Origin of the sequence: Trinickia sp. LjRoot230 (assembly GCF_964253315.1) — a bacterium.
In the GTDB taxonomy this organism is placed as follows: Bacteria; Pseudomonadota; Gammaproteobacteria; order Burkholderiales; family Burkholderiaceae; genus Trinickia.
The window spans coordinates 1,090,784-1,552,156 of record NZ_CAXUQX020000002.1 but is presented as its reverse complement, the minus strand read 5'-3'; the positions used below and the strand labels follow the sequence as shown (position 1 = coordinate 1,552,156).

Sequence of the window (461,373 nt, the reverse complement as noted above, 5' to 3'; positions counted from 1 at the left end):
GACCGGCGCGAAGCAAGCGGATGTCAAGGCCATTGCATGAGCATAGGCATAGGCATAAACATGAGCATTCGCATCAGAACCACGCCGAAAGCAGGCGGCCCGCCCGCGCGATGTACTCGACGCGCTGACACGCCGGCACAGCAATGAATGGGCGTGCGCCTTCGCAGACGGCTCGACCGGGCGGATCGAATCAGGTCGGCATGCGGCAATTCAACGAGCGGATCGTGCTGCAGGCCATCCGGCTGCACGGGCCGCTTGCCAAAGCAGATGTTGCCCGCCTCACGCGCCTGTCGATGCAGACTGCCTCGATGATTGTCGATCGGCTAATCGACGACGGCCTGCTCGCCAAACAAGCGCGCGTGCGCGGACGCATCGGCCAGCCGTCCGTGCCGATCGCGCTGCGCCCCGAGGGGGCCTACACGATCGGCATCAAGGTCGGGCGGCGCAGCCTCGACGTACTGGCCATGGATTTCGTCGGCCAGGTACGCAACCGCGAGGTGCTCGAGTATGCGTACCCGGACCCACATGTGCTCTTTCCCGCACTCGAACGCAATCTTGCGCGCGTGCTTGCGGCGCTTGGCGATGATGCCGAGAAAGTCGTCGGCGTCGGGGTGGCTGCCCCGTTGTGGCTCGGCGGATGGCGCGATTTTCTCGGCGCGCCGCCAGGGGTGCTCGACGAATGGAATGCGATCGACATCCGCTCGCGTATTGCGGCGATGACGGGCTTGCCGGTCGAGTTCGCGAAGGACACAACCGCCGCGTGCGCCGCCGAACTCGTGATGGGACAAGGCCGCGGCATTCGCACGTTTCTATACCTGTTCGTCGGCACGTTCATCGGCGGCGGGCTCGTCGTCGATGGCCGTCTGCATAGCGGGCCGCACGGCAACGCAGGCGCCGTTGGTTCGATCCCGCTGCCCTCGGCAGATGGAAGTACGCCGCGCCAATTGCTGCACGCCGCATCAGGGTTCGTGCTGGAACAGCGTCTGCAAGCAGCCGGCGCTGCCGCCGCCTGTGCACACGATCATCGCGCCTTCGACGCGCAGGTCTGGCCGATCACAGACCGATGGCTCGACGAGGCCTGCGCGGCCATCGCCTCCGTGGTGGCAACCTCGAGTGCGCTTATCGATTTGGAAGCCACGGTGATCGATGGCGAGATCGATCGACAGTTGGTACGCGAAATCATTCGGCGCACACAACGCGAGCTCGATCGAATCGAATGGGAGGGCATGATGCGCCCGCAATTGTTGGAAGGAACGATCGGCGCCGATGCGCGCGCAATGGGCGGCGCGATTTTGCCGCTCTATGCGCACTTCGCACCGATCCACGAGTTGTTTTTGAAATCGGAAAACGTATAAGTGCGCGGTGTTTCGTTTGGCGAATTTCAGCTCGCCTTCGTTTCTATCTCGAACGCGCCTTTGTCATAGGCTGCGCAATATGCCCGCCAGTCGGCGAGAACTTGCGCCGCGGCTTGCGTCGCCAGGTCGATCATCGAAACCTGCCAGTCGCCGCGTGCACCGAAATCGATCAACTCGTCGGCAATCGCCGATCCTTGGCGGCCGCTGCTGCGTAACTGCGCCCACGCGCTCAGTTGCGCCATATTCGTGAGGACCGTCTCAAAGCGCGGCAATTTGCCGTTCCAATTGTGCAAATCGACGCGATCCTCAGACGGCTGCAAACTTCGGAGCACGTAAGGATGTCCATCGAACTCCACCGCGTGCAGCAGCGCTTGCGATACCACCTGCGAGCGCTGCTGCACTTCGACGACACGCTCGGCGTCACTCTGCCAGAGCGGCTGTGGTGCCTTCAGATGCGGGACTAAACACGACGGCAACGCCCGCTTTAGATCGATGACGTAGTTTCCGTCGGGCGAACCTTTTCCTTCGACAAGCACGACATACCGTTCGACGCCGAGGCTACCGGTGCCGGCGATGCGGCGCGCGACATCTAGTGGCCGATAGAAATTTGGGTCGTCTTGATCCGCTGCGAATGCGTGCATGAAAGCGAGGACACGGTCCCGAGTTTTCTTGTCGACCGCAAGTGCCCTTTTTCCGTCGATCTTCAACGCGCGTTTCTTGCCGGTGAGCACCGTGCGTCGATTCAGGTGATCGACACGCGAGCGTTTGCTCAACGCATCGAACAGATCGCGCACCATGCCCTCGGCCAATTCCGCTTCGATCCACCGCGCTTTGCCGGTGCGAAGCGCGCCAGCATACGAATCGGCTGACGTATGGCAGAGCGCCAACGCCTCGGCTCGACTGAGCCCAAGGTCTTCGGCTGCCACCAGCGTGCCTGTCAGAAAACGGACAAGCTCGAAAAGACAGGGTGCGAGACACGCTTCGTCGAAGTCGTTGATGTCGAAATAGACGAGACCGTTGTCGCCCTTGTAGGAACCGAAATTCTGCAGATGCAGATCACCGCTGACCCATACGACTGGACCTTCGCGCAACACGCTCTCTTGTGCAACCCTTGAATAAAACAGGTGGCACGTGCCGCGCACGAAGCTCCACGACGATCTGCGCATCAGCTCGTACTTCATTCGCAAACGCTCGCCGTCCCGGCCGGCGTTGTACTGGGCTATCGTCGATGCCACGTCGAGCATGATGTTCGTTACCGATTGCGGTGGGTATGGCGAACGATCATACGCTCCGACGCGGCCCTCACGCGAATGCGGTTCTAGGCCTCATCAACGAGCGAATACGGACTACCGCGTTGTCCAACGCCTCAAAGTTGCTTGTGGGGTCCGTCTTGCCAAGCGCCTTATCCGATTGCACGTCGGCCTCTTCAGGGCTGAGGCCACTATCAACGCCTTCCAAAAGAACGTCGAGCTTCTTGTCGACTGCCGCTTCGAGAGCCTTGCTGAATTCACTCCCATCGCCCGGCGTTGCCGGCGGCACGCCACGCACGCTATAGACCTGAATCGCACCGCGCAACGCGCCATGGGCACGATCCTTTAGTGGCGCCAAGCCCGCCAGAGCAGCCGATGGTGCGCGTGTAACGAGTCGGCGCAACCGCGTCGGCTCGACGCTGCCTGCACTGTCAATTCGATGATCCGCGCGCGTGGCGTCCAAACTTGTTGCTCTCAGCATCATCTCTGATCTGCCATTGTTGAGTTGACCAATCAGTCTTTTATCACGTGGCCATCGCATCACGTTCGCCGAATGCGAAGCGGGCCGCGCGCGGCCGAACAGCTTCTAAGAACGGAGCGAAACGCAAACCCAATTTGATTTGAAATGCTGAACTGTGTGCCGAAAGTTAAAGACGTTGAGTACTGCGAACCATCTCCGAATCAGAACGCAACCACCCAATAGAAAACGCCGCTCTGCCCGCAAAGGCAAGAGCGACGAATTCCAACACCAACGCTTTCGCTAAAAGCTGCGACTACCGCTTGGCCACCTGATCCGTGCCCGCCGGCTTCGCATCGCCCCATCCGCCGCCGAGCGCGCGAATGAGATTGACGGTAGCGACTGCCTGCGCACCGGAGAGTTGGCTCGCCTGACGCTGCGCGAGCAACACCGAACGCTCGCTGTCGAGCACGTCCAGATAGCTGACCTGGCCTTCGCGATACTGCGTTTGCGACAAGTGCGCCGCGCGCTGAGCCGAATTCACAGCATCGCCCTGCGCGCGAATCTGATCGTCGAGCAGCCTCAGATCGGCGAGGTTGTCCTCCACTTCCCGAAACGCCGACAGCACCTGCGATCGATACAGCGCAACGTCCTCGTCATACTGCGCACGCGCCTGTGCAAGCTGTGCCTTACGGCGGCCCCCGTCGAACAGCGGCATCGTCAGCGCCGTGCCGACGAACGGCCCGAGCAGGAACGTGCGGCTCGACCACATGAAAAGCTCGCCCAAACCAGCCGATTCGAATCCGAACGCGCCCGTAATGTCGAGCTTCGGAAAAAACGCCGACTTCGCGAGCCCGACCCGTGCATTCGCTGCCGCCATCGCGCGTTCGGCCGCCGCGATATCGGGGCGACGCTCGAGCAACGCGGAAGGCAAACCGGGCGGCACGCGCGTCGTCACCGGCGCAAGCGGCTGCTGAGCAAACGAGAACTCCGCGGGCGTCTTGCCCAGCAAGATCGCCAAGCTGTGCTCAGCCGCCGCGCGCTGCCGCTCGACACCCACCGCTTCGGCGCGCGCGGTAGCCAGCGAGTTGTTGGCTTGCGACAAATCGAGCTCGCTCACCTCGCCCTCGTCGAAGCGACGCTTGACGAGCTTCACGCCCTCCTCGCGCAACGCGACGGTCTGCTGATAAAGCGCGCGCTCGGCATCGAGCTCGCGCAACGAGAAGTAAGCCGCTGCCACGTCGGCTTGCAACGCGAGCTGCACCGAGCGAAACAGCGCCTCGCTTTGTTGCGAATCGGAACGCGCAGCCGATACGTTCGAGCTCACGCGACCGAACAGATCAGCCTCGTAAGACGCGCTCGCCTGTGCGCGCCACAGTGTGATCGGCGACACGTTCGCGTTTTGCGGCAACCCCCGCGAGGCCGGCGACGAACGCTCGCGTGTCGGTCCAAAACCGGCATTGAGCTCGGGGAACCATGCCGAACGCGCCGAATCGAGCGCCGCACGCGATTGCCGCACGCGTGCCGCAGCGGCCTGCAGGTCCTGATTCGCAGCAAGCGCTTCGGTCTCGAGCTTGTCGAGCGTGTCATCACCGAACACTTTCCACCATTCGCCACGCGACACCGCTTCCGACGGCTGTGCCTCTTTCCACGTCCCGGTCGTACTCGCCGCTTCGGGCTGCCCCGTTTCCTTGAATGCGGTCGGGATGTTCATATCGGGCCGCTTGTAAGTCGGCTCGAGCGAGCATGCCGCCACGAGCGCGATCAAAACGCTGCCTGCCAGCGCGCGCACGGCGATGCCCGTTGCACCATGGGTTTTTTCAAATCGTTTCATTTTTTCTCCCAAGCCTCATGCATCGGTGGAGGACAGTTCGCGCACGTTGGACTTGGAACCGTCCCTGCCCTCCGTGCCATCGTGGCTGTCCTTACCGGCCACATGCAATTTGCCGCCCGCCAACGTACGCAGCACGACATAGAACACGGGCGTCAACATCAGGCCGAACAACGTGACACCGAGCATTCCGAAGAACACGGCGATCCCCATCGCATGACGCATCTCCGAGCCCGCCCCCGACGACAACACCAGCGGCACCACACCCATGATGAACGCAATCGAAGTCATCAAAATCGGGCGCAGACGAAGACGGCTCGCCTCGATGGCCGCGGCCAGCGGTGTGCGTCCATCGTGCTCGAGCTCACGCGCGAACTCGACGATCAGAATCGCATTCTTCGATGCGAGCCCGACGAGCACCATCAGCCCGATCTGCGTGAAGATGTTGTTGTCGCCACGCAAGAGCCACACACCAGTCAAAGCGGAGAGCACGCTCATCGGCACAATCAGAATCACCGCGAGCGGCAACGTGAGGCTTTCATAAAGCGCCGCCAACACGAGGAACACCAACAGCACACTGATCGGGAATACCCAGATCGCCGAATTGCCGGCCAACACTTGCTGATAGGTCAGATCGGTCCATTCGAATTTCACGCCGCGCGGCAGCGTTTCCTTCGCGATACGCTCGATCGTGGCCTGCGCTTGCCCCGATGAATAGCCCGGTGCCGGACCGCCGTTGATGTCGGCCGCCGTATAGCCGTTGTAGCGAACCACCATTTCGGGGCCGTACGTCGGCGACACCGTCACGAGCGACGAGAGCGGCACCATGTCGCCCGATGCCGTGCGCGTCTTCAACTGCAAGATGTCGTCGGCGTGCGCACGGAACGGTGCATCCGCTTGCACGCGCACTTGATACACACGGCCGAAACGGTTGAAGTCGTTCACATAGAGCGAGCCCAGATAAATCTGCATCGTGTTGAAGACATCCGTCACAGGCACGCCGAGCTGCTTCGCCTTCACGCGATCGAGATCGACATTGAGCTGCGGCACGTTGATCTGATAGCTGGTGAAGAGCGGCCCGAGTTCAGGTGCCTGTTGCGCGCGTTTGATGAACGCCTGCGTTGCCTTGTCGAGTTGCGTATAGCCCAGCGCACCACGGTCCTCCAACTGCAGCTTGAACCCGCCGAGCGTACCGAGACCGAGCACCGGCGGTGGCGGGAACACCGCAACGAAAGCATCTTTGATACCGCCGAACTTCTGGTTGAGCGCACCGGCAATCGCCCCCGCGGACAAGCTGCGCGAGCCACGGTCCTTGAACGGCTTGAGCGTCACGAACACGATGCCTGCGCTCGAACTGTTCGTGAAGCCGTTTACCGATAGCCCCGGGAATGCCACCGCGCTCTGAACACCGGGCTGCTTCGCCACGATGTCGCCCATGTCGCGCATCACTTTCTCGGTGCGGTCCAGCGTCGCACCGTTGGGCAACTGCGCGAACGCGATCAGGTACTCCTTGTCCTGCGCCGGCACGAAGCCGCCTGGCACCGCGCGGGTGACGAGCACGGTCGCCACGACCAGCACGACATATATACCGAGCATCAACGACTTGCGCCCGAGCACGCTCTTGACCCCGCTGCTATACGCCGTCGAGCCGCGCTTGAAGACTTTGTTGAACCCCCGGAAGAATCCACCGAAAATGCGGTTCATCACACGGGTCGGCAAATCCGCCGGTGCGTCGTGGCTGCGCAACAAAATCGCGCACAGTGCCGGCGACAGCGTGAGCGAGTTGAACGCCGAGATCACCGTCGAGATCGCGATCGTCATCGCGAACTGCTTGTAGAACTGGCCCGTGAGGCCGCTCATGAACGCGAGCGGCACGAACACGGCCACCAGCGTCAACGCAATCGCGATGATCGGCCCGCTCACCTCTCGCATCGCACGTACCGTGGCGGCATGCGCACTGAGCCCCTCCGCGATATTCCGTTCGACGTTTTCGACGACGACGATCGCATCGTCGACGACGATACCGATCGCCAGCACCATACCGAACAGTGACAACGCGTTGATCGAGAAGCCGAACGCCAGCAACAGCGAGAACGTACCGACGATCGAAATCGGCACGGCGACGAGCGGGATGATCGACGCACGCCAGGTCTGCAAGAACACGATCACAACGATAACGACGAGCGCAATCGCCTCGAGCAAGGTATGAATGACTGCTTCAATACTCGAGCGCACGAACTGCGTCGGGTCGTAGACGATGCTGTAGTCCACGCCTGCCGGGAAGTCCTTCTTGAGATCTTCCATGTCGCGGCGGACCTGATCGGAGATCGCGAGCGAATTCGCACCCGGCTGCTGGTTGATACCAAGCGCGACAGCCGGCTTGTTATCGAGCAGCGAGCGCAGTCCATACTCGGACGCTGCCAGCTCCACACGTGCCACGTCGCGCAAATAAGTCACGCCGCCGTTAGGCGACGATTTCACGACGATCGCGCCGAACTGCTCTTCTGTTTGCAAGCGCCCGCGCGCATTGACGGAAAGCTGCAGCGGCACACCGGCTCCCGAAGGCGATCCGCCGATCACACCGGCCGCCACCTGCACGTTTTGTTCGCGAATGGCTGCCACGACATCATTTGCAGTCAGGTTGTGCTCGGCCACTTTTTGCGGATCGAGCCACACGCGCATGGCGTAATCGCCCGCGCCCCACAACTGCACCTGGCCGACACCGGCGATGCGTTCCAACCTGTCTTTGACGTTGAGCAGCGCATAGTTGCGCAGATACGTCATGTCATAGCGGTTATCCGGCGAGATCAAGTGCACGACCATCGTCAGCGTCGGGGAAGACTTGATCGTCGTTACACCGAGCCGCTGCACGTCGTCGGGCAGACGCGGCATGGCCTGCGAGACACGGTTTTGCACGAGCTGCTGCGCCTTGTCGGGATCGGTCCCAAGACGGAACGTGATCGTGAGTGTCATGTTGCCGTCGCTATTTGCCTGCGACTGCATGTACAGCATGTTCTCGACACCGTTGATCTGCTCTTCGAGAGGCGAGGCCACCGTCTCGGCGATCACTTTCGGATTCGCGCCCGGATACTGTGCGTGCACGATGACCGAAGGCGGCACGACTTCCGGGTACTCGGAAATCGGCAGTTGAAAGAGCGCAATCACACCTGCCAGCAAGATCAGGATCGATAGCACCCCTGCAAAGATCGGCCGATCAATAAAGAATTTTGAAATGTTCATATCGCGTTCTGTCTAATTGAGCGCTTCATTCGCATGCCCTGTTTCGGCAGCTCAGGAATTCGACGCATCGCTCTTGTTGGAAGCGTTGGCGTCCGTCTGGTTGTCGCCGCCCGCGCCCTCGTCGCCGCTGCCCATCGCCACCATGTGCGGGCGCACGGTTTCGCCCGGACGCACACGCTGCACGCCGCGCACGACGATTCGATCGCCATCGGCAAGCCCGGCCGTAATGACACGCAAGTTGCCGTGCAGCCCGCCGAGCGACACCGGCCGATATGCGACGCGGCCCTGAGCGTCGACGGCTAGCACGAACTTCTTGTCCTGATCCGTCCCGATTGCCGCTTCATCGATCAGCAACGCGCGATGCGGCGCGCCGCCGCCTACCTTGATTCGCGCATAGAGCCCCGGCACAAGCGTGCCTTCGGGGTTGTCGAACCGCGCGCGCACGCGAATGGTGCCCGACCCGGTATCGAGCCGGTTATCGATCGACGCAATGGCGCCCGTGCGTGAGTAGCCGCGCTCGTCGGCCAGCCCCAATTCGACCGGCACACGCGCGCCGTTGCGCGCGCGACCGATGTACTTGAGGTAGGTCTGCTCATCGACATCGAACGAAGCGTAAATCGGCGAGACCGACACGAGCGTCGTCAGCGGCTGAGCGCTCGAACCCGAGGAGACGACGTTGCCGAGCGTCACCTCGGCGCGCGAGACGCGGCCCGCAACAGGCGCTGTGATCTTCGTATAGCCGAGATTGATGCGCGCGGTTTCAAGCGCCGCTTGCGCCGCCTTCACGTTCGCCGTGGCTTCGACTGCGGCGTTCTTCTTTTCGTCGAAGTCGCGCTTGGCGATCGCGTTGTCCTCGATCAGGCGCTGCGCGCGCTGCCAGTCGCTTTGCGCATAGCCGCTGCGTGCTTGCGCCGCCGCCAGTTGCGCAGCCGCGCGGTCGACCTCAGCCTGATAGGGACGCGGATCGATGACGAACAGCACGTCGCCCTTTTTCACGAGCGAACCGTCCTTGAAATTGACGGAGACGATCGTGCCGGACACGAGCGGCCGCACGTCCACTTTGTCGACGGCCTCAAGACGCCCCGAGTATTCCTGCCAGTCGGTGACAGTCTTGTTGAGAACCGAGGCCACATCGACCTCCGGCGCCGTCGGCGCAGCTTGAGCCGGGGCATTGGCATTGACGCGTATCGCAGTAAACGCGCCGATACCAGCCAACGCCACGACGGCAACGGCCGCGCTGGCGATGCGGGTACGGGAAAAACGCTGCTTGGACATAATGAGGCTCCGGTGTGTAGATTGTTGTATGACGTTTTGACTTAGCGAATTGCGACAGCGGGCGGCGCGAGACGGCTTTGAAAAAAGTGCACCGTGTCTTGCAGCGCCTGCTGCTCATTGGCCACCTGTTCGTGTGTGGCGCTCGGATAACGGACGACCTGCGTCGGCACGCCGGCCCCGATCAGCCGCGCGGCATACCGTTCCGCCTCGACGTGCAGCACATCGTTTTGCGCCGTCGCGATAAACGTCGGCGGCAAACCGGCGAGCCGCGCCGATTCGAGCGGTGCCGCATACGGGTGCATGCGCTGCGCGGCTTGCGGCAAATAGGCCCGGTAACTTGCCGCGCAATCGCGCGCACTGATGTCGGATGCTACACGCCGCTCGTCAGCCAGACACGTCATGCTCGGATCGAGCATGGGGCTAAAGAGCGCTTGTGCTTCCACTTGCACGTCGCCGCGATCGCGCGCGACAAAGGCAAGGCCATTGGCGATATGACCACCCGCGCAATGCCCTACCACGAACAGTTTCTTGCCGCCCGCTCCATAGGTTCGCCCAACCGCATCAACCCAGCGCGCAGCTCGGTAGGCATCTTCAAGAGCCGCCGGAAATGGGTACTGCGGCGCAAGCGAATAATCCACCGATATCACCAATGCCGATAAATGCTCGGCGAAATGACGTGCGGCGACATCCGCGTCATCGAGCGAGCCGCGTACGAACGCTCCGCCGTGAAAATAAAGGATCACGGGCAATGAGCGAGAACCGGCACGGCGATAAAGCCGCAACCCGATATTGCGCTCGTAGCCGGCAATCTGGATATCGCTAATCTCGAGCGAAGGCTCGGCACACGGGCCACCGGCCGGAATGCTACGAGAGTACGTAGTGCGCATGGATCGAACGCGCAAAGCGCGGCAGTTTTCACAATGAGACGAATTGTGACTTCGGCAGGATTTCCGATAAATGCCTATAATCCGGCAACACAATTCACCGCTTCCGAACAATTGATTGCACTCGCACAGCAACGCAGGACGCGAGGGCGGCGATGTGTCTTTTCCCCCGGAGAACAACGATGGATCGGCTTCAAGCCATGCAGGTGTTCATACGCGTGGTCGACACGAACAGCTTTACTAAAGCCGCGGAAACGCTCGATCTGCCGCGTGCTTCGGTCACCACAATCATTCAAAACCTCGAAGGCTACCTCGGCGTGCGCTTGATGCACCGAACGACGCGCCGCCTGAGCCTGACCCCTGACGGCGCCGCTTATTACGAGCGGTGCGTGCGCATTCTAGCCGATGTCGACGAAACGGAAAGCAGCCTGCAAAATGGCAGCAAGAAGCCGCACGGCAAGTTGCGCGTCGACATGCCGGGCTCGATTGGACGCATGATCGTCATTCCCGCTCTTTGTGAATTCCGCGAGCGATATCCGGATATCGATCTGCAGCTCGGATTATCCGACCGGCCGGTCGATTTACTGCAAGAAGGCGTCGATTGCGTGATTCGCGTCGGCGCGTTACAGGATTCGTCGCTCGTCGCCCGCCGCATCGGGCTCTTCGAAGGCGTCACCTGCGCGTCGCCCGATTATCTGGCGCACACTGGCGTGCCGCATACGCTCGAGGAACTGAGCCAATACAGGGCAGTGAACTACTTTTCGAGCCGCACCGGTCGCATCATCAACTGGTCGTTTCTCGTGGACGGCAAGGAAGTCGAGATCAAAATGGAGGGCTCGATCTCCGTCAACGATGCTGACGCCTACGTCACCTGTGCGTTGGAAGGCTTCGGACTCGTTCAGGCGCCGCTATTCATGGTCCTGCCGCATCTGCGCTCGGGCGCGCTCAAGGAGGTGCTGCCCGAGTGGAAGCCGTTGCCGATGCCGATTTCTGCCGTCTATCCGCACAGCCGCCATTTGTCACCGAAAGTGCGCGTATTCGTCGACTGGATCGCGGAAGTGTTCGACCGCTGCCCGCTGTTGAGCGGCCGTCAAAGTTTGGACAAGGCGTGCAGCAAACGAACGTTCGAGCAACTCGAAAGTGCGCCACCGCTCGATACGCCAGTTCTGTCGGAGTGGGTTGCTTAAGGCCTGCACGCTTTCCATTCCTTTTTACCCTTCTCCCCGATTGCGGCGGCCCTTTAAAGGCCGCCGCACTGCCATGCGGCTTTTGCACAGGCCGATACGTAGTTCGTGTAGCGAATACCCGCCATTTTCTAGTAGTTCTAGCAGTTGCCCAATATTCTCCGCGCATTGTCTAATAAATCGAATCGTGCCACCTCAAAGAGACGTGCGCGCTTCGCCTCGGTTCGAAACCTAATTAGCCGATAAAGCCGGAAGCCGCATTCCCGCATCGGCCCCCATCAAATCTTCAATTATGAAGATTGGGGGAGGTATTTATGCATTCTTTGAAAAACACACAAATTTTTTTAGAAAACGGATTCAAAGCGTCGTCAATCGCGAAAACGATGGGGATGACGTTGAGCTATGACGATAAAAGCAATGCCCGCGTCTCGTGGCACCGCGATCCCGACTATGACCATGGAATGAACGACACGCATGGCGGCGTACTGGCGACGTTGCTCGACACCGCCGGATGGTTCACGGTGGCCGCCCAGTGCGCCAAAAACGTCGTCACGTCCGACTTGCACGTACGAATGCTGCAGCCCGCGGGTGCCCGCGATCTCGTTGCGACGGCGCGGGTAGTCCGCTGCGGCAGCAAGCTCGCCGTCGCAGAGATGACGCTCCATTCGGCCGATGGCGAACTGGTCGCGACCGGCACTGCCTCGTTTATCGTTCTGGGCGAACTGCCGATCTGAGACCCGAGATCCACGCTCCGCTGGCGCATCCAACCGCGTATCCCGCAGATACCTCCGCCGACCGAACCAGCGAGCCGCCACCCACGCGTTTTCGCAACCGACTTATTGCAAGCATGAACGACATTTCCTCGCTCCATACGCACCGGACCATCATCGACCGCTTGCGCCACTGGCGTGCGTTCAAGCCCGACGCGCAAGCCTATACGTTTTTGAAGGACCGCTGCAGTCTCGATGCGAGCCTCACGTATGCGCAACTGCACGATGCCGTGGCCGCGCGCGCGGCCGACCTTCTTGCACGGGACCTCGAAGGCCAGCGCGTCATGATCGTGTTGCCTTCCGGGCTCGAGTACGTCGTCAGCTTTCTCGCTTGCCTCGCAGCCGGCGTGGTCGCTGTCCCGATGTATTCGCCCTCGACGCGCCGCGATTGGGACAAGCTCGCCTCGGTCGCCGCGAATTGCAAACCGAAGGCGGTGCTCGCAAATAGTAAGGACACCGAACTAATCGGCCCTGCACTGGACGCGGCGCTCGGTTCGCAGCGTGTGTCGATCATCGTTGTCGATGCGCAAACAGCACAAACGGCGCACCCATCGGTAACGCGTCACCACGCGCCGGATCCGTTTCGCGAACTCGACTCGGCACGACTTGCGTTCTTGCAATACACGTCGGGCTCCACGGGCCAGCCGAAAGGCGTCATGGTCTCGCACGCCAATATTCTTCATAACGCCGCTCAACAAGCGAGCGCGATGCGCAGCGACGAACGCTCGATTCACATCAGTTGGCTGCCGCTTCATCACGACATGGGGCTGATCGGCATCGTCCTGCAGGCGCTCAGTCTCGGCTCGCACGCCGTGCTGATGTCGCCGTTCAGCTTCTTGCGCAGGCCGGACAACTGGCTGCGCGCGATCTCCGAGTATGCGGGCACCATCTCCGGCGCACCGAACTTTGCCTACGATCTATGCGTCGACAAGATCGCCGACGCCGAGATCGACACGCTCGATTTGAGCAGTTGGCGTACTGCATTCAATGGCTCGGAGCAGATCAGACCGGCAACGCTCGAACGTTTCACCAAGCGCTTTTCGCGCGCCGGTTTTCGCGCCGATGCGTTCTTTCCATGTTATGGCCTCGCCGAAGCGACGCTGTACGTTTCCGGCGCCCATCTGCAAGGCGGCACCGCTGCGCTCACGCTCGAGCGAGCCGCACTTGCAGCCGGGCAAGCAGTGCCGGTGAACGACCCGACCGATGCAGATGCCGGCGCTAACGCGCCGCGCATTGAGGTCGCAAGCGTCCATGTGCCGCCCGCCGACCTCGAAGCATGCGTCGTCGACGCTGCGACATGGAAAGCGCGTGCCGACGGCACCGTTGGCGAAATCTGGCTCAAAGGTTCGAGCATCGCGGGAGGATATTGGGAACGGCCGGCCGAGACGGCCGAGACATTTCGCGCGTACCTCGCCGATACCGGCAAGGGGCCGTTCCTGCGTACCGGCGATTTGGGCTTTCGCCGCGACGGCCGCCTCTATATCACGGGTCGCGTCAAAGAGCTCGTGATCATCAACGGCGTGAACCACTATCCTCAGGATATTGAAGCCACGGCCGAAGCGCTCGGCGATCCGCTACGCGCGCACAGCAGCGCCGCATTCGCGATGCAGGACGAACGCCTCGCGATCGTTCAAGGTCTCGACCGCACGAAGCTCCCGCCTGCGGAACTCGAAGCCACGATCGAGCAGATTCGCCGCGTGGTTTGGGATGTGCATGGCATTGCGCCCTCCTTCGTTGGCCTCGTGCAGCCCGGTGAAATCGCGAAGACGAGCAGCGGCAAGATACAGCGTTCGTTGATTGCACGCCGGTTCACCGACGGCGAATTGAATTTTGTCGCATCGTGGGCGGAGGGTGCGCGGGCCAATGAGGCGACCGCGGCAAAGACCGCACCGGAAGCGCTCGCCATCATCGATTGGATCAAAGACTACTTTCCGCGTCGCGTGAACTCACTGCTGATCGACGAGCGACGGACGATTCCGCCATACGTCGTGCTCGATCTCGGCAATCGCGGTCTGCTCGGTATGATCGCGCCGCGCACCGCGGGCGGCCTTGGCTTGCGAACCACAGACTTCTTGCGCGTACTCGAAACGCTCGGCGCGAAAGACATGACGATCGCGCTCTTCGTCGGACTCAACAACGCGCTGGGCATTCGCCCGATCGCGCTCCATGGCAGCACGCACACGCAAGCCCGCCATCTCGGGTCGCTCGCGCTCGGCCGCGAGCTTGGTGCATTCGCACTGACGGAACCCGGTGCCGGCTCCAACCCCGGCGCGATCAGCGCGACAGCGCAACGCATGGCCGACGGCAGCTACCGTTTGAACGGCACGAAGTATTGGAGCGGCTCGGCCGCCTGGGCCGGTGTCATCAACGTGTTCGCCAAAACGCTCGACGCGCAAGGACGCGTGACCGGCGTCACCGGCTTTGCCATCGCGCAGGACAGCCCCGGTCTGCGCCACGGGCCCGAAGCGCTCACGATGGGCATGCGCGGCATGATTCAGAACACTGTATGGCTGGAGAACGTGCCGGCATCCGCACAGCAAGTGCTCGGCGATGTCGATCACGGCATGCGCATTGCACAGGACACGCTCTGCTACGGCCGCCTTGCGATAGCCGCTGTCTGTATCGGCGCTGCCAAACGCTGTTACCGGATGATGCTTCGCTACGCCGAGCGTCGCGAGATCGCGACCGGGCGGCTCATTGCCAACCCGCATGCGCAAACGACGCTCACCGACGCGATGTACGGCATCGCCACGTTGGAGCGCCTCGTTGCCGACACGGCCGCGCGCGTCGATGCCGGCCTGGCCATCGCGCCGGAGGTGCTCGCCGCTTGCAAGTGCCTATCCACCGAGTGGCTTTGGAAAATCGTCGATGCCACGATGCAAATGATGGGCGGCCGCGGTTACATCGAGAGCAATCCGATTGCACAAGTCTTCCGCGATGCGCGCATCTTCCGCATCTTCGAAGGACCAACGGAGGCGTTGCATCATTTTCTAGGTACCTCGCTGCAGCGTATGCCCGACGTCATTCGCTCATATCTGAGCGGTCTCGCGACACCCGATGAATCAAGCGCATTGCTGCACCATTTCGATCAGGCATTCGAGCCACCGCAACATGACCGTGCGTCCGGCGATTCGGAAGTAATGAACTTGCGCGCCAGCGCCGCGGGTGCGCATGTGTGCGAGTTGATTTTTTATGCGGCCGGTTGCGCCGTGCCATCGGTATCGCGCACCTGGCTCGACGAACGGCTCGCCGCCTCGCGGCACACATTCGAGCGCACGACCAGGCTCGGCTCGTCAGCTGCGTCAATCGATACCCTCAGCGCGTTCGCGCACAGCGTCGACGCACAGGTAGGCCTCGATTATTGCGCGGCGCCCTACCCCGACCATGCCGTCGATGCATGGCTCGCGCCCGAGCCGCTTGCCATCGTGGTAAAGGAGCCTCCGCCCGAGCCCGCCGCAGTGGCTTCGCCCGGAACACCGCAGCGATCGAACGCAGTGCATAGCGCACAACCCGCTGACATCGCCGATTTCATCACCGACTGGATTACACGGCGCTGCGCGATCGCGCGTGAAGCAACCGGCCTCGACATCGAGTTCGCGATGCTCGGGCTCAGCTCGATCGATTCGAGCAGCTTGGCCGAAAGCTTGTCGGAACGCTTTAGCGTCGATCTCGACCCGACGGTCTTTTGGAACTACCCCAACACACGCGAGCTCGCGCACTTCGTCCACAGCCGGCTTGCTTGATCGCACGAATGACTGAATGAACACGATGAACACGAGGAACTCGACCATGCTGAGCAAGATATTTCGGAATCCCATCGATCTGCGGCCGGCCGCGCTCATCGCCGTGCTGTTTGCCGTATTGCTGGCCATCTATTTTGGCATCGACAACGTCTGGTTGATGATGGGCCTCTCCATTCTCCTATTGCCTGCGCGACTATCGGTGGTCGGCTATAACCACAATCACATCCATTGCCTGACATTCGTCGACGCCGCCCCGAACCGTCTGCTCGAAATCATGATGTTTTTCGAAACCGGCACGACGCCGTTTTCGAGCACGCTCAATCACATCGTCGGCCATCACGCACACTACTTCGAACCCGAACTCGACACGCTCAATTGGCGCCGCGCCGATGGCTCGATGATGGGACACCACGAGTTTTCGTTGAAAGCCGCGCTGTGGCACTACCCGTCGTGCATCCCACTCAGCCGCGGCCGCTTGGCGCTGCGCACGAAGTTCATTGTCTATGCCGTACTCTGCGTGTTGCTGCTCGCCGCACTGATCGCCTACAAGCCGGTTGCCGCGCTAATCGTCTTCGTCGTTCCGATGCTGTTGATGCTCTACATGCTCAAGTACGCTGCCTACGCGCATCACAGCGGCTTGCCGATCGGCGATGACTTCTCCGCGTCGCGTACGAACACCGGCAAGCTCTATAACTGGCTGACCTGGAATGCCGGTTACCACGCCGCGCATCACATCCGCCAGGCGCTGCATTGGAGCGAGCTACCCGCCTTTCATGCCGAACTCGCACATCGAATGCCCGCTCAATTGCAGGGCAACCGGTGGGGAAGCCAGTTCTCGGGCGCAGACAGGCGCGCCCGGCCCCAGCCTCGCTAAACGTACCGAATGTATCGAACGTTTTTCTCGCGAGCTTAATTTCTCTCTACACGCACACACGAGGACATCGACAAATGACAGCACGCGAAATCGACTCGCGCCAAGCCGCGCGTCAATTGGTCAAGGAAAGCATCGACCCGGCCCTTTGGGAAGACAACGAGGCATTCACACGCCGGCTCGTCAAAGAGACGGTCCTCACGCATCATCTGCACCGCCATCCGATTCTCGATGCTTGGCGCAATCATCAGTTCACGCTCGATGGCATCCGTCTCGTGCATATGGAAGTGCGCGCGGCATTTCTCGAAGTGTTCAGCGAATCGCTGTTGAGGCTGATGCAAACCGCTTCGCAACTGGAGCCGACGCTCGGATACAAAGCGAAGTTATCGGCGCGCTTTCTCGTTCAGCTGAACGTGCTCGACGAAATCGGCTTCGAGCTCGGCGGCTCCGACAATGGCCGATATGTCGGCCATCCATCATTCGCGCATTACTGGCTGCTGGCCGATGCGATGAACACGCTCGGCCTGACCGAGGCGCAATGGCGCGAGCATGTGCCGTCTCCCGAAGCGCGTGCCACGCGTGCGACGCTCGACAACAATCAGAACGACCATCTGCTGCTCGCCACACTGCTTGCCTGTATAGAAACGGTATTCATGCCGTACTACACGCCGTGGGCGCACAACAGCATCCATGTTTGCCCGGCGCTGAGCGCGCCACACGGTTATCACTCAGTGCATATCGAAGACGAGCACGGCCATTCAGTCGACGACGATCATTCCGAAGACAGCTGGTACATCGTGCGCCAAGCACTCACGTCCACACGCCGCGATGAACTCCAGCGCTTCACCGTCTCGTTGCTCGATACCTGGGCGACACTCTTCGATTCGCTGCTTGCACGCGGCACGGCGCAATAATGCGAAACGACGCTGCCGGGCCGCGGAACGAGTCGGCACGCGATCACGGGCATGCGCCGGCGGCCGCTATCATCGGCGCGGCCTGCCGCTTTCCCGGCGCGGACTCTATCGACGAATACTGGCAGTTGCTGCTGGCCGGCCGCGCCGTTGCGGCCGATCCCGATGCCGAGCGGGTCGATCTCTGGTCGGCGCTGAGCGATGCCCGCCTTGCCTCGCGCGTGAGCACGCTCAAAGGCGGCTACTTGCGCGACATCGCGGGGTTCGATGCCGATCATTTCGGCATCGCGCCGCGTGAAGCGGCCAAGCTCGATCCGCAGCAGCGCTTGTTGCTGAGCGTCACACACGATGCGCTCGAAGACGCGGGGCTCACGCGCGCTGCGCTGCGCGCGATGTCGGTGGGTGTGTTCATCGGCGCGGGCAGCAACGACCACATGATGCTGGCGAGCCGAAGCCGCGACACCATTGATGCCTATCATGGCATAGGTAATTCGCACAGCCTCCTTGCCAATCGCATTTCGTACTACTACAACCTCAAAGGGCCGAGCTTCACCGTCGATACCGCTTGCTCTTCATCGCTTTCTGCGCTGCATATGGCACAGCTTGCGCTCGCGCATGACGACATTGATCTGGCAATCGTCGGTGGGGTCAACATCATCGTCTCGCCCGACCTGACGCTTGCATTTTCGCAAGCGGGCATGCTTTCGCCCTCGGGCAGATGCAATACATTCAGCGCGCATGCTGATGGCTATGGCCGAGCCGAAGGCGTAGGCGTCATCGTGCTTGCCGCGGCCGGGAGCCCATTGCTCGCCGACGCGCAGCCGCGATGCCTGATCCTTTCAGCCGCCGTCAATCAGGATGGCCGCAGTAACGGCATCACCGCGCCGAACGGCGTTAGCCAGCGCGAGGTCATTTGCGCCGCGATGAAGCGCGCCGGCGTCGGCCCTACCGACATTGCCTATGTCGAAACGCACGGCACCGGCACGAAACTCGGCGATGCGATCGAATTCAATGCGCTGCGCGATGTCTTCGCGGCCGAGCCAAGCGCGCGGTGCCATGTGGGCTCGGCTAAAGCCAACGTCGGGCACATGGAAGCGGCGGCAGGCATGGGCGGGCTTATCAAGGCGATGCTGATGCTCGAGCACCGCACCATCGTGGCGCATGCCGTCGAGCCGCCGTATAACGAATTCATCGACCAGGCACGAGGCCGACTGCAGATCACGCAGTCGTCGTTGCCGCTTCGGGAAGGCGGCTGTATCGGCGTGAGTTCGTTCGGCTTCGGCGGCTCGAATGCGCACGCGATTCTCGCTCGCGCACCCGGGCGAAGGGTCGATGACGAAGTGCGTGAACAGCATCCCGCATTGCTGCTGTTATCGACGCATGATGCCCAGTTGGCACAGGCCGATGCGCGGCGCCTCGCCGATCAGATCGAGGCTGGCCGTGTGCCGCTTTCGGGAGTCGCCAGTGCGCTGGCGTATCGGCGCGACGCTTTGCGTCATCGCACGGCAATTGTCGCCGCCGATCGCGAGAGTGCCATTCGGCAACTGCGCGCGCTCGATGTCGCACACGTGCACGCATCGCGGCCACATGCACCCCGCGTCGCCTTCGTGTTCACGGGACAAGGCAGCCAGTATGCAGGCATGGGCGCGCAATTGTACGCCTGCAACGCAGTGTTTCGCGACGCATATGACGAGTGCGCCACGCACATCGAACGCCACTCCGGCTTCGGCATCAACGCGCTGCTTCATGGTGGCGAAGCCGGTGCCGAACGCATGCTTGCGGACACGCATCTGGCCCAGCTCGCGCTCTTTTGTCTCGAGCATGCGCTTGCGCGTTTGCTGATGTCCGCGGGAATCGAGCCCGTGGCGATGATCGGACACAGCCTCGGCGAGCTCGTCGCGCAGGCCGTGGCCGGCATGTTCGATCTGGGCGACGCTGTCGCGCTCGTGCACGAGCGCGCTCGTCTGATGCAGGCGCATGGCCCAGCGGGCGCAATGACGAGCGTATTCGCCACCGAGGCATCCGTGCGTTCGTTGATTGCACATTCGCGCTTGCCGGTGCATCTTTGCGCGGTCAACGGCGCGACGTCGGTCACTATCAGCGGTGAGCAGAGCGCGATCGAATCGTTCGAAGCGACGCTTGCCGCGCAAAGCATTCTTGCGCGGCGGCTGCCGTCGCGCCATGCGTTTCATACGCCTGGGCTCGGCACCGCAGCGCAAGCGCTCGGCGCATTCACGCGATCGATCGCTGCGCGGCCCGCCCGCGTGCCAGTGGTATCGAACCTCGATGGGACGCTGCTCGATACGCTGTCGCCGGGTTCCGACTACTGGAGCCGTCAACTGCTCGCGCCCGTCGCCTTCGCGCAGGGCATCGATACGCTCATTGCACAAAAGATCGATGTTTTCGTCGAACTCGGCCCCGATCGTTCGTTGTCCAAACTCATTTCGCGCGATCACCGTGCGGCCGGCGTCGACGCATTTTCGCTGCTGCAACGCGGCCACGATGATGTCACCGAATGCCTCACCGCGTTCGGGCGGCTCTTCGCATGTGGTTGCGATTTAAAACTTGATGCGATCGTACCGCGCACCGCATATGCGAGTTTGCCGGCCCGCACGTTGCGCTCGCAACGTTTCTGGGCATTCGCACAGGCAACGCAGGTCGATGCGGAAAAAGCGGCACACGTATCGACAAGTCGTCCAAGTCAAACCAATTCATCGCCGCTGCCATCGACGCAACGCAGCGTCGTGGCGCTTCAACTCGATGTGATGCAAAGCCAATTGGCCTTGCTCGCGTCGAAGCGCGCTCAGCCCGCGCAATCGAAAGAGGATAGTCATGCCTGACGTGCACCCCGAAACCACTATCGCACGCATCGTCGAGCACATCGTCGGCGAACTCGCGCACAGTCTTGGTCAGCAAGCGGCGCATATCGATCCGCACTGCCCGTTTGTCGATATGGGCGCCGATTCGCTGATCCTCGCCGAAACGTTGCAGGACATCAATCGCCGGTATCGGGTCATGCTTTCGGTCGGCGAAATGTATGAAAGCGTGAACACGATCGATAAGGTCGCCCGCTATCTGCATGCGAACGGGCAATACGAGGAGGCGCTGTCGACCTCCGTTCCGACTGACGTTGTGGTATCGACGCGCGCCGAAGCGCAAGCCGAAGCGGTGCCGATGGCAATGCAAACCGAATCCGGGACGCAAGCCGAAACCGAAACAGATCCGATCGAACAAATCGTCCGGCGCCAACTCGAACTGATGGAGCGCCAACTCGCGCTACTGAGCGGCACGGCAAAGGCACCGACCGTCATCGCGCGGGCGCCGGCTTCGACACGTGTCGCTGCACCACCTGCCGTATCGCCTGCTGCGCCAGCTTCGATGCCGGCTGATGCCTCACCGCCAGAGCCGACGGGACGCGATCGATTCAGTGCCTTCGCTGTGCGCCTGGAAGCCGATCAACGCAGCGAGGATGCGAAAAAAGTCGCGCATATCGCCGCGTTGGCTGAGCAGCACAACGCTCGCACTCCGACCTCGAAACGCGCTGCGCAAGACTACCGGCGCAGCCTGGCCGACAACCGTGTATCGGCAGGCTTTCGCCCGTTGCTCAAGGAGCTTGTCTATCCCGTGCTGGCCGAGGCGGCGCAAGGCGCGCATCTCGTCGATGTCGATGGCAACCGTTACCTCGACTTCACGATGGGCTTCGGCGTGCATTTATTTGGACACGCACCCTCGTTCGTCATGGAGCGCGTGCGCTCGCAACTCGATCGCGGTATGCCCATCGGTCCGCAGTCCCCTATGGCGGGCCGAGTAGCCGAACTCATCGCCGAGTTGACCGGTCACGAGCGGGTCGTGTTCTGCAACTCGGGCACCGAAGCGACGATGACCGCCGTGCGATTGGCACGGCTCGCGGCGGGTCGCGACAAGCTTGTCATCTTCAAGCACTCCTACCACGGCAGCTTCGATGCGTTCCTCGCGCGCAGCGCGGCGCACGGCATCACGCGGCCCGCGAGCCCGGGCACACCGGAATCGCTCGTGGCCGATACGATCGTCCTCGATTACTGCGAGCGCGCATCGCTCGATTACATCGCCGCGCATCATGAGCAAATCGGAGTCGTGATGGTCGAGCCGGTGCAAAGCCGCGCACCGTCCGTCGATCCAAAGGCGTTCCTTGCGCAGTTGCGTGAGATCACGCGCGCGCATGGCATTGCGCTGATTTTCGACGAGGTGATTAGCGGCTTTCGTTGTGCGCGCGGCGGCGCACAGGAATATTTCGGGGTGCGCGCCGATCTTTGCACCTACGGCAAGATCATCGGTGGCGGCATGCCGATTGGCGTCGTCGCTGGCACGGCTGCCTGCATGGACGGCATCGATGGAGGCTGGTGGCAATTCGGTGACAACAGTTATCCCGAGAAGCCAACGATCTTCTTCGCCGGCACGTTTTCGAAACATCCATTGACGATGGCAGCGTCGCTTGCAGTGCTCGAACATCTCGCGCAGATAGAGCAGACCGATCCGAACTTTTATCCGCGCTTGAACGAGGCCACACGCGTGTTGGCCGAGCGCTTGATCGCGGTGTTCGAAGAGCTCGGTGTCGATATCACCATCGAGCAGTTCAGTTCGCTCTTTCGCTTCGCGTCGAACGGCAACCTCGATCTGTTCTTCTACCACCTGCTTGCCAACGGCATCTATATCTGGGAAGGTCGCAACTGCTTCGTGTCGGCAGCGCATTCGGCGCAAGACATCGACCGACTCGTCGACACCGTGCGTGACATCTGCCGCACGCTGGCGCCGCTCGAACTGATTCCACTCGTCGAAACGAAGACCGCCGCCGTCGATGCGAAAGGCGCGCGCGACGTGTCCGCGGTGTCCGCGGTGCCGGAAAGCGAACCCATTGCGCTATCAGACGCGCAACAGCGGTTTTTCGCACTCGAGCGCTCGCGTCCGGAGGGGCGCATAGCGAACAACGTGTCGTTCGCGTTCCGCTTTGATGAACCCGTCGATGCCGAGCGACTCGTCGCCTGCACCGAAGATGCGATTCGGGCGCATGACGCGCTCGGCGCGCGCTTCGATCTCGACTCGCGCGTGCAAACCCTCGGTGTGGCGAACGCATTCGAAATCGAGCGCATCGGTCACACCCGGGCACCGGACGCAGCATTTGCCATCGACCTCGCGAACCGCGAACAAGTCCGTCCGCTACTGATGGAAAACGGGCAAAACGCGCGCGCGCAGTTGCATACGTTCGCACGTGGCGAAGCGTTGCTGACGCTGTCGCTGCATCATCTGGCCTGCGACGGCTGGAGCCTCGGCGTGCTGCTCGATGAAATCGCACGCCGTTACAACGGTGCGCAACCGAAGCCGGCCGCCTCTTACCACGCATGGATCACGCAGGAAGCGGCCTATCGCACCAGCGAGCGATACACGGCGGACCTGCACTATTGGACCGAGGCCGTCGAACGCGCGATTGCCTACCGTGCACAGGCCGCATCAAGCCCAGTTGGCCATAGCGATGCGATATCGGCGCGGCCGGGCGCACGCGCGAACGTCACGCTCGACGCCACGCTGAGTGAGAAGGTCTCGATGCAAGCGAAGCGCAGCGGCGTGACGACGTTCACCTGGCTGCTCGCTTGCGTTCAGTCATTGCTGAGCCGCGTCTATTCCGGCCGCGCGCCGATCATCGGCTTGCCGTTTGCCAACCGCACGGCGGCATCGCGCGAGCTGATCGGCAATTGCGTGAATCTCCCCTTCGTCGTACCGACGTCGGATGCAAGCGCGCCGTTCGACGACGTGCTCGCCACTGCCCGCAAAGTCATGAGCGAGCTGATGAGTCATTCGCGTTTTCCGTATCACATGCTCTGCGACCTTTATCGCACGCATTCGCCCGATCGCAGCGGGCAACCTGTCGAAGTCACGTTCAACGTCGAACCGCTTACGCAGATGCCATCGTTCGGCGGCAGTACCCCTGTTCTCGTTGCCCCTGTCAATCGGTGGATCGAATTCGATCTGATGTTCAACGTTTTTCTGCTGCCCGATGGCATCCGTATCGAACTCGACTACAACAGCGATCTGTTGAGCGCGGAGCTTGCCTATGGATGGCTCTATTTGCTTGCGAAACTCATCGAAAACGAAGCAAGCGTGGCGACGCAGCCTTCCGCTCTGCCCGCTTGACGTCATCAGACACCGGAGAAGATCGCCATGCCTGACTCGCCTCTCGCAAGCCGCTTTGCACAGACGCCCGCGCCGCTGCGCGTTCCGCTTTTGACGGACTACATCGTCGGGCAGCTCTGCGAAGCCTTGTTTATCGAAAACGACGCTGCCGTCGTGCACGCGCATTCGCGCTTTGCTGCCCTCGGCATCGATTCGAAACGTGCACTCGCTCTGAAGGAAGATCTGGAGGAAGCCCTCGGCCAGATGCTTTCCGTCACGCTTCTGTTCGATTACCCGACACCCGAGCGGCTGGCCACGCATCTCGTCGACACGATGTCGGCCACAACAGATGCTAAGGAGTCCGAACCAACGCGCGACGCACCCGACGACGGCTTCGAGTCACGTTTGCGAGACACCTTCAACAAGTACGGCGTGTAAGCCGGCGATTGATCCATGACATCTCATTCAAGCGATCTGGTCCGCGCATTCAAGGTCATCGAACAGCTCGAAGACAAACTCGATGCCATCAGCGAAGCGCACGCGCAACCCATCGCCATCGTCGGCATGGCCTGCCGCTTTCCCGGTGCGGAGAACCTCGATGCTTATTGGGACTTGCTTTGCGAAGGACGCGAAGCAGTGTCGGACGTGCCGCCAGAGCGCTGGGATATCGACGCGCTCTATCACGCCGACCCCGACGCACCCGGCAAGATGTCGACACGCCGAGGCGGTTTCATCGACGGCGTCGACCTGTTCGACGCAGCATTTTTTAATATTTCCCCTCGCGAAGCGGCATTGATGGACCCGCAGCAGCGCTTGCTGCTCGAACTGTCCTGGAGCGCGCTCGAGCACGCCGCCATTGCCCCCACCAGCCTCGAAGGCTCGGACGCAGGTGTGTTCGCCGGTGTCACCTGCTCCGACTATATGCGTATGGCCGCGCAGAACCCGGCGAATCTGAACGCCTACTGGGGCACTGGCAGTGTGTCGAGCGTTATCGCGGGGCGCATTGCCTACACGCTCGGGCTGCATGGACCGTGCGTTTCGATCGATACCGCCTGTTCGTCGGCGCTCGTTGCCATTCATCATGCGGTGCGAAGCTTGCGCACCGGCGAATGCGGCATCGCGCTTGCGGTCAGTGCGAACCTGGTGCTCGCGCCCGAAGCGACGATTGCATTCTCAAAAGCACGCATGATGTCGCCCGACGGCCGCTGCCAGACGTTCGACGAACGCGCCAACGGCTATGTTCGCTCGGAAGGCGCCGCGGCGCTCGTGCTCAAAACACTGCAACGTGCGCGCGCAGACGGTGACCGCATACACGCCATCATCCGCGGCAGCGCGATCAATCAGGATGGTGCAAGTTCGGGATTGACGGTGCCCAATGGTCTCGCCCAAGCCGCGTTGATTCGTCGCGCGCTCGAGGATGGCCGCGTCAAACCAGAGGAAGTCGGCTACATCGAGGCACACGGCACCGGCACGCCGCTTGGCGATCCAATCGAAGTACAGGCATTGGGTGACGTGTTCCGTGCGAGCCATAGCCCGCGTGACCCGGTGTACCTTGGCTCCGTGAAAAGCCTGATCGGCCACCTTGAACTCGCGGCCGGCATGGCCGGCGTCATCAAGCTTGTCTTGTCGCTCGAACACGACACGATTCCCGGTTACCCTCGGTTAGGACAACTCAATTCCCGCGTCGCGTGGGAGCAACTGCCGTTGTCGGTCGTGCGCGAACCTGTAGCCTGGCCGGTCGCGCGCCGCATCGGCGGAGTGAGCAGCTTTGGATTCAGCGGCACCAACGCCCATGTCGTGATCGAAGGCGCGCCGTATATGGCGCACGCTGACGGCGCGACTTCGACCGAAAGCGCCCAGCAACCCCTGCATTTGCTTTGCCTTTCCGCTCGCAGTGAAACGGCGCTGACCGCACTCGCACACCGGTACGCCGACTATCTCACCAAGGAGCCAACGCTCGATATCGATGCAGTCTGCTATACGGCGGCGAACGGCCGAGCGCATTTGCCACATCGCCTCGCGGTGACAGCGTCAAATGCTGCGGAGTTCGCAGCGCATCTTCGTCACATCGAAGCGGTCGCACCACCCGCGCTCGCCCGGAATATCGCCCCGGCAGTCGAGCCGTTCGTCGTTTTCGCGTTTTCGGGCCAAGGCGCGCAGTACAGCGGGATGGCACATAGCCTCTATGAATTCCATCCCGTTTTCCGCGATGCGATCGACCAATGCGCCGCGGCGCTTGTCAATGAACTCGACGTGCCGTTATGCGACGTGCTCTGGGGCGGCGCAACGCATCGGCTTTCGGAAACTCGCTATACGCAGCCAAGCCTTTTCGCAGTCGAGTATGCATTGGCACGGCTATGGCAAAGCTGGGGCGTGAAGCCCGCTTTCGTCGTCGGTCACAGCATCGGCGAATTCGCGGCCGCATGCATCGCCGATGTCTTTAGCGTCGAGGACGGCGCACGGTTGGTGGCCGCGCGTGGCCGGCTGATGCAGGCATTGCCCGCGGGCGGTGCGATGGCAGCGCTCGCGGCGCCGCGTGAAGCCGTCGCCGCAGCCATCATCGGCTTCGAGGGCGAGTTGTCAATTGCCGCGTGCAATGCGCCAATGCAAACGGTCCTCTCCGGCAAGCGCGAGGCGCTGCTCACCGCCTGCCAGCGCCTTCGGGACACGCTTGGCATCGACGAGCCACGGCTGCTCGATGTCTCGCACGCGTTTCATTCGCCGCTGATGCGCCCGATGCTGGAGGCGTTTCGCGAGGTAGCCAATTCCGTCTCGTATGCACCCGCAAACTGCGGCTTTGTGTCCACGGTAACCGGAGCGCTCGCAACCGATATCGTTAGTACACCGAACTATTGGGTCGATCACGTGCTCGCGCCAGTCGACTTCGCGCGCGCAATGGCCACACTCGCCGAACATCGGGCCGCTATCGTGCTCGAAATCGGCCCCGGTACGACGCTGGCCGCGCTGGCACGCGCTTGCACGATCGAGCAACCCGTTCACGCAATCGCGTCGCTGCGTCGCGGCAGCGGTGACTGGCAGACACTGCTCGCGGCACTCGGCCAACTGTTTGTCGCTGGCGTGCACGCCGATTGGCGGCGCGCGGGCCGACTCGAGCAGCCCGCGCCGCAGCGGCTGGTACTGCCCGGTTATCCGTTCGAACGGGTACGGCATTGGTTGCCCGAGACACCGGCAACGCACGCCGGCTCGGAGCTTGCGCTTACCGTCGCAAGTGCACGCGCCGCTCACCCCCTGCTGGGGAACCCTGTTCGAGCCGCTGTGATCGGGCCCGACGAGGCGCTCTTTCAATCACTGCTGTCAACGCGCGAGCGCGCGTTTTTACGCGATCACCGCGTCTACGGCAAGATCGTCGTGCCGGCGGCCGCGTATCTCGACATGGCACTTGCCGCAGCCGCAGCGCAGTATCCAGACCGCGAAACAACGCTGATCGACGTATCGATCCAGGCAGCGTTGGTGCTCGCACAAGAGCGGCCAACGCTCGTACAAACGGTGCTGACGCGCAGCGTCGATACGCGTCGCTTCGCGTGGCGCATCGTCAGCCTTCCGGGCGAGTCCATCGACGACGGCGATACCGATGCGTCGGCCTCCGCTGAGTGGCGGGTACACGTATCGGGCGAACTCGACCCGGCGCTATCGACAGCGCACAGCCAGACCCACCGCGCGCAAGCACAGATCGACTTGACGGCGTTATCGTCACGGTTTGCGCGTGCCGGCACGTCGATCGACGTCGATGCCTTTTACGAACGCTACGCTGCGCTCGGGCTCGACTACGGCCCCGCGTTTCGCAGCGTACGCAGCGTTTCGCGTATCGCGGCGGAGCGTGCAAGCCTCGCTTGCGTCGCGGTCGCTGCGGCGGACCTGAACCGGCATGTGATTCATCCGGCCCTACTCGACGGTTGCTTTCAGGCCGTTGGCGCGATCTTCCCCGATCTCGGCGCGGATATCGCTTACCTTCCGGTCGCTGTCGAACGCCTAAGCGTGCACGGCACCGTCGGCAGCGAACTATGGAGCCACGCCGTCGCGCGCGAGCGCACGCCAGGCGACACACGCGTCACGGCCGACCTCCGCTTGTACGACGGCGGTGGGCGCTTGATTGCGTCGATCGAAGGCCTTCAGGCCGTGCCGGTGGACCGCCGCGCACTGACGTTCGCCACGGCCGCATGGAAGCGGATGCTCTATAGCCGCAATTGGATGCCGCAGCCCCGTCCTGCTTCAATGAAGCGAGCCGACATTGGCGGCGGTTGGCTGTTACTCGCCGACCGCACGCCGCGTGCGCGGCAACTTGCCGATGCATTGACTCGTCGCGATCAGATCGTCGTGCTGATCGATCGTGAGGAGTCCGAACGAATGACACGCGGCGACATCACGCATACGATCGAAGCACGCTTCACGCAGCACAAAATACCGCTTGCGGGCGTGGTTCTCCTGTCTTCCACAGAGAGCGAGGCCGGGCGCGATATTCAGGACAACGAAGTAACCGACGCATTCGAGCGGGCGCAAGCCCAGACCTGTATGCGCGCGCTGGCCCTCACGCAAGCGCTCGGCACGCTCCAGCACGAAGCCACCGCCCCGCGTCTTTGGTTCGTAACCGCCGGCGCCCAGACGGTCGATGGCGAAGGTCCAGCCGATGCCGTACAAGCGATGCTATGGGGTCTCGCGCGCACGGCAGCACTCGAATATCCGTCGCTCCGCTGCACTTGCATCGATCTGCCGCCACACGAGAGCGCGTTGCCGTCCGATCTCGTGGACGAATTGCTGGCCCCCGCCGCCGAGCCGCAGATCGCATATCGACGTGCACGTCGCTATGTCGCGCGACTTGCGGCACTTAAGTCGCTGCCGCGCGCGCATCTGCTTACGAGGCCCAAGGACGCCTTCCGTCTGCGGGCAACCGAGTACGGCGCATTCGATCGGCTCGCGTTGATTCCATTCGAACGTATCACGCCGAGCGATCAGGAAGTCGAGATCGAAGTCTGTGCATCGGCGCTGAACTTCAAGGATGTCCTCTTTAGCCTCGGCATGCTGCGCGAATTCAGCGAACGTCATGGCATTATTGCCGCGCTCGATCAGCCGCTCGGATTCGAATGCGCCGGAAAGATCGTACGCATCGGCGCTGGCGTGCGGCATCTCCGCGTGGGCGACGACGTCGTCGCGATGGCGCCATCGGCAATGTCGAGCCATGTCGTCATCGACAGCCGACTCGTGCATCGCAAGCCCGCTGCCATCAGCTTCGAAGCGGCAGCGGCGTTGCCTACCGTATTCATGACGGCGATCCACAGCCTCGAGCGCCTCGCGCATATCCAACCGGGCGAGCGCGTATTGATTCACGCTTGCGCGGGCGGTGTCGGCCAAGCTGCGCTGCAAATCGCGCAGCGTGCCGGTGCGATCGTCTATGGCACCGCAAGCCCCGCGAAATGGGATGTCCTCAAACGCCAGGGCGTGGCGCACGTCATGCACTCGCGCAACGTTGAGTTCGCCGGCGAGATCATGCGCGTCACTCAAGGCCATGGCGTCGATATCGTCGTCAATAGCTTGAGTGGGCCGTTCATAGAGAAGAGCGCCGACGTGCTGGCACCGGGCGGACGTTTCATCGAGATCGGCAAAATCGGCATCTGGAGCGCCGAACAGATGGCAGCCTATCGCCCGGACATCGTCTATCGGTCGTTCGATCTCGGCGAACTCGACGACACGGCCGGCGGCTTGCAAGCCGACTTGCTCGGCGAAGTCATGCGTCGAATCGATGCCGGCGAACTGCACCCGCTACCCAGCAAAGCGTTCCCGATTGAGCGTGCTGACGCCGCCTTCCGATACCTGGCGCAGGCCAACCAAATCGGCAAGGTCGTACTGACTGTTAGCAGTCCTAACGAAATATCGGCGCCGTCGACAGATACGGTCCGTTCCGATCGCAGCTATCTCGTGACAGGCGGGCTCGGCACACTCGGTCGCGAAGTCGCCAAGTGGCTCGCGGCGCGCGGCGCACGCCAGATCGTGCTGGCGAGCCGGCACCCTGTTGAAAGCGCAGTTGAATCGCTCGCAACCGAACTGGGCGATGCTCAACTATTCGCATGGCCAGTGGACGTGGCGGATGCGGCAAGCGTGGCATCGCTGATCGATCGCATGAAACGCGAGTTGTTGCCGCTCGCAGGCATCGTTCACGCGGCAGGACTGCTTGAAGACGGCACGCTTGCGAATCAGGGCTGGCCGCAATTCGAGCGCGTACTGACCGCGAAGGCCGCCGGCGCGTGGCATTTGCATCGCGCCACGCAGCACTTGCGACTCGATTTATTCGTGATGTTTTCCTCGATCGCATCGGTGTTCGGTGCGCCGGGTCAAGCGAATTACGCCGCCGCCAACGCCAGCCTCGATGCGCTCGCGCACTATCGCCGCGCACAGGGGCTCCCGGCAACATCGATCAATTGGGGCCCGTGGGACGCGGGCGGCATGGCCGAGCGCACCCGCGTGGCCAATGAAGCGCGCTTTGCGGCAGTCGGCCTTAGACGGCTGTCGGTGACAGATGGCGTAGAGATTCTCGAGTACGCGGCGCTTAGCGATCTCGCGCAAGTCGTCGTCGCCGACGTCGCATGGGAGCGTTTCATGCGCACGGCCGTCCAGCCCGAGTCCGCGGCGTTTTATGCGCTCGTCGGCCAGCCTCCGGCACCGGGTCAGGCGAGTAGCGGCAACGTGATCGCGAAGCTGCATCAAGCCGAGCCCGATGCGCGCGCCGCACTGCTGACCGAAGCATTGCGCGGCTTCATCGCTTCCGTCGTCGGGCTGCCATCGCCACAAATGATCGACAGCGCGACCCCGTTGCGCACGCTTGGCATCGATTCTCTGATGGCCGTCGAACTCAAGCACAAGCTCGAACAGGCGCTGCATTGCACCCTTGAAGCGGCTGTGCTCGTCGAGCATCCGACGCTGGACGCGCTGTGCGCCTATCTGCTCGATGTCGCACTCGCTGGCGCGCAGCCACAGCCTGCTGCCCGTTCTGCGGCACCCGCTTACGCCGATGAATCGTTAGGTGTACTAAGCGATGAAGTCATCGACATCGCGCACCGACGAATTGGCATTTGCCGTTGGCAAGCAAGCGAATCGGCACCGCTGGCCGTATGCGTGCACGGCATCCTCGACCAGGCGGCGATCTGGAACAACGTTGCGGTCGAACTCGTTTCGCACGGCATCGGTGTACTCGCACCGGACTTGCGCGGCCACGGCAGGTCGAGCCATGCCCCGGCTGGTGCGAGCCTGACCGCGCTCGACTTCGTGACCGATCTGGCCGATGTGCTCGAGCGCGAAGCGCTGACGGAGCCATTCATACTGATCGGCCATTCAACAGGCGCAGCCGTCTGCGCACTGTATGCGGCATTGCATCCCGAACGCGTCGCGCATCTCGTGATGATCGAACCGATTGCACCGACGCTGCGCAGCACGCTCGATCCGCTCGAACGAATCGCCACTGATTTGCGCTACCTCCGTACCGCACCGGAGCACCCCGTCTACCCCGACCTTCCAAGCGCCGCGCGCATGCTGTCGATCAATCATCCAAAGCTCGACGAAGCGTCGGCGCTTGCATTGGCGCGCCGCATTGCTGTCGACGTACCGGGCGGTGTCAGCTGGGCGTGGGACGCCCGGTTGCGCAATCAATTCGGCGTCGATCTGTCGCTTGCGTTCGACGAATATCTCGCGGTGCTGCGCTCGCTGCGTATGCCATCAACCCGCATCTACGGAAAATCGAGCGCGTTCGCGGACACACCGGCTCTGCTCGCTCCGCTTGTCGCGTTGCCTGCTTCGAGCCATGTGTTCATCGAGGGCGGCCACAACCTTCACACCGATGCGGCAACGGCACTCGCCGGGCACATCGCCGCGTGCTTCGATGCACGTTTCGACAAACTTACGCAGGAATAACACCATGCATAACTATTACGATGCGATACAGACACTGGCCGACGTGCCCGATCTGCATGGCAACGCTCCCGCACTGATCTTTGGGGAATGCACGGCTACCTATGACGAACTTTCAGCAAACGCGAACCGTGTTGCCAACGCGCTCGTCGATCTAGGTCTTGCCCCTGGCGCGCGCATCGCGTTCGTCGGGCTCGATAGCGAAAAGAGCTACGAACTGCTGTTCGGATGCGCCCGCGCCGGGATGGTGTTTGTGCCGATCAACTGGAAACTGGGTGTGGACGAAATTGCATTCGTTCTCGACGATGCCGAAACACAAGCGCTATTCGTCACGCCCGAGCTGGTCGAAGCTGCGCGCACGTGGTGTTCGAAGCTTGGCCGCGTGCGCACGGCCATCGTCATGGACAGCAGCACATCGCAGGAAGGGTTCATCGATTACTCGACATGGCGCGATGCCGCGTCGACCGAACGCCCGACATTCAGCGCGACGCCCGACGCACCAGTCGTGCAGGTCTATACGAGTGGAACCAGCGGCCGGCCGAAGGGCGTCGTGCTTGCGCACCGCGGCTTCCTCGATCTGATACGCGAGATCGTGCGGGCCGGTGACGAATTCATTTCATGGCGCCCGGGCGACGTCGGTTTGTTAGCACTGCCAACCTTTCATGTCGGCGGGCTCTGGTGGACCGTTCACAATCTCGTCAACGCTTCGGCGGGCGTCGTGCTCAAGGCATTCGGCGGCGCCGCTGCACTCGCCGCGATAGAACGTCATCGCATCACCAAGCTCGCATTCGTGCCGGCCATGCTGCAATTCGTGCTTTCGGAGCCTGCCGTCGCATCGACGAATCTGTCATCGGTGGACCTCATCATCTACGGCGGGTCACCGATGCCCGCGCCGCTGCTTGCGAAAGCGCAGTCGGTGTTTCGCTGCGACTTTGCGCAAAACTATGGCTTATCGGAAACGACGAATATGGCCATTTTCATGCCGCCAAGCGAACATGCGGCAATGAGCGGCGAGCGCGCGAGTGCGGCGGGCCGACCGCTCAGAGGTGTGCAATTGCGCATCGTCGACCGCGAGCGGCGAGACGTCGCGCCCCAGCAGCGCGGCGAGATCGTGTTTAACACGCCGAGCCGCATGCTCGAATACTGGAAGCGCCCGAAGGAAACAGCCGAAACCCTGTCGGACGGATGGATATTTACCGGCGATGCTGGTTATCTCGACGCTGACGGCTATCTGCATATCACCGACCGCATCAAGGACCTGATCATTTCGGCCGGCGAAAACATTTCTCCGGCCGAACTCGAGCAGGCGCTGCATATGCATCCGCAGATCGAAGAGGCCGCAGTCATCGGCATTCCAGATCGGCGCTGGGGAGAAGTCCCTGTTGCGTATGTGGTTACCAAGCCGGACTCTGGGTTGACCAAGGGCGACGTCATGGCGCACGCGCGCGCGCATATCGCCTCGTTCAAGATGCTTTATGACGTATTTCTTGTCGAACGCCTGCCGCGCAACTCGACCGGCAAAGTCTTGAAGCGCGTGCTGCGCGAGCCGCATTGGGTCGGCCACGATCGGCTGGTGAACTGAATGTTACCGACGTGCTACCGGTGCCAGCAGCGTTGCCCGCCCCGATTTCGATTGTTTTGCACGGCCGACAAATCATTTCACAGAATCAGTATTTATCCTGATTGCCCCGGCGCATAAAGTTACTCCTGTCGCAGCACTGATCGTCAGCGCCGCAATCAATCGACAGGAGCATCACCATGAAACGCACGCTTACCGCCGCAGTTTTGATTTCCCTCGCCGCTGCCAGCACCGCCGCATTTGCAGACGGCAGCATTGGCCGCTCGGGCTCGTACAACGATCAAGCATGGATTGGCACGAGCGCAAAGACCCGCGCGGAAGTGCGCGCCGAGTTGGTTGCCGCACAACGCGACGGCACGTTGCCTTCGATGAACAAGCAAAGCTATCCGAACATCGGGCTCGAAGGGCAAACTCAAGCCGCTCGTATCGCTGCGCAAGAAGGCAACGCGGGCGTATCGCTCGCCAATAAGTAACCGGTATGCACGGCGAACCAAGAGGCGCCACGATGTTCGACTACAGTTCATCGCTGCTCGATCATTGGGCCACCGACACGCCGCTCTGGGTTCCGTTCTCGCCGCGGCTGCAATCCGCCGCGGCGAGCGGAACGCCTAGGACGTCTAACGACGCGGAACACCGTCGCGCCACCGCTCCCAATGCGTCACGATGTCCTGGACGAGCGGATTACCGGCCAGATACAAGTTCGCGACAGCCGGACCAAATCCGCCCTGGTCTTGATAGTTGAGCAGGTTGTCGGCGCTCGTCTGCCCCGCGTAGGGACGATCGAAGTCCGATCCGGAACGCAGCACCGCAACGCGGTTTAGATCGACACGCTGCGCGCTCGCCGCACGCTTGAGCGCTTCATAGGTTGCGTTGTCTTCCTGCTGCGTCGTGCAGTAGACGCCCTTGCGGTCGGTCATGATCTTCGTCCATTCGCGCGCGCGCTCGCCGAGCAGTGTGCCGGACCACCAGGTGTCGCCCGCGAGGGTATCGCACTGAATGACGGCCGGTGGCCAATTTGCCGGACCATAGTTGTACTTGGCCCGCGCCGCCTGCGCTTGCGCGCTATCCGACAGCACGACATTGCGCGATAACGCAAACGCGGCGTCGGCAAGATCGGTGTTCAGCTTGAATACTTCGGTGCGATAGTCGAGCGGCGGCTTTTGCGTCGGACTTTTCGTATTGATGCCGAGATAACCGGTTTTCCACCCGGCCGGGATTTCACGGCCGTCGAGTTCCCATTGAATGCCGAAATCAACGAGATATTTGGCCCATGCCGCGGAGCCAATCGTGCCTTGGGCCGGGTCGATGCCGGCAATACCTGCCACCAGGAAGTAGGTGTGCCGCAAATCGAAACGTTGCGAGAAAGCCAATGCCATGATCGACGCGGCCGCATTCGCGTGGCCCATACCCGTCGTCATCACGCAAACCGCCTGCGCATTGCAATGCACGTCGGGATAATCGGGCGACAGCCCTGCGATCTTCACCGCCTTCCACGGGCCGAGATGATCGAGCCATACCTGCCCTTCGGGCCCGAACATCGAAATAATCATTACCTTGACTGGGTGGCCATGGGAATCGGATTCGGAAAAACTATCGGCACTGTCTTGCGCGTTGGAGGCCGTCGCAGCACATGCTGCAAGTGCCAACGCGCCGATCGACAAAATGGAGCGAGTAAGCATAGACGTTCCTTCTGATTCGAAAATGTTGAGAAGAAAACCGCTAGCCACTGCGGGTACCACTGACGTTTGGAGACGTCAGCCGGCACAGAGTACTACTGAGTTGGACAACAAAGCACTATTCGCTTGAGTTCCAAGTTACGACGCTGGCCTACACGATGACGCTGGTCTGCGGCTCGAACACGGAAAATGCCCCGGCTTCGCCCAAGACCTCCTTCAGCTCGCGCTCCACGGTGCGACAAAGCATTGAAATCGGCACGTCATTGGCGCCGCCCTCGAACGGGTTCTCGGTGCTACAGCCGACCTGTTCCAGCGAGGTGTACATCCACGACACCATCACACTGAAAGGAACGACGAGCCAAATCATGTTGCCATGCATGAGCCCGGTGACGCCATCGTTAAGCTTGTTGAACTCTTGCAGCAAGCCAAACGGAAAAATGAGGCAAAAGAACCGCACGAACAATGTGTTCACCGTTGCGTACTGACGAGGATAAGGAAAATTTTTGAGTTGCTCGGCTTTGGCCTGCTGCGTAATCAAATCCCGAAGCGCCCGTTCCATTTCCATGTAGAAGTTGCTGCTGATCCGCCCGGATGCAAGTAATCGGCTGATCGCGGCACTCTGCAAGCTGATGACCGTGGCGGCCTTGTTCACACTTGATAGAACTTGCGTAAGCTCGGCTTTCGGCAAATACGCCGGCAACACGTCTTCAATTGCCACTTCCCGCTCGGGAATCCGATAGAAGCGTTGATATTCGATATTGAATGACCGGTTCATACTTTCCCAGACGCGCGGTTGCCTAAGTTCATAACGTAACGCCGTCAGCCACGCGAAATGCCGGTATATCAGCTCTTTCGAGCGTTCGAAATCGTCGGGAAAATCTCTTGCGATCATGCCCCAGACCCGACTCGCGCTCAAGATCGAAGTCCAAACAGCTTGCGCTTCCATCGCGCGATTGTAAGTCTGGACGTTCTTGAATCCGACCACGAACGAGGTGGCGGTGCCGAGCAACGCAACAACCGTCATCGGTATGGACAACCAGGCAAGACCAAAAAATTTATAGAGAATAACTGGCACGCTCGCCCAAAGAGCGAGCCCGTAAATCTGCCTCCTGGTCCAGATAAGGAACTCAGAAAACTTGTACGATTTTCCCAGATGCATGACGATTGGAGCGGCAAACCGCCCAGAATAGGAGTGGCTAATCCGTCAGGAATGCGGGCTCGTGCGCAGCGGTCTCGACATCAATCGACCGTTGCTCATCACTGAGCGCGGCGGCTTCTGTTTCGACCATCGACTCGACCCCGAACCCCGCCAGGCGCCACGCGTCGATACCGCCGGCAAGCGGCAGTGCAAGCTTGACGCCGGCTAGCCGCAAGCGCTTGGCCATCCGCGCCGCGGATACGTCATTTGGACATGAACAATAGATGACTAGCGTCCGATTTGTGCCGTAGCGCGCAACCAGCTTCCGCAGCTTCCGTTCATCGGCAAGCACCGCGCCGGGGATGACCACCGGATCGAGCGTGCGCCGTTCGCGGGAGCGGATATCGAAGACGACGGGACGCGGGTTGCCCGCGAGTAGTGCATGCAACTCGCCCGCGCTGATCCGCGCTTTTTCGAGCGCTTTTGCCAACAGGATGCGCCGGCAATATCGATATGCGATATACGACGCGAGCACGATGCCAAGCAAGCCGAATGCTGGCCGGCCAAGCCGGGGGACCAGCGCAAATATCATGTCGATTTGCGAAGCGAATATTCCGCCGACGGCCAATCCAACCGATGCCCAAAGCGCGACGCCCACACAATCGTGCGAAACGAAGGAGCGCAATCTGACCGCCATCGCACCGCATAGCGGCACTGCAACGAGTGAGAGGCCGGGTACGAATCGCGCGACGATCAGGACTCGGACACCCCAGCGCCCAAAGAATCGCTCCGTCTTCCTGACGCATTTTTCGCGTGACAGCGACAGTTTGCAAACGGCATGAAGCGTGCGTTCACCATATCGCCTACCCCCCTGAAACCAAATCAGATCCCCAACCACACCACCGATAACAGCGGCGCCCAGCATCATGGCGAAATGCGACAACGTCGACGATAAAACAGTTGTGGCTATCGTAACGCCGGCCCCAACCGTGATCAGTGTCGGCATGACAGGCAGCGGCAAACCTAGCGAAGCGCCAAGCACATTGAGGAAGACGACCAACACTCCGTACCGCGCGATCAGTTCATGCGACAACATGGTCACCCTCCTTCTGGCTCGAGAGGCGCGATCAGGCTTTCATCAACCTGACGCCTGACAGTTCTTCCTCGGGCGAACGCCTCGTTTCTGATACAGCTTCCTTGACGGGGCCAGCGGTGTCGTCGATTTCCGGTCGATAGCGGTGCACGTCCCGCGTGACAAAGCCTATTTCGCGGCTGGGAATATCGAGCCACTCGGGGTGCCCTAACGAACGGCGAATATCCTCTAGACCGCTCGCCCAATGTTCGCGCATCGTATCCTTGCTGAATTCATAGTCCTTGTAGTGCCCCTCGAACGACTTGTTCTTGTAGATCAGATGCACGACGTTCACCGCGCTGCCATCGGCCGTTTTCTGCGCCTCCCGAATCAACGGATGAGCAAGCCGCACCTTCTCGGGAATGTGCTCGAGCAACGCCTTGATCATCTGCGCATGCTTCTGGTTCTGCGACATGAATGCCGTGATCGCCCGCGTGCGGCTCGAGTACTGAATATCTTTGGTACGCTCGCTGACGTCCAGAAAGTCGCCTGGCAGTTTGCCTCGAGAGCTCCACAGATCAACCTGGAAAACGAGCGTGTCCTTGTGCTGGCTTTCTTTGATGATCTCTGTGAGCGGGGTATTGGAAACAAGCCCTCCGTCCCAGTAAAACTCTCCATCGATTTCAACGGCCGGAAAACCCGGTGGCAACGCACCCGATGCAATGAAATGTTCCGGTGCCAGCCGCATCGTCGAATTGTCGAAATAGACGAGATTGCCCGTTCGCACGTTGACCGCTCCAACAGACACGCGAATGTTGCCGTCATTGATGCGATCGAAGTTGGCATATTTCAAAAGCGTTTCGCGCAATGCCGAGGTGTCGTAATGACTGACCTGATCGGGACGCTTCCTGATCAGACCTGCAAAAGGCGCGGGCATGCGTGGAGAAAAGAACCCCTGCTGACCTTCCAGCAGGGTGCGCGTGGCAGCCCACGCGCCTGACCACTTGCGCCCGATGTCTTCAAACCCGAGCCATGCGGGAATAAACGCGCCAACGTGCGACAAGGCATCCGCTGGTTGGCTGATGGTGTTCCAAAAGCCGCGCAGTGCCTCCGCTCGGTCCTCGGGTGCATTGCCTGCGATGATCGCGGTGTTCAGTGCACCAATGGATACCCCCGAGATCCGGGTCGGTTCGATACCGACTTCGGCGAGGCCTTCATAGACGCCCGCCTGATATGAGCCCAGTGCCCCGCCCCCTTGGAGCACGAGCCCGATTTCATGGTAAGGAGGCAGCTTCAGATGGTGGGGCTGCCGTAGCTTGTTACGCCGACTCGCATACATGTTCGTCTCCTTACTGCATGAACCAGCCGTGGCTGACCACAATAGACTGTCCGGTGAGCGCGTTCGACTCAAAACCGGCGAGGAATGCAACCGTGTTGGCGACATCCGCGAGCGATGTGAATCCACCGTCGACCGTCTCCCTCAACATCACGTCCTTCACCACTTGCTGCTCGGAAATCCCCAGCGCCTTCGCCTGTTCGGGAATCTGCTTGTCGACGAGCGGCGTTCTGACGAACCCTGGACACACGACGTTCGCGCGCACACCACGCGGCCCCCCCTCCTTCGCGACAACACGAGCGAGACCGAGCAGCCCGTGTTTTGCAGTCACATAGGCGGACTTGAGCTGCGACGCCTCGTGCGAGTGAACCGAGCCCATGTAGATCACTGCGCCACATCTGTTGGACGCATACATATGCTTGAGCGCGGCTTTGGTCGTGAGAAACGCACCGTCGAGGTGAATGGCCAGCATCTTCTTCCAGTCGGAAAATGCGTAGTCTTCGATCCGGTTGACGATCTGGATACCGGCATTGGACACGAGCACATCGAGGCCGCCCAGCCGGCTGACCGTTTCGGCAACGCCCGCATTGACCGCTTCTTCGCTGGTCACGTCCATGGCGACGGCGATCGCTTTGCCGCCCTTTGCAACGATGTCGTCAGCAACTCTTTGGGCGTTCGAGAGATTTAAATCCGCGATCACGGCCGTCGCGCCGTCTGCCGCGAGTTTGCGCGCGCACTGCTCACCAATACCGCTTGCCGCACCCGTGACGAGCGCAACTTTATCGTTCAATGACATAGGTCCTCCGCGAGAGATTACTGGTTGACTGCGAGTTTCATCGGCTCGGCCGGCGCGAGATAGTCGTAGGCCACTTCGCCGATATCAAGTGTGAGATTTGCAATGACATGGCGTGCGCCGATTACCTTGCGAACGGGAAGATCAGCGACCGATGCGAGTGCGTGCGGATGCAGCTCGAGCGCCGCGGGCCCTTCCCACGCGCCGGTGACTTCGACATCGCGCAAGAAGAAGCGCACCAGTTCGCAAATGCGCGCCGTTCCATCGACGTGCGGAATCACTTTGAGCAAATAATTCGGTGTGTCGGCGAGCTTGCGACGCTCGGCGGCCGTATCGATTGCGCGATACTTGTAGCCCATCGTTCCGGTGGCGATGCGCTGCGTGCCGTAGTCGAGCGTACCGAGCAGCGTATCCTTGCCATCGACGCACAATTTCGGTGACGCGAGCTTCTTGGGAAATCCCCAGATTTCCCGTCCGCCCGCAATAGGACCTTCGTCGTCCAGATACATAGCGTGCGTGAAGTTGGCGCGGTTCCCATCCTCATCGAGGACCGAGATCACCTGCCCGCTTTCCGTGTAGTCGCCGAACCCCGACGAATCGGGCATGCGAATGAATTCATAATGCACCGTCGCATTGTCGGCAATCAGGGGTTCCGGAACGACGGCCTTGAGCGCATCCATATCCGTCTCATACGAGACGATGAAGTACTCGCGATTGATGAAGCGAAAAGGCGGGCGCGGATATGCGGGATTGTGCACGGGCATCGCAAAGGCATTCTCGCGGATATCTTCTTCGGTCACGGGTCGATCCTCGGTTGGTGAAGTGCTGCGAACACGCGTTGCAACTGCGCTGCTGCCGAGACGAATGACATGCGTTCGCCTGGAGCAGTGAAGTCCGCTGCGCGCTTTCGCGCGATGCTTACGGTTGGCGTTACGGTTTCAGGCTGCCTGTGAGCGGCGAAGCCATTCGTCGAGGCCAATATGCCCCAGGCGCGCTTCGCCCAATGGCACCAGCGAATGCTCCTCGACGCGGCCGCCGAAGTATCGGGCCTCAGGATCACACACGACCTCACGCGGGTCGCCGATAGCCGACAGATACCGAGCGATGATTTCGTTGAACGGCGCGCGTTGCGCACCCGCGATCTCGACGATGCCGTTTCGCGGCGCGGCAAGCGCAACGTCGGCAACGATGGCAGCGACGTCATCTGCCGCGATCGGTTGGAACAGGCCGGGCGAGACCCTGACCGTATTGCCCTGCACGCTCGACGCGGCGATGCCGCCCAGGAATTCCAGAAACTGCGTCGAGCGGATGATCGTATAGGGAATGCCGGCCTTCTCGACCAGTTTCTCCTGCGCGACCTTGGCGCGGAAATAGCCGTTGTCGGGCGTCCGGTCCGTACCGACGATGGATAGCGCGACATGATGCTTGACGCCGGCTACGGCCTCCGCTGCGTGAATATTGCGGCCGGAGGCCTCGAAGAACTCGATCACCGCGTTATCTTCAAACGATGGCGAATTGGCGAGATCGATCACCACGTGCGCGCCGTTCATGGCCTCTTGAAGTCCTTCGCCCGTGATGCTGTTGATGCCGCTTTTGGGTGAGGCGGCGACGACCTCATGGCCGCCCTGGCGCAAAATGGCAACCGTCTTCGAGCCGATCAGGCCAGTGCCGCCGATGACAACGATCTTCATGATTCTCACTCCAGATGTCGTGAGCGGCGATGTGCCGCATGAAGTCATCGTAGTTGGACGCGGCTTGTCGCGGTAGACATGTACACAGACGCACGGTGTTGCCTCTGTGGCACCAATCGGAAGTCGAGCACCCTCGAGCGCCGGTCACACGAAAAATGCGCCGGTCTCGTCAGTCAACGACGGTCACGATATTGACAGTCCCTTGTCTGGCCATCTTTGCATACGGGCACAGGCGCTCTGTGTTTCGAACCAGCTCTTCGGCCACGCGCCGCTCGACACCCGGCATTTTGACCCGCAGGTCGACGACAAGCTCATATCCGCCATCCATGGGGTCGCGACCAAACGAAACCTGCGCTTCGACGACGGTGTCGTTCGTCTCCAGTCTGGCGCGTTGGCAGAGCAGATTCAGCGCGCCGTGAAAGCAAGCAGCAAAGCCCGCCGCGAACAATTGCTCGGGATTGGTCCCGTTTCCGGGCCCTCCGAGCTCCGGGGGCAACCGCAGTTCCATATTAAGATTGCCGTCGTCCGAACGCGCGACGCCGGACGCGCGGCCATGTCCCGTTTCGCCGCCGGAAACGGTGACTGTCGTTGTGTATAGCGGATGAAAATCCCGGCCTCGATATCTGTCGAGGAGCGATGCCGGGGGAGCTTGCAGTTTTTCCTTGTCCATCACGCATTCTCTATTTCTATGACGCTTGTTCGGACCTGGACCGAACGAGCGTTCGGAAATGGCAAACTGCCCGAACGATTTCTTCCCGAAAGCGGTCACCAACAACCGCGATCGTCGTCGCGCGCCTCAATTCCTGGTTAGACTACGGGGCAACGCCGTGCCCATGGTAGATGAGCGCGGATTGTAACGGAAGCGTCATTCACGGACTCGCGGTGTTTCCAATTGGGCACCAATCCAATTAGGACCAGCAATGGATCAATCGGATATATCCCCGCACGGCTTCAACGTCGGCTTCCCAAATCGCGTTGACGATTTGTCTAACGTCTTCGCAACGAGTTACACAGGAATCATCGCGTTCATGGCAGTGGCCGCGGAGGGGAGCTTCGTCAAAGCCGGGGAGCGATTGGGAATCGGGCGCTCGGCTGTCTGCCGAAATGTTCAGAAGCTCGAAACGCAGTTGAGCACTCGCCTTTTCCTTAGAACCACCCGGTCAACCCAGCTGACGCTGGAGGGCAAGCGATTCTTCGAGAAATGCGATCAGGGCGTGAGCCGTATCATCGAGGCGATGAATGACATGCTCGAGCTTCGTGAAGGCCCGCCACGCGGCCTCGTTCGCATCAGCTCGACAGTGGGATTCGGCAGAAAGGTGGTGGAGCCGCTACTCGAAAAATTCATGAAGGCCTACCCCGAGATCGCGGTCGATCTGTTGCTCGACGATCGCCCGACCGACTTTGTCTCCGATCAGATCGACGTGGCTTTTCGCGATGGGCGCATCGAAGACTCCAGCATTATCGCCAAACAACTGGTGCCGATGCAGATGGCGCTTTGCGCCGCACCCTCCTACGTGCAAGCGTATGGCCTGCCGAATGCCCTCGAAGACCTGTCTCAACATGAATGCATCAACTTCCGCTTCTCCAATGGCCGCGTGTGCGAATGGGAGTTCAAGGTCGATGGTCAGGTGCGGAAGTACCTGCCCACGTCTCGCCGCACATTCAACGACGCCGACCTGGTCTTGAATGCGGTGCTCCAAGGCCGCGGCATTGCGCAGATGCCCGGCTATCAGGTGTGCGAACTCATCGCGCGCAATGAGCTCGTCATGGCTTTAACGCGGTATGTGCCGGATGATCGCGGCCACTATATCTGTTATCTAAGCCGGCAACATTTGCCATCGCGCATTCGGGTGTTCGTCGATTTCATGACGGACGAGATTCGCGCACTCAACCTGCTTTGTCTGCCGAATTTCTATACGGAAGAATCAAAAACCGATCTTCAGGCGTGAAGCGACTCACCTCCTGCTGACTTCGTGAGCACTAACCTCGGTGGCACCCATTGGTGCTGGCGAGGAAACAGTGAGTGTTCCGACGCGTATCTACCGCGGCTAAGACCGCGCGCCTACCATTCCGACATCACAACGCCGTCCGCTCCATCAAGTTGACGAATCGTTGAGCGCGTTGGAGGAGAACATCATGTTTCGTCTCGGACCGCTGCTGCTGTTCGTAGGCTGGATCATGCTATCCGCTGTCAATGTCGGGCTCGCCATTGCCGTCTCGTTCAGCGGCGTTCTCTGAGGCCTGACATCCGCCTCCCACATCGCGATCTTCCCGCGAGGCCTGTCGACGGACAGCAGTAATCAATATTCTCGAGCCGATTTTCGTCAGGTAGCCGATCACATTATTTAGTAATCCTAACGGAATTGACATGAGCCCACAGAACAACCCCAGCGCCCACACGCCATTGACTGGCGCCAGGTTCGCACTCGGCACGTTCGCCGTCGCGCTCGCCACGTTCATGAACGTGCTCGATTCGTCGATTGCCAACGTCGCGATTCCGACGCTCTCCGGCAACCTAGGCGTGTCGGTCGACGAGGGTACGTGGGTCATTACGCTGTTCGCCGCGGCCAATGCAGTGTCGATTCCGCTGACCGGCTGGCTCACGCAACGGGTCGGTCAGGTCAGGCTGTTTGTCTGGGCGATCTTGCTGTTCGTGCTGTCGTCCGCAGCATGCGGACTCGCTCCGAATTTGCCGCTGCTGCTCGCCGCCCGCATCGTGCAGGGTGCTGTGGCAGGACCGCTCGTGCCGCTGTCGCAGGCGTTGCTTCTCTCCTCCTTTCCCAAGGAGAAGAGTTCTGGCGCACTGTCGCTGTGGGCGATGACCGCGACAGTCGGGCCGATTGCAGGTCCCGCGCTGGGCGGCTGGATCACCGACAGCTATAGCTGGTCCTGGATCTTCTATATCAACGTCCCGGTTGGCCTCTTCGCTGCCGGGGTGATCTGGGCGATTTACCGGGACCGCGAAACCCCTGTGCGCAAGGTTCCGATCGACAAGATCGGGTTGCTCTCGCTAATCGTATGGGTCGCATCGCTACAGATCATGCTCGACAAGGGCAAGGATCTCGACTGGTTCAACTCTTCGGTGATCTGGGTGTTGACCATCGTCGCGGCAGTCAGCTTTCTGTTCTTTCTTATCTGGGAACTCACGGCGGAAAAGCCGGTTGTCGATTTGCGTCTCTTTGCGGGGCGCAATTTCCTCGGCGGCACGGTGGCGATTTCGGTTGCGTTCGCAATCTTCTTCGCGAATCTGGTCGTCCTGCCGCAGTGGATTCAGGGCTATCTCGGCTATCGCTCAGTAGATGCAGGGCTCGTGACCGCGCCGCTCGGCATCTTCTCGGTAATGCTGGCGCCCGTACTGGGAAAGATCATGCCGCGCTCCGACACGCGGGTGCTCGCCACGTTGGCCTTTATCGGATTTGCCGGGGTGTTCCTGATGCGCTCGCATTACACGACGAACGTCGACGCCTACACGCTGGTTCTGCCAACCCTGCTGCAAGGCATCCCCACCGCGCTCTTCTTCACGCCACTCACGGCCATCATCCTGTCGGGGCTGCCGCCCGAGAAGATTCCTGCCGCGGCCGGCCTGTCCAACTTCGCGCGCATTTTCGCGGGCGCGGTGGGGACGTCTCTGGTCACCACCAGCTGGAACGACCGGACGATCCTGCATCACGCAAGGCTTGTCGAAGTGACGAGCGTGAACAATCCAAACTTCGTCAGCACGATTGCCAACCTGCAAACCACGCTCAATACGAGCGCTGCCAAAGCCACCGCTTTCTTCGAATCGTCACTCAACGCGCAGGCATCAATGCTTGGGCTGAACGACATTTTCTGGATGTCGGCGGTGATCTTTGTCGCGATCATTCCGCTGATCTGGTTGACGAAGCCTGGCAAGGGTGCAGGCGCGGGCGCGGCGGCTGCAGGTGGCCACTGAGCGGTGCCTCGCACGCAGCGTCGGATTCATGCTGATCACGGCACGCCACTCCTCGGGTTTCGGCTTGGTGCGTATGCGGCTTCCATTACTCATTTGATCGGGCTCGTCGAAAATGAAATCGCAGACTTGCAGTTCGGGCATTGGCACTCGCGCCCTGAAACGGAGTGCGTCGGCAATCTGTGCCGCGGCGCTTTCGGCATGTGCAAACTACGCAGGCATCCATAGCGACAAACAGATCGCGCAGCCGCAACAACTCGAGACGTCTCGAAGCCTGCCCGCCGAGCACGGCCACTGGCCCGCTGCCGATTGGACCGAACAGTTCGGCGATGCGCAGCTAAGGAGGCTGATCGCCGAAGCGCTGAATGGCAGCCCGACGCTCGCGCAGGCACGCGCACGGGTGAGCGCGGCACAGGCCTTTAGCGAAACCGCAAAGGCCGCTACGATGCCGCGCGTCGACGCGAACTACGCGCTGACGCGCCAGCAGTTCAGCAGCACCGCGATGATTCCGCCGCCCTATGCGGGCTCATGGCAGACCGAAAACAAGGGGCTGCTGAGCGCATCGTACGACCTCGACCTCTGGGGCAAGAATCGCGAAGCGCTGAGGGCGGCCGTGTCGCAGATGCAAGCGAGCAAGGCCGACGAAGAATTGGTGAAGCTAACGCTGAGTACCGCGATCGCACGCACTTACAACGAGTTGGCCCGCCTTTATGTGCTGCGCGATGTTGCACTGCAGGAAGTGGCGCGCCGCGAACAGATCGATCGGATCACCGCAGGCCGCATCGCAACCGGCCTCGATACCGAAGTGGAGCGTAAGACGGCGCAGGCGAATCTGGCAACGAGCCGCGCCAGTGTCGCCGCGTTCGACGGCCGCATCCTGACGACGCGCTACCAGTTGGCCGTCTTGATCGGCGCCGGGCCTGATCGCGGTCTCTCGATCGAGCGTCCCGCACTCGGCACCGGCGACGACGTGCGGCTGCCGGACAACCTGCCGGCGGATTTGTTGGGCCGCCGCCCCGACATCGTCGCTGCCCGCTGGCGTGTCGATGCGATGACACACGAAGTGAAGGAAGCGAAGGCGGAGTTCTATCCCGACATCAACCTGAGCGCAGCGATCGGCCTCGACGCGCTCGGTTTCGGCCGCTTCCTCACCGCCGCGAGCCGCACGGCTTCGGTGGGCCCCGCGATCCACTTGCCGATTTTCGACGCAGGTGCACTGCGTGCGCAGCTCAAGGGCCGCTATGCCGAGTTCGATTATGCGGTGGCCGCCTACAACCAGACGCTCGTGACGGTACTTGCCAACGTTGCCACGCAGCTTGGCGAGATCCGCTCAAGCGATGCGCAGCTTGTCGACGCACAAACGGCGCAGCGGGCGGCACAGAGCGCAGACCAACTCGCGATCACGCAGTACAAGGCCGGTCTCGCCAACCAGCTGACCGTGCTCAATGCGGATGTCACAGCATTGAACGCCGATCTAGCCGTGGCCAACCTGAAGATGAACCGCCGCGATCAGCAGATTGCACTGGCATCAGCGCTCGGCGGCGGCTATGTCGACACCTCGGCACAGGCAATCCATCGCACAGATGCGGTTGCGCAAACCAACGCCACCGGCGCCGCGCATTGAACGGCAGTTCGCCTACCCCTCAGGAGATTTGAAATGAGCGATACCATTACTTCGGGCCGCGAGCGGGCGGAACAACGTGGCGAAACGACCAGTGGCGCGCAGACCACTACCACCGTCAATAGTGCGGGCGCAACGCCCCCCAATCGACGCAAGCCCCTGATTGCGCTCCTGGCAATCGCCGTGGTGGTAGCGGGTGCGGCCTATGGCGCCCACTACTACACGTACGGCCGCTATCACGAGTCCACCGACGACGCCTATGTGAGCGGCAATCTGGTGCAGTTGACACCGCAGGTCACAGGCACGGTAATCGCTGTCAACGCCGACGACACGCAGATCGTGAAGGCGGGCGAGGCGGTCGTGACGCTCGACCCCGCCGATGCGAAGATCGCACTGACCAACGCCGAGGCGGCCCTTGGTCAGACAGTGCGTCGCGTGAGCAGTCTGTATGTGAATAACGACTTCTATGCAGCGAACGTCGCGCAACGTAAATCCGAGCTTGCGCGCGTCGCGGACGACTTGCGTCGGCGCGAGGCCGTCGCGAATACGGGCGCCGTGTCGGCCGAAGACATTGCCCACGCCCGCGATGCGGTGAACGCGGCGCAGGCGGCCCTCGACGCTGCGCGCCAGCAGGATGAAGCAAACCATGCGCTGACTGACCGCACAACGGTCGACCGTCATCCCGACGTGCAGGCCGCCGCGTCGAAAGTGCGAGACGCGTATCTGGCCTACGCCCGCAACACGTTGCCTGCGCCGGTGACGGGCTATATCGCGAAGCGCTCGGTTCAGGTGGGCCAACGGGTGTCGCCCGGCACGCCGCTGATGGCAATCGTGCCACTCGACGGCGTGTGGGTCGATGCGAACTTCAAGGAAGTGCAACTGAAGCACATGCGCATCGGCCAGCCCGTTACGCTGACAGCGGACGTGTACGGTTCGAGCGTCGTCTATCACGGCCGGATCGAAGGCTTCTCAGCCGGCACGGGCGGCGCGTTTGCGACACTGCCGGCGCAAAACGCCACGGGTAACTGGATCAAGATCGTTCAGCGTCTACCGGTGCGCATCCTGTTGGATCAGCGCGAACTTGAAGCCCATCCGCTGCGTATCGGCCTGTCGATGCAGGTCGATGCCGACACGCATGATGTTTCGGGCGCCCAGCTCGGTGCGGCGAACAACACGAGTTATCGCACCGACGTCTTCGCACGGCACGGCGCCGAGGCCGATGCCGAGATCGCTCGCCTCATCGAGCAGAACAAGACGGCTTCGCGCGAGATTGCCTCCAAGGCAGTGGCAAACGCAGCGCCAAAAGCGGCCGCGAAGAAAGTTGCTTCGCGCGACCGCACGGGCAACGCAGGTTGATGCATTTCACCCGCTGCCGCGCCGTGAAGCCCGGCAGCCCCACTCACTCAAGAAACGAGGTAACAGCTATGAAACGCAGGATTCTGATTGTCGGCGGCGGCTTTGCCGGCCTGTGGACAGCGCTGGGCGCCGCGCGTGTCGTCGATCTGCAGGGCGACGCCCGCTCGACGGTCGAGATAACGCTGGTGTCCCCACGACCCGAGCTTCACATACGCCCGCGCTTGCATGAAGCTCACCCCGAGCAGATGGCGGTGCCGTTCCTGCCGTTGCTGAATGCCGTCGATGTGAACTTCGTCGAAGGCACGGTCGAGCGCATCCATCGTGCCGATCGCTGCGTGGATGTCACCACGGCGACCGGCGAGACGCAATCTGTCGGCTATGATCGCCTCGTGCTGACGAGCGGCAGCCGTCTGTTCCGTCCGCCGCTGCCTGGACTAGCCGACCACGCGTTCGCGGTGGACCAGCTCAACGAGGCCGTTGCGCTGCGCGAACACCTGGAGAGCCTGGCATCGAAGCCGGACACCGCGGCGCGCAATACCTTCGTGGTGGTAGGCGGTGGATTCACCGGGCTCGAAGTCGCAACAGAACTGCCGCAACGGCTTCGTGCCATCCTCGGCGAAACCGTGCGCCCGCGCATCGTTGTGGTGGAGCGCGCCGACGCCATCGGCCCCGATCTCGGGCCTGGTCCGCGTCCCGAGATCATCGAGGCACTGGACCACCTCGGCATCGAAACGCGTGTGGGCGCCGGCGTGGTCTCACTGGATGCCACCGGCGTCGTCACTGCGTCCGGCGAGCGTATCGATGCCGACACCGTCATCTGGACCGGCGGCATGGTGGCAAGCGGGTTGACTGCGCAGGTGTCGCCAAACGTGGATCGCCAAGGCCGCATGGAAGTAGCCGCCGACCTTCGTGTGACAGGCGCTAACGACATCTTCGGCGCAGGCGACGTGGTACGCGCACTCACCGACGATGAAGCGCACTACTCGCTGATGTCGTGCCAGCACGCACAATTCATGGGGCGATTCGCCGGTCATAACGTAGCCGCCGATCTGCTGGGCTTGCCGACCATCGAGTACCGTCAGCCGTTCTACGCGACGTGTCTGGACCTCGGCGTGTGGGGAGCTGTCTATACGGAAGGCTGGGACCGGCAGGTCAAGCTCACGCGTAAGGAAGGCAAGGAACGCAAGATGCTCATCAACACACAATGGATCTACCCACCCGCGGCCGATCGCGAGCAAGCGCTCGCCGCAGGCAATCCCTATCTCTCGTAGGCGTAACACGCTTGTCTTGTGCTGCGTGCGATTTGCCGACGTTCCCCGTGCTCGGGGGAACGTCGGCGTGGGACCCACCGCGGCGCAGTGCGGGATTCAGTCGACTATCGATAGCGTCGCGAGCCCCGCTGGGCATTGCACATCCATCGCTCTCGTCTGCTCGGTCATATAGTCGATGAACACGCGGATTCGCGCGGGAAGATGCTTACGACTGAGATAGCAGATGTAGTGGCCGCCATCGTCGGGAGCGTACTGCGCGAGACAACTGATCAACTGACCGCTGCCAAGCAGATCGCACACTTGATAGGCCGGCAACTGCGCGATGCCGAGGCCGTCGAGCACCGCCTGCACGATCAGCTCTGCATCGTTGAATGTGTGCTGCGCGACAGGCTGGCGCCGCACAGCACGGCCGTCGACCTTGAACTCCCAGTCGGTGACGCGGCCAGAGGCCGTGCGGAAATTAATGCAGCGATGCGCCACGAGTTCGTCGACGTTTTGCGGCAAACCGCTAATACGTGCATAAGCGGGCGACGCGCAGACGATCGTCTGCATCGCAATGAGTTGTCGCGCGACTATCCCGCTGTCTTCCATGCGTCCGTCGCAAAACGCAACGTCGACGCGATCCGCGGTGAAGTCGGCGGGGCGCTCGTTCAACAACAATTCCAGCGCGATGTCGGGATATTTCGAATGAAAGCCTTGCAGCAGCGGCGCGACGATCTTTCGGCCGAAGCCCGACGTCGACGAGATGCGCAGATGGCCGCGAGGCGGGCCGTTGCGCAGTTCGCGCATGTCCTCGAGCGCCTGGACGATACGCTCTATGCCAGGCTGACAGTTCTCGTAGAAAAGATCGCCCTCGCGCGTCAGCGAGGTACTGCGCGTCGTGCGCAGGAACAGACGCACCTCGAGCTGGGCCTCGAGTTTCTGCACGTTGCGGCTAACCGATGAACGGCCAATGCCGAGGCGGTCGCCCGCGCGGGCGAAGCTGCCTTCATTCGCGACAGCCAGAAAAGAAAGGACCCCGGCATAGCTGGCCGCAAAGCTGCTCGCGAACGGGTCGTTGTTGCCTGCGAAGGGGCGATGTGATCGGGAGTCTGACATACAGGCGCGAGTCGTAAAGTCCAAACTCGGCTAGACGTAACAGCACGGTCATTTGTGACATCGCTCGCCGGTTTTTTTTAGCGATGGGCACCGGTGGCGATTGCAGCTTCAACTTTTGGCGTATGCCGCGGCAATGCGCGCGAGCTTGTCGGGGTTGAGTTGCACGAAGATGCGCTCGATGCGTTCGCCGTCCGTTTCGAACAACTGGGCGGATTCGAGCTTTCCTCCGATGAAACGCAGCAGCGCCCACTGACCATTGAGTTCGGCGAGCTTGATGCTGAGCTCGCTGCCGTAACGCCGCGCCGACGCATAGAAAAGCTGGGCAATTCGCCGGCCGCCCACCATCGGTTTCGGGAAGCTCGGCACTTTTCCGCCACCATCGCCGATCAGCGTGGCGTCTTCGGCCAGCAATGCGTTGATCGCATGGAAGTCGCCGCGCTCCACCGCCTGCGCGAACATCTGCAACAGACGGTGGTACGTCTCGCGCGGTACCGCATAACGCGGGCGCTCGTCGCGTAGCTGGGCTTTTGCACGACTCACCAGTTGCCGACACGCCGCCTCCGTCTTACCGATAACCGCGGCGACTTCGCTGTAGTCAGCGTCGAAGATCTCTCGCAACAGGAAAGCTGCGCGAGCTTCGGGCGTCAGCCGCTCGAGCAGCATCAGAAATGCGACGGAAACGTCATCTGTACGCTCTGCTATCTCCTCGGGGGTAGCCGGAAAGCCAGTGATCTCCGGCTCGGGCAACCAGACGCCTCGGTAGTGTTCGCGCTGAATCTTCGCCGCGCGCAGACGGTCGATGGACAGCCGCGTTGTGACCGCGACGAGCCATGCTTCCGCGTTGTCGATGCTTTCGCGAGCCGCGGCATCCCAGCGCAGCCAGACGTCCTGCACGATATCTTCGGCTTCCGCCACGGAGCCCAGCATTCGATAGGCAATCTTCTGCAACCGCGGGCAGAGCACATTAAAGGTATGCGCGTCGTCGTCCATGAACAACCGTCCCCTTGCGTTCTGCACAAGCCTGATCGGAATAGCGTGCCTGAGGCCGCATATTGCCACGGACGGGACAGCGCTCCGCTCCCCCTGGATTGCCCTCGTTATTGATAAGTACTCCGAAATATTCAGATCACGATTGCGCCGACTGCCCATTCGGCGCGACCGCATCGCCCGGCGACACCACCACGGTGCGCAGCGGATTGGCGATCTCGATGCCGCGTTCACGGAATTGCTGGAAAATGCGCCGATTGAATTCGCGTTGCACGGGCCAGCGCGCCGTATCGCGGCATTGCATCTGCCCGATCAGCGCCACCATCGCGCCGTCCACCTGATCGACGCCCCAGAAGCTGAAATCGGACACGATGCCGTCCTTGAACTTCGGGTCTTCACGTAGCTCTTTCCCGATTTCCGACAAGGTCTGCACAGCAAGATCGATGTCTTGCCCGTACGCGATGTTGATCTTGACTGATGCATTGCCAAGGCCACGATTCGTATTGTTGACCGTCGTCACCGAGCTGAACGGAATCGTGTACAGCGAGCCATCGCCACCACGCAGGCGCACGGTACGAATCGACAGATATTCGACCACGCCCGACACGCCGGCCACCGTCACCCAGTCGCCCACCTGCATCGCATTCTCCATCAACAGGAACATGCCGGTAATGAAGTCTTGTACGAGCTTTTGCGATCCGAAACCGAGCGCTACGCCAAAGATGCTCGCGCCCGCGAGTAACGGGCCAATGTTGACGCCGATTTCGCTGAGGCCCGTCAGCCCGACGACGAGCGCGATGCCGATGAACAGTGCCGTGCGAAACATCGGCAGCAAGGTCCGCAACCGCGCCGCGCGCATCAGGTCTCCAGCCGTGGTCCATTTGATCAGCCGCCGCTCGATCGACACGTTGATCGCTTCCCATACGACGATCGCGGCGAATGCTGCCACCGCCACCGTGATACAGGCCGACAGGAACCGTCGCCCCAAGTCTTTTTCCACTAGCGCCTGCCACATATGGATGCCCCACACCGACAGGACAAAATTGGCGGCCACGAGCACGATCGCGAGGGAGATCACCCGACGCAGCAACGGATAGTAGCGATGCGCGTGCTGCAGGGCAATGGAGCCATCCGGGCCGTTCGCCGAACGGAACATGCGACCGAGTACACCGTATGTGACGATCGCGACCAACCGCGCCCCGATCAAGATAGCGAGCGAAATACCGCCATGACCGAGCAGCACGCGATAGCCGCTCCGTACGTCGAGCGCCCAAACGAACCACAAGGCCATCACGACAAAAACGGCGATGAACGCCCAGGCATCGGCAAGCCAATGGCCGATGAATGCAAACGCACGCGTCTTGCCGGTGGTCTCGCGAATCCATGCGGCAACAGGCGCGCGAATTTGCAGAATCAAAAAGGCAATCATCACGTGACCGATCAGCGTGACCGCTTTCACAATGCCAAGGTGCGCTTCGGTGGAAAGCCCAAGCGGCACAGGCGCTTCGGCAAGCGCGATGCCCAACGCAACCACCGCGATCAGCCGGACGAGCCATCGCTCGATGAACGTCGCGGACTCGTCCGACAACCGCACGAGCCTCAGCTTGGGCGCGTCCGTCGCGAGCAAGAGCCCACATGCAAGCGCGATGACACGAGCGATGGCGAAGATTTGTATCAGCGTATCGAGGACGCCTTCCTCAGCCGTTCCGTCATCGGTGAGCAGTGACATCGCAAGCACGGCGATGGCAACCGACACCACGAGCGGAATCGCTTTCAAAAGCGTATGCAACAACGCGAACGGCAACCGCTGCAGCAACGACCAGTGTTGACCTGCGCGCGCTGCATTGCGTTGAGTGCGCGCGGCACGTTCGGCATCGGCATCGATTGCATGCGCACCGGGCCGCTTGGCGATGGCTTGCGATGCGTCGATCGCATCGTTGGCTGCTTTATCTGCGGCTTTATCTGCGGCTTTATCTGCGGCTTCATCCGCGGCTTCATCCGCGGCATCGTTGGCGGCCGTCGTCGCTGTATCGCGATCGGCACCATTCGCGCCAAGCGCGGCGATGCGATTCTTCAACAACCGTGCGATAAGCACGCCAACCAGCCATGCCGGCAACAGCGCCGCCGATAGCGTGCCCGCGAGCTCGCGCAGCTGCGCTCGTCCATTCACGCTCGAGATCTCATAGCCCCACCACGCGCGTACCGAACCCACATCGAGCAGCGCCGCGGACGAACGCCGCACTGACAACGCCGCATTACGTAGCGTCTTGGCCGTCTGGCGCGCCACCTGCGAAACGAGCCCGTTTTCGGTGATAGCAGCCAGCACCGCCGATGCGCCGCTGGCCGGCGCCGCACTAGCCGCGGTGCTGCTCGCGGGCGGCGCACTCAATGCACCCGCAGCCGCAATGGCCCGCAACGTATCCGTGAGTTTGGCGCGCGTCCTCGGGTCGTTGATCGCGTCAAGCGCGCGCTTCGCTTGGTCCGGCGTCAGCGTGACAGGTGACGGATTCGAAGCCGCCGACGCTGAGGCCGCCTGTTGGCCATAGGCGGCGCCGGTCAAACATAAGAAGAACAACGCCACAACGATGAATTTGCGCATAGGACAAAACGGTGGGGAAACGAAGGACAAGAGCAGATAAGGCGCAAGCGGGGCGCCAGCCGTTGCCGGCTCGAAGCACGACACTCCCTACGACCTCGCTCTCACGCAAACGGTTCATAAAAGCGATGCGCGGGGTGCAGCAATAATCGCGCCTGCTTACATTTGCCTTTCGTATCTGGCCATGTCCGCCTGCGTCTCAAGCGCGTTCGAGCGCCGCCATTTCCCGCACGAGCACAAGCAGCATCGCGAGGCTCGCACCGCCCGTTGCCCGTTGTTCCGCGAGCAAGCGGCCGTAACGCGCAAGCGCCGCCGCCCGTTTCGTCTGCCATGCGTCGGCGATCGATTCGGGTGTGTCGTGCTCGGCATGGAGCGCGCTTGCGGTCAACGCACGCTTGAGCCGGGCGAGCTCCGCTAACGCGGCGGCCCGCGCAAGCACGTCCCAATGTGTCGGCGTTGGCAGTGCGCCGACGCGTTCGGCGATGAACGCATAGTTGAGCGCGGTGCCGAGCGCAAAATAAACGCCTGCGACGAGCTCAAGCGGTCGCGCCGTCGTCGAAGCGATATCGGCGATATCCAGCACCGATGCCGCAATCTCGCCACTGGCGACGCGCGTGGCCAGCTCCGCATCGACTCCAGCCGCTTCGAGCGACTGCCTGCGCTCGGCCAGCGACGCAAGGTCAGCCTCGGGCAGCAGTCGATCAAGCTGCGGCAAAAGCCGCTCGGCCGCTTCGCGGCATCGCTCGATCAACGCCGCCATCGCATCGCCGCCTTCACGCGTCATGTCGGTAGCCTGCATATGCCGCAAGAACCAGAGCGCGGAACGCTCGAGCATGCGCGCGACGTCGACGAACATGCGCGCCTGCACATCGTCGGCCACGTCGTTTCCGAGTGCGTCGATGCGCGTCCAGATGTCGTCGATATGAAACACGTCGCGGGCCACGATTGCGGCGCGCACGATCTCGCTCGCCTTCGCATCTGTTTCCTCCTGCAGCCCATGCACGAATGTGCAACCGACGCGATTGACGAGTGCATTCGCCAAATGGGTCGCGAGAATTTCGCGCTTGAGCGGATGATGCTCGCTTGCTGCGGCAAAGCGCACTTGCAGCGGCTTCGGGAAATAATCGCGAAAGAAATCGGCGACGAGCGGGTCCTCCGGCAAATCGGAGCCCAGCAGTTCATCGAACAACCACATCTTGCTGTAAGCGAGCAGCACCGCGCGCTCGGGCGACGTGAGCCCGAGCCCTGCGGCCTGACGCTCCGTTACTTCCTCATCGGTCGGCAAAAATTCGATCACACGATTGAGCCGGCCCGCGCGTTCGAGCGCGCGCATCAACCGAATCTCGGCGTCGAGCAATGCGGCCGAATAACGCCCCGCTATCGAAAGTGCCCGCGTTTGCTGATAGTTATCGCGCAGCACCAGTTCGCCAACCTCATCCGTCATCTCGGCGAGCAAAGCATTGCGCTGCTTCTCGGTCAGCTCGCCCTCGGTGACGACGAGCCCGAGCAGAATCTTGATGTTGACCTCATGGTCCGAACAATCCACGCCCGCGGAGTTGTCGATGGCATCCGTATTGACGCGTCCGCCTTTCAGCGCATATTCGATTCGCCCAAGCTGCGTGAGCCCAAGATTGCCGCCTTCGGCGACGACCTTCGCGCGCAGCTCCGCGCCATTCACGCGCACGCCGTCGTTGGTCCGGTCGCCCACTTGCGCGTGCGTTTCGCGCGTTGCCTTCACGTACGTGCCAATGCCGCCGTTATAAAGAAGATCGACGGGCGCGAGCAAAATTGCGCGAATAAGTTCGTTAGGCGCAAGCGCGGTTGCATCGACACCGAGCACTGCCCGCACCGCCGGCGACACGACAATCGTCTTCGCCGTACGCGGATAGATACCGCCGCCCGTCGAAATGAGCGTGGCATCGTAATCGGCCCAACTCGATCGCTCCAATGCGAAAAGCCTCGCCCTTTCGACAAAGCTCGCTTCGGTGTCCGGGTTTGGATCGAGAAAGATATGACGATGATCGAATGCCGCGATCAACCGAATATGACGCGATAAAAGCATGCCGTTGCCGAACACATCGCCCGACATGTCGCCCACGCCAACCACGGTGAAATCCGTCGTCTGCGTATCGATGCTCATCTCGCGGAAATGCCGCTTCACGGATTCCCACGCGCCGCGCGCGGTGATGCCCATTTTCTTGTGGTCGTAGCCGACCGAGCCACCAGACGCGAATGCATCGTCGAGCCAGAAACCATACTCGCGCGCGATCGCATTCGCGTAGTCGGAGAACGTGGCGGTGCCTTTGTCGGCTGCTACCACGAGGTAGGGGTCGTCGACATCGTGACGCACGACGTCTTGCGGCGGAAAGATCGCACCGGCGATGCGGTTGTCCGTTACATCGAGCAGCCCGCGCAAAAACGTCTGATAGCAGGCAATGCCTTCACGCAAGATGGTTTCGCGATCGCCCCCAAGCGGCGGATTCTTCACGACGAACCCACCTTTTGATCCGACGGGCACGATCACCGTATTCTTCACCATCTGCGCCTTCATCAAGCCTAATACTTCGGTGCGAAAATCCTCGCGACGATCAGACCAGCGCAAGCCGCCTCGCGCGACGCGTCCGCCCCGCAAATGCACGCCCTCGACGCGCGGTGAATAGACCCAGATCTCAAACATCGGCTTCGGCTCGGGCAATGCCGGCACGAGCGCGGGGTCGAGCTTGAAAGAGACGTACGGCAGCGGCCGTCCATGCGGGCCACGGCGAAAGTAATTGGTCCGCACCATCGCGTTGATGACGCCGAGGAATTGACGCAAGATGCGATCCTCGTCGAGGTTCGGCACTTGATCGAGCGCCGCGCCGATTTCACCGAGCAACTGCTCCGTGCGAGAGGCGCGTGCCGCATCGAGCGCAGGGTCGAAGCGCGTCATGAACAAATCCACGAGCTTGCGCGCAAGCGGCGGGTTACCTGTTACGGCCCGCTCAATATAGGCATCGCTGAACGTGGAGCCAACTTGCCGCAGATACTTCGCAAGTGCGCGCAGAATCGACACTTCGCGCGCCCCGAGTTGGGCACGCAAGACGAGCCGGTTGAAGTCGTCGTCCTCGATTTCGCCGGCCCAAACGCATGCGAACGCCTCTTCGAAAAGCTTCTTTACGCGCTCGATGTCGAATTCGACTTCATCAGTCAGTTCGAGTCCGAAGTCGTGCACCCATGCGGGCTCGGCATCTCGCGGCTCGATCAAATAAGGGCGCTCCTCGTCCACGCGCACGCCGAGATGTTCGAGCATCGGCAAGCTGCGCGACAGCGCGATCGATTGCCCGACGCGATAAACCTTGAATCGAAACGCGCGCGCCGCTGCCTCGATCGGTCGATAGAGGTTCATGGCGAGCGCATTGCCGTCGCGGGCCGTTTCAATCAACTCGATATCGCGCACCGCCGTGCGCGCAGCGTAGTCTTCCCGATAGCCGGCCGGAAACGATTCCCCATAACGCTGGAGTAGCCGGTTTCCCTCTTCTTCGCCGAAGCGCTCGAGCAACGCATCGGCCAGATCGTCCTGCCATCGGCGCGTCGCCTGCACGATGCGCGCTTCGAGTTCGGTCGTATCGACTTGCGGCAGTGCCTGTGCTGCGGTGCGCACGACGATGTGAATACGCGCAAGCGGCGATTCGGACAGCAGCGGCGTGAATTCGACACTCGTACCGTTGAACGCGTCTGCGAGCAACTTGGCCATCCGTTGCCGCAAATCGGTGTTGTACTTTTCGCGCGGCACGAACACGAGACACGACACGAAGCGCTCGAAACGATCGCGCCGTACGAAAAGACGCGTGCGTTGATGCTCCTGCAAACGCAAGATGCCGAGCGCGATATCGTAGAGTTCGTCCTCGTTGGCTTGGAAAAGTTCATCGCGTGGATATTGCTCGAGCACGGTCACCAACGATTTATGCAGATGTCCCTTCGCGAGGAAGCCGACGCGCTGCATGATATTCGCGCACTTGCGCCGGACGATAGGGATATCCGCACTCGCATCGGTGTAAGCCGTCGATGTGTAAAGCCCCAAAAAGCGCCGCTCGCCGACAAGCTTGCCAGCATCGTCGAAGCGTTTCACCCCCACGTAGTCCAGATAGCCGGGCCGATGCACGGTGGCACGAGAATTCGCCTTCGTCAAAAAGAGCGGCATCGGCTCGTCGATCACTCGCATGGCGGCAGCCGGCAATGGCGTGATCTCCGCACTAACGGTATCCGAATCCGCACGGGCACCGGCATCGCGCGCCCCATCTCGCAAAATACCCGCGCCGGTACCGGGCATCGCGCGCAGTCCGAGCCCATCGCCGAGCGGCACAAGCTCGTAGTCGCGGTGGCCGAGAAACGTGAAATGATCGGCCACCATCCATTCGAGAAACGCGCGGGCCTCGGCCGCATTCGGGCGCGAATTGGGCTGTGAATTGGGCTGCGATTCGAGTTGTGATTCGCGCGCCGCCATGCGCTTGATCGTCTGCCGCGCGACCTCGATCATGCGCGGCCAGTCTTCCACGGCTGCCCGCACGTCGCCCAATATGCGCGCAATGTTCGCGCGCAACTGTGTAAGCCGCGCCGCATCGCCGCAGCGATCGATTTCGAAGTGAATGAACGATTCGAGCCGCGACTGTTGCGCCGAAGCATCCTCGCGATGCTCTGCCACACCGGGTTCGATTCGCACGATCGCACCGCTCGCATCGCGCCAGACGCGAAACACCGGGTGAATGGCCGAATGCAGCGTCAAGCCGCAACGGTTGACTTCCATCGTCACCGAATCGACGAGAAACGGCATGTCGTCGTTGACGATTTCGATGACGGTGTGATCGGAATGCCAGCCGTGCTCGTCGACCACCGGGTTATAGACGCGCAACACGTGCGAGCCCGACACGAACTTCTGCGCGATTTGCCAATGTGCCATTGCCGCACCGTAGAGGTCGGCCAACGTGCGGCTATGGACGTCCTGCGTATCGACGAGCTCGTAATAAAAGCGCAGAAACGGTTCGATCGTTTCGAATGCCGCGGCGGGCCAGCGTCCGCGCGCATAGTCGAGCAGGTCAGCCAACAAGTGCGCAACTGCTTCTTCGTTTTTCGTTTGCATACGTCCTCCGCCTCATGGAGTAGCTGCGTCGCCGCACATCCGCCGACGATCAGAAAAATCGCGTTCGCGTTTATCCCGTGCCGCCATAGCATCGCCGCATGTATGTTTCGCATCGGCAGAACCAGGAGCACGTGCAATGCCCATCGTAAAGCTCGGCGATATTGATCAGTACTACGAAGTTCATGGCAGCGGCTCGCCCATCGTATTGATTGCAGGATACACGTGCGATCACACCTTCTGGAACCAAGTTCGCAAGCCGCTTGCCGACGAGGCGCAAGTCATCGTCTTCGATAATCGCGCGGTCGGCCGCTCGAAAGACAACGGCGCGCCGTTCTCGATCGAAACCATGGCGGCCGATACTGCAGCGCTGATCGCTCATCTGGGCCTCGCGCGCCCCACTATCGTGGGTCAGTCGATGGGTGGCGCCATCGCGCAGACGATGCTCGCGAAATATCCCGATATGTGCGGCCCATGCATGATCGTCAATTCGACCATGACCTTCAGCGCACGCGCCCAAATGGCGTTGCAATGTTCGTTAGCACTCCGAAAGAATAACGCCGACGCCGATTTGCTGGCCGATGCGGCGCTGCCATGGCTGTCGGGAAACGCATGGCTTTGCGCACCCGGGAACGTCGATAACTTCAAAACGGCATTGAAGACTTGCGCCGCGCCGCAGTCCATTGCCGATCAGGCACGTCAATTGAGTGCGATCAATGCGTTCGACTCCCGCACGTTCGTTCGTCCGCGGCTCTATCCGACGCTCGTCGTCTCGTCGGCCGACGACATTCTGACGACGCCTCAAGAAGGCCGCGCGCTGGCCGAGAAGCTTGCGGTCGAATACGTCGAGCTGCCAGGCGGTCATGCCAGCCCCGTCGAGCAGCCAGTGCGGTTGGCGGAAATCGTTCTGAGCTTCGAATCGCAACTGCTACGCGCCTGAACCGTCGCCAACGTCATCGATCAACGCCGTCGCGCCAACGGCCCACTTTACGATCGTCTCGGCCAGCCATAACGGATCGTCGTGCGGCAAATCGTGGCCTGCCCATGCGTGTTCGCAGTATGTCGCCCCCCACGCGCGAGCCAGCGTGCGCGAGCAGGCGGGGTGCACGAGCCGATCCTCGCGCGACGCCACGACGAGCACAGGACATCGCGGTGCTGCCGCGCCAGCTTTGAACCGGGCGGCCGCCAGCAATTGCCGTAGCGCATTCGCCCGATTCACCGGCGCGCTGCGATATATCGCGATCCAGATGGCCAGATCGGTATCGCGCTTCTCGTTACGACGGCAGGTGAGATCGTGAATCGCAGCTTCGGCCGCGCGCCGCCCGCGCCAGTACAGCGCCGCGCGCAGCAATGCGGGCCATGCCCCGGGACGCATGCGGCGCAACATCACGCTAAACGGCCGCATGCTCGTGTTGATCAGTACGAGCCGCGCGAGTTCGTCCGGCCGGCTTTGCGCCCAGGCCACCGCCACCATTGCGCCAAGCGAAAGCCCGATGATCCGAAAAGGCGGTGTATAGCCGCGCGACAGAAGATCGGCGCGAACGAACTCGGCCATCGCATTCACGCTTGCTGGCGTTTTCACGCGAAAGTGTTCGCCGCAGCCCGGCAAATCGGCGAATACGATCTCCTCTTCGATCCCGCTCGCGTGAAGTTGCGCGGGCAGTTCGGCCCAATGCCGCGCTTCGCGAGTCAAGCCGCGCAGCAAAACCCATGCGCTCACGCTCGCCGCCTCCTGTACCAAAGCTCGATTGCACGCGACATCATGTGTTGCCGGCTTGTGCCCTGCGGCAACCAGCGTGGCGCGCCGTAGGCCGCGCGAGCGAGAAAATCGAGCAGATCGGTATGCCTTCGCAACACGCGCTCGGTGCGGTGTGCCTTGATCGGATTGAACATGCCTTCGCGCTTGAGCAGCTGCATCGGATTCTTGCGAATCCAAAGCCAGGACCCCATTTCAAGCGTCAGCGGCAGAAAAACCGACGGCGCACGCACGCGATCGTACGCGTAGTCCCACAAATCGCCATGCGCGAGATACTGCACGCTTTGCGGTTCGAACACGTAGCGGTGATGCGGATACGCGCCATCGAGCATGGCTTTTAGCGCATACATCTCAGGCAAATGCGCGATATGCCGCGTCGACTTCGCGTAGGGAAACCAGATGCTGTCGCGAAACCCATAGCCTGAATGGCAATCGAGCGCGAAGCTCACCGGCCGCGCGATCAGTTCTTCTTCAACGACGCGCAGCAACAACGCAGCCTCCAGCTCCATCGGCGCGCCGACGCGGCCGCGATACCACGGCAGCCATGGGCCAATGCGCTGACCGCCGGCAAGAAACGGCACCTGCCCCTCGGCACTAAGCGGCGCATTGCGCATCAGATCGATGCCGTTCGGATTCGAACGCCGCATCGACCACATGCCACCCGGGTTGACGATTGGCATAAACACGAGCCGAATCGAGCGCAATTGCTCGACCAGCAATTCATCCCATTCGAGCCGGCACAGCAAAATGCGCATGTAATCGAGCAGTAACTGCGTGCCGATGCGCTCGAGCCCATGAATGCCGGCAAAAAAGCCGATCGCAGGCGCAAGCGGATCGGCTGTGCCAAGCGTCGCCACATGAACAGCGAAGGCGCGGCCTTGCGTGTTGACTTCGCCCACCACCGTAATCGCCATGCGCCGGCTGGCCGTGTCGAGCACCGCTTTGAGCGCTTCGTATTCGGCGAAGCTCGTCTCCGGCACGGCGTTCAAAACGGCAGTCATCTCGTCACCACGTCCGTGCATCGAAACGAAGGGTCACCGGCCATGCGGCGGCGATGTCACCAATATAGGTCGGATCAGCCATCGCACACGCCGCTTTGCAGCGATTTTTGTCGTTCGCCGATGGCTATCGCACGAAGTCAAATTGGCTCCGTTCTTTTCTGGAAAATGGCTCTGATTATTAGAGCCAAAGATAGCTATAGTCCCCGTATCCTGATCGATAACGCGAGGAGCAGACCGTGACAAATCTCGAACTGAAGGCCCGTAAGGATGCCGCCACGCCGCGCGGCGTCGGCGTGATGTGCGACTTTTACGCGGCACGCGCCGAAAACGCGGAGCTTTGGGACATCGAGGGCCGCCGGTTCATCGATTTCGCGGCCGGCATCGCCGTCGTCAACACCGGACATCGGCATCCGCGCGTGGTCGCCGCCATCCGCGAGCAGCTCGAGCGTTTTACGCATACGGCGTATCAGATCGTGCCTTACGCGTCCTATGTCGAGCTAGCGGAAAAAATCAACCGCCGCGCGCCAGGCAATCATCCGAAGAAAACCGCGTTTTTCACAACCGGCGCCGAGGCCGTCGAAAACGCGATCAAAATCGCGCGTGCCGCAACGGGACGCCCTGGCGTGGTCGCCTTCTCCGGCGGGTTTCACGGCCGCACGATGATGGGCATGGCGCTGACAGGCAAAGTCGCGCCGTATAAGCTCGGGTTCGGTCCCTTTCCGTCCGACGTCTTCCATGCGCCGTTTCCGAACGCGCTGCACGGCGTGTCGAGCGCCGACGCGCTGCACGCCGTGGAAGCGCTGTTCAAGGCCGATATCGATCCGGCCCGCGTCGCAGCGATCATTTTCGAACCTGTGCAGGGCGAAGGTGGCTTCTACCCTGCCCCCGCCGAATTCGTACGCGGGCTGCGCCGTATCTGCGACATGCACGGCATCTTGCTGATCGCCGACGAAGTGCAAACCGGTTTTGCGCGTACGGGCAAGCTCTTTGCGATGGAGCACTATGACGTTGCTCCCGATCTGACGACGATGGCCAAGAGCCTCGCTGGCGGCATGCCGCTTTCGGGCGTGGTCGGCCGCGCCGACGTGATGGATGCGGCCGCGCCGGGCGGGCTCGGCGGCACCTATGCGGGCAACCCGCTCGCACTTGCCGCCGCGCATGCTGTGCTCGACATCATCGACGAGGAGCGCCTGTGCGAACGGGCCACTGTTCTCGGCGACCGTTTGAAGGCACAGTTGGAAGCGCTAAAGGTCGACGTGCCTCAGCTCGCCGACGTGCGTGGACCGGGCGCGATGGTCGCGGCCGAATTTCTCGTACCGGGCACGCATGAACCCGATGCAGCGTTCGCCAAACGCGTACAGCAACGCGCGCTTGAGCGCGGCTTGCTGCTGCTCGTTTGCGGCAGTTATGCCAATGTGATCCGCTTCCTGTTTCCGCTCACCGTCGAGGAACCTATTTTCGAGGAAGCGCTCGGTCTGCTCGACGAGGTATTAAAGGAATGCGTCGGCGCGATTGCTTAGGACTGCTTCGCATCTTTCGCCGCTTGTTTTCGTTGGAGTGCATATGCAGAACATGGAATCGATTGATCTGAATGACGTTTCGCTGCTAAAAAGCAAGGCGTTTATCGCAGGCGAATGGCAAACCGCGGACAACAGCGCAACCTTCGAAGTGCGCAATCCCGCCACGGGCCAGGTGCTCGCCAACGTACCGAAGATGGGCGCCGCCGAAACGCGCCGCGCCATCGAGGCAGCGAACGCGGCATGGCCGGCTTGGCGCGCGCAGCCTGCCAAGGCACGCGCGGCCATCTTGCGCAAATGGTACGAGTTGATGATCGACAATGCGGACGATCTCGCCCGCATCATGACCGCCGAGCAGGGCAAGCCGCTCGCTGAATCGAAGGGCGAGATCCAATATGCCGCATCGTTTCTCGAATGGTTCGGCGAGGAAGCCAAGCGCGTGTATGGCGACACCATTCCAAGCCCGGCCGCCGATAAACGCATCGTCGTCGTGAAAGAGCCGGTCGGGGTCTGCGTGGCGATTACGCCGTGGAACTTCCCGGCTGCGATGATCACGAGAAAAGTCGGCCCCGCGCTGGCGGCTGGATGCCCGATCGTCGTCAAGCCCGCCGAGGCCACACCGCTTTCCGCGCTCGCGCTGGCGGTGCTGGCCGAGCGTGCCGGGCTGCCGGCCGGCGTGCTGAGCATCGTCACGGGCGAACCCAAGGAAATCGGCACGGAAATGACGGGCAACGCGCTGGTGCGTAAGCTCTCGTTCACGGGCTCGACGGCAGTCGGGCGCTTGTTGATGGCGCAATGCGCGGGAACCGTCAAGAAAGTGTCGCTCGAACTCGGCGGCAATGCCCCGTTCATCGTCTTCGATGACGCCGACCTCGATGCGGCCGTCGCCGGCGCCATTGCGTCGAAATACCGCAACAGCGGCCAGACTTGCGTGTGCGCCAATCGCTTTTACGTGCACGAGCGTGTCTACGACGCATTCGCCGACAAATTGCGCGCGGCCGTCGAGCAAATGAAGGTGGGGCGCGGCACCGAGGCGGGCGTGGTTCAAGGCCCGCTGATCAACGAAGCGGCCGTGCGCAAAGTCGAAGCGCATATCGAAGACGCGGTGAACAAAGGCGCGCAAATCGTCACGGGCGGCAAGCGTCACGCGCTCGGCCACAGCTTTTTCGAGCCCACCGTGCTCACGGGCGTGACCGCGGCCATGCAGGTCGCAAAAGAAGAAACGTTCGGCCCCGTTGCGCCGCTCTTCAAATTTAGTTCGGACAACGAAGTAATCCGCTTCGCCAACGATACCGAATTCGGATTGGCCGCCTATTTCTTCAGCCGGGACATCGCCCGCGTCTGGCGCGTGGCCGAAGCGCTCGAATACGGCATGGTGGGAATTAATACCGGCATCATTTCGAACGAAGTGGCGCCATTCGGCGGGGTGAAACAATCGGGAATCGGCCGCGAAGGTTCGCATTACGGCATCGACGAATACGTCGTCGTCAAGTATCTGTGTCTCGGCGTTTGACCGTGCCCGGGTAGCGCCAAAAATTGTGTCGGCGACCTAACTATTTGTTTTATGGATGTTTTGTCGTTCTCCGCGATGCATTTTATTCAGGCAACGCGGAGAACGATTCGAAAAAGGTCTCGAAGCGTTTTTCAAAACGTTGCATTCCCGAGCCATCCGGTGTTTTACTAGCGCGGCCATCATTTTTGGCTTGGTATGCTGTGCGCCGCGCTGTTCGGCGAACGCCGGCAGCCTTGATAAAACCATCGGCCCCCGCGCGGCAAAACCATGCGGGGGTTTGAACGAACCGCTTCGAGGAGTCAACGTGAAAAAACTAATAGCCGCCGTAGCCATTGCCGCGCTTGCCGTTTCCGCAGGTGTCGCGCAAGCGAAAGAGTGGACCACGATCCGTTTTGGCGTCGACGCGAGCTATCCCCCGTTCGAGTCAAAGGGCCAGGACGGCAAGCTCAAGGGCTTCGACATCGATCTCGGCAATGAAATCTGCGCGCGCGTGAAAGCGAAATGCGTCTGGGTCGAAAACGACTTCGACGGCATGATCCCCGCGTTAAAGGCGAAGAAGTTCGACGGCGTGCTTTCGTCGATGTCGATGACGCCGCAACGCGAAGAGCAGATCGCCTTCACGAAGAAGCTGTTCAATACGCCGACCGCACTGGTCGCCAAGACGGGTTCGGGCTTGCTGCCGACGGCTGAATCGCTCAAGGGCAAGACGGTCGGCGTCGAGCAGGGCACGATTCAGGAGACCTACGCAAAGACGCATTGGGCGTCGAAGGGCGTCACCGTCACCCCTTACCAAAATCAAGATCAGGTCTATCAAGATCTGATCTCGGGCCGTCTTGACGCGGCATTGCAAGACAAGGTCCAAGCCGAGATCGGCTTCCTCAAGACGCCGCGCGGCACCAGCTTTCAGATTGTAGGCAAAGACCTTGACGATCCGAAGATCCTTGGCGAAGGTGCCGGCATCGGCCTGCGCAAGGAAGACAAAGATCTGAAAGAAAAGCTCGATAAAGCTATCCACGAAATTCGCAAGGACGGCACCTACCAAAAGATCGCGAACAAGTATTTCGACTTCGACGTCTACGGTAAGTAATGTAATGTGCCCACGGCGCGGCTGGCCCGCGCCGGTGCAAGGCAAACCTCTGGGCCCCGTATCGCACGGGGCCTTTTTGCTTTTGTGCGCCGGGCCAGCCAGCCACGCGTACAATCGAAACCCGTTTCTCGTTCACGTCCCCCAAAACCGCGGCGCCAAGAAACATGCAAATACAGACCCATCCGTTGATCTCCCCAGCGCTCGGCACCGAGCGCCATCTGCAGAGCTTCCACTACGGCCCCTCCGGTGCGCAGAAGGTCTACATCCAATCGTCGCTGCATGCCGACGAACTGCCCGGCATGCTCGCCTCGTGGGCCTTGCGGCGCAAGCTCGCCGCACTTGAAGCAGCCAACAAGCTGCGCGGCGAAGTCGTCATCGTGCCGGTGCCCAATCCAATTGGGCTCAATCAGCATCTGCTCGGTCAGATGATTGGGCGTTTCGAAACGAATACCGCCAGCAATTTCAATCGTAATTTTCATGATCTTGCCGCGCTCGTCACGCCCCGCATCGAAGGACGGCTGACCGGCGACGCAGCACACAATGCGAGCACGATCCGCGCGGCCATGCGCGATGCACTTGCCGAGCAAACGCCGCGCACCGAACTCGAATCGCAGCGTCTTGCATTGCAGCGCTTGTCCTGCGATGCCGATATCGTGCTCGATCTGCATTGCGACTTCGAAGGCGCGATGCATATTTACACCAACCCCGACCTCTGGCCCGAGGTCGAGCCGCTGGCGCGCTACCTCGACGCGAAGGCCTCGCTGCTTGCGCTTAATTCGATCGGCAATCCGTTCGACGAAATCCACAGCTTTTGCTGGTCCGAATTGCGCGCACGCTACAGCGACCGCTACCCGATCCCGCATGGCTCCATTTCAGTCACGATCGAATTGCGCGGGCAGGCCGATGTGTCTTACGGCCACGCCGAGCACGACGCTCAGGCAATCGTCGAATACCTCACTTGCCGCGGCGTGATAGACGGCACGCCTGCGCATATGCCGCCGCTTGCGCATCCGGCGACGCCGCTTGCCGGCAGCGAGCCGCTGATCTCGCCGGTCTCGGGCGTGCTCGTGTTCCGCACGCCGGCCGGCACGTGGGTCGAGCCGGGCCAGGAGATTGCCGACATCGTCGACCCGTTGCTCGACCGCGTCGTCACGATCAAGAACAACACGGCGGGCGTGCTCTACGCACGGCATAAAACGCGCTTTGCGACGACCGGCATGGAAATCGCGCGGGTTGCGGGCGCAACGCCGTTTCGCACCGGCAGCCTGTTATCTCCGTGAGTGCGCACCGGTAGTGCACCGATAGTGCACCGGAATATTAATAGTTCGTAACAAGAAGGCCTGCTGATAGCGGGCCTTCTTGTTGTGCCCTTAAGTTTCGCTTAATTCTGGGCTGAGACGATGCCTCCATACCACCCCTGTTGAGCCGCCGGAACATTGGCGGCATCTTTTTGTCCTTTTCATGCGGCGTGCGGATGACCGATGCAGCGCCGATAACGGAAACGACGATGACCGAAGATTCGGTGTTCAAGCATATGCGCAGCATGCTCAAGCGCGAGCATGCATTGCCTGTCCAGAGTTGCCGCGTCTCCCTGCCCGTACAACGCCCCTGGGGTCGAACCTATCGGCTCGTCGAATGGACGATGGCGAAAGACGCCCCATCGCATCGCTGCGTCGTGCCGGCCGAACTCACCGCTACGGAAATCGCACGCCATGTCGCTTCGCATGTGCCAGGCCGAGTGTATTTCGACGAAGCACGCTGAACACCACGTTCTCTGCTACGCTTGCGGGCTATGGTTACCGCCACCGTTCAGCCCATTGCTGCCATTGCCCACCCGATGGAACCTCCGTTCAACGAACGCGGCGTCACGATCACGCGCGGCGGGCTGACCGCCGGCGGCCAGATATTCCCGCTACGCGATATCCACGACACGCGTGTCGTAACCGTGCAAAAAAACAAGGTAGTGCCACTTGCCATCTCGTTGACTGGGCTTGCCGGCGCGATCACCGGCGGTGCTCTCGGGTCTAGCGCCGGGCTCGTTGTCGGCGTCATGCTCGTGGTGGTCGGCGGCCTTGCCTGGACGACGCAGGACATCGTTCACCGGCTCTTCGTTATTACCGACACCGGTGAGCGAGAGGTGCTGACAAGCCCCGACCGCGAATTCGTCGAGCGCGTCGACCACGCCCTGCGCGCAGCAGGAGCATCGGCGCGCACCGTTCAATCCGTTTGAAGCGGCTTCACACGCCAGATATCACGCGCGTACTCCGCAATCGTCCGGTCCGACGAAAACTGCCCCATACCCGCCACATTTGCGATAGCGCTCGCGGTCCATGCGCGCGGGTTGCGAAAGCGCGCGTCGACTGCGGTTTGCGCCTCGGTAAAAGCCTCGAAATCCGCGAGCACCATGTAATGGTCGCCCCAATCGACGAGCGTATGGAAGATATCCGAGAAGCGATGCGAATCGCCGCCCGAGAAGTATCCGGTACGGATTTGATCGAGTGCGAGACGCAATACTTCGTTCTCCTCATAAATCTGTCGCGGCCGATAACCCGACGCGCGCATATCAGCCACTTCGCTCGCGTTCAAACCGAAAATAAACATGTTCTCGCGGCCAACGGCATCGCAAATCTCGATGTTCGCGCCATCCATCGTGCCGATGGTCAGTGCGCCGTTCAGCGCAAGCTTCATGTTGCCTGTACCCGATGCCTCGGTACCCGCCATCGAAATCTGCTCGGAGAGATCGGCCGCCGGAATCATCAGCTCGGCCACGCTCACACCGTAGTTCGGCACAAACACCACTTTGAGTCGATCGCCGACTACCGGGTCGTTGTTGACCTTCTCCGCGACATCGCCAATCAGGCGAATGATCGTCTTGGCGAGCTTGTAGGCCGACGCCGCTTTACCCGCAAAAATAACGACGCGGGGCACCCAGTCGCGTTCGGGATTCGCGCGAATGGCGTTGTAGCGAGCGATGACGTGCAGCACGTTCAGCAACTGCCGCTTGTATTCGTGAATGCGCTTGACCTGCATATCGAACAGCGCGTCCGGGTGAATCGCCAAGCCCGTTTCATGCAGGAGCCGATGCGCGAGCCGGATCTTGTTCGTGCGCTTCGCTGCACGAAACTCGGCGCAAAACCCCGGGTCCTCACTGAACGCCCGCAGCTTCGACAACTCGAACAGATCAGCACGCCAGCGCGAGCCGATCCGCGCATCGATAAGCGACGACAACGGGCGGCTCGCTTGAGCGAGCCAGCGGCGCGGCGTAATGCCGTTCGTTACATTCGTGAAGCGCTCAGGGAACATGCGCGCGAAATCGCTGAAGAACTCGCGCTCCATCAATTGCGAATGCAGCTTCGACACACCGTTGACCTTCTGGCTCGCCACAATGGCGAGATGCGCCATGCGCACGCGGCGTTGGCCATACTCGTCGACCAGCGAAATGCGTCGAATCAAATCGATGTCGTGCCCGAAGTGCCCGCTCGCCTCTTTGAGGAAGCCTGCATTGATCTCGAAGATGATTTCCAGATGCCGCGGCAACAGCTTTGCGAGCAGGTCCACATCCCATGTTTCGAGCGCCTCGGGCATCAGCGTGTGGTTAGTGTACGAGAACACTTGCTGAACGAGCTTCCAAGCATGACCCCACGGCACATGATGGATATCGACGAGCAGCCGCATCAGCTCGGGAATAGCGAGCACCGGATGCGTGTCGTTCAGATGGATCGCCACTTTGTCGGCGAAGCGGCCGAACGTACTGTGGGTACGTTGATAGCGGCGAATCAAGTCCTGCATCGTCGCGGAGATAAAGAAATATTCCTGACGCAACCGCAGTTCGCGGCCGGCCGGCGTCGAATCGTCCGGATACAGCAAGCGTGAAACATTTTCGGAGTGTTCTTTCGCCTCGACTGCGCGGCGGTAGTCGCCTTGATTGAACGCCGATAGGTCCAGTTCTTCTGTCGCACGCGCAGACCACAAGCGCAGCGTGTTGGTTGCGCTGGTACCGAAGCCCGGTATCACCGTGTCGAAAGCCATCGCGTTGACGTGATCGGTCTCGATCCACTCGACACCGTGCTCGTGTTGAATCGTTCGGCCTCCGAAATGAACGATGTATTGCACTTCGGGGCGTGGAAACTCCCACGGGTTACCGGCCCGTAGCCAGTAATCCGGGGTCTCGACTTGTTCGCCGGCTACGATCTGCTGACGGAACATGCCGTAGTGATAACGAATGCCGTAGCCGAAGCCCGGTATCGCAAGCGTTGCCATCGAATCGAGAAAACAAGCGGCAAGACGCCCCAACCCGCCGTTGCCCAGCGCCGCATCGGGCTCGAGTTCCGTGACCGCGGCCATGTCGACGCCGAGGCTAGCGAGCGCCTCGTTCATCTGATCGTAGATACCCAACGAGAGCAGCGCGTTCGTGAAGGTCCTGCCGATTAGAAATTCCATCGACAGGTAGTAGACGCGTTTGACATCTTGCTCGTACTGCTGCCGCGTCGTTTTCATCCAACGTGCGACGAGCCTGTCGCGCACAGCCAGCGCGGCGGCATGCAACCAGTCTTGCGGACGGGCCGCGACGGCGTCTTTACCGACACCGTAGATCAAGCGATTGGAGATAGATCGCCGTAGCGCATCGGGCGTGCTATTGAGATGGTCGAATTCCAGATCGACGGCCGTCATCGATTCCCTCCTGGTGGTGCGGCATAGGCTTTGCTACCGTCGACGCATGCTGCACACATGCCGCAAAAAAATTTAGGTTACGCCTTTTTGCCGGCGTGCGGGGCGCGTTGGCATGCTAAATAAACCGCAAAAAAATGCGCGAACAGAAAACGTATCGCTGAAAAGACAAGGCCGGGCGACGCTTCGTCTACTATGAATGAAAAAGTTAGGACTCCGAACGAACAGGAGATCGTCATGGCAACGCACATGAGTACCCCCGCAATCCTCGGCATGATTCGCGCGCAAGAGTTGCTCACGATATCGCTGATCCGCACGCTGCCATCCGACATGCGCGGCAAGGTCGTCGACGAGTTTGCCGCGCAGGTCGCGCGCGCAGAACTCGCCCACGTGAAAGCCGAGAGCGAGCAGGAAACACTCGATGCGTTTCGTACGCACATCAAGCAGCTCTCGTTGCTGCTGACGTCGATTCAGTAGCGCTGCGCTAACGCGGCAGATACCCAAGCGGGTCGATCGGCGAGCCGTCGCGGCGAATCTCGAACTGGACGGTGCTGCGCCCTGTCTTGTCGGCTCCGATCTGTGCGATCTGCTGGCCTTTCTTGACGGCATCGCCCTCCTTCACGCTGACGGGCCCGTTGACCGAGTAAGCCGTCACGAGCGCATCACCATGCTTGATGACCACGAGTGTCGCGTACTGCTCGATGGCGTTGCCGACGTAGATCACCGAGCCGTCGCTCGCTGCTCGCACCGGGTCATCCGCGCGGCCGGCGATGACGATACCCTTCGCATTGCCGCCCTGCGCCGATTTCAACACCTGACCATAGGCCGGCCATGCGAACCGAATGGCCGGCTCACCGGCAACGTTCGCGTTGGCGGCGACGGGCGGCGCCACCCGCAATACTTGGCCCGGCACGAGTTGGGCCGTGGCAGGCAGCCGGTTCCACTCCGCGATGTCCTGCGGCCGCTGGCCAAAGCCGGCTGCCACGCTTTGCAGCGTATCGCCCGCGCTCGCGCGGTAGTACCCTGGCTGAACTGAGGGATGGGCCGGGGCATTCCATTGCGAAGCAGCCGGCCGGCTACCGAACAACTGGTCCGTCGAACAACCCGTAACGAATAGCGCGAGCGCCGCGATGCCGCAGGTGCCGGCGACCATGGACGCGTGTCGCGCGCGCGCCGCTCCGAATGTTCCGCTGCGAAAGGTCTTCATCGAGCAAGCGTCTCCATTAGTCAACAAGAACTGCACATCTTACCGCCGACACGCAAAAACAAAACCGGCTCGCGCCCCGTTAGGGCAGCGAGCCGGCTTCAATTCAAACACTTGATCGAATTGTGTTACTTCCTTTCGCTTTTATTACGATCTCGTTACGCCGATTCCATCAGATCGGATTAAAGCTTGACGCGGATATTAACGGCCGAAGTAAAGCGGATGCACACCGTCGACATTCATCGGACGGCTATCGGACGGCGCACCCGACTGACTCGATTCATTCGCCGTACCGCCATAGCCGCTCGTATCGGCCCGTGCGGCAACCGATTGGCCTTGTTCGCCGGCCGCACGTTGTTCCGCGGCCTGGATGTCAGCCGGGTAGGACGGGTCGTCCGAACCTGGCCGATAGCCCGCTTGCTCCACGCGAAGCAGGTCTTGCTGGACTTGCGCGCGGGTCACGGGTTGGTTGGAATTCGACTCGGTTTGCGCCATCGAAACAAGCGGAGTAGCAAGGGCGGACGCGGCAACCACTGCATAAATAAGCGATTTCATGACTAGACCTCCGGGATTTATGTTTCGCTCCAGACACACCGTTTGAAGCGATTGAGTCCAGTTTAGCCATCGGCTTACCTAGGGAAAACCACTAATTTGACGAAATAGTGTTTCCGCAAAAGCAATAATGCCCATGCCACCGCTATTGGCCCGATTAACGTTGGCTATGACTGCGCTATCGGACCATGCTTCGTTTCATGACCAATCGGCGTGGAAGCTCCCTTCGCGATCGGTGCGCTCAAAGGTATGCGCACCGAAGAAGTCACGCTGTGCTTGTACGAGGTTAGCTGGCAAGCGCTCGGCGCGGTAGCCGTCAAAATAAGCAATGGCCGAAGCAAACGCAGGCACCGGCACACCCGCGCTCACCGCAGCGATCACCACCTCGCGCAGCGCCGATTGATAGTTGTCCGAAATATCGCGGAAGTAGGGATCAAGTAGCAAATTCGCCAACGCTTGATCTCGCTTGTAGGCCTCGGTGATTTTCTGCAGGAAACGCGCGCGAATAATGCAGCCGGCGCGGAAAATTTTCGCGATCGACCCGAACTCCAAGCTCCAGCCATACTCCTTCGAAGCGGCCGCCAATTGCGCGAACCCTTGCGCATACGAAATCACTTTGCTCAAGTAAAGCGCGCGCCGCACCGCTTCGATGAATGCCGAACGATCCCCGGCGAAGGGCTGCCTCTGCGGGCCGCCAAGCAACTTGCTCGCCGCGACGCGTTGCGTCTTCAACGAAGACAACACGCGTGCGAATACGGACTCCGTAATGAGCGGCAGCGGAACGCCAAGGTCAAGTGCGTTCTGGCTGGTCCATTTGCCGGTTCCTTTTTGCGCTGCGCGATCAAGGATGACGTCCACGAGGTCGCGTCCCGTCTCTGCGTCGCGCTTGCCAAAAATTTTGGCCGTGATGTCGATCAGATAGCTGTCGAGCTCGCCTTCGTTCCACTCCGTATAGACACGACCCAACTCGGCATTCGATAGTCCAACCACATGCTGGAGAACGGCATAACTCTCGGCGATCAACTGCATGTCGCCGTACTCGATGCCGTTGTGGACCATCTTGACGAAATGGCCTGCACCGTCCGGCCCCATGTAAGCCACGCAAGGTTCGCCGTCGGGCGCGCGTGCCGCGATCTGCGTGAGAATCGGTGCAACCAGATCGTAGGCCTCGCGTTGGCCGCCCGGCATGATCGAAGGACCCTTGAGTGCGCCCTCCTCACCACCCGACACGCCGGTGCCGATGAAATGCAAGCCGGACTTCGCAAGTTCCTGATTGCGCCGAACGGTATCGGTGAAATGCGTATTGCCGCCATCGATCAGGACATCGCCTGCATCAAGCAACGGCTTGAGCGCCGCGATGGTCGCATCGGTCGGCTCGCCTGCCTTGACCATCAGCAAGATGCGCCGCGGCTTTTCCAGCGACGCGACGAATTCCTCGAGCGAGTATGCCGGCACGAGCCGGCGCTCGGGAAACGCGGACAGCAGTTCTTCCGTTCTGGCGCGGCTGCGGTTGTACACCGCCACGGCATGCCCGCGGCTTTCGATGTTGAGCGCAAGGTTGCGGCCCATCACTGCCAGTCCGATGACGCCGATGGCTGGTTTATTCATGGTCGAATTCTCCTCGAACGCTGCCGCGCACGGCACATTGCCGCGCGGCATGACGGATTGTCCGTCAGCAATTGAAAAAAGGCCCGGTAATGCGCTCGGCCAACGCGGTCAATGAATCGCCGCAGGCTGCTTCGAGCTTGAGCGCAAACAGTGCATCGGCACGCGTACGGCCCAAGTTGATCGCGGCAATGGGTATGCCAGCACGCGACGCCCAAACGCAAAAGCGATACCCGGAATACACCATCAACGACGAGCCGATGACGAGCAACGCATCGGCGGACTCGAGCGCCGCGATGGCCGCATCGACGCGCATACGCGGCACGCTTTCGCCAAAGAATACGACTGATGGCTTTAGCATGCCGCCGCAATGCGCACACGTCGGCACCCGAAACGTGTCGAGCGCACTCCACTCGAGGTGGGCGTCGCCATCGGCGGACGGTTCGGCAACGGCTGCATCGAGCGAAGGATTGTCGCGCTCGAGCGCAGCCTGCACAGCCGCGCGTGCATGCACTGCGCCGCAAGCGAGGCAGGTCACGTCGTGAATGCTGCCGTGCAACTCGATAACCGCTTCACTGCCTGCGCGCTGATGCAGACCGTCTACGTTTTGCGTGACGAGCGCGGCGATACGGCCCGCGCTGCCAAGCTGAGCCAGCGCGCGATGTGCCGCGTTAGGCTGCGCGCGCGCGAGCATTGGCCAGCCCACCATGCTGCGTGCCCAATAGCGGCGACGCGCGGCATCCGAGCCGAGGAACGCCTGCAACTGAATTGGTTGTGCGCGCATCCATTCGCCGTTGGTATCTCGGTATCCCGGTATACCAGAAGCAGTGCTGATGCCGGCGCCAGTCAGCGCGAAAAGGCGCGAATGGCGACGCATGAATTCGCTCATTGCGTCGAGCGCGTCGAGCGCGTCGACATTTGCATGGTCGACTACCGCATCAATGAAATTCGTCATAACGCGACTACACGTTGTGGCAACGCAGCCATTTCGGTAGGCGACGCGCTGTGTCGTTGATCGGGCAATCGCGTCGTCATCCGTCTCGATGCGTCGCCTTCGTCGTCGAAACGTGCACGCAGAAAATCGAGGAACGCGCACACTTTCGGAGATGCATTCAAGCGCGAACCGTACACCGCGAAGAGCTCGACTGGCTCCGGCTCCCAGTCTGGCAGCAGACGTACGAGCCTGCCCGCCTCGACATCGGCGCGCGTGGCCTTCTGGTTGAGCAATGCAATGCCGCCGCCCGTCAGCGCAAGCTGATAACTGATGGTGGGATCCGCGACGATCACGCGCGGCGCAAGCTTGACCTCCTGCCACGCCGCGCCGCGCCGCAATCGCCAAAGCGTTGCGTCGGCAGGCAAGCCCGGCTCGCCACAGACCGCGGCAATCGTGTGATGCTCGCGCAGGTCTGCCGGCGTACGCGGCATGCAGCGCCCGGCGAGATAGGCGGGGCTGGCGTAGATGGCCAGCCTCACTTGCATCAATGCTCTCGCGAGCAGATCGGAATCTTCGAGCGGCCCTGGACGAATCACGATATCGGCGCGGCCAACGCGTGACCGGCTTTCGCCCTCAAGCGGCTGCAACTGCACGCGTATCTCGGGATAGGCCGCAAGGAAATCAGCGAGCATCGGGCCGAGCACAAAACGCGTGAAGGGGACGGAGGCTGCGACGCGCAGCATGCCGCGCGGCTTCGCGTGCATTGCGCCGATCAGCAGGTCGGCCTGCTCGAGTTCATCTAGCAGACGTTGGCAGCGTTCGAGGTAGAGCACACCGGCTTCGGTCAGCGTCATGCTGCGCGTCGTGCGTGTGACGAGCCGCACGCCGAGCCGGCTCTCGAGCCGCGAGAGCGCGCGGCTCACGCTCGACTTCGGCACACCGAGCGCTCTCGCGGCGACGGTAAAGCTCTGCGCCTCGCAAACGCTCACAAAGAACTGCAATTCGTTGAGATCGATCATCGTTGATGGTTTCCGGATTGTTCCACCGTCGCAACAGAGCGTTCGAATGCTTCCAATTGTTGCCCATGATAGTCAATTCTTCGTTTCGACGTTCAACGAAGCCTTGGAGGCAAAGTCATGTATCTGATTACTGGAGCAAACGGTCATGTGGGCGGTGAAATCATCGCTCAACTTGTGCAGGCAGGCGAGCGGGTGCGCGCATACGTGCGCGACCCGGCCAAGCTGGCAGCGTGGCGTGATCGGATCGATATCGTCGCTGGCGGCTACGACACGCCGGATATCTTCGCGCAAGCGCTCGATGGCGTCGACGGCGTGTTCATGATGAACATTGGAGACGCCGCCGCATTTCGACGGTTGGCCTCAGAAGCAGCCGCCAAGCGCACACCGCGCGTTGTCTTTCTTTCGACGTCGATAATCGATCTGCTGCCGGACAATGCGCTCGCTCGTATGCATCGTGAGAAAGAAGACATCATCCGTGACGCGGGTCTGACCGGGCGCTTCCTTCGTCCCGTCGGATTCATGTCGAACACGTATCTGTGGGCTGACTCGATCAAAGCGCAAGGCGTCGTCCATAACGCATTGGGTACTGCCAAGTTTGCGCCGATTGCGCCCGAGGATATTGCCGCAGTGGCAGTGCGTGCACTGACCGATGCAGCGCTTGATCGTGAAGTGTTGACGCTGACCGGAAGCGAAATGATCAGCGTGCCGGAGCAAGTCGCAGAACTTGCCGCGGCGCTCGACAAGCCACTGCGCTGCGTTGACATCTCGCTCGAAACAGCCAAGCAGAACCTCGTTCAAAACGGCATTCCAGAGGTCATCGCCGCATCGGTTGTGCAAGCGTACGGAGCTGTTCGCGAGGGCTTGAGCGCTGCACCGACCGATACCGTCGAACAGGTGACGGGACGCAGCCCGATGCGCTTTGGCGAGTGGGTGCGGGCACATGTTGGGCGGTTTGCTTAGGGCGTTTCCTAGCAGGCTTGATAGTCGCCGTCAGAGGAACTCATCGACGCTTTCGCCACTCGAACGCCGACGTTGCGCGTCGAGCAACCGTCTAAATGGAGACCTCTTAAAAAATGACATGCGAATCTCTGCCGGCGACATGGCAATGTTCGGATTCCGAACTTTTTATTCGATTCAGTGACGTATTCGTCCCCCGCCGTGAAGAACAAATCAGCGCGATGTGCGACCTGCTGAACGATCTGGCAGCGCCGCGCATTCTCGACCTATGTAGTGGTCATGGACAATTATCCGAAGCGTATTTGCGCCGAAAGCCCGACGCGCACGTGACGTTGCTTGATCGCTCACCTGAGATGCTGGCGAGCGCGGATCAACGCCTGAAAGCGTTTCGCGGCCGTTATGAACTGATGCTCGCAAGTATCGAAGAACGTGCTTGGCGCAAGCGAAGCAGCTACGACGCTGTGATGACGTCCCTCGCCGTGCATCACCTCGATGCCGAAGGCAAGCGGGCGCTCTACCGCGACATCCGCGAGATGCTGACGCCGGGTGGCGTCTTCGCGATGACCGACCTGGTGGAAGCTGCTGGGCCCGGTACCCGTCAACTTGCAGCGGACCATTGGGCGGAAGCGGTGCGACGTGCATCGCTTGAACAATTCGGCAGCGACGAGGCTGAAAAAATCTTTGAGCAAACGGAATGGAATTACTACCGCCTCCCGCATCCTGATCCAGTCGACAAGCCATCGTCGATTGCCGAACAACTCGACTGGCTGCGAGAGGCAGGTTTTGCAAACGCAGACGTTGTCTGGATGTATGCGGGTCACGCAATATTCACCGCTACGCGGGAAGCAATCGAATGATTAACCGATCTGACTGCAAAGCGCATTAACCTGGTTGATGTCTGCCATCATCTTGTCGATCTCCCGAATCCCAGCAAAAGACAGACGAGATAGTGGCACGTTCGAGAATAGTCTCGACCGTCTCACGCGGTTATCACCTTGGGCAAGCCCAAGCTCAAGAGATCTCTCAACCGATCTCCCAAGGCACAGCAATCCTGTTGCGGCTGATCGTCGGACGACTCGTCATTTTCCGTATCAGGCTCCTCGGTTTTCTTGGCCAGTCTGCGCGCCTGAGCTTTGCTCAGCGGCACGCCATGTTCCTTGGCAGCGCGCCGGACTTCGTTCAAGCGCCTGCGCTGCCCTCTTGAATTCATCACGTGCGCTTCTTGAGGCTTGGGTAGACCAGACAAACGGACTTGAAGTTTGCGAGGCGGCGTTGCAGCTTCGATGACGGACCGCAGATCGGCCAGCGGTAATGGCAGATTGGCCCGCACCGGACGAGCGTCGCTGCCTCGGCTCTCGACCGAGGCAGCGACTGACGAGTCGTTTCCGGTGTTGCGTAATGCTCGAAGTGCAGAAAACACAGCGGCCTCCTAGGACAAGCGATAGTTAGCGGGCATTACGTATCCCACACAATGTCCATTGCAGCCGGCGCGAAATGAAATGAGCTTTTCCGAACGAGCACTTGTAATGGGTCAAGGCGCCTTGACCTCGTCGATACCTCTCGCCATTTTGCCGATCTCCGCAATCAGCGAAGTCAGGTCAGAAGGATCGACGCGAGCCGCGTCTATCTGTCTCGCGCAGCTCGTAGCCTGCCTCAAGAAAGCGGCTTGGTGACGGACGATTGCCTGGCGGGTATCCGTGTCGCCAGCCCTCACGGCGTTGAGCAACTGAGTGAATATCTCGTCAGCGCTATCCCTCGCACGGGTGACGCATTCCTGTGCCTGGCTGAGAAGATCGGTTGCATCGTTTTCCCCGCTAAACCTCCAGCCGTCAGCCCGCTCGAGCAACTTCCTCGCCTCTGCCAGATCGGCTGCCGGGTCTGCGCCTGGCCCCGGCGTCGAAGCGCGGTCCGCCGTGGCTATCGAAGCGGCACCGCCACGATCGGGCGCCGCATCGGCCGTCTCAGCGGAGACTGGCGGCTCATCAGCGAATTGATTCGTCATCGCCTGCCATCCCCTTAGCGTCGCAACGTCTGCTTCGTGGGCAACGCCCAACTCATTGATTGCCTCGTCCACCGTCCAAAGACCCGCACCGATTTTCATACGTGCCTGTTGCATGTCCACGTCGGCGATTCGTGGAGGTTCGACGCGCGTCGTCATCGCCGGTGGTTGCGCTCGAACGGGCAAATGCGCGTTGAGCCGCGTACCGCCCGCTGCCGAAGTTTCAGTGCCTGATTCACCTGAAAGCGCATCGTGGTCGGATCGCTGCGGAATCCGCCCTAGCGCTCCATCCTCTTGAGGCTGCAGCCGACGCAATGGCCGCGTTGGTGGGTCGTCCGCTTCTTCGCGAGCGCCTACGTCAAGCCCGGCAAGCCTCTGGGAAATACTCGAATTACCGTCTGAAATATCGTTCATACCGGTCTGTACCATGCGTTCCAGCTGTAGATCATCGTTCCATAAACAACCAGGTGCGAACGCGGCCGCGAAGTGGCATGCAGGCGGACGAAGCAGTCGTTCATTGAACGACGTATGCCGATTCATGTCCACTGCGCTGACTACCACTCGCGACAGCGGAGTATCGACATGGCTAACCAGCTTGGCAGCATCAAACACATTGTTCAATTGATGCTCGAGAACCGTTCATTCGATCAAATGCTTGGATTTCTTTATGACGGCAAACGAACCATGCCTTCCGGTATTCCTTTTGAAGGACTAACGGGAGACGAACAAAACGCGGCCCCGGCGGGAAACAGTGTTCGTGTGAGCCGAATCACCTCCAATACGCCGAATGTCTATTTCAAGCCAGGGGCCGATCCGGGCGAAGGTTTTTACAATACGAATATGCAGTTGTATTCGACACTGCATCCTGCCGCCGACGCCAAGCCCAACAATAACGGCTTCATCGCGAACTTCAAATCCGCCATCGATTACGACCTGGCACATCATTACGGAGATTCACTGCCGGGCACCAAACCGCCGGACATCATGCAGATGTATACACCCGAGCTGCTGCCGGTCATGTCGACGCTCGCCAAAAGCTATGCCGTTTGCGATCAATGGTTCGCTTCGGTCCCAACGCAAACCATACCAAATCGCGCATTTGCCTCGGCGGCCACCGCGCAAGGCCGGCTTGATAACCACGTTAAATCGTTTAACTGCCCGAGCATTTTTGGCCGCCTGTCGGACCAGCAAATCGATTGGGCAATTTTTGGCTACAAACGCCCGCCGCTCACACGTACCGATTTCCCCGATACGTTGAATGCCGACCCGAAGCACTTCGGCCTCTTCGTCGATTTTAAAAATCGAGCAAAATCGGGCACGCTGCCGGCCTATACGTTTTTGGAACCCGATTTTGGCGCAAGCGGCAATAGCCAACACCCGAATTACGACGTCGCAAAAGGCGAGCAACTGATTTACGACGTCTACCGTGCGCTGCGGGACGGCCCCGGGTGGAACGACACATTGCTGATCATTACCTACGACGAGCACGGCGGAAATTACGATCACATTGCGCCGCCCAACACAGCCACGGCACCCGATGCCTCGATCGGCGAATTCGATAATTTCGACTTCAAGCGTTTGGGCCTACGCATCCCCGCATTGTTGGTCTCGCCTCGCATTGCCGCGGGTACCGTCTATCGAGCAAAAAATGGAACGATCGATCACACCAGCGTGCTGAAGACCATCGAAGAGCGCTGGGGCGTACCGTCGTTGACGCAACGCGACAAAGCAGCGCCAAGCCTCGGCGACGCGCTCACGCTGAGTAACCCGCGCAACGACGATCCGCTCGACCAAATCGTCGCGCCGCAATCAGGCGTGAGCCAGCCGAAACAGGACGTGCCGAGCGAGATCGAGCGCATTCATGCCTGGCGCGTTTCGACACTGCCGATACCCGACGAAACGGGGCGAGTCGCTCACGTCGAGCCGCAGTTGGCCACCAGTGCGCAAATCGGCGAATACATTCGCGAGCGTATGGCCGCGTGGGACGACCATCTGCGCAAGCTCAAGGCGCAATGACAGCTCGCTTGTTTGTATGAAGAACAGGCCATGCGACCGCGCTAGACTGGCGGCGAACGATGGGAGGACCAAATTGTTAGTAGTCCTACAGAAATCGCGGCGCCTCCGATTGCTGAGCCTCGTCGTATTGTCGGCCGCCGCCGTTGCGTCCAGTGTAGCCGACGCGCAAGCCACCGGCATGCCGGCGGACAACGATCTCTTTTCAGGAAGCACCGCAACGCGCATGGCTGCGACCATCGAGAAGATCGACGCCGCCACCAATACATTGACTGTTCGCAAGGATGACGGCGCGATCACCAATGTAGTGGTCGACAAATCGGTGGGCGACGTCGAAAAATTGCGTATAGGGGATCACATTGCGATCACTTATACGCGTGCGTTGATCCTCAGCGCGCAACGGGCCGATTCGAGCGCGGTCCGCGAACGCGTCGACACGCAGACGATCACCCCTGCGTCCGGCGGCACGACGAAGTCGGTCCATCGCGTGCAGGCAGTCGCAACCGTGCTCAGCATCGACCGCGAAAGGCGGCTCTTGACGCTGCGCGGCCCGACTGGGCCGATGACACTGCAAGCCGCGACCGATCGTTTTCTGATTGGGCTCGAGGTTGGTGAGAATATACGCGTGAACTATGTCGAGGGTACAGCGCTGCAGGTCACGCGGGATGGGCAGCCCGTACGGTAAGTGCAGCCCCGCGCGCGATGTGGCAACGGCGAACTGCCCGCCCCTCCCAAGCGCGATGCCATATCGTCTGTAGAAATGGCATCGCACCGACGCCGGTCACGCCGACCCGTCACGCGATCAAAACCGATCGACGCGAAACGGACGAGGATCGACGAACGGCGCAGCACCCGTGACCATGTCCGCGATCAGCCGGCCCGTCACGGGCCCGAGCGTCAGACCGTGGTGCGCATGGCCGAACGCAAACCAGAGATCCTGGTGTCGCGGCGCAGGGCCGATGATCGGCAACATGTCGGCCGTGCACGGGCGCTGCCCCATCCACGGTTCCGCGTCGACCCGTTCGCCCAGCGGAAATAGCTTGCGTGCGATCGGCTCCACTGCCGCGAGTTGGTCTGGCGTCTTCGGCTCGTCGAGTAGCGCCAACTCGACGCCCGTTGTCAGCCGGATACCGCGCGCCATCGGCGCGAGCAGATAGCCGCTCTCCACATCGAGTACCGGCTGGCCGAGCTTCGCATTCCGCTCGGGACGATAGTGCATGTGATAGCCGCGCTTGATGCCGAGCGGCAACCGGTAGCCGAGTGCCCCGCTGACGCGCTCCGACCACGGCCCCAACGCGATCACGACCGAGCGCGCTTCGAGTACGCCGTCATCGGTGGAGACACGCCATTGCGGCGCGAGTGTCAGCGCATCACCATGCACGAAGCGGCCGCCCAATTGCTCGAAATAGCGCGCGTAAGCCGTCACCAAAGCATTCGGATCGTTGACGGAATGCGATTGAGGAAAACGCACGCCGCCGACCAGCGTCGCAGCCAGGTCGGGCTCAAGCGCATGCAGCGCGGGAGCATCGAGCGCATCGAACGTCACGCCGAACTCGCGCTGCCATTGCTCAGCAGTCCTAACTTCTTGCGATAGCCGCTCCGGCGTGCGGAACACGCGGACCCATCCGGTCGGCCGCAATAATGCGGCGGCGCCGGCCGCCTGCGCAAGCGCCTGGTGCTCGCTCACCGAGCGCTCGATCAGCGTCGCATAGGACCGCGCAATCGCCGCATGGCGCGAAGGCTCGGAGTTGTACCAGTATCGGTAGAGGAACGGCGCAAGCTTCGGCATGGCCGCGGGATGATAGCGAACATCGAGCGAGCGATTGCTTGCATAGCCGAGCAGCTTGGAGAACTCGCGCGGAAACGCATACGGGTAGACTCCCTCGCGCTGAATCAGCCCGGCATTGCCGAACGAGGTCTCGTTACCAGGCGCTTTGCGATCGACCAGCGCGACGGAAAGCCCCCGCTGTTGCAAATGCGCCGCAATGGAAACGCCGACCATGCCGGCGCCGAGCACAAGAGTGTCAAATTTCATTAGATGGCAGGCGAGAGAATCAGAAAGAACACGCGCGGAAAGATGCGCGGCTATCATAAACGAGAATCGTTCACCGACACAGACGGACACACACGGATTCACTCTGTCGGGCGCCGGCGTGGCGAGATTAGTTTAGTTAGGACGCTTGACGATATCGCATAGCTGTCGTCGCAGCAGGCCGCGCCAAATTGTGCTTTACTTCCTCTGCATCCCCAAGAAAAACGAAGGACGGAAGGACGTATTGCCAGGTATTACCGAGCAAGCGGCACCGGTGCGCAAAGGTGCCGGGTCTCGATCCCCCGTAGGAGACAACCCATGGCGATCAGCATCAGTCTGACGGTCAACGGTTCGCCCGTGACTGCCGATGTGCAAGCTCATACCCTGCTCGTTCATTTCATTCGCGACACGCTGCGGCTCACCGGCACACACGTCGGATGTGACACCGCGCAATGCGGCGCTTGCACCGTTCATATGAACGGCCGGGCGGTGAAAGCCTGCAATGTGCTTGCCGTGCAGGCGGACGGCGCAAACATCACCACCATCGAAGGGCTTGCCGCCGCAAGCGATGGCGCGCTGCACCCGATGCAGGCCGCGTTTCGCGAATGTCACGGGCTGCAATGCGGCTTTTGCACGCCGGGCATGGTCATGAGCGCGGTGGCATTAGTCGCACAAACACCCGATGCCAGCGCCGACGATATCCGCCGCCAACTCGATGGCAACCTGTGCCGCTGCACCGGCTACCACAACATCGTCAAAGCCGTGCTCCAAGGCGCGGCTGCCATGAAGCAATCGGCGGAGCAGTCCGCCGCGCTCGAGCCGGCCGCACCCGCGGCTATTCGTTAGGAGAACGAAGCGATGAACGCACCCGACGAAAGCCGCTTGATCGGCGCCTCGATTAAGCGCAAGGAAGACTATCGCTTTCTGACCGGCAACGGACAATACACCGACGATGTCGTGCTGCCGCACCAATCGTATGGCGCATTTGTGCGTTCGCCGCATGCGCACGCGCGCCTCGGCAAGGTCCATATCGAGGCGGCGCGTGCGGCGCCAGGCGTCATCGCCGTCTTCACCGGTGCCGATCTCGCGGCGGAAAAGGTCGGCGGCCTGCCCTGCGGATGGCTGATTCACAGCATGGACGGTGCGCCGATGTGCGAGCCGCCTCATCCGGTACTGGCGCAGGGCAAGGTTCGGCATGTCGGCGACCCAGTTGCCCTCGTCATCGCGGAATCGGCGAAAGCCGCCAAAGACGCGGCCGAACTGATCGAAGTCGATTACGACCTGCTGCCTGCCGTGACCGACACAGCGCGCGCTGCCGACACCGGCCAGCCCACGGTGCACGACGATGTGCCGAACAATGTCTGCTACACCTGGGGCCACGGCGATAAAGCCGCCACCGATGCCGCCTTCGCAAAAGCAGCGCACGTCACGACGCTGGATATCGTCAATAACCGCCTGGTGCCGAACGCGATAGAGCCGCGCGCTGTCAATGCAAGCTATTCGCGTCAGGACGACAGCTATACCGTCTATGTTGCCAATCAAAATCCGCACGTCGAACGGCTGCTGATGGCCGCGTTCGTGCTGTCGCTGCCCGAATCGAAACTACGCATCATCGCGCCCGATGTGGGCGGCGGCTTCGGCTCAAAAATCTTCTTGTATGGCGAGGATGTGGCGCTGACGTGGGCGTCCAAGCGTATCGGGCGGCCCGTGAAATGGACTGCCGAGCGTGCCGAGTCGTTCGTCTCGGATGCACACGGACGCGATCATGTGACGAAAGCCGAACTGGCCCTCGATGCCGACGGCCACTTTCTCGCGCTGCGCGTGCACACCATCGCGAACATGGGCGCCTATCTGTCGACCTTCGCGTCGTCTGTGCCCACCATTCTTTATGCGACGCTGCTGGCCGGCCAATACACGACGCCTGCGATCTACGCCGAGGTCAAGGCCGTCTTCACCAACACCGTACCGGTCGACGCGTATCGCGGCGCCGGGCGTCCCGAGGCAACCTACGTGGTCGAACGAATCGTCGAGCAGGCAGCACGCGAACTCGGGCTCGATCCAGCGGAAATTCGCCGGCGCAATTTCATTCGGCAATTCCCGTATGCCACGCCGGTCGGACTCACCTACGATACCGGGGATTACGAAAGCTGCCTCGCGCGCGCGATGACGCTTGCAGATGTGCAAGGCTTCGCCGCCCGCCGCGACGCGTCGAAGCAAAACGGCAAGCTACGCGGGCTCGGCTACTCGTGTTACATCGAAGCCTGCGGTCTCGCGCCGTCGAAAATCGCTGGCGCGCTCGGTGCGCGCGCGGGCCTCTTCGAAGCGGGCGAAGTGCGCGTGCATCCCACCGGCACGATTACTGTCTTCACAGGGTCGCACAGCCATGGCCAGGGGCACGAAACCACCTTCGCACAAGTCGTGGCAGACCGGCTCGGTGTGCCGATCGACAACGTCGAGATCGTGCATGGCGATACCGGGCGCATCCCGTTCGGCATGGGCACTTACGGCTCGCGCTCGATTGCGGTCGGCGGCTCGGCGATCATGAAGGCGCTCGACAAGATCGAGGCCAAGGCGAAGAAAATCGCAGCGCATTTACTGGAAGCGTCGACGAGCGACATCGAGTTCGAAAACGGCGTGTTCCGCGTGAGCGGCACCGACCGCATGAAGACGTTTGCCGAAGTCTCGCTCGCGGCTTACGTGCCGCACAACTATCCGCTGGAAGAACTCGAACCAGGCCTCGATGAAAACGCCTTTTACGATCCGACCAATTTCACCTACCCATCCGGTGCTTATCTGTGCGAGGTCGAAGTCGATCCAGATACGGGCGAAACGCGTATCGAACGCTTCACCGCCGTCGATGATTTCGGCAACATCATCAATCCGATGATCGTCGAGGGCCAAGTGCACGGCGGGCTCGGCCAGGGCATCGGGCAAGCCCTGCTCGAACGATGCGTCTATGACCACGAAACAGGTCAGTTGCTCTCCGGCTCGTACATGGACTACGCGATGCCGCGCGCATCCGACTTTCCCGATTTCACCGTCGAGACCGCGAAGGGCACCCCGTGCACGCATAACCCGCTCGGCGTGAAAGGATGCGGCGAAGCCGGTGCGATCGGCTCGCCGCCCGCCGTGATCAACGCCATCATCGACGCGCTTGCGCCGCTCGGAGTCAAAGATCTCCAGATGCCGGCCACACCGCATCGTGTTTGGTCCGCCATTCAGGCCGCGCAGTCGTCTGCTCACTGAGCTAAGGAGTCCTAAATGTATTCGTATTCGTTCGAATATCAGCGCGCAGCCGATGCCCAAGCCGCCGTCGCCGCACTGCGCGCGGACGGCGACGCGAAATTCCTTGGCGGTGGTCAAAGCTTGCTGCCGACGATGCGCCTGCGGCTCGCTCAGCCAACCCGGCTCGTCGACGTCACGCGCATTGCCGCATTAAAGAATATCGACGTCACCGAAACAGTCGTTACGGTAGGCGCGGCGGTTTGCCATGCCGACGTGGCCGAACACAGCGGCGTGCGGCACACACTAGCCGGCCTTGCCGAACTCGCAGGCATGATCGGCGATCGGCAGGTGCGCGCGTGCGGCACACTGGGCGGCTCGCTCGCCAACGACGACCCGGCGGCCGATTATCCCGCCGCGGTGCTGGCGTTGAATGCAACCATCGTCACCGACCGCCGGCGCATCGCGGCGGACGACTTCTTCATTGACATGTACGAAACCGCACTCGAACCCGATGAGCTGATCGTATCGGTCGCTTTTCCGGTGCCCGAAAAAAGCGCCTACGAGAAATTCCGCAATCCCGCTTCGCAATTCGCACTCGTGGGCGTGTTCGTGGCGAAAGGCGCCGATGGCGTACGCGTGGCCGTGACAGGTGCGGCGTCTTCGGTGTTTCGCCCAACCGAGCTTGAAACGGCGCTGAACGCGAGCTTCACGGGCATGGCAGCACGCGGTGTAACGATCGCACCCGACGACATGAACGAAGATCTTCATGCGAGCGCCGCGTATCGCGCTCATTTAATCCCGATACTCGCGGCGCGCGCGGTCGACGGAGCTCGGTAGGCAATGCCGAGCGTTAAGCGCATTTGACGCGGCACAGGGTAATGCAACCGACGAATATCGACGAAACACTCGCTAAGCTGGTGCAAGCGGGCTACTTCGCCAGCCGCGAGTTGGCGACGGCACTCTTTCTCGCGTTGCGGTTGGAGCGGCCGCTCCTGGTTGAGGGCGAGCCCGGCGTCGGCAAGACCGAGCTTGCGAAAGCGGCAGCCGCGATGCTCGGCACCACCCTTTTGCGCTTGCAATGTTACGAAGGCCTGGACACGGCGAGTGCGCTCTACGAGTGGGACTACCCACGCCAAATCATGGCACTGCGCTTGGCCGAAGCCGGGGGACAGCAGCCGAGCAACGACACGCTTTACCGCAGCGAATTCCTGCTCAAACGTCCGTTGCTGCAAGCACTGATGCCTGACGAGCTGAACCCTGGCGCGCAACGCGTGTTGCTGATCGACGAGGTTGATCGTGCGGACGAGCCGTTCGAAGCGTTTTTGCTGGAGTTGTTGTCGGACTTTCAGGTATCGATTCCCGAGTACGGAACCGTGCGGGCGGCTCGCGTGCCGCTCATTATCGTGACGTCGAATCGAACGCGCGAAGTACATGATGCGCTCAAACGACGCTGCCTTTATCAATGGATCGGCTATCCCGAGCGCGATCGGGAACTTGCCATCGTCGCGACCCGTGCGTCCGAGGCCAGTACCGAACTACAACAGCGGGCCGTTGCATTCGTTCATCGGCTCAGAACGATGGATCTCTTCAAGGCACCAGGCATCGCCGAGACAATCGACTGGTGCCGCGCGCTTGCTGCGCTCTCGGTGTCGGAACTCGATCCGCAGTCGGTACACGATACGCTCGGTGTCTTGCTCAAGTACGAAGACGATTTGGCGCGGCTCGATCGCGAACGCATTGCGCAATGTCTGGCCGTATCGGAGTAGTCGATGACGCCATCGGAGCCCAGCACCGCTTTGCCTATGTTCGCCCGCAACGTAGCGCACTTCGTGCGCCTGCTGCGCGCCGCGGGCCTGCCAATGTCGGCGGCACATGCGGTGGATGCCTTGCATGCGTTGACGTTGATCGATATCGGCCAACGCGACGACGTGCGCGCGGCGCTGGCCGCGATCCTCGTTTCGAGTTCCAGCGAGCGGGCGTTTTTCGATAGCGCATTCGATCTGTTCTGGCGCGATCCCGATTGGGAGAATCAGTTGCGTGCGCTACTGCTGCCGAAAGTGAAAAGCGGCATGCCGCCTCCGGTGCGCAGCAATCGGCTCGCCGACGCGCTCGCGAGCCGCAACGCACTTGCGCAGACAGGTACGCCCGAGGACGCCACCCGCCACGAGATTCGTTCGCAAGCCACCTTCAGTGCCGAAGAGCAATTGCGTCATCGCGATTTCGACACGTTGACGGCCGACGAATGGCGCGCGCTGCGTCACTTGATACGTAGCCGCCGCACGACGCTCGCGAAAGAACCCACACGCCGTATGAAGGCGGCTTCCCACGGCACGCATGCCGATTTGCGCGCAAGTGCACGGCAAGCCGTGCACGAAGGCGGCGACTGGGTTGTATGGAAATACCGCACACGGCAAGAACGCAAGCCGCCACTCGTGCTGTTGCTCGACATCTCAGGCTCGATGAGCAATTATTCGCGCGCCGTGCTCTATTACTGTCATGCGCTGTTGCAATCGCGCGAACGGCTGCAAGTATTTCTGTTCGGCACGCGCCTGACGAACGCGACGCGCGCGTTGCGCGAACGCGATCCCGATGTGGCCATCGCAGCGCTGTCCGAGCGCGTCGCGGATTGGTCGGGCGGCACGCGCATCGGTGCTGCCCTTGCCGAATTCAACCGGCGTTGGGCAAAGCGCGCACTCGCGGGCCGCGCGACCGTGTTGCTGGTGACCGATGGGCTCGATCACGAATCGATCGATTTGCTCGATGCGGAAATGGCCCGCCTAGCTCGTTTCGCACACCTGATCATCTGGCTGAACCCACTGCTTCGCTATCAGCAATTCGAACCGCTCGCACGTGGCGTTCGCGCTATTCTCCCGCACGTCGACGCGCATCGTCCCGGTCACAATCTGGAAAGCCTCAGCGCATTCGCCCGCGACTTTGCAAGCTTGAGCCACGCGCCGTCCCGCGCTTGCGACGCGCGTAATCGCTTGCCCCCTTCATCATCTCAAGGAACGACGCCATGGAACTGACCGAACAGTATCTGCTGCCCATCTCGCAGCAGCGCGCCTGGGAGGCGTTGAACGATACAGCCGTGCTACGCGCCGTCATTCCCGGTTGCGAAACCATCGAAGCGGACGGTGAGCATGCTTACGCGCTTTCGATGCGCGCCGCGGTTGGCCCGGTCAAAGCACAGTTCAAGGGGCGCATGTTGCTGACCGATATCGATGCGCCCCATTCTTACACCGTTACCTTCGAAGGCCAGGGGGGCGCCGCCGGATTCGCGAAGGGCAGTGCACGCGTGACGCTCGAGGCGGACGGCGAATCATCGACGAAGCTCGGCTACACCGCCAACGCCCAGGTGGGCGGCAAGCTTGCACAGATCGGCTCGCGCCTCGTTGATGGCGCAGCCCGTAAAATTGCCGGCGAGTTTTTCAAACGCTTCACGGCCCACATGACGGATGCAACGCAGGCGAATGAAGCCGTCGATGAAGCCGTCGATGAAACCGTCGATGAAGCACCAACGGCCGAGCATGCACCCTCAGGCAAAGGACACAAATCATGGAAAGCGTGGATCTCGAAGTCCTGAGGTCGAGCGTTCGCTGGCTCGCGGAAGGGCGAGGCGTATTGCTGGTTACCGTCGTCAAAACGTGGGGCTCGTCGCCGCGCCCGCAAGGCGCGATGCTTGCCGTACGCGATGACGGCCTCGTCGTAGGTTCCGTCTCGGGCGGCTGCATCGAAGACGATCTGATCGAACGCGTGCGTAACACAGGTATCGCGCAGACGCGGCCCGAGGCTGTGAAATATGGCATCACCGCCGAGGAAGCTCACCGCTTCGGCCTGCCTTGCGGAGGCACAATCGAACTCGTACTGGAGCCGCTCGGCCGCGCAAGCCGCATCGACACGCTATGCAACGAAGTCGAGGCCGGGCGCCTCGTCGCACGCGAGCTCGATATGGCAACGGGCTCGGCAACGCTGTCGCCAGCGCAGGCGACAGACGGCGTTCGGTTCGACGGCAACACCCTTTTGACGATTCACGGTCCGCGTTATCGCATGCTGGTCATCGGCGCTGGACAATTGTCGCGTTACTTGTGCAGCATCGCCGTGGGCCTCGATTATCAAGTCACGGTGTGCGATCCGCGCGAGGAGTACACCGAGGAATGGCGCATACCGGGCACGACCGTCGTGCGCAGCATGCCCGACGATACGGTGCTCGATATGAAGCTCGACGAGCGCTGCGCCGTCGTAGCGCTGACGCACGACCCGAAGCTCGACGACCTCGCTTTGATGGAAGCACTGAAAACACCGGCCTTTTACGTCGGCGCGCTCGGATCGCGTCGCAATAATGCCGCCCGACGCGAACGGCTAAAGGAGTTCGACCTTAGCGATGCGCAGCTTGCGCGGCTGCACGGGCCTGTCGGCATCTACATTGGCAGCCGCACGCCGCCCGAGATCGCCATTTCGATCCTGGCCGAGATAACGGCCGCAAAAAATGGCGTGTCGCTGCCGACGATCCTTCAGGTAGAAGGCGCGAAGGCGGCAAGAGAACAGTCCCGCAGCGAAAACCGTATTGATAACGCTTGATCGGAAGCGCGGCAAACCCCGTCCTTCAGAGGCTGTCGCAAAACGTTTCTGCAGCGCGTCCAATTGAAGCCCTGGCGTGGATGTGATTGCTTTGGCGCGAACCAACAAATCGAGGAATCTGTTCAAAAAACGGTGCGCAACCTCATGGAAGCCGCGTAAAACCGCGTACAAGAGGGTAAGTAACGCCCTCGACAGGGCCACTGCTCTGGACAGGTTGTGCGCCAGGACATGCAAGGCGAATTCGCGTTTGACCGCCTGCAGCCCACGGCGCCGAAAACGGTTAAGCCCCTGCTGGGAACGCAAGCTGCCGAACACCGGTTCGACGATCGCCTTGCGATGGCTGAAAATGCGGCGCGCCTGAGGATGCTGCATCACGAGACGAAGCGCCTCACGCTGTTCATCCTCGGGGTAGCGTTTGATGCGTCGTCCTTGCGCCGCTTTCGTACAGTTCGCGCGCAGATGACAATCCCCACAGGTCGTGGCCCCATACACGCGATGCTCTCGTGTGCGCAGCGTTGCTGCGCTTCTGGCCAGCAGAATCAGGGTTTGACCGGCCGGGCAATGATAGGTGTCAGTTTGCGGGTGATAGTCAAAGGCGCTTTTATGAAACAGTCCTTCTTCCCGGGTCTTTGCAGGCCACTGTCCTTCCGGGCATAACAGGCTGACATCGCGCGCAAGCGTCGCTTCGATCACCTCATCGTCGAAGTATCCTGCATCGAGCAACACTTCTTCTGCGTGTGCCTCCGTCACTCGTGCGCTTTGATCCAGCATTGGCGCGATGACCTCTGTTTCACTCGACGCGTCCAGCGCGAGGGCCGTGATGATCCGATCTTCGTTGGCCAGAACCGACGGTTTGTACGATGCCGCAAACCCCCGTGCGCGCTTGAGGCGCTGTACCATTGCCTCCGGCTCGCTGCCGCTGATGCGCAAGGTTTCACTGCTCTTGCCATGGCTGTGGCGAGCGGCTTGACGCGCCTCGAAGATCGCCTGGCATTGCGTGCTGCGTTGCTGCTCCTGTTGCGCCGCCAGATCATCAGGCGTCCGCTCAACCGCCTTGATAGCAGCTTCTGCGCGCGCTTTGACGGCCTCTTCCTTGAGCAGATTGTAGTGCGAGCAAGCCGCTTCAATGACGGTGCCGTCACCGGCTAAACGCGTGCTGTTCGAACCACTGGCTTTCAATATCGTGCGCGTGAGCGATTCAAAAAAATCCTGGGTCAGCGAGTCCTCGTGCAATACGATGAAGCGGCCGATATTGGCATGATCCGGCGCAATGCCGCCTGTCACCCACATACACCCTAAATCGAGTCGCGCCAGCCGCTCCAGCTCACGTAGCGAATGAACACCCTGCATGACGCCATACAGGATCAGACCCATCATCAGGCGCGGCGCGTAAGGCGCGCGCCCGGTGGCAGCATAGCGCTGCTCGAAAGGTAGCCAGTCCTGCTGCGCGAGCAAATGCGCTATGACAAATGGTGCTTGTTGACCGGCCTGCTTCAGATAGTCCTCCAGGCGTGTCGTGCCCAGGACAATCTCGTGCGGGTTGCCTGTTACAAACCGGCGCCCCGTATCCGACGCCTTTGGCCTGGGTCTGGCATCTTGAGCCGGCACTCCACCAAACAGATCGTGTTGCTTACTGTCCGGTGACGGTACTTTGCGAGCCGTGCTCATCGCTCATCTCTTCATCAAGGGTTGCGTTACCGGATTTTATCGGCAATGGGCTTTCGCGACAGCCTCTTCATGGCGGGGAAGGATAGCGCGGACACCGTAGGCGTCCTTTCGGCGGTCAGTGGGGCGTCTGCTGCTGTTCGATGTACTGGCGGATGATCTCATAGGTGCACCGCCGCAGCTTCCGGCGAAGTAAGACGGCGACCACAGCGCGCCGCCCCACAGTTTTTTGCGGATGCTCGGGTAGTTCTTCTTGCGGATCATGCGACTGGAGACGCCCTTTAGGCTATTCACAAGTGCCGAAACCGCGACTTTGGGTGGGATAGTTCACCAACAGGTGTACGTGGTCATCGTCTCCATCGAACTCCACCAGTTCGGCCTCGAAGTCAGCGCACACGCCTGCGAATAAGGTGTGCAAATCGCCAAGAATCTCGCTTGTGAATACACCGTGCCTGCATTTTGTCATGAAGACCAAATGCACATGCATCCGGAAAACACAGTGGCTTCCTCGTCTAATCTCGTTGTCTTCGCTCATAGACCAAATTATACTATTGGCTATGGAACGTCTCCAAGCCTTCAAATTCGAGCTGATGCCCAATGGCGAACAAGAGCGCAAGATGCGCCAGTTTGCAGGCGCGTGCCGGTTCGTCTATAACAAGGCGTTGGCGTTGCAGAAAGAAACCCATGCGGCGGGTGGCAAGTTCATCAACTACGTCGCAATGGCGAAGCATCTGACCGTGTGGCGCGGCAGCAAAGACACGCCGTGGCTCAAAGATGCTCCGGTCCATACGTCGCAACAGACGCTGAAAGACTTGGAGCGCGCATTCGTCAATTTCTTTCAGAAGCGCGCGGACTTCCCGCGCTTTAAGCGTAAGGGTATGGGCGATTCGTTTCGCTACCCGGACGCCAAGCAGATCAAGGTCGACAGCGAGAACGGACGCATTTGCGTCCCGAAGCTCGGCTGGCTGCGCTACCGCAACAGTCGCGTGCCACTCGGCGAAGTGCGTAGCGCAACGATTTCGCTGCGCGCCGGGAAGTGGTTCGTCTCAGTTCTTGCCAAGCGCGACGTCGAACAGCCCATTGCGCAAGGTTCATCCGTCGGCATTGACGTAGGCATCGCCCGCTTCGCGACCCTGAGCGACGGCACATTCATCGCGCCGTTGGCAAGTTTCAAGAAACACGAACAGCGCCTTGCGAAGTATCAGCGCCGCATGTCGCGCAAAGTGAAGTTCAGCAACAACTGGAAAAAGGCGAAGGCTCGCGTGCAGCGTATCCACGCGCGCATCGCCGACGCCCGCCAAGACTTTCTGCACAAAGCCTCCCACACGATCAGCAAAAACCACGCAATGGTCGCCGTCGAGGATTTGAAAGTCAGCAACATGAGCAAGTCGGCTAGCGGCACGGTCGATGCGCCGGAGCGCAATGTTCGCCAGAAGTCAGGCTTGAACAAGGCCATCTTGGACCAAGGCTGGGGCGAGTTTCGCCGCCAGCTCGAGTACAAAACGGCGTGGAACGGCGGCTACTTTGTTGCCATCGCGCCGCGCAATACCAGCCGCACGTGCCCTTGCTGCGGGCACATATCGGCTGAGAACCGCAAAACGCAAGCGCAGTTCAAATGCGTCGCGTGTGGTCACGAAGCCAATGCCGATCACGTCGGCGCGATCAACGTTTTAGCGGCGGGGCACGCCGTGCTTGCCTGTGGAGGGATGGCGCAGCCAGGCCGCCTGACGAAGCAGGAACCCACCGAAGCGACTACGCAACTCATCGCGTAACGCCGTAGGAATCCCCACCCTTTCGGGAGGGGAGGATGTCAACAAAGGACAACTCGATGAGCGAAGATTCCCCGTTCCGCCCTGCCCTCGAACACGCGCTGCACCACGCGCTCTCGCATCTCGAGAACCTCGAGCACCGGCCGGTCACTGCATACGCTACGCTCGAAACGTTGCGGCGCCGGCTCGCCAAGCCGCTCAATCACGCGTCGATGGCAGCTGAACGCGTGATCGACGAACTGGTTGCCGACACGGAAGGGGGCATCGTCGGCAGCGCGGGGGGCCGTTTCTTCGGCTGGGTGATTGGTGGTGCGGTGCCAGCTTCGCTCGGCGCCGATTGGCTCACGAGCGCCTGGGATCAAAACGCAGCTTCATATGCATGCGCGCCCGCCGAGGCGGTTGTGGAAGAGGTCTGCGGGGAATGGCTGAAGGACCTGCTCTGTCTGCCGTCTCATGCGAGCTTCGCAATCACGAGCGGCTGCCAGAGCGCGCATGTCACGGCGCTGGCGGCCGCTCGCCATGCGCTACTCGAGCGCCGCGGCTGGCAAGTCGAACGCGACGGGCTCTTTGGCGCGCCGCGCATTCGCGTGCTCAGCAGCGATCAGTTTCACGGCAGCGTTACGCAGGCCGTGCGCTTGCTCGGTATGGGCACCGCCTGCGTGCAAGGCTTGCCCTCCAATGATGAAGGGCAGCTTGAAGCGGCGACGCTTGAAGCGGCACTGCGCGATACCCCCGATGTGCCGACCATCGTCCTGCTGCAGGCGGGCGACCTCAACATCGGTGCATATGATTCGTACTCCGAACTGATTCCATTGGCGCATCGGTACGACGCATGGGTACACGTCGATGGTGCGTTCGGCCTTTGGGCCAATGCAAGCGAGCATTATCGGCATCTGCTCGCAGGGGTCGAACAAGCCGACTCATGGGCTACCGACGGGCACAAGTGGCTCAATGTGCCCTATGACAGCGGCTTTGCATTCGTCGCGCACGCGAACGCGCATCGGGCAGCGATGTCGCATCAGGCAAGCTATGTTTCATACAACGAACTCGTTCGCGAGCAAAAAGATTGGACGCCGGTCTGGTCCAGACGCGGGCGCGGGTTCGCCACCTATGCGGCGTTACGCGAACTGGGTCGCGCCGGGGTAGCCGGGCTTGTCGAGCGCTGCTGCGAAGCGGCGCATGCGCTGGCGGTTGGCATCGCGGCTCAGCGCCGCGTCGAATTGGTCTGGACTCCGCGCATTAATCAGGGCTTGATTCGCTTTCTCGATCCGCGGCCCGAGGCGACCGAAAGCGATCATGACGCCTGGACTGATGCCGTCACCGAAGCGGTGCTTCAAACCGGCGAGGCGCTTTTTAGCAACACGACGTGGCGCGGCAAGCGATGCATGCGCATTTCGGTGTGCAACTGGCAGACCAATTCAAGCGATGTCGCTCGTGCTATCGCTGCGGTGGCGGAGGTGGTGCAAGCGAAGTGCGCCGAGCGCGTGTGTTGATGTAATGGCAGGTCGCATTATCTGGGGCTTCGGATGCTGCGATGAAACTTCGGGCGTGGCCGCGGGGGGCAGTGCTTGCGCTGGTAAAAAGCAACCTGCTTCTAACCTGGAGAGCCCAATGTGGCAGCTCATGCGAGCAATCCAACCGCGCGACGGTAGGACCCATGACACAGAAACACACAATGGGCCAGCCGATGCCGGCCGCGCTTCCCCGCGCTCCGAAGGAGATGCTTTCCTGCGTGGTCTCAAACCACTCGGTAGGCATCGGCATGATGAATCGGCCACAACGTTCCGGCATCAAACAACATCTTCCTCGCCCGATAGCAATTGCGCCGCCCCCTCTGACGACTGGCCAGACGCCGGGGGCCTCGACGCTTTACAAGCCCCCCCATTGCTAGACGATTCTTCGAGCCATGCCGTGAACATGTATATGGTCTCGGTCGTCCTCGGCGGCGCTAGGAGCAAGGCCGCGATAAGCATAGCAGACCGATCCGGAATACTGACTCGCAACATCGCCCAAGCTCTTGCAGATCTTGCCGAGAGGCCGGTGTATACACACTTGGATGACAAGCCGTTTCAACCTCGCAAGCCCCTTCTGGTCGGCGCCGACGATTTTCGCCGCACGTTTCCTGGAAGCAAGCCGCTCCGTGCGAGCAGATCGGAATTGCGCGATGCGGCGCAACTGCATAGCGACCGGCTCAAAGAAGGGCTTGATCCCCAAGCCGGCTTCGTTGTCCTGAGGGGCGAACTCCCGCGTGCGCAAGCTCGCTGGAAATCCGTCTTGCAGGAAATCGCGAATACGTTGAACGCACCTATTGCGGTAGCGCATGATGACCCCCGCGAGGATGACGTTTTCGTCGCGCTGCCGCCGCAGCGGAAGCAGCAATAGCCCAAGCAAAGTAATAGCAGCGCGTTGCGCTATTGGCAGCGTCTATACCCCGAGCATTCGTATTCAGCGCTGCCGTTTTCGCATAGCCCCGCTGGCCGCACTCGAGCAAATGCTATAAAACGCATAATCAATGCTTATCGAGAGCAACCAATGGCGCCATCGATCCGCGATTTCAATTTCAGAGATTTATGGCCTCGCTCTGCCACGCCGTCAAGCCGGAGCGGACAAGCATCGCCGAATGATGCATCGCCCACGCGCGGAGACGCGCGCTTCCCGGGCCTGCCGACGCTAATCGACATCAAACCGGGCGAAGGACCAGAAGTGGTTCAGGCGGCTGCCGACATGAGGCAAACGACCGTGAAGACCAGCGAGGACGGCCCCGAAACGGTTGCGCGCACCGAGGTCGACTTTCGCGCATGGCTCGACGTCGGCATGCCGCATATTGGCGCCATCCCTATTCATCGCGTTTATGCAAGCTTTAGCAAAGTGATCGAATCATTGCGAGCAAAACAGCTGCCGGCCGGCGGCATCGTCGTCCGCCCGCAAGGGCTGCCGGCTGTGCGCCGCCTGTGGCTACCGCAATTGCAACGCATGGCGAACGAGCTGGGTGTCGCAGTCGCACTATCGCACCACAATCCATTCAAAGGTGATCAATTAGTCGTGTATCCAAATGACGTAGACGAACAGCGAAATTCATAGTCGTTGCGTCGCCATTCATCGGAAGGTTTCGTGCGACCAATGGTGTCTTCGCAAGCGCACGGCACAGACGTCATCAGCGCACATAGAATGCGCACGTTCATTGCCACGTCTATTTGGAGAACCATGGTTAATCCCATCACAGGTACTAGCGGTGTACCCGACGATCGCGGCATGCATACGCCCGCACATGGCGGCGGGAAGGCGGCGCCCCCCGCCGCTACTCCCGCAGGCAGCAACCCGCGAATCGCCGCATTGGCGAGCGGGGAAGCACGCGCGACGGATATCACGTTTTCGACAGGCGGTAAGCCCGCGGCGTCAACACCACCGATTGAACCGGGCGAAGAGGTGACACCTCAGCTACGGGCCATTCTCTTGCCGCTTATCGGCAACGTGCGCGACATCGACGACCTGCGCGAACTTCTGAGGCTGCCGAGAACCCCTGGCTTGAGCCGCGTCGAATCGCAACTCGCGGGCGGACGCAAGCTGTGGCTCGCTGCGCAGCTTGCACTCCAGGTCGAGCATTGCCCCTCCGATCAGCATCTCCACGCGCTCGCATCTGTAGCGGACGACCTGAACGAGTGGGGCAAACGCGACGAAGCGGTCCATATGCCAACGGGCTGGACCTGGAAAGAGCACGCGGTAACGCAACAGGCCATGAGCGAAATGGCTGCCAAAGTCGAACACCTTTCTACGTTGCAAATGCTGCTCGGGCCAAGCGACCTCACGCACAAGACGGCGCTCATCGATCATTTGGACGAGCCTGTGCGTGCACAGATGATTCGCCATCTCACGCCCGTGTTATCCCGGCTGCCGAAGGACGAACAGCGCGCGGCTCATCAAACACTGTCGAGCGCCATCGGCTCATTGTCGGAAGAGTACCGAGCAGAACCTGAACGTGCACTTCGCGATTTCGAGAGCGAGATATTGCTGCCGCCCGATTCCCGTGCAGCCTACAAGCTAGGCGATGAATTGGTAGCCCAAGCGAAAGAGGCAGAGAATCTCGCGGATGTCAAGCGTCTGACCGCGCAAATAGAAATAGTCGGGCCGCCGCCGCTCAGGAACGATACGCTTGGCGCCATCAGATTGCCGGACGGTACGCTCGCGCTGCCCGCCCGCGAGCGCCCCGAGCCGCTTGCCGAGCTCGCACGTGCGATTGCGAAAAAGGAGTTTGCTGCCGGCGATCGGGATGCAGCCTTCACGCGTGTGCTGGAGACCGTGGGTCGAATCGACTTCGGACATGCATGTGTCGCGCCGCTTTCGGCATTGGCGGACGTTGCTCGCGTGACCGGCTCGCAAAGTATGGGCAACTACAGAAGGGTGCTGAGTACGGCTTGGCGCCTCCACCGCGATGGCCGCATCACCGAACGCCAACTACTCACCGTGATCCGCAGGGCAGGCGAGGTGCTGCAAACTTGGCGGCCCGACGGCGCGATTGGCCACTTCCGAGCGGCCGCTGCCGAACTCAGTCCGCGCGCGCGAGAAGTGATGAAGCCGCATCTGCCTCCGGTTGCCCGAATAGCGCTGACTGAAAGCAACTGATTATCGTTCAGAGAAGCGAGCCTCTTATCGATCAGGCAGAATATGTCGGCAATCCCGCGTTAACCACACGGAGAAAGCGACATGGGACCTGAAGTCGAACCCGTTGCAGCCGATATTGCATTGCCCAAGCGCGTGGATGTCGCCGTCATTGGCGGCGGCATCATCGGCATTTCCACCGCACTGTATTTGAACGCGAAAGGGCTTACCGTTGCGCTATGCGAGAAAGGCCATATCGCAGGCGAGCAATCGAGCCGTAACTGGGGTTGGGTGCGCGTCATGGGCCGCGACATGCGCGAGTTGCGGCTCATGATCGAGAGCATGAAGCTGTGGCGTTCGATCGATCGCACACTCGGGATCGAGACCGGCTTCAATCAGTGCGGCATCCTCTACATGACGAACGACGACAGGACACTCGAGCAGTATCACGAGTGGCTGGTGCGCGCACGCAGCGAAGCCGGCGAAGCGTTCGATACGCAAGAGGTCGATGCCAAACGAATCGCCGCGTTGCTGCCGGGCGCATCAATCAGATACAAAGGCGGCATCCATACACCCGGCGATGCGCGCGCAGAGCCGCAAAAAGCCGTGCCGGCCATCGCGAACGCGTTGCGCAAGCGTGGCGTGATGATATTGACGCCGTGTGCAGTGCGCGGCCTCGAAACCAGCGCGGGACGCGTGAGCGCAGTCGTCACCGAACATGGAACGATCAGTTGCTCCGCCGCAGTCGTGGCCGGCGGCGCGTGGACGCGCTACTTTTGTGGCAACCTCGGCGTCGATCTGCCTCAATTGCTCGTGCGCGGATCCGTGTTGCGTACCGAGCCGCTCGACGGCGGTCCGACTTGCAGCGCACTCGCTGACACGTTCGGGTATCGCAAACGCGCTGACGGCGGTTACACCATCGCCGACGGGTTCACCACGCAGATGGATCTCACACCCGACGCGTTTCGGTTGTTCTTCAAATATGTAGAAGCATTGAAGTCCCAGCTTGGCTCGCTGAAGATCGGCATCGGCAGGCGCTTTATCGAAGAGTTGAGGCGTCCTCGCCGTTGGCCGCTCGATCGCCCGACCGTGTTCGAAGCGGTACGCACGCTCGATCCAAAGCCAATCGACTCGTATGTCGATAGCGGCCTGCGCGAGTTCGTGCGCGCGTTTCCTCGACTGAGCGGCGCCCGCGTTGCGCAGCGCTGGGCCGGCTATATCGATGTGACGCCCGACGCCATTCCAGTGATATCGGGCGTCGAGCGCATACCTGGGCTCTATATCGGCACCGGGTTCTCCGGCCACGGCTTCGGCATCGGTCTCGGCGCGGGAAAACTGATGGCCGACCTCGTCGCCAATGACATGCCGCTCGTCGAACCGTACGCATTTCGCCTCAATCGGTTTAGCGATGGTTCGAAAGTGATTGTCGAGGCGGGGTTTTGACCTGTCGTTAGCGCTTACGGCGCTTATTGCGTCGCTTCGGCTGCGGCGCGAGCGTCGAGGCGTTCTTGCTCGAACCCAGCGGCCGCACGATCAGCGATGCTGTTGCGTATTGCCGGGTCGAAGTAGTCCAACTCTTCGTACGCCTTCCCATCCGGGTGGCTCAAGCCGAAGTCCTCGGCCACGATCTTCGCGATCAGCGCATCGCCTCGCGCCATGTCCCAGTCGGCCGGCGCTTTGCTCGGTTGGATGAGGCTCACTTCGTCAAACCGACGATGCAGCGCGTGCTTGTAATCGGCCGCGCTGGCAATAGTTTGTGCATTTACGCCGCGCTTGCCCGTGGCGGCCCAATCGGCGAAATAACTGTCGTAGCCCCGGCTTACCGCGAGAAGCTTGGCCTTGTCGAATTGCACATGCTCGGGGTTCTGGGGCCGATAGACGAAGTGAAGATGCCAATCGCCGCAATCGCCGTCAGGCGTAACGTCAGGCTGTGCATGCACCGGATGCAACTGCCCTTCTTGGTCGCGACCCATGACCACGAACGCACCAGCCCGATCGTAGATTGCATTGCGCACCGGCGTATAGAGACGATCTTTGGCGGAGTCGCCACGTCCTTTAGGATCGATCTCCCAAACGCTGCCCAGCAGCGTCTTGTTTGCCCCAGTCGTCTGATTTTCCTTTGCAACCGCAGCCATCGACGTGGCATTCACGAACCCCAGCATCACGTGCAACATGCCGTGCCCGCGGAACTCGTCGTTGACGGCCAAGTACTCGGCAAAGCTGACCACGCCCTCTGGGCCGGCGTCGAGCGTGCCGCCCTGCGCAAACGCAATCGGGCGGCGCTTGTCCTCGCTCTCTCCGGGCAACACGCCGCTATAGCACAGCGTGAACCGCTTTCCGTCGAGATGGGTGCCATCCTTTTGCCGCGCAGACATCGCCGCAGTGATCGTATCGACAGGCACCGCTTCTGTCGCGGGGAAGTTCTTGGTATAGATCTCGTCGAATACCGCCTGATCCATTGGGCTGAGATTGCCGTGCTCGTCGACAACGGCGATCGGCTTTTAACCGCAGTTCCTTAATGGCATGCAGCATCCTTTCGCGCTGGTGAACCGTGGTCGCCGCGTCGAGCGGATTGATCCCGCCAAGGCACGCCTTCAGCTGCTCGCCGAGTGCACGGTCGACCTCTGCTTTAAGCATGCGCTCGCCGGTAGTCCCGCGTTGCAGCGGTATTGATGACGGGCCTTGCGACAGCGGTTTAACAGTGGCGGTCAATCGCGGGCGTCCCGCCGATGAGCTCGTGGCCCCGAGCCCGGTTTCAGCATCCGGCCGCGGGCTCTGTGCTTCGAGCGGCCCGAGCTTACCCGCCGTGGCTCGCTTGCTCGGGGAGGGGCCCGATGGCACTGCCTCGTCGGCGGGCCCCGTCGACTCAAGTCGCGATGCAGGGATAGCGGAATGCGACGTGCGGGACAGTTCGACCATGTGGACTTCCTTCGGCGGACTATGCGATTGACTCAATGTCGTCGCATCCTGTCACGAACGCATGCCTCGATGATTCCGCTAGTTCGCTACCTCGCTGACCCTTTCGGAATACATTACAAATCGAAAGGATATTTCGCGCTGCCCCCTCCCAAACTCTGTCATCCGGTCCCTAAAAATTATATTGATCGATATTCGCCGCATCGAACGTGGTCGGCGGTCCGAGAATAATCTCGCCACTCTTGCCGATCGTCCGCTTGCCGAGCTTGCCCGCTTCGAACGACTCCCCCTCTTTGCCGCTAATCGTCCCGGTTGCGAGATTTGCCGCGGCGTAAGCCGCCAAATAGCCCAATTGGCCCGGGTTCCACAGCTGAAATGCCTTGACTGTGCCGTTTTTCACAAACGCGCGCATTTGATTGGGTGTGCCGAGCCCCGTCACGGCAACCTTGCCTTTGCTCGGCGACGTCGAGATATAGCGCGCTGCCGCAGCAATGCCGACCGACGTCGGCGCCACAATCGCCTTGAGGTTCGGATAAGCCTGCAAGAGCCCTTGCGTCTCGACGAACGATTTCTGATCGTCATCGTTGCCATACGCAATTTTGACGAGCTTCATCTTCGCGTATTCGGGCTTTTTCAATTCCTCCTGCATCCACTTGATCCACGTGTTTTGATTCGTCGCATTAGGCGTTGCGGAAAGAATCGCAAATTCGCCCTCGCCTCCGATCAGCTTCGACGCGAGTTGGATCTGCCCACGTCCAATGCCCTCCGCGTTCGCTTGATTCACGAACAGTTGTCGCCCGTCGGGTGCGGTGTCGGAATCGAATGTGACGACCTTGATACCTTGCGACATCGCACGTTTGAGGTAAGGCACGAGCGCGTTCGCATCGTTCGCGGCAATGACGATTGCGTTTTGCCGCTGCGTGGTCATCGTATTGATGTATTGAACCTGCGATGAAGCACCGGCGTCAGACGGGCCGACCACCTTGCCATCTCCTTTGAATTCCTTGATGGCGTCCATGCCGCCGTTATCGGCAATTACCTCGTAGGGGTTGTTGATCTGCTTCGGAATGAACGCGATCTTTAGCCCGGCCTTGATGTCCGCCGCATGCGCAGTTGTACCGATACAAACGACCGTCGCATAGAGCAATGCCGCGCCGGCACGGCCTAACGTTCTAAACATGAGCTGTCTCCTCTTTGAATAAGCGGACGTATGTCCGGTTCGGTTATTGCCAACTCAAATAGATTCAGATTCTGTGAAAGCCCTCACGAGACGCTTGTCACGCATCGCGTGCCAGCGGGCAACGAGGTTCGGAATCAGCACTGACGCAAGCAACAGCGCCCCCGTCACAATCGTCAGCGTTTCGCTCGATACGTCCACCAGCGTCAATGCGTTTTTGAGGACCCCGATCACGACGAGCGAAAGCAACACGCCATACATCGAACCCTTTCCGCCAAAAATGCTCACGCCGCCGAACAGCACGGCCGCGATGACCGAAAGCTCGAACCCCTCGCCGTTATCGCCGCGCGCACTCGTGAATCGCAGCGTATAGACGATGCCCGCGAGCGCGCTCATCGCGCCCGATAACACGAAAAGCCGCAGCTTCATCTTCGCGACTTCAATCCCTGAAAATGACGCTGCAAAGCCGTTGGCGCCGATCGCATAGAGACTGCGGCCAAACGCCGTGGCCTGCAGCAGCACCGTGAACACCACCGCGCCGATAACAACGAGTACAAACGGCAACGGAATAAACGTTGCGCCGAGCGTCTGCATGGTCCAAAGCGTGTATGACGGCGGAAAATCGGCCACGGCCTGATCGCCGAGCAGCACATAGGCCAGCCCGCGAAACAGAGCAAGCGTGCCAATCGTGACGGCAAGCGAGGGCAGCCCGAGCTTGACGATCGCGAGCCCGTTGGCTAAGCCAGCCAGCGCACCTGCGGCCAGCACGAGCGCTATGACCAGCGGCATCGGCAGCCCCGCATGCCAGAGCACACCCATCAAGGCGCTCGACATGCCGAGCACCGATGCCACCGACAAGTCGATCTCGGCTGCGACGATGATCAGCGTCATCGGCAACGCCATCAACGCGACTTCGCTCAAATCCGCAAGCAGGTTTCCAAGGTTGGCAGCACCGGCAAATACCGGCGAAATCAGGCAACCAAGCGCCAGCGAGCCGATCAAAATGATGATTAGGAGTCCTTCCCAATTGAGCCGCAGTGCGCGCTTGCGCTGGTGCGTTCGCCGGTGCAGTCCTGATTCAGCCATGGTCGCGCTTCCTCATCATCCGGTTGACCATCGAGCGGGCCAGCAACGTATCGGCCGCAATCGCGGCAACAATGAGCGCGCCTTCGATGGCCTGCTCCCAAAACGGCGAGACATGAAGCACTACGAGTGCAATGCTGATGACGCCAAGCACGAGCGCGCCGAGCGTTGCACCGAGGATGGTGCCCACGCCACCCGTGATGGCCACGCTGCCGACGACGGCCGCGGCCACCACTTGCAACTCGATACCCTTGGCGGTACTTGCATCGACAGTGCCGAACCGTGCAAGCCACAATGCGCCAGCAAAACCTGCGATGGCACCGGAGATCAGAAAGCCTGCAAAAAGACGCCGCTCGACCGCGATGCCGGCAAGCCTCGCCGCTTCGGGGTTCGATCCGATCGCATAATGCTCGCGGCCGGCGCGGAACTGCTTCAGGTAAATAGAGAGCACGCTCAGCAATGCGCCGGCGATGACCGCAAGCGTCGGTATGCCGAGCACCGTGCCCGTCGCCAGTCCGGAGAATGCATCGGGCAAACTCGTGGCATTGATCTGGCCGCCGCGCACCCATGCATAATCAGCACCCCTAAATATATAGAGCGTCGCCAGCGTCGCCACGAGCGAAGGCACCCGGCCCACCGCCACGAGCGCGCCGTTGATCGCTCCAGCCAGGAGACCGATCAGAACGCCGCCTGCCAGCGCGACCAGCACCGGCATATGCGGGAACATCACATACAAACTGCCTATCGCATAGGCGCTGATGCCGACCGTCGAGCCCATCGACAGATCGATATGACGCATCAAAATCACAATCGTCATGCCGGCCGTCAGCAAGCTCACGAGCGACACGTTGAGCAGCACATCGCGCAGATTCTGCAGGCTGAGAAACTGCGGCTGAGCCAGTGCCGTACCGCCGATCAACAGCAGCAACACCACGAACAGCGTGCTTTCCCGGCTATGCGCGAGTGCCTCGGCCACATGACGCAGGCGAGTACGGCTCGGCGGCATCTCGGCGCTTTCAGTGGTGTGAGTATGGCTGATCGATTGGCGCATCATGCGGCGCGTCCGAGATGAAAGCCGGGCTGACCGAGGGCCGCCGCCATGACTCGCTCTTCGCTCGCCTCCGCACGTGCGAGTTCGGCACTGATGCGGCCTTCATGCATGACCAGGATGCGATCCGCCATTCCCAACACCTCGGGCAATTCGCTCGAAATCATCAGCACGGCCATGCCCTCGCTCACGAGTTTCGAAAGCGTTCCGTATACTTCCGCTTTCGCGCCGACGTCGATACCACGTGTCGGCTCATCGACGATCAGCACCTTCGGCCCCGTTGCCAACCATTTTCCGAGCACCACCTTTTGCTGATTGCCGCCCGAAAGCGTACCAACCGGCGCGAGCATGTCACTCGCCTTTAATTGGAGCCTGGTTCCCCATGTGCTCGCCAACGCGACCTCGCGCGCCCTCGCCAACAGCCCGAAGCGCGTGAGACGGCTCAGCACCGTCATCGACGCATTGCGTGCGATGCTCAATTCGAGCGCGAGCCCCTGGTGCCGGCGATCCTCCGGCACGAGCGCGAGCCCGCTGCGCACCGCAGCCGCGGGCCGACCGGGCGGCAGGCGCTTGCCGGCCATGCATACCTCGCCGCTGTCGATCGGATCGATGCCGAAGATCGCGCGCGCCACTTCGCTTCGGCCTGCACCGACGAGGCCCGCCAACGCCACGATTTCTCCTGCGCGGACTTCGAACGAGATATCGCGGAACACGCCTGCGCGCGTCAGCTTGCGCACGGCGAGTCGAACGTCGCCGGGCCGCACATCAGCCTTCGGGTAGAACGTATCGAGATCGCGCCCCACCATCTTCGCGACGATCGAAGCAGTATCGAGTTCGGACGTCAGTGCATCGAAGACTTTCGCACCGTCGCGCATGATCGTCACGCGTTGCGTCAACGCGAACACCTCTTCGATACGATGCGTAATGAAAAGAATGGCCACCCCGCGCTCGCGCAACTTGCGCACGATCGCAAAGAGGCGCTCGACTTCGGGCAGCGAAAGCGCGGCCGTCGGCTCGTCCATGATCAGCAAGTTCGCATTGAGCGACAGCGCCTTCGCAATCTCAATGACTTGCTGATCGGCAATCGAAAGCCCGCGCACCAATCGGTCGGCGTCCAAATCAACGCCGAGCTCGGCCAGCAATGCGTCAACCTCCTTTTGCATCACCGCGTAATCGATGCGCCCGAAGCGCCCCACCGGCTGGCGGCCCATGTAGATGTTTTCGGCAATCGACAGGTCGAAAAAAAGCGTCGGCTCTTGATAGATCACGGCGATGCCGGCGTCACGCGCCTCGGCCGGTGTCGCGAACGATCGATCGATGCCGTCCACCATCAACTGCCCGGTGTCCGGTCGATGAACGCCGGCCAAAATTTTTACAAGCGTAGACTTGCCCGCGCCGTTCTCGCCGAGTAGCGCATGCACCTCGCCGGGCCACAGCGTGAGCTCGCCGTCGACGAGCGCGCGCACGCGTCCGAACGACTTCGTCGCATGTCGCAATTCGAGCCGCGGTGCATGCGCGACTTGCGCGATCGTCTCCAAATGTGTCTCCCGGTTTTATCGTGCTCAAATTCGGTAAATCCGCTCGGCGGTGCCACGAAACAGCGCGTGTCGCTCGCTCTCGCTCGCACCGGCGACGATCTGCGCATAGGCGTGCCAAAGCGCACCATATGCGCCGAAAAGCCGATCCACCGGAAAATTCGACGCGAACATCGCGCGCTCCATTCCGAATGTATCGATCACCTGCAATACGTACGGCCTAAAACTTTCGATCGTCCATGCATGATCGAACATCGCCAGCCCACTGATTTTGATGGCCACGTTAGGTGCGGCAGCGAGCGCGCGAAGACCGTCTCGCCACTGTCGAAATCCGTCTACGTTGTCTCTATCGACGAACATGCCCGCATGATTGACGATGATCTGAATGTACGGGTGCGCATGTGCCAAGGCCGCAGCCTGCATCATTTGCGACGGATAAAGCTGCAAATCGAACGACAATCCGAAACGCGCAAGCAGCGCGAAATTGTGGCGCCATGTCGGGTCATCGAGGTAATCGCGCGCCACATAGTTGTAAAGCACGTTCGCATGCCGGTTCAAGATTTGCCTGATGCCGCGCGTGTTTGCGAAAGCGGCATGCGCAGCGAGCGTTTGCGCGACATCGGCTGCACTCAGATCCGCCGCAGCGACAATGCCGTCGGGCAGCCTCCGAGCAATACCATGCACGCTCTGCCCCGTATCAGCCAGCGATTGCAGCCAACGCGTCTCTTCGACAGGATCGGCCGGATCGTGATTGGCCTCGACATGCACCGCTTTGATGACTTCGACGTCGGCCGCATCATGCAGCAAATCGTCGGGCAAATAGTTATGTTTCAGCGCGTTGGCATCGCCGACGAATGACCTGCCCGGCGTGGCAAGCCACGGGTAGTGATGCGTATCGAGATCCCAGAAATGAATATGCGGGTCGACGACTTGCATGGTGGCGCTGTCTCCGTCGTTATGGTCCGCACCGTCTTGGCGATGCAGTGGATGCGACTATAATCGCTCAATCGATAGCAAACCAATCCGTTGTTGGGATCGGGCGATCCAAAAACCGAATCACGGGCCACCCATGAACCGTCCGGCAGCAACTGTCGCGCTCGTCAACCGGCTCAAGTTCAAACACTTGGCGCTGCTTGTTGCGCTCGACGATGCCCGTAACGTCCATCAAGCGGCCGAAATCGTCAACGTCGCTCAGCCGAGTGCCAGCCGCATGCTGAGCGATATCGAAGAGGCATTCGGCTTTCGGCTCTTCGAGCGCAGCGCGCGCGGCATCGAACCCACTTCGCTCGGCATCGTGACACTGGCTTATGCGCGTCGCGCGCTGGCTGAACTCACGCGCTTCGCCGAAGACCTCGAGGTCAAACGCCGGGGCGGACATGGCCAATTGACGGTCGGCGCCATTATGGGCGCCGCGCCTGATCTGCTCGCCATGGCGGTCGCCACGCTCAAAACCGAGCGGCCGCTCTTGAATGTGCGCGTGCTTGGCGAAACGAGCGATCAGGTGGTGCAACTGCTGCATCGCCGCGAAGTCGACCTCGCACTCGGCCGTTTGACAACACCGCTGCAGCACAACGATTTTCACTTCGAGCCCCTTGCACGCGAAACGCTGATGCTCGTCGTACGCACGCGGCACCCGCTGGCCGGCTGCGCGTGCGTGACGCTCGGCGAGTTGATGGCCTGGCCGTGGGTCGCGCAACCCGTCACGAGTCCGGCGCGCGTGCTGTTCGAAGAAGAACTCGCGCGTGCAGGGTTGACGACGCCTGCGAACCTGACCGAATGCGCATCGATCTTCGCCACGCTGCAACTGCTCGAGAAATACGACGCGGTCGCCATGCTGCCCGAGTCGGTCGTGCGCGATCACGTGCGCGGCAATCTGCTCGTGCCGCTGCCGCTCGAAATCGGCAAAAGCCTGCCCGGCTTCGGCATCCTCACGCGCAAGGAGGAGCCGCTCGCCGAACCGGCCGAGCATTTCGTCGGGTTGCTGCGGCGATTTTCTCAACCGCTTGCAGCCGAACATTTCGCGCGTCACGATAGCGCCGCTTCAACGCTACCGCTTTACTGAAGGTTCACAAACAGCCCACCGTCGACGAGCAGCGCGGCCCCCGTCACATAGCGGGCGCGATCCGACGCCAGAAATACCACGCATTCCGCGACATCCTCGGGCGTGCCGAGCCGGCCAAGCGGAATGCGCTTTTCGAAGTAGGCGCGCTTCGATGCATCGGCCAAGTCTTGCGCGTTCAAATCGGTGGCGATCGTGCCTGGCATCACCGAATTGCAGCGAATGCCGTACGGTCCCAATGCAATCGCGCACGACTGCATCAACGAATGCACGCCGGCCTTCGTCGGCGTGTAGTGCGTTTGCAGCGCACCGCCCACGAGCGCACTGATCGAACTCGTCGCCACGATCGCACCGCCCGTTCCCTGCTCTTTCATTTGCCTTGCAGCGGCCTGCGTGACATAAAATGCGCCGTTCAAATTGACGCCAACCGTCCGTTCGAGCACCGCAGCCGGCATGTCGAGGAAAGCATGAAATGGACAAATGCCCGCATTGCTCGCGAGTACATCGACCTTTCCGAATGCTTCGACGGCTTGCCGCACGAGATCGATGCCCGTTTGCGGCGCCGCGACATTGCCCTCCACCGCAATCACGCGCCGACCGAGTTGCTCGATCGCTTCGGTCGTCTCTACGATGGCCGAGCGGCGTCCATACGAAGCATCGTTGTCGCTCCAATAGTTGATCGCCACATCAGCGCCCTCGCGCGCGCAGGCAATCGCAATCGCTCGCCCGATGCCACGCGAGCCTCCCGTTACGATGACGGCTTTATCCTGTAGCAGCAAGGATGTCTCCTTTGATTCGGACTGCTAATCAAATCAAATGCGCCGGGCTCAGTGCGCTCAGTGCGTATAGGGCCGACTGAGCGCACACTCTGGATTGAGCTGCACACCGAACCCGGGCCTGTCCGGCACCTTCATTCGGCCATTGACCGGCACAGGTTCGTCGAGCAGCAGCGGCGTGAACATCGGCACGACCTGATCTGCCTTCGGCGCCATCATCAGGAATTCGGCGAACGGCGAATTATGTCGTGTAATGACGAAGTGGTAGCTGTAGACAGAGGAGCCATGCGGGACAACCATCACATTGTGCGCATCCGCAAGCGCGGAAATTTTGATCAGCTCGGTCATCCCGCCGCACCAGCCAACGTCAGGCTGAATCAGATCGCAGCATTGCATGTCGAGCAGCATGCGAAAACCCCAGCGCGTCGCCTCGTGTTCGCCCGTCGAGACGAGCATGCCAGGCGGCACGTTGCGCCGCAGTTGCGCGTAGCCCCAATAATCATCGGGTGGCAAACACTCTTCGATCCACTTGAGGCCGTATTCGTGCGCCGCATGGGCCAAGCGCGTTGCATAGCTCAGATCAAGGCTCATCCAGCAATCGAACATCAGCCAGAAGTCGTCGCCCACACGCTCGCGCATCTGCGCGAGCAGTGCGATATTTTGCGCGAGCCCCTCCTCGCTTTCGGCGGGGCCGTGCTGCAATGCGAGCTTGCCGCCGATAAAACCCATCTCTTTCGCCAAGTCCGGACGCGCGCCCGTGGCGTAAAACGACAGCTCGTCGCGTACCGGTCCGCCGAGTAGTTGATACACGGGCTCCTGCCTGATTTTTCCGAGCAAGTCCCAGAGTGCGAGGTCGACACCCGAGATCGTGTTGAGTACGATCCCCTTGCGACCGTAATAGAGCGTCGCGTAGTACATCTGATCCCACATCTTCTCGATGTCGGTTACGCGTTGGCCCTCGAGAAAACGGGCGAGATGCTTTTCAACGATGAACGCACCGATCTCGCCCCCCGTCGTGACGGCGAAGCCCACCGAGCCGTCACTCGCTTCGATTTCCACGACCAGCGTGCCCAACACGTTGATGCCGAACGAGCGCCGGCTTTGCCGGTACTCTGGATAGCGCGCCATTGGCGTTGCGATATGGTCGTCGATCCAATGACCGTCCGATTGATCGTGATAGTCAGCACCGCCGCCCCGGACGATAAAGGCACGTACCGCTTTGATGGTGGGCATGGCCATGAAGGTCGCTCCGTTATTTTCGAAAGAGATCAGCGCGCTTGCTCGATGCGCTGGCCGTCTTCTGCGCTTAGCCGCGCGCTCGTGCGGGGCACTATCATCGCAATAAGCAACGCGGCAACGACGCTTGCCGATCCGAGCACAATGAGCCCGGCCGACTTCGATGCGAACGCGTGCTCGACCACGGTGCGCAGCGTCGGTGCCATAAAGCCGCCTAGATTGCCGAGTGAGTTGATCAGCGCGATGCCGCCCGCCGCTGCCAGACCACTCAGATGGCGAGTGGGGAACGTCCAAAAGAGCGGCTGCGCAGCCATAAAGCCGCTGGCGGCACAGCATAGCGCGGCCAACGCGATGATCGGGTTCGGCACGATGCCCGAGCACGCGATGCCGGCTCCCGCCAGTACGAGCAAACCCATCGCCCAAGTTCGGTGACGTCCGGACGCATCGGCACGCCGGGGTACGAACCAGGTGGTAGCCACCGCGCACAACCACGGCACCGCCGTCACGAGCCCTACTTTGAAGCCGATCTTCGCACCGATCAGCGACGCCACTTGTTGCGGCAGATAGAAAATGAGGCCGTAGACGCTGACTTGAATCGATGCATAGATGAGCGCATAGGAAAGCACGCGTCGATCAACAAGCGCAGCGAGCACCCCATGCGGGCCTTCGGCCGCCGCGTGTCTCGCATCGCGTTCGAGCACACTCGTCAGTGCATCGCGTTCGCCGGCGGTGAGCCAGCGCGCATCGGCGGGCGTATTGTCGAGAAACCAGAATGCCCAGATACCGACAATCGACGCCAGCGCGCCTTCGATCAGAAAAAGCCAGTGCCACCCTGCGAGACCCAACACACCATCGAGATCGAGCAGCGAACCCGAGAGCGGGCTTCCGAAGATGAATGCGAGTGGCGCACCGAAATAAAAAATACCGACCGCACGCGCGCGAGCCGATTGCGGAAACCATCGCGTGAGGTAGTAGATGACGCCGGGGAAAAAACCGGCCTCCGCGGCACCAAGCAAAAAACGCAGCGTATAGAAAAGCGCTGCAGTATTCGCAAACGCCATGGCAGCCGAAACGAGCCCCCACGTCACCATGATCCGGCACATCCAGATGCGCGCGCCCACGCGATGCAAGATCAGATTGCTCGGGACTTCGAACAATGCGTAGCCGACGAAGAACACACCCGCGCCGAATGCGAATGCCGCGTCCGAAAGGCCTGTGTCGTGCTGCAATGCCTTTTGCGCGAAGCCAATATTCGCGCGATCGAGAAACGCCAGCACGTACATCAACAGCAAGAACGGCAGCAACCGGCGCATCGTCTTGTCGACCGCTTGCTGCGCTAACAGGGGCAAGGGTGCGTTCATGTTAGTACGTCGCCCGTCCGCCCGACAGATCGAATACCGCACCGGTGCTGAACGCGCAATCCTCCGACGAGAGCCAAACGATCAGCGCGGCCGCTTCATCCGGCATCAAGAAGCGGTTCATCGGAATCTTCGAAAGCATGTATTCGATGTGCGCGGGCGCCATCGAATCGAAAATCTCCGTTTTGGCCGCAGCGGGCGTCACGGCGTTGACGAGTATGTTCTTCGTCGCGAGTTCCTTGCCGAGCGACTTCGTCAATCCGATCAATCCTGCCTTCGACGCGCTGTAATGTGAAGCGCTCGGGTTGCCCTCTTTGCCCGCCACCGATGCGATATTGACAATGCGTCCGTAGCCTTGCTCGATCATATGCGGCACGACGGCGCGACACGTCAGATACGGGCCAATCAAGTTCACATCGATCACGCGCCGCCATACGTCCGGCGGCAACTCCCAGGTCATCCCATTGCCGCCGGTAATGCCTGCGCAGTTGATCAGCACATGTATCGCACCGTGCGCCGCGAGCGTGTGCTGCACGGCGGCAGCGATCGAGCTCTCATCGGTCAACTCAACCGTCGCCGTCGAAACGGTGCCCAGTTCGGATAGCTCTTTTTGGCTGCGTTCGAGCCGCTCGGCATCGATGTCCCACAGGGCCACCGAGGCGCCCGAGCGCAACGCGCGCGCCGCGACGGCGTAGCCGATACCGCGTGCGCCGCCCGTGACGACCATCACGCGTTCGTTCAGATCGAGGTTGTTCATCGTGCCCTCGCCAATTCAACGTTGACAGTTCGTTGCGTCTGCTCACCGAGCCCGGCAATGCCGAGCCGCATCGTTTGCCCTGCGCGCAAAAACACAGGCGCCGGTTTGCATCCCATGCCGACGCCCGGTGGCGTGCCGGTGGAAATAACATCACCGGGCTGCAGGCTCATGAACTGGCTGATATAGGAAACAATCGTCGCGACATCGAAGATCATCGTTCGCGTGTTGCCGTTCTGGTAGCGCTTGCCGTCGACTTCGAGCCACATATCGAGCGATTGCGGGTTCGCAATTTCGTCGCGTGTGACAAGCCAGGGCCCAAGCGGGCCGAACGTATCACACCCCTTGCCCTTGTCCCACTGGCCACCGCGTTCGAGTTGATAAGCGCGCTCGGAAATATCGTTGACGATGCAATAGCCCGCCACATGGCTCAACGCATTTTCGCGGCATACATATTGAGCGCGCGTGCCGATCACGACGCCAAGCTCGACTTCCCAGTCGACCTTCTCGGCGCCGGGAGGAATGTGAACATCATCGTTCGGCCCGACGATCGCACTGGTCGCCTTCATGAAGAGCACTGGCTCGCTTGGCACCGGCATGTTCGATTCGGCCGCATGGTCGGAGTAGTTCAGACCGACGCAGATCATCTTGCCGACTGCTCCGACGCATGGCCCGAGACGAACATCGGCATCGACCAATGGTAAGGAGTCCGAATCAATTGAGGCGAGGCGGTCGAGCGATTGCGCGGACAGCGTGAGTCCGGCGATGTCGGGCACATGGGCCGATAGATCGCGGATACGGCCTTTGGTATCGACGAGCCCGGGCTTTTCAGCGCCGGGGCGGCCAAAGCGAACCAGCTTCATTCGGCGTCTCCTTCTTTTTCGAATGGGGTGCCCCTGCACTATATGGCGACGGGCGATACCCGGACAATTCGGAAGGAGTATGGGGTGATAGCGAAAGCGGATCGGCCGCTCAGATCGGCGTACGACCGGTCAGTCTGAATTCGTGACGCACGGCCGCCGCAATGCCGTCGACCACGTCCGCTACCAGCAAACGTCCCTTTTCGCTGCTGGATTCTTTCGCCGATGACAACACCCCGCTCGACGGAACCCATGCCGTACGGGTCGGATACATGTCATAAGCCGGGAATTCAGCGGGCCCGTGCGCGGGGATGCTGTCCAGCGAAACCAACTGCGGGTAATAATGAAGCATCATCGATGTTTCGATGACGGCGGCATGTTCGAGCGCAATGCCCGGAAACCCGCCCGGAAAGATCGCCTCGAGCGTTTCCTTGCGGCAGAGCTCCCAATGCTCGACACGCATCACTTCCATCCCGCCGCGCTCACCTAATTCCCGCATCGCGAGTTCGATACCCTCGGTGACGAACCACTGGTTTTCGAAATGGCCAACGACGATCACAAGGCGTCTGACGCCGTGACGATAAAATTCCCGCACCGCATCGCGGATCAATCCGATCAACGTCGCGCCATCCACACTGGTCGTGCCGCAAAAGTGCTGGCCGCCGCCGCTTCGGGGTTGTGACTTATAGCCGTATGAAATGGCCGGCGCCACGATGCCCCCAACCTCGCGGGCAACATCTTCGCTAATCGCGCTTGCCAGCAACGCATCCGTTCCGAGCGGAAGATGCGGCCCGTGTTGTTCCGTCGCGCCGCACGGCAGAAATACGACCGATCCGGCTTTTACGCGCTGCTCGTACTCGACCCAGCTGATGTTGTCCATGCGCACGCTGTTCACGTTGAGCTCCCGTTATTGGTAAGCGACGCCTGCACCGGTCGAGCATCGCGGCGGCCGATATGAAAGAGGTAGTAGCTCGCGCCGCCCACTCCGAGCCCAGCGAGCCACGAGAGGTCGATGCCGCCCAGCGCCATTGCGACGGGTCCTTGCATCGACTCGACACTGCCGACCTGAAAGAGCCACGCCGCGATCACGCCCAACGCCAGCGCCGCCAAACCGGACCAATTGATATCCCCACATTCGCTTACCGAGTGGTGTCGGTAAAGTTCGCCGACATCCATCCTGCCGCGCGAGATCATAAAGAAATCGACGAGCACAATCCCGGCCCATGGGGCGATCCATACGACAAAGAAGACCATCAGATCTTCGAAGGTGCTGGCGAACGCGCCTGAATGCAGGAACAGATAAAGAATTGCAAGCGCGATGATGCCGGATACGACAGAGACAACCCACCGCGGAACGCGCAGATCGAGCGACAGTGTGGCGAGTGCCGCCGAGTAGATGACAACGATATTGGTGGCGATTGGACCGTGGACGAGCACAAGCAGAACGGGCAACGCCATCGCGCCAAACACGGCAATGATGAGCTGAGCGGGGTCGGCGCCGCTTCCCGCCGACGCTATCGCGGCCCCGAGAAAAGCGAGCCAGACGGTCGGGATGAACATGCCGAGCGAAGTCGCTCGAAATACCTGCCGGCTGCTCAATCGTAATTTTGTGAAGCGCGTGTAATCCGACGCATAAACGAGCCATGAAACGCCCCAGCCAATGCCGATTGCGGTCATCAGCTTGCTCATTGCCGAAAGCTTGCCGATGCCGTGAACCGTTGAAACCTGCCAGCGGACGTCAACATGCGTGAAAGCCAATACGGTCATCACGGCCATGATAACGAGGACGAACGGCATCGTATAACGCTCGAAATAACGGATCGCATGAAAGCCCCACATGGCAATGCCAACTTGAATCAGCATCACCACGATGGCAATCACGTACTTGAGTTCGATACCGCCGCTCACACCCAAACGCTCAAGCGCCGCAACCGCAAGATCCAAAACAATCCACGTGTTGATCGCCACCCACCCCATCGGCATCAGCACCTGCATCAACGTAGGCAGCCACGCACCTCGCCGGCCGAAAGCCATCCGCGACAGAACCATTTGCGGCACACCGGTGCGATGTCCGATCACACACATGGCGCCGAACAACGCACACCCCAACACATTGCCGACGACGATGACGGCCAGCGTCTCGACAAGGCTCAACCCCAGTTGAATGCCGATCGCCCCAAGCACCCAGTTGATCGGTGCGACGTTCGCTCCGGCCCAGATCCAGAACTGGTCCAACTGTCCGGATGTCCGGCGTTCGCCCGGCACGGGCTCTATGCCGTGTATATCGAATGCGGCGCCAATGTCCGCGTTCACTTGCGCTATGTGATCGTTTGACACAACTGTCTCCTCCTGGATGGCGAATTCAATTCGCTGATTACCGATTTAAGCGGAGACAAATAAATGGCGAAATCGACGAATTCTCAACCGCTGTTGAGAAAAATTCGTTATCCGCCACGCGGCTATGGACTGTTGAGTTTTTCTCAATGCGCAAGAAAAAAATCATCAATCGCACTAGTGAACGCATCATGGCTAAATTGGCGTTCCGTTCTTTTTTGTCCGAGCAAGCAAAGGAATGCACACGCCATGACTACCCTTCTTCACATCAATGCTAGCGCACGTAATGATCGATCGCTCAGCCGCAAACTATCCGGCGCCTTCATCGATGCATGGACCCAACTCGAGCCCACGGCCGAGATCATTGCACGTGACGTCGGAGCCAATCCGCCGCCGATCATCACCGAAGAATGGATCGCCGCCGTCTTCACGCCGCAAGAAAGCGTCACGCCGGAGCAACGCGAAGCATTACGTCTGTCTGACGAATTGATCGACGAGGTCGACCGCGCCGATCTGATCGTGATCGGCACACCGATGTACAACTATGGCATGCCGGCAGCGCTCAAATCGTGGTTCGACAAGGTCATTCGCATCGGCAAGACATTCACTTTCGATCTGGCACGCGGGGACTTCCCGCTGGAGCCGATCATGCGTGGCAAAAAGCTCGTCATTCTGAGCTCGCACGGCGAGTTCGGCTTCGGACCCGGCGGCGTGCGCGAAAAGATGAACCACTTGGAAACCCATATCCTGACCTGCGCTCACTATCTGGGCATCGAAGAAAGTCATACGATCAGCATCAGCTATCAGGAATTCAACGACGCGCGACATCAAGCATCGGTGGCCGACGCGTTCGCTGCGGTGCCGGTGCTGGCCCGCCAATTAGCGAGCGCTTGCAAGCAGCCCGTTTTAGCTTGAACGTCCATGCACGCTGATATGACGATGAGCGCAACCGCGGCGACGCTGCACGACGGCAGCATCGATGCGGTCGAGTTGGTCGGCGCAGCGATTGCAAGATCGCACGCGGCGCACGGCGTCTTCATCTCTTTCATCGAGCGGGCGCACGACGACGCCATTCAATCCGCAAATCGACGCCGATGCGGCGCACCCCTTAGCAGGCTCGATGGCATTCCGTTCGCGGTGAAGGACATGATCGACGTAGCGGGAAACACAACGACGACTGGATCGCTCACACGAATCGATTCACCGCCCGCACCGACGGACGCCGCCGTGATCACCGCCATGCGGGCAATGGGCATGATCCCGGTTGGCAAGACGAACCTGAGCGAATTCGCATTCTCGGGGCTCGGGCTCAATCCGCACTTCGGCACGCCCACCGCCACCTTTCATGCAGCGGCGCCGCGTGCGCCCGGCGGTTCGTCGTCGGGCTCGGCAATCGCCGTGCAACGCGGCCTCGTGACAGCGGCAATCGGCACCGATACCGCTGGGTCAATCCGCATACCGGCGGCGTTCAATGGACTGGTCGGCTTTCGGGCATCGACCAGCCGCTACGACATGAGCGGCGTGCACCCGCTCGCCGTCACGCTTGATAGTCTCGGGCCGATCGCACGTACCGTCGAAGACTGTGTGCTCATCGATCGCGCGATGCGCGGGTGCGTGAATCTCGATGTGTACGCCGCGCCGCTTGCGCACGTTCGGTTTGTCGTCGATTCGTCGGTGCTCGCTGATCCATCGCTTCAGTTCGACGTTGCGCGAAATTTACGTAGTGTGCTGACGCTGTTGCGTCGATGCGGCGCACGCGTGGAAGAGCGCCCCGTCGACGCACTCGCGCGCACGCGCCAGATCATTGCGACGCATGGTTGGCTCGGTGCAATCGAGGCGTGGTCCGCGCTTCGTGAAACCGTCGAAGGCCAGCGCGGCGATCAAATCGATCACCGTGTTCGAAACAGACTGCTAGCCGCTAAAGGCATCGATCAGCACGCGCGAGAGCGCATCCGTACGCTGCGTGCGGAATTGATGCTGCGCCTGGCGCACGAACTTGGCGACGCGGTACTCGTCACGCCGACGGTCAAGCACGTCGCACCGCCGCTTGCCGCGCTCGAGGCCGATGATGTCCTGTTTGCGACAACCAATCTGGAAACGCTTTCGCTTACGATGCCAGGCAGTCTCCTCGATATGCCAGGTGTCGCGATGCCGTCCGGCGTCAATCGACAGCATCTGCCTACGTCGGTGCTCTTTTCCGTCCCGCAAGGGCAGGACGATCGACTGTTGCGCACTTGCCTCGCGGTCGAATCAGCGCTGCTGACTCGGCCGCTTCAATGAAATTTCCATCGAGAACGGGAGAACATCTGATGAACACGACATCCCCTCGCCCTGACGGCGAGCGCATCCGTATTCCCGCGCGCAGCGGCGTAGCGGTCAAGCTTGCTCAAGGCATGACGATCAAGGTCATCAATACGCACGGGCATCAGGTGGTCGATACATGGGCGTTCAATCAAAAGGACCTCGGCGAATCGATGTCAATGGAGCACAGCCGGGCTTCGATGTTGAAGCTCGTGCCGACAGTAGGCGACACGCTGCTTACGAACTATCGTCGAGCCATCTTGACGCTTGTCGAAGACACGACGCCGGGCGTGCACGACACGCTGATTGCGGCCTGCGACAAGCATCGTTATCAACAACTTGGGGTCGCTGGTCATCATGACAATTGCACCGACAACCTTGCTGACGCGCTTGGGCGTCTCGGTCTGAAGTCGAAAGAAACGCCTTGTCCGCTCAATCTATTCATGAACGTTCCCGTGCACGAGAAGGGCCGGCTCGAATTCGCGCCGCCGGTCAGTCAGGCCGGCCAATACGTCACGCTGCGTGCGGATATGGATCTGATCATTGTGATGTCGGCTTGCCCGCAAGATGTAACGGCAGTCAATGGCATGACGCCGACCGACGCCCACTATTCGATAAGCTGAACGCGCTTTGCGGGGCCACTGCTTTATTCGGTAAAATCCGTTTCTTGCAACCGATCGACTTCGGATCAAGGTGTTTCGCCATGCGTAAGTTGCCACCGCTCAATTCGATCCGCGCATTCGAGGCTGCAGCCAGACATCAAAGTTTTACTGCAGCCGCGGCTGAGCTGTCAGTGACAATTACAGCGGTCAGCCATCAGATTCGCCAACTCGAGGCACGCATCGGCCGCAAGCTGTTCGACAGAACGGGCGGTGCGGTCACGCTCACGCAGGTGGGAAAAACAATCTATCCGATTCTCAGAGATGGCTTCGATCAGATCGCTCAGGCGTTTGAGGTCGTCAATGCGGCTGCAAACGAAAAATCAATCCGAATCTCCACCTCACGTGCGTTTGCGGAACGCTGGCTGATGCCGCGGCTATCGAAATTCAATGCGATCCACCCCGACATCACCGTGCATATTCACGGCTCAGAAAAAGCGGTCGACCTGCGCGCCGAAGATATCGATCTCGCTATCCGGTATGGCCCTGTCGACACGAATCAACAGGATGCCGTGATTCTGGAGGACTGTTATATCGCAGTTGCCGATCGCGGCATTTGTCCTGCCGATCGTATCCCGACGATCGAGGATTTTCGCAAACATCCGTTGCTCGCCTACAAGTGGGGAAACCGGGCGCTGAACGCGCCGGACTGGGCTGCCTGGCTCGCGCTTGTCGAGCACGATCAAACGGTCGACTTTCGCATCTCCTGGTATAGCGAGGAAATGCTCGCGCTGCACGCAGCCGAATGCGGTCTCGGGCCACTGATGTGCAGCAATGTGCTGATAGACGAAGAACTACGCAGCGGACGTCTTCGCAAGATAGAAGGCCCGAGTCTGCCCGGTTTTTCGTATCGCCTCGTGGAGATAGCCTCGCTGCGTCCGAAAGAAGGTCTGCGGCTTTTTACGAAGTGGCTTCGTGAAGAGGCGCTGTTGTTTCGCGACCGCGGTCCAGACGTGCGTTCGAGTTGATTGACATCGATCGCTGCGCTCCTGTGGCAACGCGGCAACCGACGAGCAGTGTCGGCGACGGCAACGCTCAAGGCGATTTCGGCGTCATCTCTCGCGTATCAGGCACTGCCACGCAACGAAAACTCACGCCTTCCGAAGTCGGGCGCGTGCAGCCCGAATTGATTGATGAAGCTTTGCTTCCAGGGTTTCGCGGGGAGGGAGCACCGTCAGATATTCCGCCACATGGATGCCGCTCTTATCGAGTTCGAGCAGTTCGATCTGCTCCTGTTTCTTCCCTGCTTAAGCTTTCGGTTATAGAACAACAGGTCGATGTAGAAGTCGTCGTGATCGATTTGTATTCGTTTCTGTCGGGCAACGAACGTAAAGCCAGCGCCGAGCTCAAGTAGGAATTGCTCCATCTCCCGCAAGATGGCGTCTTCGAGGTCTCGTTCCAGATAGTGGTCATTGAGCCCGAGGAAGTCTAAGACATATGGGTCCTTAAGCAGCACGCCGGCTGATACTCGCTGTTCGCGCCGCAATTGTGCCAAGTCCCGCTCTATAGCGTCGGCCGGCTTCCGTGAAATCGCACTGCGCTCAAAAAGCATCGATCCGATGCGCTCTTGTAACTACCGAGATGACCAACGCTCGAGCCGACATAGCTCAAGATAGAAGTCTCGCTTGAGCGGATCGTCGATGTAAATCAGCGTCTTCAAGTGCGTCCAACTCAATTCTCTCCGCACTGCGGAGAGAATTGCATCATCAGAAAATACCTCCGCAGCACGCACACAATGCCGCAACTGCTGCTCACTCCAGCCGCGCCCATATTCAGCCGTCAATTGTCGCGCGAGGGACAGCATGACCGTTTGGCCATACCCGGCTCTGTCGCCCCGTAGCACCTCGTGGCGAATGACGCGACCGACCTGCCAGTACAGCAGCGTCAACTCGGCATTCACGGCAGCGGCGGCGCGCAGCCGCTCGCTCATGAAGGCTCCGGACAACGCTTTTGTCCACGTTACGCACCAAAACATTTGCCATGACTAACTCCCGCTCGAATAGCCGCGAACGATAGCATCGAATTTTCCACAAAAGCAGACCGGCAAACCCCGCCCAGCCACCACGCGGATTTGTCCCGATTGGCCGCGGAACCGAAAGCGATAAACTGGCGCCTTTGCGGAAGAACGTTGGGTAACGCGCGTGAGCCTTGATCAGTACTACGAACGATTGGACTTGCCGAGCACTGCGTCGCAGACCGAGATCAAGCGTGCGTACAGGCGCCTGAGAGCGAAATACCATCCCGATCGCAATAAGGGCGATGAATCGGCTGTCGAGCCCGTTTTCAAGCGAGTTCAGGAAGCGTTCGAGATTCTCACCGGCCAACGCGAAGCACCCGCATCCCCCCGCCAGTCCGACACGCAGCCGACTCGCACGCCCGCACAAGAGTCACGCCGCGCGACATCGCAACCCAGCCCCGGCCCCTGGTCGAACAACTACCGATCAACCGCTGCCCCGCTGCCGATACGTGGCGCGAACCGGCACACCCAGTTGCATGTGCCGCTCGATATCGCGATCAACGGGGGCCAAGTATTGGCAAGCTATCAAGTCAGCGAAACCTGCCGTCACTGTGGCGGCACCGCAGGGCAAGCACGCCTCAAAACGACGCACTGGTGCACGAAGTGTCAAGGCAAAGGGTTTGAACCGCAACTAAGGTCGGAGCCCGTGAGCGTGCCCTGCGGCGCGTGGGACGGGCAACGGATCGTCGTACCGGGCGGTGGTTTCGCAGGCCTGCACGGCGGCGGAGCGGGCGACGCCACCTTCACGGTCGTCGTCATCTGCGGCCCCGGCTTCCAGCGCGATGGCCTTCATTTAGCCGGCGAACTCGAAGTCGACTTCGTCACGGCAACGTTAGGCGGCGCCGTCGATGCAAACGTACTACTGGGCCGCGACCTGCACATCGCCATTGCCGCCAACGCTCAACCGGGCAGCATCATTCGCCTGCCCCGTCATGGCCTTGCCGATGCATCCGGGAACCGGGGCGAACTGCGGCTACGCATTGTGCTCGTCATGCCGAAAGCGGCAACGCATCTGACCGATGAAGAACGGTTGCGCTTTCACGAGCTTTTCGCGGGTGCTGCGCGCCGGGCACGCAACGCGCGCTCATAAGCATGCTTCAATCGCCGTACGCCGTCTCGAATCGCATCGGGAGAAGGCGCGGCGAACGAGAGCCGTAGCGTTGCATCATCCACGTTATCCGCAAAGAACGCCTTTCCCGGCACGAAGACGACCTTATTGTCGATGGCATGCGCAAGCAGCGTCGACGAACTGAGCGCACCCATGCGCGCCCACACGAACATGCCGCCTTGCGGACGGTGAAATGCGATCGCGTCGCCGAATTCCGCATGTAACGCATCGCATAGCGCATCGCATTTGCTGCCGTATATTCCGGTAATGCGCGGCAGATGCCGTTCCAGCGCACCGTCAGCCAGATACTCCGCCGCAATCGCCTGCGTCCAAGGGCTACTGCATAGATCAACCGTCTGCTTTGCAATGATGCAACGGCGTGCCACCTCGGGCGGGGCAATCATCCAACCAACCCGCAATCCAGGCGCCGCGATCTTCGATAAGCTCGCAAAGTGCACGATCCAATCGCGCGAGCCGGGCACTTCGTCGCTCAGCGCGAGCATCGAGGGCACTACATCGCCTGCGAAGCGCAGGTCGCTGTATGGGTCGTCCTCGATGATTAGGAGTCCGAATCGAACGGCCAACTCAAGCAACGCAATGCGTCGAGCAAGCGAGAGCGTTGCACCTGACGGATTCGCGAATGTCGGCACCGTGTAGAGCAGTTTTGGCTGACGCACTGCGCCGGATTCGAGAAGCGCAGCCAGCTTTTTCACGTCCAACCCTTCGCTGTCGACAGGAATCGTCATCACCTCTGCCTGGCCGAGCCGCAACGCCTGCAACGTGGCGGGATAGGCAGGCTGCTCGGTCAGCACGACCTCCCCCGGGCTCACCAACACGCGCAACAGCAAATCGAGACCTTGTTGCGAGCCAGTGGTAACAAGCAGTTCGTCGGACGTACACCGCGCGCCGCGCCGGCTCATTAGCGCGATCAATTCCCGCTTGAGCTCAGGCAGGCCATCGGTTGGTCCGTATTGCAGACAGCGCGCGGGGGTTTGATACGCCCGCGTCGTTGCAGCTTCGAGGCCGGTGACATCGAAAAGATCACTGGCGGGATAGCCGCCCGCAAACGAAATCATGCCGGGCTCGCCCAGATACTTGAACAATTCGCGGATCGGCGAGCCGGCGGGATGCTGAAACGGGGCGGCGAATGCGTACATGAACGTTCCTCGTTAAACAACCGCATCGCAGCGTAGGTTCGATCCGGCAATTCTGGTCGATCAATGCCGCTCGATCAAACGATATCGAGGCACGACGTGATGCGCCCACCTCATCAACCGGCAGCCGCATGCCTTAACATATAACTTGACACGTATATTCCTCAATGCGTATATTGCCGCTATGGAATCTATATTCACCGTCATCGCCGAGCCGAGCCGCCGCGCCATTCTGAGCTTGCTGGCTTCCTCCGAACGCTCCGTGGGGGATATCGAGCAAAAGCTCAACCTATCGCAGCCATCGGTTTCGAAGCACTTACGGGTGCTGCGAGACGCAGGATTCGTGGAATCGCGCATTGATGCGCAACGGCGTCTATATCGGATCAAACCGGAACCCTTAATGGAGATCGACGCTTGGCTTGCTCCATTTCGTCGCTTCTGGTCGATCCATCTGGACGCGCTCGAACGCCACCTCGATCGGGTGGATTCTCAACCGCATCGCAACGTAAAGGGTAAGAAACGATGAGCAACCGTGACGACTACATGCCGGGCGCCGCCGCAGGCGCCGAAGTCAGAAAGGATGGAGACAAATGGACACTCGTGCTCGTGCGCGAGTTACGCCATTCGCCGGAAAAGGTCTGGCAAGCGCTGACCGACCCGGCCAGTTTGCGCGAATGGGCACCGTTCGATGCCGACCGCAACCTCGCGTCAGTAGGTCCGGTGACGCTTTCGACGGTCGGCACGCCGACGCCGCAGATATCGGAAACAAGCGTGACGCGCGCCGACGCACCGAGTGTACTCGAGTACCGGTGGGGCGAGAACGACATGCGATGGACGCTCGAGCCGCTCGCCGCCGGCACGCGTCTCACGTTATGGCACAACATCGATCGCGGCTTCATCGCGATGGGCGCAGCCGGCTGGCACATCTGTCTCGACGTGCTGGATCGGCTCGTTGCCGATGAACCGATCGGGCGCATCGTTGGCGCCGAAGCAATGCAATTCGGCTGGCCGCGTTTGAACACCGAGTACGCTGCGCAATTCGGCATCTGAACAATCAGGAGGACAGATGGAAAAGTCGGCCTCTGAGCTAATCGACGAAAAAATCGCCACGCTCGGCGACTGGCGCGGGCAGACGTTAAACAAGATGCGCCAGCTTATCAAAGAAGCAGACCCGGAGGTCGTCGAAGAATGGAAGTGGATGGGCACGCCCGTGTGGTCGCACGATGGAATCATCTGCACGGGCGAATCCTACAAGTCGACCGTGAAGTTGACCTTCCTCAAGGGCGCCTCGCTGCAAGACCCAACGAAGCTCTTCAATTCGAGCCTCGATGGAAACGCCAGACGTGCAATCGACATCCACGAGGGCGAGCAAATCGACGCGGACGCATTCAAGGCGCTCATCCGTGCCGCGATCGCCCTTAATATGTCCGGAGCAAAAACGAAGGCGAAACCAAAACCGCGTCAAGCAAAGTCATCCAACGCTTGATTCGGCGCATGGTGGCTATGCGCTCAGCGTCTTCTTCATGATTTGGTGCTGACGCCTAGCCCATTGCCGCCAAGCCGCTCTGACAATGGCTCGGTCGCGAGGGCGTTCGAGGAGACGCAGCGCCTCCTCAAACGTTGCGAGAACCACAGCCTGCGTTTCCGGCCCCATATCCTGTACGGACCCAGCGTAGCGCTTGCCGCGCCAGTATCGAACATTATTGCTGGGTGCGGCCCTGAATTCAGGCATCGTCGGATCGTACTCGTCGCCAAAATCGCCCACCACTTCTTCCAGACGGACGAGCAAGCCAAGCTCTTCATATATCTCGCGCCGGCCGGTGATGGGCAATAACTCGCCTTCGTCCGCTCCGCCTTGCGGCAACGTAATGCGCCCCCAGTACTGGTTTGTCGGCACGACCAGCCATATTCGCGGTTCAGCCTCGTCCTCTATGATGACAACGCCCGCCCTACGTGTTTTGTCTTTCGCAAAGTGCAGTGGATAAGGGGCATCGGTGGCCAGGTCTGCAGCCGAATCGGCAAGCCAGCCCTGCGCATCGGATGGCGCATCTGCATGTTCCATCGGAATACCGTTCAACTCCGCGGGAGCGGGCGCGCCGGCGACAAAAGTTAAGGTCGCTCCGGGGCGGGTCCATAGTGAAACGGGCGACGGGTCGGTGGGCACGTAAATCGGCATCCGCTCGTCGCGGCTCGAAGCGGGGTGCCATGCGGCGTGCGGGCTGATCAGGCTTGGCGGGACATCGATGCTCGAATCGACCGGCCGGGCGAACCGTCGCGCGAGCTGACGTTTGACGTTCGAAACGATTTGCGTTGCATCCACCTTCGGACGAATAGCCGAGCCTGAGCCCGGCAAGACAAACGTAAAAAAGTTTGCACCTTCGGCCGCCATACCGGACACATGGAGATTGGACACGGGCTTGCCAGCGCTGTCTATCACCTGCCGACGAAAGTCGATGTCGACGCCGCCCGGCAAAAAATCGCCATTGCGGTATGGGCGGACCAAACCGCTTTCAAACATATTGGCGAACAGCGAGCCGTTTTCATGGAGCGACGGAAAGGCACCGATTTGTGCGTGAATCAGCACATCGGCCTGCATCGAGTGCGGATCGTTCAACGCGGTCGAACGCAGGACAAAACGCGCGGCGTCCTCATCGAGCGTCGCATGGCTACCTGGCCCCGGTCCGAAAGAGACGATGCCAGCCTCGATCAGCGCAAGCAGCTCCTCGTTGCGTCTATGCGGCACTGCCCCGCTCGCGCGATTCATGCGGGCTGCCAGTTCGAAAAAGCCTCGATGACTATCGGGCGTCAAGCCGCCGAAATCCACGCAATAACGCACGACATCGCGAACCTCGCGCCATACCTCAGCGGCCGCTTTGATCGGCTGCTCGGCACTGCCTTTTTTTGCGCGAGATAGATCGTCGCGCAGGTGCTGCGTGACGGTTTCGCCATAGGTTGCATAATCGGCGTACTCCGCACTGGGCGGTGAGAAAAGTTGTGCCCGGACCTCCGTCAAATCAGCGACTTCGGGATCGTAATGCGATGGATCGACAGCCGATGCGCCGTTCTTGCTGCAGTGAAACGCGTAACAGATCTCTTTTTCCAAAAGTGGTAATGCGTCGGCCTCGAAATCGAGTTGTGTACTTCCGGTGCGGATTTCCTTCTCAGCGCGCAGGGCATCGATGGCAGCACGCGTAAAAAACTTTGGCTCGAACGGTTCGCTCGAATCGTTGCGAAGGACTGCGCGCGCATCGAGCGGAACCCCACCGCGCGAGAACATGACAATACGTGGTTCTGCACCGCTCGCTATGTAATGCAACGCACCGTTTTCGCCACGATCGAAACGGCCGCCACGCCCTATGGTCAACTCGGCGAGCACGTCGCGAGACGTGAGGCCCATGCCCCGCAGGGCGACCGTCGCCTCGTGCGAGATCGAACGAAGACTGTCGAGCGGATGCGGAGCCGAGATGAATTCAAGCAACGGGTTGCGCTGCCGAACCCGCTGCACACGTTCCAGCAACAAATTCTCTTCGGGAGGGAGCTTGGGCTTTGCGGCGCCGACCGCCAATACCGCGTGATCGACAATCAGTGGGAAGCCCCCAGCCAATACGATCTTGATTCGATCGTCGCGATGCCGCTTTACATCGATCGCCTCGAGCTTGTGATGAATCAAGCGCAATTTCGGGTTTTCGTCGAGACGCTGCTCGAGTTCGCGGTACCCATCGTTCAGATACCTGCCCAATAGGGCGCGCGGAAGATAATCGTCATCGCGCACTGCACGTCCTGTACGCGCGCCGCGCACGAACTGGCCATCGACAAAGCGATATCCGGAAGCGTTCGCCCATTCCTTGAGCGTCGGTCCAATCATTCCTTGTTCGTCCGGCCCGCCCCACAGCGTTACGGCGCCGGCCGGCGTCCTGAGCACGCGATGCGCTTCTTGGTCCGGCCTGTATAGGCCCGCTCCAGGTTCTTGCGGCTCGATCATGTGCACGTTGACCCGCACATCCAAACCAAGCTCGGAGAGACCCTCGTCGGACAGCATCGCCTGAATACGTTCGAGCACGCCAAGCCCGCGCGGACCGCCACCGATGATCGCCACGTGGTAGATCGGCTTTCGTTTCGGTTGAGCGTACTCGATGCGCAATGGCGGTGCGATGGACGCGGCTGATCGAAACAACGCCGACCTGCCCGCCTCGACTGATGGTGCTTCCGCGGTCACGGTGAACGGAATCTCGATCCGATTGGCCGATCGGGGCTTGCGCGGAAAGGCATCGAAGATGGCCTGGCCCGATTCGCCGGACGACGACGAACGGCTCGAGAACCGCGCTGCCGTGCCCGGTTGCAACCGGTCCATCTCCGCTTGTACCTCGGCTGGACGTGCATGACCTCCGGCTCCAGAAATTCCCGTCATAGGTGGATGATTCAATAGCAACGCCCGCTTCGCGCTGCGACGTCGATGAACGGAGAGATGGGTTGCGTAGGAGTCCTTACGATGCAGCTCGTAAGTGAATCGCCCGAGATTGTCGAGCATTATCGGATTCGGTTTCGAGCAACCACGAAGCCCGCTACGTCGAAGCGAAGATGTTTTCGCAAAAAATCCCAATCAAATCGGGCGAATATATTGAACAGGCATAAATTGGTTTTACGCTAGCGACGACAGATCGAGCGAGGTGTATTTGCCGTTCAAGATCAGCTCGCTGACGCCGCGCCCTTTCATCGCCCCACCTCTGCGTCAATCGCATGCGTCAAGTGCTCGTTTTCGTAATTGAGCAATCGCAGATCCATCGTCCCAATCCTTCGCCCGCCAGGGTTTACCGACCGCTATGCGCTATTCATCCGATGAAAATCGGCTTACGAGTATTGTGAAATTTTCCCGACTCGATAGGCGCTAATCTCTTTTCGTCGACGCTGCGCAACTTCCGATTAACGCGGTGCGTTTCGTACGACGCGAGGGGCCAATAACGCTTCGACCATGCGCAGGCTCATCGCGAAACGGCACTGCAACTGCCGATATCCAGGTACGGCCGCGACGGAGGAAATAATGCAAGCGGGCGATAGCGACGACGACTACGTAGCCTATTTCGAAAGCAGCGGCGTTGCATTACCAGGGGAGCCGATCTCAACGCAAAGCTTGCTGGATGGCCTGGACGGCCGGGTCAGTGCCACGCTGGGTGATTCGGTGCGAAACATGGAGATCATAAATCGATATTCGATCATTGCCGATTACCCCGGTTATGTTTGCGGCCGAGCAAAGCGAGACTTTACCTACTCGGCAACGGGCCTTGCCATTGCCGCTACTCAGCGGTGTCTTGATAGCTGGGACGGCGACACCGATCAAATCGGATTGGTAATCGCTGCGACGAATAGCGCCGATAGACCGCTGCCCTGTCTCGGATTTGAACTGCTTGCCGGTTTTCCGGGGCGGCTGCCGGACGACGCCAATGTTCTCAACATGCAGAACATGGGATGCTCGAGCCTGATCAAAGCACTCGATATCGCCCGAACGTTCATCGCTCTAAATCCAGGCAAGAAAGTGGTGGTCGTGGCGGTCGAAGCCGTCACCGGACTCGCCGAGCGGCTGATGGCGGATCACTACTGCAGCTTCAAGGAGACGCGCCGTATGTCCGACAAGGCGGATATGGCGCGCGAATGGCGCAATACACAGCGGTTTCTCTTCGCCATGCTATTTGGTGACGCTGCCGTGGCATTCATTCTGGGAGGGTCTCGCGACGAAGGCCTGCTCGGTTTTGGCCCGGCTGTACACGCCACGAACCTGCGGCCTGCCGATACCGAAATCTTGAGAATGAACGAAGGTGGAATTCATACGCCGATTTTGGAGGAATATCCATTCTACGAAATGTCGGATGAGGTACCGGAACGCGGCGCAGCCTACGCGTCTGAGATACTCGCGCGCCTTTCGCGCAAGTATCATCTGGATAATGACGCGGAGAAAGGCATTCTTCCAAAATTCGATTTTTACAACATCCATACCGGCAGCAAGAAAATCTTGAATGGCGTATTCAGAACACTCGATGTCGACCCATTGGGCAGCGAGGCGCAGGAATCGCTAAACGTACTTGCGCACTGCGCCAATACAGCGACCTGCTCGGCGGGGCTCATGCTGGCGCAGCACTGCGCTTCGCCGGCACGGGACGGAGTCGGTCTGGTCCTCGCTTTCGGTGTCGGCTTTAGCGCTTCAGCGGCGATCGTAGGTGCGCTCTGAGCAATGAGGCGAGTTTATATGTCGGTTACTCGTGAGACGAGCCGAATATCATGGTGAACTCTAAAAATTCCAACCTTTCCGGTCCACCATTTAATGTATTCAATCGGGCAGAAATAATTGATCGTTTTGGCGCTGATAAGCTAGCCTGGCTGCTCGAGATGGCCGCGTCCAGCGACCAACTCGCTGACGATGTCGTCGCGCAATTGAGCGAAGCTTCCGACGACCAGCAAGGCATCTTGAATGCTGGAATACGGTACGGCCACCGCAGCCTGGTCTCGCCTGCTCCTTCAATCAGCGCGCTGCTCAAGCAGGCTGAGAGTATCCCCCACTGGGTCAACGGGTCCCGCGTCCAGCATGGTTCCGAAGCCTACCTTGCAAGCGGAACGCTATGGATGACCGTCGCTCTCGGACCCGGTTCGCTAGCGCATACCTACAGCTCGCCCACCATCTCCAAGGTCCTGATGAAAACGGGCAACCTCGATGAGCGGACCGATCGACGCCTCGCCGAAACCGGAATCTGGATGCACCATGTGCTTCGCCCAGGCGGGCTACACCAAGGCGCCAACGGATATGTGCATACCATGCAGGTTCGCATGTTGCATGCTCGAGTCAGAGCGACGTTGCGCAAACAAGGTTGGAATGCAACAGATCTCGGCGTGCCGATCAGCCAATTAGACATGCTTAGAACATGGCTGGACTTTACTTACATTCCGTGCAGCGCCTTGCAGAAGATCGGCATTACGTTCGACGAACGTGAATCCCGCGAGCTCTATGATTTATGGAAACTAATCGCTCACATCCTCGGGATCGAAGAGCGCTTTTTTCGGTACGTTGTCGATGACGCTTCTGCTGCCGAACTGCTCGCGTTGATAGATGCTTCCTGCGCACAGCCTGACGACAGCTGTCGCTTACTCACGAGCAAGATGCTTGCCTCGCTTGGTCGGCGTTTGCACGCCGCACTCAGCGTCCATGAAGAAGTGTCGGTCCTGCTCATGCATGCGTTCTGCAGGTTATTTCACGGCGATGAGTTTGCGGACAAGGTAGGAGCGGAACGTAGTTGGGTCGCCAACCTGCTGCCGCAAATAGTTCATTTCAACCGCTATCAACGTCAACTGGAGCGAAATAACAACGTATTGCGCGCACGGAAGATAGCGGAAACCCTAGGTGCATTCGATCGCAAAATCGCGGCAATGAAGGGCGAGACTGCGTATCAGAGTGCGATCGCCCGCACTTTCAGCCTCGAGCTTCCACAGGTGGGTTTATCGCATTAACGATAAGCGCCAGGACGACCATATCGACTTACACGACATTCTTTTCCACGATCGGACGGTTCTCGAGCACACGTGCCCAACTCAGCGACGACAGGTCGAGCGACGTGTATTTGCCGTTCAAGATCAACTCGCTGACGCCGCGCCCCGTTGCAGGCCCCTGCTGCAAACCATGGCCACTGTAGCCGTTGGCGAATATGCAGTTCTCGATATCGGGGTGATGACCGATGATCGCGTTATGATCGAAAACGTTGTACTCGTAATAGCCGGACCAACAGTTTTCCACGCGCAATGCTTCGAACGCCGGCACGCGATGCGCCAGCGTCGGCCAAATGACCTCGTCGAAAAGCGCGTGGTCGACTTCATCGAGCGGCAAGTCGTCAGAGTCGTTGTCCGCGCTCGGCGACGTGCCGCAGATATAGGTCTTCCCTTCGGGACGAAAGTAAACACCGCTCGGGTCGATCAGCAACGGGCACGGCGAGAGCCGCGCCGGTGACGATACGTTGAAGATGCTGCGACGGCGCGCGAACACGGGGATATCGATGCCCATCATCGCCGAGACTTTGCGCGCCCAGGCACCCGCTGCGTTGACCATCGTGTCGCACGGGTAGCGTTCGCCGTCGCTCGTCACTACATACGTGATTCGCCGGCCTTCACGCACGACATCGACGACGTCGGCCGCCACATAGCGCGCACCAAGCGCTTGTGCCTTCTTGCGCAGCGCTTGTACCAAACCGTATCCGTCGAACCATCCCTCGCCGCTTTCGCCGAATGCACCCGATGCGAGATCCTCCACATTGAGCCACGAAAATTTCGCCTTCATCGCATCGCGATCCATCAAGCGAATGTCGGCGCCCAAGCGCGTTTGCAACGCGTGATTCTGCTGCAGCGTCGCCGCGCCTGCCGGTGTGGCAAGAAAGAGATACCCGCCCTCGTGGAGATCGATGGAAGGCTTCGATCCATCGACCTCGAGAAAATCGCCCAACTGACGCAGGAACGCAATGCCGTACAACGACATTTGAATCGACAGCGGCGTGGAAAACTGCTGACGAATCGAGGCCGCCGACAACGCCGACGACGACTTCGCATAAGTCGGATCACGCTCGATGACCGTGACCGCAACGCTCGTATCGGACGCGCGCAGAAAATAAGCGATGGCGCTGCCGATGACACCGCCGCCTACGATGACAACATGAGAACTCACGACGGACTCCGCAATGGTGAGCGCTTTCGGTTATTCGATGGAAAAGTCGATGCCCTGCGCAAGCGGCAATGCCGACGAATAATTGACGGCATTGGTCGCGCGACGCATATAAGCCTTCCATGCATCCGAGCCCGATTCGCGGCCACCACCCGTTTCTTTTTCGCCGCCGAATGCGCCGCCGATCTCCGCGCCGCTCGGCCCGATGTTCACGTTCGCAATGCCGCAGTCACTGCCCGATGCGGAGAGGAAACGCTCGCTTTCGCGCAAGTCGGTGGTGAACACGCATGACGACAAGCCGTGCACGGCCGCATTGTTTGCCGCGATGGCATCGCCGAACTCGCGATACTTCATCACATAGAGGATCGGGGCGAAGGTTTCCTTGAGTACGACCGACGTCTGCGAAGGCATCTCGACAATGGCAGGGCGAACATAAATGCCCTTATCGTGACCCGCAACGGGTTGACGCTCGCCGCCGAACACGCTGCCGCCTTCGCGCTTGGCCTGCTCAAGCGCCGCCTGCATGCGCTCGAACGCATGCGCATCGATGAGCGGCCCCATCAGCACGCCCGATTCGAGCGGATTACCAATGGCGACTTTGCTATAGAGCGTCTTCAAGCGCTCGATTGTTTTGTCATACACGCTGTCGTGGACGAAAAGCCGCCGCAGCGTCGTGCAACGCTGGCCGGCGGTCCCAACAGCGGAGAACACGATGCCGCGCAGCGCAAGCTCCATATCGGCCGTGCCCGACACGATGCCGGCGTTATTGCCGCCGAGTTCGAGAATCGATCGCCCAAACCGTCGTGCGACTTCGACACCGACCGCGCGCCCCATCTCAGTGCTGCCCGTCGCGCTGACGATGTTCGAGCGCGGGTCGCCAACCAACTGCGCACCCACCTCGCGGCCGCCGTTGGCGAGGAACGTCAAACCCGCTGGCGCACTGCCGAATTCGGTCAGTGCTTCTTGCAAAATCTTGTCGACCGCTAATGCTGTTAGCGGCGTCTTTTCCGACGGCTTCCAAATCACCGCGTTACCGCACACGAGTGCAAGCGCCGCATTCCATGCCCAGACCGCTGCCGGAAAATTGAAAGCGGAAATGACCGTGCACACGCCCATCGGGTGCCATGTCTCAGCCATGCGATGGCCGGGGCGTTCGGAGGCGATTGTCAAACCGTAAAGCTGGCGCGACAGGCCCACGGCGAAATCGCAGATATCGATCATCTCCTGTACTTCGCCGAGCCCCTCTTGCAGGATTTTGCCGGCCTCGAGCGTGATCAAGCTGCCAAGCGCCTGCTTGCGCTCGCGCAGCTTGTTTCCTAACAATCGAACCAGCTCGCCTCGCCGCGGCGCCGGCACATCACGCCAAGTCTGATAAGCAGCCTGCGCTTGCGCAAGTGCGTTGTCGACCTCCGCGGCCGTTCGGCTCGCCACGCGGCCGATAAGCTCGCCGTCGATCGGGGAGTGAACGGCGATATCGCCAGCATCCGCAAGATGGGCAATGCCAAGGTCGGACAGGATAGTCGATGCTTTCACGATGGAACCTCTTCGTTGAACGTTTTTGCTGTTTCCGATAGGAAATTTACGCACGTTCGGAAACTATACACGTACGCCAAAGCAGCGGCAACCGCAGTGCCCGCGGCGGCCGATCAATCGCCCGTTTTAGTCGTGACCGGTGTCCAAACGGCATTTCTCACCTGGTACAGCGTCGAGTTCGGCTTATTGAGGTCGCCCGTTGCGGTAAATGCGATCTTGCCAGTGATGCCATCATGATTCGTCGCCTTGAGCGCGGCATTGATGGCCGACGGGGCGAACGAATCCGCTTTTCCGGCGGCCTTGATCGCAACCCAGGTCGCGTCGTAAGCAAACGGCGCGTAGGCCAGGATGTCGACGCCAAACTTCTGCTTGAACTTGGCCGCGAACCTATTTCCCTTCGGCAACGTGTTCAACGGCTGACCGTATTCCCATACCGCGGCGCCATTGGCGGCATCGCCGGCGAGCTTGATGAAGTTTGCATCCATCACGCCACCGCCTGCAAGAAATTGCGCTTTCATGCCGAGTTGGCGCATGCGTTTTACAAGCATCGCTGCTTGTGCGTCGAGTCCGCCAAAAAAGACGAGGTCGGGGTTCGTGCTCTTGATTGCCGTCAGTTGCGCGCTGAAATCGACGGCTTTGTCGTTTGTAAACTGACGATTCACAATCGTGCCGTGGTTCGCCATCACTGCTTTTTCGAATTCGTCCGCCTCGCCCTGACCGAACGCGGTGCGATCGTCGATGATGGCGATGCGTTTCGCTTTTGTCACCGTCACCGCGTACGCCCCGGCGTTGCCCGCGTTTTGCGCATCGGTAGCGATCACGCGGTACACGCTGGCCAACCCGCCGCGCGTGATGGCCGGGTTCGTGGCAGCCGGTGTAATCATCGGAATGCCTGCCTTCGCGTAGATCGCCGACGCCGGGAGTGTCGTGCCCGAATTGAAGTGGCCGACGACAACAGCCACTTGATCGTCGACCAGACGTTGCGCCGCTTGCACGCCCACACGCGGGTCGCTCTGGTCGTCTTGTGCATCCACCACGAACTTCACCGGCTTGCCGCCGATGGTCGGATGCGCATCATTCGCTTCGTCAACGGCCATGCGTACGCCACTTTCGACATCCTTGCCGTAGGCCGCCGCGCTGCCCGTCAATGGCGCCGCCACGCCGATCCTGATGACTTCCTCTGCGTGCAGACAACCCGCGGCAAACGCAAGCGAGGTGGCAATTGCCACGGCTGCCGCGGCACCGGACGAAATGCGGGAACGCAAAGCCATGATCATTTCCTTGTGAAGGTGTGCCGCGATTGTGTGCAGCCAATACAAAGCGATCAAACGATATCTATGCACGAGGTCATGCACATTTCTCATCAAGCCATAGGGAATGCGGCACACGCGCGAAGGCGTCGCCGGATGCATGTGACGTGCATACCATCGGCCGCTGGCGCACATTGCGCGAATTCGATACGATCCGCGACGTGATCGATGACGACCACAACAACGCGCGATGCGATTCATGCACCTGGCTTTCACTCTCTCGCGCCCGATACGGGCCCGCGGCCTTCGCTTCCCCTATGCACTCAATTGGCAGCGCGTATCCGGCACGCATGTCATTTCCGCTGATTCCTCGTTCGTCAGAACGCACGCAGGTGCGAGTTGGGTGTTGCCCGCGGAGAACTGCTTCTCGGTGGCAATCGAACCCGATGCGCACGGCTGCGCAGCAGGCATGCTGATCTTCGATTCGTTCACGGAAGTGTCCGGGATGAAGCCTGACTATGCGGCGCTTGCGCACGCGTTCGCACAGCCGGCGCCGCCGTTCGGCCAAACGCTCGCACAGCAAATGTTTAGCAGTCCTGATTATCCGTGGAGCGCAGCGGAGATCGCCACGTGCCTGGGCATCGATAAGCGTACGTTGCAAATGCGCTTGTTTCGCGAAGCGTACAGTTTCGCCTCGGCGCTAAGACGCTGCCGACTGTTGCGCTGCTTTCTGGCAGCCTTGTCGACGCATGCGCAGCCGCCTGACGCATGGCTGCGTTCTCGAACGGGCGAGCCGCGCAAGCTCGATGCGATATTCGAAACATCGTATGGCACAAGACTCTCGACGATCGAGGCAAGCCGCCTGCCTATCCGTTCGGGCGCCTCGTTTTCGAGGGGCCAACACGCGAACAGGCCGATGTTATGATGCGACACCCATTGACTGATCGACCGCACTTCCGCGATTTTCCCCGCATGGACAGGACCCTCCCCAAGCCTGCCGAGCAGGCACCCTCCGAACTCGGCAAGCGTGTCCGAGCAGCGCGGCTGCAGCATGCCTACACGCTCGAGGCCGCGAGCCGCGTCTGCGGCGTATCGCGCTCCACGCTGTCAAAAGTCGAAAACGGGATGATGTCGCCCACATTCGACGTGCTGCAAAAAATCGTTCACGGTCTCAAGATCGACCTGAGCGAGCTTTTCAGCGCAGCATCGAAGCCGAACGCGGTCGGACGGCGCGCCGTCACACGCAAAGGCGGTGGTCAACCGCACGCCGCCGGCTGTTATCAGATGGAGCTGCTGGCGACTGAGCTGACCAAAAAAGCGATGCATCCGTTTCGTATCCGGATCACCGCTCATTCGCTCGATGATTTCACGGAGTGGGGCCGGCATGAGGGCGAGGAATTTCTTTACGTGTTGAGCGGCAGCGTTTGTTTGTACTCCGAACTATATGCGCCGACTCAACTCGAGGTGGGCGACAGCATCTATTTCGACAGCCGCATGGGCCACGCAGCCGTATCGACGAGCAAAGAAGACGCCGAGGTTCTGTGGATCATCGATGAGCGCTACGCCGCACCCTATACCGTGGAAGGCCGGCTCGGCGTTACTGGCACCGCCGCCGTGTGAGCAAGTGCGCTATTCGTTATTCGTGGCCGCACTTGTCAATGCCGTCCAAGCGAGTTCTGCGATATGAACGGGCGTGCGGCCGCTACCGTGCTCGATCTGCTCGCGGCAGCTAAAGCCATTGGTGACGATAATCGCATCGGCACTCGCGCGCCGCACGAGCGGCAGCAGCTTGTCTTCGGCGATCTTCATCGATAGCGCGTAGTGATCGTGGCTGAACCCGAACGAGCCAGCCATTCCGCAGCAGCCGGTATCGAGCAGCGACCATCGCACGCCAAGCTTGTCGAGCAACGCTGTATCGCCTTGCATGCCGAACAGCGCCTTCTGGTGGCAGTGCCCATGTACAACCACGTCGGCGTCAAGCCGCGGCCAATCGAATTCGGCGCGGCTCACGAAATCCGCAAAAAGAAAGGTTTGGTCTGCTAATCGTTTCGCGTTCGAATCATGCGGGAGTTGCTTGAGTAACTCGTCTTTAAAGACGGACAGGCACCCGGGCTCGAGCCCCACGAGCGGCACGCCGGCTTGAATTTCGGGCGCCAACGCGCCGACGATATCGCGCAACAACGCGTTGGCTTCGTCGAGCAACCCGTAGTCGTATAGCGGGCGTCCGCAGCAAAGACGCTGCTTCGGCAAAACGACTTGATAGCCAAGTGTCGTCAATACGTCGAAGGCACTGCGCGCAATCTCGGGCGAAAAATATTCGTTAAATGTATCGACCCACAGAATCACTTTGCGCTGCGCTGTCGGTGCGACCTGAGATGGCACAGCGGTTGCGGCCCTTTGTTTCATCATCGCGCCGAGACGCCGATGCGCGAACTTCGGCAGCGTGCGCTGCGTGGCGACACCGGCCAAGCGTTTGCCGAGCGCGCCCAATAACGGAGCCGCGTTCAACGCATTGAAGAGCGGAGCAAAACGGCTTGCCAACGGCGCCCATTGACCAATCCGGCCCATAAAAAGCGCCTGCCTCGGGCGGCGTCGCTTTTCATAGTAGTGCGAAAGAAATTCGGCCTTGTATGACGCCATATCGGTATGCGTGGGACAGTCCGATTTGCAGCCCTTGCAGGCGAGGCACGTGTCGAGCGAGGCTTTTACCTCTGCGCTGTCCCATCCCTCGGTGATGACTTCGCCTTGCAGCATTTCCCAGAACAAATGCGCGCGCCCGCGTGTACTGAAGCCCTCTTCGCGCGTCGCGCGAAAGCTTGGGCACATGGTGCCGCCTTCGAGCGAGCGACACTTGCCCATGCCGATGCAGCGTTCGACTGCACGCGGCATGCCGTCGCCTTCCGGGCTTTCGAACGTCAACCTCGTCGCCAGCGTCACTGGTTTGTAAGCGGGGCCGACACGCAGATTTTCGTCTGCGCGATACGCGTGTACGACCTTGCCGGGATTGAGTCGATTGGCCGGGTCCCAAATGGCTTTGAATTCTTCCATCGCCCGCATGATTTCCGGGCCGTACATGATAGGCAGAAATTCGGCCTTGGCCTGACCGTCGCCATGCTCGCCCGATAACGATCCGCCGAATTCGACGACGAGTTCGGCCGCCTCGCGCAAGAAGCGGCGCCAAGTCGCTACGCCTTCGGACGTGCGCAGATCGAAGGTGATGCGCGCATGCACACAGCCGTCGCCGAAATGACCATAGAGGCAAGTTTCGTAGCCGAAGCGATCGACGAGCGCCTGAAAGCGCCGCAGATAATCGCCAAGCCGCAACGGATCGACCGCCGCGTCTTCCCAGCCAACAACCGGGTCAGGCTTGCCAGGTTCGATCGACAGCGCAACCGCAGAAGCGCCCGTCTCTCGAATCGACCAGATCTGTTGCTGCTGCGAATTTTCGCCGACAACTACGCAGGTAACGTTCGGACCACCAGAGCCTGCCTCGAAGTAAGCATGCGCACGTTGCGCCTGTGCTATGGCATCAACATGGGTATCCGCGCCGAATTCGAGCACCACCCATGCGTCGCCCGGAGGCAGCAAAGCAATCTCGTCGCGCTTTAACCCGCGAGCCTGCAAGCCGCGAATGATCGCGCGATCCAACCCTTCGATCGCAATCGGCGAAAACCGAGTGAAATGCGCGACGGCATCGGCCGCGGCAAAGATATCGGCGAAACCCAGCACGAGCAGCACGCGGTGCGAAGGACTATGCACGAGTCTGACTGACGCGCGCAGCGTCACAGCGCACGTGCCTTCGGTCCCAACGAGTGCTCGCGCGATGTTAAAGCCATTTTCCGGCAGCAACTGATCGAGATTGAACCCCGAAACCCTTCGCTTGATGGCAGGAAACGCTTCGCGGATCTGCTGCGCACAGCGATCGCGCAAGTCGCGCAGCTGGCGGTAGATCTGCGCGCGGCGACCGCCTTCTTCGATGATCGCTGCGAGCTCCGTCTCGGACGTCGGCCCGACCCAGAAACGCGCACCATCGTAAGTCGCAATTTCGAGCGCCTCGACGTTTTCGACGGTTTTACCCGCCATCACCGAGTGCGCCCCGCATGAATTATTGGCGATCATGCCACCGAGCGTGCAGCGGCTATGCGTTGCGGGATCGGGCGCAAACGTGAGTCCGTGTGCTTGCGCCGCTTCACGCAAGGTGTCGCAAATCACACCGGGCTCGACCAGCGCGGTCTTGCGTTGCACATCGATATCGAGCACGCGGTTCAGATATTTGCTCGCGTCGGCCACCACCGCCACGTTGACGCACTGTCCATTTTGCGACGTGCCGCCGCCGCGAGTGAGAAACGGCACATCGTGGCGATGACAGACGTCGATCGCACTAACCAGATCGTCCACATCGGCCGGCACCACGACGGCCAGCGGCACTTGGCGATAGTTGGACGCATCGGATGCGTAAAGCGCTTTGGAGCCGGCATCAAAACGCACTTCCCCGCGCATGGAGCGACGTAGCGAGCCATCGAGGTTATCGATGAGTTGCGGGCTCGCGTCGAACGGCTTCGCTTGCATCGCGTCAGGCTGCCGCGTTCGCCGTCATCTTGAAGATGCCCTGGGCATTGCCCGCATCGAAGCGCAGATCGATGACCCAGTTGCGCGAGCCCTGATCGAACATGCGCTTGCGCGTAATGAATTCGTAAAACGAGCCTGGCACCTCGCGCATGACAAGCGAGCCGTCATTGGCCCTGAACGTGCGCGAGACGACATCCGCGCGATACGCGGTCTGAAATACGCGGCCCGAACGCGAGCGTTCGACCTCGGTCTTCATCGGCCGCCCTTTATCTTTTTCAGCTTGCGCAAGCGCGAATACATCGACAACGCGGTCGGTTGCGTGATTGAACGCATTACCCTCGGTCGCGATCCACGCCATTTCCGCCGATTCCTTCAGCAGCACCTCGTAATCGGCCTCGCCGGGCACGTCGTGCTGACGCGCAAAAGCGCCGACGATCACCGGCAATAGCGCCTGCGCGGCTTCGATCGGAAGTGACCCGTCGCGCTCGAGTTCCCATAGTTGTGTAACGGCCGCAGGTGTCAGCGGATCTCGCGATGTGCCGACCACGGCAGTAACCGCTTGTTGAAACGCTGCGGAAAAACGTTCGGGATGCAACTCGCTCACGAAGAACTGCGCGATTTCATCGGGCGCGTCTTCATGTGCGTACGCGCGGCCCGTCATACCGAGCTTGTCAAGCGGATACCGGCCATTGATGCGGAAACCAAGCGGGCGCAGAATTCGCGCAAAGGCCGCTTCACCCGGTGGCAAGGCGCCGTTATGCGGCCACAGCACGGTGCGCAACGCGCCATGATCGAAAAAGACTGTGCCGCCATCGGCCACCGTTTCATGCGTATAGTTGCGCGCATTCGGAGAGCGGGCCAACAGCCCCTCGAACAGCGCCATATTCATGGCTTGGGCGAGCTCGGCACGCGTTACGGTGCCCTCTTCCCAGTCCGCCAGAATGGCCGGGAAATTGAGCGTCGAAAACAGGGCATCGGTCTTTTCGCGGCCGAGCAAACTCGACAGCAGACGTTCGACATTCGAATTGCGCATCGCTTCTCTTTCTCTGAAGACCAAGTACCGCATTATTGGAATGGTTGCGCATTCGGTAAAGCGAGATAAAATCGGGACTTGATGCGTTTTGGGAATTAAGGAGTGCGAAAGTTCAGGATTCCTAACATGAGTGCGCTGCTTGCGTTTGAAGCGGCGGCACGCCATGAAAGCTTCACTCACGCCGCGCGCGAACTGTTTCTGACGGAAAGCGCGGTGTCCAGGCAGATCGCGTCGCTCGAATCGAATCTCGGCGTCCGTCTGTTCGTCCGCGCAAAGCAACGTGTCGTGCTCACGCGCGCCGGCAAGCTTTACGGGACGCAAGTGCGTCGCACACTCGAGCAACTCGATCGCGATACGCTTTCGATCATCGCGCATGGCAGCGGTGGCGGCTCCCTCGAACTGGCGGTGCTGCCTACGTTCGCGTCGCAGTGGCTGATCCCCCGTTTGAAGGATTTCTACGAACGCACGCCCGACGTACGCGTGAACATGGGCGCACGCACTGATATGTTTTCGTTCGACGAATCCCATTTCGAAGCGGCGATCCACTACGGTCAGCCGACGTGGCCCGGCACATCGTCCGACTATTTGTTTGGCGAAGAAGTGGTGCCCGTCTGTTCGCCCGCGCTGCTCGCGAAGCCCGTCAACAAAGCGCATGAGCTGCTGGCCTACCCATTGCTGCATTCAACGACACGCCCGGACGGCTGGGCGCGTTGGTTCGATCATTCGGGCATCGACGACAATCTGACGATGCAGGGGGTACGCTACGAGCTTCATACGATGCTGATCAGCGCCGCGGCAGCAGGGCTCGGCATCGCACTCGTGCCCAGATTCTTCGTCGAAGGGCAACTCGAACAGTTGGGCCTCGTGGTGCCGTTTGCAGCAACCACCATTGCCGATTCCGCGTATTACCTCGTCTATCCGACGGAGCTTAGCCACGGCCGCCCGCTCGAACTCTTTCGTACATGGTTGCTCGAGCAAGCCAGCGTCTATAGCGGATCGCCTGCGCGTTGAAGACTCGCACGGACGTTTCTTATCAGAAACTTTTCGGCTAGTATGGCGACCATGACCATCTTCGCCCACGTTTCGTCGCGTGCCCTAAAGCTCATGTCCTCAATTGCCACTTTCGATGCCGGGGAAACCGCCCGCCTACTGGATTTCGGCGCACTGATCGAAGCGCTGGCGGTTGCGGCGCAGGAGCACGTCGCGGGCCTCATTCGCTCGCCGGTGCGCACTGCCGTGCCGTTGGCACAAGAGGGCGTGCTGCTTTCTATGCCGGCCGCGGCGGCCGATCTCGCCATTCATAAACTCGTCAGTGTCTGTCCCGGCAATGCGGCGCGCGGCATGCCGACCATCTTCGGAACGGTCACCGTTTGCGACGGCACCACGGGCAAACCGGAATTCGTTCTCGACGGGCCAACAGTGACAGGTCGCCGCACCGCGGCTTTGTCGATGCTCGGCGTAAAACGCCTTTACCCGAGCATCGCGCGTACGTTCGTCGTGATCGGCACGGGCCAGCAGGCTCGCTTTCATGTAGCCGCAATCGCGCAGTTGCATCCGTCGGCAAGCATTTTTGTTTTGGGAACAGCGCCTGCATCCGAACAACGCTTTTGCGATCAAGCCGCGCGAGAGGGCATCACCGTTCATCCCGCGAACGGCACGATACCAGCCGAGGCCGATACCGTCATCACCGTGACGACCAGCAAGACCCCCGTTTATCAGGAAAGCGCACGGGCGGATCGTCTCGTCATTGCGGTCGGGGCATTTACGCCCGATGCGGCCGAAATCGATCCGCTTACGGTTCGGGCGAGCCGTATTTTTGTTGACGATGTCGAGGCGGCGCGTGCCGAAGCAGGCGACTTATTGCAAGCGGATGTCGATTGGTCCGCCGTTCACCCTTTGAGCGAAGCGGTTGCAAACCGCACACCGAACGATGTGCCGATATTGCTCAAGACGGTCGGCAGCGGAGCGTGGGATCTCGCTGCATCGCGCGTCGCGCGGGCCGCGCTTCGTCAGTAGCCGCCGTTAGTTCATCAGACGTCTTGCGCGGCCTCTTGTTTGCGCTTGCGGAAGGCGGCCACCTTTTGCCGATTGCCGCACAGCGTCATGCTGCACCAACGCCTGCGATGCGACTTGGTGCGGTCATAAAAGCAAAGCGTGCATTCGGTGTTCTCGCATCGCTTGATGAGTTCGAACTCACCATCGCACAACAGCTGCGCGACCGATTCGGCGAGCGGCGCCAATAATTGCTCGGGTGTTTCGCGCGCATAACGATCGACGATGACCGGCGCATCGTGCTCGTCGAACTTCACCTCGATATGCCGCGCACCGCGCGCAAGAAGCGCATTGAGCGCGGCGACGTTCGGCTTGCGCCCGGCTTTACGCTGCCATATCGCAAGACGGGCAGCATCACGCAGCTTCCTGGCGGACTCGAGCAATGCATCAGGTTCGAAGCTGCTACGCACCCCACCTCGCGCACCCGCCGCAACGAACTGATGCTCGACGAGCCAGCGCATGACGTCGCGATCGGTCTGCCAGGCATCGACGGGGGCACCGTTTTCGCGCCGAACCGTATTCAATAGGTCCAGCGCCGGGTGTCCGCCTAGGAAATCGATCCCGGGCGCGGACTCGGGTCCGAGGCCGGGTCTGGTGAGCGCGGAAATCAAATCTGTCATCGCTGAAAGCTCCTTGCTGCCGTCTTGGATACGAAGCTTAACGCGTTGCACGCTCCATCAATTCGACAATGGCTTGTGCGATCTCATCGACGTGGGTTTCGAGCGCGAAATGGCCCGCATCCAACAGCTGGACCGTTGCGTTCGGATTGTCTCGACGATAAGCCTCGGCGCCCGCCGGAATAAAGATGGGATCATGCTTGCCCCAAATTGCCAACATAGGCGGCTTGTACTCGCGGAAATAGGCCTGAAACGCCGGATAAAGTGCGAGATTCGTCGCGTAGTCCTTGAACAGGTCAAGTTGGATCTCCTTGACTCCGGGCCGTTCGAGCAACGCGGCATCGAGCGTATAGGACTCCGGGGCGACGCGCTCAGGGCGATCGATGCCCACCTCGTACTGCCAGCGTGTGCCCGCAAGCGTCAGCAGCGTGTCCGCAATAGCCTGACGATTTTCCGCCGTGGGCTCGGCCCAATAGCGCCGGATGGGATGCCATGCGTCGCCAAGCCCCTCTTCATAGGCATTGCCGTTTTGCGAGACGACTGCGGTGATACGTTCTGGATGCCTGAGCGCCAGACGAAGCCCGACCGGTGCACCGTAATCGAAAATGTAGATTGCGAAACGATCGAGCTCGAGTGCGTCGACGAAGGCCTCGACTGTTGATGCCAGCGCATCGAACGTGTACGTATAGCCGCGCTCGGGTGGCACCGTCGTAAAACCGAATGAGGGAAAGTCCGGCGCGATGACGCGGTATTGCTGCGCCAGCCGCGGCATGAGCCCTCGAAACATATGCGACGACGACGGAAAGCCGTGCAGCAACAGTAATACCGGTGCGTCAGCAGCACCCGCCTCGCGGAAGAAAACGCGCACGCCGTCAGCATCAACGGTCTTGAGCGAAACGGATGGAACCGGCACTGCGCCCGCGGCGGAAGAAGAAACGGTCATAGCGATCTCCGAGAGGAATGTCGAATTTTGAAACCAGTCAAATTCATATTTACAGGTTTCATTGTATCGCTCGATTGACACCTGTCAAATGTTATTTTACTGGTTACATTGTCGAGGTGCGTTGCTGTGACACGACGATGGCCGTTATACGCTGAGGACTACTGAGAATTCGTCGAGGTCGAACGCAGGCCGCACCAGACAAGGGCCGGCACTTCACGTGCGATCGAATAGACGTGCCTGATAATCGGAAATTGGGGCTGGGCATTCTCACTTTGACGGTGCTCTCAGCCCGAATTTAGCCCGCATCTCCTTAACGTGGTCGCCGTTGACCACGCCATGCCAACGAATGGGCAGAGTGATGCCCTCTCGGTTTTAATCGCAACGGCCCGAAGGGCACAAGCGATCTAGCAGGTGGCCGATGCTATTCACGCTAAATCCCGGCTGCCGGAAGTTTAGGTGTCTTGTGCAGTTCGACCCAATATGCGTTGATTCGGTCCGGCTCGGCATCAAGCCGACGAAGCCAAGCCTTAGTCGCGACCTGCGTGTTCAACAGGGGAGCGGTGCTAGTCGCCGTCCCGGTCTGTAACGTGCCGAGCGCATCCGCAATGATCGAGCGCAGAGCGTTGTTCAGCAGCAGGTACGCGGGCGGAGGCTCGGGAGGATGGCCTGGTTCGCCAGCAATCCCCGTCTGCGGCGCAACGCCAGCCTGAATGATCAGGCCGCCGTCGTCGTAAGGCTGCTTGCGAAAGCAGTTCGGTGGCAGGCCCAGTCTTTCTACCCCCCCAAATTCCCGCACGAAGTTCGCATTGATTGCCGTCAACCAGTCCACCGTCTTGATGCGATCTGTGAGTCGGCGGAGGCTCCGGCGCATCGGGTCGCCGACGTCCAGGCCAGGCCCGAATTTCCGCGCCAAAAAATACTCCGAAGCCTCGTTCGGACCACGCCGCAACAGCGACAAGTTCGCTGCATATCCCGCGTGCCCATGCACCGCGTCGAGTTCATCGACGGCTTGCGCGAAGAGCGCTTGGAATACGTCCGGACAGAGCGCCAGAAAGGCCTGTGGAACAGAGAACGGCAACGTCGATGCCTCGGTTCATCAACGCCTGCCAGTCTTCAAGACAGAAGGCGGAAAATTCCATCGTGCCGGCCTCTTGTTTGTCCTCCGCGTTAGAGAGTGCCAGTACGAGCGAAGCATCAGCCGGAATGCTCATAGCCAAGGAGGCGAACGAAGGCCCCTTTTTGAAAGCGACCGGCTGCTTGCCGTCGTGGTACAGCCATCGGAGCGGAGAGCCTTTTGACGGGTTGCGACCGGTGGCCTTTTCGACCGTGCGCTGATAAGTCTGCAGCGCATCGTTGTATCGCTGGAAGCAGGCGACTAGTGCCTTGCGTTTGCTCGGTGTATGGCCACCCTTGAACAGGTGCGCGGCAATCCTCCTCGTTCAGGGGAGAAGGGATAGCGCGGACGGCGTAGCCGTGCTTCTAGGGCGCTTAGCGCGGCGTTCGATGTTGCTCGATGTACTGGCGTATCGCTGAGATAGGCGCCCCGCCGCAGCTACCGGCGAAATAGGACGGGGACCAAAGCGCACCGCCCCACAGCTTGCGCCGCAAGCTCGGGTAGTTCTTCTTGCGGATCATGCGGCTCGAAACACCCTCAGGCTGTTCACGAGCGCCGACACGGCAACCTTGGGCGGGTAGTTCACCAGAAGGTGTACGTGGTCGTCCTGGCTGTCGAACTCCACCAGTTCAGCCTCGAAGTCGGCGCACCCGCTGGCGAACACGACGTGCAGATCGTCGATGATCACTTTTGTGAACACGCCACGCCGGTACTTGGTCACGAAGACCAAATGTGCGTGCATCAAGAAGACGCAGTGTCTTCCGCGCCAAATGTCGTTGTCGTTGTCGTTGGCCATAGACCAAATATACTTTGGTCTATGGAACGACCCCAAGCCTTTAAATTCGAACTCATGCCGACTGGCGAACAAGCGCGCAATATGCGCCAGTTCGCGGGCGCGTGCCGGTTCGTCTATAACAAGGCGCTGGCGCTGCAGAAGGAAAACCACGCGGCGGGCGGGAAGTTCATCGGAAAGTTCGCGATTGGCAAGCACCTGACGGCGTGGCGCAACAGCGCTGATACGCCGTGGCTCGCTGAAGCTCCGCGCCATGCGCTTATGATGGCGACGCAGGATTGCGATCGCGCATTCCAAAACTTCTTTGCCAAGCGTGCAGAGTTCCCGCGTTTCAAGCGCAAGGGCGAGCACGACGGCTTCCAATTCCCCGACAAGAATCAGATGCGGTCGATAGCAGCAATGGCCGCATCAAGGTTCCGAAACTCGGCTGGCTGCGTTACCGCAATAGCCGCGATGTACTCGGCGAAGTGCGCAGCGCGAGCGTATCGCTGCGCGCGGGCAAGTGGTACGTCTCGATCCTGACGAAGCGCGAAGTCGAGCAATCGGTTCCGCACGGCCCGGCAGTCGGTATCGACGTCGGCGTGACCCGCTTCGCAACGCTGAGCGACGGCACGTATATCGTCCCGCTGGCGAGCTTCAAAAAGCATGAACAGCGCCTCGCGAAGTATCAGCGGCGCATGGCCCGCAAGGTCAAAGGTTCGTCGAACTGGAAAAAGTCGAAGGCCCGCGTTCAGCGCATCCATGCGCACATCGCGAACGCGCGCAACGACTTCCTGCACAAAGCATCGAACACGATCAGCAAAAACCACGCAATGATCGCCGTCGAGGATTTGCAGGTGCGCAATATGAGCAAATCGGCAGCCGGTGCGGCCGACGCGCAGGGGTGCAATGTCCGCGCGAAGTCCGGACTCAATAAGTCGATTCTCGACCAAGGCTGGTTCGAGTTTCGCCGCCAGTTGGAGTACAAGACGGCGTGGCGCGGCGGCTTTTTCGTCGCCGTCCCGCCGCAGAACACAAGCCGCACGTGCCCGTCATGCGGCCATATTTCCGCGGAAAACCGCAAGACACAAGCGCTGTTTGCGTGCGTGCGCTGCGGCCACGAAGCAAACGCCGATCACGTCGGCGCGATCAATGTTTTAGAGCGCGGACAGCGCTTGTTAGCCTGTGGAGAGACGGTGCGCTCAGGCCGCTCGAAGAAGCAGGAACCCGCCGATGTGACTCAGGCCATCGCGGCCTAAGCGCAGTAGGAATCCGCGTCCTTCAGGGCCGGGAGGATGTCAAGAACGATGGGCACGGCTTCACGCATCATCGCGACAAAACGAAGCAATCGCGACGGATAAAACTGCGCGTAAGGATAGGTGATGTAGACCGGCAACGGCACCGCCCGCCAGCGTGGCGCGAGTTGCAACAAGCGCCCGTCGGCAATCGCATCTTCGAGCATCCAAGCCGAGCCTACACACACTCCCAGCCCCTGCAACGCCGCGCTGCGCAATGCGTAAAGGTTGTCAGTGCTCAAGCGCGGGCGAATAGCCACCCGCTGCTGCTCGCCGCTCACCTCATGCGTCAGCCCAATCTCGTTGCGGTAATAAGTTCGGAGTGCTAACCAAGGCAACGCGGCCAGCTCGGCCGGCTGCTGCGGCACTGGCGCACCACCGAGCAACGACGGTGCCGCAACCACGATGCGCTGCACTTGCGACAGGCGAATGGCGACAACGGAAGGGTCGGTCGGCTCGCCGGCGTGAATCGCGCAGTCGATGCCGGACGCAATGAAGTCGCCCACTTGATCCATCAGCAACCATTCCACCGACACGCGCGGATATTGACGCATAAACGTTGCGAGCGGCTCGATGAATCGCTCCTGGCCGAATGCGTGTGGCGCCGCTATTCGAAGCGTTCCTTCCGGTTCCTCCTGTGCGCCGCGCACGTCGGCCTCGAATGCATTCAAGCTCGCCAACAAGTCTTTAGCGCGCTTGTAGCAACGCTCGCCGTCCACCGTCAGGCGCATGCCATGCGTCGAGCGCTGCAGCAATCGAACACCGAGAGCGCGTTCGAACGCGGCGAGACGGCGACTGATGGTGGGCTGCGTGGAAGACAACTGCGCAGCGGCTGCCGACAGACTCCCGGCTTCGACAATACGCACGAACGTCTGCATCAGTTGCAAGCGGTCGCGTGAATCGGATGTGACGCTGGCCATGCGCGGTGATGGACGGGACATGAGTTTTTTGCAGATAGACGAAGTGAGCGATGAGGGCCCGCCTCAATGATTGATCGACGCAGGCGGTCATACGTTTAACGCATAACAAATGTTCGGTCAACGGTACTACCCGGCGTCTGCAAGGACCTTCACACTGCGACCTACTTCAACTCCACCTTGGGTCGCCAAATGTCCTGCGCTACCGATGTCGATACGTCGAATGAAATTTCAAATAGCTTTCACGCCGAATTGAAAGGCGCGACAGTTCCCTCCGGCCTCGTTCTCTTTCTCGCAGCCGCTGCGGGGCTCGGGGTTGCCCCGCTCTATTACAGCCAGCCCATGCTCGGCGTGCTCGGCGCAGGGATCGGCGCCACGCCACGCGCGGTCGGCCTCGTGCCGATGCTCACGCAACTGGGCTACGCGCTCGGGATTTTGCTGCTTGCACCGCTGGGCGACCGCTTCGATCGGCGTCGCGTAATCGTTGCAAAGGCAGCCGCGCTTAGTGCCTCGCTCGTTCTCGCAGCCATGGCGCCATCGATCGGACTGTTATTGATCGCGAGCCTCTTCATCGGCATGACGGCCACGCTCGCGCAAGACATCGTTCCAGCCGCCGCTACGCTCGCCCCTGAGACGCAGCGCGGCAAGACCATCGGCACCGTGATGACGGGCCTGCTGCTCGGCATTCTCCTTTCGCGCGTAGTCAGCGGATTCGTTGCCGAACACTTTGGATGGCGAGCCATGTTTGTTGTCGCGGCGCTCAGCGTGGCCGCCATCGGTGTAGCTGCGTTGCGGATGCTGCCGCGTTTCCTGCCGACGACGCAGCTCTCGTATGGTGCGCTGCTGCGCTCGCTTCACACGCTGTGGCAGCAACACGCCACGTTACGGCGTGCAATGGTGGCGCAGGCATTGGTGTCGGTCGGCTTCAGCGCATTCTGGTCGACGCTCGCTGTCATGCTGCACGGCGCGCCGTTCCATCTCGGCAGCGCGGCCGCAGGCGCGTTCGGCCTGGCAGGTGCTGCCGGTGCGCTGGCCGCACCGCTGGCGGGCCGGCTCGCCGATCGTCGCGGACCGGAACGCGTTGCGCTGCTGGGCGCCGGGCTCGCCGCTGTATCGTTCGCTGCGATGGCGTTTGCCCCGCTGCTCTCGCCGCACGCGCAACTCGTGCTGCTCGCTGTCTGTGCCATCGGTTTCGATCTTGGCGCACAAGTCACGCTGATCGCGCACCAGACGATCGTCTACGGCACCGATGCCGGCGCGCGCAGCCGACTCAACGCGGTGCTGTTCGTTGGTATGTTCATCGGCATGGCACTTGGCGCCGGCGCGGGCAGCCTGTTGTTTGCGCAATGGGGTTGGCCTGCGGTCACGGGGCTGGCCACCATGACGGCCATCGCCGCGCTCGCGGTGCGTCTGTGGCCTGGCGACCGGACTCAGACTCGCATTCGCACTTCGCAAAATTGATTAGGTATCCTAAATATCGCCGCGCGCGGGCGCGGGCGGCTGCGGGTTGTTTGCCGGATTGGTGTCGAACTTGTTGACGGCCTCAATGCCATGCTGACCGACGAGTGCAGATAGTTGCGCTTGCAACGAATCGGCTATCGCCTTCTCGTAGATCTGTTCGCCGTTCACATAGACGGTAAACGACCGCAGATATTTCGCTTTCTTCTGCGGATCGTCGATCGTATTTTTGGTCCAGCGGTACAACGGATAATGCTCGGGCCCGGCTTGTTCCGCTTGCGTCACGTAGTCGGCAAATGCGTCGTATTGACAAACGAGCGAGGCGCCATGCTCGCGCAGGATGCGCTGCAGTGCGCCATCACCGGCATCTGCCGTTTGTTCACGCAAGGCCTGAGCAATATTCTGCGAAACCGTGATCCGCACCTGAAACTGCCAAGGATCGCGCATGCGCCCTCCTGATTGGTTAGGTGTGCTAACGATTCGATTGCAAACGCGGCATCTCGCGAATTCGCTCTCGCCAACGCATGTTCGCTTCATCGCAATGATAAGCGGCCGAACACGGTAGCATCTGCCGAAATCAACGTTTTGGAGCGCATCGATGTTGAACGTCCAAGGACTCTATACGCCCGAGCCTCACACGACAGGCAGGACGGCCCGACGACCGGCGCACCATGCGGGCGTTGCAGAAGAAGGCAAGGCCGCCGCCGCGCCGACGCTTCCGCATCAACTGGATGGGGTACCGGAGCGCGGATTGGTCACGTCGACCAGCCACGCGTTCGCTTATACGCAGCAACCTTCGGATAACGCCCCGGTCAGCGATAAGACGGCGGCAATTCCAAGAAGCGATCTCGAGTACCTCTTGCAGCAAACGATGCCTGGCAACATGTTTGGATATCCTCCAGCCGCCGACGACGCATTGAACGCGATGATCTTCGAAGGCATGTCCATCGACCAGGCGCTGAAGCGGTTCGATCTAGCCGACAGCAGACAAGCGCGCCGTTTCCTCGAGAAAAAAATAGATCAAATTACACGAGCGGCGATATGCGATCTGAGACTGCCTAAAGACTGGTTCATCGCATACTTTGGCGTCACCGATGAGGTTGTGCTGGCACGCATCGAGAAGCTTGCAGACAACCCCGCACTTTTTCAACAAAATAGCGATCCCCGGCAAGCCCATGGGGGCGGTGATCGCTGACGGTCTGGTCGGGCACGCAGCAACAAAGGTGTCGCTATGTCACAAGCGCGGAAATCACCCGACCGAATGTTCAAGCCACCGACGCAGGAAGCCGGAAAATCTTGACGACATCGGAAAGCGTGCGCGCTTGTTCCTGCATTGACTGAGCTGCGGCAGCGGCCTGCTCGACCATGGCCGCGTTTTGCTGCGTGGTCTGATCCATCTGCGCAATCGCGATATTGACCTGCTCTATGCCGCGGCTTTGCTCTTCGGACGCCGAAGAGATCTCGCGAATAATTTCGCTCACGCGCTTGACGGACTGCACGAGCGAATCCATTTTCGTACCGGCCACGCCCACGAGCGTCTTGCCGTTTTGGACCCGACCGACAGAGTCCTCGATCAGTGATTTGATCTCCTTGGCGGCATCCGCACTGCGACGCGCCAAGTTGCGCACCTCACCCGCCACGACCGCAAACCCGCGCCCCTGCTCGCCAGCGCGCGCCGCTTCCACCGCCGCATTGAGCGCAAGAATGTTGGTCTGGAACGCGATGCTCTCGATGACCGCGATGATATCGACCACGCGTGTCGAACTGTCGGCAATGTTTTGCATCGTGGCAACCACCTGCTGCACCGCCTCGCCGCCCTCGCCCGCAATACGCGATGTGTCGGCCGCCATCTGATTGGCCTGCCGCGCGTTATCAGCGTTTTGCTTGACCGTGGCGGTCAGCTCTTCCATGCTGGCCGCCGTTTCCCCGAGCGACGCCGCCTGCTGCTCCGTGCGCGATGACAGATCGAGATTACCCGCCGCGATTTGCTGGACGGCTTCTTCGATCGTTTCCGTGCTGCCGCGAATGCGGCGAATCGCCTCGGCAAGACGTTGCTGCATTCGCTGCATGGCCACGAGCATGCTGTTGCCATCGCCCGATTGCACCGCGACGCGATGCGATAGATCGCCATCGGCAATCACCTGCGCGACCGTCGCCGCATAAGCGGGCTCTCCGCCCAAGCTGCGTTTGACGGTGCGGATGATCGTGACCAGCGCGACAGACCCAAGCGCGCCGATAATTAGGACTGCTACGAAATAACGTAGTAAATCGACACGAAAGGCGGCGTCGATATCGTTGATGTAAAGCCCCGAGATCAGATACCAATCCCAAGGCTCGAACCGTTTGACGAAGCTCAGCTTCGGCACGCGCTCTGTCTTGCCCGGCAATCGTGCCTTGTAATCGACGTAGCCCTGCCCGTTCGCCTGCGCCACCTTGATCATCTCGACAAACAGCAGCTTGCCATCGGGGTCGGCGTACTGGCTGACATCCTTGTTGCGCAAATCAGCAAGCGTGGGATGCATGAGCACGACCGGCTTCGCTGTCGTGATGATCAGATAGCCGTTGCCGGGATATCGCATAGCGGCGAGGCGCGCCATAGCTTGCTGCTTGGCCTCGTCTTCGGTAAGTACATGGCGCTGCGCCAGTTGCGCGTAATCGGCAACCACCCCGTTGGCTGCCGTGACGACGTTTTGAATCGCCGCCTTACGTTCAGCGAGCATGATGTCGCGCGTTTGCAGCGCGGCCCAGCCGCCGAGAAACAACAGGCCAATCCACGTGACGACTAAGGCCAGCCACAGCTTGGCGTTAAGACTGAGACGGTTCACATTTCCCTCACAAAGCAAGCGATGCGGCGTCAATCGCCGCAGGACATTTCCTGTCACCGAGGTATAACGGCATCGCGCCGTGCGTTCTTGAGCAGGGAAATCCCGAGCGTTCGCCCGCCGGCCCGCATGCTTACGGACTGCGTGACCGTCGTCCGCAGCTTAGTCGACCGAAGTCCGATCCGAAGCGGGCCTCAGAGAGAGTCTGGTAAGAGAATGTATGAGGGCCGCGCGCTTGAACGGCAACGGGCGTGGTGAGGTCGTGGCTCAGTCCGAAACGATCGAATGCGATGGCGATAACGCTAGCGTTCGAATCGCGTCCCCCTCAATCCGATATCGGATCCATTCGTCTTGTGGCTTTGCTCCAAGAGATTGATAGAAAGCGATAGCCCGCTCGTTCCAGTCAAGCACGCTCCACTCAAAGCGGCCGCACCCATTTTTCAGAGCAATGCCCGCGAGATGCTGCAATAAGAGCTTTCCCGCGCCCTGACCGCGCGCATCGGACGAGACGTACAGGTCTTCCAGATAAAGACCCGATTTCGCCTGCCACGTTGAATACGAGAAGAAGTACACGGCAAAGCCAACCGGTTTACCGTCGAGATCGCACACTAACGCCTTCGAATGCGAATGTGCTCCGAATAGAGAAGATGCGATGGTTTCCGTAGTCGCGGCAACCTGATCCTCCGCCTTCTCGTAGACGGCGAGTTCGGTAATGAATCGCAAGATGAGCGTCGCGTCGTCAGCGGTGGCGTTGCGGACAGTGAGTGCCATAAGCGTGATCGAATTCCAGATGAGCATTAGGGAAACAGGCCCACGATGGTAGTCGAAGACGGATCTGCATATACTGCATTTTGCTCATTATGGATTGAATATTATGCATCGCGATCTGCGCAGGCTCGATCTGAACCTGCTGCTGGTATTTGACGCGCTGGTGCGTCACCGGTCGGTGACGATGGCTGCGAACGAGCTGGCAATGAGCGCGTCGGCGCTAAGTCATGCGCTCGCGCGACTGCGTGATGCGCTCGCCGATGAATTATTTGTGCGCATCGGCAATGAAATGCGCCCGACGGCCGCCGCCGAAAGGATGATGCGTCCGGTCGGCGAAGCACTTGATTTGCTGCACGCAGGGCTTGCACCGATTCGGCAGTTCGATCCCGTCGGCAGTGAACGTGCCTTTATTTTTGCTGCCACCGACTACACCGCGTTTGCGATCCTTCCTGCATTTATCGCGAAGATGCAGAAGGTAGCGCCGAAACTGCGGTTCAAAGTGGTGTCTTCACGTGGCCGGGAATCCGCAGAGGAACTTGCCTCGGGCCGCATCGACTTCGCGTTCGGCTATGAAGAGGAAGCATTGCCGTTGCCAGCAGGAGTTGAAAGCTCCGACTGGTTTTCGGACGACTATGTGGTGATCGCGAGTCGACAGCATTCGTCGATCCGGCGCAAAGTTAGCATGGCACAGTATCTCGCTGCCCAGCATGTGGTGGTCACGCCGTGGGACGATTCTCGCGGCTCTATCGACCTCGTGCTCGATCGACTGGGCGTCGCCCGGAAAGTGACAGTGCAGTTACCGACCGTTCTCGTCGCGCCGTTCATTGTTGCCCACTCCAGTTTGCTCATGACTGTGCCGCGCCACGCCGCGCTGGTCCTGCGCGATGCCGCGCCGGTCACGATTTATCCGACGCCTTTCGCCGCACCTCGCTACACGCTGAAAATCTACCAACATACGCGGCACGCGGGCACACCGGCGCACATGTGGATACGCGATCAGCTACTTCGCTCTGCGCCAGTTGCGAAGTCGCGTGGTGGCACCAGTCAGGCCTAGCTGCAGCGCAATAGCGAGATGAACAGCACACAACACGTGCCAGCCGCTGATCGACGCGTTTGCGGCGCGGCTTCGCCATCAGGCCGTGTCGCCCACCTCGCGGATCGGGATTACGGTGCGGCCGCCGCAGTTGCGCAACAGGTCTCGCAATTCGTTGATGACCGGGAACACCTCGTGGTTCCGGTCAGCACCCTGCTTGTCGTGGGCCTCTTGCTCGCGCTCGACGATCCAGCGGTCCTCCTTGAAGATGCGTTCCGTGAACCAGACCAGCAGCGGCCATGCCAGGTCCAGTGCAAACGGGATGCCAGGCCTGCGGATGGAAAGCAGCCCAAATGTCCGGTTGGTGCGCTGCGCCGCATCCAGCGGCACGTAGACGATCCACAGGTCCATCACTAACGTGCCGGCGCCGGAGCGGATCTGGAGAGTCTGGTACGGATAGCTGGTGCGCACCGTCATTACGTCCTTGGCGTCCCGGTCGCCGTTCTTCTTGCTGGCGCCAAACACCAGCGCCTCGCCCACAGGCTGCTTGCCTTCCATGCGCGAGAACGTGTAGTCCACTTCTACCCAACCCTCGCCGCGACGGCGGCCCAGCGAGCGCGCACGCATCTGCCCCATCTGCCGCCGGTGCAGGAACTGATGGTTCATGTCCATCAGGTTTTCGTGCAAAAAGGAGTAGTGGCACTTGACCTCGCGGCCAAAGCGGCGCGTCTTGTACGCCTTGTCCGCCACCGATGGCAGGGCGGGCAGCGGCCGCGCTTTGGCAAGCCCCGCATCGCCGGGGAAGACAAAGATCAGGCCGTGCACCTCGCGGCACGGATAAGCACGCACGCCGTTAGGCAGGTGCTCACGCCCGAGGTATGGCACATCGACGCAGCGGCCGGTGCAGTCATAAGTCCAGCCGTGATAGCAGCAGCGGATGGACTCGCCTTGCACCACGCCCGCGTGCAGCGGCACCTGTCGGTGTGCGCAACGATCTTCGAGTGCGAATATCGTACCGGACTCGGTACGCACCAGCACGATCGGATCGCCGGCAAATTGCACCCCGACGGCTTTGCCCCGCCTGACCTCGCTCGACCAGGCTAGTGGATACCAGTGATCGGGATGGATGGGTACACGGCGCAGGTCGCGGACGGGCGCGCTTGCGGGCGAATCGATGGCACTGCTATCCGGCAAAGGCACTGCGTGCATGCGTGACGCCTCCTTGCATAACGGGAGCTTCGACAACCGCCACAAGCGGCAGCATTAGCGAACGGGGATCTGGCGAAGTTTACGCGAAGTCGGGCGATTCACCGAAATCTCGTTCTTTCTTTGGTGTGCTTGACATTTAAGCGTGAAGGTCATCGCCCGATGCAGCCGCCCGTAGCCGATCCACTGCGGCCTTTCGACTCAAGTAAGGCCAATGTCAGTTTCCAAAGCATAAGGGTCATTTGTCAACGATATAACGCAGTAATCGTTGTCGGCAATAAGGGATGCGAAATGTCGCCAACGACGTTCCATGATCACAGTCAGTACGACTCCCTCCGAGGGGGAAATGCCGTGCTTCACCCGCAAGTAAGAAATGAACGCACAAAATCGATCGGGCCGTGTTGGCGGCGCAGTCCGCCGCGTCGCCGCGTGCAGAGCACGCCGGTAATGACATATTGCCGCAGCAACCGGAGAAGACAGTCGCTGCGTCGATCAGATGCCGACTTTGTGCGCGGCCAGTATCAGCCGCAATCCGAGTGCCGCAATGGCGCCGGCCGCGATCCGGTCGACCCATGCCTTCGCTTTCAGATAGAGGTCGCGCGGACGCTTGCTCGAAAAGCAGAGCGCTACGGCCGTATACCAACCGGCTTCGATCGCGAATACCGCCGGCGGCAGCGCGAAGTAACACCACAGCGGCGGGTGTTGCGGCAGCAGCGCAGCAAAAATACTGCCGTAGTAGACGGCCGTTTTCGGGTTGCTGAGTTGCGTGCTGAGACCGATCCAGAAGGACTTCCGGGCCGTCTGACCTACGCCGCGCGGGTTGTTGTCGACGGCGAGCGGCGTGGCCGCACCGCGCCACATTTTCGACGCGAGATAGATCAGATAGAGACCACCCGCGACCTTCAGGCCGATATAAAGCCACTCGACAGACGCGAGCAGCGTGTACAGCCCAAGAAGAGCGATGCCGCTAAAAAACACGCCGCCGATGCCCATGCCGAGTGCTGCCGCGAGACCGTCGTGACGTGACAGGCCGATCGAGTTGCGTGCGACGATCACGAAGCTCGGGCCTGGGCTCATCGCACCGATCAGCAGCGCGGTGAGAATAGCGGCAATGGCAGCGGACGGGGACATGGTGTTTTCCGTTGATGGGATAATTTTGAGGCCGACCCAGAATCAGGGCCGTTCCAGGTGCCCGCGGAGCTATTCCAACGGAATTGCTACGAGGCTGCGGCTTCGGATGGATCGTTTGCGCCACCAGAAGGTTAGCACGGGGTGGTGAAGCAGTGCGGCAGAGAGTTACGCATTCGAAGTGTCGGATAAGGTGATGGCCGCGCTGAGCCCGACGAAGATCGGCTCAGAACGTCTCGGAGCGGCCTCTCGCCCCCTCGATTGAACGCTCACCAACGCCAACATTAACTGTTACCTTGATGGACAGAGCGCTGTAGTATTTATGGTTGTGAGCCTTTTTGCACGAGCTTCTGGTGCAACTCGGCGGTCAGCGTTTCGACACGCTCGGTTAATTTCTGGGTAAGTTCGGTCAGATCAGTATTCCTCTGCAACAACTCCAGCAATTGAGCCGCGTTTTGGGCGGCAATCGCCTGCCGCTGCTCGTTAGCGATAGCAAGAGCTTCCCTGTGTTGCGCGTCAGCTTCGGCGTGTGCGTTGTCTCGCGCTGCCTGTCGCGTCTGAGCAAGCAAAATAAGCGGCGCGGCATAAGCTGCTTGGAGACTGAATGCCAGATTAAGGAGAATGAATGGGTAAACGTCGAATTTCGTGAAACCGAGGGCGTTCACCCCGATCCAGATGGCGACGACTACCGTCTGTGTTCCTAAAAAAAGAGGCGTCCCAAAAAAACGCGCGAAGGCTTCGGCCTTGAGCGCGAACCTGTCATTGCCAAACGCCGTGGCAAGGTGTGCGTGAGGCCGGTGGAAGCGAAAGTGATCAACGTTCGGAACGTCGAACGGAGCGGCGGTGGAGCCGGAATTTGGTGTTTTCATACGTTCCCCAAGTGCGTAATCGTTCGAAACCAGACCGCAACGACGTCTGCGGCGTCATACCGAGGGAGATAGGATGCAACGAACAACGGGCCTGTCGCCAGACGATTCCTCACGGCGGTGCAGTGCGACGTGGGAACAAGCAGAGTGTAGTGCCCGTTCGGGGTTGCGTGAATGCCCGCTGACTGTTGGTTTCTGCCATAACTGGACGCACAACGAACATACGACGGCTGCGATTGCAGCTCACTAGCAGCCATGCAGCATAACGGCGGCGACAGCGTTGCGACCATGGCAAGCATGTTGGAAGAGATCGCTGAACGACGTTGACGAGGCCGGCATGCGCAGCAACCATAAAGCGTGGCTGCCGATGCCTCAGTAGGCCGAGGGCTCGTTGGAGTGGCTTGGTCCGCTCTGGAAAGCGGGCAAGGGTGCCATTACGAGATTTCAAGGGGGAGCTATGACTGAGCGCGATAAGGTGTTTGCGGGCTCGATCCCGAAGTCCTACGACACGCTGATGGTCCCTCTGATATTCGAGGCCTATGCCGCCGACATGGCGGAGCTTGTCGCGGCCTCCTTGCCCGACTCGGTGCTTGAAACGGCAGCCGGCAGCGGCGTGCTCACGCGGGCGCTTGCACCAAAGCTCCGCGCTGGCGCACGCTACGTGGTGACTGACCTCAGCCAGCACATGCTCGACTATGCCGCCACCAGGCAGGGGGCCGATAGCCGTATCGAATGGAGGCAGGCGGATGCGCTCGACCTGCCGTTCGAAGACGGATCATTCGACGTCGTTTGCTGCCAGTTCGGCGCGATGTTTTTTCCCAACCGGGTCGTCGGCTACGCTGAGGCGCGTCGCATGCTGAGACCGGGCGGGCGCTTTGTTTTCAGTGTCTGGGACCGCATCGAAGAGAACGCCTTTGCCGACACCGTCACCAATGCCCTCGCCACCGTGTTTGCGCACGACCCTCCGAGATTCCTCGCCCGCACACCGCACGGCTATCACGAAATCGCACTGATCCGAGAGGACTTGAGGCGCGCAGGGTTCGCAGACATCGAGATCAAGACACAGGAAAAAGTGAGTTGCGCGACCTCGGCGCGCGACGCTGCAATCGCTTATTGCCTGGGAACGCCGCTGCGCAACGAAATCGAGGGGCGCGCCCCCGAACTGCTTCAGCTCGCCGTGGACTGTGCTACGGAGGCGATTGCCAGTCGCCATGGCGAAGGCCCGGTGGCCGGTAAGATTCAGGCGCATGTGATCGTGGCGACACGATAGTCGATGGAATCGGACGTCGTCCTCTTCGTACGTCGCTACTCGGCGCATCATCTCACCACCGACAAGCTGAGACGCGGTCCGTGGAAGCGCTCCAGTTCCCGCGTTCCTGCCGCGCTACCAAATGGTATTGACGTGCTTGTAGGCTCGAATCTTCTCGTCCCGAGTCACCAGCGGTACAGCTAGCTTTCGCGCGGTCGCCACGATCATGCGATCGGCCGGAACCTTATGAAACTCGCCCGGCAAATCTACGACAGCAGAGACGGTCGTAAGCCAGCTTGCGACGTCCATCGACAGAACAAGCATTTCGCGCTCGACGAGCATCGCGATTTCCCAAGCGGCGATCGCCGACACAACGATCTGCCCGCTACCCAGCTCCCGCTCGAACGGCGAGGAACCACGGAACCACAGAGCCCCGACGAGACCCCTCCCAGGGAAGGCGGCCGAAATCAAACGCGCAAACCGGATACCCATAAAATGAGCACAAGTCGCCAGAAGGAGGTCGCTCGATGCCACAACGCCCCGATTCAGCAACTGCCGCGCCCGCTTGGCTTGTGGGCGCGCCCGCGCTTTTTCTGCTGCTATGGTCGAGCGGATTCGTTTTTCTGAAGCTCGGCTTGCGCGATGCCGATCCGCTCACGTTCCTCGCGCTGCGCTATGCCATCGTGGTCGCCCTGCTCGCGGGGCTGTCGCTGTGGTTCAAACCTGAGTTTCCCCGCACCGCCGCGGCCTGGCTGCACGTTGGGATGGTTGGGTTACTGTTGCAGGCAGGCTACTTCGCCTTTACCTACCTGAGCCTCAAATACGGCATGTCGGCTGGAGCCGCGGCGCTAATTACGTCGCAGCAGCCTATTCTGATCGGGCTGTTGGCACCGGCCATTGCGGGCGAGCGCGTCGGCGTGATTCGCTGGGTCGGGCTGGCGCTCGGCGTCACGGGCGCGGCGATCGTCATTCTCGCCAAATCATCCATTGAGATCTCATCGGCCCGGGCGCTCGTCTTCGCTGTTCTGGCACTGCTCTCGATGACGGGCAGCACGCTTTGGGAAAAACGCTTCGGCACAGCAACGCATCCTCTCTCGGCAAGCCTCGTTCAATACGGAGTCGCGCTGCTCATTACAGCGCCGCTTGCCTATCTTCTCGAGCCGATGCGCGTGCACTGGACGCTCGGCCTCGCCGGCTCGCTGGCCTATCTCGTCGTCGGTAACTCGCTGTTGGCCATCTATCTGCTGTTGACGATGATCCGCTTCGGCGAAGCATCGCGCGTGTCGGCGCTATTTTTTCTCGTACCGCCCGTCACTGCCGTCATCGCGCTCGTCGCCCTTGGCGAAGCGCTCCCACCGGTTGCGTGGGTCGGGATGGTATTGGCAGCCATCGGCGTGTACCTCGTTGCGCGCTTGCAGAAATAAATGAGCGAACAACGCGTATCTAATGATTAGTTGTCCTAATTGGACCCACCCTGCACCTATCAAAACGACGGAGGCGCAGTGCGAGCCTCGCGGCTACATTCGAGCCGTACGGGCCTGCGGAGCATTGCCAACCTGCCGCGGCACGTGACAACAGGCCTGCTGGCTTATGCAGGCGACCGCGCGTTGACGATGCATGCATGGGACCAGAGTAAGCGCTAAAGCGCTAACTCTGGTCGACAACGGAGAACGTAATGGCAAGAATTTCTATCGAAGAAGCCGGCGGCGCGAATTTCGTCGCGTTCCTGGATATGATCGCGAAATCGGAAGGCACCGCGACTGATCCGGTAACTCAGGATGATGGATACGATGTGCTCGTAACCGGCATTGACGGTGCGAAACGGTTCACAAGCTACGCCGATCATCCCGGCATTCTCGTTGACGTCAACAAGAACGGCTTGGAATCGACAGCTGCGGGCCGCTATCAGATCCTTCATCGATTCTGGGAGTCGTATAAGGCATCGTTGAAGTTGCCGGACTTTAGCCCCGTGTCGCAAGACAAAGTGGCGCTCCAGCAAATCAAAGAGCGCGGCGCGAACCCCGAAATCGAGAAAGGCAACTTTGCCGAGGCAGTTCGCCTATGCTCGAATATTTGGGCATCGCTGCCGGGTAACGATTATGGCCAGCATCAGAATGCGATCTCCGCGCTGCAACTCGCTTACGTGAACGCAGGCGGAACAGTCACAGCGTGAAACTGATCGCGCTCATCGATGGGCGCCTACGGTTTCATGGTCGTGTTCCTGCGGGCAAATAACGCTCGACCAGACGCGTCCAAAACGTGGCGCCTATCGCGAGATTCTCGTCGGCGAAGTCGTAATGCGCGTTATGCAGCATCGGCGCGTCGGCGCCATTGCCGATGCGCAGAAAGCAGCCAGGACGCTGCTGCAAAAAGTAGGCGAAGTCCTCGCTGCCCGCGATGGCCGAAAACGGCGCGACAACGTTGGCTTCGCCCACCAGTTCGACGGCGACTTGCCGCGCAAGCTCGGTTTCAGCCTCGCTATTGACGAGCACCGGATAACCGCGCACGACGTCGACCTCTGCACGGCCGCCGTAGGCGGCAACATGCCCTTCGGCGAGCGTGCGGATACGTGCCTCCAACGTGCGCCTCACGTCGTCATCGAAGGAGCGCACACTGAGCTCCAAAGTGGCACGATCCGGGATGACGTTCGCGACGTGCCCCGCATGCATCGAGCCAATCGTCACGACGGCGGTTTGAGTGGGATCGATATTGCGCGAGACAACGGTCTGCAACGCCATGACCAAGCTGCTCGCCATCACGATAGGGTCGGCGCTCAAATGCGGACGGGCCGCATGCCCGCTCTTGCCGATGACGGTGATCTTCACGGTGTCGCAGGCCGCCATGAATGGGCCCGGGCGAAAAAGGAACGCACCTGTGGGCGCGCCCGGATGATTGTGCAGCCCAAAAATGGCGTCGCACGGAAAGCGCTCGAAAAGCCCATCGGCAATCATCCGCTGCGCGCCGCTATCGGAACCCGCCTCTTCCGCAGGCTGAAAGACCAAATGCACGGTACCGTCGAACTGACGGGTCCGTGCGACCTGATACGCGGCGCCGAGCAGAACCGCGGTATGACCATCGTGGCCGCATGCGTGCATCTTGCCGTCGTGCACGCTGGCGTAGGCGAGCCCCGTCAACTCGCGGATCGGCAATGCGTCCATGTCTGCCCGGATACCGATCGAGCGCGTGCCCGTCCCTGCCTTCAACGTGCCGACCACGCCATGACCACCGACGCCACGCGTCACCTGATAACCCCACGCTTCGAGCCGCTCGGCCACCAGCGCTGCCGTATCGGCCTCCTCGTAGGAAAGTTCGGGATGGCGGTGGATGTGATGACGAATGCGCTGCAACGTCTCGCCGAAGTCGCCGAGGTCGGCCATGCTTGCCGGTTCGCTTCCAGGGATCATATGGGGAGTCCTTCTTGCAGGGATGTCTACGGATTTCACGCGAAAGTATTGCATCGCCAAATTCCCGCTGAAATGCACTGCGCCGTTTTCGGCAGGACCTTTGCGCGCAGTCGTGTCACGCGATTATCCGTTAGTACACCTAAGCATGAGCTGGAGTGCGAAGTAATCGCGCGGCTAGTTCGCGGCACGCCGCTTGCGGCGCCCGTCGCATACCCGAGCCATACTGGGCAAGGCGCACGGTGCTGCCGAGATATCGGACGCCGCACGCGATTACCGTTAGACTGTTCGTCATGGACAAGTGTCGTTACTGCGGAAAAATCCGGGACGAGTGGGATTGCCACGGAGAGGACTGCCGCAAAGCCATAGCCCGTGCACTGCGCCGCCTCCGCGCGGGCCGCCCGATGATTCCGAATGTGATCCGGAACGAAATTCCCGCTGGCGCCAGCACAGGGGAAGTCATCACCGTTCTCTCGCGCCAGCGCCGGCTCGCGCGCCGCGGCAACGAGGAACGGCGGGAGCGTAAAGCCGTCGAGGACGACGAGAGCGGTTGACCAGCGCAACTGCCGACGCCGACCGCCGTCGAACCCTTCGTTACACGTCGAGCTTGAACGCGGCGACCGCCTCCTTGAGACGCGCCGCCTGTACTTCAAGTGATTGCGCCGCCGCCGCAGCTTGCTCGACGAGGGCCGCGTTTTGTTGCGTTACCGTATCCATCTGCGTCACGGCGAGTGCGACTTGGTCGATCCCCGTGCGCTGCTCGGACGAGGCCGTTGCAATCCCCGCCATGATTTCGCTGACTTGCGAAACCGATCCAATGATTTCATGCATGGCGGTGCTCGCCTGATCGACGAAGGCGGAGCCCGCTTGCACGCGCGAAGCGGACGTATCGATCAACTGCTTGATCTCCTTCGCCGCGCTCGACGAACGTTGTGCCAGCGCCCGAACTTCGCCGGCGACGACGGCGAAGCCGCGCCCTTGCTCGCCCGCGCGCGCTGCCTCGACCGCTGCATTGAGCGCAAGGATATTAGTCTGGAACGCGATGCCTTCGATAATGCCGATGATATCGGCGATCTTCGACGAGCTGTCGCTGATCTCGCTCATCGTACCCACCACGCGGTTGACGACTTCGCTGCCGCGACTGGCGATGTTCGAGGCATCGCCCGCGACTTTGCTGCCGTGCCCTGCGTTGTCCGCGTTTTGCCGCACGGTGCCGGTGAGTTCCTCCATACCGGCAGCAGTTTGCTGCAGCGAAGCGGCTTGTTCTTCGGTGCGAGCGGAAAGATCGAGATTGCCGGCCGCAATCTCTCGTGTTGCCTGCGCGATGGCCTCGCTGCCATCAAGCACAGTGCGCACGGTCGCACGCAATGCGTCGCGCATCGTCGATAAGCCCGACAGGATTTCGCCCATCTCATCATTGCTGGTGATATGGACAGGCCGGCTCAAATCGCCCGCGGAAATTGCCCGGAAATGTTCGAGTGCATTATCGAGCGGTCGCGCAATCGCGCGGCGCAGCGTCACCCACGAGAGAACGGCGGCACTTGCCCCGAGCAGCATCATCGCGATCGCCGCGGCACGAAAGGTCACGTAAAGTTTGCGCGCCTTGTCGTAGCTAGCCTTCGCGGTGCGCGATTGGAAGTCCGTTAACGCATCGGTCGCCTCGCCCAATGCGACATACGGCGCCGTCAACGCGGAAGTCTTGGCGCGAATGTCGGCTGCGTCGCGGCTTTTGATCGCATCGATGACGCGATCGATCGCCTCGTACATATGCTGCCGCGCGGCGGTGACTTTCTTCGCGAGCTCGTTTTCGTCGCCATCGCGCGGCAGCGCCAAATAACGGTCCCACCACTGATTCGACGTGCCGCGATATTTGCGCGCGCGCTCGAGCGTGGCCCCCACATCGGGTGAATCGGGTTCGAGCGCCGCGCGATCGAGCACGACACGCTCGCGCAGCACGAACGCCGCTGCATTGCCCGTCGCAATGGCACCCGGCAAATTATTCGAGAAGACGTCGTAGGTGGCGTCGGTGGCGCTGCTCGTGCCAACCAGACCGAGCACGCTGACGGCAATCAATAACGCGCCCAACAACCCCATTGCAAACGCAATGCGACCTTTGATTGTCAGTCGGGATTTCATGTTTTCCTTTTTTGATCTGAGCTTTAGCCGGGCTTCGCCTCGCCGCATGAACGCATGAAAGGCACACCGCTGTTTCTTTATCGGCAGACTGATTTGTTTAGTTGAGTGAAATATTAAGGGACAGGTATCTTGATATTCGTCTGATTTAATGCGGCCGCTTAGCGCTGAGCCAGCGCGACCTGCACAGGCCGCATTTCGCACTCGACGCGGCGGCTTCGCGATTACGCGACGGAACCGAGAATTGTCAGCGTATCGTTTCCTGAACGAAAGAATGCCTTCCATCATGGTCAATGAAATCAATCGTTCCAATGGCTTCGCGTCCGCGTCCGGCCATGACAGCAGCCCCCCTTCCGAGCCGGTATCCAATGGACCCTCTCGTCAAGCTGTTTCGCCGCACCTTCGAGATTTGCCGGGATACCCCGCGCAAGGCGAACCGAGACGACGCCTGTCAGATGTACGCGCGACCGGCGGCACACCACGCCCGGGCGGCGTGCGGCTCGATCTCGATTTGCTCAAGCCCTGGACTCAGGAAGCAGCCCGTGGGGAGCCCAAGCCGCCGTTTCAACAAATTTTTTCGGCAGGCAATCAAACAATCTATTTCCACGCGTCAGCGCACGCGTTCGGCGAAAACTCGGTGACAGTGGCTTCGCCGAACAGCAGGGAGGGCGGATCGTCCAGATGCCGGACGTAGTACGAAATAATTGGTGGCTCCCGATACTCCGAAAAACCTTCTGTTTCGAATTTCGCGTCGAGATGGGCGACCCCTTGCGAGGGCTCGCTTGCCTCGATGACATCGTGCATCGGCGCAGGCACTTCCCGAAGGAGCCGCGCGAGGCTGGAAGGCAACGCATCGACAATTATGTGCAGACTGCGCGCGATTTGTTCAACGGCATTATCCCGAGGCATCGGCAACTCACCAGCACAACCGCGTTTCTCGCGTGGTATGACGCCCATGAATTGAACAGCACGGAACCGCCGGTGACATGGTGGGATCGCACGGTTCCGCCCGAGCCGACCGATACGCCGGGTGCGAGCTACATCCAGCGATACAAGGCGATTTCATCGGCCTTTCGCGACCAGAATCTGGCAACCAAAATCCAGCAGGCGCTGGATGCGTACGGCGACGTGATGGTTGTCTACGGCGCAGGTCATTTGCCAGTATTTCGTCCGCTGTTCGAAAAGAACATGGTCTGCACCGACGTGGCTAATTATCACGAGGAATTCGAGGCCGAGCGGAAGAGGGGATGAGTGCAGCCGCGACGGCTGCGGCTAACGAACACTAAAGGACACAACCCGTAACATCTGTAAGCGCGCACGAAACCCAATATGCAAGCACGCGCCTTAGACTCACGCCACATTCAGACTCCGCTGGAGCCACACCATGTCGAGACTTTTCGCCCTTTTCGTTTTGATGAGCGGCGTATGCGGCTTGAGCGGCTGCATTGTCGCGCAACCGTATGGGTATGCACCCGCGCCTGCCTACTACGGCTATGCGCCGGCTTATTACGCGGCGCCGCCGGTCAGCATCGGCATTGGCGGCGTTTTCCACGTGCGTTGATAAGCGGCAACATTAGTTGCGCGCGCAACCATTATGCCGCCTCCGGCTCCTGCGCGAGCCGCGCGGCACTCGCGCTTGCCGCTGCCGCGTGCTCCTTGATCAGACGGTAGACCGTCTGACCCGGTACGGTTTCCGATTCGAGCAGCTGATCCGCTATTGCGCGCAGCACGGGCCGGTTCGCACGGAGCAACGCATAGCACGCGTCATTCAGGTCCTTCAGCAACACATTCGCGTGCTCGATGGCTCCTTTTAGTTGCAAGCCGGCATACTGCTGCGGGAGTGCCGCAAGGCTGAACAAATCGCCGTCGGCGTTAAAGCCATACTTCGACACCATATCGAGACTGATGCGCGACGCCTCCTGCAAGTCCTGCGCGGCACCGCTCGATGCTTCATTGAAAATCAGCAATTCTGCGTTACGCCCACCGAGTAATACCTGGATTTCGTTGCGGATTTCCGTCTCGCGATAGAGGTGCTTGTCCTGCATCTTGGTGATCAACGCGACCCCCAATGCGCCGCCTCTGGGCAGTATCGTGACCTCTTCGAGCACACCCGTGCCAAGCAATGCGGCAACCAAGCCGTGTCCCGCTTCGTGAACGGCAATGCGCGTCAACTCCTCTTCCGAAAGCGCGCGTTCAGCACCGTTCACATCGCCGATTCGCGCGATCTTGATCGCCTCGATGAAGTGCTCCCCACTCACTACCTTGTCACCGGCCTTGCGCGTCACGAGCCCTGCTTGATTGACGATCATCGAAAGCGTGGCAGGTGAGAGGCCCGTCGTGAGGCGGGCCAACTGATTAAAGTCTATGTCGTTGGATTTCGCCGTCAGTTTGGCCGCGTAAAAGCGCAGGATGCTCGCCCGGTCGTCTAGATCAGGCAGGCGCACCTGAACCGTGCGATCGAAGCGCCCCGGGCGGCGCAATGCATCGTCGATATTTTCCGGGTGATTTGTCGCGGCGACGACAATCACGCCTTCATTCGACTCGAACCCATCCATTTCCGCAAGCAACTGGTTGACGATGCGATTGCTCTCCGCCTCGGCTGGCCCGCCACCGGTATCGGTGCGCTTGCCAAGGCCGTCTGCTTCATCGATGAAGATAACCGTCGGCGCATTGCGGCGCGCCAGTTCGAACAGATGCTTGACCTTCTGAATACCGACGCCGTAATACTTTGCACTGAAATAACTGCCCGTAATCGATATGAAGCTGGCACCGCATTCGCCCGCGAGCGCCTGCGCAAGACGCGTTTTGCCGACGCCTGGCCCGCCCGTCATCAGCACCCCGCACGGCGCACGCACGCCCATCTCGACGAATTGAGCCGGTTCGCTGAGGTAAGCCTTGACGTCGGCTAACGCGGCCTTCGCCTCGCCAGCGCCTATGACATCGACGAACCCCAACGCCGGAGATTTTTCGAGCAAAGTGGCCCCGCCGCGCATTTCCCGGCGCATGAACCACAGAAGCCCGCCAATCATCAGCAGTGGCAACAACAGGCTCAGCGTGTCGCGCGTTTTGTCGAATACATCGGCCCAGCGAGCCATGCCTATATGGACCGCAGCGTCCGGCAGCCATACGATCTGATACGACGAATTGCCATCGGCTTTTATTTCGCCGAGCAGCAGCGCATTCGAAAACGCCGCGTCGCGGTCCGCCACGTAATATTTCTCGCCTGCTTGCGTCGATACGAGAATGGCGTTTCTGCTGAGGCCCAGTGCCGCAATGTTGCGTTCGTGAATATCGCGCAATATTTCGGATGCATCCTTTTCGCGATGGGTCCACGAAGAGGCATCAGTACGCATTTGACTCGCCACGCCGGTCAGGGCCGGTTCGGCTGCGGTTTGTGCTGCACGTTGCCCGTGCCGCCAATGCAGCAAAGCCACCGTTGCGGCGAGCACCGCGACGATTAAACCGAATATTACGTAGCGGCCAATTCGTGAGCGCGAGCGCGGCGAATTCCTTGGCGGTTTCATCAAAACAATTCTCAAAATGGGGCCGCATAAAAGGCGGCGATGCGAGTGCAAATTTAAATCGAGGAGCAGCGCGAATGCGCCCTCTTTACCCACGCTGTGTAGTCGACATTATGCCGCGCTTCACCTTATTCCTAAAACCGCGGAAAGTCGCGTCTTTTGCCGTCATTCCTCTGATTAGAAATTACTTAGGTCAACGAACGATCAGGTAGAGGAACACGGCTTGCTGTGCTTGGGTAGGGTCCGTCCATTTCGCGCACGGACTGCAACCGTAAGGAGGTCACACCATGCTGCAATATGCTTTGGTCTTCTTCATCATTGCGATCATTGCCGCCGCTTTCGGCTTCGGTGGAATTGCGGCCGGCGCGGCTAGCATTGCGAAGATCCTGTTCTTTATCTTCCTCATCGTCTTCCTCGTCATGCTCGTCATGGGATTGATCCGACGTTGACGTTGACGCTGAAAATTGGCGTTGGCCTCGGCCTGCGAGAAGCATCGTGCCTTCTCGCAGGCCATTCGTTTAGCTTCGCCTTCACTCCCACTTCGTTTCGGCGCGCGCGGCGTGTAAACTGACGGGCTTTTCGACCCTCGGTGACATGGTGCAAGTTCCGCAGCGCACAGCTTTAAGCGGCCCGGCGCTCATTCGCCTAATGAGCCGCCTGACGAATATCGACGTTCCCGAACCGCGGCAATCGCTTTCGGAACAACTGAGCCAGTGGCTTGGCTGGACCGATGCCATTACGCTTTCGTCTGCTCTAAACGGCAGTCAAACCGCACGGCCAGCCGCGCGAGACGCGAGCGTCGCGCATGAAAACGCGTGCATCCAATTGCGTAGCGCATTGACGAAGGCAATTATCAGCCAGACCACAACGGCCGAAACCACCACCGATTACGCGTTTTTCCGCCATCGCTACCTAGCAATACAGCAAACGATGGAGACCGAGATCGGCGACCTGCGCCGCCGCTTGCGAAGCAAGCTTGCTACAGCGGCGCCTGCCACCGGCATGAGTCGGCTCGCGGCCGTGGATGCCGTGATGGAGCAGACACTGAGCGCGCGCGAGCGAACGTTGCTCGCAACGCTGCCCGAGTTGCTCGCCCGCCGCTTCGAACGCATGCAACAGTCCGATCTGCCCGACTCGGCAAACTGGCTCGATGTGTTTCGCTTGGAAATGCAAAGCGTGCTGCTCGCCGAATTGGATATCCGTTTTCAACCGGTTGAGGGGCTGCTTGCGGCCCTTCGCACTCCTAACTAGGACGCTATGTCCAGAACGCCACTCAATCTTCTTGTTTTCTTTTCAGGCGTCGCGGCGCTGTGCTGGATCGGCATCGGCTACGTTGGGTCGAACGCGCTCGCGCTCGCCGTTACGTTACTGATTGGCGTGTGCTACTTGACCGGCGCGCTGGAGTTGAAGCGCTATCAAGAGGCAACGGCGAGCCTGAAGCGGGCTGCGGCCACGCTGTCCGAGCCGCCCCCCGCGCTTGGCATATGGCTTGAGCAGATCCATCCGAGCCTTCGCAATGCAGTGCGTCAACGCGTAGAGAGCGAGCGCGCCGCGTTGCCAGGGCCCGTGCTCACGTCCTATCTCGTCGGCCTGCTCGTTTTACTCGGCATGCTGGGCACACTTTTGGGCATGGTGCTCACACTGCGAGGCACCGGCGCGGCCCTGGAAAACGCCACCGACTTGCAGGCCATCCGCGCTTCGCTCGCGGCGCCGGTCAAGGGGCTCGGGTTTGCGTTCGGCACCTCGATTGCAGGTGTCGCGACATCAGCGATGCTGGGGCTGCTTTCAGCGTTGTGCCGACGCGAACGCGTCGAAGCGGTGCACTTGCTCGATGCGAAAATCGCTACCTCGTTGCGCATCCATTCGCAGGTGCATCAGCGCGAAACATCGTTGGCGCTGCTGCAACATCAGGCGGCAACGATGCCGGCCCTCGTCGATCGATTGCAGATGTTAATGGCGACGATCGAGCGGCAACATCTTGCGTTGAACGAACAGCAACTTGCCAACCAAGATGCGTTCCATGGCAAGACGGCGGCAGCGTATACCGACCTGGCCGCATCGGTCGCCCAATCATTGAAAGAGAGCGTGAGCGAGAATGCGCGCGCGCTCGGCTCGGCGTTGCAGCCGGTCGTGCATGCGACGATGGCGGGTCTCGCACGCGAGACGGCTACGTTGCACGACACGCTCACGCAATCCGCACAGCGGCAGTTCGATGCGATGTCCTCCAATTTCAATGCATCGACCGCTACGGTGACGCATACCTGGACCGAGGCGTTGGCCGAACACCGTCGCACGAGCGAAGCACTCACCGGGCAACTGAGCGCCTCGCTCGATCAATTCGTCAGTGTCTTCGCACAGCGCGCGACGAGCCTGATCGACGAGGTGGCAAAGCGTAACGAGCAGGCACGCGTTGCGGCTACGCAGACCTTCGAACAGCTTGCATCATCATTGGTCCGCACACTCGATCAGGCGCACGCCCAACGACAGGCCGATGCCGCCGTGCAAGACGACGAGCGGCTGGCGGCATGGACAAACGCGCTCGACGCAATGGCAGCCTCGTTGACCGAAGCGTGGGCAACGGCGGGCGAGCACACGGCCAGCCGGCAACAAGACATCTGCGACAAGCTCGCGCAAACGTCGCACGATATCTCGGCTCAGACGCAAGCGCATGCACGCGAGACAATCGCTGAAATCGCCACGCTCGTGCAAGCCGCATCCGAAGCACCCAAAGCGGCTGCCGAAGTCATCGCCGAGTTGCGCCAAAAGCTCTCTGACAGTATGGCGCGCGACACCGCCCTGTTGAACGAGCGCAACCGCCTACTCGAAACACTGGAGACGCTGCTCAATGCCGTGAACCACGCGTCTACCGAGCAGCGCTCGGCGATCAGCGCACTCGTTTCCACGTCCGCGGAGTTACTCGATCGCGTCGGTAGACAGTTCTCCGATAAGGTTGAGCTCGAAACGGAACGGCTCGGCGCGGCTACGGCCCAACTCACCGCAAGCACGGTGGAAGTGTCGAGCGTAGGTGATGCGTTCGGGCTGGCCGTGCAGTTGTTCGGCGAGTCGAACGACAAGCTTATGGCTCACTTGCAACGCATCGAGGCCGCGCTGGACAAATCTCTTGCACGCAGTGACGAGCAGCTGGCCTACTACGTTGCGCAAGCAAGAGAAGCGATCGACTTGAGCATAAGGTCGCAAAAGCAGATCGTCGAAGACCTGCAACAGTTGGCCGGCCAGCGCGAATCCGCGGGAGCGAACGCGGCATGAGCAATGAGATCGACGGAGGAATGGAGCCGACAGCGCCGATATGGCCCGTCTTCGGCGACTTGATGTCGGTGCTGCTCGGCGTTTTCGTGCTGATTCTGGTGGGCGTCATCAGCGTGCAGTTGGAGCTCTCGACGAAGCTCGAACAGGAAGTCAAGGCGCGGCAACTCGAAGCGCAGCGACGCCGTGCGCTTGAAGCCGCGCTGGCAGGGCCGCTCGCAACGGGCCGCGTGACGCTCGTCAATGGGCATATCGGCATCAGCGGCAGTCTCTTGTTTGCGCTCAACTCCGATCAATTGCAGCCGCAAGGCAAAGCGCTGCTGAAAAGCTTGATCAAGCCGTTGTCCGTGTATTTGCAAGCACACGACGAAATATTGATGGTGAGCGGGTTTACCGATGACCGGCTCGTGCGCGGCGGCAGCCGTCAATTTACCGACAACTGGGAGTTGTCGGCTCAGCGCGCACTCACGGTGACGCGCGCATTGATCGATGAAGGTATGCCGGCTTCGTCGGTCTTCGCAGCGGCATTCGGCGCGCAACAGCCTGTCGATTCGAATGCGAATGATCAGGGGCGCGCGAAAAACCGCCGAGTCGAGATCGCGCCGGTTCCGAGACCTTCAGAGCCCTCGCCCGCTACAGTGACGCCCGATGAGCACTGACGCAGCCACCGCGCGCGCAGTGCTCGACGCCTGGCGCGAGCGCGGCGCTGATCGCTTTGACCGGGTTCGCTTTTGTTTTATCGAAGCGTTGGCACGGCGAGCGGCAGCTGTGCAAGAAGGCGCCGCGAGAACGCTGCTGGACAGCAAGGTATCCAAGCTGCTCGCCGCCTATGCCGACGATCTCGATCGCGCTGGCACTCACACGACAATCACGGTCACGGTCGCTGATGCCTTCACCGCATCAGCGCGATGCGAGCCCGCAGCGAGTGCACTCGCGCAATTGCTCGATTACGTCGCTAGCCGCACGACGTCCACCTATCCCACCCTCGATGCGCTCGAATACTTCCGAACGCTCTGGTCCGAACTGAGTGCCGGAACGCAGTTGCGGTGGTCGCTCGAGCAGGTGCCGGACAATGCCGGTCCACTTCATTCGAGCAGCCTCGTGCATCGATCGCTCGCATTGATGCACGAACTGTCGCCGCGTTATTTGCAATGTTTTTTGTCGTACGTCGATGCGCTTTCGTGGATGGACGAGATGAGCGGCGCGATGGGCACACCGAGCAAGGATACCCCCCGCACCGGCGGCGCCAGAAAGCAGACACGGTCGAAAACGCGGTAGGTTCTTTGCGCACGTTGTCGCCCGCATGCTGTCCGGTCGCGAATTGCTGTTCGCCGGTTCGCCGATACACGCATCCTGCTACTCGCCACGATCCCATTTCGAGAAATCGAATTCGCGGCTTTTCGCAGCTGAACTGGCGGGTATGCCGAGATCCTCGAACTCCCTCCCGGTCGTGCGAATCACGCGCTGCGTGATTCCTAGCTGCCGCAGCCTGAACGATGCATTAATGCCTGAAAGCACCATGCGCCGCATATCCGCTGGGCTTGCATTCGCCATATTGACTTCATCTTTTCGAACTCACTGAGCGCTACCGAGCGGAATACGAGCTTCGCTAGCCGCGCCGCGGCTCGATACGCCTCAATACACTTCGGGCACGATCATATCGGCCGGCACAGGCTGACGGATGTAGTCTTCGCCGTGCACGCGCTGGGGGAGACTGATTGTCGGATGCGTGACCTCGTGATACGGCACTTGGCTCAATAGATGATCGATGCAATTCAGGCGCGCCCGCTTTTTATCGACGGCCTGAACCACCCACCAGCGCGCTTCGGGAATATGCGAGCGCTGCAGCATGACCTCTTTCGCTTGCGTATAGGCTTCCCAGCGGCGCCTGCTTTCAAGATCCATCGGACTCAGCTTCCATTGCTTGAGCGGGTCATGAATGCGCGCCTGAAAGCGAATTTCCTGCTCTTCGTCGGTAATCGAAAACCAATACTTGAGAATCTGAATGCCACTTCTCACCAGCATTTTTTCGAACTCGGGCACCGAGCGATAAAATTCTTCGCACTCTTCATCAGTACAAAAACCCATCACGCGCTCGACGCCGGCGCGGTTATACCAACTTCGATCGAACAGCACCATTTCCCCGCCGGCGGGAAGGTGCGCCGCGTAACGTTGGAAATACCATTGCGTGCGTTCGCGATCACTCGGCGCAGGCAGTGCCGCGACGCGGCAAACACGCGGGTTGAGCCGTTGCGTAATGCGTTTGATCACTCCGCCTTTGCCGGCAGCATCGCGGCCTTCGAAGATCACGACGAGCCGATGACCTGTTTGGACGATCCAATCCTGCAGCTTCACGAGCTCGCCTTGCAAACGGAACAGTTCGCGAAAATAATGTTTGCGCGCCTCGCGTGCTTCCGGGCTCAGCACGTCGTCACCGTCGAGCATGCGGTCATCCACCTCCATTTCGAGTTCTTCGTCGTAGGCATCGACGAGATCTTCCTCGAAACGGCGCTGCCGATCGGCCAGCAACTGCGCGTCTGGTCGCGGGTCCTCTTCCTTCATCGCGGTTCTCCCTCGTGGAAATCTGCGGCCCGTTGCGCGCGGAGCCGAAGGCACCGATTATCACCGCGCTCGGTGTCAGCCGCGTTACGAACACACGGGCGCATTCGACGGAGTCGATCGATATTTCGTAGAACTAACTATTCCTGTATCAAGCCACCAACTGCCCTCGAGTTGGGCGCGCCTGTCGGCGCAATACATCGTCGCGCCAGGGTTCACCGCCTTCCAGCGCGGGCGTCGATTCAAACAGCTCGGCGATCCATTCCGCGAAAACGCGCACCTTGGCGGACAAATGCCGGTTATGAGGATAGACGATCGAAATGGGCTTGGGCTTCGGGTTCGAATCGGTCAGCACTTCCTTGAGCGAGCCGTCGAGAAGGTGCGGCAGCACCATGAAAAGCGTTGGCTGAATCAGGCCAAACCCTTCCACACCGCAGGTGACGTAAGCATCCGAATCATTGACGGTGACCACGCCGTTCATCCTGACTTCGACTGGCTTGCCGTCGACGAGGAACACCCAGGGAATGGCGCGGCCATCGTGCGTTGCGCGATAGTTCACGGCCTGATGTGCCGCCAGTGCCGCGATATCGGTGGGTTCGCCGTAACGCTCGAGATAGCTGGGCGCCGCGCAGGTGACGCGCCTTAACATCCCGATCCGGCGCGCGACCATCGACGAATCTTCGAGCGGACCGATTCGGACCATGCAATCAACACCTTCCTCGACCGGGTCTACGGCGCGATCGGACAGCCCGAGATCGAGCGTGATGTCGGGATAGCGTTGATGAAACAGCGACAGTGCGGGAATGACGAGCCGGCGCCCGAGCGAGCCCGGCATATGCACCCGCAGCGTGCCGCTCGGTTTGCGGTTGCCGACCTGGAAGCTCGCATCAGTTTCCGCTATCTCGGCCAAAATTTTGATGCAATGCTCATAATAGGCAGCGCCGTCCGACGTCAACGAAAGCCTGCGCGTCGTCCGATGCATCAAACGCACGCCGAGCAACGCCTCGAGATTTTGAATAACGGTGGTAACGGTTGCGCGCGGTATGCCGAGTGTCTCGGCGGCCCGCGTAAAGCTGTTCGCATCGACTACGCGCGTGAAAACTTCCATTGCTTGGAGTCGGTCCATCCAATATTCCCCTTCCAATGACACGTGAATCGGAGCAACGGCCGGCCGCGTAATGCGTGCCCGTTACTCCAGCGCCGACAGCGCTTTTAGCAGCATGCGCGAATCGAATGGCTTTTGGCAGCGCGGATGGTCGCGATAGCGACGATCGACCGCATCGGCGCCATAGCCGGTCGTAAAGATGAAGCCGATGTGCCGCAAGGCTAGCGCATCGGCGATCGCATAGGACCGCTCGCCATGCAGATCGACGTCGAGGATCGCGGCGTCGACGCGCTGCTCGCCTTGCTCGACCAGCGAGAGCGCTTCCTGTGCCCAGCCAATCGGGCCGACGACGCTGGCACCTACTTCTTCGAGCAGACTCGATAATGCAAGGGCTTCAAGATAATCGTCTTCGACGACGAGAATCTTGCGGCCCTCAAGCGACGTGCGTGGCTCAACCATGTTTCGACTCCTGGCCAACGGCGACTTGCGCGTGCTTCGGTGGCAACGGAATTTCGATGTGACATGAAATGCCGTCCTTTCCGAAGGCCAACATAGTTTGAGCCCGCATCGTGAATCGCAACGCTTTTTCAATCAGCTCCCGACCAAAGCCGTATCTCGAAGAATCGGGTACCGTCGTCAATCCGCTTTCTTTCCAATCGATGATGAGCGAGACGGCATCGCGTTCATCGGTGGCGATGTGCCAACTGACGTCGAGCCGCGCCCCGTCCTGCTTGAGCGCACCGTGTTTCACCGCGTTCGTCACGAGTTCGTGTAACACCAGTGCAATGGTTTGCACGTTGTGAAAAATAAGGGGCGCGAGCGGGCCACTGACGGTGATCCTGTCGCTTTCGCCCACCCCGCGCGCGTCGAGTTCGAGCCGCACCAGATCTTTGAGGTCGATCAGGTCGCCATTTGCTTCGCCGATGAGGCCCTGTAAACGTCCAAGCGCGGCGAGGCGGTTCGCGAACGTTTCCAACGCCGGCCCGTGTGTCATCGTATGCTGAGCAATCGATTGAATCACCGACAGCAAATTGCGTGTTCGATGTTGCAACTCCGCAATCAGCACGTCCTGACGCTTTTCCGCACGCACGAGCCCGGTAATGTCGACAAATGCAATTACCACGCCGTCGGTCTTGCCCTCGCTGTTACGATACGGCGCGATCCTTACCAGGTAGTGCGTCTCGCCATCGAGGCTCTTCACTTGCCGTTCGCGCGATTGCCACGTGCTGAATACGGCTGCGATGTCCTCTTCGAAGCCAGGTAGCGCGAAGCGGCTGGCAAGCTCCGTAATCGGTCTGCCGCAATCGCTCGAACGAATATGGAAGATGCCGGCCATCGCCGGCGTAAACGAGCGAATGACCAAGTCGCGGTCGAGGAACACCGTAGCCACCGTGGTGTTCTCGAACAGATTCTTGAGATCGTTGTTCGAACGATCGAGCGCTTCGATTTTGCCGTTCAACTCAAGGTTGACCGTATGCAGTTCTTCGTTTAGCGAAACAAGCTCCTCCTTCGAAGCCTGGAGCTCTTCGTTCGACGACTGCAGTTCCTCATTGACGGAGACGAGCTCTTCGTTCGAAAACTTCAACTCTTCCAGCGTGGTTTCGTACTCTTCCACTAGCGACTGCAAACGCTCGCGCGCATCGCGTAACTCGCTTTCGGCGCGCGTGGTGGAGTCGCCCTCAATCGCCCGCGGCCGCGTAAATGCTTCTTCGCGCGAGAGGACTGGGCCCTGGTCGGCAAAGACAACCACGTAAAGGCCATCTCCGCCGCTACGGTCGGCCAGTGGTTCGACGGTAAGTGTCACCATCTGCACGCGGCCGTCTTCGCTTTCCATCGCGACGCCTTCGCGCGTAGCCCGGCGCCCCGATTCGACCGATTCGCGAAACACGGCCCTCAAATCGAGCCCCAAACCCTTGCGTGCCATGGCCACAAGCTGACGCGTAGGCGCCCCGGGCGCAGCCTCGAGATATTTGCCGGTGCGGCTCGAGTAATAGACCACGTCGCCGTAACGCGTCGCAAGAACGTGCGGCGGCGTGAAGTGTTCGAGCATATAGCCGCCGACCCTATGCCGTAGCGCCGTCCCACTGGCCGGAGGACGGATTTGCGAGAGCGTCGGCGTTTGCCCGACTCGCAACGAGGAAACGACCACTGGCAGACGCATGCGCGATGGCACTTCCGGGCGGCAACGGAAAATCCGGTGTTTTTTGTCGACGGGCGCAAACAATTCGTCGAACTGGCCGATGTTCTCAGAGGTTCCCAGCAGCAAATAGCCGTCCGGACGGAGTGCGTAATGAAACGTTGGAATAACGGCGCTCTGCACCTCGGGGCCAAAATAAATTAGCAAATTCCGACACGAAATGAGGTCGATTCGTGAAAAAGGTGGATCGCGAATGACACTGTGCGGTGAAAAAATGCATAAGTCGCGCACTTCTTTCGCGATGACATAGGTGCCGCCCTCCTCCACGAAAAAGCGCGCACGGCGCGCTTCGGATACCCCCTCGAGCAACGAGGCGGGATACCGCCCGGATCGTGCCACCGACAAGGCCCGATCGTCGATATCGGTAGCAAACACCTGCACCCGCGGTGCGGTGTCGAGCTTGTCCAGCTGCTCGCACAGCAGCATCGCAATCGAATAAACTTCCTCCCCGGTCGCACACCCCGGCACCCATACGCGTACCGTATCCTCCAATGACCGGTTATCAAATAGCTTCGGCAGCACGATATCCGCGAGGCTTTCGAATGCTGCCGCATCGCGAAAGAAGCTCGTAACGTTGATCAACAGATCGCGAAAAAGCGCGCTGACCTCGGCGGGGTCCGATGCAAGCCGCGCCACATACGCCTCGATCGTTTGAATCTGCAGCACCTGCATATGCCTGCGCACCCGTCGCATGAACGTCTTGGCTTTATACCCGCTGAAATCGTGCCCGATCTGGTTGCGCAGGATCGTATAGATGGCTTCGCGCGCTTCATCTAGCGATACCGTCTCGCCGCTATGCTCGCCGCCTTCGGCGAAAGCGTTTATCGAAAACGCCTCGTGCGCAAACTGCGCAAGTTTCGCGCCCATTTCCTCGGCCGGCACCGCAAAATCGATGAGCCCCGTGGAGATGGCGCTTTCCGGCATATCGGGATGAAGCGGACCATAACTATCCGCGGCCTGTGCCATCGTCAGCCCGCCGTTTGCCTTGATGACCTTGATTCCGAGCGTGCCGTCGGAATCTCCGCCCGAAAGCACCACGCCCGCCGCGAGTTCGCCGACGTCCTCAGCCAAGGCGCTAAAAAAGACGTCGATTGGCTTGCGCTCGCGCCGCTGCGGATCTTGTGACCGAACATGCAGCGTGCGCTTGTCGATGCCGAGCACGGCGTCCGTCGGGAGCAAATAGACGCTATCGACTTCAATTGGGGTTCCGTCGGCGATCGTATGTACGGCCATCGTCGTGTAACGCGCGACGATCTCCGGCAGCATGCTTTGACGATCGGGGCTCAAGTGCGTAACGATCACGCACGCGAGGCCCGGTTTGTTCGGCATGCCGCGAAAAAAACCCTCGAGTGCCTCGACGGCGCCAGCGGAAGCCCCTACGCCTACGATTGGGAAATCGGTGGATGGCATCACGGCGTCCAATTCTAGATTGAGTAACCGGGAGCCAATTCGGTCAGCGGCGTACTGACCTCGAAATTATTCGACATATGGATGGTCTGTGGCTGCGCAGGCAATACATCATCTTACCCGCAAAGCCGCGCGATTTCGCGCATGCAGACCATTCGCACTCTTATTGCCATTGCCGATAGGGATCGGCGCACCCCGCATTTGTTAGAAGCACCGATAATCTTCAGGGCCAAGGCGGATATCGGCTATTCGATGTGCGCAGCAAAGCCCGTCTTCTCCGGCGCAACGTCGGCACGCAATGTGCAGGCAGGGATATCGTATGCGCCCGCATTTTGCGGACGATAGGCGATCGGCGCCGTAGTCCACAGGTCATCCAGGCGCCGCCCGAACGCCTCGCGAACGTCCGGAAACGTCGCTTCGTCGATGCGGCCCGTCCGATAGACAGCGAACGGCGGCAGCACATCGAACCCCGGGTAATACAAAATGCCGTGGTTGATCGGAAACAGCAGGTCGTCAATCGGGCCGTTGATGCCACGCGCGCTATAGTGCGGCTCCCACCCGCCTGTGGTCACAACGAGCATGGCCCGCTTGCCGCTGAACGTGCCTTCGCCGTAGCGGTCTCCCCAGTGTGTATCGGAGTGCTCTCCGACCCCGTACGCAAATCCGTACGCATAGACTCGTTCCACCCATCCTTTCAAGATCGCCGGCATCGAGAACCACCAGAGCGGAAATTGCAGGATGAGCGCATCGGCCCATCGCAGCTTTTCCTGCTCGTACGCAATATCGGCACGCTGGGTGCCGTTTTCGAACGCATGCTTGGACGCTAGCGACGGGTTGAAATGCGCGCCCGGCTGGTGCCCGGTGTCATCCTCGGCATCGAGTGCGGCTTTCCAATTCATCGCGTAGAGATCCGATACCTGGACCGCATGGCCGGCCTGTTGCAGCCGCTGCACCGCGAAATCCTTCAATGCCCCGTTGAGCGAACGCGGCTCCGGGTGCGCATAGACAATCAGGACATTCATATCTGACATCGCTCCAAAATTGACCAAGTGACGACAGAATAGAATGCACGTTGGTATAGTAGAAATGAATTACCTACATTCCAGGTATTAACGTGAATAATCTACAGCGGCTCGATCTCAATCTCCTTGTTACGCTGGACGTCCTGTTATCGGAACACAACGTGACGCGCGCCGCAGGGCGCCTCAATCTTTCTCAACCTTCCGTGAGCGTACATCTCGCGAAGCTGAGGGAGACATTCGGCGACCCGCTGCTGCTGCCCGGGCCACGCGGCATGCAGCCCACCGCACGCGCCGAAGCGCTGCGCGAGCCGTTGCGGCAGGCGCTCGATGCGCTCGCGTCCGCTGTCTCGCCGGCCGGGCCGTTCGATCCCGGCGAGTCGAGCCATACGTGGCGCATTGCTGCGTTCGACTATGGCGAACTGACCATTGTGCTGCCCGTATTGAACGGCTTGCGATCAGTGGCGCCCGGCATGCGGCTTGCGATACTCGAGACGGCACCGTCGCGCATCGCCAAGGCCTTCGAACAAGGCGAGATCGATCTGGCGTTCCATACGAGCGACGACGCACCGCCCGGCTTGCGTCGACGCACGCTGTTCACCGAGCGTTATGTGCTTGTCGGGCGCGCGGGCCATCCCCGTTTGAAACGACGGCCGAGCCTGGCGCAATTCTGTCAGCTCGATCATGTGATCGTGTCGCCCGACGGCGGGGGGTTTCGCGGCGCCACGGACGACGCACTCGCGCAGCGAGGCCTCTCGCGTCGCGTCGTGCTGTCGGTGCCGCATTTCATGTTCGTGATGTCGGTGCTCGCGAGCACCGACATGGTCGCGATGCTGCCGGCTCGCCTCGTTCGTGATTCCAGCGTCTTGCGGGTGGTGGAGCCGCCGATCGAGGTAGCCGCATACGACATGGCGATGCTCTGGCACGAGCGCTCGCATCGCGACCCCGCACATCGATGGCTGCGCGAGCACTTCGTCCGTTCAGTGTGAAAGGCGTGAGCGCTCGTTCGTCATTCGTTTCACGTCCGTATTCGTGTTCGTATTCTCGTCAGACTGTGACGACGATTTTGCCGAATTGCTGGTTCGACTCGAGATGGCGGTGCGCGGCAACGATATCGTCGAACGAGAACGTCTTGTCGATGATCGGCTTGAGCTTGCCCGATGCGAGCCCATCGAGAATGAACCGCTTGGCATGCGCGAAGCGCTCGGCGTCGAGCACGACGCGCTTGTAGATATAGCCATAGATCGTGAGACGCTTCGACAACGCCGCGAACAACGGCAACGGCGTCGGGTCCGGGCTCAAGGCCCCGTACTCGATCAATATGCCGTCGTATGACAATGCTTGCGCCAATTGCAGCAGCATGGGCCCGGCGATCGGATCGAAGGCGACGCGCGCGCCACGTCCATCGGTGATCTCGCTCACACGTGAAGGCAGGTCTTCCTCCTGCGTGGCGATGACAACATCGGCGCCACAACGCAGCAACGCGTCGCGTTTTGCGTGCGTGCGTGTGGTCGCAATGACGGTCGCGCCCAGCATCTTCGCGATCTGAATGGCCGCGAGGCCCACGCTGCTCGAAGCTGCCGTGATGATGACGCTATCTGCCGCTCCAAGCTTCGCATAATCGGCGAGCGCGCCCCACGCGGTCACGTACTGCATCCATGTCGCCGCCGCTTCTATCCAGCTCAGCGACGCCGGGTGCTTCACCGCGAAATCAGCCGGCACGTTGACGACCTCGCCATAGGTACCCCACCGCGTAATGGACGATGGCGGCACCACGCTGACCTCATCTCCCACCGCAAAACCCGTTACCCCCGTGCCCAAAGCACTGACGACGCCGGCGGCCTCATAGCCCAGACGTGCCGGAAATACAGGGTCCTCGAGATATTGGCCGGTACGGAACATCGATTCGGCCCGGTTCAGACCAATGGCCTTCACTCGCAGCGTGAGCTCGCCCGCGCCAGGAGCGGGTACATCGATGTCATCGATCCGCAAGACTTCGGGACCACCGGTCTCGTAAAACTGCACGACGCGCGACATGTTCAGTCCTCAAGTACAAAGTTAGGAGACCTCAATATAATTTGTCGTCGAACGCGCATAAATGTGCGATTTATCCCTTCTATTGAAACAGGTGGTTTCGAATCATGGATCGGCTTACGAGCATGGCCGTCTTCGTCAAAGCAGCGGAAACAGGTTCCTTTGCATCGGCCGGAGCCGTGCTGGGCCTGTCGTCCCAAATGGTCGGCAAGCATGTGCGCCTGCTCGAAGAACGATACGGCATGAAACTCATCAGTCGAACGACGCGGCGTCAGAGTCTTACCGAAGCGGGTAGCGCGTTCTACGAGCGCTGTAAATCGGTGCTTGCCGAGGCCGAGGCCATGGAGGCGCTCGCTGCCAACCTGCAGGCGTCACCGCGCGGCAAGCTGCGCGTGAACGCGCCGGTCAGCTTCGGTGCGTATTGCCTCGTGCCAATGCTGACGCGGTATTTACAAGATTATCCCGGCGTCGAAGTCGAGTTGACGTTGAGCGACCGAATCGTCGATCTGATCGATGAAGGCTACGACGCAGTGATTCGCATTGCTCCGCTGCCTGATTCCCGGCTGATTGCGCGGCCGCTCACGCCCTATCGGCTCATCGCATGCGCGTCGCCTGGCTATCTCGCGGCGCACGGCATTCCCGAGCGACCAGAAGATCTGGCCGAACATGCGTGTCTCGGTTTCGCCTATTGGGGCCGGCCCGCGGCGGCCGCGTGGGAATTTGTCGGCCCGAGCGGACGACATAGCGTTAGAGTCACAAGCCGGCTGTCGATCAACAATGGGCAGGCGCTGCGCATCGCAGCGCTCGAAGGGTTCGGCATTATCGTGCAGCCCTGCGAGCTGCTGCGTGACGATCTGGCCGCAGGGCGCCTCGTGCGCGTACTAAGCGAATATGAAACGCCCTCGCTGCCCGTGCATATCCTCTTTTCACCCGACCGAAGATTGACGCCTAAGCTGCGCACCTTTATCGACTATGTTGCCGCGGCGTTCGGCTAGGGAAACACTGATCAATGTGTTCGCCGCGAGCGCTTGCGACAAATCAGTTTGCAAGCGTCAGAACGGCGAACGAATTTTGTTGTGATCGGGGTGAGTTTTGCTCGAATACAGGCCAACTGCTCGCGTTTTTCATGCACATGACGGACTTTCCCCATGTATCGAGCGCAGCCGGTTCTTCGCGATCACCAAGTTGGCCAAGGCGAAGAGACTAAGCAGTTGCGCCGTGTTCTTGGCTAGACCTCTGTAGCGGACCTTGCGATGGCGGAACAGATTTTTGACGATATGAAACGGATGCTCGACCCGTGCGCGAATCTGCGCCTTGGTACGCTCGACCTGGATCAGCAGGTCCTTGAGCGCACCGTCTCGCATTGCCTTGATCTTCCCACGCTTGATAGCCACGCGCCATTGCACCGGGTTGGCGTGCATCTCGTCGCGTTTTTCAACGCCGGTGTAGCCGGCATCGCCGAACGCCTCCTGTTCGTGCCCGTGCAACAAAGCATGGGCTTGCGATACGTCCGATACGTTGGCCGATGTACCCACCAGGCTATGCACCAGGCCCGAGTCGGCATCAACGCCGATGTGCGCCTTCATGCCGAAGTGCCATTCGTTGCCCTTCTTCGTTTGATGCATCTCGGGATCGCGGCTGTTCTCGGCGTTCTTGGTCGACGGTGGTGCTTCGATAATCCTCGCATCGACCAAGGTGCCTTCCTTCATCAGCAACCCGCGTTCGCACAGCGAAATGCCGATCTCGTCGAACAGTTTGCGAGTCAAATTGTGTTCGACCAGCAGGCGGCGGAACTTCAACAAGGTGGTTGCATCCGGCACGTCCTCGACCGCCAGATCGATGCCGGCAAACGCACGCATTGCGATGCTGTCGTACAGCGCGTCTTCCAACCCTTCGTCCGACAGCCCGTACCACTGTTGCAGGAAGTAGATCCGCAGCATACGTTCCAAGCCAATCGGCGGTCGGCCTCGCTTGCCCTTCGGATAGTACGGCTCGATGGCCGACAGCAAACGTGGCCACGGAACAAGCTTCTCCATCTCCGCCAGAAAGCGTTGCCGCTTGGTTATGCGCTTCGCGCCTTTGCTTTCCGCTTCTGCAAAACCGATCTGCCGCTTCATCGTCCTGGGATCCCTTCCGTGAGCCTCTTTCTACAACGTCCTCGGCTACCTTTGCGATGACCGCCGAGCCTCATAAATCAGTGTTTCCCTAGGGAAACACTGATCAATGTGTTCGCCGCGAGCGCTTGCGACGAATCAGTTTGCAAGCGTCAGAACGGCGAACGAATTTTGTTGTGATCGGGGTGAGTTTTGCTCGAATACAGGCCAACTGCTCGCGTTTTTCATGCACATGACGGACTTTCCCCATGTATCGAGCGCAGCCGGTTCTTCGCGATCACCAAGTTGGCCAAGGCGAAGAGACTAAGCAGTTGCGCCGTGTTCTTGGCTAGACCTCTGTAGCGGACCTTGCGATGGCGGAACAGATTTTTGACGATATGAAACGGATGCTCGACCCGTGCGCGAATCTGCGCCTTGGTACGCTCGACCTGGATCAGCAGGTCCTTGAGCGCACCGTCTCGCATTGCCTTGATCTTCCCACGCTTGATAGCCACGCGCCATTGCACCGGGTTGGCGTGCATCTCGTCGCGTTTTTCAACGCCGGTGTAGCCGGCATCGCCGAACGCCTCCTGTTCGTGCCCGTGCAACAAAGCATGGGCTTGCGATACGTCCGATACGTTGGCCGATGTACCCACCAGGCTATGCACCAGGCCCGAGTCGGCATCAACGCCGATGTGCGCCTTCATGCCGAAGTGCCATTCGTTGCCCTTCTTCGTTTGATGCATCTCGGGATCGCGGCTGTTCTCGGCGTTCTTGGTCGACGGTGGTGCTTCGATAATCCTCGCATCGACCAAGGTGCCTTCCTTCATCAGCAACCCGCGTTCGCACAGCGAAATGCCGATCTCGTCGAACAGTTTGCGAGTCAAATTGTGTTCGACCAGCAGGCGGCGGAACTTCAACAAGGTGGTTGCATCCGGCACGTCCTCGACCGCCAGATCGATGCCGGCAAACGCACGCATTGCGATGCTGTCGTACAGCGCGTCTTCCAACCCTTCGTCCGACAGCCCGTACCACTGTTGCAGGAAGTAGATCCGCAGCATACGTTCCAAGCCAATCGGCGGTCGGCCTCGCTTGCCCTTCGGATAGTACGGCTCGATGGCCGACAGCAAACGTGGCCACGGAACAAGCTTCTCCATCTCCGCCAGAAAGCGTTGCCGCTTGGTTATGCGCTTCGCGCCTTTGCTTTCCGCTTCTGCAAAACCGATCTGCCGCTTCATCGTCCTGGGATCCCTTCCGTGAGCCTCTTTCTACAACGTCCTCGGCTACCTTTGCGATGACCGCCGAGCCTCATAAATCAGTGTTTCCCTAGCGCGGGATCATATCGCCTTGGAAATCGACTGAACCAACATCAGCAGTTCGTCGAATTGCGTGATCAATTCGAAAGATAAAAGAAATGCCGCCGTATAGCTGAGTGCCGGGAAGCGCTCCATACAGCGTAATGCCGGTGCCGCGAAGCGCACCCTGAGCGCATCGCGCGTCATCAAGTAAGTGATGGCGACGCCAAGCGCGGCGCCCGCGAGAATATCGGTTGGGTAATGCAGCCCGAGATAAACGCGCGGCGCGCAGATGAAGATGGCCGCATAGAGCAACGCGAATATGCCGACGCGACGCCACGTCATAAAGATGCCCGCGGCAATCGATACCCACAACATCGCATGGTCGCTCGGGAACGAGCCCCACGTTCGGAACGCGGGTTCGCGCAAGCCAGCAGGAGGAAAGTGCAGATGCAGATCAGGGTTGTGGACCGGACGCACGCGGTACGGCAAATAATGCGCAAGCATCCGGCCTATCGCGAGCGCGAGCAAGCCGCTCACGATCGTTGCGATAACCATTTCCCGCTTCCATTCGCTACGGTCACTCGGTTTAAACCAGATCCACCATAGAATCGGTATCAGTACTAAGCCTTTAAACGTGTACAAGCCGGCAATCACGCGCACGGCATGATTGAGCAACTCGGAGTGGAAGGCGTGTTCCGTCAAGAACGTCTGAATAATCGTATCGAAATCGGTCATTCCGATATCTCCTCCCGCTTTTATCTATACGAATTGAATTGCGCTGCGTGCCACCGCCCCGGCAATAAAAGAGAAACCATAGCACGCCAAAACCGCCACGAAAAATGCAAGAAACGTAGGTCGACGTCGGCTTTTTCTCACTTCATCAGTTGATTGCATTTGTACCTGAGGACATGGGCGCGGCCGGGAATGCCATAATCTCGCCTGCCATGCAATCGAAGACAGGAAAACCCACTATGCGAACCATCGACAATCCGCTGCACGACCAGGAGGCGGGCGTAGCGGACGTGACGCAAGACACCACACGCATCGACGACGTCCGCATCGGCGCGGTGCGCCCGCTGATTTCCCCGGCGCTGCTGCAAGACGAATTGCCGGTGCCGCCTGCGGTGCAAGCGCTCGTCGAGCAAAGCCGCGCCGCCATCAGCGATATCCTGCACGGACGCGACGACCGTCTGGTCGTCGTCGTCGGACCTTGCTCGATCCACGATCACGGCCAGGCGCTCGCCTACGCGCGCCAACTCAAAGCCGCGGCCGATGCATTGCAGGAAGACTTATCCATCGTCATGCGCGTGTACTTCGAGAAGCCGAGGACGACCGTTGGCTGGAAAGGCTACATCAACGATCCGCGTCTCGACGGCAGCTTTCGTATCAATGAAGGGTTGCGCGCCGCGCGGCAGTTGCTGCTCGAAATCAATGGCCTGGGCTTGCCCGCGGCTACCGAGTTCCTCGATTTGCTCAGCCCCCAGTACATTGCCGATCTGATTGCGTGGGGTGCCATCGGCGCGCGAACCACTGAAAGTCAAAGCCATCGGCAGCTTGCATCGGGCCTGAGCTGCCCGATCGGCTTCAAGAACGGCACGGACGGCGGCGTACAGGTTGCGGCCGATGCGATCGTCGCGGCACGGGCGAGTCATGCGTTCATGGGCATGACCAAGATGGGCATGGCTGCGATTTTCGAAACGCGTGGCAACGACGACGCCCACATCATCTTGCGCGGCGGCAAGAAAGGGCCCAATTTCGACAGCGCCTCCATCGAAGCGTGCTGCGGCGTACTCGGAGCGGCGGATCTGCGCGAGCAAGTCATGGTCGATTGCTCTCACGCGAACTCGAACAAATCGCATTTGCGCCAGCTCGACGTAGCTCAGGACCTGGCTCGCCAGGTGTCGGCAGGCGAGCGCCGCATCGTCGGCGTGATGATCGAGAGCAACCTCGAGGAAGGTCGCCAGGATCTGTTGCCCGGTGTGCCGCTGCGCCCGGGCGTGTCCATTACCGATGCGTGTTTGAGCTGGGCGCAAACCGAACCGGCGCTTGTCGCGCTCGCCAAAGCCGTGAGGCAACGGCGAGCGGCCTGAGGCTGAAGACCGAACGCGCTGCTCAGCTTTGCATGGGACCAGAGTAGCCGCTAAAGCGCCAACTCTGATCGACAGCGCGTCGGGTTAGCGAGGCTCGCGACGTCGGCGCGCATCCTGACTTCGTTCGCCTGCAGGTCGGGCGTACACACGTCGCCGAAATCGGAAAGCTCGTAAAGCGGCCTGATTTCGATCTCCGAATCGGGATCGCATTCCATCGGGTTCGGGCATCGCTTGACCCATTCGACGGCTTCGTCCATCGACTCGACTTGCCACAGCCAAAATCCGGCGATGAGCTCCTTCGTTTCCGCAAATGGACCATCGATCACCGAACGCTCGTTGGCCGCGGCGCTTGCCACGACACGCACGCGCTTGCCCTTCGCGCTGGGCTGCAACCCCTCGGCGGCAAGCAGCACGCCAGCCTTCATCAGTTCTTCGTTGAACTTGCCCATCGCTTCGAACAGTTCGGCAGATGGCAACTTGCCTGCTTCGGAGTCCTTGCTCGCCTTTATGATCACCATGACACGCATTGTCATCTCTCCATGAATAAATGTTGGGGGAGCCGCACCTGTGGGATCGACATCGTGATCGAAGTGCGGCTTTCATAGCTACGACGAGCCATCGGCTCGGAAATCGACATTGCCGTCGAAAAAAGATGCGGATGCGGCGTGCTCAGTACGGCGCCGCTACCCGTCGGACGTCATGCAAATTTATCTCCCGCCTGGCGCTGGTGACGACTACATTTCTCGGCAGGACACGCTGGCGGCGTGGGCCTAATAAAAAGTTCGTTGTTTGAGGGTCCGAGTAAGTGCCAAACCACTAGGAGACGCTGATGAAAGACATCCCGAAAACCATTAGAAACGCAGCAGTAATCATGAGCACGGTGTTGGCCAGCGCCGCGCTTACTCCACTCGGATGGGCCGACGAATTCGATAGCGGCGATACAGCCACCAACAGCCCGCCACGTTTCATCGTTGCAGGCAGCCTGCGCATCACGAAATACGACGGCGTGAGCGACGATTTGCTGACCGCCGGCCTCGGCAAAACGGGGCTCGCCGGTCCAGCACCCGCACCAGCCGATCCAGCCAACCCGAGCGCAGCCGAGTTGCGACGGCTGGCGATTTGGTCGAACTACCGCGCGCTCGTCGACATGACCGTGGCGGGCGGCTATGGCCGTTTTTGGGGGCCAAACGTCGATCTGGACGCAAACGACACCCTCGGTGAAGGCAAGATCGCCGGTACCGAATATCTCGCCTATGCAAACATCGGCAGCGGTCAACGCAACGTCACGTTGCTCGTTCAAGTGCCGAGCAAGTTCGATGCGGCGAACCCGTGCATCGTCACGGCAACATCGTCAGGCTCGCGCGGCGTCTATGGCGCCATCTCCGCTGCCGGCGAGTGGGGCCTCAAGCGCGGCTGTGCCGTCGCCTATACGGACAAAGGCACTGGCAATGGCGCCCACGAGTTGATGACCAACCGCGTCACGCTGATCGACGGACGGCTGACCGACGCGGCCACCGCGGGGCGCAGCAGCCTCTTCACGGCACGAGCGCCCGGTAGTGCGCTGGCCGCCTACAACCAGGCCTTCCCCAATCGCTACGCATTCAAACATGCGCATTCGCAGCAAAACCCCGAGCAGGACTGGGGCCACGATACGCTCGCTGCCGTGCGCTTCGCTTACTGGGTGCTCAATCAACGGTTTGGGTCAGTGGCCGATGCGTCGCCGCATGACCAAGTGCGCTACCGGCCAGGCAGCATTACGACAATCGCGGCATCGGTCAGCAATGGCGGCGGCGCCTCGCTGGCGGCAGCCGAAGAGGATACGCGTGGCTGGATTACGGCGGTGGTCGTCGGTGAGCCGCAAATCAACGTTCGCATGCACGGTAACGCACGGGTGATCGAGGGCGGGCAGCCGGTTGCGTCGATCGGCAAACCATTGGCGGACTACGTGACCCTCGCGAATTTGCTGCAGCCATGTGCGGCGCTCGCGCAAGCGGCGGCCGGCGCGCCGTATCTGACAGCGTTGCCAGTGGCAACCACGACGGCCATTCGCGAAGCCCGTTGCGCGTCGCTTGCGGCAGCCGGCGAGGTCAGCGGCAGCGATACGCAAACGCAAGCCGACAACGCGTTGAAGCGATTGCACGACGCGGGCTATGAAGCCGATTCCGATATCTTGCAGGCGGCGATGTGGGATTCGCAGGCCGTCCCCGCGGTTGCCGTTACCTATGCCGATGCGTACACGCGTTCGAGCGTGATCGATAACCTCTGTGGGTTCAGCTTCGGCACGACGAATCCGGCAACCGGGGCTGCGGGCTTCCCCGCTGCAGTCTCGCCGATGCCAACCGTATTTGGCCTCGGCAACGGCGTGCCGCCCACGAATGGCATCAGCCTCGTTTACAACGCCACGCCACCGAGCGGTGCCGATCATCGGTTGGCGACGCCCGATGCGAGCTTCGCGGGAGCCGCATGCCTGCGTGCGTTATGGCGTAACCGCGATCCGCGCATGATGGCCAGTGTAGAGGCCATTCGCGTCGATGCGAACCTGCATGGAAAACCCGCCATCATCGTTCAGGGACGCAGCGATGCACTGGTGCCGATCAATCACGCTTCGCGTGCGTATCTTGCGGCGAACAGCACGCGCGAAGGCAATCGCGACACGCTGTCTTTTTATGAAATCCTGAATGGCCAGCATTTCGATGCGTTTCTCGGTGTGCCCGGCTTCGATACGCGTTTCATTCCGGTTCACTATTACTACCTTCAAGCGCTGAACTTGATGTGGGCGCACTTGAAAAATGGTGCAGCGCTGCCGCCATCGCAAGTAGTCCGAGCGATTCCGCGCGGCGGCGCACCGGGCGCAGCGCCAGCGCTGAACGTAGCGAACCTGCCGCCCATCGTGGTTAATCCCGGTAGCAACGCAATCGTGGTGAAGCACGGCACGGTGGCAATACCGCATTGAACGTATCGGTACGTTTTCAACCGGGCTGCCCGTGATTGGTCTGACGTTTTGCCACTTGCGGGCACCACATCGTGCGCAATTCATTTGATGCGGATATCTAACGACGATTTAATTCATGAATTTTCGAATGAAATGCGTCCGGGGTCCTACGAATCCGACTAGACCGGCTTGTGGCGTGCACTGTTATCGTGAGCGCAATTGCACCAAAGAGGTTCGCCGTCTTCCTCTTAACGTCTGCCGTGCGTCTACGTACGTCAGTGGGTTCTATGCGCGACTCTATTCGCTCCGAAGAAGTGCAGGTGCTCGTTGCGGCGCCACCACCATTCCTTGACGATGCGTCTTTCGATCGCCGACGACATGCGAACGGGATGCGGCTCGACGAGGTTACATTGCCGCACGAAAGCGTCACGTTGCTGTGCGACATATGCACGGCGTACGGCACCGATCCGATCTTCCGCGCGCATAGCCCGTCGCTGACAGCAGCTGAAAAGAGCAGGATCGTCGCACCTGCGCGCGTTCAAAAAACGGTAACCGTTCGCTTTGACGACGTTGCCGTGTTGTGCACCGCGCTCGGTGATCCGCTCCTTGCCCGCCCAATGCTGAGAGCCCTCGCGAGTCGGCTCGGGCTGCCTCGCTCAGCTGCGAAGAAGCTGCATATCAACCCGCGCGAAATCGATCCTCTCGCCTGCTTCGAAATGGCGCCCGGGATGGTCTCGCCATTTTTACGTCCCGGACGCTCGACACCAATTCGCGCCGTCGCGCTGGTCGAATCTGAAGACGCTTGCGAAGCCGAGCGCGGATTCGTTGCAGTCTCGCTTTCGCTAAGGTGGAGCTTGTTGATCGCGGCATCGCATTTTTCCGCAATCTTGCGTGAATATGCGGCCCGCGCTTATCCGCAAGTGCAATGGATTGATTTGCGAGGCGCTCGCGATTATGAAGATGACGTTGCTCGTTATGCGGAATTGGCGTGAGCAGCCACATCCAAAAGAAGGTCATCCGCTCTCTGATATCAGCACTGGGCCCGGGGTGTCTACGCGGACCAGCTTGATCATCATCAGCCTCTCCATATTCGATAGTCCGCGATCGTGAAACGCAGCGGCAACGGCCAACTGACTTCAGGCGATTTCACCCGTACGTCGGCTACTTGACATAAGTCAACGCCCGACCAGTCGCCTCGCGTCATTCTGAAAATAGATATGTGGCCTGCGTAAAGGCACTTACAGCCTTCGGACAGAGCGCATACGCACCGCACCACAGCTCTTACAGACGTGCACACGGCCTCGCGACGAATGCAGACCAATCCCGCTGAGCCCATCCCGGATGTCGCCTCTGGCCGCGTCGAATCGCCGCCAGCCTGCCGCACCGACAGAAAACATGGCCTGTCGGCCGCGCAGGTGCAAGAGCAGCGCGCCCGCTTCGGGCAGAACATTGTGGCCTCAAAGGCGCGCCGCACATGGTGGCAAACGCTTGGAGAGGTACTGAGTGAGCCGATGCTTCTTCTGCTCGTCGGCGCGACCGGCATTTATTTTTTGCTTGGTGCTCGACGCTCTTCGGGACTTGTCCGCGCCCCGCGCACAGGTGCTTTGAGACGGCCAACGACAGTTCGTTTCCGCTGCCGAACTGGTACCCGGCGAGGTGGTTTTCGTCAACGAAGGCTCCCGCGTGCCCGCTGACGGTGCAGTGACAGAGGCTCACGAATTGAGCGTTGACGAATCGCTGCTGACGGGCGAGTCGGTATCGGTGACCAAATCAGCGGCGGGAACAGACGCGCTCGCGGAGGAAAATCCCGGCGCGCAGTTATTTTTCGGCTCGATGGTGGTGCAAGGCCAGGGGCAAATGATCGTCACCGCGACGGGACCAAATACGACGCTCGGGCGCATTGGCAAGTCGTTGACCGGCATTACCGAGGCACGCTCGCCGTTGCAATTGGAGACGAGAACATTCGTCAATCGTTTTGCTGTGGCTGCGATCGGGCTCTGCGTGCTGCTCGTCGCGGCTTATCGTTGGCGCTCGGGGGAGTGGCTTCCCGGCGTGCTCGCCGGCATCACGCTGGCGATGGGGATTCTTCCCGAAGAAATTCCCGTGATACTGACCGTGTTCATGGCATTGGGGGCGCGCCGCATTGCCAACGAAGGCGTGCTGACGCGCCGTATGAGCGCCATCGAGACGCTCGGACAGACCTCGATACTATGTGTAGACAAAACTGGAACGCTCACGCAGAACCGGATGTTGGTGCGCGTACTCTTCGCGCGAGGAAAGCGGCAAGTCATCGATCAAGCAACGCAGCGGATTGACGAGGCATATCACGAACTCATCGAATACCTGGTGCTCGCCAACGAAATCGAGCCGGTCGATCCCATGGAACGCGCGTTTCACAAAACGGGGCACGCGGTACTCGTCGGTACCGGGCGGCTCCATCAGGACTGGTCGCTGGTTCACGAGTATGCATTGACGCCGGAGTTGCCGGCCATGTCCCATGTATGGCACACGCCGGAATTCGACCACCACGCGGTGGCCTGCAAGGGCGCGCCCGAGGCGGTCTGCGCTGTGTCATCTTGACGAGCGGGACACGCAGGCAGTCCTGGAGCAGGCCGCGCAAATGGCGTCGGGCGGGCTGCGGGTGCTCGGGGTGGCCAAAGCGCAGCACTCACGCCACGACTGGCCGGAAAAGCAACATGACTTCGCGTTTCTCTTTCGTGGGGCTGGTCGGTCTGCTGGCCCCGGTCAGGCCGGAAGTCGCAGGCGCAATCGCAGAATGTCAGGCGGCAGGCATCCGGGTGGTAATGGTCACCGGCGACTATCCGTCGACAGCGCGGGCTATCGCCGCCGAAGTCGGCATAGGCTGCGCACGGATCGTGACTGGCCAGGAAGTGGCGGCGATGGACGATGGGCGTCAAGATTCGATTCCCAGCCATCCAATCCAGCGACTCGCCATGAGCTCCGGTAACGCCGCACACACGGCTCGATCCGGCCAGCAAGTCCATTCGCCGTGCCTTGTCGACGTGCAGTGTCAGGAGCCTTTCGCAGGTACGAGCAACAACGGCGTTTGCGTAATACGGGCGACGCGCCCCGCGACGCTGCCCAGCAGCCATCGCGCTGCGCCGCGTCGGCCATGCGTGCCCATAACCAGCAAGTCTGCATGCCAGTGACTCGCCTGGCGAACGATGGCATGGGAGATGTCGTCTCCCGTCCTCTCGGTAGCGACAAGTGCAGTATCGCAGTGACCGGATGAACCAGCGAATATTCCCGCCGCCGCTGTCAGCGCCGCTTTTCCCTCTTCTGCAAACGCGTCTTCAAGCAAATGAATAGGCACGAAGTCCGTTAAGTGCACCGCGCGGTCGATGACGTAGACCGCTCGCATATGGCCCTCCGATTTCGCAAACCGCATGCCGTATTTCAAAGCCTTAAGCGACGGGGCGCTTCCGTCTGTCGCAAACAGAATTCGTTGTACGGGGCGCATCGGCTTTTCCTCGTGCTCCGCAGGCACGATCAGAAGCGAGCATCGTGAATAGGTTACAAGCGGCTGAGACACTGTCCCTTCGACCCATCGCATTAGTCCATGATGCTGACGTGCGCCGACGACCAGCAGATCGGCGCGCCAGGCGTCGGCAGCATCGATCAATGCCGTGGCGATGTCGCCACCTCGTTGCGAAAGGTCGATCACTTCGTCTTCAACGGGAACCGCGCCATCCGCGAAGACATGCTTTGCCTGAACGAGAGCGTCAGCGGCGTCACGCAGCAATTCCGCGCGTGCGGCATATAGTTCGGCACTTGCGTGCGGAGGCAGGGGACTAATCGACCGAGGATTGTCGGCGACGCTCACGAGGCGAATGTGCGCCGTAGTCGGGGCGATGTTCCGCACGAACTCCACGGCTCGAAGCGAGGCGGGTGACGAATCCACCGCAATTAAAATGCGATCGATTCCTGACGGGGCATTCTGATTGACATACGGGGTATTCACAATCTTCCTCACTGGCAAGGCCACAGTCCACGAGGTTGCTTCGGGGCCGTGAACGTCAGGTCCTCAGCCGGAATAGACACTAGGACACTTCAATAATCACTTTTAACGCGTGCGTTTCGGCCGCACGGCCGAAGGTGTCGTAAGCGCCGATCACATCCTCGAGGCGGAAGCGATGGGTGATGAGACGCGCTGGGTCGATGCGGCCCGCGCGCACAGTCTTGAGCAACATCGGTGTGCTGACGGTATCGACAAGGCGCGTGGTAATGGCGATGTTGCGGTCCCAAAGCTGTTCGAGGTGCAAATCCGCCTTGACGCCGTGCACACCAACGTTCGCAATCACGCCACCGGGCGCGACGAGCGCCTCGCACATTACGAATGTGGCGGGCACGCCAACTGCTTCGATCGCGCAATCAACACCCGTCTGACCGGTCAACTCCATCACGGCTGCAATTGGGTCGGCCCTGTCGAGATTGATGCAAGCAGTAGCGCCGAAACGTCTCGCCACGTCAAGACGATTCTGATCGCGGTCGATCATGATGATCTGCGCCGGCGTATAGAACTGCGCGGTCAGCAGCGCGGCCAGACCGATCGGCCCGGCCCCAACGATCGCCACCGTACTGCCGGGCTGCACTTTGCCGTTCAACACGCCGCATTCGAACCCAGTCGGCAGGATGTCGGAAAGCATGACGAGCGCTTCTTCATCGGCACCTACAGGGATTGGATACAGACTTGTGTCGGCGTGTGGAACACGCACATACTCGGCTTGAGTGCCGTCGATCTTATGACCGAGAATCCAGCCGCCGGTCGTGCAATGCGAATACATGCCGCGGCGGCAGTAATCGCATTTTCCGCAAGACGAAATGCATGAAATCAGCACATGATCGCTGGGCCGGAACAAAGACACCGCCGCACCGGTTTGCTGCACGACGCCGACGCCTTCGTGACCGAGAATGCGCCCCGGCTCGCAGGTCGGCACATCGCCTTTGAGAATATGCAGATCGGTGCCGCAGATTGTGGTACGCGTCATCTTGACGATCGCATCGGTCGCGTTGACCAGCTCCGGCGTGGGCCGGTCGTCGAGCGATTTCATACCTGGGCCGTGATATACCAGTGCCTTCATATCCTGCCTCCCCTATTCGAAACGAGCGTGCCATAGCACCGACTTTAGGCGTGAGGCATGCGGTACCGATTGATGTGTATCAAGCGATGCGCATCGCCGCCGATGATCAAGACCGGGGCGGGGTTGAATTCTGTTCGAGCTGCGCTTCAGCCAAATCGAACGCCGCCTGGATTGCTGCCTTTGCATCCACGTCTTGACAATGTCTGATGGGGACAAGCTCGCCGCTGCGCGTGATCAAGTCGAGCCGTGCATCGAACATGGCACGTCGCCGATCGACAGCCATCGACTCGAACGAGGTGGCGCCCAGCTCCGCATGGATGAATTCGATTGCCAAATGGCAGCCCGCAATGGTTCTACCAAACCGCTCCAGGCGCACCAATAAAGAGGCCGCCTCCGCTTCGATTTGCGACGTCCCGGCAAAGCCGAGATAGACGATTTGCATGCCTACTCCCATGTGCCCTCTCCCAAGTGTCCAGCGCCTTCGATCGGGTACCCTGACGAAGTCGACCGTCACCGTCGCGTCGCTAGCCTCGCGAGGTGACCCGCGAGATGCGTCGATCATGAGCGCGAATGGAACTAGCCGCTTGATATGCGTCAAGACATCGAAAGGCTCATCGCCAATAGAGCGAGCGTGTAGCAGCAGCCCCCTTTTTGATCTGCATCAACCGCTGTGCAATCAACCGTCTCCGTAGTTCCAACGAACTATCCCTGAGCGACCCGACGTAGTTCGGATGCATCGTTCGATCTGTTCGTCCGACGGATATTCATCGGCATCCCGAATGAACACAATGTGCTGACTGATTCCAAGACCGTTCGATGAAGCGCTCGTCGCGTGTCGGACGCCTCACAGGAGAAGCACGATGAGTTCACGGACGTTATCGGTTCGGCGACGCCGCATCATCCAAATCTGGACGCCGGAGGACAAGGCATGCTGGGAGCGCGAAGGCGAGGCGATTGCCAAGCTGAATCTCTGGATCTCCGTACCAGCGCTGTTTCTAGCGTTTGCGATCTGGCAGGTTTGGAGCGTGGTGGCCGTCAGCCTACCCGCGCTCGGCTTCCGGTACTCGACCAACCAGTTGTTCCGGCTCGCCGCGGCGCCCGCGTTGAGCGGTGCGACGCTGCGCATATTCTATTCGTTCATGGTGCCGCTCGTCGGCGGGCGCCGCTGGACTGCGATTTCCACTGCGTCGCTGCGGGTTCTCCGCCAAACGCCTTTACCAAACCGCGCTGTCCGAGCAAGAACCTAGATACCAGGCATCACTTGGTAAGGCTCGGTATGATCCTCCACGCGCTTGACGCCGGGTATGCCTTGCGCCGCAACACGGACTGCTTCAACGGCTTCCATCGAGCGGAACGCGCCCCACAGATGCACGACTCCGTCCGTGACGACGATATTGCGTCCAGCGAAGCTCCATTTACGACCCGCCATCTCGCCCATCAACGTCGCACGGATATCGGCGTCCGAGAGCGTCACATCCGATGCGGGCTCATCCGGTCTGCTCGCCAGCGCCTGCACCAGGTTGGCGCGGCTCACGATGCCAACGAGCTGCCCCGCATTCGTCACCGGAACGCGCTTGATGCGACGTGTCTCGAGAATGCCGGCCACTTCGCCGAGTGGCGTTTCTGGTCGAACGCTCACCACGTCGGTTGTCATTACGTCGCGAACTTTCACCGCATGCGTCTTGATGTAATCCCGTGCTTCGTGGGAAGCGGACCAGACATCGAGCCACGAGGTTCGCGTGCGCTCGTCGGTGCCAATTTCGGTGCGGCGAAGCAGATCGCCTTCGCTGATCATGCCGGCGATATGGCCGTCCGGATCCAGGACCGGTGCGCCGCTGATGCCATTGTCGACAAAAATTTTGGCAACATCTCGCACGGTCATGTCGGGTGTGACCGATATGACGTTGCTGGTCATGACATCTGATGCGCGCATGGTAAATCTCCTGAACAATTAGGATCTTTGAATTCACGGGACTGACTCGTCTCTGCCGTCAGAACGCGGACGCGAGTGCCCCTTATGCAGTTTGAGATTAGGCTGGCATGACGTCCTATCGTTTGACATGGATCATCTCGAATGCCGTTGCTCGCACGTATCGGCGCCGCGAGACGACCATGACCTCGCGCTCTTGCCCGTGGCAGCATCTGCCGACGCATACCTCCCGACGAAAGCGGCCGTCCGCCGTTCAATTGAACTGATCCAGATCAACCCGTCTCTCGCGCAGCCTGACACAGTGACAGTCTGAAACCGTGCAGGAGACCATGACATGAGCGCACTGCCACAAACAGCCGCCTGGAGCATCGACGAACATCAGCTTGACCGCACAGCCAGCATTGAAGCAAAACTGCGGTTCGCGCTGCGCTATGCGGTGCTTGCGCCGTCCAACCACAACACACAGCCTTGGCGCTTCATCGTGGGTAGCGATAGCGTGACCTTGTGCGCCGACCGGCTGCGCGCACTGCCGGTCATCGATCCGTTCGATCGGGAACTGATCATCAGCTGTGGCGCCGCGCTGTTCAATCTGCGCGTGGCGTTGAGCTACTTCGGGCTTGCCTACGCAATCACGCTATTTCCGTCGCGCGCCGACCCCGATGTGCTGGCGCATCTGCGTATCATCGACGGCGGCCATTGCGACACGTGTCTGGCGCCGCTCTTCCAGGTGATTCACCAGCGCGTCACCACGCGCGAAAGCTTCGCGGACGAGCCCGTGCCTCCGGCTACCCAGCAACAACTTCTCGATGCCGTCGAGGCCGAAGGCGCAGACGCTATCTGCATCGCAAACGCACCGATGCGCGAGAGCCTCGCCGAGTTAGTCGCGCAGGCCGATCGAATCCAGTTCGACGACCCGCGTTTCCGCCGCGAATTGGCCAGCTGGATCCACCCGCGACGCCAACAAGACGGCATGCCCGCGATGTCCGCCGGCATGACCGTGCTGCTCGATATGGCCGCTCCGCTGCTCACGTCGATCATTCGCACTTTCGACCTCGGCGGAGGGCTCGCCGCGGCGCATCATGCACTGGCTGCGGGTTCTCCACTGCTCATTTGCCTGACGACGCCAACTGACGGCGCCCCCGCATGGCTGACAGCCGGCCAGGCGCTCGAGCGGCTGTTACTTGTCGCCGCCAATGCCGGGCTCACGGCGTCTTATCTGAATCAGCCAATCGAACTAGCTGTCCTGCGTGAGCGGCTGCGCACCATACTGCCCACCGACTCAGTACCTCAACTCCTACTGCGCGTGGGCCGCGGCGGGCCGGCACCCCACTCGCCGCGCCGCCCGCTCGCCGATGTCGTGTCGTAAAGTCCGACGCATGCGTAACGCCTGTTCGATGAGGCTGTGATGAAACACTTTTTCACGCTCGGCACAACTAAACGCGACCAGGCACGGGTACGTCCCGTCACTGGCCAGTCCGTACCGCACATCCTCCTGCCGCGACCTGCATCGAGCGGCGGCCTGCCTATCATGGAAGCTTTTTCGAAACGACGCACGACCCGCCGTTTCGCCGCGACCGACCTCGATGTGGCAACACTTGGATAATTGCTCTGGGCAGCCAACGGGGTCAACCGCAAAGGCTCCGACGGCAACGGTGGACGGACGGCACCGTCGGTGCTGGCGCTCCACGAAATAGACATTTATGTAGCGCTGGCGCACGGCATGTACCGCTACGATCCGTTGCAACATTGCCTCGATCTGGCGGTTGCCGCCGATCTGCGCGGACTGACGGGCTATCAGGAATTCGTGGGCGAAGCGCCCGTTGAACTGGTGTATGTGGCGGACCTCGCACGCATGCACGACGATCGCGCCCTCTCAACGCGAGCCATTCGCGTATGCAAGCGCGGGCGCGATCGTCGAGAACGTCTACCTATTCTGCGCCGCTGCCGGACTGGCGGTTGCCGTCCGAAGCTGGCTCAACCGCAGCGCATTGGGCACCGAGATGCACCTCTCGCAGGGCGAGCATGCCCGTCCTTGCACAAACCATCGGCCACTTCTGTCCCGACGATGCACAAGATGCACTTGATGCGATTTGAGCTGCGCACTCATGTGCGCACGAAGCGAAGATGAAGTGGTGGGCCCGGTGGGTTTCGAACCCACGACCAATCGATTATGAGTCGACTGCTCTAACCCCTGAGCTACAGGCCCTGAATAAAACCGAAACACAAAAAAAGACCCGGTGTTAATGCGCCGGGCCTGGCGTTGGATAACCGCCGTAATCAGTTGATCAATTACCTTCGAGGAACGACTTGAGCTTATCCGAGCGGCTCGGATGACGAAGCTTGCGGAGTGCCTTCGCTTCAATCTGGCGAATCCGCTCACGCGTCACGTCGAATTGCTTGCCCACTTCTTCGAGCGTGTGATCGGTGCTCATTTCGATACCGAAGCGCATGCGCAATACCTTCGCTTCGCGCGGCGTCAGCGAATCAAGCACGTCCTTCACCACGTCGCGCATGCTCGCATGCAATGCGGCGTCCGCGGGTGCGACCGTATTCGTGTCTTCGATGAAGTCGCCCAGATGCGAATCGTCGTCGTCGCCGATCGGCGTTTCCATGGAGATCGGCTCCTTCGCGATCTTCATGATCTTGCGGATCTTGTCCTCCGGCATTTCCATTTTCTCAGCAAGCGTCGCTGGATCGGGCTCGAGACCCGTCTCCTGCAAAATCTGCCGCGAAATACGGTTCATCTTGTTGATCGTTTCGATCATATGAACCGGAATGCGGATGGTACGCGCCTGATCGGCAATCGAACGCGTGATTGCCTGACGAATCCACCATGTGGCATACGTCGAGAACTTGTAGCCACGGCGATATTCGAACTTGTCCACCGCCTTCATCAAGCCGATGTTGCCCTCTTGAATCAGATCGAGGAACTGCAACCCGCGGTTCGTGTATTTCTTTGCAATCGAAATCACAAGACGCAGGTTGGCCTCGGTCATCTCGCGCTTGGCCTGACGCGCCTTCAATTCGCCGGCTGCCATCTGCCGGTTCGTTTCCTTTAAGTCCTTCAGCGGCAGCACCACACGCGCCTGCAAATCGATCAGGCGCTGCTGTTGTTCGCGAATGGCCGGAATGTTGCGCGCCAAAATCGCGCTATACCCGTGGCTTTCGCCAACGATTTTCTCGGCCCAATCAAGCGTCGTCTCGTGGCCAGGAAAGCGCGCGATAAATTCGGAACGCGGCATGCCGCACTTGTCGACGACGATATGCAGAATCTGGCGTTCGACCTGACGCACTTCGTCGACTTGCGCACGCAAGGTATCGCACAAGCGCTCGACCGTACGCGCCGTGAAGCGGATCGACATCAACTCGTTTTGAATCGCTTCTTGCGCCTTCAGGTAAGACTTCGACTTGTAGCCTTCCTTCTCGAACGCGCGGCGCATCTTGTCGAACCATTCGCTGATGAGTGCGAATTTCTCGAGCGACACGCGCCTTAGCGCTTCAAGCTGAGCCGCGTTGGCCGTCGCCTGAGCAGTGCCATCGTCTTCTTCCTCTTCTTCCGCGCTTTCCTCTTCCTCTTCCTCAGCTTCGTTTTCGATCGTTTCCGCTTCTTGCGCGGAGAAGCCGTCGGCATCCTCGGCATTCGGATCGATGAGGCCGTCGACGAGTTCGTCGACACGGATTTCCTCGTTCGCCACACGCTCGGCCATCGCAAGGATGTCCGCAATCGTCGTCGGACACGCCGAAATCGCCATCACCATGTGCTTGAGGCCGTCTTCGATGCGCTTCGCGATCTCGATTTCGCCCTCACGCGTCAGCAACTCAACGGTGCCCATTTCGCGCATGTACATGCGAACCGGGTCCGTCGTGCGCCCGAATTCGGAATCGACCGTCGACAGCGCGACTTCCGCTTCCTCCTCGACTTCGTCGTCCGACGCAACGGCCGGGGCATTGTCGTTCAACAGCAGCGTTTCGGCGTCGGGCGCTTGCTCGTACACCGCCACGCCCATGTCGTTGAACGTGCTGATGATGCCTTCGATCGCCTCGGTTTCGGTGAAGTTGTCAGGAAGGTGATCATTGATTTCGGCGTACGTCAGGAAGCCGCGCTCCTTGCCGAGCTTGATCAGCGCGCGCAATTTCGCGCGCCGCTCTTCCAGTTCCTCGGCCGTGCCCGGCTGAGTCGACGCGAACGCGTCCTTTAAGAGCGCTTTCTCCTTCGCGCGACGGTCGCGCGCCTTGACCTTTTCAACCTTGCCCGGGGCCGGTTGCTGCTCTTCGGCCGGAGTTGCGTCGTCATCGACGGATACTTCGTTCAGCTTTTTCGTCATGGAGTTCGCCGTTGCGGCTTTAATCTCGACTCGCGGCTGTTGGACTTCAGCCGGTTGCACCGTGGATACCTGGGTGTCGCGGGCCGCCAAATCGTCCGGCGTGGCAGCCGCGCCCCTTACACTTTTCGAACCCGCCCGCTTCGCGGCGGCTCCCGTCTCCGGTTTGGCGGACGCTTTCGCCGCCTTGGTCACACCAGCCGCCGCCGAAGCTCGAACAGCCGTCCTGCTTAGGGATTTCCCGGCGGCCGAAGCCGCACCGGCCCTGGCCTCGGACGCCTTGCGCACTGCTGGCTGCGCCGAGCCCTTGCCGGAGCCAGGGCCCTTGCCTTTGCCCGTTCCAGCCGTACCCACCGTCGCCTTTGCGCCTGTCGTCTTTGCCATCGCTTTTCTCGCCTCGCCTATGCTTGACCGCTTCTGCCAAGACTCCGCCAAGATCTCCGCCAAAAAATTCCTGAAAAATCAAACCGCTGGAAACCTTTTATTATAGCACGCGTCGCCAAACCCGGCCGTCAAAGACCGACTAAGCGTTTCATGTCAGCGCGCTGCCGGCCCAGTTCCGCATATTCCGCGATTTCCTCCGAGGTAAGCTGCGACTGACGCGAAAGACGCTCAAGCCGTTGACAGCAAGCGTCATAACGCATCTTCAGAATGGCTGCCTGGAGTTCTTCGCCCGCGATACGTTCGCGCTCGCGGTGTTGTTCAGCGGGATCAATGGCGGCATCTCGTTCCGGGCCCTGCAACAACAAATCTCGGACGTTTTCATCATAGTCCAGAATTTCGCGGAAAATTTCTTCGAAAGTCGCCGCGTTCGCACCCGTACGCAACAGATCCGAAAGCAGCCGGAATTCAGCCGCATCGCCCAGCGCACGGGCATGCGTCGTCACCTCCGCGAATAATTCGCCGTGTGATTGTGCAAGCAGGCTTTCCTCGCTTTCGTCGTCGAGCAGCGCAACGATACGCGGATACATCACCAAATTGCGCAACGCACGCTGCTCGATTCCCGTGACGCGCCGCCGATCCTTGCGTGGCGGCGCCGGCCGCGCAGCAGCCACAATTCGGGCGTCGACGTCGCACAGTGCGGCCACTTCGTCGAACGGCACGTCGAGCCGGCTCGCGAACATGTGCATGATCTGCGCGCGCAACGCATTGGCCGGCAGCGCCTGCAGCAACGGCTTCGCATCGAAGAGCGCCCGGGCGCGGCCCTCGGGCGTATCGAGTTCCTTACCCGCCAGCACCTCGCTCAGCATGAACTGCGAAAGCGGCATCGCGCGCTCGATCTGCTCGGCGAATGCGTCTTGGCCGAATTCGCGCACGTAGCTATCGGGGTCATGCTCGGCCGGCAAAAACAAGAAACGGATCGTCCGGTTATCGGCCGCGTGCGGCAAGCAGGCATCCAGCGCGCGCCGCGCCGCACGCCGCCCCGCCGCATCGCCGTCGAAGCTGAAAATCACCGTATCGGTCTGGCGCAGCAGCTTTTGAACGTGGACCGGCGTACAGGCCGTGCCGAGCGTTGCGACGGCGTTCGGAAAACCCAGTTGCGCGAGCGCCACGACATCCATGTACCCTTCCACGACGAGCACCGAATGCGCCTCGCGGATGGCAAGTCGCGCCTCGAAAAGGCCGTAAAGCTCGCTGCCTTTACTAAATAGTGGCGTTTCCGGCGAATTCAAATATTTCGGTTCGCCAGAGTCCAGCACGCGGCCGCCAAAACCTATCACCTGTCCCTTTACGTTGCGAATCGGAAACATGATGCGCTCGCGAAACCGGTCGTAGCGGCGCGGCTGCCCTTGCGCATCAAGCTTTTCGCTCACGATCACGAGCCCGGCCTCGGCCAGCGCCTCATTGCGGTAATCGGGAAACACCGCTTCGAGGTTTTGCCAGCCGTCCGGTGCAAAGCCCAGACCAAAGCGCGCCGCGATCTCGCCGGTCAAGCCCCGATTTTTCAGGTACTGGATTGCCTCGGGTGCGCCGCGCAGTGCTTTGCGGTAATACTCGCAGGCCGCTTGCATGATATCGGTGAGCGCGGCTGCAGCCTTGAAATCGGCAGGGCCGCGCTCGGCGCCAGAGCCGCCGCCGACTGCCCGCATCGACGAGGGCTCCTGCGGCACCGTCAGACCGACCGATTGCGCCAAATCGCCCACGGCCTCGGGAAAACCAAGGCCCGCATGCTCCATCAGAAAGCCGATTGCCGTGCCGTGCGCACCGCAGCCGAAGCAATGGTAAAACTGTTTGGTCGGGCTGACCGTGAACGACGGACTCTTCTCGTTGTGAAACGGGCAAAGCCCCATGAAATTCGCTCCGCCCTTTTTCAGCTGGACGTACTTGCCCACCACATCGACTATATCGACGCGGTTCAGCAGGTCCTGAAGGAACGAATGCGGGATCACAAGGCGTACGTAAGGGCGCCGTGCCGCAGCGCAATGCCTGCGGCACGCAACCCTTTCCTCTGGTTATTTGGCCAACGCGGTTTTCACCAGCGCGGATACAGCCGTCATGTCGGCCCGGCCAGCAAGCTTGCCCTTGAGCACGCCCATCACTTTGCCCATATCCTGCGGCCCCGCCGCACCGGTTTGGGTGACGGCAGCCTGAACCTCGGCAGCAACCTCGGCCTCCGATAACTGCGCCGGCATATAGTCTGCAAGCACCGCGACTTCGGCCGTTTCCTGCTCCACGAGGTCAGCCCGACCAGCGGCCTGGAACTGACTGATCGAGTCTTTGCGCTGCTTGATCATCTTGTCGATCACCGCGGTAATGCTCGCGTCGTCGAGCGTGATGCGCTCGTCGACCTCGCGCTGCTTGATCGCCGCAAGCAGCAAGCGGATCGTAGCCAAGCGGCCCGTTTCGCGCGCTCGCATCGCGGCCTTCATGTCGTCGTTGATCCGATCCTTCAAGCTCATCGTTCACCCAGGTGGATTGAAAGTGGGGGAGGCGCCGCTACTTAGCCACTACACAACTACGTAGCTGCAGCGTTACGCTTTGCGTGTTGCGGAGCACAAAAACCCGCTTGGGACCCTTCCTCAAGCGGGTTTTTGCGCGTCTTTTTTCGTAAAGAATGACTAACGCAAGCGCAGCGCTTGCAGCGCCGCGAAATTCAATCTCAGTTAGTGTCAGTACAGCTTCTTCGGTAGCATCTGGCCGCGAAGCCGCTTGAAATGGCGTTTGACAGCCGCCGCCTTCTTTCGTTTGCGTTCAGCCGTCGGTTTTTCATAAAACTCGCGCGCCCGCAACTCAGTGAGAAGTCCGTTCTTCTCGATCGTGCGCTTAAAGCGGCGCATCGCAACTTCGAATGGCTCGTTTTCCTTAAGGCGGATAATCGTCATGCTTCCAAAACGGAAATATCACAAAGGTTCGGGAGTATAGCAGACGTTCGGCATAAATACACTTCGATTGCTGAGCACGGTTGTCCTGTGCGGCGCGCTAGCTTGGGCGGTGCTGGTTGAAGAGACGAGCAAAGAGTTCGTCGCTTTGCGGCTTGCCACATGCCTCGATGGCCTCGCAAAGTCGTCGATGGCGGTCTTCGTGGCCGGTGGCCTGGATAGTGGGGAATACGTCAATTAGGCTTTTCAACACGGCACTCGGTTCACCGCTGCGAGTCGCGTATTCGAGAATCTTGTCGAAAGCGGGACCTTGTTCATTGAGCGCAAGCTTGCCGCACATAGAGGCAAAGCCAGCCAGCGTGGGGGCGTGCATTTCACGTTGGTGACCTTGTTCCAAGAGGTGGAGCAAGAAGTAGAAGTTCTTGGTCTCATCGCCCATATCCGAGAGACCTTCCTTGCACGCATCGAGATAGGGACCGAATCGGTCGATTACGCGCGGCAAAACCGAACGTCCGAGCGTTTCGCTCTCCTCGTAGCCGGACGCGGCCATGAGAAGCAGAAACGAGCCGAGTTCGTCGCGATGCTCAAGCGCGCCGAGATTCGATGCCATCGCGTTCAACATCGGTGCACGCTCGCCTTTTTTGATTTCCTCCATTTTGCCGGTGAGGGCGAGGAACAGATTGTGGGCTGCCGGCTGAGGCATGTCTTTCGCGACGTGAAACAGCGCATTGGTTAGCGCCTCCAGATGCTGAGGCGGTAGCGGCGGTTCCACCATCAACCCCGCCAAATAAAGGTAACGGCTCGGCACTTCGTCGTTTACGGGCAAGTGCGGCACCAATTCGGCAAACGCTGCGGTCGCTTCGGCGTAGCGCTCGAAATCGGGCTGATGGGAACTGTTCAATGCGTCCGTGGCGCCGCTCACCAACTGGATAAAGGCGTCTATCTTCTCCGAATCCGTCCAGCTGTTGGGGTCTTTGAGCAATGTGGTGACGCGTTTTGCCGTTGCGGCGAGCAGCGCGGGTTTGTCCTGTTCCGGCGCTCTGGAAATTTTATTGACGACGCTTTCTAACGCATATGAGTCGTATATCGCGTCGATCATACGGTTCACCAGAGGGATCCTCGGCGACAATCCGCCCGTGTTTCGCGACGGCTGAGGCGATCCAGATGAATTATGGACAATCACGTTTCCGCCCATCGCAGCGAAGACCGTGCTGCCGCCGGTGGCCGTGACGGACATGCTGCTGCCATCTCTGGACACAACAACCTCTGCATCCGGCGGCGCGCCGCTGCGACCCTGGCGCGGTGATGACCGGAACCCGCCGAACTGGTCTTGCTGCGGCTGCCGCGTCGGGCGCGGCGGCGCTTTATCGTCAGCGGCTGGGGATGGATCGTCGTCGCGCGGTGCGCCAGAGGCGCCGGAAATCGGAGGAATGGACACTATTCATTTCCGGTTGAACTGATGGATCGGACTATGCGCTTTGTCCTGGACGGTCCAACTGGAACTGACGAAGCTTCGTTTTGCCATCCGAAGAAAGGCCTCGCCGGTCGATCCAGAGCCGGTCTACGCAAAATCAGCCGCGGCCTGCCCCGCGGCGACACCGGATGCCCACGCCCATTGGAAGTTGTAACCGCCCAACCAGCCGGTGACATCCACAGCCTCGCCGATGAAGTAAAGACCCGCGACACGCTCGCTCATCATGGTGGCCGACGACAGCTCGCGCGTGTCAACGCCGCCCTTCGTGACCTCGGCTTTGCGGTATCCCTCTGTGCCGCTTGGCGTTAGCGTCCAATGCGAAAATGCCTCGCCGATGCGACGCAGCGTTTTATCGGACAGTTCCGCCAGACGCGCCTGCGCACTCACACCGTTCGTATCAAGCCAGGCATGCCCGAGCCGTGCAGGCATCCATTCGGCCAGCAGGTTGCCGATCTGGCGCCGGTCAGTGGTCTTGGCCCCCAGCAGCTCGCCTGCCGGATCCCGTCCGGGCAGCAAATCGATTCGTATCGGCTCCCCGGCGCTCCAATAGCTCGAAATCTGCAGCACACCTGGCCCTGACAAACCGCGATGCGTAAAAAGGAGATCTTCGAGAAACACGCCTTCCGCCCTCTTCGGGCCTGCACCGAGCTCGACCGGTAACGAGACGCCGGACAACGCGGCGAACGGTGCCCATCGGTCTTCGGAAAACGTCAGCGGCACCAGCGCGGGCCGCATTTCGATAAGCTTGTGACCGAACTGCTTGGCGATGCGGTACGCAAAATCAGTCGCCCCGATCTTCGGAATCGAAAGCCCCCCTGTGGCGATAACGAGCGAACGCGCAGCGATCACCCCTGCGCTCGTATCGATCGAAAAACCGCTACCGTCGGTATGACGCACGGCGGCGACCAAGACCGGGCGCCGCCAAACCACCGCCCCGGCATCGCATTCGGCTTTGAGCATGTCGATGACCGCTTCGCTCGAATGGTCGCAAAACAATTGCCCGCGGTGCTTTTCATGCCATGTCACGCGGTGCGACTTGAGCAGCGCCAGAAAATCACGCGGCGTATAGCGCGCCAGCGCCGAGCGGCAAAAATGCGGATTGGCGGACAGGAAATTGGCCGGACCTGCGTGAAGATTCGTGAAATTGCACCGGCCGCCGCCCGAAATGCGGATTTTCTCGGCGAGCCGCGCGGCATGATCGATCAACACGACCCGCCGTCCGCGTTGGCCAGCCACCGCCGCACACATCATCCCGGCCGCGCCGGCGCCGATTACCGCGATATCGTAGGATTCCATGGCGCGCATTTTACCTGTCGTGTACGGTATATCGAGGCCGGCTGTTATACTTTTGTGTTTCCCTCCGTTTCAGGCTCGCGGCGCGTACCGCCTCCCTCCTTGCAACATGCTCGTTCTCGGCATCGAAAGCTCTTGCGACGAAACTGGCCTCGCGCTCTACGACACTGAACGCGGGCTGCTCGCGCACGCTTTGCACTCGCAAATCGCGATGCATCGCGAATATGGCGGCGTGGTGCCCGAACTTGCCTCGCGCGATCATATTCGCCGCACCTTGCCGCTACTGGAAGACGTGTTGGCGCGCGCCGGTACGACGAGCGCCGATATCGACGCCATCGCCTTCACGCAAGGGCCCGGCCTTGCCGGCGCACTGCTCGTCGGCGCAAGCATCGCCAACGCGCTCGCAATGGCGTGGGGCAAGCCCACCATCGGCATTCATCATCTCGAAGGCCATTTGCTTTCGCCGTTGCTCGTGCCGGCCCCGCCGCCGTTTCCGTTCGTCGCGTTGCTCGTCTCCGGAGGCCATACGCAGTTGATGCGCGTCGCCGATGTGGGCATCTACGAAACGCTCGGCGAAACGCTCGATGACGCCGCCGGCGAAGCATTCGACAAAACCGCCAAGCTGCTCGGGCTGAGCTACCCGGGCGGCCCCGAAGTCTCGCGCCTTGCCGAATTCGGTGTGCCGGGAGCCGTCGCGCTGCCACGGCCGATGCTGCATTCGGGCGATCTCGATTTCAGTTTCAGCGGATTGAAAACGGCCGTGCTGACGCAAACGAAAAAGCTCGGAGAGAATGTTTGCGAGCAGGCCAAGGCCGACCTGGCCCGCGGCTTTGTCGATGCCGCCGTCGACGTGCTCGTCGCGAAGTCACTCGCGGCACTGAAAAAGACAAAGATGAAACGGCTGGTTGTCGCAGGCGGTGTGGGTGCAAACCGGCAGCTGCGCGAAGCCCTTTCCGCGGCCGCCCAAAAACGGGGCTACGAGGTGCATTACCCCGATCTCTCGTTTTGTACCGACAACGGCGCGATGATCGCGCTTGCCGGCGCATTGCGGCTAGCGCGATGGCCCGCGCAGGCCAGCCGCGACTACGCCTTTACCGTCAAGCCGCGCTGGGATTTGTCGTCGTTGCCGCAATAGAGCTGGAACAGGCCGCCGTCAAAAAAAAGCGGCTCAGCGCGACGCACGCTTGTCATGCTCGATCACAGCGTAAGCGCTGTGATTGTGGATCGACTCGAAATTCTCGGCTTCAAGCGAATACGCGAGCACCCGCTCGTCCGCATTCAATCGCTGGGCGACATCGCGCACGAGATCTTCGACGAACTTGGGATTCTCATAAGCGCGTTCGGTCACGAACTTTTCGTCGGGACGCTTGAGCAGCCCCCATAGTTCGCACGACGCTTCCTCTTCAGCAATCCGAATCAGTTCCGCAGCCGACAACTCCCCCGCCAATTCCGCGCGAATCGTCACGTGCGAGCGCTGGTTGTGCGCGCCGTACTGCGAGATTTCCTTCGAGCAAGGGCAAAGGCTGGTCACCGGAACAAGCACTTGCAGGAACGTATGCAGCGTGTTGTCGCGCATTTCGCCCGTCATCGTGACTTCGTAATCAAGCAGGCTCGATACGCCCGACACGGGCGCTGTCTTGTTGATGAAATAAGGAAACGACACCTCGATGCGCCCGGCAGCGGCCTCGAGCTTGTGCAGCATCGCCGACAACAGCGTCCGAAATGCTGCCGAATCCAACGGCGCGTTCATCTCATCGAGCAACGCCACAAAGCGCGACATATGCGTGCCTTTCTGATCGGCCGGCAAATGAACGTCGAGATTCCACCTGCCGATCGTTGCCTGCACTTCGCCATTCGCGGCACGCACGCTCAACGGATAACGCACGCCCTTCACCCCCACTCGCTGAATCGGGATTTGGCGGATATCGACGGAGCTTTGCACGTCGGGCATTACGAAGGCTTCATTCATCTGATTCATCGTTGTTCTGTCCTGAAAGGGCGCACTGCCAGACAAGCTCCGTCGCTGGACCCGGCACAGGAGATCCAGCCTATAACGAAACATGGGCCGTTCAAGGCCCATGCATGCATACGGAAAGCACAGCAGTCGCGAAAGCGACTGCTGCAGCCACCGACCGTCAAGCGACGCGCTGCGCCAATTTGGCAGCCGCCGGCCCGATGAACCGCGCGCGGATCGACTTTTCGATCCCCGCGCCGTCGAGGCCGCACTCCGCCAAAAGTTTCGAAGGGTCGCCGTGATCGATGAAGCTGTCGGGAAGGCCCAATTGTAGTACGGGCAGAACAACCCCGTTCGCAAGGAGGGATTCGACGCAAGCCGAACCGGCCCCCGCCATCACGCACCCTTCCTCCACCGTCACAAGCATGTCGTGCGTTTGAGCGAGTTCGAGCAGAAGCTCGGCGTCGATCGGCTTCACGAAACGCATGTTGGCCACCGTTGCGTCGAGTGCAGCTGCCGCGACAAGCGACGGCGCCACCATCGTGCCGAATGCAAGAATGGCGATTCGGCTGCCCTTTGCAGCCGTGGACTGTCGACGGATTTCCCCGCGCCCGACCGGCAGCGCGGTCATTTGCTTGACCGTCGCCACGCCGGCCCCCGCGCCGCGCGGATAACGCACCGCCGTCGGATTGGACTGCTGCAGCGCCGTGTACAACATCTGGCGACATTCGTTTTCGTCCGACGGCGCCATCACCGTCATGTTCGGAATGCAGCGCAAGAAGGCGAAATCGTACGCCCCTGCGTGTGTTGCGCCGTCCGCGCCAACCAGGCCCGCCCGATCGATGGCGAATACCACCGGCAGATTTTGCAGCGCGACGTCGTGGATCAACTGGTCATATCCGCGCTGCAAGAACGTCGAATAAATCGCGACGACCGGTTTCATGCCCTCGACCGCCAAGCCGCCCGCAAACGTGACCGCATGCTGCTCGGCAATGCCGACATCGAAGTAGCGATCGCGGAAGCGTTTTTCGAATTCGACGAGCCCGGAGCCCTCGCGCATCGCGGGCGTAACGCCGACCACGCGCGAGTCCAGTTCCGCCGCATCGCAAAGCCATTCACCGAAAACTTGCGTGTACGTCTTCTTGCTCGGCGCGCTAGACGGTTTGATGCCTTCGGCCGGATTGAATTTGCCGGGGCCGTGATAAAGCACCGGATCGGCTTCAGCAAGCTTGTACCCTTGGCCCTTTTTCGTCACCACATGCAAGAACTGCGGGCCGCGCAGTTCGCGGATATTTTGCAGCGTGGGAATCAGCGAATCGAGGTCATGCCCATCGATCGGCCCGATATAGTTGAAACCGAACTCTTCGAACAGCGTCGCGGGTACGACCATGCCTTTCGCGTGCTCTTCGAGCTTGCGGGCGAGTTCGAGCATCGGCGGCGCCACGCGCAGCACACGTTCGACCCCCGCGCGCGCCGCTGCGTAAAAACGACCCGACATCAGCCGTGCAAGATGCCGATTCAACGCACCGACCGGCGGCGAGATCGACATATCGTTGTCGTTCAGGATGACGAGGAACGGCAAGTCGTCGCACACGCCGGCATTGTTCATTGCCTCGAACGCCATGCCAGCGGTCATCGCGCCATCGCCGATCACGGCGATCGAGAACCGATCCTGGCCTTCCAGCTTGCTCCCGATGGCCATGCCCAGCGCCGCCGAGATCGAGGTGCTCGAGTGCGCCGTGCCGAATGTGTCGTATTCCGACTCTACGCGGCGCGGAAAACCCGAAATGCCGCCACGCTGGCGCAGCGTATGCATCCGCTCGCGTCGGCCCGTCAGGATTTTGTGCGGATACGTTTGGTGGCCGACGTCCCAGACGATGCGATCGTTCGGCGTGTCGAATACGTAATGCAGGGCGATCGTCAGTTCGACCGTGCCGAGGTTCGACGACAAGTGCCCGCCCGTCTGCGAGACGCTGTCGAGCACGAACGCACGCAGCTCGTCGGCGAGCGGTTTAAGTTGACGACGGTCGAGGCGGCGTAAATCCGCCGGTGCGTCGATGGTTTTAAGCAAGTCGTACATCGTCGTTCCATTGTAGGAAAACTTACGCGCCCGCATTTTTCTCGCGCACCCCGTAGCACCTTGCGCGCGGCAGCGGGCTTCGCGTTCAACTCACCCGGTTCACAACCAGGTCGGCAAGTTCGGCCAGACGCTGCGCGCGCCCCCCGAAATGCGCAAGCGCATCATGTGCGTCGCGGCGCAACTGAGCCGCCAGCGCCCGCGACGCATCGAGTCCGATAATCGACACGTAGGTCGGCTTGCCGTCCTTCGCGTCCTTGCCGGCCGTCTTGCCCAGCGTGGCGGAGTCCGTCGTGACGTCGAGGATGTCGTCCACCACCTGGAAAGCAAGGCCCACGGCGGCGGCATAAGCGTCGAGCGCACGCATCGCATCGGCGTTGGGCGCCGCGCCAGCCAGCGCCCCCATCCGCACCGAAGCACGCAACAGCGCGCCCGTCTTCATGCGGTGCATCGTCTCGAGCTGAGGGCGCGACAACGTCAGGCCCACGCTCGCCAGATCAATAGCCTGCCCACCCGCCATGCCGAGCGACCCGCTGGCAAGCGCCAGCTCCCGCACGAGCGCGGCCTGGGCGCGCGCATCAAGCGCGGAATCGTCCGTCAGCGCAACGAACGCCTGCGATTGGAGCGCGTCGCCAACAAGCAACGCAGTGGGCTCGTCATACTGAACGTGCACGGTTGGCTTGCCGCGCCGCAGCGCGTCGTCGTCCATGCAGGGCATGTCGTCATGCACCAGCGAATAGACGTGAATCATTTCGAGCGCGGCCGATGCGGCCTCGAGCGCCGATGCGCGCGCACCCGTCAATTCGCCCGCCGCATGCACGAGCAGCGGCCGCACCCGCTTGCCGCCGCCGAGCGCCGCATAGCGCATCGCTTCGTGCAGCCGCGCGGGGGCCGTTTCGGCCTCTGGCAGGTATCGCGCGAGCGCCGCTTCGACGCGTGCGAGAACCGCGCGCATCCATTCGTCAAAAGTCATAGGTCGTCTCCGCCCTCGGCGGCAGGGGTGTCGGCAGGCAGCGGCTTTAGCGTTTCGCCATCGAGAACACGCACTTGCTGCTCCACCTTCTCTAACTGTTGCTGACAGTAAGCCACGAGAGCCGCCCCGCGCCGATAGGCTGCAAGCGACGCTTCGAGGCTCAGGGTGCCACCCTCCATGCGCGCGACCAACTGCTCCAACTCCGCCACCGCCGCCTCGTAGTTGCCAGGCAGCGGGGCACCGTTGTGCTGATCTGCGTGCTGGCCTCCGTGCGAGCTGCTATCGGCAGGCGCAGCGGTGTCTTGCGGTGTGGATTTCGCCATCGAGATCGGGTGAATTAAAAACAAGTCGGACATTCTACGGCAAAAGCACCAAGTCCGACCCATCCAGCACCGTAGTGAACGAAGACCGTGCCCTTGCGGCAACGGTTTTCGGCACGCGAAGTGCTGCGATCCAATGCGGGCGTCGGCCGACATAACTTGACTGTTGCGTGTCGCGCGGCCTCGATCCGTCATATCAAAACCGTCGGCCGATGCGCGCGATGCAGCAGCGGAACTCGGCGGATTCGGCGGACGAAATGCAGCCGCCGCCGAATTTGTGCTCGGTTTTTACGAGAATCATGGACTTAGCTGTGCCCCAAGAAGAACGGAACGGGTATAATCGCGGGCTTCCCAAATCGAATCTTCGATGGTTGGGTTGTTCACTGCTTTCACGTCTTCATCGGGAGTGGGAATGTCCAATCTGAGCAATGCATTGCAGCTAAAGGCCATTTCCAGCCAGCTGCCTGTCACGGCTTACTTTGACGAAGCGCTTCTCGCGCGCGAACTGGAATTTCTTTTCAAGAAGGGACCTCGTTACATCGGGCACGAATTGATGGTGCCCGAGGCGGGAAATTATTTTGCGCTGCCGGGCGAGAACGAAGGCCGCGTGCTGGTGCGCAACCAGCGCTCGCAAGTCGAGCTGCTGTCGAACGTTTGCAGGCATCGGCAAGCCATCATGCTCAATGGTCGCGGCCGAGCCGACAACATCGTCTGTCCGCTGCACCGCTGGACGTACAACCTCGACGGCGAATTGCTCGGCGCACCGCATTTTGCCGACAACCCCTGCCTCAATCTGGGCGCCTCGCCGCTGCAGAACTGGCACGGGCTGCTCTTCGAGGCCGCGGGGCGCGAGGTTGCCGAAGATCTCGCCAACCTCGGCACGCGCCATCATTTCGATTTTTCGGACTACATGTTCGATCACGTCGAAGTGCATGAGTGCAATTACAACTGGAAGACCTTCATCGAGGTCTATCTGGAGGACTACCACGTGGTGCCGTTCCATCCGGGGCTCGGCAGCTTCGTCAATTGCGACGATCTCACGTGGGAGTTCGGCCACTGGTACAGCGTGCAGAAAGTCGGCGTGCATGCCGGACTCGCGAACGCGGGCAGCCCCGTGTACCGCAAGTGGCACGACGAGGTGCTGCGCGTGCGCGACGGCAGCGTGCCGGAGTGCGGCGCGATCTGGATGGTCTATTACCCGGGCCTGATGATCGAGTGGTATCCCCATGTGCTCGTAGTGTCGTGGCTCATTCCCCGCGGCACGCGTAAAACGACGAACATCGTCGAGTTTTATTACCCGGAGGAATTCGCGCTGTTTGAACGCGAATTTGTCGAAGCGGAACGTGCGGCGTATATGGAAACCGCCCGCGAGGATGACGAAATTGCTGAGCGAATGGACGCAGGCCGTCTGGCGCTGATGCAGCGCGGCGAATCCCAGGTCGGGCCATATCAAAGCCCGATGGAAGACGGCATGCAGCACTTTCACGAGTTCTTGCGCCGCGAGCTCGGCAAGCTCTGAGCAATCGGCGGCCGGCAAGGCGGGCAAGGGGGCGCCATCCTCCTTGCCCGCCTTTTTGTCTAGACTGGAAGCAGCGCTGTTTGAAGCGAAGTTCGTCGCCCACAAGGACCATCATGCCGCACACTCATTACACGACGCTGATTCTGGCCACCAATCTCGCCGAGCGTCTCGCGAATGCGCCTGAAAGCGTGCTCGTCTTCGATTGCAGTTTCGATCTGACCAACCCGGACGCAGGCGAGCAGGCCTATGCGTCAGGTCATATCCCCGGCGCGCATTATCTTCATCTCGAACGCGACCTTTCCGGCCCAAAGACGGGAAAGAACGGACGGCACCCGCTGCCCGATCGCGCCGGGCTCGTCAGCAAACTCGCGTCGCACGGGCTCATGCAAGGCCAGCAAGTCGTGGCCTATGACGCGCATGGCGGTGCTTACGCCGCCCGGCTCTGGTGGTTGCTGCGCTGGCTCGGTCACGATTCCGTTGCCCTGCTCGACGGTGGCATGCAGGCATGGCAGGCGGCCGGGTATGCGCTCGATACCGCCACGCCGGCCGCCCAGCGGGGCGACTTCAAGGCGGCGGCGCCGCTTGCCGTGACGGTCGATGCACATGCGCTGGAGCAAAATCTTGCTACGCACGACAAGCTTGTCGTCGATGCGAGGTCGCCGGACCGCTATCGCGGCGAGAACGAAACGCTCGACCCGGTGGCGGGGCATATCCCCGGAGCCGTGAACCGCTTCTTCAAAGACAATCTCACCGCAGACGGCCGCTTCAAGCCGGCCCATACGCTACGTGACGAGTTCAAGGCGGTTGTCGGCGCCACCTCGCCCGAGCACGTGGTCCTGCAGTGCGGCTCGGGCGTGACGGCCTGCCATAACGCGCTCGCGATGGAAGTCGCGGGCCTGCACGGCGCCGCGCTTTATCCCGGGTCGTGGAGCGAATGGTGCGCCGAGCCCACGCGGCCCGTTGCAACCGGACCCAATCCCAATCCTTGACCACCTGCTCGCTCTGAACGCGTCGTCAGCGGCAACCGGCCCTGCTACTACGCCACGCCGTGCTCTTTGAACCAAGCGAGCGCGCGGCGCCAGCCGTCTTCGGCGTCGGCCTTGCGATAGCTGGGCCGATAGTCGGCGAAAAACGCATGGCCGGCGTCGGGATAGACGACGAATTTCGAACCGCGCGCCACCTGCGGCCCCTTCGCTACCAAGGTCTTCATCTGCTCGAGCGTGTCCTGCGGAATGCTCGTGTCTTGCTGGCCGTACAGACCCAGCACGGGCGCATGCAGATCGGCCACGCGATCGATCGGGTTGCTCGGCGTGGTTTCGCCATGCGGCCCGGCAACTCGCCCGTAAAACGCAACCGCGGCTTTCAGATGCGTGTTGTGCTCGGCGAAAAGCCAGGCCTGCCGCCCGCCCCAACAAAAACCGACCACGCCTAGACGCGCCAGATCCCCGCCGTGTTCGCCAGCCCATTTCACGGCGGCATCGAGATCGGCCATGACCGATTCATCCGGTACTTTGCTGACGATTGCGTCATTGAGTTGCTGGATTGACGGATAGACCGCCGGATTGCCTTGGCGCGAATAAAGTTCCGGCGCAATCGCCAGATAGCCAAGTTTGGCAAAGCGCCGGCAGACGTCGGCGATATGCTCGTGCACGCCGAAAATCTCATGGATCACGATGATTACCGGCAAATGATGTTTGCCGCTTGGCTGCGCGCGATAGGCCTTCACTTGTGTGCCTTGCGACGCAAACGCGATCTCGCCAGCCTCGAGGCCTGCGCTGTCGGTATGAATGGTCTGCGCCGAAACAGGCAAGACGGCGGCCGCAAAACCGCTGCCGATCGCAGCCTTCAAGAAGCGGCGGCGATCGAATGGCACTTGCGGGATCAGGCTATCGACATCGGGGCTCAGCATCGTGTTCGCTCCTTAGCAGGTTGGACTGCGGCGGCGACCGTCTCTCAATGCAGTTTCACGCGCGGCAACGTGGTGCGCCGCAGCCAATGCGCGACGGTATCGAGCATCATGCGCGGGTAGCCGTGCAATGCGGCAATGTGCAGCCGATACAACGACATGTACATGAAACGCGCGAACAAACCTTCGACGAGCATGCTACCGCCAATCACGCCGCCCATCAGGTTGCCGACCGCGCTGAAATGGCCGAGCGAGACCAGCGAACCGAAATCGCGATAGCGAAACTCCGGCAGCGGCCGCCCTTCGAGCCGGTTGCCCAGCGCTCGCAGCAAGAAACTCGCTTGCTGATGCGCCGCCTGCGCGCGCGGCGGCACGTTGCGCTCGTTGCCCGGCCACGGGCAGGCCGCGCAATCGCCCAGCGCAAAGATATCGTCGTCGAGCTCGGTTTGCAACGTGCGTCGCACGGCCAGCTGGCCAAGCCGCGTAACGCCGAGCCCATCGAGGCTGCTCAGCACGGGCGGCGCCTTGATGCCTGCCGCCCAGACAGTCAAATCGGCTCGTACCGTGTTGCCGCTGGCCGTGCGCACGAGGCCGGGCGCCACCTCGGCCACCGTCTCGCCGATCATCAGTTTAACGCCGAGCTTGGTCAGCAACTCAGCCGTCGCAGTGGAGACGCGCTCTTGCAACGCGGGCAAAATGCGCGGCCCCGCTTCGATCAGCACGATGCCGATATCGTGCCGCGGGTCGAGCTTGTGTAAGCCGTAAGCAGACAGCACCTGCGCGGTATTGCGCAATTCAGCCGAGAGCTCGACCCCCGTGGCCCCACCGCCGACAATCGCCACTTGAACGCGCGGTTCGGTCCCGGGTGAACTGCCGGGGCCGCTTTCGACGGCCTCATGCTGCTGATGCTCAGCCCGGATGCAAGCGGCGATGAGCCGTTTGCGAAACCGCTCGGCCTGCGCGACGGTGTCGAGTGCCATCGAATGCTGCTCCGCGCCCTGCACGCCGAAGAAATGGGTCGTGCTGCCGATGGCGATGACGAGCGTGTCGTAGTGAAGTTCGCGTTGCGGCAAGAGTTCTGCGCCGTCTTCGTCGCCGACCGGCCCGAGCGTGATGCGCTTGGCCGCCCGATCGAGCCCGATCAGATCGCCCTGATGAAACTCGAAGCCGTGCCAGCGTGCCTGAGCCGCATATTCGAGTTCTTGCGTGAACGGGTCCATGCTGCCCGCCGCGACTTCGTGCAACAGGGGCTTCCAGATGTGCGTCGGATAACGATCGACGAGCGTGACGAGCGCACGCGGTTCGCCGTTTCGCCGCGACCGGCCATAACGGTCACCCAGCCGCGTGGCAAGTTCGAGCCCCCCTGCCCCTCCCCCGACGACAATGAAACGATGCATGCTGGTTCTCCGTATCTGCCGTTGTTGATTCTTTTCGCAAACGTATCGGGCGAGTTCAGCGCATCAATGCGCTTCCTCCCAGTTGATGCCGGCACCGACTTCCGCAACGAGCGGCACCTTCAGTTCAGCCACGGTGCACATCAACCGCGGCAGCTGCTCGCGTATCGTCGATAGTTCGTCATCAGGCACCTCGAGTACGAGTTCGTCATGGACTTGCATGATCATGCGGCTCGCGGAGCGCTCGCGCTCGAGCCACCCCTGCACTGCGATCATCGACATCTTGATCAGATCGGCGGCAGTGCCTTGCATCGGCGCGTTGATCGCCGCACGCTCGGCAGCCTGCCGGCGCGGCCCGTTGCCGCCGTTGATTTCCGGCAGCCACAAACGCCGTCCGAAAGCCGTTTCGACGTAGCCCTTTTGCTTCGCGCTCGCCCGCGTGTCGTCCATATAGCGCGCCACACCAGGATAGCGGGCAAAGTAGCGATCGATATAGAGCTTCGCCGCATCGCGCGTGATACCGAGATTCGACGCAAGCCCGAACGAACTCATGCCATAGATCAACCCGAAATTGATGACCTTCGCAATGCGGCGTTGATCGTTCGTCACCTCGAGCGGCGTGACGCCGAAGACTTCGGCCGCGGTTGCGCGGTGAATGTCTTCCCCGAGCGCGAACGCACGCAACAGCGATTCATCGCCTGAGATATGCGCCATGATCCGCAGTTCGATTTGCGAATAATCGGCCGAAACAAGTTTGCTGCCCGGCGGCGCAATGAACGCTTCGCGGATGCGGCGGCCCTCGGCCGTGCGGACCGGAATGTTCTGCAGATTCGGATCGTTCGATGCGAGCCGTCCGGTGACGGCCACCGCCTGTGCGTAGTTCGTATGAACTCGCCCGGTCTTCGCGTTGACCATGCGCGGCAGCTTGTCGGTGTAGGTCGACTTCAGCTTCGACAACCCCCGGTGCTCGAGCAGCAGCTTCGGCAACGGATAATCCTCCGCCAGCTTTTGCAGCACTTCCTCGTCGGTCGACGGGGCGCCGCTCGGCGTCTTTTTGACGACAGGCAGTTGCAAGCGTTCGAAGAATATCTGGCCGATCTGCTTCGGGGACCCAAGATTGAACTCGCCGCCCGCAAGCGTATAGGCCTCGGCTTCGAGGTCGATCAGCCGCGCCGCGATCTCGTTGCTCTGCCGGCGCAGCCGCTCGCTGTCGATCAGCACACCGTTGCGCTCCATCTTGCGCAACACGCGCGCGGTAGGCATTTCGATGTCGCGGTACACGCGCATCAGGCCAGGCTCTGCTTCGATCTGCGGATACAGCGCCGTGTGCAACTGAAAGGTGATGTCGGCATCCTCGGCGGCATATTCGGCGGCCGCGGCGAGCGGCACCTCGTCGAAGCCGATCTGCTGCGCGCCTTTGCCCGCAACATCCTCGTATTTGATCGTCTTCGCACCGAGGTGGCGCATTGCGAGGCTATCCATGTCGTGCGTGCGGTGCGATTCGAGCACGTACGATTGCAGCAGCGTGTCATGCTCCACGCCATTCAATTCGATGCCGTAGTTCGCCAATACCTGTTCGTCGTATTTCAGATGCTGACCGAGCTTTTTCTTGTCGGCATCTTCGAGCCAACGCTTGAGCTTCGCCAACACTTCGTCGCGCGCAAGCTGCAGCGGAGCGTCGGGGCCGCGATGCGCAAGCGGAATGTAAGCGGCGCAGCTGGCGCCGACGGACAGCGAAATACCGACGATCTGCGCGACCATCGGGTCGAGGGAAGTGGTTTCGGTATCGAGCGAGGTAAGAGGTGCCGCGTCGATCCTCGCGAGCCAGGAGTCGAAATGCTCCCATGTCTGCACCGTTTCGTAGCAACGAGGCGCATCGACCGTCGGCGCGGGCGGCGTGGCGAGCAGCCCGCCCTCGGCAGGCTCGGCCGTCTGCGCTGCTTCCGCTTGCGCAATGAGGGCTTCGACTTCGCGCAGCCAGGTCTTCAGACCGTGACGCATGAAGAGTTCGCGTAACTCAAGCGGCGACTCGGGCCGTGCGGCGAGCGATGCCTCGATCGATTCCACGTGGTTCTTCAAATCGCAAGCCCGCTCGACCGTTACAAGCTTCTTGCCGAGCGGCAAAAAGTCGAGCGCGCGGCGCAGGTTCTCGCCGACCGCGCCTTTGATCTCCTCCGCGTGCGCGATGACGCCATCGAGCGTCTCGTACTGCGTGAGCCACTTGAGCGCCGTCTTGGGGCCGCATTTCTCGACGCCGGGCACGTTATCGACGGTGTCGCCAATCAGCGCGAGATAGTCGACGATCCGCTCGGGCGGCACGCCGAACTTCGCCAGCACGCCAGCGCGATCGAGCGTTTCGTTCGTCATGGTGTTGACGAGCGTGACGCGCTCGCTCACGAGCTGCGCCAGGTCCTTATCGCCCGTCGATACGATCACGTTCATACCATGCCGCTCGGCCTCGGCCGCCAGCGTGCCAATGACGTCGTCGGCTTCCACGCCGTCGACCATCAAGAGTGGCCAGCCAAGCGCACGCACGGCGAAATGGATCGGCTCGATTTGCTTGGCGAGATCCTCGGGCATCGGCGGGCGGTGGGCTTTGTATTCGGCGAACCAGTCGTCGCGAAACGTCTTGCCCTTGGCGTCGAACACGCACGCGCTATACTCTGCCGTGACTTCCTTGCGCATGCGCCGCAACATGTTGACTATTCCATAGAGCGCACCAGTCGGTTCGCCGTCGGGGCCGCGCAAGTCAGGCATCGCGTGGTAAGCCCGGTACAGATAGCTTGATCCATCGACCAACACGAGGGTCTTACCTTCCAGGTTCCGTTCTACAGGCATTATGAACAAGAGAAGAAAAGTGATTCCGAGTCTGCGATCGCTCGCAGATCAAGAGCGCGCGACAGCCAAAAAGGCCCGCGCATCGTGGCAGATGTTCACGATTATGGCAGAGTTCATCGAGGCTACCGAGTACCTCTCGGAGATCCGCCCGGCCGTCAGCATCTATGGCTCCGCCCGGCTCAAGCCCACTTCACCCTACTACAAGCTCGCCATGCAAATTGCTCGCAAGCTCTCCGACGCGGGCTTCGCCGTCATTTCCGGCGGCGGCCCGGGCATTATGGCCGCGGCCAACAAGGGCGCACACGCGGGCAAAGCGCCCTCGGTCGGGCTCAACATCGAGCTGCCGCACGAGCAGTCCGGCAATCAGTGGCAGGACATCTCGCTGCGCTTTCGGCACTTCTTCACGCGCAAGGTCACGTTCGTCAAAAACTCCGACGCCGTCATCGTGATGCCGGGCGGCTTCGGCACGCTCGACGAACTCGCCGAAGTCCTGACGCTGATCCAGACCAAGAAATCGCGCCATGTGCCGATCATCCTGGTGGGCGCCGAGTTCTGGAAGGGGCTGCTCGGCTGGTTTGAATCGGCGCTCGTGCCGATGGGCCTCATCAACCCCGAGGATATGAAGCTGATGCAGGTCATCGACAGTCCCGATCAAGTGCTCGAAGCCGTGCTCGGATTCTACGAAGACCGCGAAGAAGTCGAGCCGCAAACGGCAGCGAAGGCCGACGAAGACCGCATGTTTTATCTTTGAGCGGCAGCAGGCGGGCCGCGGACGTTCGCCGTCGAAGTCGGGGCTTCGGGCGCGGCCGGCTGGCCCCGCCGCTGCCCGCGTATAACGTGCGTGTCACGGTTTTTTCCTGAACGCACTCATGAGCGGCAACTTTGTTCGGCGCAGCGAATCTGCCACACCCGTTGACGGTGGGCCGTCTCTCAGTTTCACAAGTTCGCGGCCGGTGCCGGCGTTTCCCCTCACGGTGAGACCGCCGGAACATCCGCAACTCGCCGTGCTGCTTGCACCACGCGGCGAGCGCGATTCATTGCCGAAGCGCATCGAGCCGCGTGCACTGCAAGCCGCACTTATCGACGCTGCGGGCCGGGCGCACGACCTTGCCGACATCCGAGCTTGCGTCGGCCCGACATCAGGTTCGCCGACAGGAAAAACGATCGGCGATTTGCCGTCCGCTTTACAAGCAAACCCGCTCGCGAAAGTGGCGACCCGGCTCGCTTACGTCAAGCCGGAGCAACTTGCGGAAGCCTTCGAGGTTATTTCGGTACGGATGCGGTCGATACTCGACGAAAATCCTGCCGCCCCACTGCTTGCGCTGGCCGAAGCCGCACCATTCCTGCTATCGGAAATGCGGATGTCCGTACTCGACATGTCGAATACCGCACGGCACCAAGATGCCCTCAGCGAGGAAGACTATCTGACAGTCTTTCGCTTGCTTGCCATTTCCCATGCGTCACCATTGCGGGACGACGTTAGTCTCGACGAATCATTGGCACTCATTCGTTCGATCAAAGAGAACGCTGAGAGTGACGATGAATGGTTAGCACTGCCAATTATCGCGCGCAATATCATCAGCCGCGAGAACAGCACGGATCACCCAGGCGACGTTGATGTCGTGATGGACGCGACAGTCGAGGCGGGCCGCCGCGGGTTCGTTTATGCGCATGCATTCACGCTCGACGCGATTGCCGAAAGTATTTCGGCATTACCTCGCGGTGCGGCCAACGCGTCGTTGAACCGCGTCATGCATTGGATCGAATCCAACCCGAACGACGTCTTCTCGTTGACGCATTTTTTGCAAGGCCGCTGGTCGCGCGAGCAACAGGCCACGCTTTTCGATCGTTTATGTCCGGTCCAAGCGTGGTATCCGTATAACGCCAAAGCGTTAGCAAGCCTGATTCCGGGCATGGCGAGCGAACATCAGCTCGCGGCATTCAAATCGTTGGCGGATGCCATTTTTCCGGAGCGGTGGACGCAAGTCGAATGGATGGAAGTGAGCGATGCGCTCGAGCAGGTATTGTCGAATCTGAGAGTTATCGATTACGCGCCAGCACGAGAGGTCTTCGACGCACTCGGGAAAAGGCGATGGTGAAAGTCACTTCGGGCGGCGATGCAAGCCGGCCCGACCCCGTTCCCTCGGCCCAACCAGCAAATCGAAACGCAGCCGCTGATCACGGAGCATCGGCTGCGAGACTGAGCCTTTCCAAGTTCTCGGGCCTACCGCAGCGCGCCTGCGCAAAGACGCTCGACGCCGTGGTTGGTGCAGCGGTGCAAGTGCGTACGGTGCAAAAGCGCTTGCCCGTGCGCCGCTATGCTTCCAACAAAGCGCACTGGCTCGCCGAAGACATTTCACGCATGGGCGCTTCCAGACAACGTCGCAAACTCGACGAGGCAATGACATGGTTCGATCCGCGTACGCAGGGTGACTACCGTCGCGCCATTCGTCCCGAACATCAAGCCTATCTCCTTCAATTGCTGGCGGCGCAGATCAGCAACATGGCCGATCCTTGGCACGCGTTCGAGCAGATTCACCAAGCGGCGCAAAGGCTTGTGTGTATTTATAGCGAACCACACAGGCGCGTGCGGTCGTGGGATGTATGCGATTTGTGCCTGTTGCAACGAGAACTGGAAGAACAGGCTGCGCTTTTGAACGGTTGCGAACAACCCAATGCGCCAAATTTGGAAGTCTTCGACACCGAAACGATCCTGGCGGAGAAGATCGCGCAGCTTCCCGCGGCGGATCGGAAAAAAGCACAGGAAATCTCGTGGGTGAATTGGCGCACCGCACGTCGCTACTGAAACGACTGAAACTACTGAAACGCCACCTCCGCGAAGCTGCGCAGCTTGCGGCTGTGCAGCCGGTCCAGTCCGTTCATGCGCAACAGTTCCATCGCCTTCACGCCGATCTGCAGATGCTGGTCGACCTGCGCACGGTAGAACTGATCGGCCATGCCGGGCAGCTTGAGCTCACCATGCAGAGGTTTATCGGACACGCATAGCAGCGTTCCATACGGCACGCGAAAGCGAAAGCCGTTTGCGGCAATCGTCGCGCTTTCCATATCGAGCGCAACAGCGCGGCTTTGCGACAGCCGCTGCACAGGCTCGCGATGATCGCGCAACTCCCAGTTGCGGTTATCGACGCTCGCCACCGTTCCCGTGCGCATCACGCGTTTGAGTTCCGCGCCTTCGAGCTGCGTCACATGCGCGACCGCGCGCTCGAGCGCGACTTGAACCTCCGCCAACGCCGGGATGGGCACCCAAAGCGGCAGATCGGCATCCAGCACGTGATCCTCGCGGACATAACCGTGCGCGAGCACGTAGTCGCCCAGCCGCTGTGTGTTGCGCAAACCGGCGCAGTGACCCAGCATGATCCACGCATGCGGACGCAACACGGCGATGTGATCGGTGATCGTCTTCGCATTCGACGGACCCACGCCGATGTTGATCATCGTGATGCCGCTGCCATCGGCGCGCTTGAGGTGATAGGCCGGCATCTGCGGAAGACGCCCCGGCAGCACACCCTCGTCAGGCTGCTCGCCGAGATTGGCGTTGTAAGTGACGACGTCGCCCGGCTCGACGAACGACGTGTACTCGCTGCGGTAGGCGCGCAACTCTTCATCGTCGGTGTGCGACATCAACGTCCGGCCGAGCTTCGTAAATTCGTCGATGTAAAACTGGTAGTTGGTGTAGAGAACGTAATTCTGAAAATGTGTCGGCGATGTTGCCGTGTAGTGTCTCAGCCGATGCAACGAGAAGTCGACCCGCGGTGCGGTAAAAAGCGCAAGCGGATACGGCTCGCCGGGCTGCGGCTCGTATGTGCCGTTGACGATGCCGTCGTCGAGTTGCGCAAGATCGGGTGTATCGAACACGTCGCGCATCGCCATTAGCCGGTCGCGCCCGAGCTCGCCTTCGAGATGAATGCCTTCCGCAAAAGCAAAGTGGATCGGAATCGGATGTTGCGATACGCCCACTTCGATCGACACATGATGGTTCTTGGCCAGCAGCCGGAGCTGCTCGCGATAATAATTGCCGAACAGATCAGGCCGCGTGACCGTCGTCTCGTAGACGCCAGGACCTGCGACGAAACCATATGAGCGACGTGAATCGATGCGCGTGTTGACTTCCGTTTGCAGCCGCACGAACGGGTAGCAGGCCCGCACGCGTTCCGCGAACGGTTCGTTGCGTCGGTAGCGCGCAAAAGCGTCGCGCAAGAACGCGGTATTCGCCTCGTATATCGTGGACAGCCTCGCGACGGCATCGGCCGGCTCGGCGAAAGATTCAGTTGGGAAGTCGCTCGGGCGGATCGGGCCCGCATGCTGCTTGATATCGTTTTTCATCTTCGTTCGCCTCGTTCGATCCGACGACATTACCACGAACCGCATCGTGTCCGAGGGCCTTGCCGCACGCGGCCTGTGCGCCGCCGCATGCGCGCGCGAAAGATGCGTGTTGTCGCCGTGAAACGGGGCGCATTTGCTAGAATTGGGGGATTCCCTCGGAGAAAAATCATGAAGCCGTATGTTTTCGTCGCTGCTACCGTTGCCGCGCTTTTCGCGGTGTGCAACCTGGCTGCGGCGGCGCAGCCCGCCGTGGACGACGCGCAAGCGCATGCGCAGCGCCATGCCGCCAACGAAGCGGCCGGCCTGCCCGACCTCGATGCCATCAACCGCCCGGCAGCCGAGGTTTCGTCGAAAGTCGACGTGAACGTACCGCGCACGCCCAGCTACTACGAGAAGAGCAGGAACGGCACCGTCATCACCGAATACCGCGACAAGGGCAAGCCCGTCGAAATCGACGTCCGCTCGAATTTCGGCACCCATTATCAGATGAGCGCGTCGCCTGACACCTCGCCCAAGGTGCGCGACAACGGCCAGGCCAGCACGCGCTTGCCGTCAATCAATCTGCACTACTAACCGCCCGCCGCTTGAGCTCCACTGTGCGTTGCGCCGGTTGTCCCGGTTGTCCCGCTTCGCGCGGGGCAACCGGGCAGCATTGACAGAAACGCTTGCGGCAACGCGTTGCTGCCCTCGGCGGACATCCGCTTACCTGAATTCGAAGTCTCCCGCATGGCCGTATTTACCGTTGTCACCGAAACCGACCTCGCGCAGTGGATGCGTCATTACGATCTTGGCGAAGTCGTCGATTTCCGCGGCATTAGTTCCGGGATCGAAAACAGCAACTTCTTTTTGACGACCACGCAAGGCGAGTTCGTACTCACCGTGTTCGAGAAACTAACGGCCGAACAACTGCCGTTTTATCTCGACCTGATGCGGCATCTGGCATCGCACAGCGTGCCGGTGCCGGACCCGGTGCCGCGCGATGACGGCGCCCTGTTTGGTGGGTTGCACGGCAAGCCTGCCGCCATCGTCACGAAACTCGAGGGAGCGCCGCAATTGGCCCCCGGCGCGGAGCACTGTGCCGAAGTGGGCCACATGCTCGCGCGCATGCATTTGGCGGGCCGCGATTTCAAGCCGTTCCAGCCCAATTTGCGCAGCCTCTCATGGTGGCAGGAGACGGTGCCCGCCATCACGCCATTCGTGTCGCAACCGCAGCGCGCATTGCTGCTGGCGGAGCTCGCGCATCAAACCGCGTTCTTTGCATCGGCCGACTACGCGGCGCTGCCTGGCGGCCCGTGCCACGGCGATCTTTTTCGCGACAACGTGTTGTTTGCGCCCGCGGCACCGGGCACGGGGCACGAGGTAAGGCTCGGGGGCTTCTTCGACTTCTACTTCGCCGGCTGCGACAAATGGCTTTTCGATTTGGCGGTTACGGTCAACGACTGGTGCGTTGATCTGGGGAGCGGGCGGCTCGATACTGTGCGGCTCGAAGCGCTGTTGCGGGCGTATCAAACGGTGCGCCCATTTTCACCGGAAGAATGCCGGCACTGGAGCGATATGTTGCGCGCCGGCGCCTATCGCTTCTGGGTGTCGCGCCTTTACGACTTTCACTTGCCGCGTGCGGCAGCCATGCTGGAACCGCACGACCCGACTCATTTCGAACGCATCTTGCGGGAGCGCCTTCGTGGTGCGGCGCCGGACGCGTCACCTCTATGCACCTGATCGAAGTCCCCGCAAAAACCGGCTACGCCTGGTACCAGCAAGGTATTTGGCTCTTTCGCAGAAACCCGCTGGCATTTCTGACGATTTTTTTCACCTATCTGCTCGCGATGTGGCTCGTCTCGAACGTGCCGCTGGTCGGCGGCGTGCTGCCGCTCGTGTTTATTCCGGGCGTGGCGGTGGGGTTCATGGCGGCGTACCGCGATACGATTGCTGGCAAGCCCGTGCTGCCGACCATTCTGATCGACGGGTTCCGGTCTTATGGAAGATTGACTGCACGGCGGCTTATCGAACTCGGCGCCCTGTATATGGGCGCCATCGTGCTCGTATTCACGAGTTCGGCGCTCGTAGACGGCGGCACCTTGTTCAAGCTGATGCTGGGCTCCCCCGAAGGCGGGCCCGCCGCGCTCGCGGGAACCCACGTGCAATTGGCCGGGGCCGTGGCACTTGCTTGCTATATACCGGTCGCGATGCTTTTCTGGTTCGCGCCGGTGCTTGTCGCATGGCACGACGTGCCGCCGGTCAAGGCGCTGTTTTTCAGTCTCGTCAGTTGCTGGCGCAACCGTGGCGCGTTCATCGTCTACGCGTTGCTCTGGTTCGCCACACTGATGGCAGCCTCGACGATTATCACTTTGGCGATGATTTTGATCGGCGCGGGCGCTTTTTCGTTCGTCGTGCTGTTTCCAGCCACGCTCACGCTGACCACCATGCTCTACTGCTCGTTTTACGCAACTTACCGCGGATGCTTCGGCCTACAGGAGCCGGGCGAACCCACCGATTCGACTGCGCCGGGCTGATCCAGCCAACCCGCTACAAAACACTGACGCTTAGCGGTGGCTCAACCAAGCCGTGGACGCAACGGCTGCGTCGCGATCAAGCTTGCGCATGCGGTATTCGAGATCGTAAAGGTCCGTGGCTTCGGACAGATAGCTGTTGTCGTGCGCTTTCTTGCGCTCGTCGGCGGACATCGTCAGGAACAGAAACAAACGGCTGAGCAGGAACATGGTCACCTCACTAAGGGTTAGACGCTGGTTGATTCGCGCCTAGGTATTTACCCGCATTATAGGGAAAACCCTAGATTCGCGCCAGCGTGCCCTGAACTCGCCCGATGAGTGTGGCGTTTACGCGTCAGTTGAAGCTCGCGGCCCGGCGAGGCGCCGGTGCAGCGGCCTGCTCTCGGCGCTGGTAGCGGAAGAATTCCCAGATCAGCGCGCTCGCATCAGGCCCTTTGCGCGAGTGAAAGGCGATGGCGTCGTCGCCGCCCGCCCACGCGTGCCCGAGGCCGGGCACGCGGCACAGCCGCACCACACGGCGCCCGCCGGCAAGGAAATCGCGCGTCACGCAGTTGCTCGCGCGCGTCTCGCGCACAGTGCCTCTTTTCCAGACGCCGTCGGCATCCACCAATCCATTGAGCCGCAGCAACGCTGCGCTCAAGTGCTCCGCGTTTTGCGGCGCCACAACCGCATCCCCATCGCCATGGATGATGATCGCGGGCATGCCAGGGTACGATGCCATGTCGACGGCGGCTTCCGCCAGTGCAACCGGATCGCGCCGCGCGCCGCGCCGCATGACGTCTATCGCGGTCAGCCCCGAATGCGCCTCGCCGAACGCCGGCGCCGAGTGCAGTGCGATAGCCGCGAAACGCTCAGGCCAGTGCAGTGCCAGCAGCGATGCCAGCCCGGCCCCCGCCGAAATGCCGGCCACATAGACGCGCTCGGCATCGAACCCGTATTCCTCGACAAGCGCGTCGACAAGCGACACGATTGCGCGCGCCTCGCCGCGGCCCGCGGTGTCTCTATCGTCATACCAATGCCAACAGTGGTGCGCGTGCACGTGCCGCGACTGCTCGGGATAGACGACCGCAAAGCCCTGCGCATCGGCAAGCAAATTCATGCGCGTCCCGGCCGCAAACTCGTCGATTGTCTGCTTGCAGCCGTGCAGCATCACGACGAGCGGCATTTTGAGCGTCGTCTTCGCGGGCGGCACATAAAGACCATATGGCAGATGATTGACCAAGCGCCCCGGCAACGGCGGCGCCGAATGATACGAGCGCGTCCAGTGGCCTTTGGCCCACGCGGCGGCGCGCGGACGTACGCGCGAGCCCGAGGCCTCGCGGGCTTCAGCGGGCTTGCCGGGCGTGACACTGTCGGCCCGTGTGCGACGCGGCTTCTTGGTTGCACTGCGCAAGGACTTGGCTTGGGCCGCAGGCAGGCTCGACATCAGCCGCTTGAAGCCGCCCAGCCAGATTTTGCTCAGGGTTTTGGTCATCCAACGGAGCCCTCAAAAGAAAAAAATAGTGTCAGTATCGATCGCTAATGATGCACCGCACAATAATACTCTGCCCGGCCGCGTTCTGCCCGCGCGGACCGACCCATCGTTATACTGTGTGTTCGCGCACGTATTTCGTGTCGTCCGAGCGGGCGGCTCGCGCGTTGTGAAGTTACGATCAAGTCGACGCCGCTTGTGCGTCGCACGCTCTATGCACGACCTGCCGATCCACCTCTGGTATTCGATCACGCGCCTCGGCGGCGCGGGTCTCACGCTGCCCCTCGCGCTCACCATCGCGTTGTGGCTTGCGCTCGGCTATACGTGGCGGCTCGCGCTTGGTTGGCTCGCGATCCTCGCCGCAGCCGTCAGCATCGTCGCGCTGACGAAAATCGCTTTTCTCGGATGGGGCGTCGGCGTGCGTGCGTGGGATTTCACCGGCGTCAGCGGCCATGCGATGCTTTCAACGGCAGTCTATCCGGTAGGTATCTTCCTGACGCTCTTGCCAACGCGCGCAAGCGTGCGCGTGGCAGGCATCGTGATCGGGCTTGCGGCCGGTATTGCCGTCGGGCTCTCGCGCGTCGTGCTCGATGCCCATTCGCCCTCCGAGGCTGTGTCGGGCTGCATCGTCGGCGCGCTTGCCGCAGTGTGCTTCGCTTACTGTGCGTGGAATGCACGGCCAGGCAAGCTCTCCGTCGTGCCCGTGGCCGTCAGCCTGCTAATGCTGGCCGTCGCACTTCATGATGTGCGCGTGCCGACGCAGCGCTGGATTACCCATGTCGCGCTGCACCTGTCCGGCCGCGATCGGCCGTTCATTCGCGCTCGCTGGAAAGCCGGCGTCCAAACCCCGCGCCGGACACCGGACGCAGCGCTACGGCACGATGCCTCGTTGCCATCCGGTTTGACCTGACTGACGGGTCGCCGTCGCCCCCTCCGCTGCTACGCTCCATGCTTGCCCGGGTCACGGTCGATGCGCACACCGTTATAACCTTAGGTATATTACGATAGCGATTTCGCTGCGACCCCACGCCTTAATGACCTTATTTACACGTTTCGCCGGACGCAGATTCACCTGCCCAGTCGTCGCCCTCGCCGCTGTGCTCGCGTGCTTCGGCGCTAGCCCGGCGTCTGCCGACGAGCTCGTCGTTTCGGCCGCGGCTAGCCTCACGAATGCGTTCAAGGACATCGCAAACGGCTTCGAGCAGCACCAGCCCGGCACGAAGGTGCTGCTGAATTTCGGTGCTTCGGACGCGCTCATGCAGCAAATCGCCAATGGCGCACCGGCCGATGTATTCGCATCCGCCGACGAAGCGGCGATGGACAAGGCCGTTAAAACTGGCGTCATCGATACCGCTTCGCGCCAGGATTTCGCCGCGAACTCGCTCGTGATGATCGTCCCCGCGGACAGCCGGCTTGCCGTCGATTCGCCGCGCGCGCTCGCGACGATGCCCGAGGTCAAGCGCATCGCGCTTGCCGACCCCGCCTCCGTCCCTGCAGGACGCTACGCGCAAAGCGCGCTCGAACGCGATGGCTATCCGATCTGGGAAGCGATTAAAGCGAAGTCGGTACTCGCCGCGAACGTGCGCCAGTGTCTCGACTATGTCGCGCGCGGCGAGGTTGATGCCGGCTTTGTCTTCGGCACAGACGCCGCCATCGCGGCAACACGCGTGAAAATCGCCGCGACACTGCCAACGCCCACACCGATCGCTTATCCGATTGCCGTCGTGAAATCGAGCCGTCACGCCGCCGCGGCGCGAGCATTCGTGGACTACGTCCGCTCGCCGGTTGGCCAAAGCCTGCTGGCCAAATACGGTTTCAAACCGGTTGCGGCGCGCTGAGATCATGATGGATCAGGCCTGGGTTCCGCTGCTGCTGTCGCTAAAAGTCGCCGGCTGGGCGACTGCGCTCGATTTGGCGGTAGGGGTCGTCGCCGGGCTCGCGCTAGCGCGATGGCGCTCCGGCGCGCGCGATGTCGTCGATGCGCTGCTGACGCTGCCGCTGGTCATGCCGCCTACCGTGCTCGGCTATTACCTGCTGGTATTGCTGGGCCGGCGCGGTGTTCTGGGCGGCTGGCTCGATTCCGTCGGCATTCAGCTCGTGTTCACCTGGCAGGGCGCAGTGCTCGCTGCAATGGTGGCGGCCTTCCCGCTCGTGTTGAAGTCGGCGCGTGCCGCGTTCGAAGCAGTCGAGCCGCAATTCGAACAAGCCGCGCGCACGCTGGGCCTCAGCGAAACCGCGCTCTTTTTTCGCGTGACGCTACCCCTTGCGGCGCGCGGTATTCTTGCCGGCGGGTTGCTTGCGTTCGCGCGCGCGCTGGGGGAATTCGGCGCGACGCTGATGATTGCCGGCAACCTGCCCGGACGAACACAGACGTTGTCGGTGGCGGTCTACTCGGCGGTGCAAGCCGGCGACGACGCCACCGCGAACCTGCTCGTGCTCGTCACATCTGTGGTCTGCATCGTCGTGCTGCTTGTCGCGGGGCGGCTTGTTCCGCAGCACTCGCTTTTGACCTCGCGCTGAACAAATGACGCTCGCTGTCGATATCCGCAAAACACTCGTCACGCGCGAGCGGCAATTCACACTCGAAGTCTCGTTCGAAACCCATTGCCAGCGCGTGGTGCTGTTCGGACCTTCCGGTGCCGGCAAGACGCTGACGCTACAGGCCATCGCCGGGCTCGTGCAGCCCGATGCGGGCGCCATTACCCTTGCCGGGCGTGCGCTCTTTGATGCGGAGCACCGTATCGACGTCCCGGCTCGCGAACGCGGGGCAGCTTATCTCTTTCAGGACTACGCGCTGTTTGCGCACCTGAACGTGCGGCAAAACATCGGCTTCGCACTGCGGCGTGGCTGGTTCAATCCGCGTCCGAACGAAGCGCGCGCGGACGTCGAGTATTGGATCGATGCGTTCGAGCTACGCAGCGTCGCGGGCAACTATCCGTGGCAGCTTTCAGGGGGGCAGAAGCAGCGTGTTGCGCTTGCGCGCGCGCTGATTGCGAAGCCGCGCATGCTGCTGCTGGACGAGCCATTTGCCGCACTCGATGCCACCATGCGCGAACGAATGCGGCGCGAGCTTTCCGAGCTGCAAGCGCGACTCGAGATCCCAATGGTGCTGATCACGCACGATGCGGCTGATGTGGCCGTGTTCGGCGATCAAGTCGTCCAGTTGAATGATGGCCGGGTCGAAGCGGCGCTGCCGCTCCAAACCATTCTGACGCGCTGATCATCCGCGCGTGCCGAGAATCACGCTCGACGCTTTAAACGCGGCGATGGCGCGCTTGCCCGTTGCCAACTGCAACTCGTCCACGCTCTCATTGGTCACGATTGCCGTGACGACATTCGATGAAGGAGCCGCCGCCGGCCCGCGCGCCGCGTCATCGAGTTCGAGCGACACTTCGGCGTTTACGGCACCGCGGGTCACCGTGACGATCGTCCCGCTCAACTGGTTACGTGCCGAGATCCGCAGCCGCGCGCCTGTGCCCGAATCGTCGACAGCAAGCAGCACCCATGAGGCCTTGATCAGCGCATAAGCCTCGGCCCCGGGCTCGAACCCCAGCGTTTCGGTGCTCGCATGCGTGATGATCGCGACGATTTGCTGCCCGCCCGACAGCGCGAGTGTGACTTCGTCGTTCACCGCGCCGGGCTTGATCGAGGCGATGGTGCCGTACAACTGGTTGCGCGCACTCGTTTTCATCCCGATTCTCCCGATCAATGTCCAATCGCCGGCAAAGCCTTCGATCGCGGCACTCGCGCGTTCCATGAAGCCTCGGTGCTCGCGCTCGATCGCATAGAACGTCTCGATCAGGCGCTCCGCGCGCGGCGTCAGTGTCGTGCCGCCGCCCCCTTTGCCGCCGGCGGCCCGTACGACGAGCGCCTCGCCGGCCAGGTTGTTCATCGCGTCGACGGCCTCCCATGCCGCCTTATAGCTGACGCCCACTGCCTTGGCCGCCCCTGTGATCGAGCCCGCTTCGCGAATGGCTGCCAGTAGCGCGATGCGCGTCGCGCCAGCCAGGGTCTCGCTTCCGGCGCGCAGCCACAATGCGCCATCGAGTGCGAGCGCATCGGTATCGCGCTTTTGTGTATCGACGGAGGGTTCAGTCATGGAATCGGCGCGCTAAATGGAACGAAATGGGATGAAATCAAACGTAACGGCGGGCGGCCATTATAGGCAACGGCTCAACGCCCGCGCGAGATCTTCGGCTTGCGCAACTTGGCGACGAGCCGCTCGCCTTCGCGCGCCGCGCCGCGGTCGACGGCTTCGCACCAGCCGCGCGCGAGACCCCGCTGGTAAGGCGTGAGCTCCAATCGGTCAAGAAAACGCAGTGCCGTTGCCGCATCGCTGCCCGCGCCCAGCGCGCTCTGGATTCGGCTCAACTGACGTAGCAGCTTACGTCCCGCGCGGGGGCGGACGACCCGCTCGAAGAATTCCACGGTGTAGCGCAAACGCTTCGCCTCGATGCGGCGATGGTGGCGCGCCGCCGTATCGAGCGACGTCAGCGCCGGCTTGGCCGTCAGCCGCCTCCAATAACGACGCGCGCGCTTTGCAGCATAGTCTGCAAGCGTGCGCCGGGCGTGCTTCGCGGGACCGGCCGAGAAACGCTGGTTGGCCAGCCACGTGAGCCAGCCGAGCGTCAACTGTGCATAGCGGCGATCGAATAGCGCTGCGTGCAAGCGCTCATGCGCGATGTGACGTTGCGCTTGCGCCGACGCCTGCACGGCGGCCCAGGCCGAAGCGTCCACATCCGATGCGGCCAGCGCGGGCAGCGTCGAACTCACGAATACATCGAGGTCGCGCGCTTCGCCTAACTGCTCGCCCAGCCATGCAAGACCGGAGGCGACGCGGGTCTGCCACGTCTCGTCCAGCCAGCGGGGAAACACTTTCGCACACGTTTTGGCGCGCCGCAAAGCGACCCGCATTTGATGCACGGGCTCCGCGCCCGCACCTTCGCGTACGCCGCACGCGTTACCGAACCACTGGCATGTGATATTGCTGCCGATTGCGATCAGCGCGGCGTGCGGCGTGCGGGCACCCGCCAGGTCGATGCGCGCCGCGCGGACCGGTCCGACGCCGTCGTGACCCAGCGCGCGTGCATAGACATCGCTTAGCGAGATAAAAGCGGGCAACGCGTCGACGAGCATGTGTGCCGCCGCCAACAGCGCGGCGCACGCCGGCTTGACGTCGGCATCGTTTGGCAGGCCGCCGCCAACACCTTCGCAAGGCGCCCGCAGATGGAGTTCGCAAAACGAGGGGCAACCGTGGTCCTCGGACATCGGATCGAGCCCGTCGAGCAGCGCAACATCGACGCGACGGCCATCAGGGGCATCCCACCGAAACGCGGCACGATGCAACGGCAAAGGGCCTATCGATGTAAGCTCGGCGTCGGCTTCTCCGGCTATTGCCTGACGAAACTCGAGCGGTATTGCGTCGCTCGTGGCCAGCAGCGCCCCCGCTTCCAACGAGGTTTCGCAGATCACATCGCGAAGCATCAAGCCCGGCAGCAGCGGTTCGCCGCGCAATATCGCGACGCGCCAGCTACCGGAGCACGCTTCCAGTACCATGCAGGCCGCCTCGTCGCCGCGCTCGAAAAGCCGCACGGTGAACGGCTCGCGAGCGCTCGTGCGCACCATCGAGGGCAAGCGCGCAAGCGCCCGCGCGATGCGCGTGCTGGTAGCCGAAGACGCACGCGGTTGCCGTTTTTCTGCCCGCGTGGGCTTCGTCTTTATTTCGAGCACCAGCTCTAAGGCACGGAACATCGGCAATTCCTTACGTCCGGGGCGTCCGAGGTCGCGGTCTTTCCGATGTTACACACTCGCGCCGAACTTACGCAGGGCGCAGTGCGCCCCAACGCGCCTATCGCTTGACGTACTGCGCCACGCCATTGCCAAACGACCAGTTCTCCGGCAACACCTCCACCAGATTGATGAACACATCCTGCTGGCGCACGCCGGGACGCTCAGCCGCCAATTCGACGATGCGCCGGTACAGCGCCTCCTTTTGCGCAAGCGTGCGCGTATTGCTGACGGTGAGCTGGATCACGACGAAATCGTCGCCACGCTCGATGCCGAGATATCGTCGGTTGTAAATCATCAGACCCGGCTCATGCTCGGCAAACAGCACGAATTGATCGTCTTCAGGAACATTGAACGTCTCGACCAGCGCGCGTTGGATGCTGTTCGCCAGCCCCTCGCGGTATTCAGCGGATTTTCCTGCGCTCAAATTGATGCGGATCAGCGGCATGGCAGTGGCCTCGTAGGTGAATGGGTCAGCATCGGATCACGACCGGTCGATCATCGATGACTCCAGTAGCCAGATTAAATTGTTCCAGCCATAATTAAAACTCATTAAAGATGATTTCATCTATTTCAAACGTAAATGAAAGTACTCGACCTCGATGCCGTCCGCGCGTTCGTGCAGGTAGCCGATCTGCGCAGCTTCACGCGCGCCGCCGACGCGCTGGCAACAACGCAATCGGCCGTTAGTCTCAAGGTCAAACGGCTGGAGGCTCAACTCGGCCAAATGCTGTTCGAGCGGACGCCGCGCTCGGTGCGCCTGTCGCAGGCGGGCGATGCGTTTGTCGAATCGGCTCGCGAACTACTCGATGCGCACGAGCGCGCGCTGGCCTCGCTCAGCATTGAACAGCGCCGGCTCAAAATCGGGCTCAGCGAGCATGCGGCCGGCCCCGAACTGCTGCGCATCGTGACGAGCTTGCATCGGCACGATCCGCAGCTCGTCGTCGAAATGCACCTCGGTCAGTCGGCTGCGCTGCTCGCGCAATACGACGAACGGCAACTCGACGCCTGCATCGTGCGATACGAAGCGGAGCAAACGCCGACGTGGGCGGGCTGCAGCGACGCACAGCCGCTGTTTATCGAGCCGCTCGCCTGGCTCGCCGCGCCGGGCTGGAAGCGCAGCCCCAGTGCACCGCTGCCGCTGGCGATGCTGGCGGGACCCTGCGGTGTGCGCTCGGTTGCGCTGCAAGCGCTCGATCGGGCGAACATTGCCTGGCAGGAGATCTTCGTCGGCGGCGGCATTGCCGCGGTAGGCGCGGCGCTCACCGCCGGGCTGGCTGTCTCGGCGCTAGCCAAGCGCGTCGCGCCCGCGGGAGTCGTCGATATCGGCAGCGCCGCGGGCCTGCCGCCGCTGCCGCGTTCGCAGATCGTCATGCATTCGCGCGTGCGCGAACCGCGCTCAATCGCGGCGCTGCGCATTTTGGCGGCAGCGCTCGGGCGCGGTTAGGATGAGCCGCCCGTGTTAGTGCCCGTGCCTACGCGCGAGCGGCATCGGCCTACTCGCTACTCGTTATCGAAATCGATCGCATAGCGCACGGTGCCGCTGTGCGGCGTATAGCGGTCGTATAGTGCGCGGGCGCGATAGTTGTTCTCTTTCGTATTCCAGTAAAACCGCGACCAGCCGTGTTGCCGCGCCGCGTCGACCAGCCAGTCGATCAGCAAACCACCCACGCCTTGCGCACGCGTGGCCGGATCGACGAACAAGTCCTGCAGATAGCACACCGGCGTCAAAAGCGAGGTGCTCTCATGAATCACATAATTCGCGATGCCGATGACGAGACCGTCGTCCCCTGCCGCTACGATCGCATGCACGGGCGACGCCGGATCGAGGATTCTCGACCACGCATGCTGCGTCACCGCGTCAGACGGCTCGCGCTCGTAAAATCGCATGTAATCGTCCCAAAGCAGCCGCCAGCGCGGTTCGTCTCTCGGTTCGATCGTGCGTATCGTGACTGTCATTTGAAGATTTCACGTGGGTTGTCATTTCCGTGGGGAACGGAGGCGATGTCGATGCAATCTACCGCAGCGCCGACGTTTGTGCAGCGACGGGCTCGACTAAACTGAACGCAAAGCGCGGCAACCGTCCCTTCCCTTTACCTACTCCCGCCATGGCGCATCTCTTTTTCGCGGCGTCGATTCAACGGCACGTCCCCGCTCCAGAGCGCGACGTGGCCGCCCGCTCCGTCGACGAGGCGCTCACTGCCGCATTCGCTGACGAGCCGAGGCTCCGAGGCTACATCGTCGACGACCAAGGCGCGCTGCGTCGCCATCTGGCTGTCTTCGTCGACGGGCAGCCCGTGCGGGACCGCCAGCGTTTGTCCGATTCGGTGAACGAAAACAGTCGAATCTACGTCGTGCAAGCGCTGTCGGGCGGATAAGGCAACGGGTGGCGCAGCACGCACCTCATGCAGGCGGGCGGTGCTTCGGCTGACGGCATAAAGGAGACTCATCATGAGCGATCGATTACTCGTCGCAACCCGCAAGGGTCTTTTCGAATTCCCTTGGGGCGGCGGGCCGCTCGACGTGCGCTCCGGCATCACGCATTTTCTCGGCGAGCCCGTCTCCATGACGCTCGCCGACCCGTGCGACGGCACGCTTTATGCCGCGCTCAACCTCGGACACTTCGGCGTGAAGCTACACCGCAGACGCGCTACGACACGCGAATGGGAAGAATGCGCTGTGCCCGCTTATCCGTCGCAGCGCGACGAGCCGGCGACGGACGATTCGGCAGCGTCGGGCTCGTGGACCCTGGAGCAGCTCTGGGTGCTCGAACCGGGCGGCACCGACGAGCCAGGCACCTTGTGGGCCGGCACGATTCCCGGTGGCCTCTTCCGTTCGGACGATGGGGGCGATAGCTGGACGTTGAATCGCGCGCTGTGGGACAAGCCCGAGCGCGCCGAATGGGCGGGCGGCGGCTACGATCACGCCGGCATCCACTCCGTCGTCGTCGATCCGCGCGACAGCCGACATGTGACCGTCGGCGTGTCGTGCGGCGGCGTCTGGCAAACGCGCGACGGCGGTGCGAGTTGGCAATTGAGCGCGCGGGGAATGGAGGCCGACTATATGCCGCCCGAACGCCGCGACGACGGCAACGTGCAAGACCCGCACCGCATCGTGCAATGTGAAGCGGCGCCCGACACGCTTTGGTCTCAGCATCATTGCGCTATCTTCCGTTCGACCGACGCTGCCGAACGTTGGCAACGCATTGAGGCGAAACCGTCGAGTTTTGGCTTCGCGGTCGCGGCGCATCCGCGCGACCCACTCACCGCCTGGTTTGTGCCGGCGGCCAAAGACGCCTGCCGCGTGCCCGTCGATGCTCAGTTCGTCGTGACGCGCACAAATGACGGCGGAAAGACGTTCACATCGTTTTGCGCCGGACTGCCGGCGCCACCCGCCTATGATCTCGTCTACCGCCACGGGCTGGCAATCGACGCAACCGGCACACGCCTCGCTATGGGCTCGACCACGGGCGGGCTATGGACGTCGGAGGACAGCGGCGAACACTGGCACCAGGCGTCGGCGCATCTGCCGCCAATCCATTGCGTGCGGTTCGATTGAAAACGCTCAGGCAGACAGCCGAGGTTCGCCAGACGGGGTTGTATTAATCTACGGATGGACTAATATGCAGATATAGACTTGATTTGGACGATTTTTTATGTCTGCTGCCGTCGCAATCCATCACCTTTCCCCCGCCGCGCGCACGCCCAAGCCGTCGGGCAGCGCCCCTTCCGTCGCGGATATGTCCGCAGCGGGGTTGCGGGCATTCTTCAACATTGCCCGCGATTGGGACCTTTCCATCGACGAGCAAATCGTGCTGCTCGGCTCGCCCGGCCGGTCGACGTTCTTCAAATGGAAAGCGGCTCCCGAATCGGCGCGTTTGTCGCGCGACACACTGGAGCGGCTGTCGCTGCTGCTCGGCATCTATAAGGCGCTGCAGATTCTGCTGCCCGAGCCGGCCGGAGCCGATGCCTGGGTCAAGCGCCCCAACAGTGCGCCTCCGTTCGGCGGCGCCCGCGCGCTGGACCGGATGCTCGCCGGCAATGTCAGCGATCTCGTCGTCGTGCGGCAATATCTCGATGCCATGCGGGGCGGATGGGCGTGAGCGAGGAAAACCGGCAGATTCGCTGGCGTCTCGCCACGCTCGATTGGTCACCGGCCTATCGCGTCATTCCCACGCGCTTTCCCGCAGTCAATTTGTTCGATCGCGTCGCGTCGAGCGAAGACTTCGATGCGCTTTATGCGCTCGAAGCAATGACGAACGACCGCCTGCGCACGGAAATCGGCGAACTCGATCTCGTACCGCGAGACGAACGGTGCTTCGGCGCCGGCAGCGGGCCCATCATGGCCGCATTCACGCACTTGAACCCGCTCGGCAGCCGGTTTTCCGACGGCAGCTACGGCGTCTTTTATTGCGCAAAAGCGTCGCGCACTGCCATCGCGGAAACGCGTTTTCATGCGACGAAGTTTCTTGCGGCAACCTGCGAGCCGCCGATGCGGCAGCAAATGCGCCTGTACACGGTCACGGCTCGCGGCGAGGTCATTGACCTGCGCAGCGACGAAACGCTCGACCCCGCCGTGCTCTCGCCTACCGACTATGGCGCAGCGCAGGCGCTCGGACGCGCTGCGCGCAAAGCAGGCGCGCCGGGAATCGTTTATCCATCGGTGCGCGATGCCAGCGGTCAATGTCTGGCGGCGCTCAAAACGACGATCCTGCGCGAGTGCGTGCACGCAGCCTATCTCGAGTACAACTGGAACGGCACCGAGATCGACAGCGTCTTCGAACTCAATCAAGTCGGCTAACCCCGACGGTCAGCTATCAACGCGTCACGGCAACGCCATTTGCGCCGCCCCTTCGGCCATCGCCGTTTCAATCGATACGGCCCACGCATTGAGCGTCAGGGCTTCGGTGATGGTGAGCTTGCCCGTTACAGCGAACGCACCGGTATCGATAAAAAGCTGCGAGCCGATGCGCCCCATCTCGCGCATCGGCGTATGGCCGCAGTAGGTCAGTGAAAGGCCCGCTTGCCGTGCCGGGTCGCCGTTGCCGAGCGCAAGCTCGCGGCCCCACAGCATTTGCTGACGCACGCGCTCGGTGAAAACGCCCGCGTCGAGTTCGGTATCGGAGCCGAAGAACTCGGCATGGACGATATTGAACCGGCGCAGGCCGGTGCCGACGACGCGCACGAGCGGCAGCGTGCGCAAACGCTGCGCATACCGCTGCAACGTTTCATTGGGCAAACCTTCCGCCCACTCGCCGCCAATGCCGTACCACCAACTGCGGCGCATGCTGCCTTCGGCCACCAGACACAGCGCTTCTTCGTGATTGCCGAGCACGGCGTAAAACCACGGCTTGTCGAGCAGCGTAAGCGCTTCTTCCGATTGGCTGCCGCGGTCGATCAAATCGCCTACCGAGAAAAGACGGTCACGTGTGCCGTCGAATTCGATCTCGCGCAGCAAATAACGCAGTGCGTCGACACAGCCATGCAAGTCGCCGACAACGAAATCGCGCCCGGCGGTGTTCGCAGCATGCCGGCACACGATGGGTGAAGATTGAAGCGTCGTTTCCATACAGCATTATCATCCCGTGCCCGCCACAGGGGCGGCCACTCAGGTGCAGCGCTTCGTTACTGCTACAGCCACAACCACAACTACTGCTACGGCTATTGCTGCCGCGTGCGCAGCCGGGCCACATCGGTGGCCGTGAGCGTTGCATGCGGGTTACCGAAGTGCTGCGTTACATAGTTCACGACTGCCGCGATCTGCTCATCGTTCAGTTGTTTACCGAAGCCGGGCATCATCACGTCGGCGCCGGCCGTATTTCGCGCAACACCAAACAATACGACCATCGCCAAATTGCTCGCATCGGGTGCGCCCGCCACCGTGTTATGAATCAACGACGGATAGGCGAGCGGCGCGTTGCCGCCAATGCCGCGGCCGCTCCAATCATGACACGTCGCGCAGTTGGCAATAAATAGCTGCGCCCCATTGACGCCCGCAACGGCGGTGCCGCGCAAACGTGTCACGTCGTCAGCCGGCTTGCCCCATTGGTCGCGCGCACGCGTTTCGCCGCCCGAAACCGGCGGCACCGAATGCAGATAAACGCCGATCGCGCGCAAATCGGCATCGGTCAGAAACTGCGTGCTGTTGGCGACTACCTCCGCCATGGGCCCGGCCGCATTCGCACGCCCGGGTGCCACGCCGGCAGCGAGATAGCGCAATAAATCGTCATCATTCCAATTGCCGATCCCGCTGGTCTTGTCGGGCGTGATATTGAACGCGTGCCAACCGGCTTGGACCTCGCCCGACAAGCGATCGTTCGTCTTCAAGCCCTGCATGAAATTGCGCGGCGTATGGCATTCCTCGCAGTGCGTCAACCCTTCAACGAGATACGCACCGCGGTTCCATTGCGGGCTTTGCTTCGGATCGGGCACGAAGCGCCCCTCGTGGAAATTGAAGAGCTTCCAAAAGAACAGCAGCCAGCGCTGATTGAACGGAAAGCTCAACTCGTTGCGCGGCGGCGTGTAATGCACCGGCGTCAACGTGTTCAGATACGCGCGGATCGCCAGCACATCGCGCTCGGCGACACGGGTGTATTCCGCGTAGGGGAAAGCCGGATAAAGGTGCTCGCCTCCTTTTCCCACGCCCTCGTGCATTGCTCGAACGAAGTCGGCATCGGTCCAGCGGCCGATGCCGGTGTCGGCGTCAGGCGTGATGTTCGGCGTATAGATCGTGCCAAATGGCGTGCCGATCGGCAGGCCGCCCGCAAACGGGCGTGTCTTGTCCGACGTATGGCAGGCCGCGCAATCGCCGGCACGCGCAAGATACGCGCCGCGTTTGACGAGGTCGGCGCTCTCGGCATCGGCTTGCGTAAAACCTGCCGCACTTGGCGAGGAACCTTCGGGGCCGGGCCCACCCGCTGCACTAGCAGCGACGTCGGCAGCGGCGCTCGATGGACTCGTAGCGCTGCTCGAGACCGCCGGGGTATTCGACGCGTTCGACGCTTCGTGCGCCGCGGGTAGCGACAGCGCCACCGCCCCCGAAGCCGCCGCGGCGCTTCGCGCCTCGGGCTGCCCCTGCGCACGCGCCGCCGAAAGCGGCGATTCGTCGACCGACAACTGCGATTGCACATCCGTCGAAGCATGCCACGCCAGATAAAGCGCAAACAACGAGAACGCGGCGGCGACGCTGCCCATGCGCACACGCAGAGGCAGACGCCGCCGCAGTAGAGGCCGACCGGGCGGCGTCGAGTTATCGGCTTGAGCCGCTTCAGAACGGAGTGGCTGGTTCGTCATCGGGGTTCTCATCGATTTACCGCGCCGTCAGAGTTCATGTTTGAGCTTTTCGGCGAGCCGCAGCGCGAGCGCCGCGATCGTCAGCGTGCAGTTGACCGAAGCAGCGCTCGGCATCACCCCGCTCGTGGCGAGAAAAAGATTCGGATGGTCGTGGGTACGGCAATCGGCATCGACCACCGAATCGGCCGGGTCCGCACCCATGATCGTCGTGCCCATGATGTGATTGTTCGGCGCAAAGCGATCGTCGAATGTCACCTCGGCCCCGCCGAACAACGCCGCAATCTGCGCATAGACCTCGTGCGTGTGCGCGGCGCTCTTTTTAACGTAGTCGCCGATGGCGTAGTAAATCTCGGGCTGCGGAATGCCGAGCGCGTCTTTATGATCGGCCGACGGCAAGATCCGGTTTTGCGGATTCGGCAGGATCTCGTGAAAGCTGTTGATCGTCAGCGTGCGCGAAGCGCGGTCTCGAATCTGCCGGTCGAGCTCGGCGCCCGTCACGCCCTTTGCCAACAACGCAGCCGTGATCGCCATCGTCGGTACGCCATTCGACAGATGCAGCTTCTTCGCCGCGTATTCGGACCGAAACGCGCCGTCGCGAAAGTTGACGACCGAAGTCATCTCCATCGGCCCGCGCCCGGGCCACAATGCCTCGTTCGCCAGGAAGCTCACGCCGGTGCCGGGATGGTCCATCAAATTGCGGCCAACCTGATCCGAGCTGTTGCCGAGTCCGCGGACGAATTTATCCGTCGTCGACATCAGCATCAGCTTCGGTGTTTCGATACCGTTGGCCGCCAGCACAAAAAACTTGCCCGTCACACGGGTCGTGCCGCCGGCGGGGTCTCGGTAGTGCACCGCGGAAATGAGCCCCTTGTCGTCGGCTTCGACTCGATAAACCACCGCCTGCGGCACGAGCTGCGCACCCGCCTGCTCGGCCTTCTCGGCATGGACTACACCGTTGTACATCGCGGCAATCGGGCAGATCGGCATGCAATTGTTGTTGCCGCAGCAAGTCGGACGCTCGTCGTAAGGCCGGCTGTTGCGCGCCACCGGTTCGGACACGACTTTGAAGCCGTTGCCGTTGAGCACCTCGCTAAAGCGCGCATCGAGATACGACAGCGGCAGTGCCGCCATCGGATACGGCTTCGAGCGCGGCGAGCCCAAATCGGTAGAGGCTTCCGGGCCCGACACGCCCAATTGCACTTCCGCCGCGTAATACCACGGCTCGAGCGTTTCGTAAGAAATCGGCCAATCGCGGCCGACGCCGAACTGCGTCTTCAGCTTGAAATCGGAAGGCAGCAGACGCCACGCGGCCGCGGCCCAATGCCATGTTGTCCCGCCGACCAGCCGCAGGTACTGCGACTCATACGGATACTCGCCTTTTTGGACGAGATAGCCGTTCGGCGGCGAGTACTCGGGGTGCGGCGCATACGGCATCGACGGGTAGGGTGTCGCAAAGTCGGCCTTCGCCGCGGAATTGCGAAAATTCTCGACGATCTGCCAGCGCGGCACGCGCGGCCCCGCTTCGAGCAGGATCACCGAGGCGCCCGCCAAGGCGAGCTGGTGCGCGACGAGACCGCCCGCCACACCGGAGCCAACTACAACGACATCGGCAGAAGGGTTGTTGGCCATGTGTTGAATTGCGATATGAGTTCAATGAATCGAGCGGCCTGGGGCCGCAAATTACACGCCGGCGACAACTTGAGCGACGGCATGCCATGAGATGTGCTCAGTGTTCGATGTTCGGTGTTCAGGTATCAGCTTTCGGCGCCTGCGTGCGCCGCGGCGGGCCGCTTTATCCGATGGCGGGCTTCTTCGCCCAATAGAACGGCACGTCGCGACAGTACGACGGCACCGTGAGGACATCCCGCACCGGGTCGAACATCAACGCGCGTTCATAGGCGAGCACGCTGATAGTCGGCGCTTCACCGACGAGACCGAGATACCAGGCCCGCATGATTTGGCTTACCGTCTTCGCCAGACGCGGCTCCTCGGCCTGCAGCGCGGCCGTCACGGTATCGCTCGGCACACCGCCATGCGATTTGAGCCACGTATTGAGTGCAGCGACATTCTCCGTAAAAGCGGAGTCTGCTTTTGCCAACGCTGCATAGATGCGCTGGCTCAGTGTTGGGTCGAACTGCGCGCGGCCCGTCAGCTGTTGCGATAACGCGACAAACGCATCCTGCCCGCCGCCAGCCGGCGGCGCAAAGGCAAACGCGGACGCGCTGCCGAACGGCAGGCCAAGCGCCGCCGCCAACGACAGCGCCACAGCCGAAGCGCCGGTGCCGAGCAGGAATTGTCTACGGGCGAAAGCCGCCGGCGTGTTGCCGCACCGGCTCTCTCGAACATCTGTCATGTGGGCTCCAAGGTCATATCCGTGACCCTGCCGGTACGCACCGGCATGAAGGTCGCCCCGAATCCGGTCTTGACGCCGCCCTGGAACTGGCGATCTTTCATTATGCGAGATGGTGCGAGATGCGCGGGCGGTACCCACTGCGACGAAATATAGCCGGGTCGGCATCATTCGACAATCGTCTGTGCGCAATCGGGCCCAACCCGAAGCATGCGAAACGCGCTGGCGAGCGTCGTTTATTGGCGACTGTAAGCGTCCTGCAATGCGGCGATATGGCATCGACGCCTCGCGGTGTGGCAGGCATCGACCGTGCGGTGCAAGCAAACAACCACGCGCAAATCGACACGGCCGTGTAAAAAGGCGCCACCTGCCGGCGTCACGGCTATATCGTTCCCCGTTGCATCGCAGTGGTTGGCTAAAACGGCCCCACCGCCCGCCAAAGGCGCGCATACTGGTTTGCATTGACTGCGACGCGCCGACTCGCGCACGCCGTCCGCTCAACGCGGCATGCAACCTGCTTGCGCTCATGCGCCAGCTTGCCGCGGACGGACGTCCTTTCCCGCCTCGACGCGCCAACACGGGCCGCCCTTTTTTGGCGATGCGATCGCGCGCACCGCGTGCATCCACACCGCCGGATGACAACGGAATCGACCGATGGAACGACGTCAAGTCTATGCGCCACGAATCTATTTCATTCACCCTCTGCTCGTCGGGCGGCTCGATGCATGGCCTGCCCAGTTCGAGCACGCCGCCGCGCTCGGCTTCGATCACGTCCTGATCGGCGCGCCGTTCCTACCCGGCGAAGCTGGCCACCTGCAACTGACGGCCGATCACCGTAACGTTCATCCCGCCTTCGACACGACCGACGACGCCGATACGGTCTTGCATCGGCTCGCCGAAGCCGCCAGCAGCCACGGGCTCGCGCTGCTCGTCGATCTCGTCATCGATCGGATGGCCGCCAACGCCGGGCTCGTGCGCAATCGGCCGCATTGGTTCCATCCCTTCGAGCCGCAACACGCGCAGCTCGATCCGCGCCACGCGCGGCACGAGGATCACGCGGCGTACTTTAACTTCGACGCCCCGAGTGCCACGAGCGAAATTATCGCCTGGTGGAGCGAGCGGTTGAGCACGCTCGTGCAAGCCGGCGTGGCCGGCTTTCGCTTCGATTCGCCGCATCGCGTGCCGACCGACGTGTGGCGCGCACTTCGCGCAGCTGTGTCCGCTCAGCCGCCGCAACCTCGGCAGCAGGCCGAGACGCGCTTTCTGGCCGCCACGCCAGGGCTCGCGCGGGGCGACATCGCGCAACTCGCCGAAGCGCGTTTCGACAGCGTCTTTTCGTCGGCGCGCTGGTGGGACTTCCGAGCAGACTGGCTTGCGGACGAACATGCTGCGCTGGTCGCCGTCGGCGCGCCTATTGCTTTTCCCGAAGCGCCGTACGGGCAACGCCTTGCGGCCGATTATGCCGGCGAAAGCGACGCGATTGTGGTCGAGCGTGCGTATCGGCGCGCCATCGCGGCAGCCGTCGCGCTAGGTACCGGCTGGCTGATGCCGATGGGCTTTGAGCGCGGCATCGACGAACCGCTCTCGTACCGTTCAGGCAGCGCCGAACGCTATCGGGAGGCCTGCGCCGCGGGCCGTTTCGATTTGAGCGAGTACATTGCGCAAATGAATCGCCTGGTGCAGCAAACGCCGCTGCTCGCAACGGTCGGCGAGTTGCGGGCGCTGTCGAGTGCCGGAGTGAACGCCGCCGTGTTGCTGCGCGGCGAATGCGCCGATCTGCGCGACGCACGCGAAGCGTTGCTGTTCGTCGCCAACCCCGACTTGAGCGCGCCCGCATTCGTCGACCCGGCGCATCTGCTCGATGGCGTGCCCGGCGGCTTCACGGCCTTCAAACCGCTGACGAGCGCCTGCACGACGCCCCCCGAGCCGCTCAGCGCGTTCACGCTGCCGCCGGGCGAGACGCGGCTCTTGCGCGCCCTCCCGCGTCCTTGCGTGACGCTGCGGCACAGCTCCAAGCGTGCGGCAACGGCTGCCGTCACTGAAGCGCTCAATGCGCCGCGTCTTGCGATCGAAAACGTGTCGCCGAGCGTCGATGGGGGCCGCTTCGTCGTCAAGCGTGTCGTCGGGGAAGCCGTCGAGATCAGCGCGGCGATTTTCGGCGAAGGGCATGACAAGATCGCCGCCGCCGTCGTCTGGCGCGCCGCCGATGAAGTAGCCTGGCGCGAAACGGTCATGACACCAGCCGAACCGGCCGGCCTCGATCTGTGGCGCGCCCACATCACACTGGCGCGCACGGGCCGCTATGAGTTCACCGTGATTGCTTGGCGCGACGATTTCGCCTCGCTCGTCGATCACATGCGCAAGAAGCTGAATGCGGGGCAGACTGTCGAACTCGAACTCGAGGAAGCACGCCATTTGCTGGCGCGTGTGCTGGCCGAAGCGCAGACCACGGACAGCACGAGCGACGATGCCGCCGCCAACGCGCGACAAACGCAACACACCGCGCTCGAACGCCTCAAGCAAATCGTGCAGCAGTTCTCGCGCGCGCGCCCGGATGCGCAGCTCGACCTCGTGCTTGCCGCCGATACCGCGCAAGCCGTCGCCCTTGCGCGGCACCGCCCGTTCCTCTCGCGCGATATGACGACGTATCGTATCGACGCCGAGCGGCTCGCCGCGCGGTTTGCTTCGTGGTACGAGATTTTCCCTCGCTCGATGAGCGACGACCCGCACCGCCACGGCACCTTCGATGACGTGATCGCCAAGCTGCCGCGCATCCGCGACATGGGGTTCGACGTGCTCTACTTCCCGCCGATCCACCCGATCGGCAAGGCGAACCGCAAGGGCCGCAACAACACACTCAACGCGCAGCCGGACGATGTGGGCAGCCCCTATGCGATCGGCGGCGCCGAAGGCGGCCATACGGCCGTGCATCCGCAACTGGGCACGCTGGACGACTTCAAGCGCATGCTCGCCGCGGCACATGCGCATGGTCTCGAGATCGCGCTCGATTTCGCCATTCAGTGCTCGCCCGATCACCCCTGGCTCAGCGAGCATGCGGCATGGTTTGCCTGGCGCCCGGATGGCACGCTGCGCTATGCGGAAAATCCGCCGAAGAAGTATCAGGACATCGTCAACCCCGAGTTCTACGCGCATGACGCCAAGCCCGCGCTATGGCTCGCGCTTCGCGATGTGATCCGATTCTGGATCGATGCGGGCGTGCGCATCTTCCGAGTCGACAACCCGCATACGAAGCCGCTGCCATTCTGGGAATGGATGATTGCCGACATCCGCGCGACGAACCCCGAAGTCATCTTCTTGTCGGAAGCGTTCACTCGGCCACGACTGATGTATCGCTTGGCGAAGCTCGGCTTTTCGCAGTCGTACACCTACTTCACCTGGCGCGAATCGAAGCGCGATTTCACCGACTACCTGACCGAGCTCACGCAAACCAACGTGCGCGAACATTTTCGGCCGCATTTTTTCGTCAACACACCCGATATCAATCCTCGCCATCTGCAAGCATCGGGACGCGCCGGCTTCATGATCCGCGCGGCGCTGGCCGCGACGCTATCGGGCTTGTGGGGCGTCTATTGCGGCTTCGAGCTATGCGAGGCACAAGCGCTTCCGAACAGCGAGGAGTATCGCGATTCGGAGAAGTACCAGTTACGCGCGTGGGACTGGAACCGGCCCGGCAATATCGTCGACATCATTACGACGCTGAACCGCATTCGCCGCACGAACCGGGCGTTGCAAAGCCATCTCGGCCTTACGTTCCTTAGCGCGCACAACGACAGCATCCTGTTTTTCGAAAAGGCGACACCCGCTCGCGACAATGTGATTCTCGTTGCCATCAGCCTCGATCCGTTCTCGCCGCAAGAGGCCGATATCGAGTTGCCATGGCACACGTTCGCGCATTGGCAGATGAACGAATGGGACGCGCTCGCTGTCACGGATCTCGCGAACGGCGCGAGCTTCGAGTGGCGCGGGCGCCATCAACATATCAGGATCGAGCCCGACACCCGGCCCTTCTCGATCTGGCGCATCGCGCCGGCCGCGGGCCTGCCGCGAGATACGCGCGCGCATCTCGAGCACGGCTGGCCCGACGCTGCGGAGACGCATCATGAAGCGTGAAGATCAGCAGATGAACCCTGGTGCCGCACATGCCGAGAACGCATCGGATGCGCAACACATGCACCCTCGCCCAGGGCGGCGCGCCAAACGCGCACCGCTGTCGGACGATCCGTATTGGTATAAAGACGCCATCATCTATCAGGTGCACGTGAAGTCGTTTTTCGATGCGAACAACGACGGCGTCGGCGATTTCCCTGGGCTGATCGCGAAGCTCGACTACATCGCCGAGCTCGGTGTCGATACGATTTGGCTGTTGCCGTTTTATCCGTCACCGCGTCGCGACGACGGCTACGATATCGCCGACTACCGCAGCGTTCACTCCGATTACGGCTCGCTTGCCGACGCGCGCCGCTTCATTCAAGGCGCGCACGCACGCGGCATTCGCGTCATTACCGAACTCGTCATCAATCACACGTCCGATCAGCATCCGTGGTTCCAGCGCGCGCGCCGCGCGAAGCCCGGCTCCACTTATCGGAACTACTATGTGTGGTCCGATACCGATAAGAAGTACGACGGCACGCGCGTGATCTTCATCGATACGGAACCGTCGAATTGGACGCACGACCCGGTGGCCGGCGCATATTACTGGCATCGCTTCTACTCGCACCAGCCCGATTTGAACTTCGACAACCCAGCCGTGTTGCGCGAAGTGCTGCAAGTCATGCGTTTCTGGCTTGATATGGGCATCGACGGGCTCAGGCTCGACGCCGTGCCGTATCTCGTCGAACGCGAAGGGACGAACAACGAAAATCTGCCCGAGACGCACGCGATCTTGAAGCGCATTCGCGCGACGATCGATGCCGAATACCCGAACCGGATGTTGCTGGCCGAAGCCAATCAATGGCCTGAGGACGTGCAAGAGTATTTCGGCAACGAAGATGAATGCCACATGGCATTTCACTTTCCGCTGATGCCTCGCATCTACATGGCGATTGCGAGCGAGGACCGCTTTCCGATCACCGACATCATGCGGCAAACGCCGGAGTTGCCGTCCAGTTGTCAATGGGCCATCTTCTTGCGCAATCACGACGAGCTCACGCTCGAAATGGTGACGGATTCGGAGCGCGACTATCTCTGGAACACCTATGCGAGCGACCGGCGCGCGCGTCTGAACCTCGGCATCCGCCGGCGGCTCGCGCCGCTGATGGAGCGCGACAGACGCCGTATCGAACTGATCAACTCGCTGCTGCTGTCGATGCCGGGCACGCCCGTCATTTACTACGGCGACGAGCTCGGCATGGGCGACAACATCCATCTCGGCGACCGCGACGGTGTGCGAACACCGATGCAATGGTCATCGGACCGCAACGGCGGGTTTTCGCGCGCGGACCCCGAACAACTTGTGCTGCCGCCGCTGATGGGCGCGCTTTATGGCTTCGACGCCGTCAACGTCGAGGCGCAAACGCGCGACCCGCACTCGTTGCTCAACTGGACCCGGCGCATGCTCGCCACACGCCGCTCGACGCACACGTTCGGACGCGGCGGCATTCGCTTTCTGCGCCCCTCGAACCGTAAAATTCTCGCTTATCTGCGCGAACTCGAGGGCCATCCGCCCATTCTGTGCGTGGCCAATCTGTCTCGCGCGCCGCAGGCGGTCGAGCTCGATCTATCCGAATTCGCCGGACGTGTGCCGGTGGAGATGACGGCCGATTCGATCTTTCCAGCCATCGGCCAACTGACGTACCTGCTCACGTTCCCGCCTTACGGTTTCCTCTGGTTCTTGCTCTGCAAGGGCGAAGACCGTCCGACGTGGAGCCAGCCCGGCTCAGAGCAACTGCCCGAGTTCGTCACGCTCGTGATTCGCTCGGAGCAGACGGGGCCGACCCCCGAAAACGTGCGTCTGCTCGAGTCGGAAGTGCTGCCGTCGTATCTGAGCCGTCGGCGCTGGTTCGCCGCGAAGGATCAAAAACTCAGTGCGGTGCGGCTCGCCGCGCTGACGACGATCCCCGGTGCCGGTTTCGCGTTCACCGAAATCGAAGCAGACGTCGGCAAGCACACCGAACGCTATGTGCTGCCGCTGGGCATCACCTGGGGGGCCGACACGACGGTGCCGCTTTACATGCAGCTCGCGCTCGCACGCGTGCGGCGCGGACGCAACATCGGCCACCTGACCGACGCATTCGCGCTGCCGCAGTTCGCCCATGGCGTGCTGCACAAGCTGCGCGAGCGCGCCGCGATTCAAACGGTGCAAAAGAGCGAAATCCGGTTTCTGCCGACGACCCGCTTCAACGAACTCGACGATATCGGCGACACGCCGGAAATTCGCTGGATTGCGGCCGAGCAAAGCAACAGCTCGCTCGTGATGGCCGACCGCGCGGTGCTCAAGCTCGTGCGCCGCGTTGTCGGCGGCATTCATCCGGAAGCCGAGATGAGCCGCCATCTGACCGAGATCGGCTATGCCAACTCGGCGCCGCTTTATGGCGAAGTCGTGCGCGTCGATCCAGCCGGCACGCCGCATACGCTCGCGCTGCTGCAAGGCTTCATCGAAAATCAAGGCGACGCGTGGAACTGGGCGCTCGATTATTTGCGGCGCGTGATCGACGAGTTGGCGCTCGCCGCCGAGACTGACGAGCCCGAAGCACAGGCCGACAAGACCGAGGGCTACCGCGGCCTGACCGGCACCATCGGCCGACGGCTCGGCGAGCTCCATGCGGCCCTCGCCGCGCCAACCGACGATGTCGCCTTCGCTCCGGAGCAGGCGACGCGCGAGGATGTGCGTGGCTGGATCGATGCAGCGCAATCGATGCTCGCCAGCGCACTCGACGTGCTGGCAGCCGAGCTCGCCAAACCGGGCGACCATCTGACGGGCGACACGCGCACTGTGGCGCAACGGTTGCTCGAACAGCGCGAGCGCCTCGCCGAAGCGCTCGATCGACACGTTCCGGCCGAACTTGACGCGTTGCGCATTCGCGTGCACGGCGACTTCCATCTCGGGCAGGTGCTGATCGCGCAAAACGACGTCTACCTGATCGACTTCGAAGGCGAGCCTGCGCGCACGCTCGATGAACGGCGCTTGAAGAAGAGCCCGCTCGTCGATGTGGCCGGCCTGCTGCGCTCACTCTCGTATGCCAGCGCGGCGGCTCAGCCGACGTTCGAGAACGCGCCGGCGCAGATGGCCGATCGCAAACGCCTGTTGTTCGAGCGCTTTCGGGTGCTCGGCGAGGAAGCGTTTCTGGCCGGCTATCGTGAGGCCGCGAGCAAAGCAGTCAAACCGCTCGTGTCGCCGCAAGCCGAAACGGTGCTGCTCGATCTGTTCCTCGTCGAAAAAGCCGCTTACGAGGTTCGCTACGAAGCGGCGAATCGGCCCGCCTGGCTCGGATTGCCCGTGCGGGGGCTCGCCGCGCTCGCGGATCGCCTGCTTGGCGTGCCGCCAAACGAAGGCGGACATGCCGACGACGACGACAATCAAGACGACGCCGACGGCACGCCTGCGTCACCCTGACCTGCTTCGGTGCGCCAAATGAACGATCAGTCTTCCCCTATTCATCCGATCGCCGAACGCGATCCCTCCGTCGGCCTCGATGCTGTCGATATCGAAGCGCTCGTCGACGCACGCCACCCCGATCCGTTCTCGCGACTCGGCCTGCATCGCACCAGTGCGGGGCACGTCGTGCGCGCCGTATTGCCGGGTGCCGCGAGCGTCGCCGTCATCGAGCGCGGCAGCAACGCGCTGCTCGGGCGCCTCACGCGTATTCATCCGGGCGGGCTGTTCGCCGGCGTGGTCGATCGTGCCGCGCCGTATCGGCTCTGCATCGACTGGCATAGCGTCGAGCAGGAAATCGAAGACACCTACTCGTTCGGCCCCGTGCTCGACGAAGATGCCTTGCAGCGGCTCGCTCGTTCGGATCCGTATGCCGTGCTCGAATGTCTGGGCGCGCGGCCCTGTTCGCACGCCGGCGTGCCCGGCGTGCGCTTCGCGGTCTGGGCGCCGAACGCACGCCGCGTGTCGGTGGTCGGTGAATTCAACACGTGGGACGGCCGCCGCCATCCAATGCGGCTGCGTCATGTGGCCGGCGTATGGGAGCTCTTCGTTCCGCGGCTCGCCGCCGGCGCGCGCTACAAGTATGAAATCGTTGCGAGCAACGGTCACACGCTGCCGCTCAAAGCGGACCCCTGCGCGATGCAAACCGAGCGTACGCCGGCTACCGCCTCCGTGGTCGCCGACGTCGCGCGCATCGAGCAGCATTCGTGGTCCGACGGCGCGTGGATGAGCAGGCGGGCCGCATTGCAAACGCCGGCCGCGCCCATTTCAATCTATGAGGTGCACCCCGAGTCGTGGCTGCGGATCGACGAGGAAGGCCACCGCGGCTTGAACTGGTCGGAGCTAGCCGAGCGTCTGATCCCGTACGCGCTCGGCATGGGCTTCACTCACGTCGAGTTCCTACCGATTGCCGAACATCCGTTCGGCGGCTCGTGGGGCTATCAGCCGCTCTCGCCGTTTGCACCGTCGGCACGCTTTGGGCCGCCCGAAGGCTTCGCCGAATTCGTCGATCGCGCACACGTTGCGGGGCTCGGCGTCATTCTCGATTGGGTCAGCGCGCATTTTCCGAACGACGCCCACGGGCTGGCCTCATTCGACGGCACGCCGCTTTACGAGCATGCCGACCCACGCGAGGGCTACCACCAGGACTGGAACACGATGATCTACAACCTCGGCCGCAACGAGGTGAGCGCGTTCCTGATTGCCTCGGCACTGGCGTGGCTGTTGCGCTATCACGTAGACGCGCTGCGCGTGGACGCCGTCGCTTCAATGCTCTATCGCGATTATTCGCGCGCCGAAGGGCAGTGGGTGCCCAACATCTATGGCGGACGGGAAAACCTCGAAGCCATCGCGTTCTTGAAGCGCGTCAATCACGAGGTCGCTCATGCGCCCGGGGTACAGGGCGCGATTACGATCGCGGAGGAATCGACCGCCTGGCCGGGCGTCTCCGCGCGTATCGAAGACGGCGGGCTCGGCTTCAACTTCAAGTGGAACATGGGTTGGATGCACGACACGCTGCACTATATGCACGAAGATCCGGTGTATCGCCGCTACCATCACCACAACATGACGTTCGGCATGGTCTACGCGTATTCCGAACGGTTCGTGCTACCGCTCTCGCACGACGAGGTGGTGCACGGCAAAGGCTCGCTGCTCGGCAAGATGCCCGGCGACCGCTGGCAGCGCTTTGCCAATCTGCGCGCGTATTTCGCGTTCATGTGGACACATCCAGGCAAGAAACTGCTGTTCATGGGCGGCGAGTTCGCGCAGGAAGCCGAGTTCGACCATGACGGCTCGCCGCATTGGCATTTGCTCGACGATGCGATGCATCACGGCGTGCAACTGCTCGTGCGTGATCTGAATCGCCTCTATGCGAGCGAGCCGGCGCTGCACTTGCTCGATGCCGACCCGGGCGGCTTCGAGTGGCTCGTCGGCGATGACAGCGGCAACAGCGTCTTCGCGTATCGCCGCTGCGATGGTGCGGGGCGGGAGGTAGCCGTCGTCTGCAACTTCACGCCGGTGCCGCGCCACGGATATCGCGTCGGCATGCAGCGCGCGGGCGAATGGCACGAAATCCTGAACACGGACGCGGGCCTTTACGGCGGCTCGAATGTCGGCAATAGCGGGCTTGTCGTCACCGACAACATCGCGAGCCACGGCAAGCCGCAGTCGCTCCTCCTGACATTGCCGCCGCTCGCGACGATTGTGCTGCGCGCAGCGTAGCGATGTGGCGGCACACGGCAATACACAGCAATCCACAGCACCATCCGCATTCAATGCGACAAGAGGTAACAGGGCATGGCGAGCGCGCTACCCGATCGGCTCGAGACTGGCGCGTCGTACCCGCTCGGGTCGACATGGGACGGCTTGGGCGTCAACTTCGCCGTGTTCTCCTCAAACGCGCAACAAGTCGAGCTTTGCATTTTCGATGCGACGGGCCACAAGGAACTCGCACGCTATCCGCTTCGCGAATGCACCGACGAAATATGGCATGGCTATCTGCCCGGCGCGCATCCGGGCACGGTCTACGCGTTTCGCGCCTATGGGCCTTATCAGCCGCATCACGGACATCGTTTCAACCCGCATAAGCTGCTGCTCGACCCTTATGCGAAAAAATTGACGGGTGCCTTTCGCTGGTCCGAAGCGCTCTTCGCATATCGCGTGCATTCGAGTCGCCATGATCTGTCGCTCGATCGGCGCGACTCGGCGCCGGCCATGCCCAAATGCGTGGTGATCGAAGAAGCGTTCGACTGGTCGCGCGACACGCGGCCCGAGGTGCCATGGGACGAGACGGTGATCTACGAGGCACACGTGCGCGGCATCTCGATGCTCAACGAAGATCTGCGCCCCCACGAGCGCGGCAGCTTTGCCGCACTGGCGTCGCCCCGCTTCATCGATCATCTGCACAAGCTCGGCGTCACAGCCATCGAACTGCTGCCCGTGCACGCCTTTCTCGACGAGCGGTTCTTGCTCGAACGCGGGTTGACGAACTACTGGGGCTACAACACGGTGGCGTTCTTCGCACCGCACCCTGCCTATCTTTCCACCCGGCGGCTCACCGAAATGCGCACTGCCGTGCGGCAATTCCATGCAGCCGGTATCGAAGTGATACTCGATGTGGTCTACAACCACACCTGCGAAGGCAACGAATTGGGACCGACCATCTGCTGGCGCGGCCTCGACAACGCCAGCTATTACCGGCTTATTCCCGGCGACGAGCGGCATTACATCAACGATACCGGCTGCGGCAACACGTTGAATCTCTCACATCCGCGGGTGCTGCAAATGGTGATGGATTCGTTGCGATATTGGACCACCGCCTATCACGTCGACGGCTTCCGTTTCGATCTCGGCGTCACGCTCGGACGCGAAGGCACAGGGTTCGATCCCGGGTCGGGCTTTTTCGATGTCATCCGGCAAGATCCGGTGCTGTCGCAGCGCAAGCTGATTTCCGAACCGTGGGATGTCGGGCCAGGCGGCTACCAGGTCGGCCGTCATCCGCCCGGTTTCGTCGAATGGAACGATAAGTTTCGCGACTGCGTGCGGCGCTTTTGGCGGGGCGACACAAACCTGCGTGCCGAGCTTGCGGCGCGCATCGCAGGCTCGGCCGAGCTTTTCAATCACCGCTACCGGCGGCCGTGGGCATCGATCAACTATCTCGCGTCGCACGACGGTTTTACATTGGCCGATGTCGTCTCTTACGAGCAAAAGCACAACGAAGCCAACGGCGAGGACAACGCCGACGGCCACAACGAGAATTGCAGCGCCAACTGGGGCGTCGAAGGCCCGACGGACGACACCGCCACCCTAGCGACACGCAGACGTGTGATGCGCTCGATGCTCGCCACGCTCTTTGCGTCGCTCGGCACGCCGATGCTCACGGGCGGTGACGAATTCGGCCGTACGCAGCGCGGCAACAACAACGCCTATTGCCAGGACAACGAAATTTCGTGGCTCGATTGGCGCGAGGTGCAATCGCCCGAAGGCCAGGCGCTCGTCACATTCGTATCCCGGCTGGTGGCCTTGCGCAAAGACCATCCGCTGTTGCGCGCCAGCCACTTTTTACGCGGCACCGACGATGTGATGCAGGGCATCAAAGACGTCGGGTGGTTCGACGAGCGCGGCGAAGCCCTCACGAGCGAGGCCTGGCAGGACCCGGAAGCGAAAGCGTTGATGTTGCGCCGCGCGGGCATCCGCGCGGATGGCGAGGTCGAGGTCTTGTTGCTGTTGTTCAACGGTTCCGACACGTCCCTCGCATTCACACCGCCCGCGCCATGTCTGGAATGGAATGTGCTGATCGACACCATGGAGCCGGAGCAGCCGACTCACCCGCTCGATGGCGATGCGTTTGAACTCGACGCGCACGGCTTTGCGATGCTTTGTGCGCGAGCCCCGCGAGACAGCACGCAGGCTGATGCCGGCCGCGACACATGAGCGACGCGAAGTTTATCGATGGAGTGAGGATCAATCGTATGTCCGACCATCTGTCAGATCGAGATCGCCCGGCGCAACATGCGCACTGCTTGCCGTTCGGCGCGCATCTCGTCGTCGCCGCTGCCGATGCGAGCCCCCATACGCGGTTTCGTTTCTGGGCGCCCGCCTGTGACGCCGTGCGCATCGAAATCGAATGGAACTCGGCCACGCACGTCGTCGACATGCAGTCCAGCGGCAACGGTTGGTTCGAAGCGCAAGTGGATTGCGGCGCAGGGGCGCTCTACCGCTATCGGCTCGATGGCAAAGGCAAAGGCGCAGATCCCCCCCCTGTGCCCGATCCGGCCTCGCGATTCCAGCCGCACGACGTTCACGGACCAAGCGAGGTCATCGACCCACGCGCGTATGCCTGGCAGCACACGCATTGGCATGGTCGCGCATGGGAGGAGATGGTCATCTACGAGTTGCACGTCGGTGCATTGGGAGGGTTTGCCAGCGTCGCCCGACGATTGCCGCGGCTCGTCGAACTCGGGGTGACCGCGATCGAGCTGATGCCGATCAACGATTTCCCGGGCCATCGCAACTGGGGGTACGACGGTGTGCTGCCGTTTGCGTCCGATTCGGCGTATGGCCGTCCGGAAGATCTCAAAGCGTTGATCGATTGCGCACACGGTCTGGGCCTCGCCGTGCTCCTTGATGTGGTCTACAACCATTTCGGGCCGGAAGGCAACTATTTGCCACGCTACGCGCCAGCGTTCTTTCGCGAAGATGTGCGAACGCCATGGGGCGCGGCGATCGATTTCCGTCGGCTGGAGGTGCGCGAGTTCTTTTGCCAAAACGCGCTCTACTGGCTGCACGAGTACCGTTTCGATGGGCTGCGGCTCGACGCCGTGCATGCGATTGGCGACGATGAATGGCTGCACGAGTTGGCCGAGCGCATCCGGCGCTCGACGGAGCCCGGCCGCTACGTCCATCTCGTGCTCGAAAACGAGCACAATCGCGCGAGCCTGCTGCGCGGGCCTTTCGACGCGCAATGGAACGACGACGCCCACAACAGCCTGCATGTGCTGCTCACCGGCGAACACGAGGGGTATTACCAGGCCTACGCCGATAGGCCGATCGGCAAGCTCGCGCGCGTGCTGACGGAAGGCTTCGCTTATCAGGGCGAGCCGTCGCCGATTCACGACGGTGCACCGCGCGGCGAGCCAAGCGCGCATCTGCCGCCGAGCGCATTCGTCATGTTTCTCCAAAATCACGATCAAGTTGGCAACCGCGCGTTCGGCGAGCGCTTGCGCACGCTTTGCGCGCCGCAAGCGCTGTTGGCGGCCACAGCGCTGATGCTGCTTTCCCCGCAAATTCCATTGCTGTTCATGGGCGAAGAATCGGGTTCGACGCAACCGTTCCTGTACTTCACCGACTACGCAGACGAACTTGCCGATGCGGTACGCGAGGGACGCCGCCGCGAATTCGCCAAGTTCGCGGCCTACGCCGACCCGGACCGGCGCGCGCGCATTCCGGATCCGAACGCGGTGCAGACATTCGCGCTTTCGTCGCCGTCGACGGAGGATGAAACATGCGAGGCGGACGACACCCTCGAGACGAACGGTACGTCCGGTACGTCCGGCACGCCGCGCACGAGCCCTGTCGCCGAACACGATGCGTGGCGGCACTTTTATCGCGCGGCGCTTGCCGTGCGCGCCAAATTGATCGCACCGCGCATCGCGCGCGCGCGCTCGCTCGGCGCGACGATCCTGCCGACGGCCACCGGCCGCGAGGCGAATGCGCTCGTCGCGCGCTGGAGCCTCTCGGACGGCGAAACGTTATCGATTGCGCTCAATCTGACGCCCGATGGCATACCGCTGCCGGCGCGGCCCGACGGTATGGTCATCTTCGAAACGCCGCCACGTGCACGCGAACTCGTCGACAAGGGCGAGCTGCCGCCTTACGCCTCGATCGCCTGGCTCACGGGCGACGTCAATAGCTACGCACTGCGCCACGATGCACGGATCGTCGAGCCGCTGGAGAACGACACGTGAGCAAGTCAACGCAGCGGTCATCGTCGACGGGAGCCAAGCGAGCGAAAGACGCGGGCGCGCCAGAAGATGCCGGACGTGACCCGATCGAACAACTCGCCACGCGCGCGGGCTTCGAAGTGCAATGGCAAGATGCCGAGCACCGCAGCCATCGGGTGCCGCATGAAACGCTGGCGGCTTTGCTGGGCGCGCTGGGGCTGCCGTGCGGCACGCGCAGCGAGACCGCGCAAAGCCTTGCCGCGCTCGATGTCGAACATGCTGCACGCACACTGCCGCCGCTCGTGACCGCCACATGCGACGAGGCTATTGCGATGCCTGCACTCGTCGCGACATCGGACGGCCGTTATCGCGTCGAACTCGAGAACGGCGAAGTCATCGAAGCACGCGTGAGCACGCCGCAAGGCCAACCCGTCGTGCTCGCGCCGATTGCCGAGCCCGGCTATCACACGCTGTTCATCGACGATCAGCAGGTGCGGCTCGCCGTTGCACCACGCCGCTGCTACACCGTGGCCGATGCGTGCCGCGCGGGCGCCGCGGCATCGGCCATGCGGCCGACGCTGTGGGGCATCGGCGCGCAGCTGTATGGCTTGCGCCGTCAAAGCGTGGGCGTTGGCGATGGTGATGGCGGCATCGGCGACTATTCAGCGCTGTCGACTTTCGCGATCGAAAGCGCGCGGCGCGGCGCCGATGCGCTTGCCATCAGCCCGACCCACGCGATGTTCAGCGCCGCCCCGGAGCACTTCAGCCCTTATTCGCCGTCGTCGCGTCTCTTTCTGAACGTCGCCTATATCGATCCGTCCGCTGCACTGGGGCGCGACGCGGCGCTTACCGCGCTCGAATCGGTCGGCGCAAGGCAGGCGTGGGCTGCGCTCGAAGCCCAGCCGCTGATCGATTGGCCGAAGGCCGCGGCGTTGAAGCTGCTCGTGCTGCGCGCACTGTTCGAACGCTTTTGCGCCCGCGAGCGCGCCGGCAACTCGCCACACGCGGCCGACTTCGCGGCGTTTTGCGTACGCGGCGGTCAACCGCTCGAAGATCATGCGCGATTCGAAGCCATCGACGCCGTGCAGCGCATGCACGGCCGCACCCATTGGCGCGACTGGCCTGCCGACCTCGCCGAACCGCGCTGCGCCGAGGTCGACGCATTCGCACGCGAAGCGCGGCACGAAGTCGATTTTCATCTGTTCTTGCAGTGGCTCGCCGCCCACGGTCTGAGCCATGCGCAGCAAGCGGCGCGCGATGCCGGAATGGCCATCGGGCTCATTGCTGATCTCGCGGTGGGCTGCGACGGCGCGGGCAGTCATGCGTGGTCGTATCGCAGCGATATGCTGCAAAACGTCTCGGTCGGCGCGCCGCCCGATCTCTTCAATCAGGCTGGGCAAGCGTGGGGGCTGACGACGTTCTCGCCACGCGCCATGCGCACGCAGGGTTTCACCGCCTTCATCGATATGTTGCGGGCAGCGTTCGCTTACTCGGGCGGCGTGCGCATCGACCACGTGCTTGGTTTGCAGCGCCTTTGGCTCGTGCCCGAAGGCGCGCGGGCGGCCGAGGGCGCCTACCTGAACTATCCGATTGCCGATTTGCTGCGGCTCATCGCGCTGGAGTCGTGGCGCCATCGGGCCATCGTCATCGGCGAGGATCTCGGCACCGTGCCGCCCGGCTTTCGCGAGCGTCTCGCGCAAGCCGGGCTGCTCGGCATGCGCGTGCTGTGGTTCGAGCGCGGCGAAAAAGAAGACGGGTTCACGGCACCCAAACAATGGGACGATCATGCGATCGCCACCACGACAACCCACGATCTGCCGACAGTGGCGGGCTGGTGGCAAGGCCATGACATCGATTGGCGCAACCGCATCGGTCAGACGGCACGACGCCCCGACGGGCGCGACCCTGTGGCGCTTGCAAAAGCCGAACGCGCGGCGGACCGTCGCGCGCTTTGGACCGCGTTTCAGCAAGCGGGCATCGCGCCCGATACGGTCGACGAGCCGCCACCGGACCAACCGCCCGTCGACGAGGCACTGGCCTACGTTTCGGCGACACCCGCCCCGCTTGTCGTCTATCCGCTCGAAGACTTGCTGGGCTTGAGCGAGCAACCGAATCTGCCGGGCTCCATCGATGAGCATCCGAACTGGCGCCGCCGCGTCGTCGCCCCGATCGACGCCCTGTTCGCGGACTCCGCGTTCACCGACCGGCTGCTCGCGCTCGCGCGCGCCCGTAAGCGCACGGCCGACGAGCAGGCGGCGTCGGAGGCATCTCAGGCGTCGCAACGGCCCGAGCCCCCCTCAACGCCATGACCCTTCCGCGCTCCACGCTCCGTTTGCAGCTGCATCGCGGCTTCACCCTCGACGACGCGGCCGCTTGCATCGACTACTTCGCGGCACTGGGCGTGAGCCATCTTTATTTGTCACCGATCACGACCGCGGTACCCAGCTCGATGCATGGCTACGACACCGTGGATTACGCCGTGGTCAACCCCGAGCTCGGCGGCGAGACAGCGCTCAAGCGGCTCGCACAAGCACTGCACGCGCGGCAGATGGGCATCGTCGCGGATATCGTGCCGAACCACATGGGCATCGCTGGCGGCCACAACGCATGGTGGCTCGACATTCTCGAATGGGGCCGCCATAGCGCGCATGCACGCTATTTCGATATCGACTGGCACTCGCCCGACCCGGCGCTGCGCGGCAAGGTGCTCGCGCCGTGCCTCGGCGCGCAATATGGCGAAGAGCTGGCGGCCGGCCGCATCACGCTTGCTTTCGACGCCGAGCGCACTCGGTTCATCGCACGCTATGCAGACCATGTTTTTCCGATCTGCCCCGTGGATTACGCGACGATCCTGCACGCAGGGGCGAACGCAAGCGCAAACTCGCCAACCCCATCGGATCCGGCCCTGGGCGCGCTGGCCGAACGTTTCGACGGATTGAGCGTGCAACCGGAGGATCGTCCACGCGCGCAAAGCGCACTCGACGCGTTGCAGACCTTCGCTGCTTCGCACGATGCGGCAGCATTCGATGAAGTACTCGCGCAGTTCTCGCCCGAAACGCCAGCCGGACGCGAGCGTCTGCACCGGCTGCTCGAACGGCAATTCTATCGCCTCGCATGGTGGCGCACCGCGGCGGACGAAATCAACTGGCGACGCTTTTTCGACATCTGTACGCTCGCTGCCGTGCGCACCGAACGCACCGAGGTGTTCGACGCTTCTCACGCGCTGATCCTGCGGCTTTTCGAAGAAGGCGTGGTCGATGGGCTGCGCATCGACCACGTCGATGGCCTCGCCGATCCGCGCGAGTATTGCCGGCGTTTGCGTGATCGGCTTGCCGAGCGCGAGCCGCAACGCCCACCGCAACTGGACGGCTCGCCAGCCTATCTGATCGTCGAAAAAATCCTGGCTCGCGGGGAGGCGTTTCCGACGGACTGGGGCGTGGACGGCACAACCGGCTACGACTTCATGAACGATGTCGGCGCGCTGCTGCATGACGCCGCGGGCGAAGCCACGCTGAGCGCGGCTTGGAGCGAACTGGCCGGCAGCGACGCAACGTTTGCCGATGAAGTGCACTACGCGCGGCGCATGATCCTGACCGAACATCTGTCGGCGGAGCTAGACCGCATCGCGCGCGCGCTGCACCGCATGGCGCGCGAGCATGCGGCCACGCGCGATTTCACCTTCATGGCGATCCGCCGTGTGCTGACCGAGCTCGCGGTGCATTTCACGGTCTACCGGCTCTATCCGAGCAACGGCATGCGCACAGGCACGGACGAGCGCTATTTCAATGCCGCGCTCGAGCGTGCCCGCGCGTCGCTCCCGCCGGGACACGGCGGTCTGCTCGATCAGGTCGATCGATGGCTGGGCGGCTCGGCGCCGCGCGGCGAAAGCGCGCAGCAGCACGTTCCAGCAGACGGTGCCGCCGCTCAGGCCATCGCCGCTGCCACGTCTCCCGCACCGGGACGCGAGCGCCGAACGGCGAGCGCGCTGTTTGCGCAGTTGACAGCGCCGCTCGCCGCCAAAGCGGTCGAAGACACCGCTTGCTACCGTTACGGACGGCTGCTCTCGCGCAACGAAGTGGGCTCGGACGCGGCCGAGTTCGCGCTTGCCGCCGACGCGTTCCATGCGGCGAACCTCGAGCGCAGCCGTCGGTTCCCACACGGCCTGCTCGCAACCGCCACGCACGATCACAAGCGCGGCGAAGACGTCCGCGCCCGGCTCGCGGTGTTGAGCGAAATCGCCGACGACTGGGCCGCGACGCTGCGTGCATGGTCGACGCTGAACACGCCGCATCGACGCACGCCCGGCGGCGAACTGCTGACCGGCACGGCACTGCCTAGCGCCGTCGCCGCGCGCGATTGGGCGCCGGGGCCAACGGCGGAAGCGATGCTTTATCAAACGCTCCTCGGTAGCTGGCCTTATGAGTTGGACCCATCCGACGCACCGGGCGTCGACGCATTCGCGCAGCGTATCGCTGCCTGGCAATTGAAGGCGTTGCGCGAAGCCAAGCTGCGTACGAGCTGGCATGCGCCCGACATCGGCTACGAAAACGCCGCGCGCGACTTTCTGTTCGATATTCTGGCGCCTCAGCGGCGCGACGGCTTCTTGCACGAGCTGACGGCATTCGTTGCGCGCATCGGTTCGGCGGGGGCGTTAAACAGCCTGTTGCAGACAGTCTTGCGCATGACTTCGCCAGGTATTCCCGATCTCTACCAGGGCACCGAACTGTGGGACTTCAGTCTCGTCGATCCGGACAACCGCCGGCCCGTCGACTTTGCGCTGCGTCGCCACTGGCTCACTGAGATTGCCGATACGCCGCCGAGCGAGCAGCTCGGCAACTGGCGCGATGGACGCATCAAGCTCGGCGTGATTCACCGCGCGTCGATGCTACGAGCGGTGTCGCCGGCCCTCTTTCTGGAGGGGACGTATCTGCCGCTTGCGGTACATGGCAGCCTGGCGCAGCATGTGATTGCATTCGCGCGCCGGCACGGCGACGCCTATGCAATCGTCGTCGGCACGCGGCACGCGGCGTCCTTGCTGGCACGTGAGCATGACGTACCGCACGTCGAGCCAACCCGCTGGAAAGACACATGGATAGAACTGCCGCCGGCGTTGGCAGGCCGCGCGCTGTTCGACTGGCTAAGCCCTGCCGCGCCCAAGGTCAGCCACGATAGTCGCGTGCTCGTGCGCGAGGCGTTGAGCGCGCTGCCGGTGGCGTTGCTCGTCGAAGAAGGCGTGCCGACGCGGTAGCGCCGGCACATGCAGTTAGGGCGCCATGAGCGGCACGCGCAGCGTTAGCGTCGATAGTTCGCCATCGCCGGCCGTGCTTTGCTCGAAGCTGCCGCCATGTGCCGAGGCGACGCGCTGCGGCAACGCCAGCACCCAGGCCACGCGCCCCGCTTCGCGCACCCGCATGGCCTGGTTGCGCGCAAATGCCTCGAATGCGTGCGGCAGCTCGGCATCGGCCAATGCCGCGAAGCGCATCGTATGAGCCACATCGACGCGCCAAAAGCCCGCGTCGAGGCCGCTTTCGAGCGTCACCGTGCCACCGGGCGCACTGCCTTCGATAGCGAACGCAAGCATGACCCACAGCGCTTGCAGCAAGCGTTCGCGATCGCCGTCGCAATGCTCCGTATCGAGCCGTGATTCGACGATGAACGACACGCCGCGCGCGTCGGCCAGCGAGCGTCGAACCTCGTCGAGCGCGCGTTCGATCACGGGCTGCATCACGAAGCCGGTGCGCTCGAGTGCCAGCGCCTTCGTCTCGGCTCTCGTGCTGTCAACCGCCTCCTCGAGCAGCTTCACCTGCTGCTCGACGCCCGAGCGAATGCCTGCGAGGGCGCGTTGCGCAGCGGGGTCGGCCGCGTCGAGCTTGCGCTCGAGCACATAGGCCCAACTGTGGATGGCGTTCAGCGGGCTGCGCAGGTCATGAGAAACGACGGAAAGCACATGATCGCGCATGAAGAGCGCTGTCTCGGCGCGCATGCGCGCGAAGCGCTCGTCGGATGTCGCAGCGGCAACGGCATTGAAAGACGTCGACACGATCGGCCTCTGAATAGGAAGCGCCCGGCTGCCCGACAACGACGCCGTACCGCGAGCGGCACGATCATTGCTGGCCGTCTCGCGACGACCGGGGCACCCATGGCGCGTTGAAGAGACACCCATTATAGGCACCCACTCTGACGCGAGCGCCTACAATGGCGCTTTCGAACGTGATAGAAGGAGCAAATCCATGACGACCGTGACCACCGAGTCGGGCCTCAAATACGAAGACCTGACCGAAGGCGCCGGCGCCGAGGCAACCGCCGGCCGTACCGTCAGCGTCCATTACACCGGTTGGCTCACCGATGGCCAGAAGTTCGATTCGAGCAAAGACCGGAGCGACCCGTTTGCGTTCGTGCTCGGCGGCGGCATGGTGATCAAGGGCTGGGACGAGGGCGTGCAAGGCATGAAAGTGGGCGGCGTGCGGCGCCTGACCATTCCGCCGCAATTGGGCTATGGCCCGCGCGGTGCTGGCGGCGTGATCCCGCCGAACGCCACGCTGGTGTTCGAAGTCGAGCTGTTGGACGTGTGAGCAGCATGTCGAGCGCGCCCTCAGGGCTGACATGAGCAGGCGTCATGCACATGCCTTGGCGCCGGGCGTATCGCTGCGGTGCTTCGGCGAATACGTGGCCTCGGACGAGCACGACTTCCATCAAGTCGTGCTCGGGCTCGACGGCGCAATGGAGATGAGCGTCGACGGCGTCGGACAGCGTGTCGACAGCCGCCATGCCTGGCTGATTCCGGCAGGTGCGCGTCACGAATACGCTGGCATCGGCGAAAACCGTCATCTCGTGCTCGATCTGCCGGCCACCACACTCGCTGTTCCTGAACGCCTTTTTGCGCGCGCTGCGGTGCTGACACTCGACGAGAGGACGGCCTCGCTCGTACGCGATGTCGCGCGAAGCACCGAACAAGCGAGTAATCGATTCGCCTGGGGTGCCGCAGTCCGGCTCACCTCGGCATTGGTGGGCGCAAGCGGCCTCGCCGCGCCGGTCGCCGGCCTCGATTTTCCGCGCATCGACCGCTGGCTGCGTGCCCGACTGTCCGAGCCGCTGCGAGTGGCGGATCTCGCCGCGCATTGCGGCTTTGGAGTGCGCCGGTTTCATCAGCTTTTCGACGACGCGTTCGGCACGACGCCGCACCGCTATTTGCAGCGGTTGCGGCTCGACACGTCGCTCACGTTGCTGCCTGACCCGCGCAACACGTTGACCGAGATCGCCCTATCGGTCGGCTTCGGCGATCAAAGCGCGTTCACGCACGCGTTCACGCGACGCTTTGGCGTCGCGCCGGGGCAATGGCGCGCGATGACGGCGCATTGAGTATTTATTTATTGGACCAGCGCTGCAGCACCAACGAACAACGAAGCGCCCTTACCCATTCAGCCCGTGCGCGAGATCGGCGCAGATGTCGCCCGCGTCCTCGAGCCCTACCGCCACGCGCAACAACGCTTCGGTAATACCCGCCTCTGCACGCGCTTCCGGCGTGATGCGGCTGTGCGTGGTGGTGGCGGGATGCGTGATGGTCGAGCGTGTGTCGCCGAGGTTTGCCGTGATCGAGCACAGCTTCGTGCCGTCTATCACGCGCCATGCATTGGCGCGCTGCGCCTCGGGCGTATCGCCCACGACTTCGAAGGCGAGCACCGAGCCACCCGAGCGTTGCTGACGCCGGGCGATCTGATATTGCGGGTGCGATTCAAGCCCCGGATAGAAAACACGCTTGACGCCCGGATGCGCTTCGAGCCAGCGCGCCACGGCAAGTGCATTGGCCGAATGCCGCTCGGCGCGCAACGATAGGGTTTCGAGGCTCTTTAACAGCACCCACGCGTTGAATGCGGAAAGTGTGGGCCCCGCCGTTCGCACGAACGGGAAGACTTTCTCCATGATGAACTGGCGCGTTCCGACCAGCGCGCCACCGAGCACACGCCCCTGGCCGTCGATCAGCTTGGTTGCCGAATGCATGACGACATCGGCACCGAGCTTGAGCGGTTGCTGAACGGCAGGGCTGCAAAACGAATTGTCGACCACGAAGATCGCACCAGCGGCCTTCGCTATCTTGCCGATCGCTTCGATGTCGCACAACTCGGTGACCGGGTTAGACGGTGTTTCGACGAAGAACATCTTCGTTTCTGGACGCACCGCTGCTTGCCATGCATCGAGATCATTCGGATCGACGAACGTTGTGGTCACGCCGAAACGTGTGAAGATCTGCGAGAACATGCCAAGCGTCGAACCGAATAGCGCACGCGAGCTGACCATGTGGTCTCCAGCTTGCAGTGCAGCCATCACCACCGAGAGGATCGCGCTCATGCCCGAGGCGGTCGCGATGCAGGCTTCGCCGCCTTCGAGCGCCGCGAGCCGATCTTGGAACATCGTGACGGTCGGGTTCGTAAAACGTGAATAGGTGTAGTAGTCCTCGGAATGCTTGAAGCGCTCAGCCGCTTCGCCAGCGCTCGTGAAGCAAAAGCTCGACGTGAGAAAGAGCGCTTCCGAGTGCTCGTTGAATTCGGTGCGCGTGGTGCCCGAGCGCACGGCGAGCGTGTCGAAGTTGAAGGAGTCGTCCATAGGGGTCGGTGTGTGGCGAGTGGCGGGAGCGCCGCAGCGGCATCATCGGTGGCGAAACCGGATGCGCAGCCGGGCGCGCTGCCGCACATTTTACGGCGATTCGCACCCGGCCTCCGTAAAACGCGGCGAATCGACCGCTGCGCCGCGCTTGGGTTGTGCGTTGTCGAGGAGACGCTGTCTCCTTCGTCAGCCCCCCTGTCGAATGCCCACAACCTGGATACTGAAGGGGGCGGTCGCGCCGTTCGGGCCCAACACGGTGAACGGCATCGAGCCGGGGTGTCCAGGCGGCGGAAACGATAGGCTGACGTAATCCACCTGGAAGCTGAAGGTCCCATCCGACTGAACGTTGACCGAGTCGGGCAACGATACTTTGTTCGTCCCGGTGTTGTTCTTGATCTGACAGGTGTACGGGTAGACCGGCTGTTCGTTACTCGAATATTTCAATTGGCCGTTCACCGTCACCTGCAGATCCAAGTTGTCGAAACCGCCGCTCGGCTTGGCCCAGAAATCGTACTCGCCCGACGGCGTTGGTGTCGGCGTTGGCGTTGGCGTTGGCGTTGGCGTTGGCGTTGGCGTTGGCGTTGGCGTTGGCGTTGGCGTTGGCGTTGGCGTCGGCGTCGGCGTTGGTGTCGGCGTTGGTGTCGGCGTTGGTGTCGGTGTCGGTGTCGGTGTCGGTGTCGGTGTCGGTGTCGGTGTCGGTGTCGGTGTTGGCGTTGGCGTGGGTGTGGGCGTGGGTGTGGGTGTGGGCGACGAACTTACTATCCGAAAATAGGCAGTCGGATCTTCCCCGTTTTGGCCCCTAAATTGAAGGTCATAGCCGCCGTCATCGACCCAATCAGTCGGATATGCAACGAGATAATTGCCGTTGAAATTCAGCGTAAAGACGGCGTTTGCGCGATCCACAAAATGCATTGTGAATACGTCACCAGCGCTGTCCGGCGATGTGTACAGCAATGATCCGCTAACGACTAGATATTGGTCCTGATAGTCTCGAATCCTTATCGTTTGTGGACCCGCAGGCTCCAAAACGTACTTCCCACCCGCGCCGACGACGGAGGCGTAAGCACCTACCAAATTCGGCCAATATATTCCCGGCGCGCTCCAATAGAACGGCTCGTTATAGACCTGAATAGGAACGGGCCCGATTGGCGTTGGCGTTGGCGTTGGTGTCGGTGTCGGTGTCGGTGTCGGTGTCGGTGTCGGTGTCGGTGTCGGTGTCGGTGTCGGTGTCGGTGTCGGTGTCGGTGTCGGTGTCGGTGTCGGTGTCGGTGTCGGTGTCGGTGTCGGTGTCGGTGTCGGTGTCGGTGTCGGTGTCGGTGTCGGTGTCGGTGTCGGTGTCGGTGTCGGTGTCGGCGTAGGCCCAAACCGGAACACCCGCGGTGACGCGGCGATATTCTCATCCCCTTCGAGCCACGCACTCAACGTCACACTGCCGTTTTGCGTGCTGGCGAATGCCACATCGCAAATACCGAATACGTCCGTCACTCCGTTCGTCAAATGCGGGTCGTTCGAATCCAGAAAATAGGCGCCTTTATTACCCGACAATTGAAACGTGACTTTCACGCCGTATTCGAGCGCCTGCGGATTGTTTCCCGCTGATGCAATCAGCCGTCCAACGTCCGCCGAGCTCGCAGTTCCGTCGGCTGGGCAACCATCGACTCGCGCCGTGATGACCAGTGACATCTGATCGTTGTTGCTCATATATCCCCCGGTCTTGACGGCGCAAGAGAACGCGCCCACGCAGATCATTGCATGCTCCGATTGCGGATTACCCCCTTCAAATTATCAGGTCCGATCAGACGCACTTCAGGCTTGCGGAACAAGCTTCTCGATGGTTTCCGAACATTGAATCCAGGATTTTTGAGACTAATCTCGTTCTGTGTCGTCGGCGATGCGGGGATTATTGTCTCAAAAGTTGCTTTACGAACCCCTTCAATCATCGACTCGCTCAATACCGAGCGCTTGGACAACCATGACAACAACTTACTCGCCGCAAACCGTCCGCCGCTTCGTGCGGGCGCCGCCGGCGCAGTGTCAATACGCGTAATCAACCGGCCGCCACTATGAGAACTGCTAGGCTGACTGCCAAAAAGAACGGATATCGTTGTATCCGTAGATGCGACGAGCAGTTGCGGCCAGATTGAAAAATCAAGCGCGGGAAAACGGCACGCCTTGAACGGCGATTGCACGCCCTTAAACGATGGGAAAAGACGTCGATTAATCCCGCATTTAGCCAGACTTGTTCATTACTGAATTCTGGCCTTCACATTCTCGCTCCTTGCCGCTGAGCGTCGCATTGTCCGCATCAATATGGGCACGCCGCGCTGCATTAGCAACTGCCTGCTGACGCGCAAATCAACGTTATCGATGATTCGCAATCGAGGAGATGGCTTTCGGGAATGTCATTGATTGGATAGCGATCAGATGAATCATCGATTCTCAACGGTCCTCGAGCAGCGTATTGCGAGGGGCCCCAAAACAGCCAGCCAGCGTTTTGCACTCTGGCTCATGGTACTGACGGTGCTCGCATTTACCTCGTTCATCGTTCGCAACGCGAACGCACAATCCGCCAATCCAACGCCGATGCCGGCGCAGGAGGACGCATTGTGCTCGCCGTTCGCACTTTCGCCCATTTGCGGCCACATCGAGTTTGCCGCCGACCAAGCGTCAGCCACCGCTGCCAACCGCCCCTCCACGAACCCGTCGCCCAAATTCGACTTCACGCTACCCGAGCTCGGAGCCAAAGGCGCACAAAGCCACACCGTATCGCAACAAGCCCGCGAAAAGGCACTCTTCGCTCCGGTTCTTCACCAATTGATGCAGGCCGGCCAACTTGCCGGCTCCGGCCTCGGTCTGTCCGATCTTGCGACAGGCTACCTGACGAGCCAAGCGAATCAGTATGTCTTCGGCGGGCTGCAGCGGTGGCTCTCGCAATACGGTACGGCAAGCATATCGATGGGCGCGACCAGCCACGGGCTCAACGACGGTTCGGCCAATATGCTCTTGCCGCTTTACGACAACAAGGGCAGCGCGCTGCTGTTCACCCAGCTCGGCTACCAGCGTTGGGATGGACGCAATACGATCAACCTCGGTCTGGGCGCGCGGCATTTCGACAAACATTCGATGTACGGCGCCAACGTCTTTTTCGACGATGACGTGACAGGCCACAACCAACGTTTGGGTGCCGGCCTCGAATTCGGAACGGACTACTTGCATCTGGCCGCCAACGGGTATTTCGGGCTAACCGGCTGGCACCAGTCGCGTGACTACGCTGATTACGACGAACGTCCGGCGAGCGGCTTCGATGTCGCAACCGAAATGTACCTGCCCGCACTGCCACAATTGGGCATGAAGCTCAAATACGAGCAGTACTTCGGCAACGGTGTCGACTTGGCAGGCGACGGCAGTCGCCAGAAAAATCCGCTGGCAGTGACCGCGCAGCTCGACTACACGCCGGTGCCGGCCATCACGATCGGAGCCGGATACCGCCGCGGCTCGCGCGGCATCAGCGACGTGCTGTTCAACACGCAGTTGACCTACCGCATGGGCGTGCCGCTGTCCGAGCAATTCGACCCGCACGCGGTGGCCTCGATGCGCAGTGTCGCCGCGAGCCGCTACGCGCTCGTGCAACGTAACAACCGGATCGTGCTCGATTACCGCAAGCGCGTGGTGATTCGTCTCACGCTCGCTCAGGCGTTGAACGGATATCCCGGCGAAGTCATGCCGCTGCCGGTCAACGTGACTTCGACCTACGGGCTGCAATCGATCCAGTGGAATGCGCCCGAGTTCATGGCGAACGGTGGCGCGATCCTCGGGCAAAACGGCAGCTATACGCTGACGTTCCCTGCCTATCAGTCAAGCGGCAGCAACACCTACGTGATCAGTGCGGTAGCGCGCGACCGGGAAGGCAACACGTCGTCGCCCGCGCAAATGCACATCACCGTGCAACCGCCGGTGCAAAACATCAGCATCGACAAGTCCACCACCGACATCAGCCCTAACCGGATATATGCCGACGGACACAGCACGGCGCTCGTGACCATCAGTGTCCTCGACGGCAATGGCAACGGCGTGCCGGGCCTCGCGCATGACATCGTGCTGCAGCCGGCGTTCAACACCTCGCCGCAAGCCGCAGCCGCCGTGAAAACGACATCGCCCGCGATACTCGGGCCTACGATCAGCGCGGTCAGCGCACAAGGCGATGGCATTTATCTCGCGACGATCACGGCCGGCACCGAACTGGGCACGCTCACGGTCACGCCGATCATCAAGACCGGCAGCATCAAGCTCAAGAGCGCAGCGATGCAATTCGTCAGCGCGAACACCGCGGTGAACGCCGCGCTCACCGATCCGATCGTGGTCACGCCGCAAGCCGGCCAGGCGGCGGACGGACAAGCCGCCTACACATTCACCGCTCACGTTGTCGATGCGAACACCGGCAACCCGCTGCCCAACTACCCGCTGGTCGGGCTGCGCTGGCAAGTCAACCCCTCGCCGGGCTCGCTGCCGAACGCCGGTTGGCTCACGCTCACGCCGGGCAGCAGCACGACCGATGCGAGCGGCAACATCAGCGCCACGCTCTCGAGCAAGATGGCGAACACCGCCTTTACCGTGAGCGCGCAACTGGGCTCGGCAGCACCGCATAACGCCAACCCCGTCACGTTTTCGCTGGTGGCTCGCATTGCATCAGTCACGATCGTCGATCCTTCGACAGGCATCACGGAAATCGGCACGATAAACAATTTGCTGAATACGCCGATCCGGCTGCATACGCCCGTGCCGCTCGGCTCCCTGGCGCAGGCGGGGTTCCAATACGTTGCGCTTGTCGTCGATGCGCGCGGCTTGCCGGTGGCCAATCAATCGCTCAGCACACTCGGCTTCCAGTGGATGCCTAGTCGGTCACCCACCGCCAACGACGCCTATTACGAAGCGCCCACGACCAACGGCGCGGGACAGGCCATTGCCTATTTCGCATCGTTCGCGCAAGTCGGCACAACCGGCCCGTTCACCGCTTCGGCAAAACTGGGCAGCCAGGTCGTGCGCCCGGCCAAACCGGCGAACGTGGGCTTCACCGATGTGCCGGGCGATACCCACCAGATTCAATACGTCCAACCGAATGGGAACGTCTACAACGGAGCAGTCTGGCCCGATACCCGCGCGATAGCCTTCGTCAAAGACGTAACGTATGCGCGCTTCGATCCTGGAATGTTCGTTCCGACGATCGATCAGTTCGTGAGCGCGGTCAGCTCGGCGCCCAATGTCGTCAGCGTCGACCCGGCCACGGGAAGAATGAACGCGTTAAAGCCTGGCCAAGCCACCATCAGCGAAACCTACGCGCACAACGGCTATCGCTTCACGCGCTCCGTCACACTCAACCCACAAGTGATCTTGTTCGTGGAACATCAAAACGGCCAGACGATCCCGATCGTCCCGCCGTGGGTCGATCCAGACCCGAACAACACATGCGAAGGCTGGAGCAACAACGCACCTGGCATAGCCAGCGTCGACATCGGCGATGTGAAAAAGCTCACCGACTTGGTGCCGCAAACGGCGTTCGGGAATTCGTTCTGGGGACAGACTCCGCCGGTGCTGTCTAGCCGCCGCTTTTACCTGAAAGATAGCGGTGCGCAGCGCGGGTGGGACTCGCTGCCGATTCCGGGCAACGGAGGCGTCGTGCTAAATGACAATTTGGACGGTTCTCTCGTGTGCAAATTGCAGTGAGATGCGAAATCGGGTTACCGCGCGCGTTGGCGTGGCGGTAATCACTCTAGCCGGGACCGGCCTGCGGTCCCAAATGTGTGATGTGCGAGGAAGGAGACTATCGTGGCAATTACCGGAATGAGCATCATCCCGAATGAGACGTACTCGATGGCAAACGGCAACCTGGTGCTTCCGTCAGAAGCCGGTCACGTGACCTACAAGGTCATCGTGATGGTGGATCTGGCCGATAACCACGCAGGCGGCACCGTCGCCATCACCGATTTGAGCAACGGCGTGACCGTACGTGACCGCTCGCCGATCCGGCTCACTGCGAACGGCCAGCGGCCGTTCGCATTGGTGCACTTGCAGTGCGTGCCGGAAACAGCAACCGAGATCGCCTTCAAGGCATCGGCCACGCTCACTAGCGTGGGCAATCCGACTTGGCCGGCGACGCCGGCTAACACGGTCCCGCTCAAGTGGGTCGACGCGGGCGCGCTCTATCCGACGCTCGTGGCCACCTTGGCCGCACCCGATGACATACCCGTGCTGGATACCAGCGACACGAACGGACAGGCAACGATTACGGTCACGCTCACCGACGCAGCAAACGCGGCAATCGCCGGTGTCCCGCTGCTGATCGGCCCTACGGATCAGACTGACATCCGACCCTATACGTTCACCGACCTCACCGGCGTGAAGGTGGAGCCTCACGCGAACCAAATCACCTTGACTAGCGGCCAGGCCTGCTCGGTGACAACGGATGCGAGCGGACGAGCAGGTCTTAAGATGACGTGTCCAGACAATACGACTGGCGAGCAAGCAATGCTTATTTCATGGGGTGCACAGCTGCTCGGCCGTGCGGACGCGCATTTCTTCGCGGCATCCGACGATCCTCTTTTCGTCGGACCGGTCACCACCGTAGCGTCGGGCACAATCGCTGCACCGACGATTTACAACGCAGAGGGAACGCTCGAGTACAACCCCGCATCGAATACCACGACCTGCATGTTGCAAGTGAACGCAGGGTGGGACAATCCGACCACTTTCGACAAGATATTGTTGATCGAAAGCAACACCGACGGCACGCAAGTCCGCCCGCGCGCCGCCTTTTCGGTAAGCGACTGTACGCCGCCCACCCCCGATCCGGGCGCATGGATCACCTATCCGCTTCCCGTCGACCGGCTTCTTACAGGTACTCATAATCTAAGCTTTTTGGCATTCAAGGGTGGCGCGCCGGCGGGCCCTTCATATTCTCAACCCAACCCGTATAAGATCGGTCAACTTCCGGCTCCGGCGCCCGATATGACGCAAAATCGGGTGCTGCCGATGCCACGTATTTTTGTGAAGAGCGTCGATGAGCAGTCCAACCCGATTATGGACGTGGAATTGCTTCCCGGTCCCAGCGTTTGCGTGAATTGGAACTACATCAAATATGGCGGTCTCTACGTTTTCATTCCGTATGCGGCAACGAATGGACAAGCCGGCATGAGCGGGGACGCCTACATCAGGATTTATCGACAAGGTGTCTACCGCAAACAGTTGCCGGTAGTCGCAGTGCCCAAAACATATGGCCCTGTGACGGTAACCGATTCCGCAATCACCGTTCCGCCTCCCCCGAACCTTGATCCCGCATTGGGCAACGGTATTTTGATGGTGATTCCGACCACCGATTTGAGCCAGTGGGACGCCCCACCGCGCGGCCTACCGCTGCCGTTCCAGATCGAATATTGGACCGCAGGCGGAAAGGCGTATTCGTCCGTCTGGACTGCTACGCTCGATACGGTGGGCGCCTGATCGCCATGCACCTGATGCGCATCGAGCGCGCGAGCCTGTGATTGCCAAGTGCGACGTGGCGAGCGAATCGTCCACCACGTCAACTCACGAACCGCGGTGTGCGAGTACGCTCGCACACCGCGGCAATCTCTATTTCAACTACGACTTCCTGTCCGGATGTAACTATCACCGCATCGTGCTTCCATTGGCCCACATGCCGCGTGATTTCGATACGAAAGTCCCCGTACTTTTTTTCAATCGTCTTGGCGTCGAGCCGGATACCGTCGATCGCTTCCGCGCGCGAGGTGGTCGCATCGTCATCGATCTGGACGACGACATATTTCTGCCCGAATCACATCCGCTTCATGCGATGTTTAAGGCAACACGCTGCGCCGAGCGGTTGATCGAGAATATCCGGCGCGCCGATATCGTGACCGTCAGCAACGACGCACTCGCGAGCAAGGTCGCGCACTATCACGGACGTGTCGTAGTCATACCCAATGCGTTGCCTTTCGATCAGGATCAATTCACACGGACCACACCGTGCGATCGGCGCAAGATCGTCTATGCCGGCGGGTTCACACACGAAGCGGATTTACTGCTCGTGCGCGATGCCGTACCGCGCAGCGAACTGGTGATCGCAGGCGATACGGGCACGCAAGGGAAGGATGTCGCCTCTCAGGCATGGCAACGCATCCGTGCAAACTTTCCGTTCGCGGAATTTCAGCCCATGCTGCGAGTGGACGAATACATGCGGCACTACGATGGCAAATCGATCGCGCTTGCGCCGCTCGTCGATACGCCTTTTAACCGCTGCAAATCGAATCTAAAGACACTCGAAGCAGGTGCGAAAGGGCTCGCGTTCGTCGCTTCGCGCATCTACCCGTATTACAACGAGCGGGACAAGCATGTCGTGCTCTATGCGTCGACGCGGGCCGAATGGCGACGCATCCTGTTGAAACTGACAGCCGACGAAGCATTGCGCACCGATCATGCACAGGCGTTGGCCGCACACGTGCGGCAGCACTATCACATCGAGCTCGCCAATCGAATCAGGCGACAGGTGTTTGAATGGGTCGGCAATGCGTGAACTGTGAGCTGCGAATTGAGCGCTGCTCACGCGGCAACCGTCTCACGAACTCGCCGGGCTCGGCTTGTCGTCGGTGATGATCCAGTCGTGTTTTTTCCACGACGGGAACGGCTCGAACGTCAGCGTGAACGTGACATCGGGTGTCCCCTGCTTGAGCGACAACGTCACGTTGACAGTCTCCGAGCGGGTGTCGATGATGTCGAACGACGCCGTACCGTTGAAATCGTTTAGCGGCACCGGAGCCTTTTGCGCCTGTGCTTTCGAATTACCCCGCAGGAAAGCGGCACCGTCCACCGTCACGTAGACGCATTCGGCCTGAGACAAACTGCGGTCGACCTTCACATATACCGTGCAATAGCTCGGATCAAGGCCGAACATCGGGTCGTCCGCTGCAGCGCCGGATGTATAACCGTAGGTGATCGGCGAGTTCAATTCGCTCTGCGCGTCGCGGAAAACCAACGCTTGGGGCGGCGACGGAACGTGATCGCCGGAAACAGTCAGTGTTGGGTTGTAGTCGCCGTTGGGCCATACGCCCAGGCTTCCCATGCCTTGCTGGTCCAGGTTGAATGAGTAGTCGAGATTGCCCGACTCGACGATGCGCGCCGGTGTACCGCTGATCAGCGATGCATAGACGCTCATGCCGGGAGCACCAAACAAGCGCACGCGGTTCATGCCTTGCAGCACGGTGCCGGGCAACGTGACTGGCGCACCTTGGGAGACGTTCAACTCGAGCTTGACGATGTCCGAAAACGAAATTCGCAGCGATGCCGGCAACGAGTCCCCACCGCCATTGTCCGGGTCACTGGGCGTGACGTGGTAATACGCTGTCCCTTTGCCTCCCGGCCCCAGACATAAGACGGCGTGTTCGGGAATGACACAAGCTGCTTTTTGATCCCCGCTTCCCACCTGCACTTCGAACCTGAACTGGGAAGCCGGCACCGGGTCGCCATCGAAATCGGTACCGTGCCAGTTGAATTCGACGCTGTCGCCCGGGCTGATATGCGGATAAGTCGCCTCGATGCGCACGCCTCGTCGCTTCGTTACACCGGTAAAAGGCGCACGGCCATCCGTGAAGTCCGGAAAGGTCGGTGACGGATATGCCGGCGCCGAAGCGCCAATGATCGTTACCTTGGTGGAACTCGAACTCGCTATCGGGTTCTGGGCGTAATCCTGCACGGTGTAATAAACGTTGTATACCCCATCAGGTATCTCGCCTTTGTGGAACAACACCGGGTAGACCGGCCAATGGGCTTCGTCCAGGTCCGCCACGATATTCGACGTCCAAATATCGTCATTGAAATACATGATGTAGGTGTCGTACGGCCGCGGCCCAATACCACCGTCCGTCGTATCCCACGGCCACGCATACGCCACCACAAACTCGGTGGTGAGCAGACTGATATCGATCACGCCGGGCGTTCCGCCATTGTCGGCCTGCGGCAACTCCGGCTTTTGGAGTACATCGAATTCGTTCTTTTTCACGTCTTATCCCCACGGTTATTGAGAGTCCGTCGGGGGCGCGGTAAAGTCCATCGTCAGATTGGCGAAATCGTTCGGATAGGGTGTCGACACGCTGATGTTGAGGCCGCTTTGCGCAACAGAACTGACAATATAGGCGGTTGCGGTACCGTCTGGTTGCAGCGGAATGTTCTGCGAGGTTTCCTGGTCTCCGAAGCCGTCTATCCAAGCGCCTTGCGAGTTGGTCAATGTCACGGTAACGTACTGATACTTTTGCGGGATTCGGTTTTCCCCGATGCCGAGATCGACGCCCACATACACCGACGCACGCGTTTGGCCGTCGGCGGGTGCACCCGAGTTGCATGCATATCCGAGAATTACGGTATTGGTCGGTACCTTGTTATAAGGCGCGAACTGCACGGATATCGGACCAACGTAGTCATTTGCATTCTTGGCATTGGAAATCGTGACCGTTGTCGCAGCAAGCTCGAGCGTATTCCGTTGCACAAGGTTGTCCTGGTCCATATATAGGTGAAACCAAGTACATCCCAAATCACTATCGGCAAGCGCCTGTCCGATCCAGGACTCAGCATGCGTAGGGTTCTGGGGATTCGAAGCTTCCAGGAATTTGGCGGAACGCGCGGGTGCGTCCGCTGCCACTTTCATTCCCGGCGTGCCGAAAACCGTAATGACGTTATAGGGCGCAAGGTTCGGGTATTTAGTCTTGTCCTGCCACGGTGCGCCATTCGTCGCAATAACGTAAAGGTTTGTGGAAGCATGCCCCGCCTTTTCATTCGTTACCATTTCCGCTCCTGATAAAGGCGGGTCTACTCATCCCCGAACTTTGTATCTTTAGCGCTAAAGATAACCGTTCCCGCTGCGGGCGAACCTGCGTGTTTTGATAGTGTCCGAGTGGCCGGCAATCTGCGCGCCAAATGACAAAAAGCCCACTTGGTACGGATCACGATGCCTCCCATCCGCCAATCCCATTGGCTTGGCGTTCGTGTGCAAGTCCTCGGCGTTCCGCTGGCGGGCAACGCGCCATCCTTTCGATTTTCGGGTGTCGAACAATGTCTCGGTTTGTCGATTTTCGCGGCCGTCATTCGTCGTATGGGGAGGAGCGGGATAGGGTGGCCTTCGTCAGCATCCGGCTCCTTCACCAATTTACGGAGATACAAAAATGCGCTTCCTGTCGATGGTAAGGATCACCGAGAACACAGGCCTGCAGCCAAATGCGCAGTTGATGGCCGACATGGGCAAGCTCATCGAAGAGCTCACTCGCGAGGGAAAGTTGCTCGATACCGCGGGGCTGGCACCCACGTCCGACGGCGTGCGCGTCAGGCTGGCCGGCGGGAAGATTCGTGTGGTCGATGGCCCATTCACTGAAGCAAAGGAAGTCATCGGCGGCTACGCCCTGCTCCAGGCGGAATCGAAGGAGGAGGCCATCGAACTGGCCAAGCGCTTCCTGCGAGTACACGGCAACGAATGGAACATCGAATGCGAAGTGCGGCAGGTCATGGACCCATGCACCGCATAGCGGACCGTATCGGTTGAAGACGAAAGCAGCCCAAGCGACAGCCCCCGAACTCTTTTTGAATCGTTTCTTAATCGAACGACTTAACGAGAACGCGGGCGGTATCGCCTTTTATCGAAGCCGGCTTACTCCACCGATAGCTGTAAATGCAGTTGCGAGCGCGTCACGGTGGAATCGGTGGCGTCCGCTGCGGAATCGCGCTCCGACTGCGACTCCGGTTCGAGCCGTGAGCGCTCGATTACGTCGAGATAGGCGCTCGTGACATCGCCAGTGATGTAATCGCCGTCGAAGCATGACGCCTCGAACCGCGACAGCGCCGGATTGATGTCGCGCACGGCCTGCTTCAATGCGTCGACGTCCTGATAAACCAGGTGATCGGCACCGATGATCTGCGCGACTTCCTCGTCGGAACGCCCGTGAGCAACGAGTTCGCCGCGCGTCGGCATATCGATACCGTACACGTTCGGGAACTTCACTGGCGGCGCGGCCGAAGCGAAGATCACCTTGTTCGCGCCCGCATGGCGCGCCATCTGCACGATTTCATGAGAAGTGGTGCCGCGCACGATCGAATCATCGACGATCAGCACGTTCTTGCCTTTGAACTCGATGGCCATCGCATTGAGCTTCTGGCGCACCGATTTCTTGCGAACGGCCTGGCCCGGCATGATAAACGTGCGGCCCACGTAACGGTTCTTAAAAAACCCCTCGCGGTATTCCACACCGAGCTTCGCTGCAACCTGCATTGCGGCGGGACGCGATGAATCGGGAATCGGCATCACGACGTCGATCTTCACATCGGGCAGCTCGCGTTTGATCTTCTCGGCGAGATAGTCGCCCATGCGCAGCCGCACGTTGTAGACGGGTACGCCGTCGAGTACGGAATCGGGACGCGCCAGATACACGTACTCGAAGATGCAGGGGTTAAGGCTTGCGTTCGGCGCGCACTGCTGGCTGTGCAGATGGCCTTGCTGATCGATGAAGATCGCTTCGCCGGGCGCGACATCGCGCACGAACTCGAAACCGATGCCTTCTACCGCCACCGATTCCGATGCCACCATCCACTCGACGCCCTCTTCCGTTTCGAGCTTGCCGAGGCAAAGGGGGCGAATGCCGAACGGATCGCGAAAGGCGAGTAAGCCATAGCCGGCAATCAGCGAGACGATGGCATACGAACCGCGCACACGGCGATGCACGCCTGCGACAGCCGTGAAGACGGTTGCCGGATCCAGTTGAAGGCCCGACGTGGCGAGCTGCATTTCGTGCGCGAGCACGTTGAGCAGGACTTCGGTGTCGGAATTCGTGTTGACGTGGCGGCGGTCGATGCGAAACATCTCGTCCTTCAACTGCTGCCAATTCGTCAGATTGCCGTTATGCGCGAGGATGATGCCGAATGGTGCGTTCACATAGAACGGCTGTGCTTCTTCAGCGCTCGACGCCGAGCCGGCCGTCGGATATCGGACTTGGCCGATGCCGAACGTGCCGGGAAGGCTGCGCATGTTGCGGGTGCGAAAGACATCGCGCACCATGCCGTTTGCCTTATGCAGGTGAAACGTGCTGCCGTTCGTGGTTGCGATGCCGGCTGCGTCCTGGCCGCGATGCTGCAAGAGCAGCAGACTGTCGTAGATCAGTTGATTGACGGGGGAGTGGGAGACTACGCCTACGATGCCGCACATGGCAGGTCCTTCAAAGATACGAAAAATTTTGTCGACGGGAGTTAGTGCTTTTAGCACTTACTCCCGTCCCATGCAGAGCGGTCGACGGGAGTTAGTGCTTTAGTACTTACTCCCGTCCCACGCAGCGCTGTCGCGTCGCTGCCTTAGCGCTCTATCGCATCAAAACCGCACATATTCCGAGAGCACTTCCGGAAGCAGCGGTTTCAGCTTGCGCACGCCCTGCTCGGCGTAAGGCCGCAACACCGCGTTGCGCCAGAATTCCTGTTTCGGCAGCTCCGTCAGCCCCGCCAGCACGACGAGCACCAACACCAGCGCGACACCGCGCACCATCCCGAACATCATGCCAAGCGACCGATCAACCCCGTCGAGCCCGCTCGCCGCGACAATCCGCGAAATCAACGCGCTCACGATGCCGGCCACCAGCACGACGCCGACCATCACGGCAGCAAACGCGAGCAGCCATTGCGTCAACGCGCCGCCGGGCCAGTTAGCTGGAATATAGGGCACCAGGAGGCCAACATAGCGGCAGGCGACAAAAAAAGCCGCGACCCAGCCGATCAGCCCAAACACCTCGGCCAACAAGCCTCGCCACGCCCCGCGCAGCGCCGATAGGCCAACCACCGTCAACGCTGCGTAATCGAATACCGTCAACATCGTCACGCCGTCATTGCGCCGCGTTCGCGGTCAAGCCCGCATCGCGGACCTTGGCAATCGCAGCCGATGCCGCCGCGCGATCGGCAAATGGACCCGCACGCAATAACGAGCGCGTCGAGCCGTCCGCCTGCTTGCGGTGTTCGACGTAAGCCGGCACACCCGCGGCCTTCAATTTGCCTTCCCAGCGGCGCGCATTCGCATCGTCAGCAAACGCACCGAGTTGTACTGCAAAGCGCGCGCCCGCTGGCGCCGACGGCGAGCTGGCGCTCGTGTCATCCTCGCCCGCCCCCTGCGGAGCCGGCGTTGCGGCCTGCTTCGCGTTCTGGGCACGCGATTCAACGGGGGAGACTGGCGCCTTCGTCGCAGCGGACGTATGTGCCTGTTGTGTTGAATTCGCCGGTTTAGCCTGCTTCGGCTTCGTCGCCTGCTCGGCCGGGGCCGGGGCCGGGGCCGGAGTTGTCGGCGCGACGCCGGTGGCCGCTGCCGTGGCAGCCGCGCCGCTCGCGCTATCGGGCGCAACGGCAGCAGCGGGTTCGGCGCCGTCGCTGTTGGTGTGCGACGGTAAATTCGCTGGACGGCTCGGAATGTCGATGGCGATGTCGTCGGTGACGGGCTTCGGGTGTGAATCGAGCACCATCGGAAGAATCACGATGGCCGCGACGACGAGTGCGATGGCGCCTACGAGCCGGCGCCGTGCGCGCTGCTTTTCGGGCAGCGTGGGATCGAGCAGCATGGCATCGGCGTCGCCTGTGCGCTCCGTGCGGCGGCGGCTCCGCTCGACGCGCGCGGATCTGGCATTGGCGCCGCGCCGGCGCGGTGCGTCGTCTTTATTGCCGAACGAAAAAAGTCCCATGAATCGCTGAAATCCTGGCGGGCGCCCGAATCGGTCGATGTTGCCGTTATTTGCGGTGAGCTCCATGAACCTGCTGAGCCCGATGGTCCATCACACCGCCGACCGTATAGAAACTGCCGAAAACCACGATTCTATCATCGTCCGTTGCTCGACTCCTCGCGTCTTCGTACGCATCTGCCGGTGTCGAGAAGCGCTTCACACTGCTGTCAGGGCCATCGACGACACCAGCACTGCGCAATTCAGCCTCAAGCGCCTGCGCCGACGCGGCTCGCGGTGTGGGCAGGTCCGTCACGCACCAGTGGTCGATTTCGCCCTTCAAGTGCGCGACGAGGCCTGCGATGTCCTTGTCGTGCATCGCGCCGAAAACCGCATAGGTGTAGCGGAAAAAGCCCATGCCGCCCAGATTTTGAGCAAGCGCGGCCGCCGCGTGCGGATTGTGCGCCACATCGAGCACAATTGCGGGGCGGCCCGGCAGCACTTGGAATCGCCCCGGCAGTTCGACGTTCGCGAGCCCGAGCCGCACGTCTTGTGCGGAAACAGGCAAGCGGTCGCGCAAAGCTTCCAACGCCGCCATCGCGGCCGACGTATTGATCAGCTGATTCGCCCCGCGCAACGCGGGATAGGCAAGCGCCGAGCGCCGCATCGTCGGGCCGACGTAGCTCCACTGCTGACGTTCGCTTCCCGCCTGTCCTTCATAGCGGAAATCCCGCCCGAATAGCCACAGCTCGGCGCCGATGGCCGCGGCATGATCGATCAGTGTTTGCGGCGCCGCCGGATCGGCGCAGATCGCGGGCCTGCCCGGGCGGAAGATGCCCGCCTTTTCGAACGCGATTTTCTCGCGCGTATCGCCGAGGTAATCGACGTGATCGAGATCGATGCTCGTGACAATCGCACAATCGGCATCGACGACATTGACCGCGTCGAGCCGTCCGCCAAGCCCGACTTCGAGGATCACGGCATCGAGCCCGCTTGCGGCAAAAAGATGCAGGATTGCGAGCGTCGTAAATTCAAAGTAAGTCAGCGAAACGGGTTCAGGCAGGCTCGTACGCGCCACCTCGACTGCTTCGAAATGCGGCAACAGTTCGACATCGGTGGCGTTGCGTCCGTTGATTCGCGCCCGCTCGTTGAACGCGAGCAGATGCGGCGACGTATGGCAGCCCACTTTGTAGCCAGCGCTCAACAGGATCGATTCGAGAATCGCACAGGTCGAGCCCTTGCCGTTCGTGCCGCCCACCGAGATGACCGGGCAGGCGAGCGTAAGGTTCAGGGCCGCCTTGACCTTGCCGATGCGGGCAAGGCCCATATCAATGCCGACCGGGTGCGCCGACTCGAGGTGCGCGAGCCAGGCGTCGAGCGAAGAAAACGTCGTCACGCCACCGCATCCGCCGGCTGGCGCGTGAGCAGCGCAATCATTCGCGCGAGTTCTTCGCGCAGCTTGCGCCGATCGACAATCATGTCGATCGCACCTTTTTGCAACAGGAATTCGGCGCGTTGGAAGCCTTCCGGCAGCTTTTCACGCACGGTCTGCTCGATCACACGCGGGCCGGCGAAACCGATCAGCGCCTTCGGTTCGGCAATGACGACATCGCCGAGAAACGCAAAGCTCGCCGATACGCCGCCCATCGTCGGATCGGTGAGAATCGAAAAGAACGGCAGCTTCGCCTCGGACAGCTTCGTCAGCATGGCCGTAGTTTTCGCCATCTGCATCAGCGACAACAGACTCTCCTGCATCCGAGCGCCGCCAGAAGCCGTCACGCAAATGAACGGCACTTGTTGCTCGAGCGCGTTGCGCGCGCCGCGCACGAAGCGCTCGCCCACCACCGAGCCCATCGAGCCGCCCATGAACGCGAACTCGAAGCACGCAACCACCACGGGCAATGTGTGAATCGCGCCGCCCATCACGACCATCGCGTCGGTTTCGCCGGTGTCGTCCATCGCATCTTTGATGCGGTCCGGATACTTACGGCTGTCTTTGAACTTGAGCGCATCGACGGGCACGATCTCCTGGCCGATTTCATAGCGACCTTCGGCGTCGAGCAGCGCATCGAGCCGCGCACGTGAGCCAATGCGCATATGATGCGAGCACTTCGGGCAAACGTGCAGGTTGGCCTCGACGTCATTGCGATAAAGCACAGCCTCGCACGACGGGCATTTCACCCACAGCCCTTCGGGAATCCCCTTGCGGCTTTTCGGGTCGGTCTGTTTGATCTTCGGTGGCAGCAGTTTGTCGAGCCAGCTCATCGTTGTTCCTTTAAATGGTCTCTCGGGCGCGGTCTATGTGCGCTCAGCCCGCTCGCTTACTCATTTGCGGTCGAGTGCGCGGCGCACTTCGCTGATGAACGCGGTCAGCGCGGTCACGGCAGCCTCGGGCGGCGTCTCTTCGAGCAATTGGACGATCCGGCTGCCGATCACAACCGCATCTGCCACTTCGGCCACTTCGCGGGCCGTGCTGGCATCGCGAATACCGAAACCGACCCCGACGGGTAGCGGCACATGCGCCTTGATGGCCGGGATTTTACTCGCGATGCTGGAAACGTCCAGATTTGCGGCGCCCGTCACCCCCTTGAGCGAGACGTAATAAACGTAGCCGCTCGCCACCTTGCCCACTTCGGCCATCCGTTCGGCGGTAGACGTGGGTGCCAGCAGGAAGATCGGATCGATGCCAGCCGAGCGCATGCGCGTGGCGAAATCGACCGATTCCTCGGGCGGATAGTCGACGACGAGCACCCCATCAACCCCCGCCTCCAACGCGGCCGCGACGAACGCCTCTACGCCCATGCGCTCGATTGGATTCGCGTAGCCCATCAGCACGACGGGCGTATCGGCGTTTTGTTCGCGAAAGCGTTTGACGTCGGCCAGCACCTGTCGCAGCGATACGCCGCGCGCCAGCGCACGCTCGGACGCACGCTGGATCACCGGGCCGTCGGCCATCGGGTCGGAAAACGGCACGCCGAGCTCGATGACATCGGCGCCGCCCGCCACGAGCGCATGCATCAATTCGACCGTCTTGGCCGGATCGGGGTCGCCCGCGGTCATGAACGGGATCAACCCCTTGCGGCGCTGGGCGGCAAGCGTTGCGAACGTTTTTTCGATACGGGACATGTTGATTTTCTCTGAAAAGGGTTACGCGGGCCGTGGCACTAGCCTGACAAGGCGCTCACGCGTTCGCGCGCAATCGCGCAGTAACTTTCGTTGATCTCGTAGCCGACGAACGCCCGCCCATGACGTGCACAGGCCACGGCCGTCGTGCCGCTGCCCATGAACGGGTCCAGCACGCGCCCGCCGGGCGGACAGCTCGACAACACCATGCGCTCGACGATCGACAGCGGCTTTTGCGTGGGATGATCGACTCGCTCGGCATGCTGCCGATGCAGCCGCGACACCGACCAGACATCCTTCGGGTTGTAGCCGAGCTCGAGCCACTTGCTGCCTTCGAAGAGCTTGCGCGAGCGGGCCTTCTTCGTCGCGGCGTCGTATGGAATGCGCACCGGGTCGAGATCGAAGTAGTAATCCTTCGAGACGGCGAAAAAACCGATGTTGTCGTGCACCGACGTGTAACGGCGCGTCGTGCCACCCATGCTCGGCACGCGCCTGTCCCAAATGATCTCGTTCACCATCGTGAGCCGCGTTTTGAGGAACGAGAAAATTTCAGGCGCGTACTGCCAGGTGCAAAACACGTAAATCGAGCCGCTCGCCTTGAGCTTCGGAATGGCCAGCTCGAGCCAGCCGCGCGTCCAGGCGAGCAGGGCCTCGCCTGTCAGCATGTCGGAGTCGTTGCCGTAGTCCTTGCCGAGCCCATAGGGCGGGTCCGCGACGATCAGATCGAGCGACGCATCGGCGAGGCTCGACACATCCGCCAGAAAATCACGGTTGCGAATGTCGATGCTGATCGGCACCGCCCCAGTCCGCACGGCAGACGCGACGGGCAGCGATGTGCCGCCCGCGTCGGGCGGCAGCGCTACGGCGTCGTCGGAGTCGTCTGACTCGTTGAACTCGTCGATGACCTCGCGCATGGCGGAGCTCAGAAGCGGATGCCGGAACGTTCGGCGACGGTATGCATATCCTTGTCGCCCCGGCCCGACAGGTTGACGAGCAGATGCTGGTCTCGTGCGAGCGTCGGCGCGAGCTTGGCTGCATAGGCAAGCGCATGGCTCGATTCGAGCGCTGGAATGATGCCCTCGATGCGGCAGCAATCATGAAACGCCTTGAGGGCCTCTTCGTCGGTGATGCCGACATACTGCGCCCGCCCGCTATCCTTGAGCCAGGCATGCTCGGGACCGACGCCCGGATAGTCGAGCCCGGCCGAGACGGAATGTGTCTCCGTGATCTGCCCATTGGCATCCTGCAACAGGTAGGTACGATTGCCGTGCAAGACACCGGGACTGCCGGCGATCAGCGACGCTGCATGACGGCCAGTTTCAAGACCATCGCCAGCCGCTTCCACGCCGACGAGTTTGACTGAGGCGTCATCGATGTACGGATAGAAGATGCCCATTGCGTTCGAGCCGCCACCCACGCAGGCAATGACGACATCGGGCTGGCGCCCTGTCATTTCGGGCATCTGCACGCGACATTCGTCGCCGATCACTCGCTGAAAGTCGCGCACCATCATCGGGTACGGATGCGGGCCCGCAACGGTGCCGATGATATAAAACGTGCTTTCGACGTTGGTCACCCAGTCGCGCATCGCCTCGTTCAGCGCATCCTTGAGCGTGCGCGAACCCGATTCGACGGGCACCACCGTCGCGCCGAGCAGTTTCATCCGATAGACGTTGGCTGCCTGCCGGTGCACGTCCTCAGCGCCCATGTAGACGACGCATTCCATGCCGAAGCGTGCCGCGATGGTTGCCGTCGCCACGCCGTGCTGGCCGGCGCCGGTCTCTGCAATGACGCGCGGCTTGCCCATACGCTTGGCCAGCAGCGCTTGGCCAATCACGTTGTTCACCTTATGGGCGCCGGTGTGGTTCAGATCTTCGCGCTTTAGATAAATCTGCGCGCCGCCGAGCAATTCGCTCAAGCGTTGGGCGTGGTAAATCGGCGAGGGGCGGCCAACGAAATGCTTGAGCTCGCGTTCATATTCGGCCACGAACGCCGGGTCTTGGCGATAGTGCTCGTACGCGGCGCGCAGCTCGTCGAGCGCGTGAACCAGCGTTTCGGCCACGAACGTGCCGCCATAGGGGCCGAAATGGCCGCTTTGATCGGGAAGGTTGTACATAGTCGTCACTCTCAGCAGAGCGGCGCGCCGCACGCGTCACTTGTCAGGCGTCACGCGTAACAAAGGCTGCGCCGCGTCGATTCATCAGGCTTATTCGGCATCGGCCACGCGTACCGCGTGTACGAATGCCGCCATCCGGGCGGGGTCTTTCTCGCCCTTGGCGCCCGGTACTTCGATGCCAGTCGAGACATCGACCGCGTACGGGCGCACGCGACGAATCGCATCACCTACGTTTTGCGCGTTCAACCCACCACTCAAAACGGCCCGACGCGCGAGCTCTGCTGGAATAAGGGACCAATCGAAAGTCTTCCCGCCGCCACCATAGCCTTCGACGTGTGTGTCGAAAAGCAAACCGCTGGCTGCTGAATAGTGAAGCGCTGATTCTACCAAATCGGCCGGCCGTGTATCTGCTGCAATGCGCAATGCGCGCAACCAGGGCAAGCCGGCCAGATTGCCGAGCCGCTCGCACTGCTCGGGCGTTTCGTCGCCATGAAACTGCAGCAAGGCAAGCGGCACGTTGCTTGTCACTTCGCTCAACCAATCATCGGTGGCGTTGACGAACAAGCCGACCACCGATACGAAAGGCGGCAAGCCGTTCACGAGATCGATCGCCTCGCCCACGCTCACGGCCCGCGGGCTCGGCGGATAAAACACGAGGCCGATCGCGTCCGCGCCCAGATCGACCGCAAGCGCAATGTCGGACTGCCGCGACAAGCCGCACAGCTTGATGCGGGTGCGATGCGGCACACTGCCTGGCCCTGTGCCGGAAGGGGCTGCGGTTATGTTCATGTCTGGGCTCCCTTGCTCCAAATGCCGCTCCAAGGCGCACTGCCGAGGGGCGCGGGCGGCACCGCGAACGCCTCAGGGTAACCGACTTGGGCCAGATAGAGGCCCTCGGGCATAAAAGTGGGGGCAGCTCGATCGCGATTACGGCTCGCCAATACCTCGGCCAGCCACTCGGCAGGATAGCGGCCGCGGCCAACCGCGATGAGGCAACCCATCAGGTTGCGCACCATATGGTGCAAGAACGCGTTGGCGCGAAAGCGAAAATGAATCAGGTCGCCGCACGAGCGGATGTCGATCTGATGCAGATGCTTGATCGGCGTTTTGGCCTGACACTCCGACGACCGGAACGCCGAAAAATCGTGCTCGCCGATCAAGCAGCGCGCCGCTTCGCGCATGGCATCGAGATCCAGCGGCGTGTAGATCCAACCAGCACGCCCGGCCAGTAGCGGCGAGCGCACCGGATGCACATGCAAGACGTAGTAATAAGTGCGCTCGGACGCCGAAAACCGCGCATGAAACGTCTCGGGCATCGCTTTGGCCCACTGCACGGCGACAGTCGTCGGCAAAAACGCGTTGGTGCCCCGCACCCATGAAAATTCGGCACGTTCGAGATCCGCGTCGAAATGCACGACCTGCCCCAGACCGTGCACGCCCGTATCGGTGCGGCCCGCCACGACGGTGTGAATCGGCACGCGCGCGAATTCTTCGAGCGCACGCTCGAGCGCGTCTTGCACGGTTTTGCCTTGCGGTTGCGATTGCCAGCCGCAAAATGCCGTGCCGTCGTATTGAATGCCGAGCGCTATTCGCATGGGTCGACCTGGCAGGTCACGAAAGCGGCGCCAGCGTTGCAAGCAGCGCGTGCGCTTGCTCGCGAGTGCCCGAATCGTTCGATTCGATCACTTCGTGAATCAGCGTACGTGCCCCGCCGACATCGCCCAGCGCAACATATTCGACCGCCAATTCGAGCTTGTTGCGCGCGATCGTCGCCATTTCTTCCGCCGTAAACATCGCGGGCGGCGTCAAGGCAGTGGGCGCGGGAGCCGGCGTATGGCCATTGCTCGACAAATTCAGATCGAAGGCCAGATTGAGCGGGCCGAAACGGGCCGCGCCCAAGCCTGCCACCGCGGGCGCGGCCGAAGGAGCGGCTGTCGGCTTCACCTCGCTCGGATGCGGCGCGCTTTCGTCGCTCGGCAGCCCATCCGCTTCGCGTTGCGCTACCGGTGAGTGCGGCAATGTTTCCCGTTGCGCGGTGCCATACAGCGGGGTGGATGTTGTCTGGTCGGTTTCGTCCGTTTGGTGCGTTTGGTGCGGTAGCTCAGTGGGCTCGGCCTGCGGCTCGGGCTCGATCGCCGAGCCGGTCACGGCAGGCGATTCGACACGCGGCGGCAGTCCCATATCGAGCTCGCTCAACGCCGCAATGGCCTCAGCCGGGAACCGTGGCTGGGAAGGCGGGTGCTCGGTATCAGGCGTCCTCAGCGGCTCAGACTCGGCCTTTGCCTCGGCCGCTTCGGAAAGCGTTGCCGGTTCCTCGGTAACTGCGCGCTCGTCCGTCGGTGTGACATCTTCCGCGGGCACGTTCGCCGCCAATTCGGGCTCCGATGGCTGCTCGGACGCCGGCGGTTCGGCTTCGTGCGCAAACGTATCGGTATCGACTGCGGCCGATGCCTCACCAGACGGCAGACGGAGCGCTTCGTCACGCGCGGCATCACCGGCGTGCGGCTCGTGATCGGCGAGCGCCTGCTGAGCGCCGGCCGAATGCGACGGCACCTGCTCAAGCACAGGCGTGCCCGGTAGTGCGGATACGTCCTCACCCGGCGCTTCGTCAGTGGCGTATAGCGGATTATCGGGATCGAGCTGCCGCCCGAGCGCTGCCACATGTAGCCAGTTCGGGCCGCTTCCTCCCGACAACCGCCAGATTCGCTGCGCGATTTCATCGAAACCGCGCGCGTTGTTCCGCTCGGCATACCGTGCGGCCAAGCCCATCAACGCGCGCTTGCTCGCGGGGTTACGCGCCAATATCGAAACAAACTCGGCCGCCACCGGGTCTTCTTCCACGTCCAGCGGCACGGCCGACGCTTCGCGGGTTTCGGCCGACGGTGCCGCCGCGCTGCCGGTGCCCTCAGAGCCTGCGGACCGCTCGGTCGCCGCCGCGCGCGCGGCACGCCGTTTGCGGCGAGTCAACGCGATACCGCCAATCAAAACGAGGAGCGCCACGACGACCGCCGACGCAATAGCCGCGATCACTGGAACGGAGCCGCGCGGCACGCTGACGCCATAGCCGCCGATACCGATAAAGCGCTCACCGGCGCCGGGCACGGTGCCATGTGCGAACGGCGGCTTGCCGCCCTCCCGCTCGTTGTGGGGCTGCGCAGCAGGTGCCGCAGCAGCAGCGCTAGCGCCGCTCGCGCTCGGGGCGTGATCGGCGGCCGTCCCATGCCCGGCGCGCGAACCGAAGCCGTGCCGCTGCAGATCCATCAGCACCCGGTTTTTGAGCGCCAACAATTGTTGCAAGCTAGAGAACGTATGCGCTCGGTCGGCCAACGCGGGCGCAGCTGCGCTCGTCGCGCCCGAAGCGGCGGCGGCTGCAGGCGCCGAGGGCGCGGCGGTACCCGCTTGGTCAACCGTGGATGCGGCGGCACCCGACGCCGCGGGCGAACTCGCTGCAGGTTGAATGGCGCCCGTCCATGCGTGACCCACCGTGGCACTCGACGGAGTCGGTGCCGGCGCGTTGGCTTGCGGACGCGACGCCGCTTGCGACAACGCCGCCGCGCTTGCCGCAGCCACAGCCACAGCCGGAGCCGGAGCCGGAGCCGGAGCCGGCACACTAGCAGGCGCCGAAGTAGAAGCCGCCGCGGCAGCCCCTGTCGCCGCCGGCGTCGAAACAGCCGAAGCCGAAGCGGCCGAGGCAGACGCAGAGACCGACGCCGCTGCAGGTGCTTGCGCCACGGCGCCCGATGCATTCAGTGCGGGGACGTTCAGCACCGCACCGAGCTTCATAAGGCTCGGGTCCCCTCGCATGAATGCCGACGGGTTCGCATCGAATATCACTTTCGCGGCGCGCGCAAGCACCGCCTTGTCATGCGATTGCGTGAGCGCGATGGCGACATCATTGAGCGACTGCCCGGGCTTCACCGTATAACGGGAGGCGGCCGCCGCCGTGGCTCCGGACGCCGCATCGGCTGCAAGCGCCCCGCTTGCGGGGTCGGCGGCGCTTGCGACCGGCGAGCCGAGCGCGCCCATGGCGAGCGCGGTGACCATCAGCGCGATGGCGCGAACGCGAGACGTCAAACGAGCTGTCATGAAGTCATCCCGCGCGTCGACGCGCGGCCTTGAATATCGTATGGAAAAATTCGGAACGGCAACAAAAAAAAAGCGCCGCGACTGACGCGGCGCCTTTGCGACTCCACGCGCCGTAAGCGCGTAGTTTACGTGAGGAAGCCGGGCAAGGCCACTATGCAGCGGAACCCGGCGCTTGCTTACTTGTCGAGCAAGATCCGAAGCATGCGGCGCAGCGGCTCGGCCGCGCCCCAAAGCAGTTGATCACCAACGGTGAAGGCGGACAGATATTCGCCGCCCATCGCGAGCTTGCGCAGACGGCCAACCGGCACGCTTAGCGTTCCGGTGACGACGGCCGGCGACAGGTCGCGCATCGATGCATCGCGCTCGTTCGGCACCACTTTCACCCAATCGTTGGCGGACGCGAGAATGCCGTTGACCTCGTCGAGCGGCACGTCCTTCCTGAGTTTGATCGTGAGCGCCTGCGAGTGGCAACGCATCGCACCGATACGCACACATAAGCCGTCAACGGGAATCGCGCCGGGCTGGCCCATCGCAGGCTTGCCGAGAATCTTGTTCGTTTCCGCGCCGCCTTTCCATTCTTCACGCGACATGCCGTTACCCAGATCCTTGTCGATCCAGGGAATCAACGAGCCGGCCAGCGGCACACCGAAGTGGTCGGTGGGCATGGCCTCACTGTTCATCGCGGCCAGCACGCGGCGATCGACCTCGAGAATGGCCGACGACGGATCAGCCAGTGCATCACTCACTGCGCCGTGCAGCGCGCCCATCTGCGCCAGCAGTTCGCGCATGTTTTGCGCGCCGGCACCGGAAGCAGCCTGATACGTCATGGCCGTCATCCATTCGATCAGGTTTTCGCGAAAGAGCCCGCCGAGCGCCATCAGCATCAAGCTGACCGTGCAATTCCCACCGATGAAGTTCTTCGTGCCCTTGACGAGGGCATCCTTGATGACATCGAGGTTGACGGGGTCAAGAATGATGACCGCATCGTCGTTCATCCGCAGCGACGACGCCGCATCGATCCAGTATCCATTCCAGCCCGCGGCGCGCAGCTTCGGAAATACGTCGTTCGTGTAGTCGCCACCCTGGCAGGTGATGATGACGTCGCATTTTTTCAGATCGTCGATGCGAGTTGCATCCTTGAGCTTGGTCTCGTTTTTGGCAAACGACGGCGCGTTACCGCCCGCGTTGCTCGTGCTGAAGAAGATCGGCTCGATCAGATCGAAATCGCCTTCTTGCTGCATGCGTTGCATCAGGACGCTGCCGACCATGCCGCGCCAACCTACGAGACCTACGTTCATGACTCACCCTTCGAATGGACGCTTCCCCGCACCTTTTGCCCGGCGTGACCGCGCGGGGAAGACGAGCGGGCACGGCGGACGATCAGCTTTTCGACGTGATCGTTTTGGGGGTAATCGATTTGATCGACAATTCGATCGACGACTCGACCGAAATAATGCCGGCAACGCCAGTCATGCTGACAGCGCCGATAGCGCGCATAGCACCGGCAATGGCGAACCCTTCCGACCGGGCAGTGGCACCGGGCAGTACTGCAATCGAGGAGATTTGAGGGATACGCGCCATCGCGTCAGTCTACACGAAATCGGGCCGCTGCCGGCCCGCGCGACATTTATTTCGGACGCCTTACAATGCTGCGCGCACCGCATCGCCCATCTCGGCCGTGCCTACCTGGCGGCAACCCGGCGTCGCGATATCGCCAGTGCGCAAGCCCGCCTCCAGCACCTTTTGCACGGCCTTTTCGATCCGCGCGGCCTGTTCGGCCTTATTTAGCGAGTAGCGCAACATCATCGCGGCCGAGAGGATCGTAGCCAGCGGATTCGCCACGCCTTTGCCCGCAATGTCAGGCGCCGAGCCATGCGACGGCTCGTACAGACCTTTGTTGTTTTTATCGAGCGAAGCGGACGGCAACATGCCGATCGAGCCCGTCAACATGGCCGCTTCGTCGGACAAGATATCGCCGAACATGTTGCCCGTGACGATCACGTCGAACGATTTCGGTGCTTTGACGAGCTGCATTGCCGCGTTGTCGACATACATGTGCGAGAGCTCGACATCCGCGTATTGCTTCGCGACATCGATCATCACCTCTTTCCACAGCTGCGATGTTTCGAGCACGTTGGCCTTGTCGACCGAAGTGAGCCGCTTGTCGCGCTTTTGCGCCGCCTGGAACGCGACGTGCGCAATGCGACGCACTTCCGGCTCCGAATAGCGCATCGTATCGAAGCCCTCGCGAGCGCCTTCGAACGCGCCATCCGGTGCTTGGCGAATACCGCGCGGCGCGCCGAAATAGATATCGCCGTTCAACTCCCGCACGATCAGGATATCGAGACCGGAGACGATTTCCGGCTTGAGCGATGAAGCCCCGGTCAATTGCGGGTAGCAAATCGCGGGACGGAAATTCGCAAACAGTTCGAGATGCTTGCGCAGGCCGAGGATGGCTTGCTCGGGGCGCAGCGCGCGTTCGAGCGAATCGTATTTCCAATCGCCCACCGCGCCGAACAAGATAGCGTCGGCCGCCTTGGCGAGTGCGAGCGTCGACTCGGGCAGCGGGTGGCCCTTCGCCTCGTAGCCTGCGCCCCCGACGGGCGCCTCTTCAAATTCGAACGGTTCGTCGAGCGCGCTCAACACCTTGAGCGCTTCCTTCACGATTTCCGGGCCGATGCCGTCACCGGGCAGCACTGCAATCTTCATGCGATTTTCCCTTCCTTCTTGATCTTGAATGAGTGCGCTCAGCCGACGATGCGGTGACCGAGCCACGGCTGCTTCGTCAGCCGCTCTGCCTCGAACGCACGGATTTTCTCGGCATGACGCAGCGTGAGCCCGATCTCGTCGAGGCCATTTAGTAAGCAGTACTTACGAAAACCGTCGACCTCGAACGGATAGTCGCGACCGTCAGGCGTGCGTACCACTTGCGCCTCGAGATCGATGGTCAGTTGATAGCCGTTGAACGCGTACGTCTCGTTGAACAGATGATCGACTTGCTGCTCGGTGAGGGCGATCGGCAGCACGCCGTTCTTGAAGCAGTTGTTGTTGAAAATGTCGGCAAAACTAGGCGCAATCAGCGCGCGGAAGCCGTACTGCTGCAGCGCCCACGGTGCATGTTCGCGCGAGCTCCCGCAGCCGAAGTTCTTACGCGCCAGCAGAATCGAGCCGCCTTGGTAGCGCGGCTGATTAAGCATGAACTCGGGGTTCAGCGGCCGACGGGAGTTGTCTTGCCCGGGTTCGCCGTGATCGAGGTAACGCCACTCGTCGAACAGATTCGGGCCGAAGCCCGAGCGCTTGATCGACTTCAAGAACTGCTTCGGCATGATTGCATCGGTATCGACGTTTTCGCGATCGAGCGGCACGACGATGCCTGTATGTACAACAAATTTATCCATGTCCGTTACTCCGCGGCCTTCTTGATTGCGTGCCCCGCGTCGTCCACGTCCTGGCCAAATCCAGCCATCGTGTTGCACCCCGCGAGGCCTGCAAACGCAAGCGCGATCGCTATCAACCCCAAACGCCGCCAAAAGATCTTAGTCATCGCCTCACCCCAACTTGCGAATATCAACGAAATGTCCTTCGATGGCGGCCGCTGCCGCCATCGCCGGGCTCACGAGATGCGTCCGGCCACCCGCACCTTGACGCCCTTCGAAATTGCGGTTCGAGGTGGACGCGCAACGCTCGCCCGGCTCCAGCCGGTCTGCGTTCATCGCGAGACACATCGAGCAGCCAGGCTCGCGCCATTCGAAACCGGCGGCGACGAACACCTTGTCGAGCCCTTCGCGCTCGGCCTGCGCCTTGACGAGCCCCGAGCCGGGCACGACCATCGCCAGCCGGACATTCGGCGCGACACGGCGGCCAAGCTTCTTCACGACATAAGCCGCCGCACGCAGATCTTCGATCCGCGCATTCGTGCAAGAGCCAATGAACACCTTGTCGAGCTTGATTGATTCGATCGGCAGATTCGGATCGAGCGCCATGTATTGCAGCGCACGCTCCATGGCAGCGCGCTTGACCGGATCTTTTTCGCGCTCCGGGTCCGGCACGCGCGCGTCGATTGCGACGACCATTTCCGGCGACGTACCCCACGTTACTTGCGGCACGATCTCGGCAGCGTTCAGTTCGACGACGCGATCGAACATAGCGTTCGGATCGGAGCTGAACGTACGCCAGTACTCGACGGCCACATCCCACTGCCCGCCTTGCGGCGAAAACGGCCTGCCTTTCAAATACTCGATCGTTGTATCGTCAACGCCGACCATGCCCGCCCGCGCACCGGCTTCGATCGCCATATTGCAAACCGTCATGCGGCCTTCCATCGACAGCGCGCGAATGGTCGACCCGCCGAATTCGATGGCGTAGCCCGTGCCGCCCGCCGTGCCGATCTTGCCGATGATGGCAAGCACGATGTCTTTGGCCGTGCACCCGCGCGGCAATGGCCCGTCCACCTTCACGAGCATGTTCTTGCTTTTCTTTTGCAAGAGCGTTTGCGTGGCCAGCACATGCTCGACCTCCGATGTGCCGATGCCATGCGCCAGTGCGCCAAACGCGCCGTGCGTCGACGTGTGCGAGTCTCCGCAAACGATCGTCATGCCCGGCAACGTCGCGCCCTGCTCGGGCCCGATGATATGAACGATGCCCTGGCGCAGATCATTCATCTTGAACTGCGTGATGCCGTAAGCGTCGCAGTTCGCGTCGAGCGTATCGACTTGCAGCTTCGAGACCGGATCGGCAATGCCGTGGCTGCGGTCCGTAGTCGGCACGTTGTGATCGGACACGGCAAGGTTGGCGCTGATACGCCACACCGGACGTTCGGCGAGTTTTAAGCCTTCGAATGCCTGCGGGCTCGTCACTTCATGCAGCAAGTGACGATCGATATAAAGCAGCGTGGTGCCGTCTTCTTCCGTATGGACGATGTGCGAATCCCACAGCTTGTCGTAAAGAGTCTTTGGCATGGTATGCGGGGGAAAATGAACCACGGGGGAACCTGGTTCGACCGATTATGCCATGCGCGAGCGCGCCCCGGCACGCCAAGATGATGAAAAAAACGATAAAAAACAGTGAGTTGGGTGGTAGTGCCGCTACCTGGATTACTTGCGTTGCCGCAACGCCCCGAGTGTGAAAGCGGCTGTATCCATCTGATATGTCAACTGTTGACTGACGAGCGGCTCGAAGTGCCCTGCGTCCGGGTCCACGCGCAGCAAGACATCGCGCTGGCGCCCGTTCGCTTCGCTCGCGTGCCGCAGCGCTGCGGTCAACTTGCAGCTGCTGCGCGGGTCGACGCGGTTGTCGTTGAGCCCTATCGTCAGCATGATTTCATCAGGAAAATTTTCCTTCGGCAGCAGATGATTGGGGTTGGTGCGCTGCTTTGCCTTCAATTCGCGCTGCGTGCGCGCTGCCCCGAACTCCGAGGTATTCCCCGGGCCGTTGGCGGTGAACTCATGCCCTACCGTATCGACCATCCCATGCTCCAGCAACAGCCGGCCATACAACTCCGGGTGCAACGCGGCTGCCAGGCCGACGGTCGCTCCGCCCCGGCTTCGTCCGCATCCCGTCAGGAGCGGTGCACTCGTATATTGCTCGCGAATCAGCATCTGCGCCGCGGCGTTGACTTCGTCGGCAGCGCCCCGATGCACATCGGCGTACGCCAGCACGACATCGTGCGCGAGCGCGAGGCTCGCCAGATCGATGTAATACCCCAACCCGGCTGGGGTAATGCGCGCGCCATATCCGCCGTATGCGGTCAGCTTGGCGATGTGCGGACGACTCATGTCGAGCCCCTTGCGATGCACGAGCACGACGGGCACGGGGCGTGAGCCATCGGGGTTCTCGGCGTATCGAAGCGTGACAGCCAGCTGCGGTGAGAAGTCCTCTGGTTCGGGATGCGACTGGATTAGCGTTGCTATACCGTTGTCGTCCACTCGATAAAATTGGCTATAGCCAGCCTTCCAGGAGATTGCTTCCACCAGTAATCCGACGCGATTCCGGTCCGCATCCGGAGCCGGCAATCGATAAGCGGCGGGGAGCTCGGACACGGCCTCGATCGTTCCTTCGACCGAAAAGAGCGCGCAAGGCGGACCGCCGTCGAGCGGCACGCGCACCAATTCCTCCGTCTTTGCATCGGTCATCTGCGTCACGTACAGCGCATCGCCCTGCAGATGCATGTCAGTGACGTCGGTGTCCGTCCCCGCGACAATCGTTTTGGCATGCTTCCAGTCAATATCGCTCTTGCGCGGCAGCCTCACGATCCAATGCTCGCGCTCGCGCCGCCCGGCCACCATCGCAATCAGATCGTCGCCGTATTCGGCGAAATCGACCACGCCGCGCGACGCATCGATAAGCTTGCGCCACGACGGCTGGCCGCTCGAAAACGTCGCGCGCGACGCGATGAAGACATCGAGTTCTCGCCTGACACCGTCTCGCACGGTACCGTAGACATTGTCCCCCGCGACGCGCACATCCAGATTGCAGTGCGTCGGGAACGGCTTGTCCGCCCGCACGCCGTCACCGAATACGAGCACGTCCTCTGCCATGGACGTGCCGATTGCGTGCCGGTAAAGCCGCATGTTGCTGTACACGTCTTCCGGCCGTTTGGTGGCACCGCGCGAAAGCTGCATGCGTGAATAAACGATAGTCGAACCGTCGAGCCATACGATCGCACCGAAAGATGAAGGCCCCAAGACATCGGGCAGCACGGCCCCGGTCTTCGTATCGACGACAATCAGTTGATGATTTTCATCCCCTTTCGACAGCGGAATGACGACATGTCGCCCGTCGGGCGACACGCTTGACGCAATGGCAAAGGGCGCATAAACGTTCAGCCCCTGATCTGCAACGGGACTTTGCGTGGCGGGGTCGAAAATCAACGTCTCGTCGCCATCGAGCCCCTTGCGCGTGAACAGCTTTGGCGCGTCTGCGCCTTCCGGCACGCGCCAGTAGAACTGTTGCGTCTCGCGCCAAGTGACCTCCCGCGGCGCGGCGTTCATCTGCTTGACTGCCTCGCAAACGCTCGGGTACAGCGAATCACGCAACGGGCCGGCCAGCTTCGCGCGCGCGTACGCCGCTTCTGCGGCGACCAACCGGCCGAGTTCGGTATCGTCGACAATAGGCGCCTTGTCCATCCACCCGTATGGGTCGCGTGTGACAACGTTTGGACGCAGCCTCACCAGCGAGTCGTCGCGACGAGCCGGCGAAGGGCGGGCGGCGAATCGGGCGCGGGCTGCAGCGGGCGCTATGCCGTTCCCATCGCGCAGCGCTGCGTTCGGGGTGCGAACGCGCAGCTGGCCGCCGAACGGGAATATGCCTATCGCCCCGTCCGCGTTTTGCAGATCGGGACGCCACGGCGTGCCTGGTTGCGGGCCGGCGCACCCATGATCGCCCCCAGACTCGCCTGGCCTGTCGGTTGAAGCTGGCTCGATTCGCACACCGCCTCCCGCGTTTCATCGCAGTGATTGGAGAAGTGGCGGACGATATCGCAATTACACAGAACGGCCGAGAGCCAGTGCGAACGCCCCGTTGCCTCTGCGAATAGCCGTTATTAGATCATCAGGTCGCAGCGCAGCAGCGATTCCGGCCGGCCTGTTTGGCCGCATAGAGGGCCTTGTCGGCCTCTTTGAGCAAAGCGGAATTGGTGCCCCCGGTTGTGGCGACGCCGATGCTCACGGTTATTTCGCGATGCGGAAAAACCATGTTCGCGACTTCTGTACGGATTCGCTCCGCTAACAGCAAGGCGTCATTTTTGCCCGTGCCAGGCGCGATCACGGCAAACTCCTCGCCGCCATAACGCGCCGCCCGATCGCTCTGCCGTACCGCTTTACGTAGCGCTTCGGCAATGAGTTGCAACGCGTAGTCGCCTGCTATATGGCCGAATGAGTCGTTGTAACGCTTGAAGTGATCAACGTCGATCATCAGGAGCGACAATTCCGTCTGTTCGCACGCCGTCCTGTCCTGCTCCAACTGCAGGTGCTCGTCAAAGGCGGCGCGATTGCCGAGCCGCGTCAGACGATCAGTGCGGCTTTCCACCTGCAAGATCGAGTTCGCTTGCATCAGTTGGCGCTGGTAGTCCTCCAACTGCGCCGCATATCGTTCCCGTTCGCTCGCCACCCGCATCAGTTCGTCAGCTGACTTTCGCAGTTGCAATTGCGTCACCACCTGTCGCGACAAGACTGTCAGCATGCGCAGTTGCTCTTCGCTCAGCTCGCGCGGAATTTGGTCGATGGTACAAAGGGTGCCCAACGCATGACCGTCCGGCGTCACCAATGGAGCGGCAGCATAGAAACGGATGCGAGGCATCCCCAACACCGCGCGGTTATCGAAAAAGCGCTCGTCGTCAAGTGCATCCCGTACCACGAACGGCATGCCTGACTGAACGGCAGGCGACACGATGGCATGCGAACAAAAAGTATATTCGCGAGGCATCTCGGATGCGTCGAGCCCCACTTTCGATTTGAACCATAGCCGGTCGCCATCGACCAAGGAAATCAGCGCTATTGGCGTACCCATCAGCCGTGCCGCGATTTCGGTAAGGTCGTCATAAGCTTGCTCCTGCAAGCTATCCAGGATGTTGTAGCTCCGGAGCGCGGTCAGCCGAGCCGCTTCATTCCCGGGAAGAGGTGCCAATTTCATTGCATATCCAATAAGTCTTTCCGCGTTCCGGTTTGTTGGTAACGCGAACCGATCAGCCTGCCCAGACCGAAGGCGGCTGCGGCGAAACAGCTACCGATAAATGCTTAACGGCATCGTTTACAGAAAGTTTATCGATTGCAGCACTTACGGAGCGTATGTCGAAACGGCAATGGGTGCCAAGATTGATTCCGATCAACGCGATGAGTATCAAGGCAAAAACGGCCCGATCAGCGTATGCCGATCGGGCCGTTTCGGTCAGGCTGACCGCCTGCCGCGTGTGAGCACTCGGCGTCTCGCGACGCGAACACTCGGGTTCGCTCAACGTTGCGAAATCGGCTTCGCCTCGCGCACCTCATGACCCACGAACAACTGACGCGGACGACCGATTTTCTGCTCGGCTTCCGAAATCATTTCGTTCCACTGAGCAATCCAGCCCACCGTGCGCGCCATCGCGAAGATGCAAGTGAACATCGACGTCGGGATACCCAACGCGCGTTGCACGATGCCCGAGTAAAAGTCGACGTTCGGATAGAGCTTGCGCGACACGAAGTATTCGTCTTCGAGCGCGATCTTCTCGAGCTGCATCGCGAGCTTGAAGAGCGGATCGTCGTGCAAGCCGAGTTCTTCGAGTACTTCATGGCACGTTTCGCGCATCAGCTTCGCGCGGGGGTCGTAGTTCTTATAAACGCGGTGACCAAAACCCATCAGCTTCACGCCGGAGTTCTTGTCCTTGACCTGCTTGATGAACGTAGGAATGTTGTCGGGTGAGCCGATTTCCTCGAGCATGTTGAGCGCCGCCTCGTTCGCCCCACCGTGAGCCGGCCCCCACAAGCATGCAATACCAGCCGCAATACACGCGAACGGGTTCGCACCCGACGAACCGGCCAGACGCACCGTCGACGTCGATGCGTTTTGTTCGTGGTCCGCGTGCAAGATCAGGATACGATCGAGCGCGCGCACGAGCACGTCGTTGACCTTGTACTCTTCGCACGGGTTCGAGAACATCATGCGCATGAAGTTCGCGCTGTACGAGAGGTCGTTCTTCGGATAAACGAACGGCTGACCAATGCTGTATTTGAAAGCCATCGCCACGAGCGTCGGCAGCTTCGCGATCATGCGGATCGCCGATACATCGCGGTGATGCGGATTGCTGATATCGAGCGAGTCGTGATAGAACGCCGATAGCGCGCCCACCGATGCCACGAGGATCGACATCGGGTGCGAATCGCGACGAAAACCGCGGAAGAAGAATTGCATCTGCTCGTGCACCATCGTATGACGCGTGATGGTGTCCACGAATTCGGTCTTTTGCGCCGCGTTCGGCAATTCGCCCTTCAACAGCAAATAGCAGGTCTCGGGGAAATCTGCATTCTGCGCGAGGTTGTCGATCGGATAACCGCGGTAGAGCAACTCGCCTTTGTCGCCGTCGATGTACGTGATGGCGGAATTGCACGATGCCGTCGACATGAAGCCCGGGTCATACGTGAATTTGCCGGTCTGGCCGTAAAGCTTGCGGATGTCGATCACGTCCGGGCCCATTGTGCCCTTGTAAATCGGCAGTTCCACACTTGGCGAATTGTCGCTGAACGACAACGTGGCTTTAACATCTGACGGAGTCATAGCATCCTCAATCGAAGGTAGAACGGTTTTCCGGTCATGCGCGCGAGAGCGCCCCACATGCGACGCTCACACGACGCGCAAAAGCCCCAGCACCCGGACGACAGCCGGGACGGAAAGGTCGCCTTCCGGTTCCTTGCGCGCGAGAAGCAAGTCCATCAGGTCGTTATCGCTCAGCTCGAGAAGGCGCGTCAGCGCACCTACATCGTCGTCGCTGAGACTCTGTTCGTAGCGGCTGAAAAAGCGCTCGAAGATCAGATCATTTTCCAGCAGACCCCGCCGTGCGCGCCAACGTAAGCGCGCGCGACGTAGCGGGTCGGATTGATGCGAGGCTGTTGCGTTCATCTCAAACAGTGCGACGCACCATCAACTCCTTGATCTTGCCGATCGCCTTGGTCGGATTGAGGCCCTTCGGGCACACGTCGACGCAGTTCATGATCGTATGGCAACGGAACAGACGGTACGGATCTTCCAGGTTATCGAGGCGCTCGCCCGTCGCTTCGTCGCGGCTGTCCGCGATAAAACGATAAGCCTGCAACAGGCCCGCGGGACCGACGAACTTGTCTGGATTCCACCAGAAGCTCGGGCACGAGGTCGAGCAACTCGCACACAAGATACACTCATACAGCCCATCGAGTTCGTCGCGCTCTTGCGGCGACTGCAAACGCTCTTTCTCGGGCGGCGGCGTATCGTTGATCAGGTACGGCTTGATCGAATGGTACTGATTGAAAAACTGTGTGAAGTCACAGATCAAATCGCGCACCACGGGCAGGCCCGGCAGCGGACGCAGAACAATGCGCTGCGGCAACTCGTTCAGGTTCGTCAGACACGCCAACCCATTCTTGCCATTGATGTTCATCGCGTCCGAGCCGCATACGCCCTCGCGGCACGAGCGGCGAAACGACAAGGTCTCGTCGAGCGCCTTCAGTTTGACGAGCGCGTCGAGCAGCATCCGCTCATGCTCGAGTTCGAGCTCGTACGTCTGCATGCGCGGAGCCGCATCTTTATCCGGGTCGTAGCGGTAGATTTCAAAAATACGTTTTGCCATTTTCAGCTGTCCTTGGGAATGGGCCGCGTTAGAACGTCCGCGCCTTCGGCGGCACCGATTCGACCGTCAGGGGCTTCATGTGTACCGGCTTGTAATCGAGGCGATCGCCTTCGCTGAACCACAGCGTATGGCGCATCCAGTTTTCGTCATCGCGATGTTCGTAATCGCTTTGGGCGTGAGCGCCACGGCTTTCCTTGCGGGCTTCGGCCGACACCATCGTCGCGCGTGCCACTTCGATCAGGTTCGCGAGTTCGAGCGCTTCGACACGCGCCGTGTTGAATACCTTCGACTTGTCCTTCAGATGCACGTGTTCGACGCGTTCGGCCAATTCCTTGATCCGCTCGACACCTTCGGAAAGCAGCTTCGAGGTACGGAACACGCCAGCATGCGCTTGCATCGACGAACGAATGTCGCCGGCAATATCTTGCGTGTATTCGCCCGAATTCGACTTCTCGAGCTTGTCGAGGCGCGCGAGCGAGAAATCGGCGGCATCGGCTGGCAGCGGCTTGTGCTCGTTGATTTCCTTCACATGCTTGGCAATGTGGTTGCCGGCCGCGCGGCCGAACACGACGAGGTCAAGCAGCGAGTTCGTACCGAGGCGGTTCGCGCCGTGCACCGATACGCATGAGCATTCGCCCACCGCGTAAAAGCCGTTGACAGGCTCTTCGTGGCCGCGCGGCGTACCGACGACCTGCCCGTGGATATTCGTCGGAATACCGCCCATCTGATAGTGGATGGTCGGCACAACCGGAATCGGCTCCTTGATGCAATCGACGTTCGCAAACTTCAGCGCGATCTCGCGAATCGACGGCAGACGCTTCATGATCGTCTCCGCACCGATATGCGACAGATCGAGCAGCACGTGGTCCTTGTTCGGACCCACGCCGCGGCCTTCCTTGATTTCCTGGTCCATCGAACGCGAGACGAAATCGCGCGGCGCCAGATCTTTCAGCGTCGGCGCGTAGCGCTCCATAAAGCGCTCGCCGTTCGCATTGCGCAAAATGCCGCCTTCGCCGCGCACGCCTTCGGTGATCAGCACGCCCGCGCCCGCCACACCCGTCGGGTGGAACTGCCAGAACTCCATGTCCTGCAGCGCGATGCCCGAGCGCGCAGCCATGCCGAGCCCGTCGCCGGTATTGATGAATGCATTCGTCGACGCAGCGAAGATGCGGCCAGCGCCGCCCGTCGCAAACAGCGTGCATTTGCCCTCGAGAATGTAGACGTCGCCCGTCTCCATTTCGAGCGCGGTGACGCCGAGCACGTCGCCATCGGCATCGCGAATCAAATCGAGCGCCATCCATTCGACGAAGAACTGCGTCTTCGCCTGGACGTTTTGCTGATAGAGCGTGTGCAACAACGCGTGACCGGTACGGTCGGCCGCGGCGCATGCCCGTTGAACCGGCTTTTCGCCGTAGTTCGCCGTGTGGCCGCCGAATGGACGCTGATAGATCGTGCCGTCCGCGTTGCGATCGAACGGCATGCCGAAGTGCTCGAGCTCGTAGACGGCATTCGGCGCTTCGCGGCACATGAACTCGATGGCGTCCTGGTCGCCGAGCCAATCCGAGCCCTTGATCGTGTCGTAGAAGTGATAGTGCCAGTTGTCTTCGCTCATGTTGCCGAGCGACGCGCCGATGCCGCCTTGCGCGGCAACCGTATGCGAACGCGTCGGGAACACTTTCGAGAGCACGCAAACCGACAGACCAGCACGCGCGAGTTGCAGCGAAGCGCGCATCCCCGAGCCGCCCGCGCCGACGATGACCACGTCAAAGCGGCGACGCGGCAGAGAATTCTTGATTGCAGCCATTCTTTTACACTCTCCAGAGAATCTGAGCAGCGTAGCCCGCACAGGCGAGCAGCCAGACGATCGTCAACGCTTGCAGGGTGAGGCGAACACCGACGGGCTTCACGTAGTCCATCCAGATGTCGCGGATGCCAACCCACGCGTGATAGAAAATCGACAGCAGCGTGACGAACGTCGCGAGCTTCATCCATTCCGTGGCGAAAATCGATGCCCAGCCTTCGTAGGAGAAATCGCGCGCGCCGAAGAACCAGACGAGCAGAATGACGGTGTAGATCGCCATGACGGTGGCCGTGATGCGCTGCGCGAGCCAGTCGCGCAGGCCGTAGTGCGCGCCGACGACAAGACGCTTCGGGCCGATTCGGTTATTGGCTGCCATTTCTTAGAAAGCTCCGAATAGTTTCAGCGCAAAGGCGAGCGTCAGGATCGAGGACACCGCCAGGACCACAATGGACGTTTGCTTGCCGCCTTCTTTGCTCACGGCGTGATGCAAGTCCATGAACAAGTGGCGCACACCGGCGCAAAAGTGAAAGAGGAACGCCCACGCAAGAACCAGCGTGATCAGCTTGACGATGATATTGGAGAGGAAGAGCTTGAAGACTTCGAAGCTGAGTTCGGAAGTGAGGCTCTGGTCGAAGAGGAAGAGCAGGAAGGGAAGGAAAACGAACAATAGTGCACCGCTCACTCGATGCAGAATCGACACGCGTCCCGCCAGAGGAAGACGATACGCCGTCAAAATCTGACCGATACCGATGTTCCGGAACTCCGGCCTCGGCTTTTTTACGGCTTCTGCCATACTAGACCCCTACGTTTGTAGTCACACTAACCCGCGATTTTAGCGCCTTTTTATGCCGCGGCGCAGCGAAAACCCTTGAAGACGATTGCCGAGGCCGGCCACTGCGGCTCTCAGCCCTAGCTCAAGTCATTCTGATAGTGGTACCCGGTTGTGACATACCAACCGCGGCGCACCTCGACCGGCCGGTCACCATACGTATAGGACACACGCTCGACCGACAGCAACGGGAAGCCAGCCGGTACGCCCAGCAACTCGGCGACTGCGGGTTCGCCCGCCACGGCCCGGATTTTCTCCGATGCGCGAATCATCCGCGTGCCGAACTCCGCCTCGAACATCGCGTAAAGCGGCCCCTTATACTCGCTCAACCGCTCGAACGTCAGGCCGCGAAACACGGCGCCCGGTAACCAGATCTCGTCAAATACGGTCGTGACGCCGTCGAATTGAAGCAAACGCCTGATCTGCACGGCCGGGTCGGCCGGCTTCAATTCGAGCTGGCGCGCGATCTCCGCCGGCGCCCGCAGCCGGCGGCATTCGAGCAACTTGCTCACGTGCGGATGCTCGGCGCCGTCGTCGGCCAGCAATCGCAAAAAGCGAAACTGTGCGCGATCTTCGTTGTGAGTCGCAACGAACGTGCCCTTGCCCTGGCGGCGCACGAGCAGGTTCTCGGCTGCGAGTTCGTCGATCGCCTTTCTGACCGTGCCCTGACTGACCTTGTAGCGCGCCGCGAGCTCCACTTCACTCGGGATGATCTCGCCCGGCTTCCATTCCCCGGACTCGAGGCCCTGCGTAATAAGGCCTTTGATTTGCTGGTAAAGCGGGCTGAACGTGGGCGAAGAGGAAGCCGCGCCCACACCGTCGCCGGGTTGGCCGTTCTGATTCGCCGTGCTCGCCTGGTTCGCATTCATGCCGCGCATTTCAACATAAAGGCTCGCTATGCGTCCAGGCTTTCGTGCGCGATTCATGTGTCTTATATAAGACATAAGATAAGGTTGACTTTGGGCAGACGCACTCCTACACTGCGTCGCGAACCGCGCTTGCGGGCCGGCCCGGCGGCGGCCCGCAGCGAGAGAGAAACGCGGCATCGTGCACATTGTTTGGTCGCACGTTGCCTGCACGGCCCGTGCCGAGCGGCGTCGCACGTTTTTGTATATCGCACGTGGCAAGCGCCAAGCCGCGGCGAGCAGCCGGTTCGAATCAGTTTCCGCCGACACGCTTCGCGTAACACGCATAAAATGGCGGTTTCCCTAGCGTAAGACGCACCAAAAACGCATCAACGCATTGCATCGTTCTGGAGAGTTCTCAATGGCTAAGTCCGCTAAGCGCGTTGCCGTCACCGGCGCCGCAGGTCAAATCGGTTACTCACTGCTCTTTCGCATCGCCAACGGCGATCTGCTCGGCAAGGACCAGCCCGTTATCCTGCAACTGCTCGATCTGCCGCAAGCGCAAGGCGCCGTCAAAGGCGTCGTAATGGAACTGGAAGACTGTGCGTTTCCGCTGCTCGCCGGCGTGGTCGTGACTGATGACCCGAAGGTCGCCTTCAAAGATGCCGATGTCGCGTTGCTGGTCGGCGCCCGCCCCCGCTCGAAGGGTATGGAGCGCAAAGACCTGCTCTCGGCCAATGCCGAAATCTTCACCGTGCAAGGCCGGGCGCTCAATGAAGTGGCAAGCCGCGATGTCAAGGTGCTCGTGGTCGGCAATCCGGCCAATACCAACGCTTATATCGCGATGAAGTCGGCCCCCGATCTGCCGAAGCAGAACTTCACGGCCATGCTGCGTCTCGACCACAACCGCGCGCTTTCGCAGCTTGCAGCGAAATCGGGCAAGCCGGTCGCGTCGATCGAAAAGCTCGCCGTATGGGGCAACCACTCGCCGACGATGTACCCGGACTTCCGTTTCGCCGTCGCCGAAGGCCAGTCCCTCACGAAGCTCATCAACGACGACGAATGGAATCGCAACGTCTTCATTCCCACCGTCGGCAAGCGCGGCGCAGCTATCATCGAGGCACGCGGTTTGTCGTCGGCGGCGTCCGCTGCGAACGCGGCCATCGACCACGTGCATGATTGGTTGCTCGGCACGAACGGCAAGTGGGTCACGATGGGCATTCCGTCGGATGGCTCTTATGGTATTCCCGAAGACATCGTCTACGGCGTGCCCGTGACGTGCGAGAACGGCGAATACAAGCGCGTGACGGGCCTCGAAATCGATGCCTTCTCGCGCGAGAAGATGGACTTCACGTTAAACGAGCTCCTCGAAGAGCGCGACGGCGTGCAGCATCTGCTCGGCTAACACGTACCGAGGTACCGGCCCGCGCCGCCTATACGAGCATCAGCGGCGCACGGGCTGGTGCCTCGCTGCGATAAGCGCGGCAAACGGAGCGGGCTCCATGCCGCGTTTGCCGCAGGGGCGCAAAGGCGCACGATAGCGCCCGCCCGAATCCGCTTTTCCTCACGACGACCGAAGCTGCCTGACGCCGAAGATGCGCGCCCTCACCCCCGCCGAAGTGCTGTTTGAAGGCGAAGCCCCGCCTGCAATCCTGCCCGTTTGCGATCACTACGCGGGCAGCGAAAAGCTGATGCTCAAGTCGCTTGCGTTGCAGGCACAGCTCGGGCCGATCTTCGACGTCACGCTCGATTGCGAGGACGGCGCGCAAGTCGGCCACGAAGCGGAGCATGCCGAGCTCGTGGCGTCCATGCTCGGCAGCGAGCACGATGCGTTCGGGCGCGTCGGCGTGCGCATTCATGACCTCCACCACAGCCATTGGCGCGACGACGTTCGCATTATCTTGCGCGCCGCGAAACGGGCGCCAGCCTACATCGCGCTGCCGAAGGTGCGCAGCGTCGCCGATGCCGCCGAGATGTGCGCGTTCATCGAAGCCACACGCCGCGAGCTTGGCATCGCGAAACCGATCCCGGCGCAACTGCTGATCGAGACGCACGGCGCGCTCGCGCAAGTCTTTCAGCTCGCGGCACTGCCGACGGTCGAGGCGCTTTCTTTTGGGCTCATGGACTTCGTCTCGGCGCACGACGGCGCGATTCCCGATACCGCGATGCGTTCGCCCGGGCAATTCGAGCATCCGCTCGTGCGGCGCGCCAAGCTCGAGATTGCGGCTGCCTGCCACGCGCATGGACGCGTGGCCTCTCATAACGTCAGCACCGAAGTGCGCGACATGCATATCGTCGAGACAGACGCGACGCGCGCGCGCGATGAATTCGGCTATACGCGGATGTGGAGCATTCACCCGGCGCAAGTACCGGTTATCGTCGCCGCGTTCGCGCCGCGCGACGAGGCAGTGGCGACTGCTGCCGAGATCTTGCTGGCCGCTCAGGCCGCACAATGGGGGCCAACGCGCCACCGGGACACGCTGCACGATCGCGCGAGCTATCGTTACTACTGGTCGGTGCTGCGGCGCGCACGCGCGACGGGCAGACCGTTGCCGGCCGACACCGCGCCGCTCTTCGGCGCATCTGAGTCTTCCGCGGAGACTGCACGATGACGATGACCACAACGACGTCAGCCACGCCCCGCCCTACCCCCGGCGCCGCGTTTCGCGCCGCGCTCGCCGATGCGAAACCGCTGCAAGTGGTCGGTGCCATTACCGCGTATGCGGCGAAGATGGCCGAAGCCGTCGGCTTCAAGGCCGTTTATCTCTCGGGCGGCGGCGTTGCCGCGAACTCGTTGGGCGTGCCCGATCTCGGTATCAGCACGATGGAAGACGTGCTGATCGATGCTCGCCGCATCACGGACGCCTGCTCGCTGCCGCTGCTTGTCGACATCGACACGGGCTGGGGTGGCGCATTCAACATTGCACGCACTGTCCGCTCGTTTATCAAGGCGGGCGTCGCGGCCGTGCATATCGAAGATCAGGTCGGACAAAAGCGCTGCGGGCACCGGCCCGGCAAGGAATGCGTGCCAACTGCCGAGATGGTCGATCGCATCAAGGCGGCGGTCGATGCGCGCACCGACGATTCATTCGTCATCATGGCCCGCACGGACGCCGCGGCGGCAGAAGGGCTCGAATCGGCCATCGAGCGCGCAGTGGCCTATGTCGCAGCGGGCGCCGACATGATCTTTGCCGAAGCCATGAAGACGCTCGACGATTACCGCCGCTTCAAGCAAGCGGTGAACGTGCCGATTCTCGCGAATCTGACCGAATTCGGTTCGACACCGCTTTTTACGGTCGATGAATTACGGCAGGCCAATGTCGATATCGCGTTGTATTGCTGCGGCGCGTATCGCGCGATGAATGCGGCCGCGCTCAATTTCTACGAGACGGTGCTGCGCGACGGCACGCAACAAGCCGCGGTGCCCACCATGCAAACGCGCGAAGATTTATATCAATATCTCGGCTATCACGCGTACGAGGACAAGCTCGACGCTCTCTTTGCTGCACACAAATCATCATGACCGAAGCCGAACGGGTCTCGTCTCCGTCGTCGGGCTTCAAGCCCAAGAAATCGGTCGCGCTATCGGGTGTGAGCGCGGGCAATACCGCCCTATGCACCGTTGGGCGCACGGGCAACGACTTGCACTATCGCGGCTACGACATTCTCGATCTGGCCACCGCCTGCGAATTCGAGGAAATCGCTTACCTGCTCGTGTACGAAAAGCTGCCCACGCAAGCCGAGCTCACCGCTTACAAAAGCAAACTCAAGGCGTTGCGCGGACTGCCCGCGAACGTGAAAGCCGCGCTCGAATGGATACCGGCCGCGGCGCACCCAATGGATGTGATGCGCACCGGCGTATCGGCGCTTGGCACCGTGCTGCCGGAAAAAGACGATCACGCTATTGCCGGCGCACGCGATATCGCCGATCGCCTGATGGCCTCGCTCGGCTCGATGCTGCTTTACTGGTATCACTACTCGCACAACGGCCGGCGCATCGAAGTCGAAACCGACGACGATTCGATCGGCGGGCACTTCCTGCATCTGCTGCACGGCAAGGCGCCGTCCGAATCGTGGGTGCGTGCGATGCATACTTCGCTCAATCTTTACGCCGAACACGAATTCAACGCGTCGACGTTTGCCGCGCGCGTGGTTGCCGGAACCGGCTCGGACTTTTACTCCGCCATCACAGGCGCGATTGGCGCATTGCGCGGGCCAAAGCATGGCGGCGCCAACGAAGCGGCATTCGATATCCAATCACGCTACACCACCCCGGATGAAGCCGACGCCGACATCCGCCAGCGCGTGGCGGCCAAGGAAGTGGTGATCGGCTTCGGGCATCCGGTCTACACGATCTCGGACCCGCGCAACAAGGTCATCAAAGAGGTCGCGAAAAAACTGTCGAAAGAAGCCGGCGACATGAAGCTGTTCAATATCGCCGAACGGCTCGAGGCCGTGATGTGGGACGCGAAGCAGATGTTTCCGAATCTGGACTGGTTCAGCGCGGTGTCGTATCACATGATGGGCGTGCCGACCGCGATGTTCACGCCGCTTTTCGTCATCTCGCGCACCTCGGGCTGGAGCGCGCATGTGATCGAGCAGCGCATCGATAACAAGATCATCCGGCCCAGCGCGAATTACACCGGTCCCGAAAATATGAAGTTTGTGCCACTAAATAGGAGAAAATAGCGACCGCCGCGCCACGGAAGGCCCGGTTGTCCAGGTCGAGCGTCTAAGCCGCGTCGCGCGGCGATATCTCGATATGGGCTCGTCTCCGTCTCAAAGTCATTCGAAAGGTCCAGATTCCATGAAGAAATTGCTGCTCGTCTCCCTCATTGGCACGCTGTCCGCCACGCTCGTCGTCACGGCCACCGACGCGGCCGCGCAATCGACGCCGTCGACCACGACGAAAAAACCGGCGCCGAAGCATCGCCTCGTCAAACGCAAGTCTAACGCGACGCCCGCCAAAGCCGATCCGGTGCCGGAAGGCTCGGTGGAGTGGGCCTGTAACGAAGGCGCCCATTTCGAGCTCAAGGGCGACATGAAGCGCGACCAGATCGTGACCGTCCATTGGGGCACGAAAAACTACAAGCTGCCGCGCGAAGCAACGACGACCGGTGCGGACCGCTTCCACGACGTCGCAACGGGCATGGACCTCGTCGTGATCCCGACGAAAGCGATGCTGTTTTCCGATAAGGACAGCGCGCGCCTGGCCGACGAGTGCAAGACGCCGGAAATGGCACAAGGTTCGCCGGCTCCGACGCAATCCAGCGTGCTGCAAAAGAGCAACTGAACGGCTTAGCCCGAACGCACGATCATGTCCGCATCGATCCCCAACGTCAGACCGGCACCCGACCAGGTGCTGGTCGACATTGCCGACTACGTTCTCGACGCGCGCGTCGATAGCGCGCTAGCGCTCGACACGGCGCGCAACTGCCTGATCGATACGCTCGGGTGTGGACTCGAGGCGCTTTCCTACCCTGCCTGCACCAAGCTGCTCGGCCCGATCGTGCCCGGCACGATCGTCCCCAACGGGGCGAAGGTGCCGGGCACGCCGTTCCAACTCGACCCTGTGCAGGCGGCGTTCAACATCGGCGCCATGATCCGGTGGCTCGACTTCAACGACACATGGCTCGCAGCCGAATGGGGCCACCCGTCCGACAACCTCGGCGGCATTCTGGCGACGGCGGACTGGCTCTCGCGCAATGCCGTCGCAGCCGGCAAAGCGCCGCTCGTGATGAAAGACGTGCTCGTCGCGATGGTGAAGGCACACGAAATTCAAGGCGTGATCGCGCTCGAGAATGCATTCAACAAGGTGGGGCTCGACCATGTGTTACTCGTGAAGCTAGCGTCGACGGCCGTCGTGGCCCAGATGCTCGAGCTCACGCGCGATGAATTGATCAACGCTATCTCACTCGCATTCGTCGACGGACATGCTTTGCGCACGTATCGGCATGCGCCGAATACCGGTTCACGCAAATCGTGGGCGGCCGGGGATGCAACTTCGCGCGCCGTGCGGCTCGCGCTGATCGCCAGAACCGGCGAAATGGGCTATCCGTCCGTACTGAGCACGCCCACTTGGGGCTTTTACGACGTGCTGTTCAAGGGTAGGACGTTCGCGTTTCAGCGGCCGTACGGTTCATATGTGATGGAGAACGTTCTCTTCAAGATCGCGTTTCCAGCGGAATTCCACGCTCAGACAGCTGCTGAAGCGGCCATGACGCTACATGCCCGGTTGCAAGCGGCGGGCAAGCGTGTCGACGATATCGCGAAAATCACGATACGAACCCACGAGGCGGCCATTCGGATCATCGATAAAAAGGGCCCCCTTGCTAATCCGGCCGACCGTGATCACTGCATTCAATACATGGTGGCCGTGCCACTGATTTTCGGGCGCCTCACGGCGGCCGATTACGAAGATGCCGTTGCAGCCGATGCACGTATCGACGTTCTGCGCGCGAAGATCGCATGCATCGAAGACCCGCAGTTCACTCGGGACTATCACGATCCGGATAAACGCTCGATTGCCAATGCGCTGACGATCGAGTTCAACGACGGTTCGCGCTTTGATGAGGTCGTCGTCGAATACCCGCTCGGGCACAAGCGCCGCCGCGCCGAAGGTATTCCGCTCCTCGTGGAAAAATTCAAGACGAATCTTGCACGGCGCTTTGCCGGCAAGCAACAACAAAAGATTCTCGATGTATCGCTCGACCAGGCGCGGCTCGAAGCCATGCCCGTTCATGAATACGTCGATATGTACGCGATCTGACGTACATGACGCACATGACGTACACCCAATGCAACGCAATGACTCGCACGGTTTCGGCATCCGCTTCGAATATCAGGTTTCAGAAACGTAACAACGTCATTTCCTCGCTCCAAACCTAGGAAAAAACCATGGCCCACAACCTCCACAACACGCTCAAGGAATTCGACAGCGGTAGCGGCACCGGCAAGCTCTACTCGCTCGCTCAACTCGGCAAAGCGTTGAACGTCAAGATCGACCGCCTTCCGGTGTCGATCCGCATCGTGCTTGAATCGGTGCTGCGCAACTTCGACGGCAAGAAGGTTGCCGAAGAACATGTCGTGCAACTCGCGAACTGGAAGCCGAATGCGGCGCGCGTCGATGAAATTCCGTTCGTCGTCTCGCGCGTCGTGTTGCAGGATTTCACGGGCGTGCCGCTGCTTGCCGATATCGCCGCCATGCGCGGCGTGGCCCAGCGCACCGGCAAAAATCCGAAGGCCATCGAGCCGCTCGTACCCGTCGATCTGGTCGTCGACCACTCGGTCCAGATCGATTACTACCGTCAGAAAGACGCGCTTGATCTGAACATGAAGCTTGAATTTCAGCGCAACAACGAGCGCTATCAGTTCATGAAGTGGGGCATGCAGGCGTTCGACACGTTCAAGGTCGTGCCGCCCGGCGTTGGCATCGTGCACCAGGTGAACCTCGAATATCTCGCGCGCGGCGTGCATAAGAAGGCCGAAGGCAGCGACACCATCTACTATCCCGACACGCTCGTCGGCACCGACAGCCACACGACGATGATCAACGGCATCGGCGTGGTGGGCTGGGGCGTGGGCGGCATCGAGGCCGAAGCCGGCATGCTCGGCCAGCCTGTGTACTTCCTGACGCCCGATGTCGTCGGTGTCGAGCTCAAGGGCAAGCTGCGCGAAGGCGTGACCGCGACCGATCTCGTGCTCACGATCACCGAGTTGCTGCGCAAGGAGAAGGTGGTCGGCAAATTCGTCGAGTTCTTCGGTGACGGCACGGCGTCGCTGACGCTGCCGGACCGCGCGACCATCGGCAACATGGCGCCCGAATACGGCGCGACGATGGGCTTTTTCCCGGTCGACGAAAAGACGATCGATTATTTCAAGGGCACGGGCCGCACCGATGCCGAAATCGCGGCCTTCGAAAACTACTTCAAGGCACAGCAGTTGTTCGGCATTCCGAAAGCGGGCCAAATCGACTACACGAAGGTCGTCACGCTCGACCTCGCCACGGTGGCGCCCTCTCTTGCCGGCCCGAAGCGTCCGCAAGATCGCATCGAGATCGGCCACGTGAAGTCCAACTTCTCCGAGTTGTTCTCGAAGCCGGTTGGTGAAAACGGCTTCGCGAAGAAGCCGGCCGAGCTCGCGGCCGAATACAAGACGTCAAACGACGTTACCGTGAAAAACGGCGATGTCTTGATCGCCGCCATCACCTCGTGCACAAACACGTCCAACCCGAGCGTGCTACTGGCCGCCGGCCTGCTCGCGAAGAAGGCCGTTGAAGCCGGCTTGACGGTGGCCCCGCATATCAAGACTTCGCTCGCCCCGGGCTCGCGCATCGTTACCGAATATCTGACGAAGACGGGCTTGCTGCCCTACCTCTCGACGCTCGGCTTCGAACTGGCCGCTTACGGCTGCACGACGTGTATCGGCAATGCCGGCGATCTCACGCCCGAGCTCAACGAAGCAATCACGAAAAACGATATCGTCGCGGCCGCGGTGCTGTCGGGCAACCGCAACTTCGAAGCGCGGATTCACCCGAACATTCGCGCGAACTTCCTCGCTTCGCCGCCGCTCGTCGTGGCCTATGCGATCGCGGGGACCATGACGCGTGACCTGATGACCGAACCGGTCGGCAAGGGCAGCGGTGGCAAGGACATTTATCTCGGCGACATTTGGCCGTCGAGCGAAGAAGTCAACGCACTGCTCAAATTCGCGCTGAACGCCGACGCGTTCCGCGCGAATTACGCACAACTCACGAAGAAGGGCGACCTCTGGAGCAAGATCGAGGGCGAAACAGGTCAGGTTTACGATTGGCCGAAGTCGACCTATATCGCCGAGCCGCCGTTTTTTGGCGAGCATTTCTCGATGCAGCCGGCCGATTCGATTCCCGCGATCCAAGGCGCGCGTGCGCTGGGCGTATTTGGCGATTCGGTAACGACCGACCACATCAGCCCCGCCGGTTCGATCAAGGAAGATTCACCGGCCGGCAAGTGGCTCAAGGCGAACGGTGTGCAAAAGGCTGACTTCAACAGCTACGGCTCGCGCCGCGGCAACCATGACGTGATGATGCGCGGCACGTTCGCCAATGTGCGGATCAAGAACCTGATGATCCCGCCGAAGGCCGATGGCACGCGCGTCGAAGGCGGCCTGACGATTCACCAGCCGAGCGGCGAGCAGCTTTCGATCTACGACGCGGCGATGAAGTACATTGCCGACGACACACCGACCCTCGTCTTCGCGGGCGAGGAATACGGCACGGGTTCGTCACGCGACTGGGCCGCGAAGGGCACGCAGTTGCTGGGCGTGAAGGCTGTCGTCGCGCGCAGCTTCGAGCGGATTCATCGCTCGAATCTGGTCGGCATGGGCGTGCTGCCGTTGCAGTTCAAGGGCACCGACAGCGTGCAGTCGCTCGATATCACCGGCGAGGAAACGTACGACATCGAAGGGCTCGGCGCCGATTTCAAACCGCAGCAGGAAGTCACGCTCGTGATCCACGGCAAAGATGGCAAGACGCAGCGTGCGCCGGTGCTGTTGCGCATCGATACGCCGATCGAAGTCGACTACTACAAGCATGGCGGCATCTTGCCGTACGTATTGCGCTCGCTGCTCGCGGCGTAAGTATCGGTATCTCATTGCGCTTGCAGGTGTCGCGTTTCGCCAAGGAAACGCGGCTATTCCAGCCCGGCTTAGGCCGGGCTTTTTTTATCGGCGCAGCCGATCGAGCAGCGAGACGCTTGCATAGCCGTCCGCGGGCAGCCCATGACGTGTCTGGTAAGCCCGAATGGCGGCACGGGTCGCGGGCCCTGCGACGCCGTCCGGCTCACCTGCGTCGTAGCCTTGCTGATCGAGCAGCGCCTGCAACGCGAGCAGATCAGAGCGCGAAAGAGGCGGATCATCCTTGGGCCACGACGCGCGGATTTGACCGCGGCCCTCGTAGCGCTCGGCCAGCAACGCCGCCGCGAGCGCGTAAGACGTGGAATTGTTGTAGCCGAGAACGGCGCGAAAGTTGTCGAACACGAGGAATGCCGGCCCGCGATAGCCCGCTGGCAGAATAACCGACGCGTTGTCGTCAGGTTGGGCAGACGCCGGCGCATCGCCCACCGCGCGAACGCCCGAGCGGTACCATTCGCGCACCGCCTTTTTGACGCCAAGGTCGGCGAGGTGGTAGTCGAACCCGTCCGGCAGCGTCACCTCGACGGCAATCGGCGCGCCCGCGTGCCAGCCGAGCGAGTGCAACAAGTTAGCGGCCGAGCCTAGTGCGTCGGCGCTCGACGTCCAGATATTACGCTTTCCGTCGCCGTCGAAGTCGACCGCATACGTGTTGTACGTCGACGGGATAAATTGCGTTTGGCCCATCGCTCCCGCCCACGAGCCCAATAGCTGATCGGCTGTCACATCACCGTGCTGCACGATCTGCAGCGCGGCAATCAACTGCGTTTGTGCGAACGCGCGCCGGCGTCCTTCGTAGCCCAGCGTGGCGAGTGAGCGGACCACTTGAAGCTCGCCTGTGTCTTGCCCGTAATTGCTTTCTATGCCCCAGATCGCCGCCAGCACGGTCGGTGCGACACCGTAGCGTGCCGATACGGCAGCAAAAGTCGCCGCGTTCGCTTGTAGCAACTCGCGCCCACGTTGTATGCGCTGAGCCGATAGCTCGGCATCGAGATATTCCCAGACGGGATTGACGAATTCAGGCTGCGTCTGATCACGTTCGATCACCGAAGGGTCCGGGGCGACGTCGGCGAAAGCGCGGTCAAACGTATCGGCAGAGATGCCGGACTCGAGCGCTTGCGTGCGGAACTGCGCTTTCCAGGCCGTGAAGTCTTGCAGTGGGGCCTGCGCGGAGACCGCCGATGCCGATGACACAGCCGACGCAGCCGACACCGGCTGCGCCACGGCATCGAACGCCGCAACGGGAAAAAGTGTCGCGGCAAGCGCCGCATGCCACAGTAAGCGTTGTTTCGATTTCATTTGATGTCGAGGTTAAGCGACGCGCAAAGCGGCGCGCCGCGAGGTGCTTCAGGCTAATGACACGGCCAGGCGCTAAACGTTGCATTTCTGCTTCGCTTTTTGAGATCGGCAGATTCACCTTCCATTGGTCCGAAAAAGCGATCGCTTAATCACCGTTGAACGAGCCCGATCGCAGTCTATCGAAGCCGGTCATTCGAATCGAACTTTGCTTGCAACGTTACCTGCTTTCGAACAATCGACGCAATCAAGCCCAAGCACCGCCATTTGTCGGGGAGCCGCACCGTGACCACTATGTTGTCCGCGTTGCTGAATCGTTTGCAAGTGCATCAGCGCAATGCATTAGAGGGATTCAATCTGACGCCGAGCGAAAATCGCCTTTCGCCGCTGGCTACCCTGCCCTTCACGCTAGACCCTCACTCACGATATTTTCAGGATGACCTGCGTCTATTTGGTCAATGGTGTTTTCCGGCGGGGCGCCAGTTAGGCGCAATCGAACGCGAGATTCTGCATCCGCTTTTGAAGCAGTTTACGAGAAGCCGATTCATCAATGTAAGGCCCATTTCAGGCATCAATTGCACGACGATCGTGCTCGCGGCACTCGCGAAACCGGGCGACAGGATACTGACCGTTCCTATCGGCGCAGGTGGCCATGCAAACACTCGCCAAGTCGCCACGCGGCTTGGTGCACAACCGCTCGACATACCGTTTTTGAACGCCTTCGATATTGATGAAGCGGCGCTCACGGCGCTGCTTCGCCGCGAGAAAATACGCCTCATTTATCTCGACCAGTCCACGCTGCTTTTTCCGATCGACCCCAAACCCATTCGAGATATCGTCGATGCCGTCTCGCCGGATACGTTGATCCACTATGACAGTAGCCAGGTGAACGGCCTGATTTTCGGGTCCGTCTTGCCCAACCCATTGGAGCGCGGTGCGGACAGCTTTGGCGGCTCCACGCATAAAACGCTACCAGGCCCGCATAAAAGCTTCATTGCCACGCATTCACCGCAATTGGCTCGCGCAATTGAAGCCACGAGCGATCACTTCGTCAGTCAGCACACAATGGCCGGCGTGGTTTCACTGGCGATTACGCTGCTCGAATTTCGCGACTGCGGCGGTGATATCTATGCCCGTCGGACCGTAGAAAATGCACAAGCATTCGCCGACGAATTGGCCGCATCGGGTCTGCATGTTGCCGCGCGGGGTGACGCGTTCACTGCGTGCCATCAAGTGTGGGTCGCAGCGGAACCGAGCACCAGCGCGGCCGCGCAATCGTATCGCCTCGAGCAAGCCGGAATTCTCGCGAACCCGTTCCCGTCGCTTCCCACCGTTCGAACGTCTGCTTTCCGGCTCTCGGCGGCCGCGTTTACGCGTATGGGCGGCACGAGCGCTCACGCGCGTCAGTTGGCTCGGATGTTCGCCCTGGCGCTGCGCGGCGACACACCGATCGCGGATGAGGTAAGAGCGTTACGGCGCGAATTAAACGCGGTCCGTTACTGCTACGACGCGGCGAATGCGCAAGCGTTAGCGGCGCGCATCGACTCGCATGATGTGTCGTACCGCTTCGAACCCTTATCCATAGAACAGCGAGCAGTGGGGTTCGCAGTAGGCTGATAAACACGATCTCAAACAGCAGTCCGCCAACAGGAGGCACGCTTGATCATCCTCGGCGTCAACAGCTTCTTCGCGCATCCGGCCGTAGCAATCGTTCAAGACGGCGAACTCGTTTTCGCGCTCGAACAAGAGCGTGTGACACGCGTCAAGCGCGGCAGGCAATACGCGCCTTATAAAACGCATCTGCCGTATGAATCGATTTGTGCAGCATTGACACATACCGGCCTTCGCTTTGCGGATATCGACGAGATCGCCTATTCGCACAATCCGTGGGCGCATGTCGTCGCGTCATGTGCATGCCTGGCCGGCAAACGTCCCTCCTCGCTTCGAGACGAACTTGCTGCGTTTACCAACGTACTCAATATCAAACGGAAATTACAAAGACCCGATGATATTCCGCCTCGGCATGCCGACATATTGGCTCCGTTCGACTTCGCCACACGCACGCGTTTTCGCAACTGGGATCATCATTTATCGCATGCCGCGTCGGCGTTCTTTTGCTCGGGATTCGACGAATCGCTCGTGATCGTGGCGGACGGCAGTGCCCAGCGGGCCTGCACCTCGATCTACGCAGGCGAAGGCGGAGTTATCAGACGCGTGGCGAGCGTCCCGCTTTCCCGTTCGCCGGGATTCTTTTATTCGCTGATCACCGCCCACCTCGGTTTCGAGCCATCTACCGAGGAATATAAAGTGATGGAATTGGCGGCATATGGAAAGGACCGCTACCTTCATGATCTGAGACACGCGCTCGGTAGCGCATCGACGGGCCGCTATCGCATCGATATGTCGCGCCTGACGCAACTCGAATTCATTCTCGGCGACAAGCGCATGCCGTGTGAAACCATCATGCAGCGGCATATGGACATTGCCTGCTCGGCACAAACTTTACTCGAGCAAACACTGCTCGACGTTCTTTCATCGTATTTGCAGCAAACGGGACTCCGTAAGCTTTGCGCGGCCGGCAGCGTATTTCTCAACTGCGCCGCGAACGGGCGGATTGCGCGGCTGCCGGGCTTGGACGATTACTTCGTGCAACCGGCGGCTCACGATGCCGGAACGGCCATCGGTGCCGCCGCGCTTAGCGCAATTCGGCTAGGTGCGCCGCCTCAATTGCGTTATGCATCGATGTCGCTCGGTACCGAGTACCGTGACGGCGACATTATCCGCGCGCTAGCCGTAGCGCGGCTTTGCTATAGGCAAATCCCGCACAAGGCATTGCCAACCGCATTGGCTCGCCTGCTTGCGAACGGAAAGATTGTTGCGCTGTTTCGAGGGCGCATGGCGTTCGGACCGAGCACGCTTGGACGCCGCGGTTTGCTGGCGTCGCCCAACGCTCGGGATGCATGCAACAAACTTAACGCCATCAACGGCTACGAGCATGCCCGCCCGCTCGCTCCGCTCATTCGTGAAGAAGACTACAACCGATTTTTTGAAGGCCCGGCCAACCGACACATGATGTTTGCGGTCCGCGCCCGGCCGGAAACGTTGCAAGTCGCTCCAGCCGTCGTTCATGCAGATAACACCGCACGCGCTGGAATCGTGCGTCAGGCTGACGAGCCTTTTTTACACGAGACGTTGAGTTGCTTCTATGAAGCGACGGGCGTGCCGATGCTCGTCAATGCGTCGTTGAATGTGTGCGGACAGCCTATCGACGAAAGTCCGTCGGACGCCATTTGTTCGTTCTTGACCTCGAGTGCCGACGCCTTGCTGATCGGGAACTGCCTGGTCGAACGGTAGGCGATTGGCTCATTATCGGCTCAAATCGGCTCATCGTTTGCATATCGGCTCATTATCGGCTCATCCGTGAGCTAATTATGAGCCGATTTTCCATGAGTGCGTCCGATCCCGACTACGAGTTACTACAAGCACTCAATGCAATGGGCGCCCACGGGCAATTGCGTGCGAGTTCGCGCGAACTGGCGGATGGGCCAGACCGAGGCATGGATTGCAGCAGGGCGACCGCGATAACGGCAATGACTCAGGGCAATGGCTCAGGCCACCGCCCGCGCCGCATTCCGGCCGCGCAGCCATTCAAGTGCAAGCAGCAAGCAAGTTGAAAATATGATCAGGATCGTCGCCAACGCGGCGATCGTCGGCGTGATGTTCTCGCGAATGCCGGTGAACATTTGACGGGGCAGCGTCGTTTGATTCGCGCCGGCGAGAAAAAGCGTGACCACGACTTCGTCGAACGATGTGGCAAACGCGAAGAGCGCCCCCGAAATCACGCCCGGCGCAATGACGGGCAACGTAATCCGGAAGAACGTGCGCGTGGGGTTGGCACCGAGCGACAAGCTCGCGCGCACCAGGTTGCCGTCGAAGCCTTGTAGCGTCGCGCCCACCGTCGTGACGACGAACGGCACGCCGAGCGCGGCGTGCGCCAGAATCAGCCCGATATAAGTGTTGGCAAGCCCGAGCGGCGCGAAGAACAAATACATGCCGACGCCAACGACGATCACCGGCACGATCATCGGCGAGATCAGCACGGCCATCAACAATGCCTTGCCGTGGAAATTCGCCTTCGCAAGGCCAAGCGCGGCAAGCGTGCCGAGCACGGTCGCCACGGCCGTTGCAGACGGCGCGACGATGAAGCTGTTCTTCGCGGCCATACGCCATTCGTTCGATGAAATCAGGTTCTCGTACCAACGCAGCGACCAGCCCGGAATGGGATAGACGAGGAACGTGCTCGACGAAAACGACAACGGCACGATGGCCAGCACCGGCAACACGAGATAAAGCAGCGTCAGCACGGCCAGCGCGCGCAGCGCGAAGTACCAAGCACGTTCGACGAGCGATGCGTGCGGGGCGAACAGCGGTTTGGCGAGTTTCATCGTCGGCTCCGATACGGTGATCGTTCGTGTCAAAGGCTCGGTTGTGCGCGCGTGAAGCGGCCGTACACCGCATAGAGCACGAGGGTTGCGGCCAGCAACAGGCCACCGAGCGCGCACGCCATTCCCCAGTTGATCGTCACGTTCGTGAAGTACGCCACGTAGTAGCTGACCATTTGATCGTCCGGGCCACCGAGCAGTGCGGGCGTGATGTAGTAGCCGATCGACAAAATAAAAACGAGTAACGCGCCCGCGCCGATACCCGGATAGGTCTGCGGCACATACACGCGCCAGAACGCGGCGAACGGATGGCTGCCGAGCGATATCGCCGCGCGTTGATAGCTCGCGGGAATCGCCTTCATGACGCTGTAAAGCGGCAGGATCATGAACGGCAGCAGAATGTGCGTCATCGAGATATAGACGCCCACTCGATTGAACAGCAACTCGAGCGGCGCAGGCGTGAGGCCCAGCGCCTGCAGCGCACGATTGACCAATCCCTCGTTTTGCAACAGTACGATCCATGCGGCAACGCGCACGAGAATCGATGTCCAAAACGGAATCAGCACGAGAATCATCGCCAGATTGGCGCGGCGCTCGCCAAGCGTCGAAATCCAATAGGCGAGTGGGTAGCCGAGCAACAGGGCGGCCAGCGTCACGACGGCGCTAATGACGAACGTGCGCCCGAATACCGTCAGATAAATGCGTTGGCCCGGGTCAGTACGCTCGATGTGGCCAAACGCGTCTTGCCGATGATCGAGCGAAGCCAACACGTAAAACGGTGAGTAGTGCGAACTATTTTTTGCAATGGCACGCCAATAACGCGCATCGCTCCAGCGCGCGTCGAGCTCGATCAGCTTCGTACGGATTTGTGCGGGCGCCAGCAGATTGCCGGCATCGTCCTTGAGCGGCATCGCACGGGCCGTCTTGGCGACAAGCGAACGGTAACCGGGGATCTCGACATTGAGCCGGCGCGCCAATCCGCCCAATGATTCGCCATCTTCGAGCGTGGTCAGATCGGCGGCAAGCGCCGCATACGCTGCATCGGATGGGGCACTTTCCCGATCCCATTGGCGCAGTTGCGCGACGGTCTTGGGCAGCGCCGTCGCCACTTCGGGGTTTTCGACGGCGCGCGTCAATAGCGCGCCGATCGGTACGACAAAGATGAGCAGCAGAAAAATGGCAAGCGGCGCAATCATCATGAGCGCTGCCGCCCGTTTGCGCGCGAGCGCTGCCCTGAGCTCGCGCTTGAGCGCGGCCGTCGATGCGGCGCTTGCCTCGCTTTCGATCGTCATCGTATTCACGCTCATCTCCTGCCCGTATCTTCCTGCTTTGCCGCGCGGCGCCCACCTGCTGCGCGCCGCGCGGCCTGCTTCGTTATATTCTCAGCAAGCGTTACTTCGATGCCCACGCCGCAAAGCGCTGCTCGAGTTCATCTCCGTAGTCGGTCCAGAAAGCAGCGTCCTGCAATACCGCGTTCTTGCCGTTCGCCGGCGAATTGGGCAAATTCGCAAGCGTCTTGGCTTCGAGCGATTTGATCGCGTCGCGATTCGCCGGGCCGTAGGCAATGTGCTGCGCATACGCTTGCTGCGGCTTGGACGACACCGTGTATGCAATGAACTTCTCGGCCAATGCCTTATTCGGCGAGCCCTTCGGAATGACCCAGTAATCGAGGTCGTAAATGCTGCCGTTCCAAACGACCTTCAGATTCTTGCCTTCGTGCTGGGCGGCATCGATACGACCATTGAACGCCGACGACATCACGACATCACCCGCCACCAGAAATTGCGGCGGCTGTGCACCGGCTTCCCACCACTGAATGTTCGGCTTGAGTTCGTCGAGCTTCTTGAACGCACGGTCTTGGCCTGCCTTGGTGGCCAGCACTTTATAGACTTCCTTCGGCGCCACGCCATCGGCCATCAGCGCGAATTCGAGGTTGCCGCGCGCGCCCTTGCGCAGCGCGCGCTTGCCAGGAAACTTCTTCACGTCCCAGAAATCGGCCCAGCCGGTCGGTGCCGTCTTGAGCTTGTCGGCGTTGTAGGCAAGCGCCGTCGACCAGACGAAAAAGCCGACACCGCAGGTGCGCGGCGATTCGGGGATCAGCGCCGACTTGTTGATGATCTTCGCCCAGTCCAGCTTTTCATAGAGCCCTTCGTCACAACCGCGCCCGAGGTCGCCCGACTCCACTTCGACCACGTCCCAATTCACGTGCTTCGCTTCGACCATCGCCTTGATTTTGGCCGTCTCGCCGTTGTATTCCACGGCCGTGACTTTGTCGCCCGTTTGCTTTTCGAACGGCTGGTAATACGCGACGTTCTGCGCATTGGCATTAGCCCCGCCGAAATTAACGACGGTCAGCTCGGCCGCATGCGTGCCGGCGGCTGCCAGCAACGTTGCCGCCGCGGCTGCCAGCATCGCGACGGTATGGCGCGTCTGGATCATTTTGGTCTTCATCTGGGTTCTCCTCTTCGTGGATAGGTCCGGCGATACATACGGGCTTGCGCGAAGCCAGCGGTTCGCGCGGATCAAGCAAACACTCGCAGATGCTCGGGTGCGAATTCGAGCGCGACCGGCGCGCCGGGCACGAACGTGTCGAGTGCTTCGTTGCCGAGCGGCACTTTCACGAAACACTCCTCCTGTTGCGGCACTGCACAGCGCATCCGCACGTGGTCGCCAAAATAGATCAGTCCGCGCAACTCGCTCGCCAATGCATTGCCATTCGGTTTCCCGTTGGCGTTCCCATTCGTGCTCGCACCCGCACCGTGCGTCGCGAGCCGTAGCCGTTCCGGGCGAATACAAGCGACAGCCGGCATGCCGGTGCGCGCATTGGCAACGTTGCGGCCGACCACATGCGTGCCGTCGCGCAGTTGCAGCTGGCAAAACTCGCCGTCGACGCCGGCGATGGTGCCGTGCAGCCGGTTGCTGTCGCCGATGAAATTCGCGACGAATTCATTGCAGGGCGTTTCGTAGAGGCGGTCCACGGTATCGAGTTGCTGCACGATGCCCTTGTCGAACACGGCAACGCGGTCCGACATCGTTAGCGCCTCACCTTGGTCGTGCGTTACGTAGACGAATGTGACGCCGAGCTTTTCATGCAGTGCTTTGAGTTCGATTTGCATGTGCTCGCGCAATTGCTTGTCGAGTGCGCCGAGCGGCTCGTCCATCAACACGAGCCGCGGCTCGAACACAAGCGCGCGAGCGAGTGCAATACGCTGCTGCTGTCCACCCGACAACTGGGCCGGATAACGCTTTGCAAAACCTTCCATGCGCACCATCGCCAGCGCGTCGTGTACGCGCGCGGCGCGTTCGGCCCCCTTGAGCTTGCGCACGGTCAGCGGATATTCGACGTTTTGCGCCACAGTCAAATGCGGGAACAGCGCGTAATTCTGGAACACCATGCCGATGTTGCGCTTGTGCGGCGGCACCGCATTGAGCAGTTGGCCGTCCAACCAGATTTCGCCCCCGGTCGGAAATTCGAACCCCGCGAGCATCATCAGACACGTGGTCTTGCCGGAGCCTGAAGGGCCGAGCAGCGTCAGGAATTCGCCTTGATAGACGTCGAGATCGAGCGCTTTGACGACGAGCGTCTCGCCATCGTAGGTCTTGCGCACGCCGCGAAAGCTCACGATCACTTCTTTGGTTTTCATCGCGTTACCTCAACTAACCATCAGTCCTGATTGGCTCCATCGACAAGTGCGCCTCACGCATCCTGTGCGATCCAATATAATCGGTTACGGTTCCCCCCAACGGAACCATTTCATTATTCCGAGAGGAACCACTTTGGACACGATCATCTTGTCCGACTGGCTTGGCGCCCGGCTCGAGCGCGGCACGGCCGAGCCAATGTACCGCCAGGTCCTGGGGCTCGTACAGCAGGCCATTCTCACCGGTCAGCTCGCGCCCGGCACGAAGCTGCCCAGTTCGCGCACCCTCGCCGAGGACCTCGACATCGCGCGCAACACCGTACTGCGCGTCTACGACCAGCTTACCGCCGAGGGCTACGTGCTCTCGAGCACCGGCAGCGGCACCTACGTCGCCGACACGCGCCCGGATACCGCCGCCGTCCGCCCAATCCCTGGCGCCGCCCGGCAGGCCGAGTCCGTCGCGCCAACGGCCGCCGGCAACGCGCCGCGGCAAGAGCCTCAAGCGGCGGAAAGCTTGTCGCGGCGCGGCCGGCAGTTGATCTCCCGCGCCGGCGTCGCCCCCAAACAATGGGGCGCGTTCATGCCGGGCGTGCCCGACGTCACCGAATTCCCCGCGCGCACCTGGAGCCGCCTGCAAGCGCGCCTCTGGAAAGAAGCCAACCCCGAACTGCTCACCTACGCGCCGGGCGGCGGTTACCGGCCGTTGCGGCGCGCACTGTCTGATTATCTGCGCGTTGCGCGATCCGTTAAGTGCTCGCCCGATCAGATCATCATCACTACCGGCATCCATCAATCGATGGATCTGGCCGTGCGGCTGCTCACCGACGTCGGCGATCGCGCCTGGGTCGAGGAGCCATGCTATTGGGGCGCGCGCAGCGTATTTCAGTCCGCAGGGCTCGAATTGATACCGGTTCCAGTCGATGCCGAGGGGCTCGATCCGCGCGAACACCATTCGCCGGACGTTCCGCCGCGGCTAGCGGTGGTCACGCCCTCGCACCAGTACCCGCTCGGGATGGTGATGAGCCTCGCGCGCCGCCGCACACTGCTCGAGTATGCGCGGCAGCATCGAATGTGGATCATCGAGGACGACTACGACAGCGAATTCCGCTACGGCAGCCGGCCAATTGCCTCACTGCAGGGGCTCGACGAGGCTGGCCGCGTCATCTACGTCGGCAGCCTCGGCAAAATCCTTTATCCGGGGCTCAGGATCGGGTATATGGTGGCGCCGGAAGCACTCGTGGACACGTTCCGTACCGGTGTTGCCGAACTCTATCGAGAGGGGCAGCTCATGCACCAGGCGGTGCTTACGGAATTCATCATGGACGGCTATCTGACCTCGCACGTGCGGCGCATGCGCGCGTTGTATGGCGAGCGTCGACAAATGTTGATCGATGCAATCGATTCGCGCTTCGGTGATGCGTTGCCAGTCATGGGCGACGAGGCGGGCCTGCATCTGGTGCTCGGCCTGCCCGATTCCGCGGACGATCGGGCCATCACGGGCGCCGCGTTCGAAGCGGGCGTGATCGTAAGGCCACTGTCGACCTACTACAGCAGCGAAAGCGCAGCGCGGCGCGGGTTGCTGCTCGGCTATGCTTGCGTACCGAACGACCGAATCGCGCCGGTTTTCGATTCGCTTGCGCGCGTGATCGAGCGGCATCTGGCCGCATCGCAAGCGGCGCGTGTCGCATAGGAACCTGTTGAAATACCTCGCCAACGACTTGCGCTTCTGCATCGTGGCGGTGGGCACCGACGATGCACCGGTGGCACTACAAACGGATCCGCAGATGAGCAGTCGCTTCACACCGTTGGAGCTGCCGCGCTGGAGCGAATGTGACGCGTTTCGAGCGCTGCTTGGCGCTTTTGAGCAAGTGTTGCCACTATGGCACAGCTCTGACTTGCCGCCGCGCCCCTTCGTACGATTGCTGGTGGCTGCCAGCGACGGCTTGCCGGGTGACGTCTCGCGCATTCTCAACGCAGCGGCCGAGCGGGCGATCCTGGACAATAGCGAGCGGATCACACTGCGCCACCTGCGGCAGACTTGCGATGCGCGGACCTGAGCGAGCGTGGCCGTGCTGCCCTCGTCCATTTGACGATGAAACCTTCGGTAGCTGGTTCGGCCGCGTGGCCGCACCCTATCGCCTTGATGTCGATCACATGGTCGTGGCGGCTGACGTTGAACTCGACCTGGGCCTGAACTACCAGAGGTGGCTGACAATAGCGCCCACCCAAAACGATGCGCTGTCACGCATAAGGCATAAGGCCGCCGCCGGCCGTTCGCGCGACAGCATCGATGCCATAGCGGACGCTAACGCATTTCGCGCATACCGCTAGCGGGTTTCGTGACCATGCCTAGCAGAATTTGCGAGCCGCGACATCATCCACCCCGAAGGCACCGCGGTACTCACCACACTGGCAGACACCGCGAATTGAGCGACACACGCCGCGATCAGCGGAAGGCGGAAGGCGGAAGGCGGAAAGCGGAAAGCGGAAAGCGACGGCCATCTTTCCGTGAACGGAGCGCGCGCAAACTGCGCTTGAGTGCGAAATTCGTTTACCTCGCCAACCCTTCGCAAAAACGCATATGCGCTAGGCCGATCGCTCTAATGTGAGAGGTCATCAAAAAAATGAGAATGAAATGAGCAGTGTAATAGGTCCTGGACGCGGAGATGGGATTTCCAGAGATCCCATTCGATCGATGACGAATTCGTCGCCAGCGCGCCCTCCCGACGCAACGGCGAAGCCTCAGTCGACCAACCCGGACCTCGCCGACGCTCCCATCAAAGGAGCCGGAGGCACCAGCGGTAGTCAACAAGCCAAGTTCTCCGCAACGGGCGGGACGAACGCCGCAGCCTCCAGCGCCGATCTGGCGAACAGAGCGTGGATGGTTAGTACGCTCGATGGCCTCCAAGCATTGCTCGACCTGATCAACAGGCTGCCCCCCGAGCAGCGAGCCGAGCCGATCGAACCGCTGTTTTACCGCATCAACCACATCGAGCCAAAGCACGATCGTTTAGAGGCGCTAAACCAGGTCTGCGATGCTCTGGCGAACAGAGTGGCGAACGTTAGGACGCTCGATGGCCTCCGAAGGTTTCTCGGCATAATGCATATGCCCCCCCTCAAACAGCAAGCCCGGCTAATCGAACTGCTGAGCCAACGCGTCGACCACATCGAGCCAAAGCGCGATCGCATCGAGGCGATGGACCAGGTCTGCCGTGCCCTGCTCCGGATTCAAAAGGACGTGGATTGCAGCGCGATAGTCAAACACCTGCCGCGTGTCGTTGAATCGCTTATCCGCGAGCACAAAGAGCCGGGCTATTCGCTCGTATGGGCCGTCTTTTTTACCGGGCGGCGTTTCGGTATGGACGATGAGAACCAAAGCGCGACTTTGTTGGGCCTCGCCCGCATCCTCCCCCAGGTACCGGAGTTAAACGGCCGCACGCGTCATGCCCAGGAGGTCGTCGGCATATTCGAAGTGCTCGAAGAACTGCCCATGCAGCTCCGCATGGACACGATCAAGTCTCTCTGCGAGGAACGGTTTCACCTGTTGCGGGATGACAGACCCGGGGTGCCGGATGCCGCCGACGTCGTTACCGATCGCGCGCTAGCCGCTGCTAGAGGCGAGTGCACACCCGATCAGCGCATCGCGATCACGAATGCATTGATCGACGGTCTGCACAGGTTACCTCACCCCAATCAACGTTTCGATGGGGAATTCGACAAGCTTTATCAAGCGTCTCGGAATCAGGAATCGCGAACTCGGACGAACATGCTCACGGTATTGTCCGGATTTCTCGATCACCTCTCGCCAGACGCCGCGGAAAAGATGCGAGGCACCATTCACAGCGAACTCGTCGAGCTCGAAAAGACCAACCCATCCGACATGGATAGGAGCTCAAACGGGTGATGGAACAGATTTTCGAGTTGGCCCCTCACGATCTGACTGCCTTGTACCAACCGGCAGCCGCGATGAGCGGCGACCGGTAAAGTGGACGCCTGTGTCAAGACAGCAATGATCGCAATTTGATTCCACGATGTTCCGAGTCCGATACAGCACGCGGCTATAGCGACGCTTGGTCTTTCGGTTCGAACGCGGCGGGATTAAGGCTTTCCCACGCGTTGCGCGGATGCTCTCCACAAGGGCTTTCGAATCATAGCCCTTGTCAGCGATGACCGCCCCCGTGCGCAAAAAATGCTCAACCAGTTCATTCGCGAACGAAATATCGGAGACTTGCCCCTCGGTGGCAATCAACCGCAGGGAGCGTTCGGCGTCATCGGCGGCCAGGTGCAACGTGGTCGTCAGCCCACTTCGCGAGCGACCGAGCGCTTGCGGACCGTTTTTTTCGGGCTCCAGACAAATACTGGTGCGCGCGCACGAGGGCCGGGTCGAATCGATCAACACATGCTTGGTCTCGGTTTCGTCGGCCACGGAGTGGATCACGCGTTCCCCCCTTGCGATGCCACGTGGAGAAACGCATGTACACCGTATGCCATCGTCCGAACGCCTTCGGCAGATTGCGCCACGGGCAGCCGGTCCGGCCAATCCAGAGAGCCGCTTCGACAAACCAGCGATTGTTTCTCCAGCGCGATCGACGCTCGGCCACTATCCGCGTAGATCACACCAAACAGCCCGTTGAGTCTCTTCAGCGCTTCGTTGACCAGCGGCCGCATCGGCCGCCGCGGATGATCGGCCGGCACAAAGTCTTTCTGCTCCACCGTCGTGAACAAGCGTTCTTGCATCTCATCCATTTCACGCATCGCACTCATCGCTCGATCTCATGAACACGATATCTATAACGCGCGGCCCGCAAAGCCCGTTTACACCGTGCCAAATTTCAACAGCCTGCTAGGCGCCGCTATCGCACGAGCAGCATGAATCTGATCAATCGGCCGGGCCGGCATCGAGCGTCGCGGCTCGCAGCCTTTCGCTCGGATCTTCAAACGTCTGTTTGCGTAGTTGCGCGAGCCGCGCTTCGCGTTCGGCGGGCGCCAGACCCTGCGCGTCGACGCTCGCGCGTTGCGCCGCGTAGGCTGCATAGCGCGCACGCCACGCGTCATCCTCGCCGCGCATCTGCACGACACGCTCTGCCACATCCGCTCCGAGCGCTGCGCTCGCGCGCGAGCGCAGTTGGTCCGAGGGAACATCTTGTTGCTGTAGCGCGGCGATCGTCGTCAAGGTCGACTGGGTCTTGGCTTGCCGATCGAGCGTCGCCCGCTCGTCGGGTGGAAGGGTTTCGATCAATGCCCGCAAGCGTGCGACCTTTTGCGCATCGTCCAGCGCGTTGTCACCCATGATGCGCAGCCGCGCGAGCGCATAGCCGGTCTGCCGCCACTCGTTGCCGAAGAACGCTTCGCTCCAGGGCGCGCCCAGCGTGCGACTTGCAATCGATGCACGCACATCGAACGCCGAGCGCACGGCATCGAGGTTCGAGCTGTTAGCGTTCGCGCTGTCGTCGTGCCCGCCCTGCAGCACGGTCGCGTGCGCAAGCGCGTCGCGATAAGCACGATATCGCTGCCAAACCTCCAGTGCCTCCGCTTGCGCAGCGCTCCCTTCCAGTTGAGCGGCCACGCCGGCGCGCACCATCGCGTCGAGTGCTTCATTCGGCACTTCGTGCTGCGTCGTCAGGAAATAGTCGAAGAAATCCCGCACGGCATGCGTCTTCGCAAGGCGCCCGTGTGCATCGAGCGGCAATCGCGGTGCGGTCGTGCCGGCCAACGAAGGCGGCGCTGGCACGGCGGCGTGCAGCGCGCCGGCATCGACCATAAGCTTCGTAGGCGCTTCGGGACGCTTGGCGACATTCGTGCCGTGCTGAGCCGCTGCATCGAAGCGCCAGCCGATGCCCGCCGTCACCGCAAGGCTGGCAACAACCACCGCAAGGGTCGCATTACGCCGCATCGTCAAAGACCTTGCAGCATCAGACGGTTTGCATGAGTGCGGATCACAGCGCGCGGGTCTTCCGCATAGAACCCCATCCATCCGAACATCTGATTGATTTCGTCGAGATGATTCCATCGATAACGTGTACTCAGCACGTTGCCGTACAGCGCGCTGCACACCGACACCAGGCCATCGTTTTGGCCCGCATTGCGGTTGATCATCACCGCACCCGTGCCGAACAGCGTCAGTGTGGTGGGATCTGCGTAGGTGGCTGGGTCCAGTACGCCCGATATGCTCGTGTCGCTCGCGCCGCGCACGCGGAGCACCGACCATGTCGGCTGAATCGCGTCGCCGGTCCACGAGTAGAGGTAGTGCATGTTGCCGCCGAGCGTTTCCGTTGCCGTACCGCTGCGACATGTGCCGGGTACGCCTAGACCGGCACTCGGCACTGCGGCGTTGAACGAGGCCGCACCCGATGTGGTCAGCGCCTGCAATGCCGCAACCGCATCCTGGTTGGTGTTGTGGCTGCTGCTCAATAAGGTGCCAAGCAAATTGGCAAAGCGCGCGATGATCGGCTCCGACAACCCTGTCGGATCGTTTTGCATTGCGCGCACGACGAAGTCAGCGAATTCGGAGCCATGATGCGGCGTGCCGATGGTCGCCACCGATGCCACCCATTGTGGTGCAACCGCGGCGACATAACGCGCGCTCAGCCCACCCTGACTATGGCCGATCAGATTGACCTTTTGAGCACCCGTCGCCGCCATCACCTGTTTCACGAATGCGAGCAATTGCTCGCCTCTGCCGTTTGGCCCGAGTTCGCCTTGAAAGCCCGACAGATTGGCCACGTAGACCTGAGCGCCGTGCGATTGTAAATCGCTCGGAATGCCATACCAGTAATCGAGCAGATTCGCGTACCGGTCGGTGCCGGTCAGTCCATGAACGAGAATGATCGGATAACGGGTGGCCGCGTAAGTATCCGTTATTGGCGCCGCGCCAGCCTGCGCGTAATGGGCAATCGGTAACGATGCCAATACCGCGACGATTGCCATCGCACCCGACAGAAATCCTCTTTTTATCAATTCGACCATCGAGCGTCTCCCATGTGATTTGCTTTATGCCATCGCTGACACGCCGTTGTGACGATCAGTGAACCAATAAACGGCTTGCGATGTAAGAGGAAATCTCGTATTTAGACAAGGCTCACTAGTCGATGAAAACGGTTAAAAAAGAACGGTTTTTCGGGGGCTCGACCAAAGCCGATTCACTGAAAAAATATCAGTTGAATTCCACCATCGGTGAACTACAGTAGCTCTGGGGTTGGCAAGAGCAAGTAACCATTGGAGGGAGGATCACAATGTCGACAACGCACAAAGGCACGGACCGCACGCTTAAATTGGCACTCACTGAAGAGCAAAAGGAAGAGTTGGTTCGGTTCGTCGCCGAAACCGGACAGACCGGCTTGAACATCGATATTGCGTTTGAAGCAAACGTTCCATCGAGAACGCTCGCCCCGGTTACGCTACTCGTAGGTAACGCAATCTAGCGCTGCCCCCTTTTCGTCGCCCGTAGTAGGTTCATCGCGAGAAAGCCATTTCGTTGAAAACCGCTTGCTGAGCAACCAGCACGTTCGCGCGCGCCCGGGGGAATGATGAGCGTTCCAGATATTCGTATCCGGAAGGAGACGTTCGGCTTTGCGCTGGCATTCGGAACAGGCGAGATCGGTTTTTATCGCCATGACGTTGCCGAACGGCTATTGCAGGGAGCAACGCGGCTCGAACTCGATGCCTATCGGCTCGAATCCGTGCCGGTTCAGCCCGGCTTTCATCTGAGCGCGCCGCTGATTGTCTGGTTCGAGATCACGCGCGCTTGCAATCTCTCGTGCCGGCACTGCTACATCGAAGCCGGCAAGCCACGAGAGAACGAGCTATCCACCGATGAAATTTTTGACGCGCTCGATCAGCTGAAAGCAGCCGGTGTATTTGCGCTCGTTCTCGTAGGCGGTGAACCGATGAGCCATCCGGATTTCTTCCGGATTCTCGACTACGCTCACGCGTTAGGGTTTGTCATTTCGATAGCGACCAACGGCATGTATGTCACGCAGGACGCGATCGATCGCCTCCCGCGCGAAGAATGCATCGTCAGCGTCAGCCTGGACGGCACTGCATTTCATAAAGAACTTCGCGTCAAGTCGTCATGGGAAGACATCAGAGAGCGGCTCCGGCTACTGCGAAGAAACGGCATTCCGACGGCAATCATGTCGACCCAGACCGATCGCAACGTCAAAGAACTACAGGAAATCATCGAATTCGCGCGTGAAACCGAATGTTTCTTTGGATCGACTCCGTTTAGCCCAATAGGACGAGGCCGATTTTTTCCGCAATACCAGCCGCGGCCTGACATCGTCGAGGACGCGGCGCGCCTTTTCCTCGCGGACAAGCAGCACGATCAGCATATGAACGATACCGTCGGGCTATGCGTTGCCAAATTCCTCGACGAATGCCACAACATTGCCCGCGCCACGCGCCGCGAATTCTGCGGCGTTGCGATGGCTTATCTGCTTAGCGACGGCACGTTGTATCCGTGCTCCATCTGCGCCTCGAACAGCAAGTTCGCCGCGGGCAATCTCCGCACTCGCCCGTTCAAGGATATATGGGAGCATGCGTTCGGCGAGATTCGCGCATTCACTTACGATCAGTTCAAGGAGTGCCCGAGTTGCGAGCTTTCCCGCGAGCCCTACTATTGCACCTCGCGCTGCCCCGTGATGGCCGAAGTCCACAGCGGCGACCCGCTGGGCTGTGGCGCTACGCCGTTCGTCAAGGCAAGCCTGAAACGACGTACGCAACTCATCGCAATCGACAAATAAACCTGTTGCTGCCTGTCCGCCCTATCAAGCGAGATCATGAAGCGGCCCATTAGCGTCATTCGTGCCATCGGACGAGGCGCATCCGAGCTTTCGGCATACGACGATGCGTTGTTCAACGCAGGCATCGGCAATTGCAACATCATCGTGTTGTCGAGCGTCATTCCGCCCGGCTGGGAGCCAGATGACCAAGCCGAACTTGCGCTCGCGCCAGCGTGGGGCGACCGGCTTTACGTGGTACAGGCAATGGCGTCGTCGAACGGGCGCGCTCGAATGGCGCTCTCGGCAGGCGTCGGATGGGTACTGTTCGAGCACACCGGCGGGTTGATGGTCGAGCATCATGCAATTGCACCGACGGCAGCGCGTGCCGCGGCGGACGTCGAGCGAAACATCGGCAGGTCGATCGATGACCTGTGCTCGCGCAGGCAAGCGTCGCCAGTCAAGACGGGAAGCGCAGTGGTATCCGTCGCGGAAAGCGGCGGCCCGACATGCGCGCTCGTCGTCGCCGTCTTTCAGGCAGAGCGCTGGTAGCGGTAACGTCACACGCCGGGATAACCGAAGGGAATGCCATGAGCGAGCCAAACGGATTGCAATCGACCGCGAACCAACCCATCTCGTTCGACGAACACGGCGATTTGCCGTTTTCGATGCCGTTCAACGAAATAAAACCATCGCAAATCAGTTTTTATTTGCAACTCGATACGCGCGTGGGCAAGCGCACCTGCCGTCAGGCATGCGCTCACTGCTTCTATATCAATCAGCCCGAGGCGGCCAACAAGTCGATCGACTTGGTTGAAGGCCGCCGGATCATGGACGGTCTGACCGCGTTAGGGTATCGAGTATTTCCAATGATCTCAGACAGCCTCGCCAATAACGGTGAATTCCTGCGGCTGTTCGGCAATACGCACAATCGAGATTTTCGCCAGGAATGGGACGCCCGTGAAACGCGCACCATGGAGCGAGGCGATCTATGGACGAGCGGCGCGCCGCTGCTCGACGACAACTGGGCGTATTACCTCGCTGAGGCGGCGAAAAACGGTTTTGGCAACGTGACCATTACGTTTCACGGTGTGCTCGACGAGCGCCTCGCCTTATTGCCGGAAAACACCTATCCGATCAAGGGCGTCTTTCCCGGCGTTCGTTGCGTTGAGGTCATTGCACGTATTCATGCATTCAACGAAGCACTGAGCACTGATTCGACGGGCGGCTTCGAACCGTCGGCGGAGCCGCTCAGAATCAACCTCGGCGTGACGATCGGCAAGCACAATCACACACGCAAGCATCTTCTGCGCTATGTCGAATACTTCGAGAAACTCGGTGTATCCGTAGTCAGATTTAACGCCTTTCATAATCACGGCGGACGGCTGCCTGAGCTGGTATTGACGAAAGACGAGATCGCCGAATGGTATCGCAATCTCAAATGGGTTCACGACAACGTTCCGATGAGCTTTCAGCTTGGCGTCGATGAAGACTTCGGAACGAGCGGCATCGAAGTGATGGAATTTCCGGCACACGTGGGATGGTGTCGCGCGGGTCGCCAACTGTTTGCGATCGTCCCTGATGCACCTGGGGATATCGAATGGAATGCGGTCGTCCGCAAGGAGAAGATCGGCTCGATCGCTGCATGCGTCGACGCGTTCAAACCGATCGTCGGTAGGCTTATTCGCGAAACATCATGTGATGCGTCCACGCCGCGGTACTACCCGGAATTCTTTTACGACGCCATCGATGCGCTGACACAAAAGCGATTGGACGGAACATACACGGATGGTTGCTTCGCCGGAGAGATGCTCCAAGCGTTGCGCGCGGTTTCTTAGCAGTACTAACGATTCAGGCGTTGGCAATGAAACGCGATTCGGAAGATGAGCGAGCGGGCTTGGTCGATTTCACGCTTTCCGAAGCGACGTTGCGGCTTCGGCGAAGTGAAAAGTGGCAGCAATATGGCCCGCAGATATTGCCGGCCCATGTAGGAGAAATGGATTTCTCGGTCGCCGATGCGGTTCGACGCGCCGCTATCAGTCGCTACGACGAAGGTGACTTCGGTTACCCGTGGGGCAGCAATGAAGCGTTGGCGCGCGCCTTCGCCGAACGGATGCGAGCCCGCTTCGACTGGGTCGTCGACTCCGAAAGGGTATTGGCGCTTGGCAACGTTCTACAGGGCGTATACGCATCGATTCTCGCTTTCTCGGAGCCGGGCGATGGCGTTATCGTCATGACGCCGAGCTATCCGCCGCTGCGCGACGCCGTTTTTCAAACCGCACGACGATTGCTGGCATTGCCGCTGAGAAGTGACGGCGAACGATACAGGTTCGATGTTGGCGAATTCGACGCGCTGCTTGGGCAAGGCGCTCGTCTGCTGCTTCTTTGCAATCCGCACAATCCTACTGGACGCGCCTTCAGTCGCACGGAGCTGATCTGCATCGGCGAACGCGCCATCGCGCACGGTCTAATTGTGATCTCCGATGAAATCCATGCGGACCTGGTCTTTCCGGGGCATGTACATATTCCGTTCGCTTCGTTGGGACCGGAACTCGCCGCGCGAACGATAACGCTGACCTCGGCCAGCAAAAGCTTCAACATTCCGGGGCTCAGGTGCGCGGTTGCGTACTTTGGATCGTCAGTGCTGCAGCGTCAATTCGATCAACGCATGCCGGCGGCGCTCCTCGGCGATCCGTCGCCGGCTGGCGTGGATGCGACTGTCGCAGCGTGGACACAAGGGCAGCCTTGGCTCGACGCCGTCATCAAGCATCTGACCGACTGCGTAACGCACCTCGGCGCGGCGTTGAATACGCAGCTTCCCGAGATTCGCTGGCATGCGCCAGACGCGACATACTTCGCGTGGCTCGATTGCGAAGCATTGCACTTGGGCGTGCCGGCATCGCGGTTCTTTCATGACGCGACGCATGTCGCGCTCGCGCCGGGGGAGGCCTTCGATCCGAATGCGCAGCACTTCGCTCGACTGAACTTTGCGACATCGCGCATGCTGCTCGATTGCATGGTCGATCGTATGGTGAACGGTTATTCGGCTATCGCACGGTAGAGATTGACCCATTTGCCACAGACCTTCATATGCGTGCTCGCGATCATCAAAACCCGCGCTCAACACAGGCATTCGTCCGGGCATCGTTCGGTTCGCGTTACGGCCCGCGCTTGGCATGTACTCACGTAACCTGCTATCAAAATCGGCTTCTTCTACCATCAGCGATCATGCGAGGTCACCTATGCGAGCATCCCGGAACGATTCTAGGGTACGGAGCCTCCCAGTCGGTGCACAAGAAGACTGCGTCGACTCAGTGGGCTCTCAAAGCGCAAGGTTTGTTTTCCCGCGAGGGATATTGGCGGCACTACAATCACCCGTCCGGGCCGATGCGACATCTCAACGTCCGCCCGAATCAGGGCCGATGCTCTCTCGCAGACGACTTTTGGCGCTCGCAGCTGGAGCAGGTACGGTGACGCTCACGGTGTGTGCGTCGTCGAGCCGCAGAATCGACGACGCCCGGCAAACCGCGGCAAACGCCATCGTTCAGGAGTGGAACGATATTCACGCCGCGCTCGGCGATCATCCGCAACTCCCCGTCGAGGTAAAGAAAGCGTACGACCAACTCATGACTCAGGCTTTATCGTCAGGACCGACACTCAAGCATGATTATTCAGATCAGCTCGATTCGTACGCGGAAGCAGTACGCGCGGCAGGTATTGACGAGCCCAAAGTCGTTCACGATGACAGAATCCGCCGACTCAAGGCTCAGTTGACCTATGCCGAGGTAAACGGACAACCGCGCAATGAACGCTCGCCGATCGGACAGCGAATTGCCGACGCTGAAAAGATGCGTTATTGAACAGCATCCGCCCGAGCGTGCGACGCATCATCTGATCGTCAGAATCCCTTGGTCAATGGCCGAAGCTCATTCGCTGTGTCGAGAGCGGCGCTTGGCCCGTCTCGAACAACGCCTGCGAGAATGCGATCAGGCCGTTTACCGTCGGTCGTAAGAACTGGCCTAAGGGGTAGCTTCCATTTTTCCATTACGCGATCTTGTATGCTGGCCCCCGCTGACAATGTCGATCCGGAAGGCGCGAACATGGCCCGTCAAGAGAAACAAGATGCGGTCTGCAGCATGGTCTCGGCGCCCCGGCCCGCGAGTTCGGTCATAAGTCTGGCATGGGCTTGATCTCGACCAGCCGCTGGATGCGGTGCTGAGCAAGATACGCGGCGAGTCCGAGATCTGTGGGAATGGGTTCGTCCGCATATCTCTGTGAATGTCTGCTACCAGCATGCAGCGATGCCAGTTCTGACCAAGGACGCGCGGAAGGCCCCGATCCGTCGGTGGTACGCTGTAGTGTCTCGTCATGCATCGCAAATGGCACTGGGATCGGATCGGTCGTGACGTTGACGTCGTACTCGGCCGCAAGATAGCCATACTGAACCGCCTGTTGGGCCCCAACCAGTGTGTTTTCTGGCGCGACCGTGAACTGTACTGGGTCGGTTTTCCCGCTGAACCGATGCGCCACCAGTTCCGGGCAGTTCCACGGTGGCAAGTCGTAAGCGCCTTTGGCTTTGCCGTCAGAGCCTCCCCCTGCTATGTTGTCCCAACGTCGGCAGGCGTCAGGCGCTATCTCATGAATCATGTCAGTAACGACGCTGTCGATCCCCCAGGAAAACAAATGCTTCATCCTGCCCAAGTCATTCACCGTGTAGCACATGATACGGAATCCCGCTTCATGCGCCGTCTTAATGATTTCAGGCGAAATGTCGTTGTGGTCCAGATCTATCGCGACACAGCCAAGGCCGTGCAAACGATCAATCCAGTCGTGAGGCAATTTCCCGGTTTCGACGTTCAGCACGCGCTGCAACTCCGGGGCCGCTTCACGCGCGCCTCTCAGAGCGGATTCCGAGAATGACAGCATCAGTGGCGGGACGGCCTCTGACCGAGACGTATCCAGCGTTTGAAGGGCCACGGCAACACCCGTGAAATATTCGATCCCCCCATTTTCGCTGGCACGACGCAAGGCCGCTTCATGTCGCCCCAGCAAGGTTATAGGACGGGCCGCACTGGCGGTTTCGGCATCATCCGGCTTAGCGGGGACGCCTCCAGCGGGCCTAGTCTGTCTTCGCTTCGGCAGTCCACCGAGTTGCGGAGAGTCCGGCAGCGATGCGCCCCTGGCTGCCGGCGCGGCAGTCGGGAAAGCGTCTTCCACACCCGGCGAAGGATCAATATCGCGCGGCGCCGACGAACTGCCAGACGTTATTTCCATGATGCGGTAGCCCTTCAAATAGCTCGAGCGCGAGGATCGTTCGCAGCATTAGGTAGTCGGGAAAACATAGTGCGCGATCAATCGTAACGGCGCTGATCACTGAAAACCAATAGGTCCGCGACGCAAGCAATGATTAAACGATGTTTTTGAGGGCGGTTGGTCGAACGCAGCCGTGAATCACGGTGGACGTGGAAGTGTTTGTTGAAGTTCGCGGTCGCGGCCAACGATGAAGACATGACGGATTTGCGCTCGACGAGCGCCTGTTCACTGCTAACCATAACAACCGGCACGAATGCCGACTCTGCGGTCGACGACTGCGTCGAAGCATCAGAGAGCCGTTGCTGATGCAGCTTGATCCATTTGCGCAGGACGTTCGCGTTAACGCCGCGGTGCAGTGCGAGTCCTGCGACTGATGCTCCCGGCTCCAGGCAAGCTCGACGAGTCCTCCAGGCTCCACGAACGATCTACCACCATCGCTCAAAACCGGCAAAACTCGATCGCGGCATCCGCCATCGCATTCGAGACATCGGCCGCGGAATCCGCATCCACCCATTCGTCAACGGTATGCGCACCATCGCCATGAGGGCCGAATACGACACAGGGTATCCCCGCCGCGGACAACACCCCGGCTTCCGTCCAGCCCTGTACGCTCGTCGAGCACGCGCTCAAGGCATAGCGCCGTGCATGCGTTCTGATGCATTCGCACAGCGCTCCGTCCTCGTCTGCGATGAAAGGCTCGCGAACATCCGATCGCATCTTTTGGATGCCGAGCGCGTGTAGTATCTCCTCAACATTGCACAAGATAGTTACAACGTCTTCGCCTGGCGCAAGCCTGCGTTGCAACACAAGCTGCGGCGACGAGCCATCGGAAGACGCGACTGCCACGCCCCGGAGCGCCTCCTGCCCGCATCGCACCATCGCCGCCAGAGCGAGGATCGTCATCTCGCGTTCGCGGGGCGAATTTGTCTCCACGAATATGCGCATGCGGCCGTCGTGATGCGTGCCGATATCGGCCGATGTTCCCTCGGCTACGATTGCACCGTCCGCCTTCAAACGCGGAGCGAGGCTTCGCACGCCGAAGCTCGCATGCTCCTCGTCTGGGACAAGTAGCGCGGTGACTGTACCGCCGCGCATCTTCGATACCAGCGTGACCATCGCGCACAAGATCGCCGCGACGCCACCCTTCATGTCGAACGCCCCAGGGCCTCGGATCCGCCGACGATCGTCCGTTGGATGCGGTGCGTACCACGTATAGGTGTCGAGATGACCGAGCAGCAAAAGATGCGCCCCTTTCGCCGCGTTCTCGTGCCGAGCGATGAGGGCAGGCCGCGCTGTACGGCCGGCCAATGGTTCGAGCGCTGCACGGACTCCATGCGCCCCAAGCCATTCGCAGCAAAAGGTCGCGATAGGCCCTTCGCCCGCGCCCCACGAGCACGTAGCGGGATTGGCCGAGTTGATCGCGACCAGCTGCCGTATCAATTCCGCGATGTCGACCTGCATTACACGCGCCTCTCCAGTTCAACCAGATACGAGAGCGCATGCTCGCGCTTGACCTCGATGTTGCCCACAGGCACCAGTCCGGCTTGCCAGGCCATCGCAGCGAACTCGTCCGGTGAATAACACCGTATCGTTTCTGTAATCGTCGATGTGGGATCGTGCCGCCGCCAATAGCTAATCGAGCATCGCGAGCTTTTCGCATCGAAGCGCAGGCACTGCACGAACCGCGACATATCGCGCGTCGATCCATGCGCCGTGCTCCACCAGCGCGGATCGAATACGTCGATGAACGCGCGCGCGTGCGGCCGAAGCCAGTGAGCGATGCGTAGCAGCAACTTCAACTGCGTATCGTCACCCGCTACGCCGAAGCCGCTCCAGTAGGCGACCACGTTGAACGATTGCCGCAACTCCACTTCCATGAAATCGGCCTCGAGCACTTGCAGCTCGCCGCTACGATCGACCCAAATCTGCCGTCTCGCAAAAGCGGCACGCACGCGGGACCGCTCGATGGCCACTACGCTGTGCCCGAGGTCCGCCGTCGCTGCAGCAGCGCCGCCAAATCCGGCACCAAGCTCGAGCACTTGCAGCGGACCTGGTCCAACTGAGTCGATGGTCGCGGCCCGCGTTCGATCGCGTTCGCTAACGGTGGTCGCCCCCCACCACTGCCCCGTGCGGTCATAGAAAAGAAGGCTTTGCACGTCGGCAGAATGAGGGGACATAGGGCTTTGTTCCGCGTTTATCCCCCGGACACCCGTTCTCCACAAGTCGAGCCATCGGGTAATGGGTGCACACGCAATTCACCGCTGCGCGCACGAATTTGATCGAGAAAGGCGTTGCCGAATCGATCGCTCGGTTCGATCACGGAAGATTCAGTCCATTCGTTCCAGGCATGGAGAAACACGATATTTTCGCGCAGCTGCCAGCGCCGGTTGAATTCCAATGCGCAATCGAGGTAGGTGCCAAACAGCTCCGGCGTCACCCCCGTCACTACCGGAGAATAAGGGTATCCGTCCTCCGCTCGTAATACGCCACGAAACGCACCTCGTACGGTCGCATCCCAGCCAGCACACACCACCGGATAAAACGGAATGGCGATACGTCGTTGCACTTGTTCCCAATCGGCGACGCGCTGCGAGATGAGCTGCGCGTAATCTTGAACGGGCTCGCCAAGCCAATTCGGCAGCAAACCATAGCCCGTGATTGCGTCGAGCGGCAGCGCATTCGCCAAACGAACATTGCGCGGATTGGCTTCGCCTATCACGCCGATCAAATAGGGCGGCGTGCCGCACTCTTCATGCACGACTTTTATCGCGAAGCGAAGCATTACCGTGAACGTCAATAAACCGTAACGTAGTTCGAAGTCGGCAAGATTGTTGATCGCGAGAACGCGCCGGCCATCGATAGACCAGTAGTGTCCGGCTTGCGCGTAGCGATGCACCCATGCGGTAAGGAAGCGGCGGTATTCGCGCCAAGTGAGAGCGGTCGTGCGGGCCATGGCAGATCGGGCACGCCCGTCATCGACTGATGAGGTGCTTCACGTCGCGCAGCGTGATACGCGCCAGCGCATCGTCTTCCTTTTTGAAAGGACTGACGAGATCGGAGACGCGGATGACGGTATCGAACGGCACATTCGCGAGCCCGCGCTCTCTCAGGCCCGTTGCGAGTTGCTTCATTCCCGGTTGCCCACCTTCGGCGTGCCCCCTCAATCCGTGCACCGCCTGGGTCAATGCGATGAGGCGCGCTGCCGTCAGGTTCTCGGGTGCGGACAAGTAGCGCTCGAACAATATCGCGGTATCTTCCAGGTCCTGAAAGTTGAATCTGCTGCCATCGTCGTCGTAAGCCATGATCGCTCCTTTCTCTTCGATAATCGAAACCCACTAAACTCGCTCAATGCGCCCCAACAATTCCTCGAGTTGCTTCAGCGTGAAAGATCCTGCGATATCTCTGGTTTTTGCATCGCTGCATGCCGTGACCAACGCATCGACGCTGGCCATGGAAAGATGTGCGAGACCCACCTCGCGCATCACTCGGGCAAACTCCTGAAGGCTTGGCGTGTTGTCTGCGTAAAGGGCTGAAATCGCTTCAAGCGAGGTGCGCAGCTTGCCAAGCGTGAGCGGCATTGGGCCGGCGTAATAATCTTCGAGGACATGCGCGGTCCGTTCGTATTCGGCAGGACCGTGGCGGCCATTTTTTGAAATCACACGTTGCGTATCCATATCGTCCTCACGTCGCGTCGAATGTTCGCGATCCGTTGTCGGCAGCGCGGCTCATGCGCCGCGTTCGCGGCCGCGCAATCTCGTAGCTGAGCAAAATGTCCGACCACCACCGGTCATCGGCCAGCAACGTCTCCAGATCGCGCAGGGTCAAGGATTCGATCGGCTTGTCTTCGATATCGATATCCGCGCTCGTGGCCGACAATGCGGGCATGTCCAACTCATCGCTCGGCGCAACGGGAAATACGTTATGGGGCAGCCGCACGCACCATGTGCCGGCCACGGAGAAATCGTCGTCGCACTCGGCACTGGCAGCGAGCGCCATTTTCATCGGGTCGTCCATCACGAACCCCTCTTTACCGTAGTAAAGGAAGTACATGAACGCGCTAATGCCGGCTTGCGTCGCCAACCGAACATGCTCGCGAGCCGTTGCGGGTACGGCATCGTTGTACCGTCCCGACGCAGGCATGGGTGGCGCAAGATGACCTTCGAAATACGGCTGGAAGCGGGCAAGCAGGTCCCATTCATCAACGCCCGGCCGATAAGGGCTCGGATGCCAGCCCGGATAGGCGAATGCCACAAAGAACGGTCCCTCGATGGTCCCAGCCGGCAATTCCGGTTTATTCATTTGCGCGGCTCCAACGCTTCTTGCGCATAGTACCCACCAGGTGCAAAAGCAAGCCCTGAATTGACCGACTGCTTCGGCATGACGCCCGAATGGTAGTCGCGCGCGAGAAGGCAACGGAAGTCAAAGCTGACGCGGGTGCGTCCGGTTTCGTTCACGAGGTTGCCATGCTTTCGATGCGCAGCATCGAATATGACAATGCATCCAGGCTCCGCCGCGACGGCCTCGAAGTCCTCCTTGCATTGAGAACGCTCAATCCAGATCGAGTTAGTGTCGAATGCAGCGGTAATAGGAACCCAAAATGTGACCTCCCCTTCCGGATGTCCGTAATCGCGGTCTGTATGAAATTCCCCAACCGCTACATTGCGCGGAAGATGAACCCGCAGTGTCGGTATTGCTTGATAATAAAACGTTTCGGCAAACAGCTTCGCTATGACATCGCCGATAAAAGATCGATATAACGACCGCCAATTATCAAATCCATCATAAAAGGCACGATGCCAATGCGTTCGCTGATCCGTTTCTCGCGTATGAAGTGCGATATTTTCCCGCCCCCCCATATCCTGCAAGCTCTTCTCGCCCAGCAAGGCTGCTACAACGCGTGGGAAGTCATAAGCGTCAAGCGAATACTGAAGGCAAGCATAGGCGGCTTCGCGTGGAAATCCCGCCTTTTTAAAGACGCCCTCCACGCAATCGCTTTTCAGGTCTCCAATCTGCATCTTTCACGCTCCACATTGGCGTGTTCAACTCTTTTTTCACTTAACGATATACGATTTTGGAAGACGTGCAAATGCCTCTCAAAAAATCAAGCTTTTCTCATGCAACGACGGCGGAAATGGTTTTTTACGTTTTAATTTCGATGTGGCTTGTTTATAGTCAACGGCCACGAGGTCGTCAAGACAATTTCCATACAATTTCGAATGGCTTGGCGGATAGGTGCCGGTCGATGCACCACATCCGCCAAGTGACGACTATTTACACACTTTATTCATCGGCAACGCCCGTGTCGTCGTTCTTTAGTCTTAGTTCGCGAGTGACATCGATGATTCACCAGCATTCGCGGCCAGCCCCTTCGTCAACTCCAGCGCCTGCCGCTCGAAAAGCCTGCGATACAAGCCGTTTGGTTTGCGGATCAGCGTGTCGTGATCGCCTTCCTCGACAATGCGGCCATGCTCCAGCACGAGCAGCCGGTCGAGCGCGCGCACCGTCGATAAACGATGCGCCACCACGATGGTCGTGCGCCCCACCATCAGCCGCCCCATCGCCTCCTGAATCAGCGCCTCGCTCTCGCTGTCGAGGCTCGAGGTGGCTTCGTCGAAAATCAGGATCGGCGCGTCGGCAAGAAACGCCCGTGCGATCGCGACGCGCTGCCGTTCGCCGCCCGACAACTTCACGCCGCGTTCGCCGACGAGCGTGTCGTATCCGTTAGGCAGCCCGACGATGAACGCATGCGCATGCGCAAGCGTCGCTGCGCGCTCCACCTGCGCACGTGTGGCACCGGGGCGCGCATACGCGATGTTATCGAACAGCGAGCGGTGAAAGAGCAGCGGCTCTTGCTGAACGATGGCGATTTGCGCGCGCAACGACGCTTGCCGCACCTCGGCGATGTTTTGGCCGTCGACGGTGATCGCACCATCCGTCACGTCGTAAAGGCGTTGAATCAGCTTGATGAACGTGGTCTTGCCCGAGCCCGAATGACCGATCAGCCCAACACGCTCGCCCGGCGCAATGCGCACCGAAAAATCCGCATAAAGCGGTTCGGCGTGCGCGTCGTAGCGAAACGTCACGTGCTCGAAACGGATTTCACCTTGGTCGATGGCAATAGGAGCCGCGCCTGGCCTGTCTTCGACGTCGAGCGGCTGACGTTCGAGCGCAACCAGCTCCTCCATGTCGTTGACTGAGCGCTGCAGGTTGCGCACTAGCATGCCGACATCGCGCAAGTAGCCCTGCAGCATGAAGAACATCGTCAATGCAAAAGCAACGTCGCCGACGCTGGCTTCGCCGCGTATCCATAGCAGCAGCGCGGCGCCAAGCATCGCGCCTTGCATCACCGCCAGCATCGCGTTTTGCACGCCGCCGTTCACAGTACCGCGCAGCCATGCCCGGCGCGTCCGATCACGCCACTTGCCGATGACGCGCGACAGCCGCGCCTCTTCGCGCCGCTCGGCACCAAACGCCTTGACGACCGAATTGCACGTCACCGCGTCGGCCAGCGCGCCGCCTACGCGCGTGTCCCACGCATTGCCGAGCCGCGCGGCGGGCGCGACGAAACCAAGCGACAGCGCGGCTGTCACGACGACATAAACAAGCGCTCCCACGCCGACGACGATACCCATCGCCGGCCAATGCACGCCCAGCAATACCGTCGCGCCGACCAGCATCACGAGCGACGGCAACAAGCCGATCAGCAATGTATCGTTGAGCAGATCGAGCGCCCACATGCCGCGCGTGATCTTGCGCACGGTGGAGCCGGCGAAGCTGTTCGCATGCCAATCCGTCGAAAAACGCTGCACGCGATGGAACGCGTGGCCCGCAATCTCGTTCATCATGCGCAACGTCAGCGCGATGATGTCGACGAACATCAGATAGCGCAGCAACGCACCCGCGAGCCCGAGCGCAATCAACATCGCAAATGGCATGAGCGCGGCATGAAGCGCGCCGGCCTTGTCGTGTGCGCCGTTCGCGAGCACGTTGACGAGGCGGCCGGCAAAAAATGGCGTCACCACGTCGGCGACGGCTCCCATCAACGAAAGCACGATGATCGTGCCGATCCGCCAGCGTTGGCGGTTCCAATGAGCAAAGGCATAGCCGAGCACGCTCTTGAACGCGCGGCCGCCGAAATCGAGTTTCTTGCGGGTCATAAAATACTCCGCCCCGAGTCACGCATGTGACCTGGGGATATCGTCGAATCGAAAAAGATGCGCGCGCCGCGAGGTTTCAACCTGCGCGCGACAGAGACAAAATGTTGCCGGGAAGTGTCAGCCGGCCGCGTGCGGCGAAGCTAACGGTGCCGTGCGGATGGGGCGATCGATGGCGTCGCCGATGGGATCACGACAGGAGCGGCTGAAAGCGCTATTGATGTCATATGGACGCCTCCCTGTTCGTGTGAGCAAAATGAAGCCGCTAGTGTAGCAGCGACTGCGCCGGCATGCAGCGCAGTCGTGCGAACTCGGATCCTTTCTTGCGCTTTTGCGTTTTTATCGCAGGCCGAAATCGACGCGTGTCGTCGGCCCGCTGTCCTTGACCTGCTTGACGTCGGTACTCGACGCGACGACGAAAAGCCGCGCAGCATCCACTTTCGCGCCGAGCAGATACTGCCGCACCTCGTCCGCACGCTGCTGCGCGAGCGAACGCAAGCTCGCTTCGTCGATCGGCGCATGGGCGGCAAGCATCCGCTTCATGTCGTCGTCAGGAATGCTCTTCGTCAAGCCGACGAAATTGCGAGGCTTCTTGAACGACGCGTTCTTGTAGACCTTCGTCAAATAGTCGCTGTACTCGCCCGGCTCCACCGTGACAGTCGATGCATCGACGCTCTGCCCATGCCCGACGAGCGCCTTCACCTTTTCGCTGCGCACCTGCTCGTCCACATAGGCCAGGCGCAGCGCCGGAGTATCGATGTCCGGGTCCGCGCGCCCGGTCAGCTCCAGTTTCACTTCCGGCTTCTGCGCAAGCAGCTTGGCGATAGTGTCGAGTTTGCCGCGGATCGAATCGGTCAGCGTGGCGTAGCCCGGGGAGAACGCAACATAGTGCAGATCTTCCGCGCCGCTCACGCCGCCGCCGCCAAATGCGTTTGCAAGCAGCGTGAACGGCGCTGTCACTGCCCTTTCGACCAGGTGCAGAATCGCGCCCCAGATCAAGCTGCCGAGGCTGAACTGCGGATTGTCGAGCGAGCCCGATACCGGGATGTTCACATCAATCTGCCCGCGTGAATTCTTCAGCAATGCGATCGCAAGCCGCACCGGCAACTTCGTCGCCGTATCGTTTTCGACATGCTCGCCGAACGTCAGTTGATCGATGAACAGATGGTTGTTTGCGCTAAGCAGATTGTTCTCTAGCTTGTAGTGCAGATCGACGTTGAGCTTGCCCTTCGTAATCGGATAACCAGCGTATTTCAGCGAATACGGTGTGAGGTGCGCAAGCTCGACGTCGTGCGCGCTCGCGTTCAGATCGAGCGACGGCTTGTCCGCCAGCGGGTTCACCGTGCCACGAATCGCGATCGGGCCGTTGCCGGCCAGGCTGGCGCCGACGTTGACGGGCGCAGCCGTGCGTCCATCGGTGCCGAACGCGCCGATCGTGCCGTTGATATCGACGAGATTCGCCGTGTAGTTCGGTCGCACGAAGTTATCGGTGTAATTCACCCGCCCCTGCTGCAGCACGACCGCGCCAACATGCGCCCGCACCGGGTTCGCGTTGGCAGGCGGCGCCTTCGGCTCAACGGCCACGGTGCTCGTCTTGCCGTGATGCTCGGCCGTCTCCGGCGACTGTGCCGTCTTTTCGCGCGCGATCACGTCGTCGAGATTGAGCTTGCCCTGCGCATTGAGCAACACGCTGCCGAAGAACTGCGAAAACGTCACGCGGCCAATGTCGATGTCGGTTGCATGACCGTCGTAACGAACATTTGTGCCAGCCACCACGAGCGAGCGCCACCCGGCAAGCGGCGCCGACGTGATGCGGTCGAGCAACCGCACATCAATGAGCGCCGCGCCGCCGCGATAGTTCGCTTTGATGGAATCCTTCGCCGCTGTCACCTTGAGTTCGCCCCAGGCATTGAGCAGCGCGCTCGCGACGGCGGCGTTCAGACTGTCGCCAAAATACGGCTCGAACGCCGCCACGTCGAGACGGTTCGCGTGCAGCGACAGCGAGGCATCGAGCGTGCTCGGCACCACATTGCCCGACGCTTCGAACATGCCCTTGCCGTTGAGCGTGGCATTGAGCTTCACCGGCAGCGGCCGGTTCATGTCGTCGCTGAGGTCGTGCGCTTCGAGTGCTACCGCCGAAAAGTGCAACGTCGCGGGCCGCGCGGGGACCTGGTCGACGATGTCCGCGGAGCCGTCCTTCAGATGCAGTTCGCCAATCGTGTAGTGCCAAGCGGGCTGCGCTGCGTGCGCGGGTGCAGGCGCGGTGTTCTGGCGGCGCTGGCGCTCACGGGCGCGTGCTTCTTTCGATTCCGCACGCGGCACGCCGTGCGCCGGCTCGGCCAGCGCGGCGAGATCGATGCGACCGTCTTTCAGGCGAGCTGCCTTGACGGCAAGCCCCGTCGCTTCGACGCTCGCCATATCCGCCGTGCGCTTGGCCACATCGATCTGCTTGATGCCGACGCGCGCTTCGTCGAGCGCAACAGCCGGCGCGGACGGGTTCGCACCGGGTCCGTCTATCTTGAGCGCCTTCAACGTCAAATCGCCCGCGCCGACGTGCACCTGTGCAGGCGTCGCCGACCAGTCGACATGCGCCGGCAGATTCGCGCTGAGCGCACCCGCCGCCACACGCGCCGCCGTCGCATCGGCCAGATATGGCTGCGCGAGTGCAAGCGGCAGCGCATCGGCTACGAGCTTGACGTCGGCGGTCTTGGCAGCGAGGCCGAACGACCCCGTCGCGGCGAGCGTACCGCCCTGGGCGAACGCGGTGCGCACGGCATAGCGCGCAGGCGTCTTGGCCTGCGTCGAAAAATCGTCGAGCGTCACGGTCAAGTGGTCGAGCCCAAGCGCGACCGGCTGAGCTGGCACGCGGTCTTCAAGTGCGATATCGCCATCGTTGAGCGCCAAATGCTTGATCGACAGATCGAGCGGCGCTGCCTCCGTTGCGGCGGCATTGGCCGCGGAGGCCGCCTTCACGCCAGAGGCCGTCGAGGCGGGTGTCGCCGCAAACGCGCTCGCGATACTCAACTCGCCCGAGTGTTCGCGGGTGAGCCGCAGCGACGGCCGGTCGAGCCGGATCTGATCGAAATGGAATGCGCGTTTGAGCGGTTCGAGCGAGCCGGCGGCAACATGCACGGCGCGTGCCGAAAAAAGCGGGGCTCGACGCTCGTCGAGGATCTTCGCGTCGGCGAGATCGGCCGTGCCCGTTACCGTGAGCGCAGGGGTATCCCCCGCCAACAGGAAATGCACCTTCAGCTCGCCGGCGAGCTTGCCGCTTTGCACCGTCACCGGCAGCTTTGCCGGCAGGTACGAAAGAAGCCGCGGCACATCGAGATCGGCAAACGACAGCGAGATCTCGGATTCGCGCGAAGACGCGAAGGGCTTGGTCTTGCCGTCGACGTGGATCGGGCTGCCGTCCACGCGCGCCGCAAAATGCGGATCGACGAAAATGTTCGTCTTCGACGGCAGCGTGGCCACGAACGGCACACCGAGCGAGAGTTGATCGACGGCGTGATGCATGCCAAGCAGCCGGTCGTCGAAATCGATGCGGCCGTTCTCGATGCCGATGTTCGAAACCGAGAACAACGTCGGCCCCGCCTGCGGCTTGGACGGTTTCGAAAATTTTTCGACGAGATCGGTGAAGTTAAAGCGCTGAGCGTCATAGCGAACGATGGTCGCTCGCGGCGAATCGAGCTTGACCTCGTCGACGATCGGCGCGAAGCGCAGCAGCGTAAGCCATGAGAGCCGCACCACGAGCCGCTCGGCGCTCAAGAACTCGCTCGTCCCCTCCTTTTCGCCAATACGAATGCGCTCGGCTTCGAGCCGCAGCGCGTACGGATTGAGCCTTACACGCTCGATCTTGGCCGGGCGTCCGAGCGCGCTCGCCAGCTGCTGCTCGGCAATATGGCGAATCAGCGGCGGCGCGGCAAAAAAGCCGGCGAGCCCGAAAAGCGCGATGCATGCCGCGACGATAATGGCCACGCGGCGCAAGCGCGCCGATCGCACGACATCGCGCAGCTTCGCCAGCTTGCCCGCCGTACCCGCCTTCGATTCACTAGTCATCCACCCTCCGGTTACTTGCGCACGAGCGGGCTGGGCTGCCAATTGCCGTCGGCCGCCGCGCCCTGCGGCGCATACAAGCGCAGGACCAGCGCGAACGCGCCCTCCGGCGCCGGCACCCAGTTCGTCTGACGCGCGCGGCCCGGCGAGGCGGCCTGAACGTAGACGTCGATCGAGCCGTCGCGGTTGCGGCGCAGCCCGTCTCGCGACGCAATCGAGCGGTGCTGCAGTCGGCCGGAAGCCGGCGCGCCGCCTGCCGTGTAGGCTGTCAGCGTCCAGAAACCGCGCACCGGCGGTATCGCCCTGGCCGGAAAGTGCAGGACATAGCGGTTGCGGCCGTCAAGCGCCTCGCCGGTGGCATCGGCCGTCGTGATGGCCACGACTTCGTCGTCCTTCGTGCCGCTGCCCGGGCGTGTGAAGGCCGCGTAAGCGCGCAGCGCGTAGTCGTCGCCGTAATGGCCTATACCGTCGCCAAGCCAGGTCCAGCCATTGCCCGAGAACGCGTTGACCGGGGCTGTGGCAAGGCTTGCCCGCGCGGCGGCAAGGCCGCTCGCAATGGCATTGGCCGCGCCTTTCGGCAGGTGCATAGGCTTGCCCGGCTTCACACCGAGGTCAGCAAGAATGGCGAGCGCGTGCGCGTCTGCCGGCACCGGCGGGTTGTCGCGCAAGGCGGCGCCCGCCCGCGTAAAAAACGCTTCGGCATCGAGCGCTGCGACCTGAGCAGCGAGCGCGGCGGGCGTATCGACGAAACCAGTGTCGCCGTCGTCAGCGGCTTCGTCCGCCTCGCTCTTCGGCGGCTTCGCCCGTTTGGCGTGCTTCCCGCGCTTGGTGTGCTCCTGCTCTTGCGCACTGGCGGCGAACGCCGTCCACGGCGTGACGCGAAGCTCCGCTTGCAGCCGCCGTGCGATCGGCACTTCGCGCGGCCCTGTCGCGGCCAGACGCACGAGCAGCCACAAATTGTTGCTCGGCGCATCGACGCGCTCGACACCAGCAGGCAGTGTGCCGACCCAACCGGGCGGAACGAATGCGATCGCGCGCGGCTTCGTGAAACCGCGCGCGTTGGCGCCTGGCCCGGTCGACCAGACGACATTCGTCCACATATCGAGCACCCGCATATCCAGGTACTCGCCGCGTGTATTCGGCAGCGAAACGACCGCGGGCCCGTCGCTCAGGTCGAGCCAGGCAGTCGAAGCGAGCGTGTCGAGATCGGCCCACGGCGGCAGCGCGGCGTCGTCGACAGCGGGCTGCATCCTCGCACGGTGCAGCTTGTTGACCTCGCCCGCCTGTCCGCCGGCGGCCGCGGCGGCTCGCGCGCTCGTCATCAGCACGAGCGGATACGCGAATATGTAGGAATCCGATACTTCGTCCTTGGTCCAACCGTGGTTCGCCTGCTTGGCCGCAGACTGCGGCTCGGCGGCGCATCCGGCAAGAAAAAGCGCAGTAGTGCAAAGCAAAAGCAGCCACGAAGCAGCCCCGGTGGGTGAAAGCGCGTGTCGCATTGTTGTTGTCTTTTTCATCTGAGAGTCGGTGAAAGGTCCGCAACGAGGCGCGGCGGGCCCGGAAGTCGGCGCCCATCCTGCATGAACACCGCGTGCGGTATTGTCGTCGAATCGCGAAAGCGTTTTATCGTATCCTCAGCCGGTAAGCAAGAACAACACATTAACGATCTAAATGGGCCTATCGATTCCTTCCTGCCTAACTTCTGCGATCTCACCATGTATCTGCCCGCTGCCTTTAACGAAGACCGCCCCGACGTCCTTCACGCCCTGATGGCCGAGCATCCGTTCGCCACATTGGTCACGAACGGGCCGGATGGGCTCGATGCGAACCATCTGCCATTCGAGTTCGACCCGACAACAGGCGCACACGGCACGCTGCGTGCCCATGTGGCACGCGCCAATCCGGTTTGGCGCGAAGCGCTGGATCGGCCGCAAGCACTCGTCATTTTTCAGGGGCCGGCCGCCTATATCTCGCCCAACTGGTATCCGAGCAAGCACGAAACGCACCGCCAAGTGCCCACCTACAACTACATCACGGTGCATGCGCACGGCAACATCGCCGTGAAAGACGACGAACCATTCCTGCGCGGGCTCGTCGCACGGCTCACGCGCCGGATGGAAGCAGCCCAGCCCAAGCCGTGGAAAATGGGTGACGCACCGGCCGATTACATCGCACAAATGCTAGCGAATATCGTCGGCATCGAGATCGAGTCGACGAAGCTCGTCGGCAAATGGAAGCTCTCACAGAACAAGGACGCCAGCGACCGGCGCGGCGCCGCGGCCGGCCTCGCCCAACGCACCGATGCAGCCAGCCAGGCCGTAGGTCAGGCCATGCTCGACGCACCACCAGCGCTCGAGTAACGGTGACGCGCCCTCCCGCGCAATCGCGACGATAACGCTTGACCTTCCCATCATTGGAAGGTTGAGACTATCGAAACTGTCAATCGTTGCCATTGCTCCTATGACTGATCTTTCCTCTTCCCCCATCGGCGCGCTGTCGACCGCCGAACTCGATATCGGCGGCATGACCTGCGCGTCGTGCGTGCGGCGCGTTGAGAAGGCGTTGGCAGGCGTGCCCGGCGTCGTCGATGTTTCCGTCAACCTCGCGACCGAACGCGCCAATGTGACCCGCGTCAACGCCGACGAACCCGCCGCCATCGATGCACTCGTCAAGGCGGTCGCGAACGCCGGCTACGAGGCGCGGCCCGTCGTCCAAGCCCAGGCCGTCTCGGGCGCCGCCGCAGCCGAGGCGGAGGCCGCGCGTCGCCAGCAGGTACGCCAGGAATTGGCCGGTGTGGCGGTTGCTGCCGCCTTCGCTGTGCCGTTGATGCTGCCGATGCTGGCCGCAGCGGCGGGCATGCGCCTGATGGTGCCCGCGTGGCTGCAGCTGATGCTGGCCAGCGTCGTGCAATTCGCGTGCGGCGCGCGGTTCTATGCCGGCGCCTATCACGCCGTGCGGGCGCGCGCCGGCAATATGGACCTGCTCGTCGCGCTCGGCACGTCGGCCGCCTATGGGCTGAGCGTCTGGCAGATGTTCGCTCATCCGGGCGACGTCATGCACTTGTATTTCGAGGCGTCAGCCGTCGTCATCGCGCTGGTGCGGCTTGGCAAATGGCTGGAAATGCGGGCGAAGCGCGAAACCACGGCGGCTATCCGCGCGCTCAATGCGCTGCGCCCCGATCGGGCACGCGTGCGGGAAAACGACGGCCGCGAGCGCGACGTGCCGCTTGAGCAGGTGCGCGTCGGCATGGTCGTCGTCGTGCGGCCCGGCGAGCGCCTGCCCGTCGACGGCGTGATCCGCGACGGCCGCACGCACGTCGACGAAGCGCTCATTACCGGCGAGAGCCTGCCCGTAACCAAGGGGCCGGGCGAACGCGTCACGGCCGGCTCGATCAACGGTGAAGGCTTGATCGCCGTGACAACCGCGGCCACCGGCGCGGAAACGACGCTCGCTCGAATCATCCGGCTCGTCGAGACCGCGCAAGCAAAGAAGGCGCCGATCCAGCGCCTCGTCGACCGCGTGAGCGCTGTGTTCGTGCCGGTCATCCTGCTGATCGCCTTTGCTTCGCTGGCCGGGTGGCTGCTTGCCGGGGCGTCGGTCGAAACGGCCATTCTCAACGCCGTCTCTGTACTCGTTATCGCCTGCCCCTGCGCGCTCGGCCTTGCCACGCCGGCCGCGATCATGGCGGGCACCGGTGTGGCAGCGCGACACGGCGTGCTGATCAAGGATGCCGAGGCGCTGGAGCTTGCGCAGCGCGTGTCGGTGATCGCCTTCGACAAGACCGGTACGCTGACGCTCGGCAAACCGCGTGTGGTGGCCTTCGAAAGCGCCGATCCCCTCGACGACAGCATCGGCGCCGATCGGCTGACGGCGCTCGGGCTCGCTGCCGCACTCGAGCGCGGCAGCGAGCATCCGCTCGCGCACGCACTCGTCGCAGCGTTCGAGGCGGAGCGCAGCGGGCGGCCATGGCCTGCTGTCAGCGAGGTCCAGGCGGTGCCGGGCCGCGGCCTGCGAGGCCGGACCGACAGCCAGACGCTGCTGCTTGGCAACGGCCGCTGGCAGACGGAGCTCGGCATCGAACCGCCCGCCGCCCTGCTCGAGCGCGCGCAAGCGCTCGAATCCGCTGGCAATACGGTGTCCTGGCTGATGCGGGCCGCCACGCCGAGTGCGCCGGGCGCCGTGCTCGCACTGATCGGATTCGGCGATACGGTCAAGCCCGACGCGCGCGCCGCAATCGAGCGCCTCGCAGCGCGCGGCGTCAGGAGCGTGCTGCTGACCGGCGATAACCGCGGCGCCGCGGCGTCCGTGGCAGCGGCGCTCGGTATCGACGAATTTCACGCGCAAGTGCTGCCTGAGGACAAAGCGCGCGTCGTGCAGGAGTTGAAACGAACGAGCGGCGGGATCGTGGCGATGGCCGGCGACGGCATCAACGACGCGCCGGCGCTTGCAGCCGCCGACATCGGCATCGCGCTGGCGAGCGGCACCGACGTCGCCATGCATGCGGCGGGAATCACGCTGATGCGCAGCGAGCCATCGCTCGTGGCGGATGCGATCGACATCTCCCGGCTCACTTATCGCAAGATCCAGCAAAATCTCTTTTGGGCGTTCGTCTATAACTTGATCGGCATTCCGCTGGCGGCGCTGGGGCTGCTCAATCCGATGCTCGCGGGCGCCGCGATGGCGTTTTCGAGCGTCAGCGTGGTAACGAATGCGCTGCTGCTCAAGCGTTGGAAGCGATAGTCGTCACGCGCGTGCGGTGCTCGGTCAAGAAACGTTCGCCGCGCGTGATTTGTCACTGGCCTTATGCGCACGCACAGGCCGCACGTGCTTGGCAGCCGGCGACTGCGGCAAAGTTTGAGATTGAGTTGGAGCTTGTCCCTGAGCGGTAGGGCGCGAGGGCAGCGCCGCCAGCTTCGCATTGAGTGCGTCAGCGGTGCCGCGAATATCGGCGGCCGCAACGGAAGCCGTATCCTGAAACGCTGCAAGTGCCGATTGCTGGCTGCGCAACAAGGCTTCGGTTTTTTCCTGCGCGGCGACGCTGGCATGGCCGACGCGCACAAGCACGATCATCTCCGCCACACTAAGCGCCAACAGCAACGACGATACGGCCAGCACGAAAATGACAAGCCGCGTGATGTGGCGACGACTGTCGGCCGCCGCGCGGCGCGTCTCGGCCAATGCGTGTGAGAGTTCGGCCAGCGTTTCGGTCAATGCCGCGCTGGTTGGGGCTGGGGCTGGGGCTGGGGCTGGGGCTGGGGCTGGGGCTGGGGCTGGGGCTGAGGCCTGAGCTTGGGCTTGGGCGTCGGAAGCGCGGCCGGGGGGTTGTTGCCGGGTCAACGGTCGGCGCTCGCGCCGGGTCGGCGCAGCTTCGATGACAGGCGCGCTCGCCGATGTTTGATCGAGGCTCGCTGACGCTGACTCTACCGCCGGCTTCGCATCGGGAACCGCCGCCCCGAGTTCGCTCGCGGTGCCGTCGAACGCCATCTGAATTGGCACAGCCGCGGGCTCGTCCGTGACCGGCATTGCCACGTGCGCTCGCAGCGAATCAAGCGCATCGGCCGGCAGCTCGAAGCCGGCAAGCGTGCCCTGACGCGGATCGAGATTCATCGCATGAAACGGCACGTCGTCGAACCCGTCGCGCTCGGGCGAGGCGTTCGACCGCACATCTTCGCGGAATTCTGCGCCGCGCTCGGCCGACGTGTCCGACGCGCGCGTCGCGGGTGCATTGGTTGCCAGAGTTGGTTGGGTTGGTTCGGTTGCCAGCGTGTTGGAAGCCGAGGGTTCAGCGGCAATCGGAGACGCGGCGCGTGAACGTCGCCGCCGATCCGGCCCCGAACGTGGCGCGCGAGAAGTCGAAGGTGCTGCGGAATCTGCCATAGGATCAGGAAAACTGTCGCGGTCACGGCCGCGCGCCGCGTCTTGGCGTCTTGGTTGCGTGGTTCGGTCGTCGCATTACGCGAAGGCCGCATTGTCTCATGATCGGCGATGCAAACCGCACGCCCCCGAATGTGCCCGAGCCGAGGCATTTGAATTATCCTTTGCGCTTTGCGCGCCGCTTATCGCGCGTTTTCCCGACCAACCTGCGTCAAGCTCTATGTCCATTTCGAGCGCGGCTGCCATCGCCGCCCACTGCGCTGCGCTGCGCGAGCACTTCACGTCGGTCGTCCTGCCGCTTTGGCGCGGGCCCGGATACAACGGCGCGATGCGGCTGCCCTACGAAGCCGTGCGTGCCGAGGACCATGCGCCACTGCCCGTCACCCGTTATCGCGCCATGGCCTGCGCGCGCCAGTTGTTCGTCTTCTCGCTTACGGGCGATGCCGCGCATGCACACGCGCTGTTCGATTCGCTGCATCGTTATTTCAGCGATACGCGTCACGGGGGATGGTTCTATAGCGTCGACGCCCAAGGCGCGCCACTCGACACGACGAAGGACCTCTACACGCACGCGTTCGTCGTCTTCGCCTGCGCGCAATACGCGACAGCGTTCGGCAATCGCGATGCACTGACGACGCTCGCCGACACGGCCACGCTGATCGACACCCGCTTTGCCGCGACCAACGGCCTGCTCCACGCGGCGCTCGACGCCCGCTTCTCGGCGGTCCTAAGCGGCCCGCTGCAAAATCCGCTCATGCATCTGACCGAAGCGTACCTGGCGGCGAGCGAAGCCACCGGCGAGGCCGGCTACGATACGGCGCTCGCTCGGCTGGCGACAGCCGTCGCCGACACCTTCGTGCACGCGCCCACCGGGGCGATCGCCGAACTGCCGATTGGCTCCGTCGGTAATCGGCTCGAGCCTGGGCATCAATTTGAATGGTTCTATCTTGCCACCCGCGCGGGTGGCAAGATCGCATCGTCGGGGCTCGCCGCGTCGCTCGCGCACGCGTTCGAGTTCGCGCAGCGCCATGGCGTCGATGCGGCGACCGGTGGCGTCTGCGCCGCGCTCAACGAAGACGGCTCGATGCAGGACGCGACTCAGCGCATCTGGGCACAAACGGAATATCTGCGCGCGCTGGCCACGCGCGCCACACCGCAAGACACCGCAGCCCTCGCCCCGCAAATCGCCCGCTTTCGCGAGCGCTTCATCCATTTACGCGGCTGGTACGAATGCAAAACGGCGGCGGGCGAGATCGCCCGTGCCGACATGCCGTCAACCACGCCCTACCATCTCGCGACGGCGTACGCGTCATTGCCCGCCGCCTGAGGCTTGGGGCGAAGCACATGTCCCTACAGCTATAGCACCCGATCGGAAATCTCGAAGACCGAGACTGCCGCTTTCAGATGCCGCGTCTGAGTCTGATCGTGCAGCAACGAGGCCGCGGCCACGGCCTGTTCCACAAGCGCCGCATTTTGCTGCGTCATGTTATCCATTTGCACGACTGCCTGATTGACTTGCTCGATGCCGGTGCTCTGCTCGTGCGACGAAGCGCTGATCTCGTCCATCATTTGGGCAACCCGCGAAATCGACGTCGATACTTCGTGCATCGCTTCGCCCGCGCGAGCCGCTTCGACGGCCGCGTTGAGCGCGAGAATATTGGTCTGAAACGCAATGCCGTCGATGACCGAAATGATCTGGGCGATGCGGTCCGAACTCTGCGCGATGCCGTGCATTTTCGCGACGACGCTTTGCACGACCTGCGAGCGAGCTTTGCGTTGTCGATTGCAGCGCGTCTTCGACAAGCGTGTTGGCCGCGCGCGCATGTTCGGCGTTATGCGGCACGGCGGCCGTCAGTTCTTCCATGCTCGACGCCGTCTATTCGAGCGAGGCGGCCTGGCTCTCGGTGCGCACGGACAAATCCGCGTTGCTCGTGGCAATTTCATCTGCGCCCATATGGATCGAACAAATGCTGCGTCGTTTCATTGACCGCATCGACTTGAGTCAGCGCGATGTTCGCCAGATTACGAACGTCTCGATGCGTGCTCGTCAACGACCAGAAACCGAGTCCGCCGGTCAGAAATTGAAGTAAACAGAACAGAACGCTGCCAACACCGCGAGCAGGCCGGAGGCGAGCTTGATCTTGCTGAACATCGGAAGTACTTGGAGAAAAACGGTGGGAAGGTGACAGACCAACACAAGGGTTTACGGCAATAAACGCATTTGCTTGAGTTTCCTTGACTCCGCGCGCGAACGGTTCCTAGAGTGAAGCCAACACGACACGGGGCGCGGCCCCGGAGGGGCTTCCCGATGACCGACTTCTTCGATTTGGCGCGCGGCGCGTTGCACGCTCAACCGTTCAGCATGCTGCTCGGCACCGAACTCGTGCAAATCGGCGAGTCCGAAGTGACGCTGCGTCTGGCGATTCGCGATGAACTGCGGCAGCAGCACGGTTTCGTGCACGGTGGCGTCATTAGCTATCTCGCCGACAACGCGCTGACATTTGCCGGGGCCATCGCACTGGGACCGCGCGTCGTGACGGGCGAGTACAAGATCAACTACCTACGGCCAGCCGTGCGTGGCGCGCTGCTTGCGCGCGCCGAGCTCGTCTATGCGGGACGCGGGCATGCCACGTGCCAATGCCGAATTCATTTGCTTGATGGCGACAAGGAAACGCTGGTGGCGCTGGCTCAGGGCACGATCAATCGCGTTGGTGACGGCCCCCACATGCCATCGGCCAGCAGCAGTCCGGAAGAGGCATAGCGAGCAACCTGGCGCTGCACCCTCATGGATACCGTCAATTCCATAGGAGTCCTAAATGATCGACCACATCGGCGTTCTCGTCAGCGATCTCGAACGCAGCAAACGCTTTTATGCAGCAGCGCTGGCCCCAATCGGCTATGCGCTCGTGCGCGAAGTACCGGCGTCGGTGACAGGCCACACCGATATCGCCGGCTTCGGCGCCGACGGCGTGGCCGATGTCTGGCTCAGCAAGGGCACACCGAACGTGCCGCCAGTGCATATCGCATTGCGAGTGAAAGATCGCGCACAAGTCGATGCGTTTCATCGAGCGGCCGTCGCCGCCGGCGGCAAGGACAATGGCAAGCCGGGGCTACGGCCTCACTATCATGCCGGCTACTATGGCGCATTCGTGCTCGATCCGGATGGGCACAACATCGAGGCGGTCCATCACGATCAACAAGCGTGACCTGGCCTGGATGAATACACTCGAAATCGCCGACGGCACGATTGCCTACATCGACATTGCCGGCGACAGCGCGTTGCCCTGCCTCGTCTTCCTGCATGAGGGCCTCGGCTGCGCCGCCATGTGGGGGCACGTTCCGCGGCAATTGTGCGAGGCCACCGGGTGCCGCGGGCTCGTCTTTGATCGGCGCGGATACGGACAATCGTCGTCCGCGCCCGGCGCGTGGCGCCCCGGCTATCTGCATGCGGCGGCCACGCATGAGTTGCCGCAGGTGCTCGAACGGCTTGTGCCTGCCGATGTGCGCTACATGCTCGTCGGCCATTCGGACGGCGGCAGCATCGCGTTGATACATGGCGCCGACCGCCCGCCGGGGCTTGCCGGCATCGTGACGATCGCCGCACATGTTTCCGTCGAAGCGCTCACGCTCGCGGGCATTCGTGACGCGGTGGCCGCGTACGATGCAGGCAAGCTAGCCGGGCTCGCACGGTATCACGGCAGCAAGACGGACGACGTGTTTCGCGGCTGGTCTGGCGCATGGCTTGCGCCCGCGTTTGCTTCGTGGAATATCGAAGCGTTGCTGCCGCACATTGAAGTGCCGACGCTCGCGTTGCAAGGCGCGAACGATCAATACGGTACGGCGCGCCAGATCGATGCGATTGCGCAAGGCGTTGGCGGCCGGGCGCAAGCCGCGCTGTTGCCCGATTGCGCCCATGCACCGCATAAGGAATGTCCGGACGCGCTGCTCGCAGCGGCGGCGGATTTTGTGCGCGCAGTCGTCACGGACGATCTCGTGCGTCGAACGTGATAGATAGCGTCACATTGCGTTTGAACCGTGCACGCATCAGGCGCTAAAATAGCGGCCCTTCGCAACCCGCGCTGCACCGCATCGCACGCTTTTCGTCATCCCATGGCTAAACTCTTGACCGATTCAGAATTCCAGCGATTTTCCGAACTTCAGCAAAAGCAAGCGAGCTTTACGATCACGAGCGAGGAAGCCGACGAATTGCGCGGCATCGTCGAGCGCGCGCAACAAAAGCGCGACGACCGCGCCGCGGCCATGCAATCGATCGAGGCGCATATTGCGCAGTTCGAGATCACGCCCGAGGAGCTTTTTTCAGCCGAGCAAATCGGCGAAGCGGCGCGCGCCTATGGGCTGCTCACCGCGCCGAAGAAAGAACGCAACCTGCCGCCTGCGCTGACGTTCAACGGCAAGCCCTATCAATGGACACGCACCCTCGCCGACGAAATCCGCGTGCCGCTTTTCGATGCATTCAAAGCGGGGGAATCGATCAAACGGTTCTTGGCCACGCCGAAAGACGCGGGCCGCAACGCCGCCACCATCGCCCGCCTGGAACGCGAGACGGGTGGTATCTATGCCGACACATGGCTCGAGGAGCTGTCGATCTCGCGAGCGCTGGTTGATGAGGCAGCGGTGAAGTTGGCGGGTTGACCGACTCAAACAATCAGTCACTGGTTGACGCGCTCGAAACCGCAGGCAGCAACTGCGATTTTCGTGCGTGACCACCATCCCTTTACATCGCCTTCCTGAACGGCGCGCCCGAATGCTCGCGCAGTTCATTAAAAACAATCTTCGGCCAAGCCTTCTGCGCCACCTCGATCTCCGAGATATGCGAGGCGAGATAAGTCGGCGCATTCGAAGCATCGAGCGCGATACGCGCTGCATAGGCATCGATAAAACGCCGCAATTCCGCAGGGTCGTCGCACGTCACCCAGCGCGAGAGGCGATAACGCGCCGGCATGATGCGCACGTCCACCTTGTACTCGGCCGACAGCCGATGCGACACCACCTCGAACTGCAACTGCCCGACCGCGCCGAGAACGATCGAGCCGCCATGCGCCGGACGAAACACTTGAATCGCCCCCTCTTCGCCGAGTTGCTTGAGCGCCTCGCCAAGCTGCTTCGCTCGCATCGGATCGACCACTTCGATCGTCTGAAAGATCTCGGGTGCAAAGAACGGCAAACCGACGAATTGCAACGGCTCGCCTTCGGTCAAGGTATCGCCCAGGCTCAATGTGCCATGGTTAGGAATGCCAATGATATCGCCCGGATAAGCCTCGCTCACGGTCTCGCGCCGCTGCGAAAGAAACGTCACGACATTGTTCGCGCGAAACGTCTTGCCCGAACGCGTGACCTTCAAGGCCATGCCGCGCTCGAAGCGGCCCGAGCAAACGCGAATGAATGCCACGCGGTCACGATGCGCCAAGTCCATATTCGCCTGGACCTTGAACACCACGCCCGTGAACTTCGATTCATCAGGCTGCACCGGCCGTTCGACCGCCATGCGCATCGACGGCGGAGGAGCCAAGTCGACAAGCGCGTCGAGAATCTCCTTCACGCCGAAGTTATTGATCGCCGAGCCGAACAGCACCGGCGATTGCTCACCGGCCAAAAACGCTTCGCGGTCGAACGCGGGCGTGGCCGCGCTGATTAGATCGATCTCTTCTTTCGCGCGCTTCCATGCGAAGCCAAAACGCGCTTCACCTTGCTCGTCGGTAATGCCGCTCAACGTCTCGACCGCGCCGCCGGCCGTATCCTGGCCGGCACGAAATACGCGTACCTGATCACGCTGGACGTCGTAGACGCCCTGGAAGTCCTTGCCCATGCCGATGGGCCATGTGAACGGGACAGCCGCAACGCCCAAATGCCGCTCGATTTCATCGAGCAGATCGAGCGGCTCGCGCACTTCGCGATCCAGCTTGTTGATGAAGGTGACAATCGGCGTGCGGCGGCTGCGGCACACTTCGAGCAGCTTGAGCGTCTGCGCCTCGACGCCATTCGCACCATCGATCACCATCACGGCGGCATCGACCGCCGTCAGCACGCGGTAGGTATCTTCAGAGAAATCCTCGTGCCCCGGCGTATCGAGAAGGTTGATGACCGCATCGCCATATTCGAACTGCATGACTGAACTCGCCACCGAGATTCCGCGCTGCTTTTCGATCTCCATCCAGTCGGACGTCGCATAGCGATTGCTCTTGCGGCCCTTCACGGTACCCGCAATCTGAATAGCACCCGAAAACAGCAAAAGCTTTTCGGTAAGCGTGGTTTTCCCCGCGTCGGGGTGGGAAATGACCGCGAACGTGCGGCGGCGCTTGAGTTCGGCAACTGACATCGTGAATGCGTAAAAAGGGCTGGCTCGAGGGTCGAGCGAGCGCGGGGGGATGATACACGGGTCGCGGCAAATTCGCGGAAAACGCGGGCGGTCAACCCGACCCGTAAAGTACCCGCCCCGTCGCACACAAGAAAAAAGCCCGCTCGGGTTTCCCGCGGCGGGCTGCGCCGATTGATCGGCGAAAGTCAGCAGTGCTGACTAAAAAACTTCGCAGTACTGACCAAAAACGTTAGTAGTCCTGATCAAAACGTCTGCCAATCCGCGCTGCTGTTGGCACTAGCGGCACCAGCCGGAACCGCCGACGTCAAGACGGGCGTCGGCGCTGGCTTGGTCGCCGCTGCTGCCCGCTTCGGCGGCACCTGCTTGGCGACGGCGACGGGGCCACGCACGACCGCCGACGGCTTGGCGATCTGCCGCGGCGCCGTGATCGCTTTGGGCCCACTGACGCTGCTGCGAACCGGCGCGCCGCCTTCGAGGCGGAAGAACGCCACCGCTTCATTGAGCTGCTGACCCTGATGCTCGAGCGACTTGGACGCCGCCGCGGCCTCTTCAACGAGCGCGGCATTTTGCTGCGTGACCTCGTCCATCTGCGTAATGGCTTGATTGACCTGCTCGATACCGCGGCTTTGCTCGGTCGACGCCGCGGCGATCTCGCCCATGATGTCCGTCACGCGTGTGATGGCCTGCGTGACTTCGGCCATGGTCTGGCCCGCTTGGCTTGCCAGCACGGAGCCGTCCTTCACCCGCTGCACGGATTCGCCGATCAGCTCCTTGATCTCCTTGGCCGCGCCCGACGAACGCTGTGCGAGGCTGCGTACCTCGCTGGCCACCACGGCGAAACCTCGGCCCTGCTCGCCAGCACGTGCCGCCTCGACGGCCGCGTTGAGCGCAAGGATATTCGTCTGGAATGCGATGCCTTCGATGATGCCCGTGATATCGGCGATCTTCGCCGAGCTCTCGCTGATGACGTTCATCGTTCCGACCACCTGGCCCACCACGCCGCTGCCCTTTTGCGCGACGTCTGACGCGTTGGCCGCAAGCGTGCTTGCCTGCTGCGCATTGTCGGCGTTCTGACGCACGGTGGAGGTCAGCTCTTCCATGCTCGATGCGGTTTCCTCCAACGACGCGGCCTGTTCCTCGGTGCGCGACGAAAGATCTTGATTGCCCGAAGCGATCTGGCTCGAGCCTGTCGCGATGCTGTCGGCCGCGGTACGCACATCGCTGATCAAGCGAACGAGGCTCGTTTGCATCTCGCCCATCGACGCGAGCACGCTGCCGGCCGGGGCCGCTTGCGCGCCGGCCACCGGACTCAGGTCGCCATCGGCCACCCGACGCGTAATCTCGCTCAGCGTGCCGGGCTCCGCGCCCAACGCCCGGGTGAGGCTACGCGTGATCAAGAACGCCGCCACTACGGCCGCCCCGAATGACGCGAGGCAGATCAGAATCATCAACAGACGTTGCGTCGCATAATGGTCCGCCGCGTCTGCGATCAATTTTTCCGCGCGAACATTCGTGTAGGCGAGATACGTTTTCGTTGCCGTGATCAATTGCGCGAGCAACGGGCGGCCCTGGTCAGCCATCATCGCGATAGCCTCGGGGTGGCGGCCCGCAAGCGCCGCCTCCACGATGGTGCGTGCCACGGGCCCATACTGCGTCTCGATCCGGTCAATGTCGGCGATGAGCGATTTCGCCTCCGGCGGTGCGTCCGCCGCCGCGGCAATCTGTTCCTTGAGCCTGCCAAGGCGTTGCGTCACGTCTTTATCGGCCTGCAAGATGGCGGCCTTTTCGGCCTCGATGTCTTCCGGCTTCGTCACGAGCATCAGATTGCCGGTCGCGATTGCCCGGCGGTCAACTGCGGTGCGTACTTCGCCCGCCAAACGAGCCCGTGCATTGAGCCCGTTTACATAGCCTGAGAACCGGCTATTTGCATCGCTCAGTGCGAGCAACGCAAAGCACGATATGAATAACACGATGGCGGCAAGCGATCCGAATGCCACCGTGAGCTTCGCGCGCACGGTCATTTGTCTGACGTTCATTGTTCATTTCCCTTGTCACAGTTGCTCTTCCGCCTTGTTTGGCGGCGTTGCACGGCTGCGGGTTAGCTATTCGCTCTAACGGTATTGCACCGCAAAAAGTTGAGCGAAGCAGTAACGCGCAATCGTTTGCGCCAGGGTTTTGGAGTGTTAGGGCCTTCCCGTTGCGAGAAGACCCTAATTAATCAGACGACATGCAGGTTTTCAGATCGGGCCTTCTTTCACCGCTTCCCGATACACTTCGGCCACACGCCGGGCGATCACGGAGTTGTCGAAATTGGCCAGTGCGTAATCGCGGCATGCTCGTGCATCGGGCAGGCGCATGCCTCCGTGCAATGCGGACGCCAGCCCTTCGGCAATGGCCTCGGCGCCTGTGCCCGGCAACACAAGATCAGGCGACAAGCCGGCCACCGCTTCCGGCAACCCACCCACCGGCGTCACAAGCACCGGCGTGCCGGCGGCCAGCGATTCCGCGGTGATGAGCCCAAAGCCTTCGAGCGCAACCGTCGGCACCACGCTAATCGTCGCGGCCCGATAAAGCTCGGGCAAGCGTTCGTCCGGCACGAAACCCAGCAGCTTGACGTCGTTCTCGAGCGCATTGGCCGAAATGCGGGCCTGCAGTTCCTCAGCAAGCCGGCCCCTGCCCGCAATCAACAGCATGGCGCCCGAGCCATGCCGCGCCTTGAGCTGCGCCATTGCATCGATCAGATCCTCGAGTCCCATGCGGCGCACGAGACGCCGCACGGCAAGCACGATCGGCCGATCATGCGGCAATTGCAGCCGCTGCCGCGCACGCGCACACGACATCTCGATATCGAAACGCGCGACATCGACACAGCCCGGCACCACGCGCACACGCTCAGCTGGCACGCCATAGCGCGAGATCAGAATTTGACCAAACGCTTCGGAGAGCACGATGAAGCGCGTCGAACGCGCATACACGCTGCACTCGAGCCAATGCTTGACGCGCTGCCCGAACGTCGCCGCCCCTTCAACACCGCTCTCGTCAGCCCACGGCCCCTGAAAGTGCGATACGCGCGCAATATCGCGCGCGACATCGAGCCCTGGCCACGTATAGAGCGCGAAATGCGAAGAGATGACATCGGGCCGCTCGCTGTTGACCGCGTTGGCAAAGGCCTTGCGCGCCGCCATCAAACGCAAGGGCAACGCTTGCGCCGCCGAACCGAAGCCGCGAATCGCGCCGCCGGTATCGAGCGCGACACGCGCCGACCCCGCCACCATGCCACGCACGGCCACGCCCGCACCCGGCAGCGCGCGCACGAGCGAGTAGTACATTCGATCGAGCCCGCCCGCGCGCTCGGGGAACCAGTGCATCCCGATCTGCAACGATTTAATGGCGCTCTCTGTTATTTCGATCATTTGGATTCGCCCCCTTCGGTCGATGCCCATTGTGCTCCAGGCCTTACCGCGTCGGGCGACACATGCGCCGCCCCGGTGCCAGCCTCGCTCGCTTTGACGCGCAGCAGCCGACGATAGATTTCCATATAACGTTCACCCATGCGTGACCAACCGAAACGCTCGGCCACACGGCTTGCGCCCACACCCATCGAACAGACAAGACGCGCATCATTCGCGAGTGTCGCTATCGCTTGCGCGAGCGCCGCGACATCGTCGGGGTCGTCCAGCACGATGCCGCATTCGGGCGTGATGATCTCGGCCCCGCCCGCCGTGCGCGCGGTGACCACGGGCAAACTGGCAGCCATCGCCTCGAGCAGCGAAAGGCTCATGGCCTCATAGCGTGACGGAAACACATAGGCATCGACGCAGCGCATCAGGCCTGGCACATTCTCAACAAAATCGAGAAAATGCACACGCTCGGAAACACCCAGCGCGCGCGCTTCCTGCGGGTAGGCGCTGCCTTTGATGCGCCCCGCCACCACCACATGCACGTGCGCCGGCAACTGGGCAAGCGCGCGCAGCACCGTGCCGAGGTTTTTGCGCGGTGTGCGCAAGTCCCCGGCGAACAGCAGCAAGAACGCGTCATCCGGCAAGCCGAACGATTGTCGCGAGCCTGTGGCCGCGGCGAACGTTTCGTTGTCGACCCCGTTGTGCACCACTTCGATCTTGTCCGCCGCCACGCCCGCATTGCGCAACTCGGCGGCCACCTTCTCGGATACCGCGGCCACCACGCTCGAGCGTCGATACGCCCACCGTTCGAGACACGCATTCACGCGCGTATAAACGTACTGATACGCCGAACGCAAACCGCGCGTCAGGCCGTATGGATAGTAAGGACTCCTAAGCCATCCGCTATGCACGAAGTGCGCTGTATTGACGTCGGCACGCACCCACGAAATAAAACCGTTCACGTGCAGCAGATCGTATTCGTCACGATGCGCGCGCAGCCATCGCGCGCTTTTCCATGCGAAGAGTTGATGCCGTAGCAACGCGCTCGGCCAGATGCCGCCGATGCGGATGGGCACCCATTTCACGCGCGGGTCGGCCAACAGCGCCGGCGCTACCTCTGACGCCACGAGCGTCACCGAGCATTGCTCGGCCAACGCCGCCCGTGCGACTTCAAAATTGACACGCCCCTGCCCGTCGTTATGGCGAACGGCATGCGTTACGATCGCAATTCTCATGGGCTCAATGCCTCGCTGTGACAAAGGAGGGGGCAAGGCGCTGCAGCACCGCGCGGCGCTGCAGCTTTTTCCAATGCGCTCCCGCCACCAGCGAAGACATGCTGACGTAAAGCAGCAAGCCGCCTGTACTGACGAACGAATTCGTGAACACGAGCATCCCAAACACCGAGCACGACAGCGCAAGACACGCGGCGGAAAACCGATCGTCTATCATCGCGAACGATGCGCGCACCGCACGCGCCAGCAACCAGCCGATACCCGACATGTAAAGCAGTGTGCCGGGCCAACCGAGCACGAACGGCACATTCATCACGCCGCTGTCGAAGTTGCCGTACTTGCCCAATTGGCCGCCCGGCGCCGAAAGCTTGGTCGACGTGCCCGTTGCACCGAGCCCCGTTCCCGCAATGTTCGTGAAGGCGGTCTCGGCGAATGTCGCATAGAACTTATTGCGCTCCGCATAACTATGATCGTCATCGAGGTTCGTAATACTCTGCAAACGCGTCTGCAGACGATCGGCGACAGGCCCGATGGCCAGCAACGGCACGCACAGACCCGCGAGCACTGCCAAGCCTAGAATCGTCCGCACCCGGACCCGGTTACTCGATTTGGCCAGTTGAATTGCCAGCGCGATGATCCAGCCGCCCCACGTCGAACGAACGAGACACAGCCCGAACGACGCGAAGCCGGCCGCCGCTGCAAACCAGCGAAAACGCTCCGTTGCAGCCGGCACGAGAACGAGTGCCGCCATCATCGCAAACGCGAACGGGCCGGACGAATTCATCGTGCTGAACACGCGCACGCCCATGCGAACCGGATCGCCTTCGGAGTTCATCTGCGAGCCGATCATCCACATCGCGTCCCACGCCGGCATAAAAAAGAATTGCACGACGCCGTATACGCCCATCACGAGCATGCCCCAGACGAAGGTCGAAATAATGACCCGGCGATATTGGGGGTAGTCGTGTGCATTGGCGAGAATATGCAACCCGACCAGCACCGGATACACCCAGTTCGCCAAATCGTAGGTGGCCGCGAGCATCCCGCTCGATGTAATGCCGACCAGATAGGCATAGCCGACGCCAAGCAGAATCAACAGAAACGGCAAGCCGCGCCAAGTGCCGAGCAATTTGTAACGCCTCAAGAGCCCGATGCCGCAGACCATCGTCACCGCGAGCGGCGCGACTTGCACGAGGCTGGTGGGCGTGTAGCCGCCTTTGAAGTAATCAGCAAGGCGCCGCACTTCCGGGCTCAAAAACCACATCCACCAAACGAAGCCGACATAACGCGCGGGACTCGCGAAATAAAGCCACACGCCGACGAGCGTCGCCATCGCCGGGAATGCGATGGTCAGCAGCGCGCCCTGATGCGCGACGGCCAGTACAACCGTCGCAAAGAGAAGCAGCGCCTGCGGCACCCAGTGTTTCGGGTCCGAGCTCAGCAAGGCGCGGACACCGCCCCCTCCTGCCGAAGAGGCATTGCCCGACAACGACGTGACGGACGACGTCACGGCGTCACCCTGCGCGCATCGCGCGCGCCGTGGCGCGTCGCACGCCAACGTTCGCGCACGGTCGCACCGTTTTTCGAGGCAAGGGCAAGCAACGGATGCACGAGGCCCGGATAAACACGCGTGCCAATCAGCGCCCACCACCACCACGCCACCACGCGCTGCATCGGCGGCAGATATTCCCGCAGCGTCAAATGCAGGTTGTACGCGGCGTTGCGCATCGCGCTCGGCGATTGCAAGTCGCGCTGATCATCGCCGATGCGCGGTGCCGGAAAATGATCGACCGCCACGAGCGGATCGTACATGACCTTCCATCCCGCACGCTTCACACTCATGCTGAAGGCCATGTCGTTATGGACTTGCGCGCCGAAGCCGCGCAGCCGTTCATCGAAGCGGATGCCCTCGATGGCCATGCGCCGGTAGCTCATGTTCGCGCCTTTGAGCAGATCGACTTCGCGCGCTTGGCCCACACCGAGATGATGATTGCCGATTACCTTGCCCAACGCTCCGATCTTGCCGACCAGGTCTCGTTGACCATCGAGCAGTTGGCCGCGCTCATGCACCCAATCGCGTCCGCCCAGTGCTCCGAGCTTCGCGTCGGAGGCAAACGCGGTTTCGATCAGATGCAGCCATTCGGGCCGCGGCGCGGCGTCGTCGTCGGTGATGGCGATGATATCGCCGGTCGCCGCATCGAGGCCTCGATTGAGCGCCGCCACCAACCCCTTCGCATCGATGGTCACGTGATCGAGCGCGAGCGTGCCGCGCACAGCCGGCTCGGCGAGCACCGCATGGGTGGGGTAGTCGTCGGGCCGCACGACCACGAGGACCTGCTCCGCCTGCCGCGTTTGCTTCTGCAGCGCTTTAAGGCAACGCGCGAGGTCGTCGGGCCGGCGATAAGTGGGGATCAGGACTGTCAGCTTCATGCGTTCAGATACTCCCTGACGGCCGCGTAGCCTGAGCGCGAAAACGTGCGCGAGCCCGGCGGCACTGCGTTGAAAATACCGCCCTGTGCCTGCGCGCCTGCCGCGGCGAGCCGCTTGAGCGCGTCCGAGATATCGGCTTCGGCGTGCATGCCAGAGCGCAATACGACAAAAGACGTTCCTGCATGCGACGCGATGATCGCAGCGTCGGTCACCGCAAGCAGCGGCGGCGTGTCGACGAGAATGACATCATAGTTTTTCGCGAGGCCTTCCAAATATTGCTCGAGCCGCTGCGACATCAGCAACTCCGAGGGATTCGTCGGCCGCGTGCCACAGGCGATGAAATCGAGCGATGGCACAGGTGTCTTGCGAATCGCGTCTTCGAGCGGGATCTGGCCGGCCAGCAATTCGGCCAGGCCCGTTCGCAGCCCGCCGCCAAAATACTCGTGCAACGTGCCGCGCCGCATGTCGGCATCGATCGCCAGCACGCGCTTGCCCGAATCGGCAAAGAGCACGGCAAGGTTGGCCGTCATGAAGCTCTTGCCAATACCGGGCGCGGGGCCCGTCAGCACCATGATGCTGTTCTTGGCTTCGGCTACGGCGAACTGCATCGAGGTACGCAAACTTCGCAGACTTTCGATACTGGAATCGTTTGGCCGCGTCAGCGCAAGGATGGGTCGCGCGCCCTTACGGTTGCGCATATAGGCGGCATCGAGCCGTTCCCCTTCGACACTGGTCGGCACGAGACCATAAAGCGGCAATCCGCAGGCGCGCTCCACGCGCTCGGGGTCGTCGATACCCGTCATCAGGTTGCGGCGCATGAACACCACGCCGGTACCGGCGATCAGGCCGAGCATCGCCGCAGCCGAGAGAATCAGTGCTTTCTTCGGCTTGGTCGGGTCGCCCGGGCGCAGCGCCGGATCGATCAGATGCACGTTGCCGCCCGTGCCCGCCTTTTGCACCGAAAGCTCCTGCACGCGATTGAGCAGCAATTCGTAGATATCTTCGGCGACCTTTGCATCGCGCTTCAACGCGACGCCCTTCACTTCGGCCGCCGGCAAATTCCGGAAACGCGCCGAGAACGAATCGCGGTCGGTCCTCAGCCGAGCGAGTTGCTGCTCGGCCGCAATAATGGCCGGGTGGCTCGGACCATAGCGCTGATGCTGTTGGTCAAGCTGCAATTGCAGTGCCGAAATCTGCTGCTCGTATTGAATGCTTCCTTCCAGGTAGTTCTTCGCTTCTTCGCTCGGATTGATCGAGCCCGACTTCGCTTGGTATGCGCTCAGCGCCGCCTCGGCTTGCTCGAGATCCGTTTTCATCCGCGGCGCCTCGCTCTGAAGGAAATCGAGCATTTTCGTCGCTTCGGCTTGCCGCGAACTCGTGTACTCGCGCAGGTACGATTGAGCGACTGCGTTTGCAATCATCGCTGCACGCTCAGGGCTCTTGTTCGGTATCGAGACTTGAATCACGCCCGTTTGCTTGCCCTGCTCTTCGACATCGAGTCCAGCCTGAAAGCCGGTGATTGCATCGAGGTCGTTCATCCGTACGACGGTAAAGCGGGTGCCCGCCCGCGCGACGAGCCGCTTGACGAAAATAGTCACGCCGCCGCCCGATGCCGGCCGGCCCACTTCGCCGTCGAGCAGCAAGTCGCCATCGCCATCGCGCAGCGTGTAGTGATCGCCGCCCGCCGCCGTCATCGTCAGTTGCTTGCCCTCGAGCTCGGGTGCGACCTGCAGCGAATCGACGTCGGCAATCTCGCCGCCCCAGGCATAAGCCGCGAGGCCGAGCCACGGCTTGGCCGGCTGACCCGGCGTTGCCAACCGCTCCGCGAGGTTGCCGATCAACGGAATCGTCTTGGGCGCTACCGAGAAGTTGAGCTTGAACTGCTCGACCACAGGCGCCACGACGCCGCGGCTCTTGATGATCTCGATCTCTGCATCGGTGGGCAGCGAGGTTGTCCCGCCGCCCGTCGATGCACCGGTCGTCGTCTGCGTGAGCGCCTGCGATACATTGCTCGGCGGCTGCACGCGCACGTGCGCGTCAGCGGTATAGATCGGCTTCGCCAGGAAGCAATAGAGCGCCGCGAGCGCGATGACGGTCGCGGCGATGCCGATCAGCCATCCGATGTCGTCGAGCACGACATGCAGCAATTGCCCGAGGACAACATCGTCCTCGTCGGATTTGAATGCCGTTGGCAGCGGCGGCGCGATCGATTGGGCCAGGATGCTTGAACTCGTCTTCATAGCGTCACTTCGTCAACTGCTTCGTAAAGAAAAGCGTCTGAAGCGTCGGCAGTACCTGCTGCAGCAGACGGTTGAACTGCACCGCTGCGGAAGTGCCAACGTAGACGACGTCGAACGGCTGCAACGGGAATTGCGTCGACAGCAGCAGCGCATCGGGCTGCGTCATGTCGAGCCGATATATCTCGGGCGAATTCGGACGTGTGCGCATGCCGCGAATCACATAGATCTGGCGCGGATTCGCGTCGGTATCGAGAATGCCGCCCGCGGTGGTGAGCGAATCCGCGATCGTCAGCGAGCCACGGATCAACTGCACGGTAGTCGGATTCTTCACTTCGCCCATCACGAAGACCCGACTGTCGGAACGGTCCGGAACGTTGATGATGTCGCCGTCTTGCAATAGCACGTTCTGCGAAACATCACCCCGATCGAGCAGCCTGTTTGCATCGAGCTCATAAAAATGGCCGTTGCGCGTCAGACGCACGCGCTGCAAATCGGCGTTGTCGGCCGAACCGCCCGAGCGCGTGATCGCATCGACGAGCGTGATCGGCACGTCGGTGATCGCGAGCGGGCCCGGCGATTTCACGTCGCCCGTCACTTGCACACGCTGGCTGCGATAGGCGAGCACGCGCACGTCGATCTGCGGATTGTGGATGTATGGCGCGAGCGCGGCGGCCAGGCGGTCACGCACCTGTTGCGGCGTTTGCCCGGCCACATGGGTGCGGCCAACGAACGGGAAGAAGATCGAACCGTCCGACGACACCGTTTGCCCGTAGGGGTCGGCTTGGCCCGGCAGGGCCGTCGTATAAGGCTGTGCTAGTGCGCCCGCGACCGTCTGCGTCGTGTTGCCGCCCGACGAGAACGAGGTGCCCTGCGGCGTCGTCAACTCGGGGTGGTCCCATACGGTGATGCCGAGGATGTCCTGCGGGCCGATGTGATAGATGTACTGCTTGAGCGTCGGAAAGCGCGATTGCGGCAACTGCTGCTGTTGCGGGGCCTGCGCCGCGACGATCTGTGCGATGGTCTCAGGCGTGATCCGACGCACTTCGTAGGTAGGCGCGTTGGCCGGTGGCGGCTCTTCGTGCAGATGCGATGTGTCGAGCGCATTGCCGGGCGCAGCCGCGCAGCCGGCCAGCAGCGACGCGACAACGGCAATGGAGGTCAGAGAGAACAGACGATGATTCATAAAGTCGCGATGTAGGCGTGAAGTCATGCGGTATAGGCGGCGACCGGACCGCCGGAATGTTTCGAACTTGCAGCCGCCGCACTCGCGCTCACGCGCCCGATCGAGTGGTATTCGATGCCGGCCTCCAGCATCGCCAACGGGTCGTAGAGATTGCGCCCATCGAATAACACGGCCTGCTTCAACAGCCGTTTGAGCGCTTCGAAATCGGGGCTCTTGAACGCTTTCCATTCCGTCAGCACGATCAACGCATCCGCCCCATTAGCCACGGCCATTTGATCGTCGGCGAGCGAGAGCCGCGCGAGCGCATCCGCGTTGCCCCGAAAATCGGTTGCGAACGCGCGTTTGGCCTCTTCCATGGCCACCGGATCGTAGGCCACCACACGTGCGCCACGCGCCAGCAACGACGCGATCAGCACGCGGCTCGGCGCTTCGCGCATGTCGTCGGTCTCGGGCTTGAATGCCAAGCCCCAGACACCGAAGGTATGACCGGCCAAATCCTCACCGAAGCGCGCAACGATCTTGCGCGCCAGCACTTGCTTTTGCGCCGCGTTGACCGACGAGACCGCTTGCAGGATTTGCATCGCCTGTCCGTTTTCCTCGGCCGTGCGCACGAGTGCGTGGACGTCCTTCGGAAAGCACGATCCGCCGTAGCCGCAGCCCGCATACAAAAAGTGATAGCCGATGCGCGGGTCCGAGCCGATGCCACGGCGCACGGCATCGATATCGGCGCCGACCCGCTCGGCCAAATTCGCCAACTCGTTCATGAACGAGATGCGCGTGGCGAGCATCGCGTTGGCCGCGTACTTCGTGAACTCGGCCGAGCGCACATCCATGCTGAGCGTACGTTCATGATTACGATTGAACGGCGCATAAAGACGCTTCATCGTTTCGCGCGCGCGCTCGCCGGGCATATCGTCGTCGCAGCCGATCACGATGCGGTCTGGCCGCGTGAAGTCCTCGATGGCGGCGCCTTCTTTCAGGAACTCGGGATTGGACACGACCGAGAAAAGCGCCTCTTCATTGCGCTGCGCCAGTTGCGCCGCGATCGTCTCGCGCACGCGCTCGGCCGTGCCTACCGGCACCGTCGATTTATCGACGACCACGGTGAAGCCCGTCATATGGCGGCCGATTTCCTTGGCTGCCGCCAACACGTATTGCAGGTCCGCCGAGCCATCTTCGCCGCTCGGTGTGCCGACTGCGATGAAGATGACATCGCCATGTTCGATGGCCGGACGCACTTCGGTCGTGAACGACAACCTGCCCGTCGCGCGGTTGCGCGCGATGATCTCGCGCAGGCCGGGCTCGTGAATCGGCACGCCGCCAGCTTCGAGAATGTCGATCCGGTTCTTATCGACGTCGAAGCAGCAGACGTCGTTACCGATGTCGGCAAGACATGCGCCCGTCACTAGACCGACGTATCCGCAGCCGATGATGGTCACGTTCATGTTTCGATGTCCCCAAGAAAACGGTGAAAACGAGAGGGAGTCATGCCGCAAGAAGGCATGACCCATTCCAATGCAATGCGATTCAATTCAATTCCGTTCAATGCCGATATCAGTACGCGTTGCTGCCGACAAACCCTCTCCACAACGTCAGCACCACGATCTTGATGTCGAACCAGAACGTCCAATTCTGGATGTAGTAAAGGTCCAGCTTCACGCGCCCGCTCATCTTTTCGATGCGATCGGTTTCGCCGCGAAAGCCGTGTATCTGCGCCCATCCCGTGATGCCGGGCTTGATTCGATAGCGAAACATGTAGCCGTTCACGAGATCCTTGTAGAGGTTGTCGTGTTCGAGCGCATGAGGACGCGGTCCGACCACCGACATTTCCCCTTTCAACACGTTGATGAACTGCGGCAGTTCATCGAGGCTCGTACGCCGCAGAAAGCGGCCCACTCGCGTAATGCGCGGATCGTGCTTGGTTGCCTGCGTCACCTGGCCGCGCACCTCTTCGTGCATCTTCATCGTCCGAAACTTGTAGATCTCGAAGGCATGACCATCGGCGCCCAGCCGCTTTTGCCGAAAAAACACCGGCCCTGACGAAGAAAGCTTGACGCAGATCGCAATCGTCGCCATGAGCGGTGCCAGTGCGATCAACGCCGCAAGCGCGAACAGCCGATCGAAGACGAGCTTCGGCAACGCGCGCACGTCGCCAAGCGGCGAAGCCGCCAGATTGATGGCGGGCAGACCGAGCAGATCGACGACTTCCTGATTCAACAACGTCAGGCTGCTGACGTCGGGAATGAAGCGGATATTCACAAATTCGTTTCTCAATGCACTCACGATGCGGTGGATCGTCGGCTCGCGCGACATCGGCAATGCGAGCCATAGCTCGCGTATTTCGCGACGCCTCACAAGCGCGATCAGCTCCGCGAGATCGCGCTTGATCGGCACGCCTGCAACGCGCGCTGCCCCGGCGCCTTCCTCATCGCCGTCGTCGAACACGAAGGCGGGGGCGAACCCCGCCTCTGGGTGCGCTTTCATGCGCCCGATCAGAAACATGGCGTACCGTCCGCTCCCGACGATGGCAACGGATTTCTGATTGAAGCCGCGGCGCCTCAGCCGTTTCAGCGTCATATAGACCAACGCTTTCATCGCCAGTAGCAAGGTAATGGCCGAAACGGCCCATAACGCAAGCCATGCCCGTGAAAGCGCTTCGACACGATGCACGCTGAAGCTCATCAGCACGCCCGCCGCTTCGACGATCAGCCATGCCAGCGCCGTGCGCCAGAGCAGATCGCTGAGCGGCTTGCCGCGCCAGGAGCGATAAATGCCGAGCGCCGGAAACAACGCGATGACGAGCATATCGTCGAACGCCATCGCAATGCTCTGCGTGTCGCTGAGCCACACCGGATGCCCGGCATACAGCGCGGCGGCCGCGAACGCACCCGAACTCACCAGCGCGACGTCGATCATCCGCGAGAGAAGGCCCAGCATCGCAACACCTCGATTTAAGCCGTGTATTCATGGGCATCCATAACGCACTATCAAAAAGCGCAGGGCAAGCTGACGAATATTCAAAAATATTTCAGCGGGCTTTTCCCGATTATTTTTCAATTTTTTTATTGTTGGCGAATCACAATTCGTCACATTTTGGTCGTTAGGACCCCTTGCTTTTCCGCTGAATCCCCGGCGGGGCTCGCTCGATCTGGGCATGACGTTTTTATTGTCGATTTACTTCCTGCCACACTGGGACGTCCGATTCAAGCCTACAGGAGGCCCCATGACGACCCCGATCGCTACCGCGGCGCTTGCGCCTGCTTCGGTGCCAGCCCCGGTAACTCCGGTCGCGCCGCCTTCGCCGATGGCGCACACGCGGTTCAAGGTTCACCCCGTTATTCTCGCCGGCGGCTCCGGTACCCGTTTGTGGCCGATGTCGCGCGAACAATATCCGAAGCAATTAATCGAATTGCTTGGCGACGAATCGCTTTTGCAATCGACCGCACATCGGCTCGATGGTTTGGCGTCGAACTTCGCGCTCGCCGATCGGATCACCGTCGTGTGCGGCGACGAACACCGCTTTACGACAGCCGATCAATTGGCCGCAACCGGCGTGCGCGCGCGCATCGTGCTCGAGCCGATCGGGCGCGACACCGCACCCGCGTTGACCATTGCGGCACTCGATGCGCTGGCGCAGGCCGGCGACAATCCCGATGCGCTGCTCGTTGCGATGCCGGCCGACCACGCCATTGCTGACCCGGATGGTTTTCAGCAAGCGATCAATGCCGCCATAGGCTATGCGTCGCAAGGCATGGTTGCCACGCTCGGCATCGTGCCCACGCAAGCGGAAGTCGGTTATGGCTATCTGCGGCTCGGCGAGCCGCTCGACGGCAGTGGCAATGGCGACGACAACGCCATGCATGAAGCAAACGCAAACCGCATCGTCGCGCGCAAGCTCGCACGCTTCGTCGAAAAGCCGCATCTCGAACTGGCGCAACGATATGTTGCCTCGGGTGAGTACTGGTGGAACAGCGGCATCTTCGTCGTGCGCGCCTCCACTTGGCTCGAGGCCGTGCAAAAATTCGAGCCCGCCATGTTCGCGGCCTGCGTCGACGCCCATACACGCGGCCGCCTCGATGGCGACTTCTTCCGGCTCGATGCCGATGCCTTTGCCGCCTCGCCGTCGAACTCCATCGACTATGCGGTGATGGAACGGTTGGCCGGCGACGATGCGATGTGCGGCGGCGTGGCCGTCCCGCTCGCGGCCGGATGGTCCGACGTCGGTTCGTGGGATGCCCTCTGGCAAATCCTGCCGAAGGATGACAACGACAACGTCGCACGCGGGCGCGTGCTGTTCGAAGACGCGCACGCCACCCTGGCCCACTCCGAAGGACGGCTGCTGGCCTGCATCGGCACGCGCGATCTGGTTGTCATCGAAACGGCCGATGCCGTGCTCGTGGCCGATAAGTCACGCGTGCAGGACGTCAAGAAGGTCGTCTCGCGCTTGAAAGCCGAACGCGGCACCGAGGCGACCGTTCACCGCAAGGTCCATCGCCCGTGGGGCAACTACGACTCAGTCGACGCGGGAGAACGGTTCCAAGTGAAACGCATCGTCGTCAAGCCCGGCGCGCAGCTTTCGCTGCAGATGCATCATCATCGCGCAGAGCATTGGATCGTCGTGCGCGGGACGGCGCGCGTGACACGCGGCGACGAAACGTTCCTGCTTTCGGAGAACGAATCCACTTATATCCCGCTCGGCGTGATGCATCGACTCGAAAACCCCGGCAAGCTGCCGCTCGAGATCATCGAAGTGCAATCGGGCGCCTACCTCGGCGAAGACGACATCGTCCGGTTCGACGATACCTACGGACGTCGCTGAACCATTGGGCTTCGGGCTCGCACGCAACAACAGGATGCGAAGCGGGTCTGCGGCCCGCGCCAGGCCGCTTCGCTACGAGTGATAAATGAGCGCCGGCAGCGTGGCGTCGCCATGCGTATCCGAGTAATGCAACCACTCGGGTTCATGGCGGCCAACCCTCGACTCGAGCTTGCTGCGCACGGCCGAAGACGCGATCGCGGTAAGTGGCGCCGGCATCGGTCGCGCGATGGTATCCCGCGCTTTCTCTGCTTCCCCCACCTTACGCGCGCAGTCCTGCGCCGGTTCGTGTTCGTCCGGCTGCGGTGCCGCAGCGGTGGAAGGAGCGCATGGAGTCATGACATCGGTGGGGACCGCGCCTACGTCCGTGCCCGCAACCGCTGCCACTGCTGCATAGCTGTGACGATCGACCCAGTCGCGCGCCCATTCGAGCGCGTGGCGCTGAGCACTCTCGTGATCTGCAAAGCGCGGACCGATCAGCCCTGAGCGCTCGATCCGCTTGCCGTCCTTGATGATTTCCGCCGATGCGCGATAAGCAGGCGCCGCCTGCCGCGTCACCGGCTGCGCGATCGCATGAACGGTATAGCCGCAGTACTCGTCAGCGCGGGTTTGGACCGTCGCTATGTTGAACGTCGGCCCCTCAAGCTCGGCGCGCTCGTGCATCGCGTCACCTGCGGTTTGCAGGGATCGCGACGATGCCACGGGCAGATCACCCGCGCGTTGGGTGCAGCTGCCCGCGTTCTCCCATGACTCCGGATTGGTCCAAAACACGCCACGCAAGCGAGGCGATTCGGGCGCTGGTTCGGGCTTCGGCGCCGGTGCTGCCGCGGCCTGCGGTTGCGGCACATAGGCAAACACCCGTCCGCACTCGGACAGGGCCTTCACAATCTCAAACAGCGTGCCGTCCGCCAACCACTCGTCAAAGCGGCGCCGGCAAGTCGGCCCGGAGGGATAGCGTGCAGGCAGCTTCGACCAGCGCTCGCCAGTCGTCAAAATCCACAGCACCGCGTTTGCCACTACTCGGGTTTCGGCACGGGGCCTTCCGCGTCGATGCGGATGGACAGGTTCATCGGCCGCAAGCGCGGAAATGCGCGCCCACTCGTCGTCGTTTAGCTCGTCAAAAAACATATTCTTCTCCACGCAGCCTGGCCCGGCTGCGACACTCGGCCCAAGCGAACGGTCATTCGCAAAAGCCGCGGGTTGCACAAAGTGTTTTTTGTTTTTGTTTACAGCGACCAAAAGCGCACAGCCATAGTGCGGTTTTGCCCTCTGGTGACGCACAAAAGGGGGTCTCGCTCGTGCATGGGAAATTAGTGCAGAAAGCATACCATCGTGACTAGCACTCGCATTGGAATGCAAAGCTCAATTGATGCAATTGCAACCTGGGTGATACGAACAACCTGAGATACCGCTCGTCGCGGAACTGATCAAAGAGACGCTATCTTAAAAGATTTTCGCCACAACGCAAATGCATAACACGTCGCGAATCGCAGAAAAACGAATTGTCGCATCACATGCAATTTGGCCTGCAAAGCACACGCAATGCGCATACCCGAAATTCGGAATAAATTTCGCATTCAGATCGGAATAATTTGCGGCGTGGCGGTAGATTGGACGGCCACAGTGGCTACACGGTGCGCGCAGCTAGCGCAAGTCTTTCCTCAACGATGCCAGCACGCGCGGCTCCACTTGCACGGCGGGCCCCGGGTAGCCCGGGTGATCGCAACCGACGACCAGTGGCGCGCCGTCCAGCAATTGAAGCTTCATCCGAGGCGTCAATTCGAAGCGCAGAAAGTGGACTGCGGAGGTCTTTTCGTCGTTTTCGCGCTCGAGATCTTCGTCGGCAATCGCGTATGCAGGCGGCTCTTCGGCGATTTGGACGAACGTGCGATCTTCGATGCCGATCAGCCGTTTCAATGCCGCGCGTCGCTCGATTTCGTTCTCGTATTCGATCTGCATTGTTGCTTTCAAATTGCTTCCATCCGGAACGAGCGGCAAATAGGCATCCAATTCGGCGCGAATCCCCGTTTCGTCAAAAATCTTTTCTATGTGTAACATTTCCTGTATTTGGTAGCGAATTGTTAATTCGTCTTCAAATAGTAACGTCAAATGATTACCGAGTCGAACTGCCCGATCTTTCTTGTGTTCAATGACCTGCTGATGCATTGATTTGCGCACTTTGGCATAAGCCTCGAGCGTCATCAGCGAATCGCGAGAAATAGTCATTGGCCCAATTCCTTGCAAGAAAAGAAAGCATGTCGCTCAAATGTCATATGCCTTGCGCAACAGCGTCAGCGGATGGGCGAGCGGCGCGGCCGCAAGACCGGCTTCCTCGATGCCCTGTGCGATGTGGTGGCCCGCCAACTGGCAGTCCGACGCGATGAATGCGGGCTGCGGCTCGGCCATCGCTTTGGAGACCGGTGCGCCGATCTTCATCGCCGTGCGATGAAACTCTTTCTTCACACCAAACGTGCCCGCGTGCCCCGAGCAACGTTCGATAATTTTGACCTCTGTATCAGGCACGAGGGTGAGCGCGTCGTAAGTTTTACGGCCCAGGTTCTGCACGCGCGCGTGACAGGGCGCGTGATAGGAAATTTTGCCTAGCGCACGTTTGAAATCGGTTTTGAGGAGCCCGTCGCGGTGACGCGACACAAAATATTCGAACGGGTCCCAGAACGCTTCGCTCACCGCTCGAACGTCCTCGTCTTCCGCAAACATGAGCGGGAGCTCGTGTTTGTACATCAGCACGCAGCTCGGAATAGCGGCCATCAGCGCATAGCCCTCGCGGGCATAGCGTGCCAGCACCGGGATGTTTTTCTCCTTCTTGCCGGCGACGCCTTCGAGGTTGCCTTGTTCCAACAGCGGCATGCCGCAACAGGCCTCGCTCGTCACCAATACGTACGGAACTTCGTTGTGTGCGAGCAACGCCAGCAGATCGTGGCCGATGCCAGGCTCGTTGAAATTCACATAACAGGTCGCGTAAATCGCCACCTTGCCCGGCGTGCGCTCGCCATCGCGCACCGGCACATCCGGCGATGCCTTGGCCGCGCTGCGGAACTTGCGCGGCGCGAATGTCGGCAGCCATGCGTTTTTGTCTACACCGAGCGCGGATTCGAGCATGCCGCGCATCGGTTTCGAACGGTTCACCGCGTTGACCGTCTGCGTCACGATCGGGATACCGGCGAAGTGCCCGAGCGCGTCGGTATTGGAGAGCACCTTGTCGCGCAGTGCGACCTCACCCTTCTTGTACTTCGCCGCTTTCGCTCGAAGCATCAGATGCGGGAAGTCCACATTCCACGAATGCGGCGGCACGTAGGGGCACTTCGTCATGTAGCAGAGGTCGCACAGATAGCATTGATCGACGACCTTTGGATAGGACTGCCGATCAACGTCATGCGCCTCGCCGGACTCCGTTTCGTCGACGAGGTCGAACAGCGTGGGAAAGGTGCCGCAAAGCGACACGCAACGACGGCAGCCTGCACAGATATCGAAAACGCGCGCGAGCTCGTGATCGATGGCGTCGGCATCATAGAACGACTCCGAACGCCAATCGAGCGGGTGTCGAGTGGGCGCCTCGAGATTGCCTTCCTTATGTGGCATCAGGCCATGCTCCTTTATTAGGGCCGGCTCGCACTAATGACAGGCTTGTGAACGATCTCCGGCGCGCGAGGCACTCGCCGCAGTCAGTCGGCCAGCGCGTCGAGCGCTTTCGTATAGCGATTGGCGTGACTGCGTTCGGCCTTGGCCAGTGTTTCGAACCAATTTGCAATCTCGTCGAAGCCCTCCTCGCGCGCGGCTTTCGCCATGCCCGGATACATATCGGTGTACTCGTGCGTTTCACCGGCGATGGCCGCTTGCAAGTTTTGTCGCGACGTCCCGAAAGGGAGTCCCGTGGCCGGGTCACCTACCGCCTCGAGATATTCCAGATGACCGTGCGCGTGACCCGTTTCCCCTTCAGCCGTGGAGCGGAATAGCGCTGCCACATCATTTTGACCTTCCACGTCAGCCTTCGCCGCGAAGTAGAGGTAGCGGCGATTCGCTTGCGATTCTCCCGCGAATGCGGCCTTCAGATTCTCTTCCGTCTTGGAACCCTTTAGCTGTGCCATCTGAATCTCCTTCGTGGACCGGCGCATGTCGGCGCGTCGGAATCTTGTATGGGGATGTAGGAAAACCGCGCGCACCGCTCGGCCCGCGCCCGGGTGCGCGTATTCAATCTAGGCGGTAGGAAGGCCGCCCCCCCAATTGGCGTTTTCTATGGGGGCGATAGCGTTACGAAGCGTGCGGCTTGGCGTGCTGCTCTGTGGCTCGGACCGCTTCTTTCAGCGAATCGAGAAACGCGTTGCGCCACCAGTGCACGTCGTACTTGCGAATGGTTGCCATCAGCGCCGAGTGTCGTTCGATGCGCTCGCCGAGCGGCATCGTAAGCGCGCGCTGAATAGCTTGCGCCGTGCCCTGCGAGTCGTATGGATTCACAAGCAGCGCCTCTTTCAATTGCTCGGCGGCTCCTGCGAAGCGCGACAGCACGAGCACGCCGGGGTCGGCGGGGTCTTGCGCCGCGAGAAATTCCTTGGCGACGAGATTCATGCCGTCGCGCAGCGGTGTAACCAGTGCGACCTGACTCGAGCGGTAAAGGCCCGGCAGACGCTTGCGCGCGACATTGCGATGAATGTAGCGCACGGGCATCCAATCGAGCTCGCCATAATCGCCGTTGATCGCGCCGCACAGGCTATCCATTTCGCGGCGCAGATCGTCGTAAGCGCCCAGATCTTCACGGCTTGGCGCTGCGATCTGAATCAGCGTGGCGCGCTTGCGGTTCTCCGGATAATGTTCGAGCAGATAGCGAAACGCCTGAATGCGTTGCGGCAGGCCTTTCGAATAGTCGAGTCTGTCCACGCCCAGCAGCAATTCGCGGCGCGAGTACTCCGCGCGCATGCGCGAGAACATGTCGAGCCCCTCGCGCGCATCGGCGAGGTCCGCGAATTCGCCCACGTCCATGCCGATCGGAAATGCACCGACCCGCAGCGTTCGGTTGAAGGCTCGCAAATAGCCGTCCGGCAACCATTCGGCACCCGCTTCGGATTCGGCATAACGAACGAAGTGCATCATGTCCGACTGTGTTTGCAGGCCGACAAGATCGTAGGCGAACAGCGAGCGCATCAGCCATTCGTGTTCCGGGATGGCAGCCATGATGAGCGGCGGCGGCACCGGAATATGCAGGAAGAAGCCAATGGGGTTGCCACAGCCCATCGCACGCAGTTCGGCCGCGAGTGGGATCAGGTGATAGTCGTGAACCCAGATGATGTCGTCAGGTTTGAGCAGCGGAAAGAGGCGCTGCGCGAATAGCTGATTGACGCGGCGATAGCCACTGCCGAAGCGGACGTCGAACTTTGCCAGGTCGAGACGATTGTGAAAGACCGGCCACAGCACGTTATTTGCGTAGCCGAGGTAGTACGTTTCATAGTCCTGCTGATTGAGGTCGACAGTGGCGAGCTGCACGCGTCCGACGGACTGCATGTGCACACCGTTATGGTTATTTGCGTTGGCATCGGATGCATCGGAGAAGGTCTTGCCGCTCCAGCCGAACCACATGCCTCCGGTTTGCTGCAAACCGTCCTTGATTGCAACGGCGAGCCCACCGGCCGCGGCCTTGCGCGGATCTGCAACACGATTCGAAACGATGACGAGACGGCTCACTAGCGCTCCTTTATAAAAAACCCGGAGTTGTTTTGTGAGCGGCTTTTGTTATTGGTGTGGTGCCGCGAGAGGTACTTTGGTCGTCTTTGTCGCTTTTTTATTGTTGTTATGGTGGCGATGCAATGCGCGTCTTGCTCGCGCTTCACTTCGCGTGTCCATTGGCATGCGCATGCATGCTTATCTCGGAATTGAGCATGCAATGCTAGCATAGACGGGGGTCGAGGGCTATGTCTGCGTGGAAGGTGTGTCGCGAGCAAATGAATTGTCCGGGTCGGAGGTGCGGACGAAAACTTGGACTACCTGGAGGTAGTTCATGTACTCGTACGAAGTCCGCTTACCTCGTCGTTTTGACAGCTACCTGGGCGAGCATACAAAGACTACATTGGCTTAGCAGCGGCGTGCTTTCGCAATTCCTGCGCCGTGACCGCCACTTTGTTTGTTGGACTGTCCGCGCCCAACGGTGCATCGGCTGTTTGGCCCCCGGCGTATAGAAACGCATACCTTTCGAGGAGGCGAACATAGCTGAACAACGCCTATTGACTCTACCCGTCGATGCTCGCTTGGGCGTAACCGATTTTGCCAATTCGGCCACCCCACAAACTTGAGGTTGACCAGCCAGAACGGAAACCTATGCTTTGGGTGAGGAGGTGCCGAAATGGACAAACGGCGTGCCGCGTACCCGGCTGAATTTCGGGCACGCATGGTGGAGTTGGTGAAGGCGGGACGTACGCCTGAGGAACTCGCGCGCGAGTTCGAGCCGACGGCACGGAGCATCATCGATTGGGTCGCTCGAGCCGATCGTGACGCTGGATTGCGACAGGTCTCGCCGATCGGCATATTCGCGCCACTCTCTCCGATCAGTGCAATCGAACCACTCGATGATCGGCGTGTTGTGGTCGCCTCAGAATAATGATGGACACCCCATAAATCCGGAGTGCTGCGCCGCGGTCGGCCAATTCGCGGGAGTCCAATCCAACTCCTGCAGGGGACACGGTATCCTTAAAACCGCAGGGCACGCTTGTCAACGGCCCAGCGGCGGCGATTCTCGCGGCAGGCTCGGCTGTTTCTTGGTTGATCTGTTCGCGCTGGCGGGCGACGCCTCATCGTCAATCTCGAACATGTTCACACTCAACAAGCCGACCGGCGGACTCTCGGGCGTGACGACGACCGCTAAGATCCGCTCGATGCCGCATCCATATGCGTTCCACTTAGAAAGGTCGTGCTCAGATCGGCCCCGACGGCACATCCAGTTCGTCAAAGCGCTTCCACCTGTAAGTCGCTGCAGAGCACAGCCAGCTGACGAGGAAGACGCCGATGATGACGTAGCCGAGCAACCCAAAATTCTCGTTGAGACGGCCCACCGCAATCCATACCGGCCCTTCAAGGTGCAGTTTGTCGGCTAGCAGGCCAAGCCCTTCGATGCTGCCGACAACCAGTGCCACCACGACCGCGATCGAGGTGATCGTGATGTTGTAATAGAGCTTGCGGACCGGCTTGACGAATGCCCAGCCGTAGGCCCCGAGCATCAGGATGCTGTCAGTGGTGTCGATCAGTGTCATACCTGCGGTGAAAAGCGCGGGAAAGACGAGAATGGACCAGATCGGCATGCCTTGGGCGGAGCCTGCCGCTGAGATACCAAGCAAACCGACTTCGGTCGCAGTATCAAAGCCGAGCCCACAAAGGAAGCCGAGGAAATACATGTGCCAGCTTTTGGTAATCAGTCGGAACAACGGTCGGAAGAGGCGAGACAGGAATCCTCGGTCCGCAAGCAGCATGTCGAAATCTTCTTCCACGTAGGGCTCACCGCGCCTCACCCTGCGAAACACGTTGATCATCGCTCGCAGTATCACAAGATTCATCAAGGCGATCGCAAAGAGAAAGGCGGTCGATACGAGTGTGCCCACCATTGCACCGACTTCCCTGAACTCCTCCAGGTGATTTTTTATCGCCAGCGCGGTCGCCGCAATTCCAACGGATGCAAGCACGACGATGGTCGAGTGACCGAGGGAAAACATCAGGCCGACAATAACCGGGCGACACCCCGCCTGCATCAGCTTGCGCGTCACATTGTCGATGGCCGCAATATGGTCCGCATCAACCGTATGCCGCAAACCAAAAGACCATGCCAGCAAACTGGTCCCCATCAGCAGCGGATACTGATGAAAATGCTGCATAGCCAAGCACATCGAATGAGCATGTCAAAATGAATCCGCATGCTGCCATATATCTGATTGCCGTGAAAAGCGCGGCGCGCGAGCCTGTGCAAATTGGGCAGGCGAGCGCAGCGACGTCTCGGTTCAAAAGTGCTTGCTTCGCATTCGTGCTCGGCGATGGGAGCGAGCGCAGTCAGGATTATTGATATTTCCTAAAATCATGACAACCGTTGAGCGTCTCAAGCGTTATACCTCCTGGGCGATCTTGGAGACAAGTTGGCATGGCGCAAAGGCGATTGAGCGAAGCAGCAAAGAAGCGATTGAAGGCTGGTCGGCTGCTGCTGGCGGGCAAGGGCTGCGCCGAGGTGGCGTTGGCTGTGGGCGTTGCTCGGCAGACGGTGTACTCATGGAAGCGGCTGCTCGATGAAGGCGGCATCGATGCCCTGCGAGAGGTGCCCGAGCGAGGGCGTCCGGCCCAACTCGATGAGCAACAGTTGGCGGTTGTTCGCGCCGCCCTGCTACAAAGCCCCGTCGAGCATGGATTTGGCACTGAACTGTGGACTCTCAAGCGTGTGGGCGCAGTCATCGAGCGCATGCACGGCGTTCGCTTTGGCCAGACGCAAGTTTGGCGCATCCTGGGTTCGCTGGGCTTTAGTCCGCAAAAGCCAGAGAAGCGGGCCATTGAGCGCAACGAGGATGCCGTGCGCAACTGGAAGCGTCGCACCTGGCCGGCCCTTAAAAAAAAGCCCGACGAGAAGGCCGACTAATTGTCTTCGTGGACGAGTCTGGTATCAGCGAGCGCCCGACCAGAGTCCGTACCTGGGCACCCAAGGGACAGACGCCCATCATCCAGTTTCACTTCAACTGGAATCACGTCTCGGTCATCGCCGGGCTCACGCGCACCAACTGTTTGTTCCGCCTGCACGAGGGCAGCATCAAGAAGGAAGAGATCGTCGAATTCCTCAAAGCGCTCAAGGCCCACTTGAAGCAGCCTCTGCTGGTGATCTGGGATGGCCTGAAGGCGCATCGCAGTCGTTTGGTGCGCGAGTACCTGGACAGCTTGAAAGGACACATCCAGATCGCGTTCCTGCCGCCGTATGCGCCGGACATGAACCCGGTCGAATACCTGTGGGCTTGGTTGAAGCGCCACGCGCTGGCCAACTACTGCCCCAATGACCTTAGCGAACTGCACGCGAGCGCCCGCAACAAGCTTAAGAGCGCTCAAAAGCGACCTTCGATTATTGCCGCTTGTTGGATGCAGGCTACGCTGTGGTGATGTCATGAATTATGGAAGTCTCAATAAGCTCCTTTTTCACATCATTTTCCGGAAGACGATATGAGTTTTTTGGCAATCCCATGCCGGGCAAGTCATGCAGAGATCGATCAGCACAATGCGGCGCTCGATTCGAGCACCCAGCGCGATTTGAAGTCGCCGTTAGCGGGACGCGTGGCCGGTGCGCTCGACGATTTAGGCAATACCATAAGCGCCGTGCGTGGACTTGCCGGAGTCGCCTGCGCTAATCAAGCAGCCGAACGAATGGCCCGGTTTCCAGTCAAGTGAGGGAGACCGTTCAAAAGTTGGGGATGTGCACTCTGCATCATTCTGTCCGCACGTCACAAATACGCCCGTGCCAAATCGATTCTTAAGATGCGTGGCTAGCCAGCCGACGAAGCTCGTCGAAATCACGCCGCGGTGCGACGTGGCAGGTGTAGCGCCTGCGCGCACCGAAAGGCCTGCCAAGTGCCAACGGCATCGATCATTCCGCCCCGCCGGCTTCGACTGCCGTGAGCCGCAAGATAGCTGTCAACGTGAAACCCGAACCCGGTGCCGTGCGAATCTCAATTTCACCGCCGAGCCGTGCGGCACGCTCGCGCAGCCCAAGCAGACCGAGCGAATGCCGCCGGCCCGGGCGCGTATCACGCGCCGTCCCATGTCCATTGTCAGCGATTCGAACGATGCAGTTCGGCTCGTCGCGCACGATGTCGAGTTTGACTTCGGTTGCGCTAGCATGGCGCGCCACGTTCGTCAGGGCCTCTTGGACGATGCGAAAGACTTCAATTCCACTGCCCTGATTGAAGGTGAGCGTGTCGTCGATGCGGCTGATCACCTGCACGTTGCAACGCGCTGAAAATTCGCTGATCAGCCACTCGACGGCCGGAATCGGGCCGAGATCGTCCAGCATGGGGGGACGCAGGTCAGCGGCGATGCGCCGCACCGATTCGATCGACTGATCGATCAACGCATTGAGGCCGCTCAGACCGCTCCCGGATGGGGGCGGCACAGGGCGTTGCAGATTGTGTTCCACGAGTGCCACCGCCATCTTCAGTGCCGTGAGCTGCTGGCCGAGATCGTCGTGGAGTTCGCGTGCGAAGCGAGCCTTTTCCTCCTCCCTAACGTCTTGGATATGCCCGGACAGGCGCCGGTAGCTGAGCTCCGAGCGGCGCAGCGCCTGCTCGGCGGCCTCGCGATGGCGAAGCTCCTCTTCCTCGGCGAGCGCCCGCCGCACCGCAGGACCCAGGCGCGCGAGCCGATCCTTCAGCACGTAGTCGCGCGCACCCGCCTTGATCAGCTCCACCGCCTCGTCGTCGCCCAATGCTCCGGTCACCATCACCACCGGCACGGTGCGGTCGTACTGCCGAGCGATGTCAAGGGCCGCCCGCCCGTTGAGATCCGGAAGGTTGTAGTCAGACAGCACGATGTCGGGGCGAAACGTCCGCAGCTTGCTAATAAAGTCGTTTTTCGTCTCGGCACGGGTTGCGACGAACTCAATCCTCGCCTTGGTTAGCGCGAGACAAATCAGCTCCGCCTGCTCGGGCTCGTCCTCGAGGAGCAGTATCCGAAGTTCCCGGCTCAAGTCCGTTGTCTCGTCGTGGTTCATGTTCGTGAGTTGACGGAAGTCGCTTGTCATACGCAGCTCGAACCTGTCGACACTCCCACGAAGCCGTCACGCGATCGTGGGTGGCCGCTGGTTGAGCACTAGCCAATATATCCCCAACTGCCGCACCGCTTCGGCGAACTGCGTGAAGTCGACCGGCTTGACGATGTAGCTGTTGGCACCCAATTCATAGCCGCCTAGCACGTCCCGGTCCTCCTTCGAGGATGTCAGGATGACCACCGGGACGTGGCTAGTCCGTTCATCGGCTCGAATCGCGCGCAAGACATCGAGCCCGTCGATCTTGGGAAGTTTCAGGTCCAGGAGGACGACCTGCGGAACCTCTCCGGCGTCGCGGCCGGCATAGTCGCCTCGCATGAAGAGATAGTCGAGCGCAGCCGCTCCGTCGTGTGCCACGACCACTTTGTTCGCGATGTGGCTCATCCTGAGAGCACGCATGGTCAACTCTTCGTCGCTCGAGTTGTCCTCGACCAACATGATCACGTGCTGTTCGTTCATGTTCCAGGGTCCCTCTCGTTCAGTGTGAAGTAGAAGGCAGCCCCGCGTGCCACTTCACCTTCAGCCCAAATGCGTCCGCCGTGGCGCCGCACGATTCTTTGGACCGTGGCTAGGCCGATGCCCGTCCCTTCGAACTCATCTGCCGGGTGCAGTCTCTGGAACACGCCGAAGAGCTTGGACACGTAGGCCATGTCGAAACCGGCGCCGTTGTCACGGACACAGAATACCGATTGCCCGTCTTGTCGCGTCGACGCGAACTGGATGCGGGCACTGGGTTGTTTGGACGTGAACTTCCACGCGTTGCCAAGCAGGTTGTCGAGCGCGACGCCAAGGAGACGGCCATCACCCATGGCGATCAATCCGTCTTCAATGAAGAACTCTACGCTGCGCTCAGATTGCGAGACCTTCAGCCTTTCGACGACAGCATGAGCGAGGCCGCTCAGGTCGACTCGTTCGCGCTGCAGGTCACTGCGCGAGATGCGGGCCAGCTTAAGTAGGCTTTCGATGAGCTGCGCCATATGCTGCGCCGATTCGCGCACGAGTCGCAGGTAACGTTGCCCCTCATCGTCAATCTTCGCGGAGTAGTCCTCCAGGAGCGCCTGGCTGAAGCCGTCGATGCCGCGCAGGGGTGCGCGTAGATCGTGCGCCACCGAGTAACTGAACGCCTCGAGCTCGCGGTTGGCGGCATCGGTGGCCTCCTTGGCGCGTGCGACGGCCTGTTCTGCGCGCTTGCGATCGGAAATGTCCCTCGCCACCTTCGAAGCCCCGATGACATTCCCGCGTGAGTCATGAATAGGCGAGATCGTCACGGAAACATCGATATCTCGTCCATCCTTGCAGCGGCGCACCGTCTCAAAGGGTTCAACGCGCTCTCCTTGCTTGAGGCGCTCGATGATGGCCGGTTCTTCTCCCTGCCGGCCGGGGGGCAGGAGCATTGATATCGGCTTGCCGATGACCTCCTCGGATGCAAAGCCAAAGATGCGTTGAGCACCGGAGTTCCAGCTGCGGATCGTGCCGTCCAAGCTCTTGCCGATGATCGCGTCATCGGAGGAATCAACGATGGCGGCCAGCTGCGCCCGAAGCTCGTCAGCCTTCTTCCGGTCCGACACGTCACGAATGGTGCCCGAAACGAGGATTTCTCCCTCGCTCTCCAGAGGGCTCAGGCTAACCTCCGCGGGGAACTCGCTGCCGTCTCGGCGGCGCGCCCACAGCTCCAAAGCCGAGCCCATGGGGCGGGCCTTGGGATCGCCGAAATAGTGCGCCCTGTGGCCGGGATGGCCTTCGCGAAAGCGCTCGGGGACAAGCACTTCGACCGGTTGTCCGATGAGCTCGCTGCGCTGGTAGTCGAAGAGCCTTTCAGTCTGGGCGTTGACGAGCAGGATCCGCCCCTCCTTGTCGACGATGACCGTAGCGTCAGGCGCCGACTCGAGGAGGCCACGGAACTTCTGCTCCGCCTTCGTGCGCTCGGTGATGTCGCGGATTGCACTCGAGACGATGATGCCCTCGTGGGTCGCGATGGGGCTCAGGCTGATCTCGATCGGAAACTCCCTACCGTCTTTGCGGACGCCGAACAGCTCGAGCCCGGAGCCCATCGCGCGCACTCTCGGGTCCGCGAAGAAACCCGTCCGGTGCGCCGGGTGCTTCCTGCGAAACCGCTCCGGCATCAGCATCTCGACCCATTGGCCTATCAGCTCGCTGCGGTCGTAGCAGAAGAGCTTTTCGGTCTGGGCGTTGACGAGCAGGATCCGCCCCTCCTTGTCGACGATGACCATCGCGTCAGGCGCCGACTCGAGGAGGCTTCGAAACTTCTCCTCGGCCTTTTTCCGCTCGCTACTGTCACGGATGGAGGCCGAAACGAGCGTGCCCTCTTCGGTCTCGAGAGGGCTCAAGCTGATTTCGATCGGGAACTCGGTGCCGTCCTCACGCAAGCCAAAGAGCTCGAGCCCCGAGCCCATCGATCGAACCTTCGGCTCGCCGAAGAAGTTCGCTCGGTGCCGAGGATGGTTGAGGCGGAAGCGCTCGGGGATTAATTTCTCGACCTGCTGTCCGAGCAGCACCTGGCGAGAGTAGCCGAACAGCTTCTCGGTCTGAGCGTTGACGAGCACGATGTTGCCGTACCTGTTGACGATCACGACCGCGTCGGGTGCCGACTCGAGCAGCCCGCGGAACTTGTCCTCCGCCCGCTTGCGCTCGGTAATGTCGCGAATCGCACTGGCAACAAGCAGTCCCTCCTCTGTTTCGAGCGGACTCAGGCTGATCTCGATCGGGAACTCCGTGCCATCTTTGCGCAGGCCATAGAGCTCCAAGCCAGAACCCATGGAGCGGACCCGCGGCTGCGCGAAGTAGCCGCGACGGTGCGCCGGATGCGCACCGCGAAAGCGCTCGGGAACAAGCACCTCCACTTGCCGGCCGACGAGCTCGGCCCGCGGATAGCCGAACAGCTTCTCGGTTTGCGAGTTGACCAGCACGATGTCGCCGTCGCGGTTGACGATCACTGCAGCGTCCGGGGCGGCCTCCAGGAAGCCGCGGAACTTCGCTTCGACCTTCCTGCGCTCGGTGACGTCGCGAATGGCCGCGGTGACAAGAACGCCCTGATCAGTCTCGATCGAGGCGAGGCTAATTTCCGCTGGGAACTCGGTCCCGTCCTTGCGAACGCCTTGCAGATCCACCCCCGCACCCATGGGCCGCGGACGCGGTGCGGCAAAGTAGCCGGCGCGATGCGCCGGGTGCTTGTCCCGGTGGCGGGACGGAACCAGAACCTCCACCGGCTGCCCCACTAGCTCGGTTCGGTGGTAGCCGAACAGATTCTCCGCCTGCCCGTTGATGAGTAGGATTAGGCCGTCCTGACCGACGATGACCATCGCGTCGGGTGCGGCTTCGAGGAACGCAGGAACGTTCGCCTCGACAGCTCGCTGCAGGCCGATAGGCATGCTTGGCTGCACTATCGTCTTGTCCATGCGCCCCCCTTTTTTCACCCGCAGCTGCTATGCAATACGAATGGTGCCCGGTGTATCCATGTCGTCCTTCCTGTCACTGCTCCGCGCAGCACAATATTCATACTATTAAAAAAACGGTCGAGTGCCTAATTTCTGTCGAGGGCGAGCAGCGGGTGCGCGATCGCAGCAGATCCCGCAACGGGTTCACTCTAGAGTTCCCGGAGCGCGACTATGGTCGCCCGGTCACGCTCGACGATGTCGTCCGTTATCTGCTCGCTGGCAGCTACCGCGAACAGCGCGCGTCACTGAACCTGTTGAAGTACCTGGCCAACGACCTGCGTATCAGCATCGTGGCGGTGGGCACCGACGATGCACCGGTGGCACTGCAGACCGATTCGCAGATAAGCAGCCGCTTCACGCCGTTGGCGCTGCCGCGCTGGAGCGAATGTGACGAGTTTCAGGCGCTGCTTGGCGCCTTCGAACAAGTGTTGCCACTGCGGCACAGTTCTGACTTGCAGCAGCGCCCCTTCGTACAACTGCTGGTCGCTGCCAGCGACGGCCTGCTGGGCGATGTCCCGCGCATTCTCAACACGGCTGCCGAGCGGGCGATCCTGGACGATAGCGAGCGGATCACCCTGCTCCACCTGCAGCAGGCTTGCGATGCGCGAACCTGAGCGAGCGTGGCCATTGTGCCCTCCATCGAACTCGACCCGGGCCTGAACTGTCAGAGGTGGCTGACGATAGCACCCACTCGAAACGATGCGCGCGTGCTGATCGACTCGACCATCGTGCGTATGAAGCCGGACGTCCTCGGCGAATGATCATCGTCGAGGGAAAGGTTGCCGATATTTCGTGCGCGCACGAATTGGTCGAGCATCTGCGTGCAGGCGCGGTGATCGCCGACAAAGGCTACGACTCGGATGCCTTCGCAAACACTATTCGTGCTGCACATGCCAAGGTTGTCATCCCGCCACGGTCGAATCGAAAGACCAAGCGTCGGTACAGCTGCGTGCTGTACCGAACCCGAAACATCGTCGAACGTTTCTTCAATCGCACCAAACATTTTCGTCGCGTCTCCACTCGATACGACAAACTCGCGGGCAATTATCTCGCCTTCGCCAAGCACGACAAAGATTCGCCACGGCAGCTGGTCAATTTGGAAAAGCCTCTATCGTTGCGCGATCGATTGGATCGGAGAAATCAGACGTGCTCAAACCGATTGGGCCGGGCGCAGGCAGCAAAGAATTGGCGCGAAAAATCGCACACTCGACGCAAGAACATGCTCTCGACAATACCTCTTCGCCCGTGTGGCCCGCTTCGGGTTTCCAGCTCGCGGCGCTGCGGCTGAGCGCAGGCAGTATCAGCGCACAAAGCGAATGGGGTTCATCCGATGCCCAGACGCCCCAAGCGCCGTTGCCGCCGCCGACAACGCAGACTGTGCGGACCGACTTGTCTACATCAAGCGCCGCGTTGCGCGGTGAACCGCGGCCACCGCCGCGTCTTTCGGAACTAACCTGGCTCTGCGATGACCGTCACGGGCGTTGGCCAGCTGCCTTTTACGCGGACGCGAACGGTCAGACGCTGCGTGTCATCAAGGCGCGGGGGCGCATATGCGACATGTTGGTCATTGGGGGCGGGCTGTACTCAGAACTGGGCGCCGTCGTCCCCGGATACCAGCATGTTGTCGACGATCGCAGCGAAAGCGCCGGCAGCAACAATGGCGACGGCTACGTCGCGTCGCCCTGGAAGGGCAATCTCGAGACCGATTTCGAGCAGCTCGAACGCTTCAGCCAATCGGTCGTCGACGATGTTTTCGAGTTTTTTGTGGCTGATAGGTGGATCGGCAACGAGCATGTGGCGTCGACCATTGCGCTCGATCCTCAAAGCAAAGACACGGTCCGCGACCTCGAGGCGAGCGAGGGTCTGCTGCTTTACGATGCGCTGGGCAGACTAAAGCCCGCATCCGCGGGCAGGAAGCTAAGACTCGCCCCTCCATTGACCGAGGTAAACGAGTTCAAGATTTTTGAAAGCATGCCAAACTGGCTTGTAATGGATGGCATCATCGCCATTGGACGTTTCAGCGATCGTCGGATTCGCGAGATCGTGAGGGCCGGCGCGTACCACGATGCTTCGCGCGCGGAGCCGATCGCCAAGTGGCTGATCAGGCGCAAGCGGACGCTGCTCCAGCCGTTTCGCCGTCAAGTGGGCGCCAACGCCGGGCATCCGCCGCTGCGCCCCGGCATCCGTCCCAACGATCCGTTCCTGCAATATCTTCGGCAGAAAACGCTTTCGGGACGGGCCACCCTCGAACTGGCAAGCGCGATGTGGCCGGGCGTCTTTTTCTCCGGCGGCGGACAGCTGAGCGGCGGCGTGCTCGAATACCGGCCTCCACATGTGCATTCTCAAAACGAATTCGGCCAGCGGATCGAACGCCCCCTCTTGCGCGTCACGCGAGACATCAATTTCGCCGTGATCGACGCGATATTTCGGCGATACCAACAACTCGGCAGCGGGTGGGCAAAATTGCCGTCGGGCGCGACTGCATACGGCCTCAACGAAGCGGGCATGATCCTCGCGGGAGACCCGCAACTGCCACCCGGCAACGTAGCCGTGTTCCCAGCGCGAAAGGAGGATCTCGACCTGTTTGTGACGCGCAAGTCGTTTCTCGGTGAATGGGAAACGTCGCACGCATTGGAACCCCCATTGGTGGTCGACGTAAGGCCGCGAGACCTGCGCCCAAGTCTCTACACGCTTCCCACGAGCGTCAATCCCGGGGACCCCGAATTTCGCGGCTTCGGTGCGCTCGGCGGCGTATCGGACGAGACATTGGTCTTCACAATGAGCGACCCGCCGCTTGCGCGAATCAAACCGCCCGTACCGCCTCCCGTCTCGAAGCTGCTCCACCCCGCGCCGAATTTTCGGGAAATCGACCTCGGCAAAATCGACAAGCAGCATCCATACGTGGCCGAAGGCGCATCCTCGCATCTGGCAGCGAGCGTCCTGCTCGAGGAGGATCAGCGTATCTGGCTGATCGAAGAGGACGACGGCAAGGGAGGCACCACACTGCGCCTGCCCAAACAGACCGTCGCCGCTTCGTCGTTGAGGTCGGAAGCGGCAGCACAGGCCGTGAGAGAAACGCTGGGATTCGAAGGGCCGATAGTCGCCTATATTGGCGATTTCGACGACTCGCTCAGCAATAAACGAACGCGCTATTTCATCCAACGACGCCAAGATTGCTCACAGGACTTCCTGACTCGATCATTGTCGCCAGCGCGACTCGTCCCTCTATGCGAAGCTGCCTCGACGGTGCATGACCCGGAAGATAAAAAGGCTCTGTCGAACCTGCATGCGCAGTTGAATCCGCCAACGGCATTCGAGGAGCTCCTGGCCGATGTGCAGAGTCGAGGGTTGGTCGGCAAAGCCGCCGTCGAGGCACTGGAAAAGCGTGGCATGAACGACGCCGACGTTCAATCTCTGCTAGCGCTGGGACAATACCAGGCGAAGATGAAGATCGCACAATCGCCCGTTGTCTTCGAAGATAGCGTCGATGTTGACGGACAGCCGATGCACTATGTTGGCCGTTACACGCCACTTTACGTGGGTATGCCCGGCAAGCCCAAGACACAGTTGTGCATGCTCGAATTCGAGCGAAAGGATGCCGGCCCCGATGAACCGACGATCGTCATTCAGGGAGGCGGCCCCGGGGGCAGCCCGGCATGGTTCATCGGCGCGGGTGTAGGACCCATCAGGATCGATGGCATGCAACGGATGGTCCCGAACGCGCATTCTTTGCTACGCGGCGCGCGTATACTTTTCGTCGAGTCGCCGGCTACTGGATACAGCTTTTCCGGCGGCGACGAAAAGGAATACTTCGACCTCGAAGCCGATGCGGAGATCACCGCGCTTGGTCTTCTGCAATACAGAAAACTCAATCATGATCGTCTGGCGCATAGTGCCTGGTTCATCGCGGAGGCATCTTATGGCGTTCATCGTGGCGTTCGCATCGCCAATCGATTCGAGGACGAGAACGTCCGGCTAGGCGGACTCATCTTCGTTTCGGGGGCATTTAGCTTCGGGCTACGCGACTTCGAGCGGGAATCGATCGTCCCCTATGCGCTCGTATTGCGATCATACGCGGCCACAGCGGTGCATCACGGCGTCGTTCCCCGCCCGACTGACGAACGAGCGTTCTTGAAAGAAGTCGACGATTTTGCCAGGACCGAATATGTGACGGCGCTGATGGGCCGCACCGATCCGAATTCGAAGGCGTTCGATCAGATGGCCAAGAAGCTCTCCCAATACATCGGACTGCCAGCCGAGTACTTTATAGATAAGAAATCACTGCAGGTGGAGCCACTCGAGTTCTGCTCGTCTCTGATTCCTGGCCAGCCGATAGCGATCCTCGACGGACGAGACAAGGTGGACGCGCTGCCGACGACCCCCAAAGCCGACCCGTTCGCCTACGTTCTGGAGGGCGCGGCACGCATCTATGGGCAACTGATCAGCAAGTATCTGCGCGACAAGGGATATGTACCACTGGATCGCCCTCGATCGGAATATGTCGTCCTCAAGCCGCTGGCCCCACAGTGGGACTGGCGCCCTTATCAGAACAAGTTCGCGCGCGTGCAAGCGCATCTGGTCAAGGCAATGGAAAGAAACCAGCACTTGAGGCTGCTGACTTTCGCAGGCACCCACGACGTGAGAAGCCCGGTATCCGTGCACGAGTTCGGCATCAATCACTTGCCGCCCGAGGCGGCCGCACGCGTCGAATTGCACGAAATGGAAGGGGGCCATATGTTTTATCGCGATTTACCCACGCTCGAGCGCTTCGTCGACATCGTGCTCGAGTTCGTCTCGCGCCAAATACGGACGATGCATGACGATTGAGAAAGTGGGCGGCTGTCGCGCAACGCGTGCAGGACCAGGTCATGTTCACCAGACCGGTCAGCGGAAGCGACATTTGGGTTCGCTGTCCAAAGAGAACGGACGGCAATCTATGATGAACCGCCCCTTTCGCCTCGTCGACTCCATGAAATGGCAGAATTCCACGCGTCTATATGCAATCGGTATGCGCGCGTCATGCAACGCTGCTAGGGAAACACTGATTTATGTGTTCGCCGCGAGCGCTTGCGACGAATCAGTTTGCAAGCGTCAGAACGGCGAACGAATTTTGTTGTGATCGGGGTGAGTTTTGCTCGAATACAGGCCAACTGCTCGCGTTTTTCATGCACATGACGGACTTTCCCCATGTATCGAGCGCAGCCGGTTCTTCGCGATCACCAAGTTGGCCAAGGCGAAGAGACTAAGCAGTTGCGCCGTGTTCTTGGCTAGACCTCTGTAGCGGACCTTGCGATGGCGGAACAGATTTTTGACGATATGAAACGGATGCTCGACCCGTGCGCGAATCTGCGCCTTGGTACGCTCGACCTGGATCAGCAGGTCCTTGAGCGCACCGTCTCGCATTGCCTTGATCTTCCCACGCTTGATAGCCACGCGCCATTGCACCGGGTTGGCGTGCATCTCGTCGCGTTTTTCAACGCCGGTGTAGCCGGCATCGCCGAACGCCTCCTGTTCGTGCCCGTGCAACAAAGCATGGGCTTGCGATACGTCCGATACGTTGGCCGATGTACCCACCAGGCTATGCACCAGGCCCGAGTCGGCATCAACGCCGATGTGCGCCTTCATGCCGAAGTGCCATTCGTTGCCCTTCTTCGTTTGATGCATCTCGGGATCGCGGCTGTTCTCGGCGTTCTTGGTCGACGGTGGTGCTTCGATAATCCTCGCATCGACCAAGGTGCCTTCCTTCATCAGCAACCCGCGTTCGCACAGCGAAATGCCGATCTCGTCGAACAGTTTGCGAGTCAAATTGTGTTCGACCAGCAGGCGGCGGAACTTCAACAAGGTGGTTGCATCCGGCACGTCCTCGACCGCCAGATCGATGCCGGCAAACGCACGCATTGCGATGCTGTCGTACAGCGCGTCTTCCAACCCTTCGTCCGACAGCCCGTACCACTGTTGCAGGAAGTAGATCCGCAGCATACGTTCCAAGCCAATCGGCGGTCGGCCTCGCTTGCCCTTCGGATAGTACGGCTCGATGGCCGACAGCAAACGTGGCCACGGAACAAGCTTCTCCATCTCCGCCAGAAAGCGTTGCCGCTTGGTTATGCGCTTCGCGCCTTTGCTTTCCGCTTCTGCAAAACCGATCTGCCGCTTCATCGTCCTGGGATCCCTTCCGTGAGCCTCTTTCTACAACGTCCTCGGCTACCTTTGCGATGACCGCCGAGCCTCATAAATCAGTGTTTCCCTAATGCAGCCACTCCACTCCCTAACCTTCATTGCCATGTCCCCTGGTTTTGCGATTCGATCGTGGGAGAGTCTACGTACGCTTTGCCGACATCGATACTGTTAACTGTGACAGATTCATTACGATAAAACGGCTAACTCATCTCAAAAATAAATTAGTTAGGAATCCTATTCTTTTAGGACAAAGTCCGGCGTCTCCGCCATCAATCTCTCGAGATTTGGGCGGCGTTACTCGCCGCGGCAGCGTCGATGCGGTGCTGGGTTTCGCAGCGTGGCCATCGCATCGCCCTAAGGCGCGCGCTCTACAACTCCCACGCGTTCGAATATCTATTCGCATCCTTCCTATTTCTGACATTCCTGCCAGTTTCACCGCAGCACGGGTGACGCTACATTGCGCCCATACCGTTTTCCGCCCAATCAGCCATGAACTTCGCACTCACCGATCGACAGCAAGCACTCGCGTGTGAATATCGCGACATCGGCCAACACCACGCCCGCCAACATCCATGCGATGGCTTCGACTGGAACGCATGGCGCGCCCTCTCTGATTCCGGCCTCTGGCGGCTGCCGGTGCCTCGCGAACACGGCGGCGAAGGCGGTACTTGGCTCGACTTCGCCGCGGCATTCGAAGCACTCACCGGCAGCATGCGCTCGGTCGGCTTCGGTATGGCCGTCGCCAACCAAGCCACCTTGATTCACGCACTGCTTTCATACGGCAGCCCGGAACAACAAGCAACGCTATTACAACGCCTGATGGCGGGCGATGCTGGCGCCACCGCTATCTCCGAGCGCGGCACCGGCACCGAAATCCGTGCGTTGCAAACGCTGCTTGTCGATGACATCGACGCCGCACCGACCTACCGCCTCAACGGCCACAAGTACAACATCAGCCTCGCACCACACGCCTCGATCCTGCTCGTCGCCGCGCGCTATAACAACGCCGACAACCCCAGCGCCCGCAGCGCAACGGCGCTCGTGCTCGTCGACTCAGACGCACCGGGCATCACGCGCAGCGTGTCGCAAAGCACGCTCGGTGTGCGTGACTTGCCCATCGGCGACATCGAGTTCAATGCGGTCCCTATTGCGCGCTGCAGCTTGCTCGGCGCACCACGTGACGGCATGAAGTCGCTGATGCAAATCGCCTCGATGAATCGCGCCTACTTCGCACTCCTAAGTGCTTCGGTGATCCATCCGTTTCTCGCCGATGCGCTTGCGTATGCCAGAACACGCACGGTTCTTGATGTTCCGCTCGATACCCACCAGCACGTACAGCGTCGCCTGGTCGACATCCGCCTCAGAGCCGAGCGCTCGCGCTGCACAGCCTGGGCCGCACTCGGTCAGCTGCTCGACCACGACCCGCAAGCGCTCGAAAGCTGCTCGATCGCGAAACTGTCGGCAGCTCGCGACCTGACCGAATCGGCGCTCGACCTGCTCGCGTTGCACGGCTCCGATGGCTATCGAACCGGAGCAACCTCCGCGTTCGTAACCGATGCACTCGCGATGATTTCAGCAGGCGGCACCGAAGAAATGCATCGGCGCAATATCTTCGCGCAGATGCGACGCTGCGCCGAAACACGCATCGATGCCGATGCGATCCCCGAAACGGTGCCGGCCTGACAACGATCGCGCTCGCACATTCCTACCTGTCGCTCATTCGAAGGAGTCCATCTTGTCAATTTCACCCGGCCTCAAGGCACATGCCTCATACCGCGTCGATACGCTTTCCCTAGCCGATCAATGGGGCGGCGAAGCTCACGCGCTCGCGAGCCCCATCATGATCATCTTCATCGAGCAAACCTGCATGAAGGCAACCGATCATCTGCTCGACCCTAATCTGATGACGGTCGGCTACTACTTCGAGATCAAGCATTTGCAGCCGACGCCGCCCGAATGGGAGGTCACCGTCGATGCCGAACTCATCCGCGTCGACGACAAGATGATGACCTACCAAGTTAGCGTACGCGACGCCGCGGGTGTTGTCGGCACAGGATTACATACGCGCTGCGCAGTGGAACGTGACGGCTTTCATGAGCGCCTCGCCGAACGGCGCGGTGCCATGGTGTCGTAACTAGAACGCACACAACGACATCTCGCGAGACGACCCCCATGCTGCCCCCGTTGCTACAATCACTGCGCGTCCCAGTCATCGCCGCGCCGATGCTAATCGCAAGCTATCCGGAACTTGTGCTCGCGCAGTGCAAAGCCGGCATCGTCGGCACGTTTCCCGCCCTCAACGCACGCCCGCCCGAGCAGCTCGACGATTGGCTCGCGCAACTCGACGAGGCGCTGGCCGCGCATCGCGCCGCACATGCGAACGCATGTATCGGACCGTACGCGGTCAACCAGATCTGCCATCAATCGAATACGCGGCTCAAAGCGGACCTGCGCGTATGCATGGACCGGCACGTGCCGCTTTTGATCACGAGCCTGCGTGCACCGCCTCGTGAAGTGGTCGACGAGGTGCATCGATACGGCGGCATCATCCTGCACGACGTCACCACCATCCGTCATGCGCAAAAGGCGCTCGAAGCAGGCGTCGACGGACTCATCCTCGTCGCGGCCGGCGCGGGAGGACATGCGGGCGCGCTTTCGCCATTCGCGCTTGTTAGCGAGATACGCCGCATGCATGACGGGCCACTCGTGTTGTCGGGCGCCATTGCAAACGGCCACGCGGTCGCGGCAGCGCTCGCCATGGGCGCCGATGCGGCTTATATTGGCACGCGCTTTCTCGCCTCACATGAAGCGAATGTCTCCGAGCGCTACAAACGCACGATCGTCGAAGCACGAGCCGCCGATATTGTTTATACCGATGCCTTCTCCGGCGTGCACGGCAACTATCTGCGACAAAGCATCGAAGCCGCTGGCTTCGACCTGCGCAACCTGCCGCGTCCCGCCGATGCCGCCATCGACTTCTCGTCCGACGCTGGAGCAAAACAGTGGCGCGATATCTGGGGAGCAGGACAAGGTGTCGGCACAATCGACGCTGTCATGACAACGGCCGCTATCGTCGAACAACTCGAACGCGAATTTCACGAAGCATGTCGGCGCACGCAACATATGTCGATGCCGCGGGCGGTACAAAACAAACCGCACACTGTGCCAATAGCTGCCCGCGCCGATTTGCCGAGCCCCGTTGCGTTCCTCGGCCCGGGCGGGAGTTACACCGAAGAAGCGCTGCGCACGCGTATCGGCACAGAACAAGTCGCGCTCGCCTGCGAAAGCATCGATGCTGTGTTCGCTGCGCTAACCGATGGACGTGCGCAGGCTGCGGTCGTCCCGATCGAAAATTCGAGCGAGGGCGCAGTCGTGCGCACGCTCGATCTACTTGCGCAAACGCGCGTGCCGATTTCCGGCGAAATCGTGATGCCGATCTCGCATTGTCTGCTTGCGCCATCGACTGAAATCGCGGAAATCGACACCGTCATCGCGCACCCACAGGCGCTCGCGCAATGCCGGCGCTGGCTACAACAACATCTGGCGCACGCTCGGCTCGAACCCGCCCCAAGCAACTCGGCAGCGGTGCGGACCGTCGCCCGGTCGCGCCGCTGTGCCGCCATCGCCGGGGAACGAACAGCCAAGCTTTATGGACTCTCCATCGCAGCACGTGCAATCCAAGACCACGCGGATAACCGAACACGCTTTCTCGTGCTCGGAGGCGTTGCACCGGCGCCCACCGGCCACGATCGCACCAGCGTCGTTGTGCGCCTGGCGCACTCGGTCGGCGCACTGGCATCGGTGTTCGACGCAATCGCACGATGTGGTGTCTCGGTGCTTTGGCTCGAACCCCGGCCATTGCAGAGCGAGGGTTGGGCGTACTGGTTTTTTGTCGATGTCGCAGGCCATCGCGACGACCCGAAGGTAGCTTCCGCGCTCGATGCACTAGCGGCAGTCACTGAAGAACTGCACGTGCTGGGTGCCTATGCGCGCAGCGACGCGAGCGAATCGATTTGCGTATCCCCGCAAGAAAAGGAGGCAGTGCCATGCTGATGTGCTACCGAACGCAACGGCGCGTGCGCGCTATTCGCCAAGGTTTCGATGACCGCTTGTTGGTCTTTATCGGTCTGGATGAACCAGACATCGTGATAGCCGACGCTTCCAATCAGATGAACAAGTGGCGCTGCGCCTATGAGGACGAACTCGAACTTCTTGCATTCATGCGGCTCGCGCAAACCGATGCGATTTCCTTCCACCCGTCTCGCCAGCGCGCCGTTGCGCGTTATCTACGCGCACAAGGTGTACCGGTTGCCGTGGGTATCGACGAAACGAATTCGCTCCATGCTAAAGCGAACTGGCAATGCGACGATGACAAACACGCGTCGCTGGCCATTGCAGCATCGGCATGCGCCGATCTTGCGCTGACAAACGCGTCAAACAGCGATGACTGTGCTGTCCGAACCCCTTTCGTAATCGGCTGCGGTGCGATGGCCGATGCTGCGGCACAAGCGGCACTCGTCGCACAGACAGCTCAGACCATCGAATACGGCGAGGCGCATCCATGTGGACTCGTCATCGATCTCTTTAGCGATAGCGCCGCGACGGCGTCGGGCGACGACCATCCACTGTTGCGCAGGCTCGCCACCGCTGTCCATCAGCGCCGCATCAGTTGTGCGACGCGGCGCTTCGCTTCACTAAGCGGCGCCCTTTGACAAATCAAGAAGCACGCTCGTGCCGGCTGGCACTTCTGCCAGTTGCCGTCGCAACACACGCTGCCTTAAGTTATGTCTAACGATATATCGGGCGAATGTATTCGCAGAGTCATCATGGCGCACACTTTCTCGTGGCTCGCGTTGTTGATTGCGATGTCGCTGATGAGCGGATGCGCAGATTTCGGCCGCGTTCCGCCGGCGCAATCGATGAAGTCCATTGAGCAGTACGACATGGGCGGCCTCATTCGAGGTACGCCGCAAGGGCCCGATATCGCCGAGCAATGGTGGCATGCATTCGCCGACCCGCCGCTCGAGCAGCTGATGACCGACACGCTTGCCGACGCGCCGACGCTGGCTGTCGCGCGCGAACGCGTGAACGCGTCGCTCGCGAGCATTGACGCTGAACGCGCCAATTCGCTTCCTCAACTCAGCATCGGGTTCTCGCTCGAGCCGACACGCTTTTCCGGCAGCTACAAGATTCCAAAACCCGCGGCAGGACATTGGCAAACCGATACGCAACTGCTCGCAAATCTGTCTTGGAACCTCGACGTCGCCGGCCGGATCACCGCATCGGTACGTGCGGCCACCTTTCGCGCAGACGAGCAAAAAGCGCTGGCGCAAGGTGTCAGAGTCGCGCTACAGACCGCGATCGTGACAACCTACTTGCAACTCGCACGCGACACCGAACTGCGTCGCATTGCTGGCGACGCACTTGCGCAACATCGTGCGTTATTGAAACTGACAGACCGGCGCGTGGCAGCCGGCCTCGATATGCGCATGGCTTCGCTACGTGCCGCGGAGCCCATCCCGCTCGCTCAAGCGGCGCTCGCGCGCGATGACGCCGGCATCGTCGCGTTGCGCGACCGGCTCGCGTTGCTCGTTGGGCGCGGGCCCGGCTACAGCGCACAGATCACGCCGACATCGACGTTGCTCGACAAGCAAGCGCTGCGCTTTGCAGCATTGCCCGCCGAGTTGATCGCGCGCCGTGCAGACGTGGCAGCAGCGAAGGCGCGCGTACAAGCCGAGGCTGCGCAGATTGACGTGGCACGTGCAGCGTTTTATCCGAACATCAACCTGCTTGCATTCGCGGGATGGCAAAGCCTCGGACTGCGCGCCTTGCTCCACGGCAACAGCGCATCGCTGGGCGTCGGGCCCGCGTTGACTCTGCCGATCTTCGAAGGGGGTCGCTTACGCGCAAATCTGAAAGGCCAGATCGCCACCTATAACACCGCTGTGGCCGAGTACGACGAATGCGTGGTGCAAGCGCTTGCGCAAGTCAGCGACACGCTTGCTTCAATCGCAGCAGCAATTGCGCAACGAGGCTACGCAGATGATGCGCTCGAACGCGCAAGCCTTGCGTTTTCGATCGAAACACGGCGCTACGAGAAGGGACTTGCCGGCTATCTCGACGTGCTGCTCGCACAGCAGCGCCTGACGGCCGCTCGCGCAGCATCTGTCGAAGCGCGAGCGTCATCGCTGATTGCTCAGGTGCAACTGATCGGCGCGCTCGGCGGTGCGCCTCCGATCCAATCGGAAGAAATAAAATGAGCGAGCCCTCCGATCCGCAAGCCGCGGCCGCGCTTTCCGTACACCGTCGCCACTATTTGCGCCGCTTCGGTGCGGTGCTCGCATTGCTCGCACTCGCAAGCGTCATTTGGTGGTGGGCCGGCGCGCGCAGCATCGAGCAAACTGACGACGCCTATGTGGCAGGTGAAGTCGTGCAGGTCTCGCCGCGTGTGGCGGGCATAGCCATTTCAGTGCTCGCGCAAAACACCGATTGGGTGGAAACTGGCACGCCGCTTGTCGAAATCGATAACACCGATGCGCACGTGGCGCTCGACGCTGCACTTGACGAATTGGCACATGCGGTGCGCAACTATCGTTCGGCCAGCGCCGACGCCGCACGTGAGCATGCACAGATCGTCATGCGCGAATCCGATCTCGCGCGCAGCGAAGACGATCTGCAGCGTCGCCTCGAACTAGCCGCCGACGGCGGGGTGGCGCGCGAGGATCTGCGTCATGCACGCAACGCGATGACATCGGCACAGGCAGCGCTCGACGCTCAACGCGCCGCTTATCGCGCGAGCCTCGCTCATGTGGATGGCACCACCATCGCAACGAACCCGCTCGTCAAAGCCGCAGCAGCGCAAGTTCGCAACGCAGCGCTCGCGCTGGCCCGCACTGAAGTGCGAGCGCCGATTGCCGGGCGCGTGACGCGTCGGCTCGTGCAAGTTGGTCAGCACGTCGCGCCAGGTGTTCCCGTGATGGAGATCGTGCCGCTCGATCGCGTGTGGGTCGACGCAAACTTCAAAGAATCGCAATTGCGGTACATACACGCCGGGTTGCCGGTCGAACTGCATGCCGACCTATACGGCAGCGACATCGTTTATCACGGCACCGTCGAGGGTTTTGAAGCGGGTACGGGCGCGGCCTTCGCGGCCATGCCCGCTCAAAACGCAACCGGCAATTGGATCAAGGTCGTGCAGCGCGTGCCTGTGCGTATCGCGCTCGATGCGAACGAATTGCATGTGCATCCGCTGCTGATCGGCTTGTCGATGTCCGCGGCCGTCCATGTCAATACAGGCTCGCAGCGTGGCGACGCTATGGCCAATACGATGAATACCGCTGCGGGCACGTCGACATCAGTCCGGCCGCGTCGCGTGCCGGAAACGACGCGCGTGTATGCCTATGAGCGCGATGCCGGCGAAGCACTGATCGCGCAAACCATCCGCGCCAACGGCGCAGGCGCCGGCGAAAAGAAAAAGGCCACGCCGTGACCACGTTCGGCAAACCTAAACTGCCGCTTGAGCCGTTGCACGGCCGCGCGCTGATTCCGGTTGCCGCTGCGATCAGCATCGCCAACTTCATGCAGACACTCGATCTGACGATCGCAAACGTTGCCGTGCCAACGATCGCCGGCGATCTCGGCGTATCGCCCGACATGGGTACTTGGACCCTCACATCATTCGCCGCACCGCTCGCCATCACGTTGCCGCTCACCGGATGGCTCGCGCAGCGTTTCGGACAGGTCCGGCTCTTTTGCATATCGGTGACGCTTTTCATTGTCATGTCGGTGCTATGCGGCCTCGCGCCGAACTTCGAAATGCTGCTGTGCTTTCGCGCGTTGCAAGGCGCCGCATCGGGCCCGATCACCGCGCTTTCGCAAGCATTACTGATTGCGGTTTTTCCGCCCGTGCGCCGCAACGTGGCCCTCGCAGTCTGGCAAACGACGACGTTCGTTGCGCCTGTGCTCGGGCCGATCTGCGGCGGCTGGATCACCGACAACATCGCCTGGCCTTGGATCTTCTATATCAACGTGCCGACCGGCGCCGCCGTGCTTTTCATCCTCGTGCGCGCGTTGGGCAAGCACGATAATCCAACGCGCAAGACACCGGTTGATGCCGTCGGCCTCGTATTGCTCGCGCTCGCATTCGGCTCGCTGCAATTGACGCTCGACCGAGGTCACAACCTCGATTGGTTCAGTTCCGCGACGATCTGCGCGCTTGCCGTGATCTGCGCAATCAGCTTCGTTGCGCTTGTCATCTGGGAATTGACCGACGAGCATCCGATCGTGGACCTACGCCTTTTTGCGGACCGTAATTTTCTTGCGGGCACCGTTGCGGTCACGGTCGGGTTCGGCCTTTATTACGGCGCACTTGTGCTCGTGCCGTTATGGCTGCAAACGGAGCAAGGCTATACGGCGACGTGGGCCGGTATCGCCACCGCGCCGCTCGGCATCGCGGGCATCGTCATCGCGCCGCTCGTCGGGCGCATTCAACATCGCTTCGACCCACGCTGGTTCGCGACGGCGGCGCTCGTCGGATGGGCGGTTGCATCGTTTTGGCGCATGCAGTTCAACACCGATGTAACGATCGATGATATCGCCTGGAACTCGCTGTTGATGGGCGCGGCCACTGCGCTTTTCATCACGCCACTCGTCTCGCTGTCGATTGCAGGATTGCCTCGCGAGCGTCTACCGGCGGCGTCGGGCTTGCAAAATGCGTTGCGCCGCATCGGGACCAGCGTTGCCACCTCGCTCGCACCGACTTACTTCGAGCGGCGTGCACGCGTACACAGCACCTATCTCGTCGATCGAATCGCACCGCAAGACACAGCGTTTTCCGATTGGATGACGCGCTTGCAGCATGCAGGCCTCGATAGCAACGGCGCCCTTGCTTCGATTGCCCGCGCGCTCGACGCCCAAGCGCACATGCTCGCACTCAACGATTTTTCCGCGAGCTGCGTGATGCTTTTCGCGGTCACGCTTGTCGTTGTCTGGTTAGCGCGTTACCGTCGCACGCGTTGATACGCGCCGATCGGGCGTGACGATTCACGCCGCCATGGCCATTGCCATTGCCGGAACGACAGGCAATGCCGGAAGCACCGGCGATGCGTGCGCGGTAAGCGCATCATAGCCAAATACCCAATGTGGATCGGTCGGCCCGCGCATGAACGTGTTGGCCGCCGAGACACCGTGCACTTCGGCAAGCCTCGCGTGGCGCGTAGCTGCAAACATCGCGAACGCCGCGGCAAAATCGTTCGAGCCCAGCAATGCGCGCAGCATGATGACGGCGTCTTCGAGCGCCATCGCCGCGCCTTGCGACATGAACGGCCGCATCGGATGGCATGCGTCGCCGATCAGCGCGACCCGCCCTGTGCCAAACTCGAAATGAGCGGGCCGTTCGAATAGCGCCCACTTCGTTACGCAGACATGCGGCGCATGCGCCAGCATGTGTCGCACGTCAGGATGAAAATCGGCGAAGTGTGCCTGCATCTCGTCGAGATCACCGGGCATCGACGATGCCTGAATGGGCCATTCCGCTTGCGGCATCATCGCCGCAAAATAAAATTCATGTCGCGCCCGATCGAGCCAGTATGAGAGCACAAACCGATCGTGCGCCCACCACTTCGTCAGATCGTCGGGACGCAGAGCGTCCAATAGCGTGCGCGGATAGGATCCGCGAAACGCTACCTGCCCCGAGAAATGAGGACGCTCGAAGCCGCGCAACGCGGTGCGCACGCGCGAGTGCAAGCCATCGGCACCTATCACGATGTCGGCTTCGGCATGCGTGCCGTCAACGAACGCCAGGTTGATCGTCTCGCCGCGCCAGTCGAGCCCGGCAAGACGTTTGCCCCAATGAATGGTGCCGGGCGCGACGGCCGACATCAGCGCGGCATATAAATCGCCGCGCCGCAAAGTGAGAAACGGTGCGCCGAATTGCTGATGCGCTGCTTCGCCGAGCGCCAGCGCATAAAGCACCGCGCCCGTATGTGCGTCGCGGTTCAAAAATGCCGAAGGCTCCTGAGCGCAGGCGAGCACTCGTCGATGCACATCGAGCCGTCGCATCACGCGCATCAGATTCGGGCTCAAGTGAATGCCGGCGCCCACGGGCAGAAACTGCGCGGCCTGCTCGTATACCGCGGTGCGATAGCCGGCTCGCTGCAGCAACGCAGCGAGCGCCGAGCCGCCTATCCCCGCCCCGATGATGGCCACGCGTGCCGCGCCGCCGCTTTTCGTTGACTGCATGCCGTTCATCCTCGGCTCCTTAGTTAGGACTCCGAACATTAAGTGGTGCGACGCGATTCATGCGCCTTCGACGACGATGCCGATCGTTCGTGCGGTTCGATCGCGTATCGCTTTGGCATCCTGATATTCGACGGAGCGATGCCAGGCATGCGCGGCCTCGGCCGAATCGAATTCAATGACGACGACGCGCTTCGGCGCCCACGGCCCTTCGAGATTTTCGGCGGTGCCCCCGCGCACCAAAAACCGTCCGCCGTATTGCTCAACCGTCGGTGCGCCAAGCCGGCGGTACTCCTGATAGCCGTCGTTGTCGTGAATGTCGATATCTAAAATGACGTATGCGCTCATGATGGGTTCTCCTCGTTGATTTCAAGTCCGTCGAATGCGACGCTGCGTGTCGTTCCCGCGGCAAGACGCAAGTGCCGCGCCGCCTGGTATTCAGGCGATGCGTGCCAACGTGCCGCCGCGTCGACGCTGTCGAACGCGATCACGACGATACGCGGCGGATGCCAGTTTCCCTCAAGGCAAATCGCTTCGTCGCTGCGCGCAAGCACGCGCCCGCCGTATTGCTCGATCGTCGGCACGCCAACCGCACGATAAGCCGCGAATGCGGCGGCGTCACGAATGTCGACTTCCACGACTACGTAAGCGCTCATTCAACGCTCCTCGTTGCAGGTACGGCCATTGCCGGAACCGTCAAGCGCAACCCACACGCGCCCGGCCTCGATACGCACCGGGAACACGCGTACCGGCGTTCTCAGTGGTGCGCACATCGGCTCCCCTGTGCGTACGCTAAAGCGACCCTGATGCAGCGGACATTCTATTTCGTCGTCCAGCAAAAATCCGTCCGAAAGACGCGCATCTCCATGCGTGCAGCGGTTTTCGCTCGCGTAAATCACATCGCCTACCGCGTAAAGCGCGAGTTCGTGGCCTTGTACCACCGCGCTGGTGAGCCCTTGTTCGAGTACCGTGTGTGCGTCGAGCACGTCGTGCCAGTGTTCGTTCATAGTGGGCACCTTAAATCGGATAAATAAGCGAGTTTGGAATCATCTCGCTGTCGTAGATGCACAGCCGCGATTCAAGCAGCAAACCGCGCGGCGTCTTGCGGAATCGGTCGAGATAGCGCCCGGTGTTATAGACGTCGCTGATCTGTTCGCACTTGGTGCGCACAACGACGTAATTCGCCTCGGCCTCGATCAGGTCGCCGGTCACGGCATGCACAAGCGGCGGTCCAATGATATGGCGCTGATAGTAGGGGTCGAAAAAAAGTGTGTCTTTGATTCCATAGACTCTGTCTTTAAGCATGCCTTTGCTCTCGAAATCCATCACCGCGAGCGGCAAGCCGCGCGCATGGTTCTCGCGCGGCACGACTTTGTAAATGCAATCTTCTACAAAGAATTCTGGCCATGCGTCCCATGCGCCTGAATCGAGTACCGCCGCGTAGCGCGCGTGAAACGTTAGGAGTGCGAAGTAATCGTCGAGGCAAAGCTGCGCCGGCGCATCGCCGTGCCCGCTCGCGATAGTCAGGGGTATTGTCGTTGACATCGCTCATGCCTCCATGACTTGACGCCAGTATTCATACATGCCGCGCACGAGCGTTTCGCTGACCATGTGATCGGTGCGCTCGTCGACTTGTCGTCCGCCCAGCTCGTTATAGACATGCCCCTCTCGAACCGCGTCGAAGCTCTGTTGCACGCATTCGATGACTTCGCCATCGTCAGCCGAGACAAACCCAGCCGGGCCGAACAGATTCGCCTGACGCAGGCGCCGGCGCGTCATCTCGGCGTCGTCGGTCTCGAAGCCGAAATGCGTCCAGACGTAATCGAACACGCCAGGGCCGATCGGGCGAATGCGCCGCGTCGATAGCGCATTGACCTGCTGCTGGATGATCACGCTCGGCATCAGCGTCAGCATCACGACGGTGGGCTCGCCCCACCACGGCTCATGCACCACATCGAGAAAGCGGTCGTCGTTCAGCGTCATTCGCTCTTTGAAGCTCGTCACGTTTTGCGTGACCTCACCGCCGCCACCGCCGCTGCGAATCGAAATCATCGCGCCATGACGGTGATGCGCGTCGGTGACGAGCTGAGCCGGATTGTCTGCTCGCCAAAGCCCGAAGTTGACGAACCACGTATGCAGCAACCCAGCGTGATACGGGTCCTTGATGTTTTCTTGCATCAGCTTCCAGTTGCTCGGAATGCGCTGGCGCGTGTAGCCGAGCACCTTGAGCTTGGGGCCGTGAAAGAGACGATCGTAATAGCCGAGAATTTGCGGACCAAGGAAGTCTTCAAACGACTCGACATCGTGGTCGAACGAGGCGAATACCGCACCGCCACGCGTCGAAACGCGCAGACGCCGCAAGCCATGTTCCTTCGGATCGAAATCGGCCGGCATGCCGCCGTTGACGCGGCCGCCTTGGCGCACACCGCGACGAAATGGCACGCCAATAAGATTGCCGCATAGGTCGTAGTTCCACTGATGGTAAGGGCAGTGAAAATCCTCCGCGTTACCGGAACGTTCGCGACAAAATTGCATGCCGCGATGCGCGCATGCATTCTCGAAGACGGCAACTTCGCCTTCGGGCGTTCGCGTCATCAGCACCGAGCGTTCGCCGACTTCGGTGCGCTGAAAGTCACCGGTGTTCTCAATCTCAGCTTCGAGACCGATGTAGCACCAGTGCCCGCGGTAAAAGAGCCGTTGGAGTTCGCGCTGATAAAGCGCCTCGCTCGTGTACGCAGCGAACGGTGTGCGGCTCGCGCCTGCGCCTTTCCAGTCGAGCTTGATAGGTAATTCGATCGATCGGTTCAAGTCATTCTCCTCGTTTCATTGGTCCGCATGCGCCAACGTGCTGTGGTAAAGCGCGGTGCGTCGCCGCGCGCGTACCGCCCCGGCAAGCAGATGAATAAGCTCGGCGGTATCGTGCCAACCGAGGCATTCGTCGGTAATGCTTTGACCGTAGACGAGCGGCACGCCAGCGGCGGGATCCTGGCGCCCGTGCACGAGATGGGATTCGATCATCACGCCCGCCAAGCGTTGCTCGCCTGCCGCGATACGCGCCGCCAGGTCCAGGCACACGCCGATTTGGGCGCGGGCAACTTTGCCGCTATTGCCATGGCTGGCATCGACAACGACGCTCGGCGGCATCCCCGCGCGCTGCAGTTCCGCACACACCACGTCGAGGCTCGCTTCGTCGTAATTCGGCTGCTTGCCGCCACGCAGCACCACGTGCGCGGCCGGGTTGCCGGGGCTCGTCACCGCTTCGACCACGCCATCGAGAGAAACCGTCAGATACCGGTGCGGCGCACGCGCCGCGGCCAGCGCATCGATTGCGATGCGCGCGCTGCCATCGGTGCCGTTCTTGAAACCAACGGGCAGGCCGAGGCCCGACGCGGCCTGACGGTGAATCGGCGACTCGGTCGTACGTGCCCCGATGGCCGCCCAGGAGATCAGATCGTCGAAATAGCGCACTGTCATCAGGTCGAGAAACTCGGTGGCCGCGGGTAAGCCGAGGGCGTGAATGTCGATCAGCAAGCGGCGCGCTTCGCGCAGCCCCTCGTCGATGCGATAGCTGCCGTCGATGCGAGGATCGTTGATCCAGCCCTTCCAGCCGACCGTGGTGCGAGGCTTTTCGAAATAGACGCGCATGACGATTTCGAGCGCATCGCGGTGCGCCGCGCGCAGCGGTGCGAGGCGTTGCGCGTAATCGAGCGCGGCGGCACGGTCGTGAATCGAGCAGGGGCCGACGATCAGCGCGATGCGCGCGTCTTGACGGCACACGATGCGCGCAAGCGAGGCGCGCGTGCGCTGCACCAACGCGCGCGCCGGGCCGTCGAGCGGGAAGCACGCACGCAATTGCGCGGCGCTTGGCAAGCGAGAGGCTGATGGGGGAGCCGATGATTCTTGGACCACATGATCCATGTCTGTCTCCTTTGTTTAGCGTTGTATCCGATTGGATGGGACGCATTAGAACGGAGCGCAGACACGGCGGAAACTGGCAGTTCTTCCAGAAAAGACGCTCGACTGACAGTTCTCGCAGTTTATTCGGCGACAAAGAAATTTATAGTTTGTGCGCCGTTGATCGCGACGGATGCAATTTCCTCATCGCATTGGAGACATGCAATGACAAAGAGATGTTTTGAAACGCCGATTGAAGTCAAGTACCGCGAGGTTGATGCAATGGGGCATGTCGGCAGCGCCGTCTATTACGACTACCTGCAACACGCCTATCTGAGTTTCATGCACGCGCTGCTCGATATGCCGCCCACTGAAAAGCTGCCGCACATTATGGTAAAAACAGCGTGCGAATACATCAGGCCGGCACATTATGGCGACCGCTTAAAGATTTGCAGCAGCGTGACCCGCTTCGGTTCGAAGAGCTTTGACCTGGAATATCTGATGATGCTGGACAACAACGGAAATGCGATTGTCGCAAAAGGTTATTCGACGCATGTAATGTTCGACTATTCGAATAATGCGTCGCTACCGGTTCCAGAAGAATTCAAAGCGAAGGTGGAACGCTTCCAGGGCGCGCTCTGAACGTCTTGCGTGGCCAATCCGCGGAATCGAGGACGGCCCCGTATTGGGGGGCCGCTTCGCCGATAGATTCGGCGTCAGTTGAACCCAATAATACCGAGCACGACGGCCTTCACGGCGGCATGCGTTTTGTTCGATGCATTCAACTTCGAAATTGCGCTGGCGACGTGAAAATTGATCGTCCGCTCGGTCACGCCGAGAATCATGCCGATCTCACACGATGTCTTCCCCGCCGCAGCCCAACGCAAAACCTCGCATTCGCGTTCGCTAAGCTGGGCTACGCTCTTAGGGTCGCCCCGCAGCGGAAGCGGCGGCACATATCCGTCGCGCTTAATCAGTTGCTCCATTTTTTGCTCCGCAAAAGAAAGCAATCACTGCCAAGTCACACGTTACACATCACATTCACCGTCCGCACCGGCTCATTAGCACGGTTGCCTAGAAAATTTACCGGTGCCCGGAAGGAGAAAAAGCAAGGGGATCGGAGTCTGCAATTTGTTCGAGGCCTGAATTATCGATCGGCTTTTTTCGCTCGAGCGTCCATATCCCGTGTTGATCATATCCGGCCGCGAAAAAACTAAAAACGTTCTCACGCCGCTTTTCGGATTGTAATCAGCATAATCGTAGTTGCCGCAGTGCGGAAGATGCGTGGCGCGCACTATATTCATGATTACAGCGCCATGCACGGCGTACCAACCGGTTTTCGCCATGACATCCACAATCGATCTGAATATGCTCGTTGTGTTGGACGTACTGCTGACTGAGCAGAGTGTCGCGCGTGCCGCCCAGCGCCTGGAGTTGAGTCCGTCTGCGATGAGTCGTGCGTTGGCGAAGCTGCGCACGATGACGGGCGACCAGTTGCTCGTGCGCGCCGGCCATTGCCTCGTCCCGACGCCGCTTGCGCTCGAGTTGCGCGGCAAGGTACACGCGGTGGTCACCGATGCGCAAAACGTCTTGCAGCCGTCGATGCACCTGGACCTCGCGTCGCTCAAACGCACCTTTACGATTCGCGCTAACGACGGTTTCATCGAGCGTTATGGCGCCCGCATCGCGGAGCTACTGGAAAACGAAGCGCCGCACGTGTGCTTGCGTTTCGCCGCGAAGCCGGACAAAAGCGGGGCGATGCTACGTGATGGGGTGGCCGATCTTGAAGTCGGCGTGGTCAGCCATATGGCGCCCGAATTGCGCATTCAAGCGCTCTTTCGGGATCGCTTCATCGGTGTCGTGCGGCGCGGACATCCACTCGCCGAGGGCGAGGTGAGCGCGGTACGCTACGCCGCTTATCGGCATATCAGCGTATCGCGTCGAGGGCACGCGCTCGGGCCGATTGACGAAGCACTGCGCGAATTCGCCGTGAGCCGCACGGTCAGCGTGATCGTGCCAAGCTTTCCTGACGCGCTGGCGCTTGCGCGCTCAACCGATCTGGTCGCGAACGTGCCCGAGCGGCAGACCGAACATGCGCGCGACGGCATGCATACGTTCCGCCTGCCCGTCGCGACGCCCGATATCACGATCTCGCAGATCTGGCATCCGCGCTTCGAGGCAGATTGCGCGCACCGCTGGCTGCGCGCCTCGTTGCGGCGCGTGTGCAGCGATGCGCCCCAGACGCTCGAAACGGTGGAATGAAGGCGCTGTTAAGCGTTATCAGCTTGGGTAGCCGACGCCTCTTGCATCGCGCGCGGGATGTCAGCGTGATCGACATCGCGGATGTGCGTCGCAAGGTGCCAAGCATGCCCAAACGGGTCCGTGAGATGACCCCAGCGGTCGCCCCAGAACATGTCGGCCATCGGCGAGACCACGGTCGCGCCGGCCGACACGGCCTGTTCGAACGCGCGGTCCGCATCTTCCACGTAAATGTAAAGGCTGACCGGCGTGCCATTCAGCGCCTTCGGCCCTAGCGAGCTGCACTCCGGCGATTCGTCGCTCAGCATGAGGATCGAATTACCAATCTTTATCTGCGCGTGCATGATTTTGCCGTTGGGACTCGGCACGCGCATCAGTTCGGTGGCACCGAACGCCTTCGTGTAAAACTCGATTGCATCCGCTGCACCCGCACAAACGAGGTACGGCGTGACCGAATGAAAGCCCTCGGGAATGGCTTTGACGGTAGATGTCGACATAGTTAGGCTCCAGTTGAATTTTCGTAGTACTTGAGGCCTGCGGCAGCGCAGCTTCGCTTTCCTCGGCTTCGTCTCTACGACGAACGGGGGCTGCCGAAATCGACAACGACACTCGATCTTTTCTTTTATCCCGCTGCGTCGCGGTTTCGCATGCCCTCGATGAAGGCGACGTCGTGGGGGTCGGTATAGCCGAGCCGTGCTGCGATGTCCTGCGCCGGTACGTCCGGCGCGGCATCCAATGCTTGCTCAATGGCTGCCTCGCGCTTCAAGCGTTGGGGTTTTAGTCGTTCGGCGTAGTCTCGCAGATATAAAACGTCGGTGGTGCCATTGCGATCGAACCCGCTCATGAGGCTCTTAATCACCGCGTCGAGGTCGCCCAGGGCGCGTGCCAGACGCCTTTCGGCGTCGAAGCGCTGAGCGGGGCTAAGACGCGGGCCATCAATGCTTTCCAGTGCCGCGCTCGAACCACCGCTGCCTATCGAAGGCTGGAAGTATTGCCGTAACAAGGCCCTGTCCCGTGGCTCGTCGGCCTGAGGAGATTTGCTGCCGGCCCAAGGACCAGGCAAACCGGCAACCGTCGCCGATGGCTGCGCTGGTCGCGCCGGCGCGGACAGGTCGGCCGGCGCGGAGGGCGAGCCCTGCTGCGCGGAAGGCGGTTCAGGCGTAGCAAACGGATCTTTGTAGCGGCCGTTAATGAGGGATGACATAGGCGAAACCTCGCTCGTTCTAAACAGCAAGCGACAGACACAGTCGCTCGACGGCGTTATTGTGCAACCGAGACGCATACCTGCGTCCCCGAAGCTTCGCCACCCCTCGCACCGCTTCGCATTGGACTACGCGGCTTCCGGTGAAATCCGCATTCGTCACACCACGTGCCGTAAAAATCGCCACAGCCGTTCGTCCGTCGAATATGGGACGTTGAACCGGAACCAGGCGCTCGGCAGGTCGTCCGGCCGGAAGTACGACCCCGGCGCGAGCCAGATTCCTTCGCTCAGCGCGGCAGTCGCGATCTCGGACGCACGCTCGGCTTCGATCGGCAGGCGCGCCCATAGGAACAAACCGGCGCGCGGACGGTGAAACACCTCGAGGCGCAGCTCGTCCATCTGCGCCTCGACCGTCACGTGCGCTTCCTTCAAGCGCTCGTCGATACGCTCGACATGCCGTGCGTAATGCCCTTCGACAAGCACTTTGTCGACGATCCGCTCGATCGTTTCCGACGACGTAAGGCCAACCGCCATTTTGCTGCGCGCCAGTTCACGCAGCACGTCGCGCTGTCCGAGCACATAGCCGCAACGCAGTGCGGGCGTGATCGTCTTCGAAAACCCGCCGACATAGAGCGCGCGCTGCAACCCTTCCAGCGCGGCAATGAGCGGCACGGTCGCCGGCGCGAGTTCACGGCTTACGTCGTCCTCGATAATCCAAGCGCCTGCGCGCTCGGCAATTTGCACGAGCCGGAACGCCGATGCCATCGAAAAACTCGCGCCGGTGGGATTTTGCAGTGCGGTATTGATGAAGATCGCTTTCGGCCGCGCTGTTGCCACCAGCGTCTCTAGTGCTGCGATGTCTATGCCGGAAGGCGTGCGTGGCACGCCGTGGGCCACGAGCCCGGCGAGCTTGAGAATCTGCAGCAAATTGCAATAGCCCGGATCTTCCACCACGACGGCGTCACCTGGCCGCAGCAACGTGCGGACGATCAAATCGAGCGCCTGAGTCGCACCTTGCGTGAGCAGGACGTTTTCGAGGCCGGCCGGCAGACCGAGGTGGTCCATATGTTCCGCGATACGCTCGCGCAGCGGCGCGAAGCCGTACGGGTGACCGTAATCGGCATGCCGCGCGGCCGGCACCCGGGCAAGCGCACGCAGCGCATGCTGCAGCCCGCCCTCGTTGACCCATTCGTTCGGCAAGGTTCCGCACCCGGCTTTGATCGGCACCGACCGGTCGGCATAGACGTCCGACAGCAGCCAAGTGGCCGTCAGGCTGGGCGGCTGCCAGGCCGGCATCGCGAGCGGCGTGCCCGGCGTCCGCACGGCAACGCGATAGCCAGAGCCGCGGCGTGCCGTCACAAGGCCCATCGACACCAGCCGGCCGTAGGCCTCGGTCACCGTGAACGTGCTGAGCCGCTGCTCGCGCGCCAGTTGGCGAACCGACGGCAACCGCGCGCCGGAACGCAACGCGTGCGAGTCGATGGCCTGAACGAAGGCACGCACCAACTGCTCGACTAGCGTCGGCGCACCGCGGCCTCGCTCCAGGTTGAATTCGATGATTGCCGGCACGTGATTCCTCGCTCTCGCCAATACGGTTTTCGCCAATTTACCAGCACAGTTGGCAGTATGGTCAGCAAACTGTGCATGTCCTTCGGCGGATGCCGGGCGATAGAGTCGAAGCATCGTCGCGCGCTATGAAGCGTCGCGGCCTTTCCGTACACCCACAGGAGAAGCACCGTGACTTCGCGCCCCGCGTCGGACGATCTATCGAATTTCTGGATGCCGTTTACTGCCAACCGCCAATTCAAGGCCGCTCCGCGCATGTTGGAATCGGCACGCGGCATGTATTACAAGGCGAGCGACGGACGCGACGTGCTCGATGGCTGCGCCGGGCTTTGGTGCGTCAATGCGGGGCATTGTCGCGATGAGATCGTCGCCGCGGTTCAGCAGCAGGCGGGCTCGCTCGATTTCGCGCCGACTTTCCAGATGGGCCATCCGCTCGCGTTCGAAGCCGCTGCCAAGGTGGCCGCCGTGATGCCGGCCGGGCTCGACCGCATCTTCTTCGCGAATTCCGGCTCGGAGGCCGTCGATACCGCGTTGAAAATTGCGCTCGCTTACCATCGCGCGCGTGGCGATGGGCAGCGCACGCGCCTGATTGGCCGCGAGCGCGGTTATCACGGTGTTGGCTTCGGCGGAATTTCGGTGGGTGGCATCGCGCCGAATCGCAAGATGTTTTCGGGGTCGCTGCTTGGCAACGTCGACCACCTGCCTCACACGCATGATCTGGCGCGCAATGCGTTTTCGAAAGGACAGCCCGCGTGGGGTGCGCAGCTTGCCGACGAACTGGAGCGGATCGTCGCGCTGCATGATCCGTCGACGATCGCCGCGGTCATCGTCGAACCGGTGGCCGGCTCGACGGGTGTGCTGATTCCGCCGCAGGGCTATTTGCAAAAGCTGCGTGAGATTTGTACGAAACACGGCATTCTGCTGATTTTCGATGAGGTCATTACGGGTTTCGGCCGGCTTGGACGGGCGACGGCCAGTGAGTATTTTGGGGTGACGCCGGATCTCATTACGCTCGCGAAGGCGGTCAACAATGCCGCGGTGCCGATGGGTGCGGTAGCGGCCAGCCGCACCGTGCACGACGCCATCGTTCAAAGCGGCATGCCGAATGCCATCGAACTCTTTCACGGCTATACGTATTCGGCGCACCCGGCTGCATGCGCTGCTGCGATTGCGACGCAAGCGCTTTATCGCTCCGAGGATCTGTTTGCGCGCGCCGATCGGCTTGCCCCGGCGTTCGAGCGCGCGGCCCATGCGCTGGCGGATGCGCCTTATGTGAAGGATGTGCGTAATCTGGGCCTTATCGCGGGCGTTGAGCTCGAGTCCCGTGACGGGGCGCCAGGCGCGCGGGCCTATGAAGTCTTCGTTAAGTGCTTCGAAGCTGGCGTGCTGATTCGTTATACGGGAGATATTTTGGCGTTCTCGCCACCGCTCATCATCGAGGAAGAAGAGATCGAACGTATGTTTGCGGTGGTTCGGGAGGCGCTGGGGACGGTGCGGTAGTCTCTTGCGGCGAGCCGCGGGCGCGGGCGCGGGAAGCCTAGCCCTTGACAGCGTCGTACAGCGTCAGCCCAGCGCCAATACCCAAGCCCACTGCGAAGACCGCTGTCGCTATAGCGACCGTCCCGCTCGCGGGCATCACCGATGCGATAGGCACGACTGACAGGATGACGACGTTGTTGAGCGTTTCGGCAGATGCCAGAACCACGCCCTTGTCGCGGCCCGCACGTTCGGCCAATACCGTCGTCGCCAAAGGGGCGCTCGCCCCGAGGGCCGCGCCCCACGTGGCGAGGCAGACGAGTGCGCCGAATAGCGGCAGCGACAGCAGGTGGAATGCCATCACGGAAACGATCAACAGGCTCGTCACGACGATCAGCGAACGTTCCTCGCTGCCGATCAAGCGTCGCAACTTGCCAACTGACACATTGCCGATCCCAAGCCCGATGCCAAATGCGCTCACGCTGATCCCGACATGGCTAACGTCGAGTTGATAGCGCTGTCGTAACACTTCTCCCGACAACAGGAACGCGGATACGCCCGTTCCGTTCCATAGCCCTTTTGCGAGCAGTGGACGCGTGATACTCGGATTGCCGAGCCATCGAAAGCCGCGGGCTTCGTGCGTTGCAAGGATGGGTTGCCGTTTCGGCATCGTTCGCATCGTCGCGGTCCCGATCAGAAACAAGACAATGCAGCCAGTCGACATCAGCAGGAACGGTGCTCGCCATCCAACCCATGCGCTCAGCATGCCCGCTGTCGCGGGACCGAGCGCGATACCGAGGGTCATGCCCAGCATGACGGCACCCATCGCGGACGCATGGCGCGCACGCGGGACGACTTCGGAAATCAGTGCAAACGAAGCCGGGATAATAACGGCAGACGCGAGACCGCCGAAAATCCGCAGCGCAATCGCAATGCCGAGCGTCGGCGAGAAAGCGATGCCGGCACCATCGATCGCAAACGATAGCAGCGCGATCAGCAAGAGACGGCTCCGATCGATTCGATCCGATAGATAACCAAGGAACGGCGCCGCGACAGCATACGCAAACGCGTAGCTCGAAATCAACCAGGCTACCCCGACTGAATTGGTGTCGAACGCGACTGTGAGCGGATCAAGCATCGCGGCGAGCATGAACTCGCTTGCGCCGACGACGAATACCGACATCGAGAGGACGGGCAACAGCATGCGATTGCTGTCTGTGTTGCTAATTGTTTGCGAAGACGACACCTCTTTTCCTATATGCGATATTGATAGAACGTAGGAGACACGCAAATATCGCGAATTGCCTCTGCGTTTGCGACGGAAGCTGCGTCGTACACGCGATGAATTCGCGTAGCGCCGTGCGGCTTTGACCCGCCACTGAGTCGAGCTGCTGTTCGACGTATTTGCAAAATGTATTCGGTCTGGCCGACTAAGAGATCATCGGCGCCCCCGATCGATCCCAATGGTCACATCGGCAGACGTAGTAATGGATGCCTCAGGCTGACCTGCTCGCGCAATCGATGCCGGACAAAATATCCCTCCGCCCCAGGCGTGTTCGGACCTGCCTGCACCTTGTCAATCTGCGCGCTTTCTGCAACGCCCTAACCACTTCTCCACGTGAAAGCCCTGTCGCGTGAGGCTACCAGCACTCCGGTCCGACGACCTACGATCGCCCTGACCCTGTTGCTGCTCCGCGATGGACTTCCGATCGTCCTAAAACACGAAAAAACGTATTGACAATCGCCGATAGTTCGTACGATCACTCCTGGTTTTCAACGGGAAGAGTTGCGAAGATCTTAAATGCTCTCCACGAAAAACCAACCGCAGAACGTCGGCGTTACTCACCAATCAGTGACGACGGCTCAATTTAGAGGAGAATTCGGCTGATTTATATCAATCATCAAATTCATGAGCGAACTTATGAGTTTAATGCAAATCACATTTTATACTGTAAGTATTGTGATCGAAAAGACGCTGCAACCTCCAAAGATATGGATAAATTGATATGGCGATGACGGGTGAAACACGCGTGGGTAACGTCCTTGCTGGCTGGAATCATTTAGCAACAGTAGGCCCGACGCAAATTCGCAACGCTTCCGGTGCTCGAATACAGGTCGCATCCGGAGAATGGCGCGACGACTATATCATGGGTTGGGGCTCGTGCTTTCTCGGCCATGACAGTCCCATTATCAGGGAGTCCATTACTCGCGCGCTATCAGGCGGCTTCCTTCAGCAATATGAAACTGGCAATCACCAGTTGCTTAGCAGTTGCTTAGTGACCGTTTTTGTAGCGTAGTCCCTTGCGCAGAGAAACTTCGCCTCGTTAATTCTGGCCTAGAAGCCACCATGTATGCGACTCGAATCGCTCGCGCCGCAACCGGAAGGCGTTTGATTCTGAAATTTGAAGGGCATTTTCACGGTTTAAATGACACGCTCACCTGGAACGTTGACTCGTCTCCGCGCAGTGTTGCGCTCCTGGAAAGTGGCGAACTGGAGCGTGTACCAGGTACCGTGGGTATCCCGGACGAACTCGGTCAATTGACCATACCATTGTCATGGAATGATCTTGGCGCCGTTCGGAAAGCGCTTGAGCTTTACCCCAATGATGTCGCAGGAATCATCCTGGAACCCGTGGCACTGAATATTGGTTGCATAAAGCCGGATGAAGGGTTTCTTCAGAATTTGCGAACATTCGCAACAGAGTACGGCGCATTATTAATCTTTGATGAAGTATTAACCGGATTTCGTGCCAATATTGGTGGAGCTCAAACTGATTATAGCGTTATCCCCGATCTTGCGACATATGGCAAAGCATTTGGATGTGGAATGCCAATAGCCGGAATCGCCGGCAAAGCAGAGTTCATGGATGTAATCGCACCGCGTGGTCCCGTACAAATCTGCGGTACAAATACCGGCCGGTACCTATCGGTATCGGCTGCGCTAGCCGCTCTGGACCATCTGGAAGACGGTGCTGCATATAGATACGTCGCGAGCCTCGAGGATCAGATCAAAGGCGACATGAGCGAGATCTTCGCCAGGCACGGTATCCCGTGTCACATTGACGGTTATGGCGGGCGAGTCGGCGTTCACATTGGTATGACAGGGCGTCCGCGATCGATGCGAGATATCGAACAAACATATCCAGTGAAATTTGCGCACAAGTTGTTTCACATGCTGTCGACGGAGTATGGGCTGTACGGATTCTTAATGCCTCTCAGCTATTGTCCTGAGCCAATAACGTTATCTGCGGTGCACACTCCGACGATGATCCACGACGCATGCGAACGCCTCGACTCCGCGCTCAACAGGATTGATTATCATGTCAACTAAAGAGCGAGATTTCGTCGTGGTCCGTCGTATTAATTCATTTGACACAGCAGCGGTGCTTGAATTGATCTCGCAGATTCCCTCTTCAGAAGATCTTGTCAAGTCTTCGTGTACACAGTTCACTCGATAACTTGAAAACTCACATCACGAGGAAGCAAGATTCGTCGCCACCTTCGAAGGCGTAATCGTCGGCACGATGGGATGTGGACCAGGACCAATTCCATCAAGGAAAGCTCTTTGGGCTGATTGGCTAGTCGTCGATCGGAGTTATCGCCGGCGGAATGTTGCCTCATTACTTTATGCGAAGGTAGAAGAGTTTGCACTAGACCTTAGAAAAAACTATCTTTGCCTGGATATCGGCAACATAGATAATGAAAGAGCCGCATATAATTTTCATATTCGCAATGGCTTTCAGTTAATCGGCCAAATACCAGACTATTGGGGAAAATCAGAGCATCTCAACATTATGGTGAAGCACTTAATTTATCTTTAATCAATATTGATATGGCAGTCATACATCAAATTACGGAAGCGCAGAGCCTTGTTAAAAGCTATCAGAGCTATGATCTCGTGGTAGGGCTTTGTCATGGCTGTTTCGATATCGTCCACCACGGACACATACATCATTTACGCCAGGCCAATTCGCTTGTCGATCGCCTTTTTGTATCAATTACGGCAGATGAATTCATCAATAAGGGCCCTGATCGACCAATATTCAGCGCCCTCACCCGAGCGGAATTGATTAATGCAATCCGATACTGCCATCACGTGATCGTGAGTCACTCGGCCACCGCTCAACATGTGATTTCGGCGCTAAGGCCCAATGTGTTTTTCAAAGGTCATGATTATTGTTCTAAGGCCGATCCGAGAGTTACTGCGGAGCGAGCACTCATAGAGAGTATTGGAGGACGCATGATTATTACGGACAATGCAGTGATGGATTCAACATCACGAATTGCACAAGCCCTTATGTCCGAACGCGTATAATTGGCGAGAATTATTAATGCAAACACTTCTATTGCTCGACCTCGATGGAACACTCATCGACACCCCACACTACGAAGCGTGGTGTTACGCAGCACGTCAAATGGGAGTCGAGGATTTTACTTACGAAGAATATGTTACTTGCATAGCAGGAAGGCCTCGGTTAGAAGGCGCGTCCCGCCTGATTGAACTGAAAAAAAACGGCGCGCGAGTGGACATGCATCACTCATACAGCAGCACATTGGCAGAAATCAAGCAATTAGAGTTTTTGAGGCTTTCTGCAAACGCCAAACTTTTCGATGACGCTCTGCGATTCTTAGAACGTATCGAAGCATCACGCCAGCGAGTCAGAATCTATACCGCATCTCAAAATGCACCGGGGCTGTTTCGTGCCGCATTGCGCACTGCGGGAAAGTCGCTCAGCCATCAACCCATGGTGAGGCAGCGGCACGATCAGACACGGGAAGCATTATTCTCTTATCTCGTTGGCGAGCATGCGATAGAAACGGTGACACTTATCGACGATGCTCCGCACTCCGTGGATATTGCGAGCCGTCTCGGTATTCGTGCCTATCAGATCCGTCGCATTAAATCCCAACCAACGGCTACTGATCCGAGCGCCTGCATTGTTGCATCACTCGACGATGTCACTCTACCTGACCACCGACTCTGTGAAGGACACAACAAATGACTAAGTGCCCAAGAATTCTTGTAACCGGTGGAATGGGGTATATCGGAGCACGCTTGGTACCAAAACTACTAGCCGCAGGCTACTCGGTCCGGGTGCTAGACGCTCAATTTTTTTTGAACGGCCTCGATCAATTTGTTGATCACTCTCAGCTAGAACTGGTTAGGGGGGATATCCGCAACAGCTCGATCGTCGATCGTTCGTTACTGGGGATTGAGACTGTTATACATCTTGCTGCCGTAGCGAACGATCCGAGCTTTAATTCGGACCCGCAAGTGAGTCGAGCTATAAACATCGATTGCCTTCCGCATCTCATGAGGGCTGCCAAACGCGTAGGCTGCCGGCGCTTCATCTATGCTTCCTCGGCCAGCGTGTACGGAATTAATGACGAACCGGTGGTCGATGAGAACCAACGGTGCGTGCCAGTCACCGACTACAACCGATATAAGGCGGACGGCGAGAAGATTCTGTTCGACCTTACCGACTCATCGTTCGAAACTATCGCGGTTAGAGCAGCAACCGTCTGCGGCTGGTCACCGAGACAGCGGTTGGACCTGACAGTGAACATCCTGACTGCAAGCGCGCTTGCTCACGGAAAAATCACCGTCTTTGGAGGAAATCAGTATCGGCCCAATGTTCACGTCAGTGACCTATCTCGGTTGTACACATTACTCGTTCAACGAGAATCTCTTGGTCCGCTGTGCGGGCGCGCGATCAACGTCGGGTACGAGAACCACACGGTGGCCGAAATAGCGATGCAGGTAAAAGACGTCGTCGATCGCTACTTTGCCTTAAACGTTCCGATCATAACGAGAGCTTCCAATGACGTGCGGTCCTATAGACTCGATTCGCGCCTGGTAAAACACGAATTGGGATTTGAGTTCGTCTATACCATTCGGGACGCAGTTCTGGAGATATGTGAACGATGGCAATCGGGATGGTTTAAGGATAGTGCGGACGTTCTCACGGACCCTCGCTACCACAATCTGCAAAACATGCGGTCTTTTGACTGGTCCGTTGCGTCATTGTCGGGACCCTCATGCTGATCATTTCTTGTGGAAAGCGTAATGAGGCCGTGATTGATCTAAATCCGGCATCTTCTGCGTTTGTATCATGTGCCGCGACGTTGGCCAACGCTCTCGTCGGAGTACGCCCATATGTACCGGACGCTTCGGAACGGACTCTGCGAACGCAACTACTTATGCACGGTGTGTACGCATCGGGCGTTGGCGTTTCCCGTGAAATCGTATCGCTGCCGGCACCGCGAATTCTGAGGATCTATGACGTCGACACAGGTGAACCCGCCCGCCGGCTAGACGGCACAACAGCAACCATTACGTTGTCTCTCGAAAGCGCCGCTGTTACGAGTACTGAGTTGCTGCAGACTGGGGGCCAGTCGTTCGAGTTGAGTACGCGGCAGTTCATCGGTGCCAATGGCAAACCGGAAGTCTGGACCGTCATAGACATACGCCGTACAAACAAAAAAGGGATTGCTTCCCGTCGACTACGGCTCGACTATGGCATCGACGCGTCTGCCGTCAATGAGTACCTTGGCACGTCGTCGTGGCTGACCGCTCGCAACTATAAGATTGAGCGATGTGAGCACACCGGAGAGCGTTTAAGCGCTATCGTCGCCGCGGAACAACATCGATTGCATTACGATGTGCAAATTGAACGGTCGCCGTCCTCCGCCAGCTTTGCTACAGCCTGGACCTCCTTTGATCGTCACTGCACAATGTCTGTAACCTTCGACTTCGCCGTCGCTGACCATCAACAGCTATTCGCAAACTGGCAGATACGCTCGAGATCTGATGCTTCCAAATCAAAACCTCCCCCGCCGCGATCGCATTTGTCGATCGCCGAGAATGAGCATCGGGCTCGATGGGCTGCGTTATGGGAGCACTACAATGTCGTAATCGACGCAAATGGCGGCCCGATCGAAATCGGAATGAGTTATGCCATTTTCCAATTATTACAGCATGGCACTTATTCATGTAGCCATGCCCATGGATTCATCTCGCCTGCCCGTGGCTTGACGAGCACGTATCATTCTGGATCGACATTCTTCGATACCGAACTCCATAAATGCATATTTTGGATTTGGAATGATCCGAGCGTTGCACGAGCCCTCATAGACTATAGATATTACAATATCGCGAAAGCAATTGAATTTGCAAAGCTCACCGGATTCTCGGGCGCTCGTTTCCCGGAAGCGTCAAACGACCGCGGCGGCGAAAACGGACCCCATTATGTTATATCGTATCCGGGTGCGGAGATGAGCCGGGAGTGGAGTGTTGACGAGGTGCTACATATCTCTGCGGATATCTGTTACGCCTTATATAGATATTGGATGACAACCAGTGATGACGGGTATATCAATTCCCGTGGACATAGGATCATTATCGAGTGCGCCAGATTTTCAGAATCGGCATTCAAGTGGTCGGATAGCAAGCAAGCGCATGTCGTTAACCGCGTAATGGGACCGGACGAATATCATTATCATGTTAACAACAGCTTTTATACAAACTACTTACTTAGGGAACATCTGATCTATTCGAGCCGTTAAGATTGAGCCATTGCCACTTACCTCCGAGCCATGAAACAAACCACGTTCGCCTCGCTGGCGTTTGATGGAAAGAAGAAACAGACGCGCCGGGAGCGTTTCCTGACGGAAATGGAAGCGGTGGTGCCGTGGACGGCGTTGCTGGCGGTGATCGAGCCGCATTATCCGAAGTCGGGCCGGCGGGGCCGACCGCCGATGCCGTTGGCCACGATGCTGCGGATTTACTTCATGCAGCAGTGGTACGCGTTGTCGGACCCGGCGATGGAAGACGCGCTCTACGAGATCGAATCGATGCGCCGGTTCGCGCAGCTTGAACTGTCGGACGATGCGCTGCCCGATGAGACGACGATCCTCAAGTTCCGACATCTGCTGGAGCAGCACGGGTTGACCTCGAAGATGATGAACGTCATCAACGAGACGCTGGAAGCACGGGGCATGCTGCTCAAGGGCGGCACGATGGTAGACGCGACGATCATCCATGCGCCGCCGTCGACGAAGAACGAGGGCAAGCAGCGCGACCCGGAGATGCATCAGACGAAGAAGGGGAACCAGTGGTTCTTTGGCATGAAGATCCACGTTGGGGCGGACGTCGATAGCGGCCTGGTGCATACGGTATCGGTGACGCCGGCCAACACGGCGGACGTGAGCGAGTTGCCGGTGCTGCTGCGAGAGAGCGATCGGGCGGTGTTCGGCGACAAGGGCTACGTGAACAACGCGTTCAAGCGTCTGGCGCGTGAAGCCGGTGTGTTCTGGGGTGTTGCGCTCAAGGGCAGCAAGCCGTATCCGCTGACGAGCGCAAACAAGCGCTTCAATCACCGGATGTCCTCGATCCGGGCCCGGGTCGAGCACGTGTTTCGGGTGATCAAGCGGCAATTTGGCTACGCGAAGGTGCGCTACAAAGGGCTGGCGAAGAACGCGGCGCAGGTGTTCTCGCTGATCGGGCTGACGAATCTTTATCTGGCGAGGCGAAAGCTGATGGCTTGATGGGAAAAATCCGTCCGCTGCCTCGGAAAATCGGCGCTCTGGGCCGATATGGCCTCGATTGGTAGCGTGAAAGGCGGAGAAATCGATCATCGAAGCTCGCAGAAAATTGCTGGCATGAACGTCAACGTTCAAAACGTCAATAGATCAGATGTTCCTTAGATGGTGCCTTAAGCTCGCACTCTTGATGGTTGATCGCGGATTTATTCGCGATGCTAACGAAAGTGAAATATCACGATGGCGTGAAATCAGCGAAAATGTGTACCTGCCATGGATGAGCGTGGGGGGGGTTTTAATTCCAGAAGAATTTGACGGCTATGCGGCGCTTCCCGAGACGGAACTTAGGTTGGCGAAAAAGGGTGGGCCGCAGTTTGCAGATGACAATGAGAGGCGCTCGGCCGAAACGTTACAGAACTTCAATTCAAGAGTTGTAAAGCAAGCCGACGTAGTCCTGCTCATGTCGCTGTTTCCCGAAGACTTCTCGGACGAGGTCAAGCGGACCGCGTTCAAGTTCTATGAGCCACGAACGGTCCACGAATCATCGCTTAGCTACGGTCCGCATGCGATGGTTGCCGCAGATATCGGCGAGACAGCGCAATGCGCGGACTTCATAACGCGCGCAAGCCGCTATAACTTGGACTTCACGCCAATCGCCGACTACAGCAACGGGTTGCACCTGTCCGCATATGCGGGTGCCTGGCAAGGTCTCGTCCAAGGGCTGGCGGGACTCCGCGTCGATGGTGACAAGCTTCATTTCAGACCGCGGCTGCCACGAAATTGGAATTCATATCAGTTTGCAATTTATTTTCGGGGTCAACGACTCAAGATCATCATCCCTGCAGACGGTGCGATCGACATCGATTGCGACGGGAACAAATTCGCCATTGAGCGCCGCTTCGACGGATATGTTTACAGCCGCGGAGAATCCACATGACATCACTCGTCGAGCGGATGTCGCCCTATCGTGATGCGTTGCGTTTTTCCTCGTTCCGAAAATTGTTGATTGGCCAAGGTCTGTCGATGGCTGGCGACGCAGTCTGTTTGGCAGCGCTTCCCGTCGCCATGATTCATGCAGGCTTCAGTGGCGAGATATTTGGATTTGTCATGGCAGCGGTCGGAGTTGGCACGGTCATCGGCGCAGTTGCAGGAGGGATGCTGGCAGACCGCGGATCGCCGAAGCACGTTCTCGTAGCGGCAGACATCGCCAGGGGCGTGGTGCAAGTGCTTGTTGCTACGCTCATCGTATTCGGCGCTCCATCATGGAGCTTAATACTCGCTTATCTGATATTTGGGGTCGGCATCGGCGTCTCTCGACCATGCACGCAAGTTCTGCTCGTAAATCTGCTGCCCGCCCGAGCCTTAGTGGCCGGGAACGGAGCAATGAACCTCCTCGATAATCTCGCAGCGATAATTTTTCCGGCCACACTCGGCATCCTCTTTATCTTATGGGACCCGGTCTTGGGCGTACTGATCGACGGAATTACCTTTTTCGGCGCCGCGTTCTTCACTGCGTTATTACCGGACGACGGCAAACTCGATTCGGACGAAGATTTCTCGGTTCGTGATGCATTGAATGGTGTAACGATAATCGCTAGCAACTCCGAATTGTTATTAGGTTTCGTCGCTACCTTAGTTCTGAACGTACTATGTTTCCCTGTCTTTTTAGTAATCGCTCCGTATGCGGTCAGTGACCGCTTTAGTGACACGATGTGGGGCATGTGTCTGGCCGCATCGGGGTTCGGCGCGTGCATCGGGTCCGTAATCACGGTACTCGCCGCAGGCCATCGGCATCTGAGAATACTCGCAGTGATATGTGGCCTATTTCTCGGCAGCGCAATGGCTTTGCTGGGTATGGGCGTATTCGCCTGGATGGCAGTGTTGGGAGCAGTGCTTGTGGGAGTTGTCGAAGCATCATGGCTCACCGCTTGGGCAACAGCCATGCAAACGCTTTCTCCTCAAAAAGACGTCGGGAAGGTTGTCGCAGTCGACACGTTTATTACCAGCGGAGCGCATCCAGTCATCTATGTCGGCGGCGGCCTCGTGGGTGCCGCTGTGGGCTACTCCCACACGTTGATTATCGCAGCCGTCATTACCGCGACCGGAACAGCCGCAATCAGTGCGATCACTATCAAGCAAAAACTAGGAGCAAGAACCAAATGATTAAGTGCAATAACGTCCAGGAACAGGCACACGATCTGTCTGGTCTCATCTTCGAGCGATGGCGCGAGGTTTTCAATGCGGGAGAGTTCGTGCTTGGAGACGAGGTCCCACGATTCGAAACATGGATGTCGCAGCGTTGCGCGGGGGCCTATGCAATATCGATGAACTCCGGCACTGACGCTCTGCTCCTCGCATTGAAAGCCTTGGGAGTAGGTCCAGGCCACCATGTCATCACCTGTTCAAACACATTTGTCGCCACGGTCGGAGCGATAGTGGCCGTCGGCGCCCAGCCAATTCTTGCGGACGTCGGGGACGACGAATTGATCAACGTCGATACGATCGCGCCGCTGCTGACTACGCGGACGCGGGCCGTCATACCTGTCCATCTCCGCGGCCGACCTGTAGATATTGATTCGATTGTGGCGCTATGTAATGCCCACGGCGTGGCTGTTATCGAGGATTGTGCTCAGGCCATCGGAACCACCATTAACGGCCGTCAAGTCGGTACGTCAAGCGACGCCTCGGCCTTCTCATTACACCCGCTAAAAACACTCGGCGGCCTCGGGGATGGTGGTGTTCTCGTGACGACCAATCCGAAGATCGCGGAATATGCAAGGAGCGCGCGTAATCACGGGCTGCAAGTTCGCGATGAGTCTGTCGTCTTTGGCATGAACTCGCGCCTCGATTCTTTGCAAGCCGCTGCACTGAACGTCAAAGTTGAGCACTTGGACCACTGGCTGCGGCGTCGCAAGGAAATCGCAGATTTCTACAACGAAGCACTTGGGGAAACCGCCACAGGCGCAGACCTCGGAAAACAAAGAACAGGAAGCTCCTACTACCACTACGTGGTGAAATCAAAAAAGCGAGACCAACTACAACGGCACCTCGCAGAGCATGACATTCAAGCAACAATTCACTATCCGATCCCCGTGCACCGGCAACGAGCATGGCTTAATAGCCAGCCAGCCACCGCACTTCCTACTACTGAGCGTTTGGCGCAGGAAATCCTGACCATCCCATGTCATCAGCATCTTTCGGACGGCGACGTCGAAAAAATCGCTTGGACAGTACGACAATTCGACTCTCGGTAGCGGCGATTGTCGACGCGGTTGCCGCCGGGACGTCAAAGACGCATCGGGGCTTCATGCGAAAGCCCCGGGTTAGCCCGGCATGAAGCCCAAAACATCGCCCACCCACCGAATCAATTACTCCCGCTACGCCCCACTCTCGCTTATCCGCGCGATAAAACGAATTGTTCAGGGCCGACTATCTGATGATTCGCGTTCCGCTCTGGCGGCCGATGCCGTTTCTGCGGTGTTTCGCACGCTATACCGCGTTCGCTTACCGGCCGATGATCGAGGTTGTAGCGTATCGCACGCGCCATTGCCTCTTCGAGCGTGACCGGCCCCTTCAACTCCGGCGCGCCGGCAAACATCTCGGTGCGTTCGTCGCGCACCGACTGCGTGCGCTCGGCGCCGGTAAACGGCGTGGGGCGAACCGCGCAGCCGGACAGCCACAATGTGGCAACCGAGACTGCAATCAGCGTGGGACGCGAGGCTCGCGATAAAAGCGATGTCGTGTTTACGCCGACGGCTCTTTAGATCGGCGAAAGCCCGAGGCCGTTGCCCGTGCCGACGGGGCTGCGCCCTTTCAGGTCCGGCAACTTGAACGTGTTGACGCCATCGCCGCCATATGTGATGCCCAGCAGCGAAAACAATGCGGAATTTTGCGAAATGGGCATGGTCTGCCCTTGGCAGGTCGCCCAGCCGGAGGGGGCGAATGTAAAGCCCACCATGCGGATTTCGCCGAGATAGGGGTCGCTCATCGTGTGTGTCCTTGCCTTGTTGCGGATGTTGAAAAGCCGATCGGACTATTCGCTGAGTTCGCCAGCGGCGTTTTGCAACAACTCCGCTCGGCAGTGCACGACGACGGTCAGCGTCGCCCGCGCATCAGGCGTGGGTCGTGTCGGTGCGGCGAGCAGATCCCAGGCTCGGCCATCAGGCACGCGATGCGGTAGATGTCCTGCGGAAGGTGCACGCCCGCCGGCAATTCAAAGGTCGCCGAATAGCAGACGAACGTGTGATCCATAGGGATGCCGGCCGGAGCGGACGTCAGTTGCGCGTCGACACTGCGCCCCGCGGCATCGATGAACGAAAAGCGCTGCCCGATCGCCGCGATCAATTCGGCATGAGTCGGTAACGACTGCACGATGGCCCCGTTTCAGTGCCGATCGATTTCGGCACTGGGTCGTTTCACTGGTCTTTTCGCGCCCGGTGAAGGGCGCGGCCCCTTTGTCACGTTATACGGCTGCGGGCTCCTCAGGCCGCCGATCACGGCAGTGTCGCGATCGTCGAACTGGGCAGCGGCCCTGCGCATCTTTTGATACACGCCGCTCTCGCCGGCGCACTCAAACCCAAGCCGGCGATAAAGCGCCGATACCGGGTTGTCAAATTCGACATACAGTTCAAGCGCAATGCCGCGCCGAGCGGCTTGCGCCAGTATCGCGTGTATGAGCCGCGTTCCGATACCCGCGCCTCGATAAGCGGGCAACAATGCGATATCGATGACACGCGCTTCTTCGCCACTCCAATCGTGATACACGCGCCCGATCGCCGTTTGCGCAGACAGCACGATATCGAAACGTCCGTGCGGATAATGGCGGCGGCAATATGCGTCCTGCATTAAAAACTGTGTGGCGAGCAATGCGCGGATCGCTCGCTCATCCAGGCCGGCCGCACGAAATTCGTCCGCTCGCGTGCTCTCGTACACGTCCCGCAGGAACGCCCGATCGTCGCCAGTCGAGGCCCGCAGCGCGATTGCGCCGAGCGACTACTGATTGCATGAAAGTGAAAGGCCCATTATCGGAAAACGCGTTTGGAGAACGACGGTGATCGCGCGTTCGGTCCGCATTCGGAAGCGCTTTCTCTCAGTGATTGTTCGTTATTCGTTGATTGTCTGCGCTGCGATATTAGTCTACAGATATGTCCGGCGCAATTGCGCCCTTATATACCGGCGGCGGTAGTCTCCCGGATGGTTTTATCGTTCTGGAAACAGCGGTGGATATCAATGACATTGACGCCACATATAGACGAAGTTGTATAAAATCGCACGGCAAAGCTGTTGCTTGTCGTCCGCTTCGCGCTGTACTCGTCGGTATTCGCACCCATTGTTAAGCAACCGCCGACATGCGACATTGACCCGGGTTTTCCCTATTGCCGCTATAACGAACGCATTTGACAACAAAACGCATAACGACAACGAGGCACAGATGTCATATCAAAAATCGGCCGAAATCGCGGCTCGCTTTGATCGGCTGCCGCCGTCACGGACGATCTGGACGATGGTGATCCTGATCTCGCTCGGCGGCGTATTCGAGTTTTACGACCTCTTCTTCACCGGCTACGTCGCGCCGGGCATGGTTCAGGCGGGGCTCTTCAAGCCCGAGTCGCTCGGCTTCTTTGCAGCGCTCGCACCGATTGCGATCGCCGGCTTCGGCACGTTCGTGTTTGCCACCTTCGCCGGGCTGTGGCTCGGGGCGCTCGTGTTCGGCTTCGCCGCGGACCGCTTCGGGCGCCGCTTCATCTTCACCTGGTCACTCATTTGGTACGTGTTCTGCACGGCGATCATGGCCTTTCAGCACTCCGGGCTCGCCATCAATCTCTGGCGCTTTGCGGCGGGTATCGGCATCGGCGTGGAACTCGTGACCATCGACTCCTACATCTCGGAACTCATTCCGGGCAGCGAACGCGGCCGCGCTTATGCCGTCAACCAGTTCATCACGTTTTGCGCGGTGCCGATCGTCGCTTTTTTAGCCTACACTCTGAAAGACACTCATCCGTTCGGGCTCGACTATTGGCGCGTCGTTATTTTGATCGGCACGCTCGGCGCAATCCTCGTTTGGATCATCCGCCGCAATGTGCCTGAAAGCCCCCGCTGGCTCGCGCGTCACGGCCGTATCGAAGAAGCGGAGCGCATCGTCGCCGATATCGAGCGCCGCGTCGCAGCCGAAAAAGGCGTGCCGCTGCCCGCACCGCAACGGATCTCGGCGGAAATGGAAGGACGTGGCTCCTTCGCCGAAATCTTCGGACCGCTCTATCTGAAACGCACGATCATCTTGTCGGTCTTCAATATGGCGCAAGTCATCGGCTTTTACGGCTTCGCGGCCTGGGTGCCGACGCTGCTCATCCATCGTGGCATTCACGTGACGGCAAGCCTCGGTTATGCCTTTATCATCGCCATCGCCAATCCGTTCGGCCCGCTGATCGGGACGCTCTTCGCCGATAAACTCGAGCGCAAAACGCAGATCTGCGGCGGGCTCGTCGTGATGGGCGTGGTTATCGTGCTTTTCTCGCAAGCGTCGGAGCCCGCGTTGCTGATCGCGCTCGGCGTACTCTTCACGCTGGCGGCGAACGTCATGTCGTATGCCTACCACGGCTATCAGGCAGAACTCTTTCCAACGCGCGTGCGCGCCCGCGCCGTGGGCTTCGTCTATTCATGGAGCCGTATCGCGGCCGCGTTCGCCGGCCTCGCCATCGGCATCCTGCTTCACAGCTATGGCGTGCCGGGCGTCGCCGCATTTATCGGCGCGGCGATGCTGCTCGGCATCTGCATGATCCTGCTCGGGCCGTCCACTAAGGGGCGTGCGCTCGAATCGATCAGCCACTGAACGCGAACGCGCCGCAGCGCTGACGCAGGGCCGGCGCGCATCAAAGCTGCGTCGGCTGTGCGAAAAGCGTACCCTTTCCGAAAGACACCGACGCGGCATCGCTCGCCGCGTCGCCAGCCGCCCACGGAACGGAGGACTCGCTGATGAAAACAATCGTGCGCACCGGCGCCCATATCGAAGGCGTTCACTGGGTAGCCGAATATTTGGAAGCGACTCACGAGATTCGCATCTTGCGCGAAGGCGCCGAAGCGGGCCTTTACGATGCGCCGCCTACGCTCTTCGGCGACGAAGCCAACGCTGGCTCGAAGAGCGTCGCCGATCACCGCGCACTCGAAGCGGCACTGCGTGCGTATCTCACGCGCTTCGTTGCCGAGCACGACGCCGAGGAATAGCCACCGCCGGTGCCGCCGGTGCCCTCAGTGCAGCGTGCGTAGAAAGTCGAGCACTGCACGGCCAAACGCGTCGGCTTGCTCGATGTTCGGCAGATGCAGCCCATCGAACGCGATGTGGCGCGCGCCATCGATTTGTGCAGCGAGCGCGCGTCCCTCTTCCGGCGAATTACCCGCATCGCGCGTGCCGGTCACGATCAGCGTCGGCACGTTGATGCACGGTACATCCTGCGTCAGATCCGCTGAGGCAATCGCCGCGCAATTGGCGGCATAGCCCTCGATATCCATATGTCTGACCGTATCGCGAATGGCCGCTGCCACGAGCGGCTCGCGTGCGCGGAATGCGTCGCTGAGCCAGCGATTGACCGTGGCGGCGGCAAGCGAGGGCATCGCCCCGCTTCGCGCCTGATCGATGCGATCAGCCCAGGCCTGCTGCGGCGTGGGGTTACGCGGCAGCGCACTGACACTCACCAGCCGTTCGACCCGCTCTCCATGACGTGCGGCCAACGCCATACCGGTCACGCCTCCCATCGAGACGCCGCAAAAATGCGCCCGCTCGATCGCCAGCGTATCGAGCAGCGCAACGACGTCCTCGCTTAACCGCTCGATCGTATAGGGCCCGGGCGGCACGTCCGAGCGTCCGTGTCCGCGCGTGTCATAGCGCAGGACGCGAAACGCTTGCGCGAACGCCTCGACTTGCGGCGCCCACAGCGAGACGTCGGTACCGAGCGCGTTCGACAGCACGAGCCATGGTGCGTCGGTGCGCTCGGCGCCGTCGATCCGATAGTAGAGGCTCACTCCCTTGGCCCGGCTGGTTCCAGTGACGGCGGCAAATGGCATGGCGGCAAATCCCTTAGCAGTACGAAGCGTCCATTGTGCTACAGGACAATCGTGCCACGCAGCCAGCGCCCCGCCCTGATCGCCCCGAAACATGAAACAATGGCCGCCACGGGCATGAGCCTTGCGCCCCGTAAATGACCGCCCGTCACGCCAATCAGCAAAGGAGAGGAGTCAGCAATGAGCAGCGGATCTCGAGCAAAGAAAAAAGGCGAGCCGGGCGCAAAGTCGAAGGAGAGCGCTGGGGTTGATGTCGATCTGCACCCGCGCCCCACCCGTGAGCAAGCCGAGGACGCCGTACGCGTGCTGCTGCGCTGGGCCGGTGACGACCCTCAACGCGAAGGCCTGCTCGATACCCCCGGGCGAGTAGCCCGCGCTTACGAGGAATTCTTCTCGGGCTATAAGGTCGATCCGCGCGAAATTCTCGCCCGCACATTCTCGGAGGTCGATGGCTACGACGAGATGGTCGTCCTCAAGGACATTCGTTTCGAAAGCTATTGCGAGCATCACATGGTGCCGATCATCGGTCGAGCGCACGTGGCTTATCTGCCCAAGCATCGAGTGGTCGGCATCTCGAAGCTGGCCCGGCTCGTCGACGCGTTCGCCAAGCGTTTGCAGATCCAGGAAAAGATGACGGTGCAAATCGCCGACACGCTGAATGACATCCTGCAGCCGCGCGGCGTCGGCGTCATTCTGGAAGCGGCGCATCAGTGCATCACCACACGCGGCATCCATAAGCCGGGCGTCGCGATGGTGACCTCGCGCATGCTCGGCGCGTTCAGATCCGATGCGTCGACTCGCCGCGAGTTTCTCGCCATTGTCGGCAATTCCGGGGCAATGGCGGTGCCGAACGTTTGACGGGTTTGTTTGGAGCGCGACGCATATGCTTCGCGTGCGGCCGCGCTACACGCTAGGAAGAGGCCGCGGCGCGGCCGGCGGGTCTGAGCCGTGCGCCATCGGATGCAATCAGCAGTACCGCCGCGAGCACGCAGGCCATGCCCATCCACTGCGCCGCACCGATCCTCTCATGCAGCACGAGCGCAGCCAGTGCGGCCGCTGATACCGGCACGAATGCGGTGAACGCGCTCGCCTGCGCGCCCGCGATGCGCGCGGCGCCGGCAAACCAGAGCATGAAGCCGGCAACGGTCGGCACCAGCGCGTAATAGACGACGCCCGCCAACGCCGCACGATCGACGCTGCCCTGCCACGGTCGTTCGAAAAGTGCCGGGATCAGCGCGAGCACAAGACCGATGGCCGTCATCAGCGTCGACATCTGCAACGGCGAAACAGCCGTGCGCAAACGTTTGTTGAGCAGGATAAAAAACCCTTCGCAAAATACGGCCGCCAGCACGAATAGATTGCCGGTCAGCGACGAGCCGTTCGCGGCGCCATGCACGGCAGCGGCGCCTTGCGCGTTCGCCCCGCTCCCCGCCGACATCGTGCAGACGAAGACGCCGGCCGTTGCCAGCGCCACGGCGAGCAGCGTCATGACGCCTGGCCGCTCGCGCAGTGCAAAGATCGCGACGAGCGCAGCGACGGCCGGCATCGTGCCGGCGATGACGCCCGCATCGGTGGCCGACGTGAGCGCCATGCCGTTCAGCAGAAATACCGTGTAGCCGACGCTGCCCGAGCCCGCCTGGACCACGAGCAAGAGCAGCTCGCGCCAGCCGAGCCGAGGCCACCGTTCGCCGGTCAACCGCATCGCTGCGATGAAGACCGGCAACGCAATCGCAAAGCGCAGCGCCGTTGCACTGAAAGGCGGCAACCCGTTTGCAATCAGCTTACTGGCAACCACCGTGCTGCCCACACCGATCATTGCCAGCGTGCAATAGAAATAACCCGTCAAACGCGAATTCATCGGTATCGCTCCTTGTTGGCCTGGGTGGCCTTGTCGATCGAGGATGCGATGCAGAGTAAGGAGACGACGCGGGCGCGTCTTGAACGAAATTGCAGCGAGGGTGTACGACGTGCGGTACGAGCGCCTTGTGCCTCGTCAGCGCACGGCGGCGGCGTAATTCGCCGGCGTCACGCCGAACAGACGCACGAACGCGCGCGTCATATGGCTTTGATCGGCGAAGCCGGCACTCACTGCGGCATCGACGAGCGTGTCGCCCGCCGCGATCAGCCGACGCGCCAATGCCACGCGCCGCTGGATCAAATATGCATGAGGCGGCAGCCCCGTTTCACGCGCAAATTCACGCAACAACTGGAAGCGGCTCAGCCCCGCATCGGCCGCCAAACCGGCGAGCGTTAGTGCGGCGGTAGGATCGTCATCGATACGCGCACGCGCGCGCATGACCTGCGCCGACGCGTTGCCCTCGCGAACAGCAGGCGTGCACTGGGCCAAGCTCGCCGTCGTGTGTCGTGCAATCACGTCCGCGAGAAACGCAAACAGCGCTTCCTCGCGAGCAAGATGGTCGATTGGCGAAGCGCTTTCGAGCGCAGCGCCAAACGCGCGTGCGAAGAGGTGCGCGAAGCGCGCGTCGCGCAGCACGGGCCGCGTAAGTTCGAGAGATGTCGCCAACGGCGCATCGAGATCGCGCGCAATCTCGTGCATGACCGTCGGTTCGATATAGAGCATGCGCCACGCGCGACCTGCTTCGTCGAGCGGGCTGCCGTCATGGACTTCGCCGGGGTTGACGGTGATTGCATCGCCCGCCCGCGCCTCGACAAGACCGCACCCGCTTGCCGAACGTTGCGCACCGCGCGCAATGACGCCCACGCCGAAGCGGTCATGCGAATGGCGCGCAAACGTTTGCCGCGTGTCAGCGGCGGTTGCTTCAACACCGGTGAGCGCCGATCGGTACATCACGACACGACCGCGAGCAGCCGCTTTCATTTGCGTGTGCGCCTGGCGGTGTCATGCTCGTCGCCACGGCCCCCTTCGCGCACGCTGCCCTGCGAAACGTTGGCGCCCGGCGCAACGCTGTGCGTGAGCCAGACATTCCCGCCGATGATCGCGCCGCGCCCAATGGTGACGCGCCCGAGTATCGTCGCCCCGGCATACACGACGACGTCGTCTTCCACGATCGGATGCCGTGCATGGCCTTTCACGAGTGTGCCGTCGCCATCGGCCGGAAAGCTTTTCGCGCCAAGCGTGACCGCTTGATATAAGCGCACACGCTCGCCAATGACGGCCGTCTCGCCGATGACAACGCCCGTGCCGTGATCGATAAAAAAGCTCGGGCCGATTTGCGCTCCAGGGTGGATATCGATGCCCGTGGCCGAATGCGCGATTTCGTTGACGAAACGCGCCAGCAACGGCACGCCGAGCCGATGCAACGCGTGCGCGAGCCGATGATGCATCAGCGCGAGCACGCCAGGGTAGCAAAGCAAAATCTCAGTGATATGTTGTGCGGCCGGGTCGCCCGCGAAGGCGGCCTGGATGTCGCTGACCAACAGCGCGCGAATGCCTGGCAGTTGCGCGCCGAGCGCACGGGTGACCTCGAGGGCCCGCGCCACGAGTTCGGCATCAGGCGTGCTCGCGTGCTCAGGCAGGAAGCGCAACGCGCGACGCACCTGCTCGCACAGCAGCCGTAACGTGGTTTCGAGCGTATGCCCGACGTAATAGTCGACGCTTTCGTCGGTCAGATCGGGGGCGCCGTAGTGGGTGGGAAACATCGCGGCGCGCAAGCCATTGACGATACCGACGATGGCCTCTCGGGACGGCAATTCGCGAATGCCCCGCGGATGCCGCGTGCGGTGAAGCTCCTCGCGAGAAGCGCGCAACTCGGCGACGATCTGCTCGAGTCCCCACAGGCGGGAAGCGGGAGTGGACATAATAAAAGCGCAAACCGCGTGGGACGCGGCCGAAGAGTGATACGTCCGCAAAGATTACCGCGTTTTGCCGCGAGGCGGAAATCGGCCAGCTGGACAATGGCGCGGGCTGGCGCCAACTTTGCCGGCACCGAAGCACCGAGGCACCGAGCCACTAGACCGTCATGCTGCTCACGTCGATCCACCGTACGGCCCAATCGCGCGCGTGGGCGATCGCGGCGGCCTCGTCGGGAAAACGCAGGTCGGTCGGAAAAAAACGATTGGCCACGAGCTCGCCATCGCTCGAGCGCGAAATCACGACGTACGGCTGATACGTCCCATCCCCCGCTCGGGCGGGGGCGCAGTTAAGCAGATATCCGCGATGAGTGAATGCGGCGTCCGAATGCATGACTCGCCTGCCTCCAAATTCCCCTTTTTTGTATATCGCAGCCCACGGCACTCAATGAGCTACGTGCAACCGCTATGCATAAGCGGGCAAGCAACACCGTTCGGGGGCGGTGGCCGGCACGCAGGATTGAAATCATACTCTGTACGAAACGCGGGTTCTATGAGAAATAAATCGGACCAGTTGCTGTCGTCTGGCGATGCGTCGTCGTAACAGCGCTTGTTCGATCAAACGCATGGCAAACGGACGAAATACCCCACTATGTACGCCTTCGTGCTTGAACTTGCCATGCGTTGCGCTCGGGTGGCGCGGCGCATAAGCAAATGTTCGATAGGCGATTTTGTATGCTGACCCCGCGTTCAGCCAGGCATATTCGCGCGGCGCTGATATGCCTTTTATTGGCTATCTGTTTATATGGGCCGAACTGCCGTTCGAGTTCGTGCTGTTGCGCGTAGGCGGAACACCATCCGCCGATACTTCTTCGCTTGCCGCTGCGCTCGTTGCCCGCATCATGCTTGGTGCGCTTTATGCGTTCGTCGCGCTGCGCTACGCGTGGGCGCGTTGGACAACCGTTGCGCTCGGCATCATGTCCGCTTGGTTCGTCTTGCCCGCGCTGCCCGGCGAATGGCAGATCTCGCCGAGTGCATCGATGATCACGGCGGCCGGCGTGGCCTGCCGGCTCGCCGCTGCTCTGCTGCTTGCACTGCCGCAACGCAAACTGGAACCGCAGGCAGAGCAACAAACTGCGTCATGACCTCACCGAACCGTCCGGTGAGGTCATCTGCGTGCTGCTATGAGGGGGGGCGTCGCGATCAACGACGCTCGAAGGCACCATCGCGCAATCGCCACAGCCCGAGCGGGTTTTCGTCGTGCACGGCCTGCGGCAACAACGCCGCAGGCAAGTCCTGATAGCAAACGGGCCGCAGAAAACGCTCGATTGCAAGCGTGCCCACCGACGTCGAGCGAGAGTCCGACGTGGCCGGAAACGGGCCGCCATGCACCATCGCGTGCGCCACTTCGACGCCCGTCGCAAAGCCGTTCGCCAGAATGCGCCCCGCTTTGCGCTCGAGCGTCGGCAACAGCCGCTGTGCCAGCGCATGATCTTCCTGCTCCAGATGCAGTGTGGCCGTCAGTTGGCCTTCGACATGCTCGGCAAGCCGCACCATCTCGTCGATATCCTTGCACGTGACGATAAGCGACGTCGGCCCGAAGATTTCGTCCTCAAGCGGCGGCTGTGCCAGAAATTGCGACTGTGTCGTGGCGAAGAGCGCCGGCAGTGCCGCGTTGGGTGTGCCGCCGGCCGCGCCTTCGCCGATGCGCTGCACGCCTTCAACAGCGAGGCGACGCGAAATACCGTCGCGGTACGCCGATGCGATACCGGCGCTCAGCATGGTCTGCGCGCCCTTCTTTTCGAGGGCCTTCGCAGCGGCATCGACGAAGGCCTTCAGATGAGGGCCCTCGAGCGCGACGAGCAACCCCGGGTTCGTACAGAACTGGCCCACGCCCAGCGTGATCGAATCGACGAAGCCGGCAGCGATAGCTTCGCCGCGCGCCGCCAGTGCGCCGGGCAGCACGAAGTTCGGGTTGATGCTGCTCATTTCCGCATAGACCGGAATCGGTTCGCGTCGGCGCGCCGCGATATTCATCAGCGCGATGCCGCCCCCGCGCGAGCCCGTGAAGCCAACAGCCTTGATGGCCGGATGCGCGACGAGCGCCTCGCCCACGGCGTTGCCCGCGCCGATCACCAGCGAAAAAATACCGGCCGGCAGCCCGCACTCGGCAACGGCCTGTGCGATCGCACGGCCCACGAGTTCCGACGTGCCAAGATGCGCGGGATGCGCTTTCACGACGACGGGACAACCGGCCGCGAATGCCGATGCGGTGTCGCCACCGGCCACCGAGAAAGCGAGCGGAAAGTTGCTCGCACCGAATACCGCCACAGGGCCGACCGGGATTTTCTGCAAGCGCAAGTCAGGGCGCGGCAGCGGCTTGCGTTCAGGCTGCGCCGAATCGAGCGTGGCGGTGAGCCAACGGCCGTCGCGCACCAGCGCGGCAAAAAGCTTCAGTTGACCGATCGTCCGGGCGCGCTCGCCTTCGAGCCGAGCCTTCGGCAACGCGGACTCGATGTGCGCGCGCTCGATCAGCGCATCGCCCAGCGCCGCGATCTGCTCGCCGATCGCCTCGAGCAAGCGCGCACGCTGCTCGAGCGGCGCTTGGCGAAACACATCGAATGTCTGCTGCGCAAGCTGGCATGCGCGATCGACGTCGCCCGCATCGCCCGCGCCGAACGCCGGCTCGATGTCCGTGTTGCGGACCGGGTCGAACGCACGCAGCGTGGCCGCCTTGCCGCGCACCGCCGCGCCGCCGATCAGCATGTCTCCGGTGATCTGCATCGTGAGTCTCCTGTTGAAAGCCAGGCGCATTGCCCAGCTTCGGTCGCCATGACGGGCGTGTGCCGCGTCGAAACCCACGATCTTCGCACGAATCGCGTTTTCGTGACGGACAGGCAATGGGCGGCGTCGATCGGCGGGTCACAGCCATGCTCCCGAAAACCCTCACCTTTTTAGCGTTACTGTGTTCTAAAAAATAGAATCCAACATACTCACAATCCGCGGCTTCGAGCCCAACTTCTCCGTTTCCTGCACGAACGTCCTCCCGTCGTCGCAACCGGAGCATCGTCCGCGATCAGCGATCGCTCTCTCGGGCGGATACTTTTCGATCAGCATCACTCGCTTCGAATCCTGAAGGCCCGATTCAGTCCTCATCCTCGAACCCCGAAGCGCCTAGCGATGCCTCGCTCAACAGCGCCCGGACATCGCCCATGTACGCATCCAATTGAGCTGAGTGGATACCGAACTGCTCCCGGATGCGCGCATATGCGACCTGCTCTGTGCACCCATCATCGCGAGTCAAGCTGTACCATTCCGACAGGACCCGAACGAGCAGATCCACTTCCTCCCTGTCGTACCGCCGCATCAGCGTCTGCCTGACCGCTTCGGCCAAGATCTGCTGCTCGCCGGCTCGCTCCGGGCTTGGGCCCTCATCAACCACTTCCAGTTCCCGTTCGTCCGTGGAGCCCCACTGCCATGCGGCAGTGCCGCCCCCGTTCCATGACGCAATAGAAGCAGCCGTGACGCAATAGTCGTTGCCGCTCTCGCCCCACAGACGAAATTCAGTTGGGGTGCCGTTTTTGAGCGTAATCGCCGCCGCATTGATGGTGTCGTCAGCACGTTCGACGCTGTAGTCGGCACGCCCCACTTTCAAGTTACCGAGCCCCGACACAGCGCTGTATCCCACCAGTTGTCCGCTGAATTTCGCGAGCCGCTTCGGGATGTTGCCACCGATGAACCAGTCGGCTACCTCACCGCGTTCGTCCAATGCGACCTGATACAGCACCCCCCCAAGAATAATCGGGGGAGGCAGACCTGCCTCCCTCGCACTTGCCACCTGATCGGCGACCTGGCGCAGGTTATGCTGGGCGTTGACGAGCTGCAGCGGGGGGCTCTGCCAGCCAAGTGCTTCGCGCCACTGCGGCTCAGCAAGGATGTAGGTGAATCGCAGGTCGGCTCGCGCTCCTTCAGGAGGCCGAATTCGCTCAGCCATAAACCTGATCTGCCCCGCACTGTAACGATAGGCCAGCGCATCGCGGTCACCCTTTTGCAATCGCTCATAAAGCCCCCGCACTTCATCGCAAATCCGCTGAATATATGCGAGCGCCCCACTTGCGGGCAGACTGCCGCCAACTCGCAAGTCAACGACGGCCGATACTTGTTCAACCGTAAGGCTATAGGGTGCACGGCGCAACGCGGGCAGCATCGACCAGACGGCGTCCAGCGCCTGCCTGCCGCCGCCATGACCGACGATCGCGACCACCTGTTCAGTCGTCAGCTCGTACGGCTTTGCGCGCAGCTTGGGCAACATCGAATGAACTGCCCTCAACGCTTGCCGACCGCCACGGTTGCTGGCAATGGCGACCACCTGCGCAGTCGTCAGCTCGTACGGCTTTGCGCGCAGCTCCAGCAGCATCGAATGAACTGCCTCCAGCGCTTGTCGGCCGCCTTCGTTGCTGGCGATGGCGGCCACTTGCTCAGTCGTCAGCTCGTACGGCTTTGCGCGCAGCTTCGGCAGCATCGAGTGAATCGCCTCCAGCGCTTTCCTACCGCCCTTGTTGCTGGCGATCGCGACGACCCGCGGCGGGGTGAGGTGATATGGCGCTTCGCGCAGCGCCGGCATCAGCGACGCTATCGTCTCCAGCGCCGGTCCACCACCATGGTCGCTGGCAATTGCGATCACCTGCGCCGTGGTGAGCTCATAGGGCGCACTGCGCAGCGTTGGCCGCAACGAGTGAACCGCCCTCAACGCCTGGTTACCGCCTTCCTTGCTGGCGACCGCAACAATCTGCTCGATGGTGAGCTCATAGGGCGCCTCGCGCAGCGCCGGCAACATCGATTGCACCGCCTCCAGCGCCTGCCTGCCACCTGTGCTGGCGATCGCGACCACTTGCTCGGTGGTGAGCTCATACGGCGCGCGTAGCAAGTCTGACAACATCAACCGGACAGCTTCGAGGGATTGACTGCCGCCATCGTTGCAAGCAATAGCGACTATTTGCTCCGTGCTCAGTCCATACGGTACCTCTCGCAGTTCCTGCAGCATGGAACGCACCGCCTGCAGCGCCTGCTTGCCGCCACGGTTGCTGGCTATCGCAACTACCTGCTCGGTCGTGAGCGCATACGGTGCCTCTCGCAGATCGATCAGCATCGAACGAACCGCTTCGAGCGCTTGATTGCCACCGGCGTTGCGGGCAATGGCGACCACCTGCTCAGCCGTCAATTTGTACGGCGCACGGCATAGCTTCGGCAGCATCGAATGCACCACCTCCAGCGCCTGCCTGCCGCCTGTGTTGCCTGCAATCGCAACCACCTGCTCGGTGGTGAGGCCATAGGGTGCTTTGTGCAACACCAGCAGCAGCGATCGCACCGCCTCCAGTGCCTGCTTGCCACCCATGCTGGCGATCGCGACCACCTGGTCGGTCGTGAGCGCATACGGCGCAGCGCGCAAGGTCGGGAACATCGACCGGATCGCTTCGAGCGCTTGATTTCCGCCATGGTTGGCAGCGATAGCAACGATCTGCCCCGTGCTCAGTTCATACGGCACCTTTCGCAGCGCCGGCAACATTGATTGCACCGCCTCCAGCGCCGGCCTGCCACCTGTGCTGGCGATCTCGACCACTTGCTCGGTAGTGAGCGCATACGGCACGTCGCGCAGTTTTGGCAACGCCGAGCGCACCGCTTCCAGCGCTTGCCTGCCTCCACTGTTGCTGGCAATTGCGACGATCTGCTCCGTGGTGAACTGATACGGCGAGCTGAGCAGCGCCGGCATCGTTGCGTGCACTGCTTCGAGCGCTTGCCTGCCGCCACCGTTGGTGGCAATGGCGACGACTTGCTCGGTAGTCAAGCTATACGGCGCGTTGCATAGCTTTGGCAGCATCGCGCGCACCGCCTCCAGCGCTTGCCTGCCTCCACTGTCGCTGGCAATTGCGATCACCTGCGCGGTGGTGAGCTCATACGGCGCACTGCGCAGCGTTAGCAGCAATGAGTGCACCGCCCCCAACGCCTGGTTACCGCCTTCCTTGCTGGCGACCGCAACAATCTGCTCGGTGGTGAGCTCATAGGGCGCCTCGCGCAGCTCCGGCAACATCGATTGCACCGCCTCCAGTGCCTGCCTGCCGCCCTTGTTGCTGGCGATCGCGACGAGTTGCTCGTTGGTTAGGCGGTACCGCGGGCCGCGCAACACTGGCAGCATCGCATGCACTGCTTCGAGCGCTTGCCTGCCGCCATGGTTGCTGGCGATCGCAACTACCTGCTCGGTCGTGAGCGCATACGGTGCCTCTCGCAGATCGATCAGCATCGAACGAACCGCTTCGAGCGCTTGATTGCCACCGGCGTTGCGGGCAATGGCGACCACCTGCTCAGCCGTCAATTTGTGCGGCGCACGGCATAGCTTCGGCAGCATCGAATGGACCGCCTCCAGCGCCTGCCTGCCGCCTGTGTTGCCTGCAATCGCAACCACCTGCTCGGTGGTGAGGCCATAGGGTGCTTTGTGCAACACCAGCAGCAGCGATCGCACCGCCTCCAGTGCCTGCTTGCCACCCATGCTGGCGATCGCGACCACCTGGTCGGTCGTGAGCGCATACGGCGCAGCGCGCAAGGTCGGGAACATCGACCGGATCGCTTCGAGCGCTTGATTTCCGCCATGGTTGGCAGCGATAGCAACGATCTGCCCCGTGCTCAGTTCATACGGCACCTTTCGCAGCGCCGGCAACATTGATTGCACCGCCTCCAGCGCCGGCCTGCCACCTGTACCTGTGCTGGCGATCTCGACCACTTGCTCGGTAGTGAGCGCATACGGCACGTCGCGCAGTTTTGGCAGCGTCGAGCGCACCGCTTCCAGCGCTTGCCTGCCTCCACTGTTGCTGGCAATTGCGACGATCTGCTCCGTGGTGAACTGATACGGCGAGCTGAGCAGCGCCGGCATCGTTGCGTGCACTGCTTCGAGCGCTTGCCTGCCGCCACCGTTGGTGGCAATGGCGACGACTTGCTCGGTAGTCAAGCTATACGGCGCGTTGCATAGCTTTGGCAGCATCGCGCGCACCGCCTCCAGCGCTTGCCTGCCTCCGACGTTGCTGGCAATGGCAATCACGCGCTCGGTACTCAGCTCATACGGCGACCTTCGCAGCGCCAACAGCATTGCGCCCACGGCTTCCAATGCCTGCTTGCCGCCGCTGTTGCTGACGATAGCAATCACCTGCTCGGTGGTGAGCCCATAGGGCTCTTCTCGCAACTGCGGCAGCATCGCGTGCACCGCTTCCAACGCCTGCCTGCCGCCATCGTTTCGGGCGATCGCAACCACCTGCTCGGTAGTGAGCTCATATGGCGCCCGCAGCAAGTCTGACAACATCAACCGGACCGCTTCGAGGGAGTGACTGCCGCCATGGTTGCAAGCGATAGCGACTACCTGCTCCGTGCTCAGTCCATAAGGTACTTCTCGCAGTTGCTGCAGCATCGAACGCACCGCCTGCAGCGCTTGCTTGCCGCCATTGTTGCTGGCGATCGCGACCACCTGTTCGGTCGTGAGCCGATACGGGGTGCCGCGCAGCTCGAGCAGCATCGAATGCACCGCCTCCAGCGCCTGCCTGCCCCCATGGCGGGCGATCAAAACCACCTGCTCGCTGGTGAGCTGATACGGCGAACCACGCAGCTTAACCAGCATCGAATGCACCACCTCCAGCGCCTGCCTGCCGCCCATGTTGCTCGCGATGGCGACTACCTGCTCGACAGCTAAGCCGTACGGCGCACCGCACAGCTTCGGCAGCATAGAGTGCACCGCCTGCAGCGCCTGCCTGCCGCCATTGTTGCTGGCGATCGCAACGACGTGCTCGGTGAGCAGTTCATACGGCGCCTTGCGCAGCACTGGCAGCATCGAGTGCACCGCCTCCAGCGCCTGCTTACCGCCATCGTTGCTGGCGATTGCAACCACCTGATCAGGAGTGAGCGCGTACGGCGCACCGCACAGTTTCGGCAGCATCGCGTGCACGGCCTCCAGCGCCTGCCTGCCGCCATCGTTGCTTGCGATGCCGATCACCTGCGCGCTCGTCAATTCATATGGCTTCCGGCATAACTTCGGCAGCGTCGCGTACACCGCCTCCAGCGCCTGCCTGCCGCCGTGGTTGCTGGCAATGGCAACAATTTGCTCGGCGGTGAGCTCATAGGGCGCGGCGCGCAAGTCTGAGCCCATCGATCGAATGGCTTCAAGTGCTTGACTTCCGCCAGCATTGCGAGCGATAGCAACCACCTGCTCCGTACTCAGTCCATACGGCGCTTCTCGCAGCTCCGACAACATCGCGCGCATCGCCTCCAGCGACTGCTTGCCGCCCCCATAGGTGGCGATCTCGATCACCTGTTCAGCCGTGAGCTGATACGGCGCCTTACACAATTTCGGCAGCATCGAGTGCACCGCCTCCAACGCCTGCCTGCCGCCGTCGTTGCGGGCAATGGCAACCACTTGCGCGACCGTGAGTTCGTACGGCGCCTTGCGCAACTTTGGGAGCATCTTGTACACAGCTTCCAGCGCCTGCCGGCCGCCCTTGTTGTTCGCAATGGCGACCACCTGCTCGGCCGTGAGCTCGTACGGCGCCTTACACAGCTCCGGCAACATCGAGCGCACCGCCTCCAACGCCTGCCTGCCCCCAACGTTGCTCGCGAGCGCAACCACCTGCTCGGTGCTCAACCCATAGGGCGGACCGCACAGCTCCGTCAGCATCGCAACTATGGCTTCCAGCGCCTGCCTGCCGCCACTGTTGTTGGCGATCGCGACCACCCGCTCCGTGGTGAGCTCATAGGGTGCTTTGCGTAACTCCGGCAGCCTCGCGCGCACCGCTCTCAGCGCGTGACTTGCACCTGAGTTGCTTGCGATGCTCACTAACTGTCGGGCGGTAAGATTGAACGGCGCTCGCATGAGTATTGCTCCCTCGCTTGCAAGCGCCAACAGTGTGAGGCGCGCGCCGCGTCGAGCAACCGCCGCGATTTGCTCGGTGTTCAGCGACAGCGGTGGCGCGCTCAAAACCGCCGCAACTTCGAGCAACGCTGACAACGCCAGATCGCCCGCTCGCTGCCGGGCGATCTTGACGATTTCATCTTTGGATAACTCAGGCAGCACCTCGACCAATTTCCTGTAATCGTTTGCGATTACGGCCAACGACTGGTACCGATGACTGATCTTGCAAATCTGCTCATGAGAGAACCCATGCCCGGCCAACGTTTGATGGTGCTTGCGTATTGCCGAAATGCTCTCAGGCTTGACCGACCGAATTTGCCGCATCGAGTAGCCAAGCGCTGTCAAAGCGGTGTCGTTCGGCAAACCATCCGGTACGACAGGCGCATCTTTCGGCGCTGTTTTAGCACCTCCCATGGACGATCGGAAACTCGAAGATACCGCGACGCGCGGCACCCTGTAGTTGTCGCGCGAAGCATCTCCCGGTGTCGGCGCTGCGGGCAAACGGTGTGCGGCGAGCGGCCCGTCGTCCTGTGCGCGGCGACTCACGGAGGATTGTCCTCGGCCAGAACCCGGCGACGACTCTTCAAAAGGGATACTCGCTCCTGAACTGCCAACACTGGGTGGTTTCATTCCTTATGCGTTCTCTGTTTTGTTCGCCATTTGCTCCCGTGTCGAACAGGGCTCAGCTATGGAAAATAAGTTGCGCGAGATGTATTAGTCGCCGCTTGATCGCGAGCAGGCGCAATAAGCGCGCAAGGTTAGCGGCCGCAAAACCACGCGCTGCGCACAATACGAAGCACAGCTTCCGCTGGCGAACTGTTATGGACTTCGTTATGTCAGTTGGCTTGAGCCGGCCCCGACCGACTTTGATTACGTCGGTACCAGTGTAGCGTCGACGGGGGATAGGGATGCGCGATGAATGTCCCCGATCCGCGCAGGTAGTTGCGCCTTCGCGTTCGCTGCTCTGTCGTCGGCGAGAGGACATGTCTATGACACAGTAAGACTTAGCCGAATGACGGCGCCGGCATCTTCAAAACGCGTGGGCGACGAGCGCGCCATTCATCAGCAACACACCCGACGCCAGCACGATCGCCGCAATGGCCGCTGCGTGACTGAGTCGATAAACACCCATGATCCGCCGGCGGCAAGCAAACACGATCAGCGAGATCATCGGCACGGGCACCGCCAGGCTCAAGACGACTTGACTCAGCACGAGCGCACGCGTCGCGTCGAACCCCAGCGCGACCACAACGATACCGGGCAGCATCGTCAGCAGGCGGCGCAGCCAAAGCGGCACGGAAAAACCGAGAAAGTCGCGCATGATCATCTGTCCCGCCAGTGTGCCGACGACCGAACTCGAAATGCCCGACGCCATCAGTGACGTCAGAAAGAGCCCGGCCGCGACGGAGCCGAACAGCGGGGTCAGCGTGCGGTACGCCACGTCGATGTCAGCCACCTGCGAGTGGCCGTGATGAAACGCGCCGGCGGCCATCGCCACCATCGCCATGTTGACGACCCCCGCCACGCTCAGCGCGATGATGACTTCGAGATTCGAATAACGCAGCAGCTTGCGACGCTCGTCATTCGAAAGCGGCTGAATGCGCTGTCCGCTCAAGCCAGAATGCAGAAACAGCGCGTGCGGCATGACCGTCGCGCCGATGATGCCGACGGCCACGAAAAGCGCATCGCGATTGGCGATCGTCGGCACGAACGTGCCGCGCAGCAACGGCTGCCAGTCGAGCGGTACGAGCACGAGCTGCGCGAGGTAGGCCACTGCGATCACACCGACGAGCGCGCCGATCGTCAGTTCGAGCGGTCGAAACCCGCGCCCTTGCATCAACAACAGCCCCCATGTCAGCACGGCCGTGACACCCATGCCGACGATCAGCGGCACGTTGGCGAGCAGTGAAAAACCGATGGCGGCGCCGACGAATTCCGCAAGATCGGTTGCCATCGCCGCGATCTCGGCCACGACCCACATCGCCAGCACGGCGGGCTTCGGCAAATGACATGCGCAAAGCGCGGCGAGGCTTTGGCCCGTGACCAGGCCAACGCGTGCGGAGATGGACTGAAACAGCATCGCGACGAGATTGGCGAACAGCACGACCCACAGCAACGTATAGCCGAATCCCGCCCCGGCTTGAAGGTTCGTGGCGATGTTACCGGGGTCCATATAAGCAACCGAGACGACGACAGCCGGCCCGGCAAACGGCAGCAGTACCCGCATGCCGCGCCGGCGGCCTTCCAGCACGTCGCGAGCATGCTGGGCCGTCCGTGTGCTCGAGCTTCGCTCGCGATCAGACACAGGCACCTCGTTCATTGCATCGCCTTAATGGAGTGTGGACCGCGGCGCAAAAAGTGCAGTCATGCTGATGCCGCGCGTCACAGCATAACGCGCGGCATCGCAAAGTGTCGCCGTGCAACCCGGGCTACCAAGCGGCGCGTCGTCGGCAGGCCGCAGGAACGGAATGTGCTGCTGCGCTAGCGTCCATACTCGTCCAGCCGATCCGCATGAAAGGACCGCCCGCGTTGCTCGGCTCGCTTCACAACCTGTCTGACAGTACGTCTCGCAGACGAATATTGCTCGCCTGCCGCGGCGCGTCGGCATGTGCATACGGATGCGCGTGCGCCGCTGCGCTGGCGGCAACAGTCCGGCCACACAGTCGGGGCCGCAACGCCAGCGCATGCCAGCGTTCGCAGGCTTGCTCGTCGATGCGCAAATCGCGCAGGTGCTGAGCTACGTGCGCAGCGCATGGGGCAACAACGCGCAGCCGATCAGCGGCAACGACGTCAACGCGCTGCGGCAGATCCTGCACAAGTGAGCCGACGCCACGGCGACGCCATGCTTGCATCGCGAATGGGCGAAACGCCGCTCGGCTCAACTGGACTTGTTCCCCGTTTCGTGCGTGCGCGACGAGTAACTTTCGTTGCCGCAATGCGGACAGCGCGGGATTTTCCTGCCCACCGTGACATGAACCTCGTGGTGGCACTTCTCGCAATGGAGGTCCCCGCTCTTTTGCGCTTTTTCGCCTGCTTTCACGGACATGTCCTCACTCCCCTTGAAAAATGCGCGGCTCACCGGACACACCGCGTTGCGCGCTGCGCCCTCGGCGGCCGCGTCGTCATCGTCTGATCGTTCCCGACTGTCCATTAGGCTCAGGGCTGGCGTTGGCCGCCTTGATGACGCGGCATCTTCTGTTGATTTTGCTGCTGCTGAGCCTGTTGATGGTCGCCGCGATCGTGTTGTCGACGCGGGTTGGTCGGCGCTGCCTGACTTGGCTTTCGCGATGTCATTTGGTCCTCCGATGAATGAGCGATCCCTGCTGCCAATCCTCTACCGATCGTCTATCAATCGATTGATGGATTGTTAGTTTGATGCCGCAACGCATATGCCTGCCATTACGCCGGCTGCCGTGTATCGGCGTGGTATCTTCCCACCGGCCCTTTTCTGGTGATGGTGATGGCGATGCGATTCAGCGACTCCGACCGCGCGGCCGTGTACCGCGCCATTTACGAACGCCGGGACATGCGCCATTTCGTGCGCAAGCCCGTCGACGCACACGTGCTCGCCCGTCTGATCGATGCAGCCCACCATGCTCCGAGCGTCGGCTACATGCAGCCTTGGCGGATCTTGCGGATCACCGATGAAACGCTGCGCCAAGCGTTACACGACGCAGTCGAGCGCGAACGCACCCACACGGCCGACGCGCTCGGCGAACGCCGCGACGAGTTCATGAAGCTCAAGGTGGAGGGCATGCTCGATTGCGGCGAGCTGCTTGTGATGGCGCTGATGGACGGCCGCGAGAAATATGTCTTCGGGCGCCGCACGATGCCCGAGATGGATCTTGCCTCGGTTGCCTGCGCGATTCAGAACATGTGGCTAGCCGCGCGTGCCGAGGGGCTCGGCATGGGATGGGTATCGATTTTCGACGTCGACGAACTGCGCAGCCTGCTGCGCATGCCGGCCGGCGCGAAGCCGGTTGCAATACTGTGCTTGGGGCACGTCGAGCGCTTTTATCCACGCCCGATGCTCGAAATCGAACACTGGGCGCACCGTATGCCCATTGCCGATTGCATTTCCGAAAATTATTGGCCGCGTTCGGACGACCGCTGAATCAGCCGCGCGCTACCCTTCGCAGCGATAAAAGTCCATTTGCTGGCCGGCAGCGACTGCGCGGCGCAACCAATCGGGCGGATCGCCATAACCGTCCCATGTATTGCCCATTGCGTCGCGATATAAGATCGGCCGTTCGGCTTGCTTGTCGGCGGAAATCGATTCCGCGACCGCTTCCACGCTAATGCCGTATTCGTCCATGCGACGCCGGAGCCAGCGAATTAACCGTTCGCGAGCCTCGCCTTCAAGCTGTTCCATCGATGATTCCGGTTGTGGTTGATGCGGGGACGCTACGAGCCCCTGTTTGACCCGAGCCGAATGATACTCGACTCGCGGCAGCGGGCGGCTACAGCCGCCCAGCGGCGGAACCCGGATGGGCACGCGCCAGATTGTATTTCAAGGTGTTGACATCAATTATCGATTCAAACTTATGAAAAAGCAAAAAGTTGAAAAACGGATAACAGTTTCGCCCGCATATTGCATTCCATTACGCTTGCGGCGATGAACGTGGATGCACGGCATATGCTGGCCCCCAATTACAGCAGACGATTCCATCGCACATTGAAGCAGACCGGGGCCAACCGAAGCTCCCGAAAAAGCTCACCGTCCGTGGTGCATACCCTAAAAGGTGAGCGTTTTCGGGAGCAGTTTGCAGTATTTCCGCCCGAAAACGCACCACTACACGGCTTTTGAGCCGGGCATCAGGCGCAAATAAGCGCTTCAGACAGGTTTCACGGCTAGTCAGCAACCAAAATACGCCGAAAACAGCGGCGTTCCCCGAAAACCCTCACCCGTCGCGCCGCACGCTCCCGAAAACGCTCACCGTATGGACACACGCGGCAATGTCGATGTCGCAACTCATATCGACCGGCCTGCTTTTTCGAACGACGGCGGTGGTGTGCCGCGGCCAGTCGGGACGGTCGCGCTACCCGTTCCAGCCGACAACCGTGCGGCCATGGCCGCATTGAGCAGCGCCTCCATCTGTTCGCGGTTGTACGGCTTGCGAAGCATCGTCGCATCGGCCAACGCCTCGTGCTTGTCGCCGTCGGGCAGTTCGTCGTAGCCCGAAGCAAAAATGACGCGCAAGCCCGGCTGCAACGCAATCGCACGCATCGCAAGCTCGTCGCCCGACAAATCCGGCAACGCGATGTCGGTCACGATGACATCGAACGTATGCTTGCCGAGTAGCGCCAGCGCTTCGGTGGCGTCCGCCGCTTCCGCCACCGCGTGCCCGAGATAGGTAAGCATATCCGCTGTCGTGAACCGAACCATTGGGTCGTCGTCGACCAGCAGCACTCGTCCGCGCCCGCGGTGCGCCGCACGCGTGTCAGCCGCGAGGGCCGCGCTCGGGCTCGCGGGCGGCAACGCCGGCTGCATCGGCTTGCCGCGAACTTGATGACGCAGCACATGGCGAATCTTGCGCGCAAGCGCCTCGCGGCTATAGGGCTTGCTGAGCAGATCGACGCCGTCGTCGAGCCGCCCGCCATGCACGATCGCGTTGTCCGTATAGCCGGACGTGAACAGCACGGCGATATTCGGCAAGCGTTCGCGGGCCTTGCGGGCCAATTCCGGGCTTTCGAGCGGCCCCGGCATGACTACATCGGTAAACAATAGATCGATCGGCACCCCGCTTTCGACGATCGCAAGCGCGCTTTGCGCATCCTTCGCCCGCAAGACGCGATAGCCCAATTCCGACAGCAAATCGACCACCGTCCCGCGCACGTCTTCGTCGTCCTCGACCACGAGAACCGTTTCAGTGCCGCCCGTGATCGGCCCGGCATCGACCTCCGTTTCGATATCTTCGGGTTGCCGGGCACGCGGCAAATAGAGGCGTACGGTCGTGCCCTGTTCGAGTTCGCTATAAATCTTGATATGTCCGCCCGACTGCTTGACGAAACCATAAATCATGCTGAGGCCAAGCCCGGTACCCTGGCCCTCGGGCTTCGTCGTGAAAAACGGCTCGAAGACGCGCTCCAGCAAATCAGACGGAATACCGCAGCCGGTATCGGTCACGGCGACCATCACATATTGGCCCGGCGTGACGTCAGGATGGCGAGCGACGTAGACGTCGTCGAGAAACGCGTTGCCCGCTTCGATCGTCAGTTTGCCGTGGCCCTGCATCGCATCGCGCGCGTTGATGGCCAGGTTCAGCAGTGCGTTTTCCACCTGGACCGTATCGACAAACGTGTTCCATAACCCGCCCGTGATGACGGTCTCGATTTCGATGCCTTCGCCAAGCGAGCGGCGCAGCATGTCGTCGATGCCGCGAATCAGCCTGCCGAGATTGACCGTTTTCGGCGAGAGCGGCTGGCGCCGGCCGAAGGCCAGCAATTGCGATGCGAGCCGCGAGCCGCGAGCCGTTGCCGCAACCGCTGTCTGCAGCCGCTGCTCCGCGCGCAGATTGCCGGAAACGTCACGGCTCAAAAGCTGAAGATTGCCGGCAATGACCTGCAGCACGTTGTTGAAATCGTGCGCCACGCCGCCGGTCAGTTTGCCGATTGCCTCCATTTTCTGGGCTTGGCGCAACTGTGCCTCGGTATGCGCGCGCTCCGCGATAGCGGCGGCCACGCGACGCTCGAGCACCTCGTTCGCCTCGCGCAGAATTTCTTCGGCCTCCTTACGATCGGTAATGTCGATGATGGAGCCGATATAACCGAGGAATTTGCGGTCGTCGTCGAACCGGGGCACCGCGGCGCTCAACACCCAGCGGAATGCACCCGTCGCAGTCTGTACCCGGTATTCTGCCCGAAACGGCACGCGTTGAGCATGCGCCGCGAGAAACGTCTGGTGCGAGACCTCACGATCATCTGGATGCAACGCAGCCCACGCGCCCTCGCCGACCGCTTGCTCCAACGTCTGCCCCGTGAATTCGCACCAGGGCTGATTCAGATAATCGAAGCCGCCATCTGGCGCGCTGATCCACATCATGACGGGCGCATGATTGGCCATATTTCGAAAGCGTGCCTCGCTCTCGCGCAAATCGCGTGTCGCCTCGCGCCGCAGCCGTGCCATATCGAGGTTGGCATTGACGCGCGCTACCAGTTCGCGCGCGGAAAACGGCTTCGTCAGATAATCGTCCGCGCCCGACTCGAGCCCTTCCACGCGTGCTTCCTCGCCCGCACGCGCCGAAACGATGACAACGGGCAGATCGCGCAGCGCGGGATCGGAGCGAATTTCGCGCAGCAGTCCGAACCCGTCGAGGTTCGGCATCATCACGTCGCTAATGACCACATCGGGCAGGCGCCGACGGATGGCCGCGAGCGCGTCGAGCCCGTCGGCGGCCGTCTCGACTTCCCAGCGCCCTTTCAGCAATCGGCCGATGTAGCGGCGCATGTCCTCGTTATCGTCGACGACGAGCACGCGCGCGCCCATCGTGCGGCTGCCGAACGCGAAATCCGGCAGCTCGTCGGCGCGCTCGGCCGGTTCTTCCTCCGGCGCCGAGCCGCCGCGCGGGAGCCAACGCAGCGCTTCCTCGACATAAGCGTCCGCCCGTTGCGAGGTCCACGCACGCGAGCGCTCCTGACCGATGCGATCAGCCGCCAAATGCACGGTGCCGAACGGAACGCGCACCGTGAATGCCGTCCCCCGTCCGGGCTCGCTGTCGACACCAATGGCGCCCCCGTGCAATTTGACAAGTTCGTGCACGAGCGCAAGGCCGATGCCGGAGCCCTCGAACGAGCGGCTACGCTGCCCTTCGACACGATGAAAACGCTCGAACAACTGCGGCAATTCACGCGTGGGAATACCGACGCCGGTATCGCGCACGACAAGCTCCGCTGCCAGCCCATCATCTGCCGCCCGTGTGAGTATTTCGATCTCGCCCTCGAACGTGAACTTGAACGCATTCGACAGAAGATTGAGGACGATTTTTTCCCACATGTCGCGATCGACATAAACGGAATGGGGCAATGTTTCGCAATGGATAGACAATTTCAGCCCCGCGCGCTGCGTGGCCGATTCGAAATTGGATGCGAGCTCGGCCGTAAACTTGGCGAGGTCGACCGGCTCGAAGGTCGCCACGACGCGACCTGCCTCGATGCGCGAAAAGTCGAGCAGCGAATTGACAAGTTTGAGCAGTCGCAAGCTGTTGCGATGCGCAGTCTGCAGGCGGCGGCGTTGCGAAGACGGCAGCGCATCCGGCGACGGATCGTTCAGCGCATCTTCGAGCGGGGCCAACATCAACGTGAGCGGCGTACGGAATTCGTGGCTCACGTTCGAAAAGAACGCCGTTTTTGCACGGTCGATTTCGGCCAGCGCTTCGGCACGCCGCCGTTCTTCTTCATACGCTTGCGCCTGCGCCACCGCGGCCGCAATCTGGCCTGCGGCCAACGCGAGGAAGCTCCGGTAGTTGCGATCGTAGAGTCGGTACGGATTGAGCCCTACTACAAGCACGCCAGCACGCCCCGTTTCGCCACCCGGCATCACCGGCAGCAGCACCGCCTGCGCCGGCGCATCGCCCCATGGGCCGCTTGGCAACGGACCGATGCGTGTCGGCAAATCGGATACGAGCACGGGCTTACGCGTACGCAACACGTCGCCAACGGGCCATACCGTGGCGTCGTCTCGCGCGATGCTGGCAGGCGCGGCGCGGTGACCATGCTCGATGCCGCATGCGCATGCCAGTTCCAGCGCAGGCGCGTTGGGCGCCTCGGCCATGTAGATCATGGCGAACGGCAGATCGCGCGCGTTAGTGGCCAAGGCCTGCGCACTGCGCGCACAGGCATCCTGCCACGTGCGCGCATGCGTGGTACCGGCGGCCAACTCGCGCAGCAGCGCAAGCTGGCGTTCGCCCATTACACGTTGCGTGTCGTCCGTATTCGCACAGATGATGCCGCCGACGGCGCCATCATCATTCGGAATCGGGCTGAACGAGAAGGTGTAATACGTTTCCTCGGGGTAGCCGTTGCGCTCCATGACGAGCAATTGCGCTTCGACGTAAGTCCCGCGGCCGCCGTTCATCGCGGCATCGAGCATCGGCTCGATGTCGCTCCATATCTCGCCCCACACTTCTTTCATCGGCCGCCCGAGCGCCCATGAATGCTTGCCACCGATGATCGACTTGTAGGGATCGTTATAAAAGTAGACCAGCGACTTGCCCCACCCTATCCACATCGGCTGGCTCGAATTGAGCATGATGCGCAGCGCGACCTTCAGGTTCTGAGGCCAACCGTCGGGCGCGCCGAGTGGAGTCGAGGTCCAATCGAACGCACGAATGAGCCCGCCCAGTTCGCCGCCGCCCGACAGGAAATCGGCATCCTGTTCGTTGCGCAGTGCGCGCGATGTGCTCGATGCATCGGTCATGTGGCCGTTCCTTGCTTTCCCGTTCAAGCAAAGATATCGCCGCTCCCGGCAAAATCCAATACGCTTTTCGGCCAAATTGCGCGCGGACGTTAAATAAATATTGGGCACAAATAATGCGCCGCTTTCCCTCGGCAAGACTGGCAAGAATTACTGCGCATTGCCGGCACACTTTGCACATGCATGACTAACATCGTGCCGAAAGCGTATTCAGAATGCGAAGCTTGTCGGTGTCATCAAGCGACTTCCATGCCCTGATCTCGTCGATCGTGCGCCGGCATCCGGTGCAGCGTTGTCGGTCGCGGTCGAGCCGGCAGATGTCGATACAAGGCGAGCCAACCGGCCGCAGCGCCTGAGCACAAGCAATCGCGCGGTCGAGTTTTCTCACCACTGCCGCATCGGACAATCGTTCGTCGTTTTGCGTCATCGAGTAGCCTCGCGGCGAAGGCCGAACATACGGCCCAACGCAGCGTCGAGCCGCGTCCATGCGGGCTCGTCGGCGGGCAGCCCAAAACGCAACCCCGGCACGGCTTCGAAGCGGCGCACCCAGATGGCCTCGCGCGCAAGGTACTCGTGCCATCGCTTCGCGTCTTCATCGCGCACCCATGCGAAAAGCGGTGTGTGCGCGGCACGCCAACCGTGGCATTCGAGCAGGCCAACAAGGCGCGCGCCGGCTTCGCTCAAACGTGCCCGCGTCTCGCGCTGCCATGCCTCGTCGAGCAGCGCAGCCCGCACGACCGAGCGGGCCGGCCCAGACACGCTCCATGGTCCGCGCAGGCCACGCATCATGCGATCAGTCGCATGATCGGCGAGGACGAAGCCGGCGCGCGCACCGGCCAAGCCGTAGAACTTGCCTACCGAACGCAAGACAATCAGGCCTTCGAGATCGGCCTTCGTTGCGACGCTGATGTGCGGGAGTGCATCGGCGAACGCCTCGTCGACGATCAGATAGCCCCCACGCGACGCCACTTGCCGATGCCAATCGAGGATCGTCTGAATATCGAACGATTCCGCGCCCGGATTGTTCGGATTCACGACGACAAGATGGCGTAAATGGGCGGGCAGTGCGGCGCCCGGTGCGAGTATGAAACCGGCGGCGTCGCGCTTGTCAGCGAGCGGCTCGGTGACGAAGCGCTCGACGCTAAAGCCCGCGGCTTCGAATGCGGGTGCATATTCACCGTAGGTCAGCAAGCCGATGCCAATGCAGCCGCTGCGCAAGACTTGCGGCAACATGCGGATCGCTGCTTGCGTGCCTGCGACGGCGAGCGCGCGCGGGCTGCCGTAGTGGTGCGATGCGATCGCCTCGAGGCCGTCATCATCGTCGGGCAGGCGCAACCATGCGTCGCCGTCGATTGGCGGCACAGGGTAACCGCGCGGATTGATGCCGGTGGACAAATCGAGCCAGCGCTCGCGCGCAATGCCATAGCGATGCACGGCATCGGCGAGATTGCCGCCATGCGGCACGAGTGCGGGAAAACCGGATAAGGACATGATGCGTTCGAAGTTCAAACCGTAATCATCATTGATAAAAGCGCGAGCAGCGCCAACGCGGCGAGCCACAGTGCGAGCGCGCGCTTCACGAGCGACAGCGCACGCCCCACATCGCGAGTGCTCGGCGCGTTGCCTGTGCCAAGCGGGGGACGGCTTTCGTCGATACCGTGATAGCGGGCCGTTCCGCCGCATGCGACGTTCAAGCTGCCTGCGCCGCTGGCCATGACGGGGCCTGCGTTCGGGCTGTCCCACGCGCTCGCTTGCGTGCGCCAGCATCGCCACGCGGTGCGCGTATCCCCGCATAACGCATAGGCCGCCGCCGTCAATCGCGCGGGCACGTAATTGGCGAGATCATCGAGGCGCGCCGCGGCCCAGCCGAAACGCACAAAGCGCACGGTGCGATAGCCCCACATTGCGTCGAGCGTATTGATCAGCCGATAAGCAAGCGCACCGGGACCACCCGCTACGGCGAACCAGAAGAGTGCTCCGAAGATCGCATCATTGCCGTTTTCCAACGCCGATTCGACGGCCGCTCGCGCAACAGCCGATGCGTCGGCATCGGCGAGTTCGCGCGTCACGATGCGCGAGGCCAATGCGCGCGCCTGCACGAGGTCGCCCGCGGCCAATGCGCTTTGGATTGGCGACAGGTGGTCGACGAGACTGCGCGTGCCGAGCGCGAACCACAGCAGCGCCACGTGAACGACACACGCGAGGGCAACCGGCAACCAGCACGTCAGCATCACGGCGATCGCCACGGGCGGCACGACCGCCAGCACCCACGCCAGCACGCCGAGCATGCGCGTGACCGCGTTTCGATGCGGCCACGCAGCGCTTGCATGCTCGCTCGGCCGCAACCCATCGTCGCGATGATGGTCGCGATCGTGATCGTGATTGAGTGCGCGCTCGATTCGCTTAGCCATATGCCCGAACGCGACCAGCGGATGCCCGCGCCGCGGCTCGCCCACCCACGCATCGACCGCCACGCCTGCGCCAGCGAGCGCAGCCGTCGCAGCAAACGGAAGCAGCAGCGTCATCATCGCTGCGTCTGCCACATGCTATGGCCCTCAGCGAATTCGGCCCGATCCGCCTGATAGCGCGGCTGTGAAGGCCTTGCATTTTCATACGTGCAAGTGCCGATGACATAATGCTGCCCATTCGCGCGTGCCTTGCAATGGCTTGCGCGCCCGTGCGCAACAGGCGCAGCCCACCCGATCACGGCAGGAAGACCACGATGCCCGGCGCACTGATGATTCAAGGAACGAGTTCCGATGCGGGCAAGAGCACGCTCGTCGGCGCGCTTTGTCGAATTGCCGCGCGCGCCGGCAAACGCGTCGCACCGTTCAAGCCGCAAAACATGTCGCTGAACAGCGCCGTGACCATCGATGGCGGCGAGATCGGCCGTGCGCAAGCGTGGCAGGCACTCGCGGCGGGCATCGCGCCGGAGACGGACATGAACCCCGTGCTGCTCAAGCCGAACAGCGATATCGGCGCGCAAGTCATCGTGCACGGCCGCGCACGCGGCAATCTGGACGCCCGCGCCTATCACGCCTACAAACCGACCGCGCTGCAAGCGGTGCTCGAATCGTTCGAACGGTTGCGCGCGAAAAGCGACCTCGTGCTCGTCGAGGGTGCCGGCAGCCCGGCCGAAGTGAACCTGCGCGAGGGCGACATCGCGAATATGGGCTTCGCGCAAGCTGCCGATTGCCCCGTGGTGCTCGTCGCCGATATTGATCGCGGCGGCGTCTTTGCGCAGATCATCGGTACGCTCGCATGCCTCTCGGACGCCGAGTGCGCGCGCGTCAAAGGCGTCATCATCAACAAGTTCCGCGGCGACGTGGCGCTGCTTCAGCCCGGCATCGACTGGGTGCAGGCACGCACCGGCAAACCCGTGTTCGGCGTGGTGCCGTTCGTGCCCGGCCTGTGGCTCGATGCCGAGGATATGCTGCCATCCGTCGCACATGCACCCGCTCACGGCGATGCGGCGAGCACGCTGCGCGTCGTCGTGCCGGCGCTGCCGCGCATCAGCAATCACACCGATTTCGATCCGCTGCGCGCGCATCCGGATGTCGATTTCCGCTACATACGAAGCGGCGAACCGCTGCCCGCTGCCGATCTTGTGATTCTGCCCGGCAGCAAAAGCGTCCAGCGCGATCTCGCCTGGCTGCGCGAACAAGGATGGGAGACGTATTTGCGGCGCCACTTGCGTTATGGCGGAAAAGTCATCGGCATTTGCGGCGGCATGCAAATGCTTGGGCGCGAATTGCGCGATCCGCTTCGCATCGAAAGCGATGCCGAACGCGCACAGGGCTTCGGCTTGCTCGATTTCGATACGTCGCTTGCGAACGACAAACGCCTGGTCAGGATCGAGGGCAGGCTGTCGTCCGGGACATTCGGCAATGCCGCCGTACGCGGATATGAGATTCACATGGGCGCTACGGAGGGCGCTGCGCTCGCACGGCCGGCCATGTGGCTCAGCGATGGCGCCGCGATGCGGCCCGAGGGCGCGATATCGGAGGATGGGCAAATCCTTGCCACCTACCTGCACGGTCTCTTCGATGCGCCCGATGCGTGCGCGGCGCTGTTGCACTGGGCCGGACTCGTCCGCGACCCATGCGCCGAACGCATCGACCACGACGCACGCAAGCTCGCGTCGATCGACACCCTCGCCGATGCCGTCGAGACGCACGTCGACATGCAAGCGCTTTGGGGCTTGGTCGCATAAGCGAAGTACACGCCAGGTCGAATGCATGGTCCGCTCAGTGAAAAGAACGGGCTAGTCTAGCGGCTTGGCCTGCTTGCGTCGACCGTCATGCTCGCGGCGCCGTTTCGCTCCAAGCCGCCGCGCTCCCGAAAAACCTCACCATAGAAGCTCGCGCATCGAATCGAAGCGCAGCCGCATGCTCAACATCTTCTCCCGAAAAGTCTCACCTTGCGTCACGTCGGGGGATACGGTTAGCGGAATTTGCGAATCGCTTTCACGCGTACAAAATTGCATACATTAGCCACCGACGTCGTATGCGACTCCCGAAAACTCTCACCTTTATATATCGCAGCAGGGTAGAATTCGACATGCCCTGCATGGTCCCGAAAAAGCTCACCTTTCGAGCATTTCATGCAGCGATTCGACCACCTCCTGAAAACCCTCACCTATCAGCGCGAGTCTTT

Annotated in this window: 370 protein-coding genes, 1 tRNA gene and 19 pseudogenes (2 of these 390 only partly in view); 178 read left to right on the top strand and 212 right to left on the bottom strand. The window is 61.2% G+C overall.

Translation table 11 applies throughout. From position 1 onward, the window contains the following. On the top strand, positions 1-40 hold the 3' end of the coding sequence (locus ACSQ20_RS25890; protein WP_436025545.1) for an ATP-binding cassette domain-containing protein. Its footprint begins 755 nt before the window's first position; 40 of the gene's 795 nt are visible here — the last part of the coding sequence; the start codon falls outside the window, past its left edge; its stop codon occupies positions 38-40. 103 nt (positions 41-143) lie between these two features. Then, positions 144-1,355: an ROK family transcriptional regulator gene (locus ACSQ20_RS25885; protein WP_436025543.1), complete on the top strand. Its 1,212-nt coding sequence runs from the start codon at positions 144-146 to the stop codon at positions 1,353-1,355. Between the two features lie 26 nt (positions 1,356-1,381). On the opposite strand, the gene ACSQ20_RS25880 is transcribed toward ACSQ20_RS25885, so the two are convergent. The 6 genes from ACSQ20_RS25880 to ACSQ20_RS25855 form a co-directional block, all read right to left on the bottom strand. Continuing rightward, positions 1,382-2,599 carry a DUF2252 domain-containing protein gene (locus ACSQ20_RS25880; protein WP_436025541.1) on the bottom strand — a complete coding sequence of 406 codons (1,218 nt, stop codon included), beginning with the start codon at positions 2,597-2,599 and terminating at the stop codon, positions 1,382-1,384. Positions 2,600-2,657: 58 nt separating this feature from the next. Beyond that, complete coding sequence (locus ACSQ20_RS25875) at positions 2,658-3,089, bottom strand: hypothetical protein (protein WP_436025539.1); 432 nt, start codon at positions 3,087-3,089, stop codon at positions 2,658-2,660. 289 nt (positions 3,090-3,378) lie between these two features. After that, entirely contained in the window at positions 3,379-4,896 is a 1,518-nt protein-coding gene (locus ACSQ20_RS25870) for an efflux transporter outer membrane subunit (RefSeq protein WP_436025537.1), read from the bottom strand. Between the two features lie 15 nt (positions 4,897-4,911). Next, entirely contained in the window at positions 4,912-8,133 is a 3,222-nt protein-coding gene (locus ACSQ20_RS25865; RefSeq protein ID WP_436025535.1) for an efflux RND transporter permease subunit, read from the bottom strand. A 51-nt stretch (positions 8,134-8,184) separates the two neighbouring features. Continuing rightward, positions 8,185-9,408, bottom strand: a complete 1,224-nt coding sequence (locus ACSQ20_RS25860; RefSeq protein WP_436025533.1) for an efflux RND transporter periplasmic adaptor subunit — start codon at positions 9,406-9,408, stop codon at positions 8,185-8,187. 41 nt (positions 9,409-9,449) lie between these two features. Beyond that, a complete protein-coding gene (locus ACSQ20_RS25855) occupies positions 9,450-10,295 on the bottom strand; it encodes an alpha/beta hydrolase (protein WP_436025531.1) in 846 nt (281 codons plus the stop codon). A 179-nt stretch (positions 10,296-10,474) separates the two neighbouring features. Here ACSQ20_RS25855 and ACSQ20_RS25850 point away from each other — a divergent pair, with 179 nt between their 5' ends. The 11 genes from ACSQ20_RS25850 (at position 10,475) to ACSQ20_RS25800 (ending at position 33,881) form a co-directional block, all read left to right on the top strand. Further along, positions 10,475-11,479 (top strand): LysR family transcriptional regulator, encoded by a 1,005-nt coding sequence (locus ACSQ20_RS25850; protein WP_436025529.1) that lies wholly within the window; start codon positions 10,475-10,477, stop codon positions 11,477-11,479. Positions 11,480-11,859: 380 nt separating this feature from the next. Beyond that, the gene (locus ACSQ20_RS25845) at positions 11,860-12,210 is read left to right on the top strand and encodes a PaaI family thioesterase (protein ID WP_436025527.1); all 351 of its coding nucleotides are present in this window, start codon (positions 11,860-11,862) and stop codon (positions 12,208-12,210) included. Positions 12,211-12,323: 113 nt separating this feature from the next. Beyond that, a complete protein-coding gene (locus ACSQ20_RS25840) occupies positions 12,324-15,989 on the top strand; it encodes an AMP-binding protein (protein ID WP_436025525.1) in 3,666 nt (1,221 codons plus the stop codon). Between the two features lie 46 nt (positions 15,990-16,035). After that, on the top strand, positions 16,036-16,863 hold the full coding sequence (locus tag ACSQ20_RS25835; RefSeq protein ID WP_436025523.1) for a fatty acid desaturase: 828 nt from the start codon (positions 16,036-16,038) through the stop codon (positions 16,861-16,863). A gap of 74 nt (positions 16,864-16,937) precedes the next feature. After that, the gene (locus tag ACSQ20_RS25830; RefSeq protein ID WP_436025521.1) at positions 16,938-17,774 is read left to right on the top strand and encodes a hypothetical protein; all 837 of its coding nucleotides are present in this window, start codon (positions 16,938-16,940) and stop codon (positions 17,772-17,774) included. Further along, on the top strand, positions 17,774-20,611 hold the full coding sequence (locus tag ACSQ20_RS25825) for a type I polyketide synthase (protein WP_436025519.1): 2,838 nt from the start codon (positions 17,774-17,776) through the stop codon (positions 20,609-20,611). The genes ACSQ20_RS25830 and ACSQ20_RS25825 overlap by 1 nt, the downstream gene beginning before the upstream one ends. Continuing rightward, a complete protein-coding gene (locus ACSQ20_RS25820; RefSeq protein WP_436025517.1) occupies positions 20,604-23,936 on the top strand; it encodes an aminotransferase class III-fold pyridoxal phosphate-dependent enzyme in 3,333 nt (1,110 codons plus the stop codon). The genes ACSQ20_RS25825 and ACSQ20_RS25820 overlap by 8 nt, the downstream gene beginning before the upstream one ends. 27 nt (positions 23,937-23,963) lie before the next feature. Continuing rightward, complete coding sequence (locus ACSQ20_RS25815; RefSeq protein WP_436025515.1) at positions 23,964-24,353, top strand: acyl carrier protein; 390 nt, start codon at positions 23,964-23,966, stop codon at positions 24,351-24,353. A gap of 15 nt (positions 24,354-24,368) precedes the next feature. Continuing rightward, positions 24,369-31,832: an alpha/beta fold hydrolase gene (locus ACSQ20_RS25810; protein WP_436025513.1), complete on the top strand. Its 7,464-nt coding sequence runs from the start codon at positions 24,369-24,371 to the stop codon at positions 31,830-31,832. Positions 31,833-31,836: 4 nt separating this feature from the next. Further along, positions 31,837-33,411, top strand: a complete 1,575-nt coding sequence (locus tag ACSQ20_RS25805; protein ID WP_436025511.1) for a long-chain-fatty-acid--CoA ligase — start codon at positions 31,837-31,839, stop codon at positions 33,409-33,411. Between the two features lie 176 nt (positions 33,412-33,587). Next, positions 33,588-33,881, top strand: coding sequence for a DUF4148 domain-containing protein (locus ACSQ20_RS25800; RefSeq protein ID WP_436025509.1), 294 nt, complete (start codon positions 33,588-33,590; stop codon positions 33,879-33,881). A 144-nt stretch (positions 33,882-34,025) separates the two neighbouring features. Here ACSQ20_RS25800 and ACSQ20_RS25795 read toward each other — a convergent pair whose 3' ends face one another. The 8 genes from ACSQ20_RS25795 to ACSQ20_RS25760 all read right to left on the bottom strand — a co-directional run bounded on the left by ACSQ20_RS25795 (position 34,026) and on the right by ACSQ20_RS25760 (position 41,784). Beyond that, positions 34,026-35,087 carry a purine-nucleoside phosphorylase gene (locus ACSQ20_RS25795; protein WP_436025507.1) on the bottom strand — a complete coding sequence of 354 codons (1,062 nt, stop codon included), beginning with the start codon at positions 35,085-35,087 and terminating at the stop codon, positions 34,026-34,028. Positions 35,088-35,235: 148 nt separating this feature from the next. Beyond that, a complete protein-coding gene (locus ACSQ20_RS25790) occupies positions 35,236-36,243 on the bottom strand; it encodes a bestrophin family protein (RefSeq protein WP_436025505.1) in 1,008 nt (335 codons plus the stop codon). Positions 36,244-36,280: 37 nt separating this feature from the next. Beyond that, positions 36,281-37,318, bottom strand: a complete 1,038-nt coding sequence (locus tag ACSQ20_RS25785) for a DedA family protein/thiosulfate sulfurtransferase GlpE (RefSeq protein WP_436025503.1) — start codon at positions 37,316-37,318, stop codon at positions 36,281-36,283. 31 nt (positions 37,319-37,349) lie between these two features. Beyond that, positions 37,350-38,633 (bottom strand): DUF3734 domain-containing protein, encoded by a 1,284-nt coding sequence (locus tag ACSQ20_RS25780; RefSeq protein WP_436025501.1) that lies wholly within the window; start codon positions 38,631-38,633, stop codon positions 37,350-37,352. Positions 38,634-38,643: 10 nt separating this feature from the next. Further along, positions 38,644-39,426, bottom strand: a complete 783-nt coding sequence (locus ACSQ20_RS25775; RefSeq protein ID WP_436025499.1) for a 3-hydroxybutyrate dehydrogenase — start codon at positions 39,424-39,426, stop codon at positions 38,644-38,646. Between the two features lie 17 nt (positions 39,427-39,443). After that, complete coding sequence (locus ACSQ20_RS25770) at positions 39,444-40,223, bottom strand: acetoacetate decarboxylase (RefSeq protein ID WP_436025497.1); 780 nt, start codon at positions 40,221-40,223, stop codon at positions 39,444-39,446. 138 nt (positions 40,224-40,361) lie between these two features. Continuing rightward, positions 40,362-41,114, bottom strand: coding sequence for an SDR family oxidoreductase (locus ACSQ20_RS25765; RefSeq protein WP_436025495.1), 753 nt, complete (start codon positions 41,112-41,114; stop codon positions 40,362-40,364). A gap of 169 nt (positions 41,115-41,283) precedes the next feature. Beyond that, complete coding sequence (locus ACSQ20_RS25760; RefSeq protein ID WP_436025915.1) at positions 41,284-41,784, bottom strand: Ohr family peroxiredoxin; 501 nt, start codon at positions 41,782-41,784, stop codon at positions 41,284-41,286. Between the two features lie 250 nt (positions 41,785-42,034). On the opposite strand from ACSQ20_RS25760, the gene ACSQ20_RS25755 reads away from it, so the two are divergent. From ACSQ20_RS25755 to ACSQ20_RS25735, 5 genes are all read left to right on the top strand, one after another. Continuing rightward, the gene (locus tag ACSQ20_RS25755) at positions 42,035-43,063 is read left to right on the top strand and encodes a LysR family transcriptional regulator (RefSeq protein WP_436025493.1); all 1,029 of its coding nucleotides are present in this window, start codon (positions 42,035-42,037) and stop codon (positions 43,061-43,063) included. 419 nt (positions 43,064-43,482) lie between these two features. Continuing rightward, positions 43,483-45,045: a DHA2 family efflux MFS transporter permease subunit gene (locus ACSQ20_RS25750; RefSeq protein WP_436025491.1), complete on the top strand. Its 1,563-nt coding sequence runs from the start codon at positions 43,483-43,485 to the stop codon at positions 45,043-45,045. A gap of 112 nt (positions 45,046-45,157) precedes the next feature. After that, positions 45,158-46,666, top strand: a complete 1,509-nt coding sequence (locus ACSQ20_RS25745) for an efflux transporter outer membrane subunit (RefSeq protein ID WP_436025489.1) — start codon at positions 45,158-45,160, stop codon at positions 46,664-46,666. A gap of 33 nt (positions 46,667-46,699) precedes the next feature. Then, positions 46,700-48,019 carry an HlyD family efflux transporter periplasmic adaptor subunit gene (locus ACSQ20_RS25740; RefSeq protein ID WP_436025487.1) on the top strand — a complete coding sequence of 440 codons (1,320 nt, stop codon included), beginning with the start codon at positions 46,700-46,702 and terminating at the stop codon, positions 48,017-48,019. A gap of 68 nt (positions 48,020-48,087) precedes the next feature. Continuing rightward, entirely contained in the window at positions 48,088-49,290 is a 1,203-nt protein-coding gene (locus tag ACSQ20_RS25735; protein ID WP_436025485.1) for an NAD(P)/FAD-dependent oxidoreductase, read from the top strand. A 96-nt stretch (positions 49,291-49,386) separates the two neighbouring features. Here the strand turns inward: ACSQ20_RS25735 and ACSQ20_RS25730 are convergent, their stop codons facing one another. From ACSQ20_RS25730 to ACSQ20_RS25715, 4 genes are all read right to left on the bottom strand, one after another. Continuing rightward, entirely contained in the window at positions 49,387-50,388 is a 1,002-nt protein-coding gene (locus ACSQ20_RS25730) for a LysR substrate-binding domain-containing protein (RefSeq protein WP_436025483.1), read from the bottom strand. A gap of 108 nt (positions 50,389-50,496) precedes the next feature. Next, complete coding sequence (locus ACSQ20_RS25725; protein ID WP_436025481.1) at positions 50,497-51,378, bottom strand: RNA polymerase sigma-70 factor; 882 nt, start codon at positions 51,376-51,378, stop codon at positions 50,497-50,499. Positions 51,379-51,514: 136 nt separating this feature from the next. Next, on the bottom strand, positions 51,515-53,974 hold the full coding sequence (locus ACSQ20_RS25720; protein ID WP_436025479.1) for a mechanosensitive ion channel domain-containing protein: 2,460 nt from the start codon (positions 53,972-53,974) through the stop codon (positions 51,515-51,517). Between the two features lie 196 nt (positions 53,975-54,170). Then, entirely contained in the window at positions 54,171-59,087 is a 4,917-nt protein-coding gene (locus ACSQ20_RS25715) for an NAD-glutamate dehydrogenase (RefSeq protein ID WP_436025477.1), read from the bottom strand. Positions 59,088-59,223: 136 nt separating this feature from the next. On the opposite strand from ACSQ20_RS25715, the gene ACSQ20_RS25710 reads away from it, so the two are divergent. Beyond that, entirely contained in the window at positions 59,224-60,024 is an 801-nt protein-coding gene (locus ACSQ20_RS25710) for an alpha/beta fold hydrolase (RefSeq protein ID WP_436025475.1), read from the top strand. On the opposite strand, the gene ACSQ20_RS25705 is transcribed toward ACSQ20_RS25710, so the two are convergent. Together ACSQ20_RS25705 and ACSQ20_RS25700 are read right to left on the bottom strand one after the other, a co-directional pair. Continuing rightward, positions 60,013-60,804 (bottom strand): alpha/beta fold hydrolase, encoded by a 792-nt coding sequence (locus tag ACSQ20_RS25705; RefSeq protein WP_436025473.1) that lies wholly within the window; start codon positions 60,802-60,804, stop codon positions 60,013-60,015. The genes ACSQ20_RS25710 and ACSQ20_RS25705 overlap by 12 nt on opposite strands. Beyond that, positions 60,801-61,841, bottom strand: a complete 1,041-nt coding sequence (locus tag ACSQ20_RS25700) for a M14 family zinc carboxypeptidase (RefSeq protein ID WP_436025471.1) — start codon at positions 61,839-61,841, stop codon at positions 60,801-60,803. The genes ACSQ20_RS25705 and ACSQ20_RS25700 overlap by 4 nt, the downstream gene beginning before the upstream one ends. 236 nt (positions 61,842-62,077) lie before the next feature. Here ACSQ20_RS25700 and gabT point away from each other — a divergent pair, with 236 nt between their 5' ends. The 6 genes from gabT (at position 62,078) to ACSQ20_RS25670 (ending at position 68,188) form a co-directional block, all read left to right on the top strand. Continuing rightward, on the top strand, positions 62,078-63,361 hold the full coding sequence (gabT, locus tag ACSQ20_RS25695) for a 4-aminobutyrate--2-oxoglutarate transaminase (protein ID WP_436025469.1): 1,284 nt from the start codon (positions 62,078-62,080) through the stop codon (positions 63,359-63,361). Between the two features lie 43 nt (positions 63,362-63,404). Further along, entirely contained in the window at positions 63,405-64,871 is a 1,467-nt protein-coding gene (locus ACSQ20_RS25690) for an NAD-dependent succinate-semialdehyde dehydrogenase (RefSeq protein ID WP_436025468.1), read from the top strand. Between the two features lie 304 nt (positions 64,872-65,175). Continuing rightward, complete coding sequence (locus ACSQ20_RS25685) at positions 65,176-65,958, top strand: ABC transporter substrate-binding protein (protein WP_436025466.1); 783 nt, start codon at positions 65,176-65,178, stop codon at positions 65,956-65,958. 164 nt (positions 65,959-66,122) lie between these two features. Further along, entirely contained in the window at positions 66,123-67,238 is a 1,116-nt protein-coding gene (locus ACSQ20_RS25680) for a succinylglutamate desuccinylase/aspartoacylase family protein (RefSeq protein ID WP_436025464.1), read from the top strand. A gap of 227 nt (positions 67,239-67,465) precedes the next feature. Further along, positions 67,466-67,720, top strand: coding sequence for a DUF2866 domain-containing protein (locus ACSQ20_RS25675; protein ID WP_436025462.1), 255 nt, complete (start codon positions 67,466-67,468; stop codon positions 67,718-67,720). A 75-nt stretch (positions 67,721-67,795) separates the two neighbouring features. Continuing rightward, positions 67,796-68,188: a DUF6232 family protein gene (locus ACSQ20_RS25670; protein ID WP_436025913.1), complete on the top strand. Its 393-nt coding sequence runs from the start codon at positions 67,796-67,798 to the stop codon at positions 68,186-68,188. Here the strand turns inward: ACSQ20_RS25670 and ACSQ20_RS25665 are convergent. Continuing rightward, positions 68,176-70,629 carry a glycogen/starch/alpha-glucan phosphorylase gene (locus ACSQ20_RS25665; protein WP_436025460.1) on the bottom strand — a complete coding sequence of 818 codons (2,454 nt, stop codon included), beginning with the start codon at positions 70,627-70,629 and terminating at the stop codon, positions 68,176-68,178. The genes ACSQ20_RS25670 and ACSQ20_RS25665 overlap by 13 nt on opposite strands. Positions 70,630-70,863: 234 nt before the next feature. Here ACSQ20_RS25665 and ACSQ20_RS25660 point away from each other — a divergent pair, with 234 nt between their 5' ends. After that, complete coding sequence (locus ACSQ20_RS25660; RefSeq protein ID WP_436025458.1) at positions 70,864-71,103, top strand: hypothetical protein; 240 nt, start codon at positions 70,864-70,866, stop codon at positions 71,101-71,103. Between the two features lie 7 nt (positions 71,104-71,110). Here ACSQ20_RS25660 and ACSQ20_RS25655 read toward each other — a convergent pair whose 3' ends face one another. The 5 genes from ACSQ20_RS25655 to ACSQ20_RS25635 all read right to left on the bottom strand — a co-directional run bounded on the left by ACSQ20_RS25655 (position 71,111) and on the right by ACSQ20_RS25635 (position 75,940). Then, positions 71,111-71,833, bottom strand: coding sequence for a murein hydrolase activator EnvC family protein (locus ACSQ20_RS25655; protein ID WP_436025456.1), 723 nt, complete (start codon positions 71,831-71,833; stop codon positions 71,111-71,113). Between the two features lie 198 nt (positions 71,834-72,031). Continuing rightward, the gene (locus tag ACSQ20_RS25650) at positions 72,032-72,385 is read right to left on the bottom strand and encodes a DUF4148 domain-containing protein (RefSeq protein ID WP_436025455.1); all 354 of its coding nucleotides are present in this window, start codon (positions 72,383-72,385) and stop codon (positions 72,032-72,034) included. A gap of 195 nt (positions 72,386-72,580) precedes the next feature. Then, a complete protein-coding gene (gndA, locus tag ACSQ20_RS25645; protein WP_436025453.1) occupies positions 72,581-73,990 on the bottom strand; it encodes an NADP-dependent phosphogluconate dehydrogenase in 1,410 nt (469 codons plus the stop codon). Between the two features lie 64 nt (positions 73,991-74,054). Beyond that, complete coding sequence (locus ACSQ20_RS25640; RefSeq protein ID WP_436025451.1) at positions 74,055-74,942, bottom strand: NAD-dependent protein deacetylase; 888 nt, start codon at positions 74,940-74,942, stop codon at positions 74,055-74,057. After that, positions 74,939-75,940: a LysR family transcriptional regulator gene (locus ACSQ20_RS25635; RefSeq protein WP_436025449.1), complete on the bottom strand. Its 1,002-nt coding sequence runs from the start codon at positions 75,938-75,940 to the stop codon at positions 74,939-74,941. Before ACSQ20_RS25635 ends, ACSQ20_RS25640 begins: the two co-directional genes overlap by 4 nt. A 117-nt stretch (positions 75,941-76,057) precedes the next feature. On the opposite strand from ACSQ20_RS25635, the gene ACSQ20_RS25630 reads away from it, so the two are divergent. Then, a complete protein-coding gene (locus tag ACSQ20_RS25630; protein WP_436025448.1) occupies positions 76,058-76,900 on the top strand; it encodes an NAD(P)H-binding protein in 843 nt (280 codons plus the stop codon). 113 nt (positions 76,901-77,013) lie between these two features. Beyond that, entirely contained in the window at positions 77,014-77,754 is a 741-nt protein-coding gene (locus ACSQ20_RS25625) for a class I SAM-dependent methyltransferase (RefSeq protein WP_436025446.1), read from the top strand. Between the two features lie 122 nt (positions 77,755-77,876). Here the strand turns inward: ACSQ20_RS25625 and ACSQ20_RS25620 are convergent, their stop codons facing one another. Continuing rightward, positions 77,877-78,317, bottom strand: a complete 441-nt coding sequence (locus ACSQ20_RS25620) for a hypothetical protein (RefSeq protein WP_436025444.1) — start codon at positions 78,315-78,317, stop codon at positions 77,877-77,879. 111 nt (positions 78,318-78,428) lie between these two features. Then, positions 78,429-79,310 (bottom strand): hypothetical protein, encoded by an 882-nt coding sequence (locus tag ACSQ20_RS25615; protein ID WP_436025443.1) that lies wholly within the window; start codon positions 79,308-79,310, stop codon positions 78,429-78,431. A 168-nt stretch (positions 79,311-79,478) separates the two neighbouring features. Between ACSQ20_RS25615 and ACSQ20_RS25610 the strand changes: the two genes are divergently transcribed. Together ACSQ20_RS25610 and ACSQ20_RS25605 are read left to right on the top strand one after the other, a co-directional pair. Next, a complete protein-coding gene (locus ACSQ20_RS25610) occupies positions 79,479-80,912 on the top strand; it encodes an alkaline phosphatase family protein (RefSeq protein WP_436025441.1) in 1,434 nt (477 codons plus the stop codon). A 109-nt stretch (positions 80,913-81,021) separates the two neighbouring features. Continuing rightward, complete coding sequence (locus tag ACSQ20_RS25605; RefSeq protein ID WP_436025439.1) at positions 81,022-81,594, top strand: hypothetical protein; 573 nt, start codon at positions 81,022-81,024, stop codon at positions 81,592-81,594. A 117-nt stretch (positions 81,595-81,711) separates the two neighbouring features. Here the strand turns inward: ACSQ20_RS25605 and ACSQ20_RS25600 are convergent, their stop codons facing one another. Further along, entirely contained in the window at positions 81,712-82,944 is a 1,233-nt protein-coding gene (locus ACSQ20_RS25600; protein WP_436025437.1) for an NAD(P)/FAD-dependent oxidoreductase, read from the bottom strand. Positions 82,945-83,259: 315 nt separating this feature from the next. On the opposite strand from ACSQ20_RS25600, the gene ACSQ20_RS25595 reads away from it, so the two are divergent. From ACSQ20_RS25595 to ACSQ20_RS25565, 7 genes are read left to right on the top strand one after another with little or no spacing between them, the layout of a single operon-like run. After that, positions 83,260-83,787, top strand: a complete 528-nt coding sequence (locus ACSQ20_RS25595; protein WP_436025435.1) for a (2Fe-2S)-binding protein — start codon at positions 83,260-83,262, stop codon at positions 83,785-83,787. 12 nt (positions 83,788-83,799) lie between these two features. Then, a complete protein-coding gene (locus tag ACSQ20_RS25590) occupies positions 83,800-86,187 on the top strand; it encodes a xanthine dehydrogenase family protein molybdopterin-binding subunit (protein WP_436025433.1) in 2,388 nt (795 codons plus the stop codon). 15 nt (positions 86,188-86,202) lie between these two features. Further along, positions 86,203-87,003 carry an FAD binding domain-containing protein gene (locus tag ACSQ20_RS25585; protein ID WP_436025431.1) on the top strand — a complete coding sequence of 267 codons (801 nt, stop codon included), beginning with the start codon at positions 86,203-86,205 and terminating at the stop codon, positions 87,001-87,003. A gap of 41 nt (positions 87,004-87,044) precedes the next feature. Further along, entirely contained in the window at positions 87,045-87,932 is an 888-nt protein-coding gene (locus tag ACSQ20_RS25580) for an AAA family ATPase (protein ID WP_436025429.1), read from the top strand. Positions 87,933-87,935: 3 nt separating this feature from the next. Beyond that, positions 87,936-89,192: a vWA domain-containing protein gene (locus ACSQ20_RS25575; protein WP_436025428.1), complete on the top strand. Its 1,257-nt coding sequence runs from the start codon at positions 87,936-87,938 to the stop codon at positions 89,190-89,192. Then, complete coding sequence (locus ACSQ20_RS25570) at positions 89,183-89,749, top strand: CoxG family protein (protein ID WP_436025427.1); 567 nt, start codon at positions 89,183-89,185, stop codon at positions 89,747-89,749. The genes ACSQ20_RS25575 and ACSQ20_RS25570 overlap by 10 nt, the downstream gene beginning before the upstream one ends. Next, a complete protein-coding gene (locus ACSQ20_RS25565; protein WP_436025425.1) occupies positions 89,722-90,744 on the top strand; it encodes an XdhC family protein in 1,023 nt (340 codons plus the stop codon). The genes ACSQ20_RS25570 and ACSQ20_RS25565 overlap by 28 nt, the downstream gene beginning before the upstream one ends. 207 nt (positions 90,745-90,951) lie before the next feature. Here ACSQ20_RS25565 and ACSQ20_RS25560 read toward each other — a convergent pair. Continuing rightward, positions 90,952-92,412, bottom strand: a pseudogene (locus ACSQ20_RS25560) (transposase); the annotation flags it as partial. 115 nt (positions 92,413-92,527) lie between these two features. Beyond that, positions 92,528-92,944 (bottom strand): annotated as a pseudogene (gene tnpA / locus ACSQ20_RS25555) (IS200/IS605 family transposase). 22 nt (positions 92,945-92,966) lie between these two features. On the opposite strand from tnpA (ACSQ20_RS25555), the gene ACSQ20_RS25550 reads away from it, so the two are divergent. The 6 genes from ACSQ20_RS25550 to ACSQ20_RS25525 all read left to right on the top strand — a co-directional run bounded on the left by ACSQ20_RS25550 (position 92,967) and on the right by ACSQ20_RS25525 (position 100,217). Continuing rightward, positions 92,967-94,181 (top strand): RNA-guided endonuclease InsQ/TnpB family protein, encoded by a 1,215-nt coding sequence (locus ACSQ20_RS25550; RefSeq protein WP_436025423.1) that lies wholly within the window; start codon positions 92,967-92,969, stop codon positions 94,179-94,181. A 56-nt stretch (positions 94,182-94,237) separates the two neighbouring features. Next, entirely contained in the window at positions 94,238-95,671 is a 1,434-nt protein-coding gene (locus tag ACSQ20_RS25545; protein ID WP_436025421.1) for a pyridoxal phosphate-dependent decarboxylase family protein, read from the top strand. A gap of 418 nt (positions 95,672-96,089) precedes the next feature. Next, on the top strand, positions 96,090-96,560 hold the full coding sequence (locus tag ACSQ20_RS25540) for a hypothetical protein (protein WP_436025419.1): 471 nt from the start codon (positions 96,090-96,092) through the stop codon (positions 96,558-96,560). Positions 96,561-96,710: 150 nt separating this feature from the next. Then, entirely contained in the window at positions 96,711-97,259 is a 549-nt protein-coding gene (locus ACSQ20_RS25535; protein WP_436025417.1) for a hypothetical protein, read from the top strand. A gap of 123 nt (positions 97,260-97,382) precedes the next feature. Further along, entirely contained in the window at positions 97,383-98,798 is a 1,416-nt protein-coding gene (locus ACSQ20_RS25530) for a hypothetical protein (protein ID WP_436025415.1), read from the top strand. An 81-nt stretch (positions 98,799-98,879) separates the two neighbouring features. Beyond that, positions 98,880-100,217: an NAD(P)/FAD-dependent oxidoreductase gene (locus ACSQ20_RS25525; protein WP_436025413.1), complete on the top strand. Its 1,338-nt coding sequence runs from the start codon at positions 98,880-98,882 to the stop codon at positions 100,215-100,217. 23 nt (positions 100,218-100,240) lie between these two features. Here the strand turns inward: ACSQ20_RS25525 and ACSQ20_RS25520 are convergent, their stop codons facing one another. The 6 genes from ACSQ20_RS25520 to ACSQ20_RS25495 form a co-directional block, all read right to left on the bottom strand. Further along, positions 100,241-101,233, bottom strand: a complete 993-nt coding sequence (locus ACSQ20_RS25520; protein WP_436025411.1) for a hypothetical protein — start codon at positions 101,231-101,233, stop codon at positions 100,241-100,243. A gap of 629 nt (positions 101,234-101,862) precedes the next feature. Then, a complete protein-coding gene (rhaS, locus tag ACSQ20_RS25515) occupies positions 101,863-102,870 on the bottom strand; it encodes a rhamnose ABC transporter substrate-binding protein (RefSeq protein ID WP_436025409.1) in 1,008 nt (335 codons plus the stop codon). 54 nt (positions 102,871-102,924) lie between these two features. Next, positions 102,925-103,953 (bottom strand): ABC transporter permease, encoded by a 1,029-nt coding sequence (locus tag ACSQ20_RS25510; protein ID WP_436025407.1) that lies wholly within the window; start codon positions 103,951-103,953, stop codon positions 102,925-102,927. Then, complete coding sequence (locus tag ACSQ20_RS25505) at positions 103,946-104,956, bottom strand: ABC transporter permease (protein WP_436025911.1); 1,011 nt, start codon at positions 104,954-104,956, stop codon at positions 103,946-103,948. Before ACSQ20_RS25505 ends, ACSQ20_RS25510 begins: the two co-directional genes overlap by 8 nt. A 44-nt stretch (positions 104,957-105,000) precedes the next feature. Next, on the bottom strand, positions 105,001-106,527 hold the full coding sequence (locus ACSQ20_RS25500; protein WP_436025909.1) for a sugar ABC transporter ATP-binding protein: 1,527 nt from the start codon (positions 106,525-106,527) through the stop codon (positions 105,001-105,003). 33 nt (positions 106,528-106,560) lie between these two features. Beyond that, positions 106,561-107,469, bottom strand: coding sequence for an amidohydrolase family protein (locus ACSQ20_RS25495; protein WP_436025405.1), 909 nt, complete (start codon positions 107,467-107,469; stop codon positions 106,561-106,563). Positions 107,470-107,602: 133 nt separating this feature from the next. Between ACSQ20_RS25495 and ACSQ20_RS25490 the strand changes: the two genes are divergently transcribed. After that, on the top strand, positions 107,603-108,595 hold the full coding sequence (locus tag ACSQ20_RS25490; RefSeq protein WP_436025403.1) for a LysR family transcriptional regulator: 993 nt from the start codon (positions 107,603-107,605) through the stop codon (positions 108,593-108,595). On the opposite strand, the gene ACSQ20_RS25485 is transcribed toward ACSQ20_RS25490, so the two are convergent. From ACSQ20_RS25485 to ACSQ20_RS25455, 7 genes are all read right to left on the bottom strand, one after another. Then, entirely contained in the window at positions 108,589-109,371 is a 783-nt protein-coding gene (locus ACSQ20_RS25485) for an SDR family NAD(P)-dependent oxidoreductase (RefSeq protein ID WP_436025401.1), read from the bottom strand. The two genes, ACSQ20_RS25490 and ACSQ20_RS25485, sit on opposite strands and share 7 nt — an antisense overlap. A 57-nt stretch (positions 109,372-109,428) precedes the next feature. Then, the gene (gene rhmD / locus ACSQ20_RS25480; protein WP_436025399.1) at positions 109,429-110,607 is read right to left on the bottom strand and encodes an L-rhamnonate dehydratase; all 1,179 of its coding nucleotides are present in this window, start codon (positions 110,605-110,607) and stop codon (positions 109,429-109,431) included. Positions 110,608-110,636: 29 nt separating this feature from the next. After that, complete coding sequence (locus ACSQ20_RS25475) at positions 110,637-111,965, bottom strand: MFS transporter (protein ID WP_436025397.1); 1,329 nt, start codon at positions 111,963-111,965, stop codon at positions 110,637-110,639. Between the two features lies 1 nt (position 111,966). Then, positions 111,967-112,719, bottom strand: a complete 753-nt coding sequence (locus ACSQ20_RS25470) for an SDR family NAD(P)-dependent oxidoreductase (RefSeq protein WP_436025395.1) — start codon at positions 112,717-112,719, stop codon at positions 111,967-111,969. Then, entirely contained in the window at positions 112,716-113,579 is an 864-nt protein-coding gene (locus ACSQ20_RS25465) for a fumarylacetoacetate hydrolase family protein (RefSeq protein ID WP_436025393.1), read from the bottom strand. The genes ACSQ20_RS25470 and ACSQ20_RS25465 overlap by 4 nt, the downstream gene beginning before the upstream one ends. A 109-nt stretch (positions 113,580-113,688) precedes the next feature. Beyond that, the gene (locus tag ACSQ20_RS25460) at positions 113,689-114,471 is read right to left on the bottom strand and encodes a creatininase (RefSeq protein ID WP_436025391.1); all 783 of its coding nucleotides are present in this window, start codon (positions 114,469-114,471) and stop codon (positions 113,689-113,691) included. Next, positions 114,468-115,913 carry a purine-cytosine permease family protein gene (locus ACSQ20_RS25455; protein WP_436025389.1) on the bottom strand — a complete coding sequence of 482 codons (1,446 nt, stop codon included), beginning with the start codon at positions 115,911-115,913 and terminating at the stop codon, positions 114,468-114,470. The genes ACSQ20_RS25460 and ACSQ20_RS25455 overlap by 4 nt, the downstream gene beginning before the upstream one ends. Positions 115,914-116,159: 246 nt before the next feature. Between ACSQ20_RS25455 and ACSQ20_RS25450 the strand changes: the two genes are divergently transcribed. The 4 genes from ACSQ20_RS25450 to ACSQ20_RS25435 all read left to right on the top strand — a co-directional run bounded on the left by ACSQ20_RS25450 (position 116,160) and on the right by ACSQ20_RS25435 (position 119,838). Then, positions 116,160-116,825: an FMN-dependent NADH-azoreductase gene (locus ACSQ20_RS25450; RefSeq protein WP_436025387.1), complete on the top strand. Its 666-nt coding sequence runs from the start codon at positions 116,160-116,162 to the stop codon at positions 116,823-116,825. Between the two features lie 24 nt (positions 116,826-116,849). Then, positions 116,850-118,190: an amidase family protein gene (locus ACSQ20_RS25445; protein ID WP_436025385.1), complete on the top strand. Its 1,341-nt coding sequence runs from the start codon at positions 116,850-116,852 to the stop codon at positions 118,188-118,190. Positions 118,191-118,219: 29 nt separating this feature from the next. Continuing rightward, positions 118,220-118,834 (top strand): DUF1989 domain-containing protein, encoded by a 615-nt coding sequence (locus ACSQ20_RS25440; RefSeq protein ID WP_436025383.1) that lies wholly within the window; start codon positions 118,220-118,222, stop codon positions 118,832-118,834. Positions 118,835-118,914: 80 nt separating this feature from the next. Further along, positions 118,915-119,838, top strand: coding sequence for a LysR substrate-binding domain-containing protein (locus tag ACSQ20_RS25435; protein WP_436025381.1), 924 nt, complete (start codon positions 118,915-118,917; stop codon positions 119,836-119,838). A gap of 123 nt (positions 119,839-119,961) precedes the next feature. Here the strand turns inward: ACSQ20_RS25435 and ACSQ20_RS25430 are convergent. Then, a pseudogene (locus ACSQ20_RS25430) lies at positions 119,962-120,845 on the bottom strand (PDDEXK nuclease domain-containing protein). A 166-nt stretch (positions 120,846-121,011) separates the two neighbouring features. Between ACSQ20_RS25430 and ACSQ20_RS25425 the strand changes: the two are divergent. Beyond that, positions 121,012-121,977 (top strand): DnaJ C-terminal domain-containing protein, encoded by a 966-nt coding sequence (locus ACSQ20_RS25425; RefSeq protein WP_436025379.1) that lies wholly within the window; start codon positions 121,012-121,014, stop codon positions 121,975-121,977. Here ACSQ20_RS25425 and ACSQ20_RS25420 read toward each other — a convergent pair. Next, the gene (locus ACSQ20_RS25420) at positions 121,926-123,152 is read right to left on the bottom strand and encodes a PLP-dependent aminotransferase family protein (protein ID WP_436025377.1); all 1,227 of its coding nucleotides are present in this window, start codon (positions 123,150-123,152) and stop codon (positions 121,926-121,928) included. The two genes, ACSQ20_RS25425 and ACSQ20_RS25420, sit on opposite strands and share 52 nt — an antisense overlap. Before the next feature lie 181 nt (positions 123,153-123,333). Here ACSQ20_RS25420 and ACSQ20_RS25415 point away from each other — a divergent pair, with 181 nt between their 5' ends. The 3 genes from ACSQ20_RS25415 to ACSQ20_RS25405 are packed head-to-tail and all read left to right on the top strand — an operon-like array spanning position 123,334 to position 124,635. Further along, the gene (locus ACSQ20_RS25415; RefSeq protein WP_436025375.1) at positions 123,334-123,675 is read left to right on the top strand and encodes an ArsR/SmtB family transcription factor; all 342 of its coding nucleotides are present in this window, start codon (positions 123,334-123,336) and stop codon (positions 123,673-123,675) included. After that, the gene (locus tag ACSQ20_RS25410; RefSeq protein ID WP_436025373.1) at positions 123,672-124,199 is read left to right on the top strand and encodes an SRPBCC family protein; all 528 of its coding nucleotides are present in this window, start codon (positions 123,672-123,674) and stop codon (positions 124,197-124,199) included. The genes ACSQ20_RS25415 and ACSQ20_RS25410 overlap by 4 nt, the downstream gene beginning before the upstream one ends. 16 nt (positions 124,200-124,215) lie before the next feature. Next, on the top strand, positions 124,216-124,635 hold the full coding sequence (locus tag ACSQ20_RS25405; RefSeq protein WP_436025371.1) for a DUF1801 domain-containing protein: 420 nt from the start codon (positions 124,216-124,218) through the stop codon (positions 124,633-124,635). 15 nt (positions 124,636-124,650) lie between these two features. On the opposite strand, the gene ACSQ20_RS25400 is transcribed toward ACSQ20_RS25405, so the two are convergent. Next, a complete protein-coding gene (locus ACSQ20_RS25400; RefSeq protein WP_436025370.1) occupies positions 124,651-127,500 on the bottom strand; it encodes an FAD/NAD(P)-binding protein in 2,850 nt (949 codons plus the stop codon). A 687-nt stretch (positions 127,501-128,187) separates the two neighbouring features. Here ACSQ20_RS25400 and ACSQ20_RS25395 point away from each other — a divergent pair. Further along, positions 128,188-129,369 carry a hypothetical protein gene (locus ACSQ20_RS25395; protein WP_436025368.1) on the top strand — a complete coding sequence of 394 codons (1,182 nt, stop codon included), beginning with the start codon at positions 128,188-128,190 and terminating at the stop codon, positions 129,367-129,369. 50 nt (positions 129,370-129,419) lie between these two features. After that, entirely contained in the window at positions 129,420-130,640 is a 1,221-nt protein-coding gene (locus tag ACSQ20_RS25390) for an oxygenase MpaB family protein (RefSeq protein WP_436025366.1), read from the top strand. Positions 130,641-130,668: 28 nt separating this feature from the next. On the opposite strand, the gene ACSQ20_RS25385 is transcribed toward ACSQ20_RS25390, so the two are convergent. From ACSQ20_RS25385 to ACSQ20_RS25375, 3 genes are all read right to left on the bottom strand, one after another. Next, entirely contained in the window at positions 130,669-131,841 is a 1,173-nt protein-coding gene (locus ACSQ20_RS25385; protein WP_436025364.1) for an NAD(P)/FAD-dependent oxidoreductase, read from the bottom strand. 30 nt (positions 131,842-131,871) lie between these two features. Next, positions 131,872-133,371, bottom strand: coding sequence for an L-piperidine-6-carboxylate dehydrogenase (gene amaB / locus ACSQ20_RS25380; protein WP_436025362.1), 1,500 nt, complete (start codon positions 133,369-133,371; stop codon positions 131,872-131,874). 113 nt (positions 133,372-133,484) lie between these two features. After that, the gene (locus tag ACSQ20_RS25375; RefSeq protein ID WP_436025360.1) at positions 133,485-134,642 is read right to left on the bottom strand and encodes a branched-chain amino acid ABC transporter substrate-binding protein; all 1,158 of its coding nucleotides are present in this window, start codon (positions 134,640-134,642) and stop codon (positions 133,485-133,487) included. A gap of 238 nt (positions 134,643-134,880) precedes the next feature. On the opposite strand from ACSQ20_RS25375, the gene ACSQ20_RS25370 reads away from it, so the two are divergent. Together ACSQ20_RS25370 and ACSQ20_RS25365 are read left to right on the top strand one after the other, a co-directional pair. Continuing rightward, positions 134,881-135,546, top strand: coding sequence for a hypothetical protein (locus ACSQ20_RS25370; protein ID WP_436025358.1), 666 nt, complete (start codon positions 134,881-134,883; stop codon positions 135,544-135,546). 47 nt (positions 135,547-135,593) lie between these two features. Further along, complete coding sequence (locus ACSQ20_RS25365; RefSeq protein WP_436025356.1) at positions 135,594-136,241, top strand: helix-turn-helix domain-containing protein; 648 nt, start codon at positions 135,594-135,596, stop codon at positions 136,239-136,241. Between the two features lie 9 nt (positions 136,242-136,250). On the opposite strand, the gene ACSQ20_RS25360 is transcribed toward ACSQ20_RS25365, so the two are convergent. Further along, entirely contained in the window at positions 136,251-139,190 is a 2,940-nt protein-coding gene (locus ACSQ20_RS25360; RefSeq protein WP_436025354.1) for an FAD-binding and (Fe-S)-binding domain-containing protein, read from the bottom strand. Positions 139,191-139,194: 4 nt separating this feature from the next. Next, positions 139,195-140,223, bottom strand: a complete 1,029-nt coding sequence (locus ACSQ20_RS25355; protein ID WP_436025352.1) for a DUF1338 domain-containing protein — start codon at positions 140,221-140,223, stop codon at positions 139,195-139,197. A gap of 102 nt (positions 140,224-140,325) precedes the next feature. Here ACSQ20_RS25355 and ACSQ20_RS25350 point away from each other — a divergent pair, with 102 nt between their 5' ends. Together ACSQ20_RS25350 and lhpI are read left to right on the top strand one after the other, a co-directional pair. Next, the gene (locus ACSQ20_RS25350) at positions 140,326-141,234 is read left to right on the top strand and encodes a LysR substrate-binding domain-containing protein (RefSeq protein WP_436025350.1); all 909 of its coding nucleotides are present in this window, start codon (positions 140,326-140,328) and stop codon (positions 141,232-141,234) included. A gap of 93 nt (positions 141,235-141,327) precedes the next feature. Next, positions 141,328-142,239 carry a bifunctional Delta(1)-pyrroline-2-carboxylate/Delta(1)-piperideine-2-carboxylate reductase gene (gene lhpI, locus ACSQ20_RS25345; RefSeq protein ID WP_436025348.1) on the top strand — a complete coding sequence of 304 codons (912 nt, stop codon included), beginning with the start codon at positions 141,328-141,330 and terminating at the stop codon, positions 142,237-142,239. Positions 142,240-142,253: 14 nt separating this feature from the next. Here the strand turns inward: lhpI and ACSQ20_RS25340 are convergent, their stop codons facing one another. The 4 genes and pseudogenes from ACSQ20_RS25340 to tnpA (ACSQ20_RS25325) all read right to left on the bottom strand — a co-directional run bounded on the left by ACSQ20_RS25340 (position 142,254) and on the right by tnpA (ACSQ20_RS25325) (position 145,745). Then, a complete protein-coding gene (locus ACSQ20_RS25340) occupies positions 142,254-142,895 on the bottom strand; it encodes a CGNR zinc finger domain-containing protein (RefSeq protein WP_436025346.1) in 642 nt (213 codons plus the stop codon). Between the two features lie 37 nt (positions 142,896-142,932). Beyond that, complete coding sequence (locus ACSQ20_RS25335; RefSeq protein WP_436025344.1) at positions 142,933-143,835, bottom strand: alpha/beta fold hydrolase; 903 nt, start codon at positions 143,833-143,835, stop codon at positions 142,933-142,935. Positions 143,836-144,265: 430 nt separating this feature from the next. Continuing rightward, a pseudogene (locus ACSQ20_RS25330) lies at positions 144,266-145,181 on the bottom strand (type VI immunity family protein). A 142-nt stretch (positions 145,182-145,323) separates the two neighbouring features. Then, a pseudogene (tnpA, locus tag ACSQ20_RS25325) lies at positions 145,324-145,745 on the bottom strand (IS200/IS605 family transposase). On the opposite strand from tnpA (ACSQ20_RS25325), the pseudogene ACSQ20_RS25320 reads away from it, so the two are divergent. Both ACSQ20_RS25320 and ACSQ20_RS25315 read left to right on the top strand, forming a co-directional pair. Further along, positions 145,680-145,850, top strand: a pseudogene (locus ACSQ20_RS25320) (helix-turn-helix domain-containing protein); the annotation flags it as partial. The pseudogenes tnpA (ACSQ20_RS25325) and ACSQ20_RS25320 overlap by 66 nt on opposite strands. 170 nt (positions 145,851-146,020) lie before the next feature. Next, positions 146,021-146,980 (top strand): RNA-guided endonuclease InsQ/TnpB family protein, encoded by a 960-nt coding sequence (locus ACSQ20_RS25315; protein WP_436025342.1) that lies wholly within the window; start codon positions 146,021-146,023, stop codon positions 146,978-146,980. Here ACSQ20_RS25315 and ACSQ20_RS25310 read toward each other — a convergent pair. Beyond that, on the bottom strand, positions 146,977-147,957 hold the full coding sequence (locus tag ACSQ20_RS25310) for a LysR family transcriptional regulator (protein WP_436025340.1): 981 nt from the start codon (positions 147,955-147,957) through the stop codon (positions 146,977-146,979). The genes ACSQ20_RS25315 and ACSQ20_RS25310 overlap by 4 nt on opposite strands. A 168-nt stretch (positions 147,958-148,125) precedes the next feature. On the opposite strand from ACSQ20_RS25310, the gene ACSQ20_RS25305 reads away from it, so the two are divergent. Beyond that, positions 148,126-149,394, top strand: a complete 1,269-nt coding sequence (locus tag ACSQ20_RS25305) for an MFS transporter (RefSeq protein ID WP_436025338.1) — start codon at positions 148,126-148,128, stop codon at positions 149,392-149,394. Between the two features lie 9 nt (positions 149,395-149,403). On the opposite strand, the gene ACSQ20_RS25300 is transcribed toward ACSQ20_RS25305, so the two are convergent. Then, complete coding sequence (locus tag ACSQ20_RS25300; protein ID WP_436025336.1) at positions 149,404-149,838, bottom strand: hypothetical protein; 435 nt, start codon at positions 149,836-149,838, stop codon at positions 149,404-149,406. A 151-nt stretch (positions 149,839-149,989) separates the two neighbouring features. Between ACSQ20_RS25300 and ACSQ20_RS25295 the strand changes: the two genes are divergently transcribed. Next, positions 149,990-150,586 carry a hypothetical protein gene (locus ACSQ20_RS25295; protein WP_436025334.1) on the top strand — a complete coding sequence of 199 codons (597 nt, stop codon included), beginning with the start codon at positions 149,990-149,992 and terminating at the stop codon, positions 150,584-150,586. Between the two features lie 70 nt (positions 150,587-150,656). On the opposite strand, the gene ACSQ20_RS25290 is transcribed toward ACSQ20_RS25295, so the two are convergent. Then, a complete protein-coding gene (locus ACSQ20_RS25290) occupies positions 150,657-152,216 on the bottom strand; it encodes a methyl-accepting chemotaxis protein (protein ID WP_436025332.1) in 1,560 nt (519 codons plus the stop codon). A 264-nt stretch (positions 152,217-152,480) separates the two neighbouring features. Continuing rightward, a complete protein-coding gene (locus ACSQ20_RS25285; protein WP_436025330.1) occupies positions 152,481-152,984 on the bottom strand; it encodes an N-acetyltransferase family protein in 504 nt (167 codons plus the stop codon). Positions 152,985-153,087: 103 nt separating this feature from the next. On the opposite strand from ACSQ20_RS25285, the gene ACSQ20_RS25280 reads away from it, so the two are divergent. After that, positions 153,088-154,035, top strand: a complete 948-nt coding sequence (locus tag ACSQ20_RS25280) for a LysR family transcriptional regulator (protein ID WP_436025328.1) — start codon at positions 153,088-153,090, stop codon at positions 154,033-154,035. A gap of 78 nt (positions 154,036-154,113) precedes the next feature. Here ACSQ20_RS25280 and ACSQ20_RS25275 read toward each other — a convergent pair whose 3' ends face one another. The 3 genes from ACSQ20_RS25275 to ACSQ20_RS25265 all read right to left on the bottom strand — a co-directional run bounded on the left by ACSQ20_RS25275 (position 154,114) and on the right by ACSQ20_RS25265 (position 157,217). Then, entirely contained in the window at positions 154,114-155,223 is a 1,110-nt protein-coding gene (locus ACSQ20_RS25275; protein WP_436025326.1) for a Rieske 2Fe-2S domain-containing protein, read from the bottom strand. Between the two features lie 489 nt (positions 155,224-155,712). Continuing rightward, positions 155,713-156,351 carry a LysE family translocator gene (locus tag ACSQ20_RS25270; protein ID WP_436025324.1) on the bottom strand — a complete coding sequence of 213 codons (639 nt, stop codon included), beginning with the start codon at positions 156,349-156,351 and terminating at the stop codon, positions 155,713-155,715. Between the two features lie 317 nt (positions 156,352-156,668). Next, positions 156,669-157,217 (bottom strand): DUF1003 domain-containing protein, encoded by a 549-nt coding sequence (locus ACSQ20_RS25265; protein WP_436025322.1) that lies wholly within the window; start codon positions 157,215-157,217, stop codon positions 156,669-156,671. Between the two features lie 454 nt (positions 157,218-157,671). Here ACSQ20_RS25265 and ACSQ20_RS25260 point away from each other — a divergent pair, with 454 nt between their 5' ends. Beyond that, positions 157,672-158,484: a class I SAM-dependent methyltransferase gene (locus ACSQ20_RS25260; protein ID WP_436025320.1), complete on the top strand. Its 813-nt coding sequence runs from the start codon at positions 157,672-157,674 to the stop codon at positions 158,482-158,484. 114 nt (positions 158,485-158,598) lie between these two features. On the opposite strand, the gene ACSQ20_RS25255 is transcribed toward ACSQ20_RS25260, so the two are convergent. After that, complete coding sequence (locus tag ACSQ20_RS25255) at positions 158,599-158,997, bottom strand: type II toxin-antitoxin system VapC family toxin (RefSeq protein ID WP_436025318.1); 399 nt, start codon at positions 158,995-158,997, stop codon at positions 158,599-158,601. Here ACSQ20_RS25255 and ACSQ20_RS25250 point away from each other — a divergent pair. Together ACSQ20_RS25250 and ACSQ20_RS25245 are read left to right on the top strand one after the other, a co-directional pair. After that, positions 158,991-159,887 carry a DMT family transporter gene (locus tag ACSQ20_RS25250; protein ID WP_436025316.1) on the top strand — a complete coding sequence of 299 codons (897 nt, stop codon included), beginning with the start codon at positions 158,991-158,993 and terminating at the stop codon, positions 159,885-159,887. The two genes, ACSQ20_RS25255 and ACSQ20_RS25250, sit on opposite strands and share 7 nt — an antisense overlap. A 251-nt stretch (positions 159,888-160,138) precedes the next feature. Next, positions 160,139-160,636 (top strand): glycoside hydrolase family 24 protein, encoded by a 498-nt coding sequence (locus ACSQ20_RS25245; protein ID WP_436025314.1) that lies wholly within the window; start codon positions 160,139-160,141, stop codon positions 160,634-160,636. 34 nt (positions 160,637-160,670) lie between these two features. On the opposite strand, the gene ACSQ20_RS25240 is transcribed toward ACSQ20_RS25245, so the two are convergent. Then, positions 160,671-161,867 (bottom strand): M20 aminoacylase family protein, encoded by a 1,197-nt coding sequence (locus tag ACSQ20_RS25240; RefSeq protein WP_436025312.1) that lies wholly within the window; start codon positions 161,865-161,867, stop codon positions 160,671-160,673. A 290-nt stretch (positions 161,868-162,157) separates the two neighbouring features. On the opposite strand from ACSQ20_RS25240, the gene ACSQ20_RS25235 reads away from it, so the two are divergent. Further along, a complete protein-coding gene (locus ACSQ20_RS25235) occupies positions 162,158-162,418 on the top strand; it encodes a hypothetical protein (protein ID WP_436025310.1) in 261 nt (86 codons plus the stop codon). 40 nt (positions 162,419-162,458) lie between these two features. Here the strand turns inward: ACSQ20_RS25235 and ACSQ20_RS25230 are convergent, their stop codons facing one another. Then, positions 162,459-164,000 carry a methyl-accepting chemotaxis protein gene (locus ACSQ20_RS25230; protein ID WP_436025308.1) on the bottom strand — a complete coding sequence of 514 codons (1,542 nt, stop codon included), beginning with the start codon at positions 163,998-164,000 and terminating at the stop codon, positions 162,459-162,461. Between the two features lie 594 nt (positions 164,001-164,594). After that, complete coding sequence (locus ACSQ20_RS25225) at positions 164,595-164,801, bottom strand: hypothetical protein (RefSeq protein WP_436025306.1); 207 nt, start codon at positions 164,799-164,801, stop codon at positions 164,595-164,597. A 60-nt stretch (positions 164,802-164,861) separates the two neighbouring features. On the opposite strand from ACSQ20_RS25225, the gene ACSQ20_RS25220 reads away from it, so the two are divergent. Together ACSQ20_RS25220 and ACSQ20_RS25215 are read left to right on the top strand one after the other, a co-directional pair. Further along, positions 164,862-165,248, top strand: a complete 387-nt coding sequence (locus tag ACSQ20_RS25220) for a hypothetical protein (protein ID WP_436025304.1) — start codon at positions 164,862-164,864, stop codon at positions 165,246-165,248. 133 nt (positions 165,249-165,381) lie between these two features. Further along, positions 165,382-165,558 carry a hypothetical protein gene (locus ACSQ20_RS25215; RefSeq protein ID WP_436025302.1) on the top strand — a complete coding sequence of 59 codons (177 nt, stop codon included), beginning with the start codon at positions 165,382-165,384 and terminating at the stop codon, positions 165,556-165,558. Between the two features lie 31 nt (positions 165,559-165,589). Here the strand turns inward: ACSQ20_RS25215 and ACSQ20_RS25210 are convergent, their stop codons facing one another. Next, the gene (locus ACSQ20_RS25210; RefSeq protein ID WP_436025300.1) at positions 165,590-167,521 is read right to left on the bottom strand and encodes an AAA family ATPase; all 1,932 of its coding nucleotides are present in this window, start codon (positions 167,519-167,521) and stop codon (positions 165,590-165,592) included. A gap of 284 nt (positions 167,522-167,805) precedes the next feature. Between ACSQ20_RS25210 and ACSQ20_RS25205 the strand changes: the two genes are divergently transcribed. From ACSQ20_RS25205 to ACSQ20_RS25185, 5 genes are all read left to right on the top strand, one after another. Next, a complete protein-coding gene (locus ACSQ20_RS25205) occupies positions 167,806-167,967 on the top strand; it encodes a DUF1328 family protein (RefSeq protein ID WP_436025298.1) in 162 nt (53 codons plus the stop codon). Positions 167,968-168,112: 145 nt separating this feature from the next. Next, positions 168,113-168,769, top strand: coding sequence for a DUF3348 domain-containing protein (locus ACSQ20_RS25200; RefSeq protein WP_436025296.1), 657 nt, complete (start codon positions 168,113-168,115; stop codon positions 168,767-168,769). A gap of 6 nt (positions 168,770-168,775) precedes the next feature. Further along, on the top strand, positions 168,776-170,785 hold the full coding sequence (locus ACSQ20_RS25195; RefSeq protein ID WP_436025294.1) for a DUF802 domain-containing protein: 2,010 nt from the start codon (positions 168,776-168,778) through the stop codon (positions 170,783-170,785). Beyond that, entirely contained in the window at positions 170,782-171,441 is a 660-nt protein-coding gene (locus ACSQ20_RS25190) for an OmpA family protein (protein ID WP_436025292.1), read from the top strand. Before ACSQ20_RS25195 ends, ACSQ20_RS25190 begins: the two co-directional genes overlap by 4 nt. Continuing rightward, positions 171,431-172,060 (top strand): DUF2894 domain-containing protein, encoded by a 630-nt coding sequence (locus tag ACSQ20_RS25185; protein ID WP_436025290.1) that lies wholly within the window; start codon positions 171,431-171,433, stop codon positions 172,058-172,060. The genes ACSQ20_RS25190 and ACSQ20_RS25185 overlap by 11 nt, the downstream gene beginning before the upstream one ends. Before the next feature lie 357 nt (positions 172,061-172,417). Here ACSQ20_RS25185 and ppk2 read toward each other — a convergent pair whose 3' ends face one another. From ppk2 to ACSQ20_RS25160, 5 genes are all read right to left on the bottom strand, one after another. Further along, positions 172,418-173,344: a polyphosphate kinase 2 gene (ppk2, locus tag ACSQ20_RS25180; RefSeq protein ID WP_436025288.1), complete on the bottom strand. Its 927-nt coding sequence runs from the start codon at positions 173,342-173,344 to the stop codon at positions 172,418-172,420. A gap of 148 nt (positions 173,345-173,492) precedes the next feature. Beyond that, positions 173,493-174,467: a LysR family transcriptional regulator gene (locus ACSQ20_RS25175; RefSeq protein WP_436025286.1), complete on the bottom strand. Its 975-nt coding sequence runs from the start codon at positions 174,465-174,467 to the stop codon at positions 173,493-173,495. 63 nt (positions 174,468-174,530) lie between these two features. Further along, positions 174,531-174,905 (bottom strand): response regulator, encoded by a 375-nt coding sequence (locus tag ACSQ20_RS25170; protein WP_436025284.1) that lies wholly within the window; start codon positions 174,903-174,905, stop codon positions 174,531-174,533. Then, entirely contained in the window at positions 174,898-178,053 is a 3,156-nt protein-coding gene (locus tag ACSQ20_RS25165) for a CheR family methyltransferase (RefSeq protein ID WP_436025282.1), read from the bottom strand. Before ACSQ20_RS25165 ends, ACSQ20_RS25170 begins: the two co-directional genes overlap by 8 nt. A 242-nt stretch (positions 178,054-178,295) precedes the next feature. Next, on the bottom strand, positions 178,296-179,072 hold the full coding sequence (locus ACSQ20_RS25160; RefSeq protein WP_436025280.1) for an NAD(P)H-dependent oxidoreductase: 777 nt from the start codon (positions 179,070-179,072) through the stop codon (positions 178,296-178,298). 92 nt (positions 179,073-179,164) lie between these two features. On the opposite strand from ACSQ20_RS25160, the gene ACSQ20_RS25155 reads away from it, so the two are divergent. Continuing rightward, positions 179,165-180,058: a LysR family transcriptional regulator gene (locus ACSQ20_RS25155; RefSeq protein ID WP_436025278.1), complete on the top strand. Its 894-nt coding sequence runs from the start codon at positions 179,165-179,167 to the stop codon at positions 180,056-180,058. 58 nt (positions 180,059-180,116) lie between these two features. Here the strand turns inward: ACSQ20_RS25155 and ACSQ20_RS25150 are convergent, their stop codons facing one another. Continuing rightward, the gene (locus ACSQ20_RS25150; RefSeq protein WP_436025276.1) at positions 180,117-181,106 is read right to left on the bottom strand and encodes a zinc-dependent alcohol dehydrogenase family protein; all 990 of its coding nucleotides are present in this window, start codon (positions 181,104-181,106) and stop codon (positions 180,117-180,119) included. A 104-nt stretch (positions 181,107-181,210) separates the two neighbouring features. On the opposite strand from ACSQ20_RS25150, the gene ACSQ20_RS25145 reads away from it, so the two are divergent. After that, positions 181,211-182,098, top strand: a complete 888-nt coding sequence (locus ACSQ20_RS25145) for a LysR family transcriptional regulator (protein WP_436025274.1) — start codon at positions 181,211-181,213, stop codon at positions 182,096-182,098. A 129-nt stretch (positions 182,099-182,227) separates the two neighbouring features. On the opposite strand, the gene ACSQ20_RS25140 is transcribed toward ACSQ20_RS25145, so the two are convergent. From ACSQ20_RS25140 to ACSQ20_RS25130, 3 genes are all read right to left on the bottom strand, one after another. After that, positions 182,228-183,220 carry an IS5 family transposase gene (locus ACSQ20_RS25140; RefSeq protein ID WP_436021280.1) on the bottom strand — a complete coding sequence of 331 codons (993 nt, stop codon included), beginning with the start codon at positions 183,218-183,220 and terminating at the stop codon, positions 182,228-182,230. 221 nt (positions 183,221-183,441) lie between these two features. Next, on the bottom strand, positions 183,442-184,434 hold the full coding sequence (locus ACSQ20_RS25135) for an IS5 family transposase (RefSeq protein ID WP_436021280.1): 993 nt from the start codon (positions 184,432-184,434) through the stop codon (positions 183,442-183,444). A gap of 99 nt (positions 184,435-184,533) precedes the next feature. Further along, positions 184,534-185,229, bottom strand: a complete 696-nt coding sequence (locus ACSQ20_RS25130; RefSeq protein ID WP_436025272.1) for a phosphatase PAP2 family protein — start codon at positions 185,227-185,229, stop codon at positions 184,534-184,536. 236 nt (positions 185,230-185,465) lie between these two features. On the opposite strand from ACSQ20_RS25130, the gene ACSQ20_RS25125 reads away from it, so the two are divergent. Further along, entirely contained in the window at positions 185,466-186,584 is a 1,119-nt protein-coding gene (locus tag ACSQ20_RS25125) for a 3-deoxy-7-phosphoheptulonate synthase (RefSeq protein WP_436025270.1), read from the top strand. 50 nt (positions 186,585-186,634) lie between these two features. On the opposite strand, the gene ACSQ20_RS25120 is transcribed toward ACSQ20_RS25125, so the two are convergent. Beyond that, a complete protein-coding gene (locus ACSQ20_RS25120) occupies positions 186,635-187,111 on the bottom strand; it encodes a YciI family protein (protein WP_436025907.1) in 477 nt (158 codons plus the stop codon). Positions 187,112-187,413: 302 nt separating this feature from the next. Between ACSQ20_RS25120 and ACSQ20_RS25115 the strand changes: the two genes are divergently transcribed. The 3 genes and pseudogenes from ACSQ20_RS25115 to ACSQ20_RS25105 form a co-directional block, all read left to right on the top strand. Beyond that, positions 187,414-189,537, top strand: coding sequence for a 3-hydroxybutyrate oligomer hydrolase family protein (locus ACSQ20_RS25115; protein WP_436025268.1), 2,124 nt, complete (start codon positions 187,414-187,416; stop codon positions 189,535-189,537). 266 nt (positions 189,538-189,803) lie between these two features. Beyond that, the gene (locus ACSQ20_RS25110) at positions 189,804-190,508 is read left to right on the top strand and encodes a hypothetical protein (RefSeq protein WP_436025266.1); all 705 of its coding nucleotides are present in this window, start codon (positions 189,804-189,806) and stop codon (positions 190,506-190,508) included. 318 nt (positions 190,509-190,826) lie between these two features. Then, positions 190,827-192,431, top strand: a pseudogene (locus tag ACSQ20_RS25105) (cation-translocating P-type ATPase); the annotation flags it as partial. Between the two features lie 116 nt (positions 192,432-192,547). Here ACSQ20_RS25105 and ACSQ20_RS25100 read toward each other — a convergent pair. The 3 genes from ACSQ20_RS25100 to ACSQ20_RS25090 all read right to left on the bottom strand — a co-directional run bounded on the left by ACSQ20_RS25100 (position 192,548) and on the right by ACSQ20_RS25090 (position 195,072). Further along, positions 192,548-193,399, bottom strand: coding sequence for a universal stress protein (locus ACSQ20_RS25100; protein WP_436025264.1), 852 nt, complete (start codon positions 193,397-193,399; stop codon positions 192,548-192,550). Between the two features lie 178 nt (positions 193,400-193,577). Beyond that, positions 193,578-194,618: a zinc-dependent alcohol dehydrogenase family protein gene (locus tag ACSQ20_RS25095; protein WP_436025262.1), complete on the bottom strand. Its 1,041-nt coding sequence runs from the start codon at positions 194,616-194,618 to the stop codon at positions 193,578-193,580. Between the two features lie 106 nt (positions 194,619-194,724). Next, on the bottom strand, positions 194,725-195,072 hold the full coding sequence (locus ACSQ20_RS25090) for a hypothetical protein (protein WP_436025905.1): 348 nt from the start codon (positions 195,070-195,072) through the stop codon (positions 194,725-194,727). A 406-nt stretch (positions 195,073-195,478) separates the two neighbouring features. Between ACSQ20_RS25090 and ACSQ20_RS25085 the strand changes: the two are divergent. Further along, positions 195,479-195,817 (top strand): annotated as a pseudogene (locus ACSQ20_RS25085) (nitrate/nitrite transporter); the annotation flags it as partial. A 44-nt stretch (positions 195,818-195,861) separates the two neighbouring features. Here the strand turns inward: ACSQ20_RS25085 and ACSQ20_RS25080 are convergent. After that, positions 195,862-196,551 carry a CBS domain-containing protein gene (locus tag ACSQ20_RS25080; RefSeq protein WP_436025260.1) on the bottom strand — a complete coding sequence of 230 codons (690 nt, stop codon included), beginning with the start codon at positions 196,549-196,551 and terminating at the stop codon, positions 195,862-195,864. Between the two features lie 331 nt (positions 196,552-196,882). On the opposite strand from ACSQ20_RS25080, the gene ACSQ20_RS25075 reads away from it, so the two are divergent. Together ACSQ20_RS25075 and ACSQ20_RS25070 are read left to right on the top strand one after the other, a co-directional pair. Then, positions 196,883-197,914 (top strand): Acg family FMN-binding oxidoreductase, encoded by a 1,032-nt coding sequence (locus ACSQ20_RS25075; RefSeq protein ID WP_436025258.1) that lies wholly within the window; start codon positions 196,883-196,885, stop codon positions 197,912-197,914. Positions 197,915-197,953: 39 nt separating this feature from the next. Further along, positions 197,954-198,642 (top strand): annotated as a pseudogene (locus tag ACSQ20_RS25070) (nitroreductase family protein). Positions 198,643-198,678: 36 nt separating this feature from the next. On the opposite strand, the gene ACSQ20_RS25065 reads toward ACSQ20_RS25070, so the two are convergent. The 7 genes from ACSQ20_RS25065 to ACSQ20_RS25035 form a co-directional block, all read right to left on the bottom strand. Beyond that, a tRNA-Ile gene (locus ACSQ20_RS25065) sits at positions 198,679-198,754 on the bottom strand. Between the two features lie 79 nt (positions 198,755-198,833). Next, the gene (rpoD, locus tag ACSQ20_RS25060; RefSeq protein WP_436025256.1) at positions 198,834-201,254 is read right to left on the bottom strand and encodes an RNA polymerase sigma factor RpoD; all 2,421 of its coding nucleotides are present in this window, start codon (positions 201,252-201,254) and stop codon (positions 198,834-198,836) included. Between the two features lie 128 nt (positions 201,255-201,382). Next, positions 201,383-203,260, bottom strand: coding sequence for a DNA primase (dnaG, locus tag ACSQ20_RS25055; RefSeq protein ID WP_436025254.1), 1,878 nt, complete (start codon positions 203,258-203,260; stop codon positions 201,383-201,385). Positions 203,261-203,323: 63 nt separating this feature from the next. Beyond that, on the bottom strand, positions 203,324-203,770 hold the full coding sequence (locus ACSQ20_RS25050; protein ID WP_436025252.1) for a GatB/YqeY domain-containing protein: 447 nt from the start codon (positions 203,768-203,770) through the stop codon (positions 203,324-203,326). Between the two features lie 210 nt (positions 203,771-203,980). Beyond that, positions 203,981-204,193: a 30S ribosomal protein S21 gene (gene rpsU, locus ACSQ20_RS25045; RefSeq protein ID WP_436025250.1), complete on the bottom strand. Its 213-nt coding sequence runs from the start codon at positions 204,191-204,193 to the stop codon at positions 203,981-203,983. A 97-nt stretch (positions 204,194-204,290) separates the two neighbouring features. Further along, the gene (locus ACSQ20_RS25040) at positions 204,291-205,628 is read right to left on the bottom strand and encodes a hypothetical protein (protein ID WP_436025248.1); all 1,338 of its coding nucleotides are present in this window, start codon (positions 205,626-205,628) and stop codon (positions 204,291-204,293) included. A 123-nt stretch (positions 205,629-205,751) separates the two neighbouring features. Next, positions 205,752-206,960 (bottom strand): NAD(P)/FAD-dependent oxidoreductase, encoded by a 1,209-nt coding sequence (locus ACSQ20_RS25035; RefSeq protein ID WP_436025246.1) that lies wholly within the window; start codon positions 206,958-206,960, stop codon positions 205,752-205,754. Between the two features lie 106 nt (positions 206,961-207,066). Here ACSQ20_RS25035 and tsaD point away from each other — a divergent pair, with 106 nt between their 5' ends. After that, on the top strand, positions 207,067-208,092 hold the full coding sequence (gene tsaD, locus ACSQ20_RS25030; RefSeq protein ID WP_436025244.1) for a tRNA (adenosine(37)-N6)-threonylcarbamoyltransferase complex transferase subunit TsaD: 1,026 nt from the start codon (positions 207,067-207,069) through the stop codon (positions 208,090-208,092). Positions 208,093-208,125: 33 nt separating this feature from the next. Here tsaD and folE2 read toward each other — a convergent pair whose 3' ends face one another. From folE2 to ACSQ20_RS25010, 4 genes are all read right to left on the bottom strand, one after another. Further along, positions 208,126-208,935 (bottom strand): GTP cyclohydrolase FolE2, encoded by an 810-nt coding sequence (gene folE2, locus ACSQ20_RS25025; RefSeq protein WP_436025242.1) that lies wholly within the window; start codon positions 208,933-208,935, stop codon positions 208,126-208,128. A 157-nt stretch (positions 208,936-209,092) separates the two neighbouring features. Beyond that, entirely contained in the window at positions 209,093-210,991 is a 1,899-nt protein-coding gene (dxs, locus tag ACSQ20_RS25020; protein WP_436025240.1) for a 1-deoxy-D-xylulose-5-phosphate synthase, read from the bottom strand. Positions 210,992-211,076: 85 nt separating this feature from the next. Then, positions 211,077-211,961 (bottom strand): polyprenyl synthetase family protein, encoded by an 885-nt coding sequence (locus ACSQ20_RS25015; protein ID WP_436025238.1) that lies wholly within the window; start codon positions 211,959-211,961, stop codon positions 211,077-211,079. Continuing rightward, on the bottom strand, positions 211,958-212,284 hold the full coding sequence (locus ACSQ20_RS25010; RefSeq protein ID WP_436025236.1) for an exodeoxyribonuclease VII small subunit: 327 nt from the start codon (positions 212,282-212,284) through the stop codon (positions 211,958-211,960). Before ACSQ20_RS25010 ends, ACSQ20_RS25015 begins: the two co-directional genes overlap by 4 nt. Positions 212,285-212,693: 409 nt before the next feature. On the opposite strand from ACSQ20_RS25010, the gene ACSQ20_RS25005 reads away from it, so the two are divergent. Together ACSQ20_RS25005 and ACSQ20_RS25000 are read left to right on the top strand one after the other, a co-directional pair. After that, positions 212,694-213,800 (top strand): aromatic ring-hydroxylating oxygenase subunit alpha, encoded by a 1,107-nt coding sequence (locus ACSQ20_RS25005; protein ID WP_436025234.1) that lies wholly within the window; start codon positions 212,694-212,696, stop codon positions 213,798-213,800. Between the two features lie 113 nt (positions 213,801-213,913). Beyond that, complete coding sequence (locus ACSQ20_RS25000) at positions 213,914-214,789, top strand: sulfurtransferase (protein ID WP_436025232.1); 876 nt, start codon at positions 213,914-213,916, stop codon at positions 214,787-214,789. Positions 214,790-214,836: 47 nt separating this feature from the next. Here the strand turns inward: ACSQ20_RS25000 and ACSQ20_RS24995 are convergent, their stop codons facing one another. From ACSQ20_RS24995 to polA, 3 genes are all read right to left on the bottom strand, one after another. Then, complete coding sequence (locus ACSQ20_RS24995) at positions 214,837-215,709, bottom strand: dienelactone hydrolase family protein (protein WP_436025230.1); 873 nt, start codon at positions 215,707-215,709, stop codon at positions 214,837-214,839. Between the two features lie 44 nt (positions 215,710-215,753). Next, positions 215,754-217,103, bottom strand: coding sequence for an NAD(P)/FAD-dependent oxidoreductase (locus ACSQ20_RS24990; RefSeq protein ID WP_436025228.1), 1,350 nt, complete (start codon positions 217,101-217,103; stop codon positions 215,754-215,756). A 63-nt stretch (positions 217,104-217,166) separates the two neighbouring features. Beyond that, positions 217,167-219,938: a DNA polymerase I gene (gene polA / locus ACSQ20_RS24985; RefSeq protein WP_436025226.1), complete on the bottom strand. Its 2,772-nt coding sequence runs from the start codon at positions 219,936-219,938 to the stop codon at positions 217,167-217,169. A 1-nt stretch (position 219,939) separates the two neighbouring features. Here polA and ACSQ20_RS24980 point away from each other — a divergent pair, with 1 nt between their 5' ends. From ACSQ20_RS24980 to ACSQ20_RS24970, 3 genes are all read left to right on the top strand, one after another. Next, a complete protein-coding gene (locus ACSQ20_RS24980) occupies positions 219,940-220,689 on the top strand; it encodes a TIGR00730 family Rossman fold protein (protein WP_436025224.1) in 750 nt (249 codons plus the stop codon). A 223-nt stretch (positions 220,690-220,912) separates the two neighbouring features. Next, positions 220,913-222,037 (top strand): hypothetical protein, encoded by a 1,125-nt coding sequence (locus ACSQ20_RS24975; protein WP_436025222.1) that lies wholly within the window; start codon positions 220,913-220,915, stop codon positions 222,035-222,037. Positions 222,038-222,246: 209 nt separating this feature from the next. Then, a complete protein-coding gene (locus ACSQ20_RS24970; RefSeq protein WP_436025220.1) occupies positions 222,247-222,744 on the top strand; it encodes a hypothetical protein in 498 nt (165 codons plus the stop codon). Positions 222,745-222,755: 11 nt separating this feature from the next. Here the strand turns inward: ACSQ20_RS24970 and ACSQ20_RS24965 are convergent, their stop codons facing one another. After that, the gene (locus tag ACSQ20_RS24965) at positions 222,756-224,282 is read right to left on the bottom strand and encodes an AMP nucleosidase (RefSeq protein WP_436025218.1); all 1,527 of its coding nucleotides are present in this window, start codon (positions 224,280-224,282) and stop codon (positions 222,756-222,758) included. 168 nt (positions 224,283-224,450) lie between these two features. Between ACSQ20_RS24965 and ACSQ20_RS24960 the strand changes: the two genes are divergently transcribed. From ACSQ20_RS24960 to ACSQ20_RS24950, 3 genes are all read left to right on the top strand, one after another. Beyond that, a complete protein-coding gene (locus ACSQ20_RS24960; protein WP_436025216.1) occupies positions 224,451-224,855 on the top strand; it encodes a hypothetical protein in 405 nt (134 codons plus the stop codon). Positions 224,856-225,008: 153 nt separating this feature from the next. Beyond that, on the top strand, positions 225,009-226,001 hold the full coding sequence (locus tag ACSQ20_RS24955) for a homoserine kinase (protein WP_436025214.1): 993 nt from the start codon (positions 225,009-225,011) through the stop codon (positions 225,999-226,001). After that, positions 225,992-226,795, top strand: coding sequence for a BPSS1780 family membrane protein (locus ACSQ20_RS24950; RefSeq protein WP_436025212.1), 804 nt, complete (start codon positions 225,992-225,994; stop codon positions 226,793-226,795). The genes ACSQ20_RS24955 and ACSQ20_RS24950 overlap by 10 nt, the downstream gene beginning before the upstream one ends. A gap of 30 nt (positions 226,796-226,825) precedes the next feature. Here ACSQ20_RS24950 and ACSQ20_RS24945 read toward each other — a convergent pair whose 3' ends face one another. Both ACSQ20_RS24945 and ACSQ20_RS24940 read right to left on the bottom strand, forming a co-directional pair. Further along, positions 226,826-227,002, bottom strand: coding sequence for a DUF3563 family protein (locus ACSQ20_RS24945; protein WP_436025210.1), 177 nt, complete (start codon positions 227,000-227,002; stop codon positions 226,826-226,828). Positions 227,003-227,126: 124 nt separating this feature from the next. Next, positions 227,127-228,266, bottom strand: coding sequence for an extracellular catalytic domain type 1 short-chain-length polyhydroxyalkanoate depolymerase (locus tag ACSQ20_RS24940; protein ID WP_436025208.1), 1,140 nt, complete (start codon positions 228,264-228,266; stop codon positions 227,127-227,129). A 211-nt stretch (positions 228,267-228,477) separates the two neighbouring features. Between ACSQ20_RS24940 and ACSQ20_RS24935 the strand changes: the two genes are divergently transcribed. The 4 genes from ACSQ20_RS24935 to ACSQ20_RS24920 all read left to right on the top strand — a co-directional run bounded on the left by ACSQ20_RS24935 (position 228,478) and on the right by ACSQ20_RS24920 (position 231,483). Next, positions 228,478-229,173: a phosphatase PAP2 family protein gene (locus ACSQ20_RS24935; protein WP_436025206.1), complete on the top strand. Its 696-nt coding sequence runs from the start codon at positions 228,478-228,480 to the stop codon at positions 229,171-229,173. A 124-nt stretch (positions 229,174-229,297) separates the two neighbouring features. Next, entirely contained in the window at positions 229,298-230,101 is an 804-nt protein-coding gene (modA, locus tag ACSQ20_RS24930; protein ID WP_436025204.1) for a molybdate ABC transporter substrate-binding protein, read from the top strand. Positions 230,102-230,108: 7 nt separating this feature from the next. Next, a complete protein-coding gene (gene modB, locus ACSQ20_RS24925) occupies positions 230,109-230,783 on the top strand; it encodes a molybdate ABC transporter permease subunit (RefSeq protein ID WP_436025903.1) in 675 nt (224 codons plus the stop codon). Positions 230,784-230,787: 4 nt separating this feature from the next. Beyond that, complete coding sequence (locus ACSQ20_RS24920) at positions 230,788-231,483, top strand: sulfate/molybdate ABC transporter ATP-binding protein (protein ID WP_436025202.1); 696 nt, start codon at positions 230,788-230,790, stop codon at positions 231,481-231,483. On the opposite strand, the gene ACSQ20_RS24915 is transcribed toward ACSQ20_RS24920, so the two are convergent. The 3 genes from ACSQ20_RS24915 to ACSQ20_RS24905 form a co-directional block, all read right to left on the bottom strand. Further along, positions 231,484-232,362, bottom strand: coding sequence for a TOBE domain-containing protein (locus ACSQ20_RS24915; protein ID WP_436025200.1), 879 nt, complete (start codon positions 232,360-232,362; stop codon positions 231,484-231,486). 74 nt (positions 232,363-232,436) lie between these two features. Continuing rightward, a complete protein-coding gene (locus tag ACSQ20_RS24910) occupies positions 232,437-234,014 on the bottom strand; it encodes a CHAD domain-containing protein (protein WP_436025198.1) in 1,578 nt (525 codons plus the stop codon). Positions 234,015-234,111: 97 nt separating this feature from the next. Then, the gene (locus ACSQ20_RS24905) at positions 234,112-234,498 is read right to left on the bottom strand and encodes a tautomerase family protein (RefSeq protein ID WP_436025196.1); all 387 of its coding nucleotides are present in this window, start codon (positions 234,496-234,498) and stop codon (positions 234,112-234,114) included. Positions 234,499-234,633: 135 nt separating this feature from the next. Here ACSQ20_RS24905 and ACSQ20_RS24900 point away from each other — a divergent pair, with 135 nt between their 5' ends. Then, positions 234,634-235,497: a LysR family transcriptional regulator gene (locus ACSQ20_RS24900; RefSeq protein WP_436025194.1), complete on the top strand. Its 864-nt coding sequence runs from the start codon at positions 234,634-234,636 to the stop codon at positions 235,495-235,497. Positions 235,498-235,553: 56 nt separating this feature from the next. On the opposite strand, the gene ACSQ20_RS24895 is transcribed toward ACSQ20_RS24900, so the two are convergent. Further along, complete coding sequence (locus tag ACSQ20_RS24895) at positions 235,554-236,009, bottom strand: N-acetyltransferase family protein (protein WP_436025192.1); 456 nt, start codon at positions 236,007-236,009, stop codon at positions 235,554-235,556. A 149-nt stretch (positions 236,010-236,158) separates the two neighbouring features. Here ACSQ20_RS24895 and ACSQ20_RS24890 point away from each other — a divergent pair, with 149 nt between their 5' ends. The 4 genes from ACSQ20_RS24890 to ACSQ20_RS24875 all read left to right on the top strand — a co-directional run bounded on the left by ACSQ20_RS24890 (position 236,159) and on the right by ACSQ20_RS24875 (position 238,850). Continuing rightward, positions 236,159-236,428 (top strand): MoaD/ThiS family protein, encoded by a 270-nt coding sequence (locus ACSQ20_RS24890; RefSeq protein WP_436025190.1) that lies wholly within the window; start codon positions 236,159-236,161, stop codon positions 236,426-236,428. A gap of 73 nt (positions 236,429-236,501) precedes the next feature. Beyond that, positions 236,502-237,608, top strand: coding sequence for an exo-alpha-sialidase (locus ACSQ20_RS24885; protein WP_436025188.1), 1,107 nt, complete (start codon positions 236,502-236,504; stop codon positions 237,606-237,608). A 181-nt stretch (positions 237,609-237,789) separates the two neighbouring features. Next, the gene (locus ACSQ20_RS24880; protein ID WP_436025901.1) at positions 237,790-238,152 is read left to right on the top strand and encodes an MbcA/ParS/Xre antitoxin family protein; all 363 of its coding nucleotides are present in this window, start codon (positions 237,790-237,792) and stop codon (positions 238,150-238,152) included. Next, positions 238,143-238,850 (top strand): RES family NAD+ phosphorylase, encoded by a 708-nt coding sequence (locus tag ACSQ20_RS24875; protein ID WP_436025186.1) that lies wholly within the window; start codon positions 238,143-238,145, stop codon positions 238,848-238,850. The genes ACSQ20_RS24880 and ACSQ20_RS24875 overlap by 10 nt, the downstream gene beginning before the upstream one ends. Positions 238,851-238,874: 24 nt before the next feature. On the opposite strand, the gene ACSQ20_RS24870 is transcribed toward ACSQ20_RS24875, so the two are convergent. From ACSQ20_RS24870 to ACSQ20_RS24855, 4 genes are all read right to left on the bottom strand, one after another. Beyond that, positions 238,875-239,618, bottom strand: a complete 744-nt coding sequence (locus ACSQ20_RS24870) for a metallophosphoesterase (protein ID WP_436025184.1) — start codon at positions 239,616-239,618, stop codon at positions 238,875-238,877. Positions 239,619-239,710: 92 nt separating this feature from the next. Further along, on the bottom strand, positions 239,711-241,243 hold the full coding sequence (locus tag ACSQ20_RS24865) for a c-type cytochrome (RefSeq protein ID WP_436025899.1): 1,533 nt from the start codon (positions 241,241-241,243) through the stop codon (positions 239,711-239,713). A 126-nt stretch (positions 241,244-241,369) separates the two neighbouring features. Beyond that, positions 241,370-242,971, bottom strand: a complete 1,602-nt coding sequence (locus tag ACSQ20_RS24860) for a GMC family oxidoreductase (protein ID WP_436025182.1) — start codon at positions 242,969-242,971, stop codon at positions 241,370-241,372. Positions 242,972-243,134: 163 nt separating this feature from the next. Continuing rightward, entirely contained in the window at positions 243,135-243,695 is a 561-nt protein-coding gene (locus ACSQ20_RS24855) for a sugar dehydrogenase complex small subunit (protein ID WP_436025180.1), read from the bottom strand. 651 nt (positions 243,696-244,346) lie between these two features. Between ACSQ20_RS24855 and ACSQ20_RS24850 the strand changes: the two genes are divergently transcribed. From ACSQ20_RS24850 to treY, 7 genes are all read left to right on the top strand, one after another. Continuing rightward, positions 244,347-247,823 carry a maltotransferase domain-containing protein gene (locus ACSQ20_RS24850; RefSeq protein WP_436025178.1) on the top strand — a complete coding sequence of 1,159 codons (3,477 nt, stop codon included), beginning with the start codon at positions 244,347-244,349 and terminating at the stop codon, positions 247,821-247,823. Positions 247,824-247,833: 10 nt separating this feature from the next. Next, positions 247,834-251,265, top strand: coding sequence for a maltose alpha-D-glucosyltransferase (gene treS / locus ACSQ20_RS24845; RefSeq protein ID WP_436025897.1), 3,432 nt, complete (start codon positions 247,834-247,836; stop codon positions 251,263-251,265). 48 nt (positions 251,266-251,313) lie between these two features. Next, positions 251,314-253,527 (top strand): 1,4-alpha-glucan branching protein GlgB, encoded by a 2,214-nt coding sequence (glgB, locus tag ACSQ20_RS24840; RefSeq protein ID WP_436025895.1) that lies wholly within the window; start codon positions 251,314-251,316, stop codon positions 253,525-253,527. A 75-nt stretch (positions 253,528-253,602) separates the two neighbouring features. Beyond that, positions 253,603-255,738 (top strand): glycogen debranching protein GlgX, encoded by a 2,136-nt coding sequence (glgX, locus tag ACSQ20_RS24835; protein WP_436025175.1) that lies wholly within the window; start codon positions 253,603-253,605, stop codon positions 255,736-255,738. A 38-nt stretch (positions 255,739-255,776) separates the two neighbouring features. Further along, the gene (gene treZ, locus ACSQ20_RS24830; RefSeq protein WP_436025173.1) at positions 255,777-257,771 is read left to right on the top strand and encodes a malto-oligosyltrehalose trehalohydrolase; all 1,995 of its coding nucleotides are present in this window, start codon (positions 255,777-255,779) and stop codon (positions 257,769-257,771) included. An 83-nt stretch (positions 257,772-257,854) separates the two neighbouring features. Further along, on the top strand, positions 257,855-260,056 hold the full coding sequence (gene malQ / locus ACSQ20_RS24825) for a 4-alpha-glucanotransferase (RefSeq protein ID WP_436025893.1): 2,202 nt from the start codon (positions 257,855-257,857) through the stop codon (positions 260,054-260,056). Further along, the gene (treY, locus tag ACSQ20_RS24820) at positions 260,053-262,995 is read left to right on the top strand and encodes a malto-oligosyltrehalose synthase (RefSeq protein WP_436025171.1); all 2,943 of its coding nucleotides are present in this window, start codon (positions 260,053-260,055) and stop codon (positions 262,993-262,995) included. The genes malQ and treY overlap by 4 nt, the downstream gene beginning before the upstream one ends. Positions 262,996-263,010: 15 nt before the next feature. Here treY and ACSQ20_RS24815 read toward each other — a convergent pair whose 3' ends face one another. Further along, positions 263,011-263,790 (bottom strand): sensor histidine kinase, encoded by a 780-nt coding sequence (locus tag ACSQ20_RS24815; RefSeq protein ID WP_436025891.1) that lies wholly within the window; start codon positions 263,788-263,790, stop codon positions 263,011-263,013. Between the two features lie 187 nt (positions 263,791-263,977). Between ACSQ20_RS24815 and ACSQ20_RS24810 the strand changes: the two genes are divergently transcribed. Together ACSQ20_RS24810 and ACSQ20_RS24805 are read left to right on the top strand one after the other, a co-directional pair. After that, a complete protein-coding gene (locus ACSQ20_RS24810) occupies positions 263,978-264,319 on the top strand; it encodes an FKBP-type peptidyl-prolyl cis-trans isomerase (RefSeq protein ID WP_436025169.1) in 342 nt (113 codons plus the stop codon). A gap of 31 nt (positions 264,320-264,350) precedes the next feature. Then, positions 264,351-265,106: an AraC family transcriptional regulator gene (locus ACSQ20_RS24805; protein WP_436025167.1), complete on the top strand. Its 756-nt coding sequence runs from the start codon at positions 264,351-264,353 to the stop codon at positions 265,104-265,106. 51 nt (positions 265,107-265,157) lie between these two features. On the opposite strand, the gene ACSQ20_RS24800 is transcribed toward ACSQ20_RS24805, so the two are convergent. After that, entirely contained in the window at positions 265,158-266,348 is a 1,191-nt protein-coding gene (locus tag ACSQ20_RS24800) for an O-succinylhomoserine sulfhydrylase (RefSeq protein WP_436025165.1), read from the bottom strand. 186 nt (positions 266,349-266,534) lie between these two features. Next, positions 266,535-266,822: a hypothetical protein gene (locus ACSQ20_RS24795; RefSeq protein WP_436025163.1), complete on the bottom strand. Its 288-nt coding sequence runs from the start codon at positions 266,820-266,822 to the stop codon at positions 266,535-266,537. Between the two features lie 65 nt (positions 266,823-266,887). Between ACSQ20_RS24795 and ACSQ20_RS24790 the strand changes: the two genes are divergently transcribed. The 5 genes from ACSQ20_RS24790 (at position 266,888) to ACSQ20_RS24770 (ending at position 274,911) form a co-directional block, all read left to right on the top strand. Further along, the gene (locus ACSQ20_RS24790; protein ID WP_436025161.1) at positions 266,888-267,151 is read left to right on the top strand and encodes a hypothetical protein; all 264 of its coding nucleotides are present in this window, start codon (positions 266,888-266,890) and stop codon (positions 267,149-267,151) included. 342 nt (positions 267,152-267,493) lie between these two features. Beyond that, positions 267,494-267,706, top strand: coding sequence for a hypothetical protein (locus ACSQ20_RS24785; protein WP_436025159.1), 213 nt, complete (start codon positions 267,494-267,496; stop codon positions 267,704-267,706). Positions 267,707-268,772: 1,066 nt separating this feature from the next. Then, positions 268,773-272,069 carry an inverse autotransporter beta domain-containing protein gene (locus tag ACSQ20_RS24780; protein WP_436025157.1) on the top strand — a complete coding sequence of 1,099 codons (3,297 nt, stop codon included), beginning with the start codon at positions 268,773-268,775 and terminating at the stop codon, positions 272,067-272,069. Between the two features lie 102 nt (positions 272,070-272,171). Continuing rightward, the gene (locus tag ACSQ20_RS24775) at positions 272,172-273,842 is read left to right on the top strand and encodes a hypothetical protein (RefSeq protein ID WP_436025154.1); all 1,671 of its coding nucleotides are present in this window, start codon (positions 272,172-272,174) and stop codon (positions 273,840-273,842) included. Positions 273,843-273,879: 37 nt separating this feature from the next. Further along, positions 273,880-274,911, top strand: coding sequence for a glycosyltransferase family protein (locus tag ACSQ20_RS24770; protein ID WP_436025152.1), 1,032 nt, complete (start codon positions 273,880-273,882; stop codon positions 274,909-274,911). A gap of 42 nt (positions 274,912-274,953) precedes the next feature. Here ACSQ20_RS24770 and ACSQ20_RS24765 read toward each other — a convergent pair whose 3' ends face one another. Next, entirely contained in the window at positions 274,954-276,393 is a 1,440-nt protein-coding gene (locus tag ACSQ20_RS24765; protein ID WP_436025149.1) for a hypothetical protein, read from the bottom strand. 15 nt (positions 276,394-276,408) lie between these two features. Continuing rightward, the gene (locus ACSQ20_RS24760; RefSeq protein WP_436025147.1) at positions 276,409-277,173 is read right to left on the bottom strand and encodes a hypothetical protein; all 765 of its coding nucleotides are present in this window, start codon (positions 277,171-277,173) and stop codon (positions 276,409-276,411) included. Positions 277,174-277,549: 376 nt separating this feature from the next. On the opposite strand from ACSQ20_RS24760, the gene ACSQ20_RS24755 reads away from it, so the two are divergent. Continuing rightward, a complete protein-coding gene (locus ACSQ20_RS24755; protein ID WP_436025145.1) occupies positions 277,550-277,906 on the top strand; it encodes a YciI family protein in 357 nt (118 codons plus the stop codon). Between the two features lie 122 nt (positions 277,907-278,028). Here ACSQ20_RS24755 and purF read toward each other — a convergent pair whose 3' ends face one another. From purF to asd, 12 genes are all read right to left on the bottom strand, one after another. Further along, on the bottom strand, positions 278,029-279,576 hold the full coding sequence (purF, locus tag ACSQ20_RS24750; protein WP_436025143.1) for an amidophosphoribosyltransferase: 1,548 nt from the start codon (positions 279,574-279,576) through the stop codon (positions 278,029-278,031). Between the two features lie 159 nt (positions 279,577-279,735). Beyond that, the gene (locus ACSQ20_RS24745; protein WP_436025142.1) at positions 279,736-280,230 is read right to left on the bottom strand and encodes a CvpA family protein; all 495 of its coding nucleotides are present in this window, start codon (positions 280,228-280,230) and stop codon (positions 279,736-279,738) included. 10 nt (positions 280,231-280,240) lie between these two features. Further along, complete coding sequence (locus tag ACSQ20_RS24740; RefSeq protein WP_436025140.1) at positions 280,241-281,083, bottom strand: SPOR domain-containing protein; 843 nt, start codon at positions 281,081-281,083, stop codon at positions 280,241-280,243. Between the two features lie 46 nt (positions 281,084-281,129). Further along, complete coding sequence (gene folC, locus ACSQ20_RS24735) at positions 281,130-282,455, bottom strand: bifunctional tetrahydrofolate synthase/dihydrofolate synthase (RefSeq protein ID WP_436025138.1); 1,326 nt, start codon at positions 282,453-282,455, stop codon at positions 281,130-281,132. Continuing rightward, positions 282,452-283,324, bottom strand: coding sequence for an acetyl-CoA carboxylase, carboxyltransferase subunit beta (gene accD, locus ACSQ20_RS24730; RefSeq protein WP_436025136.1), 873 nt, complete (start codon positions 283,322-283,324; stop codon positions 282,452-282,454). The genes folC and accD overlap by 4 nt, the downstream gene beginning before the upstream one ends. 60 nt (positions 283,325-283,384) lie before the next feature. After that, positions 283,385-284,185, bottom strand: coding sequence for a tryptophan synthase subunit alpha (gene trpA / locus ACSQ20_RS24725; protein WP_436025134.1), 801 nt, complete (start codon positions 284,183-284,185; stop codon positions 283,385-283,387). A 38-nt stretch (positions 284,186-284,223) separates the two neighbouring features. Beyond that, positions 284,224-285,096: a DNA-methyltransferase gene (locus ACSQ20_RS24720; protein ID WP_436025132.1), complete on the bottom strand. Its 873-nt coding sequence runs from the start codon at positions 285,094-285,096 to the stop codon at positions 284,224-284,226. An 8-nt stretch (positions 285,097-285,104) separates the two neighbouring features. Next, positions 285,105-286,298 (bottom strand): tryptophan synthase subunit beta, encoded by a 1,194-nt coding sequence (gene trpB / locus ACSQ20_RS24715; protein WP_436025130.1) that lies wholly within the window; start codon positions 286,296-286,298, stop codon positions 285,105-285,107. A gap of 90 nt (positions 286,299-286,388) precedes the next feature. After that, entirely contained in the window at positions 286,389-287,087 is a 699-nt protein-coding gene (locus ACSQ20_RS24710) for a phosphoribosylanthranilate isomerase (RefSeq protein ID WP_436025128.1), read from the bottom strand. Then, positions 287,084-287,893: a tRNA pseudouridine(38-40) synthase TruA gene (gene truA / locus ACSQ20_RS24705; protein ID WP_436025126.1), complete on the bottom strand. Its 810-nt coding sequence runs from the start codon at positions 287,891-287,893 to the stop codon at positions 287,084-287,086. The genes ACSQ20_RS24710 and truA overlap by 4 nt, the downstream gene beginning before the upstream one ends. A gap of 16 nt (positions 287,894-287,909) precedes the next feature. Further along, positions 287,910-290,384 (bottom strand): FimV/HubP family polar landmark protein, encoded by a 2,475-nt coding sequence (locus ACSQ20_RS24700; protein ID WP_436025124.1) that lies wholly within the window; start codon positions 290,382-290,384, stop codon positions 287,910-287,912. A 176-nt stretch (positions 290,385-290,560) separates the two neighbouring features. Beyond that, entirely contained in the window at positions 290,561-291,682 is a 1,122-nt protein-coding gene (asd, locus tag ACSQ20_RS24695) for an aspartate-semialdehyde dehydrogenase (protein WP_436025122.1), read from the bottom strand. A gap of 14 nt (positions 291,683-291,696) precedes the next feature. On the opposite strand from asd, the gene ACSQ20_RS24690 reads away from it, so the two are divergent. Beyond that, positions 291,697-291,951, top strand: a complete 255-nt coding sequence (locus ACSQ20_RS24690) for a hypothetical protein (protein ID WP_436025120.1) — start codon at positions 291,697-291,699, stop codon at positions 291,949-291,951. A 74-nt stretch (positions 291,952-292,025) separates the two neighbouring features. On the opposite strand, the gene leuB is transcribed toward ACSQ20_RS24690, so the two are convergent. The 13 genes from leuB to ACSQ20_RS24625 form a co-directional block, all read right to left on the bottom strand. Further along, on the bottom strand, positions 292,026-293,093 hold the full coding sequence (gene leuB / locus ACSQ20_RS24685) for a 3-isopropylmalate dehydrogenase (protein ID WP_436025118.1): 1,068 nt from the start codon (positions 293,091-293,093) through the stop codon (positions 292,026-292,028). A gap of 38 nt (positions 293,094-293,131) precedes the next feature. Then, a complete protein-coding gene (leuD, locus tag ACSQ20_RS24680) occupies positions 293,132-293,782 on the bottom strand; it encodes a 3-isopropylmalate dehydratase small subunit (protein ID WP_436025116.1) in 651 nt (216 codons plus the stop codon). Between the two features lie 5 nt (positions 293,783-293,787). Continuing rightward, on the bottom strand, positions 293,788-293,928 hold the full coding sequence (locus ACSQ20_RS24675; protein WP_436025114.1) for an entericidin A/B family lipoprotein: 141 nt from the start codon (positions 293,926-293,928) through the stop codon (positions 293,788-293,790). A 4-nt stretch (positions 293,929-293,932) separates the two neighbouring features. Then, complete coding sequence (gene leuC, locus ACSQ20_RS24670) at positions 293,933-295,342, bottom strand: 3-isopropylmalate dehydratase large subunit (RefSeq protein WP_436025112.1); 1,410 nt, start codon at positions 295,340-295,342, stop codon at positions 293,933-293,935. A gap of 135 nt (positions 295,343-295,477) precedes the next feature. Then, positions 295,478-297,811: a prolyl oligopeptidase family serine peptidase gene (locus ACSQ20_RS24665; RefSeq protein WP_436025110.1), complete on the bottom strand. Its 2,334-nt coding sequence runs from the start codon at positions 297,809-297,811 to the stop codon at positions 295,478-295,480. A gap of 121 nt (positions 297,812-297,932) precedes the next feature. Then, positions 297,933-299,012 carry a diguanylate cyclase gene (locus tag ACSQ20_RS24660; protein WP_436025108.1) on the bottom strand — a complete coding sequence of 360 codons (1,080 nt, stop codon included), beginning with the start codon at positions 299,010-299,012 and terminating at the stop codon, positions 297,933-297,935. Between the two features lie 318 nt (positions 299,013-299,330). Beyond that, positions 299,331-300,632: a citrate synthase gene (gltA, locus tag ACSQ20_RS24655; protein WP_436025106.1), complete on the bottom strand. Its 1,302-nt coding sequence runs from the start codon at positions 300,630-300,632 to the stop codon at positions 299,331-299,333. 66 nt (positions 300,633-300,698) lie between these two features. Beyond that, entirely contained in the window at positions 300,699-300,974 is a 276-nt protein-coding gene (locus tag ACSQ20_RS24650; protein ID WP_436025104.1) for a succinate dehydrogenase assembly factor 2, read from the bottom strand. Position 300,975: 1 nt separating this feature from the next. Continuing rightward, a complete protein-coding gene (locus ACSQ20_RS24645; RefSeq protein ID WP_436025102.1) occupies positions 300,976-301,677 on the bottom strand; it encodes a succinate dehydrogenase iron-sulfur subunit in 702 nt (233 codons plus the stop codon). A 28-nt stretch (positions 301,678-301,705) separates the two neighbouring features. Then, on the bottom strand, positions 301,706-303,481 hold the full coding sequence (sdhA, locus tag ACSQ20_RS24640) for a succinate dehydrogenase flavoprotein subunit (protein WP_436025100.1): 1,776 nt from the start codon (positions 303,479-303,481) through the stop codon (positions 301,706-301,708). Positions 303,482-303,485: 4 nt separating this feature from the next. Continuing rightward, entirely contained in the window at positions 303,486-303,854 is a 369-nt protein-coding gene (gene sdhD, locus ACSQ20_RS24635; protein WP_436025098.1) for a succinate dehydrogenase, hydrophobic membrane anchor protein, read from the bottom strand. A 3-nt stretch (positions 303,855-303,857) separates the two neighbouring features. Then, the gene (gene sdhC, locus ACSQ20_RS24630; RefSeq protein ID WP_436025096.1) at positions 303,858-304,271 is read right to left on the bottom strand and encodes a succinate dehydrogenase, cytochrome b556 subunit; all 414 of its coding nucleotides are present in this window, start codon (positions 304,269-304,271) and stop codon (positions 303,858-303,860) included. Positions 304,272-304,387: 116 nt separating this feature from the next. Continuing rightward, positions 304,388-305,185, bottom strand: a complete 798-nt coding sequence (locus ACSQ20_RS24625) for a GntR family transcriptional regulator (RefSeq protein WP_436025889.1) — start codon at positions 305,183-305,185, stop codon at positions 304,388-304,390. 388 nt (positions 305,186-305,573) lie between these two features. Here ACSQ20_RS24625 and ACSQ20_RS24620 point away from each other — a divergent pair, with 388 nt between their 5' ends. The 7 genes from ACSQ20_RS24620 to acnA all read left to right on the top strand — a co-directional run bounded on the left by ACSQ20_RS24620 (position 305,574) and on the right by acnA (position 314,767). Then, positions 305,574-306,557: a malate dehydrogenase gene (locus tag ACSQ20_RS24620; protein WP_436025094.1), complete on the top strand. Its 984-nt coding sequence runs from the start codon at positions 305,574-305,576 to the stop codon at positions 306,555-306,557. A gap of 190 nt (positions 306,558-306,747) precedes the next feature. Then, positions 306,748-307,764 (top strand): HpcH/HpaI aldolase/citrate lyase family protein, encoded by a 1,017-nt coding sequence (locus ACSQ20_RS24615; protein ID WP_436025092.1) that lies wholly within the window; start codon positions 306,748-306,750, stop codon positions 307,762-307,764. Next, positions 307,761-308,675 (top strand): methylisocitrate lyase, encoded by a 915-nt coding sequence (gene prpB, locus ACSQ20_RS24610; RefSeq protein WP_436025090.1) that lies wholly within the window; start codon positions 307,761-307,763, stop codon positions 308,673-308,675. The genes ACSQ20_RS24615 and prpB overlap by 4 nt, the downstream gene beginning before the upstream one ends. Next, positions 308,672-309,841, top strand: a complete 1,170-nt coding sequence (gene prpC / locus ACSQ20_RS24605; RefSeq protein WP_436025088.1) for a bifunctional 2-methylcitrate synthase/citrate synthase — start codon at positions 308,672-308,674, stop codon at positions 309,839-309,841. Before prpB ends, prpC begins: the two co-directional genes overlap by 4 nt. Before the next feature lie 118 nt (positions 309,842-309,959). After that, on the top strand, positions 309,960-310,445 hold the full coding sequence (locus ACSQ20_RS24600; RefSeq protein WP_436025086.1) for a hypothetical protein: 486 nt from the start codon (positions 309,960-309,962) through the stop codon (positions 310,443-310,445). 24 nt (positions 310,446-310,469) lie between these two features. After that, entirely contained in the window at positions 310,470-311,921 is a 1,452-nt protein-coding gene (locus ACSQ20_RS24595) for a bifunctional 2-methylcitrate dehydratase/aconitate hydratase (protein WP_436025084.1), read from the top strand. 128 nt (positions 311,922-312,049) lie between these two features. Next, positions 312,050-314,767 carry an aconitate hydratase AcnA gene (gene acnA / locus ACSQ20_RS24590; RefSeq protein WP_436025082.1) on the top strand — a complete coding sequence of 906 codons (2,718 nt, stop codon included), beginning with the start codon at positions 312,050-312,052 and terminating at the stop codon, positions 314,765-314,767. A gap of 84 nt (positions 314,768-314,851) precedes the next feature. Here acnA and ACSQ20_RS24585 read toward each other — a convergent pair whose 3' ends face one another. Continuing rightward, positions 314,852-316,117, bottom strand: coding sequence for a lytic murein transglycosylase (locus ACSQ20_RS24585; protein WP_436025080.1), 1,266 nt, complete (start codon positions 316,115-316,117; stop codon positions 314,852-314,854). Positions 316,118-316,408: 291 nt separating this feature from the next. Between ACSQ20_RS24585 and ACSQ20_RS24580 the strand changes: the two genes are divergently transcribed. Together ACSQ20_RS24580 and ACSQ20_RS24575 are read left to right on the top strand one after the other, a co-directional pair. Beyond that, positions 316,409-317,731, top strand: a complete 1,323-nt coding sequence (locus tag ACSQ20_RS24580; protein WP_436025887.1) for a hypothetical protein — start codon at positions 316,409-316,411, stop codon at positions 317,729-317,731. Positions 317,732-317,773: 42 nt separating this feature from the next. Further along, a complete protein-coding gene (locus ACSQ20_RS24575) occupies positions 317,774-319,468 on the top strand; it encodes a carbamoyltransferase family protein (protein WP_436025078.1) in 1,695 nt (564 codons plus the stop codon). 254 nt (positions 319,469-319,722) lie between these two features. Here the strand turns inward: ACSQ20_RS24575 and ACSQ20_RS24570 are convergent, their stop codons facing one another. The 4 genes from ACSQ20_RS24570 to ACSQ20_RS24555 all read right to left on the bottom strand — a co-directional run bounded on the left by ACSQ20_RS24570 (position 319,723) and on the right by ACSQ20_RS24555 (position 324,200). Further along, positions 319,723-320,559 (bottom strand): ABC transporter permease, encoded by an 837-nt coding sequence (locus ACSQ20_RS24570; RefSeq protein WP_436025076.1) that lies wholly within the window; start codon positions 320,557-320,559, stop codon positions 319,723-319,725. Between the two features lie 29 nt (positions 320,560-320,588). Beyond that, positions 320,589-321,857: an ABC transporter permease gene (locus ACSQ20_RS24565; RefSeq protein WP_436025074.1), complete on the bottom strand. Its 1,269-nt coding sequence runs from the start codon at positions 321,855-321,857 to the stop codon at positions 320,589-320,591. A gap of 91 nt (positions 321,858-321,948) precedes the next feature. Then, positions 321,949-322,968, bottom strand: coding sequence for an extracellular solute-binding protein (locus ACSQ20_RS24560; RefSeq protein ID WP_436025885.1), 1,020 nt, complete (start codon positions 322,966-322,968; stop codon positions 321,949-321,951). 110 nt (positions 322,969-323,078) lie between these two features. Then, on the bottom strand, positions 323,079-324,200 hold the full coding sequence (locus ACSQ20_RS24555) for an ABC transporter ATP-binding protein (RefSeq protein ID WP_436025072.1): 1,122 nt from the start codon (positions 324,198-324,200) through the stop codon (positions 323,079-323,081). Positions 324,201-324,333: 133 nt separating this feature from the next. On the opposite strand from ACSQ20_RS24555, the gene ACSQ20_RS24550 reads away from it, so the two are divergent. The 3 genes from ACSQ20_RS24550 (at position 324,334) to ACSQ20_RS24540 (ending at position 328,101) form a co-directional block, all read left to right on the top strand. Then, complete coding sequence (locus ACSQ20_RS24550) at positions 324,334-325,887, top strand: PLP-dependent aminotransferase family protein (RefSeq protein ID WP_436025070.1); 1,554 nt, start codon at positions 324,334-324,336, stop codon at positions 325,885-325,887. Between the two features lie 7 nt (positions 325,888-325,894). Continuing rightward, positions 325,895-326,254: a TniB family NTP-binding protein gene (locus ACSQ20_RS24545; protein WP_436025068.1), complete on the top strand. Its 360-nt coding sequence runs from the start codon at positions 325,895-325,897 to the stop codon at positions 326,252-326,254. Positions 326,255-327,108: 854 nt separating this feature from the next. Beyond that, entirely contained in the window at positions 327,109-328,101 is a 993-nt protein-coding gene (locus tag ACSQ20_RS24540; protein WP_436025066.1) for a hypothetical protein, read from the top strand. On the opposite strand, the gene ACSQ20_RS24535 is transcribed toward ACSQ20_RS24540, so the two are convergent. The 5 genes and pseudogenes from ACSQ20_RS24535 to ACSQ20_RS24515 all read right to left on the bottom strand — a co-directional run bounded on the left by ACSQ20_RS24535 (position 328,090) and on the right by ACSQ20_RS24515 (position 331,163). Further along, on the bottom strand, positions 328,090-328,635 hold the full coding sequence (locus ACSQ20_RS24535) for a transposase (RefSeq protein WP_436025064.1): 546 nt from the start codon (positions 328,633-328,635) through the stop codon (positions 328,090-328,092). The genes ACSQ20_RS24540 and ACSQ20_RS24535 overlap by 12 nt on opposite strands. Positions 328,636-328,702: 67 nt before the next feature. Next, a pseudogene (locus ACSQ20_RS24530) lies at positions 328,703-328,798 on the bottom strand (transposase); the annotation flags it as partial. Next, positions 328,770-328,943, bottom strand: a pseudogene (locus ACSQ20_RS24525) (IS5/IS1182 family transposase); the annotation flags it as partial. The pseudogenes ACSQ20_RS24530 and ACSQ20_RS24525, both read right to left, overlap by 29 nt. 133 nt (positions 328,944-329,076) lie before the next feature. After that, positions 329,077-330,090 (bottom strand): lipase secretion chaperone, encoded by a 1,014-nt coding sequence (locus tag ACSQ20_RS24520; protein ID WP_436025062.1) that lies wholly within the window; start codon positions 330,088-330,090, stop codon positions 329,077-329,079. Positions 330,091-330,092: 2 nt separating this feature from the next. Then, positions 330,093-331,163: an esterase/lipase family protein gene (locus ACSQ20_RS24515; protein WP_436025060.1), complete on the bottom strand. Its 1,071-nt coding sequence runs from the start codon at positions 331,161-331,163 to the stop codon at positions 330,093-330,095. A 266-nt stretch (positions 331,164-331,429) separates the two neighbouring features. On the opposite strand from ACSQ20_RS24515, the gene ACSQ20_RS24510 reads away from it, so the two are divergent. From ACSQ20_RS24510 to ACSQ20_RS24480, 7 genes and pseudogenes are all read left to right on the top strand, one after another. Continuing rightward, positions 331,430-331,618: a hypothetical protein gene (locus ACSQ20_RS24510; RefSeq protein WP_436025058.1), complete on the top strand. Its 189-nt coding sequence runs from the start codon at positions 331,430-331,432 to the stop codon at positions 331,616-331,618. A gap of 102 nt (positions 331,619-331,720) precedes the next feature. Beyond that, positions 331,721-332,938: a radical SAM/SPASM domain-containing protein gene (locus ACSQ20_RS24505; protein WP_436025056.1), complete on the top strand. Its 1,218-nt coding sequence runs from the start codon at positions 331,721-331,723 to the stop codon at positions 332,936-332,938. 36 nt (positions 332,939-332,974) lie between these two features. Beyond that, positions 332,975-333,466, top strand: a complete 492-nt coding sequence (locus ACSQ20_RS24500; protein WP_436025054.1) for a pyruvoyl-dependent arginine decarboxylase — start codon at positions 332,975-332,977, stop codon at positions 333,464-333,466. A 38-nt stretch (positions 333,467-333,504) separates the two neighbouring features. Then, positions 333,505-334,752: a radical SAM protein gene (locus ACSQ20_RS24495; RefSeq protein WP_436025052.1), complete on the top strand. Its 1,248-nt coding sequence runs from the start codon at positions 333,505-333,507 to the stop codon at positions 334,750-334,752. Positions 334,753-334,778: 26 nt separating this feature from the next. Continuing rightward, positions 334,779-335,975: a MalY/PatB family protein gene (locus ACSQ20_RS24490; RefSeq protein ID WP_436025050.1), complete on the top strand. Its 1,197-nt coding sequence runs from the start codon at positions 334,779-334,781 to the stop codon at positions 335,973-335,975. A 409-nt stretch (positions 335,976-336,384) separates the two neighbouring features. After that, positions 336,385-336,774 carry a hypothetical protein gene (locus ACSQ20_RS24485; RefSeq protein WP_436025048.1) on the top strand — a complete coding sequence of 130 codons (390 nt, stop codon included), beginning with the start codon at positions 336,385-336,387 and terminating at the stop codon, positions 336,772-336,774. Between the two features lie 53 nt (positions 336,775-336,827). Further along, a pseudogene (locus ACSQ20_RS24480) lies at positions 336,828-336,932 on the top strand (IS66 family transposase); the annotation flags it as partial. 149 nt (positions 336,933-337,081) lie between these two features. Here ACSQ20_RS24480 and ACSQ20_RS24475 read toward each other — a convergent pair. The 11 genes from ACSQ20_RS24475 to ACSQ20_RS24425 form a co-directional block, all read right to left on the bottom strand. Continuing rightward, the gene (locus ACSQ20_RS24475) at positions 337,082-338,206 is read right to left on the bottom strand and encodes a glycerophosphodiester phosphodiesterase family protein (RefSeq protein ID WP_436025046.1); all 1,125 of its coding nucleotides are present in this window, start codon (positions 338,204-338,206) and stop codon (positions 337,082-337,084) included. A 459-nt stretch (positions 338,207-338,665) separates the two neighbouring features. Continuing rightward, positions 338,666-339,688 carry a M20/M25/M40 family metallo-hydrolase gene (locus tag ACSQ20_RS24470; RefSeq protein ID WP_436025044.1) on the bottom strand — a complete coding sequence of 341 codons (1,023 nt, stop codon included), beginning with the start codon at positions 339,686-339,688 and terminating at the stop codon, positions 338,666-338,668. Then, a complete protein-coding gene (locus ACSQ20_RS24465; protein WP_436025042.1) occupies positions 339,688-340,404 on the bottom strand; it encodes a methyltransferase domain-containing protein in 717 nt (238 codons plus the stop codon). Before ACSQ20_RS24465 ends, ACSQ20_RS24470 begins: the two co-directional genes overlap by 1 nt. Before the next feature lie 17 nt (positions 340,405-340,421). Then, positions 340,422-341,180 carry a glycoside hydrolase family 99-like domain-containing protein gene (locus ACSQ20_RS24460; RefSeq protein ID WP_436025040.1) on the bottom strand — a complete coding sequence of 253 codons (759 nt, stop codon included), beginning with the start codon at positions 341,178-341,180 and terminating at the stop codon, positions 340,422-340,424. A gap of 19 nt (positions 341,181-341,199) precedes the next feature. Further along, positions 341,200-341,529 carry a hypothetical protein gene (locus ACSQ20_RS24455; RefSeq protein WP_436025038.1) on the bottom strand — a complete coding sequence of 110 codons (330 nt, stop codon included), beginning with the start codon at positions 341,527-341,529 and terminating at the stop codon, positions 341,200-341,202. A 33-nt stretch (positions 341,530-341,562) separates the two neighbouring features. Beyond that, complete coding sequence (locus ACSQ20_RS24450; protein ID WP_436025036.1) at positions 341,563-341,901, bottom strand: hypothetical protein; 339 nt, start codon at positions 341,899-341,901, stop codon at positions 341,563-341,565. 7 nt (positions 341,902-341,908) lie between these two features. Beyond that, positions 341,909-342,526, bottom strand: a complete 618-nt coding sequence (locus ACSQ20_RS24445; RefSeq protein ID WP_436025034.1) for a glycoside hydrolase family 99-like domain-containing protein — start codon at positions 342,524-342,526, stop codon at positions 341,909-341,911. Continuing rightward, positions 342,523-343,242, bottom strand: a complete 720-nt coding sequence (locus ACSQ20_RS24440) for a hypothetical protein (RefSeq protein WP_436025032.1) — start codon at positions 343,240-343,242, stop codon at positions 342,523-342,525. Before ACSQ20_RS24440 ends, ACSQ20_RS24445 begins: the two co-directional genes overlap by 4 nt. 303 nt (positions 343,243-343,545) lie before the next feature. Then, positions 343,546-345,384 (bottom strand): ABC transporter ATP-binding protein, encoded by a 1,839-nt coding sequence (locus ACSQ20_RS24435; RefSeq protein ID WP_436025030.1) that lies wholly within the window; start codon positions 345,382-345,384, stop codon positions 343,546-343,548. Positions 345,385-345,720: 336 nt separating this feature from the next. Further along, positions 345,721-349,440 carry a DUF748 domain-containing protein gene (locus ACSQ20_RS24430; protein ID WP_436025028.1) on the bottom strand — a complete coding sequence of 1,240 codons (3,720 nt, stop codon included), beginning with the start codon at positions 349,438-349,440 and terminating at the stop codon, positions 345,721-345,723. Positions 349,441-349,451: 11 nt separating this feature from the next. After that, positions 349,452-350,954, bottom strand: coding sequence for a DUF1254 domain-containing protein (locus tag ACSQ20_RS24425; protein ID WP_436025026.1), 1,503 nt, complete (start codon positions 350,952-350,954; stop codon positions 349,452-349,454). A gap of 198 nt (positions 350,955-351,152) precedes the next feature. Between ACSQ20_RS24425 and ACSQ20_RS24420 the strand changes: the two genes are divergently transcribed. Both ACSQ20_RS24420 and ACSQ20_RS24415 read left to right on the top strand, forming a co-directional pair. After that, a complete protein-coding gene (locus ACSQ20_RS24420; RefSeq protein ID WP_436025024.1) occupies positions 351,153-351,797 on the top strand; it encodes an FMN-binding negative transcriptional regulator in 645 nt (214 codons plus the stop codon). Positions 351,798-351,858: 61 nt separating this feature from the next. After that, positions 351,859-354,177, top strand: a complete 2,319-nt coding sequence (locus ACSQ20_RS24415; protein ID WP_436025022.1) for a heavy metal translocating P-type ATPase — start codon at positions 351,859-351,861, stop codon at positions 354,175-354,177. Positions 354,178-354,201: 24 nt separating this feature from the next. Here the strand turns inward: ACSQ20_RS24415 and ACSQ20_RS24410 are convergent, their stop codons facing one another. Further along, positions 354,202-355,101 carry a hypothetical protein gene (locus ACSQ20_RS24410; protein ID WP_436025020.1) on the bottom strand — a complete coding sequence of 300 codons (900 nt, stop codon included), beginning with the start codon at positions 355,099-355,101 and terminating at the stop codon, positions 354,202-354,204. A gap of 430 nt (positions 355,102-355,531) precedes the next feature. Here ACSQ20_RS24410 and ACSQ20_RS24405 point away from each other — a divergent pair, with 430 nt between their 5' ends. Next, positions 355,532-356,638, top strand: a complete 1,107-nt coding sequence (locus tag ACSQ20_RS24405; protein WP_436025018.1) for an AGE family epimerase/isomerase — start codon at positions 355,532-355,534, stop codon at positions 356,636-356,638. A 29-nt stretch (positions 356,639-356,667) separates the two neighbouring features. Here ACSQ20_RS24405 and ACSQ20_RS24400 read toward each other — a convergent pair. Together ACSQ20_RS24400 and ACSQ20_RS24395 are read right to left on the bottom strand one after the other, a co-directional pair. Continuing rightward, a pseudogene (locus ACSQ20_RS24400) lies at positions 356,668-357,289 on the bottom strand (methyl-accepting chemotaxis protein); the annotation flags it as partial. Continuing rightward, positions 357,252-357,362, bottom strand: coding sequence for a hypothetical protein (locus tag ACSQ20_RS24395; RefSeq protein WP_436025016.1), 111 nt, complete (start codon positions 357,360-357,362; stop codon positions 357,252-357,254). The pseudogene ACSQ20_RS24400 and the gene ACSQ20_RS24395, both read right to left, overlap by 38 nt. A gap of 257 nt (positions 357,363-357,619) precedes the next feature. On the opposite strand from ACSQ20_RS24395, the gene ACSQ20_RS24390 reads away from it, so the two are divergent. The 4 genes from ACSQ20_RS24390 (at position 357,620) to ACSQ20_RS24375 (ending at position 359,964) form a co-directional block, all read left to right on the top strand. Continuing rightward, on the top strand, positions 357,620-358,072 hold the full coding sequence (locus ACSQ20_RS24390) for a PaaI family thioesterase (protein ID WP_436025014.1): 453 nt from the start codon (positions 357,620-357,622) through the stop codon (positions 358,070-358,072). 55 nt (positions 358,073-358,127) lie between these two features. Further along, positions 358,128-358,517, top strand: a complete 390-nt coding sequence (locus ACSQ20_RS24385) for a VOC family protein (protein ID WP_436025012.1) — start codon at positions 358,128-358,130, stop codon at positions 358,515-358,517. 10 nt (positions 358,518-358,527) lie between these two features. Continuing rightward, positions 358,528-359,319, top strand: coding sequence for an alpha/beta fold hydrolase (locus tag ACSQ20_RS24380; protein ID WP_436025010.1), 792 nt, complete (start codon positions 358,528-358,530; stop codon positions 359,317-359,319). A 102-nt stretch (positions 359,320-359,421) separates the two neighbouring features. After that, positions 359,422-359,964: a hypothetical protein gene (locus ACSQ20_RS24375; protein ID WP_436025008.1), complete on the top strand. Its 543-nt coding sequence runs from the start codon at positions 359,422-359,424 to the stop codon at positions 359,962-359,964. A gap of 82 nt (positions 359,965-360,046) precedes the next feature. Here ACSQ20_RS24375 and ACSQ20_RS24370 read toward each other — a convergent pair whose 3' ends face one another. The 10 genes from ACSQ20_RS24370 to ACSQ20_RS24325 form a co-directional block, all read right to left on the bottom strand. Further along, positions 360,047-361,648 carry a peptide chain release factor 3 gene (locus ACSQ20_RS24370; protein WP_436025006.1) on the bottom strand — a complete coding sequence of 534 codons (1,602 nt, stop codon included), beginning with the start codon at positions 361,646-361,648 and terminating at the stop codon, positions 360,047-360,049. 242 nt (positions 361,649-361,890) lie between these two features. Beyond that, a complete protein-coding gene (locus ACSQ20_RS24365) occupies positions 361,891-363,684 on the bottom strand; it encodes a methyl-accepting chemotaxis protein (RefSeq protein ID WP_436025004.1) in 1,794 nt (597 codons plus the stop codon). Between the two features lie 201 nt (positions 363,685-363,885). Beyond that, positions 363,886-365,052: a glycosyltransferase family 4 protein gene (locus ACSQ20_RS24360; protein ID WP_436025883.1), complete on the bottom strand. Its 1,167-nt coding sequence runs from the start codon at positions 365,050-365,052 to the stop codon at positions 363,886-363,888. Positions 365,053-365,057: 5 nt separating this feature from the next. Next, on the bottom strand, positions 365,058-366,284 hold the full coding sequence (locus ACSQ20_RS24355) for a glycosyltransferase family 4 protein (protein WP_436025002.1): 1,227 nt from the start codon (positions 366,282-366,284) through the stop codon (positions 365,058-365,060). Positions 366,285-366,288: 4 nt separating this feature from the next. Next, entirely contained in the window at positions 366,289-367,770 is a 1,482-nt protein-coding gene (locus ACSQ20_RS24350) for a glucose-6-phosphate isomerase (RefSeq protein ID WP_436025881.1), read from the bottom strand. 17 nt (positions 367,771-367,787) lie between these two features. Then, positions 367,788-368,711 (bottom strand): glycosyltransferase family 2 protein, encoded by a 924-nt coding sequence (locus ACSQ20_RS24345; RefSeq protein WP_436025000.1) that lies wholly within the window; start codon positions 368,709-368,711, stop codon positions 367,788-367,790. Beyond that, positions 368,708-370,951 (bottom strand): polysaccharide biosynthesis tyrosine autokinase, encoded by a 2,244-nt coding sequence (locus ACSQ20_RS24340; RefSeq protein WP_436024998.1) that lies wholly within the window; start codon positions 370,949-370,951, stop codon positions 368,708-368,710. The genes ACSQ20_RS24345 and ACSQ20_RS24340 overlap by 4 nt, the downstream gene beginning before the upstream one ends. A gap of 4 nt (positions 370,952-370,955) precedes the next feature. Then, a complete protein-coding gene (locus tag ACSQ20_RS24335) occupies positions 370,956-372,134 on the bottom strand; it encodes a polysaccharide biosynthesis/export family protein (RefSeq protein WP_436024996.1) in 1,179 nt (392 codons plus the stop codon). Positions 372,135-372,157: 23 nt separating this feature from the next. Further along, a complete protein-coding gene (locus ACSQ20_RS24330; protein ID WP_436024994.1) occupies positions 372,158-373,579 on the bottom strand; it encodes a UDP-glucose dehydrogenase family protein in 1,422 nt (473 codons plus the stop codon). 109 nt (positions 373,580-373,688) lie between these two features. Beyond that, on the bottom strand, positions 373,689-375,071 hold the full coding sequence (locus ACSQ20_RS24325; RefSeq protein WP_436024992.1) for an undecaprenyl-phosphate glucose phosphotransferase: 1,383 nt from the start codon (positions 375,069-375,071) through the stop codon (positions 373,689-373,691). 367 nt (positions 375,072-375,438) lie between these two features. Here ACSQ20_RS24325 and ACSQ20_RS24320 point away from each other — a divergent pair, with 367 nt between their 5' ends. Beyond that, the gene (locus ACSQ20_RS24320) at positions 375,439-376,953 is read left to right on the top strand and encodes a mannose-1-phosphate guanylyltransferase/mannose-6-phosphate isomerase (RefSeq protein WP_436025879.1); all 1,515 of its coding nucleotides are present in this window, start codon (positions 375,439-375,441) and stop codon (positions 376,951-376,953) included. Positions 376,954-377,025: 72 nt separating this feature from the next. Here ACSQ20_RS24320 and ACSQ20_RS24315 read toward each other — a convergent pair whose 3' ends face one another. The 5 genes from ACSQ20_RS24315 to otsA all read right to left on the bottom strand — a co-directional run bounded on the left by ACSQ20_RS24315 (position 377,026) and on the right by otsA (position 382,644). Then, on the bottom strand, positions 377,026-378,078 hold the full coding sequence (locus ACSQ20_RS24315) for a DUF6566 family protein (RefSeq protein ID WP_436024990.1): 1,053 nt from the start codon (positions 378,076-378,078) through the stop codon (positions 377,026-377,028). Positions 378,079-378,594: 516 nt separating this feature from the next. Then, a complete protein-coding gene (locus ACSQ20_RS24310) occupies positions 378,595-379,176 on the bottom strand; it encodes a DUF3501 family protein (RefSeq protein ID WP_436024988.1) in 582 nt (193 codons plus the stop codon). A gap of 36 nt (positions 379,177-379,212) precedes the next feature. Then, positions 379,213-380,550 (bottom strand): heterodisulfide reductase-related iron-sulfur binding cluster, encoded by a 1,338-nt coding sequence (locus ACSQ20_RS24305; protein ID WP_436024986.1) that lies wholly within the window; start codon positions 380,548-380,550, stop codon positions 379,213-379,215. A gap of 83 nt (positions 380,551-380,633) precedes the next feature. Beyond that, the gene (locus ACSQ20_RS24300) at positions 380,634-381,056 is read right to left on the bottom strand and encodes a rubrerythrin family protein (RefSeq protein WP_436024984.1); all 423 of its coding nucleotides are present in this window, start codon (positions 381,054-381,056) and stop codon (positions 380,634-380,636) included. Positions 381,057-381,219: 163 nt separating this feature from the next. After that, positions 381,220-382,644 (bottom strand): alpha,alpha-trehalose-phosphate synthase (UDP-forming), encoded by a 1,425-nt coding sequence (gene otsA / locus ACSQ20_RS24295; RefSeq protein ID WP_436024982.1) that lies wholly within the window; start codon positions 382,642-382,644, stop codon positions 381,220-381,222. Between the two features lie 655 nt (positions 382,645-383,299). On the opposite strand from otsA, the gene ACSQ20_RS24290 reads away from it, so the two are divergent. Continuing rightward, positions 383,300-383,554, top strand: a complete 255-nt coding sequence (locus ACSQ20_RS24290) for a transposase (RefSeq protein WP_436024980.1) — start codon at positions 383,300-383,302, stop codon at positions 383,552-383,554. 313 nt (positions 383,555-383,867) lie between these two features. Here ACSQ20_RS24290 and ACSQ20_RS24285 read toward each other — a convergent pair whose 3' ends face one another. Next, complete coding sequence (locus ACSQ20_RS24285; protein ID WP_436024978.1) at positions 383,868-384,818, bottom strand: HoxN/HupN/NixA family nickel/cobalt transporter; 951 nt, start codon at positions 384,816-384,818, stop codon at positions 383,868-383,870. Between the two features lie 260 nt (positions 384,819-385,078). Here ACSQ20_RS24285 and ACSQ20_RS24280 point away from each other — a divergent pair. Next, a protein-coding gene (locus ACSQ20_RS24280; protein ID WP_436023739.1) for an IS630 family transposase occupies positions 385,079-386,073 on the top strand; the annotation gives its coding sequence in 2 pieces (ribosomal slippage) (positions 385,079-385,544 and positions 385,544-386,073; 996 coding nt in all). A 192-nt stretch (positions 386,074-386,265) separates the two neighbouring features. Here the strand turns inward: ACSQ20_RS24280 and ACSQ20_RS24275 are convergent. From ACSQ20_RS24275 to ACSQ20_RS24260, 4 genes and pseudogenes are all read right to left on the bottom strand, one after another. After that, the gene (locus tag ACSQ20_RS24275; protein WP_436025877.1) at positions 386,266-386,484 is read right to left on the bottom strand and encodes a DUF6196 family protein; all 219 of its coding nucleotides are present in this window, start codon (positions 386,482-386,484) and stop codon (positions 386,266-386,268) included. Between the two features lie 70 nt (positions 386,485-386,554). Continuing rightward, positions 386,555-387,622, bottom strand: a pseudogene (locus tag ACSQ20_RS24270) (response regulator); the annotation flags it as partial. Positions 387,623-387,742: 120 nt separating this feature from the next. Next, positions 387,743-388,189 (bottom strand): response regulator, encoded by a 447-nt coding sequence (locus ACSQ20_RS24265; RefSeq protein WP_436024976.1) that lies wholly within the window; start codon positions 388,187-388,189, stop codon positions 387,743-387,745. Beyond that, entirely contained in the window at positions 388,186-391,146 is a 2,961-nt protein-coding gene (locus ACSQ20_RS24260; protein ID WP_436024974.1) for a PAS domain-containing sensor histidine kinase, read from the bottom strand. Before ACSQ20_RS24260 ends, ACSQ20_RS24265 begins: the two co-directional genes overlap by 4 nt. Positions 391,147-391,175: 29 nt before the next feature. Between ACSQ20_RS24260 and ACSQ20_RS24255 the strand changes: the two genes are divergently transcribed. The 4 genes and pseudogenes from ACSQ20_RS24255 to ACSQ20_RS24240 all read left to right on the top strand — a co-directional run bounded on the left by ACSQ20_RS24255 (position 391,176) and on the right by ACSQ20_RS24240 (position 396,012). Further along, positions 391,176-391,799 (top strand): TniB family NTP-binding protein, encoded by a 624-nt coding sequence (locus ACSQ20_RS24255; protein ID WP_436024972.1) that lies wholly within the window; start codon positions 391,176-391,178, stop codon positions 391,797-391,799. Between the two features lie 6 nt (positions 391,800-391,805). Beyond that, positions 391,806-391,946, top strand: a complete 141-nt coding sequence (locus tag ACSQ20_RS24250; protein WP_436025927.1) for a hypothetical protein — start codon at positions 391,806-391,808, stop codon at positions 391,944-391,946. After that, positions 391,928-392,245: pseudogene (locus ACSQ20_RS24245) on the top strand (transposase); the annotation flags it as partial. The gene ACSQ20_RS24250 and the pseudogene ACSQ20_RS24245, both read left to right, overlap by 19 nt. 497 nt (positions 392,246-392,742) lie before the next feature. Further along, on the top strand, positions 392,743-396,012 hold the full coding sequence (locus ACSQ20_RS24240; protein WP_436024970.1) for a S10 family serine carboxypeptidase-like protein: 3,270 nt from the start codon (positions 392,743-392,745) through the stop codon (positions 396,010-396,012). Between the two features lie 336 nt (positions 396,013-396,348). On the opposite strand, the gene ACSQ20_RS24235 is transcribed toward ACSQ20_RS24240, so the two are convergent. Beyond that, positions 396,349-397,341 carry an IS5 family transposase gene (locus tag ACSQ20_RS24235; protein ID WP_436021280.1) on the bottom strand — a complete coding sequence of 331 codons (993 nt, stop codon included), beginning with the start codon at positions 397,339-397,341 and terminating at the stop codon, positions 396,349-396,351. 510 nt (positions 397,342-397,851) lie between these two features. Between ACSQ20_RS24235 and ACSQ20_RS24230 the strand changes: the two genes are divergently transcribed. The 8 genes and pseudogenes from ACSQ20_RS24230 (at position 397,852) to ACSQ20_RS24195 (ending at position 406,380) form a co-directional block, all read left to right on the top strand. Continuing rightward, positions 397,852-399,045: an acyl-CoA dehydrogenase family protein gene (locus tag ACSQ20_RS24230; RefSeq protein WP_436024968.1), complete on the top strand. Its 1,194-nt coding sequence runs from the start codon at positions 397,852-397,854 to the stop codon at positions 399,043-399,045. Positions 399,046-399,097: 52 nt separating this feature from the next. Further along, positions 399,098-399,496: a thioesterase family protein gene (locus tag ACSQ20_RS24225; protein WP_436024966.1), complete on the top strand. Its 399-nt coding sequence runs from the start codon at positions 399,098-399,100 to the stop codon at positions 399,494-399,496. Between the two features lie 38 nt (positions 399,497-399,534). Continuing rightward, positions 399,535-400,476, top strand: a pseudogene (locus tag ACSQ20_RS24220) (NAD(P)H-dependent flavin oxidoreductase); the annotation flags it as partial. 9 nt (positions 400,477-400,485) lie between these two features. Next, entirely contained in the window at positions 400,486-401,415 is a 930-nt protein-coding gene (gene pheA, locus ACSQ20_RS24215; RefSeq protein WP_436025875.1) for a prephenate dehydratase, read from the top strand. Then, entirely contained in the window at positions 401,409-402,074 is a 666-nt protein-coding gene (locus tag ACSQ20_RS24210) for a hypothetical protein (protein WP_436024964.1), read from the top strand. The genes pheA and ACSQ20_RS24210 overlap by 7 nt, the downstream gene beginning before the upstream one ends. A gap of 114 nt (positions 402,075-402,188) precedes the next feature. Beyond that, on the top strand, positions 402,189-403,622 hold the full coding sequence (locus ACSQ20_RS24205) for an efflux transporter outer membrane subunit (protein WP_436024962.1): 1,434 nt from the start codon (positions 402,189-402,191) through the stop codon (positions 403,620-403,622). Beyond that, positions 403,619-404,851, top strand: a complete 1,233-nt coding sequence (locus ACSQ20_RS24200; protein ID WP_436024960.1) for an HlyD family efflux transporter periplasmic adaptor subunit — start codon at positions 403,619-403,621, stop codon at positions 404,849-404,851. Before ACSQ20_RS24205 ends, ACSQ20_RS24200 begins: the two co-directional genes overlap by 4 nt. Beyond that, a complete protein-coding gene (locus ACSQ20_RS24195) occupies positions 404,848-406,380 on the top strand; it encodes a DHA2 family efflux MFS transporter permease subunit (RefSeq protein ID WP_436024958.1) in 1,533 nt (510 codons plus the stop codon). The genes ACSQ20_RS24200 and ACSQ20_RS24195 overlap by 4 nt, the downstream gene beginning before the upstream one ends. A gap of 24 nt (positions 406,381-406,404) precedes the next feature. On the opposite strand, the gene ACSQ20_RS24190 is transcribed toward ACSQ20_RS24195, so the two are convergent. The 7 genes from ACSQ20_RS24190 to ACSQ20_RS24160 are packed head-to-tail and all read right to left on the bottom strand — an operon-like array spanning position 406,405 to position 411,516. Next, positions 406,405-407,601 (bottom strand): FAD-dependent monooxygenase, encoded by a 1,197-nt coding sequence (locus tag ACSQ20_RS24190; protein ID WP_436024956.1) that lies wholly within the window; start codon positions 407,599-407,601, stop codon positions 406,405-406,407. 57 nt (positions 407,602-407,658) lie between these two features. Continuing rightward, complete coding sequence (locus tag ACSQ20_RS24185; protein ID WP_436024954.1) at positions 407,659-407,946, bottom strand: DUF1330 domain-containing protein; 288 nt, start codon at positions 407,944-407,946, stop codon at positions 407,659-407,661. Beyond that, positions 407,943-408,254 (bottom strand): DUF1330 domain-containing protein, encoded by a 312-nt coding sequence (locus ACSQ20_RS24180; RefSeq protein WP_436024952.1) that lies wholly within the window; start codon positions 408,252-408,254, stop codon positions 407,943-407,945. The genes ACSQ20_RS24185 and ACSQ20_RS24180 overlap by 4 nt, the downstream gene beginning before the upstream one ends. After that, a complete protein-coding gene (locus tag ACSQ20_RS24175) occupies positions 408,255-408,605 on the bottom strand; it encodes a non-heme iron oxygenase ferredoxin subunit (RefSeq protein WP_436024950.1) in 351 nt (116 codons plus the stop codon). It lies immediately after the preceding gene. A 10-nt stretch (positions 408,606-408,615) separates the two neighbouring features. Beyond that, positions 408,616-409,143 carry an aromatic-ring-hydroxylating dioxygenase subunit beta gene (locus ACSQ20_RS24170; RefSeq protein WP_436024948.1) on the bottom strand — a complete coding sequence of 176 codons (528 nt, stop codon included), beginning with the start codon at positions 409,141-409,143 and terminating at the stop codon, positions 408,616-408,618. A gap of 3 nt (positions 409,144-409,146) precedes the next feature. Continuing rightward, on the bottom strand, positions 409,147-410,406 hold the full coding sequence (locus ACSQ20_RS24165) for an SRPBCC family protein (protein ID WP_436024946.1): 1,260 nt from the start codon (positions 410,404-410,406) through the stop codon (positions 409,147-409,149). A gap of 15 nt (positions 410,407-410,421) precedes the next feature. Then, the gene (locus tag ACSQ20_RS24160) at positions 410,422-411,516 is read right to left on the bottom strand and encodes a 3-deoxy-7-phosphoheptulonate synthase (RefSeq protein ID WP_436024944.1); all 1,095 of its coding nucleotides are present in this window, start codon (positions 411,514-411,516) and stop codon (positions 410,422-410,424) included. A gap of 201 nt (positions 411,517-411,717) precedes the next feature. Here ACSQ20_RS24160 and ACSQ20_RS24155 point away from each other — a divergent pair, with 201 nt between their 5' ends. Next, complete coding sequence (locus ACSQ20_RS24155; RefSeq protein ID WP_436024942.1) at positions 411,718-412,134, top strand: acyl-CoA thioesterase; 417 nt, start codon at positions 411,718-411,720, stop codon at positions 412,132-412,134. Between the two features lie 74 nt (positions 412,135-412,208). Here ACSQ20_RS24155 and ACSQ20_RS24150 read toward each other — a convergent pair whose 3' ends face one another. After that, on the bottom strand, positions 412,209-412,478 hold the full coding sequence (locus tag ACSQ20_RS24150) for a helix-turn-helix domain-containing protein (protein ID WP_436024940.1): 270 nt from the start codon (positions 412,476-412,478) through the stop codon (positions 412,209-412,211). Positions 412,479-412,836: 358 nt separating this feature from the next. Between ACSQ20_RS24150 and ACSQ20_RS24145 the strand changes: the two genes are divergently transcribed. After that, the gene (locus ACSQ20_RS24145) at positions 412,837-413,754 is read left to right on the top strand and encodes a LysR family transcriptional regulator (protein ID WP_436024938.1); all 918 of its coding nucleotides are present in this window, start codon (positions 412,837-412,839) and stop codon (positions 413,752-413,754) included. Between the two features lie 8 nt (positions 413,755-413,762). Here the strand turns inward: ACSQ20_RS24145 and ACSQ20_RS24140 are convergent, their stop codons facing one another. From ACSQ20_RS24140 to ACSQ20_RS24130, 3 genes are all read right to left on the bottom strand, one after another. Continuing rightward, the gene (locus ACSQ20_RS24140; RefSeq protein ID WP_436024936.1) at positions 413,763-414,248 is read right to left on the bottom strand and encodes a VOC family protein; all 486 of its coding nucleotides are present in this window, start codon (positions 414,246-414,248) and stop codon (positions 413,763-413,765) included. A gap of 125 nt (positions 414,249-414,373) precedes the next feature. Next, positions 414,374-414,955 (bottom strand): hypothetical protein, encoded by a 582-nt coding sequence (locus ACSQ20_RS24135; RefSeq protein ID WP_436024934.1) that lies wholly within the window; start codon positions 414,953-414,955, stop codon positions 414,374-414,376. A gap of 156 nt (positions 414,956-415,111) precedes the next feature. Further along, complete coding sequence (locus ACSQ20_RS24130; protein ID WP_436025873.1) at positions 415,112-416,512, bottom strand: PLP-dependent aminotransferase family protein; 1,401 nt, start codon at positions 416,510-416,512, stop codon at positions 415,112-415,114. 177 nt (positions 416,513-416,689) lie between these two features. Between ACSQ20_RS24130 and ACSQ20_RS24125 the strand changes: the two genes are divergently transcribed. Then, positions 416,690-418,018: an aspartate aminotransferase family protein gene (locus ACSQ20_RS24125; protein WP_436024932.1), complete on the top strand. Its 1,329-nt coding sequence runs from the start codon at positions 416,690-416,692 to the stop codon at positions 418,016-418,018. Between the two features lie 37 nt (positions 418,019-418,055). On the opposite strand, the gene ACSQ20_RS24120 is transcribed toward ACSQ20_RS24125, so the two are convergent. Further along, entirely contained in the window at positions 418,056-419,198 is a 1,143-nt protein-coding gene (locus tag ACSQ20_RS24120) for an MFS transporter (RefSeq protein WP_436024930.1), read from the bottom strand. Between the two features lie 1,065 nt (positions 419,199-420,263). On the opposite strand from ACSQ20_RS24120, the gene ACSQ20_RS24115 reads away from it, so the two are divergent. The 10 genes and pseudogenes from ACSQ20_RS24115 to ACSQ20_RS24070 all read left to right on the top strand — a co-directional run bounded on the left by ACSQ20_RS24115 (position 420,264) and on the right by ACSQ20_RS24070 (position 429,789). Further along, entirely contained in the window at positions 420,264-421,325 is a 1,062-nt protein-coding gene (locus ACSQ20_RS24115) for an aspartate aminotransferase family protein (RefSeq protein WP_436024928.1), read from the top strand. A 151-nt stretch (positions 421,326-421,476) separates the two neighbouring features. Then, positions 421,477-421,815 (top strand): annotated as a pseudogene (locus ACSQ20_RS24110) (GNAT family N-acetyltransferase); the annotation flags it as partial. Positions 421,816-421,826: 11 nt separating this feature from the next. Continuing rightward, entirely contained in the window at positions 421,827-422,309 is a 483-nt protein-coding gene (locus ACSQ20_RS24105) for an adenylyltransferase/cytidyltransferase family protein (RefSeq protein ID WP_436024926.1), read from the top strand. A 16-nt stretch (positions 422,310-422,325) separates the two neighbouring features. Next, entirely contained in the window at positions 422,326-422,997 is a 672-nt protein-coding gene (locus ACSQ20_RS24100) for a hypothetical protein (protein WP_436024924.1), read from the top strand. Beyond that, positions 422,994-424,040 carry an NAD-dependent epimerase/dehydratase family protein gene (locus ACSQ20_RS24095; RefSeq protein WP_436024922.1) on the top strand — a complete coding sequence of 349 codons (1,047 nt, stop codon included), beginning with the start codon at positions 422,994-422,996 and terminating at the stop codon, positions 424,038-424,040. Before ACSQ20_RS24100 ends, ACSQ20_RS24095 begins: the two co-directional genes overlap by 4 nt. Continuing rightward, the gene (locus ACSQ20_RS24090; RefSeq protein ID WP_436024920.1) at positions 424,034-425,560 is read left to right on the top strand and encodes a hypothetical protein; all 1,527 of its coding nucleotides are present in this window, start codon (positions 424,034-424,036) and stop codon (positions 425,558-425,560) included. Before ACSQ20_RS24095 ends, ACSQ20_RS24090 begins: the two co-directional genes overlap by 7 nt. A gap of 30 nt (positions 425,561-425,590) precedes the next feature. Continuing rightward, positions 425,591-426,541 (top strand): IS5 family transposase, encoded by a 951-nt coding sequence (locus ACSQ20_RS24085; protein ID WP_436018149.1) that lies wholly within the window; start codon positions 425,591-425,593, stop codon positions 426,539-426,541. Between the two features lie 148 nt (positions 426,542-426,689). After that, complete coding sequence (locus ACSQ20_RS24080) at positions 426,690-427,472, top strand: glycosyl hydrolase family 65 protein (RefSeq protein ID WP_436024918.1); 783 nt, start codon at positions 426,690-426,692, stop codon at positions 427,470-427,472. Continuing rightward, entirely contained in the window at positions 427,469-428,698 is a 1,230-nt protein-coding gene (locus ACSQ20_RS24075) for an MFS transporter (protein ID WP_436024916.1), read from the top strand. Before ACSQ20_RS24080 ends, ACSQ20_RS24075 begins: the two co-directional genes overlap by 4 nt. Next, positions 428,695-429,789 carry a DegT/DnrJ/EryC1/StrS family aminotransferase gene (locus ACSQ20_RS24070; protein WP_436024914.1) on the top strand — a complete coding sequence of 365 codons (1,095 nt, stop codon included), beginning with the start codon at positions 428,695-428,697 and terminating at the stop codon, positions 429,787-429,789. The genes ACSQ20_RS24075 and ACSQ20_RS24070 overlap by 4 nt, the downstream gene beginning before the upstream one ends. A gap of 515 nt (positions 429,790-430,304) precedes the next feature. Here the strand turns inward: ACSQ20_RS24070 and ACSQ20_RS24065 are convergent. The 3 genes and pseudogenes from ACSQ20_RS24065 to ACSQ20_RS24055 all read right to left on the bottom strand — a co-directional run. Next, positions 430,305-430,523: pseudogene (locus ACSQ20_RS24065) on the bottom strand (phage tail protein); the annotation flags it as partial. Between the two features lie 107 nt (positions 430,524-430,630). Then, entirely contained in the window at positions 430,631-430,906 is a 276-nt protein-coding gene (locus ACSQ20_RS24060; protein WP_436024912.1) for a hypothetical protein, read from the bottom strand. Positions 430,907-430,918: 12 nt separating this feature from the next. Further along, the gene (locus tag ACSQ20_RS24055) at positions 430,919-431,467 is read right to left on the bottom strand and encodes a GNAT family N-acetyltransferase (protein WP_436024910.1); all 549 of its coding nucleotides are present in this window, start codon (positions 431,465-431,467) and stop codon (positions 430,919-430,921) included. 571 nt (positions 431,468-432,038) lie between these two features. On the opposite strand from ACSQ20_RS24055, the gene ACSQ20_RS24050 reads away from it, so the two are divergent. Then, a complete protein-coding gene (locus ACSQ20_RS24050; RefSeq protein ID WP_436025871.1) occupies positions 432,039-433,364 on the top strand; it encodes an MFS transporter in 1,326 nt (441 codons plus the stop codon). A 143-nt stretch (positions 433,365-433,507) separates the two neighbouring features. After that, positions 433,508-433,756, top strand: a complete 249-nt coding sequence (locus tag ACSQ20_RS24045) for a hypothetical protein (RefSeq protein ID WP_436024908.1) — start codon at positions 433,508-433,510, stop codon at positions 433,754-433,756. Positions 433,757-433,780: 24 nt separating this feature from the next. Here ACSQ20_RS24045 and pcaD read toward each other — a convergent pair whose 3' ends face one another. After that, complete coding sequence (gene pcaD, locus ACSQ20_RS24040; protein WP_436024906.1) at positions 433,781-434,593, bottom strand: 3-oxoadipate enol-lactonase; 813 nt, start codon at positions 434,591-434,593, stop codon at positions 433,781-433,783. Between the two features lie 177 nt (positions 434,594-434,770). Between pcaD and folE the strand changes: the two genes are divergently transcribed. Next, positions 434,771-435,448, top strand: coding sequence for a GTP cyclohydrolase I FolE (gene folE, locus ACSQ20_RS24035; protein ID WP_436024904.1), 678 nt, complete (start codon positions 434,771-434,773; stop codon positions 435,446-435,448). 52 nt (positions 435,449-435,500) lie between these two features. On the opposite strand, the gene ACSQ20_RS24030 is transcribed toward folE, so the two are convergent. The 4 genes from ACSQ20_RS24030 to ACSQ20_RS24015 form a co-directional block, all read right to left on the bottom strand. Continuing rightward, a complete protein-coding gene (locus tag ACSQ20_RS24030) occupies positions 435,501-436,448 on the bottom strand; it encodes a DMT family transporter (RefSeq protein WP_436024902.1) in 948 nt (315 codons plus the stop codon). A gap of 135 nt (positions 436,449-436,583) precedes the next feature. Further along, positions 436,584-437,429, bottom strand: coding sequence for an AraC family transcriptional regulator (locus ACSQ20_RS24025; protein WP_436024900.1), 846 nt, complete (start codon positions 437,427-437,429; stop codon positions 436,584-436,586). Further along, complete coding sequence (gene epsC, locus ACSQ20_RS24020; protein WP_436024898.1) at positions 437,426-438,370, bottom strand: serine O-acetyltransferase EpsC; 945 nt, start codon at positions 438,368-438,370, stop codon at positions 437,426-437,428. The genes ACSQ20_RS24025 and epsC overlap by 4 nt, the downstream gene beginning before the upstream one ends. 151 nt (positions 438,371-438,521) lie before the next feature. Beyond that, complete coding sequence (locus ACSQ20_RS24015; RefSeq protein WP_436024896.1) at positions 438,522-438,755, bottom strand: hypothetical protein; 234 nt, start codon at positions 438,753-438,755, stop codon at positions 438,522-438,524. Between the two features lie 385 nt (positions 438,756-439,140). Here ACSQ20_RS24015 and ACSQ20_RS24010 point away from each other — a divergent pair, with 385 nt between their 5' ends. Beyond that, entirely contained in the window at positions 439,141-439,506 is a 366-nt protein-coding gene (locus tag ACSQ20_RS24010) for a hypothetical protein (protein WP_436024894.1), read from the top strand. A 58-nt stretch (positions 439,507-439,564) separates the two neighbouring features. Here ACSQ20_RS24010 and ACSQ20_RS24005 read toward each other — a convergent pair whose 3' ends face one another. The 3 genes from ACSQ20_RS24005 to ACSQ20_RS23995 form a co-directional block, all read right to left on the bottom strand. Further along, positions 439,565-441,145: an aldehyde dehydrogenase (NADP(+)) gene (locus tag ACSQ20_RS24005; protein ID WP_436024892.1), complete on the bottom strand. Its 1,581-nt coding sequence runs from the start codon at positions 441,143-441,145 to the stop codon at positions 439,565-439,567. A gap of 361 nt (positions 441,146-441,506) precedes the next feature. Further along, positions 441,507-447,719, bottom strand: coding sequence for a hypothetical protein (locus ACSQ20_RS24000; RefSeq protein WP_436024890.1), 6,213 nt, complete (start codon positions 447,717-447,719; stop codon positions 441,507-441,509). 616 nt (positions 447,720-448,335) lie between these two features. After that, positions 448,336-449,625 carry an Nramp family divalent metal transporter gene (locus tag ACSQ20_RS23995; RefSeq protein WP_436024888.1) on the bottom strand — a complete coding sequence of 430 codons (1,290 nt, stop codon included), beginning with the start codon at positions 449,623-449,625 and terminating at the stop codon, positions 448,336-448,338. A 319-nt stretch (positions 449,626-449,944) separates the two neighbouring features. Here ACSQ20_RS23995 and ACSQ20_RS23990 point away from each other — a divergent pair. Next, a pseudogene (locus tag ACSQ20_RS23990) lies at positions 449,945-450,127 on the top strand (c-type cytochrome); the annotation flags it as partial. A 56-nt stretch (positions 450,128-450,183) separates the two neighbouring features. Here ACSQ20_RS23990 and ACSQ20_RS23985 read toward each other — a convergent pair. Then, positions 450,184-450,351 (bottom strand): zinc ribbon-containing protein, encoded by a 168-nt coding sequence (locus ACSQ20_RS23985; protein ID WP_436024886.1) that lies wholly within the window; start codon positions 450,349-450,351, stop codon positions 450,184-450,186. A gap of 414 nt (positions 450,352-450,765) precedes the next feature. Between ACSQ20_RS23985 and bluB the strand changes: the two genes are divergently transcribed. After that, on the top strand, positions 450,766-451,419 hold the full coding sequence (gene bluB / locus ACSQ20_RS23980; RefSeq protein WP_436024884.1) for a 5,6-dimethylbenzimidazole synthase: 654 nt from the start codon (positions 450,766-450,768) through the stop codon (positions 451,417-451,419). A gap of 12 nt (positions 451,420-451,431) precedes the next feature. Here the strand turns inward: bluB and ACSQ20_RS23975 are convergent, their stop codons facing one another. The 5 genes from ACSQ20_RS23975 to ACSQ20_RS23955 all read right to left on the bottom strand — a co-directional run bounded on the left by ACSQ20_RS23975 (position 451,432) and on the right by ACSQ20_RS23955 (position 459,245). Beyond that, a complete protein-coding gene (locus tag ACSQ20_RS23975) occupies positions 451,432-451,677 on the bottom strand; it encodes an H-NS family nucleoid-associated regulatory protein (protein ID WP_436024882.1) in 246 nt (81 codons plus the stop codon). Positions 451,678-452,277: 600 nt separating this feature from the next. Continuing rightward, positions 452,278-456,720 carry a response regulator gene (locus ACSQ20_RS23970; RefSeq protein ID WP_436024880.1) on the bottom strand — a complete coding sequence of 1,481 codons (4,443 nt, stop codon included), beginning with the start codon at positions 456,718-456,720 and terminating at the stop codon, positions 452,278-452,280. Positions 456,721-456,904: 184 nt separating this feature from the next. Then, positions 456,905-457,144: a DUF1289 domain-containing protein gene (locus ACSQ20_RS23965; RefSeq protein WP_436024878.1), complete on the bottom strand. Its 240-nt coding sequence runs from the start codon at positions 457,142-457,144 to the stop codon at positions 456,905-456,907. Continuing rightward, entirely contained in the window at positions 457,141-458,208 is a 1,068-nt protein-coding gene (cobD, locus tag ACSQ20_RS23960) for a threonine-phosphate decarboxylase CobD (RefSeq protein WP_436024876.1), read from the bottom strand. Before cobD ends, ACSQ20_RS23965 begins: the two co-directional genes overlap by 4 nt. A 14-nt stretch (positions 458,209-458,222) precedes the next feature. After that, positions 458,223-459,245 (bottom strand): CobD/CbiB family cobalamin biosynthesis protein, encoded by a 1,023-nt coding sequence (locus ACSQ20_RS23955; protein ID WP_436024874.1) that lies wholly within the window; start codon positions 459,243-459,245, stop codon positions 458,223-458,225. Between the two features lie 194 nt (positions 459,246-459,439). On the opposite strand from ACSQ20_RS23955, the gene ACSQ20_RS23950 reads away from it, so the two are divergent. After that, positions 459,440-460,930, top strand: coding sequence for a cobyric acid synthase (locus ACSQ20_RS23950; RefSeq protein WP_436024872.1), 1,491 nt, complete (start codon positions 459,440-459,442; stop codon positions 460,928-460,930). 428 nt (positions 460,931-461,358) lie between these two features. Here the strand turns inward: ACSQ20_RS23950 and ACSQ20_RS23945 are convergent, their stop codons facing one another. Next, a protein-coding gene (locus ACSQ20_RS23945; RefSeq protein ID WP_436024871.1) for a hypothetical protein crosses the window boundary here: on the bottom strand, positions 461,359-461,373 show its 3' portion. It continues 351 nt past the right edge of the window; the window shows 15 of its 366 coding nt (coding positions 352-366); the start codon falls outside the window, past its right edge — the gene reads right to left on this strand; its stop codon occupies positions 461,359-461,361.

Bases quoted from the DNA above. Each gene is read 5' to 3' on its own strand.
- ACSQ20_RS25885 (WP_436025543.1), top strand. From the start codon at position 144: ATGAATGGGCGTGCGCCTTCGCAGACGGCTCGACCGGGCGGATCGAAT.
- ACSQ20_RS25880 (WP_436025541.1), bottom strand. From the start codon at position 2,599: ATGCTCGACGTGGCATCGACGATAGCCCAGTACAACGCCGGCCGGGAC.
- ACSQ20_RS25875 (WP_436025539.1), bottom strand. From the start codon at position 3,089: ATGATGCTGAGAGCAACAAGTTTGGACGCCACGCGCGCGGATCATCGA.
- ACSQ20_RS25870 (WP_436025537.1), bottom strand. From the start codon at position 4,896: ATGAAACGATTTGAAAAAACCCATGGTGCAACGGGCATCGCCGTGCGC.
- ACSQ20_RS25865 (WP_436025535.1), bottom strand. From the start codon at position 8,133: ATGAACATTTCAAAATTCTTTATTGATCGGCCGATCTTTGCAGGGGTG.
- ACSQ20_RS25860 (WP_436025533.1), bottom strand. From the start codon at position 9,408: ATGTCCAAGCAGCGTTTTTCCCGTACCCGCATCGCCAGCGCGGCCGTT.
- ACSQ20_RS25855 (WP_436025531.1), bottom strand. From the start codon at position 10,295: ATGCGCACTACGTACTCTCGTAGCATTCCGGCCGGTGGCCCGTGTGCC.
- ACSQ20_RS25850 (WP_436025529.1), top strand. From the start codon at position 10,475: ATGGATCGGCTTCAAGCCATGCAGGTGTTCATACGCGTGGTCGACACG.
- ACSQ20_RS25845 (WP_436025527.1), top strand. From the start codon at position 11,860: ATGGGGATGACGTTGAGCTATGACGATAAAAGCAATGCCCGCGTCTCG.
- ACSQ20_RS25840 (WP_436025525.1), top strand. From the start codon at position 12,324: ATGAACGACATTTCCTCGCTCCATACGCACCGGACCATCATCGACCGC.
- ACSQ20_RS25835 (WP_436025523.1), top strand. From the start codon at position 16,036: ATGCTGAGCAAGATATTTCGGAATCCCATCGATCTGCGGCCGGCCGCG.
- ACSQ20_RS25830 (WP_436025521.1), top strand. From the start codon at position 16,938: ATGACAGCACGCGAAATCGACTCGCGCCAAGCCGCGCGTCAATTGGTC.
- ACSQ20_RS25825 (WP_436025519.1), top strand. From the start codon at position 17,774: ATGCGAAACGACGCTGCCGGGCCGCGGAACGAGTCGGCACGCGATCAC.
- ACSQ20_RS25820 (WP_436025517.1), top strand. From the start codon at position 20,604: ATGCCTGACGTGCACCCCGAAACCACTATCGCACGCATCGTCGAGCAC.
- ACSQ20_RS25815 (WP_436025515.1), top strand. From the start codon at position 23,964: ATGCCTGACTCGCCTCTCGCAAGCCGCTTTGCACAGACGCCCGCGCCG.
- ACSQ20_RS25810 (WP_436025513.1), top strand. From the start codon at position 24,369: ATGACATCTCATTCAAGCGATCTGGTCCGCGCATTCAAGGTCATCGAA.
- ACSQ20_RS25805 (WP_436025511.1), top strand. From the start codon at position 31,837: ATGCATAACTATTACGATGCGATACAGACACTGGCCGACGTGCCCGAT.
- ACSQ20_RS25800 (WP_436025509.1), top strand. From the start codon at position 33,588: ATGAAACGCACGCTTACCGCCGCAGTTTTGATTTCCCTCGCCGCTGCC.
- ACSQ20_RS25795 (WP_436025507.1), bottom strand. From the start codon at position 35,087: ATGCTTACTCGCTCCATTTTGTCGATCGGCGCGTTGGCACTTGCAGCA.
- ACSQ20_RS25790 (WP_436025505.1), bottom strand. From the start codon at position 36,243: ATGCATCTGGGAAAATCGTACAAGTTTTCTGAGTTCCTTATCTGGACC.
- ACSQ20_RS25785 (WP_436025503.1), bottom strand. From the start codon at position 37,318: ATGTTGTCGCATGAACTGATCGCGCGGTACGGAGTGTTGGTCGTCTTC.
- ACSQ20_RS25780 (WP_436025501.1), bottom strand. From the start codon at position 38,633: ATGTATGCGAGTCGGCGTAACAAGCTACGGCAGCCCCACCATCTGAAG.
- ACSQ20_RS25775 (WP_436025499.1), bottom strand. From the start codon at position 39,426: ATGTCATTGAACGATAAAGTTGCGCTCGTCACGGGTGCGGCAAGCGGT.
- ACSQ20_RS25765 (WP_436025495.1), bottom strand. From the start codon at position 41,114: ATGAAGATCGTTGTCATCGGCGGCACTGGCCTGATCGGCTCGAAGACG.
- ACSQ20_RS25760 (WP_436025915.1), bottom strand. From the start codon at position 41,784: ATGGACAAGGAAAAACTGCAAGCTCCCCCGGCATCGCTCCTCGACAGA.
- ACSQ20_RS25755 (WP_436025493.1), top strand. From the start codon at position 42,035: ATGGATCAATCGGATATATCCCCGCACGGCTTCAACGTCGGCTTCCCA.
- ACSQ20_RS25750 (WP_436025491.1), top strand. From the start codon at position 43,483: ATGAGCCCACAGAACAACCCCAGCGCCCACACGCCATTGACTGGCGCC.
- ACSQ20_RS25745 (WP_436025489.1), top strand. From the start codon at position 45,158: ATGAAATCGCAGACTTGCAGTTCGGGCATTGGCACTCGCGCCCTGAAA.
- ACSQ20_RS25740 (WP_436025487.1), top strand. From the start codon at position 46,700: ATGAGCGATACCATTACTTCGGGCCGCGAGCGGGCGGAACAACGTGGC.
- ACSQ20_RS25735 (WP_436025485.1), top strand. From the start codon at position 48,088: ATGAAACGCAGGATTCTGATTGTCGGCGGCGGCTTTGCCGGCCTGTGG.
- ACSQ20_RS25730 (WP_436025483.1), bottom strand. From the start codon at position 50,388: ATGTCAGACTCCCGATCACATCGCCCCTTCGCAGGCAACAACGACCCG.
- ACSQ20_RS25725 (WP_436025481.1), bottom strand. From the start codon at position 51,378: ATGGACGACGACGCGCATACCTTTAATGTGCTCTGCCCGCGGTTGCAG.
- ACSQ20_RS25720 (WP_436025479.1), bottom strand. From the start codon at position 53,974: ATGCGCAAATTCATCGTTGTGGCGTTGTTCTTCTTATGTTTGACCGGC.
- ACSQ20_RS25715 (WP_436025477.1), bottom strand. From the start codon at position 59,087: ATGCAAACGAAAAACGAAGAAGCAGTTGCGCACTTGTTGGCTGACCTG.
- ACSQ20_RS25710 (WP_436025475.1), top strand. From the start codon at position 59,224: ATGCCCATCGTAAAGCTCGGCGATATTGATCAGTACTACGAAGTTCAT.
- ACSQ20_RS25700 (WP_436025471.1), bottom strand. From the start codon at position 61,841: ATGACTGCCGTTTTGAACGCCGTGCCGGAGACGAGCTTCGCCGAATAC.
- ACSQ20_RS25690 (WP_436025468.1), top strand. From the start codon at position 63,405: ATGCAGAACATGGAATCGATTGATCTGAATGACGTTTCGCTGCTAAAA.
- ACSQ20_RS25680 (WP_436025464.1), top strand. From the start codon at position 66,123: ATGCAAATACAGACCCATCCGTTGATCTCCCCAGCGCTCGGCACCGAG.
- ACSQ20_RS25675 (WP_436025462.1), top strand. From the start codon at position 67,466: ATGACCGAAGATTCGGTGTTCAAGCATATGCGCAGCATGCTCAAGCGC.
- ACSQ20_RS25670 (WP_436025913.1), top strand. From the start codon at position 67,796: ATGGAACCTCCGTTCAACGAACGCGGCGTCACGATCACGCGCGGCGGG.
- ACSQ20_RS25665 (WP_436025460.1), bottom strand. From the start codon at position 70,629: ATGACGGCCGTCGATCTGGAATTCGACCATCTCAATAGCACGCCCGAT.
- ACSQ20_RS25660 (WP_436025458.1), top strand. From the start codon at position 70,864: ATGGCAACGCACATGAGTACCCCCGCAATCCTCGGCATGATTCGCGCG.
- ACSQ20_RS25655 (WP_436025456.1), bottom strand. From the start codon at position 71,833: ATGAAGACCTTTCGCAGCGGAACATTCGGAGCGGCGCGCGCGCGACAC.
- ACSQ20_RS25650 (WP_436025455.1), bottom strand. From the start codon at position 72,385: ATGAAATCGCTTATTTATGCAGTGGTTGCCGCGTCCGCCCTTGCTACT.
- gndA (WP_436025453.1), bottom strand. From the start codon at position 73,990: ATGAATAAACCAGCCATCGGCGTCATCGGACTGGCAGTGATGGGCCGC.
- ACSQ20_RS25640 (WP_436025451.1), bottom strand. From the start codon at position 74,942: ATGACGAATTTCATTGATGCGGTAGTCGACCATGCAAATGTCGACGCG.
- ACSQ20_RS25635 (WP_436025449.1), bottom strand. From the start codon at position 75,940: ATGATCGATCTCAACGAATTGCAGTTCTTTGTGAGCGTTTGCGAGGCG.
- ACSQ20_RS25630 (WP_436025448.1), top strand. From the start codon at position 76,058: ATGTATCTGATTACTGGAGCAAACGGTCATGTGGGCGGTGAAATCATC.
- ACSQ20_RS25625 (WP_436025446.1), top strand. From the start codon at position 77,014: ATGACATGCGAATCTCTGCCGGCGACATGGCAATGTTCGGATTCCGAA.
- ACSQ20_RS25615 (WP_436025443.1), bottom strand. From the start codon at position 79,310: ATGAACGATATTTCAGACGGTAATTCGAGTATTTCCCAGAGGCTTGCC.
- ACSQ20_RS25610 (WP_436025441.1), top strand. From the start codon at position 79,479: ATGGCTAACCAGCTTGGCAGCATCAAACACATTGTTCAATTGATGCTC.
- ACSQ20_RS25600 (WP_436025437.1), bottom strand. From the start codon at position 82,944: ATGAAATTTGACACTCTTGTGCTCGGCGCCGGCATGGTCGGCGTTTCC.
- ACSQ20_RS25595 (WP_436025435.1), top strand. From the start codon at position 83,260: ATGGCGATCAGCATCAGTCTGACGGTCAACGGTTCGCCCGTGACTGCC.
- ACSQ20_RS25590 (WP_436025433.1), top strand. From the start codon at position 83,800: ATGAACGCACCCGACGAAAGCCGCTTGATCGGCGCCTCGATTAAGCGC.
- ACSQ20_RS25585 (WP_436025431.1), top strand. From the start codon at position 86,203: ATGTATTCGTATTCGTTCGAATATCAGCGCGCAGCCGATGCCCAAGCC.
- ACSQ20_RS25580 (WP_436025429.1), top strand. From the start codon at position 87,045: ATGCAACCGACGAATATCGACGAAACACTCGCTAAGCTGGTGCAAGCG.
- ACSQ20_RS25575 (WP_436025428.1), top strand. From the start codon at position 87,936: ATGACGCCATCGGAGCCCAGCACCGCTTTGCCTATGTTCGCCCGCAAC.
- ACSQ20_RS25570 (WP_436025427.1), top strand. From the start codon at position 89,183: ATGGAACTGACCGAACAGTATCTGCTGCCCATCTCGCAGCAGCGCGCC.
- ACSQ20_RS25565 (WP_436025425.1), top strand. From the start codon at position 89,722: ATGGAAAGCGTGGATCTCGAAGTCCTGAGGTCGAGCGTTCGCTGGCTC.
- ACSQ20_RS25550 (WP_436025423.1), top strand. From the start codon at position 92,967: ATGGAACGTCTCCAAGCCTTCAAATTCGAGCTGATGCCCAATGGCGAA.
- ACSQ20_RS25545 (WP_436025421.1), top strand. From the start codon at position 94,238: ATGAGCGAAGATTCCCCGTTCCGCCCTGCCCTCGAACACGCGCTGCAC.
- ACSQ20_RS25535 (WP_436025417.1), top strand. From the start codon at position 96,711: ATGGCGCCATCGATCCGCGATTTCAATTTCAGAGATTTATGGCCTCGC.
- ACSQ20_RS25530 (WP_436025415.1), top strand. From the start codon at position 97,383: ATGGTTAATCCCATCACAGGTACTAGCGGTGTACCCGACGATCGCGGC.
- ACSQ20_RS25525 (WP_436025413.1), top strand. From the start codon at position 98,880: ATGGGACCTGAAGTCGAACCCGTTGCAGCCGATATTGCATTGCCCAAG.
- ACSQ20_RS25520 (WP_436025411.1), bottom strand. From the start codon at position 101,233: ATGGATCAGGCGGTATTCGACGAGATCTATACCAAGAACTTCCCCGCG.
- rhaS (WP_436025409.1), bottom strand. From the start codon at position 102,870: ATGTTTAGAACGTTAGGCCGTGCCGGCGCGGCATTGCTCTATGCGACG.
- ACSQ20_RS25510 (WP_436025407.1), bottom strand. From the start codon at position 103,953: ATGGCTGAATCAGGACTGCACCGGCGAACGCACCAGCGCAAGCGCGCA.
- ACSQ20_RS25505 (WP_436025911.1), bottom strand. From the start codon at position 104,956: ATGCCGCCGAGCCGTACTCGCCTGCGTCATGTGGCCGAGGCACTCGCG.
- ACSQ20_RS25495 (WP_436025405.1), bottom strand. From the start codon at position 107,469: ATGCAAGTCGTCGACCCGCATATTCATTTCTGGGATCTCGATACGCAT.
- ACSQ20_RS25490 (WP_436025403.1), top strand. From the start codon at position 107,603: ATGAACCGTCCGGCAGCAACTGTCGCGCTCGTCAACCGGCTCAAGTTC.
- rhmD (WP_436025399.1), bottom strand. From the start codon at position 110,607: ATGGCCATGCCCACCATCAAAGCGGTACGTGCCTTTATCGTCCGGGGC.
- ACSQ20_RS25475 (WP_436025397.1), bottom strand. From the start codon at position 111,965: ATGAACGCACCCTTGCCCCTGTTAGCGCAGCAAGCGGTCGACAAGACG.
- ACSQ20_RS25470 (WP_436025395.1), bottom strand. From the start codon at position 112,719: ATGAACAACCTCGATCTGAACGAACGCGTGATGGTCGTCACGGGCGGC.
- ACSQ20_RS25465 (WP_436025393.1), bottom strand. From the start codon at position 113,579: ATGAAGCTGGTTCGCTTTGGCCGCCCCGGCGCTGAAAAGCCCGGGCTC.
- ACSQ20_RS25450 (WP_436025387.1), top strand. From the start codon at position 116,160: ATGACTACCCTTCTTCACATCAATGCTAGCGCACGTAATGATCGATCG.
- ACSQ20_RS25445 (WP_436025385.1), top strand. From the start codon at position 116,850: ATGAGCGCAACCGCGGCGACGCTGCACGACGGCAGCATCGATGCGGTC.
- ACSQ20_RS25440 (WP_436025383.1), top strand. From the start codon at position 118,220: ATGAACACGACATCCCCTCGCCCTGACGGCGAGCGCATCCGTATTCCC.
- ACSQ20_RS25435 (WP_436025381.1), top strand. From the start codon at position 118,915: ATGCGTAAGTTGCCACCGCTCAATTCGATCCGCGCATTCGAGGCTGCA.
- ACSQ20_RS25420 (WP_436025377.1), bottom strand. From the start codon at position 123,152: ATGTACGCATTCGCCGCCCCGTTTCAGCATCCCGCCGGCTCGCCGATC.
- ACSQ20_RS25415 (WP_436025375.1), top strand. From the start codon at position 123,334: ATGGAATCTATATTCACCGTCATCGCCGAGCCGAGCCGCCGCGCCATT.
- ACSQ20_RS25410 (WP_436025373.1), top strand. From the start codon at position 123,672: ATGAGCAACCGTGACGACTACATGCCGGGCGCCGCCGCAGGCGCCGAA.
- ACSQ20_RS25405 (WP_436025371.1), top strand. From the start codon at position 124,216: ATGGAAAAGTCGGCCTCTGAGCTAATCGACGAAAAAATCGCCACGCTC.
- ACSQ20_RS25400 (WP_436025370.1), bottom strand. From the start codon at position 127,500: ATGGACCGGTTGCAACCGGGCACGGCAGCGCGGTTCTCGAGCCGTTCG.
- ACSQ20_RS25395 (WP_436025368.1), top strand. From the start codon at position 128,188: ATGCAAGCGGGCGATAGCGACGACGACTACGTAGCCTATTTCGAAAGC.
- ACSQ20_RS25390 (WP_436025366.1), top strand. From the start codon at position 129,420: ATGGTGAACTCTAAAAATTCCAACCTTTCCGGTCCACCATTTAATGTA.
- ACSQ20_RS25375 (WP_436025360.1), bottom strand. From the start codon at position 134,642: ATGGCTTTGCGTTCCCGCATTTCGTCCGGTGCCGCGGCAGCCGTGGCA.
- ACSQ20_RS25370 (WP_436025358.1), top strand. From the start codon at position 134,881: ATGCACCTGGCTTTCACTCTCTCGCGCCCGATACGGGCCCGCGGCCTT.
- ACSQ20_RS25365 (WP_436025356.1), top strand. From the start codon at position 135,594: ATGGACAGGACCCTCCCCAAGCCTGCCGAGCAGGCACCCTCCGAACTC.
- ACSQ20_RS25360 (WP_436025354.1), bottom strand. From the start codon at position 139,190: ATGCAAGCGAAGCCGTTCGACGCGAGCCCGCAACTCATCGATAACCTC.
- ACSQ20_RS25355 (WP_436025352.1), bottom strand. From the start codon at position 140,223: ATGCGCAATTCGAATGTCGAACGTCTGCTGTCGAGTTTGCTCGGCCGC.
- lhpI (WP_436025348.1), top strand. From the start codon at position 141,328: ATGTCCTCAATTGCCACTTTCGATGCCGGGGAAACCGCCCGCCTACTG.
- ACSQ20_RS25340 (WP_436025346.1), bottom strand. From the start codon at position 142,895: ATGACAGATTTGATTTCCGCGCTCACCAGACCCGGCCTCGGACCCGAG.
- ACSQ20_RS25335 (WP_436025344.1), bottom strand. From the start codon at position 143,835: ATGACCGTTTCTTCTTCCGCCGCGGGCGCAGTGCCGGTTCCATCCGTT.
- ACSQ20_RS25310 (WP_436025340.1), bottom strand. From the start codon at position 147,957: ATGTCCCGTCCATCACCGCGCATGGCCAGCGTCACATCCGATTCACGC.
- ACSQ20_RS25305 (WP_436025338.1), top strand. From the start codon at position 148,126: ATGTCCTGCGCTACCGATGTCGATACGTCGAATGAAATTTCAAATAGC.
- ACSQ20_RS25300 (WP_436025336.1), bottom strand. From the start codon at position 149,838: ATGCGCGATCCTTGGCAGTTTCAGGTGCGGATCACGGTTTCGCAGAAT.
- ACSQ20_RS25295 (WP_436025334.1), top strand. From the start codon at position 149,990: ATGTTGAACGTCCAAGGACTCTATACGCCCGAGCCTCACACGACAGGC.
- ACSQ20_RS25285 (WP_436025330.1), bottom strand. From the start codon at position 152,984: ATGGCACTCACTGTCCGCAACGCCACCGCTGACGACGCGACGCTCATC.
- ACSQ20_RS25280 (WP_436025328.1), top strand. From the start codon at position 153,088: ATGCATCGCGATCTGCGCAGGCTCGATCTGAACCTGCTGCTGGTATTT.
- ACSQ20_RS25275 (WP_436025326.1), bottom strand. From the start codon at position 155,223: ATGCACGCAGTGCCTTTGCCGGATAGCAGTGCCATCGATTCGCCCGCA.
- ACSQ20_RS25270 (WP_436025324.1), bottom strand. From the start codon at position 156,351: ATGTCCCCGTCCGCTGCCATTGCCGCTATTCTCACCGCGCTGCTGATC.
- ACSQ20_RS25265 (WP_436025322.1), bottom strand. From the start codon at position 157,217: ATGAAAACACCAAATTCCGGCTCCACCGCCGCTCCGTTCGACGTTCCG.
- ACSQ20_RS25260 (WP_436025320.1), top strand. From the start codon at position 157,672: ATGACTGAGCGCGATAAGGTGTTTGCGGGCTCGATCCCGAAGTCCTAC.
- ACSQ20_RS25250 (WP_436025316.1), top strand. From the start codon at position 158,991: ATGCCACAACGCCCCGATTCAGCAACTGCCGCGCCCGCTTGGCTTGTG.
- ACSQ20_RS25245 (WP_436025314.1), top strand. From the start codon at position 160,139: ATGGCAAGAATTTCTATCGAAGAAGCCGGCGGCGCGAATTTCGTCGCG.
- ACSQ20_RS25240 (WP_436025312.1), bottom strand. From the start codon at position 161,867: ATGATCCCTGGAAGCGAACCGGCAAGCATGGCCGACCTCGGCGACTTC.
- ACSQ20_RS25235 (WP_436025310.1), top strand. From the start codon at position 162,158: ATGGACAAGTGTCGTTACTGCGGAAAAATCCGGGACGAGTGGGATTGC.
- ACSQ20_RS25230 (WP_436025308.1), bottom strand. From the start codon at position 164,000: ATGAAATCCCGACTGACAATCAAAGGTCGCATTGCGTTTGCAATGGGG.
- ACSQ20_RS25225 (WP_436025306.1), bottom strand. From the start codon at position 164,801: ATGCACGATGTCATCGAGGCAAGCGAGCCCTCGCAAGGGGTCGCCCAT.
- ACSQ20_RS25215 (WP_436025302.1), top strand. From the start codon at position 165,382: ATGTCGAGACTTTTCGCCCTTTTCGTTTTGATGAGCGGCGTATGCGGC.
- ACSQ20_RS25210 (WP_436025300.1), bottom strand. From the start codon at position 167,521: ATGAAACCGCCAAGGAATTCGCCGCGCTCGCGCTCACGAATTGGCCGC.
- ACSQ20_RS25205 (WP_436025298.1), top strand. From the start codon at position 167,806: ATGCTGCAATATGCTTTGGTCTTCTTCATCATTGCGATCATTGCCGCC.
- ACSQ20_RS25200 (WP_436025296.1), top strand. From the start codon at position 168,113: ATGGTGCAAGTTCCGCAGCGCACAGCTTTAAGCGGCCCGGCGCTCATT.
- ACSQ20_RS25195 (WP_436025294.1), top strand. From the start codon at position 168,776: ATGTCCAGAACGCCACTCAATCTTCTTGTTTTCTTTTCAGGCGTCGCG.
- ACSQ20_RS25190 (WP_436025292.1), top strand. From the start codon at position 170,782: ATGAGCAATGAGATCGACGGAGGAATGGAGCCGACAGCGCCGATATGG.
- ACSQ20_RS25185 (WP_436025290.1), top strand. From the start codon at position 171,431: ATGAGCACTGACGCAGCCACCGCGCGCGCAGTGCTCGACGCCTGGCGC.
- ppk2 (WP_436025288.1), bottom strand. From the start codon at position 173,344: ATGAAGGAAGAGGACCCGCGACCAGACGCGCAGTTGCTGGCCGATCGG.
- ACSQ20_RS25175 (WP_436025286.1), bottom strand. From the start codon at position 174,467: ATGGACCGACTCCAAGCAATGGAAGTTTTCACGCGCGTAGTCGATGCG.
- ACSQ20_RS25170 (WP_436025284.1), bottom strand. From the start codon at position 174,905: ATGGTTGAGCCACGCACGTCGCTTGAGGGCCGCAAGATTCTCGTCGTC.
- ACSQ20_RS25165 (WP_436025282.1), bottom strand. From the start codon at position 178,053: ATGCCATCCACCGATTTCCCAATCGTAGGCGTAGGGGCTTCCGCTGGC.
- ACSQ20_RS25160 (WP_436025280.1), bottom strand. From the start codon at position 179,072: ATGAATGTCCTGATTGTCTATGCGCACCCGGAGCCGCGTTCGCTCAAC.
- ACSQ20_RS25150 (WP_436025276.1), bottom strand. From the start codon at position 181,106: ATGTCGCGCGTCGTGCAGTTTTACGAGACCGGTGGTCCCGAAGTCTTG.
- ACSQ20_RS25145 (WP_436025274.1), top strand. From the start codon at position 181,211: ATGGATCGGCTTACGAGCATGGCCGTCTTCGTCAAAGCAGCGGAAACA.
- ACSQ20_RS25140 (WP_436021280.1), bottom strand. From the start codon at position 183,220: ATGAAGCGGCAGATCGGTTTTGCAGAAGCGGAAAGCAAAGGCGCGAAG.
- ACSQ20_RS25135 (WP_436021280.1), bottom strand. From the start codon at position 184,434: ATGAAGCGGCAGATCGGTTTTGCAGAAGCGGAAAGCAAAGGCGCGAAG.
- ACSQ20_RS25130 (WP_436025272.1), bottom strand. From the start codon at position 185,229: ATGACCGATTTCGATACGATTATTCAGACGTTCTTGACGGAACACGCC.
- ACSQ20_RS25125 (WP_436025270.1), top strand. From the start codon at position 185,466: ATGCGAACCATCGACAATCCGCTGCACGACCAGGAGGCGGGCGTAGCG.
- ACSQ20_RS25120 (WP_436025907.1), bottom strand. From the start codon at position 187,111: ATGCGTGTCATGGTGATCATAAAGGCGAGCAAGGACTCCGAAGCAGGC.
- ACSQ20_RS25115 (WP_436025268.1), top strand. From the start codon at position 187,414: ATGAAAGACATCCCGAAAACCATTAGAAACGCAGCAGTAATCATGAGC.
- ACSQ20_RS25110 (WP_436025266.1), top strand. From the start codon at position 189,804: ATGCGCGACTCTATTCGCTCCGAAGAAGTGCAGGTGCTCGTTGCGGCG.
- ACSQ20_RS25095 (WP_436025262.1), bottom strand. From the start codon at position 194,618: ATGAAGGCACTGGTATATCACGGCCCAGGTATGAAATCGCTCGACGAC.
- ACSQ20_RS25090 (WP_436025905.1), bottom strand. From the start codon at position 195,072: ATGGGAGTAGGCATGCAAATCGTCTATCTCGGCTTTGCCGGGACGTCG.
- ACSQ20_RS25080 (WP_436025260.1), bottom strand. From the start codon at position 196,551: ATGCGCGCATCAGATGTCATGACCAGCAACGTCATATCGGTCACACCC.
- ACSQ20_RS25075 (WP_436025258.1), top strand. From the start codon at position 196,883: ATGAGCGCACTGCCACAAACAGCCGCCTGGAGCATCGACGAACATCAG.
- rpoD (WP_436025256.1), bottom strand. From the start codon at position 201,254: ATGGCAAAGACGACAGGCGCAAAGGCGACGGTGGGTACGGCTGGAACG.
- ACSQ20_RS25050 (WP_436025252.1), bottom strand. From the start codon at position 203,770: ATGAGCTTGAAGGATCGGATCAACGACGACATGAAGGCCGCGATGCGA.
- rpsU (WP_436025250.1), bottom strand. From the start codon at position 204,193: ATGACGATTATCCGCCTTAAGGAAAACGAGCCATTCGAAGTTGCGATG.
- ACSQ20_RS25035 (WP_436025246.1), bottom strand. From the start codon at position 206,960: ATGGAATCCTACGATATCGCGGTAATCGGCGCCGGCGCGGCCGGGATG.
- tsaD (WP_436025244.1), top strand. From the start codon at position 207,067: ATGCTCGTTCTCGGCATCGAAAGCTCTTGCGACGAAACTGGCCTCGCG.
- folE2 (WP_436025242.1), bottom strand. From the start codon at position 208,935: ATGAATCAGATGAATGAAGCCTTCGTAATGCCCGACGTGCAAAGCTCC.
- dxs (WP_436025240.1), bottom strand. From the start codon at position 210,991: ATGTACGACTTGCTTAAAACCATCGACGCACCGGCGGATTTACGCCGC.
- ACSQ20_RS25015 (WP_436025238.1), bottom strand. From the start codon at position 211,961: ATGACTTTTGACGAATGGATGCGCGCGGTTCTCGCACGCGTCGAAGCG.
- ACSQ20_RS25010 (WP_436025236.1), bottom strand. From the start codon at position 212,284: ATGGCGAAATCCACACCGCAAGACACCGCTGCGCCTGCCGATAGCAGC.
- ACSQ20_RS25005 (WP_436025234.1), top strand. From the start codon at position 212,694: ATGTCCAATCTGAGCAATGCATTGCAGCTAAAGGCCATTTCCAGCCAG.
- ACSQ20_RS25000 (WP_436025232.1), top strand. From the start codon at position 213,914: ATGCCGCACACTCATTACACGACGCTGATTCTGGCCACCAATCTCGCC.
- ACSQ20_RS24995 (WP_436025230.1), bottom strand. From the start codon at position 215,709: ATGCTGAGCCCCGATGTCGATAGCCTGATCCCGCAAGTGCCATTCGAT.
- ACSQ20_RS24990 (WP_436025228.1), bottom strand. From the start codon at position 217,103: ATGCATCGTTTCATTGTCGTCGGGGGAGGGGCAGGGGGGCTCGAACTT.
- polA (WP_436025226.1), bottom strand. From the start codon at position 219,938: ATGCCTGTAGAACGGAACCTGGAAGGTAAGACCCTCGTGTTGGTCGAT.
- ACSQ20_RS24980 (WP_436025224.1), top strand. From the start codon at position 219,940: ATGAACAAGAGAAGAAAAGTGATTCCGAGTCTGCGATCGCTCGCAGAT.
- ACSQ20_RS24965 (WP_436025218.1), bottom strand. From the start codon at position 224,282: ATGAAAAACGATATCAAGCAGCATGCGGGCCCGATCCGCCCGAGCGAC.
- ACSQ20_RS24960 (WP_436025216.1), top strand. From the start codon at position 224,451: ATGAAGCCGTATGTTTTCGTCGCTGCTACCGTTGCCGCGCTTTTCGCG.
- ACSQ20_RS24955 (WP_436025214.1), top strand. From the start codon at position 225,009: ATGGCCGTATTTACCGTTGTCACCGAAACCGACCTCGCGCAGTGGATG.
- ACSQ20_RS24950 (WP_436025212.1), top strand. From the start codon at position 225,992: ATGCACCTGATCGAAGTCCCCGCAAAAACCGGCTACGCCTGGTACCAG.
- ACSQ20_RS24945 (WP_436025210.1), bottom strand. From the start codon at position 227,002: ATGTTCCTGCTCAGCCGTTTGTTTCTGTTCCTGACGATGTCCGCCGAC.
- ACSQ20_RS24940 (WP_436025208.1), bottom strand. From the start codon at position 228,266: ATGACCAAAACCCTGAGCAAAATCTGGCTGGGCGGCTTCAAGCGGCTG.
- ACSQ20_RS24935 (WP_436025206.1), top strand. From the start codon at position 228,478: ATGCACGACCTGCCGATCCACCTCTGGTATTCGATCACGCGCCTCGGC.
- modA (WP_436025204.1), top strand. From the start codon at position 229,298: ATGACCTTATTTACACGTTTCGCCGGACGCAGATTCACCTGCCCAGTC.
- modB (WP_436025903.1), top strand. From the start codon at position 230,109: ATGGATCAGGCCTGGGTTCCGCTGCTGCTGTCGCTAAAAGTCGCCGGC.
- ACSQ20_RS24920 (WP_436025202.1), top strand. From the start codon at position 230,788: ATGACGCTCGCTGTCGATATCCGCAAAACACTCGTCACGCGCGAGCGG.
- ACSQ20_RS24915 (WP_436025200.1), bottom strand. From the start codon at position 232,362: ATGACTGAACCCTCCGTCGATACACAAAAGCGCGATACCGATGCGCTC.
- ACSQ20_RS24910 (WP_436025198.1), bottom strand. From the start codon at position 234,014: ATGTTCCGTGCCTTAGAGCTGGTGCTCGAAATAAAGACGAAGCCCACG.
- ACSQ20_RS24905 (WP_436025196.1), bottom strand. From the start codon at position 234,498: ATGCCGCTGATCCGCATCAATTTGAGCGCAGGAAAATCCGCTGAATAC.
- ACSQ20_RS24900 (WP_436025194.1), top strand. From the start codon at position 234,634: ATGAAAGTACTCGACCTCGATGCCGTCCGCGCGTTCGTGCAGGTAGCC.
- ACSQ20_RS24895 (WP_436025192.1), bottom strand. From the start codon at position 236,009: ATGACAGTCACGATACGCACGATCGAACCGAGAGACGAACCGCGCTGG.
- ACSQ20_RS24890 (WP_436025190.1), top strand. From the start codon at position 236,159: ATGGCGCATCTCTTTTTCGCGGCGTCGATTCAACGGCACGTCCCCGCT.
- ACSQ20_RS24885 (WP_436025188.1), top strand. From the start codon at position 236,502: ATGAGCGATCGATTACTCGTCGCAACCCGCAAGGGTCTTTTCGAATTC.
- ACSQ20_RS24880 (WP_436025901.1), top strand. From the start codon at position 237,790: ATGTCCGCAGCGGGGTTGCGGGCATTCTTCAACATTGCCCGCGATTGG.
- ACSQ20_RS24875 (WP_436025186.1), top strand. From the start codon at position 238,143: ATGGGCGTGAGCGAGGAAAACCGGCAGATTCGCTGGCGTCTCGCCACG.
- ACSQ20_RS24870 (WP_436025184.1), bottom strand. From the start codon at position 239,618: ATGGAAACGACGCTTCAATCTTCACCCATCGTGTGCCGGCATGCTGCG.
- ACSQ20_RS24865 (WP_436025899.1), bottom strand. From the start codon at position 241,243: ATGGGCAGCGTCGCCGCCGCGTTCTCGTTGTTTGCGCTTTATCTGGCG.
- ACSQ20_RS24860 (WP_436025182.1), bottom strand. From the start codon at position 242,971: ATGGCCAACAACCCTTCTGCCGATGTCGTTGTAGTTGGCTCCGGTGTG.
- ACSQ20_RS24855 (WP_436025180.1), bottom strand. From the start codon at position 243,695: ATGACAGATGTTCGAGAGAGCCGGTGCGGCAACACGCCGGCGGCTTTC.
- ACSQ20_RS24850 (WP_436025178.1), top strand. From the start codon at position 244,347: ATGGAACGACGTCAAGTCTATGCGCCACGAATCTATTTCATTCACCCT.
- treS (WP_436025897.1), top strand. From the start codon at position 247,834: ATGAACCCTGGTGCCGCACATGCCGAGAACGCATCGGATGCGCAACAC.
- glgX (WP_436025175.1), top strand. From the start codon at position 253,603: ATGGCGAGCGCGCTACCCGATCGGCTCGAGACTGGCGCGTCGTACCCG.
- treZ (WP_436025173.1), top strand. From the start codon at position 255,777: ATGTCCGACCATCTGTCAGATCGAGATCGCCCGGCGCAACATGCGCAC.
- treY (WP_436025171.1), top strand. From the start codon at position 260,053: ATGACCCTTCCGCGCTCCACGCTCCGTTTGCAGCTGCATCGCGGCTTC.
- ACSQ20_RS24810 (WP_436025169.1), top strand. From the start codon at position 263,978: ATGACGACCGTGACCACCGAGTCGGGCCTCAAATACGAAGACCTGACC.
- ACSQ20_RS24805 (WP_436025167.1), top strand. From the start codon at position 264,351: ATGAGCAGGCGTCATGCACATGCCTTGGCGCCGGGCGTATCGCTGCGG.
- ACSQ20_RS24800 (WP_436025165.1), bottom strand. From the start codon at position 266,348: ATGGACGACTCCTTCAACTTCGACACGCTCGCCGTGCGCTCGGGCACC.
- ACSQ20_RS24780 (WP_436025157.1), top strand. From the start codon at position 268,773: ATGAATCATCGATTCTCAACGGTCCTCGAGCAGCGTATTGCGAGGGGC.
- ACSQ20_RS24760 (WP_436025147.1), bottom strand. From the start codon at position 277,173: ATGGTAACGAATGAAAAGGCGGGGCATGCTTCCACAAACCTTTACGTT.
- ACSQ20_RS24755 (WP_436025145.1), top strand. From the start codon at position 277,550: ATGCGCTTCCTGTCGATGGTAAGGATCACCGAGAACACAGGCCTGCAG.
- purF (WP_436025143.1), bottom strand. From the start codon at position 279,576: ATGTGCGGCATCGTAGGCGTAGTCTCCCACTCCCCCGTCAATCAACTG.
- ACSQ20_RS24745 (WP_436025142.1), bottom strand. From the start codon at position 280,230: ATGTTGACGGTATTCGATTACGCAGCGTTGACGGTGGTTGGCCTATCG.
- ACSQ20_RS24740 (WP_436025140.1), bottom strand. From the start codon at position 281,083: ATGGGACTTTTTTCGTTCGGCAATAAAGACGACGCACCGCGCCGGCGC.
- accD (WP_436025136.1), bottom strand. From the start codon at position 283,324: ATGAGCTGGCTCGACAAACTGCTGCCACCGAAGATCAAACAGACCGAC.
- trpA (WP_436025134.1), bottom strand. From the start codon at position 284,185: ATGTCCCGTATCGAAAAAACGTTCGCAACGCTTGCCGCCCAGCGCCGC.
- ACSQ20_RS24720 (WP_436025132.1), bottom strand. From the start codon at position 285,096: ATGCGCGAGGTCATCGACGAGTTCAACGAGTCAGACGACTCCGACGAC.
- trpB (WP_436025130.1), bottom strand. From the start codon at position 286,298: ATGTACAACCTTCCCGATCAAAGCGGCCATTTCGGCCCCTATGGCGGC.
- ACSQ20_RS24710 (WP_436025128.1), bottom strand. From the start codon at position 287,087: ATGAACATAACCGCAGCCCCTTCCGGCACAGGGCCAGGCAGTGTGCCG.
- truA (WP_436025126.1), bottom strand. From the start codon at position 287,893: ATGCGAATAGCGCTCGGCATTCAATACGACGGCACGGCATTTTGCGGC.
- ACSQ20_RS24700 (WP_436025124.1), bottom strand. From the start codon at position 290,384: ATGACAGCTCGTTTGACGTCTCGCGTTCGCGCCATCGCGCTGATGGTC.
- asd (WP_436025122.1), bottom strand. From the start codon at position 291,682: ATGAACGTAGGTCTCGTAGGTTGGCGCGGCATGGTCGGCAGCGTCCTG.
- ACSQ20_RS24690 (WP_436025120.1), top strand. From the start codon at position 291,697: ATGGACGCTTCCCCGCACCTTTTGCCCGGCGTGACCGCGCGGGGAAGA.
- leuB (WP_436025118.1), bottom strand. From the start codon at position 293,093: ATGAAGATTGCAGTGCTGCCCGGTGACGGCATCGGCCCGGAAATCGTG.
- leuD (WP_436025116.1), bottom strand. From the start codon at position 293,782: ATGGATAAATTTGTTGTACATACAGGCATCGTCGTGCCGCTCGATCGC.
- ACSQ20_RS24675 (WP_436025114.1), bottom strand. From the start codon at position 293,928: ATGACTAAGATCTTTTGGCGGCGTTTGGGGTTGATAGCGATCGCGCTT.
- leuC (WP_436025112.1), bottom strand. From the start codon at position 295,342: ATGCCAAAGACTCTTTACGACAAGCTGTGGGATTCGCACATCGTCCAT.
- ACSQ20_RS24660 (WP_436025108.1), bottom strand. From the start codon at position 299,012: ATGAAATTGGCACCTCTTCCCGGGAATGAAGCGGCTCGGCTGACCGCG.
- gltA (WP_436025106.1), bottom strand. From the start codon at position 300,632: ATGACTCCGTCAGATGTTAAAGCCACGTTGTCGTTCAGCGACAATTCG.
- ACSQ20_RS24650 (WP_436025104.1), bottom strand. From the start codon at position 300,974: ATGAACGCAACAGCCTCGCATCAATCCGACCCGCTACGTCGCGCGCGC.
- ACSQ20_RS24645 (WP_436025102.1), bottom strand. From the start codon at position 301,677: ATGGCAAAACGTATTTTTGAAATCTACCGCTACGACCCGGATAAAGAT.
- sdhA (WP_436025100.1), bottom strand. From the start codon at position 303,481: ATGGCTGCAATCAAGAATTCTCTGCCGCGTCGCCGCTTTGACGTGGTC.
- sdhD (WP_436025098.1), bottom strand. From the start codon at position 303,854: ATGGCAGCCAATAACCGAATCGGCCCGAAGCGTCTTGTCGTCGGCGCG.
- sdhC (WP_436025096.1), bottom strand. From the start codon at position 304,271: ATGGCAGAAGCCGTAAAAAAGCCGAGGCCGGAGTTCCGGAACATCGGT.
- ACSQ20_RS24625 (WP_436025889.1), bottom strand. From the start codon at position 305,185: ATGCGCGGCATGAATGCGAACCAGGCGAGCACGGCGAATCAGAACGGC.
- ACSQ20_RS24620 (WP_436025094.1), top strand. From the start codon at position 305,574: ATGGCTAAGTCCGCTAAGCGCGTTGCCGTCACCGGCGCCGCAGGTCAA.
- ACSQ20_RS24615 (WP_436025092.1), top strand. From the start codon at position 306,748: ATGCGCGCCCTCACCCCCGCCGAAGTGCTGTTTGAAGGCGAAGCCCCG.
- prpB (WP_436025090.1), top strand. From the start codon at position 307,761: ATGACGATGACCACAACGACGTCAGCCACGCCCCGCCCTACCCCCGGC.
- prpC (WP_436025088.1), top strand. From the start codon at position 308,672: ATGACCGAAGCCGAACGGGTCTCGTCTCCGTCGTCGGGCTTCAAGCCC.
- ACSQ20_RS24600 (WP_436025086.1), top strand. From the start codon at position 309,960: ATGAAGAAATTGCTGCTCGTCTCCCTCATTGGCACGCTGTCCGCCACG.
- ACSQ20_RS24595 (WP_436025084.1), top strand. From the start codon at position 310,470: ATGTCCGCATCGATCCCCAACGTCAGACCGGCACCCGACCAGGTGCTG.
- acnA (WP_436025082.1), top strand. From the start codon at position 312,050: ATGGCCCACAACCTCCACAACACGCTCAAGGAATTCGACAGCGGTAGC.
- ACSQ20_RS24585 (WP_436025080.1), bottom strand. From the start codon at position 316,117: ATGAAATCGAAACAACGCTTACTGTGGCATGCGGCGCTTGCCGCGACA.
- ACSQ20_RS24580 (WP_436025887.1), top strand. From the start codon at position 316,409: ATGTTGTCCGCGTTGCTGAATCGTTTGCAAGTGCATCAGCGCAATGCA.
- ACSQ20_RS24570 (WP_436025076.1), bottom strand. From the start codon at position 320,559: ATGAAACTCGCCAAACCGCTGTTCGCCCCGCACGCATCGCTCGTCGAA.
- ACSQ20_RS24560 (WP_436025885.1), bottom strand. From the start codon at position 322,968: ATGCTGGCAGCCGCGGCGGCAACGTTGCTGGCAGCCGCCGGCACGCAT.
- ACSQ20_RS24555 (WP_436025072.1), bottom strand. From the start codon at position 324,200: ATGAAAACCAAAGAAGTGATCGTGAGCTTTCGCGGCGTGCGCAAGACC.
- ACSQ20_RS24520 (WP_436025062.1), bottom strand. From the start codon at position 330,090: ATGCGGCGTAATGCGACCCTTGCGGTGGTTGTTGCCAGCCTTGCGGTG.
- ACSQ20_RS24515 (WP_436025060.1), bottom strand. From the start codon at position 331,163: ATGGTCGAATTGATAAAAAGAGGATTTCTGTCGGGTGCGATGGCAATC.
- ACSQ20_RS24510 (WP_436025058.1), top strand. From the start codon at position 331,430: ATGTCGACAACGCACAAAGGCACGGACCGCACGCTTAAATTGGCACTC.
- ACSQ20_RS24505 (WP_436025056.1), top strand. From the start codon at position 331,721: ATGATGAGCGTTCCAGATATTCGTATCCGGAAGGAGACGTTCGGCTTT.
- ACSQ20_RS24500 (WP_436025054.1), top strand. From the start codon at position 332,975: ATGAAGCGGCCCATTAGCGTCATTCGTGCCATCGGACGAGGCGCATCC.
- ACSQ20_RS24495 (WP_436025052.1), top strand. From the start codon at position 333,505: ATGAGCGAGCCAAACGGATTGCAATCGACCGCGAACCAACCCATCTCG.
- ACSQ20_RS24490 (WP_436025050.1), top strand. From the start codon at position 334,779: ATGAAACGCGATTCGGAAGATGAGCGAGCGGGCTTGGTCGATTTCACG.
- ACSQ20_RS24470 (WP_436025044.1), bottom strand. From the start codon at position 339,688: ATGCAGGTCGACATCGCGGAATTGATACGGCAGCTGGTCGCGATCAAC.
- ACSQ20_RS24465 (WP_436025042.1), bottom strand. From the start codon at position 340,404: ATGTCCCCTCATTCTGCCGACGTGCAAAGCCTTCTTTTCTATGACCGC.
- ACSQ20_RS24460 (WP_436025040.1), bottom strand. From the start codon at position 341,180: ATGGCCCGCACGACCGCTCTCACTTGGCGCGAATACCGCCGCTTCCTT.
- ACSQ20_RS24455 (WP_436025038.1), bottom strand. From the start codon at position 341,529: ATGGCTTACGACGACGATGGCAGCAGATTCAACTTTCAGGACCTGGAA.
- ACSQ20_RS24450 (WP_436025036.1), bottom strand. From the start codon at position 341,901: ATGGATACGCAACGTGTGATTTCAAAAAATGGCCGCCACGGTCCTGCC.
- ACSQ20_RS24445 (WP_436025034.1), bottom strand. From the start codon at position 342,526: ATGAATAAACCGGAATTGCCGGCTGGGACCATCGAGGGACCGTTCTTT.
- ACSQ20_RS24440 (WP_436025032.1), bottom strand. From the start codon at position 343,242: ATGCAGATTGGAGACCTGAAAAGCGATTGCGTGGAGGGCGTCTTTAAA.
- ACSQ20_RS24435 (WP_436025030.1), bottom strand. From the start codon at position 345,384: ATGACCCGCAAGAAACTCGATTTCGGCGGCCGCGCGTTCAAGAGCGTG.
- ACSQ20_RS24430 (WP_436025028.1), bottom strand. From the start codon at position 349,440: ATGACTAGTGAATCGAAGGCGGGTACGGCGGGCAAGCTGGCGAAGCTG.
- ACSQ20_RS24425 (WP_436025026.1), bottom strand. From the start codon at position 350,954: ATGAAAAAGACAACAACAATGCGACACGCGCTTTCACCCACCGGGGCT.
- ACSQ20_RS24420 (WP_436025024.1), top strand. From the start codon at position 351,153: ATGTATCTGCCCGCTGCCTTTAACGAAGACCGCCCCGACGTCCTTCAC.
- ACSQ20_RS24405 (WP_436025018.1), top strand. From the start codon at position 355,532: ATGTCCATTTCGAGCGCGGCTGCCATCGCCGCCCACTGCGCTGCGCTG.
- ACSQ20_RS24390 (WP_436025014.1), top strand. From the start codon at position 357,620: ATGACCGACTTCTTCGATTTGGCGCGCGGCGCGTTGCACGCTCAACCG.
- ACSQ20_RS24385 (WP_436025012.1), top strand. From the start codon at position 358,128: ATGATCGACCACATCGGCGTTCTCGTCAGCGATCTCGAACGCAGCAAA.
- ACSQ20_RS24380 (WP_436025010.1), top strand. From the start codon at position 358,528: ATGAATACACTCGAAATCGCCGACGGCACGATTGCCTACATCGACATT.
- ACSQ20_RS24375 (WP_436025008.1), top strand. From the start codon at position 359,422: ATGGCTAAACTCTTGACCGATTCAGAATTCCAGCGATTTTCCGAACTT.
- ACSQ20_RS24370 (WP_436025006.1), bottom strand. From the start codon at position 361,648: ATGTCAGTTGCCGAACTCAAGCGCCGCCGCACGTTCGCGGTCATTTCC.
- ACSQ20_RS24365 (WP_436025004.1), bottom strand. From the start codon at position 363,684: ATGAACGTCAGACAAATGACCGTGCGCGCGAAGCTCACGGTGGCATTC.
- ACSQ20_RS24355 (WP_436025002.1), bottom strand. From the start codon at position 366,284: ATGAGAATTGCGATCGTAACGCATGCCGTTCGCCATAACGACGGGCAG.
- ACSQ20_RS24345 (WP_436025000.1), bottom strand. From the start codon at position 368,711: ATGAAGCTGACAGTCCTGATCCCCACTTATCGCCGGCCCGACGACCTC.
- ACSQ20_RS24340 (WP_436024998.1), bottom strand. From the start codon at position 370,951: ATGAAGACGAGTTCAAGCATCCTGGCCCAATCGATCGCGCCGCCGCTG.
- ACSQ20_RS24335 (WP_436024996.1), bottom strand. From the start codon at position 372,134: ATGAATCATCGTCTGTTCTCTCTGACCTCCATTGCCGTTGTCGCGTCG.
- ACSQ20_RS24330 (WP_436024994.1), bottom strand. From the start codon at position 373,579: ATGAACGTGACCATCATCGGCTGCGGATACGTCGGTCTAGTGACGGGC.
- ACSQ20_RS24325 (WP_436024992.1), bottom strand. From the start codon at position 375,071: ATGCTGGGCCTTCTCTCGCGGATGATCGACGTCGCGCTGGTGAGTTCG.
- ACSQ20_RS24320 (WP_436025879.1), top strand. From the start codon at position 375,439: ATGGCGCACACGCGGTTCAAGGTTCACCCCGTTATTCTCGCCGGCGGC.
- ACSQ20_RS24315 (WP_436024990.1), bottom strand. From the start codon at position 378,078: ATGTTTTTTGACGAGCTAAACGACGACGAGTGGGCGCGCATTTCCGCG.
- ACSQ20_RS24310 (WP_436024988.1), bottom strand. From the start codon at position 379,176: ATGACTATTTCTCGCGATTCGCTGATGACGCTCGAGGCTTATGCCAAA.
- ACSQ20_RS24305 (WP_436024986.1), bottom strand. From the start codon at position 380,550: ATGCCACATAAGGAAGGCAATCTCGAGGCGCCCACTCGACACCCGCTC.
- ACSQ20_RS24300 (WP_436024984.1), bottom strand. From the start codon at position 381,056: ATGGCACAGCTAAAGGGTTCCAAGACGGAAGAGAATCTGAAGGCCGCA.
- ACSQ20_RS24290 (WP_436024980.1), top strand. From the start codon at position 383,300: ATGGACAAACGGCGTGCCGCGTACCCGGCTGAATTTCGGGCACGCATG.
- ACSQ20_RS24285 (WP_436024978.1), bottom strand. From the start codon at position 384,818: ATGCAGCATTTTCATCAGTATCCGCTGCTGATGGGGACCAGTTTGCTG.
- ACSQ20_RS24265 (WP_436024976.1), bottom strand. From the start codon at position 388,189: ATGAACGAACAGCACGTGATCATGTTGGTCGAGGACAACTCGAGCGAC.
- ACSQ20_RS24260 (WP_436024974.1), bottom strand. From the start codon at position 391,146: ATGGACAAGACGATAGTGCAGCCAAGCATGCCTATCGGCCTGCAGCGA.
- ACSQ20_RS24255 (WP_436024972.1), top strand. From the start codon at position 391,176: ATGCAATACGAATGGTGCCCGGTGTATCCATGTCGTCCTTCCTGTCAC.
- ACSQ20_RS24240 (WP_436024970.1), top strand. From the start codon at position 392,743: ATGTTGGTCATTGGGGGCGGGCTGTACTCAGAACTGGGCGCCGTCGTC.
- ACSQ20_RS24235 (WP_436021280.1), bottom strand. From the start codon at position 397,341: ATGAAGCGGCAGATCGGTTTTGCAGAAGCGGAAAGCAAAGGCGCGAAG.
- ACSQ20_RS24230 (WP_436024968.1), top strand. From the start codon at position 397,852: ATGAACTTCGCACTCACCGATCGACAGCAAGCACTCGCGTGTGAATAT.
- pheA (WP_436025875.1), top strand. From the start codon at position 400,486: ATGTCGATGCCGCGGGCGGTACAAAACAAACCGCACACTGTGCCAATA.
- ACSQ20_RS24210 (WP_436024964.1), top strand. From the start codon at position 401,409: ATGCTGATGTGCTACCGAACGCAACGGCGCGTGCGCGCTATTCGCCAA.
- ACSQ20_RS24205 (WP_436024962.1), top strand. From the start codon at position 402,189: ATGGCGCACACTTTCTCGTGGCTCGCGTTGTTGATTGCGATGTCGCTG.
- ACSQ20_RS24200 (WP_436024960.1), top strand. From the start codon at position 403,619: ATGAGCGAGCCCTCCGATCCGCAAGCCGCGGCCGCGCTTTCCGTACAC.
- ACSQ20_RS24190 (WP_436024956.1), bottom strand. From the start codon at position 407,601: ATGCAGTCAACGAAAAGCGGCGGCGCGGCACGCGTGGCCATCATCGGG.
- ACSQ20_RS24185 (WP_436024954.1), bottom strand. From the start codon at position 407,946: ATGAGCGCATACGTCATTTTAGATATCGACATTCACGACAACGACGGC.
- ACSQ20_RS24180 (WP_436024952.1), bottom strand. From the start codon at position 408,254: ATGAGCGCTTACGTAGTCGTGGAAGTCGACATTCGTGACGCCGCCGCA.
- ACSQ20_RS24175 (WP_436024950.1), bottom strand. From the start codon at position 408,605: ATGAACGAACACTGGCACGACGTGCTCGACGCACACACGGTACTCGAA.
- ACSQ20_RS24170 (WP_436024948.1), bottom strand. From the start codon at position 409,143: ATGTCAACGACAATACCCCTGACTATCGCGAGCGGGCACGGCGATGCG.
- ACSQ20_RS24160 (WP_436024944.1), bottom strand. From the start codon at position 411,516: ATGGATCATGTGGTCCAAGAATCATCGGCTCCCCCATCAGCCTCTCGC.
- ACSQ20_RS24155 (WP_436024942.1), top strand. From the start codon at position 411,718: ATGACAAAGAGATGTTTTGAAACGCCGATTGAAGTCAAGTACCGCGAG.
- ACSQ20_RS24150 (WP_436024940.1), bottom strand. From the start codon at position 412,478: ATGGAGCAACTGATTAAGCGCGACGGATATGTGCCGCCGCTTCCGCTG.
- ACSQ20_RS24145 (WP_436024938.1), top strand. From the start codon at position 412,837: ATGACATCCACAATCGATCTGAATATGCTCGTTGTGTTGGACGTACTG.
- ACSQ20_RS24140 (WP_436024936.1), bottom strand. From the start codon at position 414,248: ATGTCGACATCTACCGTCAAAGCCATTCCCGAGGGCTTTCATTCGGTC.
- ACSQ20_RS24135 (WP_436024934.1), bottom strand. From the start codon at position 414,955: ATGTCATCCCTCATTAACGGCCGCTACAAAGATCCGTTTGCTACGCCT.
- ACSQ20_RS24120 (WP_436024930.1), bottom strand. From the start codon at position 419,198: ATGCTGTTGCCCGTCCTCTCGATGTCGGTATTCGTCGTCGGCGCAAGC.
- ACSQ20_RS24105 (WP_436024926.1), top strand. From the start codon at position 421,827: ATGGCAGTCATACATCAAATTACGGAAGCGCAGAGCCTTGTTAAAAGC.
- ACSQ20_RS24100 (WP_436024924.1), top strand. From the start codon at position 422,326: ATGCAAACACTTCTATTGCTCGACCTCGATGGAACACTCATCGACACC.
- ACSQ20_RS24095 (WP_436024922.1), top strand. From the start codon at position 422,994: ATGACTAAGTGCCCAAGAATTCTTGTAACCGGTGGAATGGGGTATATC.
- ACSQ20_RS24090 (WP_436024920.1), top strand. From the start codon at position 424,034: ATGCTGATCATTTCTTGTGGAAAGCGTAATGAGGCCGTGATTGATCTA.
- ACSQ20_RS24085 (WP_436018149.1), top strand. From the start codon at position 425,591: ATGAAACAAACCACGTTCGCCTCGCTGGCGTTTGATGGAAAGAAGAAA.
- ACSQ20_RS24080 (WP_436024918.1), top strand. From the start codon at position 426,690: ATGTTCCTTAGATGGTGCCTTAAGCTCGCACTCTTGATGGTTGATCGC.
- ACSQ20_RS24075 (WP_436024916.1), top strand. From the start codon at position 427,469: ATGACATCACTCGTCGAGCGGATGTCGCCCTATCGTGATGCGTTGCGT.
- ACSQ20_RS24070 (WP_436024914.1), top strand. From the start codon at position 428,695: ATGATTAAGTGCAATAACGTCCAGGAACAGGCACACGATCTGTCTGGT.
- ACSQ20_RS24050 (WP_436025871.1), top strand. From the start codon at position 432,039: ATGGTGATCCTGATCTCGCTCGGCGGCGTATTCGAGTTTTACGACCTC.
- ACSQ20_RS24045 (WP_436024908.1), top strand. From the start codon at position 433,508: ATGAAAACAATCGTGCGCACCGGCGCCCATATCGAAGGCGTTCACTGG.
- pcaD (WP_436024906.1), bottom strand. From the start codon at position 434,593: ATGCCATTTGCCGCCGTCACTGGAACCAGCCGGGCCAAGGGAGTGAGC.
- folE (WP_436024904.1), top strand. From the start codon at position 434,771: ATGAGCAGCGGATCTCGAGCAAAGAAAAAAGGCGAGCCGGGCGCAAAG.
- ACSQ20_RS24030 (WP_436024902.1), bottom strand. From the start codon at position 436,448: ATGAATTCGCGTTTGACGGGTTATTTCTATTGCACGCTGGCAATGATC.
- ACSQ20_RS24025 (WP_436024900.1), bottom strand. From the start codon at position 437,429: ATGAAAGCGGCTGCTCGCGGTCGTGTCGTGATGTACCGATCGGCGCTC.
- epsC (WP_436024898.1), bottom strand. From the start codon at position 438,370: ATGTCCACTCCCGCTTCCCGCCTGTGGGGACTCGAGCAGATCGTCGCC.
- ACSQ20_RS24015 (WP_436024896.1), bottom strand. From the start codon at position 438,755: ATGCATTCGGACGCCGCATTCACTCATCGCGGATATCTGCTTAACTGC.
- ACSQ20_RS24010 (WP_436024894.1), top strand. From the start codon at position 439,141: ATGCCTTTTATTGGCTATCTGTTTATATGGGCCGAACTGCCGTTCGAG.
- ACSQ20_RS24005 (WP_436024892.1), bottom strand. From the start codon at position 441,145: ATGCAGATCACCGGAGACATGCTGATCGGCGGCGCGGCGGTGCGCGGC.
- ACSQ20_RS24000 (WP_436024890.1), bottom strand. From the start codon at position 447,719: ATGGGAGGTGCTAAAACAGCGCCGAAAGATGCGCCTGTCGTACCGGAT.
- ACSQ20_RS23995 (WP_436024888.1), bottom strand. From the start codon at position 449,625: ATGAACGAGGTGCCTGTGTCTGATCGCGAGCGAAGCTCGAGCACACGG.
- ACSQ20_RS23985 (WP_436024886.1), bottom strand. From the start codon at position 450,351: ATGTCCGTGAAAGCAGGCGAAAAAGCGCAAAAGAGCGGGGACCTCCAT.
- bluB (WP_436024884.1), top strand. From the start codon at position 450,766: ATGGCGATGCGATTCAGCGACTCCGACCGCGCGGCCGTGTACCGCGCC.
- ACSQ20_RS23975 (WP_436024882.1), bottom strand. From the start codon at position 451,677: ATGGAACAGCTTGAAGGCGAGGCTCGCGAACGGTTAATTCGCTGGCTC.
- ACSQ20_RS23970 (WP_436024880.1), bottom strand. From the start codon at position 456,720: ATGACCGATGCATCGAGCACATCGCGCGCACTGCGCAACGAACAGGAT.
- ACSQ20_RS23965 (WP_436024878.1), bottom strand. From the start codon at position 457,144: ATGACGCAAAACGACGAACGATTGTCCGATGCGGCAGTGGTGAGAAAA.
- cobD (WP_436024876.1), bottom strand. From the start codon at position 458,208: ATGTCCTTATCCGGTTTTCCCGCACTCGTGCCGCATGGCGGCAATCTC.
- ACSQ20_RS23955 (WP_436024874.1), bottom strand. From the start codon at position 459,245: ATGATGACGCTGCTGCTTCCGTTTGCTGCGACGGCTGCGCTCGCTGGC.
- ACSQ20_RS23950 (WP_436024872.1), top strand. From the start codon at position 459,440: ATGCCCGGCGCACTGATGATTCAAGGAACGAGTTCCGATGCGGGCAAG.